394 protein-coding genes, 9 tRNA genes, 1 other RNA gene, 1 pseudogene and 1 riboswitch are annotated in these 461,373 nt (G+C 37.2%); of the genes and pseudogenes, 217 read left to right on the top strand and 188 right to left on the bottom strand.

Features of this window, described 5'->3' with window-relative positions:
• The first annotated feature begins 101 nt into the window (after positions 1-101).
• Entirely contained in the window at positions 102-1,490 is a 1,389-nt protein-coding gene (locus CA834_RS07830; RefSeq protein WP_165764770.1) for a M28 family peptidase, read from the top strand.
• A 1-nt stretch (position 1,491) separates the two neighbouring features.
• Here the strand turns inward: CA834_RS07830 and CA834_RS07825 are convergent, their stop codons facing one another.
• Complete coding sequence (locus tag CA834_RS07825; RefSeq protein WP_094968125.1) at positions 1,492-2,880, bottom strand: dipeptidase; 1,389 nt, start codon at positions 2,878-2,880, stop codon at positions 1,492-1,494.
• Between the two features lie 107 nt (positions 2,881-2,987).
• On the opposite strand from CA834_RS07825, the gene CA834_RS07820 reads away from it, so the two are divergent.
• Positions 2,988-3,072 (top strand) — tRNA-Leu (locus CA834_RS07820).
• Between the two features lie 155 nt (positions 3,073-3,227).
• Here CA834_RS07820 and CA834_RS07815 read toward each other — a convergent pair.
• Complete coding sequence (locus tag CA834_RS07815; protein ID WP_206186859.1) at positions 3,228-4,382, bottom strand: glycoside hydrolase family 53 protein; 1,155 nt, start codon at positions 4,380-4,382, stop codon at positions 3,228-3,230.
• Between the two features lie 383 nt (positions 4,383-4,765).
• Between CA834_RS07815 and CA834_RS07810 the strand changes: the two genes are divergently transcribed.
• Positions 4,766-6,346: a solute:sodium symporter family transporter gene (locus CA834_RS07810; protein WP_094968124.1), complete on the top strand. Its 1,581-nt coding sequence runs from the start codon at positions 4,766-4,768 to the stop codon at positions 6,344-6,346.
• Between the two features lie 75 nt (positions 6,347-6,421).
• On the opposite strand, the gene CA834_RS07805 is transcribed toward CA834_RS07810, so the two are convergent.
• The 4 genes from CA834_RS07805 to CA834_RS07790 all read right to left on the bottom strand — a co-directional run bounded on the left by CA834_RS07805 (position 6,422) and on the right by CA834_RS07790 (position 15,140).
• Positions 6,422-9,289: an alpha-amylase family glycosyl hydrolase gene (locus CA834_RS07805; RefSeq protein ID WP_094968123.1), complete on the bottom strand. Its 2,868-nt coding sequence runs from the start codon at positions 9,287-9,289 to the stop codon at positions 6,422-6,424.
• A gap of 85 nt (positions 9,290-9,374) precedes the next feature.
• Positions 9,375-10,562, bottom strand: a complete 1,188-nt coding sequence (locus CA834_RS07800; protein WP_094968122.1) for a SusE domain-containing protein — start codon at positions 10,560-10,562, stop codon at positions 9,375-9,377.
• Between the two features lie 26 nt (positions 10,563-10,588).
• Positions 10,589-12,187, bottom strand: a complete 1,599-nt coding sequence (locus CA834_RS07795) for a RagB/SusD family nutrient uptake outer membrane protein (RefSeq protein ID WP_165764775.1) — start codon at positions 12,185-12,187, stop codon at positions 10,589-10,591.
• 37 nt (positions 12,188-12,224) lie between these two features.
• Positions 12,225-15,140, bottom strand: a complete 2,916-nt coding sequence (locus CA834_RS07790) for a SusC/RagA family TonB-linked outer membrane protein (RefSeq protein ID WP_094968121.1) — start codon at positions 15,138-15,140, stop codon at positions 12,225-12,227.
• Positions 15,141-15,415: 275 nt separating this feature from the next.
• Here CA834_RS07790 and CA834_RS07785 point away from each other — a divergent pair, with 275 nt between their 5' ends.
• From CA834_RS07785 to CA834_RS07735, 11 genes are all read left to right on the top strand, one after another.
• A complete protein-coding gene (locus tag CA834_RS07785; RefSeq protein WP_094968120.1) occupies positions 15,416-16,462 on the top strand; it encodes a LacI family DNA-binding transcriptional regulator in 1,047 nt (348 codons plus the stop codon).
• A 130-nt stretch (positions 16,463-16,592) separates the two neighbouring features.
• A complete protein-coding gene (locus CA834_RS07780) occupies positions 16,593-17,951 on the top strand; it encodes an MFS transporter (protein ID WP_094968119.1) in 1,359 nt (452 codons plus the stop codon).
• Positions 17,944-18,606 (top strand): beta-phosphoglucomutase, encoded by a 663-nt coding sequence (gene pgmB, locus CA834_RS07775; RefSeq protein ID WP_094968170.1) that lies wholly within the window; start codon positions 17,944-17,946, stop codon positions 18,604-18,606. The genes CA834_RS07780 and pgmB overlap by 8 nt, the downstream gene beginning before the upstream one ends.
• Before the next feature lie 35 nt (positions 18,607-18,641).
• On the top strand, positions 18,642-20,948 hold the full coding sequence (locus CA834_RS07770; RefSeq protein WP_094968118.1) for a glycoside hydrolase family 65 protein: 2,307 nt from the start codon (positions 18,642-18,644) through the stop codon (positions 20,946-20,948).
• Positions 20,949-20,980: 32 nt separating this feature from the next.
• Positions 20,981-22,930, top strand: coding sequence for a glycoside hydrolase family 13 protein (locus CA834_RS07765; RefSeq protein WP_094968117.1), 1,950 nt, complete (start codon positions 20,981-20,983; stop codon positions 22,928-22,930).
• A gap of 81 nt (positions 22,931-23,011) precedes the next feature.
• On the top strand, positions 23,012-23,989 hold the full coding sequence (locus tag CA834_RS07760; protein ID WP_094968116.1) for an alpha/beta hydrolase: 978 nt from the start codon (positions 23,012-23,014) through the stop codon (positions 23,987-23,989).
• Positions 23,990-24,040: 51 nt separating this feature from the next.
• A complete protein-coding gene (locus CA834_RS07755) occupies positions 24,041-26,473 on the top strand; it encodes a TIM-barrel domain-containing protein (protein ID WP_094968115.1) in 2,433 nt (810 codons plus the stop codon).
• 57 nt (positions 26,474-26,530) lie between these two features.
• Complete coding sequence (locus CA834_RS07750) at positions 26,531-28,411, top strand: alpha-amylase family glycosyl hydrolase (protein ID WP_094968114.1); 1,881 nt, start codon at positions 26,531-26,533, stop codon at positions 28,409-28,411.
• The gene (locus CA834_RS07745; RefSeq protein WP_094968113.1) at positions 28,412-29,821 is read left to right on the top strand and encodes an alpha-amylase family glycosyl hydrolase; all 1,410 of its coding nucleotides are present in this window, start codon (positions 28,412-28,414) and stop codon (positions 29,819-29,821) included.
• Between the two features lie 19 nt (positions 29,822-29,840).
• Positions 29,841-31,517 carry an alpha-amylase family glycosyl hydrolase gene (locus CA834_RS07740; protein WP_094968112.1) on the top strand — a complete coding sequence of 559 codons (1,677 nt, stop codon included), beginning with the start codon at positions 29,841-29,843 and terminating at the stop codon, positions 31,515-31,517.
• 1 nt (position 31,518) lies between these two features.
• Positions 31,519-33,642, top strand: a complete 2,124-nt coding sequence (locus CA834_RS07735; RefSeq protein WP_094968111.1) for a glycoside hydrolase family 97 protein — start codon at positions 31,519-31,521, stop codon at positions 33,640-33,642.
• Positions 33,643-33,651: 9 nt separating this feature from the next.
• Here CA834_RS07735 and CA834_RS07730 read toward each other — a convergent pair whose 3' ends face one another.
• Positions 33,652-34,263, bottom strand: coding sequence for an HD domain-containing protein (locus CA834_RS07730; protein WP_094968110.1), 612 nt, complete (start codon positions 34,261-34,263; stop codon positions 33,652-33,654).
• 126 nt (positions 34,264-34,389) lie between these two features.
• Here CA834_RS07730 and CA834_RS07725 point away from each other — a divergent pair, with 126 nt between their 5' ends.
• The 4 genes from CA834_RS07725 (at position 34,390) to CA834_RS07710 (ending at position 39,401) form a co-directional block, all read left to right on the top strand.
• Positions 34,390-35,949: a protein adenylyltransferase SelO gene (locus tag CA834_RS07725; protein WP_094968109.1), complete on the top strand. Its 1,560-nt coding sequence runs from the start codon at positions 34,390-34,392 to the stop codon at positions 35,947-35,949.
• 117 nt (positions 35,950-36,066) lie between these two features.
• On the top strand, positions 36,067-37,290 hold the full coding sequence (locus CA834_RS07720; RefSeq protein ID WP_094968108.1) for a bifunctional alpha/beta hydrolase/OsmC family protein: 1,224 nt from the start codon (positions 36,067-36,069) through the stop codon (positions 37,288-37,290).
• A 14-nt stretch (positions 37,291-37,304) separates the two neighbouring features.
• Positions 37,305-38,459 (top strand): ergothioneine biosynthesis protein EgtB, encoded by a 1,155-nt coding sequence (gene egtB, locus CA834_RS07715; protein ID WP_094968169.1) that lies wholly within the window; start codon positions 37,305-37,307, stop codon positions 38,457-38,459.
• Complete coding sequence (locus CA834_RS07710; RefSeq protein WP_094968107.1) at positions 38,460-39,401, top strand: L-histidine N(alpha)-methyltransferase; 942 nt, start codon at positions 38,460-38,462, stop codon at positions 39,399-39,401.
• A 216-nt stretch (positions 39,402-39,617) separates the two neighbouring features.
• Here CA834_RS07710 and CA834_RS14805 read toward each other — a convergent pair whose 3' ends face one another.
• The gene (locus CA834_RS14805) at positions 39,618-47,510 is read right to left on the bottom strand and encodes a Kelch repeat-containing protein (protein WP_094968106.1); all 7,893 of its coding nucleotides are present in this window, start codon (positions 47,508-47,510) and stop codon (positions 39,618-39,620) included.
• Between the two features lie 587 nt (positions 47,511-48,097).
• Here CA834_RS14805 and CA834_RS07700 point away from each other — a divergent pair.
• The 13 genes from CA834_RS07700 (at position 48,098) to CA834_RS07640 (ending at position 60,888) form a co-directional block, all read left to right on the top strand.
• Positions 48,098-49,318 (top strand): BaiN/RdsA family NAD(P)/FAD-dependent oxidoreductase, encoded by a 1,221-nt coding sequence (locus tag CA834_RS07700; RefSeq protein ID WP_094968105.1) that lies wholly within the window; start codon positions 48,098-48,100, stop codon positions 49,316-49,318.
• Positions 49,315-49,722: a DUF4174 domain-containing protein gene (locus CA834_RS07695; protein WP_094968104.1), complete on the top strand. Its 408-nt coding sequence runs from the start codon at positions 49,315-49,317 to the stop codon at positions 49,720-49,722. The genes CA834_RS07700 and CA834_RS07695 overlap by 4 nt, the downstream gene beginning before the upstream one ends.
• A 60-nt stretch (positions 49,723-49,782) precedes the next feature.
• The gene (locus CA834_RS07690) at positions 49,783-50,862 is read left to right on the top strand and encodes a diphosphomevalonate/mevalonate 3,5-bisphosphate decarboxylase family protein (RefSeq protein ID WP_094968103.1); all 1,080 of its coding nucleotides are present in this window, start codon (positions 49,783-49,785) and stop codon (positions 50,860-50,862) included.
• Positions 50,863-50,887: 25 nt separating this feature from the next.
• Positions 50,888-51,817: a mevalonate kinase family protein gene (locus CA834_RS07685; RefSeq protein WP_094968102.1), complete on the top strand. Its 930-nt coding sequence runs from the start codon at positions 50,888-50,890 to the stop codon at positions 51,815-51,817.
• Between the two features lie 66 nt (positions 51,818-51,883).
• Complete coding sequence (locus tag CA834_RS07680; RefSeq protein ID WP_094968101.1) at positions 51,884-52,786, top strand: geranylgeranylglycerol-phosphate geranylgeranyltransferase; 903 nt, start codon at positions 51,884-51,886, stop codon at positions 52,784-52,786.
• Entirely contained in the window at positions 52,786-53,730 is a 945-nt protein-coding gene (locus tag CA834_RS07675) for a carbon-nitrogen hydrolase family protein (RefSeq protein WP_094968100.1), read from the top strand. The genes CA834_RS07680 and CA834_RS07675 overlap by 1 nt, the downstream gene beginning before the upstream one ends.
• Before the next feature lie 46 nt (positions 53,731-53,776).
• Positions 53,777-54,583 carry a pseudouridine synthase gene (locus tag CA834_RS07670; protein ID WP_094968099.1) on the top strand — a complete coding sequence of 269 codons (807 nt, stop codon included), beginning with the start codon at positions 53,777-53,779 and terminating at the stop codon, positions 54,581-54,583.
• Between the two features lie 550 nt (positions 54,584-55,133).
• Positions 55,134-56,603: a type III PLP-dependent enzyme domain-containing protein gene (locus CA834_RS07665; RefSeq protein ID WP_094968098.1), complete on the top strand. Its 1,470-nt coding sequence runs from the start codon at positions 55,134-55,136 to the stop codon at positions 56,601-56,603.
• A gap of 6 nt (positions 56,604-56,609) precedes the next feature.
• Positions 56,610-57,551 carry an agmatinase gene (gene speB, locus CA834_RS07660; RefSeq protein WP_094968097.1) on the top strand — a complete coding sequence of 314 codons (942 nt, stop codon included), beginning with the start codon at positions 56,610-56,612 and terminating at the stop codon, positions 57,549-57,551.
• Positions 57,541-58,518 carry a deoxyhypusine synthase family protein gene (locus tag CA834_RS07655; protein WP_094968096.1) on the top strand — a complete coding sequence of 326 codons (978 nt, stop codon included), beginning with the start codon at positions 57,541-57,543 and terminating at the stop codon, positions 58,516-58,518. Before speB ends, CA834_RS07655 begins: the two co-directional genes overlap by 11 nt.
• Positions 58,519-58,520: 2 nt before the next feature.
• Positions 58,521-60,053, top strand: a complete 1,533-nt coding sequence (locus CA834_RS07650) for a carbon-nitrogen hydrolase family protein (RefSeq protein ID WP_094968095.1) — start codon at positions 58,521-58,523, stop codon at positions 60,051-60,053.
• Between the two features lie 43 nt (positions 60,054-60,096).
• Complete coding sequence (locus tag CA834_RS07645; protein ID WP_094968094.1) at positions 60,097-60,426, top strand: hypothetical protein; 330 nt, start codon at positions 60,097-60,099, stop codon at positions 60,424-60,426.
• A gap of 48 nt (positions 60,427-60,474) precedes the next feature.
• Complete coding sequence (locus CA834_RS07640) at positions 60,475-60,888, top strand: VOC family protein (RefSeq protein WP_094968093.1); 414 nt, start codon at positions 60,475-60,477, stop codon at positions 60,886-60,888.
• 18 nt (positions 60,889-60,906) lie between these two features.
• On the opposite strand, the gene CA834_RS07635 is transcribed toward CA834_RS07640, so the two are convergent.
• Genes CA834_RS07635 through CA834_RS07615 form a run of 5 tightly spaced genes read right to left on the bottom strand, consistent with a single transcriptional unit; the run spans position 60,907 to position 67,441 of the window.
• Complete coding sequence (locus tag CA834_RS07635; RefSeq protein ID WP_094968092.1) at positions 60,907-62,295, bottom strand: mannosyltransferase; 1,389 nt, start codon at positions 62,293-62,295, stop codon at positions 60,907-60,909.
• A gap of 34 nt (positions 62,296-62,329) precedes the next feature.
• Positions 62,330-63,823 carry a cellulose synthase family protein gene (locus CA834_RS07630; RefSeq protein ID WP_094968091.1) on the bottom strand — a complete coding sequence of 498 codons (1,494 nt, stop codon included), beginning with the start codon at positions 63,821-63,823 and terminating at the stop codon, positions 62,330-62,332.
• Positions 63,823-64,512, bottom strand: a complete 690-nt coding sequence (locus tag CA834_RS07625) for a glycosyltransferase family 2 protein (protein WP_094968090.1) — start codon at positions 64,510-64,512, stop codon at positions 63,823-63,825. The genes CA834_RS07630 and CA834_RS07625 overlap by 1 nt, the downstream gene beginning before the upstream one ends.
• Positions 64,513-64,545: 33 nt before the next feature.
• Positions 64,546-66,135, bottom strand: a complete 1,590-nt coding sequence (locus CA834_RS07620) for a 4Fe-4S binding protein (protein WP_094968089.1) — start codon at positions 66,133-66,135, stop codon at positions 64,546-64,548.
• Between the two features lies 1 nt (position 66,136).
• Positions 66,137-67,441 (bottom strand): NAD(P)/FAD-dependent oxidoreductase, encoded by a 1,305-nt coding sequence (locus CA834_RS07615; RefSeq protein ID WP_094968088.1) that lies wholly within the window; start codon positions 67,439-67,441, stop codon positions 66,137-66,139.
• A gap of 99 nt (positions 67,442-67,540) precedes the next feature.
• Here CA834_RS07615 and CA834_RS07610 point away from each other — a divergent pair, with 99 nt between their 5' ends.
• The 3 genes from CA834_RS07610 to CA834_RS07600 all read left to right on the top strand — a co-directional run bounded on the left by CA834_RS07610 (position 67,541) and on the right by CA834_RS07600 (position 70,762).
• Positions 67,541-68,554: a glycoside hydrolase family 113 gene (locus CA834_RS07610; RefSeq protein ID WP_094968087.1), complete on the top strand. Its 1,014-nt coding sequence runs from the start codon at positions 67,541-67,543 to the stop codon at positions 68,552-68,554.
• 138 nt (positions 68,555-68,692) lie between these two features.
• Positions 68,693-69,970 (top strand): POTRA domain-containing protein, encoded by a 1,278-nt coding sequence (locus CA834_RS07605; RefSeq protein WP_094968086.1) that lies wholly within the window; start codon positions 68,693-68,695, stop codon positions 69,968-69,970.
• A gap of 63 nt (positions 69,971-70,033) precedes the next feature.
• On the top strand, positions 70,034-70,762 hold the full coding sequence (locus tag CA834_RS07600) for a metallophosphoesterase family protein (protein WP_094968085.1): 729 nt from the start codon (positions 70,034-70,036) through the stop codon (positions 70,760-70,762).
• A gap of 8 nt (positions 70,763-70,770) precedes the next feature.
• Here CA834_RS07600 and CA834_RS07595 read toward each other — a convergent pair whose 3' ends face one another.
• From CA834_RS07595 to CA834_RS07515, 17 genes are all read right to left on the bottom strand, one after another.
• Positions 70,771-72,306, bottom strand: coding sequence for a carboxypeptidase-like regulatory domain-containing protein (locus CA834_RS07595; protein WP_094968084.1), 1,536 nt, complete (start codon positions 72,304-72,306; stop codon positions 70,771-70,773).
• 132 nt (positions 72,307-72,438) lie between these two features.
• On the bottom strand, positions 72,439-72,999 hold the full coding sequence (locus CA834_RS07590) for a YceI family protein (protein ID WP_094968083.1): 561 nt from the start codon (positions 72,997-72,999) through the stop codon (positions 72,439-72,441).
• A 5-nt stretch (positions 73,000-73,004) separates the two neighbouring features.
• Entirely contained in the window at positions 73,005-73,493 is a 489-nt protein-coding gene (locus CA834_RS07585; protein WP_094968082.1) for a hypothetical protein, read from the bottom strand.
• Positions 73,494-73,615: 122 nt separating this feature from the next.
• Positions 73,616-74,725: an AraC family transcriptional regulator gene (locus tag CA834_RS07580; RefSeq protein ID WP_094968081.1), complete on the bottom strand. Its 1,110-nt coding sequence runs from the start codon at positions 74,723-74,725 to the stop codon at positions 73,616-73,618.
• 24 nt (positions 74,726-74,749) lie between these two features.
• Positions 74,750-75,445 carry a TIGR04283 family arsenosugar biosynthesis glycosyltransferase gene (locus CA834_RS07575; protein ID WP_094968080.1) on the bottom strand — a complete coding sequence of 232 codons (696 nt, stop codon included), beginning with the start codon at positions 75,443-75,445 and terminating at the stop codon, positions 74,750-74,752.
• Positions 75,438-76,133 carry a DUF547 domain-containing protein gene (locus tag CA834_RS07570; protein WP_094968079.1) on the bottom strand — a complete coding sequence of 232 codons (696 nt, stop codon included), beginning with the start codon at positions 76,131-76,133 and terminating at the stop codon, positions 75,438-75,440. Before CA834_RS07570 ends, CA834_RS07575 begins: the two co-directional genes overlap by 8 nt.
• Before the next feature lie 94 nt (positions 76,134-76,227).
• Positions 76,228-77,196 (bottom strand): arsenosugar biosynthesis arsenite methyltransferase ArsM, encoded by a 969-nt coding sequence (arsM, locus tag CA834_RS07565; RefSeq protein WP_094968078.1) that lies wholly within the window; start codon positions 77,194-77,196, stop codon positions 76,228-76,230.
• 1 nt (position 77,197) lies between these two features.
• The gene (locus CA834_RS07560; protein WP_094968077.1) at positions 77,198-78,010 is read right to left on the bottom strand and encodes a purine-nucleoside phosphorylase; all 813 of its coding nucleotides are present in this window, start codon (positions 78,008-78,010) and stop codon (positions 77,198-77,200) included.
• Positions 78,003-78,632, bottom strand: coding sequence for a TIGR04282 family arsenosugar biosynthesis glycosyltransferase (locus tag CA834_RS07555; RefSeq protein ID WP_094968076.1), 630 nt, complete (start codon positions 78,630-78,632; stop codon positions 78,003-78,005). Before CA834_RS07555 ends, CA834_RS07560 begins: the two co-directional genes overlap by 8 nt.
• On the bottom strand, positions 78,625-79,167 hold the full coding sequence (locus tag CA834_RS07550) for a rhodanese-like domain-containing protein (RefSeq protein ID WP_240507506.1): 543 nt from the start codon (positions 79,165-79,167) through the stop codon (positions 78,625-78,627). Before CA834_RS07550 ends, CA834_RS07555 begins: the two co-directional genes overlap by 8 nt.
• 16 nt (positions 79,168-79,183) lie before the next feature.
• Positions 79,184-80,239: an arsenosugar biosynthesis radical SAM (seleno)protein ArsS gene (arsS, locus tag CA834_RS07545; RefSeq protein WP_094968074.1), complete on the bottom strand. Its 1,056-nt coding sequence runs from the start codon at positions 80,237-80,239 to the stop codon at positions 79,184-79,186.
• Positions 80,240-80,293: 54 nt separating this feature from the next.
• Entirely contained in the window at positions 80,294-80,629 is a 336-nt protein-coding gene (locus CA834_RS07540; RefSeq protein WP_094968073.1) for an arsenosugar biosynthesis-associated peroxidase-like protein, read from the bottom strand.
• A 136-nt stretch (positions 80,630-80,765) separates the two neighbouring features.
• Positions 80,766-81,245, bottom strand: coding sequence for a nucleoside deaminase (locus CA834_RS07535; protein WP_094968072.1), 480 nt, complete (start codon positions 81,243-81,245; stop codon positions 80,766-80,768).
• Between the two features lie 68 nt (positions 81,246-81,313).
• On the bottom strand, positions 81,314-82,561 hold the full coding sequence (locus CA834_RS07530) for an NAD(P)/FAD-dependent oxidoreductase (RefSeq protein ID WP_094968071.1): 1,248 nt from the start codon (positions 82,559-82,561) through the stop codon (positions 81,314-81,316).
• Positions 82,562-82,645: 84 nt separating this feature from the next.
• Positions 82,646-83,521: a helix-turn-helix transcriptional regulator gene (locus tag CA834_RS07525; RefSeq protein ID WP_094968070.1), complete on the bottom strand. Its 876-nt coding sequence runs from the start codon at positions 83,519-83,521 to the stop codon at positions 82,646-82,648.
• Between the two features lie 350 nt (positions 83,522-83,871).
• Positions 83,872-84,885, bottom strand: a complete 1,014-nt coding sequence (locus CA834_RS07520; protein WP_094968069.1) for an alpha/beta fold hydrolase — start codon at positions 84,883-84,885, stop codon at positions 83,872-83,874.
• Positions 84,886-84,964: 79 nt separating this feature from the next.
• Positions 84,965-86,263 (bottom strand): O-acetylhomoserine aminocarboxypropyltransferase/cysteine synthase family protein, encoded by a 1,299-nt coding sequence (locus tag CA834_RS07515; RefSeq protein ID WP_094968068.1) that lies wholly within the window; start codon positions 86,261-86,263, stop codon positions 84,965-84,967.
• Between the two features lie 120 nt (positions 86,264-86,383).
• A riboswitch (SAM riboswitch) is annotated at positions 86,384-86,505 on the bottom strand.
• Positions 86,506-86,662: 157 nt separating this feature from the next.
• Here CA834_RS07515 and CA834_RS07510 point away from each other — a divergent pair.
• Complete coding sequence (locus CA834_RS07510; RefSeq protein ID WP_094968067.1) at positions 86,663-89,242, top strand: phosphoenolpyruvate carboxylase; 2,580 nt, start codon at positions 86,663-86,665, stop codon at positions 89,240-89,242.
• 74 nt (positions 89,243-89,316) lie between these two features.
• Here CA834_RS07510 and CA834_RS07505 read toward each other — a convergent pair whose 3' ends face one another.
• The 3 genes from CA834_RS07505 to CA834_RS07495 all read right to left on the bottom strand — a co-directional run bounded on the left by CA834_RS07505 (position 89,317) and on the right by CA834_RS07495 (position 91,281).
• Complete coding sequence (locus tag CA834_RS07505) at positions 89,317-90,612, bottom strand: ammonium transporter (protein WP_094968066.1); 1,296 nt, start codon at positions 90,610-90,612, stop codon at positions 89,317-89,319.
• A gap of 5 nt (positions 90,613-90,617) precedes the next feature.
• Positions 90,618-90,956, bottom strand: coding sequence for a P-II family nitrogen regulator (locus tag CA834_RS07500; RefSeq protein WP_094968065.1), 339 nt, complete (start codon positions 90,954-90,956; stop codon positions 90,618-90,620).
• 249 nt (positions 90,957-91,205) lie between these two features.
• Positions 91,206-91,281, bottom strand: a tRNA-Phe gene (locus CA834_RS07495).
• 102 nt (positions 91,282-91,383) lie between these two features.
• Here CA834_RS07495 and CA834_RS07490 point away from each other — a divergent pair.
• The 7 genes from CA834_RS07490 to CA834_RS07460 all read left to right on the top strand — a co-directional run bounded on the left by CA834_RS07490 (position 91,384) and on the right by CA834_RS07460 (position 99,139).
• On the top strand, positions 91,384-92,109 hold the full coding sequence (locus CA834_RS07490) for a type III pantothenate kinase (protein WP_094968064.1): 726 nt from the start codon (positions 91,384-91,386) through the stop codon (positions 92,107-92,109).
• Positions 92,110-92,111: 2 nt separating this feature from the next.
• Positions 92,112-93,431 (top strand): hypothetical protein, encoded by a 1,320-nt coding sequence (locus CA834_RS07485; protein ID WP_094968063.1) that lies wholly within the window; start codon positions 92,112-92,114, stop codon positions 93,429-93,431.
• 16 nt (positions 93,432-93,447) lie between these two features.
• Entirely contained in the window at positions 93,448-94,809 is a 1,362-nt protein-coding gene (locus CA834_RS07480) for a hypothetical protein (RefSeq protein WP_094968062.1), read from the top strand.
• Complete coding sequence (gene lptC / locus CA834_RS07475; RefSeq protein WP_094968061.1) at positions 94,809-95,378, top strand: LPS export ABC transporter periplasmic protein LptC; 570 nt, start codon at positions 94,809-94,811, stop codon at positions 95,376-95,378. Before CA834_RS07480 ends, lptC begins: the two co-directional genes overlap by 1 nt.
• A gap of 30 nt (positions 95,379-95,408) precedes the next feature.
• Positions 95,409-95,600: a hypothetical protein gene (locus CA834_RS07470; RefSeq protein ID WP_094968060.1), complete on the top strand. Its 192-nt coding sequence runs from the start codon at positions 95,409-95,411 to the stop codon at positions 95,598-95,600.
• Between the two features lie 3 nt (positions 95,601-95,603).
• Positions 95,604-96,893, top strand: coding sequence for a hemolysin family protein (locus CA834_RS07465; RefSeq protein ID WP_094968059.1), 1,290 nt, complete (start codon positions 95,604-95,606; stop codon positions 96,891-96,893).
• Between the two features lie 95 nt (positions 96,894-96,988).
• Positions 96,989-99,139 (top strand): SurA N-terminal domain-containing protein, encoded by a 2,151-nt coding sequence (locus CA834_RS07460; RefSeq protein WP_094968058.1) that lies wholly within the window; start codon positions 96,989-96,991, stop codon positions 99,137-99,139.
• Positions 99,140-99,205: 66 nt separating this feature from the next.
• Here the strand turns inward: CA834_RS07460 and CA834_RS07455 are convergent, their stop codons facing one another.
• Together CA834_RS07455 and CA834_RS07450 are read right to left on the bottom strand one after the other, a co-directional pair.
• Positions 99,206-100,126 (bottom strand): GYDIA family GHMP kinase, encoded by a 921-nt coding sequence (locus tag CA834_RS07455; RefSeq protein WP_094968057.1) that lies wholly within the window; start codon positions 100,124-100,126, stop codon positions 99,206-99,208.
• A 2-nt stretch (positions 100,127-100,128) separates the two neighbouring features.
• Positions 100,129-101,454, bottom strand: a pseudogene (locus tag CA834_RS07450) (hydroxymethylglutaryl-CoA reductase, degradative); the annotation flags it as partial.
• Between the two features lie 139 nt (positions 101,455-101,593).
• Between CA834_RS07450 and CA834_RS07445 the strand changes: the two are divergent.
• From CA834_RS07445 to CA834_RS07430, 4 genes are all read left to right on the top strand, one after another.
• Complete coding sequence (locus CA834_RS07445; RefSeq protein WP_094968055.1) at positions 101,594-103,789, top strand: S9 family peptidase; 2,196 nt, start codon at positions 101,594-101,596, stop codon at positions 103,787-103,789.
• A gap of 73 nt (positions 103,790-103,862) precedes the next feature.
• Entirely contained in the window at positions 103,863-105,278 is a 1,416-nt protein-coding gene (locus tag CA834_RS07440) for a peptide MFS transporter (protein WP_094968054.1), read from the top strand.
• Between the two features lie 76 nt (positions 105,279-105,354).
• Positions 105,355-107,112 (top strand): peptide MFS transporter, encoded by a 1,758-nt coding sequence (locus CA834_RS07435; protein ID WP_094968053.1) that lies wholly within the window; start codon positions 105,355-105,357, stop codon positions 107,110-107,112.
• Between the two features lie 85 nt (positions 107,113-107,197).
• Positions 107,198-107,749 (top strand): thioredoxin family protein, encoded by a 552-nt coding sequence (locus CA834_RS07430; protein ID WP_094968052.1) that lies wholly within the window; start codon positions 107,198-107,200, stop codon positions 107,747-107,749.
• An 8-nt stretch (positions 107,750-107,757) separates the two neighbouring features.
• On the opposite strand, the gene CA834_RS07425 is transcribed toward CA834_RS07430, so the two are convergent.
• The 5 genes from CA834_RS07425 to surE are packed head-to-tail and all read right to left on the bottom strand — an operon-like array spanning position 107,758 to position 112,493.
• Positions 107,758-109,788: a ComEC/Rec2 family competence protein gene (locus CA834_RS07425; RefSeq protein ID WP_094968051.1), complete on the bottom strand. Its 2,031-nt coding sequence runs from the start codon at positions 109,786-109,788 to the stop codon at positions 107,758-107,760.
• 29 nt (positions 109,789-109,817) lie between these two features.
• Entirely contained in the window at positions 109,818-110,327 is a 510-nt protein-coding gene (locus CA834_RS07420; RefSeq protein WP_094968050.1) for a C40 family peptidase, read from the bottom strand.
• Positions 110,320-111,438 (bottom strand): lipid-A-disaccharide synthase, encoded by a 1,119-nt coding sequence (gene lpxB, locus CA834_RS07415; protein ID WP_094968049.1) that lies wholly within the window; start codon positions 111,436-111,438, stop codon positions 110,320-110,322. Before lpxB ends, CA834_RS07420 begins: the two co-directional genes overlap by 8 nt.
• Position 111,439: 1 nt before the next feature.
• On the bottom strand, positions 111,440-111,727 hold the full coding sequence (locus CA834_RS07410) for a hypothetical protein (protein WP_094968048.1): 288 nt from the start codon (positions 111,725-111,727) through the stop codon (positions 111,440-111,442).
• The gene (surE, locus tag CA834_RS07405) at positions 111,720-112,493 is read right to left on the bottom strand and encodes a 5'/3'-nucleotidase SurE (RefSeq protein WP_094968047.1); all 774 of its coding nucleotides are present in this window, start codon (positions 112,491-112,493) and stop codon (positions 111,720-111,722) included. Before surE ends, CA834_RS07410 begins: the two co-directional genes overlap by 8 nt.
• Positions 112,494-112,738: 245 nt before the next feature.
• Between surE and CA834_RS07400 the strand changes: the two genes are divergently transcribed.
• Entirely contained in the window at positions 112,739-114,949 is a 2,211-nt protein-coding gene (locus CA834_RS07400) for a carboxy terminal-processing peptidase (protein WP_094968046.1), read from the top strand.
• A gap of 80 nt (positions 114,950-115,029) precedes the next feature.
• Entirely contained in the window at positions 115,030-116,124 is a 1,095-nt protein-coding gene (locus CA834_RS07395; protein ID WP_094968045.1) for an ABC transporter permease, read from the top strand.
• 2 nt (positions 116,125-116,126) lie between these two features.
• Here the strand turns inward: CA834_RS07395 and CA834_RS07390 are convergent, their stop codons facing one another.
• From CA834_RS07390 to CA834_RS07380, 3 genes are all read right to left on the bottom strand, one after another.
• Positions 116,127-116,687 (bottom strand): hypothetical protein, encoded by a 561-nt coding sequence (locus CA834_RS07390; protein ID WP_133085471.1) that lies wholly within the window; start codon positions 116,685-116,687, stop codon positions 116,127-116,129.
• Between the two features lie 135 nt (positions 116,688-116,822).
• Positions 116,823-117,440 (bottom strand): ribosome biogenesis GTP-binding protein YihA/YsxC, encoded by a 618-nt coding sequence (gene yihA / locus CA834_RS07385; protein ID WP_094968043.1) that lies wholly within the window; start codon positions 117,438-117,440, stop codon positions 116,823-116,825.
• Between the two features lie 87 nt (positions 117,441-117,527).
• Entirely contained in the window at positions 117,528-118,292 is a 765-nt protein-coding gene (locus tag CA834_RS07380) for an alpha/beta fold hydrolase (protein ID WP_094968042.1), read from the bottom strand.
• A gap of 287 nt (positions 118,293-118,579) precedes the next feature.
• Between CA834_RS07380 and mraZ the strand changes: the two genes are divergently transcribed.
• The 15 genes from mraZ (at position 118,580) to CA834_RS07305 (ending at position 135,079) form a co-directional block, all read left to right on the top strand.
• Positions 118,580-119,050 (top strand): division/cell wall cluster transcriptional repressor MraZ, encoded by a 471-nt coding sequence (gene mraZ / locus CA834_RS07375; RefSeq protein WP_094968041.1) that lies wholly within the window; start codon positions 118,580-118,582, stop codon positions 119,048-119,050.
• Positions 119,037-119,933, top strand: coding sequence for a 16S rRNA (cytosine(1402)-N(4))-methyltransferase RsmH (gene rsmH / locus CA834_RS07370; RefSeq protein ID WP_094968168.1), 897 nt, complete (start codon positions 119,037-119,039; stop codon positions 119,931-119,933). The genes mraZ and rsmH overlap by 14 nt, the downstream gene beginning before the upstream one ends.
• On the top strand, positions 119,930-120,250 hold the full coding sequence (locus CA834_RS07365; protein ID WP_094968040.1) for an FtsL-like putative cell division protein: 321 nt from the start codon (positions 119,930-119,932) through the stop codon (positions 120,248-120,250). Before rsmH ends, CA834_RS07365 begins: the two co-directional genes overlap by 4 nt.
• A 57-nt stretch (positions 120,251-120,307) precedes the next feature.
• On the top strand, positions 120,308-122,269 hold the full coding sequence (locus CA834_RS07360) for a penicillin-binding protein (RefSeq protein WP_094968039.1): 1,962 nt from the start codon (positions 120,308-120,310) through the stop codon (positions 122,267-122,269).
• Positions 122,266-123,729 carry a UDP-N-acetylmuramoyl-L-alanyl-D-glutamate--2,6-diaminopimelate ligase gene (locus CA834_RS07355; RefSeq protein ID WP_094968038.1) on the top strand — a complete coding sequence of 488 codons (1,464 nt, stop codon included), beginning with the start codon at positions 122,266-122,268 and terminating at the stop codon, positions 123,727-123,729. The genes CA834_RS07360 and CA834_RS07355 overlap by 4 nt, the downstream gene beginning before the upstream one ends.
• 59 nt (positions 123,730-123,788) lie before the next feature.
• Positions 123,789-125,030: a phospho-N-acetylmuramoyl-pentapeptide-transferase gene (gene mraY, locus CA834_RS07350; RefSeq protein ID WP_094968037.1), complete on the top strand. Its 1,242-nt coding sequence runs from the start codon at positions 123,789-123,791 to the stop codon at positions 125,028-125,030.
• Positions 125,031-125,101: 71 nt separating this feature from the next.
• Positions 125,102-126,469 (top strand): UDP-N-acetylmuramoyl-L-alanine--D-glutamate ligase, encoded by a 1,368-nt coding sequence (gene murD, locus CA834_RS07345; RefSeq protein ID WP_240507516.1) that lies wholly within the window; start codon positions 125,102-125,104, stop codon positions 126,467-126,469.
• 45 nt (positions 126,470-126,514) lie between these two features.
• Positions 126,515-127,720 (top strand): FtsW/RodA/SpoVE family cell cycle protein, encoded by a 1,206-nt coding sequence (locus tag CA834_RS07340; RefSeq protein ID WP_094968036.1) that lies wholly within the window; start codon positions 126,515-126,517, stop codon positions 127,718-127,720.
• Positions 127,720-128,880, top strand: coding sequence for an undecaprenyldiphospho-muramoylpentapeptide beta-N-acetylglucosaminyltransferase (murG, locus tag CA834_RS07335; RefSeq protein WP_094968035.1), 1,161 nt, complete (start codon positions 127,720-127,722; stop codon positions 128,878-128,880). The genes CA834_RS07340 and murG overlap by 1 nt, the downstream gene beginning before the upstream one ends.
• On the top strand, positions 128,877-130,286 hold the full coding sequence (gene murC / locus CA834_RS07330) for a UDP-N-acetylmuramate--L-alanine ligase (RefSeq protein ID WP_094968034.1): 1,410 nt from the start codon (positions 128,877-128,879) through the stop codon (positions 130,284-130,286). The genes murG and murC overlap by 4 nt, the downstream gene beginning before the upstream one ends.
• Positions 130,287-130,371: 85 nt before the next feature.
• The gene (locus tag CA834_RS07325; protein WP_240507504.1) at positions 130,372-130,995 is read left to right on the top strand and encodes a cell division protein FtsQ/DivIB; all 624 of its coding nucleotides are present in this window, start codon (positions 130,372-130,374) and stop codon (positions 130,993-130,995) included.
• Positions 130,996-130,998: 3 nt separating this feature from the next.
• The gene (gene ftsA, locus CA834_RS07320; RefSeq protein WP_094968032.1) at positions 130,999-132,327 is read left to right on the top strand and encodes a cell division protein FtsA; all 1,329 of its coding nucleotides are present in this window, start codon (positions 130,999-131,001) and stop codon (positions 132,325-132,327) included.
• Positions 132,328-132,446: 119 nt separating this feature from the next.
• Entirely contained in the window at positions 132,447-134,369 is a 1,923-nt protein-coding gene (ftsZ, locus tag CA834_RS07315; RefSeq protein ID WP_094968031.1) for a cell division protein FtsZ, read from the top strand.
• Between the two features lie 151 nt (positions 134,370-134,520).
• Positions 134,521-134,973: a GatB/YqeY domain-containing protein gene (locus CA834_RS07310; RefSeq protein WP_094968030.1), complete on the top strand. Its 453-nt coding sequence runs from the start codon at positions 134,521-134,523 to the stop codon at positions 134,971-134,973.
• A 32-nt stretch (positions 134,974-135,005) separates the two neighbouring features.
• A tRNA-Arg gene (locus CA834_RS07305) sits at positions 135,006-135,079 on the top strand.
• 674 nt (positions 135,080-135,753) lie between these two features.
• Here CA834_RS07305 and CA834_RS07295 read toward each other — a convergent pair.
• The 6 genes from CA834_RS07295 to CA834_RS07275 all read right to left on the bottom strand — a co-directional run bounded on the left by CA834_RS07295 (position 135,754) and on the right by CA834_RS07275 (position 145,997).
• Positions 135,754-136,356 carry a hypothetical protein gene (locus tag CA834_RS07295; protein ID WP_094968028.1) on the bottom strand — a complete coding sequence of 201 codons (603 nt, stop codon included), beginning with the start codon at positions 136,354-136,356 and terminating at the stop codon, positions 135,754-135,756.
• Positions 136,357-136,423: 67 nt separating this feature from the next.
• On the bottom strand, positions 136,424-137,461 hold the full coding sequence (locus CA834_RS07290) for a nucleotidyltransferase family protein (RefSeq protein WP_165764769.1): 1,038 nt from the start codon (positions 137,459-137,461) through the stop codon (positions 136,424-136,426).
• 33 nt (positions 137,462-137,494) lie between these two features.
• The gene (locus tag CA834_RS07285; RefSeq protein ID WP_133085470.1) at positions 137,495-138,631 is read right to left on the bottom strand and encodes a hypothetical protein; all 1,137 of its coding nucleotides are present in this window, start codon (positions 138,629-138,631) and stop codon (positions 137,495-137,497) included.
• A gap of 19 nt (positions 138,632-138,650) precedes the next feature.
• Entirely contained in the window at positions 138,651-138,812 is a 162-nt protein-coding gene (locus CA834_RS14645) for a hypothetical protein (protein ID WP_165764768.1), read from the bottom strand.
• Between the two features lie 195 nt (positions 138,813-139,007).
• A complete protein-coding gene (locus tag CA834_RS07280; protein ID WP_094968025.1) occupies positions 139,008-141,947 on the bottom strand; it encodes a GEVED domain-containing protein in 2,940 nt (979 codons plus the stop codon).
• Positions 141,948-142,412: 465 nt separating this feature from the next.
• Complete coding sequence (locus tag CA834_RS07275) at positions 142,413-145,997, bottom strand: T9SS type A sorting domain-containing protein (RefSeq protein WP_094968024.1); 3,585 nt, start codon at positions 145,995-145,997, stop codon at positions 142,413-142,415.
• 251 nt (positions 145,998-146,248) lie between these two features.
• Here CA834_RS07275 and gmd point away from each other — a divergent pair, with 251 nt between their 5' ends.
• The 22 genes from gmd to CA834_RS07165 all read left to right on the top strand — a co-directional run bounded on the left by gmd (position 146,249) and on the right by CA834_RS07165 (position 169,063).
• Positions 146,249-147,364, top strand: a complete 1,116-nt coding sequence (gmd, locus tag CA834_RS07270; RefSeq protein WP_094968023.1) for a GDP-mannose 4,6-dehydratase — start codon at positions 146,249-146,251, stop codon at positions 147,362-147,364.
• Between the two features lie 97 nt (positions 147,365-147,461).
• The gene (locus CA834_RS07265) at positions 147,462-147,815 is read left to right on the top strand and encodes a four helix bundle protein (RefSeq protein WP_094968022.1); all 354 of its coding nucleotides are present in this window, start codon (positions 147,462-147,464) and stop codon (positions 147,813-147,815) included.
• Between the two features lie 4 nt (positions 147,816-147,819).
• Positions 147,820-148,812 carry a GDP-L-fucose synthase family protein gene (locus CA834_RS07260; protein ID WP_240507503.1) on the top strand — a complete coding sequence of 331 codons (993 nt, stop codon included), beginning with the start codon at positions 147,820-147,822 and terminating at the stop codon, positions 148,810-148,812.
• 43 nt (positions 148,813-148,855) lie between these two features.
• Positions 148,856-149,290 carry a DUF2061 domain-containing protein gene (locus CA834_RS07255; protein ID WP_094968020.1) on the top strand — a complete coding sequence of 145 codons (435 nt, stop codon included), beginning with the start codon at positions 148,856-148,858 and terminating at the stop codon, positions 149,288-149,290.
• An 838-nt stretch (positions 149,291-150,128) separates the two neighbouring features.
• Positions 150,129-151,181, top strand: coding sequence for an NAD-dependent epimerase/dehydratase family protein (locus tag CA834_RS07250; RefSeq protein WP_094968019.1), 1,053 nt, complete (start codon positions 150,129-150,131; stop codon positions 151,179-151,181).
• 17 nt (positions 151,182-151,198) lie between these two features.
• On the top strand, positions 151,199-152,269 hold the full coding sequence (locus tag CA834_RS07245; RefSeq protein ID WP_094968018.1) for an NAD-dependent epimerase/dehydratase family protein: 1,071 nt from the start codon (positions 151,199-151,201) through the stop codon (positions 152,267-152,269).
• Positions 152,270-154,057: an ABC transporter ATP-binding protein gene (locus CA834_RS07240; RefSeq protein WP_094968017.1), complete on the top strand. Its 1,788-nt coding sequence runs from the start codon at positions 152,270-152,272 to the stop codon at positions 154,055-154,057.
• Positions 154,058-154,062: 5 nt separating this feature from the next.
• A complete protein-coding gene (locus tag CA834_RS07235; protein ID WP_094968016.1) occupies positions 154,063-154,932 on the top strand; it encodes a sulfotransferase family protein in 870 nt (289 codons plus the stop codon).
• Position 154,933: 1 nt separating this feature from the next.
• Positions 154,934-155,782: a sulfotransferase domain-containing protein gene (locus tag CA834_RS07230; RefSeq protein ID WP_094968015.1), complete on the top strand. Its 849-nt coding sequence runs from the start codon at positions 154,934-154,936 to the stop codon at positions 155,780-155,782.
• Positions 155,783-156,940: a glycosyltransferase family protein gene (locus CA834_RS07225; RefSeq protein WP_094968014.1), complete on the top strand. Its 1,158-nt coding sequence runs from the start codon at positions 155,783-155,785 to the stop codon at positions 156,938-156,940.
• A gap of 4 nt (positions 156,941-156,944) precedes the next feature.
• Positions 156,945-157,838 (top strand): glycosyltransferase family 2 protein, encoded by an 894-nt coding sequence (locus tag CA834_RS07220; RefSeq protein ID WP_094968013.1) that lies wholly within the window; start codon positions 156,945-156,947, stop codon positions 157,836-157,838.
• Between the two features lie 14 nt (positions 157,839-157,852).
• Positions 157,853-158,839: a glycosyltransferase family 2 protein gene (locus CA834_RS07215; protein ID WP_094968012.1), complete on the top strand. Its 987-nt coding sequence runs from the start codon at positions 157,853-157,855 to the stop codon at positions 158,837-158,839.
• Complete coding sequence (locus tag CA834_RS07210) at positions 158,836-160,032, top strand: glycosyltransferase (protein ID WP_094968011.1); 1,197 nt, start codon at positions 158,836-158,838, stop codon at positions 160,030-160,032. Before CA834_RS07215 ends, CA834_RS07210 begins: the two co-directional genes overlap by 4 nt.
• A gap of 121 nt (positions 160,033-160,153) precedes the next feature.
• Positions 160,154-161,281, top strand: a complete 1,128-nt coding sequence (locus CA834_RS07205; RefSeq protein ID WP_133085469.1) for a glycosyltransferase family protein — start codon at positions 160,154-160,156, stop codon at positions 161,279-161,281.
• The gene (locus tag CA834_RS07200) at positions 161,278-161,811 is read left to right on the top strand and encodes an acyltransferase (protein WP_094968009.1); all 534 of its coding nucleotides are present in this window, start codon (positions 161,278-161,280) and stop codon (positions 161,809-161,811) included. The genes CA834_RS07205 and CA834_RS07200 overlap by 4 nt, the downstream gene beginning before the upstream one ends.
• A complete protein-coding gene (locus CA834_RS07195) occupies positions 161,808-162,467 on the top strand; it encodes an SGNH/GDSL hydrolase family protein (protein ID WP_165764767.1) in 660 nt (219 codons plus the stop codon). Before CA834_RS07200 ends, CA834_RS07195 begins: the two co-directional genes overlap by 4 nt.
• Positions 162,468-162,474: 7 nt before the next feature.
• Positions 162,475-163,743, top strand: a complete 1,269-nt coding sequence (locus CA834_RS07190) for a glycosyltransferase family 4 protein (protein ID WP_094968007.1) — start codon at positions 162,475-162,477, stop codon at positions 163,741-163,743.
• Positions 163,740-165,020 (top strand): hypothetical protein, encoded by a 1,281-nt coding sequence (locus CA834_RS07185; RefSeq protein WP_133085468.1) that lies wholly within the window; start codon positions 163,740-163,742, stop codon positions 165,018-165,020. Before CA834_RS07190 ends, CA834_RS07185 begins: the two co-directional genes overlap by 4 nt.
• Entirely contained in the window at positions 165,007-165,822 is an 816-nt protein-coding gene (locus CA834_RS07180; RefSeq protein ID WP_094968005.1) for a sulfotransferase domain-containing protein, read from the top strand. The genes CA834_RS07185 and CA834_RS07180 overlap by 14 nt, the downstream gene beginning before the upstream one ends.
• A 24-nt stretch (positions 165,823-165,846) precedes the next feature.
• Positions 165,847-166,920, top strand: coding sequence for a glycosyltransferase family 4 protein (locus CA834_RS07175; RefSeq protein WP_133085467.1), 1,074 nt, complete (start codon positions 165,847-165,849; stop codon positions 166,918-166,920).
• A complete protein-coding gene (locus CA834_RS07170; RefSeq protein ID WP_094968003.1) occupies positions 166,920-167,996 on the top strand; it encodes a glycosyltransferase in 1,077 nt (358 codons plus the stop codon). The genes CA834_RS07175 and CA834_RS07170 overlap by 1 nt, the downstream gene beginning before the upstream one ends.
• 110 nt (positions 167,997-168,106) lie before the next feature.
• Positions 168,107-169,063 carry a UDP-glucuronic acid decarboxylase family protein gene (locus CA834_RS07165; RefSeq protein WP_094968166.1) on the top strand — a complete coding sequence of 319 codons (957 nt, stop codon included), beginning with the start codon at positions 168,107-168,109 and terminating at the stop codon, positions 169,061-169,063.
• A gap of 840 nt (positions 169,064-169,903) precedes the next feature.
• On the opposite strand, the gene CA834_RS07160 is transcribed toward CA834_RS07165, so the two are convergent.
• Entirely contained in the window at positions 169,904-170,197 is a 294-nt protein-coding gene (locus CA834_RS07160; protein WP_094968002.1) for a GIY-YIG nuclease family protein, read from the bottom strand.
• Between the two features lie 1,281 nt (positions 170,198-171,478).
• On the opposite strand from CA834_RS07160, the gene CA834_RS07155 reads away from it, so the two are divergent.
• From CA834_RS07155 to CA834_RS07130, 6 genes are all read left to right on the top strand, one after another.
• Positions 171,479-172,024 (top strand): WcaF family extracellular polysaccharide biosynthesis acetyltransferase, encoded by a 546-nt coding sequence (locus tag CA834_RS07155; RefSeq protein ID WP_094968001.1) that lies wholly within the window; start codon positions 171,479-171,481, stop codon positions 172,022-172,024.
• Positions 172,025-172,035: 11 nt separating this feature from the next.
• Complete coding sequence (locus tag CA834_RS07150) at positions 172,036-172,809, top strand: glycosyltransferase family 2 protein (protein ID WP_094968000.1); 774 nt, start codon at positions 172,036-172,038, stop codon at positions 172,807-172,809.
• A gap of 68 nt (positions 172,810-172,877) precedes the next feature.
• Complete coding sequence (locus tag CA834_RS07145) at positions 172,878-173,972, top strand: MraY family glycosyltransferase (protein WP_094967999.1); 1,095 nt, start codon at positions 172,878-172,880, stop codon at positions 173,970-173,972.
• A gap of 95 nt (positions 173,973-174,067) precedes the next feature.
• Positions 174,068-174,829: a polysaccharide biosynthesis/export family protein gene (locus tag CA834_RS07140; RefSeq protein WP_094968165.1), complete on the top strand. Its 762-nt coding sequence runs from the start codon at positions 174,068-174,070 to the stop codon at positions 174,827-174,829.
• Positions 174,830-174,834: 5 nt separating this feature from the next.
• Complete coding sequence (locus CA834_RS07135; RefSeq protein WP_094967998.1) at positions 174,835-177,165, top strand: GumC family protein; 2,331 nt, start codon at positions 174,835-174,837, stop codon at positions 177,163-177,165.
• Positions 177,166-177,267: 102 nt separating this feature from the next.
• Positions 177,268-177,687 carry a CBS domain-containing protein gene (locus CA834_RS07130; RefSeq protein WP_094967997.1) on the top strand — a complete coding sequence of 140 codons (420 nt, stop codon included), beginning with the start codon at positions 177,268-177,270 and terminating at the stop codon, positions 177,685-177,687.
• Between the two features lie 917 nt (positions 177,688-178,604).
• On the opposite strand, the gene rpe is transcribed toward CA834_RS07130, so the two are convergent.
• The 9 genes from rpe to rpsO all read right to left on the bottom strand — a co-directional run bounded on the left by rpe (position 178,605) and on the right by rpsO (position 188,610).
• Positions 178,605-179,270, bottom strand: coding sequence for a ribulose-phosphate 3-epimerase (gene rpe / locus CA834_RS07125; RefSeq protein ID WP_094967996.1), 666 nt, complete (start codon positions 179,268-179,270; stop codon positions 178,605-178,607).
• Between the two features lie 324 nt (positions 179,271-179,594).
• A complete protein-coding gene (locus tag CA834_RS07120; RefSeq protein WP_094967995.1) occupies positions 179,595-180,458 on the bottom strand; it encodes a sigma-70 family RNA polymerase sigma factor in 864 nt (287 codons plus the stop codon).
• A 94-nt stretch (positions 180,459-180,552) separates the two neighbouring features.
• Entirely contained in the window at positions 180,553-180,927 is a 375-nt protein-coding gene (locus CA834_RS07115) for a hypothetical protein (RefSeq protein WP_094967994.1), read from the bottom strand.
• A 68-nt stretch (positions 180,928-180,995) separates the two neighbouring features.
• Complete coding sequence (locus tag CA834_RS07110) at positions 180,996-182,198, bottom strand: glutamate-5-semialdehyde dehydrogenase (protein ID WP_094967993.1); 1,203 nt, start codon at positions 182,196-182,198, stop codon at positions 180,996-180,998.
• Positions 182,199-182,222: 24 nt separating this feature from the next.
• Positions 182,223-183,002, bottom strand: coding sequence for a glutamate 5-kinase (gene proB, locus CA834_RS07105; protein ID WP_094967992.1), 780 nt, complete (start codon positions 183,000-183,002; stop codon positions 182,223-182,225).
• A 3-nt stretch (positions 183,003-183,005) separates the two neighbouring features.
• Entirely contained in the window at positions 183,006-183,812 is an 807-nt protein-coding gene (proC, locus tag CA834_RS07100; RefSeq protein ID WP_094967991.1) for a pyrroline-5-carboxylate reductase, read from the bottom strand.
• Between the two features lie 435 nt (positions 183,813-184,247).
• The gene (locus CA834_RS07095; protein ID WP_094968164.1) at positions 184,248-185,684 is read right to left on the bottom strand and encodes a glycosyltransferase; all 1,437 of its coding nucleotides are present in this window, start codon (positions 185,682-185,684) and stop codon (positions 184,248-184,250) included.
• Positions 185,685-185,853: 169 nt separating this feature from the next.
• Positions 185,854-188,118, bottom strand: coding sequence for a polyribonucleotide nucleotidyltransferase (locus CA834_RS07090; RefSeq protein ID WP_094967990.1), 2,265 nt, complete (start codon positions 188,116-188,118; stop codon positions 185,854-185,856).
• A gap of 222 nt (positions 188,119-188,340) precedes the next feature.
• Entirely contained in the window at positions 188,341-188,610 is a 270-nt protein-coding gene (rpsO, locus tag CA834_RS07085; protein ID WP_094967989.1) for a 30S ribosomal protein S15, read from the bottom strand.
• Between the two features lie 178 nt (positions 188,611-188,788).
• Between rpsO and CA834_RS07080 the strand changes: the two genes are divergently transcribed.
• Entirely contained in the window at positions 188,789-189,634 is an 846-nt protein-coding gene (locus CA834_RS07080; protein WP_094967988.1) for a hypothetical protein, read from the top strand.
• Positions 189,635-189,704: 70 nt separating this feature from the next.
• Here CA834_RS07080 and CA834_RS07075 read toward each other — a convergent pair whose 3' ends face one another.
• From CA834_RS07075 to tamL, 4 genes are all read right to left on the bottom strand, one after another.
• On the bottom strand, positions 189,705-190,241 hold the full coding sequence (locus CA834_RS07075; protein WP_094967987.1) for a hypothetical protein: 537 nt from the start codon (positions 190,239-190,241) through the stop codon (positions 189,705-189,707).
• 133 nt (positions 190,242-190,374) lie between these two features.
• Positions 190,375-191,232 (bottom strand): acetyl-CoA carboxylase, carboxyltransferase subunit beta, encoded by an 858-nt coding sequence (accD, locus tag CA834_RS07070; protein WP_094967986.1) that lies wholly within the window; start codon positions 191,230-191,232, stop codon positions 190,375-190,377.
• Between the two features lie 238 nt (positions 191,233-191,470).
• Positions 191,471-192,538, bottom strand: a complete 1,068-nt coding sequence (fbaA, locus tag CA834_RS07065) for a class II fructose-bisphosphate aldolase (protein ID WP_094967985.1) — start codon at positions 192,536-192,538, stop codon at positions 191,471-191,473.
• A gap of 170 nt (positions 192,539-192,708) precedes the next feature.
• On the bottom strand, positions 192,709-195,270 hold the full coding sequence (gene tamL / locus CA834_RS07060) for a translocation and assembly module lipoprotein TamL (protein ID WP_165764766.1): 2,562 nt from the start codon (positions 195,268-195,270) through the stop codon (positions 192,709-192,711).
• A 114-nt stretch (positions 195,271-195,384) separates the two neighbouring features.
• Between tamL and CA834_RS07055 the strand changes: the two genes are divergently transcribed.
• On the top strand, positions 195,385-196,119 hold the full coding sequence (locus tag CA834_RS07055; protein ID WP_094967983.1) for a TrmH family RNA methyltransferase: 735 nt from the start codon (positions 195,385-195,387) through the stop codon (positions 196,117-196,119).
• On the opposite strand, the gene porT is transcribed toward CA834_RS07055, so the two are convergent.
• Together porT and ubiE are read right to left on the bottom strand one after the other, a co-directional pair.
• Positions 196,106-196,822: a type IX secretion/gliding motility protein PorT/SprT gene (gene porT, locus CA834_RS07050; protein WP_094967982.1), complete on the bottom strand. Its 717-nt coding sequence runs from the start codon at positions 196,820-196,822 to the stop codon at positions 196,106-196,108. The two genes, CA834_RS07055 and porT, sit on opposite strands and share 14 nt — an antisense overlap.
• Position 196,823: 1 nt before the next feature.
• Positions 196,824-197,555: a bifunctional demethylmenaquinone methyltransferase/2-methoxy-6-polyprenyl-1,4-benzoquinol methylase UbiE gene (ubiE, locus tag CA834_RS07045; protein WP_094967981.1), complete on the bottom strand. Its 732-nt coding sequence runs from the start codon at positions 197,553-197,555 to the stop codon at positions 196,824-196,826.
• Positions 197,556-197,684: 129 nt separating this feature from the next.
• Here ubiE and trkA point away from each other — a divergent pair, with 129 nt between their 5' ends.
• The 3 genes from trkA (at position 197,685) to CA834_RS07030 (ending at position 200,974) form a co-directional block, all read left to right on the top strand.
• Entirely contained in the window at positions 197,685-199,034 is a 1,350-nt protein-coding gene (gene trkA / locus CA834_RS07040; RefSeq protein ID WP_094967980.1) for a Trk system potassium transporter TrkA, read from the top strand.
• 3 nt (positions 199,035-199,037) lie between these two features.
• Positions 199,038-200,540, top strand: a complete 1,503-nt coding sequence (locus tag CA834_RS07035; RefSeq protein ID WP_094967979.1) for a TrkH family potassium uptake protein — start codon at positions 199,038-199,040, stop codon at positions 200,538-200,540.
• A gap of 185 nt (positions 200,541-200,725) precedes the next feature.
• Positions 200,726-200,974, top strand: a complete 249-nt coding sequence (locus CA834_RS07030; protein ID WP_094967978.1) for a hypothetical protein — start codon at positions 200,726-200,728, stop codon at positions 200,972-200,974.
• Positions 200,975-201,031: 57 nt separating this feature from the next.
• On the opposite strand, the gene CA834_RS07025 is transcribed toward CA834_RS07030, so the two are convergent.
• Positions 201,032-202,216 (bottom strand): pyridoxal phosphate-dependent aminotransferase, encoded by a 1,185-nt coding sequence (locus tag CA834_RS07025; protein ID WP_094967977.1) that lies wholly within the window; start codon positions 202,214-202,216, stop codon positions 201,032-201,034.
• Positions 202,217-202,234: 18 nt separating this feature from the next.
• Positions 202,235-203,338, bottom strand: coding sequence for a fatty acid desaturase family protein (locus tag CA834_RS07020; protein ID WP_094967976.1), 1,104 nt, complete (start codon positions 203,336-203,338; stop codon positions 202,235-202,237).
• A 139-nt stretch (positions 203,339-203,477) separates the two neighbouring features.
• Here CA834_RS07020 and rsmG point away from each other — a divergent pair, with 139 nt between their 5' ends.
• Positions 203,478-204,104, top strand: coding sequence for a 16S rRNA (guanine(527)-N(7))-methyltransferase RsmG (gene rsmG, locus CA834_RS07015; protein ID WP_094967975.1), 627 nt, complete (start codon positions 203,478-203,480; stop codon positions 204,102-204,104).
• A gap of 47 nt (positions 204,105-204,151) precedes the next feature.
• Here the strand turns inward: rsmG and CA834_RS07010 are convergent, their stop codons facing one another.
• The 4 genes from CA834_RS07010 to CA834_RS06995 form a co-directional block, all read right to left on the bottom strand.
• Complete coding sequence (locus tag CA834_RS07010; protein ID WP_133085466.1) at positions 204,152-205,867, bottom strand: T9SS type A sorting domain-containing protein; 1,716 nt, start codon at positions 205,865-205,867, stop codon at positions 204,152-204,154.
• 144 nt (positions 205,868-206,011) lie between these two features.
• Complete coding sequence (gene pruA, locus CA834_RS07005; RefSeq protein WP_094967973.1) at positions 206,012-207,637, bottom strand: L-glutamate gamma-semialdehyde dehydrogenase; 1,626 nt, start codon at positions 207,635-207,637, stop codon at positions 206,012-206,014.
• A 385-nt stretch (positions 207,638-208,022) separates the two neighbouring features.
• The gene (apaG, locus tag CA834_RS07000; protein ID WP_094967972.1) at positions 208,023-208,409 is read right to left on the bottom strand and encodes a Co2+/Mg2+ efflux protein ApaG; all 387 of its coding nucleotides are present in this window, start codon (positions 208,407-208,409) and stop codon (positions 208,023-208,025) included.
• 186 nt (positions 208,410-208,595) lie between these two features.
• On the bottom strand, positions 208,596-209,846 hold the full coding sequence (locus CA834_RS06995) for a type IX secretion system plug protein (protein ID WP_094967971.1): 1,251 nt from the start codon (positions 209,844-209,846) through the stop codon (positions 208,596-208,598).
• 164 nt (positions 209,847-210,010) lie between these two features.
• Between CA834_RS06995 and CA834_RS06990 the strand changes: the two genes are divergently transcribed.
• Genes CA834_RS06990 through nqrF form a run of 6 tightly spaced genes read left to right on the top strand, consistent with a single transcriptional unit; the run spans position 210,011 to position 216,143 of the window.
• Positions 210,011-211,363 (top strand): Na(+)-translocating NADH-quinone reductase subunit A, encoded by a 1,353-nt coding sequence (locus tag CA834_RS06990; RefSeq protein ID WP_094967970.1) that lies wholly within the window; start codon positions 210,011-210,013, stop codon positions 211,361-211,363.
• 59 nt (positions 211,364-211,422) lie between these two features.
• Positions 211,423-212,631 carry an NADH:ubiquinone reductase (Na(+)-transporting) subunit B gene (locus CA834_RS06985; protein ID WP_094967969.1) on the top strand — a complete coding sequence of 403 codons (1,209 nt, stop codon included), beginning with the start codon at positions 211,423-211,425 and terminating at the stop codon, positions 212,629-212,631.
• Between the two features lie 2 nt (positions 212,632-212,633).
• Positions 212,634-213,380, top strand: a complete 747-nt coding sequence (locus CA834_RS06980; RefSeq protein ID WP_094967968.1) for a Na(+)-translocating NADH-quinone reductase subunit C — start codon at positions 212,634-212,636, stop codon at positions 213,378-213,380.
• A 12-nt stretch (positions 213,381-213,392) separates the two neighbouring features.
• Positions 213,393-214,037 (top strand): NADH:ubiquinone reductase (Na(+)-transporting) subunit D, encoded by a 645-nt coding sequence (locus CA834_RS06975; protein WP_094967967.1) that lies wholly within the window; start codon positions 213,393-213,395, stop codon positions 214,035-214,037.
• 50 nt (positions 214,038-214,087) lie between these two features.
• A complete protein-coding gene (gene nqrE / locus CA834_RS06970) occupies positions 214,088-214,825 on the top strand; it encodes an NADH:ubiquinone reductase (Na(+)-transporting) subunit E (protein WP_094967966.1) in 738 nt (245 codons plus the stop codon).
• A 7-nt stretch (positions 214,826-214,832) separates the two neighbouring features.
• Positions 214,833-216,143 carry an NADH:ubiquinone reductase (Na(+)-transporting) subunit F gene (gene nqrF, locus CA834_RS06965; protein ID WP_094968163.1) on the top strand — a complete coding sequence of 437 codons (1,311 nt, stop codon included), beginning with the start codon at positions 214,833-214,835 and terminating at the stop codon, positions 216,141-216,143.
• A gap of 56 nt (positions 216,144-216,199) precedes the next feature.
• On the opposite strand, the gene CA834_RS06960 is transcribed toward nqrF, so the two are convergent.
• Positions 216,200-216,649: a Na(+)-translocating NADH-quinone reductase subunit F gene (locus CA834_RS06960; protein ID WP_094967965.1), complete on the bottom strand. Its 450-nt coding sequence runs from the start codon at positions 216,647-216,649 to the stop codon at positions 216,200-216,202.
• Between the two features lie 60 nt (positions 216,650-216,709).
• Positions 216,710-217,090: a cupin domain-containing protein gene (locus tag CA834_RS06955; protein WP_094967964.1), complete on the bottom strand. Its 381-nt coding sequence runs from the start codon at positions 217,088-217,090 to the stop codon at positions 216,710-216,712.
• 84 nt (positions 217,091-217,174) lie between these two features.
• On the opposite strand from CA834_RS06955, the gene CA834_RS06950 reads away from it, so the two are divergent.
• Both CA834_RS06950 and CA834_RS06945 read left to right on the top strand, forming a co-directional pair.
• On the top strand, positions 217,175-217,552 hold the full coding sequence (locus CA834_RS06950; protein WP_094967963.1) for a Na(+)-translocating NADH-quinone reductase subunit F: 378 nt from the start codon (positions 217,175-217,177) through the stop codon (positions 217,550-217,552).
• 88 nt (positions 217,553-217,640) lie between these two features.
• The gene (locus tag CA834_RS06945) at positions 217,641-218,624 is read left to right on the top strand and encodes an FAD:protein FMN transferase (RefSeq protein WP_094967962.1); all 984 of its coding nucleotides are present in this window, start codon (positions 217,641-217,643) and stop codon (positions 218,622-218,624) included.
• A 91-nt stretch (positions 218,625-218,715) separates the two neighbouring features.
• On the opposite strand, the gene CA834_RS06940 is transcribed toward CA834_RS06945, so the two are convergent.
• Genes CA834_RS06940 through map form a run of 3 tightly spaced genes read right to left on the bottom strand, consistent with a single transcriptional unit; the run spans position 218,716 to position 220,624 of the window.
• On the bottom strand, positions 218,716-219,480 hold the full coding sequence (locus CA834_RS06940; protein ID WP_094967961.1) for a class I SAM-dependent methyltransferase: 765 nt from the start codon (positions 219,478-219,480) through the stop codon (positions 218,716-218,718).
• A complete protein-coding gene (locus CA834_RS06935; protein WP_094967960.1) occupies positions 219,477-219,809 on the bottom strand; it encodes a cupin domain-containing protein in 333 nt (110 codons plus the stop codon). The genes CA834_RS06940 and CA834_RS06935 overlap by 4 nt, the downstream gene beginning before the upstream one ends.
• Entirely contained in the window at positions 219,806-220,624 is an 819-nt protein-coding gene (map, locus tag CA834_RS06930) for a type I methionyl aminopeptidase (protein ID WP_094967959.1), read from the bottom strand. The genes CA834_RS06935 and map overlap by 4 nt, the downstream gene beginning before the upstream one ends.
• Before the next feature lie 123 nt (positions 220,625-220,747).
• Here map and CA834_RS06925 point away from each other — a divergent pair, with 123 nt between their 5' ends.
• Entirely contained in the window at positions 220,748-222,013 is a 1,266-nt protein-coding gene (locus CA834_RS06925) for an acetyl-CoA hydrolase/transferase family protein (RefSeq protein WP_094967958.1), read from the top strand.
• A 1-nt stretch (position 222,014) separates the two neighbouring features.
• On the opposite strand, the gene CA834_RS06920 is transcribed toward CA834_RS06925, so the two are convergent.
• Together CA834_RS06920 and gpmI are read right to left on the bottom strand one after the other, a co-directional pair.
• Complete coding sequence (locus CA834_RS06920) at positions 222,015-222,425, bottom strand: BT0820 family HAD-type phosphatase (RefSeq protein WP_094967957.1); 411 nt, start codon at positions 222,423-222,425, stop codon at positions 222,015-222,017.
• A 45-nt stretch (positions 222,426-222,470) separates the two neighbouring features.
• On the bottom strand, positions 222,471-223,988 hold the full coding sequence (gene gpmI / locus CA834_RS06915; protein WP_094967956.1) for a 2,3-bisphosphoglycerate-independent phosphoglycerate mutase: 1,518 nt from the start codon (positions 223,986-223,988) through the stop codon (positions 222,471-222,473).
• Between the two features lie 264 nt (positions 223,989-224,252).
• On the opposite strand from gpmI, the gene CA834_RS06910 reads away from it, so the two are divergent.
• A complete protein-coding gene (locus tag CA834_RS06910; RefSeq protein WP_094967955.1) occupies positions 224,253-224,639 on the top strand; it encodes an ankyrin repeat domain-containing protein in 387 nt (128 codons plus the stop codon).
• Between the two features lie 56 nt (positions 224,640-224,695).
• Here CA834_RS06910 and CA834_RS06905 read toward each other — a convergent pair whose 3' ends face one another.
• Positions 224,696-225,463 carry a M48 family metalloprotease gene (locus tag CA834_RS06905; RefSeq protein WP_094967954.1) on the bottom strand — a complete coding sequence of 256 codons (768 nt, stop codon included), beginning with the start codon at positions 225,461-225,463 and terminating at the stop codon, positions 224,696-224,698.
• Between the two features lie 88 nt (positions 225,464-225,551).
• On the bottom strand, positions 225,552-226,259 hold the full coding sequence (gene pepE / locus CA834_RS06900; RefSeq protein WP_094967953.1) for a dipeptidase PepE: 708 nt from the start codon (positions 226,257-226,259) through the stop codon (positions 225,552-225,554).
• A gap of 140 nt (positions 226,260-226,399) precedes the next feature.
• On the opposite strand from pepE, the gene CA834_RS06895 reads away from it, so the two are divergent.
• The 5 genes from CA834_RS06895 to CA834_RS06875 all read left to right on the top strand — a co-directional run bounded on the left by CA834_RS06895 (position 226,400) and on the right by CA834_RS06875 (position 231,300).
• On the top strand, positions 226,400-227,218 hold the full coding sequence (locus CA834_RS06895; protein WP_094967952.1) for a carboxypeptidase-like regulatory domain-containing protein: 819 nt from the start codon (positions 226,400-226,402) through the stop codon (positions 227,216-227,218).
• The gene (locus CA834_RS06890) at positions 227,205-228,014 is read left to right on the top strand and encodes a hypothetical protein (protein WP_133085465.1); all 810 of its coding nucleotides are present in this window, start codon (positions 227,205-227,207) and stop codon (positions 228,012-228,014) included. The genes CA834_RS06895 and CA834_RS06890 overlap by 14 nt, the downstream gene beginning before the upstream one ends.
• A 42-nt stretch (positions 228,015-228,056) precedes the next feature.
• On the top strand, positions 228,057-228,563 hold the full coding sequence (locus CA834_RS06885) for a DUF6702 family protein (RefSeq protein ID WP_094967950.1): 507 nt from the start codon (positions 228,057-228,059) through the stop codon (positions 228,561-228,563).
• Between the two features lie 63 nt (positions 228,564-228,626).
• Positions 228,627-230,933 carry a M1 family metallopeptidase gene (locus tag CA834_RS06880; protein WP_094967949.1) on the top strand — a complete coding sequence of 769 codons (2,307 nt, stop codon included), beginning with the start codon at positions 228,627-228,629 and terminating at the stop codon, positions 230,931-230,933.
• 76 nt (positions 230,934-231,009) lie between these two features.
• Positions 231,010-231,300: a Sec-independent protein translocase subunit TatA/TatB gene (locus CA834_RS06875; protein ID WP_094967948.1), complete on the top strand. Its 291-nt coding sequence runs from the start codon at positions 231,010-231,012 to the stop codon at positions 231,298-231,300.
• Here CA834_RS06875 and CA834_RS06870 read toward each other — a convergent pair.
• The 8 genes from CA834_RS06870 to kynU all read right to left on the bottom strand — a co-directional run bounded on the left by CA834_RS06870 (position 231,295) and on the right by kynU (position 239,036).
• Entirely contained in the window at positions 231,295-231,942 is a 648-nt protein-coding gene (locus CA834_RS06870) for an O-methyltransferase (RefSeq protein ID WP_094967947.1), read from the bottom strand. The two genes, CA834_RS06875 and CA834_RS06870, sit on opposite strands and share 6 nt — an antisense overlap.
• Positions 231,942-233,027: an amidohydrolase family protein gene (locus CA834_RS06865; RefSeq protein ID WP_094967946.1), complete on the bottom strand. Its 1,086-nt coding sequence runs from the start codon at positions 233,025-233,027 to the stop codon at positions 231,942-231,944. The genes CA834_RS06870 and CA834_RS06865 overlap by 1 nt, the downstream gene beginning before the upstream one ends.
• Before the next feature lie 37 nt (positions 233,028-233,064).
• Positions 233,065-233,598, bottom strand: coding sequence for a 3-hydroxyanthranilate 3,4-dioxygenase (locus CA834_RS06860; RefSeq protein ID WP_094967945.1), 534 nt, complete (start codon positions 233,596-233,598; stop codon positions 233,065-233,067).
• 35 nt (positions 233,599-233,633) lie between these two features.
• On the bottom strand, positions 233,634-234,404 hold the full coding sequence (locus CA834_RS06855; RefSeq protein ID WP_094967944.1) for an SDR family oxidoreductase: 771 nt from the start codon (positions 234,402-234,404) through the stop codon (positions 233,634-233,636).
• 116 nt (positions 234,405-234,520) lie between these two features.
• Positions 234,521-235,960, bottom strand: coding sequence for an aldehyde dehydrogenase (locus tag CA834_RS06850; RefSeq protein ID WP_094968162.1), 1,440 nt, complete (start codon positions 235,958-235,960; stop codon positions 234,521-234,523).
• A gap of 1 nt (position 235,961) precedes the next feature.
• Entirely contained in the window at positions 235,962-236,366 is a 405-nt protein-coding gene (locus CA834_RS06845) for a RidA family protein (protein WP_094967943.1), read from the bottom strand.
• A 5-nt stretch (positions 236,367-236,371) separates the two neighbouring features.
• The gene (locus tag CA834_RS06840; protein WP_094967942.1) at positions 236,372-237,772 is read right to left on the bottom strand and encodes an FAD-dependent oxidoreductase; all 1,401 of its coding nucleotides are present in this window, start codon (positions 237,770-237,772) and stop codon (positions 236,372-236,374) included.
• The gene (gene kynU / locus CA834_RS06835; protein ID WP_094968161.1) at positions 237,762-239,036 is read right to left on the bottom strand and encodes a kynureninase; all 1,275 of its coding nucleotides are present in this window, start codon (positions 239,034-239,036) and stop codon (positions 237,762-237,764) included. The genes CA834_RS06840 and kynU overlap by 11 nt, the downstream gene beginning before the upstream one ends.
• A 118-nt stretch (positions 239,037-239,154) precedes the next feature.
• Between kynU and CA834_RS06830 the strand changes: the two genes are divergently transcribed.
• Positions 239,155-239,574 (top strand): (4Fe-4S)-binding protein, encoded by a 420-nt coding sequence (locus CA834_RS06830; protein ID WP_094967941.1) that lies wholly within the window; start codon positions 239,155-239,157, stop codon positions 239,572-239,574.
• Between the two features lie 70 nt (positions 239,575-239,644).
• On the opposite strand, the gene CA834_RS06825 is transcribed toward CA834_RS06830, so the two are convergent.
• Entirely contained in the window at positions 239,645-240,328 is a 684-nt protein-coding gene (locus CA834_RS06825; protein ID WP_094968160.1) for a hypothetical protein, read from the bottom strand.
• A 38-nt stretch (positions 240,329-240,366) separates the two neighbouring features.
• Between CA834_RS06825 and CA834_RS06820 the strand changes: the two genes are divergently transcribed.
• The gene (locus tag CA834_RS06820) at positions 240,367-241,170 is read left to right on the top strand and encodes a class I SAM-dependent methyltransferase (RefSeq protein ID WP_094967940.1); all 804 of its coding nucleotides are present in this window, start codon (positions 240,367-240,369) and stop codon (positions 241,168-241,170) included.
• 28 nt (positions 241,171-241,198) lie between these two features.
• Here the strand turns inward: CA834_RS06820 and msrA (CA834_RS06815) are convergent, their stop codons facing one another.
• The 3 genes from msrA (CA834_RS06815) to CA834_RS06805 form a co-directional block, all read right to left on the bottom strand.
• Complete coding sequence (gene msrA, locus CA834_RS06815; RefSeq protein WP_094967939.1) at positions 241,199-241,861, bottom strand: peptide-methionine (S)-S-oxide reductase MsrA; 663 nt, start codon at positions 241,859-241,861, stop codon at positions 241,199-241,201.
• Between the two features lie 117 nt (positions 241,862-241,978).
• Positions 241,979-242,764 (bottom strand): zinc ribbon domain-containing protein, encoded by a 786-nt coding sequence (locus tag CA834_RS06810; RefSeq protein WP_094967938.1) that lies wholly within the window; start codon positions 242,762-242,764, stop codon positions 241,979-241,981.
• Between the two features lie 2 nt (positions 242,765-242,766).
• Entirely contained in the window at positions 242,767-243,861 is a 1,095-nt protein-coding gene (locus tag CA834_RS06805) for a Nif3-like dinuclear metal center hexameric protein (RefSeq protein WP_094967937.1), read from the bottom strand.
• 40 nt (positions 243,862-243,901) lie between these two features.
• On the opposite strand from CA834_RS06805, the gene lpxK reads away from it, so the two are divergent.
• Positions 243,902-244,900 (top strand): tetraacyldisaccharide 4'-kinase, encoded by a 999-nt coding sequence (gene lpxK, locus CA834_RS06800; protein ID WP_094967936.1) that lies wholly within the window; start codon positions 243,902-243,904, stop codon positions 244,898-244,900.
• On the opposite strand, the gene CA834_RS06795 is transcribed toward lpxK, so the two are convergent.
• The 7 genes from CA834_RS06795 to CA834_RS06765 are packed head-to-tail and all read right to left on the bottom strand — an operon-like array spanning position 244,893 to position 252,207.
• A complete protein-coding gene (locus CA834_RS06795) occupies positions 244,893-247,133 on the bottom strand; it encodes an ATP-binding protein (RefSeq protein WP_240507501.1) in 2,241 nt (746 codons plus the stop codon). The two genes, lpxK and CA834_RS06795, sit on opposite strands and share 8 nt — an antisense overlap.
• Positions 247,134-247,163: 30 nt before the next feature.
• The gene (gap, locus tag CA834_RS06790; RefSeq protein WP_094967934.1) at positions 247,164-248,180 is read right to left on the bottom strand and encodes a type I glyceraldehyde-3-phosphate dehydrogenase; all 1,017 of its coding nucleotides are present in this window, start codon (positions 248,178-248,180) and stop codon (positions 247,164-247,166) included.
• Positions 248,180-249,052, bottom strand: coding sequence for a lipoyl synthase (gene lipA, locus CA834_RS06785; RefSeq protein ID WP_094967933.1), 873 nt, complete (start codon positions 249,050-249,052; stop codon positions 248,180-248,182). Before lipA ends, gap begins: the two co-directional genes overlap by 1 nt.
• Before the next feature lie 52 nt (positions 249,053-249,104).
• On the bottom strand, positions 249,105-250,349 hold the full coding sequence (locus CA834_RS06780; protein WP_206186857.1) for an Nramp family divalent metal transporter: 1,245 nt from the start codon (positions 250,347-250,349) through the stop codon (positions 249,105-249,107).
• Positions 250,349-250,894, bottom strand: coding sequence for an RNA polymerase sigma factor (locus tag CA834_RS06775; protein ID WP_094967931.1), 546 nt, complete (start codon positions 250,892-250,894; stop codon positions 250,349-250,351). The genes CA834_RS06780 and CA834_RS06775 overlap by 1 nt, the downstream gene beginning before the upstream one ends.
• Positions 250,885-251,997, bottom strand: a complete 1,113-nt coding sequence (locus CA834_RS06770) for a glycosyltransferase (RefSeq protein ID WP_094967930.1) — start codon at positions 251,995-251,997, stop codon at positions 250,885-250,887. The genes CA834_RS06775 and CA834_RS06770 overlap by 10 nt, the downstream gene beginning before the upstream one ends.
• A 6-nt stretch (positions 251,998-252,003) precedes the next feature.
• Complete coding sequence (locus CA834_RS06765; protein ID WP_094967929.1) at positions 252,004-252,207, bottom strand: membrane or secreted protein; 204 nt, start codon at positions 252,205-252,207, stop codon at positions 252,004-252,006.
• Positions 252,208-252,340: 133 nt separating this feature from the next.
• Between CA834_RS06765 and aqpZ the strand changes: the two genes are divergently transcribed.
• Complete coding sequence (gene aqpZ, locus CA834_RS06760; protein ID WP_094967928.1) at positions 252,341-253,027, top strand: aquaporin Z; 687 nt, start codon at positions 252,341-252,343, stop codon at positions 253,025-253,027.
• A 54-nt stretch (positions 253,028-253,081) separates the two neighbouring features.
• Here aqpZ and CA834_RS06755 read toward each other — a convergent pair whose 3' ends face one another.
• The 4 genes from CA834_RS06755 to CA834_RS06740 form a co-directional block, all read right to left on the bottom strand.
• Complete coding sequence (locus CA834_RS06755) at positions 253,082-253,879, bottom strand: RNA polymerase subunit sigma-70 (RefSeq protein WP_094967927.1); 798 nt, start codon at positions 253,877-253,879, stop codon at positions 253,082-253,084.
• 11 nt (positions 253,880-253,890) lie between these two features.
• The gene (locus CA834_RS06750) at positions 253,891-254,424 is read right to left on the bottom strand and encodes an RNA polymerase sigma factor (RefSeq protein ID WP_094967926.1); all 534 of its coding nucleotides are present in this window, start codon (positions 254,422-254,424) and stop codon (positions 253,891-253,893) included.
• Between the two features lie 189 nt (positions 254,425-254,613).
• Positions 254,614-255,627: a UDP-N-acetylmuramate dehydrogenase gene (murB, locus tag CA834_RS06745; RefSeq protein WP_094967925.1), complete on the bottom strand. Its 1,014-nt coding sequence runs from the start codon at positions 255,625-255,627 to the stop codon at positions 254,614-254,616.
• Entirely contained in the window at positions 255,627-256,817 is a 1,191-nt protein-coding gene (locus tag CA834_RS06740; RefSeq protein ID WP_094967924.1) for a pyridoxal phosphate-dependent aminotransferase, read from the bottom strand. The genes murB and CA834_RS06740 overlap by 1 nt, the downstream gene beginning before the upstream one ends.
• 169 nt (positions 256,818-256,986) lie before the next feature.
• Between CA834_RS06740 and CA834_RS06735 the strand changes: the two genes are divergently transcribed.
• A complete protein-coding gene (locus CA834_RS06735) occupies positions 256,987-258,279 on the top strand; it encodes an aspartyl protease family protein (protein ID WP_094967923.1) in 1,293 nt (430 codons plus the stop codon).
• Between the two features lie 30 nt (positions 258,280-258,309).
• Here the strand turns inward: CA834_RS06735 and CA834_RS06730 are convergent, their stop codons facing one another.
• Positions 258,310-258,735, bottom strand: coding sequence for a DUF1573 domain-containing protein (locus CA834_RS06730; protein ID WP_094967922.1), 426 nt, complete (start codon positions 258,733-258,735; stop codon positions 258,310-258,312).
• A 186-nt stretch (positions 258,736-258,921) separates the two neighbouring features.
• On the opposite strand from CA834_RS06730, the gene CA834_RS06725 reads away from it, so the two are divergent.
• Both CA834_RS06725 and CA834_RS06720 read left to right on the top strand, forming a co-directional pair.
• Positions 258,922-261,558 (top strand): valine--tRNA ligase, encoded by a 2,637-nt coding sequence (locus CA834_RS06725; protein WP_094968159.1) that lies wholly within the window; start codon positions 258,922-258,924, stop codon positions 261,556-261,558.
• 136 nt (positions 261,559-261,694) lie between these two features.
• The gene (locus CA834_RS06720) at positions 261,695-263,131 is read left to right on the top strand and encodes an NADP-dependent isocitrate dehydrogenase (protein WP_094967921.1); all 1,437 of its coding nucleotides are present in this window, start codon (positions 261,695-261,697) and stop codon (positions 263,129-263,131) included.
• A gap of 205 nt (positions 263,132-263,336) precedes the next feature.
• Here the strand turns inward: CA834_RS06720 and rodA are convergent, their stop codons facing one another.
• From rodA to purH, 5 genes are all read right to left on the bottom strand, one after another.
• Positions 263,337-264,617, bottom strand: a complete 1,281-nt coding sequence (gene rodA, locus CA834_RS06715; RefSeq protein ID WP_094967920.1) for a rod shape-determining protein RodA — start codon at positions 264,615-264,617, stop codon at positions 263,337-263,339.
• A 3-nt stretch (positions 264,618-264,620) separates the two neighbouring features.
• Positions 264,621-266,561 (bottom strand): penicillin-binding protein 2, encoded by a 1,941-nt coding sequence (mrdA, locus tag CA834_RS06710; protein WP_094967919.1) that lies wholly within the window; start codon positions 266,559-266,561, stop codon positions 264,621-264,623.
• 495 nt (positions 266,562-267,056) lie between these two features.
• Positions 267,057-267,878, bottom strand: coding sequence for a rod shape-determining protein MreC (mreC, locus tag CA834_RS06700; protein WP_094967917.1), 822 nt, complete (start codon positions 267,876-267,878; stop codon positions 267,057-267,059).
• A 10-nt stretch (positions 267,879-267,888) separates the two neighbouring features.
• Entirely contained in the window at positions 267,889-268,917 is a 1,029-nt protein-coding gene (locus tag CA834_RS06695; protein WP_094967916.1) for a rod shape-determining protein, read from the bottom strand.
• A 164-nt stretch (positions 268,918-269,081) separates the two neighbouring features.
• Positions 269,082-270,611 carry a bifunctional phosphoribosylaminoimidazolecarboxamide formyltransferase/IMP cyclohydrolase gene (purH, locus tag CA834_RS06690; protein ID WP_206186856.1) on the bottom strand — a complete coding sequence of 510 codons (1,530 nt, stop codon included), beginning with the start codon at positions 270,609-270,611 and terminating at the stop codon, positions 269,082-269,084.
• 143 nt (positions 270,612-270,754) lie between these two features.
• Between purH and CA834_RS06685 the strand changes: the two genes are divergently transcribed.
• Entirely contained in the window at positions 270,755-272,005 is a 1,251-nt protein-coding gene (locus CA834_RS06685; RefSeq protein ID WP_094967914.1) for an ABC transporter permease, read from the top strand.
• Between the two features lie 78 nt (positions 272,006-272,083).
• Positions 272,084-273,337: an ABC transporter permease gene (locus CA834_RS06680; protein ID WP_094967913.1), complete on the top strand. Its 1,254-nt coding sequence runs from the start codon at positions 272,084-272,086 to the stop codon at positions 273,335-273,337.
• Here CA834_RS06680 and CA834_RS06675 read toward each other — a convergent pair.
• A complete protein-coding gene (locus CA834_RS06675; protein ID WP_094967912.1) occupies positions 273,334-273,816 on the bottom strand; it encodes a GAF domain-containing protein in 483 nt (160 codons plus the stop codon). The two genes, CA834_RS06680 and CA834_RS06675, sit on opposite strands and share 4 nt — an antisense overlap.
• A 92-nt stretch (positions 273,817-273,908) precedes the next feature.
• Here CA834_RS06675 and xrtF point away from each other — a divergent pair, with 92 nt between their 5' ends.
• The 7 genes from xrtF (at position 273,909) to CA834_RS06640 (ending at position 279,966) form a co-directional block, all read left to right on the top strand.
• Positions 273,909-274,457 carry an exosortase family protein XrtF gene (xrtF, locus tag CA834_RS06670; RefSeq protein ID WP_094967911.1) on the top strand — a complete coding sequence of 183 codons (549 nt, stop codon included), beginning with the start codon at positions 273,909-273,911 and terminating at the stop codon, positions 274,455-274,457.
• Entirely contained in the window at positions 274,450-274,878 is a 429-nt protein-coding gene (locus tag CA834_RS06665) for an exosortase F system-associated membrane protein (RefSeq protein WP_094967910.1), read from the top strand. The genes xrtF and CA834_RS06665 overlap by 8 nt, the downstream gene beginning before the upstream one ends.
• 83 nt (positions 274,879-274,961) lie before the next feature.
• Entirely contained in the window at positions 274,962-275,336 is a 375-nt protein-coding gene (locus CA834_RS06660; protein WP_240507500.1) for an HYC_CC_PP family protein, read from the top strand.
• A 70-nt stretch (positions 275,337-275,406) separates the two neighbouring features.
• Positions 275,407-276,144: a heavy metal translocating P-type ATPase gene (locus CA834_RS06655; RefSeq protein WP_094967908.1), complete on the top strand. Its 738-nt coding sequence runs from the start codon at positions 275,407-275,409 to the stop codon at positions 276,142-276,144.
• Complete coding sequence (locus CA834_RS06650) at positions 276,141-278,375, top strand: TonB-dependent receptor (RefSeq protein WP_094967907.1); 2,235 nt, start codon at positions 276,141-276,143, stop codon at positions 278,373-278,375. Before CA834_RS06655 ends, CA834_RS06650 begins: the two co-directional genes overlap by 4 nt.
• Positions 278,376-278,406: 31 nt before the next feature.
• A complete protein-coding gene (locus tag CA834_RS06645; RefSeq protein WP_094967906.1) occupies positions 278,407-278,775 on the top strand; it encodes a heavy-metal-associated domain-containing protein in 369 nt (122 codons plus the stop codon).
• Between the two features lie 90 nt (positions 278,776-278,865).
• The gene (locus CA834_RS06640) at positions 278,866-279,966 is read left to right on the top strand and encodes a TlpA disulfide reductase family protein (RefSeq protein ID WP_094967905.1); all 1,101 of its coding nucleotides are present in this window, start codon (positions 278,866-278,868) and stop codon (positions 279,964-279,966) included.
• A 79-nt stretch (positions 279,967-280,045) separates the two neighbouring features.
• Here the strand turns inward: CA834_RS06640 and groL are convergent, their stop codons facing one another.
• The 7 genes from groL to miaB all read right to left on the bottom strand — a co-directional run bounded on the left by groL (position 280,046) and on the right by miaB (position 286,864).
• Positions 280,046-281,677 (bottom strand): chaperonin GroEL, encoded by a 1,632-nt coding sequence (groL, locus tag CA834_RS06635; protein ID WP_094967904.1) that lies wholly within the window; start codon positions 281,675-281,677, stop codon positions 280,046-280,048.
• 119 nt (positions 281,678-281,796) lie between these two features.
• Entirely contained in the window at positions 281,797-282,072 is a 276-nt protein-coding gene (locus tag CA834_RS06630) for a co-chaperone GroES (protein WP_094967903.1), read from the bottom strand.
• 144 nt (positions 282,073-282,216) lie between these two features.
• Entirely contained in the window at positions 282,217-282,564 is a 348-nt protein-coding gene (secG, locus tag CA834_RS06625; protein ID WP_094967902.1) for a preprotein translocase subunit SecG, read from the bottom strand.
• Position 282,565: 1 nt separating this feature from the next.
• Positions 282,566-283,504, bottom strand: coding sequence for a hypothetical protein (locus CA834_RS06620; RefSeq protein ID WP_094967901.1), 939 nt, complete (start codon positions 283,502-283,504; stop codon positions 282,566-282,568).
• A 3-nt stretch (positions 283,505-283,507) separates the two neighbouring features.
• Positions 283,508-284,011, bottom strand: a complete 504-nt coding sequence (locus CA834_RS06615; protein WP_094967900.1) for an LptE family protein — start codon at positions 284,009-284,011, stop codon at positions 283,508-283,510.
• Between the two features lie 57 nt (positions 284,012-284,068).
• Positions 284,069-285,337 carry a sigma-54 interaction domain-containing protein gene (locus tag CA834_RS06610; protein ID WP_094967899.1) on the bottom strand — a complete coding sequence of 423 codons (1,269 nt, stop codon included), beginning with the start codon at positions 285,335-285,337 and terminating at the stop codon, positions 284,069-284,071.
• 78 nt (positions 285,338-285,415) lie between these two features.
• Positions 285,416-286,864, bottom strand: coding sequence for a tRNA (N6-isopentenyl adenosine(37)-C2)-methylthiotransferase MiaB (gene miaB, locus CA834_RS06605; protein ID WP_094967898.1), 1,449 nt, complete (start codon positions 286,862-286,864; stop codon positions 285,416-285,418).
• 143 nt (positions 286,865-287,007) lie between these two features.
• On the opposite strand from miaB, the gene CA834_RS06600 reads away from it, so the two are divergent.
• From CA834_RS06600 to CA834_RS06565, 8 genes are all read left to right on the top strand, one after another.
• Entirely contained in the window at positions 287,008-287,808 is an 801-nt protein-coding gene (locus tag CA834_RS06600; protein WP_094967897.1) for a hypothetical protein, read from the top strand.
• A gap of 169 nt (positions 287,809-287,977) precedes the next feature.
• A complete protein-coding gene (gene topA, locus CA834_RS06595) occupies positions 287,978-290,473 on the top strand; it encodes a type I DNA topoisomerase (protein WP_094967896.1) in 2,496 nt (831 codons plus the stop codon).
• Positions 290,474-290,479: 6 nt separating this feature from the next.
• Positions 290,480-291,646, top strand: a complete 1,167-nt coding sequence (locus CA834_RS06590) for a formimidoylglutamase (RefSeq protein WP_094967895.1) — start codon at positions 290,480-290,482, stop codon at positions 291,644-291,646.
• Positions 291,647-291,811: 165 nt separating this feature from the next.
• Positions 291,812-293,158 (top strand): type IX secretion system lipoprotein PorK/GldK, encoded by a 1,347-nt coding sequence (porK, locus tag CA834_RS06585; RefSeq protein WP_449441472.1) that lies wholly within the window; start codon positions 291,812-291,814, stop codon positions 293,156-293,158.
• An 82-nt stretch (positions 293,159-293,240) separates the two neighbouring features.
• Complete coding sequence (porL, locus tag CA834_RS06580; protein WP_094967893.1) at positions 293,241-293,873, top strand: type IX secretion system motor protein PorL/GldL; 633 nt, start codon at positions 293,241-293,243, stop codon at positions 293,871-293,873.
• Positions 293,874-293,920: 47 nt separating this feature from the next.
• Positions 293,921-295,492 (top strand): type IX secretion system motor protein PorM/GldM, encoded by a 1,572-nt coding sequence (gene porM / locus CA834_RS06575; RefSeq protein WP_094967892.1) that lies wholly within the window; start codon positions 293,921-293,923, stop codon positions 295,490-295,492.
• Positions 295,493-295,555: 63 nt separating this feature from the next.
• Positions 295,556-296,464, top strand: coding sequence for a type IX secretion system ring subunit PorN/GldN (gene porN / locus CA834_RS06570; protein ID WP_094967891.1), 909 nt, complete (start codon positions 295,556-295,558; stop codon positions 296,462-296,464).
• A 103-nt stretch (positions 296,465-296,567) separates the two neighbouring features.
• Positions 296,568-297,611, top strand: coding sequence for an NAD(P)/FAD-dependent oxidoreductase (locus tag CA834_RS06565; protein WP_094967890.1), 1,044 nt, complete (start codon positions 296,568-296,570; stop codon positions 297,609-297,611).
• A 2-nt stretch (positions 297,612-297,613) separates the two neighbouring features.
• On the opposite strand, the gene CA834_RS06560 is transcribed toward CA834_RS06565, so the two are convergent.
• Positions 297,614-297,997: a DUF983 domain-containing protein gene (locus CA834_RS06560; RefSeq protein ID WP_094967889.1), complete on the bottom strand. Its 384-nt coding sequence runs from the start codon at positions 297,995-297,997 to the stop codon at positions 297,614-297,616.
• 85 nt (positions 297,998-298,082) lie between these two features.
• Here CA834_RS06560 and CA834_RS06555 point away from each other — a divergent pair, with 85 nt between their 5' ends.
• The 7 genes from CA834_RS06555 (at position 298,083) to CA834_RS06525 (ending at position 307,034) form a co-directional block, all read left to right on the top strand.
• Complete coding sequence (locus CA834_RS06555) at positions 298,083-299,993, top strand: ABC-F family ATP-binding cassette domain-containing protein (RefSeq protein WP_094967888.1); 1,911 nt, start codon at positions 298,083-298,085, stop codon at positions 299,991-299,993.
• A gap of 63 nt (positions 299,994-300,056) precedes the next feature.
• Positions 300,057-301,181 carry an efflux RND transporter periplasmic adaptor subunit gene (locus CA834_RS06550; RefSeq protein ID WP_094967887.1) on the top strand — a complete coding sequence of 375 codons (1,125 nt, stop codon included), beginning with the start codon at positions 300,057-300,059 and terminating at the stop codon, positions 301,179-301,181.
• Between the two features lie 4 nt (positions 301,182-301,185).
• Positions 301,186-304,383, top strand: a complete 3,198-nt coding sequence (locus CA834_RS06545; RefSeq protein WP_094967886.1) for an efflux RND transporter permease subunit — start codon at positions 301,186-301,188, stop codon at positions 304,381-304,383.
• Positions 304,364-305,689, top strand: coding sequence for a TolC family protein (locus tag CA834_RS06540; RefSeq protein WP_094967885.1), 1,326 nt, complete (start codon positions 304,364-304,366; stop codon positions 305,687-305,689). Before CA834_RS06545 ends, CA834_RS06540 begins: the two co-directional genes overlap by 20 nt.
• Before the next feature lie 14 nt (positions 305,690-305,703).
• Positions 305,704-305,886, top strand: coding sequence for a CPXCG motif-containing cysteine-rich protein (locus CA834_RS06535; RefSeq protein WP_094967884.1), 183 nt, complete (start codon positions 305,704-305,706; stop codon positions 305,884-305,886).
• Positions 305,887-306,014: 128 nt separating this feature from the next.
• Positions 306,015-306,854 carry a leucine-rich repeat domain-containing protein gene (locus CA834_RS06530; RefSeq protein WP_240507499.1) on the top strand — a complete coding sequence of 280 codons (840 nt, stop codon included), beginning with the start codon at positions 306,015-306,017 and terminating at the stop codon, positions 306,852-306,854.
• Positions 306,855-306,961: 107 nt separating this feature from the next.
• Positions 306,962-307,034: transfer RNA gene (locus tag CA834_RS06525), tRNA-Met, on the top strand.
• Positions 307,035-307,417: 383 nt separating this feature from the next.
• On the opposite strand, the gene CA834_RS06520 is transcribed toward CA834_RS06525, so the two are convergent.
• Positions 307,418-308,182 carry a hypothetical protein gene (locus CA834_RS06520; protein ID WP_094967883.1) on the bottom strand — a complete coding sequence of 255 codons (765 nt, stop codon included), beginning with the start codon at positions 308,180-308,182 and terminating at the stop codon, positions 307,418-307,420.
• 577 nt (positions 308,183-308,759) lie between these two features.
• Complete coding sequence (locus CA834_RS06515; protein WP_094967882.1) at positions 308,760-309,464, bottom strand: hypothetical protein; 705 nt, start codon at positions 309,462-309,464, stop codon at positions 308,760-308,762.
• A gap of 297 nt (positions 309,465-309,761) precedes the next feature.
• Here CA834_RS06515 and epsC point away from each other — a divergent pair, with 297 nt between their 5' ends.
• The 4 genes from epsC (at position 309,762) to CA834_RS06495 (ending at position 315,015) form a co-directional block, all read left to right on the top strand.
• The gene (epsC, locus tag CA834_RS06510; protein ID WP_317042073.1) at positions 309,762-310,577 is read left to right on the top strand and encodes a serine O-acetyltransferase EpsC; all 816 of its coding nucleotides are present in this window, start codon (positions 309,762-309,764) and stop codon (positions 310,575-310,577) included.
• Positions 310,570-311,448, top strand: coding sequence for a cysteine synthase CysM (gene cysM / locus CA834_RS06505; protein WP_094967880.1), 879 nt, complete (start codon positions 310,570-310,572; stop codon positions 311,446-311,448). Before epsC ends, cysM begins: the two co-directional genes overlap by 8 nt.
• Before the next feature lie 188 nt (positions 311,449-311,636).
• The gene (locus CA834_RS06500) at positions 311,637-313,154 is read left to right on the top strand and encodes a sugar porter family MFS transporter (RefSeq protein WP_094967879.1); all 1,518 of its coding nucleotides are present in this window, start codon (positions 311,637-311,639) and stop codon (positions 313,152-313,154) included.
• Positions 313,155-313,191: 37 nt separating this feature from the next.
• Positions 313,192-315,015 carry a glycoside hydrolase family 3 protein gene (locus CA834_RS06495; RefSeq protein WP_094967878.1) on the top strand — a complete coding sequence of 608 codons (1,824 nt, stop codon included), beginning with the start codon at positions 313,192-313,194 and terminating at the stop codon, positions 315,013-315,015.
• A gap of 179 nt (positions 315,016-315,194) precedes the next feature.
• On the opposite strand, the gene CA834_RS06490 is transcribed toward CA834_RS06495, so the two are convergent.
• Positions 315,195-316,028 (bottom strand): universal stress protein, encoded by an 834-nt coding sequence (locus CA834_RS06490; RefSeq protein WP_094967877.1) that lies wholly within the window; start codon positions 316,026-316,028, stop codon positions 315,195-315,197.
• 92 nt (positions 316,029-316,120) lie between these two features.
• Positions 316,121-317,005, bottom strand: a complete 885-nt coding sequence (locus CA834_RS06485) for a hypothetical protein (protein WP_094967876.1) — start codon at positions 317,003-317,005, stop codon at positions 316,121-316,123.
• A gap of 393 nt (positions 317,006-317,398) precedes the next feature.
• Here CA834_RS06485 and CA834_RS06480 point away from each other — a divergent pair, with 393 nt between their 5' ends.
• The 4 genes from CA834_RS06480 to CA834_RS06465 all read left to right on the top strand — a co-directional run bounded on the left by CA834_RS06480 (position 317,399) and on the right by CA834_RS06465 (position 322,179).
• The gene (locus CA834_RS06480) at positions 317,399-318,448 is read left to right on the top strand and encodes a GNAT family N-acetyltransferase (protein ID WP_094967875.1); all 1,050 of its coding nucleotides are present in this window, start codon (positions 317,399-317,401) and stop codon (positions 318,446-318,448) included.
• A gap of 11 nt (positions 318,449-318,459) precedes the next feature.
• Positions 318,460-319,707 (top strand): GNAT family N-acetyltransferase, encoded by a 1,248-nt coding sequence (locus tag CA834_RS06475; RefSeq protein ID WP_165764765.1) that lies wholly within the window; start codon positions 318,460-318,462, stop codon positions 319,705-319,707.
• A gap of 130 nt (positions 319,708-319,837) precedes the next feature.
• A complete protein-coding gene (locus CA834_RS06470; RefSeq protein ID WP_317042072.1) occupies positions 319,838-321,193 on the top strand; it encodes an MBOAT family O-acyltransferase in 1,356 nt (451 codons plus the stop codon).
• A 5-nt stretch (positions 321,194-321,198) separates the two neighbouring features.
• Entirely contained in the window at positions 321,199-322,179 is a 981-nt protein-coding gene (locus tag CA834_RS06465; RefSeq protein WP_133085463.1) for an SGNH/GDSL hydrolase family protein, read from the top strand.
• A 167-nt stretch (positions 322,180-322,346) separates the two neighbouring features.
• Here CA834_RS06465 and CA834_RS06460 read toward each other — a convergent pair whose 3' ends face one another.
• Together CA834_RS06460 and CA834_RS06455 are read right to left on the bottom strand one after the other, a co-directional pair.
• Complete coding sequence (locus tag CA834_RS06460; protein WP_206186855.1) at positions 322,347-324,014, bottom strand: formate--tetrahydrofolate ligase; 1,668 nt, start codon at positions 324,012-324,014, stop codon at positions 322,347-322,349.
• 165 nt (positions 324,015-324,179) lie between these two features.
• Positions 324,180-327,425, bottom strand: a complete 3,246-nt coding sequence (locus CA834_RS06455) for a S41 family peptidase (RefSeq protein WP_094967871.1) — start codon at positions 327,423-327,425, stop codon at positions 324,180-324,182.
• Positions 327,426-327,546: 121 nt separating this feature from the next.
• On the opposite strand from CA834_RS06455, the gene era reads away from it, so the two are divergent.
• Positions 327,547-328,428, top strand: coding sequence for a GTPase Era (era, locus tag CA834_RS06450; protein WP_094967870.1), 882 nt, complete (start codon positions 327,547-327,549; stop codon positions 328,426-328,428).
• Between the two features lie 6 nt (positions 328,429-328,434).
• Here era and CA834_RS06445 read toward each other — a convergent pair whose 3' ends face one another.
• Positions 328,435-329,166 carry an SIMPL domain-containing protein gene (locus CA834_RS06445; protein WP_094967869.1) on the bottom strand — a complete coding sequence of 244 codons (732 nt, stop codon included), beginning with the start codon at positions 329,164-329,166 and terminating at the stop codon, positions 328,435-328,437.
• Positions 329,167-329,194: 28 nt separating this feature from the next.
• Positions 329,195-329,692 carry a GTP-binding protein gene (locus CA834_RS06440; RefSeq protein WP_094967868.1) on the bottom strand — a complete coding sequence of 166 codons (498 nt, stop codon included), beginning with the start codon at positions 329,690-329,692 and terminating at the stop codon, positions 329,195-329,197.
• 84 nt (positions 329,693-329,776) lie between these two features.
• On the opposite strand from CA834_RS06440, the gene der reads away from it, so the two are divergent.
• Positions 329,777-331,081 (top strand): ribosome biogenesis GTPase Der, encoded by a 1,305-nt coding sequence (der, locus tag CA834_RS06435; protein WP_094967867.1) that lies wholly within the window; start codon positions 329,777-329,779, stop codon positions 331,079-331,081.
• Between the two features lie 62 nt (positions 331,082-331,143).
• Here the strand turns inward: der and CA834_RS06430 are convergent, their stop codons facing one another.
• The 5 genes from CA834_RS06430 to CA834_RS06410 are packed head-to-tail and all read right to left on the bottom strand — an operon-like array spanning position 331,144 to position 334,327.
• Positions 331,144-331,917, bottom strand: coding sequence for a TPM domain-containing protein (locus CA834_RS06430; RefSeq protein ID WP_133085472.1), 774 nt, complete (start codon positions 331,915-331,917; stop codon positions 331,144-331,146).
• Between the two features lie 50 nt (positions 331,918-331,967).
• Complete coding sequence (locus CA834_RS06425; protein ID WP_094967865.1) at positions 331,968-332,405, bottom strand: TPM domain-containing protein; 438 nt, start codon at positions 332,403-332,405, stop codon at positions 331,968-331,970.
• A gap of 8 nt (positions 332,406-332,413) precedes the next feature.
• Positions 332,414-333,013, bottom strand: coding sequence for a LemA family protein (locus CA834_RS06420; RefSeq protein WP_094967864.1), 600 nt, complete (start codon positions 333,011-333,013; stop codon positions 332,414-332,416).
• Positions 333,014-333,024: 11 nt separating this feature from the next.
• Complete coding sequence (locus CA834_RS06415; RefSeq protein ID WP_094967863.1) at positions 333,025-333,354, bottom strand: MerR family transcriptional regulator; 330 nt, start codon at positions 333,352-333,354, stop codon at positions 333,025-333,027.
• 1 nt (position 333,355) lies between these two features.
• Positions 333,356-334,327 carry a M23 family metallopeptidase gene (locus CA834_RS06410; protein WP_094967862.1) on the bottom strand — a complete coding sequence of 324 codons (972 nt, stop codon included), beginning with the start codon at positions 334,325-334,327 and terminating at the stop codon, positions 333,356-333,358.
• A 169-nt stretch (positions 334,328-334,496) separates the two neighbouring features.
• On the opposite strand from CA834_RS06410, the gene alaS reads away from it, so the two are divergent.
• Both alaS and CA834_RS06400 read left to right on the top strand, forming a co-directional pair.
• The gene (alaS, locus tag CA834_RS06405) at positions 334,497-337,112 is read left to right on the top strand and encodes an alanine--tRNA ligase (protein WP_094967861.1); all 2,616 of its coding nucleotides are present in this window, start codon (positions 334,497-334,499) and stop codon (positions 337,110-337,112) included.
• Between the two features lie 22 nt (positions 337,113-337,134).
• Complete coding sequence (locus CA834_RS06400) at positions 337,135-338,109, top strand: GSCFA domain-containing protein (protein WP_094967860.1); 975 nt, start codon at positions 337,135-337,137, stop codon at positions 338,107-338,109.
• A 62-nt stretch (positions 338,110-338,171) separates the two neighbouring features.
• On the opposite strand, the gene coaD is transcribed toward CA834_RS06400, so the two are convergent.
• Positions 338,172-338,630 (bottom strand): pantetheine-phosphate adenylyltransferase, encoded by a 459-nt coding sequence (gene coaD / locus CA834_RS06395; protein WP_094967859.1) that lies wholly within the window; start codon positions 338,628-338,630, stop codon positions 338,172-338,174.
• A 61-nt stretch (positions 338,631-338,691) separates the two neighbouring features.
• Complete coding sequence (locus tag CA834_RS06390; RefSeq protein WP_094967858.1) at positions 338,692-339,669, bottom strand: D-alanine--D-alanine ligase; 978 nt, start codon at positions 339,667-339,669, stop codon at positions 338,692-338,694.
• A 125-nt stretch (positions 339,670-339,794) separates the two neighbouring features.
• Here CA834_RS06390 and CA834_RS06385 point away from each other — a divergent pair, with 125 nt between their 5' ends.
• From CA834_RS06385 to CA834_RS06370, 4 genes are all read left to right on the top strand, one after another.
• Entirely contained in the window at positions 339,795-340,343 is a 549-nt protein-coding gene (locus CA834_RS06385; protein WP_094967857.1) for a PASTA domain-containing protein, read from the top strand.
• A 17-nt stretch (positions 340,344-340,360) separates the two neighbouring features.
• Entirely contained in the window at positions 340,361-341,389 is a 1,029-nt protein-coding gene (locus tag CA834_RS06380) for an RluA family pseudouridine synthase (protein WP_094967856.1), read from the top strand.
• An 81-nt stretch (positions 341,390-341,470) separates the two neighbouring features.
• Positions 341,471-342,229 carry a peroxide stress protein YaaA gene (gene yaaA / locus CA834_RS06375; protein ID WP_094967855.1) on the top strand — a complete coding sequence of 253 codons (759 nt, stop codon included), beginning with the start codon at positions 341,471-341,473 and terminating at the stop codon, positions 342,227-342,229.
• Between the two features lie 396 nt (positions 342,230-342,625).
• Positions 342,626-343,027: a hypothetical protein gene (locus CA834_RS06370; protein ID WP_094967854.1), complete on the top strand. Its 402-nt coding sequence runs from the start codon at positions 342,626-342,628 to the stop codon at positions 343,025-343,027.
• 146 nt (positions 343,028-343,173) lie between these two features.
• Here CA834_RS06370 and CA834_RS06365 read toward each other — a convergent pair whose 3' ends face one another.
• Complete coding sequence (locus tag CA834_RS06365; protein WP_094967853.1) at positions 343,174-343,974, bottom strand: hypothetical protein; 801 nt, start codon at positions 343,972-343,974, stop codon at positions 343,174-343,176.
• A 49-nt stretch (positions 343,975-344,023) separates the two neighbouring features.
• Between CA834_RS06365 and CA834_RS06360 the strand changes: the two genes are divergently transcribed.
• The 3 genes from CA834_RS06360 to CA834_RS06350 all read left to right on the top strand — a co-directional run bounded on the left by CA834_RS06360 (position 344,024) and on the right by CA834_RS06350 (position 346,441).
• Positions 344,024-344,824: a hypothetical protein gene (locus tag CA834_RS06360; RefSeq protein ID WP_094967852.1), complete on the top strand. Its 801-nt coding sequence runs from the start codon at positions 344,024-344,026 to the stop codon at positions 344,822-344,824.
• Between the two features lie 109 nt (positions 344,825-344,933).
• Positions 344,934-346,217, top strand: coding sequence for a DEAD/DEAH box helicase (locus tag CA834_RS06355; RefSeq protein ID WP_094967851.1), 1,284 nt, complete (start codon positions 344,934-344,936; stop codon positions 346,215-346,217).
• The gene (locus CA834_RS06350; RefSeq protein ID WP_094967850.1) at positions 346,217-346,441 is read left to right on the top strand and encodes a VF530 family protein; all 225 of its coding nucleotides are present in this window, start codon (positions 346,217-346,219) and stop codon (positions 346,439-346,441) included. The genes CA834_RS06355 and CA834_RS06350 overlap by 1 nt, the downstream gene beginning before the upstream one ends.
• Here the strand turns inward: CA834_RS06350 and CA834_RS06345 are convergent.
• The 14 genes from CA834_RS06345 to CA834_RS06285 all read right to left on the bottom strand — a co-directional run bounded on the left by CA834_RS06345 (position 346,438) and on the right by CA834_RS06285 (position 357,133).
• A complete protein-coding gene (locus tag CA834_RS06345) occupies positions 346,438-347,331 on the bottom strand; it encodes a YitT family protein (protein WP_094967849.1) in 894 nt (297 codons plus the stop codon). The genes CA834_RS06350 and CA834_RS06345 overlap by 4 nt on opposite strands.
• A 14-nt stretch (positions 347,332-347,345) precedes the next feature.
• A complete protein-coding gene (locus CA834_RS06340; protein WP_133085462.1) occupies positions 347,346-348,224 on the bottom strand; it encodes an alpha/beta hydrolase in 879 nt (292 codons plus the stop codon).
• A 126-nt stretch (positions 348,225-348,350) separates the two neighbouring features.
• Positions 348,351-348,674, bottom strand: a complete 324-nt coding sequence (locus CA834_RS06335) for an EF-hand domain-containing protein (protein WP_094967847.1) — start codon at positions 348,672-348,674, stop codon at positions 348,351-348,353.
• Positions 348,675-348,728: 54 nt separating this feature from the next.
• Complete coding sequence (locus tag CA834_RS06330) at positions 348,729-348,968, bottom strand: hypothetical protein (protein ID WP_094967846.1); 240 nt, start codon at positions 348,966-348,968, stop codon at positions 348,729-348,731.
• A 59-nt stretch (positions 348,969-349,027) separates the two neighbouring features.
• Positions 349,028-349,174: a hypothetical protein gene (locus CA834_RS14640; protein ID WP_165764764.1), complete on the bottom strand. Its 147-nt coding sequence runs from the start codon at positions 349,172-349,174 to the stop codon at positions 349,028-349,030.
• A 96-nt stretch (positions 349,175-349,270) separates the two neighbouring features.
• Positions 349,271-350,041: a tryptophan synthase subunit alpha gene (trpA, locus tag CA834_RS06325; protein ID WP_094968156.1), complete on the bottom strand. Its 771-nt coding sequence runs from the start codon at positions 350,039-350,041 to the stop codon at positions 349,271-349,273.
• Positions 350,042-350,124: 83 nt separating this feature from the next.
• Complete coding sequence (gene trpB, locus CA834_RS06320; RefSeq protein WP_094967845.1) at positions 350,125-351,306, bottom strand: tryptophan synthase subunit beta; 1,182 nt, start codon at positions 351,304-351,306, stop codon at positions 350,125-350,127.
• Complete coding sequence (locus tag CA834_RS06315; protein ID WP_094967844.1) at positions 351,290-351,979, bottom strand: phosphoribosylanthranilate isomerase; 690 nt, start codon at positions 351,977-351,979, stop codon at positions 351,290-351,292. The genes trpB and CA834_RS06315 overlap by 17 nt, the downstream gene beginning before the upstream one ends.
• On the bottom strand, positions 351,976-352,761 hold the full coding sequence (gene trpC / locus CA834_RS06310) for an indole-3-glycerol phosphate synthase TrpC (RefSeq protein ID WP_094967843.1): 786 nt from the start codon (positions 352,759-352,761) through the stop codon (positions 351,976-351,978). Before trpC ends, CA834_RS06315 begins: the two co-directional genes overlap by 4 nt.
• On the bottom strand, positions 352,758-353,750 hold the full coding sequence (gene trpD / locus CA834_RS06305; RefSeq protein ID WP_094967842.1) for an anthranilate phosphoribosyltransferase: 993 nt from the start codon (positions 353,748-353,750) through the stop codon (positions 352,758-352,760). The genes trpC and trpD overlap by 4 nt, the downstream gene beginning before the upstream one ends.
• Positions 353,751-353,752: 2 nt before the next feature.
• Positions 353,753-354,319, bottom strand: coding sequence for an anthranilate synthase component II (locus CA834_RS06300; RefSeq protein WP_094967841.1), 567 nt, complete (start codon positions 354,317-354,319; stop codon positions 353,753-353,755).
• A gap of 139 nt (positions 354,320-354,458) precedes the next feature.
• Positions 354,459-355,859 (bottom strand): anthranilate synthase component I family protein, encoded by a 1,401-nt coding sequence (locus CA834_RS06295; RefSeq protein WP_094967840.1) that lies wholly within the window; start codon positions 355,857-355,859, stop codon positions 354,459-354,461.
• 245 nt (positions 355,860-356,104) lie between these two features.
• Positions 356,105-356,674 (bottom strand): YceI family protein, encoded by a 570-nt coding sequence (locus CA834_RS06290; RefSeq protein ID WP_094967839.1) that lies wholly within the window; start codon positions 356,672-356,674, stop codon positions 356,105-356,107.
• 3 nt (positions 356,675-356,677) lie between these two features.
• The gene (locus CA834_RS06285; protein ID WP_094967838.1) at positions 356,678-357,133 is read right to left on the bottom strand and encodes a MarR family winged helix-turn-helix transcriptional regulator; all 456 of its coding nucleotides are present in this window, start codon (positions 357,131-357,133) and stop codon (positions 356,678-356,680) included.
• Between the two features lie 102 nt (positions 357,134-357,235).
• Here CA834_RS06285 and CA834_RS06280 point away from each other — a divergent pair, with 102 nt between their 5' ends.
• The 6 genes from CA834_RS06280 (at position 357,236) to CA834_RS06255 (ending at position 362,479) form a co-directional block, all read left to right on the top strand.
• A complete protein-coding gene (locus CA834_RS06280) occupies positions 357,236-357,757 on the top strand; it encodes a TlpA family protein disulfide reductase (protein WP_094967837.1) in 522 nt (173 codons plus the stop codon).
• 6 nt (positions 357,758-357,763) lie between these two features.
• Positions 357,764-358,381 carry a thioredoxin family protein gene (locus tag CA834_RS06275; RefSeq protein ID WP_094967836.1) on the top strand — a complete coding sequence of 206 codons (618 nt, stop codon included), beginning with the start codon at positions 357,764-357,766 and terminating at the stop codon, positions 358,379-358,381.
• A gap of 132 nt (positions 358,382-358,513) precedes the next feature.
• Complete coding sequence (locus CA834_RS06270) at positions 358,514-358,828, top strand: rhodanese-like domain-containing protein (protein ID WP_094967835.1); 315 nt, start codon at positions 358,514-358,516, stop codon at positions 358,826-358,828.
• Positions 358,829-358,881: 53 nt separating this feature from the next.
• Positions 358,882-359,256 carry a rhodanese-like domain-containing protein gene (locus CA834_RS06265; RefSeq protein ID WP_240507497.1) on the top strand — a complete coding sequence of 125 codons (375 nt, stop codon included), beginning with the start codon at positions 358,882-358,884 and terminating at the stop codon, positions 359,254-359,256.
• 138 nt (positions 359,257-359,394) lie between these two features.
• Positions 359,395-361,365, top strand: a complete 1,971-nt coding sequence (locus CA834_RS06260; RefSeq protein WP_094967834.1) for a protein-disulfide reductase DsbD family protein — start codon at positions 359,395-359,397, stop codon at positions 361,363-361,365.
• A 346-nt stretch (positions 361,366-361,711) separates the two neighbouring features.
• Positions 361,712-362,479 carry a hypothetical protein gene (locus CA834_RS06255; RefSeq protein WP_133085461.1) on the top strand — a complete coding sequence of 256 codons (768 nt, stop codon included), beginning with the start codon at positions 361,712-361,714 and terminating at the stop codon, positions 362,477-362,479.
• 104 nt (positions 362,480-362,583) lie between these two features.
• Here CA834_RS06255 and CA834_RS06250 read toward each other — a convergent pair whose 3' ends face one another.
• Positions 362,584-363,312 carry a nitroreductase family protein gene (locus CA834_RS06250; RefSeq protein WP_094968154.1) on the bottom strand — a complete coding sequence of 243 codons (729 nt, stop codon included), beginning with the start codon at positions 363,310-363,312 and terminating at the stop codon, positions 362,584-362,586.
• A gap of 109 nt (positions 363,313-363,421) precedes the next feature.
• On the opposite strand from CA834_RS06250, the gene CA834_RS06245 reads away from it, so the two are divergent.
• A complete protein-coding gene (locus tag CA834_RS06245; RefSeq protein ID WP_094967832.1) occupies positions 363,422-364,783 on the top strand; it encodes an NAD-dependent succinate-semialdehyde dehydrogenase in 1,362 nt (453 codons plus the stop codon).
• On the opposite strand, the gene CA834_RS06240 is transcribed toward CA834_RS06245, so the two are convergent.
• The 7 genes from CA834_RS06240 to CA834_RS06210 all read right to left on the bottom strand — a co-directional run bounded on the left by CA834_RS06240 (position 364,770) and on the right by CA834_RS06210 (position 369,931).
• On the bottom strand, positions 364,770-365,012 hold the full coding sequence (locus CA834_RS06240) for a DUF7672 family protein (RefSeq protein ID WP_094967831.1): 243 nt from the start codon (positions 365,010-365,012) through the stop codon (positions 364,770-364,772). The genes CA834_RS06245 and CA834_RS06240 overlap by 14 nt on opposite strands.
• Before the next feature lie 105 nt (positions 365,013-365,117).
• Positions 365,118-365,666 (bottom strand): peptide-methionine (S)-S-oxide reductase MsrA, encoded by a 549-nt coding sequence (gene msrA / locus CA834_RS06235; RefSeq protein WP_094967830.1) that lies wholly within the window; start codon positions 365,664-365,666, stop codon positions 365,118-365,120.
• The gene (gene msrB / locus CA834_RS06230) at positions 365,656-366,117 is read right to left on the bottom strand and encodes a peptide-methionine (R)-S-oxide reductase MsrB (RefSeq protein WP_094967829.1); all 462 of its coding nucleotides are present in this window, start codon (positions 366,115-366,117) and stop codon (positions 365,656-365,658) included. The genes msrA (CA834_RS06235) and msrB overlap by 11 nt, the downstream gene beginning before the upstream one ends.
• Positions 366,118-366,862: 745 nt before the next feature.
• Positions 366,863-367,852, bottom strand: a complete 990-nt coding sequence (locus CA834_RS06225; RefSeq protein WP_094967828.1) for an MlaD family protein — start codon at positions 367,850-367,852, stop codon at positions 366,863-366,865.
• 11 nt (positions 367,853-367,863) lie between these two features.
• The gene (locus CA834_RS06220) at positions 367,864-368,646 is read right to left on the bottom strand and encodes an ABC transporter ATP-binding protein (protein ID WP_094967827.1); all 783 of its coding nucleotides are present in this window, start codon (positions 368,644-368,646) and stop codon (positions 367,864-367,866) included.
• 3 nt (positions 368,647-368,649) lie between these two features.
• Positions 368,650-369,420, bottom strand: a complete 771-nt coding sequence (locus CA834_RS06215; RefSeq protein WP_094967826.1) for an MlaE family ABC transporter permease — start codon at positions 369,418-369,420, stop codon at positions 368,650-368,652.
• A gap of 103 nt (positions 369,421-369,523) precedes the next feature.
• Positions 369,524-369,931 carry a CBS domain-containing protein gene (locus CA834_RS06210; RefSeq protein ID WP_094967825.1) on the bottom strand — a complete coding sequence of 136 codons (408 nt, stop codon included), beginning with the start codon at positions 369,929-369,931 and terminating at the stop codon, positions 369,524-369,526.
• Between the two features lie 121 nt (positions 369,932-370,052).
• Here CA834_RS06210 and CA834_RS06205 point away from each other — a divergent pair, with 121 nt between their 5' ends.
• The gene (locus CA834_RS06205; RefSeq protein WP_094967824.1) at positions 370,053-370,424 is read left to right on the top strand and encodes a hypothetical protein; all 372 of its coding nucleotides are present in this window, start codon (positions 370,053-370,055) and stop codon (positions 370,422-370,424) included.
• Between the two features lies 1 nt (position 370,425).
• A complete protein-coding gene (locus CA834_RS06200; protein ID WP_094967823.1) occupies positions 370,426-372,132 on the top strand; it encodes an ABC1 kinase family protein in 1,707 nt (568 codons plus the stop codon).
• A gap of 81 nt (positions 372,133-372,213) precedes the next feature.
• Here CA834_RS06200 and CA834_RS06195 read toward each other — a convergent pair whose 3' ends face one another.
• The 3 genes from CA834_RS06195 to ssrA all read right to left on the bottom strand — a co-directional run bounded on the left by CA834_RS06195 (position 372,214) and on the right by ssrA (position 374,236).
• Positions 372,214-372,816 (bottom strand): hypothetical protein, encoded by a 603-nt coding sequence (locus CA834_RS06195; RefSeq protein ID WP_094967822.1) that lies wholly within the window; start codon positions 372,814-372,816, stop codon positions 372,214-372,216.
• A gap of 161 nt (positions 372,817-372,977) precedes the next feature.
• The gene (locus CA834_RS06190; protein ID WP_094967821.1) at positions 372,978-373,766 is read right to left on the bottom strand and encodes a PhzF family phenazine biosynthesis protein; all 789 of its coding nucleotides are present in this window, start codon (positions 373,764-373,766) and stop codon (positions 372,978-372,980) included.
• 76 nt (positions 373,767-373,842) lie between these two features.
• Positions 373,843-374,236, bottom strand: a transfer-messenger RNA (tmRNA) gene (gene ssrA / locus CA834_RS06185).
• 140 nt (positions 374,237-374,376) lie between these two features.
• Between ssrA and CA834_RS06180 the strand changes: the two genes are divergently transcribed.
• The gene (locus tag CA834_RS06180; RefSeq protein ID WP_094967820.1) at positions 374,377-375,579 is read left to right on the top strand and encodes an NAD(P)-dependent oxidoreductase; all 1,203 of its coding nucleotides are present in this window, start codon (positions 374,377-374,379) and stop codon (positions 375,577-375,579) included.
• Between the two features lie 54 nt (positions 375,580-375,633).
• Here the strand turns inward: CA834_RS06180 and CA834_RS06175 are convergent, their stop codons facing one another.
• The gene (locus CA834_RS06175; RefSeq protein WP_094967819.1) at positions 375,634-376,104 is read right to left on the bottom strand and encodes a hypothetical protein; all 471 of its coding nucleotides are present in this window, start codon (positions 376,102-376,104) and stop codon (positions 375,634-375,636) included.
• A gap of 159 nt (positions 376,105-376,263) precedes the next feature.
• On the opposite strand from CA834_RS06175, the gene CA834_RS06170 reads away from it, so the two are divergent.
• Positions 376,264-376,998, top strand: coding sequence for a slipin family protein (locus CA834_RS06170; protein WP_094967818.1), 735 nt, complete (start codon positions 376,264-376,266; stop codon positions 376,996-376,998).
• 79 nt (positions 376,999-377,077) lie between these two features.
• On the opposite strand, the gene CA834_RS06165 is transcribed toward CA834_RS06170, so the two are convergent.
• The 16 genes from CA834_RS06165 to CA834_RS06090 form a co-directional block, all read right to left on the bottom strand.
• Positions 377,078-377,353, bottom strand: coding sequence for a TlpA family protein disulfide reductase (locus CA834_RS06165; protein ID WP_133085460.1), 276 nt, complete (start codon positions 377,351-377,353; stop codon positions 377,078-377,080).
• A 21-nt stretch (positions 377,354-377,374) separates the two neighbouring features.
• Entirely contained in the window at positions 377,375-379,714 is a 2,340-nt protein-coding gene (locus CA834_RS06160) for a T9SS type B sorting domain-containing protein (protein ID WP_094967816.1), read from the bottom strand.
• A 466-nt stretch (positions 379,715-380,180) separates the two neighbouring features.
• A complete protein-coding gene (locus CA834_RS06155; protein WP_094967815.1) occupies positions 380,181-382,064 on the bottom strand; it encodes a TlpA family protein disulfide reductase in 1,884 nt (627 codons plus the stop codon).
• A 174-nt stretch (positions 382,065-382,238) separates the two neighbouring features.
• Positions 382,239-382,808, bottom strand: a complete 570-nt coding sequence (locus CA834_RS06150; RefSeq protein WP_094967814.1) for a Pycsar system effector family protein — start codon at positions 382,806-382,808, stop codon at positions 382,239-382,241.
• 15 nt (positions 382,809-382,823) lie between these two features.
• Positions 382,824-383,864 carry a response regulator gene (locus CA834_RS06145; protein ID WP_206186854.1) on the bottom strand — a complete coding sequence of 347 codons (1,041 nt, stop codon included), beginning with the start codon at positions 383,862-383,864 and terminating at the stop codon, positions 382,824-382,826.
• Entirely contained in the window at positions 383,864-384,238 is a 375-nt protein-coding gene (locus tag CA834_RS06140) for a response regulator (RefSeq protein WP_094967812.1), read from the bottom strand. Before CA834_RS06140 ends, CA834_RS06145 begins: the two co-directional genes overlap by 1 nt.
• A complete protein-coding gene (locus CA834_RS06135) occupies positions 384,235-386,415 on the bottom strand; it encodes a tetratricopeptide repeat-containing sensor histidine kinase (protein WP_094967811.1) in 2,181 nt (726 codons plus the stop codon). The genes CA834_RS06140 and CA834_RS06135 overlap by 4 nt, the downstream gene beginning before the upstream one ends.
• Before the next feature lie 4 nt (positions 386,416-386,419).
• Positions 386,420-387,721, bottom strand: a complete 1,302-nt coding sequence (locus CA834_RS06130; RefSeq protein WP_094967810.1) for an ATP-binding protein — start codon at positions 387,719-387,721, stop codon at positions 386,420-386,422.
• An 8-nt stretch (positions 387,722-387,729) separates the two neighbouring features.
• Positions 387,730-392,493 carry an ATP-binding protein gene (locus tag CA834_RS06125; protein WP_094967809.1) on the bottom strand — a complete coding sequence of 1,588 codons (4,764 nt, stop codon included), beginning with the start codon at positions 392,491-392,493 and terminating at the stop codon, positions 387,730-387,732.
• A 3-nt stretch (positions 392,494-392,496) separates the two neighbouring features.
• Positions 392,497-398,358: an ATP-binding protein gene (locus CA834_RS06120; RefSeq protein ID WP_094967808.1), complete on the bottom strand. Its 5,862-nt coding sequence runs from the start codon at positions 398,356-398,358 to the stop codon at positions 392,497-392,499.
• Positions 398,355-399,413: a sensor histidine kinase gene (locus tag CA834_RS06115; protein ID WP_094967807.1), complete on the bottom strand. Its 1,059-nt coding sequence runs from the start codon at positions 399,411-399,413 to the stop codon at positions 398,355-398,357. Before CA834_RS06115 ends, CA834_RS06120 begins: the two co-directional genes overlap by 4 nt.
• Positions 399,410-400,570, bottom strand: coding sequence for an FIST signal transduction protein (locus CA834_RS06110; protein WP_094967806.1), 1,161 nt, complete (start codon positions 400,568-400,570; stop codon positions 399,410-399,412). Before CA834_RS06110 ends, CA834_RS06115 begins: the two co-directional genes overlap by 4 nt.
• 8 nt (positions 400,571-400,578) lie before the next feature.
• Positions 400,579-401,718, bottom strand: coding sequence for an FIST signal transduction protein (locus CA834_RS06105; RefSeq protein WP_094967805.1), 1,140 nt, complete (start codon positions 401,716-401,718; stop codon positions 400,579-400,581).
• Positions 401,718-402,884, bottom strand: coding sequence for an FIST signal transduction protein (locus CA834_RS06100; RefSeq protein ID WP_094967804.1), 1,167 nt, complete (start codon positions 402,882-402,884; stop codon positions 401,718-401,720). The genes CA834_RS06105 and CA834_RS06100 overlap by 1 nt, the downstream gene beginning before the upstream one ends.
• Before the next feature lie 10 nt (positions 402,885-402,894).
• Complete coding sequence (locus tag CA834_RS06095) at positions 402,895-403,203, bottom strand: EthD family reductase (protein WP_094967803.1); 309 nt, start codon at positions 403,201-403,203, stop codon at positions 402,895-402,897.
• 20 nt (positions 403,204-403,223) lie between these two features.
• A complete protein-coding gene (locus CA834_RS06090; RefSeq protein WP_094967802.1) occupies positions 403,224-404,363 on the bottom strand; it encodes an FIST signal transduction protein in 1,140 nt (379 codons plus the stop codon).
• Between the two features lie 130 nt (positions 404,364-404,493).
• Between CA834_RS06090 and CA834_RS06085 the strand changes: the two genes are divergently transcribed.
• Positions 404,494-404,865 (top strand): DUF1801 domain-containing protein, encoded by a 372-nt coding sequence (locus tag CA834_RS06085; RefSeq protein WP_094967801.1) that lies wholly within the window; start codon positions 404,494-404,496, stop codon positions 404,863-404,865.
• Here CA834_RS06085 and kdsA read toward each other — a convergent pair.
• Together kdsA and CA834_RS06075 are read right to left on the bottom strand one after the other, a co-directional pair.
• Positions 404,852-405,661 (bottom strand): 3-deoxy-8-phosphooctulonate synthase, encoded by an 810-nt coding sequence (gene kdsA / locus CA834_RS06080; protein ID WP_094967800.1) that lies wholly within the window; start codon positions 405,659-405,661, stop codon positions 404,852-404,854. The genes CA834_RS06085 and kdsA overlap by 14 nt on opposite strands.
• A gap of 36 nt (positions 405,662-405,697) precedes the next feature.
• A complete protein-coding gene (locus CA834_RS06075; RefSeq protein WP_094967799.1) occupies positions 405,698-406,057 on the bottom strand; it encodes a hypothetical protein in 360 nt (119 codons plus the stop codon).
• A 190-nt stretch (positions 406,058-406,247) separates the two neighbouring features.
• On the opposite strand from CA834_RS06075, the gene typA reads away from it, so the two are divergent.
• From typA to CA834_RS06035, 8 genes are all read left to right on the top strand, one after another.
• Entirely contained in the window at positions 406,248-408,047 is a 1,800-nt protein-coding gene (gene typA, locus CA834_RS06070) for a translational GTPase TypA (protein ID WP_094967798.1), read from the top strand.
• Positions 408,048-408,142: 95 nt separating this feature from the next.
• Positions 408,143-408,337, top strand: coding sequence for a hypothetical protein (locus CA834_RS06065; RefSeq protein WP_094967797.1), 195 nt, complete (start codon positions 408,143-408,145; stop codon positions 408,335-408,337).
• A gap of 5 nt (positions 408,338-408,342) precedes the next feature.
• Complete coding sequence (locus tag CA834_RS06060; RefSeq protein WP_094967796.1) at positions 408,343-409,725, top strand: nodulation protein NoeA; 1,383 nt, start codon at positions 408,343-408,345, stop codon at positions 409,723-409,725.
• A gap of 388 nt (positions 409,726-410,113) precedes the next feature.
• Entirely contained in the window at positions 410,114-411,217 is a 1,104-nt protein-coding gene (locus CA834_RS06055) for an alkaline phosphatase family protein (RefSeq protein WP_133085459.1), read from the top strand.
• A 176-nt stretch (positions 411,218-411,393) separates the two neighbouring features.
• A complete protein-coding gene (locus tag CA834_RS06050) occupies positions 411,394-412,347 on the top strand; it encodes a FemAB family protein (protein ID WP_094967794.1) in 954 nt (317 codons plus the stop codon).
• Positions 412,344-413,441, top strand: coding sequence for a DegT/DnrJ/EryC1/StrS family aminotransferase (locus CA834_RS06045; protein ID WP_094967793.1), 1,098 nt, complete (start codon positions 412,344-412,346; stop codon positions 413,439-413,441). Before CA834_RS06050 ends, CA834_RS06045 begins: the two co-directional genes overlap by 4 nt.
• Positions 413,442-414,752 carry an O-antigen translocase gene (locus tag CA834_RS06040; RefSeq protein WP_094967792.1) on the top strand — a complete coding sequence of 437 codons (1,311 nt, stop codon included), beginning with the start codon at positions 413,442-413,444 and terminating at the stop codon, positions 414,750-414,752.
• 10 nt (positions 414,753-414,762) lie between these two features.
• Positions 414,763-416,049, top strand: coding sequence for an O-antigen translocase (locus CA834_RS06035; protein WP_094967791.1), 1,287 nt, complete (start codon positions 414,763-414,765; stop codon positions 416,047-416,049).
• On the opposite strand, the gene CA834_RS06030 is transcribed toward CA834_RS06035, so the two are convergent.
• A complete protein-coding gene (locus tag CA834_RS06030; protein ID WP_094967790.1) occupies positions 416,046-417,197 on the bottom strand; it encodes a glycosyltransferase in 1,152 nt (383 codons plus the stop codon). The genes CA834_RS06035 and CA834_RS06030 overlap by 4 nt on opposite strands.
• Before the next feature lie 36 nt (positions 417,198-417,233).
• Between CA834_RS06030 and CA834_RS06025 the strand changes: the two genes are divergently transcribed.
• Together CA834_RS06025 and CA834_RS06020 are read left to right on the top strand one after the other, a co-directional pair.
• Positions 417,234-418,325, top strand: coding sequence for a glycosyltransferase (locus tag CA834_RS06025; RefSeq protein ID WP_094967789.1), 1,092 nt, complete (start codon positions 417,234-417,236; stop codon positions 418,323-418,325).
• Positions 418,304-418,744 (top strand): sugar 3,4-ketoisomerase, encoded by a 441-nt coding sequence (locus CA834_RS06020; protein WP_094967788.1) that lies wholly within the window; start codon positions 418,304-418,306, stop codon positions 418,742-418,744. The genes CA834_RS06025 and CA834_RS06020 overlap by 22 nt, the downstream gene beginning before the upstream one ends.
• Here CA834_RS06020 and CA834_RS06015 read toward each other — a convergent pair.
• The 3 genes from CA834_RS06015 to CA834_RS06005 are packed head-to-tail and all read right to left on the bottom strand — an operon-like array spanning position 418,729 to position 421,269.
• Positions 418,729-419,649, bottom strand: a complete 921-nt coding sequence (locus tag CA834_RS06015; RefSeq protein WP_094967787.1) for a glycosyltransferase family 2 protein — start codon at positions 419,647-419,649, stop codon at positions 418,729-418,731. The genes CA834_RS06020 and CA834_RS06015 overlap by 16 nt on opposite strands.
• Entirely contained in the window at positions 419,649-420,539 is an 891-nt protein-coding gene (locus tag CA834_RS06010) for a glycosyltransferase family 2 protein (RefSeq protein ID WP_094967786.1), read from the bottom strand. Before CA834_RS06010 ends, CA834_RS06015 begins: the two co-directional genes overlap by 1 nt.
• Before the next feature lie 46 nt (positions 420,540-420,585).
• On the bottom strand, positions 420,586-421,269 hold the full coding sequence (locus CA834_RS06005; protein WP_094967785.1) for a cell division ATP-binding protein FtsE: 684 nt from the start codon (positions 421,267-421,269) through the stop codon (positions 420,586-420,588).
• A gap of 370 nt (positions 421,270-421,639) precedes the next feature.
• On the opposite strand from CA834_RS06005, the gene CA834_RS06000 reads away from it, so the two are divergent.
• Both CA834_RS06000 and CA834_RS05995 read left to right on the top strand, forming a co-directional pair.
• Positions 421,640-424,663 (top strand): tetratricopeptide repeat protein, encoded by a 3,024-nt coding sequence (locus CA834_RS06000; protein WP_094967784.1) that lies wholly within the window; start codon positions 421,640-421,642, stop codon positions 424,661-424,663.
• A gap of 44 nt (positions 424,664-424,707) precedes the next feature.
• Positions 424,708-426,435, top strand: a complete 1,728-nt coding sequence (locus CA834_RS05995; RefSeq protein ID WP_094967783.1) for a TonB-dependent receptor — start codon at positions 424,708-424,710, stop codon at positions 426,433-426,435.
• Between the two features lie 50 nt (positions 426,436-426,485).
• Here the strand turns inward: CA834_RS05995 and CA834_RS05990 are convergent, their stop codons facing one another.
• Positions 426,486-427,184 carry a class I SAM-dependent methyltransferase gene (locus tag CA834_RS05990; protein WP_094967782.1) on the bottom strand — a complete coding sequence of 233 codons (699 nt, stop codon included), beginning with the start codon at positions 427,182-427,184 and terminating at the stop codon, positions 426,486-426,488.
• Positions 427,185-427,265: 81 nt separating this feature from the next.
• Here CA834_RS05990 and CA834_RS05985 point away from each other — a divergent pair, with 81 nt between their 5' ends.
• The 5 genes from CA834_RS05985 (at position 427,266) to CA834_RS05965 (ending at position 431,005) form a co-directional block, all read left to right on the top strand.
• Positions 427,266-427,760, top strand: a complete 495-nt coding sequence (locus CA834_RS05985) for a YkgJ family cysteine cluster protein (protein WP_094967781.1) — start codon at positions 427,266-427,268, stop codon at positions 427,758-427,760.
• 47 nt (positions 427,761-427,807) lie between these two features.
• The gene (locus CA834_RS05980) at positions 427,808-428,707 is read left to right on the top strand and encodes a hypothetical protein (protein WP_094967780.1); all 900 of its coding nucleotides are present in this window, start codon (positions 427,808-427,810) and stop codon (positions 428,705-428,707) included.
• A 9-nt stretch (positions 428,708-428,716) separates the two neighbouring features.
• A complete protein-coding gene (locus CA834_RS05975; protein ID WP_094967779.1) occupies positions 428,717-429,559 on the top strand; it encodes a sterol desaturase family protein in 843 nt (280 codons plus the stop codon).
• Positions 429,560-429,587: 28 nt separating this feature from the next.
• Complete coding sequence (locus tag CA834_RS05970; RefSeq protein WP_094967778.1) at positions 429,588-430,421, top strand: glycerophosphodiester phosphodiesterase family protein; 834 nt, start codon at positions 429,588-429,590, stop codon at positions 430,419-430,421.
• Between the two features lie 146 nt (positions 430,422-430,567).
• A complete protein-coding gene (locus CA834_RS05965) occupies positions 430,568-431,005 on the top strand; it encodes a hypothetical protein (RefSeq protein ID WP_094967777.1) in 438 nt (145 codons plus the stop codon).
• On the opposite strand, the gene CA834_RS05960 is transcribed toward CA834_RS05965, so the two are convergent.
• The gene (locus CA834_RS05960; protein ID WP_094967776.1) at positions 431,002-432,285 is read right to left on the bottom strand and encodes an exo-beta-N-acetylmuramidase NamZ family protein; all 1,284 of its coding nucleotides are present in this window, start codon (positions 432,283-432,285) and stop codon (positions 431,002-431,004) included. The genes CA834_RS05965 and CA834_RS05960 overlap by 4 nt on opposite strands.
• Before the next feature lie 9 nt (positions 432,286-432,294).
• Between CA834_RS05960 and CA834_RS05955 the strand changes: the two genes are divergently transcribed.
• From CA834_RS05955 to CA834_RS05830, 26 genes are all read left to right on the top strand, one after another.
• A complete protein-coding gene (locus CA834_RS05955; protein ID WP_094967775.1) occupies positions 432,295-433,527 on the top strand; it encodes an ABC transporter permease in 1,233 nt (410 codons plus the stop codon).
• An 83-nt stretch (positions 433,528-433,610) separates the two neighbouring features.
• Positions 433,611-434,591: a PLP-dependent cysteine synthase family protein gene (locus CA834_RS05950; protein WP_094967774.1), complete on the top strand. Its 981-nt coding sequence runs from the start codon at positions 433,611-433,613 to the stop codon at positions 434,589-434,591.
• A gap of 72 nt (positions 434,592-434,663) precedes the next feature.
• Positions 434,664-435,935 (top strand): DUF2851 family protein, encoded by a 1,272-nt coding sequence (locus CA834_RS05945; RefSeq protein WP_094967773.1) that lies wholly within the window; start codon positions 434,664-434,666, stop codon positions 435,933-435,935.
• 12 nt (positions 435,936-435,947) lie between these two features.
• Positions 435,948-436,175: a PspC domain-containing protein gene (locus CA834_RS05940; protein ID WP_094967772.1), complete on the top strand. Its 228-nt coding sequence runs from the start codon at positions 435,948-435,950 to the stop codon at positions 436,173-436,175.
• Positions 436,176-436,178: 3 nt separating this feature from the next.
• Positions 436,179-437,201, top strand: a complete 1,023-nt coding sequence (locus tag CA834_RS05935) for a potassium channel family protein (RefSeq protein ID WP_094967771.1) — start codon at positions 436,179-436,181, stop codon at positions 437,199-437,201.
• A gap of 98 nt (positions 437,202-437,299) precedes the next feature.
• Positions 437,300-438,922: an alanine/glycine:cation symporter family protein gene (locus CA834_RS05930; RefSeq protein ID WP_094967770.1), complete on the top strand. Its 1,623-nt coding sequence runs from the start codon at positions 437,300-437,302 to the stop codon at positions 438,920-438,922.
• 15 nt (positions 438,923-438,937) lie between these two features.
• Positions 438,938-439,813 carry a ComEA family DNA-binding protein gene (locus tag CA834_RS05925; RefSeq protein WP_094967769.1) on the top strand — a complete coding sequence of 292 codons (876 nt, stop codon included), beginning with the start codon at positions 438,938-438,940 and terminating at the stop codon, positions 439,811-439,813.
• Between the two features lie 16 nt (positions 439,814-439,829).
• Complete coding sequence (locus tag CA834_RS05920) at positions 439,830-440,996, top strand: acyl-CoA dehydrogenase family protein (RefSeq protein WP_094967768.1); 1,167 nt, start codon at positions 439,830-439,832, stop codon at positions 440,994-440,996.
• Positions 440,997-441,159: 163 nt separating this feature from the next.
• Entirely contained in the window at positions 441,160-441,354 is a 195-nt protein-coding gene (gene rpsU / locus CA834_RS05915) for a 30S ribosomal protein S21 (protein WP_094967767.1), read from the top strand.
• A 104-nt stretch (positions 441,355-441,458) separates the two neighbouring features.
• Entirely contained in the window at positions 441,459-442,343 is an 885-nt protein-coding gene (locus tag CA834_RS05910; protein ID WP_094967766.1) for a tyrosine-type recombinase/integrase, read from the top strand.
• 75 nt (positions 442,344-442,418) lie between these two features.
• Positions 442,419-442,721 (top strand): HPF/RaiA family ribosome-associated protein, encoded by a 303-nt coding sequence (locus CA834_RS05905; RefSeq protein ID WP_094967765.1) that lies wholly within the window; start codon positions 442,419-442,421, stop codon positions 442,719-442,721.
• A 112-nt stretch (positions 442,722-442,833) separates the two neighbouring features.
• Positions 442,834-442,907: transfer RNA gene (locus CA834_RS05900), tRNA-Thr, on the top strand.
• 53 nt (positions 442,908-442,960) lie between these two features.
• Positions 442,961-443,043: transfer RNA gene (locus tag CA834_RS05895), tRNA-Tyr, on the top strand.
• Between the two features lie 171 nt (positions 443,044-443,214).
• Positions 443,215-443,287, top strand: a tRNA-Gly gene (locus CA834_RS05890).
• Positions 443,288-443,424: 137 nt separating this feature from the next.
• Positions 443,425-443,496, top strand: a tRNA-Thr gene (locus CA834_RS05885).
• A gap of 70 nt (positions 443,497-443,566) precedes the next feature.
• Positions 443,567-444,754, top strand: a complete 1,188-nt coding sequence (gene tuf / locus CA834_RS05880) for an elongation factor Tu (RefSeq protein WP_094967764.1) — start codon at positions 443,567-443,569, stop codon at positions 444,752-444,754.
• Between the two features lie 60 nt (positions 444,755-444,814).
• Positions 444,815-444,887: transfer RNA gene (locus tag CA834_RS05875), tRNA-Trp, on the top strand.
• Positions 444,888-444,930: 43 nt separating this feature from the next.
• A complete protein-coding gene (gene secE / locus CA834_RS05870; RefSeq protein WP_094967763.1) occupies positions 444,931-445,125 on the top strand; it encodes a preprotein translocase subunit SecE in 195 nt (64 codons plus the stop codon).
• A 23-nt stretch (positions 445,126-445,148) separates the two neighbouring features.
• Positions 445,149-445,694, top strand: coding sequence for a transcription termination/antitermination protein NusG (gene nusG / locus CA834_RS05865; protein ID WP_094967762.1), 546 nt, complete (start codon positions 445,149-445,151; stop codon positions 445,692-445,694).
• Positions 445,695-445,763: 69 nt separating this feature from the next.
• Positions 445,764-446,204 (top strand): 50S ribosomal protein L11, encoded by a 441-nt coding sequence (gene rplK / locus CA834_RS05860; RefSeq protein ID WP_094967761.1) that lies wholly within the window; start codon positions 445,764-445,766, stop codon positions 446,202-446,204.
• 10 nt (positions 446,205-446,214) lie between these two features.
• The gene (rplA, locus tag CA834_RS05855) at positions 446,215-446,904 is read left to right on the top strand and encodes a 50S ribosomal protein L1 (protein WP_094967760.1); all 690 of its coding nucleotides are present in this window, start codon (positions 446,215-446,217) and stop codon (positions 446,902-446,904) included.
• 19 nt (positions 446,905-446,923) lie between these two features.
• A complete protein-coding gene (gene rplJ, locus CA834_RS05850; RefSeq protein WP_094967759.1) occupies positions 446,924-447,445 on the top strand; it encodes a 50S ribosomal protein L10 in 522 nt (173 codons plus the stop codon).
• A 58-nt stretch (positions 447,446-447,503) separates the two neighbouring features.
• On the top strand, positions 447,504-447,884 hold the full coding sequence (gene rplL, locus CA834_RS05845) for a 50S ribosomal protein L7/L12 (protein WP_094967758.1): 381 nt from the start codon (positions 447,504-447,506) through the stop codon (positions 447,882-447,884).
• Between the two features lie 131 nt (positions 447,885-448,015).
• On the top strand, positions 448,016-451,828 hold the full coding sequence (gene rpoB, locus CA834_RS05840) for a DNA-directed RNA polymerase subunit beta (RefSeq protein WP_094967757.1): 3,813 nt from the start codon (positions 448,016-448,018) through the stop codon (positions 451,826-451,828).
• 70 nt (positions 451,829-451,898) lie between these two features.
• Positions 451,899-456,200, top strand: coding sequence for a DNA-directed RNA polymerase subunit beta' (rpoC, locus tag CA834_RS05835; RefSeq protein WP_094967756.1), 4,302 nt, complete (start codon positions 451,899-451,901; stop codon positions 456,198-456,200).
• A 202-nt stretch (positions 456,201-456,402) separates the two neighbouring features.
• Entirely contained in the window at positions 456,403-456,720 is a 318-nt protein-coding gene (locus CA834_RS05830; RefSeq protein ID WP_094967755.1) for a DUF3467 domain-containing protein, read from the top strand.
• 124 nt (positions 456,721-456,844) lie between these two features.
• Here the strand turns inward: CA834_RS05830 and CA834_RS05825 are convergent, their stop codons facing one another.
• From CA834_RS05825 to CA834_RS05810, 4 genes are all read right to left on the bottom strand, one after another.
• The gene (locus CA834_RS05825) at positions 456,845-457,165 is read right to left on the bottom strand and encodes a (4Fe-4S)-binding protein (protein WP_240507494.1); all 321 of its coding nucleotides are present in this window, start codon (positions 457,163-457,165) and stop codon (positions 456,845-456,847) included.
• Between the two features lie 144 nt (positions 457,166-457,309).
• A complete protein-coding gene (locus CA834_RS05820; RefSeq protein ID WP_094967754.1) occupies positions 457,310-459,187 on the bottom strand; it encodes an OmpA family protein in 1,878 nt (625 codons plus the stop codon).
• Complete coding sequence (locus CA834_RS05815; protein ID WP_094967753.1) at positions 459,188-460,126, bottom strand: PorP/SprF family type IX secretion system membrane protein; 939 nt, start codon at positions 460,124-460,126, stop codon at positions 459,188-459,190.
• A partial coding sequence (locus CA834_RS05810; protein WP_133085458.1) for a gliding motility-associated C-terminal domain-containing protein occupies positions 460,126-461,373 on the bottom strand: 1,248 nt, incomplete at its 5' end. The genes CA834_RS05810 and CA834_RS05815, both read right to left, overlap by 1 nt.

Genomic DNA, 461,373 nt, shown 5'->3' with positions numbered 1-461,373 from the left:
CTCTACAAATGTAGAATTAAAAATTGAATTTTCAAAATGCCCCATCATTTCGTGTCGTAAATCCATATCTTTGCTAGGGTTAAAAAAGTAAAATGTCATTCATGAAAAAGATTATCCTCTGTATGCTTTTTGTTTCTGCTACGCTGCAGTTTACTTTTGCGCAAAGTGTTCAAGACCTTATAGATCAAGTGGATATATCCAATCTTCAATTAACAGTGGCTCAGCTTTCAGGAGAAGCGGAAGCAGTCATTAACGGAACCTCTCAAACCATAACAAGTCGTGTGCAAAGCAACAATGATTTGGCGGCAGATTATATTGAAGAACGCCTTTCGGCTAATCCAAATCTCACGGTAGAGGTGCAAGAATTTAATACGGTCGGAAAAAATATTATAGCTACGCAATTGGGTCAAACTAATCCTGATGATATTTATCTCGTTTGCGCACATTATGATTCCGTAACTACCTTTTGTGCCGATGATAATGCCACAGGGGTAGCGGCGGTACTGGAAATTGCACGCATACTCAGTACTCAGTGCATTGACAATACCATTGTTTATGCCCTATGGGATGAAGAGGAAATAGGACTGCGAGGCGCTAATTATTATGCCCAGCTAGCAGCAGATTCGAGTAATGGAAATACAAGGGATAATATAATTGCCGTATTGAATATGGATATGATTGGCTATGATGGTGATGCGCCAGGCACACCTGGCGATAACGATTTTGATATTGATGTCCGTGATATCGCTAACTCCATAAGCATTAAAGATGACTTATTAAACCTGTTGAACACCTATACGTTTGATTTGAATCCCATTGTTGTCAACCCTGGGACTGCAGCAAGCGATCATTCTCGCTTTTGGGCACAGAATTATTCGGCTGTCCTGGTAGGCGAATCTTGGGAAACCAATGACCAAACACCAGATTATCATACGTCTAACGACCGTGTTGATGATATTGATTTTCAATATATGACGGAGCTCACCAAGTTTGTAGCAGCGTATATGACCACCAAAGCCGGTTTAATTTCTGTAGATAACACCATCACCCAAACCGCAACGGAATTAATTGCGAATGATGTCTCAGCGTCTTACCAATGGTATGATTGTGATACGGGTGCGCCAATCGCAGGCGAAACCAATCGCACGTTTACACCAAATTCTAGTGGGAATTATGCTGTTGAGGTGAGTAATGGTAACTGTACGGAATTAAGTTCATGTGTTTCGTTTTCGTTACTTTCAACGGAAGGGTTCGACGCTAATGAAATAAGATTATTCCCCAATCCGGTAACGTCTATTTTAAACATCGAAAATGCTACTCAAGATGAACTTGTATTTACCTTGATGGATATTACAGGAAAAATCATTCATATCCTAAAATCGCAAAACGTATCTGTTTCGCTAAACCTTGGTGATTGGTCTGCTGGAATTTATTTTGTAAAAATAGCTTCAAAGACAAAATCTTCAACATATAAAGTGGTTAAAGCGTAGCCTAAGCGTTCATTTCCGTAAAATATTTATAAAACCACGGAATAGTTTCAATGCCTTTTAAATAATTCCAAATGCCGAAATGCTCATTTGGGGAGTGAATAGCATCGCTATCCAATCCAAAGCCCATTAAAATTGTTTTGCTGTTTAGTTCTTGTTCAAAAAGTGATACAATAGGAATACTACCGCCACTACGTTGAGGAATAGGGACCTTGCCAAAGGTTTGTTCATAAGCTTTTGACGCAGCTTTATAACCCACATGATTTATGGGCGTCACATAACCTTGACCACCATGATGGGGTGTTACTTTAACTTTTACACCAGCGGGTGCAATATTCTCAAAATGTGATTTAAATAAGGCCGTAATCTCATGCCAATCTTGGTGGGGTACCAAACGCATCGATATTTTAGCATAGGCCTTACTCGCAATAACGGTTTTAGCACCCTCACCGGTATAGCCTCCCCAAATGCCATTCACGTCTAGGGTAGGGCGTATACTATTTCTTTCATTGGTGCTATAGCCTTTTTCACCATACACGGCGTCAATATCCAAAGCTTTTTTATAATCTTCAAGTGAGAATGGCGCTTTCGCCATTTCAGCACGTTCTTCGGCAGAAAGTTCTTCTACCTTATCGTAAAACCCAGGAATAGTGATATGGTTATTGTCATCGTGTAATGAGGCAATCATTTTCGCCAAGACATTGATAGGATTGGCAACGGCACCGCCATAGAGACCTGAGTGCAAATCGCGATTTGGACCTGTGACTTCCACTTCAACATAACTCAAACCGCGTAAGCCGGTGGTTATAGAGGGTACATCTTTGGCAATCATCCCTGTATCTGAAATTAAAATAACGTCATTCGCTAGCTTCTCGCGATTGGCTTTTACAAATTTTGAAAGGTTAACACTACCCACTTCCTCTTCGCCTTCAATCATAAATTTTACATTACACGGCAGTTCATTTTGAGAAGTCATATATTCCAAAGCCTTAACATGCATATACATTTGGCCTTTATCATCGCATGCGCCTCGAGCAAAAATGGCACCTTCTGGATGTAAGTCCGTGTTTTGGATTACGGGTTCAAAAGGAGGTGAATTCCATAAATTTAAAGGGTCTGGTGGTTGCACGTCATAGTGGCCGTACACTAATACGGTTGGTAAATTCTTGTCTATCATTTTTTCACCATATACAATAGGATAGCCCTCTGTTTCGCATATTTCAACGTGGTCACAACCGGCCTTCTCAAGGCTTGTTTTTATCATGTCGGCCGTTGTTAATACATCGGTCTTGTAGGCCGAATCTGCGCTAATTGAAGGAATTTTTAAGAGCTCTATGAGTTCGGTTATGAAACGATTTTTATTATCGTTTATGTAGGGTTTTACGGATTGCATAATAGAATTGTGTTTCCAACAAAAATAAGAAAAACTGAAGGGATTATTTTCTTAATTGATTGCTATTTGAATATTGAAACTATTGTTTATATTTGCAATCCTTATTTGCGGGCGTGGTGGAATTGGTAGACACGCTAGACTTAGGATCTAGTGCCGCGAGGTGTGGGAGTTCGAGTCTCCCCGCCCGCACCAAATAAGATTAAAGCTTCTTGGAAACAAGAGGCTTTTTTGTTTTGAGTGATTAATTAGAGTAAAGGAGACAAACATGCTATCCACTTATCATTGTACACTTCATAGTGAGATACAGAAATAGTATAGTTTATTTTTTGACAGGTATCTTAAATACATTACTCGTTAAAGGCCCTGTTATAATAAGTAATGCCTAATGTGGCTTTACCGTCATTGTCAAATAAGGTAGCATTATCCCAATGAGACCCTTGGGCCCAAAGCGTTGAACAAGAGGTTGAAATCCAAGCGGGCTCCCAATAGATTAGACCCTCGCCTCCAGCATTTTTTATAATGGTATGGAGTTGATTCAAATAATCTAACTGTCCTTGCTGAGTCGCTGGAATATTATTAGTTAATGCGGTTGGTCCCATGATATTGTTGGCCGTATCAGCATTTGTGAACGTAAATGGATAGGCGGTTTCAACAATCATAAGCCTTTTGTTATAGGTGTTGATTAATGTTGCCAAAGGGGTCTGAACTTCGCTTAGGTCATAATCGGACCAGGTCGGATAATACGAAAGTCCAATCCAGTCAAAATCAGTAATGCCATTGTCGGTAGCCTGTTCAAACCACCAAAGGCCATTCTCGGGCTGGGCAATATGTAGCATAACGTCAATGGGTTTATTCTTATCTTCCGAAATTGCCCTAACAGCTTCGATACCTTTGTTTAACAAATAAGAATTTCTTTCCCAGTCTATAGGCCAAACCAATTCGCCTTGTTGCAGAATCATACCATTTATTTCATTTCCAACTTGTACGATTTCTGGTAATAGATTAGCATTAGACAGATTGTTTAGGGTTTCGTAGGTGTAGTTATATAAGAGGTTGCCTAGGGCTTCTGTATTGTTGATTTCATTTGCCCAAGCGGCAGGAATCTCTTGCTTGTCAGGGTCGGCCCACGTGTCACTATAATGAAAATCCAAAAGGACTTTCATACCTTGAGCTTTGGCACGGCTAATAGTCTGCGCGACATCATCATAATTTGAATAATTGGTCCAAGTAGGATTATGCCAAAGTCGTACACGTACTAAATTTGCACCTTCCTCTTTAAATAGTTTATAGACATCTTCAACAGTACCCATTGTGTTTTTATAGATAGCTCCACAATCCTCCATTTCATTAACATAAGATAAATCTGCACCGAAATAGAAGCTAATCGGATTTTCCGTTCCATTAGCTGTGCTAGAATTTGCGTTAGTATCTGAGTTGCATGATGCTGTAAGCACTAAAAGCATTGTAATTTGAAGCTTACGTAGCATTCTATTTATAATCATATACAATAAGTTTTAAAACTTCAAAGTGTTCTAGGTTTTGCTAATGTATAAAAAAGATAAGCATACTAGTACCTACCAGTTTATTTATATATTTGGTTCATAATGAATGTGATCTTAATATTGATTGAAAGACCTTGAATATAAGAACATAATAGTAGTCATAGAAACAAGCAATAATGAAGGTCTTGTAGAAAAGATGAAAAGTTGCCCTATGTAAGCTTTATATGGTGCCCGTTTCCCGTATCGAGGGTTGCTTTATTTATGTCTTTTTGGGTAATAAAACTGTTTTGTTGAGACTTTAACCAATTAGAAATTTGAAACAGTTAAGCCTGTTGATGTTAGGAATATGTCATAAACAATAATCAATCAAAAATCCAAATGTAATGCAGTTTCTAACATTTATCGGCTTCACTTTATTTGTGGCTATAATATCCTATCTGAAGACAAGATCTACCAAGGAGTCAACTGAAGAAGGTTATTTTTTAGGCGGCCGCAGTTTAACCGCTGGTGTTATTGCAGGCTCTCTTTTATTGACCAATCTTTCAACAGAACAAATTGTTGGGTTAAATGGCTCTTCCTATCAAAGTGGATTATCTGTCATGGTATGGGAAACCTTAGCAGCCATAGCCATGGTGTTAACGGCCGTCTTTTTATTGCCGCGATACTTAAAGGGGGGTCTAACAACTGTTCCTGGTTTTTTGGCGAAACGTTTTGATGTCACAACCAAAACATTGACCTCAGTTTTGTTTCTTTCGGGTTATGTCGTGGTTTTGCTACCTGTAATTTTATATTCAGGGTCTATAGCGATTAGCGGTATGTTCAATGTTCCGGAATTGTTTGGGGTAACTTACACGCAATCGATTTGGATTTGTGTTTGGGGAATTGGTATTATTGGTTCCATATATGCCGTTTTCGGTGGACTAAAAGCTGTTGCCATTTCAGACTCAATAAATGCTATCGGATTATTGCTCGGTGGCATTTTAATTCCAATTTTTGGTCTAATCATGATTGGTGATGGCAATATTTTAGAAGGACTATCTACCTTAACAGCTGAAAACCCCGAAAAATTTAAATCCATGGGTGGTCCAACTGATCCTGTGCCATTCTATACCATTTTTACAGGTATGATGCTCGTGCAATTGTTCTATTGGGGGACCAACCAACAAATTATTCAGCGTGCACTCGGTGCTAAAGACTTAAAGGAAGGCCAGAAGGGGCTATTGTTAGCGTCATTTATAAAAATTTTAGGACCAATTATTGTCGTACTACCTGGTATAATTGCTTATCACATCTTTCAAGGAAATTTAGAGAGTGGCGATAATGCCTATCCTATGTTAGTTAAAAAAGTCCTTCCAACAGCTTGGGTAGGCTTTTTTGCAGCAGTATTGTTTGGCGCCATTTTAAGTTCTTTTAATAGTGTCTTAAATAGTTCCGTGACGTTATTCGGAATCGATATTTACAAACAGCATATCAATAAAGAGGCTGATGAGAAAACGGTTGTGAAATACGGAAAACTATTTGGTATTATTTTGGCTATTGCAGCCATGTTTATAGCACCACTGTTATTAGGTCAGGATAGTTTATTTGACTATCTACAAAAGGTAAACGGTATTTATAGTATTCCAATACTAACTATTATTGTAGTTGGATATTTAACAAAATATGTCCCTGCAATCGCAGCAAAAATTGGACTTATCTCTGGAGTTATATTATATATAAGTTACATCCTAATTGAAGCGTTGTATCCTAAAGTTTTTGAAGGACTGCACTTTCTAGACATCATGGCTATTTTGTTTTTGCTCAATGTCGCTATTATGCTTGTAATAGGTAAACTCAAACCACGCGAAGAAGTCTTTGTGCAAGAGTATACGAAACAAGTGGATATTGCACCTTGGAAATATGTAAAGCAAGCAGGCTTGGGAATCTGTATTTTAGTTGTGTTTGTATATGCCTACTTTGCTTAGGTTATGAGTTCTTTGACTTAATAAAAAAAGAGCCTCCCATCGGGAAGCTCTTTTTGCTCAATTAACACTTAATAATTAGAGCTTGACTAACTTGGTTGTCATGGTTTGATTATTATCATTTTTTACTTTCACAATATACATGCCTGTATTGAGGGATGAAATATTAAAAGTATCGGTTCTGGAAAATGTGCCATGGAATGACTTCACTTGTTTTCCTGTTAAATCATAAATTTCAACATGGCTTACATTGGTGTTAATGCTGAATTCCGTCTGTGTTGGGTTAGGATAAACACTGAAATTGTAAATATCATTTTCATCGACACTTAAAACATTGGAAGGACGATTTCCTAAAATTCTAAACTGTCCAGGAGCAATAGAAATACTAGCGGTGGAGTTACTTACTGTTGTATTTCCAGTAGCGTCCATTAAGTCATACCAGGTAGAGGTGAGCCCACCAGGAAAATTGGTATTAATATTCTGTGTGGTAACGTCAAAATTTGCTAAAACAATGACATGACGCAACTCAGTTGTTGGAATGCCAGTATCAAAAACTTCTATGCGTGGCGTATAGTTTGACGAACTGGAAGTGATGGTATAATCACCTTCAAAAACAGGTTCTTCAATTTTTAATTTGTGCAGTTTAGACCAGTCATCATAAATTTGTCTGCGAAGCGCATCTCCTAGCCAATTTTCTACCCATTGCGGTTGTGGCTTGGTGTCGAGTTTACAGCCATCATTGCCAATGTCGACAGATCCATCGCTACATGTCCAAATCGAATTATCCATCCCTAAGTCGCCAAAGTGCCAGAGCATTTTAGGACCTGGAACCATAACAGATACTGCTCCCAATGCGGACATACGAGATAATGCTATATTTAAATCCGTAACATCATGTGCAGGATTTGAAGCATTGCCAAAGGCGATATTCTTATACATTAAACGCTCTTCATCATGACTTTCTGGGTAACCAACCACTCTTGGGCCGTTAAATCCTGTATGAGCATTATGACCTATTCTAGTAATATCTTTGTTACCATTTTGTCCCATGGTGAGTTCGTTATAGGGATCAGTCATTTTTCCCCACATCATAATGCCTTTGCCTTCATCTAGGCGATAATTAGCCCACTCCTTTTCTTCGTTGTCAGTGCCTAAATGTTCAAAAATGACATAGTGTGTATCATCTAGTAACCAAGAATAGTCGGCATATTCCTTAAGTATGTCTATACGGTCTTGTTGATAGTTATTAGTGCACGTCTCATTACTCGCTGTACAATTTTGGGTAAACCCTTTAGTGAGATCCCAACGAAAACCATCAATTTTATATTCTTCAATCCATTGTTTAATAACTCGCCGAACATATTCTTGAGTTAAGTCCAGTTGGTGATTATAATCATAAAAAACACTATAAGAATGTTGAGCGTCTTCATTAAAATAAGGGCTATTGGAAGTTGGCTTACCCGTAGTATTATCAAACCACATGGCTACCTGCGCGCTTGGAAAGTCTGCATGGTTCAGGGCAATGTCCAATATGACAGCTATACCGTTCTGATGAAAGACATCAACCAGTTCTTTGAACTTTTCAGGAGATCCATAGGTCTTATCTAAGGCCATATGAAATGAGGTATTGTAACCCCACGATAAATTCCCATTAAATTCCATAACTGGCATCAGTTGAATCGCATTGATATTTAAATTTTTAAAATAATCTATACGATCAATAAGATCTTGGTAATTGCGGTCAGCATCAAAATCCCGAACAAGAAGTTCATAAATAATAAGGTCTTCTTTTTTGGGTTTCACAAAATTAGGAACCTGCCAATTGTAAGGCGCTTGGCCTGTTTTTAAAACGGTCATAAAGCCTTCCTGTCCAGCAGGGTATGTAGGTAAATTGGGAAAAGTCGATGCCGGAATAAATTGATCATTAAAGGGATCTAATATTAAGGTAGAAAAGGGATCTGCAACAACCACAAATGGATTTGCTCCGGCGGTCTCGTCCGTATCAAATACCCAATACTGGTAGATTTCATCTTGCCCAGGGGTTAAGCCAGTAATTTCTAACCAATATTTCCCTGTATTTGGATCGCGCTTCATGATATCCGCATTTGTAGGGTTGTAGTTGTTCCAACTGGCTGCAACAGCAATAAACTCTTTATCTGGTGCAGTAAGAACTAAAGTTGCCCTTGTATTATCTGAACTGTAATTAATACCGTCTACTAAATTTACGGGTAAATTTTCCTCAATTACTGTAGGCACTACTATTACTTCTAGAAATGCTTCGGCGGACTCAGTGTCATTAGGAGCAGGTGGTGTACCTACGACTCTTATTGTACCATTTTCAGTGATATTGGAAACCTCACCGTTACAATTAGGAAAACTGCAATTACCAGAATCTACAAGTACATCATTAAAGTATATTTCAAAGGCTCCTTGTACGGTGGTTGAGCCTTGGAAATTAATTATAGATGTTACGGTTAAATTATCCCCTGAATTAACAAATGCAAAGTCAGTATTTGGACTAATAATTTCAACAACGACGCGTCCTACATCTTTAAAATTATCACCAGTTTGATTAGATCCATCCTGAGATTTGATAAGATACCCAATACTTGAAATCCCTGTATTGTCAAAAAAATCTTGAGGGAGACCAAAATCAAAGGTATAGGTGCCGTCTCCATTATTTGTAAATTTCGCTGTTTCTGGAGAGTTTCCAAAATCAAATCCTATAGCATCTGGATTGTTGATTTGATTGCCAGAAGAATCAAAATGCCAGGCCCATAAATAGATATCTGATACACCCCATTCGGCTACAGGGTCAAAATTAGACACGGTTAAGGTGACGTTTTCATCTTCGTTAAAAAATTCTGGATTCCAAGTGAAGGTTTGAGCATCAACAAATGAGAAAAAGAGCAATCCAGTAAAAAGTAAGAACGTATTTTTATTCATAGCGTTTATAGGTTAAAAAAAAGGCCATGTTTGCATAAACACAGCCTTTAATTAATCATTCATTAAATCAATTACAATGGTTAGACTACTCTAAAGTTATGGTTAGGTTCATAGTGTCAATCGTAGTATAATATTGACCTGATGTTCCTACGAATTTAAAATTTAAGTCGCCGTCTTCCGCATTTTCCAACTTGGGGTCTATGGTATAGCCTGCATCAGCAAAGAACGGATAGTTTTGACCTGACCCCCAGTCTGTAGCTGTGGTAAAGAATCTAAAGTTAGCATCGCCATCAGAAGTGTAATTTACCCAACCTGCATAGACACCATTATCTTCACACATTAATTGAACTGGAGTTCCCCAATCCCAACCTGCGTCCGGTAAACCTGCACCTACGGCCCACATTTGGTCTAAATCACAGGTACCTAGTGGTGCTGGATCTGATAAGGTAATTGTCTTATTAACAGCGTCAAGTGTTAGTAAGTACTTACCACTATCTCCAGTAAACAAGAAATTATTATCTCCATCCATAGCGTCTTCAAACCTATCATCAATAGTATAACCAGCATCAATAAATCCAGGGTAGTTAATACCTGATCCCCAATCAGTCTCAGTAGTGAAGAATCTGAAATTACCATCCCCGTCCACATTATTGATTAGGTCAACGTTGACGGTATACACATTAGTTCCTGAACAAGTTACCTCTTGAGGTGTTGCCCAGTCCCAACCTGTAAATTTAATACCTGCTCCAACCAAGAAATATTGGTCAAAATCGCAAACAGGAACAGGATTACCAGTACTTTCTTCAGGTAAGAATAAGGTTAGCGCCTGAGCTGGACCAATATTTTCTAAACCTCCATCTCCAAGAAATGAGCGCAGCCTAAAATAGACATCACCTGTGTCTGGGTTTTCTGTTAATGGATCATTGTCTAAACCAGCTTGAGCAGCATATGACAGCATATCGCCAATAGTTACGGCGATTTCGTTACCCGTTGTGGCTCCTACGGTTTCAGAATCACTAAAGTCGCCAGTTATGGATTTTTGTAATTCGTAGGTTACATTTGTCGGCACATTTAGTGCGGCACTGCTCCAAGTGAAACGTTCCCCTAAATTTCCTGACGTTTGTGGCGTCAAAATATATTGAGATGAAAACGTATTGGTGAAACTCAATTCGCCATTATTATCTGTTGTGAAAACGACGTCATCTTCTGTTTCACAACTGTTAAAACTTATTAAGGCAAAGATGAAAAGGCCTAAGATTGATATTTTTTTCATTTTTATGATAATATTTAATGTATTAGTTAGTAACCAGGGTTTTGTTCTAAGTTTGTATTCAGACTTAAATCGGTTTCAGGAATAGGCATTAAGTCTCTGAAAGCTTCAGTAGTGACCCCTTGCTGAACACCACCTTTCCATTGCCAAACACCTTGATCCGAGAACTGACCAAATCGTACTAAATCGGTACGTCTGTGACATTCCCAATATAATTCTCTGGAACGCTCATCTATAATAAAGTCTAATGTTAAATCGCCTTGTGTAATGTTTCCACTTGTATCACCATAGGCTCTTTGACGAAGTTCATTTATGTAAGAGACTGCTGTAGAAGCTGATCCGCCACCTCCTCTTAAAACTGCTTCTGCATACATCAAGTATACATCTGCTAATCTAAACATAGGAAAATCAATATCCGTGTGATCGCCGGATGCATCCGAACCAGGAACACCATTAACGTCTACATTTCTATACTTGGCAACCGCATAACCTTGATTGAATGGCCCTACTTCTTCAATATCTTTATTTTGACCATCGGTATATAACAATGCTCTACCATCAGCAGAATTTTCCTCATTAGGGAACTGTTCCACGAAAGTTGGGGTAGTCCTGATACCAAACCAACCGCCGTTAATGCCGAATTCAGCAGGATTCATAGATCCGCCTACAGGCGCATGTGTTAAAAAAGTCATGCCTCCAAAGGCTTGTGTCCTTAAGCCATCGAAAGGAATGGTGAAGATGACCTCTTCTTGCGCTCCGTTAGAATCATTATCTGCCAAGAATAAATGGAAATAAGGAATTTGCGGAATGGTATAGCCTGCATTAATGATATTTTCGGTGTATGTTATGACATCGTTGTATCTGGGTGTATTTGTATAGACCTCTGCATTTAGATACAGTTTGCCCAATAACATCCATGCTGCTGCACGATCCGCACGTCCATATTCGTTTTGGCGCGGCGCCGCCATTTCATCTACAATGTCAAGCAATTCAGACTCGATATAATTGAACAAATCAGCTCTTTGAATTTGTTGTGGTAAAAATGCCCCAACTGCATCATTTTCTGTTACGAATGGAGGGTTAGCAAACAAATCCATTAGATGCCAATAGGAAAGTGCTCTCATAAATCGGGTCTCGGCTCTGAATACCTGAATTTCAGCTCTTAAGTCGGCATCTACACCGCGACTGCTTAACTTGTCATCTGTAGTTTGGCGCAGAAATTCATTCGTTAAAGATACCTGATACATCAAACGAGTGTACATCGTTCTAATAAATTCATTTCCTGCTGTCCATACCTGTCCGTGTAAGTCCTGAATGGTACCGTCATTCCAACCGATTATCGCTTCATCAGTGGTCAGTTGTTGCATTTTCCAGTAAAGTCTCAAATAATTTGAGAAACCTTCATCTAGACCTGCCAAGTCTGGTGAACCTGCGGGGCCTTGTTGCCCACTTAAGGAAATCCCGGCATATATTTTTGCCAAGAACTCTTTATAAGCTTCAGGGTCCTCAAAGGCTTGGTCAGCTGTAATTCGCTCGTCCTCTGGCAGTAGATCTAGCCGGTCTTCACAAGACTGGGTAAAACACACTAGCAACAAGACGGCGAAAACCGTTTTAAATGTTCTTTTCATCATAGCTTTGTTGTTTATATTAATTATTCTCATTTTTTTAAAATGTAAAGTTAAGACCTAATACAACATCACGTGTTCTTGGGTAAAAGTTGTTTTGAATTCCATTGCCAATCTCAGGGTCTAAGCCACTATACTCTGTAATAACAAATAGGTTAGTTGCTGTTAGAGACGTTCTGAGTGTCATTTTTTCGAAAGGAATGGTATACCCTAAGGATATATTGTCCAATCTTACGAAATCTGCACGTTCTATATATAAATCAGAAAATAAATTTTGGTTTGTAAATCCTGTATCCAATACGCTGGCGTGTCCATTAGCGAGATAACCAGGCTGATTGGTTATAGCATTAAGGTTACCTGTATCGGAGGCGTTGTTGTTATAGACGTAGTTGCCAAAACTTCCTCTAAACGTAAAGTTAAGGTCAAAATTCTTATAACGAAGATTATTGGTCCATCCAATAAATGCATCTGGTGTTGCTTTTTTGTACGGTTGTCTGTCCGCTTCTGTTATCTGGTTGTCACCATTAACGTCTACATAAGAACCTTCAATTGGGTTCCCTTCATTATCATATACCTGTCTGAAAACAAAGAAGGTCGTAGGATCGAACCCTGGCCTAAGGATTTGTATGTTATTACCTACACCACCAGAAATACCTCCTACGAGGAAAAAGGCATTAGGGTCATTATTTAGACTAAGTCGGGTGACTTCTTGTTCCTGAAAGGTGACGTTAAAATTCGTATCCCATCCAAAATTTTCTTTTTGGAAAATTACACCATTAACCGTAAGCTCCAAACCTCGACTGGTTATTTCCCCAACATTAGTCGTAATTAAATCTCTTAAGTTAGATCCAGAGGGTACAGGGACTGTAGCCAATAGATCTTCAGTTTCTCTGTAATAGAAATCAATGGTACCCGATAAGCGATTGTTAAAGAATCCATAATCTAATGCGACGTTGTATTGTGTGGTCTCCTCCCATTTGATGTTTTCATCAAATCCTTCAGGTCTAAGTGTGCGAATAAAGATAGGTTCGCCATTGATGGTGGTGCCGAATTGAATATTAGCCTGATCGTTTCGTGATGGTGTATATATCCCCTGGAAGCCGTAATTCTGTCCAATTTCCTGCTGACCGGTTACCCCCCAACCTGCTCTCAACTTAAGGTTAGAGAAGAAGGAGTCTTGCATCCATGATTCATTCATAAGCTTCCAGCCAACGGATACTCCCGGGAAATTACCAAAGCGATTGTCTTCACTAAATCTAGATGAGCCGTCACGTCTAAAACTAGCTGAAATTAAATACCTATCGGCTATATCAAAACTAGCTCTGGCAAAATAGGACAATAGAGCATTTCTATTTATATCAGTATCGATGGTGGTATTTGGTCCAGAAACCTCATCAATATCAGTTCTTATGTAAAATTCTTGGAAGGCATGACCCGCAGTAATATCAATGTTGGTATTGATAGACTCGACAAAGGTTTTATAATTTAACAAGAAATCTAATGACGTATTTCGGTTTAATCCCTGTGATTGACCATTAAAATTAAAGGCTCCAGCGTTGTTAGGGTTTGCCGGAGCAAATCTAAAACCACTGTTTTCTGCGTAATCAATACCTCCATTTACACTAAGTTTTAAATCTCGTAAAAACCAAAAATTGTAATCTATATTAAAGTTACCTATAAATCGCTGAATGGTCTGTCTATCCTCTGTTTCAGCTAGGGTGAACAATGGATTGGCTGGCGCCAAGTTGGCGGTTGTACCGTACTGGTAAAAACTGCCGTCTGGATTCCTAATTGGTTGTGTGGGATCAAATCTTACAGCAGCTCCAATAGCTCCATCTTCGGCATATTGGTACTCATCTTGGATACCACGAGCGATAGCTGTTATTTTTAAATCATTATCTAAAAAACGATGAACAAAGGAAGTATTAAAGCCATTACGCTCGTATAAATCACCTAAGAGCGGTCCTTCCTGAGAAACGTGGTTATAATTTACCCTAAAGCTAAAGTTTTCGTAACCTTTAGAGGCCGTAATATTATGAATCGCACCTATTCCGGTGGTATAAATTTCATCTTGCCAGTTTGTATTGGCATTGCCAAATTCAGAGGGGTCAACACCATCGGCTTCAGCCACTTGTCTGTACTGCGCAGCACTTAAATTATCTACTGTATTGGTTATGCGTCTCGTAGAGGCTTGTATACCGTATTCTAATTTCAGAGGTTGGTTTGCACTACCTTTTTTTGTGGTTATTAAAATAACACCGTTTGAGGCACGCGAACCATAAATAGCCGTGGCAGAGGCGTCCTTAAGGACCACAAAATCCTCAATATCCGCTGGGTTAATGGCATTTAAAGCATTTCTAGACCCTTGAGCACCACCGCGTTGGTCAATTGGTAATCCGTCAATTACTATCAAAGGATCATTAGTAGCGCCGAATTCAGTACCTATAGATGCACCACCCCTAATTCTAATTTCACCGCCTTCACCAGCTGCACCACCGCCTGTAGTTACGCGAACACCAGCTGCTTTACCAGCAATAAGCTGTTGTGGTGCCACAATAGCACCACGGTTAAAGTCTTCGTCACCGACCTTTTCAACGGCACCCGTAGCATCTTGCTTGGTGGTTGCACCATAACCGATAAGAACCACTTCGTCTAATTGAGCGGCGTCCTCGACCAAAGCTACATCGATAGTGGCCTGTCCACTGAATAGTATTTCTTGTGGGGTGTAACCTAAATAAGATATGACAAGGGTTTCTCCTTGACTTACTTCTAATGAGAAATTTCCGTCGAAATCAGTGGATGTTCCTCTAGAAGTACCCTTTATAATGACGTTAACGCCAGGTAAAGGCATTGCGTTTGCTTTATCTGTTACGGTACCTGTGACGGTTGTTTGAGCCATCAGCGTTGCTGGTACCATAATTAAAATTACGAGTAAAGCATTTAAGAATGTTTTCATACAAAGTTTTTAAATTAATTGCTTAGTTAATTGATTATATTTTCACTTCTTTGGGTTAAAAATATGTAAATTTACCATGTCCGCAGTGTTAAAAAAACTGACATATGTCACGAAAACGTTTTCGTGTTAAAAACTTTTTAACAAAAATTAACATTAGGAGAAATTTATAGAAAAATTAAGAATTTCACAATATATGAAAGTTAAAATTATTCATACCGTAATATGATATCTTATATTTAGCCTGAAATTTTTAGATTTTTTGAGTATAAGATGCCATGAAAAGAAAAATTACTTTAAAACAGATTGCTAGAGAATTAGACGTTTCTATATCTACCGTTTCGAAGGCGCTACGGAATAGTCCGGAAATTAGTGAAGACACAAAGCAAAAAGTTCAAGCTTTTGCCAAGCTATACAATTATAAGCCCAATAACATTGCTTTAAGCCTTAAGAACAGAAAAACCAATACTATAGGTATTATCATACCAGAGATAGTACACCACTTCTTTTCAAAAGTCATCAGAGGTGTTGAGTTGGTCGCCAATAAAAGAGGTTATAATGTTATTGTTGGCTTGTCTAACGAGTCCTTTTCTAAAGAAGTGATAAATATGGAAATGTTAGCAAATGGCAGTATAGATGGCTTTATTTTATCCATTTCAAAAGAGACATTGCAATTGCAGGATTACCATCACTTTAATGAAACCATGGACCAAGGTATGCCAGTGGTTATGTTTGATCGTGTGGTTTCAGACATTAAATGTGATAAGGTTATTGTGAACGATTTTGGCGGTGCAAAACGGGCCGTGGAAAAGTTGATCTCTAACAACTGCAAACAAATTGCATTAATTACTACCAAGGATTACGTAAGTGTAGGTAAGTTGCGGACACAAGGGTATATGGAGGCTTTAAAGGAAAGTGGTTTTGAATTGAAATCGAGCTTAATATTAAAACTTGATGACCGTTTGGATTACGAAGTTCATTTAGAGGCTCTTGAAAAGGAAATAGAACAGTTGTTTAAATCCAATACAGCCATAGACGGTGTATTTGCGGTCAATGAATTGTATGCGCTTTCCGCCATGAAGGTGGCACGCAAATTAGGGTTAGAGATACCTAGGGATGTGCAGGTGATCGGTTTTACGGATGGGGTGTTGTCCAAACATTCTACGCCTAGTCTAAGCACTGTAAGTCAACATGCACAAATCATGGGAGAAAGAGCTGCGGATCTTTTAATCAATAAATTGGAAACGGTTAGTACAGAAGCTGAAGAAGAATATCAAACTATTGTTATTGAGACGGATTTAATTGAAAGGGAATCTACCAAATAGAATTTTAACATTGCCAATTTAAAATCATTACCTATATTTACCCACAAATCAAAACTTATATTTTCACTTCTTTCATAAGTTTTGATAAGCTTTGCTTGTCAGAATAGTATTAATCAATAATATACTATTTATGCAAAAGCGTAGGTTAAGCTTTTGGGAAATCTGGAATTTAAGCTTCGGGTTCCTAGGGGTGCAAATGGGTTTTGCCCTTCAAAATGCCAATGCAAGTCGAATTCTTCAAATTTTTGGTGCGGATGTACATGAATTATCTTGGTTTTGGATAGTTGCGCCTCTGACGGGTTTGATAGTGCAACCAATCATTGGCCATTACAGTGATAGAACTTGGACCAAGCTTGGACGACGTCGGCCTTATTTTTTAATAGGTGCTCTATTGGCCTCATTGGGTCTAATATTGATGCCTAATTCAGATATGTTCACCGCATACATGCCAGCCCTTTGGGTAGGAGCAGGAATGTTGATGATTATGGATGCCTCCTTTAATGTGGCCATGGAACCGTTTCGGGCGTTGGTCGCAGATGTTTTGCCGTCGGATCAAAGAACTCTTGGATTTAGTGTGCAGACCATTTTAATTGGTATAGGCGCGGTCATAGGTTCTTGGCTTCCTTATGTACTAGCCAACTGGTTTGGTATTACCAATGAGGCAGCTTCAGGTGAAGTGCCCCTAAATTTATTGTTATCTTTTTTTATTGGTGCAGCCGTTTTAATAGGCAGTATTTTGGTTACGGTATTTACAACCAAGGAGTATTCGCCCGAAGAGATGGAACTCATCCATACCGCCGCTGGTGAACAGCTCATGGAAGAAGAATCATCAAGTCTTTTAAACATCTTTTCAGATTTTGCCAAGATGCCAGAGACTATGAAGCAACTGGCATGGGTGCAATTTTTTTCGTGGTTTGGTCTTTTTGGAATGTGGGTTTTTGCCACGCCAGCCATAGCTTCACATATTTATGGTTTGGATATTTCAGACACCCATAGCAAGGGCTTTCAAGATGCCGGCGATTGGGTGGGTATCTTATTTGGGGTTTATAATTTGGTTTCTGCGATTTACGCTTTTTTCCTTCCAGCTATTGCCAAGAAAATAGGGCGAAAAAAGACACATTCCTATTCTTTGATTATTGGTGCTTTAGGCTTACTGTCACTATATGTATTACCAGATAAAAATTGGTTAATCTTATCTATGGTAGGTGTGGGTATTGCATGGGCAAGTATTTTGGCAATGCCATATGCCATTTTAGCTGGGTCTATTCCGGTTCGAAAAATGGGAGTCTATATGGGTATATTCAATTTCTTTATTGTACTACCCCAAATTTTGAATGCCTTAATAGGAGGTCCAATGGTTAAATACCTTTATAATGACAAACCAATTTTTGCCCTTGTCCTTAGTGGATTTTCTTTCATTATTGCAGCTTTACTGGTAACAAGGGTTAAGGATGTAGATGATTATGTAATTTTAAATGAAAATGAGTAAGAAAAGGAAAGGATTTATATTTGATCTTGATGGTGTTATCGTAGATACGGCTAAGTATCACTTTTTAGCATGGAAACGACTTGCTAACGGACTTGGTATTGATTTTTCGGAAAAGGAAAATGAACAGCTCAAAGGAGTAAGTCGGGTGCGCTCATTAGAAAAGATTCTATCTTGGGGAAATAAGACATTGTCTGAAGCGGAGTTTGAGAAATTAATGGCACTTAAAAATGAGGACTATTTATCTTATATTAATAAGATGGATGAAAATGAATTACTACCAAATGTAAAAAAGACACTGCTGTATTTAAAAGATAAACACCAAGCTATTGCCTTAGGGTCTGCAAGTAAAAATGCAAGATTTATAATCGAGAAAGTCAATGTAGGCCAATTATTTGATACCATAGTAGACGGCACGGACGTCAGTAAGGCAAAACCTGACCCAGAGGTATTTCTGATAGCGGCAAAATCTTTAAAAATATCCCCGGAGAACTGTATTGTTTTTGAAGATTCTGTAGCCGGCATCGATGCAGCAAACGCCGCAAACATGATTTCCATTGGCATAGGCGAACCAGATGTTTTAGGTCGTGCCCATTATATATTTAAAGACTTTACCCAGATTTCGGAGGAGTTTTTAAATGAACTTATTAACGCATAAAAATCAAGGTGTCTAACGATACCTAATAAAATATTATGAATCTAGATTATATAATTCCAAATAATTGGTCAATCATAGAGGAAGAATTCAATCCAGACCAAGTTAAAGCTTCAGAGAGCCTATTCAGTATTGGTAATGGTGCTATGGGCCAGCGGGCTAATTTTGAAGAACGCTATTCAGGACCAACCTTTCAGGGAAGTTATATTGCTGGAGTGTATTATCCAGACAAGACAAGAGTTGGTTGGTGGAAAAATGGCTATCCAGAATATTTTGCTAAAGTACTCAATGCCCCTAGTTGGATTGGAATTGACGTATTTATAAATGAGGAAGCCCTAGACCTATTTAAGTGCAAGAAAGTAGAGAATTTCAAGAGAGAGCTTAACATGAAAGAAGGTTGGCTCCTAAGAAGTTTTAATGCAACGCTGCAAAATAATTTGGAAGTAGAGGTGGTTGTAAAGCGTTTTCTGAGCTTAGATATGGATGAATTAGGCGTTATTTCTTATTCGGTTAAGCCACTCAACGCTTCGGCCAACATTACGTATCAACCATATATCGATAGTGGTATTACCAATGAAGATAGCAATTGGGATGATAAATTCTGGGATACGCTTAGTGTATCACAAAAGGATACAAGTGCGTTTATACAGGCTAAAACCATGAAGACCGAATTCTATACCTGTACCTTTATGGAATCGGAATTGTTTTATAATGATAAAAAGTTAAATATTACACCAGATGTAGATAAGGCCTCTACACACATAGCATTTGCCTACAGCACAAAAGTTAACCAGGGCGATGTACTTTCCATCCACAAATTTGGTGGTTATACCGTAGATAGAAATCATGATAAATATGAGTTGGTTACCGCGGCCAAAGCCGTATTGGATAAAGCTAAACATTTAGGGTTTTCGGCCTTATTAGAGAACCAAAAACAGGCTTGGGCTAGAATATGGGACATGGCTGATATTACCATAGAAGGTGATGTTAAGGCCCAACAAGGGATTCGATTTAATATTTTTCATTTGAATCAGACCTATTTGGGAACCGATGCACGTTTAAATATAGGACCGAAAGGATTTACTGGCGAGAAATACGGCGGCAGTACATACTGGGATACTGAGGCCTACTGTATTCCGTTTTACATGGCCACTAAAGATCAGAGTGTTGCGCGCAATCTTCTTGAATACCGGTATAACCATCTTCAAAAAGCAATAGAAAACGCTGAGAAGCTTGGTTTCTCAAATGGCGCAGCCTTGTACCCCATGGTTACTATGAATGGCGAAGAATGTCATAATGAGTGGGAAATCACCTTTGAGGAAATCCATAGAAACGGGGCTATCGCATTTGCTATTTACAACTATCACCGCTATACGGGAGACTATAGTTATATTCCAGAAAAGGGATTGGAAGTTTTGATAGCTATAGCTCGTTTCTGGCACCAGCGCGCCACATTCTCCACAGATAAAAACAAATATGTCATTCTTGGAGTAACCGGACCTAACGAATATGAGAATAATGTGAATAATAATTGGTACACCAATTATATAGCCAAGTGGTGTATAAAATATACCGTAGAGAATATTGAAAGGATAGAATCTGAGTTCGGTATAGACTATACGCGGATTATGAACAAGGCGAAATTATCCAAATCTGAAATTAAGGATTGGATGGAAGTAGCTGAGGGAATTTATTTTCCATACTCGGAAAAGCACGAGGTTTTTTTACAGCAAGATGGGTTTTTAGATAAGGAATTGATTACAGTCTCCGAACTAGATCAGTCGCAACGGCCAATTAACCAAAAGTGGTCCTGGGATCGCATACTGCGTTCACCTTATATAAAGCAGGCCGATACATTACAAGGGTTTTATTTCTTTGAAGACCATTTTTCTACTCACGAATTGGAGCAGCATTTTGACTTTTACGAACCATTTACCGTTCATGAAAGTTCATTGTCCCCGTGCGTACACAGTATTCAGGCGGCAAAGTTAGGGCGTATGAACCAGGCCTATACGTTTTATTTAAGAACATCACGCTTAGATTTGGATGACTATAATCACGAAGTACATGAAGGCCTACACATTACCTCAATGGCAGGAACTTGGATGAGTATTGTTGAAGGATTTGGAGGTATGCGTGTTAAGAATGACAAGCTTACGTTTGAGCCTAAAATCCCTGAACAATGGGACGCCTATTCCTTTAAAGTCAATTTTAGGCATCAAATTATTAAGGTAAACGTCTGTAAAGGTCACACACATTTTGAGTTGGAAGGTAAGCACGATTTGGAAATTATAGTAAATGGTAAAACGATACTAATTTCTCCAAATAATTTGGTGACCGTGTAAAACGATTCAAAAGATATTTTAAAACTACAATTATGAAACATATTCAATTTAAGCTTTCAATTTGTATCATGATTTTAATGTTGTCGTGTAAGGATAATGTTAAATCTGAAATGGATACCTCCCAAAGCGAGAGCACAATTGAGATTTCAAATGATATATATAAAATTGAACCACCACATTGGTGGACGGGTTTTAAGAATCGGCAATTACAATTACTGGTAAAGCACGACAATATAGGAAACTACACCGCACAAATTTCACATCAAGGTATTGCTTTAAAACAGGTGCATAAAGCAGATAGTCCAAATTATCTCTTTCTTGATTTGGAGATAGCAGAGACAGCTACCCCTGGAAAATTTAATATTGTTTTTAGAATAAACAATAAACCAGAATTGGTTCAGACCTACGAATTAAAAAAGCGTCAAATTCCTTCAGAGGAGTATGTGGGCTTTAACAGTTCCGATGCCATATATCTTATTACACCAGACCGTTTTGCCAATGCTAATCCAGAAAACGATTCCTTTGAGTTCTTAAACGAACAAGGTACTGACCGAACTGATGGTTATGCAAGACATGGTGGAGATATCCAAGGCATTACGGAAAATTTAGATTACATAAAAAACCTGGGCTTTACCGCTATTTGGCCAACGCCATTGTTAATCAATGACATGCCAAAAGGCTCCTATCATGGATATGCAATGACAGATTATTACAAAGTTGATCCTCGCTTTGGTACTTTAGATGACTATAAGACCCTTGCTGATGAATTACGTCAGCGTAATATGAAGCTTGTGATGGACCAAGTCGCTAATCACTGTGGTTTAGAACATTGGTGGATGAAGGATTTACCTTTTAAGGATTGGGCTAATTATCAAGACCATTATCTCGAGAATATCGATAGATGGGACTCGCAGGTGACTATTCATTCTAACCATAGGCGCACCACTAATCAAGATCTTTATGCATCCGAAAAAGATTATCAAGGTATGTCAGATGGTTGGTTTGTGAAAGATATGCCCGATTTAAACCAGCGTAATCCTTTTATGGCCAATTATATTATTCAAAATAGTATATGGTGGATTGAAACTCTTGGTCTGGGTGGTATACGTCAAGATACTTATCCATATCCCGATAAGGAGTTTATGAGCAATTGGGCTGGAGCCATTATGACTGAATACCCTAACTTCAATATAGTTGGTGAAGAATGGTCTAGCAATCCATTACTTATAGCCTATTGGCAAGATGGTCATGAAAATTCAGATGGATACGACTCTAATCTGCGTTCAACCATGGATTTTGCCATGCAAGAAAAAGTAGTCGCTGGGCTTAAAAACGAAGAAACTTGGGGTACGGGACTTAAAGAAATTTATGTGGCTTTAGCCAATGATTTTAATTATACCCGACCTGAGGATATTATGGCGTTCCCGGATAACCATGACATGAGCAGAATATTCACCCAATTAGATGGTGATATTACAAACACTAAAATGGCATTGAGCTATTTGGCAGTATTGCCGCGTGTTTTTCAAATGTACTACGGTACCGAAATATTGATGGACGATTTTGCAAAACCTGGCGACCACGGTTTAATACGCACCGATTTTCCGGGAGGTTGGGCTAACGATTCAACAAACGCATTTACAGGTGAAAATCTAGCTGAGTCCAAAAAAGACATGCAGGCTTTTGTATCTAAGCTTCTTAATTACAGAAAGTCTAGTGAGGCTATTCATACGGGCAAAACCATGCATTTTGCACCAGAGGACAATACTTATGTTCTAGCACGCTACAATAAGGAAGAAACTGTGTTTCATATAATGAATAAGAATGAGGAGCCTTATGTGTTGAAGTTAGACCGATTTGAAGAATTAGCCCTCAATGGAAAAACGCTTAAAAACCTGATGACAGGCGAAACCGTAGTATGGTCAGATACATTAGACCTAAAAAATAAAGGAAGTTACCTGTTTACGACAAAGTTGGATTAAAAATAGTAATCTTCTATTATCTACTTCGGGAGCCTTTAGAAATGTTTAATTTTTAAAGCCTGTGAAGTCGTTTAGAATAACATGAAAAAATTATTAAAAATAGGAATCCTGTGTTTACTCATCCTTTCATGCAAAAACGAAAAGCAAGATAGTACTGGGTCACAAAGCGATACAAGCATTCCAAAAATTAAATTTGAAAAGCTTCATTCTACCGTACTTGCTTCAGGACGATTATTTAGGGCAGATAGTTTTCCATCTCAATATATAACACCAAGACCAGTTGACGTTTGGCTACCCGAAAACTATTCTGAAGAAAGGAAGTATGCCGTGTTGTATATGCACGACGGACAAATGCTTTTTGATAGCACTACATCATGGAATAAACAAGAATGGAAAGTCGATGAATGGGCGAGTCAATTAATGTATGATGAAAAAATAAATGACTTCATTGTTATCGCCATTCATAATATACCACAAATCCGTTGGCAAGATTTATATCCAGAAAAATCCTATGGTTTCATGCCAGATTCCCTTAAAGTGTACATAGAGAAAAACGCAAAAGGGAATAATTTCAGCTTAGATTTTAAAGGTGATGACTATTTGAAGTTTTTAGTAAAGGAATTAAAACCCGTTATAGATATGCAATATGCCGTGCATACAGACTCAAATAACACCTTTGTTATGGGTTCAAGTATGGGAGGCTTAATGTCGATGTATGCGATTTCTGAATATCCAAATGTTTTTGGCGGCGCAGCTTGTCTATCAACCCATTGGCCAGGTGCTATGCCGCAAGATAATAATCCATTTCCTGAAGCTATTTTTAGTTATATGGATGCGAATTTTCCTGTGGCTGGAAATCACAAGGTCTATTTCGATTATGGGGATAGAACCTTAGATAAATATTATCCGCAATATGCACCAAGAGTTGATGCTGTTTTAAAAGCAAAAGGATTTGATGAAGAAGATTACAGAAACTTATTTTTTGAAGGCACAGACCATTCGGAGAATTCTTGGAATCAACGTTTGGATAAGCCATTGTTGTTTTTATTAGGAAAATAAACTAAAAATCTAATTTGTTATGCTGAACTCGTTTCAGCATCTCAACGTTTTATGAAAAATTCAATACACATAGTTTTAGCACTGTTGCTGTTTCATTTCAGTTATACCCAAAATCCCAATCGGATTTATAAATCGCATAATGAAGAAGACAATATATTTTCCGTCATCACAAGCGATGGAAAATATAGCTTTACATTTTATTCTGAGGATATTCTGGAAACTACATTTATACCACATGGCGAAGCACAGAATACGACTTCCCATGCTGTAGTAATGTCTTCCAAGAAACCGGTGCCATTTAGTTACGGGTATTTTGGAAAGGACATTAGTATCGGCACTAAGGGTATATCCGTAACCATCACGACAGACCCCTTTAAAATTGCCTACATGTATAACGGAGAACCCATTATTTCTGAAAAACGTGGTTATTTCAAAAGCCAGCATGAGACGATGGAAATGGTAAAAGGTAATATCATTGCTGATTCAACTGAAAAAATAGAATTCAATCTTACTAAAGACGAAGTCTTATATGGTGGAGGTGCAAGAGCCTTAGGTATGAACCGACGAGGCAACCGCTTACCGTTATTTAATAGGGCACATTACGGATACGAAACCGAATCTAAGTTAATGAACTACACCATGCCTATTGTACTATCATCAAAACAATACATGATTCATTTTGATAATGCACCAATTGGTTATTTGGATTTGGACAGTAAAAAGGACAATACCCTTACTTATGAAACTATTTCTGGTCGTAAAACCTACCAGGTTATTACAGGTGAGTCGTGGTACGATATTTTAGATAATTATACCGATTTAACGGGAAAACAACCCATGCTGCCGCGTTGGGCTTTGGGTAATTTCTCCAGTCGATTTGGATACCACACACAAAAAGAAACAATTGAAACCATTACTAAATTTAAAGAAGAGGAGATTCCAGTTGATGCCATTATTTTAGATTTGTATTGGTTTGGTAAGGACATTAAAGGCACTATGGGAAATTTAGAATTTGATAAAGATTCGTTTCCCAACCCAAATCAAATGATTAAAGATTTAAGGTCTAATGGTGTGGAAACCATCCTGATTACCGAACCGTTTATACTAACAACTTCGAAGCGTTGGGACGAGGCTGTTAAAGAAGATATTCTGGCTAAAGACTCACTTGGTAATCCTGGCACCTACGATTTCTATTTTGGAAATACTGGTATTGTTGATGTCTACAGTGATAATGGAAATGCTTGGTTTAAAACTATTTATAAAGATTTGTCAAATAAAGGTGTCACAGGATTTTGGGGCGATTTAGGGGAGCCTGAAGTTCACCCAAGTTGGATACAACATGCTAGCGGAACGGCAGATGAGGTGCACAATATCTACGGCCATGATTGGGCTAAATTGGTATATGAGGCCAGTTTGGAAGCTAATCCAGAGTTAAGACCATTTATATTGATGCGTGCTGGATATTCAGGCTCGCAACGGTATGGCATGGTGCCTTGGTCTGGAGATGTTAATAGAACATGGGGCGGGCTGCAATCACAGCCAGAAATCGCATTGCAAATGGGAATGCAAGGTTTGGCTTATATGCACAGTGATTTAGGTGGGTTTGCTGGCGCTAATCTTGATGACGAACTCTATGTACGATGGTTACAATACGGTGTTTTTCAGCCTATTTACAGACCGCATGCGCAGGAAGATGTGCCAAGTGAACCTATTTTTAGGAGCGAAAAGGCGAAAAATCTAGCAAAAGAAGCCATCCAAATGCGTTATAGAATGTTACCGTACAATTACAATTTGATGTATGATAATAGCCAACACGGCAAACCCTTAATGCGGCCTCTGTTTTTTGAAGAGCCATATAATGAAGAATTATATAGTTATTCCTCAACCTATTTGTGGGGACAAGATATTTTGGTATCTCCTATTTTAGAGCCTGGAAAGAAGCTTCAAGAAGTATATTTTCCAAAAGGCTCAGACTGGTTTGATATTGAAAATGATGAATTAATAGAAGGAGGTCAGACCCAAACCGTTGCGCTAAATGAAGCCATTATACCTACATACATAAGAGCAGGTGCTTTTATTCCTTTGGCAAAACCTATGCAAACTACTAAAGACTATGATTCTAGTTTTATTCAATTGCAATACTATCATCATGACGCTATTGAAGAATCAGAACGTACGTTTTATTTTGATGATGGTAAAACAGTTGAGGCTTTTGAAAAAGGAAAATTTCAAATCTTAGAATTTGAAGCAGAGATCGAAGGTCGCTGGCTAGAAATCGACTTTGAAGCAGAAACAGGCACAAATTATAAGGCAGAAAATAAAACCATAGAGTTGGTTATTCATAATATAAAGGATATGCCAAAGCGTATTAAAATTAACAATGATAAGGTCAATGGCACGTACAATAAAAAATATAAAACCTTGACCTTAAATATTATTTGGGATACCAACGAGGAAAAAGAGATTAGAATTAAATTGAAATAATAAAATTGAATGACTAGGTCAGGCTGAGCGCAGTCGAAGCCTAAAGGAAATAAAAACATGGAAAAACAATACATACTCATCGTTGCAGTGGCACTATTCACAATAATAGCCTGCAAAAACGAAACTAAAACAGCGCCTCAACCACAAGAAATAAAATCAGAAATGAAGAAAAAAGAAGTCGTCTATCAAGTTTTTACGAGATTATTCGGAAACACAAATACCACTAATAAACCTTGGGGAACACTTGAGGAAAATGGTGTAGGGAAGTTCAATGATTTCACGGATAAGGCACTTTCAGAAATTAAAGATTTAGGAGTCACACACATTTGGTACACAGGCGTGCCACATCACGATGTTATTACCGATTACACCAAATATGACATTTCCAACGATGATCCAGATATCGTTAAAGGACGTGCTGGTTCGCCATATGCGGTTAAGGATTATTATAATGTGAATCCAGATTTAGCTGTAAATGTTGAAAACAGATTACAAGAATTTGAAGCCTTAATTAAGCGTTCGCATAAGGCAGGTTTAAAAGTCATAATAGATATTGTTCCAAATCATGTGGCACGTAATTACCAAAGTTTAACCAACCCTGATGGGACTACTGATTTTGGTGCGGAAGACGATACATCTGTGACTTATGACGTCAATAATAATTTCTACTACAATCCGGGAGAGGTCTTTGAGGTGCCTGAATGGAAAAACGGCTACCAGCCGTTAGGAGGTGAAAATCATCCAATGGCAGATGGTAAGTTTGAAGAAATTCCAGCAAAATGGACAGGCAATGGTTCACGCGCGTCACGTCCAGATATGAACGATTGGTATGAAACGGTAAAAGTCAATTATGGTGTGAGTCCCGATGGCAGAAAAGAATTCGACGATTTACCAGAAGGTTTTGATAATGAAGATTATACAAAACACTATGCTTTTTGGAAAGACAAATCCGTACCAAGTTCCTGGAAAAAATTCAAGGATATTGCCTTGTATTGGACGGGCAAAGGGGTTGATGGATTCCGTTACGATATGGCAGAAATGGTGCCTGTTGAGTTTTGGAGTTATATGAACGCGCACATTAAAATGGAAAATCCCAAGGCCTTTTTAATGGCTGAGGTTTATAATCCAAGTTTGTATAGAGATTATATCAGAAAAGGGAAAATGGATTATTTATACGACAAAGTTCAACTATACGACACCTTAAAACACGTAATGCAAGGGTACGGCAGTACGAATAATATTCCACCGATTTTTGATAATCTGTCAGATATAGAACACCATATGCTTCACTTTTTAGAAAATCACGACGAGCAGCGTATTGCCAGTCCAGATTTTGCTGGTGATGCCCTAAAGGGAAAACCAGCGATGGTGGTGTCTGCCACATCAACAACAGCACCAACCATGATATATTTCGGACAGGAATTCGGTGAGCCAGGTGCAGAAGACTTAGGCTTTGGTGACCCTACCCGAACATCGATTTTCGACTATGGGTCTGTGCCAAGTATGGTGCGTTGGGTAAACGATAAAAAGTTTGACGGCGGACAATCGACTGAAGAAGAACTAGAACTTCGTGATTTTTATAAACGCTTGTTGAATTTCACCATTAATAGTTCAGCCTTGATGGGCGGCTATGAGGATATTCAATTATATAACCATCAAAATACGGAATGGTATAATGATAAAGTCTTGTCCTTTGTGCGTTGGAGCGATGACGAAAAATTGATTATTATTTCAAACTTTAATACAGAGAACACCTATGGTTTTGAGTTACAATTGCCAGAAGACCTCGTTCAAAAATGGAATTTAGACGATGGCGACTATAAAGTTGAAGACCAATTGTATAATGCATATAGCTCAACTTTAAAAGTTGAAAACGGAAAGGCAAAGGTTCGTGTTGATATCAATCCCTTGGAATCTTTCATTCTAAAAATTAAGTAAATGATTAAAAAATTAACCCTTCTCATACTTATAATCTCATGTTTTTGGTCTTGTTCAAATGAGGACAAGACTGCACAAAACGAGACTAAAACTATAAATGACGATATGTTAAGTCAATATCAGCCACAAGATTATGTAAAACTAACACATCCTGAATGGAGTAAAAACGCCGCAATTTATCAATTAAACACGAGGCAGTTTTCTGAAAAAGGCACATTTAAAGCAGCGCAAACACAGTTACCACGCCTTAAAGATTTAGGCATAGATATAATTTGGCTCATGCCGATTCACGCTATTGGAGAAAAGAACAGAAAAGGAACCTTAGGAAGCCCCTATTCTGTTAAAGATTATTACAGTGTGAATCCCGAATTTGGAACGCTTCAAGATTTAAAAGATTTCGTGAATGAAGCGCACAACCATGGCATGTATGTCATTTTAGATTGGGTAGCGAATCATACGGCTTGGGATAATGTGTTGGTTGACAAAAATCCAGATTGGTACGATAGGGATTATAAGGGTGATTTTCGTCCTACACCATGGTGGGATTGGTCAGATATTATAGACCTGGATTACAATAAGCCTGAAGTGAGAAAATACATGACCGAAGCTTTAACGTATTGGGTTAAGGAAGTCGATATCGATGGGTATCGTTGTGATGTGGCAGGTTTTGTGCCAGTCGAATTCTGGAACAATGTCAGAAAAAAACTAGATGCTGTAAAACCTGTGTTTATGCTCGCTGAATGGGAATCAAGAGATTTGCATGCCAAAGCTTTTGACTTGACTTATGCGTGGAGTTGGAATGAAACGATGCACAAAATATGTATGGGTCAGAAGGATGTCAATGGATTATATGTGTACTACTCCTGGAATGAAAGTGCATTTCCTAAAAACAGCATGCAGATGACTTTTGTGAGTAACCACGATATGAATTCTTGGGAAGGTACTATGTACGAGCAGTTTGGTGAGGGCCTTGAAGCCGCAATAGTGTTGTCTGTAGTTGGTGAAGGTATGCCTTTAATATATAATGGTCAGGAAGCCGGAAACGCAAAGCGACTTGAGTTTTTCGAGAAAGATGCTATTCAATGGAAACAAGACCCTATTGGAGACCTCTACAAAAATCTCATTACTTTAATGAAAAAGAATACAGCTTTATGGCATGCAAAATGGGGCGCAACGATGGTTAAGGTCCCAAATAATTTTGAAAGTGAAGTTCTGAGTTTTGTGCGCAAGAATGAAAAGGATAAAGTATTTGCCGTATTTAATTTTTCAGATGGGTCTAAATCTATTGAGTTTAAAGAAAGATTACATCACGGTGACTATAAAGATTTCACAACAGAAACACAGATGTCTTTTGATGATACTTCAACTTTAGAGTTAGCACCTTGGAGCTATAAAGTGTTTATCCAATAAAAAACGAATCAGATTGAAGATGAAAAAATTAGTCCTATTAATAGCTTTAAGTTTTATGATTTTGAATTGTAAAAATCAATCCAATACAGACGTTAAAAATCCTGAAATACCAAAAGAAGTCAACACCCACTTTCTATGGGAAGCTGCGAATATTTATTTTTTATTGACCGACAGGTTTAATAATGGCGATTCCTCAAATGATGTCAATTTTGGGAGGGATAAGAAAGCAGGGAAACTCCGCGGTTTTGAAGGTGGTGACATAAAAGGTGTCACCAAAAAAGTGAAGGAAGGTTACTTTACCGATTTAGGTATTAATGCTATTTGGATGACGCCAATCGTTGAACAAATTCACGGTGCAACAGATGAGGGAACGGGATTAACCTATGGGTATCATGGGTATTGGGCCAAAGACTGGACACGAATAGATCCAAATTATGGCACCAAAGAAGACTTACATGAGTTGGTAAAAGAAGCACATGCAAGAGGTATCAGAATTATTTTGGACGCAGTTATTAACCATACAGGCCCAGTAACTGAAAAAGACCCGGTTTGGCCGGAGAGCTGGGTACGCACAGATAAGCAATGCAGTTATGATAATTATGAAAATACGGTAAGTTGTACATTGGTGGCGAATCTCCCAGATATTAGGACAGAAAGTAACGAAAACGTAAATCTACCACCTCAACTAGTTGAAAAATGGAAAGCCGAAGGACGTTATGAGCAAGAAGTAAAAGAGCTTGATGATTTTTTTAAACGTACTGGCCATCCCAGAGCACCACGTTTTTATATTATGAAGTGGTTAACGGATTATATTACAGAATTTGGTGTTGATGGTTACCGATGCGATACAGTCAAACATACTGAGCCCTATGTCTGGGAAGAGTTTAAAACAGAATGTGATTATGCCTTTACAGAATATAAGAAAACCAATCCTGAGAAAGTCCTAGATAATAATGATTTTTATTTGGTAGGTGAAGTTTACAATTACGGTGTGAGTGGCGGAAAATATTTTGATTTTGGCGATAAAAAAGTGAACTATTATGATAATATGTTTAGTAGTCAAATCAACTTTGAATTTAAATGGAACTCTAAGGAGTTTGGCTACGAAGACCTTTTCAAAAGATATATTGATATTTTACATGGCGATTTAAAAGCGTTTGGGGTATTGAATTATTTGAGTTCTCATGATGACGGAAGTCCTTTTGATACCCAACGAAAAAAACCATTTGAAGCTGCTAATAAGCTACTTCTGTCCCCAGGAACATCCCAAATTTATTATGGGGATGAGTCTTCAAGGTCATTATCGGTACCTGCAACAAATGGTGATGCTGCCTTAAGATCGTTTATGAATTGGGATTCCATTGCCAAGCGGTCTAGGACAAAAGAAGTACTTTCCCATTGGCAAAAATTAGGACGGTTTAGAGCTGAGCATCCAGCCATTGGTGCAGGTATACATCAAATGATAACGGCACAACCCTATTATTTTTATAGAAGTTATCAAAAAGGGGATTATAAAGACTTGGTGCTTGTCGGTTTAGATGTTCATAAGGGTGGAAAATCAATTGACGTATCCAAGCTTTTTAAGGAAGGTGATACGCTACACGATGCGTACTCGGGAAAGACATCTCAGGTAAAAAATGGTCGTGTAATCATTGATTCAGAATTTGACATAGTACTTCTAGAAAAAAAAGAGTGATATGAGAAAAAGTCTAATCATAATTAGTTTTTTGGGTTTACTTGCATGCACCCAAGAAAAAAGTCAGGTGACAGAGACTTCATCTCCTAACTCAAATATTAGTGTAAAATTCGATGTTACCTCAAACGGGAAGCCATTTTATTACACTCAGTTCAATAACAAAGCCATTATTGACACCTCTTATTTGGGATTTGAGTTTATTAATTCAGGGAAGTTTCTAGAAAATTTCAAAATTGTAAATTCCACAACGAAAACAGTTAACGAAATTTGGCAAATGCCCTGGGGAGAGCAATTGGATGTCGTCAACCATTACAACGAATTAAAAATTGAACTACAAGAAACCACAAGCTTAAAACGAAAGCTCAATATCGTGTTTAAGCTCTATGATGATGGTATGGGGTTTCGCTACGAAATACCAGAACAAGAAGGATGGAATGAAGTTTTAATCAAGGATGAGCATACGGAATTCAATCTTACCGAAGATTATAAAACCTTTTGGATTCCTGGTGATTGGGATATTTATGAACATTTATATAGCACCACAAAACTCTCAGAAATCAACGCTAAATCTTATATACCCAAAACCAATTTAGCTCAGAGTTATATTCCAGAAAATGCAGTTAATACACCAGTGACCATGGTAAGTGAAGATGGTGTTCATTTAAGTTTTCATGAAGCGGCCTTAGTAGACTATTCGGGAATGACATTAAAAGTAGATACCGAAAATTTAATTCTTAAAAGCAATTTGGTTGGTTCCGATAACACCGACTACAAAGTGAAACGCAGCTTACCTTTCCATACCCCTTGGCGAACCATTCAGATTACAGATAACGCGCCAGACTTAATTGAATCTAATCTTATAGTTAACTTGAACGAACCAAATCAACTCGGCGATGTTCCTTGGTTTACACCGATGAAATATACAGGAGTTTGGTGGGAGATGCATCTCGGGAAATCGTCATGGGATTACGGTATGGAATTGGTTGATGGTGCATGGAAAGATACAGGGAAAGCCCATGGTAAGCATGGAGCCACAACAGAGAATGTAAAACAGTTTATTGATTTTTCAGCTATAAATAATATTGGTGGTGTTTTGGTAGAAGGTTGGAATACAGGATGGGAACGTTGGATAGGTTTTGAAGATCGTGAAGGGGTTTTTGATTTTGTAACCCCTTATCCCGATTATGATTTAGATGAGGTGACGCGTTATGCCGAGGAAAAAGGGGTGCAAATTATTATGCATCATGAGACTTCAGCTGCCACTAAGACTTACGAAAAACAGCAAGATACAGCCTATGCCCTAATGCAGCACTATGGTATGCATGCTGTAAAATCAGGTTATGTAGGCAAGATATTACCAAAAGGGGAGTACCATCACGGGCAATACATGGTGAATCAATACAATAATGCCGCGATTAAAGCCGCCAAATATAAAGTTGCGGTAAATGCACATGAGCCTATTAAAGCCACAGGTCTAAGACGAACCTATCCCAATATTATTTCTCGAGAAGGTCTGCGAGGACAAGAGTTTAATGCTTGGGCAGAGGATGGAGGAAACCCACCAGAGCATTTGCCTATTGTAGCCTTTACACGAATGTTAGCTGGGCCTATTGATTTTACGCCTGGGATTTTTAATATCAAGTTTGATGAGTACAAGCCAAATAATCAGGTTAATACCACTATAGCACAGCAATTAGCGCTCTATGTGGTTATTTACAGTCCCATACAAATGACAGCCGATTTGGTGGAGCATTATGAGGCCAATCCAGAACCGCTTCAATTTATAAAGGATGTTGGGGTAGATTGGGAAGAAACTAAAGTCTTGAACGGTGAAATCGGCGATTATGTAACCATTGCAAGAAAGGAACGCGATAGTGGCAATTGGTTTATTGGAGGTATCACAGACGAGAATTCTAGGAATTTGGATTTGGTCTTTGATTTTTTGGAGGTAGATGAGTTGTATCAAGGTACGATTTACAGAGATGGAGAAAATGCCCATTGGGACAATAATCCACTGGATTTAACGATTGAAAACATAGAATTGACTAATAATTCAAAATTTTCAGTGAAGCTTGCCGAGGGTGGTGGATTTGCCATGAGTATTAAAAAGAAAACAAAATTCTAACTGAGTACCCTACTCTTTGTGTTTTTCCTGGATTTTTTCCAGGCTTTTCAGAAGTTTAGCTAAATTTTCATCCTTTTGCCTTTGCCATTTTTTGATAGCTAGTTCTGACATATACGAATGATGGTTTAAAAAATCGATATTTTCTTTTAACCAATCCTCTTCAGACATTTTCATTCCTGCAGTTAACTCCCATTCTTTTCTCAACAATGAAGTGTAATAATCATAATTCTTGCTTGAAAGATGGGCTGAATCGGCATCTCTTATATAACCTTCAACCTTAGTCTTTGGTTCATAGTCTATTTTTGTAGCTAAAATCATCTTGGAAATGGCCTGTATGTCCTTCTCAGCGATTTGCTTTTCTTTTAAAAATGACGTGGCAATCCTTGCACTTTCCGCTTCGTGACCGTCAATAGTTTTTCCAAAGCCAGTATCATGAAACCATGCAGCCATTAAAAGTTGTTCCTTTTCTTTTTTACTGAGATCAGTTTCCTCAATAATTTCCTTTAGGTTACTAACCACACGTTGTGTATGGGCTAAATTGTGATAAACAAAGGACGGATTGAGATGGTTGTTTAAATAGGAAGTTACAAATGCTTCTGCGTCTTCAATAAGGTGTTCCATAGAATTACTCAAAGTGCTAAATTAATAATAATTTGTCATCTGTCTCAAAGGCTATTTGTAACTTCGTAATGATTGGTTTTTGTATTTTACAAGCAAGGCCAATATGTTCTTGAACAAAACAATTAGATGATTTTAAGTATTTCCGATACCTTCAACAAAGAGCTTCCATCAGATTCGCATACTGAAAACACGAGAAGACAAGTGTTTGAGGCAGCCTTTTCTTATGTAATGCCAAAGGTTCCTTCAAGTCCAAAGCTAATTCACGCCTCCAAGGACATGGCTTTGAACCTAGGTTTATTACAAGAGGATATAAGCTCTGATACCTTCCTCAAGGTCTTTTCAGGAGCAACAATTTATCCTAAAACCAAACCTTATGCCATGGCTTATGCCGGACATCAATTCGGTAATTGGGCCGGTCAGTTAGGAGATGGTCGAGCCATAAACTTATTTGAAGTTAAACACAAAAATGAACGTTGGGCGCTTCAACTTAAAGGTGCGGGAGAAACACCTTATTCTAGGCAAGGTGATGGCTTGGCGGTTTTAAGGTCATCAATTAGAGAGTATCTGTGCAGTGAAGCTATGTTTCATTTAGGTATTCCAACCACAAGGGCATTGAGTTTAATCTTAACCGGGGATGAGGTGTTAAGGGATATGCTTTATGATGGCAATGCTGACTACGAGAAGGGGGCTATTGTATGCAGGGTCGCACCTACGTTTATTCGATTTGGTAATTTTGAGTTATTTGCGGCAAGACAGGATAATAAGAATCTCAAAACCTTGGTAGATTATACTCTAAAATATGTCTTTCCTGAATTAGGCAAGCCTTCAAAAGATGCTTATATAAGGTTTTTTAAAGAAGTCACTAACCGAACATTGGATATGATTGTCCATTGGCAACGTGTTGGTTTTGTCCATGGGGTAATGAATACAGATAACATGTCTATACTTGGGTTAACGATTGATTACGGCCCCTATGGCTGGTTAGAAGGGTTTGATTTTGGCTGGACCCCGAACACCACAGACAGACAACATAAAAGGTATCGCTTTGGTAACCAACCTAATATAGCATTATGGAACCTGCTTCAGTTGGCAAATGCCTTATATCCGTTAGTAGGGGAAGCCCAGCCCTTTGAAGATATTCTTCATCAATACCAAGTAGATTTTACCCAGAAATCCCTGAATATGATGCGCTCCAAGTTAGGGCTTCAATTGCAGCTAGAGGGTGATGAGAAGTTAATTAAGAATCTAGAGGATTGTCTTTTGTTATCTGAAACGGATATGACTATATTTTTTCGATTACTGGGGGCATATAGGAAAGACAATGATAATTCGATTGCCGTTGTTGAAAATGCCTTTTATAAGCCTAAAGACATTCAAGGAGCATTTTTAGACCAATGGAAAGGATGGTTTAAAGCTTACGACCAAAGACTACAAAAAGAACATCTTACGGACCTAGAACGACAATTGAACATGAACCTGGTCAATCCAAAATATGTTCTGAGAAATTATATGGCCCAATTAGCTATTGATAAAGCTGATAAAGAGGATTACAGTTTAATAACAGAACTATATGATATCTTGAAAAAACCCTACAGCGAGCAACCGAAACATGAAAAATGGTTCGCGAAAAGACCAGAGTGGGCAAGACATAAAGTTGGTTGTTCCATGCTGTCTTGTAGCTCATAACTATGAAAGCTGTTAAGAATATTAAAATTAAATGATGAACATAAGGTCTTCAATCGAAGTAGGTTAAGGCCTAAGAGAAAGGCTAGCTAGGTAGAAAAATGCAAAAATTGAGAACTAATGAAAAGGACAAAACTGAAAATTACTAATCGTAAAGGCATAGAACTTAATGCCCAACTGGAACTTCCAGCCAATCAAAAACCTAATGAATATGCCATCTTTGCGCATTGCTTCACATGTAGTAGCAGCTTAAATGCCGTACGTTATATCAGTAGAGCACTAACTCAAGATGGTTTTGCAGTGGTTAGATTTGATTTTACAGGTCTTGGCAAGAGCGAAGGAGATTTTGCCGACAGTCATTTTTCTGCAAATGTTGAAGATTTAATTGATGTGCACGAGTATATGACCCAAAACTTTAAGGCACCTGCCTTATTGGTAGGCCATTCACTTGGTGGAGCCGCAGTTTTGGTTGCTGCCTCAAAATTAGAAGCTATTAAAGCTGTGGCAACCGTTGGCGCTCCCTCTAAAGTGTCTCATGTAAAACACCTCTTTTCGCACCAAATAGAAGATATTCCACAAAAAGGGGAGGTTGAGGTAAATATTGGAGGTCGGCCTTTTGTCATTAACCAAGATTTTATTTCAGAATTTAATAAGACCAATTTACCAGAAATTGTCAAAGGATTGCGTACACCCTTACTTATAATGCATTCGCCATTAGACCAAATAGTAGACATTGAAAATGCCAAAGAACTGTACCTCAATGCCAATCATCCTAAAAGTTTTATTTCTTTGGATAATGCAGACCATTTATTGGTTCAAGAAAAAGACAGTCATTATGTAGGGGATGTTATTGGGACATGGGCCAAACGTTATTTCCCTATTTCGGAAAATGAAATGCTGACGACCGAAGGAGAGCAATTAGTCGGACATTTAAATGTAATTGAAGATAATTTTACAACTACGATTCAAACGCGACATCACAGTTTTATGGCAGACGAGCCTGCCTCTAGCGGAGGTGATAATTTTGGACCATCTCCTTATGAATATCTCAATGCTGCCCTTGCAGCTTGTACGGCAATGACCTTGAAAATGTATGCTGAGCGTAAGCAATGGGATTTAAAGGAAGTATTTGTATACGTGTCGCACTCAAGAAAGCATAGTGAAGACCTGAAACTGGATGTTGATAAACCCAAATATTTAGATCATATCAATAAAAAAATAAAATTTCTTGGTAACTTAGATGGTCAGCAAAAAGAAAAATTAAGAGATATTGCCTCGCGCTGTCCGGTACAAAAAACCATAGCTAACGAGGTCATTTTTGAAACAGAATTATTAGAGAATTAGGCGTGCAAATTCAATTGAGCAAATTCACAACTAAAGAACGATTTTTAGAGGTTAGATACCGAACAGAAACTATTTGTAAGTCCCTTGAACCTGAAGATGTTTCTGCCCAACCTGTTGTGTTTGTATCGCCGCCTAAGTGGCATTTAGCGCACACAACATGGTTTTTTGAGCAGTTTGTACTTTCAGTTTTCAATAAAGGCTACCAGGTTTACCATCCAGATTATGCATATTACTTTAATAGCTATTACAACAATATAGGAACACGGGTTGTGCGGGCTGATCGTGGTTTAATGACTAGGCCAACGCTTCAGGAGGTTCTTAGCTACAGGAGTTATGTCAACAAACACATGGCTGAATTTTTGAAGAAAGAACAACCTAAAAAGATTGCTGATATTATTGAAATTGGCCTGCAGCACGAGCAACAGCATCAAGAACTATTGATTTACGACATTAAATATATTTTTGGCACCCAACCTTCATTTCCTGAACTGGATTTCCAAATTGGATTAATTTCTGAATATGCAGCACAGACCTTTATTACGATTCCTGAGGGTATTTATCAAATTGGTTATGAAGGAGAGGGCTTTTGTTGGGATAACGAATTAGGACAACACAAAGTGTACCTTAACGAATTTCAAATCTCAAATAGACTGGTCACAAATTCAGAATATATAGAGTTTATGGAATCTGGCGGTTATAAGGATTTTAACCTATGGCATGCTGACGGTTGGGATTTTATTCAGAAAAATAATATTGAAGCACCTTTATATTGGTTTAAGATTGATGGTGAATGGTTGCATTATACTTTAAACGGCCTAAAGAAAATTGAAAAAGCCTTACCTGTATCCCATATTAGTTTTTACGAGGCCTTTGCCTTCTCACAATGGAAGGGCATGCGATTACCTACTGAGTTTGAATGGGAGGTGAGTTCTAGGAAGTTTAAACACGGACAATTGTGGGAATGGACCAATAGTGCATATTTACCTTACCCTAACTTTAAAACAACAGACGGTGCCCTTGGAGAGTACAATGGAAAATTCATGGTAAACCAAATGGTACTTAGAGGAGGCTCAATTGCCTCGCCACCAAACCATCTTAGACCAACTTATAGAAACTTTTTTCAACCTGAATTACGCTGGCTTTTTTCAGGAATTAGACTTGTAAAATAAATGATGAATTCTTTTGCAGAAGACGTTCACGCTGGATTGTCTTCCGATAATAAATATCTACCCTCTAAGTATCTTTACGATGCCAATGGAAGTCGCATTTTTCAGGAAATAATGAATATGCCTGAATATTATCTAACTGACGCCGAGTTTGAGATTCTGTCCATGCAAACAAAACAAATTCATAATTCGCTTCATTTTTCTGAGCCATTCAATATTATTGAATTAGGCGCTGGTGATGGCTTTAAGACATTCAAGCTTCTCGAGTATTTGGTCCATAATAAGGTTGATTTTAATTATGTGCCTATCGATATCTCAAAAGGAGCTATGGACTTACTGAGTAAAACTCTAAAAAAGAGATTGCCAGGTTTAAAAATAAAACCAAAGGTTGGCGATTATTTTGAGATATTGAAAGTTAATAAGGAAAGTCAATATCCGAGCTTGTTATTGTTTCTTGGCTCTAATATTGGTAACTATTCAAAAGAAAAAGCCATATCACTTTTGGAATTATTTCATCGTAATATGAAATCTGGCGATAAACTATTAATTGGTTTCGATTTAAAGAAAAATCCTATTACTATTCATAAGGCCTATTTCGATTCTTACGGTATAACAAAACGTTTTAATCTTAACCTTCTCATTAGAATTAATAGGGAATTAGAAGCAGATTTTAAAATAGATGATTATGATTTCTACTGCCATTATAATCCAATCACGGGCCAATTAAAAAGCTACATTGTTAGCTTAAGAGCGCAAACTGTTAATATTAAGGCATTAAATAGCGCCTTTCATTTTGGATATAACGAACTCATATGGACAGAGCTGTCAAAAAAATATGATCTATACGAAATAGATCAATTAGCTAAAGAGACGGGTTTCGAATTAAACACCAACTTATTGGATTGCAAACATCTTTTTAGTGATAGTTTGTGGGAAAAGAAATGAGAGTGAGATAGAAAAAATCATAACGTTTTTTTAGGCTTATTATTTTTCATTTTTAAACTTTGGTAAGGGGTAAACCGCTACTATAGTGATCTTTAATTCATCTATACTTGACATGTATCCTGATAATTTTGCTTAGAGCTTAGATTTTGGATAATGTCCAATCAAATTAAAAAATCAAGTACAAAATAATCAGCATTATTGGCCGGTACTAAAATCTTATTTTATAATTAGTTTCTTGGTCATTTTTTCAGAGCCGTTCTCGATATTGATGATATAGACGCCCTTGTCCAGTTCGTGGGTTGCAATATTGTGCAGTGCCTTATTTAAGCTCAAAGTGGTTGATATGACCAATCGCCCTTGTACGTCATAAAGTTTTGCCGTAGTGGGCTCCGTGATCAATCCAGAAATAACTATAGACTGGTTTTGGGTATCACTGAACACCTTTAGCCTTTCAAGAACCGTGGTGCCGGATGAGAGGGCACTGTCCTCGAACGATAAGAAGTAACGCCCTGGGACGTTAACTGCGGTACTGGGCGTTAAAACATAATCACTGTCGTTTAATAATACCGTAGTTTGCATTACATGGTCTTCCAAATACACCTCAACGGTGCTAGGCAAGGTGTTTTCAGCAATGCTTATGCTTAACTGTTCGCCCACATTGGCATTGACCCCTAGAGGAATCTGGATATCTGAATAGTCCGTTTCACCAACGGATTGAATGGCCATAGGTAAACCCGTATCCTCTTCCACCAAATAAGAGAACAAACCAAAACTAGGTGCGTTCCCGCCCCAAACCTGGGCGTCATAACCTTTGTCCAATCCCAGGCTGGCATTAGGATTGAAATAGAAATCAGTATGATATGATTTATCGTTCTGGTTCAGGTCAAGCTTGAGGTAACTCGAGGAAGCAGAAGAATTTCTATTTGCAATAAAATCGTCCGATGCTCCCTTAACGCGCATAGAGGGTTCAAAATTAACGTTACCTCCCAAGTCCGTTGCCACAAAGAAGCCCTGACCAGGGGCAATCAATGCGCCTGAATTTGTTGGGTCTTGGGCATATGCTAGGTTCCAAACCACCCAGCCATCACTGGCATCACCGTCATAGCCATAGACGCCAGCGCTATTTTCCGCAAATACAGCGTTATTGGCAGTTAAAAAATCCAGTAGGTTTATATAGGACGGATACGGATTACCGATCAAGTTCCAGACCTGAAAGGCTGGACCGGAATTGGTTATGGGTACTGCGACTGAGCCCGTGTTTACCGTCCCTGAAAACGTAAAGGTGCCTCCATCAATTGAGGCTGCTCTATATCCTGTACCGGCATCCAAAGTGGCTGTCTCTGTACTAGTATAGATATCATAGCTACCATCGGTTTTGTTGAAAGGTCCGAAAAGATACAGTGTATTACTGTTATTGCTGACAATATTTGTATTGTTCGATAGAAACTCGTTAAAAGGCTGTCCAGATAGCGGAGCTGCAATCAAGTCGTTGGAGCCAGATTCTCCTTGTGCGGCCGTACTGTTGACATGTCTTTTGTAAATGACGTCACCGTTTACGGCGCTGTTGGCAATGAGACTTGCATAAGAAGAGGACGTAGATTGTAGTTCTAAGGTTCCGGTAGCATCGATGTCACCATTGGTTGTAATAGCTTTCCCGGCTTCTACGATAACTGAAGTACCGGGCCTTATGTTTAAATTGTTTACTTCAATATCTGAGTTTACAGTGTAATTACCGCTGAGTATAAGTGCATTTTCCGATATGGTGGTTTCATCTGGGGCATGTGGGGTCCATATGGAATTATCATATATTAAATCAATCCTGGGGACTACAAGATTAACTACAAGAGTGTTAGTATTATTGTAAGTCACCGTGAGAGTCGCATTTTTATTATAATCCGAGCCAGTATATGAAACAACAATATCATGTGTATCATTGGCATTGATAAGCTTGTTTGGTACATTTCCTGATTCAATTGTAAAATCTCCTGCATCTGCACCAGATATAGATATCTCTTTAAGTATTGTTCCAATATTACCATCAGAGTTATTCATTGTTATTGATTTAGTATCACCTACAAAAAAGTTTACCTCAGTTACTGCAGACAAGGTACTAGATTCACTAACAGAACCCGCAGGATTATCTTGGCCATAAAATTCCATATTTTTTTGATTTCCAGCACCTCTAACTTGTGAACCACCAACAATATATAGACCTTCACCAGAGACAATTCCTTGTGTTCCATTTCTTCTGTAATTTAGAGGAGCACCAGTAGACCAGGATTGGGAAAGCGGGTCATAAATTTCAGTAATATCAAAGGCGTTTGTGCTTTGTAGTGATTCTCCACCGGCAACAATTAATTTATTTTCAAAATTAGCCACAACTGCACCGGCTCTTGGTGTTGGGATATTTTGAGCAGGTAATAATGTGCTCCAAGTTCCAGAAGTAAAATCATACACATCAACTTCAGAGATTACTGGTGCAAAAAGACCACCGGTTCCTCCCGAGAGTCGACCCGAAGCAGCATATAATTTATCCTCAATAACTACTGCTTGAAAATGATCACGAGACCTTGGAGCGTCTTCAAGTACATTCCAAGTTGCAGTACTAGGATCATAGACATCAAACCAATTAACATACCCACCATCATGTCCATTAGTGTTCCCTGCAAGAATGTAGAATTTATCATTATATACAACTAACCCCGTGGACCCTCTTTTTCTTGCTTGTGGTATTTCTGGACCTTGAATCCATTCTTGAGTCGCAGGATTAAAAGCCCAAATGTAATCTGCTGGCGTTTCAGTAGGAAAACTATTGGTTTTAAATGCCCCTATTACCCAGATTAAACCTTGATATTCTACACCTTGGAAATGATTAAATTCAAATGGAGCTGAATTGTTAAGAGAAATCCAAGAGTCGGTTGCATAGTCATATACATCCATGGTCTGTGCGTTTTCTCTACCCCCCATTAAATAAAATTTATTTCCAGCTTGAACAAATGAGCATTCATGACGAGCGGTGTAGGTTTCGTCTTCATCTTTGTCAAACCAAAGATTAGAAAAGCTAGTTGTAATTGTCCAAATGAACTGTTGCGTTACCGCATCGGATCCTGGTTTTGATGCTGTGATTGTAACTTCGTGGATACCGTCATTATTTGGTCCACCATTTATTGCTGATGGATTTATGGTCCCTATAATCTGGCCATTGGTTGGCTCAACATCCAACCCCGCAGGTTGGTTACTGATAGAATAGGTTATATTTTCATTGGGGTCACCTCCACTAGCAGCTAATACAAGTGCGCTAGACTCCCAAACTTCATTGCTCTGGTCGAGCACCGTTTCGAAGGTTAGTGGGGGTAGGTCAGGCTCAATAGAAATCCATCTTGTTGCATTTGAGGGGTTATCAATACCATCTATGCCACCGTTGGTTACTATCAATCGGTCTCCAAAGACTTTCGCAGCTGGCGCCAATAAATTCTCAGGTAGGTTGCAAAGTTCTGACCACGTATCGGTTGCAGGATTATATTCTGTGACATTATCAAAGAAAATATCACCTTGTCTTCCTCCAACTATGATTATCTTATTATTGTGAACTATGGTTCCTGGTTCAAAATGAGACCGTTCAAAAGGAAGATCTGCTAGTCTCGTCCATTGATCGGCGACGGGGTCATACACATCGAGAAACTTTTGGTCTGCGACACTTATATCATGACCATATTGTCCACCAATTGCATATACTAGGCCGTTAACACTAGCGGCGCTCAAATGATTCCTAGGATCAGGAAGTGAGGCAGCTGAAACCCAACCAGCACCTTGATTGTTTATGTCTAAAACATAATGATTGCCAACGTCTGTTTGCCTATCGGGCAGTAAACCACCAAAATAGTGAATCTTTCCATTATTGAAAGTCGCGGCTCCAGAAGCTACTGGCTGTGGCATATTTGGACCATTGCTCCAGCTATTTGTAACCGTATCATAAATTAGAACCTCGTCTGTTGCCACACCAGGATGGTCCCCAACAAAGCCTCCTATAATCCAAATATCCGTTCCAACAACGGCTATACCCATATGTGTTACAGCGGCTATACCTAAATGCATTGGTTGTGTTTCTGCGTATTCAGGCATGGGGGCACCAACACTCCAGGTATCTGTTGTGCTGTTATAAATCTCTGTAGCATCACTAACCTTTAAATTGGCCTCAAATCCCGCAAATACATATAACTTGTCTCCTACCTTAGCACTTTGAGCTTCTAATCTTTCCAAACTTGAGTTTGCCAAATCATTCCATGAACAAGAATTTGGTTCTACCACGTTTATATTAATCGTGTCAACGTTTGTTAAACCATCATCATCTGTAACCGTTAATGTTACTTCGTAATTGCCCGATAGATTGAAAGTATAGCTTGGGTTAGTTTCTGATGATGTATCACCATTACCAAAGTCCCAAAAATAACTAACGATACTATTGTCGTCAGTAGATTGATTACCAGTAAAATTAACATCAAGGGGAGCCTCACCTATCAAAGGTGTCGCAGAAGCGATGGCGTTAGGAGGTTGGTTACCAAAAAGTGAATTCTGAATAACTTCAATAGCATTTAACAATGGGTTTTCTGTGACATGGCCGAATGATATATTCAGTTCTCCGTCACTTACAGTCACGGGATAGGATAGCATTCCGGCTACTTGGTGCCCGAAAGTTGTAATTAAATCAAGATTATCCTGAACCACCGTTCCTTCGATTAGAATGTCAAATATCCTCTCGCCGGGTTGACTTGTTCCAGAAAAGCTATTTCCAAGAAAAAGATTTACTGTATAGTCACCATTTGCTAAAGGAATTGTAAATTCCATCTCTGGTCCTGAAGGAGGATCCCAACGCTCACTGCCAAATAAACCATCAAACGTTTGTTCATCAATATAATCAGGTATGGAATTGTCCCTATTCGAATATAAAAAAGTACTTGCGAATAAATTACCCGTATTTACGGAATAAGAAGTGCCGCTGTAGGCACCTTGATTCGGGTTTGATTCCCAGTCTGGACCCTCGTCCGTACTAGTAATTGTTACAATGCTACCTGCGCTTATGCGAACTACAGGAATCGAATCTAACAACTCAGCAGTTAAGGGTACGATTAAAGGACTATTAGTTCCATTGTGTGCAATTTCCAGTGAAGCAGATTTAGTGCCGGTAATTGCGTTAGGGGAGAAGATAACAGGGATTAAGATATCTGATTGGGGACCTACTAATATGGGTAATGCTAGGTTGGTACCAAATAAATTGGCATCAGGTCCCGTAATATTTATTTGAGTAATCTCAATTGGCCCATCAGAAGGAGATCCAAGGTTTTTAATTTCTAGAGTTAACTCATTGGGACTGCTATTAATGGATGACTGACCAAAATCAACTGGACTTAAATTAGGGGCTAGTGAACTTGTTTGATTTTCTGAAACAGTTATAAAATCCCAGGTGGCAATATAAGTAGACCCAGAATTACCAGAAGTGCCTATCAACCCAACGGCCAATCCTTTATTGTCATTAGGATCGAGAAAATTAGAGGGTAAACTATACGGATTGTTTCCTAATGTGTTTATAGATATTCCACTGTCGAATGAATAAAATACTTCAGCGGTGTTAGCAACTGGATTTACCGAAATGTATAAATCAACGGCTGAAGCCTCCAGCAGACCGGGAGCATCAAAAGTTGAGATTGTGCTAATTCCACTGTTTTCTAAAACGACTTCAAATCCATATAAATTATCACCACTTGTAATCCCTTCCATTAGAGCGACTTTAAGGTAATTATCTTGGTCTCCGTTACCTATAAAAACCCCGTAGGATTGACCGGGTTGAGGAGCTGTGCCATTGAAGGGGGTTTCAATTTTGGTGTAGACCGTAAAAGGATTTGAATTAGAGTCAACGTTAATGCCAAATTGAAAAGCATTCTCTTGAGAATTCTGAGCATTTGATGCACTACCTGAAGAAACTTCATCTACAGTGGCTTTTCCACCAGCCCCTCCGAAGGACAGTTTATCAGGGTCAAATTGCATTAAATAATTAGTGTTGCCTGATGGGTCGAGTTGTAAGCCTGTAAATCCTAGCCCAAAAAAACCTGTTCCCGGGTCGTTGTTCCAAAAAGGATAATTAATGGGTAGGTTTGTTGTTAAACCATTCTCTGCATCAATAGCAAAAACGTCTTGGTTATCAGGAATACCGTCATTGTCATCATCAGGGTCATTCAAATCAGAAATTAAATCGCTATCATTATCATTAGGTTTACTACCAGCAGAACAATGATTTGTTCCATTTTCTATTTCATCTTGATTAGTATATCCATCATTGTCATAGTCTGCTTGTGCATCATATTCTGGTTCTCCAGGTTGAAAACAATTTCCAAAATCTCCTGGCTCAAAAACCGTTATATCGTCTGCACCATAGGTGGCAACCCAAATGGTGCCTGGAAAAGGACTACTATCGCCTAAGGCTATTAAATCTAAAGGAATGCTACCAAAACCGTTTAGAAAGCCATTATCCTTGGACTCAAGCGTAGTACCTCCTGCAGCTAACGTATAGCGATTGATATTGCCATTAAATGAAGCAGTAAGAATATCACCTTGCATTGCGCCGTTAAAATTAGTAGCTGTATATTCACATATTCCGTTTGTTGAAGATCCCACAATGTCTAATATATTTACTTCAGTATTCGCAGTAGCATCTGCGAGATAGGCACCCTGACGAGAATCACTAGGGAAATCTGTCATGCTAAAACTAGAGTTGAAATATCCACTTACACCATTAATCAGTGAAGACCATGTGTAAGAACCATTTTCTACCCAGTCATTACCATTGTACTCAAATTTGTATACACCTGCCTTATCTGGAAAGGCTCTTATAGGTGCAGGGTGTCCAGCATAATAGGTGTTATTGGCGTCATTTATGGTTCCGATGTAATGCAAGGCGTCGCCATGGCTTATCCCATTTTCAATATTAAACTCATTCGTAATATAGTCTCCTGCAGCAGGATTATAGGTAGATGTATTGTGAGTGCCTTTGAGTTGGTCGTTACTATCGTAAATTAACGGCGTACCACCCCATCCTCCATTAGGTCCATTGTCACTTGTAAATATTGAACCACTTTCCGTAATAACAACATCATAGGCATTTCTATAACCAGAAGAGAATATTTGGACAGGACCGCCATCTTCTGGAAATGTCTGATTTAAACCATTATTTCCACCAAAAGGATCACCGATATCAATAGTTGCATTGTAAAGGGGGTGTGTTGAGGAGTACGGGAAACTAGGGTGTGTATTGTCTATATCTTGCCGATCGGGATCATTCACAGAAGGTAGGTCATAAATGAATGGTGTATTGCCTATTCTAGGATCGAAATAAGGTCCACCATTGTCAGTCTCCATTTGCTCTAATTGTGAAATATTTACAATTAATAACGCACCACTTAAATAATATTCAGAAGATCCAGCGAAATTATTACTTGGTGCTCCTTGATTGGTATTGCCTCCTTGTTGAATAAGTAGATAAGTCGTACCTCCACGTGTAAAAAGATCTAATCCATTAGTGGAATGATTTTCCTCACAGCGGGGAAGTCCTCGCACTAAATCTACCTTTTCCCAAGTTGAACCGTTCCAACTGAGGCGTGATAATATTCCAGAATTTGTATCGAGGTTAACATCATTCCCTAAACCACCTCCACCACCAATGCGCGAATCAGAAGACGTTACGTACAAAATAGGATTTGTAGGCGTTCCTGTGACTAAAATTCCAGTGATTTGTCGAGCTTGAGTGGAGTTAAAAGTTCCATCATCATTATGATTGGGAGTGTTGTTTTTAATGAGATTGATTTGATTGCTGCTTAATATAGTGTAGGTTCCACTCCCAGGCACGGCATCATCCCTGCCAACTTCATACTCCCAAATTACACCATCCTGCTGAGCTACATACAATTTATTGTTAGGTCCGAAATCAAGGGAGGTAGGATTATTTATATCCGCACCGACCAAACCTGAGGAACCGAAATTAATAGATTGAGATTGTAGTAACGAGTGGCTAACAATTAGAAGTAAGCCAATAATTGCGGTTTTATTGCTAAATGACATAACTTAATAAATTCGGGTATTGTTGATTATTTCAGAAGTAATGAAGATTAAAAAAACTAAATGACACGTGGTTAATTAATAAATAATTAAAAAACCAGGATGATTCAATTTAGTCCCAATTCTCACTCACTTTTAAATTCCAATTAAATGTATTGATTACGTTATAAACTTGATGATTATATATTCAACTATTCGTTTAAATGGATAAATTACCCGTTCAAATAAATATCTAACCAATTCACTATGAAATAAGTATAGTTTTGAAAACTACACAAATTTAGTTGACGTAATTTGTAAGGCCAGATGTTTTTTCATTGAGTGACTTTACCTCTAGGGGCTTGTTTTCTATATTGAGACAACTTTTCTATTTTAGAATCGATTTAACAACCCAGAACTTCTTTCAGGCATTTTGTTGGATCTGATTAAATTACTAGTAGTACCTAAACTGGCATTATAAACATAGATAGCTATGAGGTAATAAATGGTCTGTTCTGATAATTCATTATATTTTAAAAGCTTTAAATTAGATGTAAGATGAATTCTTTGAGAACCGAAAGAAAATTTTTAATCTCAGTTAATATATTTTATTGAGCACACATAAAGATATTATAATAATTGGTGGTGGAGCTGCAGGATTCTTTGCGGCTATTAATATTGCCGAAAAACATCCAGAATTAACGGTTGCTATCCTAGAACGAGGTAAAGAAGGTTTACAAAAAGTGAAAATATCTGGCGGTGGACGCTGTAATGTCACGCATGCAGAATTTATTCCATCAGAGTTAGTCTTGAATTATCCAAGAGGTGAGAAAGAACTACTAGGACCCTTCCACACCTTTATGACAGGAGATACCATGGCGTGGTTTGAGGAACGCGGTGTGGAATTAAAAATTGAAGAGGATGGCAGAATGTTTCCGGTTTCCAATTCATCACAAACTATTATTGACTGTTTTTTAAATGAAGCTCAAAAATTCAAGGTTGAGATTCTGTACAACCATTCTGTAAAATCGATTATTGCTGAGGAGAATGGGTTTTCAATAGCAACATCTCAAGGTACTTTAGAGTGTTGTAAAGTTGTTGTTGCGACAGGAAGTAATCCGAAAATCTGGAAATTACTGGAAGAATTAGGACATTCAATTGTACAACCAGTCCCATCATTATTTACGTTTGATATTAAAGATAAACGCATAGAAGATATTCCTGGTGTTGTCGCTAATAATGTTGAGGTTAAAGTTTTAGGAACAGATTTAGTTTCAGAAGGTCCTTTGCTGATTACGCATGTTGGTGTGAGCGCACCGGCCATTTTAAAACTCTCTGCTTTTGGTGCAGTAGAATTGGCAAAACTGAACTATAATTTTAAGATTGAGATAAATTTTGTTCGGTTAGATTTTATTACCTGCGTACAGCAACTGAAAGGTTTTAAACAAGTTTTTGCAAAAAAAAGTGTCTTGAATTCAGCGCAATTCGATGTGCCAAAACGACTTTGGCGACAATTAGTTTTAGCTTCAAATATTGCGGAGACTGAACGTTGGGCCGATATCACTAAACAACAGCTTGAAGATTTAACAGCACAATTAACGGCAGCTGTATTTCATGTTACTGGAAAAAGTACATTTAAAGAAGAATTTGTGACTGCAGGTGGCGTGGACTTAAAGGAAATTAATTTTAAAACATTTGAGAGTAAACGCATTCCAAATTTATTTTTCGCTGGTGAAGTGATTAATATCGATGCCGTAACGGGCGGTTTCAATTTTCAAAATGCGTGGACTAGTGCATATATTGTAGCGCAGTCTATTAATGATTATCTATGAAATGGTTTTTACTCCTTACAGTATTTCTTTCTAATATGGGTTTTGCACAAAATATTAAAAAACATCAGTGGAAAAATCGTGTTTTGGTCATTTCTGCTAGTGCAAAAGACACTTTCAAAGTAGAACGACAGATGACGTATTTTGAGAGTGTGTCAAAACAGCTTTTAGAACGCAAATTAGTACTCTATGAGTGTGTTGAAAATACCTGCACATTTTACAATTATAAAGAGGCACCTCAAACAATTTCCGCTAAAAACAACCCTGCAACTTTCAGTATAGTCTTATTTGGTTTAGATGGCGGTAAAAAGTTTGAATCTGATGTTGTTGTGACACCAGATGTTCTTTTTAGTTTAATTGATAGGATGCCCATTCGACGCCAAGAAATTAGGGAGAAGGATAATTGATTTTAGTCTATAAATAGTGCCTCATAATTTCCTTATTTTTGCAACTTCAATTTAAAAGCAATGAAAGCATACGATTTTATTTTAAAATCTTACGATAACACTATTGAAGGTGGCTCAGTAACTTGGGAATCGCCAAGTAATATTGCTCTAGTTAAGTACTGGGGAAAACGGAAAAATCAAATTCCTGAAAACCCCTCTATCAGTTTTACCTTAACGGAATGTAAAACAATTACTGAAGTAACATTCACAAAAAAACAAAGCGACGATTTTAGTTTTGAGGTATACTTTGAAAATCAGCTTGAGGATGCCTTTAAACCAAAAATTAAAACTTTTTTTGAGCGTATTGACCTCTATGTGCCTTTTTTGAAGGACTTTCATTTTAAAATAACGACTTCGAATACCTTTCCACACAGTTCAGGAATTGCGTCTTCAGCGTCTGGTATGAGCGCTATAGCTTTGTGTTTAATGGATATGGAACGGTTGTTTTCTCAAAATGAAATCAGCGAAGACTATTTTAAAAGAAAAGCCTCTTTTTTAGCACGATTAGGTTCCGGAAGCGCATGTAGAAGTATTGAGGGAGAACTTGTGGTTTGGGGAAAAAACAAGAGTTTTAAAGACAGTTCAGATTTATACGGTGTCAAGTTTAACCAGCCGCTTCATGATAACTTTAAAAACTATCAGGATGCCATTTTATTGGTTGATAAAGGGGAAAAACAAGTGAGTAGTACAGTGGGCCATAATTTAATGTTAGGCCATCCTTTTGCTCAAAAACGATTCGAACAGGCTCACGAGAACATTGAATATTTAAAAAATTGTCTCATTTCAGGGGATGTAAAGTCTTTTGTCAAAATTGTTGAAAGTGAGGCTTTAACGCTGCATGCCATGATGATGACCAGTAATCCTTACTTTATATTAATGAAGCCTAATACCCTTGAAATCATCAATAAAATATGGGCTTTTAGAGCTGAGACGAATTCTGGTTTGTGCTTTACGTTAGATGCCGGAGCAAATGTACATTTACTATTCCCAAAGGCTGAGGAATCTAAAGTTTATGAATTCATTAATAGTCAGTTAGTTGCATATTGCGAAAACGGTCACTATATTTGTGATAGTATTGGTTTAGGAGCGGCTAAAATTTAGGTGCTGTAAAACCCCAAGAAAAATTATGAAAGGACCCCTATTTTATTCGAAGATTCTGTTATTTGGAGAATACGGAATCATCAAGGACTCAAAAGGTTTATCTATTCCCTATAATTTTTATAATGGTGCGCTGAAGGTTAGTGAAAACCCGTCAGTTGAAGCTATGAAGTCTAATAAAAGTTTAAAGGAGTTTGTTGATTATTTACGCAATATCGACAAGGCTTTAGTTGCTTTTGATTTTGAAAACTTACAACAGGATGTAAATGGTGGAATGTATTTTGATTCGTCCATACCACAAGGCTATGGTGTAGGTAGTAGTGGCGCTCTAGTGGCTGCTATTTATGATAAATATGCAAAGGACAAGATTACAGTTCTCGAAAACCTTACCCGAGAAAAGCTTTTAAGGCTTAAGACTATTTTCTCTGAAATGGAATCTTTTTTCCATGGCAAGTCCTCTGGATTAGATCCCTTAAACAGTTATTTGAGCCTTCCTATTCTAATCAAATCCAAAGATAATATAGAGGCAACTGGTATTCCATCCCAAAAAACAAATGGTAAAGGAGCCGTATTTTTATTAGATAGTGGGATTGTTGGTGAAACTGCTCCTATGGTAAGCATTTTCATGGAAAATATGAAGAATGAAGGATTCCGAAGCATGCTAAAAGACCAATTTATAAAACATACGGATGCTTGTGTAGATGATTTTCTTAAAGGAGATATAAAATCCTTATTTAAAAATACCAAGCAACTATCTAAAGTGGTGTTGAATAATTTTAAACCAATGATTCCTGCACAGTTTCACGAGCTTTGGAAGAAAGGTATTGAGACCAATGACTACTATTTAAAGCTTTGTGGCTCGGGTGGTGGAGGCTATATCCTTGGTTTTACCGAAAACATAGATAGAGCTAAGGAAGCCTTAAAAGGCCAAAAACTAGAAGTAGTGTATAATTTTTAAGCTTACAATAAAAAAAATATGGGCCCCACAAGTATTCAACCTTGTGGGGTCTTTTAATTTAGTGCCATGTTATCGAGACAACAGAAACTAATATTACTTAAGTTCTTCAGTATGTTTTCTGTTGTGCGCGGATATAATATACTCGTGGTGGTGCTTGCCCAGTATTTGGCATCAGTTTATATTTTCGCGCCAGACAAAACTATAAAATCTGTTATCCTAGATGTCAATTTATTAATGCTAGTGCTTGCCTCCTCGGCAGTAATAGCTGCTGGATATATCATTAATAATTTTTACGATTCTGAAAAAGACTTGATCAATAGGCCTCAAAAAACCATGCTAGACCGTTTGATAAGCCAGAATACCAAATTATCATTTTATTTTGTGCTCAATTTCTTGGCACTTGTTTTTGCGAGTTATGTCTCATTTAGAGCAGTAATTTTCTTTGCCTTGTACACCTTTGCTATTTGGTTATATTCACATCGCTTAAAAAAGCAACCCATGGTGGGTAACATCGTTTCCGCTATTCTTACCGTCACACCGTTTTTTGCCATTTTTATATACTATCAAAATTTTCAACCTGTAGTTTTTGCACATGCCATTTTTCTATTTTTACTCGTATCCATGCGCGAATTGACTAAAGATTTAGAAAATATTAAAGGTGATTTAGCCCTAGATTACCGAACAGTGCCAGTTTTGTATGGTGAAAAAGTATCAAAACTAATGCTCACGGCCGTGGCCTCCCTTACCATTTTATGTGCTATTGCTTTGATTGTTTATTTTGATATTGGGTATATGTATTATTTCTTTTATCTAAGTGTATTTCTATTAGTGGTTTTTCTGCTCGTCTTGTGGCGTTCAAATAGAAAAACCCATTATCTTATGTTGCATAATATTCTCAAATTTATAATAGTAGCAGGTATATTTTCTATTTTATTAATTGATGTATCTGTTGTTTTAAACCGTATTTAATGGATACCTTAAAAATTGCAATGGCCCAAATGGCGCCTGTTTGGTTGAACAAACAAGCTACTTTGGATAAAGTAACAAATGCTCTGGAAGAAGCGGCTTCTAAGGAATGTGAATTGGTTGTTTTTGGTGAGGCCTTATTGCCGGGCTATCCCTTTTGGCTTGCGCTTACTGGTGGTGCCGAATGGAATACCGATTTGAATAAATCCTTACATGCCCATTATGTAAGAAACTCAATTTGTATTGAGAAAGGCGATTTAGATGCTATATGTCAATTGGCAAAAATAAATCATATGGCTATTTATTTAGGAATCATTGAGCGTCCCTTGAACCGTGGAGGACATAGTATTTATGCCTCTTTGGTGTATATTAATGAATTGGGCCAAATACAATCAGTGCACAGAAAGCTTCAGCCCACTTACGATGAAAGACTAACATGGGCTCCCGGAGATGGTCATGGGCTAAAGGTCCATGACCTCAAAGCCTTTTCGCTTGGAGGTTTAAATTGTTGGGAGAATTGGATGCCCTTGCCACGGGCGGCCTTATATGGACAAGGTGAAAATCTTCACATTGCCGTTTGGCCAGGAAGTGAGCACAACACGAAGGATATTACACGGTTTATTGCGAGGGAGTCGCGCTCTTTTGTGGTTTCTGTGTCGGCATTGATGAGAAGGTCAGACTTCCCTGAAGACACACCGTATTTGAGTGAGATTCTTAAATCGGCTCCAGAATGTTTGGCGAATGGTGGAAGTTGCATTGCAGGGCCAGATGGTGAGTGGATTGTTGAGCCGGTGATTGATAAAGAGGGACTTATTATACAATCCATAGATGTTAATAGGGTTATTGAGGAACGACAAAATTTTGATCCGGTTGGGCATTATTCAAGACCAGATGTTACCAAACTTGTTGTAAACACAGAAAGGCAAAGTACTGTTGAATTTAAATAAATCTTGTAAAGTATTGTCATACCTTTGCACATAATTAAGTTGTAAAATGAGTAAACCTAATCAAGATAGAGCCAATAAAAACCATCCCCGGAGAGAGAGCAATGCACGGTTCAAAAAGAAGCAACCTAAAAAAACATCTACACCCTCTGATGATATTCGGTTAAATAAATACATTGCTAATTCTGGTATATGTTCAAGACGAGAGGCCGATGAGAATATTGCGATTGGATTAGTGACCGTTAACGGCAAAGTGGTTACTGAAATGGGCTTTAAAGTTAAAAGAACAGATGATGTGCGCTTTGATGGAAGGCGTATAACACCAGAACCAATGGTGTATGTTCTTTTGAATAAACCAAAAGGATTTGCCACAACAACAGCCGAAGGTAAGGGCAGAACGGTTATGGATTTGGTAGCGAATGCGACCAATGCTAAAATCAAACCGATAGGACGTTTAGGTAGAAACTCTACAGGCTTACTCTTGTTTACCAATGATGACAAGGTTATGCAAAAATTTACAAATTCTAAAAATGGTGTGGTTAGGCTATTTCAGGTAGATTTAGACAAAAACCTAAAGTTTGAAGATTTAAAGAGTGTTCAAGAAGGTCTTAAAGTAGATGGCAAGCTGATTGAAGTTGAGGAAATAAGTTACATTACAGGGGAATCCAAAAACAAGGTCGGAATAAAAATTAAAAATACGGGAAACTCTATACTTCGCACCATCTTCGAAAATTTAAAATATGATATCATTAAAATTGACTGTGTGGGTATTGGTCACCTCACCAAGAAAGATCTTCCCCGTGGCCACTGGAAGCATTTAACTAAACAAGAGGTGAATACACTTAAAATGCTATAGCCAAAACATGCACTGCTTTGGATAAATGGACCGTTTTAACTATAATGACATTTGTAGGGTTGCTTCCAATGATATAAGCTAGAGTCAAAAACTAGAATTACAATTAAAGGATTGAAATGAAATTGAACTAGAAATCGATGTTAGCAGCAGGATAGTAATTTTAGAAGGCTATAAACAATTGATTACTATGAGGTATAGTTAAGTTTCCATTAGAATAAATGAAAAAAATGATTTTAAAAAAAATTATAAAAACGTTTGGCAAATAGAAAAATACTCTACTTTTGTTATGCTTTTTAGCTGAACAAATTGAAACATGTTTTTACGTTCGGGTTTTTGAAAATTAGGGAGTCAAAATCAAAAACAGCTCATAAGATGAGTAGCCGAAATTTAAAGCTACCTTCCGATTCTACAATAGTTGCTAGCCAACATATATATGGTTTTGTTCCAACGACACAAAATCAGTTCCAAATTTGATAAAGTCCAATATTTTAAATACTTTCAGAAGATTTAAAACATTTCTTTATCACTAAATTTTACACTTTAATTTAAAATGAACACAAAATACATTGATCTAATCGATCAATCATTTCACTTTCCTCAAGAAGAATTCACCTTAGAGGACAAAAACTTATTTTTTCATGGCGTAGATCTAATGCAAGTGGTCGCCGAATATGGCGCACCTTTGAAATTTACCTACCTGCCAAAAATTTCGGATAATATTTTACGAGCTAAAGATTGGTTTGCAAATGCCTTTAAAAAGCACAATTACAAGGGAAAATACAATTACTGCTATTGTACTAAAAGTTCGCATTTTAAGCACGTACTGGACGAAGCGCTAAAAAACGATATACATATTGAGACCTCTTCGGCCTTTGATATTGACATTGTGCAAAACTTAAAGAAAGAAGGTAAAATAACAAATGATACCTATGTGTTGAGTAATGGCTTTAAGCGAGATAAGTACATTGGTAATATTGCAAATCTTATAAATAGTGGTCATCACAATTGTATTCCCATTATAGATAATTATGAAGAAATAGACCTGCTCTCGCAGAATATTGACGGGAAATTTAAGGTAGGCATCAGGATTGCGTCAGAGGAAGAACCAAAATTTGAATTTTATACGTCGCGATTAGGTATTGGTTATAAGAATATTGTACCTTTTTATAAAAACCAGATTCAAAATAATGAGAAAGTTGAACTGAAAATGCTTCACTTTTTCATTAATACTGGAATTCGTGACAATGCTTATTATTGGAATGAATTGACCAAATGCCTTAAAGTGTATACGGCATTAAAAAAGATATGTCCAACATTAGACAGTCTTAATATTGGCGGAGGTTTTCCTATAAAAAACTCACTAGCTTTTGATTTTGATTATGCCTATATGGTTGAGGAAATCGTTAACCAGATTAAAACGGTGTGTGATGAGGAAGAGGTCAAAGTACCAAATATTTTTACTGAATTTGGGAGTTTCACCGTTGGTGAGAGTGGTGGCGCCATTTATCAAGTGCTCTATCAAAAACAGCAAAACGATAGAGAAAAATGGAATATGATCAACTCCTCCTTTATAACCACATTGCCTGATACATGGGCTATTAATAAACGTTTTATTATGCTTCCTGTAAATCGTTGGTATGATAATTATGAGCGGGTATTATTAGGAGGTTTAACCTGTGATAGCGATGACTATTATAATAGCGAACAACATGTCAATGCTATTTACCTTCCTAAATTTAATAAGGAAAAACCATTATATATAGGTTTTTTTAATACAGGAGCCTATCAAGAGACCATCGGGGGGTTTGGTGGTTTGCAACACTGTTTAATACCTGCGCCGAAACATATATTGATCCAACGTGATGATAATGGAAATTTAAGAACTGAAATTTTTGCAGAACAACAAAAAAGTGAAGATTTACTTCATATTTTAGGATATACCAATTTAAGGCAAGATATAAATACAACAAACCAAAAACAGGGAATTGAAGAAACCCTGCCTATTAATTCACAACAATAACTAAAAATGAAAACAAAAACTTATGCTGGTATACCAGCAGAATATGCAAGCCTAGATACGTCTAAAATAGTACTAATACCAGTGCCTTATGATGGAACTAGCACATGGCAAAAGGGAGCTGATAAAGGTCCTGAGGCGTTTTTGGAAGCTTCTGAGAACATGGAGCTTTATGATATTGAAACCGATTCTGAAGTCTACCAACAAGGGGTGTTTTTAGCAGATGCCGTAACAGAAAACAGCTCACCTGAAACTATGGTAGCAGCAGTGCACCAAGCAACTAAAAAGTATATTAAGAAAAACAAGTTTGTGACCATATTTGGTGGTGAGCATTCTATTTCTATTGGGACCATAAGAGCTTTTAATGAAATGTTTGAAGATTTAACTGTGCTGCACATTGATGCGCATGCCGATTTACGATCAAGTTATGAGGGCTCAAAATGTAACCACGCTTGTGCTGTGTATGAGGCCAGCCAAAATACCAATCTCATTCAGGTAGGTATACGCTCTATGGATGCTATTGAAAAAACAGTAATGGATGAGGAGAAAACCTATTTTGCGCACGAAATGGCAGATGATGATAGTTGGATGGATTCTGCCATCGACCTAATGACAGAAAATGTGTTCATTACTTTTGATTTAGATGCGCTAGACCCTTCAATTATGCCGAGTACGGGGACTCCAGAACCAGGCGGTTTACTCTGGTACGAGACTTTAGAATTCTTAAAACAGGTCTTTGAAGAAAAGAATGTGGTTGGTTTCGACATTGTAGAATTATGTCCAAATAAAGACAACAAAGCGTCTGATTTTTTAGCGGCAAAATTGTATTATAAAATGTTGAGCTATAAATTCCAGGATGAAGCCGTAGACCAAGAGTTTGAAAGTAATTTCAATGACGCCTCTAAGGGAATGAATAAACTTTCTAAATTTAAACTAGAAGATGACTACTAATAAAGGCCACATATCTCAATTTATAGAAAAATACTATTTGCATTTCAATGCTGCCGCATTAGTCGATGCAGCCAAAGGGTACGAAGATCAGCTTAACAATGGTGCTAAAATGTTAGTGTCTTTGGCAGGTGCAATGAGTACCGCAGAATTGGGTAAAATATTTGCCGAAATGATTCGAAAGGATAAAGTGCAAATTGTATCCTGTACAGGAGCTAATCTGGAGGAAGACATCATGAATTTAGTGGCACATTCGCATTATAAGCGCGTACCTCATTACCGTGACTTAACCCCTCAAGACGAATGGGATTTATTAGAAAAAGGCTTAAACAGGGTAACGGATACCTGTATTCCTGAAGAAGAAGCATTTCGACGTATACAAGAGCATATCGTAAAAATATGGAAAGATGCTGAAGCTAAAGGCGAACGCTATTTACCACATGAGTATATGTATAAATTACTTTTATCTGGTGTTTTAGAAGAACATTATGAGATAGATTTAAAAGATTCGTGGATGTATGCCGCAGCGGAAAAGAACTTACCTATTGTTTGTCCTGGATGGGAAGATAGCACCATGGGTAATATTTTTGCGAGCTATGTCCTAAAAGGAGAGTTGAAGGCAAGCACCATGAAATCGGGTATAGAATACATGACTTTCTTGGCCGATTGGTATACTGATAATTCCGAAAGTGGTATCGGATTTTTTCAGATTGGAGGTGGCATAGCAGGTGATTTTCCTATTTGTGTAGTACCCATGTTATATCAAGATATGGAACGCACCGATACACCGTTTTGGAGCTATTTCTGCCAAATTAGTGATAGTACAACCAGTTACGGATCCTATTCAGGCGCAGTACCAAACGAAAAGATTACCTGGGGTAAATTAGATATCAACACACCAAAATTTATTATTGAAAGTGATGCGACCATAGTAGCACCACTTATCTTTGCTTATCTTTTAGATATGTAACTATGGAGGATCAAAAGATCGAAAATATTGAACTCAAATATCTCACAGTAGACGACTTTTGGGAGCTTAAGCAAGCAACCCTTGAGGTTTATGGCGGTATGCAAGATTCAGTTTGGAAAAAGAGTGAAATCAAGAGGCTAACGACCATTTTCCCAAAGGGTCAGGTAGTTATTAAGATTGATGGTGTTCTTGCTGGGTGTGCCTTATCGCTTATTGTAGATTATGATAAAATTGAAGATAATCATACCTATAACGATATTGTTGAGGGGGAAAAATTTAAAAATCATAATCCAGAAGGTGATGTGCTTTATGGGATTGATGTCTTTATAAAACCAGAATTTAGAGGTCTTAGGTTGGGTCGTCGTTTATACGATTATAGAAAAGAGATTTGTGAAGAACTGAATTTAAAGGGAATTGTTTTTGGAGGTAGAATGCCTGGTTATCATAACTATCGGAAGCAGCTTACACCAAAGCAATATATTGAGAAGGTCAAACGGAAGGAAATAAATGACCCCGTTCTTAATTTTCAGATTTCTAACGATTTTCATCCATTACGAATCATAAAAGGTTATCTCGAGGGTGATACGGAATCAAATGAATATGCTGTTTTAATGGAATGGGATAATATTTATTATACTAAACCCACCAAAAAGGCCAGTACAGTTAAAACAGTAGTACGCTTGGGGCTGATACAATGGCAAATGCGTCCGTATCCAAGTTTGGATGATATGATGCAACAAGTGGAATATTTTATAGATAGTGTTGCTGCTTACAGATGTGATTTTGCTGTATTACCAGAATTTTTCAATGCTCCGTTAATGGCTGAATTCAATCACATGCACGAGCCGGACGCTATAAGAGAATTAGCCAAATTTACTGCTGTGATTGTAGAACGCATGCAACAGTTGTCTATTTCCTACAATATCAATATCATTACTGGTAGCATGCCAGAAGTGGTCAAGGATAAACTGTTTAATGTTGGTTATTTATGCAGACGAGATGGAAGCCTTGAGCGCTATGAAAAAATCCATGTCACACCAGACGAGGAAAAGGTTTGGGGTATGCAACAAGGTCACGAACTAAAAACCTATGAAACAGACGCTGGTAGAATAGGGGTTTTGATATGTTATGATTCTGAATTTCCAGAACTATCACGCTTATTAGCAGATGAAGGTATGGATATATTATTTATTCCATTTTTAACCGATACCCAAAATGGCTATTCACGAGTAAGACTTTGTGCCCAAGCGCGCGCCATAGAAAATGAATGTTATGTGGCTATAGCAGGTAGCGTCGGAAACCTGCCAAATGTAAATAATATGGATATTCAATATGCGCAATCTGCTGTATTTACGCCTTGCGATTTTTCATTTCCAAGCAATGGCATAAAAGCAGAGGCTACCACTAATACGGAAATGATATTAGTTGCCGATGTTGATATAAGTTTATTAAGGGAATTACACGCATTCGGTGCCGTAAAAAACTTAAAAGATAGAAGAAAAGATTTTTACGATGTTGTTCGTGTAAAAGAATAAATAGTATATTTAAAAAAAATAGCTCCAAAAAGTTAAGAATATAATGAAACAAAAAGACGCACATTTAAAGCGAGTCATAGTTGATTTTAAAAAACTAACACCAGAAATTTTAGCCATGTTGGTCGATAAGTATCCTGATGGTTATGATGATGATAATATTATAACCTTTAAGAATGCCAAAAATGAATTGGTTGAAGCTGTTGAGGTGACTACAGAGGATACGAAGTATTTGGTTAAGGTAAGTACGAAATTGTCTGTAACAATGGAGAATTATGATGAAGATGATTACGAAGATTATGATAATGACGATCCCGAAGCAATACAAGACCCGGATTTAGAACCAGGTGAAGAGGATGATGAAGATTTAGACTAATCTTATACAGTTATTAACGGAGTGTAATACATACTAAATGGTTGAATTATGGAAGCATCATTTCATATATCATTGCCTTGCCTCAGTGTAAAAGAGACTAAAAATTTTTATACTACCCATATTGGGGCTTCTATTGGACGAATTTCACAAAGCTGGGTGGATATCAATTTATATGGTCATCAACTCACCTTTATCAAAGTGGGAAAATTCAATTTCAATACACCCAATTATGTCTTCGAGGGGAGTATTTTGCCATCATTTCATTTTGGGGTTATCTTAGACCAAAAAACTTGGAATACCGTTTATGACAAATTGAAAACGACTGGTCTAGAAGTCGTAAATAAGACTACTTTTCTGCAAGACAAAGTAGGGGAGCACACCTCCTTTTTCATCAAAGATCCTAATGATTATATGCTAGAGTTTAAAAATTTCAAAAACACAAAGGACACCTTCACGGCATGATTTCAAAACCTTGTATTTTTAGGTGTTGTTAAAAGTCTGAGCTTTGAGATGAGACGGTCTTTTGAATAAAATTTCCCAAAGTAAAACGGTAAATACAACTCCATACTCTAGGCCTATAATCCACATATTTTCTGCATTATCAGGCTTGCTGTAAGCAAAATAGCTCAGTACGATGACCATAGACCACACCAAGGGAAATTTATAATCTGTAAATATGCAAAGGATAACTAATGTGGCAATATACCAAGGGTGAACAGTAGTGCTTAAAAACAAATAACAGGTCAAGACTAATAGCATAGAACTGACCAATTCAGGAAGTGCAGTGTTGGTTTTAATTAGTGAAAATCCTAAAATTACCAGTATAGAAATAATAGGCAGTATTATAGTGATTATTGCAATTTCATTGTACCCAGTTGTGGCGAATCCAATTGCCCTTGCGAGGTAATAAATACTGGCATTAAATTCAAAAGTCCCAAACCATAAACCAACAGATTTAGAATAATTGGTGATAAATTCCATCGACAAAAACGGTACCAAAAGAACAAGGGTTGCTGTACCAATAATCAGGTAAAATACAATAAGCTTTTTAATACCCTTAAAAGGGTTCTGTTTTTTTACAAACCATCGAAAAAATAGGGGAAGAAGTATTAATGGAATTAGCTTTACGGAAATGGAGCAGGCTAAACCAACCGCAGCCCATTTCCACTTAGCCAAGTGTAATAGGTACAGACTCCAAACCAAGAAAAAAATCATTACCCCTTCAAAGTGCAGGTTACCGGTTAATTCAATAATAATAAAGGGGTTTAAAATATACCAGAAGATGCGACTGGACGGCAATTTTAAGCGTTCTAATAGCTTTTTGCCAAAATACAGGGTGCCAATATCAGCAGCAATAATAATAAAGCGCATACCTATTACAGAGCTAAGAATACTTTGTCCAGGAAATAGATTTCCAAGAACAAAAATCAACTGCTTTAACGGTGGATAATTTGTATAGTGGGAAGCACTTAACGCACCCATACCTTCATACAATGCAACCTGATTGGGAAAATTTGAAAGCACCCCTAAACCCATTTGATAGTCCGGAGTGGTAAGATAAGGATTAAGACCAGCTAAAATCATTTGACCATCCCATACAAAACGATAAAAATCTTGCGATAAATTCGGAATGGCAAAGAGAAATAACACTCTAAAAGCTAGGGACGCCATAACTAATAGCCTAAAGTTGTAGCCAGCGGTTTTCAGTAATTGATAGGCAAATACAAATAGGGCAAAGTATAATAATACAAGTTTCGTTATGTCCGTCCGCACCAAATCATAACCAAATGACAGATACAGAAAACTACTCAATAGCATGAAGAGTAAAGATACTTTGTGATACTTGAATAGATTTTCTAGCCTAGCCATTAATCAAAGATAGAAATTGAAATGTACTTTGTATTTAATGTGCCTTTGAGCTCAAGGACTTAAAAAACACATAGCCAAAGCCTATAAAAAGCATTAAATGAAATGGAAAAAGTCCAAAATCCCCACCTTGGTCTCCAACCACAAAAGCGCTATACATGCCAAAACCGAAATAAAGCATTAGAATGCCTTCAATGACAACATGTGGTGAAAGATTCCCTTTTAGATATTTATTTCCTTTCCAAGAATCCCTAATGGTACTGATGTTAAACTTAGGTGTTCTAACAAATTCGCTTCGTTTACCTATGTGCCCCTCAATAACGGCTATGGAATTGTGAAGTGAAAATCCCATGGCAATAGAGAAAAACGTAAAGAACATTCCTATATAACCAAAAAATCGCTTAAAGCCGCTACCGTAAATATTTCTATACATAAACCAATAGCACACAAAAAAAATGATGGTACTGATTACAAAGAAACTCATCACATAAAAATAGTTTCTAAGGTGAGCGTATTCATTTTTAATATAAAGCATTGGAATACTCAATACAGCTACAATAAAAATATTTAAAAACATTGTGCTATTCAACAAATGTAACAGACCATGAATTTTTGTTTTGGCAGAAATATTATCTGATTTAATAACACGCCAAAGCATTTTTCTAAAGTTTTCTGCACCACCTTTATTCCATCTAAACTGTTGAGATCGAGCTGCACTGATAACCACGGGTAATTCCGCAGGAGTCTCAACATCTTCAAGGTACTTAAATTCCCAATTCTTTAACTGGGCTCTGTAGCTTAAATCTAAATCTTCAGTCAATGTATCACCTTCCCAATTGCCAGCATCTATAATACAAGCTTTTCGCCATATGCCAGCAGTACCATTAAAGTTTATAAAGTGTCCTTTGCTATTTCTTCCTACTTGTTCTAAGGTGAAATGGGCATCTAAGGCAAAGGCTTGTATTCTTGTTAAAAGAGAATAATCTCTGTTGATATGGCCCCAACGCGTCTGAACGACGCCAACCTTGTCGTTTTTAAAATATGGTATTGTCCGTTTTAACCAATTAGGGCGAGGAAGAAAATCGGCATCAAAAATGGCTATGAATTCACCCTTTGCCGTTTTAAGACCTTCTTTTAATGCGCCTGCCTTGTAGCCTGTTCTATTTGTCCTCGTAATGTGTTTTATGTTGAGCCCGGTGTCTGCCAATTGTTCAACATGTGCCTTGGTTGATACCAGCGATTCATCTGTAGAATCGTCTAACACTTGAATCTCAAGTTTATCTTTAGGATATTCTATTAAGGCAATATTATCCAATAGGCGTTCCATAACATAAAGCTCGTTGAATACGGGTAATTGAATAGTAACAAAAGGGACCTCTTTAGGATTGTTTAAGTCAAACTTCTCACAGTCTTCTCTATGCTTTTTCGAGGACAAGTAATTAATCAATAAATTCATCTGTGCCAATGCATACAAGAAAATGAGCACAATGGCAATCGTATAGATAACTATAATGATTGATTCTATAAGCATTACTTAAGACTGTATTTAAAAATCCAATATAGGATTTTAACGCCAGCAAATATAGCACCTTTTACCGTACCTGAAACTTTTGAGACGCCTATTCTGTTTCTGTACCTAACGGGAATTTCAGTATAAGATAACTTCTGTTTGATAACCTTTAGCTGCATTTCAACCGTCCATCCATAGGTTTTGTCTTCCATATTAAGGCCCAGAAGTTTGTTGTATTTTATAGCCCTAAATGGTCCAAGGTCAGTAAAACGGGAACCAAAAAAAATACGCATTAAGTTGGTAGCTAACCAATTGCCGAAAATTTGCGGAAATGTCATAGAACCGTTTTCCCTGAGTTCTTTAACACGTGACCCTAAAACAAAGTCGAGACTATCTTCAGTTATGGGTTGCACTAGTTTTGTCAGTTCTTCAGGATAATCGCTATAATCACCATCCAAAAAAACTATGATATCGGGTTTTTCCTTTGATTTGGAAATATAATCCATGCCTTTTAGACAAGCATAACCGTAACCTTTTTGGGATTCTACTAAAACTGTTGCCCCTGCTTTTTTAGCTTCAATTTCAGTGCTATCGGTAGAATTATTGCTTACAACGATGACTTCATCAACCATATCAGGAATGTCATTTATGACATGGGCAATGGAGCGTTCCTCATTATAAGCAGGGATAATGACTTTTATTAGTGGCATTAAAACAAATTAAGGCTGCAAAAATACAACTTCTTAATCCTTATTGACCAATTTCATCAAATCAACATCATTGCCCAATAATATCTCCTTAGAATTAATACGACCTTTCATACTGTCATTTTCCAATTTTAGAACACCTCTCGGACAAACAGCGGCACAAATGCCACAACCCACGCAACTAGAGCGCACAATATTTTCGCCGCTCTGCGCATAAGCGCGAACATCGATACCCATTTCACAATAGGTTGAGCAGTTACCGCAAGAAATACATTGTCCGCCATTGGTGGTAATTCTAAATTTTGAAAATAAACGCTGCTGAAAACCTAAAATGGCAGCCATGGGACATCCAAAGCGACACCAGACCCTATTCCCAAAAATGGGGTAAAACCCTGTACCTATAACACCAGAGAAAATAGACCCAATATAAATGCCATAGGCAGAGCGTAAGGCGCTTGGTTTAATGTAGAATAATTTCTCCGTAGAACCCGTAAAATGTAAAATGATTAAAAGTGCTATAACTATAAAGAATCCAATGGCACCGTAAGTTGCGTCTTTGGCGAGCTCATGTCGTTTAAATAGCATGACACCCAAAAATACAAGTATCAAGAACCCAATGACAAGGGAAATGAATACACCCCGTGTTAACCAAAATTCATTGCTGTTATACCCCAAATAGGAATAAACCACAGCGGTTGTCATGACCACCGAAAACACTAATACAAAATGAATCAACCAGCGCTCTATCCGCCAGGCATATAGTTTTTTTGATGACAAATGCCTAAAAGCGTCTCCGGCAGTTTCAGCAAGGCCACCACAACCGCACACCCAAGAGCAGTACCAGCGTTTACCGTATTTGTACGTAAGAATAGGTGTTATTATAAAAATTGAAAGTATGCCAAATAATAACAGCGCAAGACCAATATTACCAGTGGATAAAAAGGCTTTCACAGACCATTCATCAAAGAGATAATAGTTTAGTGGCCAGATACTTTTTAAATCATAATAAGGCAGGTCATTGTTCATCACGTACATAAATTCTGGAATCAAAAAAGCAAAGCCCAATTGAAAGAGCATTACAGAAGCGGTACGCCATTGTTGATATCGATTATGCCTGTATTTGAGTAAGAATTTAAGACCAAAAGCGAGAATGGCTAAAGTATATAGGGTGCCATAAACAAACCATTGGCTAGCATTTCGGCCACTGAGCAATTGGCTCAAAGGGTCGAATAAACTAATTAAACCTGTATTTGCTCCACCGTTAAGGCCTAGGCCTAAATATTTAGGATAAAAATAGAGAACAATATAAAATCCAGTAAGTACTAAGCCAAGAACCCAACCCCAAAGACCTCGTGACGAAATAGACTTAAACCAAGTACCGTCATTTTTAATGCCTTCAGGCTTATTGAGATATGCTTCCCTTGAAAATATAGCTGTCCCAAGAACGATTAAGGCCAGAGAGAGCAAAAGAAAGAAGGCTTCATTCGGAAAATTAACATTGAACAAAGCTAAGACAAGAATAAAAAGTCCGGCAACACCTATAATTATGGCCAGCTTTTGCTTATTATTTATATCTAAAGCATCTGGCTTTGCAAGAGACATACTTTGATTTAGTTTATTGCTCATGTTATGCGATTTGTAATGTTTTGTTATAAGCCGCTACGATTTCCTTTTCATATTTTGAATAAAACTCGGGGTCAAAATTTGCGGTAGCCAAATGCTGCATCACATAATCAACATCACGACCTTCTGTAAGCCATTGGTCAAAGGTTTCATGGCGCATCCGGATTCCAAAGGTATTGATACCTAAAAATAGATTATTGTCCTTGTGATAAGCAACAGTAATGCACTTAGTATCGTCTTCATGTTTCCAATGAAAATGTCTTTCATACCTTGGTTTACCTTTAGTGCTGTGTACCCAACCATATGTTTGATATTCTATGTCAAAGAATTTTGCAGAGTTGAACCAATGACCTGGATTATATTGTCTTCGATTTCCACAAAGCGTTTGTGCCAAAGTTTCTCCCATCATGCGTCCTGTATACCAAACAGCTTCAATGGGTCTTCTGTTACCGATAGGTTCACGCTGCTCAGCACAATCTCCAATAGCATACACGTCTTTTATATTTGTTTCTAGATAACGGTTAACTTTAACGCCTTTGCCTGAGTCAATCCCCGAATCTTTCAAAAAATCGATATTCGGAGACACACCAGCGGTTAGACCAACAATATGACAAGGAATTTCCTCCTCTGTTTCCTCTATAATGATAGACTTTACCTTTCCATTTCCATCGGATTTTATTTCTTTAAGGTTGGTGGATAATCTCAAATCAATATGATGATTTTGTATATGTCTATTTATCATTTCACTTTCGCCTTCTGGTAAAACGCCATTCCAAAAACTAGATTCCCTGACTAGAAATGTGACGGGAATACTTCTAGAACTTAACATTTCTGCTAACTCTATACCAATTAATCCACCACCCACAATAACAGCACGTTTACATACGGTGTTATTTGGTGCATGTTTTTCTAGGTTTTCTAGATCTTGTTTGTGATACATACCCATTACACCAGCCAAATCTTGGCCTGGCCAAGCAAATTTATTCGGTTTGCTTCCAGTGGCGATTACCAATTTATCGTAAGAAAATGAGTCGCCATTTTCAAATTGCAAGGATTTAGTATTGGTATCCACTTGTTTAACATACCCTTTTTTGAGGTCTATTCTGTTTTTGCGCCAGAACCAATTTTCATAAGGTTGGGTATGTTCAAATTTCATATGTCCCATGTACACATACATTAACGCCGTACGAGAAAAGAAATAATCTGTTTCCGCTGAAATTAGAGTAATCTTTTTGTCTGACAGTTTTCTAAGGTGCCGTGCAAGTGTAACTCCAGAGATGCCGTTACCGATAATAACGATGTGTTCCATGTTGATTTCGATTGATAGTCTAAAGCATAGGTCGAAGGTTATGTTAAAACCTTAAGGCAGTAGTCTGAATTTCTTTAAATTTAAGAATTATTTCTAGGTATGCGGTATATAATCTATAGTCTTTTAACCTTGCTATTTATAAGTTGTGCTGCTGCGTCTTATAAACCTGAAAAGATAAATGGAGTTAGTTTTGTAGCGTCAAGGAGCCCCATTGATAGTACACATGTAATCCCTGTTACGCAGGTGAATAGTAACTTTGCGGCAATAATGCCATTTGGGTTTATTAGGCGTTTGGACAATCCGGAAATCCTTCATAATACCGATAGACAATGGTTTGGGGAAACACGACTAGGAGCCAAGCAGTATGCCCTAGAACTGAGAAAAGCCCATATCAAGATTATGCTTAAACCTCAGATTTGGGTTTGGCGCGGGGAATTTACTGGGGAGATAATGATGGCCAGTGAAGCCGATTGGAAGAAACTGGAAGCGTCGTACTCCGATTTTATTTTAGAATATGCAGATTTAGCCGAAGAAATTGACGCGGATATCTTCTGTATCGGTACAGAGTTGGAATTGTTCGTAAAATATAGGCCGGCTTACTGGACTGGACTAATTAAAAAAATAAGAACAATTTACAATGGCAAATTAACTTATGCCGCCAATTGGAATGAATATCAACGTACACCTTTTTGGGATCAACTAGATTTTATAGGGATTGATGCTTACTTTCCTATAAGTGAAGCAAAGACGCCCTCCTATGAGATGTGCATGAAAGGTTGGAAAAATTATAAACCAACTATTAAGCGTATTTCTAAAGATAACGACAGGCCTATTCTTTTTACGGAGTACGGCTACAGAAGCGTGGATCATTCAGCTAGACAACCTTGGGTCTTTGACCGCAATATGACAAGCGTTAATCTCGAAGCTCAAAACAATGCCTTAAAGGCTATTCATGATACTTTTTGGGATGAAGACTGGTTTGCAGGTGGCTTTGTATGGAAGTGGTTTCACAAACACGACGAAGTCGGTGGTGAGGATAATTTTATGTTTACACCGCAGAACAAACCTGCTGAGGATATTCTCAGGACCCATTATAGTAAATACTCCCCTTAAACTATATAAATTTCGACGATTCAGTAATTATTCCTTAAGTAGTGTAATGCTTCATTCATTGGTGCGTCTAATGTTGAAGGAAGAAAAATCGATAATCATAGCCTGAAATCGCAATGATGAAGGTTTAGGGAATTTAATATGAATAACAAGTTAGCACTTTTCGCTCTAGTGCTTGTCTTAGGCTGTTTTGGTTTTGCACAACATCCAATTATCTCACAAATTGAGATTGAAGGTAACAAACGTACAAGAACTAGCTTTTTAAAGCGTTTGGCATTTGTGAAGGAAGGCAGTGCATTAGATTCGGTGCGCTTGGATTCTGATGTAAGGCGATTTCGCTTGTTACCTTCAGTAGCAAGTGCTTCCTTTAAGCTAAAACCGATAGATGACGAGCACTATAAACTCATCTATACAGTAGTGGAGAATTTTGCCATAATCCCTGGATTAAACGTGTCTCAGGATGTAAATGACAATATTGCCTATCGAACCTCACTATTTGATTTTAACTTATTGGGACAAAATCAGATTATAGGTGGCTTTTATAGTAGAAATGTATTTGATTCGTATGGGTTTTTCTGGGAAGCTCCAAATCTCATTACTCGTAAATGGGGAATTGGGGTAAATTATCAAAATAATGTTCTTCAAGAGCCTATTTTTTTTGAAGATGGGCGAGATGTTAATTACAAATTTGATAGTAAGGCCTTTGAGTTTCGTGTTTTTTATGAACTCAATTTTCATAATCGTTTCCAACTTGGATTAAACCTTGCTAACGAAGATTACAGTTTTCTAAATGGGGAATTACCCCAAGAAATTCCTGAAAATTTAGGTGTTGAGCGCATCTCCGTAGTAGGTGAATATGAATATAATAATATCACCAACGAGTATCAATACGTCGATGGATTAAGAAGTGTATTTAGCTACGGTTTCACAATTAACTCCAAAGGGGACAATGATTTATTGCGGAATTTTTTTATTGGTAGAAATGATTTTGAATACTTTAAACGGATTGGAAGTAGAGGTAACTGGGCCAATAGGCTACGTTTAGGTTATGCCACTAATGACATCACTCCTTTTGCGCCTTTTGCTTTAGATAATCAGTTGAATATAAGAGGTGTTGGTAATGTGGTAGATAGAGGTACCGCCTCTGTTGTCTTAAATACAGAGTATCGCTATACACTCTATGAAAAGGGTTGGTTTGCCTTTCAAGGTAATGCTTTTATAGATGCTGGTACTTGGCAAGACCCTGGAGGTGTATTTGGGGATTTATTTACTGGAGAAAATGCAGCGTTGTTTTCAGGATTAGGTGTTCGTTTTATCCATAAGCGTATTTTTAATGCGGTCTTTCGCATAGATTACGGTTTTAGTTTTGGAAAAAAAGCAAATAACGGCATTGTTTTTGGTATAGGTCAATATTTCTAAGGGTATAGCTTTAATTTAAGTAATCAATTCAGAATCTTTATCTTTGATTTAAATCGAAATTTAATGCGAACCCTTGTTATTGGTGATATACATGGAGGTTTAAGAGCCCTTGAGCAACTTCTTGAAACGGTGAGGCTATCTGAAGATGATATGCTTATTTTTTTAGGAGATTATGTAGATGGTTGGAGTGAATCGGCTCAGGTTATTTCGCGCTTAATTGAATTATCTAAAACAAATGACTGCGTTTTTATAAAGGGCAATCATGATGTTTGGTGTGAGGATTGGTTAAATGATGGTACCGCTAATCCTATCTGGTTAAAACATGGTGGTGAAGAGACCATAGAGAGTTATACGGGTTTTACGGATTTTGAAAAAAATCGACACCTCGAGTTTTTTGAGGCTATGCCCTTATACCATATAGATGATGATAAACGTCTCTTTTTACATGCTGGGTTTACCTCCATGCATGGCGTGGAACACGAGATTCATAAAGAAACCTTGTATTATGATAGAACATTATGGGAAATGGCCTTGACCATGGATAGGCGCATTCAACCAAGTTCAGATCTATATCCCAAACGCTTAATCCACTACACAGAAATTTATATTGGACATACCCCAACACTTTACTATCAAGAAGATACACCCATGAAGGCTGCTAATGTTTATAATTTGGATACGGGTGCCGCTTTTACTGGTAAATTATCTGCCATGGATATAATATCCAAAAAGGTGTTTCAAAGTGATACGGTGATGCATCTTTACCCTCACGAAATGGGGAGAAATAAATAACACAAGATTTAATCTATTTCCAAAGCCTTAAATTCCTTAATAGCCTGGTTGGGTTCTATAATGTTATAGCCTTTCCAAAATTCTGGGTCGTATTGCTTAAGGTATTCCGGCAATACATTGGGCTTTTCTTTAAAATCATTGAAATCAACTTCGGTTAAGGCCTTGGTTTCAAAGACAATAAGTTCTGTCTTTTCAATAGTACTAACAATAAAGTCAATATCGCCTTTTACCATATTTTGTTGGCGTCTTCCTCTAACATTTTTATTTTTTTCAATTACTTTGATAGGTCGTTTGATACCGACCCGTTGGCCAAATCTTTCATCCATATATTTTATCGAGTATCTATCATTCCCATTTTTATGAAAAATAATAGTCCCTTGTTTTAAGTATTGTTGCATTGAGATCCCTAGTAACCTGAAATTTCGCAAAGGATTGACATTTTCATAATCAACCCTTACGATGGCAAAATCTTCCGCATTGACGTACATAGTACCTTTAAAATCTTCACTTCGTTTGGGTTCAAAGGTGATAACATAGACAAACATATCATCCATAAAGGCATAATCCTTAATTTCAAAATCGTAACGCTTAGACTTGTGAATAAAGTTGAGCTCGTCTTCTTCACTAACAAAATGGTCATTTTCTAGCCTATGAATCATTTGCTTTCTATAATTTAAGAAGCCTGCTTTTCTAAGCGAATCCTTTTTTCTTTTTTCTGCCATGAGCTCTTCGGTCATTTCCTGCTCCTTTTTGTTTGGTTGCTCGTCACCATACAGACTGGAGTCTATTTCCTCTTTTGTGCTAAACCAACCTGACTTTATCTTAAAATAGGAATCGCGTTTTACGTATTTCTTAAAAATGTCATTGAAGCGCTTTTCGTAATTCTCTAAATTAACCTCACTAGCTTCATCTTGCAATTGACATGCTTTGAGGATATTCATTTTCTGTTGGCTTTGTGGTGCAAATTTGCCGTAGAGTTCTCCTAGTAGTTCAGTGTGGTTGCCATTGTTTTTAGGAACATCATTCAATAGGCTATCAATCAACCCTTGATTAATTTCTGGTATGGTAGATTTATTTATAATTACCTCTGATTTGTCAATTGTGCTGTAATTGGACTCTCTAAAGAACAATTTGCGTTTGGCATAATCTTCGTCATAGTTGGTTTCAAATCCAACTTTAATTTTCTCTAAAATTTCCTCAATACTGTAGTTTTTGTTTGTTAACAGGACTTCATCTAAATCCACGACTTGTGGTTTTAGATAGGTAATTTCGTTAGTAAAATTTAAAAGGGGAAGGCTGGTTTTTTCATAACCCAAACAGCTTATAACTAAAGAATCTGATGATGTGATTGACCTGGTAATAGTGATGCTGTATTCTCCGTTATCATTGGAAATTACACCAGTGTTTGAGTTAAATTGAATGTTGGCATAAGGAATGGGTTGGTTAGTTTTAGCATCTAAGACTTTTGATGAAAATGTAGTTTGACTATTTACAGTAAAAATAGTCAGACAAAATAAGAATAAGGTTATAAGGTTTGTTCGCATACTGATTGATTTTAATACCAAAGTATAATTTTGTTTCTATCCAATACTTTATTTTAAAATTTTATTAAGTAAGATTTATCTTAAGTTTAACATGTAGATAAGAGTTTGGATTTCAAAAATATAAACGAAGAATTAATGAAATTCAATACTCCCAGCTAGATTAAATATATCTGCAATAGCATCCTCTTTTAGTTTTTCATAGAAACTGGGCGAGTTAAAGGTAACAACATATTCAGTGCGATCTATTCCTATGTTAAATGATAGGATGGAATAGTCATTATTTAGGGCGACACTAAACTTTTTTAGTTTTGTAATGTCCTTTATCGTTAAATAACCAACCACCTCAAACGGCCCATTTCCGATTTTTGAGGATTGTGACAGTTTGAAAGTTGCAGTTCTATAGGTTTTAACTTCAAAAAAATCTTCACTTCTAAGATGAGACTTTAGGGTTTTGTTCTCATGCTCAAGGCTGGTCATGTCTACTGAAATTACTAAATCAATAATTGAATCGTTTTTAATGGTTACCTCACCATGTTTAAAGGCCAGATTACCTGTAAGGGCGTAAGTAGAAAAAGCAGCTTTGCCAGTCCATTTTAAATCACTGTTATCTAAGCTAATTGATTTGGTTTGAGAAAATATCTGTGTTGAAAAACACAGTAAAAGCAGTATAGCATATAAATGAATAGTTTTCATTGGTTTTAATTTAATAGGTTAGAGGTAGTGTTAATTGAAGCGTAACCGCATACGGTATTGCCATTTGGTGTACGGCCAATGAAATACCACATTGCCCATCCTCCAAAGAGTTGTTTTTCAACACGCCAATTATCGGCCCAAACATATGGTTGGCCTTGTTGCATAACTTGTTTTTTGGTTCCAAAATTTTTGTCAAGATCTTTGAGACCATACGTTTTTCTTAAGTTCCATTTGTCGTTGAAAAACAAATAAGCACCAAATTCAGTAATAGTAATTTCATTGCTTTTACATAATATTGCAGTGGCATGTTTCCAATAATAGGAGTCTCCTATTTTTATTGGGTCGTTCTCTTTCGGAAAATGCATCACCTCTATTGCAACAGTCAAATCCTTTAATTTTTCCGGTAGACTATTCTGTGGCGGAATTCCATAATTTGCTTGACCGTTTAACTGATATAGTACAAGGACAAGAATAAAAGTTACGTGCTGTTTCATCTGTCATTTTAATTAGTCACAGCAAATATGAATAACTATAGGTTACAAATCGTCTCAATTTGATGATTGAGACCTATTTAATTGCACTAATAGTATCAATTAAAAAATTGAACCTTCGAAGATTAAGGTTTTAAGTGGCTAGGGGATTTTCCGGTTAGTTTTTTTACCGCTCTATTAAAAGAGGCCTTTGAATTGAAACCGGCTTCAAAAGCTAGGCTTAGAAGAGTGTAGTTGCTGTTTTCGGGAGCGTTAAGCAATAATTTAAGTTCATTGATTCTATATGTATTTACAAAGTCGTTGAACTTCTGTTTAAATATTAAATTCAGGCATTTTGTCACAAGATAGGATTTTTCATCAATGCTTTCGGACAATGTCTTTAGCGTTAATTCCTGATTTTTGAAAGTCTTATCTTCCACCATCGCCCTTCTCAATTTTTTGGCAATGGACTGTAATTGTATTCTGTCTTTATCGTCTAGTATGGTCTTGTATTCGATAATAATATCTTGTTTTTTATTAAATCCTTCAAGGCCCAACCAGTAGGTGATTAAGGCCATTCCAATAAGAATTGGATAGTGATAAGACCTGTTGAATGCATAATCAAAAAACAAATAATCAATCAGAACAACGGCTAAAATGATAAAGGCATACCATTTCAAAATGCTTAGGATCCGGCTGATCCATTTTGTTTTATGTTCAATAATTTCATAAGTCTCAAAATCTTTGGTCCTAATAATTTGTTCAGATTTTCTTATATAAATAATAACCAAGGCTGCAGTGATGACATATTGGGTAGGGTATTGCATCCAAACCACATAGCCCCAATAGCCTAGCCACGACAGGCTCTCTCTGGTTCCATCCCAATAAAAATTTTGTGTTTTAATAAAATTGCTCCATAAGAATTCAGCGCAAACTGGTAGAAAATGAATCCAATCTCTATTTATTCTCAACTTGAATTGTGGGCTTGTATAAGCTTTAACAAAAAAATAGATTAAGGCACCGTAAATCCAATTAAACTCTAAGAAAATATGATAAAATACATCATAATAACCTAATCCAAAAAGTTTAAGGATTTCAACAACTAATCTATAAGAAAAAAAGAAAAGAATGGCAGCTAGAAATTGGTTTGCTGTTTTATTTGGATTTTTATTAAACCATAAAATGATACCATAAATTAAACCTTGGATGGCTCCAATAGACAAAAAAATAATAAAGGCTAATTCTAAGGGTTTCATTTCCCTAAAGATAAACAACATGTTTTATGATGCAATATGCTTTCTATAATAGGCTAGGAGCTCCTCTGCAGTAGCACCAAACCAGCGTTTGAGGTAAATAGCCCAAAAGTGATATTGCAGTCTCCAAATACCCACCTTTTTGTACAGTCGTGCTGAGGTTTTTATCTTTTGATTAATAACCACAAATTGTTGTCGCTTGTACAATTCGTTTATAAGGATATTGTCTTCGTAGATGATGTAGTCTTCGTCATATCCGCCGATGTCTTCAAATAAGTTTTTTGTAATAAATTGACTTTGATCACCTCCTCGGCAAGGTCTCCAGTTAAATTGCGTAAGCCAACTGGCCAAGCGTAACCACCAATGCTCGCTGTCAAACTCCATTCTAAAGCAACCTGCCTTATGACCTTTTTCAACCTTATCTATTATGAGTTTGTCAAAGTCCATTGGAGGAAAGGCATCAGCATGCAAAAAATATAGAATGCTTCCACTGGCGTGTTTCGCTCCGAGATTCATCTGTTTCGCTCTCCCTTTACCTGAATGAATTAAAGTAACCTTTTCAAAGGTTTCAACAATATTTTGAGAGCCATCAGTACTACCACCATCTACAACGATGATATCGGCTATATTTTGTTTTGAACTATTTTTAATAAGGTGGCTAAGGAGTTGCCCTATAAAATCTTCTTCATTGAGTATGGGAATAATAATAGAAATATTATTCATTTAAATCCCAATTATAATCCAAATATGAGATTTTGGCATCTTTAAGAATGCTAACGTCAGTATATCGATTTATAAAATCAATTAGACTGTCTTCGGTCCTAAAATCTTTGGCAAACCATCTAAAAATTTTCGATAATTCTAAACGATCTTTTGAAATTTTGTTTTTTGAAGAATCTGCTAAAAATGCTTTTGTTGCATTGGTCAATTGTGCTTCAAGCTTATCAGCAACGAACGCCGTGTTTTGGAGTTTTGGACAGGAAACAGAAGCACAGACAATGGCAAAATGAATACGTGGCTCATTTAAATTGCGTAAGATTTTGTGCTCAATATCATTAAGACTATACCAAGTGTCTCCAAATTGCCACAAGCTTTGGTCCCAGGGTTTTTTAATATCTTTAATACTGTTTATGGGGTAATACCTTAATATCAAATCAATGGTTAAAGCATTATAGGCATTTATCCAATAGGCTAGTTTTTCTTGTTTAGACCAATTTTCTGTAGGCGCATTCTCTAGAAGTGTTGAAATGTAAGTTTCTAACCCTGTCGAACTATTTTGAATGCTATTGTAGTCTACATTGCCATTCGGAGACACATGTGTTTTAAGGAAATTATTCCAAAGACTATGGTCCGGTTGAGCATAAACACTTACACTGTAAAGGGCTATAAATAGAGTTAAAAAGAATTTCATTTTTCTTTAAAGGCTAATTGTAATTACCTCAACTTAGTCCTGAATTAGTAATACAACTTACGCAGCTGGCAATTTTGTTAAAGTTGAATACAATTTAACAACAGCCACCACCATCGTAATGGTAAGTGGATTCCGAAATGAAAATATCATCTCTATTTAAATTTGCCAACGCCTTTGCTGTTTTATCGCAAATGGCCAAAGGTTGATTTTTCAGTAAAATATGTCCGGCCTTATCGTCAAAATAGTCCTCTTTACCATAATAAATAGCCGCCTTACCTGTAAAAATACACGGCCCATCGCTTGGTTTTGGGTCTTTTATGGCAGCAACTTCAATAGATTCAATATAAATCAATTCTTCAGTAGGATAGTGTTTTGGGTCTAAAATCCTGTAGGGTTTACGTGCTCTTATTTCTATTGTTCCAAATCCAGCGTCAGTTAAGACTTTTACATAGGCTGCAATAGGTAAACTACCACTGAGACATAAGGCTCGTAATCTTTCGTCATTCCTAAGGGTGTCATTTATGGGTTGCTCACAGGTTGGATCGCTCATTACCAAACGTCCATGAGGTTTTAAAACCCTATACATTTCAGCAATGGCTTGTTTCAAGTCATCTTCCTTAAAAATATTGAATAAGCAATTTTGTGCGGCTACATCCACGCTGTTATCGGCAACAGGCAAGCGCATAGCATCACCTTTTTTAAGATCTACAAAATCTGATTTAAACCAATGATTTAAGGCCTCAGCTTCTTTGAAATTTTTCCTAGACGCTTCAAGCATTTCTTCAACAACATCCACGCCAATAACTCCGCTTTTTTGTCGGCTGAAATATGCAAACTGTAATAGCTCCATGCCACCCCCTACACCAACATATAATATTTTAGGACTATTGGTTAAATCACGCGCATGAACTGTGGACCCACATCCGTAATTCATCTCTTGCATAATTTTTGGAATCTTCAAGCCAGGTAGTTCCCATATAGGATTTGTGGTACAGCACAAGCCAACATCTGGTTTTAAGGCTGCTTCTTTGTAGACATTGTGCGTCGTGTCTAAATAGCTCATGTTATAAGGTCTTTATAAGTTCTTTGAAAAGGGTAATCATATGGGGTTCGGCCTTTGCTGCCATGGTAATAATGTCATCAATATTTACGGGCTTTAAGTTGTCTGGGTCGCACTCATCAGTTAAAACGGATACTGCCGCTGCTTTTAGTCCCAAATGATTAGCAACAATGATTTCTGGAACGGTACTCATACCAACCGCATCAGCACCTATGGTTCTCAGCATACGGTATTCCGCTCGTGTTTCTAATTGTGGCCCAACAACACTGGCGTAAACACCTTTATGGAGTTTAATGTTATTGGCTTTGGCAATAGCTACAAATTTAGCATTGATTTCTGCGTTGTAAGGTGCGCTCATATCCGTAAAGCGGGTTCCCAACTCTGCAACACCCTTAAAGGCAAGGGGAGAGCTGCCTTGTAAATTAATATGGTCGTCAATAAGCATCAATTCACCTTTTTTAAAATTTAAATTGATAGCTCCCGCAGCGTTGGATACCAGTAAGGTTGTAATTCCTAATTTCTCCATTATCCGAACTGGAAAAGTAACATCTTGTAACGAGTAGCCCTCATAAACGTGAAATCGACCTTGCATCACCACAACTTTTTTTCCTTTCAAAGTGCCATATATCAGTTTTCCTTTGTGAAACTCTACCGTTGCGGTGGGAAAGTTTGGTATGTGGTTGTAACTTGCCTTAACCTGAATATCAATAGCATCGATAAGCTGACCAAGTCCTGTGCCTAAAATAATACCTATCTCAGGCTTGTCAAAGCCTTTTTCTTTAAGATATTCTGTGCTTTCTGTAATATTTTTAATCATTCAGTTGTTGTATCTTTTGTTGTAGTTTGCTATTGGATTTGTAAAATTCCGAAGCGACTAAGTCCTCATAGGTGTCAATATCATTTAATGGCTCTAACATAGCCGTAGTATAGCCAAGTTCGTCTAATTCCTGTAAGGTCTCATTTAATAATTGCGATTGACTCCATGGTTTATCGTTAAAAATTTGGGGAATTATTTTGTTAAGACCAATTAAATAATAACCACCATCTACGGCAGGACCAAAAACAACGTCCTTATGTGATAAGGCTTCAATGCTTTTCAAAATATGACTTGTTTTTAAATCGGGTAAATCAGAACCTATTAAAACAACGCGGTCATAGCCGGAGTGAAAAGCATCTTTAAAAGCGTTTTGCATGCGTTCACCTAAATCCTTGCCTCTTTGAATGGTCTTAAGTTCTTTAGGCCAATAGTTGTCTTCAATAGTTTTGGAAAAATAAATATGCTTATCAATGTCAAGTTGAGTTGTAATATTTTCCGTTAGCCCTACCAATTGTGAATACACTTCAAAGGCACCATAATCTCCTATAGTTTTTGCCAGTCTTGTCTTAACTTCACCTAACTCAATATTTTTTACAAATACAATAATTAATGCTTTACTCATATACCTTAGTGCCTTTCAGTAACCATTTGCCCCATTTTTTTGAATATGCATGAACTCTATCCGTTTCATAGTTCTTCGAATTGTAAACCGGTAATCCATTGTTTTTCCATTCAAAAATACCGCCATATAAATTGTAAACGTTGTTGAATCCAGCATTTTTGAGCTTTTCAGCAATATCTTCAGAACGGACGCCTACAGAGCAGTAAACTACTATTTGCGAAGTCTTCTTAGCCAATTGAGCAGTTGTTTTATCCAAATTAAAGTCATCATAACCTACATGTATTGCATTTTTAAGATGGCTTACATTGAATTCCTTAAACTCCCTTGCATCGAGAAGAATAACTTCGGAATCTAATTTTGATAATTCTTCAGTCGAAATATAAGGAACACTTTGATCATTATATTGTTTAAGTATTTCAGAAATTGTTTCTTGACCATAAACGTTTACATTAAGGAACAGTAATAGCATCGCTAATAAATTCCTAAAGGGAATCTGAAGTTCTAATGGCGTTACGGTATATGTTAATCGAATCATCAAAGACTATAATTTTTTAAGCCACTGAGCCTTGGCAACTACTACCTGCCCCAGCGGTGCAACCATAACAGTGTTGGGAAATAACAATCTCACGACCTTCCAGTAATTCTTCATTATAATCTGAAATATGCTTAACCTTGCTATTGACGGGTAGTTCTAGCATTTGATTAAAATCACAGTCGTACAAATAACCATCCCAACTAACAGATAGGGTATTGGTGCACATCACATTTGCAACTGCTACCGGATTGTAGGCTTCAACCAAAGCATACATGTAATCTTCATAATTTTCCGAGGCAATCAAATAATCCAAAAATCTACTTATGGGAAGATTAGTTATGGCAAAAAGATTGTGAAAATGTATACCGAAATCGTCCAAAAGGGCTTTTTTGAAATCCTTTTCCAAAGCGACTTGATCGCCTGGTAAAAATGCACCTGAAGGATTATAAACCAAATCTAGTCTAAGGTTACTATCTGGTATGCCATACCCAATAGCATTAAGGTCTTTGAGGGCCTGAATGGATTTGTCAAACACACCATCGCCTCGTTGCTTGTCTGTTTTGCCACGAGTCCAATGTGGCATCGAGCTGACCACATGCACATTGTGTTTTTTAAAAAATTCGGGTAAATCGTGAAATTTCTTGTTGGCTCGAATAATCGTCAGATTTGAACGTACAATAAAATCTTTGATACCAGCTTTTGACGCTTCTTCAACAAACCATCTAAAGTCGGGATTCATCTCTGGTGCGCCACCAGTTAAATCTAAAGTATGTGCTCCTGTGTTTTTGATTACTTCCAAACACTGCATCATGGTTTTGCGCGTCATAATTTCCTTTCGGTCTGGACCTGCATCTACATGACAATGTTCACAGACTTGGTTACACATGTAGCCAACATTAATCTGTAATATTTCAAGTTTTCTTGCTTTTAACGGAAATTGATTAGTCTCTGAAATTTTATCTTTAAACTTAGGCAGTTCACCACTCTGGAAAATACCGTTGGATAAAATTTCGAGCTGTCGATTTTTGTTTGCTAGTTCACTTTCGCGTTTTAAAAGGGACTTTGTTGCCATTAAATAATTGTCTTTTTCATAGAATCTTTAAGAACCGGAAATCCAATTCTTAATTTACATTTCAAGCTTATTAACTTTATTCATCATTTGCACACCATGCACTAGAGATGCACCTCCTCTAATGGCTCCAGCTACGTGTAGGGCCTCCATCATTTCCTCCTTGGTTATACCTCGTTGTAAGCCATCACCTGTATAGGCATCAATACAATATGGGCATTGGATAGTATGTGCTACGGCAAGCGCAATTAAGGATTTTTCTCTTGCGGTTAAATGACCTTCTTCGAACACCTTACCATAATAATCGAAAAATTTGGCACCCAGTTCTTCATTCCATTCTGAGATTTTACCAAATTTTTTCAGGTCTGATGGATCGTAATAGGTTTTAGTCATGATAAAATAGTTTATGGATTGTACGAATTTTCAATATACTATATTTTGTCGAAGACAATTCTTAAAGATTACAGAAAATTATCATAAATCTGAAAACAATTAAGAGTTAAGGATAAAATGTCGAATGAACACTAATTCAATATTCTATTTTATCTTCTTTGATATCCCATTCCTCAAAGGTTTTTATGGCGATATTCCGTCCAACTTGAATAAAAGGAATAGTGCGAGAATCACCCGGAAGCGCTATTTCTTTGTAAATAAAAGCATCGTCAAACCCAATTTTAGCGGCATCACTTTGGTTGCTACCGTAATAAACTTTTTCTGGCCTAGCCCAATATATAGCGCCTAGACACATGGGGCATGGTTCACAACTCGTGTAAATTTCGCAACCTTCCAATTGAAAGGATTTAAGATGTGTACAGGCTGCTCTAATGGCAATGATTTCGGCATGTGCCGTTGGATCGTTGGATGAAGTGACCTTATTATTTCCTTTGCCGATAATTTTTCCATCCTTTACTACAACGCAACCAAAGGGACCACCTTCATTATTGCGCATACCCTCTAAAGCAGCTTCTACGGCAGCTGTCATGAATTTCTCATTTTGCTTGTTTTGCATCTGTTATAAGATTATAGCTTTTTTAAGACGTTAAAGATAATAGATGCTGATTTATTCAAAGCACATCGTTAAAAGCGTCTATCTGGATGAAATTGATTTAATTCTAAAGAGGGTCTTTTATCTGAAATAATCTCAGAGACCAATAGACCTGTCGCTGTTCCCATGCTCCAACCCATCATGGCATGACCTGCAGCGATGGTGAGATTTTTACATTTATTGGACTTGCCGATGTAGGGTAGTCCATCAGGAGAAAGAGGACGCAAGCCGCAAGCAGCGTTTCCTTTTTCTTCGTGAGAAAGATTGATGTTAGGATAATACCGGTTAGCGGCACTTGCAATAGCCTCAACACGCGCCCTATTAATGTTATGATTTATGCCTGCAATCTCCATGGTACCAGCAAATCGGGTAAATCCGTTCATTGGAGTTACAGCTGCCTTGGCTTCGGCCAAAATCGCTGGGATACTGATTTGGGTTTCTATTTCCGTGTCAATGCGGTAACCTTTTCCTGCTTGTAATAATAGATCAAGACCTATCTTTTTAGTTAGAATGGAACTCCACGAACCCGCTGCTAGAACAATTTCATCAGCTTGAAATAGCTGACTGTTTGTTTGTATAGTTCTTATTGCACCATTCTGAATTTCCATGTCTACTACTTTTTCATTTCCATGAAGTGTAACTCCCGCATTTTTAAGATAAACTTTCATATCGCTCATAAACTCCTGTGGCGTTGAATGATGGTCGCATTTGTAATAGATACCGCCAATAGCATTTATTGCAACACCAGGTTCAATCTCTTTGATGCCTTCTAAGCAAACTTCTTTTGCTTCTAAACCGAGTTCAACTGCAAGCTCGGCCATATTTAATTCGTTTTCTAAGGTTTTTGGGGTTTGACAAAGCATAAGAAGCCCTTTCTTTTCATAATGTGCAGAGAATTTTTCTGTTGAAATGATATCTTCGAATAACCTTTGACTTAAGCCTGTGATATCTCGGATAAGCGGGGCCGATTTCTTTACATGTTCAACAGTACAAGACTTATTAAAAGCCCAGGCCCATTTTATAAAATCAAGATCAAATCGTGGTTTAACATACAAAGGACTCGTTGGGCTAAACATCCATTGCAGTCCTTTTTTCATAACGCCTGGCGCTGAAAGGGGAATGATATGACTTGGAGATAAATAGCCTGCATTAACATAGGATGCTCCACTATTGAGATTCGATTGGTCAATGACCTTCACCGAATGACCTTCTTTAGAAAGATAATACGCTGCACACAATCCTATGATACCACCACCAATAATAATGACACGTTTCTGCATAATAGACGTTTAAATGTTTTAATATTCAAATCTTAACGGTGTATTAAAAGGGCCATCTTTTCAATATAAAATTCGAAATTATTGCTATCCTGAAGCTAAAAAAGAATTAAATGTCCCTTCCACTAGTCGAGGTGCATCTCTCAAATTGTAAGTTTCCTTTATATCATAATCTTCCCACACGGTTTTTACGCCAAGCTGTTCGCTCATATTATGCGAGTCATGTCTTGAAGTGAGTAGGGCATATAAATAATCTCCTAAGGAACTGTCCCTAAAAAACTTTAAGACTGTACCGATGATATAAAAGAAATTCTCGTTGCAGTCGGCAGTGATGCTATGACAGTAAAAAATAGGATAATCTTGAGTTTTAAAATTCACTAGATCATTGGGTGTTAATTCATTCTCCTCGCAATCCCTGTTTCGTATTTTATGGTATGTTCTTTCGCTTAAACTAAAGTATATACAGTGGCCAGAGTAATATCCTGATTGGTCAAACATGATGAGATTTAACTCGGGTAGGTGTTTAGTAGCTTCCCAAAGTAATTCTATATCTGTTGTTTTAAGTGGGTTATTTTGTAACTCGGTATGTCTTAAAATAGGAATAAGATCTTCTTTTGTCTTTATAGGTCTTACCCTATCGGTGCTAATGTCTATTTTTGATTTTATCCAGTCAGCGTCTGGAAGCTCGTTTGATACAGAGGACAGAGAATACTTCCGCAGTCCAAAATCATAGAATGTGGGGATTTGATTTGTGGAATTCAAATTCCTGATAACTTGATATGGGATAAAGGTCTCTTTTGCAAGCATCCCTTCCTTTTCCATGTTTAAAAGGGTTTCGTTCTTTTCCCAACGCATCACCGAGCGGGCATCAACGTCTAAGTTTGAGGCTAAATCAGATTGAGAAATATTATGATATAAGCGATAAGACTTAATGAGCTCGCCAAGAGTTTGAAACTTTTTCACCTAAATAAATTTATTAAAAATAAGAGTTTTAGAGGAATTTATTAAGAAATCCATCACTGTAAAATAGATGATAAAAAAAGAGCGTCAAAAGACGCTCTTTTCTTAATTTAGGGTTAAAGGAGAGAAGGTTGTCGCTATTAACCAATCTTAATCTTAATCACTATCTTATCAGGATACTAAAAAAATACTTCTCTCCTCTGAGCAAATTAATAAGCAGTTAGGGGATGCTTACTATTTACGCGGCAAAAGTAAGGAGTTACCAATGACAAGGACATGACATACCATGTCAGAAATGAAAAACTGTATGTAGATATAAAAAATCCCGAACGGAAGTTCGGGATTTTGATGTATTACGCACATTTATGAATTAGCGGAATATCCGCTTTAACAGATTTCGAGGGCGAAAATATGGGACGTAAAAAACGTTGAAGTTGATCAAATTCTATGAGAAAGGCGTCATGGCCATGAATGGACTTTAATTCGTGAATCCAAACATTTTCTTTTACGCTTTTCAGTTCCACATAGGATGACCAATTCTCCTCCGGTTTAAAGAATAAGTCAGAATTTATAGCAATAATATGAATATTGGACTTTATCTGAGAGGCTACATCAATAAAATTACCTCTGTCCTTAGTAATATCAATAGTCATTAAAATCTGATTCATAATTTTATAGGCAGATAGTTGAAATCGCTCTTGGAGCTTTAGGCCGTGATGGTTTAGCCAGGAGGCGGCATTAAAAATGCCAGTATCGTTGCGACTTCTCTTAAATTTATGAGAAAATGACTCAGGAGTTCGGTATAAGGTCATAGCATGCATACGGGCATCGGCTAATGGGTTCCTAGAATGCAACAAAATGGCCTCTTGAATGTGGCAATTGGCAATAAGCCAATCTGTAGCTTTCCAATCTGAAGCAATCGGTATTAAATGTTCAATGAGCTTAGGGTAAAGTGCGGCTAGCTCCCAAGCTATTCCACCTCCTACAGAACCACCAATAACAGCAAATAGGCAATCAATCTTAAGTTTCTCTAACCCAATACCAAAAATATGGGCAATATCTCTGGCTGACATGATTTTGTGGTTTTTGATTTGATTGTCATTGGTTGGGGCATAACCATTTCCAGGAACATTAAAAGCCAATACAGTATAGATATTGGTGTCTATACACTTATCTGGCCCTATTAGGTTTTGCCACCAGCCATGTTTCCCACAGACCTGGGAATTTCCCGTTAATGCATGATTGACCAGAATGACTGGAGCATCATTTAGGGGCTGTCCAAAAATTTGATAGCTTAAATCGATATCTAAAGTATCACCTGATTGGAATTTAAAATTTTCTATTTTAATGTTATGTAACTTTTCCATACAAACCAATTTTTAAAAAGTAATTAATCAGATGCCTCCCAAATTGAAGGCATCTGATACTAACTAACAACACTAAAGATTAATTATGGAGCAGATAACTCTGCTTAACGATGGAAAACGCATTTTTTAAATCGGATTTTAGGTCTTCAATATTTTCTAAGCCGACAGATAATCGAATTAAGTCCTTGGTTACGCCTGTTGCTTCCTGGGCCTCGTCACTTAACTGTTGGTGTGTGGTACTGGCGGGGTGAATAATAAGTGATTTTGTATCGCCAATATTGGCCAATAGCGAAAACAATTCTGTTTTATCGGCTATAATTTTCGCAGCATCAAAACCTCCCTTAGCACCAAAGGTGACAATACCGCTTTGACCGTTTGGCAAATAGTGTTCCGCTAGGGATTTATATGGACTGGTGTCTAGACCTGGGTAATTTACCCAAGTAACTTCATCTTGTTCCTGTAGCCACTTGGCAAGAGCCAAGGCATTTTCGCTATGTTTTTTTATGCGAATCTCTAAAGTTTCAAGACCTTGGATAATTTGAAAGGCATTGAACGGGCTCAGTGCACCACCATAATCCCGAAGGCCTTCAATTCTTACTTTAGCGATGAATGCTGCCGCATCTAGAGCTTCACTGTAAACTAAACCATGATAACCGGGTGAAGGTTCAGTAAATTCGGGAAACTTTCCGTTGGTCCAGTCAAAGGTACCAGCATCAATGATGATGCCTCCAAGGGTAGTGCCATTACCATTAATATATTTGGTTAGGGAATGAATAACAATATTAGCACCATATGAAATAGGGTTAAGTAAGTAAGGTGTAGCCACCGTATTATCTACAATTAAAGGCACTTTATAAGCTTTGGCTTGGGTGGAAATAGCAGCAATATCAAGGACGTCTAACTTGGGGTTGCCTAAAGATTCAATAAAAAAAGCACGAGTGTTTTCTTGAGCGGCATTTTCAAAACTATTTGGTTCTGAAGGGTCAACAAAGGTTGTTGTAACGCCATGTCTCGGTAAGGTTACACTGAGCAGATTATAGGTGCCTCCATATAAACTGTTCGAAGCTACGATATGATCGCCAGCCTTTAGTAATGTAAGTAAGGTCGTAGCAATGGCCGAGGTACCCGATGCAGTGGCTACTGCTGCAATGCCACCTTCAAGCGCTGCTAAGCGTTGTTCTAAAATGTCATTAGTAGGATTGTTAATTCTGCTGTAGATGTTTCCAGGTTCCGCCAGCGAAAATAGATTAGCCGCATGGTCGGAATCATTGAAAACATAAGCCGTAGATTGGTAAATAGGAACAGCTCTTGTTCCACCATTCTTTGTGACATCATGTCCTGCGTGCAACGCTTTGGTTGCGAAATTTTGTGTACTCATTTTTCTAAGTTTTTGAGTTAATAAAAAATTAAACCAAAAGCCAAATAAGCCTCTTTAGAAGCGTACTTAATAGAAAAATGTTATAAAGAAATTTGCCAAATGCAGATGAGCACTTGGTTTGGGTTATCTATCCAATTTCTTAATTAATGAATTAAAAAATATAGTAGAATTTAGCACCTTCTTAATAATAAGGGTTGCTAAGGCTTCAGCGGGTCTATTCCCTCCACCTTTCTTGATAACATTTCAGTAAGTCTTTGAACTTTGTGAATACAAATATTGCATAACAAAAATTTAATATCCAAATTTTTTCATTCTTTTTAAGAATCATTTTAAATATGGTATCTTTAGATTTCCTGAGAAACTCGGGCTAAAATCAAGTAAATACGATCAATTATTTCTATGCATACTGAACCTAAATTAACACGATTTAACCAAAACGTATTATCAAAATACCAAATATACAATAGCATCTTTATGACGCTACCTTTTGATACCATTTCAAAAACTGTCGTGCTCTTACCATTGTTCCACGAGACTTGTAAATTGGGGTTTGAGAATAATGACGACCCCACGACTATAGTTGATACGTTTTTTCGAAAATACCAAGCGAGACGTTCTGAAAAGAGTCAGATTAATTTGTTGTTTCGATTTATTCAATATATAGAACGCCAAGTGGTGCTGTTTGATGCTGTTGAGGATGCAGCCTTTCCTATTGTTAATAACATGGAAGGGGTAGGGACCTTGCGAAGTTTAAAAGAAAATGCAGCTGCTGATAACAAGACACAATTATTGCAAGATTATTTGGAATCATTCAATGTGCGCATTGTATTGACGGCCCATCCAACACAGTTCTATCCTGGTACCGTGCTAGGTATTATTACCGATTTAGCCGAGGCCATTAAGCAAGATGATTTACCAGAGATTGAAACTCTGTTGGGGCAATTGGGCAAAACACCATTTTTTAAGGACAAAAAGCCCACACCCTATGATGAGGCCGTTAATTTAATATGGTATCTAAAAAATGTATTTTACCATTCCTTTGGGAGTATTTATGATTATGTACAACAAAATATTTTTGAATATCGAGAAATCAATAATTCTATTATAAATATTGGGTTTTGGCCTGGAGGAGACAGGGACGGAAATCCTTTTGTAACGCCACAAATTACACTCAATGTAGCTAAAAAGCTCAAAGAATCCATAATTAAGAATTACATAAAGGATGTAAAATATTTGAGAAGGCGATTAACCTTTAAAGGTATTAGGGAACGCGTGATAACCTTAAATCATCGTTTGCACAATACCTTATTGTATAAGGATGACCAAATTGCACTGGACGAATTTAGAAAGGAGTTGTTTGAAATTAGAGACATACTAGAGGCAGAGCATCAATCCTTATTCGTTGATAAAGTAACCTCACTAATCAACAAGACCACTTTATTTGGGTATCATTTTGCAAGCTTGGATATAAGACAGGATAGCCGAGTACATGATAGTATGTTTAGGACGTTGGTTTCCGAACTTATTGAAAGTGGAAGTGACCTGTTTCCTAAGGATTTCTTCAATCTGTCCCTTCAAAAACAGAAGGATCATCTGGCTGGGATTAAAGGTTCTATCGGTACTATGGTTTTCAAAAATGAACAGGCTGTAAATATTACGGAAACGATAAAGGCTATGAAATCTATTCAGGAGACTAACGGTGAAATAGCCTGTAGCCGATATATTATTAGTAACAACCAGACTACCCTCAATGTATTACAATTATTTGCTATGCTCAAGATTGTAGCGTTCCATGATGAGTTAACTGCGGATGTGGTTCCTTTGTTTGAAACAGTTACAGACTTAGAGGCAGCACCTGGAGTAATGGAGGAGTTATATACTAATTCGCATTACAGAAAACATTTAGAGAATCGGGGAAATAGGCAAACCATAATGTTAGGTTTTAGTGATGGCACGAAAGACGGTGGTTACCTCATGGCCAATTGGGGAATTTTTAGGGCCAAGGAAGCCTTAACGGCACTTTCTAGGAAATATCAGATTGATGTCATATTTTTTGATGGTAGAGGTGGTCCACCAGCACGTGGCGGTGGAAAAACCCATCAGTTTTACGCATCCTTAGGTCCTACTATTGAAGATAAGGAAATTCAACTCACCATTCAGGGACAGACCATAAGTTCTAATTTTGGTACCCTAGACTCTTCTCAATATAATATGGAACAACTTATAAGTTCGGGTATTATGAACCGCCTAAATGATAAGAATCTTGAAATGGAACCGAATGATAGAACGGTAATGGATAATTTGGCAAAATTAAGTTATCAGACCTATGTCGATTTTAAAAATCATCCAAAGTTTATGCCATATCTAGAACATATGAGCACCCTAAAATATTATGCAAAAACAAATATAGGAAGTCGTCCATCTAAGCGGGGTAAGTCAGAGGGATTAAACTTTAAGGATTTAAGGGCTATTCCTTTTGTGGGATCATGGAGTCAGTTAAAACAAAATGTACCGGGCTTTTATGGTGTTGGTACTGCTTTAAAGCATTACGAGGATAATGGTGAATTTGAAAAGGTACAGCACTTGTTCCAGAACTCAAGGTTTTTTCGAACCTTGATTGCCAATAGCATGATGTCCTTATCAAAATCTTTTTTCAGCTTAACGAGATATATGGCAGATGACCCAGAGTTTGGAGACTTTTGGAAATTGATTTATGAAGAGTACCAAACCACAAAACGTCTGATACTGAAACTGACCGGATTTAAGGAATTAATGGAAGATGAACCGGTAGCCAAGGCTTCAATTGCCGTGCGGGAATCTATTGTTTTGCCCTTACTTACCATTCAGCAATATGCTTTAAAGAAAATGCAAGAGCTAGAAGGAGCAGAGGTAAAAGACCAAGAAAAGATTACTGTTTTTGAAAAGATGGTTACAAGATCTTTATTCGGAAATATTAATGCAAGTCGTAATTCTGCATAACCTTATTTTGATATAAGAATAAAAATCCCTCAACGCAGAGCAATGAGGGTTTTTTATTTATAGATTTAGTTTTGTTAATGTTCATTGAGACGAAAGTCTGGATAGGCATCCATACCGTGTTCATGGGCATCAAGGCCTTCGAGTTCCTCACGTTCTGATACACGTATTCCAACCGTCTTTTTTAATGTAAAAATAATCAGGAATGAAGACGCTATACAAAATCCGGCATAGGCCAGCACACCGTATAGTTGAGGTAAGAAAGAAAGGTCGTTGGCAGCCTCCGCTAATGTACTAACCACTTGACCATTTTCATTTAAGAATTCACCGGCATCATTAGTAACGGCTTTAAAACCTAAAATCCCAACAGCTAAAGTTCCCCAAATACCACATACTAAATGAACAGCAATGGCACCTACTGGGTCATCTAAGCGTAATTTATCGATTAAGCTAACAGCAAATACAATAAGGGTTCCTGAGACTATGCCTATTATGATGGCATCCGTTGGTGACATGACATCTGCTCCTGCGGTAATGCCTACCAAACCACCTAAAATACCATTGAGAAACATGGTCAAATCTAAATTCTTGTATATAAATGCTGATACCATAGCGGAAGATACACCACCAGCAGCTGCAGCTAAACAGGTTGTAACTAAGGTTAGTGATGTTGCTGCAGGGTCGGCAGATAAGACCGATCCACCATTAAAACCAAACCAACCTAACCACAAAATTAATACACCAGCTGTAGCCATTGGGATGTTATGTCCTGGGATAGCTTTGGACACCCCACCTTTAAATTTACCTATACGTGAACCGAGAAGGAATACAGCGACTAAGGCTGCCCATCCACCCACGGAATGTACTAAGGTAGAACCCGCAAAATCATAAAATCCTAATGCATCTAAAAAGCCACCGCCCCATTTCCAAGATCCCGCTATCGGATATACAAGTCCCACATAAAGTACGGTAAACATCATGAATGGTCCTATTTTTATACGCTCGGCAACTGCTCCCGAGACAATTGTTGCAGCTGTTGCAGCGAACATGCCTTGAAAAAGAAAGTCGGTCCAGTAGGTATACCCCGTATTGTAATCTAAGTCTAAACTGCCGTTACCGGTAAGAGGTGAATCTAAGCCAAATCCTGAGAAGCCAATTATACCATTGAAATCTCCAGGATACATCAGGTTGAAGCCTACAAGCGCATATAATAACAGTCCAACAGTGATAATAAACATGTTTTTGAATAAAATATTCAAGGTATTTTTTTGTCGCGTTAAACCTATTTCCAATAACCCAAAACCTAAGTGCATAAAAAACACTAAGGCGGTACAAATCATCATCCAAACATTATTTGTAGTAAGAACTTCCATAAAATCTAGTTAAGTGTTTCACCTCCTTTTTCACCTGTTCTAATGCGGTAACATTCATTAATATCCGAAACGAAAATTTTTCCATCACCAACATCACCGGTTGCTGCAGATTCTAATATGGCCTTAACGGTTACCTCCTCAAAATCGTCATTAACCACAATAGAGAGATAGCGCCGTTGAATATCGCTAGTACTGTAGGTAACACCGCGATAGACGTGACCTTCTTTTTCATTACCTAAACCTGTGACGTCCCAATAAGAGAAAAAGTTGACGCCTACATTGTGTAGCGCCTCCTTAACATCAGAAAACTTTGACTTTCTGATAATAGCTTCAACCTTTTTCATTCTATTTGTATTTTAATAATGTAAAATAATAATAAGCGCCAAAAATATATTTTTTAAGGGGTATAAAATAAAAAAATAGATAAAAGTTGCATTTATACCCTTAAAAATTAGGGGTATAATTTCTAAAAAGAGTATTATAAAGGATTTTACCCCAAAAATATTTATATTAGTGAAAGTCTTAATTTTATTTCTGCCTTTATCTTGAGTTATTAAACCAAAAAACCCGATTCATCTGAATCGGGTTTTAGATGGTGGTGCCTCCAGGAATCGAACCAGGGACACAAGGATTTTCAGTCCTTTGCTCTACCAACTGAGCTAAGGCACCAGTCGCGTTAATTGCGGATGCAAATATATGTGCATTTTTTATTATTCACAAAAAGAAAAATGTAAAAATTGATTTTATAAATTTGCCATTCACGCTTTGGTTATGAATCTTATTCTAGATATCGGTAATACCCTTGTTAAACTCGCAGTTTTTAAGAAAAAGCGATTGCTATATAAAACCAGTTTCCCTCTGGGTGAATTGATGGAGGTATACAGGAATGCAAAGAAATCCTATCCAGAACTCAGCGCGGTTATCATTTCTTCTGTCGGGCGAATGCCAAAATCAAATATTGCTGTCATAAAAGAGGATTTAAGGGTTTTAGAGCTAAATCATTTAACAAAAGTACCGTTCAATAATCTTTATGCGTCGCCAAAAACATTAGGTGTGGACCGTATAGCACTGGTAAGTGCTTCGGTTAATCAATTTCCCAATAAGAATGTCTTAATCATTGATGCCGGTACATGTGTAACGTATGATTTTATTAACCAGAATAATGACTATCTGGGTGGTGCTATTTCCCCTGGCTTGAGGCTGCGCTATAAGTCCTTGAATACTTTAACCGCAAATTTGCCGTTATTGGAAACACAGCGGCCTTTGAACATCATAGGTGATAGTACGGCATCCTCTATACACTCAGGAGTTGTTTATGGTCTGGTAAAGGAGATAGATGGAGTTATAGACCATTATAAGTCTCAATATCAAGATTTAACAGTTATTTTAACAGGTGGTGATGCCGAATTTTTGTCAAACCAATTAAAAAATAGCATATTTGCGAGTTCAAATTTTCTACTGGAGGGTTTGAATTTTATTCTTGATTTTAATTCGTGATAATGATAAAACAGCTCATTGTAGTTTGTATATTTTTAATAAGTTATAGTGCTATCGCCCAAAGGGGTACGGCTTCGCCATATTCCTTTTACGGCTTAGGAAGCTTAAAATTCAAAGGAACGGTTGAAAACCGTAGTATGGGAGGTATGAGCGTTTATCTTGACAGTATTCACATCAATCTCAAAAATCCGGCTGCTTATGTCGGTAAAAATATTGAGGACTATCCGTTTGACAATGAAAGTAGACCTGTAAAGTTTGCTGTTGCTGGTACATTTTCTGAAACTAACCTAAAGAGTAATTCGGGAGAAGCTGAAACAGGAACCGCCATATTTGATTATTTAGCAGTATCTATACCTGTTGGTAAATTTGGTTTTGGTTTCGGGTTATTGCCGTATACTTCTGTAGGGTATAAACTAGATGATATCAATAATGATGGTGATTTAATTAATAGATTTAGAGGAGAAGGTGGGTTAAATAGGGTTTTCGCGGGTTTTGGTTACCAAATATCTAAAAAGTTAAGTCTAGGCGTTGATTTTAACTATAATTTTGGTAATATAGAAAATTATACAATCGCAGTCGCCTACACACCAGATGGTCAGGTTGTTCAATACCAAACTAGAGAGGAAAACAAATCGAATTTAAGTGGGGCTACCTTTAACTTTGGTATGGCTTATCGCACAGCATTAAGCGATAAATTAGAGTTAATGACTACTGCAACGTTTTCTCCGCAGAGTAATCTGTCATCTGAAAATGCGCGTGCGTTTTCGACAATTGCCATTAATTTAATTACAAATGCAGAGATTGAGATTACTAGGCTAGAGGCTGATCTGGAGGCTCAGGGTCTTGAGAATACAGATTTAACTTTACCTTATAGACTTTCATTTGGAGCAGGGATTGGTGAATCTAAAAAGTGGTTTGTAGGTGCAGAATATACCTTACAAAACACAAGTGAGTTTTCAAACCCTCTATATTCTAACGAGATTACCAATTACGAAAATGCTTCAGAATTGTCCATTGGAGGTTTTTTTATTCCTCGATATAATGCCTTCTCAGGTTATTTTAAAAGGGTAGTTTATAGGGCAGGATTTAATTATGCAAATACAGGATTAGTGATAAAAGGTGAGTCCATAAATGAGTTTGGCATATCTTTTGGTCTAGGTTTACCAATTGGTAATCGTAACTTATTTTCAAATGCTAACTTGGGCTTTGAAATTGGACAGCGAGGAACCACAAATCAAAATTTAATACAAGAGAATTTTATAAACTTCAATCTAAGTTTATCTTTGAACTCTAGATGGTTTAGACAAAAAAAGTATAACTAACAATAATAATAACAAAATGAAGACGAGATTTACGATAATGCTGGCTGCCCTTTTGGTGAGTTTCAATTTTGGTTTTGCACAACAAGACGAAGAGTGCATGAACAACTTGTCTATTTTTAACAGTTATGTTAAAAGTAAAAAGTACGATGATGCTTATGGACCTTGGATGCTTGTTAGAAAGAAATGTCCCAATTTTAATAGGGCGATTTATGCATATGGAGATAATATTTTAGAGTATAAAATCGACAATTCTACAGGGGCCGATAAAGTGGCTTTCATAAAAGACCTTATGTTGCTTTACGATCAGTCAAGAGAGCACTTCCCTTCTAAATATCCGCTTGGGCAAATCTTGAACGAAAAAGCAGAATTAGCCTATGAGTTTAGGAAAGAGCTGAATATGTCCAACGAGCAGCTGTATAAAATGTTTGATGATGCCTACACTAAGGATAAGGCTAATTTTGATAGTGCTAAAGGACTCTACACATATTTTTCACTTGTTGTGAATTTATATGATGACGGTAAAAAAACGGCTCAGGAGATGTTTGATAAGTACGATGATGTTATGGAAGTCATAGAAGGTGTTGAAAAGGGTTATATAGAAAAATTAAATAAATTAGTCGAAAAAGAGGAGTCTGGTCAAGAGTTAAGTAAGAAAGAACAAAGATACAAGGACAATTATGAGGCTAATCTCGAGGCTTTCGAAAAAGTGTCCTCAAGTATGGATTCAACCTTAGGCCAACGTGCTAACTGCGAAGTACTTATTCCGTTGTATGAAAAAGATTTTGAACAAAACAAAAACAATGGCTTATGGTTACAACGTGCTATGAATAGAATGTACGCTAAAGGTTGTAAAGAGGAGCCCTTATTTCTTAAACTTGTTGAACAAAAAAATAGCATAGAACCAAGTTCGGATACGGCTTACTACCTGTACCTTTTAACCGATCAGCAAAAATATTTTGATCAAACTATTCAGTTAGAAACAGACCCGATAAAAAAGGCGAAGTTGTATAAAAAACTTGCGGACGACTTTAGGAAAAAGGGAAGCTATGGAAAGGCCAGACAATATTATACGGAAACGCTAAAACTCAATCCATCTGACGGAACCCCTTACCTTAGTATAGCTTCGATGTATGCCAAGAGTGCCAATAACTGTGGCGATTCTAATTTTAACAAAAGAGCGGTATTTTGGTTAGCTGCAGAAACTGCTGAAAAAGCGGGAAGAGTAGATGGACGCCTTAAAAAGACAGCTGCTCAAAATGCGGCCAGCTACAATGCTAGCGCGCCACAAAGAGCTGATATCTTTACAGAAGGTAATCAAGGACAAAAAATTAATATCGGTTGTTGGATTCAAAGAACTATAACCGTACCTAATCTTTAATGATTAATAAAAATTATTCATACAAGTTAAAAAGCATAGTCACAGCGTTAGTTGTGACTTTGTTTTTTTCGTGCAAGAATGATTTTGAAAAGGTTCAACAGGTTGGGATACTGCAAAACCAGCCTATAGGCGAAGCGGAGAATATAGATTTGAAATATACAGAATTGGAAAAAGATACAGTTAAATTATTAGCTAATCTTTTGAGTCCCAAAATGTTTGATTATTCAAATCGCAGTTTTAGGTTTTCTGAATTTCCAGATGGGATTATATTGAAAATATATGATGAGCAGAATAATAAAACCACTATTACATCAAATTATGCTATCTACTATTCAGATACGGATATCATAGATCTTCGTGGCAATGTAGTTATAGCTACCCATCAGCGTGATACGCTATTTACAGAACAATTATACTACAATGAAAAGTTAGAATGGGTATTTACCAATGAACCCTTCTACTATAAACAAACCACTGGTTTTACAAGAGGCAATGGCTTTGACGCAGATAAGGACTTTAAAAACTTTCAGATGTTGGAAATGGATGCTGATTTTGAAATTGAGAATTAATTATCTTTACTTATCTAACATATCAATAATATGAAACTACTAAGAATTTTTCAGTACGCTTACATCATATTTGCTATTTTGTTTTTATACGATGCCATCTCTAATTGGTCTGTTGATAGAAATAGAGCCTACATGTCGTTATTTTTTGCAGCCTTGGGTGTGTTCATGTTTTTCTTTAGAAGGCGCTTTGCAAAAAAGTTTCAAGACAGAAACAACGATTAATTGATGTCTACAGACATAGTCATTATTATAACAACACTTGTGCTTTCAGCCTTTTTTTCAGGGATGGAAATTGCCTATATATCATCCAATAAGATTCATATTGAGTTAGAGAAAAAGCAAAATGATTTTTTAGGTAATATTTTAGCCAAACTGACCGCAAGGCCTTCTAAGTATATTGCAACAATGCTTATTGGGAATAATATTGCGCTTGTTATTTATGGATTTAAGATGGGGGACTTACTGGTAAGATGGTTTCAGTCCTTATTACCAACACAGAGCAATTGGCTCAACTATGCCCTAACAGACTTACAATTACTATCTCAAACCATAATATCAACATTAGTTATTTTAATTACGGCAGAATTTTTACCTAAGGTATTTTTTCAAATTTATGCTAATACTTTACTTAAAATACTAGCAGTTCCTACCTACGTCTTTTATGTCATGTTTTCCTTGGTTTCAGAATTTGTTATATGGATTTCAGATGTGATTTTGCACTATGTTTTTAGGGCAAAAGGAAAAGATGCGGTACTCGCTTTGACTAAAGTAGAGCTGGGGAATTACATTAGTGAACAGATGGAGTCTTTTGAAGACCACGAAGATGTTGACAGTGAAATTCAAATATTTCAAAATGCTTTGGAATTTTCTGAAGTAAAGGCTCGAGAAGTTATGGTGCCGAGAACTGAAATCACGGCTGTGGATATATCTGATTCCATAGAAAATTTGAGGCAATTATTTATTGACACAGGGCACACCAAAATAATTGTATACAAAGATACTATTGATGATATCTTGGGTTATGTGCACGCTTTTGAATTATTTAAAAAACCAAAAACCATAAAATCCATCATAATTCCCGTTGGCTTTGTACCTGAAACAATTTTAATAAAAGACGTACTTAACATTTTAATGAAAAAGAGACGAAGCATGGCTGTTGTAATTGACGAGTACGGCGGGACCTCAGGCATAATGACGGTTGAGGATATTATAGAAGAGTTATTTGGCGAAATTGAAGATGAGCATGATATCGTAGAACAAATTGAGGAGCAACTCAATGAAAATACCTTTAGGTTTTCAGCAAGACTTGAGGTTGACTATATCAACGAGACCTATAAAATAACTTTACCAGAAAGTGAAAATTATGAGACTTTAGGCGGTTTAATAGTGAATACCACACAAGAAATTCCGCAAGAGAACGAAGACGTACAGATAGAAAATTTTCAATTTACGATAGAAGAGGTGTCCTCTACAAAAATTGATGTAGTACAGCTAAAAATACTAGAGCAGGATTAATCTTTTCCGTACTTATAAAATCTATACAACTCCTTTTATTATTTAGTAGAAAATACTATTTTCGCAGACTTATTTATACGTAACAAAACAAGACTATGGCAGTTTTAAATAAAATTAGACAACGCTCATTAATTTTAATTTTAGTAATAGCATTGGCGCTATTTTCATTCGTAATAGGTGATTTGTTTAAAAATTCAGATGCCTTCACCGGTGCGCCCCAAGATGTTGTAGCCACAATAAACGGGAAGGATATCAACAGAGCTGAATTTCAGCAAAAGGTAAAGAATTATCAAGATAGAACCGGTGGGAGACAAACTGCAACACAAGCTATGAATGCCATATATAATCAAGAGCTTCGTAGGATAGTACTGGAGTCTGAATATGAGGAATTAGGCTTGTCGGTGGAAAAGGATGAAATGAGAGACTTGTTAAAAAACAGCTTCTCCTCTTACCCGGAATTTCAAGATGAGAATGGTGAATTCGATGTCAATCGTCTAAATGCCTTTATCGCTAATTTAAAAGACTTGAATGGAGAAACGGCGCCACTGGGCAATTTCCTTGTGAATTACCAAAGTTGGACTAATAACGAACAGACCATCGCTACCAATGCCATACAACAATCGTATTATAACTTAATAAAAGCTGGAGTGGGTGCCACCATAACCGAAGCTGAGGATGAGTATCTAGGTGACGCTAAAACAGTGGATATTCGGTATGCACAGATTCTCTATACCTCGATTCCAGATAGTTTAGTTACGGTGACCAATTCTGATATAAAGGACTATATAAAAGGTCACGAAGAGAAGTATAAGGTGGATGCTACACGGGAAGTGGTTTATGTGGAGTTCAGGGAAGAGGCCTCACAAACAGATAAAGATAATATAAAAGCAGGTCTTCTAGCTCTTAAAAGCGATAGGACAGAATACAACGAGAGCAGCAAAAACACCGATACTATTCCAGGCTTTGATTCTGCTGCAGATATCGAAGACTTTATTAATTACAATTCAGACTTAAAGTACAATGATAGTTTCTTAAGAGCGTCTCAACTGCCAGCCGTTGCAAAAGACACCTTGCTTAAGTTAGAAGTTGGTGACTATTACGGCCCGTATGAAGATGCGGGTTATTTCAAGTTGTCTAAAGTGATTGCTACAGAGCAGCTGCCAGACTCTGTAAAGGTGCGTCATATTTTGATACCATTTGCTGGTGCGACCAGAGCGGATGCAACAATTACCAAAACACCTGAAGAAGCGGAAAAGACAGCAGATAGTATTTTAAATGAAATTAAAAGCGGTCGAGCTAAGTTTTTGGATTTACTGGATTTATCATCTGATAAAGTGAGTAATGAGAAAGATGGCGAGCTTGAATTTGCTTATAATGCAGGTATGGCACCTGAGTTTAAAGATTTTTCATTTGAAAGCAACGAAGGTGATATTGATGTTGTGGGAACGTCTTTTGGCTACCATGTTATTGAGGTATTGGAGCAAAAGAGTTTTAATAAGACTATTAAATTAGCGACCCTTGCAGATAAAATAGAACCATCAGAACAGACTTTACAAGACGTGTTCAATAAAATGTCGAAGTTTGAAATAGCTGCAAAAGACGGTGACTTTAATGAGTTAGCTAAGGAGAAAGATCTATTAGTTAAGCCTTTTACATTTAAGGAATTGGACGAAAATATTCCTGGTCTCGGAAGTCAAAGACAAGTAGTACGCTGGGCGTTTGATGAAGATACTGACGTTGGTGAATTTAGAAATTTTCCCATTTCAAATTTTGGATTTATCGTAGTAAAACTTGTTGAAAAGAATGAGGAAGGCCTTATGAATATTGAAGATGCTTCTATTACAGCACTTCCTGCGGTTAGAAAGCAAAAAAAGGCTCAAATGATTCGTGAGAAAATTACAGCAACTACGGTCAATGATATTGCTAAAAACCAAGGTGTAAGTCCGCGAACTGCGGCTGCGTTAACTATTAAAAATACAACCCTCTCAGGGGCTGGTGTGGAGCCAAAGGTTGTTGGTGCAGCCTTTGGGTTATCCGAAGGAGAAACATCAAAACCGATAGATGGTGAAAAGGGTGTTTATGTTATAGAGGTTACTAAAATAAATGACGCGACTGCACTCGATAATTATACTGCTATAATGAACCGATTGAATTCAGAACGAAGGAATTTGGTTCAATCCAATGTTTATCAAGCTTTGGAAGCAGCTGCAGACATTGAAGACAATAGAGCAAAAACGGTTTATTAAACTGTAACAAATTTAAAAGTAAAGGCTTTGTGATTCACAAAGCCTTTTTTGTTTTCACTATTTCGGTTATTTAAATAAAGCCATTTCTTGGTATGGGATTATTGTGTTATAACCTTTGGATTTAAAATAGGCTGTAGGATCAGATACTGAGCTGGCAAGGACAAAATCACCTCCCCAGGCACCAAGACTCTTTACTTCACCATCAAAATCCTTAAATAGTTGTTCTTTTATAGGAACCTCACCAATAAGTTTTGCTATTATGGATTCGTGTTCTTTGATAAGAATATTAAAATCGGTCAAGGATTGACATGCTATAATAGTTTTGGTAATGTTACTTATAGCTTCAATATTAACTGGATTTATGGAACCTTGTTTTTTGTATTTGGAAATGCCATCTCTACTATCTTGCTTTTGGTTGAGGTAAACGAAATAGAGATTTGATCTGAAGACAGGATTAAAATCCACGGGTTTAACGCCAGGAACGTTTTGGGATGTCAATTGATATAAAAGCGGTGAATTATGCTGCGCGCAGGCGATGTCGTATCCACTTCCTCCAAATGTCTTTTCTAATAATTGGTAGGCGTTAATCTGTGCCCAACTAGCTATATTATTTATTAATGTAGAAGACGATCCCAATCCCCAATGTCTATTAAAGTCGAGGTAGGTATCAACCTTAAGACCATTAGTCTTACTTAAAAATTCCAGGTTTAAAATCCTGGCGGAGCGTAAAATCTCCAAAATACGATTAGCAGTAGGATTGTGAAGGTCTACTGCGCTATTGGATACAATGGAATCAATCGGGAACTCATGTTCAAACCAAATTTCACCAGCCTCGTCGTAGCTTTTCCATAAAATTGATGCTGAACTACTGTTTTCAACGTTTAGCGTCTGTCCATATACAGTTGGGATGGCCAAGGCTACGGCACCATCTAACACTGCATATTCCGCAGTTAAAAGTAATTTACCATTGCTCCTATAAGTCTTCAAACTTAATTTCTTAGTTGATTGATGGCGTCTGCAACAGCGCCATGTGTTACAACGTTAGTCTTAAAGTATTCTATGAGTTTTGCTTTCTCATGCGCTGTGGCTTCAAATTGGTTCAAGATATTCATAAGGTGCATTTTCATATGGCCTTGTTGAATCCCCGTTGTCGTTAAGGATTTTATAGCGGCAAAGTTCTGGGCCAATCCTGCAACGGCAACAATTTGCATCAGTTCTTTGGCTGAAGGCTTTTCCAATAGGTCTAAGGCAAATTTCACAAGGGGATGAAGACTGGTTAAGCCACCAACCGTGCCCAGTGCCAAGGGAATTTCAATCCAAAACTTAAAGACCCCATCATCAATACTGCAATGTGTAAGGCTGGAGTAACTCCCATTTCTAGAGGCATAGGCGTGCACACCAGCTTCAACTGCTCTAAAGTCATTACCTGTGGCAAGTATAACAGCATCAATACCATTCATTATGCCCTTATTATGCGTAACTGCCCTATATGGCTCAACTTCAGCTATGGTTATAGCCTGTTTGAACTTTTCGGCAAACCATTGTGGGTCCAAAATGTCCTTACTCTTAAGGTCATTTATTGGACATGAAACTTCTGCCCTCACTAAACAGTTGGGGACATAATTAGAAAGTATGCTCATAACAATAGCTATGTTCCTTTCATCTGCATTGAAATCAGTATAGTTAAGCGCTTCTTCCTTTAAAGTCGAAGCAAATTGCTCCAAACAAGAATTAATAAAATTGGCACCCATAGCATCCAAGGTTTCAAAAGTGGCATGGAGTTGAAAGTAGTTGGGTATATCCCTTGACTTGTTTTTTAGTTCTATGTCAAGTATACCCCCACCCCTTTTTTCCATATTCTTGGTAATATGGGACGCATCAGTAAATAATTTGGATTTGACAGTATTGAAAAAGGTCTCAAGTTTTGTGGAATCACCTTTGAAAATAAAATGAACTTGACCTATTTTTTCCGTAGAAATAACCTTTGTTTTAAAGCCACCACGATCATACCAAAACTTAGCAGACTTGCTGGCTGCCGCTACAACAGAGCTTTCTTCTATAGCCATTGGTACAGTATACAATTTATCATTAATCAAAAAATTAGGCGATACACCAAAAGGAAGATAAAAATTGGTGATGGTGTTTTCAATAAATTCATCATGCAGTTTCTGCAGTACCTCATCGGAGTTCCAATATCGTGTGACCAGCAAACGAGCTTCTTCTTTATTTGAGAAATAATTGTTTAGTAACCAATCAATCTTTTCGGATTTAGAAAGTTTAGAAAAGCCGGAAATAGCGTTAGACATAGTCGTGCATAGTTTTGAGTTGCAAAGATACTAGGATTACCAGAAAATATATTGTTCTTGTTTAGAATTGCCGATTTACTGTTAATAATACCTGATTTTTGCATATTTTTTAGTAAACTTGGCACTGCGATAGTGAAAATTGAAATACATGAAATTGAGACCTCTAGTAGCCATCGTCGGCTTTTTATCAACTTCTTTAATTTTTTGTCAAAATAAACAGATTTCCCTTGATGAAATTTGGAATGGCAGCTTCAGAACGGAACGGATGCAAGCTCTACATTCCTTAAACAATGGCAAACAATATTCCGTATTAAATTTTAATAGGCAAGATGGTTCATCCTCTATAGATATTTATGATTATCAAACTTTAAAAAAAGTGGAAACTTTGGTATCCTCTGATGACATTAAGGCTATTAAGGGCTTTTTTGATTATAGTTTTAGTGCCGATGAATCTAAGGTCGTGCTTACCACAAACGAAGTCCCCGTCTTCAGGCGTTCTAGACTCGGTGAATATTATGTCTATACCATAGAAACAAAGGATTTAGTAAAGGTGTCGGATAATTTGGTTCAAGAACCTAATCTTTCACCCGATGGTACTAAAATAGCCTATGGCTATGAAAATAATCTCTATGTTAAGGATTTAGTCTCAGGTCAGGTAGAGCAGATAACAACTGACGGCAAAAAAAACGAAATAATCAATGGTATAACGGATTGGGTTTATGAAGAGGAGTTTAGTTTTGTAAGAGCTTTTGACTGGAATGCCGATAGCAATAAAATAGCTTTCATTCGATTTGATGAGACCGAGGTCCCACAGTTTTCAATGGATGTTTATGGGTCGGACTTGTATCCAGAGCAGCAAGTATTTAAATATCCCAAGGCAGGAGAGGAAAACTCAAAGGTTTCGCTACACCTTTTCGATTTGGAAACTAAGATATTGACAGAATTAGAGGTTAACAAGTCATATAAAGACTTTTATATCCCGAGATTAAAATGGACTAACGATCCTAACGTTTTAAGTGTTCAATTTATGAATAGGCACCAAAATGAACTCGACTTGTGGATGATTAATACCGCTAAGGAATCATCAAAATTGGTCTTATCGGAAAAAGACAAGGCTTATGTAGATGTTACCTTCAACCTTACTTTTTTAAAGGATAACAGTTTTATATGGACAAGTGAGAAGGACGGTTACAATCATATTTATCACTATTCAAAGAATGGTGACTTAATTAATCAAATTACTAAGGGCGACTGGGAGGTAACGGATTATTATGGATTTAATGAGAAGAAAAATACCATTTATTATCAATCTACAGAGAATGGTTCCATTAATAGGGTTGTGTATTCCATTAATATTAAGGCTAAGGATAAAAAGCCTTTGACCAAAACAGAAGGTACTAACAGTGCCGATTTCAGTGCGGACTATACCTATTTCATAAACACCTATTCCAGCGCAACTACACCTCCTAAATATACACTGCATAATACGAAGACCGGAGAAGTAATTAAACCTATTAAAGACAACGATAATCTTACTGAGAAACTCAGTAATTATGTAATGTCTAGAAAAGAATTCAGTACAATTAATGTGAATGGGAATGACTTAAATATGTGGATGATAAAGCCTGCTGATTTTGATGCCAGCAAAAGCTACCCTATGTTTATGTTCCAGTACTCAGGACCAGGTTCACAGTCCGCTGCGAATCGCTGGAATAGTGCAAATGATTATTGGTACCAAATGCTAGCACAACAAGGTATTATTGTGGTTTGTGTAGATGGACGAGGTACAGGTTTTAAGGGAGCTGAATTTAAAAAAGTGACCCAAAACGAATTGGGTAAATACGAAGTTGAAGACCAAATACAAGCTGCAAAACAACTGGGTAACTTAGACTATATAGATGAGAACAGAATAGGTATTTGGGGCTGGAGTTATGGCGGCTTTATGAGTAGTAATGCCTTGTTTAAAGGGAATGACGTTTTTAAAATGGCCATTGCTGTGGCACCCGTAACAAGTTGGAGGTTTTACGATACTATTTACACTGAGCGGTATATGACAACGCCTCAAGAAAATCCAAGTGGTTATGACGAGAACTCTCCTATTAATCATGTTGATAAGCTTAAGGGGGATTTCTTGCTTATTCATGGTACAGGTGATGATAATGTCCATGTGCAAAATACCATGCGTATGGTAGAGGCACTAATCCAAGCAGATAAGCAGTTTGAATGGATGATTTATCCAGACAAGAATCACGGTATCTATGGTGGTAATACGCGGCTTCATTTGTATAAGAAAATGACCGACTTTATTAAAAAGACCTTAGGAACGGAACCAAAAGGGATATGAATGAAAAAGAAGCAACCCTCCCTGTTCAAATAAAAGGATAATCTCAAACAGAAACTAACTAACAACTAATCATATGTCAACACTTATCAAACAACCACATCAGAAAGAACTCTTTGGGCACCCAGTAGGATTGTACGTATTATTCTTTACAGAAATGTGGGAGCGTTTTTCGTATTATGGGATGCGTGCCATACTTGTATTATATCTTGTGGCGCAGGCAACAGGAGATAATCCTGGCTTAGGATGGACAAATGGAGAAGCACTAGCCTTGTACGGTTGGTATACCATGTTGGTCTATGTGGCTTCCATACCTGGTGGTTGGATTGCCGATAAGTTTCTAGGACAAAAACAGTCCGTTTTATATGGTGGTATTTTACTTGTAGCTGGTCATAGTATTCTGGCTGTTGAACAACTGTGGGCATTCTATACAGGTTTAGGTCTTATTATTGCTGGTGTAGGTATGTTAAAGCCAAATATTTCAACTATGGTTGGTGGCTTGTATAAGCAAGGCGATATAAGACGCGATAAGGGATTTACAATTTTTTATATAGGTATTAATGTAGGTGCCTTCTTGTCTAGTTTAATTGTTGGCTTTGTTGGGGAAGTCTACGGCTGGCATTATGGTTTTGGTCTTGCTGGTATTGGTATGGCAGCTGGGCTTATTCAATATTTGGCTGGCTTGAAATATTTAAAACAAGTGGGGAATTTCTTGGGGAGTTCTGAAAATAAAATTGAGAAGGAAGCGATGAAGAGACCACTAACAGCTATTGAAAAAGATAGGGTAATTGTACTTTTCATTTCTTTTTTATTGGTCATTGTATTTTGGGGTGCATTTGAGCAGGCCGGCGGATTAATGAATATTTATGCTTCGGAAAAAACAAATAGAATATTGTCCTTTAGTTTGCCATTTATTGGTAATGAAGTACCGGCCTCTTGGTTTCAATCCTTAAATGCCATGTTTATTATATTTTTAGGGACATCTGTAGCAGGCTACTGGGCTAAGCGCAAGCTGAAAGGTAAATTATCTACTGGTCTATTTAAAATGATAGTCGGACTTATTATAATGGGTACTGGGTTTTTCTTTATGACTGCGGCCTCTATGGAATTTGAAAGTGAAGGTGCGTCAGCAATGTACTGGCTAGTGTTGGCTTATTTGTTTCATACCGTAGGAGAATTGTGTATTTCTCCGGTTGCACTGTCCTATATTACAAAACTTGCTCCTATAAAATATGCATCATTGATGATGGGGGTGTATTTCGCAATGACAGGATTTGGGAATAAATTGGCAGGTTTGTTGGGAGAAGCTTCCGAAAAACTGGGAGAGCTTACAATTTTTACAGGTATTGCCGTATTCTGTGTAGGCTTTGGACTGCTCGTAATGCTGTTTAGAACTAAACTTGAAAAATTAACTCATGGCGCAGAGGATGACGAACATGAAATGTTAGAAGCCGAGAAATACGAGCTCGCTGATCCAGATATCAATAATTAAAATATTTAAATCATAACCCTTGTAACTGTAATATACCATACAAGGGTTTTTCTATACTAACTAAATTCTAAAAATCATGTCAAAAACAACGGAGAATTTTTTCCAGACAAAGGTGATGGGACATCCCGCTGGGTTGTTCGTTCTTTTCTTTACGGAGATGTGGGAACGTTTTTCATATTACGGAATGCGTGCCATATTAGTTATTTTTCTTACGGGTGCCATTTTAGGGGATAATCCGGGTTGGGGATGGGAAACCCCTGCAGCCTTGTCCTTGCTGGGAACCTATGCGCTTTTTGTTTACCTCACACCACTTCTTGGTGGTTGGCTGGCTGATAATAAAATTGGTTATCGTATGGCCGTGGTCATCGGTGCTCTTCTGATGACCTTAGGTCACGCTTCTATGGCCGTTGAAACGCCCACATTTTTATATATAGGTATCGCGTTATTAATTCTAGGAAACGGCTTTTTTAAACCCAATATGACGTCTATCATTTCGAAAATGTATGAAGGTCACGATGAAAAAAAGGACGGTGCCTATAATATTTTTTATATGGGTGTTAATGCCGGGGCATTCTTAGGTATAATGTTGTGTGGCTGGGTAGGTGAGAAAGTTGGTTGGAGTTATGGATTTGGATTAGCGGGTATCTTTATGTTCCTTGGGATGTTGCAATTTTATTTCGCCCAATCATTATTTGGGGATATTGGAAATAAGCCTGTGGCTCTCACTGTGGAAGAAAAGGAAGCAGAGGCTAAAGCACATCCTGATGAGAAGCGAAACCCATTTTTAAGTATAGATTATATTTTAGTTGGCGTTTTTGTTATTTCAGCCTTAATTTTCATAATTAATGATCCCTTAAGTAAAATAGGCGATATTCAAACCTTGAATTTTACAATTGCAGGCATGGGTAATTCCTTGTTCTTCGCATTGCTTGCCGCAATTACTTTTATTGTTTTGTTAGTGGTTCGAATTCCGAGGTATGCTAAAGTAGAGCGAGATCGTATGATTGCCTTCGCCATTTTTTGTTTGTTTACGGTGTTTTTCTGGGCGGCCTTTGAACAGGCTGCGGGCTCTCTTCCCCTTTATACCAGGGATTTTACCAACCGTATTCTGGCCGGTAATTCCGCGACACTTTTTAAAATTGTAGATTTAGTGGTAACGGTGGTACCGTTAGCAATTATAACCTACGTATTATACAGTCTTTTTAGAAAAACATACAAGCGCATTGGTATTTCCAATATTATCCTAGGGTCCAGTTTTATTATTGTTTGGGCTATTGTTGGCTATAAGCTTTATATTGAATATCAAGCGACAGAAACAGAGGTACCAGTAACATGGTTTGCCATATTGAATTCCTTATTTATAATAATATTTGCGCCGCTTTTTACAAAATGGTGGGATAGTCGTTACAATCCACCGGCTTCAGTAAAGTATTTTTTAGGTCTTTTTCTATTAGGTCTAGGGTTTGCTTTCTTAGCATTTGGCGCGCGTAATGTCCCTTCTGGAGCAGACAGCGCTAGTTTAAGTATGGCTTGGTTGGTATTTGCCTATCTGTTTCACACCTTGGGTGAGCTTTGCTTGTCGCCAATGGGCTTATCCTATCTCAGTAAACTTATACCTGCAAGAATGATAGCCTTCATGTTTGGGGTATACTATTTGGCCATTGCCATAGGTAATAAATTGGCACACTACGTCGGTGGTGATATTGAGCAAATTACCAAGGATTATAGTCTATCTACCTTCTTTTTGATATTCACGCTAATTCCTATTGGTCTAGGCTTTGTGTCGTTGCTCTTACATCCGGTTTTAAAACGATTAATGCATGGCGTACGCTAGGTAAAAACCGTTAAAATAACTTAAAGTGCTCCCTCAAAAGGAGCATTTTTTGTAAGTTCGGTATAAATTTTGCAACAAATCGATTATGATAAATAAATTAACTTTTGCTATATTCTTTTTGGTGGCCTTTTCTCTAAAAGGTACAGCCCAAGAGATTAAATGGGTTAGTATGGAGGAGGCTATAGCACTGCAGGAAAAAGAGCCCAAAAAAATCATTATGGATGTTTATACCGTATGGTGTGGGCCATGTAAAATGTTAGATAAGAATACTTTTGGTAATGCTGATGTTATAGATTACATCAATACCAATTACTATGCCGTTAAGTTTAACGGTGAAGGAAATGCTACGGTTAATTATAAGGACAAGACCTTTGGCAATCCAAACTACGACCCAGCTAAAGCCAATAGGCGCAATAGCGCACATGAATTCGCAAGATTTTTAAGGATTAATGCATATCCTACAATGGTATTCTTTGACGAACAGGCCAATTATATTACGCCTGTGACGGGTTACTTAAAGCCACAGCAGTTAGAATTATACCTGAAGCTGTTTAAAAATGATAAGCACAAGGATATGAAGACACAAGAACAATTTAACGATTATTACAAGGCATTTAAGCCGAGCTTTAAGGAGTAATGCATATTTCATTCCAATATAAAAGCACCCTTTTCATTGGTTGGATGGAAAGGGATGTTTTTTTCTGAACAAGTTTGTTTCCAGCGGCGAACATAAGATTTATAATTACTGCCATCAGCAATAATGGTTTGTGGCCTTAAGCTGTCTAAAAGTCGATTTAAGTTTATCTTGGGGGAGTTCCGTAAAAGTACAAATTCCGGTTCAAACGATAAGCCTTTGTAAATGCCGAGACTATCAATAACTAACAACGTATGTTCTTTATATTGATAAACCATTTCGAGGGAGTCTTTGGAAACCGTTTTAATGCCTTCTCCTAGTTTGTAATTCTGAATTACCCTATCGTTTTTAAGGCGAAGAGAATCGAGATTATGGTCAACTTTTAAATAATTGCCAGAACGTTGGCCAATCAAGGTATAACGACTTTTATTGAAAATAATAAACCCCTCTTTTTTATTTTCGAATTTTTGGATAAGGCCTAGACTTTGAAAACAAATAATACCAACTAAGCCAAAAGCTAGCCATCTAAAATTTTTAAATCTATAGGTCTGTACCAAAGCTATAATGATAAGGTAGCTCAATAGCACTTGGAGCAGTGAAAATGGAATATCACGAAGCAGAAAATTCTCAAATTGTGCAACCCAAGAAATAAAGGTGTTGAGCCCTTCAATGATGCCACTATAGGCGGTGACTAAAACACGGGGTAAGGCGTTGGAAAGAGCCAGGCCAATAACTAATAAACCAAAACCCAGTATAAGTCCCAAAAATGGAATAACCACAAGATTGGATATAAAGAACAGACCTGGAAACTGATGAAAGTAATACAAGCCAATCGGCGCAACACCAAATTGTGCAGCAATGGTTACTGTAAAAATCTGCCATAGCTTATCCGATATCCAATAATTGAAAACGAGACCTTTATATAGTATGGGCTGAATACTAACAATGCCAAGTACGGCTAAATAACTCATTTGGAATCCCACCTCAAATAAAAATGTAGGTTTAAACAATAGTATCACAAATGCCGAAATCACTAGGGTATTGTAAATGTTTGTTGGTCTTTTCAGGTGCATCGCTATACTAATGATGCTAAACATAGTAACAGCACGGGTTACTGAGGGTGACAGACCGGCAACAATAGCAAATGCCCATAACATGGTCACTATAATTAGAGGTCGAATAATATGGCCGTAGTTAATGTAAAGAACAGGTTTAAGTAAAACGTTGAGAATTAAAAGAATTATACCCACATGGAGCCCTGAAACCGCTAAAATATGAATGGTGCCCGAGTTGACGTAATTATTGTAAGTATCCTTATCTATGTCTTGTCGTTGGCCCAGTAACAAGGCATTGATAATGTTTAGGGTATTTGGCTCAAAACCCGCTGATTTTAAGTTAGTATTGATCATTGTCCTTAGCCTATCGGCATAACCATATATGGTGATTGAAGGTTCGTTTAAAAGGTTTAAGGATTGTTGTTCTAAATAGAGCTGATGATAGACTTGTTTTAGTTCCAGGTATTTGCTGTAATCAAATTGATGTGGATTTAAGGGTTTACGGATTTCCTCTAATGGTGCTAGGGTATAAAATGTGTCATCTACATTAAAACCATGAAATAGACTGTCCTTTCTAATATTTATTAGTAATCGGCCTTCGGCTTTTTGATTGTTGAACGTGAGAACATCTACAATATATTTATAGTTATAATTATCTGGTTTTAGCCGTTCGTTGATTTGTAAGACAAATTCTTGAGCCCTATCATTAGGCTTGAGGTTGGTATAGTGGTTAGGTCTTTTTTTATCGTTATGAACAGCATAGCCCGAAATGCCCAAACTGTACATACAGACATAAATCAATAGCCCAAAATAAGGTGCTTTAACTATCTTGTTGTGAAGTGTAAACCAGTAAATTCCCGTAGCGATGACTAGTACAACCGAAGTATAAATTACCAAATTAGTATCTAGCCGTAGCCAATGGCCTGATATAATGCCTAAAGCCAAGCATACAAATAATTTGATGATATTAAAATTTAGTAACCTCATGATTATGAGTTACTAATATAAAAAAGTTGTTATAAAATACGACGTGCCTGTACGAAGGCAAAGTACCAATAACGTTCGGCGAGGGAAGAAATGATAACACCCTGGCTGGTAGAGGCATGGATAAATTCTACATGTCCAGGCCTAACATCCGTCACGATACCGACATGATTTACTTTTCTACTATTTTTTTTTGTAGCGAAAAAGACCAAATCTCCTATGGTCACCTCCTTTAGGTCTACCCAGTCACCAGTGCTAGATAAATCTCTTGTGGTTCTTGGTAAGCTAATGTCATGTGCCTTGAAACTTGTATAAATGAGTCCAGAGCAGTCCATACCACGCTTTGTAGTACCGCCGTATTTATAGCGTGTACCATCAAAGGTTTTTGCGTAGTCAACAATTGCCATAGCTTCCTCTCCCGGCTTAGAATCAGCCGTTACATTTAGGCTCCGTTTTGGCTGTGTTTTAGAGCTGTAGTTCTTTTTAGATTTACAACTACTTAGTATCATAAGAAGCAAAAGAAGCGGTAATAGTCTATTCATTAGAGGTAATGGAATTGTAAATTAATTTTGCAGCTTTGTCACTTGCCCCTTTCCCACCAAGTTTTTGTTCCAATTCGTAATAATCCAAAAATAATTGCTCGCGTCTATCGGCGCTTAAGATTGCAGAAAGCTCTTGTTTTAAACGCTTTTTGTTTAGGTTACCTTGAATTAACTCCGTAACCACTTCGCGATCCATAATCAAGTTGACCAATGATATAAACTTTAGGGTAATAATCTGCTTGGCGATGTAGTAGGAAATTGCATTGGCTTTGTAGCAAACCACCTGAGGAACCTTAAATAAGGCCGTTTCTAATGTTGCTGTACCTGAGGTGACCAATGCAGCGAAGGACATACTCAATAGATCATAGGTTTTATTCGATATAAATGACACATTACCCTCTTTTATAAAGTTTTGGTAAAAACTGTAATCCTGACTTGGTGCACCGGCAATGACAAATTGAAAATCCTCGAAATCCTTTACCAAGCTTAGCATTACGCCAAGCATTTTAGTGATTTCTTGCTTTCTACTGCCAGGTAATAAGGCGATTATAGGCCTATTGTCTAGCTTATGTGTCTTTCTAAAGGTCTGTTCATCAACCAAAGGACGATTGGCTATGGCGTCAATTAGCGGATGACCAACAAAGTGTACATCGACGTTATGGGATTTATAAAAGGCCTTTTCAAAAGGGAGAATGACATACATTTCGTCAATGTCACGTTTTATTTTCTCTACGCGACCAGCTCTAGAGGCCCATACCTGAGGGGATATATAGTAATGGGTTTTAAAATGTCGGGCCTTGGCCCATTTCGCGATTCTAAGATTAAATCCAGAATTGTCTATGAAGATAATAACATCTGGCCTAAAGGATTCAATGTCGTCTTTACAGAACTTTATAAGTCCTAAAATTTTACGCAGGTTCAATAGAACTTCGGCAAAACCCATAAACGAGCGCTCTTTGTAGTGCATAACTAATTGCCCTCCAACTGCCGCCATCAAATCACCACCCCAAAACCTAAAGTCTGCAGTAGAATCTTGCCTCAACAAAGCCTTCATGAGATTTGACCCATGCAAATCACCAGAAGCTTCACCAGCAATGATGTAATACTTCATCTTAACTTGAGAATTTTATGACCATGGTTACTACAAAGACGAAAAGGGTTGCTATAAGAACACCTTTAGCTCTATTGTCTTGCTTCTTCTTTAAAAATACAAAAAAGGCACCAAGGTTTAAAAGAGCACCTATGCTCATCAATTTAGTTAGAAAGCCTTCCGAAATAGCACGTTCAATGACAAGGCCCCAATTATCAGAATCTCCAAAAATTTGAACGGCAAAAACCAAACCAAAAATAGTAGCAATAATACCGACGCCAAATCCTATTATAATATCTTTTTTAGTCATTTAATTTCCAAGTATTTATGCTTCTGATAGTATGGTGGGCCGTTAAATCAAACTGCACGGGAACTACTGATACATAGCCATTGGCAAGTGCCCACTCATCTGTATCTTCACCATTATCCATATTTACGAATTTACCTGTAAGCCAATAATATTCCCGGCCCATAGGGTTGGTGCGTTTGTCAAATTCTTCCTTCCAATTCGCTCTAGCTTGCCTACACACCTTAACTCCTTTAATCGCTTTTTTTTCGAGATTCGGAATATTGACATTTAATACGACCCCATCCGCCAAACCATGGGAAAGAACTTCGCGTGTTATAATTTCCACAAAGGATTTACAATGCTCAAAATTAGCATTCCAATTGTAATCTAATAAAGAAAAACCAATAGCTGGTATACCTTCTATGCCAGCTTCCAATGCAGCACTCATGGTGCCAGAATAAATCACGTTTATTGAGGAATTTGAGCCATGATTGATGCCAGAAACGCAAATATCTGGCCTCCTGTCCAAAATTTCATTGACGGCCAATTTTACACAATCTGCTGGGGTGCCTGAGCAGCTGTATTCAGGCTGTTTGCCATCAATCGTAACTTTTTCCAAATGCAGTGTTGAGTTTATGGTAATAGCATGACCCATGGCACTTTGTGGACTATCTGGTGCCACAACAACCACATCGCCCAATTTGTGCATGACACTTATCAAGGTGCGCAGTCCGGGTGCGGTAATGCCGTCATCATTGGTTACAAGAATTAAAGGACGTTTGGCCATAGTTGAAATACATATTTATGCGGTAAAAATACTAAAAAGCATCAGAACAGATTTAAAACTGCTGTTTAACAAAAAATTAGTGCCTCGTTTTTTTATGGCACGGTTTTTTCTTCTATTTTAGTGAAAATTTGATAACCTACTTAAAGTGTCTAAAGCACAACTAACAAGCACTTAATGAATTGTATAGTAAAATGGATTTTATTAAGTGGTGTATTTTGCTTTAACATTAATTAAAATTGGAAAACATGAAAGGGAATTATAAGTTTTTGTTGCTAGCTCTCCTGATTGCATTTGCATCATGCAGTTTTACAAATAAAACATTCGATAATCCAGATAAGGATAAATTATTAATTCAGTTAATTACCTACGTTCTTGAGCAAGGCCATTTTGACCCAAGGGATATCAATGATGAATTTTCGGAGAATGTCTTTGACGATTATTTGGTACAATTAGACCCTTTTAAACGTTATTTTTATGCCTCTGATATAAAAGAATTTGAAGCTTACAAAAATGAGATTGATGATCAGATTAAGGCTTACGATTTAACGTTTTTCAATCTTACCCATCAGCGTCTCTTAGAACGGATAGCCGAATCAAAGAAAATTTATACCGAAATTTTAGATAAACCATTTGATTTTTCAATAGAGGAGGAGTACTCGACGAATTATGACGAATTAGAATATGCCAATAATAAGCGTGAAATGAAAGAGCGTTGGAGGCAACAACTAAAATTCTCAACTATAGCTAATTATGATGAAGCGCTAGCCCAGAGAGATTCAAATATAGATGGCATTGAACTAAGTGATGGTACATGGACTTCTGAAGAACCCAAAGATGTTTCTGAGAAAGAGCTGTCATCAAAAAAGAAGAAGGCCGCTGCTAAGGCCACCCTTAAAGAGATAGAAGAAGAAGCACGCAACGATACGCGACAGTCTTTGGATGAGCTCTACGATTTCATCGACGAGAGACAACGTAAAGATTGGTTTGCAGTTTATATCAATGCTATTGTTGAGGAATTTGACCCACATACCTTTTACTTTGCTCCCGAGGATAAAGACCGTTTTGATGTCGCTATGTCAGGAAATTTTGAAGGTATAGGGGCGCGGCTACAGAAAAAAAGAGATGCTGTTATTGTTAATGAGATTATCAGTGGAGGTCCGGCATGGCGCGCCAATCAGCTTGAGGTAGGTGACCAAATTTTAAAGGTTAGACAGCAAGACGAAATTGAAGCCGTTAATATCGTGGGTATGCGATTAGACGATGCTATAAAATTAATTAAGGGCCCAAAAGGAACCGTAGTTACGCTTACCCTAAAACGTGTGGATGGCACTATTGTAGATATTAAAATAACACGTGATATTGTTGAGCTGGAAGAAACGTACGCAAAATCCTCCATTGTAGAGAAGGATGGTAAAACCTTTGGGGTCATTAATTTGCCAAAGTTCTATATAAATTTTGAAGACTATAACAAGCGCAACGCGGCTTCGGATATAAAGCAAGAGATTATTAGACTTAAACAACAAGGAATGGAAGGCCTGGTTCTTGATTTAAGGAATAATGGTGGCGGTTCTTTGCAGACAGTTGTGGATATTGTGGGGTTATTTATAGAAGATGGTCCAGTAGTTCAGGTAAAGACAACAACTGAGCCTAAGGAAGTTTTAGAGGATCGTGATAAAAGTATTATATGGGACGGTCCATTGGTGGTGCTTGTCAATGAATTGTCAGCATCAGCATCTGAAATTTTAGCTGCAGCCATGCAAGATTATAAGCGTGCCATAGTTATTGGTAGTAAACAAACTTATGGAAAAGGGACTGTTCAAAATGTGTTGGATTTAAATCGTATGGTGAGAAATAATTCCAACGGTGATATGGGTGCCCTGAAATTTACGACCCAGAAGTTTTATCGTATTAATGGTGGTTCAACCCAATTAGAAGGCGTTAAGAGTGATGTCGTGGTACCAGATCGCTATAGTTATATTAACATTGGAGAAAAAGACCAAGAAAACCCTTTGCCTTGGGATAAGATAGATGCCGTTGATTATGAATTATGGAGTAATTATTTTGACTATGACACTACTATAAGTAAAAGTAAAGAACGTATGGCGGCAAATGAACAACTGAAGCTAATTGATGCCAATGCTAAATGGGTGAAGAAAATACAAGATCGCGAATCGTATTCGCTTAATTACGATAAATATCGTAACGATATGGACCTTAATGAAGAAGAAGCAAAGCGTTTTGAAAAGCTTTCAGAATACCAGACAGATTTAACCTTTTCCTCCTTGCCTTATGAAATGAAATTGATGGAAAAAGATACGATACTTAAGGAGAAGCGTAGAAGATGGCACGAAGGTTTAGCAAAAGATGTTTACATTGAAGAGGCCTTGAACGTGCTCAATGATTTAAAAATGACCTATTCCATAAAGAATAAGGTTGCCACGTCCGTAAAAAACTAAATTAATATAGAATCATCTATTGGTTGAGGTACTGAATGTACTAGTCCAAATGCTTTATGCATTAATATATAACGACATAAATGTCTAACCAAAGTAACTCTTTAACAAGCTTTGCGCTCCAAAAATTCAAACGAAATTTTTGGGGCGTTTTTAGTTTAAGCATCATTTGTTGTATTGGTTTAATTTCTGTGTTTGCTTATGTACTGGCACCAGATACCTCCAAAAATGCCAATCAAATGCATTTGTCCATTCACTCCAAGCCGCCAGGTTTTCGAGTACAAATGCTTACCATTCCGTCTGGTGTTTCAACGAAACAGCCTTTTTGGTCTTCGCTGTTTTTCGGTAAGGAAAATACAGATACCGAAATTCCCATTCAATCTTATGAAATAACGGATAATACGCTTCATTATAGTGAGTACGCTAGCGATGGTGTACAAGGACTGAAAAAAGAAATAGCCTTAAGTCAATTTCCAAATGGTAAATTCAGGAAATTCATAGAGACAAGGACCTTTATTTTTGGCACGGACAAATATGGAAGGGATTATCTTAGTCGGATATTAATTGGGTCGAGGATTTCCTTCTTTATAGGATTTGTTGCCGTTTTCATCTCTCTTATTATAGGCCTTATTATGGGAAGCCTAGCAGGGTATTATGGTGGACGACTAGATGCACTTATTATGTGGATTATCAACGTGACCTGGTCTATACCAACCTTGCTTTTGGTTATTGCCATTACTTTAGCTTTGGGCAAGGGGTTTTGGCAAGTGTTTATTGCCGTTGGTTTAACCATGTGGGTTGAGGTGGCTAGGGTAGTAAGAGGACAGATCATCAGTGCTAAAGAGTTGCAATATGTAACGGCCGCTAGGGCTTTGGGCTATAAGGATTACAGAATTATAACCAAACACATTCTTCCCAATATTTTAGGACCATTAATTGTCATTTCTGCCGCTAATTTTGCGGCGGCTATTCTTATTGAAAGTGGTTTGAGTTTCCTAGGTATTGGCGCCCAACCTCCCATGGCTAGTTGGGGAGCTATGATTAAGGATCACTACAACTATATTATTTTAGGCAAACCTTATTTAGCTTTAATACCAGGATTTTGCATTATGCTTTTGGTTATGGCCTTTATGTTGGTTGGCAATGCGCTAAGAGATGCTATGGATGTTAAGTCATAGTTTTACTCTTTGGTGGCAGAAGAGAAAAATAGAGACCAATTCTCTTTACTGAGATTCTCAGCAAAATAATCTGCCCGGTTTTCACCATTTTGCACTAAAGTTTGATTGTTGGTCTTAATGGCCGCGTGTGAACCACAGGTTGTAGGACTTTTGAACAGATTCTCTTTGAAAAAATTATTCTCGTCTACAAAGAAATATTCATTTTTACTTGTCGGTCTGTTTCTTAGCTTTATACCTTTTTCAAATAAAGAAATAAAAAATATACCTCTGTTTCTTAAGTCTTTTTTAATTGGATTAAGAAATGATTTTCGTTCACTTATTTCAGATGAAGTCCACTTGTTATCTTTATGCGGATCTGAGCACAAATCATCCTTAAAATAGTATTCAATAATAATTGTGCTGCTATCCGTGACTGTGTAAGGTATTATTTTTTCTAGTTCAGTTTTAATTAAATTATAATCAAAATAACCCTTGTAGTATCTTCCTTTTTCTAGCTTGTGAAAGTATTTTCCCTTTTCATCAACCCACGACCAATGTCTTAAGTTAAGGTCTCTATTTCTCATTTTTGAGCGGTAGGAACCCTTGCTTATGGTATCTCCATTTACGTCTATGAAGACATGAGTTTGACACTGTACAAAGTAAAACAGGAAACCAAATATTGCTACGAAAAAATAATGTTTCAATGGAATGACTAATTATTACAACTGATTTCTTAATCGATATATTTCCTCATTAGTGGTCGCGATAAAATCCAACACCTCATCTTGTCCTATCTTTTTACTAGAAGATGTCACAAAATATGGCGGTAAGGCTTCCCAAGTCTTTAGAAGTTCTAAGCTATAGTCATCTACGTGCCGTTCAATAGCCTTAGGCTTAAGCTTATCTGCCTTGGTAAAGATAATACCAAAGGGAATACCACTTTCACCCAAGTATTCCATAAATTCCAAATCAATAGGTTGAGGTTTATGCCTTATATCTACCAAAACAAAAGCCATAACCAGCTGTTGTCGCTGTTCAAAATAATTGGTAATAAACTTCTGAAATTTCTTTTTGGAGGATTTAGAAACCTTGGCATAACCATAACCTGGTAAATCTACCAAATACCAATTGTTGTTAATGATAAAGTGATTAATGAGTTGGGTTTTTCCGGGACGACCAGAGGTTTTGGCTAAACTTTTTCGGTCAGTCAACATATTGATCAACGACGATTTACCAACGTTACTTCGGCCAATAAAGGCATATTCCGGAATAGGGTTCTGAGGGCATTTGGCCACTTCAGAATTACTCACCACAAATTCAGCTGATTTTATTTTCATCTCTAGTTCCCCTGCAAGTGGGAATCACATTAAATTAATCAAATTATTGATACCAACTCTAGGGTTATGGCTACGTTGCAATTTAGTTTAAAACCCACGCTTCTGAAGCCAAGCATTCAATATGGTATTGAACTCGTCAGGATGTTCCATCATGGCGGCGTGTCCACATTTATCTATCCAGAACAGATCAGAATCTGGTAATAGATCATGGAATTCTATAGCGACTTCTGGTGGTGTAACCGTATCGTTTTTCCCCCATATAATGCATGTTGGGGTTTGCATCTTGGGAAGATCCTTAGCCATATTGTGTCTTATGGCACTTTTAGCGATAGCTAAGGTCTTGATTAGTTTATTTCGGTCATTTACCGTCTCATAAACTTCATCTACTATAGCTTTAGTGGCTACCTTAGGGTCGTAAAACACATCTTGGGCCTTCTTTTTAATGACTTCGTAATCACTGCGCTTGGTATAGCCACTACCCATAGCACTTTCATAAAGTCCTGAGCTACCAGTAATAACAAGGCCCTTGACTTTTTCTGGATACATTTTAGTATGGTAAAGACCAACGTGGCCACCCAAGGAATTCCCTAATAAAATGACTTCATTTAACCCCTTGAACTCTATAAAGCCCTTGAGGTAATTTGCAAAACTTTTTACGTTTGTTTTTATCAGGGACATGGTGTAAATGGGCAATTCGGGAATAATAACTTTATAGCCATTTTTGCCAAAGTAATCCGTTACGGAATCAAAATTACTCAAACCTCCCATTAACCCATGCAGCACAATGATTGGTGTGCCTTCTCCTACTTCAATATATCTATAATCCTTTTCTTTCTTTAAAAGGTGTGCCATCGACAATAATTAGTGCTTTAGTGTTCAAAACAAATATAACTAAAACCTTTTTAATTCCGATAAAACAACTAGTCTTCTCTCGTTATTTTCAACCCAAATGAATAATTAAATAGGTTGATTATGGGCTCTCGATTACATCCGCTTCAAAGTAACGAAGAGTGCCAATTCAAAGCCTATTGCTAAAATCAGGAACAAAACTTATCAACAAAAGTGGTAAAAAGTGGTAAAATGTGGTATATTTTTCAATATATTTGAATCTTAATCGTTAAAGTGGAAAATAGGACATCTTGAATTCTTTCATTGGAACATATGAGTGTAAAGCCGATACCAAAGGTAGACTAATGATACCTTCTGCATTAAAAAAGCAGATGTCTTCTAGTCTTAACGATGGCTTTGTCCTAAAGCGTGCTGTTTTTCAAAAGTGTTTGGAACTATACCCTATGGCCGAATGGAACAATCTTATGGCTAAAGTGAATAAGCTAAATAGGTTCAAGAAGAAAAACAATGATTTCATTAGGCGATTTACCGCAGGAGTTAAGATAGTTGAGGTTGACGGTACAGGCAGATTATTAATACCTAAAGATCTGCTGGGATTTTCTGGAATATCTAAACAGGTGGTTTTAGCATCAGCAGTTAATATTCTCGAAATATGGGATAAGGATAATTATGAACAGGCTATTGATGATGCGGCTTCCGATTTTGCAGATTTAGCTGAAGAAGTAATGGGACAAGATGATGATGACAATGGTATATCATAATGCAGTTTTACTCAAAGAGGCGGTCGATGGCTTAGATATAAAACCTGACGGTGTATACGTAGATGTCACATTTGGTGGCGGAGGCCATAGCAGAGAAATCCTATCCCGGCTTGGTCCAAAGGGAAAACTGTTTGCTTTTGATCAAGATAAGGATGCCTTAGTTAACACTATTGACGATGATAGGTTTGTGCTTATCCATGAGAATTTCAGATTTATAAAACGGTTCTTGAGATTTTATGGGTACAAACAAGTGGATGGCATTTTAGCTGATTTTGGTGTGTCATCACACCAATTTGATGTGGCAGAGCGCGGTTTCTCTACACGATTCAATTCAGATTTAGACATGCGTATGAATCAGGATAGTAAGCTCTCGGCATTTGAGGTTATCAATACTTACGAGGAAGAACGGCTGAGGTCTGTATTATTTGAGTACGGCGAGTTAAGACAAGCTCCAGCTATGGCACGAGCGATTGTGTCGTCGCGTAAGAATGCCGAAATAAAAACCAGCGAGCAATTGCGAAATGTTTTAAAACCCTTTTTAAACCATAAACGCGAGAATAAAGTATTGGCACAGATTTATCAAGCCATTAGAATAGAGGTCAATCAAGAAATTGAGGCCTTAAAGGAATTACTGCTTCAAACTCCTGAAATGTTGAAAGAAGGCGGACGCTTGAGTTTTATTTCATACCACTCCCTTGAGGATAGGTTGGTAAAGCGATTTATAAGAAGTGGTCTTTTTGAAGGTGAACCAGAGCGAGATGTCTATGGAAATTTTGAGGTACCTCTAAAAAAAGTGGGCAGATTAATTGTTCCGACAGAAGCAGAAATAGCAGACAATAATAGAGCCAGAAGTGCAAAACTTAGAATAGCTGAAAAAATATGAAGAAAAGCATTTACAGCGTCTTACGAGGTAAATTTCTAATCAGTGATGATTCGTTCAAAAATTGGCGCATCATCATTTTTATTTCAGTCTTGGCTATCATAATGATTGCTAGTTCCCACAGTGCGGATAAAAAGGTACACGATATCGCAAGATTAACAAATGAGGTCAAGGAGCTCCGCTCGTCCTTTGTGGATGGACGTTCCAAGCTGATGCGATTAAAAATGGAATCGACCATAAGCAAAAAAGTGGCAGACAAGGATATTCGAGTATCTGAAATTCCACCGACAAAAATTAAAGTAAAATCCCAACAACAATAAAACTTGGCAACAACAGAAACCAACATATTAAACAGATTGTATTTCGTGGCAGGCTGCATGTTCGTCTTTGTTATAGCCGTTGTTTTTAAGCTGTGTACCATTCAATTTGTTCAAGGTGAAGCCTATAGAGAACTTGCAGAGCGACGAACTGTAAAGGATTTTGAAATCGAACCTAATCGCGGTAATGTGTATTCATCCGACGGCAGTCTATTGGCTACCTCCATACCTAAATATGATATCAGGATTGATGCCATTCAGGCCAAAAGTGCTGTTTTTGAAAAGTACATTAAGGGTTTAGCAGATTCACTTTCAGCATATAAGGGTAAAACATCGTCTTACTACCAAAATAGTATTCGGAAAGCGCGTAAAAATAAAAATAGATATTTCCTGTTGGCGAAAAATATCAGTTATTCTGATTATGTCAGGGTCCGAAACTTTCCATTATTAAATCTTGGAGCTATTAAGGGTGGGCTTATTGTGGAGCAAACAACTAGGCGAGAGCATCCTATGGGCGGTATTGCCTCGCGTACTATTGGCTATGAGCGTTTTGATGAGAATAGTCATGTAAGCAGAGCTGGGATAGATGGTGCATTTGGTGAGGCCTATTTGAGAGGAAAAAAAGGAAAGCGATTAAAACAGAAAATTGGCAATGGCCAGTGGAAACCTATCGCAGATTTTGATCAGGTCGAACCCAAGGACGGTTTTGACGTGTACACCACAATAGATGTGAATATACAGGATATAGCGCATCACTCCTTGCTAGGTCAACTAGAAACATATGAAGCAGAACACGGATGTGTCGTGGTCATGGATGTCAAAACAGGAGAAGTCAAGGCTATTTCAAATCTCGCCAAAACCGAAAAAGGAACCTATTACGAAAAACGAAATTTTGCCGTATGGGAATCTCATGAGCCTGGCTCCACCTTTAAGGTTATGGCCATGATGGCAGCATTGGAGGATAAGGTTATTGATACTTCGACTATTATTGATACTCAAAAAGGCATTAAGTATTTCTATGGTAGAACTATAAGTGATTCCGAACGTGGGGGCTATGGCAAAATTTCCGCGGCGAGAGCTTTAGAGGTGTCCTCAAATATAGGGCTAGCCACCATTATTGATGACCATTATGCAGACCAGCCTGAAAAATTTCTTAATAGACTAAAGCAATGGAGACTGGACCAACCACTAGGCGTCTCTATTCAAGGTGAGGGAATCCCTGATATTCCTGGGCCCGGCGCAGCTAATTGGAGTAAAAATGCGCTACCCTCTATGGCCTATGGCTATAATCTAACAATGACACCCTTGCAGACCTTGGCCTTTTATAATGCCATTGCCAATAATGGCGAATTGATTAAGCCACGATTTATAAAAGCCGTTAGATCCTTTGACAAGGATATTGAGGTGTTTAATAAAGAGGTGTTGGTAGATAAGCTATGCTCTGACGAGACCTTGTTAAAGATAAGGGCCATTTTAGAGAATATCGTGCTTCGTGGAACCGGACAACGGATGTATTCCGAAACCTTTTCCATGGCGGGAAAAACAGGAACAGCTCGAACAGACTACGCCAATTTTGAGGAATGGAAAAAAGACAAAAAGTATATATCCTCATTTGCTGGTTATTTTCCAGCCGATAACCCAAAATATTCCTGTATTGTGGTCATTCACAAGCCAAGTACAAAAGTTGGTTATTATGGCGCCGACGTGTCAGGACCTGTTTTTAAACGCATTGCCCAAAAAATATATACCGATACACCAATAATTGACTCAGTTGAGAGCATCAACTTTAAAAATACAGTGGTTGACAATGACTTTGAAAGCTACTACGAGCAGGCGCGCAAGTATAAGGAATTAATGCCGAGTGTTGTTGGTATGCCAGCTATGGACGCTTTAGCACTTCTAGAGAATTTACAGGTAGATGTAAAGGTGAAACTAAAGGGCAGTGGCATCGTCAAAGTACAGTCCGTTGAAAAGCATCAAAAATTGAAACCCAACCAAACCATTGTTTTAGAAGCCTCGTGAAAGTTTTAAAGGACATATTGTACAAGGTTAATATCAATGCAGTTGTTGGCAGCACCAATAGCGTAGTCAATAAAATTGAGTTTGATTCGCGCAAGATTGGCGATAATGATGTCTTTGTGGCTATTTCCGGTACTGTCACCGATGGGCATAAGTACATAGAAAAAGCCATTTCAGACGGGGCTATTGCGGTTATTTGTGAGGTACTGCCTGATGTGCTTGAGGATGGTGTTACCTATATAGAGGTTACAAACTCTAATAGTGCGTTAGCATATATGGCTGCCAATTATTACGAACAGCCTTCACAAAATCTAAAGTTGGTGGGTGTTACTGGGACCAACGGTAAAACCACGGTGACAAGTTTATTATATCAGCTTTTTAAAAAAGCCGGTTATAAGGTAGGCTTATTGTCAACAGTTAAGATAATGGTTGATGACACAACCTATAAGACTTCACATACCACACCAGATTCACTGACCATAAACAAATATCTAAAACTCATGAACGAGGCTGGCGTGGAATTTTGTTTTATGGAAGCCAGTTCCCATGGCATACACCAAAATCGAACAGAAGGTCTCTATTTTACGGGCGGGATATTTACGAATTTATCTCATGATCACCTCGATTATCATCATTCCTTTGCCGAATATCGGGACGTTAAAAAGTCATTTTTTGACCACCTACCAAAAGAGGCTTTTGCCCTGTCTAATATAGACGATAAAAATGGTCTTATAATGTTGCAGAATACCGAGGCCAAGAAATACACCTATGCCTTAAAAAATTATGCGGATTACAGAGCCCAAATTTTAGAAAATGATTTTGGGGGTCTCTTATTAAAATTAAATGAAACCGAACTCTGGACCAAGCTCATCGGCAACTTCAATGCCTATAATATATTGGCCATTTATGGTGCTGCTGACATTCTAGGGTTGGAAAAAGAAGAAATACTTCGTTTAATCAGCGAATTGGACAATGTCAGTGGTCGGTTTCAGTACTTCATATCAGACGATAGAATTACCGCTATTGTAGATTATGCACATACGCCAGATGCACTTAAGAATGTTTTGGATACCATAAATACCATTCGGTCCAAAAACGAGGAACTCATTACCGTTGTCGGTTGTGGTGGCGATAGGGATAAGACCAAGCGTCCAAAAATGGCGCATATTGCTTCAGCCTTAAGTACCAAAGTCATCTTTACAAGCGATAATCCGAGAAGTGAGGAACCGCAAGCCATAATTGCGGATATGGAGAAAGGTGTTGAGCCTCAATATTTCAAGAAAACACTAGCCATTACAGATAGAAAACAAGCCATTAAAACAGCCTGTCAAATGGCGCAACCCAAGGATATCATACTAATTGCAGGGAAAGGACATGAAAGCTATCAAGAGATCAATGGTCAACGTTTTGATTTTGATGACTATAAAATAGTTCAGGAATTTTTAAAACAATTACAGAAATAAAATATAAACCGAACCCGGAGGACAATCGAAGGGTCTTAGTGAACCAATAAAGAATAAGAATGCTGTATTACTTATTTGAATATTTAGAACAACAATTCCAGTTTCCAGGGGCTTCCCTTTTTGGGTTCATAACCTTTAGGGCAGCTATGGCCATTATATTGTCCCTACTCATTTCAACCATATTCGGTAAGCGTATTATAAGATTCCTTCAAAAACAACAAGTTGGGGAAACAATTAGAGACCTAGGTCTTGAAGGACAAGTTGAAAAAGCAGGAACCCCAACCATGGGAGGGATTATTATCATTTTAGCAACTCTTATTCCGGTCCTCCTACTGGCGAAATTAGAAAATATCTACATTATTCTATTGTTGGTAACCACCGTTTGGATGGGAACCATCGGATTTATTGACGATTACATTAAAAAATTCAAAAATGACAAGGATGGTCTAAAAGGAAAATTTAAGGTTTTAGGTCAAGTGGGCCTTGGGGTCATCGTCGGTGTAACGCTCTATTTTAGCGATGGTGTAACTATTAAGGAAAAGCTTCCAATAGAAGAACAGAAAGTCTTGTTGGCTGAAAATCCTGACCTCCCTGCAGCTAAGTTATTTGATAAGGAGGAGAAGTCTACAAAGACCACAATCCCTTTTGTAAAGGGCAATGAATTTGATTATGCGGTACTGGTGACATGGATAAGCCCTAAGTTAGAAAAATACGCGTGGATTATTTTCGTGCTGGTCAGTATTTTTATTATCACTGCCGTTTCCAATGGCGCTAATTTAACGGATGGTATTGATGGCCTTGCGGCAGGGTCCTCGGCCATTATCGTATTAACGCTAGGGATTTTTGCATGGGTTTCCGGTAATATCATTTTTTCTGAATATTTAGATATTATGTATATCCCGCGAGTGGAGGAGATTACTATTTATATAGCTGCCTTTGTCGGCGCTCTCATAGGATTTTTATGGTACAACGCTTATCCCGCTCAGGTTTTTATGGGTGATACGGGAAGCTTAACCATAGGTGGTGTAATCGCGGTTATTGCTATTGCGGTGCGTAAGGAATGGCTTATTCCTGTTATGTGCGGCATCTTTTTAGCAGAAAACCTCTCCGTGGTTTTACAGGTGAGCTACTTTAAATATACTAGGAAAAAATACGGCGAGGGAAGACGAATTTTTAAAATGTCCCCCTTGCATCACCATTATCAGAAATCAGGATATCACGAAAGTAAAATAGTCACACGGTTTTGGATTATAGGAATTTTATTGGCTATCATTTCCATAGTGACGTTGAAAATACGATAGCACATGTCACTCGGAGCGATATAGAAATGTTTGATAATGGTATGAAAGAAGATAAAAACAAGCTACAGAGTATGGCGTTCGTCCCTTCGGATGAGGAGTACAGAAAAGGGCTTCGTTTGGTGATTTTAGGAGGAGGAGAAAGTGGCGTGGGTACCGCGCTATTGGGAAAAGCAAAAGGATTTGAGCTCTTTGTCTCAGACAAGGGCGAGATAAAAAAAAAGTATAAGGACGTTCTTTTAAATAATGAGATTGAATTTGAAGAGAAGCAGCATACGGAATCGAAAATTCTAAATGCCGATATCGTAATGAAAAGCCCTGGGATTCCAGACACAGTGCCTATAGTTAAGCAAATTAGGCAGGCTGGTATTAAAGTGATGTCTGAAATAGAATTTGCTTCGGGTTTTACTGAGGCCACCTTGGTCGCCATAACAGGAAGTAATGGTAAAACAACAACGGCGATGCTGACACATCACTTGTTGAAGAAGGACCTTAACGTAGGTTTGGCAGGGAACATTGGCGATAGTTTTGCAAAACAGGTGCTCGTGGAAAATCATGACTACTATGTATTGGAGGTCAGTAGTTTTCAACTGGATGATATTGATAGGTTTAAACCCTCTATTGCTGTTTTAACCAATATCACACCAGACCATCTAGAGCGCTATAATTACAAGTTTGAAAATTATATCGCTTCCAAATTTAGAATAGTGGAGAACCAAACAGCAGAAGACGTTTTTATTTACGATGCTGATGATGCCGTTATTTCTAACTGGCTGCAAAACCATTCAATTCAGTCCAAACCATTACCATTTTCATTGACCAAAGTCATTGAGGAAGGTGCGTATTTAAGTAATGATAAGATTATAATAACAATAGATAACAACCAAATAATTATGCCTACAGAAAATCTAGCATTAGAAGGGAAACACAACATTAAAAATGCCATGGCTGCTTCAACTGTGGCACACTTATTAAGAATTAGAAAACAGACCATACGGGAGAGCCTTGAGAATTTTCAAGGTGTGGAACATCGATTGGAGCATGTGCTGAAAATTAATAAAGTACACTACATCAATGACTCCAAAGCTACCAATGTCAACGCGACCTATTTTGCGCTTGAGAGTATGGATGCACCCACGGTATGGATTGTTGGTGGCGTGGATAAGGGCAATGACTACAAGGAATTATTTCCATTCGTCAATGAAAAAGTAAAGGCTATTATCTGTCTTGGTGTTGACAATTCAAAATTATTTGAAGCCTTCGGAAATATGGTAGATGTTATTATAGAGACGCAGTATATGAGTGAGGCTGTAAAGATAGCCTATAAGGTCGCTGAAGCGGGAGACAATGTATTGCTATCGCCAGCATGTGCAAGCTTTGACTTGTTCGAGAACTATGAAGACAGGGGTCGCCAATTTAAAAACGCCGTACGAAATTTATAAAAATAAAATAAAGATGAATTAAGGACTCATCTGTAAAGGTTAAGCATGCAGAACGTATTCCATCAGATAAAAGGAGACAAGGCCATTTGGGCTATAGCCGCCCTTTTGGCTATATTTTCATTTTTGCCTGTCTATAGTGCTGCAAGTAACCTGGCCAATATAGGTGGCTCTGGCAATACCTTCACGTTTTTTGTAAAGCATTTTATGCATTTGGTTTTGGGTTTTGCTATTATGTATGGCGTGCATAAAATACCGTATAAATATTTTAGAGGCCTTTCCATGATAATGATACCTATTATACTGGTATTATTGGTTGTAACCCTACTTCAAGGAACCACTATAGAAGGGGCAAACGCAAGCCGATGGATTCAAATCCCTATCGTAAACATGTCCTTTCAAACCTCTACACTTGCTGCCGTGGTGTTGTTGGTCTATGTAGCACGGTATTTATCGAAAATAAAGGATAGGTCGGTAAGCTTTTCAGAAACTATTCTGCCATTATGGGCACCAGTATTTTTTATTTTAATGCTTATCCTGCCGGCAAACTTTTCTACGACGGCCATCATATTTACCATGGTTATGATGTTATCTTTTATTGGTGGTTATCCCGTACGGTATTTATTGATAATTATTGGTTCGGGAGTTGCAGGTCTGGCGTTGTTTATTCTTGTCGCCAAGGCCTTTCCAGATACAATGCCAAATCGTATTGATACGTGGATGAACAGGATTGAGAATTTTGCCAACGCCGAGGATACGGAAGCCGATTATCAAATTGAAAAAGCTAAAATAGCTATTGCTTCTGGCGGTATACAAGGAGTTGGGCCAGGTAAGAGTGTTCAAAAGAATTTTTTACCACAGTCCTCTTCAGACTTCATCTTTGCTATAATTATTGAGGAATATGGCCTAATAGGCGGCCTGTTTCTTCTAGTGCTCTACTCCTGGCTGTTATTTAGGATTGTAATTGTTTCCCAAAAAGCAGACACCATTTTTGGTAAGTTGTTAGTTCTGGGTGTAGGGTTACCTATTGTTTTTCAGGCGCTTATTAACATGGCAGTAGCTGTAGAGCTTTTTCCTGTAACAGGACAAACACTACCCCTAATCAGTAGCGGTGGTACATCTATTTGGATGACCTGTCTTGCTATAGGAATAATTTTAAGTGTGAGCGCAAAACGACAAGAACTGAAGGATTTGGAGAACAGAACGAATGCAGATGACGATAATCCATTACAAATATTAAGTGAGACGATTTAATGGCTAACTATAGATTCATATTATCAGGAGGCGGCACAGGCGGACATATTTATCCGGCAATTGCTATAGCTGATGAATTAAAATCGCGCTACCCCGATTCCCAATTTTTATTTGTAGGAGCTTCAGATCGTATGGAGATGGAAAAGGTACCGCAAGCGGGCTATGCTATTGAAGGCCTATGGATTTCTGGTATTCAACGTAAACTGACACTCCGAAATTTGGCCTTTCCTTTTAAGCTCATGTCGAGTTTATTGCGTTCTAGGAAAATCCTTAAAACATTTAAGCCCCATGTCGTCATTGGTACAGGAGGCTTTGCAAGTGGTCCGTTGTTGCAGGTGGCTTCCTCCAACAATATACCCTGTTTAATACAGGAACAGAACTCTTATCCTGGAATCACTAACAGACTATTGGGCAAAAAAGTAGATGTCATTTGCGTAGCCTACGAGGGACTTGAAACCTACTTTCCGAAAAGTAAAATTAAAATAACCGGAAATCCTGTTCGCAAGGATTTACTCAGTGTAGAGGATAAACATATTAAAGCCAAAGATGCCTTTAGCTTAATTCACAGTAAATATACCCTTTTGGTGTTGGGAGGCAGTCTTGGTGCAAGACGGATAAATGAACTTATAGAACAGCATTTAGAATTATTTGAATTCTTGAATGTCCAAGTCATTTGGCAGTGCGGTAAATTGTATTATGACCAGTACAAACATCACAACACACTAAAGCATGTGCAGGTCAACGCGTTTATAAACAACATGGATATGGTCTATGCCGCTGCTGATATTATCATTTCCCGAGCAGGCGCCATTTCGGTTTCGGAATTATGCATTGTAGGTAAACCGGTAGTATTTATTCCATCACCAAACGTTGCCGAAGACCATCAAACCAAAAACGCTCAGGCGATTTCCAGTAAAAATGCGGCCCTTTTAATATCTGAAAAAGATTTAGATGACCATTTTGAGCACGAGTTTTCGGAGTTGGTTACTAATGAAGAAAAGCAAAAAACACTTAGTGCGAATATTAAGGCCCTGGCCCTTGTAAATGCGACAAAAGATATTGTGGATGAAGTAGAAAAACTACTGGCAAGGTCATCATCCCATCAAGAGAGTGCCGCAGTTTCAGAAACTAAGCAAACCACCATGTCAAAGAACCCATGAGTAAAGGCGATAACACACATATAGACCACAGTGCTAAGGCTCCTCTTAATGGCAAGGGATTGGATTGGGCGACTAAAGTCTATTTTATCGGTATTGGGGGTATCGGCATGAGTGCCTTAGCGCGTTATTTTCTGAACAATGGCAAGTCAGTCGCTGGCTACGATAAAACACCATCTCCAATAACCAAAGATCTTTTGGAATTGGGCATCGCTGTACATTTTATTGATGATGTTGTGCTTGTGGAAGAACCGTTTTTAAACCCGCAGAATACCCTAATTGTATACACGCCTGCAATTCCAAATAACCATAAGCAACTAAACTATTTTAGGGAACATGACTTCCACGTGGTAAAACGCTCAACAGTTTTAGGCTTAATTACCGAACAAACAACATGTCTAGCAGTAGCTGGTACCCATGGTAAAACAACCACAACGAGTATTTTGGGTCATTTGTTGTATCAATGCAATGAGCCGGTTACCGCTTTCTTGGGTGGAATCAGTGAAAACTATAATTCAAACCTCATTGTTAATGGTACTGAGGTAACTGTAGTGGAAGCAGATGAATTTGATCGTTCCTTCTTAACCTTACACCCAGATATAGCATGTATAACCTCAATGGATGCCGACCATTTGGATATTTATGGTGATTCAGAAGCGGTTGTAAACACCTTTGTAGAATTTGCCCAAGGCATAAAACCAGAGGGTAAATTGTTGGTGAGAAATGGTTTGCCACTTAGTGGTATAACCTATGGTATTGAAGATGATGCTGATTACAGGGCAGAGGATGTTAAGATAGTCAATGGAAGTTATGTGTTCAATTTTAGGACACCAAACAATCTATATAAGAATTTTGAATTTAACCTACCTGGCAGACACAATTTGTCGAATGCAATAATAGCCTTGGCGATGGCTGTAGAATATGGTTGCCCTCACAAGCAGCTCGCCAAGGGATTAGCATCCTACAAAGGGGTAAAACGACGCTTTACCTATCAGGTAAAGACGGCGGATTTTGTTTATATAGATGACTATGCGCATCACCCTGAAGAAATTGCAGCCGTACATGGAGCTGTGCGTGAAATGTATCCTAAGAAAAAAATTCTTGCCATTTTTCAACCGCATTTGTACAGTAGAACTCGTGATTTCGCTGAGGAATTTGCTCAGAGCCTATCAAAATTTGATGAGATTATCCTATTGGACATCTACCCAGCAAGGGAGTTACCTATACCTGGGATTGATGCACAATGGTTGTTGAATAAAATCGCTAACCCCAATAAACGATTAGTACAAAAATCAGACTTGATAAAAGCCATAAAGGCAACTGATGCTCAGGTCGTATTAACCTTAGGGGCTGGTGACATAGGAGAGGAAGTTAAACGTATTAAAGACGCTTTTACCATTGCGAATTAATTATAGTTACATAAAGATAATAGGGTTGCTGCTTTTGATAGGGTTTTTATTTGCCTTTTCAAATAAGCGTAACACCAGTCGCAAATTGACACAAAGCGAAATTAAATTTCTAGGTGATAACAAGCTCTTTATTACCGAGGCTACTGTTAGTAAATTGTTAATACAAAATCAACGGCCTGTTACAGAACAACCTAAAGAAATTATAGATTTGAACGAATTGGAAACGGCCCTAAATTCTAATCCTATTATTAAGAAAGCAGAAGTTTATATGTCCGTAAATGGTAAGCTTTCAGTAGAGATTGAACAAAAACGGCCTATTGCAAGAGTAAGTACAAATGCATCCTATTATGTAGATGACCAAGGATCCTATATGCCTCTGTCATCAAATTATGCAGCACGTGTACCACTAATTACAGGGAATGTCAATAAAAAAAACTTGGAGACTGTTTTTCAATTTGCTAAAAGGGTTGACAAGGACGAATTTTTAAAAAAACACGTCATTGAGATTAAACAGAATGACGATGAGAGTATTGATTTTAAGATTCGAAAATATGATTTCACAGTGCACTTAGGTTCTGTGAAAATGCTAGATAAAAAAATAAACAATTTTAAGGTGTTTTATCAAAAAGCCTTAAAAGATAAAATTTTGGATAACTATAAAGTAGTAAACCTAAAATTTGATAAACAAGTTATATGCACCAAAACGTAAACTATGGAAAAGCATAAGATCGCGGTAGGACTAGATATAGGTACCACAAAGATTGTGGCCATGATTGGTCGTAAAAATGATTACGGTAAACTTGAAATTCTAGGTGTGGGTAAATCCAAGAGTATGGGGGTACACCGCGGTGTGGTTAACAACATTACGCAGACGATACAGTCGATACAGCAAGCGGTACAAGAGGCGGAGGCCGCTGCTTCCGAAAAGATAAATGAAGTCACCGTAGGTATTGCGGGCCAGCATATACGCAGTTTACAACACAGCGATTACATTACAAGGGCCAATTCTGAATTGGTTATAGATGAAACGGATATTGACCGATTAATTAACCAAGTCCATAAACTGGTTATGTTACCCGGAGAGGAAATTATTCATGTTTTACCTCAAGAGTTTAAGGTTGACGGCCAAGCGGAGATTAAAGAACCTATTGGAATGTACGGTGGACGTTTGGAAGCGAATTTCCACGTCGTTGTCGGCCAAGTATCGTCCATAAGAAACATTGGGCGTTGTGTAAAAAGTTCTGGGTTGCAGTTAGAAGGGATTACGCTAGAGCCCTTAGCTTCAGCAAATGCCGTTTTGAGCCAAGAGGAAAAGGAAGCAGGTGTGGCTCTTATTGATATTGGAGGTGGAACCACGGATTTGGCAGTATTTAAGGACGGTATCATAAGACATACAGCGGTTATTCCTTTTGGAGGTAATGTGATAACCGAAGATATTAAGGAGGGCTGTTCCATTATTGAAAAGCAGGCCGAGCTTTTAAAAATGAAATTTGGTTCTGCATGGCCTGGAGAAAATAAGGATAATGAAATTGTATCCATACCAGGGTTAAGAGGTCGTGAACCTAAGGAAATAACCTTAAAGAACTTATCTAAGATCATTCATGCTAGGGTTGTGGAAATTATCGAACAGGTATATGTTGAGATAAAAAATTACGGGCATGAGGAACAGAAGAAAAAATTAATTGCAGGTATTGTATTAACAGGTGGAGGCAGTCAATTAAAGCATCTTAAGCAATTGGTTGAGTATATCACTGGAATGGATACACGTATAGGTTATCCTAATGAGCATTTAGCGGGTGATAGTGATGAGGAAATTACCAGTCCACTCTATGCTACGGCGGTTGGACTTGTTATGGACGGCCTTAAACGCCACGAGCGAAAAAAAGCTGAAATGATTGAGGAGGAGTTAATGGCAGAGCAAGCCGCAACTTCTTCAGAACATGAAATCAATGAGCGTCTAGAAGTACAAAAAAAGGAAAGACGGTCTTTTTTAGACAAGCTCACGGAGCGCGTTAAGGAGTTTTTGGACAATGCGGAATAGCGAAGAGACGGAAACTAGTTATAAAACATGTTTAAGGAAATTAAGCGAGTTATAGTTAAAACCAATAAAGACATTAATTAATTAATCAAGAGAATTAAAATCCCATAATCACAATTAGTATGAGTAATAGCAACGAATTTGGAAATATCTCATTTGACATGCCAAAGAACCAATCCAATGTCATTAAGGTTATTGGTGTTGGTGGTGGAGGTAGCAATGCCATCAACCACATGTTTCAGCAAGGTATTAAGGGTGTAGATTTTGTAATTTGCAATACTGATGCCCAGGCACTTCAGAGTAGCGGAATTCCAAACAAAATTCAACTAGGAGTCAACTTAACCGAAGGCTTAGGGGCGGGTGCCAACCCAGATGTGGGTGAGCAAGCTGCCGTAGAAAGCCTAGAGGACATACGCCGTATGTTAGATACCAACACCAAAATGGTTTTTATCACCGCTGGTATGGGTGGAGGCACAGGTACCGGTGCTGCACCTATAATTGCCAAGATGGCTAAGGAAATGGATATTCTTACAGTAGGTATTGTGACCATTCCTTTCCAATTTGAAGGTAAAATGCGTAATGAGCAGGCCCAACGCGGTATTGAAAAATTGCGTCAGCACGTAGATTCCTTAATCGTAATCAACAACAATAAATTGCGCGAGGTCTATGGAAATCTTGGATTTAAAGCAGGGTTTTCCAAAGCAGATGAGGTCTTAGCCACAGCATCGAGGGGTATTGCCGAAGTAATTACACATCACTACACACAGAATATTGACCTCAGGGATGCCAAAACCGTACTTAGTAATAGTGGCACTGCTATTATGGGCTCAGCGACGTCCTCTGGACAAACTAGAGCGCAGGAGGCCATTATGAAGGCCTTGGATTCACCATTATTAAATGATAATAAAATCACCGGAGCCAAAAACGTGTTGTTGCTTATCGTTTCAGGTTCACAGGAGATTACTATTGATGAAATCGGTGAAATCAATGACCATATTCAAGACGAAGCTGGCTATGGTGCTAATATCATTATGGGTGTTGGTGAGGATGAGTCGTTACAGGAATCCATTGCCGTAACTATCATCGCGACAGGTTTTAATATCGATCAGCAAAATGAAATTACCAATACAGAGACAAAAAAGGTGATTCACGCCTTGGAAGAAACTCCGGAAGAAGATCTGAGCACCAAGGAGCGTGAGCCCGCTATTATTACACCAGATATTGTATTGGAGCAAGAAAAGAAAGAGGACATAGTCCGTCACACGCTTACAGACGAAAATGAGGAAGGCCAAAATGCTAAAACGGATACTAATATGGGGATGGACTTAATTGTCACCTCAGACGTTATTAGAAATATTAAGGTAGTTTATGATGAGGTTTTGGATGTTAAGCCCCAACATGAAACGGAGCCTGAAGAGTTTATCATTACCCCTATTGAAAATAAGGCTGAAAACCTCGAAATCGAGCAAGAGGAAGAACAAATTACCCTAACCTTTGATTTGCCCATTTCAAAAAATGAGCCCGAATCCCAAGAAGAGAATATGTTCTTTAGTCTTGATGAGGACGTGAAGGACATGGATGTGCAGGAGCCGGTGGAGATTATTTCCGTAACGGAAGTAAACGAATCAGGTGAAAAACGCTACGCCTTGGATGATTTTGAAACCTATGAATCCTCAATGAATACTAATAGTGGGGAGACAGAGGTAAAGGAAGAAATTGTTTTTGAAAAGAAAATCCTTCCGGTAGAGAAAAGCCAAGGGGATGAAGACGGGGAGATAGACCCTATGAACAGCCCAATTTCTGAATTGATAAAAGCGCGTGCTAATGAGCGCAGAAAACATATGAAAGATTTCAACTATAAGTTCAATACGGCTAAAATTGATGAAATCGAAAAGGAACCTGCTTACAAAAGACAAGGTGTTAATTTGGAAGATGCGCAGCATTCTTCGGAAACCAATGCTTCCCGTTTATCGGTCGGTACTGATGATAACGACGATATTCAATTGAGAAGCAACAATTCATTTTTACACGATAACGTAGATTAATAGCAAATTAAGTTTAAGTGTTATCAACACCAAGTCAAGCCCAAAACGTCTCTCCAGCGTTTTGGGCTTTTTGTGTTATAATTTTTAAAAGTCGTATTAAGTACTGCCTAAGATTTTTGTATCTTCGCCATCCAATTAAACACAGATTACCATGAGTTTGCAAACGGATATTATGGGTGCCATGAAGACTGCAATGAAGAGCAAGGACCAAGTGGCTTTAGAGGCGCTAAGGGCGGTTAAATCAGCCATTTTGTTGGCACAAACAGCATCTGGCGGTAAGGCGGAATTATCAGAAGAGGAGGAGCTTAAAATCCTTCAGAAATTGGTAAAACAGCGCAAGGATAGTGCTGCTATTTACTTAGAGCAAGACCGCAAGGATTTAGCTGAGCCTGAGTTGGCGCAAGCTGAAGTGATCAGTCAATTTTTGCCAGAGGCGTTAACGGAAGAGGAAATTGAGAAGGTAGTCGTTATGACCATAGATGATATAGGTGCAGAAGGCATGAAGGATATGGGCAAGGTTATGGGCATTGTGAATAAGGAATTGGCGGGTCGTGCAGATGGTAAGACCATCTCTACGATTGTAAAGCAACAATTAAGTCAATAAATAAAATAATATATCCATATGCTGGGTATTATGGCTGCGTAGTTCAACTGGATAGAATATCAGATTTCGGCTCTGAGGGTTGGGGGTTCGAATCCCTCCGCGGTCACGAATAAATAGTCAAAAAGAAAAAACGCCAAGCTCGCTTGAGCGTTTTTTCTTTTTGACTATTTTCAAAGCGGAACGCTTTGGGATATCTAATCCCTTTAATATGTAAACGCTTAATTCTGCAATAGTTTTGGCTTGAGCGTTTTTTTGTTTGGGCTATTTTCAAAGCGGAACGCTTTGGGATATGCAATCCCTTCTGCATTTAAACGCTTAATTCTGCAATAGTTTTGGCTTGAGCGTTTTTTTGTTTGGGCTATTTTCAAAGCGGAACGCTTTGGGATATGTAATCCCTTTAATATGTAAATGCTTAATTGTGCAATAGTTTTGTTTAAAGTATTTTTAAGCGCTGTTTTCAGGGTATCAAGTTAAGAAACAACTACGGATTTGTGTGTTGAATCGGTTTCAATTATAGAAAGTCTATTCACTCCAAAATCTAGTATATTGATTTTTGTTGATTACTAAAGATTTTATGCTGAAAATTATAAGATGTAAAAAAGATTATCCATTAATTGAATGGCCGAATCATTATAATCTTGATGTAACTAAAAATAAACACCAGAGTAAATAATAAGATGGCTCATAAACCAGGATGGTATAACAAACATCTCTTAAATTCTCTTTGTCTGACGAATTATAGCTTTTTTAATTTCTAAAAGGGAATGAGATTCTTTTATGTTATTTAGAGAATCTGATAATGAATTGTAAACTGTATTGAAAGTGATTATTTGCATAATCACTACCACTATTACTGTGGTTTAAAGCAAATTTACCTACGCCTTGTGCTTTTAATCCATAAGATTTACTTCTTCCAAACCAGAACACTACCCCACCACCTGCATTAAGGGAAATATTTGTGTTATCCAGAATAAAGAGCCCTGGTCCAGCGGCTGCATAGAAATCAATCCACTCAGCTTTAGGAAGAATATATTCCCCAAAGTAGTATTTTAATGCCACGTCCACAGCAAAATAGGTAAGATCTCTTTCTGGTGGCCCACTAGTATCCAATCGCTGACCTTCATTAAATCCATTTAAACTAAGGCCTACATCAATAGCCAAAAGATTAGTCCATCTAGATTCTATATTTAAGGCTAGAGGGTATTTGTAGCCCCAATCTCCTAGTCCTTCAAAAGGATTTTTAGTTCCCAAGGAATTAATACTATTAACGCCAAGAGAGAACAACCATTCATTTCTATCGACTGACCTATCTAGTGTTGAAAACTGAGCAAAACAGCCAGTTGATATTACGACTGCAAGTATGACTAAAAATAATCTTTTCATATGTTAGAAGTATATGTTTGATCTTTACAATAATAAATCAAAAATACATTTTTCTTCATAAAATCACCTATTTATCAAATATAAATATCTTGTTTATGATATATTTTCGATATGACATGTTGGTTAATAACAGCTCTAGACGCGAAAATATGTAAAACGATAGGTATTTTAGCCCACGGATAAGAGATCGTAGAATTGGGAATTTATTTTCAAGTTTGTATAGAAATAGCTTCCTTGTTCCAGTTTTTATTAATTCTTTAGATCTGAAGTCTTTAAAATGGAACTGTAGGATACTCAGAAAGGCCATGCCATACTTGGTCTGCACTAAATCTTGATTCAACTCCTCTTGTTGATTCATTGTTGAGAGCACAAGAGTGTCATAGGCTATCTTAAAATTGAAGCTATTATAGAAGTAGCTGTAGTCATTAACCTGTGACGCTAGGATGATGTGCTCGTAAAGCTGTTTTGGCTTAGGCATACTGAGACTATTGATGGTCATTTTTGAATTTAACATCTCACTTCCACGCATTAAATAGGTATACCTTTGATTAAATAGTTCTTCGTGTAGTTCAACCGCAGCAAGGGCATTTGGATTTATTAAGCTATCAAGATGTCTAAAACCATTAGTTTGGTAATTAAAACTTCTCGTTTGGCTATAACCGTTTTGACGCAATACATGAAAGGCTTTCTGAATTTGTTGCTTTTCTATCAAAATATCAATATCGCCCACCATACGTTCAGCAAGATCCTCATATACATTAAGTGCTAAAAGGGCTGAACCTTTTAAAAATACATGAGGGATATGATGTTTCTGAAGTAGGTCAGAAATGGAATTGACTTGTTTTAGTATAGCCGTATTTCGGTTTCGGTTTATAGCAGTCAGTTCTTCGAGGTAGGACTTAAGGTCCACAGGCAAACAATGCAAAAGGTTTTTGGCCTTCAGTCGGCAGTAAATAGCCGGAAGTACCAAATGCTTACTACCTTCAACCACAATGGCATCCCAATCAAAATTATCTTGATTTAGAGTGCCTTCCAATGTGTCAGTGGGTACCTCAAAACTGAGAATATCGGCGATACGCTGGTATGTAGTGCTTAAATGTCCCAAAGGGATTAATTTTCGGGATAAATATACATAGACTTAGTGTCTTTCCGCGCTTTCGAATACATTTGATAGGGTCTTTATAGCAGACGTGGTGTCACTATAAGTCAATTGATAGAACTGTTGCTGGCTTAACCACTCCAAAAACTGCTTAGCATGCTTAGGATCTGGGGATAGCCAGGAATCGGGTATAAAGGTTTCTAAAATGGTCTTAACTGAGATTTCTTCCAAGAGGGTGCTTGACTTGCTTTGGTAATTGACTTTTACAATGGCCCTACAGGGGTAATGGGATTTATGTGGTGCTTTGCCTGGTAAATACTTCAGGCGACCTTTCTGCCTGTTGAAAAGAATCTCAGGTAAATCCTTAAAATCGTCAAATTCAGCTTCGAGAAGCCCAAAGGCGCCTTCTTTTAGGGAAACCGCTAGTGGATTGCGGTACAACTCGTTATCAGCAGCTAACAATGGTGTTACATCATCGGCTAAGAGTTCATAGCCATAGGCCATAAGCAAGGTACATAAAGTACTTTTCCCACTACCTGAGTTACCCACAAATAGAATGGCCGATTTGCTATCGGAAATGGCAGAGCCATGAAAGGTGCCAATCCAATGGTCTTCGGTTTTGTCATGAAGCTGACATATCAGTTCCATAACAAACTTCCCTTGTATGAGATGATACTTTCGTTTCGCAACACGTTTTATTAGCCGTCTGTTTTTAAATAAATGAAGTTGGTCATTATGAAGGTAGAGGTCAAAAACCATTGCAAGGTCTAACTGGTCTTTGGTTTCTAGGTGTGCCATTGCTGGATGGATTGTCTTTAAAACCAATTCAGAGTCATAATAAATACGGAAGTGTTTATTGCCTAGGGCGTAGGTTTTAAGAATATGACGTTTAGATACATCTATAGCTACATCAGATGACACCCCGTGGGTCTCTTCAGGCGTATTACAGGTGGTGAGGTAAGCTTCAAGCTGTTGCTGTATGACCTCAGGGTCATCACTCAGCTTCTGAGTAAGGAGGCTAGACTTAAACTGTTCGGTTGAATAACTGCTTAGATAGGTGTCCAAAAGCGTCTTCAGGGAGGCTTCCACAACACTGTATCGATTGGAGCTCGAAAACCAAAATACCCAAAAATCACCAAACATATACTGATATGTCGGCGCGAGCTGCGTATTCAAACTAAAAAAAAGGGATTAATTAATCGAAAGGATTTCCTCCTGGATCTGGTGGTGACTGTGCTTGCGACTTCTGTGGATTCAAAATCACAAATGTACCAATAGCAGTTAGGGCTGCATATTTCCCCATTTTCTTAAGGGCGTCCTTACGTGTGATTTTATCAGTATTGTTCTTTTTGTTCATGGCTATTGCCCTAAATTTGGTTCAAAAATAATAAAATAATTTATTTAAAAAAGGAAAATATAAAAAGGTTTACATTAAAACAAATTAAAGAACTTGAAATAAATTTGGATATCGCAAGTAATAGGGTCGTAATATGAGCTTGGGTAAAGGCCTATCTTCCAAATCAGGCCTTAAATAAACGGTCAAGACAAAATCTTATTTTAAATTGATCTTTTGTGTTCTACTACCATTTTGGCTTTGCAATTCCACAACATAAACCCCAGTACTCAAATGACCTACGGCAATGCTGTGGGTTGTGTCGTTAGTATTTAAGGGATTTTGGAGCGTTAGACGGCCTTGTAGGTCGTAAAGTGAGATAGTAGTTATAGTCTCCAATTGGCCTGTAATCACTAAGGTTCTGGTATTATCATCCGTAAAGATATTAATGACGTCCAACGGATTATTTGCGGTACCTAGTGCACTGTCTGTAAAGCGCAAGAAGAACCGTCCGGTTCCGGACAGGTTATTGTTTGGCGTGAATACGTAATCACTAGTATTTAACAAGGTCGCTGTATTGGCAATTTGATCCTCCAAATAGACTTGAATGGCACTTGGCAAGGTGGTTTCGCCAATACTAAACCGCAGTTGGGTGCCTTGATTGACATTAACGCCCAATGGAATAGAGATGTCATTAAAATCGGTTTCGCCCAAGGATTGCATGGCCATGGCTCGTCCTGTATTATCCTGCACCAAATGGGAATAAATGGGCGTCGCACCAGCATTTTCGCCAAAGGCTGCAGCATCATAACCCGGGTCTAGGCCACGGGTAGAATTTGCATTAAAGTAAAAACTAGTATTATAGGTCTGTTCTGCCGTTAATTCCAAGATGAACATATGATTTGGCGAAGCCGAACGGCCTTCAATAAAATCATCACCTCCTGTATTGCGACGCATGGCTGGTGTAAAACTCACACTATTAGTGCCTTCTGCTGCGATCATAAATCCTTGTCCAGGAGCTAAATTGTCAGTTGTATTCATGGTATTAAAATTAAGGATTGTCCAACCATTCTGGGCTGTTCCATCATAACCATAAATTCCGACGGCATCAGCATCCAATACCGATGCATTGGCTGATAAGAAATCGCCACTGTTGATGTAAGACGGATAAGGATTTCCAATTAAATTCCACTGACTTCCAGAACCTATACTAATAGGAATGGAAACAATATCATTGCGTATTTCACCAGTAAATGTTAAAGGCGACCCTCCGGAAACTGTCGAGGCTGTGCGATATCCTATACCTGCCAATAAAATATCATTATCATTACTGGCGTTGTAATTGATGTAAGTATTGGTATCTCTGTTAAATGGACCAAACAAAAATGACGGAACACCACCTATTGTTCCTGATGGAATCACGGAATTTCCGGGTAAGTTTCTAAAGGTATTAAATGTTAATGCTATATTGGTTAAAGGTGGGGCAACCAAATCATTACTTCCTGTAGTAGAACCTGGTGTAGTATTGAATTCATTGACATGCCGCTTGTAATTCAAAGACCCTAAAATGATGCCATCGCTTATAAGACTCGAGAAAGCATTAGATACAGACTCTAATGTCATTTGGTCAGAAATATCAATTACAACATTGGGGTCAACACGCATGGCACCGGTAGGATTAATAGTTATACTATTGGCCTTAGTATTATCAGTAAAGAGAGCCTCTCCATTAATAATAGAGATAGTATCCACAGATGTTGCTACACCGTTTGGATTTGCGGGTTGCCAGCCTAAGTCGTAGATGTAGGGAACACTACCCGTTAAATTTATACTATAATCTTCCACCTCACCATAAAAAAATGAGGTTTCACAAGGTGTTGATGGGGTATCAAACTTCATTGAAACACGCATTCGAGTTGTTCCTACAGAACTTGTTATTGGAACCGTAAATGTACCATTCACTTCTGTGGTGATTGCGGTTTGTTGAAAAACTAATTCCCCCGTGTCATTAAAATCCCCATTAGCGTTGTAGTCTATCCAAACGGAGAATACTAAAGGATCATTAATAAGTGACTTAAAAGCAGTAATAGTTATGGTATAGTCATTTCCTTTCGTTAAATCTGTTGATAATGTTGTAAAATCGCTGTAAAAGGTCGCTCCATTGTCTCCTGGGTCATTATCAATTGTATTAAGACGCACACGGGTGATATGCTCAAACTCTACACTTGAGCTGTTGGAATCACAATACGTAATTTCAGGAACCACACTAACCGTTACTCCTGAACTCCAATCTAAACCTAAGCGTGTATAAACAGTAAAAAAATAGGTATTCCCGTTTGTGAGATTGGTAACTATCGTTGTATCCCCTGTATCGTTATAAACAACAAATTCATCGTTAGCTATTTCTAATCCAGCTCCAAAGTAACTATTGGATAAATAATTAGAGCCATCCCCATTAGGTTGAGCAATAGGGGAACTTCCATTCTTTCCAATAATGAGCACCTCATCAAAACAAGCACTATTTGTCCAAGCCAGAATTGCAGAGGTATTAGCCCCAGTGCCTGTAAGGTTGCTAATGTCCTCGGCTTCTGAACAGGGTGCTGTACCTGTGACCAAGATATTATCAATTCTATGACGTTCATTATTGGCATTGTTTACCATTCTGACCCGTATTTCTAGCGTAGATCCGCTAAGTCCAGTTTGACTTATGATTACCGAACCATAATCGTTTTGTAAGAATCCATTGGTGTCGGCCGTAAGCCAATTTCCGCCATCTAAGCGGTATTGCGTGGTCATACTATCGGAATTGTCGAGAGTATTATTTCCTTGAGAGGCGTCAATGCTAAAAGATATATTTGAAAAGTTACTGATAGGAATAGCTGGTGATAACCAAGTTGAATTGCCCACGTTACGCCCTTCAAATAAGGGGTTGCCCCCTATATCACGTACTCTAAACCTATAGGCGTTGCTTAAATCAGCATCGCTAAAGTCAATCGTCCATGTTACATCAGATAAGTCCACAGTTGGGGTAGCTCCCGTGGCGCCTTTACCAGTTTGATTAGTAAATGATTCGTTATAGAGAATATCTTGGCTGTTTGCTATAAAGCTATAACAAAACAAGCCAATAAACAGACATACGTGTCTATAAACTATTTTCATTAGTCTTAGGGGGTTATTTGGTTGAAAATAATTTTTTAAAAGCCTCAAAAGGAGTGCATGATTTCTAGATATACGATAGACTTATTTTTAGTCATACAAAAATACTTAAATTAATAATATAGAAATGAGTTGTTTATAAATTTCGGTTTGCATTAGAATATATCCTTATTGAATCTGGAATTTTTTAAGTAAGGTATCTCGATTTTATTGTTTTGTGGTCCCTGAATAAAAACGTTTTATATAGCTTAAAAAAGGTCATTAGCCGTAGACAAATGACAAGAGAGTAAGGTGTAAAGAGTAAGGGAATTACGAATAAAAAATTTAGATAGTGTACCAATCTTAAGTTAGTAACAAACCCTTGGTCTGATTCCAAGGTCCTTTTCAGTAAGGGCCTATGAGTTCTTATTACGTCAAAAAAAAGGCACCTCCATGGAGGTGCCTTTTTTTAAACTATAATATGATAGTTTATCTAATAATCACTTTTTGTGAATGCTCTGCACCTTCACTCTGAAGATTTACAATATAGATACCACCAGTTAAGTTGGACGCATCTATGGTATGTAATGTCGTATCAGTGCTCAACTGCTGTTGTAGCATCAATCGTCCTTGGATGTCATAAACCTCAGCTTTAGTCTCCGTATTTAGGGTTCCGCTTATGGTAATGGTCTTTGGGTTGGATTGCGCAGTTACCCGAACATTGGATAAGCCTGTTTCACCTACACCCAGTTGATTACTAGAAAAAGTCAAGTAATAACGCCCTGTGCCACTTAATGCTGCATTTGGCGTTAGACTAAAAATAGCGCCATCACTGAGCAAGGTAAAGGTATTATTCAAACGATCTTCTAAATAGACCTCCGTATCCGCAGATAAGGTACTTTCATTAATACTTATACTAAGTTCTTGACCAGGTTCAGCATGCAATCCTAAAGGAATGCTCACATTCGTTGTGGCATTAAAATCAACGGATTGTACTCCTAAACGCTCCCCACTATGACCTTCCACTAAACTAGAATACAGAGCCACTTGTGGTAGCTCCCCAAATAAAGCAGAGTCATAACCGCTATCCATGCCTAATGAGGCATTGTCCGTAAAATACACATCAGTGAAATAAATATTTTCATCCTGCTCTAACTTTAACTTAAGGTGCTTTATATATGTCTCAGGGTCTGCCATTCGCCCAGGTATAAAGTCATCTGCTGTACCTGAAGTCCTAATTGATGCCGGGAAACTAATAGTGCCACCCCCAACTTTAGAGGACACGAAAAACCCTTGACCAGGAGCGATTTTCGCGTTTGGATTGGCATCTGAGTGTGCCTGATTCCATATCACAAATCCATCTGTAGCATCGCCATCGTAGCCGTATACTCCAGATGTTAAGGGGTCGAATTCGCTGTTATTGGCTGCTAAAAAGCCTGATAAGCTGATATAAGACGGGTATGGGTTACCAATAAGATTGAATGCAGTGCTGGTGCCACGAGTTATGGTCACCGGACTCGCATTAGTCTCCACATCTCCTGTAAAGGTAAAGGTCGACCCACCGATTTGTGTTGATGCAGTGCGGTAACCAATACCGGCTTCAAGAGGGTCTAAATCATTACTAGCCGTATAATTGACATAAGTATTACTCGTATTATCGAATGGACCGAATAAAAAGGATGGCACCCCGCCTATGGTTCCTGATGGCAAGTCAGGATTAGCATTTCTAAAGGCTAAGAAATCTTGACTTACGCTGGTTACAGGTGGCGCAATAAGATCGTTTTGCCCCGTTACCGCTCCAGTATCCGCAATTTGATTTACATGCCTAAAGTAAGTAACCTCACCCGTAGAGGTACCGTTTACTATTAAACTGGAATAGGTGTCAGAAACTGAATTGAGTTCTAAGACCCCTAGTGTTGTAAGATTGCCATTAACGGTTAAAGATGTGGCTACCGGAATTGAGGTTGCAGCATCCGCTAATATGGTAAAGTCATTAATCTGCACATTACCGGATACGTTATATGTACCATCTATCACCAAGGCATCTAAGGCTCCTGTCGTAGCGTCAGGGGAAATATTGTTTCTCCAACCGCCGGCATCGGTGTAAATAAGACCATTAAAGGCACTGGCAAGTCTAAAATTATCAAGACCAGCATAGCCCATAGTAAGATTGTTACGCAGGCGCACCAATAAGCCTACTGAAGTACTACCATCTGGAATATCAATCCGCACCCGCCCCTGACCGTCATTTGGATTATTAATATTTCCATCAAAAACAAATACCCACGGACCACTGACGGCTCCATCTATGACAAGTCTATACTGCAAATCATTAGAATTGATTTGATAACCACTAACCTGCCAATCAAAAAAGATAATAACGTCATTGGAATCACTAACATCTATATTACTAAATGTTAAGGTTCTAAATGAGTTTGGGGTATTATTCACATTGTTTTCCCCAAAAATTTCAGTGTCGAATAATTGAAAATCTAAGGGTGCTGAATCAGCAAGGGCAATTTCATTAAAATGTCCGGTATTGTTGGCCCACGATGTGGCATCACCAAATAAGGCAAGGCTAGAGGTGTAGGTCCATCCGGTTTCCGTATCAAAATTCTGCTGGGCAATATTGATTAATGGTCCCCCGATATTGAAAGGAGCGCTCACCCCAGATAAAACACCGGAATTGGCCGAAAGCGTCACTCCCGTCTCACTACTAGTAAATACCACATTATCTAATATAGCCAAGCCGTTAGTCATATCGTAAGTTTCCGGAACCACACTGCCACCTATAACTGTAATGCCTGTTAGGTTTTGGTCAAGGTCCTGGTTCCCATTGGCATCCACTGCCAATACCGTTGGGAACGGTGTAATCAGTTCCAATTCGTTGCCGTCTGTAGGCTGCTGTCCAAAATCAAAACGGTTGGCATTAACTTCAATACGATTATCATCTCCTGCAATTGAAGTTGCAGTACCACCAGCATCTGATGCTTCAAATAAGGAACTACCGGATGCAGGAGAAGTTACATTATTTACTGTTAGTTGAACTTGTTCATTGTCAGTAACAGTAGATTTGAAGGTAGCTGCAACAAAAAAGATTTTAGAGTTATCATCTGGAGCAGTTAGACTTAATCCATTAAAACTCGTTAATGGGGTAACGGTCGTCACTTCTGCAACGTTTGTAAACCCGTCAAAAATAGCTAGTGCAGCTATATTTTCACTATTTAACACCTCAAATTGTATGGAGGATAAGGTGGTGCCATCGGTATCACTGTCAGTTAAATCACTACCACCATCTCTAATGGTAAATTCTCCAATAACTGCTGCGTTCGCGGCAATTATGGAAAGTCCTGAGGTTGCTGAAAAGGCTGTATAAGGTATATTTTGTAAAGGTGCCAAAATAGTTGAGGACGAAATAATATCAGAATCAGCGCTATTGCTAGATGCTGTCGCAGTACTACCAATTAATCGAATCCCTGGTTCAGGAACGGCCGGTGAGATTGACCATGCATTTTGTTTTACTACATTTAGTCTGCCATTGTTAGCAATGGCACCCCAGGCATACAATCTAAAGGTTATAGTCCCCGACGCACCAGAGGTAATACCTAAGTTGCCGCCGTTAATGCTGGCTAGATTAAAAATAGTGGTATTCGCTCCTAAGGTTTGTGGTGCCGCAATAGGATTACCAGCCGTAGCAAAACCGTCCGTACTCCAAAAAATCTGCCAATTGTTTGGGCCATTTAAATTACGGTTTAGTTTAATGTCAATGTCGTCTACTGTAACTTCGAAAGCCGTATTTGCTGTTACGGACCACTCTAGGTAGTCATCATTAGCCTGAGCCGTAGCCAAATCTGCATTATTGGTGAAGTTATTTGATATAAAAGCTGGCGAGCCATCTAATCCAGATTGATTTAGACCAGCACCCCGCGTTAATCCAATAGAGGATACGGAAGCCACATTATCAGTGGCCGTTGGCCCGGGGCCATTTAAACGATCAATTGTAGTAATTGGTGCTTGTGCGAAACCAAATGTTATACTAATTAAGCAAACCAGAATAAAGTAAGTATGTTTCATAAATTATATGCTTTATATATAAAGTACTCAGGCTCTGTCAGTTTAACTCCTAAACCTTAAGATTTGAGTATAAGGCAAACATATAAAAAAATCTTTTAAATAACATGGTTTTCAGCTAAAAAGAGAGAACCAAAAAGACAGACCTTACAATTGAGAGGGTATTAGAATAATTTTTAAATAGCCCGCAATAATCTGCGAAATCTTTTAGTTTTGTATCCTAACCTTAATTATCCAACACAAAGGCAATTAATATGGCTAAAGTCGCATTTATAACAGGGGTCACAGGTCAGGATGGCGCTTATCTCAGTGAATTTTTATTGAAAAAAGGCTATCTAGTACACGGCCTCAAACGACGTTCGTCACTTTTTAATACGGACCGTATCGATCATTTGTATCAAGATCCCCACGTAGACCATCAAAATTTCTATCTGCATTATGGCGATATGACGGATAGTACCAATCTCATACGCTTGATTAAGGAAATCCAACCGGATGAGATCTATAATTTGGCGGCTATGAGCCATGTGCAGGTGTCTTTTGAAATACCCGAATATACGGGTAATGCCGATGGCCTGGGGACTTTACGTATTTTAGACGCCGTACGCTTGTTAGGTTTAGAGAAAAAGACCCGTATCTACCAAGCCTCAACCTCAGAACTTTATGGGAAGGTACAGGAGGTTCCGCAATCGGAAACCACACCCTTTTATCCGCGTTCACCCTATGCGGTGGCTAAAATGTACGCCTATTGGATTACGGTTAACTATCGTGAAGCCTATGCTATGTATGCCTGCAACGGTATTTTGTTCAATCATGAATCCCCCATACGCGGGGAAACCTTTGTGACCCGAAAGATTACGAGAGCCGTATCGCGAATCGCCTTAGGATTACAAGACAAGTTCTATTTAGGAAATCTTGACGCCCAGCGCGATTGGGGCCATGCCAAGGACTATGTCCGTATGATGTGGATGATTCTTCAAGCCGAGGAAGCAGAGGATTGGGTTATCGCTACAGGTAAGACCACACCCGTGCGCGACTTCGTAAAGATGGCTTTTGCCGAAGTGGGTATAGAACTAGAGTTTAAGGGTACAGGCGAAGATGAAAAAGGGTATGTTGCCAAATGTAGCAACCCTGCCTACCAATTAGAGATTGGTAAAGAGATCCTCGCCGTCGATCCGAGGTATTTTAGACCTACCGAAGTGGACTTGTTAATCGGGGACGCGACCAAAGCCAAGGAAAAATTGGGCTGGGAATGCCAGTACGACCTTCAGGATTTAGTAAAGGACATGATGAAAGGGGATTTGAAGCTCATGCAAGAACAGCAGTACCTTAAGGATGGAGGTTATACCACGATGAATTATTATGAATAATGGTGATGCGGTAATGCGGTGATGCGGTGATGCGGTGATGCGGTGATGTGGTGATTCGGTGATGCGGTGATATGCGGAGGAAATAGGGATTTGAAAAATGACACACAAGGATTTAGAAGTATATACACGAAGTTTAGATTTGGTCGAAGATCTGTACAAGCTAACTGAGCGATTTCCTTCTTCGGAAGATTTTGGATTGACATCTCAATTAAGACGAGCGGCAATTTCAATACCATCAAATATTGCTGAAGGGGCAAGTAGAGGGTCAACAAAAGATTTTATTCGATTTTTGAATATAGCTTCTGGGTCATTGTCGGAAATTGAAACACAATTGATTATTGCAGAACGAATAGGTTATTTGGTTGTGTCTGACGCCTTGCAAGGTAAAATTCAGACAATCAGAAAAATGCTATACCGTTTAAAGCAATCGTTAAATAAAAACTTAAACTAATACCATGAGTCAAAGTATGACCGTCTCACTATCTCACCATCTCACCGATAAAATCTACATCGCCGGCCACCGTGGCATGGTAGGCTCTGCCGTTTGGCGAGCCCTAGAAGGAAAAGGCTATACCAACCTAATAGGTAGAACGAGTAAGGAGCTGGATTTGCGCAATCAACAGGCCGTTACCGATTTTATCAACACTGAAAAACCTGATATTGTCATTGATGCCGCAGCTCGCGTAGGAGGTATTTTAGCCAATAATGAGCATCCGTATCCCTTTTTAATGGAGAATTTGCAGATTCAAAATAATTTGATCGATGCGTCGCACAAAGCCGAGGTACAGAAATTTATCTTTTTAGGAAGTTCCTGTATCTATCCCAAGTTTGCACCACAGCCTTTAAAAGAAGACTATCTGCTCACAGATAGCTTAGAACCTACCAACCAATGGTATGCCATTGCAAAGATTGCTGGGGTTAAGGTTTGTGAGGCCATCCGGAAGCAATACGGCAAGGATTTTGTGAGCCTTATGCCGACGAATTTGTATGGCCCAAACGATAATTTCGATTTAAAAAGTTCCCATGTCTTACCGGCTATGATTCGCAAGTTTCATGAAGCCAAATTGGCAACAGACAACGGTCAACAGTCAACGGTCACCTTATGGGGTAGCGGTACACCGATGCGTGAGTTTTTACATGTGGATGATTTGGCCCAAGCGGTGATGTTTGCCGTAGAGCATGTCTTGCCCGAGTATTTGTATAATGTGGGCACTGGCACTGATGTGACCATCAAAACATTAGCGGAAACCATACAGAACATTGTTGGGCATAAAGGAGCTATAGCATGGGACAGCTCCAAACCCGATGGCACGCCACGAAAGTTGATGGACAGTTCTAAGCTCCGAAGTTTGGGCTGGGAACCGAACTTCGACTTGGAAATGGGGATAAAGGACACCTACAATTGGTTTTTAGCCCATCAAGACGATTATAAAACTGTAAAATTTTAATGAGTTACAGTTTAAAACAATGCTTAAGGGTTAAAGGATACGAATGAAACTAAGTAAACGTCATTTAGCTAAAACCGTCACTTGGCGTATAATAGGAACTCTAGATACAGTGCTATTGGCTTGGTTAATATCTAATGATGTCACTGTTGGTTTACAAATAGGCTTTTTTGAATTAGCAACCAAAATGCTTCTCTTTTATGGTCACGAAAGGTTATGGTTTAGGTCCACAATACAATCTTCCAACAAACGCCATGTTTTAAAAACCTTCTCATGGCGAGCTGTTGGAACATTAGATACCATTGTGTTAAGTTGGATTATTACAGGTAACCCTTTGACCGGTCTTCAGATTGGGGGTGCTGAAGTCATTACCAAAATGGTATTATATTTCTTACACGAAAAAACATGGTACCACATTAACTATGGTTTGTACCAACGGATACGCAAAAAACGTTTAAAGGAATTAAAGCAACCCAGATAATGATAATTTGGACTATGGTCTGGTGCTATTTCAAAAACGAGGGAAGCTATTGAAGTAATAAAAGTCATCATGCCCTATCGACCTATCGAAAACAGGCTTTTATCAATGCAGGATAAATTGTTTCAACGTTTTCTCCTCCCAGTTGCCAGACCGAGTCAAATGGTTTTGAGCCATTTTGTATCGACAACCAAAAAAAATAATAACGACCAAGAAGACAGTACTCACTAGTGCAAATTCTACATATCAACAAATCTTAATACACTTGCGCATTCCTCGCAAGCAATCGATGTGACAAATCTGAGTTTTGCTTTCAGTTAGAGTGAAATGGCTTTGAGCTATTTTGTATCGAGAACCCTCTATTACTCAAAACGTAAATCGCAGCTACCTAACTAAAAATTAGCTTCATCATCCTCTGATTGACTATTACCATTACAATCACCCAACACGCATTACTTATAACTTATCTCTATAGCTAAGCGCGAACTGTCAATGACTTACAAGAAACTTATATTTGACTATACCCTTATACTTCAAAACTTTTCGTGAGCTAATACGATAGTTTCAATCAAAAGGGTACCATAACTTATGGCCTTTTGTTTTGTGAATTAAAGATTTAAGTCGCATTTTTGTCCACTGAATCGCAGTATCATAATAAAAACGCTATTATTCTTTATGGGTCAAGCGGACTTGTCACGTTTTACTTTAGCTTTTGACTCCATATTGCTCTTGACAACAGCCAATGTTAAAAAGGGTTTGTCTTTAAAGCACAACATGGGACCGCTTTTCTCTAAATGTGTCTTAAGCTTCCTCAAAACGTTTAATTACAATAATATATAACATGAAAAAACTATTAGTAACGGGTTCATCCGGTTTGGTCGGCTCAGAAGTATGTAAACACTTTCACAATCTAGGCTGGGAAATTTACGGTGTAGATAATAACCAACGTGCTGTATTCTTTGGCGAGAAAGGTGATACACGTTGGAATCAAAAACGACTAGAAGAAGACCTAACCAATTATAATCACGTAGAACTCGATATCAGAGATCGTGAGGGCGTGCTTAAGATGGTAAAAGATATTGCGCCAGACGCCATTGTGCATACAGCTGCGCAGCCAAGTCACGATAGAGCAGCGGATATCCCTTTTGAGGATTTTGATACCAATGCGGTTGGGACCTTTAACTTGCTAGAAGCCACACGGCAATTCTCTACGGATGTCCCTTTTGTGCACATGTCGACCAACAAGGTTTATGGTGATGCGCCAAATCTAATTCCCATGGTAGAGCTCGAGACCCGTTGGGATTATGCCGATGAAACCTATCATACGGGTATTCCTGAAAATTTCACTATTGACCAGAGTAAGCATTCCTTATTTGGGGCCTCAAAAGTAGCGGCGGATGTGTGTGTGCAAGAATATGGTCGCTATTTTAATATGCCAACTTGTGTACTACGTGGTGGCTGTTTAACTGGACCGAACCACTCGGGTGTAGAATTGCATGGCTTTTTAAGTTATCTCGTAAAATGTAATTTAGATGGCACGCAGTACACCGTATTTGGTTACAAAGGAAAGCAAGTTCGAGATAATATCCACTCATATGACATCTCAAAATTCATAGAAGCGTTTATTGATAAACCTAGAATTGCAGAGGTGTATAATTTAGGTGGTGGTAAAGACAATACTTGTTCTATCCTTGAAGCTTTTAAAATTGCTGAGAAATATTCTGGAAAAGCCATGAATTACCAATACTCCGATAAAAACAGAGAGGGTGATCATATTTGTTATTACAGTGATCTACGTAAAATGAAATCGCATTACCCAGATTGGGATATCACCATTTCATTAGATGAAACTATTAGACAGATTGTGGAGTCTTGGAAAGAACGGTTGAGCTAATTTAGACCTTATAAAAAATGAAAATATTTATCACAGGGATTTGCGGCTTTGTAGGATCTAGGATAGCAAAGCATCTCAAGGGAGAGAATCCAGATTTTGAGATTTTCGGCCTTGATAACTGCAGTCGAGCAGGCAGTTGGACTAACTTAGAGCCATTGAAAGACTTAGGGATTACCGTTTATCGCGGCGATATTCGCGTGGCGAGTGACTTAGAGACCATTCCTAAAGCTGATGTGTTAATTGATGCTGCAGCAAATCCATCGGTTTTGGCTGGGGTCGATGGTAAAACCAGTAGCCGTCAATTGATTGAACATAATTTGCAAGGGACAATCAATTTATTAGAATACTGTAAACAACACCAAGCCGCCTTTGTGTTGTTGTCTACTAGTCGTGTGTATTCTATTCCTGATTTGGCAAATTTAGATATGGTGGAATCTAACAAAGCTTTTTCGCCATCAACAAAACAAGATTTTCCTGTAGGTATTTCAACTAAAGGTGTCAATGAAAGCTATTCTACGCTCCCACCAGTATCACTGTATGGAAGTACCAAAGTGGCCTCAGAGCATTTAGCCTTAGAATATGGAGAAACCTTTGGGTTCCCAGTTTGGATAAATCGTTGTGGGGTCCTAGCAGGTGCTGGGCAATTTGGGCATCCAGCACAAGGGATTTTTTCCTTTTGGATTCACAGTTTCCAAGAACACAGGCCTTTAAAGTACATTGGTTTTGGTGGCTCGGGTTATCAGGTAAGAGATTGCTTGCACCCTAACGATTTAGCCGATTTAATTTTGTTACAATTACAAGAACCAAAAGACAGTAAAAAACCAAGAATTATTAATTTGAGTGGCGGGGTGGAGAACGCTATGTCATTAGCGCAGCTAACCGAATGGTGTAGAAAACATGTAGGAGATAACACGGTAGAACAGACTAAAACCGAGCGTCCTTTTGATATTCCATGGATGGTATTGGATGCCTCTAAAGCCAAAGCTACCTGGGGCTGGTCTCCAAAGATCAAGATAGATGATATTTTAAACGAAATAGCAAGTTTTGCCAAAACACAAAAGAATTGGTGTGAGTTGAGTGCTTTATAAATGAAAAACAGTCATTATCTAAAAAAAATTCTTAACCTCATTTTACCTTTTGGTAGAAAGCGATTCATTTGGGTTGTTTTTCTCTCCATAAGCCAGGGTATTTTGCAGGCCCTCAGTATATTTTCAATTTTGCCATTTTTGTCCTTCGTAACTAATCCAGATATGATTGCACAATCTGGTTTGTACTTAAAATTTGAGTACCTGCTGCCACCCGCTATAAAAGATAATTTGGTGCTTACTTCGGGCTGCATTGCTATTACACTGATTTTGCTATCTAGTCTCACTAATGTATTTGCCGATTATTATCGCTCAAAATACGCGAATGATACAGGGATGTTAATCGGTTCAAAATTATTAGCTATATACGCTTATCAACCCTATATTTTTCATGTGCAAAATAACAGCGGTGAATTGGTGAAACGAATCCAAGGTGATGTCAATTCTTTTATGGCTGGTGCCATAACGCCTTTAATAGAAATTATATCCAAGTTCATCAATATTATCATAATCTTTATTCTGCTATTATTTATTAATTGGCAGGTGATTTTGGTTGCTGTTGTGTTTTTTTCAGCCATATTGTTCATATCAAACTTATTTTTTAGGAAAAGAATTATTTTGGGTAATTTAGACCGAAAGGATATGGTCAGTGCAAGATACCAATCGGCTTTCCAATTACTCACAGGCATAAAGTCTGCCATCATACACAATTCACAGGAGTATTTTTTGAAACGATTTAAAAAACAATGGCAAATCATCGCAAACCACGATTCATTTTTAACACTGGCTTCTAATGGTCCAAGATATGCTATTGAGGGGATTGTTTTTTCCGGTATTATAATTCTCGTATTGTTTATGTTTTCAAAAGGGAATTCCCTTGAAAATATTTTGCCAATCTTTGTGCTGTTTGTTATGGCAGCCTATCGTATTTTGCCTGGACTTCAGATAATAAGTGCCTCATTAAATAGAATGAAAAGTCATCAATATGCGGTTGATATTTTAACTGAAGACTTTAAAGACAAGATTATTACAGAAGAAAATCAAAATACAACCTTAGAAAAAAGACCAATTGTTTTTTCTGAGAAAATTCTACTAAAAGATTTGTGTTTTAGATACCCCAATGTGTCTGAAGATACCTTAAGGTCTATAAACTTAACGATTAAAAAGGGACAACGCGTTGGTATTATTGGAAGTTCTGGAGCCGGAAAATCTACTTTAGTCGATGCTGTTTTGGGTTTGCTTAAACCTTCACGAGGCGGGATCATCATAGACCACAAACCTCTTAATGAGACAAACATTGCCAGTTGGCGAAAAAAAATAGGCTATGTGCCTCAAGACATCTTTTTAATCGATGATACGGTAATTAATAACATTGCCTTTGGTGTGCCAGAAAAGGATATCGATTTAGAAAAAGTAAAAGCTGCGGCTAAATTGGCTCAAATTCATGATTTTATATCCGAAACCATGTCTGAAGGCTACAAGACTATTTGTGGCGATAGAGGTATAAAGCTGAGTGGTGGGCAAAGGCAGCGAATTGTTTTGGCCAGAGCCCTTTATGGGGAGCCCGAAATACTTATTTTTGATGAAGCGACCAGTGCTTTAGACAACGAAACTGAAAAACGCTTAATAGCCTCTATTGATGCACTACCCAAAAATTTAACGATTATCCAAATAGCCCACCGTCTGGAAACCTTAAAAAATACCGACGTGATATTTGTATTTAAAAAAGGTAAACTAAAATCACAAGGCATTTATAGTGATTTGATTTTAGAAATAAATAATATTACATAAACCGTATGGAGCCTAAAAAGCCTAATGTCCTAATTATCGGATCTGCCAAATGTGGCACAACAACATTGGCTCAAGTTTTAGATGAGCATCCAGATTGTTGTTTAAGCAAGCCCAAGGAAGTTCGTTTTTTTGACTTAGATAAGAATTATCAGAAAGGGGAACTCTGGTATAGCCAACATTTTGCCCACCACACTAATGAAAAGGTTATAATCGATGCCACTCCAAATTACGCAGCGATGCCAAATAATAGGTCTGCAGAGCGCATTTATAACTTTAATCCAGAAATGAAATTAGTCTATATTGTAAGAAACCCTATAGCACGCCTGGTCTCTAGCTGGAAGATGCATTTACATCATAGAAATCACTTTTTGCACAAACCAGCGAAAAAAGGTTTCGAAAGTTATGTGAGTTATCTAAAAAGTCATACAACACACTGGTGTCATTATAAATATGGTTATCAACTGAACCATTATAAAAAGTTTTTTCCAACTGAAAATATCCACGTGATGTTTTTAGAAGATTTAATCAATAATGAGGATTTGGAATTTAATAAACTATATGCTTTTTTAGGTATTGCGAAACCGGAGCAAATAGAAGTAAAGGCATCAAATACTGCAGAAGATAAAAGGACCTTAACGCCTTTTTTTCGCTTTGTTTATGATAATAAATTGGATGGTGTCATTAAAAAAATTGTACCGGAAGCAACACGTAACAGGCTAAAAAAGAATATAAAAATACACGAGAAGATGACATATCCGGAGCCTCTTATTTCAGAGAATTTACAGATTGAATTTATCAATTATGTAAATAAAGATATAACCTTATTTCTTAATGAATACGGAAAAACTGAAGATTTCTGGCAATTAAAATTTTAATATGTTAAGATTTTTTAAAAAATATAAAAATGCAGAAGCTAAAAACCTATTAGTTATTGGTGCGCCAAAATCAGGTACAACGGCATTGTTGTATAAACTGAAAAATGCATTAGGGGGTAATGACGTGGCTGAATATTTCGAGCCCTCACATCTAGAAACCATCAACAAGGCCATAACAAAAAACAAAAAGTCAATAACTAAAGTTGTTGCTATAAAACAAATAGATATGCAGGCCATATCTAATTTTTCGAAAATAATTTTGATACCACGAGATCCAAGAGATCAATTTATTAGTGCTATGCTTTATGAAGCGGGTTATCATTCCCTCTGGGACAAGGACGAAGAACTGATTTTAGAGTTTTATAGTGCCCTTTGTCAAAAATCCAAACAACCAGATTCCATAAATTGTATTGATATGTGGGTGAAGTATGTAGGCCATTCGCTACCGTTAAATGAGTTCGTTCAGAGAAATGAATATCTCAGAAGCTTTTATAAGGAGTCTAATGCCTTTGTCTTAAAGTATGAAGACTTTATAAAGCAAGATTTCGAAAAAACAGAAAAATATTTGGATTTAAGTTTAAATTCAGGTGAAATCGCAGTCGTTCCAACGAGATTCAATAGAGTGGTTCGCACAAAAGGCACAGGGAGTTGGAAAGATTGGTTGACAGCTGCGGATTTAGAATTTTTTAAAGATAAATTCTCAAATTATTATCGAGACTTTGGGTATACTCATCTAGATTGGGAATTAGATCATAATAAAATCGATAAAGAGTTTTCTTCGAATTATTTTCTTAAAACGGTTAATGAGAAAAGAAAGCAAGAAGGCCTTTGTGAGATAATACCTTTATAGATGCATAAAAAAGGAATATATATATCATCAATTATACCAGACACCTCATGTGGCGCTCATATAGCTATACATCGTCATTTTGTACAAAGAAATGACTTTGACATAGCTGTTGTAAGCTATCAAGCTAATACTTCTGAGACTAGTGTAAAGTTTGTGATACCAATGTCAAAAATTCGTAAAAAGGCACAGAACTCCAGATTTTCAAAACTTATTTGGAATTTTCATTATTTATGGAGTTGGTTTTATTTGCCAAAGTCGGTTTTGGAGTATGCAAAAAAATTTGAACCCGATTTTGTGTTTACGGTACCAGATAATATTCACTCTGGATTTGCTCTGCAATTATCAAAACAACTGAATATTCCCCTTGTAGTAGATTTTCAAGATTTATTTCCCTACTCACAGTTTATAAAACCATATATGGAGCCTTATGGTTGGGTACGAGAATTTTTGATGAAAAAGTTTAGACTATTAAATCATACCGCTGACCTCGCCTTTTATACCAGCGAAGGCATGCAAAACTTTTTTGGGGGTCATAAAAACGGACATGTGTTATATCCCATAGGTGATGCCAATATATCTAATATTACCAGTGAGATTGTAAATAATCGATTTACTATTGCCTATGCAGGTAATTGCTACGGAGCCTATGGCAGAATGTTACTTCAATTTGCCAAATTAATTAAAAATCATGATGAATTACACTTAAAAATTTTCCCAGTGGGTAAGGGTTGGAGTGATGAAGACATACAGGAAATGAAGGAAGCAGGTATTTATCAGAGCTTTATGCCATTTGAAGCACTTAAAAAGGAACTTGCGGCTGCAGATGCGTTTTTGACAGTCATGAGTTTTGAGGAATTAGAAAAGCCTTTTGTTTCAACAAGTTTTACAACGAAATGGCTAGACTATGCACCTTATGGAAAACCTATTTTTGTGTGGGGGCCTAACTATTCAAGTGCTTATATCTTTGCCAAAAAGTATCATTGTGGCATTACAATAAGTACTGACTCTGCCAAGGATTTGTTAGATGTATGCCAAAAGACGGCAAGGGACCCTGATACGTCAAAAGTATTTTCTGAAAACGCTTACAAAGTTTCTCAATCCGTTTTGTTTGCCAATAATATCCACGAGGTATTAAAGAGTAATATAAACAGCTTGTAATTAAATGGATGTCTCAATAATCATAGTTAATTATAATACCTTTGAGGTTACTTGTAATTGTTTAGCTTCGGTTTTTGAGAACACAAGTGGTGTTAGCTTTGAGGTTATAGTTGTAGATAACGCATCATCTGAGATAAATCCAGAGAAGTTTATCAGTCGCTTTCCGCTTATAAGGTTAATTAAATCTAAAGAGAATTTAGGCTTTTCAGGCGGTAATAATTTGGGCATAAAGCACTCTAGAGGTAGTGTTTTGTTATTGCTGAATAGTGATACTATTTTAATTAATAATGCTGTGAAATTGGCCTTTGAGCAATTAAACAGTGATAAAAAAATAGGTTGTCTTACCTGTTCCGTACTAAATTTGGATAAAACCCCTCAGGGAGTTTTGGGACGCTTTCCTTCAATTAGGCAAAATCTCATTTCCATTTGTAGAATTGAAAAGTTTGTTAAGAGATATCACCAAGATACTTATAAACTCGGTGACAAATTTGACTATAAAACACCACAGGAGGGGGATTGGATTTGGGGGACTTTCTTTATGTTTTCTAGAGCTGTACTAAATCAGTTTCCTAACAAAAAACTGCACGATGATTTTTTTATGTATGGAGAAGATCTCCAATGGTGTATGTATATTAAACAAAACTTAGGTTTAAAAGTAGTGTTCACCCCAGAGCCAAAAATCTTTCATTTACATGGTGCATCTGACACAAGAAAGTATATAGAGAAATATAAGCAATGGGCCTTCCCTAACTTTGTTAAAACACTTAGGGTTTTAAAAAGCGATACCTACGCCTTCTTTTATGTTTTAACATTTGTGCTTCAACGCTTATTGGTCAGAGGGAATTCAGAAGTTGAGCTATCGTATTATACCCAACAATTGAGATATTTTTTCAAATAGATTATAAGTTATAAATGCATAAAGTATCTGTCATCATACCCAATTATAACCGATCAAAAGTCATAAAGCGTACCTTGGATGCCGTACTGAACCAGACCTTGAAACCGTTTGAAGTCATTGTAGTCGATGACGGCTCAACCGATAATTCATTAGAGGTGTTACAACAATATGGCTCTAGAATTACGGTGATAACACAAGAGAACCTGGGTCCAGCAGCTGCTAGAAACAACGGGTTTTTAAATTCATCGGGTGATTTTATTAGCTTTATGGACAGCGATGATATTCCATCATTGAACAAACTGGAAGTACAAGTCAATAATTTAATTAATCAAAATGCTGATCTGGTCATAGGGCCATGGGTGAGAGGTTGGTTTAATGACACTAAATTTAAGGCAGAAAACGTAGTGCTACAGATGCAAGGCGTGCCATCTTCAAAATCACTGTTGTATTGGTTTCTTACAGAATGGTCTATGGTGTTTCAGCAAACCTTGATTCGCAAAGGATCACTCTTACAAGTAGGGCTGTATGACGAACAGATGAAAGTCATGGAAGATGGAGATTTGTTTGTTCGCTTTTTACTTGCAAATGCCAAAGTGGTTTTTGAACAAGAATCATTGCTATTATACCGCTTAGGTAATGAAGATAAACTAACCCATGCTGGCGCTTCTGATGTAAGGAAACTTAAAGACCGTCTTTATTTTTATAAGAAATTATTTGGCTATTCAAAAGCGCTAGATATTTATAATGAGGCAAGTTTTCAATTGCAACTATTTGTTTTAAGTGAGGCATTGAAAAAAATTGGGATTGAGGATGAGGTATTAAATGGTTATATTAAGAAGTCTAAATTTTATTTTAGGATGTTGTCACTTAAAAAACGATTAACCCTAGGATTTCAACAACGCATACAGGGCCATCGTTGGTCAAGAGCCTATTGCACTAAAGAACTGGTAGTAGAGCAAAAGCAGTTAATTAATCAATTAGGCTATACATTGATGCCATGAGTAAAAAATTATTAATTGTAGAAGAATCACTAAGGGATCTCAAAGCACATTGGTTTGAGTACATTAAGCATATCGCAAAGGAAGCTGATAACCTAGGTTGGAGCACTCAAGTTGCCTGTCATAAAGCTGTTGACCAAGAAATCAAAAAAGAGTTAAAGTGCTTACCAGTGTTTAAGCATGCCCGCTATTTAGATTCGGGAAAGAAAAAGTTACCTGGTGAGCATTATTATGGGTTTGTATTGCATAGTATCCGCGCTTTCCGAGCCATCACAAAAACCATAAAGCACACTGCGTTCGATTTTGTCTTTTGCCCTACCGTAACGGTGCATCACCTATTAGCCTGGTATGTTCTTTTAAAGATTTATCCGCAACAGATTAAAAAACTGTGTTTGTTTTTTGTCACAAATCCTGGAATGTACAATTCAGACACACAAAAAATCAGCTATCCTAAATCCAGCAAAATTTTAGGGTATCTCCTAGCTAAATTTAAGCCTTATGTGCATTCTGGCCAAGTGGTAATGGGTGTTGAGACCAAAGCTGCAAAAACGGAGTTTGAACACATCTCAGGGGTGAAATTTCAATTGTTCCCGCATCCCGTCCCCTTTAATCTAGAGCAAGAACAAGTATTAAATGACCAGTTGCATTTGGCCTGTTATGGTTTTGCGCGCTATGAAAAAGGCTCAGATCTATTACAAGAGGCCATACTAGAAGTTTTAAGTATGCAAGAGGTTCCTAAAGCTCATTTTAGTATACAATGGACCGATGATTTTGTTTTGCCTAATGGAGAGTTGTGTCCCATTAATGAGGCACTAAAAACTTCCAATCAAGTTAGTATTATTGATAAACCATTAAATTCGTCAGAATACCAGTCACTTCTCAAGCGAACTGATATTATGCTCTTGCCCTATAGAAATGCCTCCTATTATGCACGTGTATCTCGCGTGGCTATTGAGGCCACTAATATGGGGATACCTTGTGTCTTTACCAAGGGTGGCTGGTTGCAAGAGACTATTAGTACCTATGGAGCAGGGATTGGCATCAGGGATGAGTCTGTGGATGATTTGGTTATGGCTATTAAAGAAATGATTAGTAATTTTAATGCCTATAAGAAACAGGCAACTGAAAAAAAGGCAATATCTATAGCCTATTTTGAACCCATCAATTTTTGTGAGCAACTCTTAAATGGTGAATGATCTATGCCAGTCGATTTAACGTAATAAGGTAACATCCGCTTAGATTATTTAGTGCACTTAATTTAATGATTAACAAGGCCTCAGCATAAAGAAACAAATTAAAATGCATTAGATTAAGAATTTGAAAGTCATCATTTACAATCCCAACTCCTTCGGCGGTAATTACAACTATGCGCATTGTATTCTAAAGGAATACCAAAGGCGTAATATCCCTTGTAGTCTTGTTTTGCCCTCTAATGCCCTTGCGAGTACTAATGTAAATAGGCAACTACTATTATTGCCCGATGTGCCAAAGACAAAAAATAGGCTTCTAAAAAAAATATATTTTGGATGGCGATCGTTCATAAATCCATTTTTGTTTTTTAAGCATTTACTATTTAAAAAATCCTCTATTGTTGTATTTAACGATTTTGATCAATTGACGGCCTTTATTTGGGTGCCTTTGTTTTATCTATTGCGCCTAAAACACCGCTTTGCCGTTATTTTGCACGATCCAGACCGCGACGCCTATTTTTCCTTTAAAGGGTTGTCGGGCTTAACGATGCGCTGCATTATGAGTTTAATGGATTGGGGTATGTACCACGAGGTGTTGCCTAATAAATGGTATTACAATAATAATGTGCGGTATTTTTCAATACCACATGGCCTATATGAGACGTCAAAAACAGAAAACAAGGTCCTTTCAGCGGAGCTAAAAACACTGCAATCCAAATCAACAGTTTGCACTATTTTGGGTAATATTAGACGAGAAAAAAATTATGAAATGGCCATCCTTGCATTGCAAAAGTGTAATAATTTGCATTTGCTTATTGCTGGTCAAAACGCCAGTTCTGCCTATTCCATAGAGCATCTTAAGACCTTGGCCAAGGTGCATAACGTGGCACATCAAATCACTTGGGTGAACAAATATTTAACAGATGCAGAAATGAATAGTGTTTTAAAGCATACCGATGTTTTACTTTTAAATTATGCCCGTAGCTTTACCTCTCAAAGTGGTATATTAAATATGGCAGCGCCATTTGCACCGCATCTGCTGGTCTCCAAAACAGAGAGTGCCTTGTACCAGATCTGTCAACAATTTCGTTTAGCGGATTTTATTCCTGCTGATGATCCTAAAGCCTTGGAAGAAAAGTTTTTAGAATGGGATAAAAATCAAGTACCTTTAGCGGCCAATTGGGAAGCTTATAGCGCTTATGCGTCTTGGGCACATAATATTGAGATTACACTAAAACATTTTAATCAGCGATGAAGCGATACGGCGGGGCGATTTTAAATTTTTTGTTCAATGAGGTTATTACGCATATCCCTATACATGGTCTAAGAAGAGGGTTTTTACGCTTATTCAATAAAAATATTTCTGGCTCTGCCGTGATTTTAATGCACACCAAAATTCCTTGTTTTTGGAATATTGCAATAGGAGATCATAGCATCATTAATCAGTATTGCTATTTGGATGGTCGCAGATATAAAGTAATTATTCATAATAATGTGGATATTGGACCGTATACAAAAGTGTGGACCCTAGGTCATAATCCACACGATCAGACTCATGCCTTGTATGGCGGGGATGTGGTTATAGAGGACCATGTCTGGATTGCCTCTGGGGCAACAATTCTGCCCAACGTTTGTCTTAAAACAGGAGCCGTGGTTGCTGCTGCTGCTGTTGTGCATAAATCTGTGGAGTCCAAACATATAGTTGCGGGTAATCCTGCGGAATTTTTAAAAATGAGAACAAATAATTTAAGTTACACCATTAATTATAAGCCATTTTTAGAGTGAAAAAAATATTTAGATATCTTTTGGTAATATATTTCATTATTAGTTTACCTATTACGGTGGTTTTTATAAAAAATGAATATATAAGATTCATCTTTCATGAAGTTCTTGTCGAGTGGTACTCAAAAATAAATAATATTGATATCGTTTTTATTGGTGATTCAAACGTAGCAGCAGGAAGATCATTTTCGTCTTACATTGATGTTGGTTTCTTTTCAACAAAAAATTTAGGTCAAAATGGTAATACCTTGGTTCAGGTTAAAGCGACATTAAACAAGGCGCTTTCATATAACCCTCAATTTGTCATAGTTCTTGCTGGAACCAATGATATTTTTTTAAGTGAAAATGGATATAATAATAAGGATTTATTTAAAGATGAATATTCAAAACTTATAGTTGAAATTTTAAAAGGTAATTCGCAACCACTGATTACCCTTATCCCGTACACATCTAATCTGCAGATAAACAAACATATAGATATTTTTAATAGTCAAATTTTAAATCTTGTAAGTGAAAATGATATTGCCTACATCGACTTAAATAAGTTTATTTCTTCAGATGGTGTTTTGTTGAAAAAATATACTACTGATGGGGTTCATTTGAACAATAAAGGTCTAGAATTATGGGGGCAGGAAATTCAAAAGGCATTAAAAGAATAAATTAAGATTGAAAATAGTTTTATCGCATTCCGGCAAACAACACAGCTATCAGGTCGCTAAGGCAATGGACCAATTAGGAGTACTCGACACATTTTATACCAGTGCCTACGTGCGGTATAAAGGTCTACAAAGGTTTTTTTTAAGAACCAAGAACAACTATTTTACAAGACGCTTTGTAACGGGTTTAAGCGGTGATCAAATTAATGCGAACTGGCGTTTTGAGTTGAAGGAGATTCTATTTCGTAAGCTATACGGAAAATCTATAAAAACACAAAATGCCGTATACAACAGGGATGTGAAGTTTGACGCCTATGTCGCTCAGCAAATTGAAAAACGCGCAAAACGAGAAGACCTTAAGGATAAGTTATTTTGGGGTTTTCAAGGCTCTTGTTACAAGTCTTTAAAAGCCGCCAGAAAGGCAGGGATGATTACCGTCATTGAATTAGCCACAGCTCATGTGGTGGCGGCGAAACGAATTTTAGGAGAGGAGCAAAAGTTACAGCCCGAGTGGGCCGATTCCATAGATAATCTTCGCTTTCCAAAAGCCTATGAAGACCGCCTGATCGAAGAACCGCATTTAGCGGATTATGTGGTTGCCGCCTCAGAATTTACCAAAGCAACCTTACTTGAGGTAGGCGTACCAGAACCAAAAATCTTATACTTGCCACTTGGGGTTGAAGTGGCTGAGGTGGCTTCAAAGCGAGAGGCAAAGTATAAAAAACCTATAAAACTGCTCTATGCAGGTACCGTAACCCAACGAAAAGGCATAAAGTATTTACTCGAGGCGATTAAATCCTATGATTCTTCTGAAATAGAATTACATATTTACGGTCATGTTCAGGGTAGTGGCGAAGCATTTAAGGCTTATGAAGCTGATGTGTGTTATCATGGTCCCGTAAGCCAGACTGAGCTCTTTACCCTGTACAAAAATTTTGACTTTTTGGTCTTACCTTCTATTTTTGAGGGCTTTGGTTTAGTCATTATAGAGGCCATGGCTGCAGGTCTCCCTGTGGTGACTACAAAGCACACCTATGGTGCAGAGTTGATTAGCCATGAAGAGAATGGATTTTTAGTGGATATTAGGTCAATATCAGGGTTACGTCAAGTTTTTGACAACATCTTGAAATTAAAGGAGGAGCAATATCTAACCCTATCCTCTAAAGCCAAAGACGCCATACAATCCTTAACCTGGCAGCATTATAAGGCTAGGCTTAAAGATCAATTAGAACAGCTTATGGTTTTAAGGTCGAATGATACCGTTAAACCCCAATTATGATGTTTAGCTTTCAGGTATTACAGATTTGTTCGGCCCTCTTTATAGGGATAGGGGTGTGGTATTATTTGCGTAAAAATGATGAAATCCCTTTAATTCTCGCATTGTTCTATTACACGGTTGCCATTTTAAGGTTTAGCCTTATACAGGAAGGGGTTTTAGATTATGTTGTGGTAAATTATACGTTTGATATTTTTAATCTCAACGATGAATCGGCTAATGTAGCTATGAACTACATGTTTTTGGGTACAGCGGTGTTGACTTTCTTTTACATGAGATTTGCGTCGCGCTATCAAAGGAAAGAAAAAGACCCCGTTGACAATGACCAAAACCTATCAGAGTTTATCACCAAAAAAATGCCGTACATAACGGCAGGTTTTTTTGTGTTTTTAGTGGTGAACGCTGCGCTCGCTGGTAGTGGCTCTGGAGCCTTAGGACAAGGCTATTTAAACTTGCTTAAATTCGGATTGGGAGGGTTTAATTTATTAATGGCTTTAATTCTGATTTCAGCTCGGTTAAAAAGCAATCAAAGACTTCCAGTTATTATTTTTTTAATTATCGGTATACTTTCATCCTATGCCCCATCATCGCGGTTTGTGTTTTTGTCTTGGGCGATAGGTATTAGTTTTTTGGTGTTTAAGGATATGCGTCCATTGCGCAAGTTACGCTATATTTTGCCTGGAGCTCTTGGCATTGTGCTTTTTTTTTCTTTATTAGGGGTGGCCAGGGAGACCAACCTGTCGGCAATTTCCTGGGAAGAGAAACTAGCCCTAGCCACAGAACGCGCATTGATTACAGAAGACCAAAATATGCTCGATGGGTTTATGATGGTGTTAGATGTGTATCCGCAGTTTTTAGATTTTTCATGGGGTACAGAGCATGTGGAAATATTATTACGGCCCATCCCTAGAGCCTGGTGGCCAGAAAAGCCCCTTGGGGGCTATGCCAATAAATTAGGTTTAAATGATGCGGAGGAGGAGACCGTAGGCATTTCACAAAGTATCTATGGGTCCTTTTATGGTGAAGGCGGTGTGACTGGTATTATACTATTTTCTATAGTCTATGCCAAGTTACTCGCTTGGTTGTTGTATTTGGCCAAATCCTATCGGTCTAATTTAAGGTTTTTAATCAAAGGGGTCATTGTGGCCTCACTCATCCCCTTGTTAAGAGGTGGCGATTTACCGGGGATTTACGCCTTTATTGGGATGTCGTTTTGGCCGGTATTTTTATTTATTTACAGTTACCATAAGCACTTAAAAAGAAGTTATGTCATTGCCTAAGTTTCCTAAAAACACGAGTCCTTTGGTGGTTAATAGTCACCCTAGGTCGGGTACACATTTATTAATAGATTTATTGAGGAGACAATATAAGGAGTGTGCAATTAAAAAGACATGGGACAGAGGTTTAGATGATTTGTATTTTTCAATAGAGGGCTTATTGGATGCTAAAGCTGATATTGATAAAATTGAAAAGAAAGGCTTGCGAGTTTTAGCGTCTTGTGAAGCACCACTGGTAAAATACCACTGCTACTCCGAGGGACTGCTCAAAATCAAGTTTCCAGATTGGATGCATTATTTATCGAAATGTAAATCAATTTACATATACAGAAACTTATATGATGTATTGTGCTCTACTTATATCTATATGCAATCCTTCGAAAATGCGGGCAAAGGTGTGTCCTTAAGTGCATTTATCAGACAACCTTTTGCCAATTCACCCAACCGTGTACATTTTTGGCTCAATGAAGTGCAGCATCAACGTTCTAGAACGAGTAATTTGATGTTGTCCTATGAAGATATAATTGATAACACTGAATCTGTTTTAGATCAATTAGATGTTTTTCTTAGCCTAAAATCTATTAGATATGTGCCATTACTACCACCAAAGACCTATAACAAATGGAAAATTAGGTGGCAGCGTTTATTTTCAAGTTATCCTAATAATACTGCTATTTTAGCCTCACATAATGGTATAACGAAATTAAATTCAGATACTGCTTTTTCCAAACAGGATTTAAACTTTATAAATGATATGGCTGGTTCAACATTAACAGATTTGGGTTACCCAATAAAAAATAAATAACCTTAACTATAAAACACCTAAAAATTGAAAATTTTAATTGTTTGGGACAGAATGGGGGATTATCATCGCAGTCGTGTCGAGGCCTACAGGGCAATGAATCTCGAAGATAGCCTATATACGGCAGATTTAGGCTCAGGGGATAAGCTTTATAAATGGCAGAACACGGCCCATAACAGTCATTTTGTTTTATCGGATAAGGCAGCGGACCAATGGGATATATGGCGACGATTTCAAAGATTCAAGCAAATTGTTGCAGCCAATGAGATTGATAAAGTGGTCTTGTCGGGATATGGGAAACCTGTGTATTTGTGGTTTACCCTTTGGTTAAAATTAAAAGGGATAAGGACCTATATGTTTGCAGAGTCCTGGTATCCAAGTAATGCCTTAGTTGACGCCATAAAAGGGTGGTTTTTAAGACATTTTGTTAAAGGTATCTTTGTCTCTGGCCAGCGCGCAGAGCATCATTTTGTAAGGCGTCTAGGATTTCCAAAAGATCAAGTAACTACCGGATACAGTGTAGTGGATAATGCCCATTTTCAATTTGAGCGTAGTTTGGAGGATATAACCAAGGCCATGGCCAATACACCGTTATTATTATGTGTGGCACGTTATGCTGAAGAAAAAAACCTAGCCCTTCTTATTGAAGCGTTTGAAGCGTCTGAATTAGCCTCTAAATGGCACTTACAAATCGTCGGTGGTGGTCCTCTGAAAGAGACCTTAAAAGATAAAATCACAAATCCAGATAAGGTTCAGTTATTGAACTGGCAAGCTTATAATGATTTACCCCTATTATATCAAAACGCGACTTGCTTTATTTTGCCGAGTCGCTTTGAACCTTGGGGCCTGGTTGTGAATGAGGCTATGGCCGCAGCATTACCCGTGATACTGTCGGATGCTTGTGGTTGCTTACCTGATTTGCTTTATGATAATGGGTATAGTTTTAAGGCTGAAAGTAAAAAAGAGTTGATAGGTGTTTTAAATCAATTACAGTCGTGTAATACAGCTGAATTATATAAAATGGGTTTAAGCTCAGCAAAACGAATTTCAAAATTTACACCACAACATTGGGCTATATCCTTAAATAAACTTCTCTGCTAATGCACAACTATATCCTTCATTTAATAGATAATGTCAGTCAAGTTAATTATGGTATTTGGAATGCGGCTTTGTGCAATTCCAGTAAACTTAATGAAAAGGGTGTTAGAATTTACGCGGCATTTCCAGAGCAAGATGGGTTCAGTTATCCTGGGGTAACACCTATACCCATTAAAAAAACAAATGAAATCTTTGCATGGCTTGAGCGCAATAAAATTAATCAAACAAATACGCTAATTGTTTCACACGGCTGTTGGCGGTGGCCCACAAAAATAGGCCATGCTTTAAATAAAATAGGCTACAGATGGATGGCCGTACCACATGGCATGCTAGAACCCTGGTCTATGGCCCAAAAAAAACTAAAAAAAAATATTTACTTCCATACTATTGAGAAACCCTTATTAAAAAAGGCAGATATAATTAGAGCGGTAAGCAAACCAGAGCGCATGCACTTAATGAAGGTATTTGACAGTAAAGTTCTGCATATACCTAACGGTATTAACCCAACATCGGATAGCATGAGTAAGCCGACTGAATTCCCATTACGATTACTTTTTATGGCACGATTACATCACAAGAAGGGTATTGTGCCGTTATTGGAGGGTTGGCTTCAGAGTCCTTTAGCAAATAACGCCGACTATATGTTGCAAATCGCTGGACCAGACGATGGCGAGTTAATTAAAATGGAACCGTTAATAGCACAATGTTCGAATGTTGAATACTTAGGTGCAGTTTACAATGCGCAAAAGGATAATTTACTGAGTCAAAGCCATGTTTATGTGCTGCCGTCTTATAGCGAAGGGTTTCCGTCTAGTGTTTTAGAGGCTATGGATTATGGCTTGCTACCTTTAATTTCTGAGGGATGCAATTTTCCAGAAGCTTTTGAAAATAATTGCGTTGTTGAGGTTAAACCTAATGCGGCACTTATAGCTGAGACCTTAATTGAGATTTCTAAATGGCCCATAAAGACTGTAATTGAAAAAGGTAGGGTTTCTAAAGACTTTGTGGCAAAAAATTACACCAATGACATCGTTACTAACCAATTATATGAGGCCTTAGGTCGGTTGCTTAAAAGATGATTGTTTTGTGACGTACCCCTTTTAAAGGATTAGCTTTGAAAAAAAATATCGTGCAGGAGTTCAAAAGTCTTAAAATGCCTATTTTAGCCACTCCAAACAATACTCGAAATATGAAACGCATTTTAGTGACTGGCGGCGCTGGTTTTGTAGGCTCACATCTTTGTGAGCGCTTATTAAAGGAAGGCAACGAAGTTATCTGTTTAGACAATTACTTTACAGGCTCCAAACGCAATATAGAACATTTGATGGATCACCATTACTTTGAGTTGGTCCGCCACGATATCATTAACCCCTATATGATTGAAGTAGACGAGATTTATAATCTCGCTTGCCCAGCCTCACCAGTACATTACCAGTTTAATCCCATAAAAACCGTAAAGACCTCAGTTATGGGTGCAATTAATATGTTAGGCCTGGCCAAACGCATTGGTGCTAAAATATTACAAGCCTCAACAAGTGAGGTCTATGGTGACCCAAGTGTTCACCCGCAACCCGAGTCCTATTGGGGTAATGTAAACCCTATTGGTCTTCGCTCGTGCTATGATGAAGGTAAACGTTGTGCAGAAACCTTGTTTATGGATTACCACCATCAAAATAAGGTGAATATAAAAATCATTCGTATTTTCAATACCTACGGCCCACATATGCATCCGCATGATGGACGTGTCGTATCTAATTTTATCGTTCAGGCCCTCAAGGGTGAGGATATCACCATCTTTGGCGATGGCACTCAAACCCGTAGTTTCCAGTATGTGGACGATTTGGTGGAAGGTACCTATAGAATGATGAACAGCAGGGATGGTTTTACCGGTCCCGTGAATATTGGAAATCCCGTAGAGTTTACCATGTTGGAGTTGGCTAAAGAAGTATTGACACTTACGGGGTCTAAGTCAAAGTTGACCTTTTTACCCTTACCACAAGATGATCCTATGCAACGTCAACCGGATATCAGCTTAGCAAAAAAAGAACTCAACGGTTGGGAACCAAAGGTTCATTTAAAGGAAGGCTTAACCCATACCATTGCGTATTTTGATACTTTATTGAAGAAAGATCCTAGCTTGGTTTAGGGAGAGATGAGATGGTTGTTTCTGTCAATTGACGATTGCTATTCCTTTTTAACTGACAGAGGCACTTCATTTTATCACATCGAGTGATTGCGAAGTATGAGCAAGTGTATCGAGATGTATTAAGATGTATTAATTTGTTGCTTGTGATTTTTTATTCGGTGATTCAGTGAAGTGGTGAAGTGGCGATGCGGTGAGACGGTGATGCAGTGATGCGATGAAGTGGTGACGCGTTCTCGATACAATTTTTCAAAGCTATGTTTTAAAAAACCACTCCAACTGACATCCTTATTCTTTGTTACAATCCTCACCTCCTATGACATGCTTTACGTCTTGTCACATCGAGTGATTTTTGGCAGCGTGAGCGAACAAAAATAGTATCGAGATGTCATACGAGGTGATTTATAATAAGCAGTTCTCGATACAAAATGGCCTGCGCCATTCCACTCGAACTGACAGCAGTACTTCATTTTGTCACATCGAGTGATTTTGCGAGTATGCGAGCAACATTGTATCGAGATGCGTTTAAAGCCATTCGCTATCATAAGTTCTCGATACAAAATGGCTTGCGCCATTCCACTCGAACTGACATCAATACTTTATTTTGTCACAACTCGTGTTCTCTTTCACATGATTTACGTTTTGTCACATCGAGTGATTTTGCGAGTATGCGAGCAACATTGTATCGAGATGCGTTTAAAGCCATTCGCTATCATAAGTTCTCGATACAAAATGGCTTGCGCCATTCCACTCGAACTGACAATGACCCATTGTTTTGCCACATCGAGTGCGTGTATCGAGATGAAGTCATAAGCTTTATCAATAGGCTTAAAACCAACTTATTTAGTTATTAAACTTCTTTTTAGCCAAATTCGGAAGCTTATCAATTTCATTATTAATGAGCGCAATCTTTTTCGTCCTGGACCAACGTTTAATTTGTTTTTCGGAACTAATGGCCATATTTACATCTGTAAACTCTGCATGAAAAACAAGTTTGACAGGTCTTCTTGAATAGGTATAACACGAGTTATCCTGACCTTTTTGGTGTTCCAAAAGTCTTCTGTCAAGGTTATTTGTTATTCCCGTGTAAAGCGATTTATCGCCGCATTCCAGTATGTAGACATAATATAGTTTCATTGGTGCTTAAAAGGTAGCTAAAAATTTGAACTGTAACGCTGTAAAGGTTCTCGATACAATTCCGATGTTTATCAGAATCACTCAAACTGACATCAATACTTCATTTTGTCACATCGAGTGATTTTGCGAGTAGGCGAGCAAAATTGTATCGAGATGCATTTAAAGCTATACGCTATCATAAGTTCTCGATACAAAATGGTTTAGGCCATTCTACTCGAACTGACAGCGGTACTTCATTTTGTCACACCGAGTGATTTTGCAAGTAGGCGAGCAAAATTGTATCGAGATGCATCTAAACCTATACGCTATCAAAAGTTCTCGATACAATTTTTCAAAGCTGTGCTTTAAAAAACCACTCGAACAGACATCAATACTTCATTTTGTCACAACTCGTTTTCTCTTTTACATGCTTTACGTTTTGTCACATCGAGTGATTTTGCGAGTTTGCGAGCAAAATTGTATCGAGATGCGTTTAAAGCTATACGCTATCAAAAGTTCTCGATACAAAATGGCTTGCGCCATTCCACTCGAACTGACATTGATCTTCTTTGTTACAAGTCACGTTCTCTTTTACATGCTTTACGTTTTGTCACATCGAGTGATTTTGCGAGTATGCGAGCAAAATTGTATCGAGATGCATTTAAAGCTATACGCTATCATAAGTTCTCGATACAAAATGGCTTAGGCCATTCCACTCGAACTGACATCAATCTTCTTTTTTACAGTTCAATCAATTTATTACATGATTTATGTTTTGTCACATCGAGTGATTTTGCGAGTATGCGAGCAAAATTGTATCGAGATGCATCTAAAGCTATACGCTATCAAAAGTTCTCGATATAATTTTTCAAAGCTGTGCTTTAAAAAACCACTCGAACAGACATCAATACTTCATTTTGTCACATCGAGTGCTCATGAAGTATCAGCAACTATATTGAGATGTAATACAAGGAGATTTTTCAGAAGGAGTTTTCGCTACAATTTTTCAAAGCTGTGCTTTAAAAAACCACTCGAACTGACATCAATACTTCATTTTGTCACATCGAGTGCTTGCGAAATATGAGCAAGTATATTGATATGTCTTCTGCATTGTTTCCGATTCTCTTTTCTCGTCTCTCTTTTTTTTCACTACTCATTACTCACTACTCACTACTCACTACTCACTACTCATCTTTTTCCGTCTCACGCTTCCAAGCTCGCACCTAAAATTCAAAAGTACATTTTGATATACCCATCATTTAAAAATAAAATGCGATATTCGTTTTTTGAAAGGCGAAGACTTTGAAAACAGACCTGTCTACATACAATAACAGCTGGTACCAACCAGGCCCAAAATTGAAACGCCTCTTGTGGTATATTGTGAGTAGCCTTTGCTTTCAGTCCTCTTGGAATGTCTCGTCAAGTTTAAAAGTGGCCTTGCTCAAGGGCTTCGGTGCTAACGTCGGGAAAGAGGTAGTCATAAAACCTAAAGTAACCATAAAATACCCGTGGAAACTGAGTATTGGGCATCACTGTTGGATAGGCGAAGGGGTATGGATTGATAATCTCGATCAGGTCACCTTGGAATCTAACGTCTGTATCTCCCAAGGTGCCTTACTATTGTGTGGAAACCACAATTATAAGTCCATAAGTTTTGATTTAATGACAGCACCCATTTATTTGGAGGAGGGCAGTTGGGTTGGGGCCATGGCTAAGGTAGCCCCGGGCGTGCGCTTTGGTAGCCATGCCATCTTGACCATGGGGTCGGTAGCGACGTCGAATCTAGAGGCCTATGGCATTTATGCGGGCAATCCAGCCCTCAAGAAAAAAACGCGACATATAGCATAACCGATTAGCACATGAAGGTCTCTATCATTACAGCCACCTATAACTCTGCGGATACTGTAGGTAAATGCATAAGCTCGGTCCTTAAGCAATCCTATCCCGATATAGAATACCTTATTATTGACGGAAACTCAAAAGATAATACCATAGCTAAGGTGAGGGCGCTAACGGATGGTTATGACCACATTAGATTGATTTCCGAACGGGATAAGGGTATTTACGATGCCCTAAATAAGGGGATTTCCAAAGCCTCAGGTACCATTATAGGTTTTGTGCATTCGGACGATTTTTTAGCCTCAGAGGATATCATAAGTCAGATTGTAAAAATCTTTAAAGACCAAAACGTAGATGGGGTCTATGGCAATCTGCACTATGTGGCCGCTGACAATACCGATAAAGTGATTAGAAATTGGATAAGTCAAGCCTTTAGGCCAAGCCTCTTAAAACAAGGTTGGATGCCAGCACACCCTACTTTATACCTAAAGTCGACGGTGTATCAAACCTATGGGGCTTTTAATTTGGATTATAGAATTGCCGCCGACTATGAGTTTGTTTTGCGCATTTTTAAGCAGCCTGAGTTACGATTTTCGTACTTACCAGACACCATTGTAAAGATGCGTGTGGGTGGTGCCAGTAATAGGAGTCTTAGGAATATCATTCAAAAAAGTAAGGAAGACTATCGTGCTATTAGGCAACATCAATTGGGAACGTGGTGGACCATTGTTCAGAAAAACGGATCTAAAATAAAGCAGTTTTTTCCTAATTTTAAGATGACATTAAGAAAATGAGCTTCTGCTGTGTTTTACGAATTAATTTAAAGATATTTGTATCCCCTAAGGACAAAAGGACTTGAATTATGGTAAAAGAATTATTAGAGAATTTTGTTCCGGAACAACATGTCTTTGCTTTGATGGCCTTTGCCGCATTCGTCGCAATTGTGGTTTCTATTGCCAGTTACCCCGCCATCATCAATGTGGCCAAGGCAAAGCATTTAATGGACGTGTCTGATGATCGCAGTAGCCACTCGGGGACGGTTCCCAATTTGGGTGGTATAGGGATGTTTATGAGCATCGTAGTGGCTATCACTATAATCGGTGCCGTTTTGGATACCAAAAGTTTACTGTTGATTTTAGGTGGTATTACCATTTTGTTTTTCCTAGGCTTAAAGGATGACATTCTTATTCTTTCCCCACGAAAAAAATTTACAGGCCAATTATTGGCAGGACTCTTACTCATTGTGTTTACGGATACACGTATTGTCGGTTTGTCCGGGTTATTTGGCGTCAGTATTATGCCCTACTGGGTCTCGGTTATCTTTACCCTTTTTGTTTATATACTTATTATCAATGCCTTTAACCTCATTGATGGTGTCGATGGACTTGCAGGGACCCTGGCCCTTATGGCCTGTGCGGCATTTGCCTATGTCTTTTATCAGTACAAGGATATAAGTATGGTGGTCTTGGCAGCAGCGGCGGTCGGCGCTATTTTACCGTTTTTGTTTCTGAATTTTTCAAGGCGGCATAAAATGTTTATGGGAGATACGGGCTCTATGATACTGGGCTTTATCATAGCCGTATTTGCGGTACGCTTTATTAATAGCTCCGAATTAATAGAAACGAGACCATATTACGATGCGTCTCCAGTTTTAGTACTTTCGTTTCTGTTCTTCCCTCTGCTAGATACCCTGCGTATTTTTTTTATCCGCTTGGTGGTTCACAAAAAAAGTCCCTTTGCAGCCGACAAGAATCATTTACACCATCGCTTTTTAGATAAGGGCTTTAGTCATGTACAAACCACCCTTATTATAGTACTCATTAATATAATCTTGATTTTTTGCGCCTTTACCTTAAGTAATTTAGATATACATTGGCAATTAGCGGTACTATTGTGTTTAGGTACCCTATTGTATTCACTATATTTTTTGTACGATTGGGTTCGCAGTTGGGGATAACAGCCCTAGAATACGAAACAAATGTCAGACCCGCTATTTTATTCTTTGTCTATCTTAGATTTGCGTTTATATTTGTGTCAAGTTTAAAAAAATTTATGTTACAACGACTGGGAATTGTTTTCATGCTAGTGCTTTTTTGTGCCTGTGCCACAAAAAAGGAAATACTTTATCTTCAGGATATCGATACGCAAAAGGAAGCGGCTATTAGTTATAGCAATCCTACTCTACAACCAAACGACGTGTTGCGCATTGATGTGGGAGCCTTAAATCCAGAGTCGGCAATACCTTATAATTTACCTACTAATAATAACCAAGGTGGTGGCAATGTCCAATTTTTGCAGTTGCAGGGCTATTTGGTGTCGCCAGATTATACCATTAATTTTCCCGTATTGGGTGAAATTTCCGTAGCACAATTGACTACACCAGAGTTGGAGCGTCATTTAAAGCAACGTTTGGAAGACGAAAATCATCTCATAGCACCTTCGGTTAATGTGCGCTTACTTAATGCAAAGGTGACCGTTTTGGGTGAGGTGAATGCCCCAGGGACCTATAGTTTTACGGAGCAAAATATTACCTTATTACAGGCCTTGGGCTATGCGGGAGATTTAACCATCAATGGTGTTCGCGAAGATGTCGTGGTGATGCGTGATGAAAAGGGTGTAAAACAGATTACACATATAGATCTAACCACCTCTGACTGGATGAACGGCCCTTATTATTTTGTAAGACCTAATGACGTTATTGTGGTGAATCAAAATAATCCCAAGGTAAAAACAGCCGGATATATTGGGAATATTGGAACTTTATTGTCCGTAGTGACCATAACGCTAACTTTAACCTTGTTATTAACCAGATAAGAGTTATGGCCATAGATAGGTACCACAAACGAAGAGACCAGGGGGAGTTGATTAAGCATGAAGTACAGAAGTATTTAAGGTACTGGTATTGGTTTGTTTTGGGACTTGTCTTGGCACTTATGGCAGCCGTATTATACTTAAGATACACCCCTAAGGTTTACAGTTCTGTCGCAAAGATAAAAATCCTTAACAAGAACAAAGGTCTCGAGCTTCCCTCTTCAGCCTTTGTTTTCAATCGCTCCAATATCAATCTGGAAAACGAAATAGAGATTCTTAAGTCTTACCCTATTATTGAGCAGGTGGTAAGGAAGCAGAATTTAACCATGCGAATTTATGAAGAAGGTAATGTCCTGACTACAGAGATAGACCGCCTTCCATTTACCCTTGTAAAGATTATTCCTAACGATAGTATTATTGGTAGTATGGGATACCGCATTGAAGTAACAACAGACGGTTTTGAAATTAACAAAATTGGACAGGAACGAGTCTTGGAATTTCCCAACTATACGACTCTAGGGGTTGTGCACGCCCTGCCTTTTGAATTGAACCCCAGCGGTAAAAATAATTTTAATGCTCTGATAGGTAAGGTCTACTTGATTAAGTTTGCCCCTGTTTCGGCAGTGACTAGAGGTCTAAAAGGTGCCGTGAACATTAAGATGCTAGGTAAAAGTAGCGATTTATTACAGCTGAGCTTTCAAAGTCAAAGTAGGACTAGAAATGAGCGTGTTTTAAATGAACTTATATATGTATTTGATGAAGATGGTAAAGCTGATCGTAGGGATGTCTCCTTTCGCACCATGGAATTTATTAAAGACCGCTTTATAATATTAGAGGACGAATTGGACTCTATAGAAACTAGCATTAAAGACTATAAGCAACAGAATAATTTGGTTACTATAGAAACTGATGCAGCACTTGGGCTAAGCCAACGTACAGAAGCCGAAGCGGGCTTGTTCGAAGTGGAGAACCAATTGTTGTTATCCGAGCTTTTGGAAGAGGGGCTAAAAGATTCTAGTGCCACAACAGATCTGTTACCGGCCAATATTGGACTTAACAGTGGTGCTGTTAATGGACTAGTTAGTGATTACAATACCTTGGTTTTAGCGCGCGATAAGTATGGTAGTAGTGCCGGTGTAAATAATCCACAAGTCAAGGTCCTAAATGCGCAATTGGCCGATTTAAAATCCAATATTTTCACTTCTATAGCCACCTACAGACAACAATTGGAAGCAACGAAGGCGCAGTTGGAACAAAAAAACAAGACCTATGCGGCTAAGGTGTATAGTATACCTGCAAAGGAAAAAGTCCTTTTAGATATTAAGCGTCAACAGGAAATAAAACAAACCCTATATATCTTCTTATTACAAAAAAGGGAGGAAGCTGCTATTAATTACGCCATAACCGAACCTACCATCAAGGTGGTAGAAGATGCTTTGTCGTCAGGGATTCCCGTATCCCCTAATACTCGTTCGGTGTATGTATTAGCGATAGCAGGGGGCTTAGGTCTGCCTTTTGCACTTATCTATTTGGTTTTTCTTTTAGATACGAAGCTCAAAAGTCGCAGGGATATAGAGGAGTATACCAGTAATATTCCTGTTGTAGGAGAGTTACCAAAGATGAAAAAGGAGGACAAATTACTTTTTACCAACCCCAATGATACTTCTATTCAAGCAGAAGCCTTTAGAATATTGAGCTCAAATGTGGATTATATATTGCCGGTTACACCACATAAGGAAGGTAAGGTAATTTATTGTACGTCCACTATTAAGGGGGAGGGTAAGACCTATGTAAGTTTAAACCTGTCATTGGCATTGTCCAGTTTAAATAAAAAGGTGCTCTTAATTGGGGCGGATTTAAGAAACCCCCAAATACACAGCTATATCAATAAGGATAAGCATCATGAGGGGCTCTCCAACTATCTACATGATTTTGATTTCGATTGGCGATCCGCTTTAATACAAGGCTTTGGTTCCCATCCACAGCATGATATACTTCTATCCGGAAGTATGCCACCTAATCCGGCCCACTTATTGACCAATGGCCGTTTTAAGGCTCTTATAGAGTCTGCGAAGACGGACTATGATTATATTATTGTAGATACAGCACCAACTATTTTAGTAACGGATACTATGCTAATATCGTCACTCGCTGATGCGACGCTTTATATCACACGTGCAAACTACACAGAAAAGAAACTATTGGAGTTTTCTAAGGGGTTATCTGATGCCGGAAAACTTAAGAATATGGTCTATCTTATTAATGGTGTGGATGCTAGCAAATCATACGGCTATGGCTATAACTATGGCTATAACTATGGTTATGGTAGTAAAAGCTAATTTACTTTAAAGCGCCACTTCGAAACTACAATATGATATTTATCATAATTACTCTGGAGGATATCGACTACTTTTAGTAGTGAAATCTAAAATCCAGAAATCATGAGAACCATAGAACCCGTTTCAAGTATAATGTCTAAGGATATCATTGCCCTGCACAGAGATGATGACCTAGAGACTGCCGAGTTATTATTTAAGCGCCATAAGATACGGCATATTCCTGTTGTGGATAAGGATGTGATCATTGGTATGTTGAGCTATACCGACTTACTGCGTATTAGTTTTGCTGATGCTGTGGATTCCTACGAAACTGATGTGGATACCTTAGTGTACAATATGTTCACGATTGAGCAGGTTATGGCTAAGAATATAGTGTCCGTGCCGTCAAATACTTCCATAAAGAAAGTGGCGGAATTATTGGCCAAACGTGAATTCCATGCCCTACCTGTGGTAGATAAAGGTATTTTGGTGGGTATTGTAACTACTACGGATTTAATCAATTATTTGCTGAAGCAATTGTAAGTCGGTGATTTATGGCTGTTGATATTCCGATTGTACTGACGACAGTACTTGATTTTGTCACATCGAGTGATTTTGCGAGTAGGCGAGCAAAATTGTATCGAGATGTAATACGAGTAGGTTTATCCTAAGCAGTCCTCGATACAAAATGGCTTTCGCCATTCCACTCGAACTGACAGCGGTACTTCATTTTGTCACATCGAGTGCTTGCGAAGCATGAGCAAGTGTATCGAGATGTATTGAATGGTTGCTAGATGTTCTCTTTTCTCATTTCTCTTTTCTTTTTATTCGGTGAAATGGGTATTAATAACAATTGACACTTGGTTTGAAAATTTTGATTAATCTTTATGAGTTCTAGATACAATTCCGATAGGTATGGGAATCACTCGAACTGACATCAATCTTCTTTTTTACAGTTCAATCAATTTAGTACATGATTTACGTTTTGTCACATCGGCTAATTTTGCGAGTAGACGAGCAAAATTGTATCGAGATGTAATACGAGTAGGTTTGTCCTAAGCAGTTCTCGATACAAAATGGCTTGCGCCATTCCACTCGAACTGACAGCAATCTTCTTTTTTGGAACTCGTGCCCACTATTACATGCTTTGAGTTTTGTCACATCGAGTGATTTTTGTACGGCGCGAGCGAACAAAACTAGTATTGAGTTGTAATACGAGTAGGTTTATCCTAAGCAGTTCTCGATACAAAATGGCTTGCGCCATTCCATTCGAACTGACAGCAGTACTTCATTTTGTCACATCGAGTGCTTGCGAAGCATGAGCAAGTGTATCGAGATGTATTGAATGGTTGCTGATGGTTCTCTTTTCTCTTCTCTAGTCTCTCTATTCTCAATGACTAGATAACATAACAACACTATCAACAAGCTACAATAACATTAAGAAACTTAAAAATCAATCCTTAATTACTATTTGCTAAGTTCTTGAGCTGTTGAATAGTGGCTGTTGGATCATTGCTCTTAAAGACATGGCTGCCCGCTACAAAGGTATCTGCTCCAGCAGCGACAAGTTGTGCAATGTTTTTATCAGTAACACCGCCATCAATCTCAATGCGTGTATCAAGCTGCTGTGCATCTATCATTTTGCGCAACTTCTTTATGCGTCGATAGGTGACGTTCTCGAATTGTTGGCCTCCAAATCCTGGATTAATAGACATCAACAACACCATGTAACATTCTGGTAGTATATCCTCGAGGACACAAACGGGGGTGGTAATATTTAGGACAACCCCAGCCTCACAACCCGCATCTTTTATCTGCCGAAGGGTACGGTGCAGATGAACCGTAGACTCGTAATGAACGGTAATAATATCAGCGCCTACTTTAGCGAATTCCTCAATGTAGCGCTCTGGCTTTTCTATCATTAAATGCACATCCAAAGGCTTCGTTGCATATTGTTTTATGGCTTTAATAACAGGCATCCCATAAGAGATATTCGGCACAAAATGACCGTCCATAACATCAATATGAAACCAGTCTGCCGCACTGTTATTTACCATTTCCGTATCGCGTTGAAGGTTGCCAAAATCGGCTGCTAGCATTGAAGGGGCAATTAATTTTGTAGCCATGGTGTACTGAGGTGTTTTTATTTGGTGCAAAGGTAATTAAAATTAAAGATTAGACCGCTAGGAAGGACTTCTCCTTTTGGGAAGGGATATAGATATAGTATAACGTGTCACCTGATGCGCGATAAGTTTAAATACGATTAAAAAAAGCCTTATTAAAAAGTGAAACCACGGTAATCAGCCGTGGTTTCTTTCATCAATCAAAAAACGAACAGTTATGTGTTGTAACTGTTGTTACCTTTATTAGGTTGGTCGTTAAAGATACAAAATCCTAACCTAATTTTAATATGTTTTATTGCTCCAAGTCGTCGCAAGAGCTTGTATGCACTATCCTAAATAGGTTTTTAAGATTTTACTACGTGAGGTATGTTTTAACCTTCGAATAGCCTTTTCCTTAATTTGTCTTACGCGTTCACGGGTTAAATCAAAGGTCTCACCAATTTCTTCTAAAGTCATGGGATGTTGGTTCCCCAATCCAAAATACAGTCGAATGACATCGGCTTCACGCGGTGTTAGGGTCTCCAAGGCGCGTTCAATCTCCGTACGTAAAGACTCATGTAATAAATCTTTATCAGGATTAGGCGATTCACCACTTCTCAAGACATCATACAAGTTTGAATCTTCACCTTCAACAAGTGGCGCATCCATACTGACGTGACGTCCCGAATTCTTCATGGACTCCTTAACGTCATTAATAGTCATATCCAATTCCTTAGCGATTTCTTCCGCAGATGGTGGACGCTCATGACTTTGCTCTAAGAAAGCAAAGGTCTTATTGATTTTGTTAATGGAACCAATCTTATTAAGCGGTAAGCGCACAATACGCGACTGCTCCGCCAAAGCCTGCAGGATGGATTGTCTAATCCACCAAACCGCGTAGGAAATAAATTTAAATCCACGTGTTTCGTCAAAACGTTGTGCTGCTTTAATTAAACCTAGGTTGCCTTCGTTAATCAAGTCAGGTAAGGTTAAACCTTGATTTTGGTATTGCTTCGCCACAGAAACCACAAAACGTAAATTCGCTTTTGTCAATTTTTCCAAAGCAATTTGATCACCGGCCTTGATGCGTTGTGCTAATTCCACTTCCTCATCAGCAGTAATTAAATCTACCTTGCCAATTTCCTGTAGGTACTTGTCTAACGATGCGGTCTCCCTATTGGTGACCTGCTTGGTAATTTTGAGCTGTCTCATCTAAAAAATTTGGATTTGTGCAATTTTTTTAACTTAGGTTGCTGTTATTATACGTTAGACTCTAAGGAAATGTTACACAATAGATCAAAAACTTTTAAAGTTTCAAAAGTTTGATGGTATTTAAATTGATATCCTGAATGGTTTCATTCGTAAATTTATAATGACCACGTTTGGTTATTAATTTAAACCTATAGGATTTTAATTGACTTAAGGTATTTAAGAACAACCACTTAGACTTCAATAATTGTGGCTTCTCCGATTTTAGACTTAAGTCAAAAATGTGCTTCCACCCCTCTTTTTCAGCAACGATATCCGGAATAACTTCTATATCGCTATCCCTTTTTAAGTAAGACTTTGGAGTTTCAAACCCCTCAAGGTCTGCTTTAATGTTAGCGTATCCCAAATTTTCGAGATAGGAAATGGACTGTTGTAATTCTTCTGCGTATTTGTCTTTATCTTGTTGTATCATAACCTACATTATACGAAAAAAAATGCTAAAAATCAAATATTAACCGAGGTTAGAACCTACGGAGGCCACTACGACACTCTAACTTGACCACTGCCATAGACATAATACTTATTGGTGACCAACTGATTAAGGCCTAAAGGACCACGATGATGTAGTTTATCCGTACTGATTGCCAGTTCTGCACCGACACCCATTTGACCACCGTCGGTAAATCGTGTGGAAGCATTGTGATACACGGCTGCACAGTCCACATTTTGCATAAATGACTGGGCTTCTTCACTATCTTCGGTAATAATGGCAGCGGAGTGTTTCCCTGAAAATTCATTGATGAGCTCAATAGCTTCATCTAAGCCGTTGACCTCCCCAATAAGGAGTTTTAAAGCTAAGAATTCTTCGTACCAAATAGCATCATCAGCAATAGTTTGCTCCTGTGATAATATTTTAGAAACCTTTTCATCCACTAATAACTCTACCTCATACTGCTCTAGTTTTTGCTTGAGCATGTTGAGTTTGGTGTCATATTCTGGAATGTTCCTATTAATTAAGACTTTGTCTAAGGCATTACAGCCGGAAATCTTATCTGTTTTAGCGTTGATAATAACATTGACGGCCTTACTCCAATCAGCATGTTCTGAAACATATAAGAAATTATTGCCTCTCCCACTGACCAAAACGGCACAGTTGGCATGGGTTTTTACAAAATTGATTAAGCGTTCACCACCGCGCGGAACGATAAGGTCCAAGGGTTCTGAGGGCGATTTTAAAAATGCCTGCGTCTCTGTCCGGTTGAGATGCATCAGTCTAATCCAATCCTTAGATAGGCCGTTCATTTCTAGAGCTTGGTGCCAACAACGTTCTAAGGCTTTATTGCTATGTATAGCCTCTTTACCACCTTTTAAAAGGATTTTGTTATTGGCCTTAAAGGCTAGAACAGCCGCTTCAATGGTTACATCTGGTCTGGATTCATAGATGATTAGGATGGTGCCAAAAGGCGCAGTGGTATTCACAACATTTAAATCGTTCTTAAGCGTTCGATTGGAAATTTCCCTACCTACGGGATCGTCCTGATGCATTACGGATGTGACCGCTTCAATCATATCATCTATTTTTTTATCATTGACGATTAAACGATCATAAAGAGCTTGGTCCTCACCTTTAAACGCTTCTAAATCTTTTTTATTCGCTTTGAGGATATCGGCTCGGTTTTGCTCTAAAATCTGGGTCATGGATTTTAAAACGCTATTTTTTAAATCTGTATGTAATAATTTCATGTCTTTCTTGTTTTAATGGTTTGTTTAGGCATTAATAAACTTGGTGCCTACTTTTTTGTCATTTATTATATCTACGATGACATTTCTTCGTTTTCCATTGGCTATATAGGTCGGTATATCCTTATTTGCTGTGCCTTTGGCAATTTTTAATTTGGACGCCATACCACCGCGACCTTCACCTTCTTTTTTGTTGGAGGCCCTGACGTACTTTTCAACATTTTGGTCTATGCTCACTACGTTCAACATTCTAGAATCCTCGTCATCAGGGTGACCTGTAAATAATCCGTCGGTATCTGATAAAATAATCAGCCGGTCCGCATCCAATAATTCCGCGACTAAGCTCGCTAGTTCATCATTATCGGAAAACATGGACATGGTCAGTGAGACGGCATCGTCCTCATTGGCAATTGGAATAACGCCTTCAGAAAGTAAGCCTTCGTAGCAATTAATCATATTTTGTCGGTGTTTTCCTGGATCAAAATCTCGTTTGGTTGCCAATATTTGCGCACATCGCATACCGTAATCGTGGAAAATACTGTAATAATGGCGCATCATTCTGGGCTGACCTACTGAAGAATACACTTGGCGTCGTATGGACTTGTCGGTTATTTTGGTTTTTCCAAGGATTTCCATACCGGCTATGGCTGAACCTGAAGAGACCAAAATAACCATGATACCCTCTTCATATAGTACGGCAATTTGTCGTACCAGTTCACGTAAAACAGGTCCAACGATTCTATTATCCTTATTGACGAGTACATTGGTTCCTACTTTTACAACAATGCGTTTAATGTCCTTATCCATAATTTATTTGTCTTTACCTAATTCTACAGCTCTGTCAAAAGCAGCGTATGCGGCCTCCTGAATGAGCTCCTTAATATTATTGTCTTCCATGGAATCAATGGCAGCCTGCGTGGTGCCGCCTTTGGAGGCTACCTTATTAATCCAGCGCTCCGGGGATATATTGGATTGATTGAAGAGTTCTATAGCACCTTCAAAGGTGTTGCTTACCAAGACCTTTGAGTCGTAGTCTGAGAACCCCATTTTTAGGGCGGCTTCTAACATGGACTGCATAAAGTAGAACACGTAGGCAGGACCGCTACCTGAAATTCCGGTTGAGGCATCAATAAAAGTCTCTGTATCCACATGAATGGAAGTCCCTGTGGTATCCAATAGATTTCGCACGAGGATGAGCTCTACCTTAGAAACGTCTTCAGATTCGGTATAGGAGGTGACACCTTTGCCAACCTGGGCTGGTAAATTAGGCATGGTCCTAATCACCTTTTTTGCATTTAATTTTTGCTGAATGGTGTCAATGGTGACTCCAGCCATTAAGGAAACAATAACCTGCTCTTTATTGAGCATAGGTTTCATTTGCTCAAACAAAGCTTCGCTGTGATATGGTTTAACGGCCACAAAGACAACATCTGATTTAGGTAGGCAATCTTCAAGATTGTGATACACCTCAAATCTATCGTCTTGACTTAAGGTTTCAATTTTCTTGGGATCTGTGTCATATATCCTGAGTTTGTGTTTACTCAATAAAGGACAACTTGCCATTCCTTCTGCATAAGTGAACCCCATATTACCGGCACCAATTACTAATACTTTCATGGTTTTCTGTTTAATCTTTTATAAAATGATTAGTGGTTTTATCCACTTAAATACATCAAGGACCGTACGACAGTGCCAAAAAGAACTATTGATTTTGAGAATTTTGATTTTGTGAAGGTTTTGTCATAATTATTAGGGTATTGTAACAATTTCACCCTTAGAGTTGCTGAAATGAAAATTCATCATTTTGAAATTAGGACACTTTGCGACAATATGTCGGTGACAAATTGTAAGTTTATTCCAAAAATTCCGTACATGTAGACTTCATGGGACTCATAGATGAGCTTTTCGTGACGGTTTAATAGGTGTATAGGATTAAAAGTTCATGTAATCCATAAAAAAAACCCATCTGTTGTGATGGGCTTTATTATTATATGGAAATGATGCACTAATTTTCTGTCGAAAGGTCTCAAGACTATTGTCCCGTCTAATTCCTTAAGACAGACCTCGTGTCACCCAACCTCTACGACTTGCCGTAGCTATGGCATATGGTGTTATCCAAAACAACCCAAAAGTGTACAGTAAACTATAGGTATAGGCCCAAATACCTTCGGACACCTTATAGCGATGGGCGTAAAATAGAACGGAAAAGCTTGAGATCACTAAAATGCTAAGTAAAGAACCGCTCAAGAAAAGTAAGGGATGTGTCAAAACAAAAAACAGCATTAAAATAACCAAAGGATAACTAAATACCATGTGAAGGAGCTGACTCAGTAAGAGCAGACGTGGACCTGTTTTACCATGGGGTCTAAAGTCTGAAAAGACATATTTCGCCATTTCCAAATTCTCCCTAACATTACTGCGGCCCCAACGAATAAACATTTTATAAAGCCCTTGATAGGTTTCGGGAACATTGGTATAGGCCACCGCATTTTTCTGAAATAGAACATGCTGACCTTGCTTTAATATCATATTGGTAAGTGCTCTATCTTCACCTATGTCTGAAGGTTCTCCCATAAAGGTCTGATGCATCCAGTCTTCAAGACAGGCATATACAGATATGCTTTTATAGGCGGCAAGTGCGCCAGGTGTACACATGACGGACTTTAAATGACTTTCTGCCGAACGCGCAAACTCAAAACTCAACACAAAACTTACATCGAGCATTTTTGGTAAAACCCCCTTTTTTGTATTTAAAACTTTAATATTACCTGCCACTGCCCCACAATTAGGGTCATGGGCAAACGGACTCACTAAATTTCGAAGGGTATCTTCTTCAATTATCGAATCACTGTCAATTGTTACAAAAACGTCGCCACTTCCATTTTTAAATCCGTGATATAGGCCGTGGCGTTTCCCCATATTTTTAACTTGCTGATGAATAGAGATAGCAAGACCTAAATCTTCTTGAGCACGTTTTATCCATTGCCATGTGTCATCTGTACTGCCGTCATCTATGCTTATGATTTCTATTTTGTTCTTGGGATAATTGCTATTTACTATACTAACCAATGTATCATACACTTGTTTGCCTTCGTTATACGCTGGAACAATGACGGTACATTTTGGCAATTGCTGGTCTTCAACCGAGGCTATTGATTTATAATTCAAGAAATTATAACCCATGTATAGAAAATACAAGAGCTTAACGGATAATAAACTTACTCCAAATATGGAAATAATAGTTAACCATCCGGAATTTAAATAATGTTTTTGGTAAAAACTGTAATCTGTCGAGAATACAGAAAAAATATATATCCCGAATGCCAGAATGGTGAACGTCGCCACAAGGGTTGCAAAATCCTTATGTCGCATAAGTGCCCTCAGCCTGTGCATATGCGATAAGATGTATCTAATGCCTTTATTGGAATGCTGCTCCTTTGAGCTGTTCAATGGTTTTGTTGATATTGTTGTTTTACTGTTTAATCTCATAATGGCGCCAATCTGGTTTAAGCTTAAAATGGAGATACGCATTGCAATGACAAACAGATGTTTTTTAATGAAACTTTATGTTTTTATTGTGATGATCACTTAAAATGAAGCACAAAAAAAACCTGAGGTTGTATTGCCTCAGGTTCTATAAATAAGCTTAAAAAAAGAACTAATCTTCCTTCTTGTCGTCTCTAGGTTTACGATCATCGCGTCTGCTGTCGCGTCCCCGATTATCACGTCCTCTATTGTTATCACGTCCCCTGTTATTACCGCCACGATTATTATCTCTTGGTGGTCTAGGTTGCCATCCTTCAGGCTTTGGTAGAATAGCTTTACGCGATACTTTTTCTTTGCGTGTCTTTGGATCAAAACCAAAATACTTCACGTCAAATACATCACCCATATTCACCACATCGGTAACGTTCTCCGTACGTTCCCAGGCAAGCTCGCTTACATGAAGCAATATTTCATTTCCAGGAGCCTCTGTATATTCAACAACAGCACCGAAGTCAAGAAGCTTAATGACTTTTACCTCATAGACACTGCCTACTTCAGGTTTAAACATTAAAGCTTCTATCTTAGCGATTACAGCGTCAATACCTGCTTGGTCTGTACCTAATATTTCAACGATACCTTCCTCAGTGACTGGGTCTTCATTGATAACAATGGTTGTATTGGTTTCTTTTTGTAACTCTTGAATTACTTTTCCACCAGAACCAATAACAGCACCTATGAATTCTCCAGGTATAACCTTGGTCACCATTTTTGGTGCATGTGGTTTAACATCGGCATTTGGTGTTGCAATGGTTTCCGTCAGTTTATCCAAGATATGCAAACGACCTTCACGAGCTTGCTTTAAGGCTTTTACCAATACTTCATAAGACAGCCCTTTTATTTTGATATCCATTTGGCAAGCGGTAATACCATCGGCAGTACCCGTCACTTTAAAATCCATATCACCTAAGTGATCTTCATCACCTAAAATGTCTGATAACACGGCGTATTTTCCAGAATTAGCATCGGAAATTAATCCCATAGCAATTCCCGAAACAGGTTTCTTTAATTGTACACCGGCATCCATTAAAGCCATAGTACCAGAACAAACGGTTGCCATAGAAGACGATCCGTTAGACTCCAATACTTCAGAAACGACCCTTACGGTATAGGGACAATCTTCTGGAATCATACCTTTTAAGGCACGTTGTGCCAGGTTACCATGACCGACTTCTCTACGAGATGTGCCACGAATTGGCCTGGCTTCTCCAGTTGAAAACGGTGGAAAGTTATAGTGTAAGTAGAAACGCTCTTCACCTTCGTGAGATGGCATATCTATTTGGTTGGCATCTCTAGATGTCCCTAAAGTCACTGTAGCTAATGCCTGTGTCTCACCACGTGTAAATATGGCCGAGCCATGTGTGGATGGTAAATAATCAATTTCACACCAAATTGGTCTGATTTCATCAGTTTTACGCCCATCTAATCGTAAGCCTTCATCCAAGGTTAGATTTCTAATGGCTTCTTTCTGAGCCTTGGCAACATATTTATGAATCAATTTTCCTAAATCTTCGTGTTCTTCCTCAGGAAAGGCTTCAAAAACCTCAGCTTTAATATCACTTAAGGCTTGACTACGTTCGTGCTTTGCAGAACCTGCTTTTGCAATGGCGTAGGTTTTATCGTAAACCATATCGTGAATTTTCTTCTCTAAGTCTTCGTCTTCACGTTCTGGGTCATACTCACGGGTTTCTTTTCTACCAACAGCTTCGGCTAATTTTACTTGGGCAGCACACTGTACTTTAATCGCTTCGTGTGCAAATTTAATGGCTTCAGCCATTTCTTCTTCGGAAATCTCATCCATTTCACCTTCTACCATCATAACCGAATCCGCTGAGGCACCAATCATCATATCAATATCAGACTCTAATAACTGAGCTCTTGTAGGATTGATTACAAATTCACCATTTACCCGACCAACTCTCGCTTCAGAGATTGGGCATTCAAATGGAAAATCCGATAATTGAATCGCTGCAGAAGCTGCTAAACCGGCCATAGCATCTGGCATAACATCATCATCATGAGACATTAACTGAATCATAACCTGAGTTTCTGCGTGGTAATCTTTCGGGAATAACGGGCGCAATACGCGATCTACTAAACGCATGGTCAAGACCTCACCATCACTGGGTCGAGCTTCTCTTTTGAAGAATCCACCTGGATAACGACCTGCTGCAGCAAATTTTTCCCTGTAATCTACGGTTAATGGTAAAAAGTCTACATCTGCAGCATGATAGTTAGATACCACGGTACATAATAACATACAGTTACCTGATTGCACCACAACGCTACCATGAGCTTGCTTCGCTAATTTTCCGGTTTCGATAGAAATTTCCCTACCGTCACCAAGGTCAATGACCTCTCTAAATGTTTTTGGAATCATAAATTTTTAGTTCTAGTTCAAGCGAAATATTTCCATACTTGAACCCTGTTAAACAATGGTCGTTGTGTTGTTGTAGTTGTTGTGAGACCTAAAGTCTTGACCAATGAAAAACTTTTAGTCCCGAAATTGATTCGGGATGGAGCTTCTTATTTTTCGACAGTTATACTCGGTCGTAGGAGTTATATCTAAAACAAAAAAGAGGCCGTAAAAGCCTCTTTGATATTATTTTCTTAAACCTAATTCCTTAACAATGGCACGATATCTTAAAATATCTTTCTTTGTTAAGTAATCTAAAAGCGCACGACGCTTTCCTACCAATTTCACCAATGAACGCTCAGTATTGAAATCTTTACGATTGTTTTTTAAGTGTCCAGTTAAATGGTTGATTCTGTGCGTGAATAACGCAATCTGTGCCTCAGCAGAACCGGTATCTTTTTTTCCTTTACCGTATTTTGCGAACAGGTCTTCTTTCTTTTCTTTTGATAAATACATGCTAATATTGTTGTAAATGATTGTTATGTATTTGAAAGACGTTCTTTCAAGCGGCAAATATACTAAATTAAAGGAATATACAACAGCATTGGACAAAATTAGATTTTTTTGGTTGCAGATTAAACCTTTCTGAAATTAAACGGTCTTAACAGTATATTAACAATAAAAAAAAGTGATTATGAGACAATTTAAAGTTTTGACCAAGGGAATGTTAGGTTTGGTCTTTTTCGGGAGCATTGCACTATCCTGTAGTGATACCGATGAACCTCTAACCATTCAAAATCAAACCGATGATGTTATAGAGGTGCAGCTTTCAGCTGAAATAGATCAAATGGATAATGTTTTAGGCGATTTGGTCATCGATGGTTTTAACCAACAGGAAAATTTAGAATTAGGACGATCTATGTACGTGAGTGCCATTCCAGAATGTGTTACCATAACGGTGGTGGCGCAACAAAACTACAGACAGGTTACCCTAGATTTTGGTAATGAAGGCTGTTTGGTGCATGGCCATGTCTTGAGAGGTCAAATAATTTTTGACTACACAAGAGATCCCGAAGCACAGGAAATAGCGATAAACTACAACCTTGTTGATTTTTTCTTTGACGCTAAAAGTGTACTGGGTAACCGTTCAATCTTAAGGCAATTATCTAATGAAAATGGAAATCCGCAGTTTACGCACAGTTTGGATGTCACGGTAATATGGCCAAACGGTTTGCAAGCTTCTCGTGAAGGTACGCGAGTACGCGAGTGGGTTGAAGGATTTGGAAGCGGTATTTTTAGTGATAATGTTTTTGAAATAACCGGAAATTGGACCGCAAATTTCGTGAATGGCAATACCCATAGTTATGAGGTCATAACCCCGCTACGTAGGGAGGTTATTTGTACCTATGTGGTCAGTGGTTCCTTTGATGTGGAACGCACTAATTTTGGTGGTGTTTTTGATTTCGGTGCTGGCGATTGTGATAACCAAGCAACGTTCACCTTTAACAACGGTACTCAGGTCGACGTTATATTGAATTAACCGATACAAGATCCATTAATAAAAAAAGCGAGCTTTCTGAGCTCGCTTTTTTTAGTAGACTATGTAATATTTATATGAGATCGATGGTTACGGTGACATCTAAATTGACAATGATGTCAAAAGTTACTGGTGTGGCGCTCACCATACCCGTAACAGTACCTGTGATTTCATTATTATTTTCCAATGCGTTTGCAATGGCGTTTAATTGTTCCGAATTACTTATAGTGTAAACCGTGTTAGTATCGTCTGAGGCCTGTAGATGAATATCAGCTATAGCAATAGTAATATCTGCAAAACTTAAGGATGCTTCTGAAACTACGGCACTTTCAACTCCCGAAAATTCTGAAATTTCATAGGTAAGTGAATTGAGGGTTACATCTTGAATTACATCGAGATTATCCTGAATTTGCTGATTGGAAGCGATATTGATGGTCTCTACTTGTGTGAAACTTTGCGGCATTCCATTTGAATCTTCCGGTAGGTTGATGGTGTAGGTTGTATTGAAGTCTTCCGTAATATCAAACTCAGATAACTCGTCGATGTCTTCACATGCCCATAGAGAGACGATGATGAACACTAAAACACCAAGCTTTGAACTAATTTTCACAGTATTAGATTTTAAATAGGATATGAAGTTAACTATAACTCTTGAGTTTAGTGCCTATTCAGGTTACAATTAATAAGGAATTTATTTTCCCAGGAGAGGGTATATAGTTTTTAGGCGTAATACCTGATATAAATTAAACTCTCAAGGGTTGATTTTTAATTAAATCGATATAGAGATTGACCTTATTTTTCAAGTCTTTCCGGTGTGTGATGAAATCCAGGAAACCGTGTTCCAACAAAAACTCAGCCGTTTGAAATCCTTCAGGTAATTCCTTACCTGTAGTATCTCGTACCACTCTTGGGCCAGCAAAGCCAATTAGGGCTCCTGGCTCAGCAATATTAATATCACCTAGCATAGCGAAGGAAGCCGTTGTACCACCTGTTGTGGGGTCTGTACATAAGGAGATATAAGGAATTTTAGCCTCCGCTAGTTGTGCGAGTTTGGCCGAGGTTTTTGCCAATTGCATTAAGGATAATGCAGCCTCCATCATACGGGCTCCCCCAGATTTGCTAATTATCATAAAGGGGAGTTTCTTTTTGAGGGCATAATCTGCCGCACGGGCGATTTTTTCACCGACAACACTACCCATTGAGCCACCTATAAAGGTAAAATCCATACAGGCAACCACTAAGTCTTGGCCTTTAGATTTACCAACAGCTGTGCGAACCGCATCCTTTAGGTTCGTCTTGGCTTGCGCTGCTTTTAAGCGATCGGGATATTTTTTGGTGTCGACAAATTTAAGTGGGTCTTTAGATGCTAGGTCAGGGTCTAACTCTTTAAATTTATTGTCGTCAAAAAGGATTTCAAAGTATTCCTTGCTTCCAATTCTTACGTGATAACCGTCCTCTGGACTTACATAATAATTTTGCTCTAATTCTTTGGTATCTATAATTTTACCAGTAGGCGACTTGTACCAAAGGCCTTTAGGGGTGTCTTTCTTTTCCTCTGTTGAGGTTTGAATACCTTTATCTTTTCTTTTAAACCATGCCATGACAATCTGCGCTTTTAATCCTTTGGTGTTTCTAAGGACGACTTAATGATTTCGGATCTATTACAATCATTAATCGCGTGAAATTAGTCTTATTTTTCGAACTCAATACGCTAGTACAATATTACTACAATATTAATTAATGTCAAAAATTCATCTCGCATTACATCCAATAGAAATAAAAAACCCATTAATACTATGGATTCAAGTATTAATGGGCTATACGTTTACAATATTGCTGTTATAGGGTATCCACATTATTTAAATCCTCGAACGCTTTTTTAAGTCGTGCGACGAAAGCTTCTTCCCCTTTTCGTAACCATACCCTAGGGTCATAGTATTTCTTATTAGGGACGTCATCGCCATCTGGGTTGCCAATCTGGGACTGTAAATAGTCTTTTTTGTCTTGAATATAGTCCCTAACGCCACTTAAAAAGGCGTATTGCATATCTGTATCAATATTCATTTTTACAACACCATAGCTTATTCCTTCCCTAATCTCTTCTAATGTAGAGCCAGACCCACCATGGAAAACAAAGTCAATATGGTTGTGGCCAACATCATATTTTTTTGAGATATAATCTTGTGAATTCTTTAATATTTTTGGCGTTAGTTTTACGTTTCCTGGCTTGTAAACGCCGTGCACGTTACCGAAGGCAGCAGCAATTGTAAACTGGTCGCTTACCTTGCTCAATTCTTCGTAGGCATAAGCCACTTCTTCTGGTTGTGTATACAATTTAGAGTCGTCAACGTCTGTATTATCGACTCCATCTTCCTCACCACCGGTAATACCTAGCTCAATTTCCAGAGTCATGCCCATTTTACTCATCCGTGATAAGTACTGCTTACAGATTTCGATATTTTCTTCAATGGGTTCTTCAGACAAATCAATCATATGAGAACTGTAAAGCGGCTTACCCGTTTCTTTAAAAAACTGTTCGCTGGCGTCTAACAAACCATCGATCCAAGGTAAAAGTTTTTTGGCACAGTGGTCTGTATGCAATATCACAGGCACGCCATAAGCCTCTGCCATATGGTGTACATGTCTGGCACCAGCAATTGAACCAGCTATAGCTGCTTTTTGATTTTCGTTGCTTAGACCTTTTCCAGCGTTAAATTGTGCCCCGCCATTTGAAAATTGAATAATTACAGGGGCATTCAATGCTTTGGCTGTTTCTAAAACACCATTTATGGTATTGGAACCAATAACATTTACGGCTGGTAAGGCAAACCCTTTCTCTTTGGCCAATTTAAAAATATTTTGAACTTCTCTTCCTGTTGCAACGCCAGGCTTGATATTGTGACTCATAATTTATGATTGAAAAATTAGAACTCAAAAGTACATAATTTTAGTCAAAAAGGCTACTGATTTTTCCGATTCATGGGCACAAACCCTCCTGAAACGATATAGATTATCGAAGGTATTGCACAAATAAAATAGCCTTCAAAAAAAATTAGAACGACCTCAATATATTATTACTAGAATGGATAGTTAATACCAATGTTATAGACCGCGTTTGTAAAGTTGTAATTTCTAAACCAGCGGTTGTTTATGTCTTGAGAGGGATCGTAGGTTTTGAACCCAACATCAAAACGCAATACAAAGAAATCAAAATCATAACGCAATCCAAATCCTGAACCTACGGCAATGTCCCTTAAGGAATCGAACCCTGAAAATACTGCGGCATCATCCTCTACGTTGTCAAATACGTTCCAAATATTACCTACATCAACAAATAGAGCCCCTCGTAAACTTCCAAATAAGTTAAAGCGCTGTTCTGCACTGAAATGAAGCTTAAAATTGGCTTCATTAAATTCTTCATTGCTATCTGTACTACCAGGACCCAAGTCATAAGGCGTCCATGCTCTATTGTCGTTAGGTCCCCCACCAAAAAAACTTTCCACAAACGGAATACTGTTAGAGTTGCCAAAAGGAATGGCAATACCGGCATAACCTCTAAAGGCAAAAATATTCCTCCGCCCTAAATCAAAGTATTTTACGTAGTCTATTTCAGTTTTTATGTATTGGGAAAAGGTTACCCCTAAGGTTTCATAATTACCGCTACTGTTTTTAGGCGCCCCAGTTAAACTATATAAACTCGACAAGATGTTGCCGGCTGTTTCTATCCGCCATTTGAAAATGGAAAAGTCATTATCGAATAAATCCTTACGCGTATTCTTGCGGTAAGAAAAGGTACTGGAGACAATAAGGTTGTTTTCGGTTAATCGCTCTTTGCGTTCGTCTATATTATTAACAGTAATAAAGTCGTCGTCTTCAGGGGTAAGCGCTGTGTTTTCACCTAAGACATCCTCTATAAACTGGTCGGCTTCATCAGGAATTCCTAAATTCTCTGTTGGATCAATATACCCTATGTTTTGGGCAATGGAATTCAATCGATCATAAGAGGTCGAATACACACCAAAGTAGTTATCTGTATTAAGGTTTTTAACAAACAGGACATCAAAAAGCCCCAATTCATTGGTCACGGTTTCGCTGGGCCTCCAGTTAAATGCAAATATACTTGCTAAGGTTTGTTTATCGAGTCCAATATTGGTTTGACTCGAGGCTGAGAGGTTAAGGCTTGTGCTGGGCGACATGTATTTAGGGATGATTTTGTCTGTATTAAACGGGCTCCAAATCCTGGGAAAGGTCAATCTAATATTGGCGCCGAGCTCATTGATATCAAAAAATGAATCACTGGGATTTGCACGGTCTTTTGAGGCACCGATAGATGTTAATCCACTAATATCAAGGGTTTCTGCACCGCTAAAAATATTTCTGATTTTTAATCCTGCACCAAAGGAGAACCCTACAGTTTGGATGTTGCTTTGACTCACATCAAAATCGAAATTAAGGCTATATTTATCTCTTGGTTGCAATAAGATATTTGCCGTAAGTGTGGTATCTGCTTCATTTTCGACAAAGCTGATATTTGGATATCTAAACATTTGTAAATCATTGAGGTATCTAGACGTACGGCTTCTAGCTAAATCCGTATAAATTTCACCTTCATTGATAAATATGGCATCCGTAAGTGCTTTGGGTTTAAACCTTAAACCATCTTTACTGAATAGGTTGTAGCCCTTGTAAACGGTAGTGTCCGAGACGGCTTTGAACCGATTGTCATAGGTGTTGTCAGTGTAAACATTGACACCTTTTATTCTATAGATTTTAAATGGCCTTACCGTAGTTGAATCATCACCTCGTATAGTGCGATTGGAAATAATAATCTCACTATTGACCTTATGGTCCGTGCCAATAGTGTCCAATACAAACCGTACATAATCTTGACCAAAATAATAGAAGCCGGAGTTCCTTAAAAACGTGCTGATACGGGTCCGTTCTTTTTCAAACTTCTCTTCGTCGTACTGGTCTCCTTTTTTTAGCAAGGAGTTTTTACTCATAGCCTCATAAAGCGAATCGATGGCAGCTGTACTGATAATAGGCGTTATGGAATCTAGTAAGTATGGTGTTTTTTTGGTGACCTTGTAAATGACTTTGGCGCGCTTATTACTGTCTTTTTCGATTTCATATTCAACTGAATTATCCAACCAGCCCTTAGAATAATAGTATTTTCTTAGGTTATTTGCTGTTTTTTCTGATTTGTCTTCATTAAGGATTACTGGAGCTTCACCTTTGCGCTTTAGCCAGGCGTTAAAACCTTTTTTTGATCCAATCCATCTGTCGAATTGTTTTTTTGATAGCAAGGCCGTTTTGCGTTTTACTTTTAAGGAGTCACTTAAAATATTTGCATCTATGATAGAATCAATATTTGGTCTTGCTAGGTTATAGACATGTAACTTTAAAGGTAATCTTACCCCTAAAAGTCCATTCATACCAGAATTTACTTTTTGTGCAATGATGTTATTAACGCGTTCCTGCTTGTTTTTTTGCCCATCGACAAGGATGATATTTTCCGTAATAAGACTTTCTCCTGGGTTTACCCGTTTAACCACATTGCATGAGCTAACTGATGCCAAAACAACTATAAACAGGCTTACTTGCCATGCACCCTTAAGCTGTTGTTTAAATAATGACAAACGAATTGGCCGACTCAAGTGAAATGTGATTTTTTGATAAGTTATCTTCTGAACAAAAATTAGTCCAAAAAAGATTTACTTTGTACTTCGTCTAACAAATGTAAATACATTTTAATGTTATCAAAGCATCGAATTAAGTTAATTAGAGGATTAAGTCAAAAAAAATACAGACAGGAATTTGGACTTTTTACCGTTGAAGGTATTAAAAGTATCAATGAATTTTTGACCTCTCAATTTAATCTTGATTCTTTGTATAGTACGGCTCCAGTTTTTGATATTGTAGGCGAGCAATATCATCAAATAACAGCTTTGGAATTAAAAAAGATATCGTCACTTAAGAATCCTAATACAGCCCTAGCTCTATTTAAAATACCTGAAGTGCGAACGCCGAAATCAAACGGTTTGATCTTGGCCTTAGACGATGTTAGAGATCCTGGAAATTTGGGAACTATCATACGCCTATGCGATTGGTTTGGTATTGAAGACTTGGTTTGCAGTTTAAATACCGTAGATTGCTTTAATTCTAAAGTAGTACAGGCCAGTATGGGCTCATTAACACGGGTCAACGTATCCTATCTAGAACTAGATAGTTTCATAAAATCCCAATCAATGCCAGTTTTTGGGACCTTTATGGAAGGTGAATCTATTTACAAGACCACCTTGCCTAACGCGGGAATTATTATTCTGGGAAATGAGGCCAATGGTATTTCAGACAACATAAAAAATCTTGTGGAAAAAGCGATTACTATTCCACAATTCGGCGAAAAACAAGATACGGAAAGCTTAAATGTTGCCAATGCAACAGCAATAATTCTCAGTGAATTTAAGCGACGTACTATTGAAAGGTAAAGTTGATAAAAACTCCTCTAGTTTGCATTTTTGCAATATTTCCTGTCCATGGACTATTGGGGTCAGCGTCGCGAACGACTTCATCATTTATGGCGAATACACCTCGAATAGACGGGGTAAATTTAAAGTAGAGTAGATAAAAGTCAATACCAAACCCTATCTCGTAAAAATAGGTGTTTTTTTGCATTCTAAACTGACCAGCGCTATTGTCATCTGGATTGTCTTGATTGCTGGATAGATTTAAGGCAGCGGACATACCGCCTACAATAAAGGGTTTGAAATTGTTAATACGTTTCGTGGATACTTTTAAGAGCAGGGGAATGTGTACATAGGTCGATTTTACCTCGCGCAGTAAATCAGAGTCGTTAAATTCCATGCCATTGAAGTAGCTTTCGTCATAACGCAGATTTCTAGTGGTAAAAAATACGCCGGGTTCAAGCCTGAGATTCATATAGTCATTAATACGCAAATCGCCAACAAGTCCCAAGTGGAAGCCAAATGAATTATCCACCAAAATATCCTCTAAGTCCTCATTGTAGTTAAATTTAAAATCATAACTATTAAAGCCAAGAAAATAGCCCCACGTTAACAGCTTTTGGTCTATATTATCTACGCTGTTAGCTACTTTTTCTTTGGAAAACAGTTGTGCACAGACACTCTGTGTGGTAATGAAAATGGCTGCTAGAATTACTAATTTCTTCATACTACGATTTAGATGCTGTGTAAATTGTGGCGACACCCATGGTTTGTGGTTTATCCTCGACATTAATAAACCCAATTTTTCTCAAAATATTGTTTAAAGTCTCTCCATATGGAAAAACGTAAGCGGATTCGCTCAGATAGGTATACGCAACCCTATCTTTTGAAAAGAGTTTGCCAATGACCGGCAAGATATATTTTGAGTATGCGGTGTACCCGAATTTATAGAACGGATTCGTAGGCACTGAGGTTTCAAGAATAACAAATATACCATTGGGTTTTAAGACTCTTAAAATTTCTGTGAGGCCCTTTTCCAGATTTTCAAAATTTCTAATACCAAAGGCGACGGTTATGGCGTCAAAGGAATTAGTTTCAAAGGGTAAATCTTCAGAATCTCCTATGACCATTGAGATAGTGCTATTTAGATTTTTGGCTTTTATCTTTTTTCGACCAACTTCAAGCATACCGTCACTGATATCTAAACCAATGATTTTTTCGGCATTGGTAGCGGTAAGGCTTATGGCTAAATCACCCGTACCTGTAGCGATATCTAAAATTTCTTGAGGTTGTTGTTCTGCCACAAGCTTAACAACCTTATTTCGCCATTTTACGTCAATACCGAATGAAATAACTCTATTGAGACTATCGTACTCATTGGAAATAGTGTCAAACATTTGGGTTACCTGTGCTTTTTTAGTAGCCTCGCTGTCTTTATATGGTTTTACTTTTTGAGCCATAAAAATTTTTGGCAAATATACGTCATTATGGGAGTTTTCTATGATTGAGCTGTACAATTATATCATATTGAAAAAGGACTCTAGCTGTAAAATATATGTATATTTGTATACTTATTTCAACTAGAATCCATGAAAATAATTATCGCCGGTGCTGGAGAGGTAGGATTTCATTTAGCAAAATTATTGTCATACGAATCGCAAGAGATAACTCTTATTGATACCAAAAAAGAGAGCTTGGCTTATGCGGGTGAACATCTAGATATCAAAACCATTAAGGGAGACGCTACATCAATTGCTATTTTAAAAGAGGCAAGAGTAGAATTAGCATCCTTATTTATTGCAGTTACATCATCTGAAACGACCAATATTACTGGAAGTGTGTTGGCCAAACAACTAGGCGCTCAACGCACTATTGCCAGGATTTCAAATACAGAGTTTATTGACCATAAGGAAATGGTAGATTTCTCAAAATTTGGAATTGATGAATTGATATCACCTGAATCATTGGCAGCAGCAGAAATCGAGTTGCTCTTAAACCAATATGGCTTTAACGACACCTATGAGTTTGAAGAGGGAGCCCTGACCATGTTGAGTTTGCGTCTTTCACGTACGGCTGCTTTTGTAGGGAAAACCGTTCGCGAAGCAGGTGAGTTTTATTCCGATTTACACTTTATTCCCATTGCCATACAACGATATGGTACCCAATATACCATTATTCCAAGAGGAGATACACAATTTAAGGAAGGCGATAATGTGGTGTTTATGACCTCCAAAGGTGGTGATGATGAATTGTTCCAACTCTCTGGAAAGGTTAAGGTAGGTATCAAAAATGTTATGATTCTAGGAGGTAGTAAAATAGGATTTAAAACTGCCAAGGATTTATGCGCCAGTAAGTTTAATGTGAAGCTGGTGGAAAGTAGAAAATCAATTGCAGAGGATTTAGCCGATCGTTTGCCAAATGCTTTGGTTATTTGTGGCGACGGTAGAAATGTGGAGATATTAGATGAAGAAAATATCTCTGATATGGATGCTTTTATTTCAGTAACAGGAAATTCAGAAACCAATATTATGTCCTGCTTGTTGGCGAAATCCAAGGGCGTTAGAAAAACCATAGCACTGGTAGAGAATATGGATTATTATCAATTATCGCAATCTATCGGTATTGATACCTTGATTAATAAAAAACTCCTTGCCGCTAACAATATATTTAGGTTTATTCGAAAAGGAGAGGTCGTTGCGATGACCAAGTTAAACAATATGAATGCTGAGTTACTGGAGTTTGTAGTAAAGCCTAATTCTAAAATCACTAATCACTATATCAGGGATTTAAACTTTCCGAAATCGGCTATATTTGGTGGTGTCATTCGTAATGGAGAAGGGCTTATTCCTTTAGGTAGTTTTAAGGTTGAGGCTGGAGACCGAGTAGTAGTTTGTTGTTTGCCGCGTTCTATTTCCGAAGTAGAAACATTTTTCTCCTAGCCTATGTCTAGATTACATTTAAATTATAAAATCATATTTCACTTTTTAGGCTTATTGCTATTGTTTAATGGTGGTTTTATGATGATTGCGACGCTTATTAGCCTTATTTATAAGGATGGTGTTACCTTAGATTTGCTTCTTGCCGGTTCGGTAACCCTACTCATAGGCACATTTGTAATGATAGCTACCAGGAACCACCAAAAGGAGATGAATAAACGTGAAGGTTACATTGTGGTAGCTTTTGGTTGGATCGTGATGTCGCTTACGGGAACCCTTCCCTATCTCGTGACAGAAGCCATACCTACCTTTACCGAAGCCTTTTTTGAAACTATGTCTGGTTACACAACCACCGGAGCAAGCATTCTCAATGATATTGAAGTTTTACCTGAGGGTGTGCTCTTTTGGAGAAGTACAACCCACTGGATTGGTGGTATGGGAATAATTGTATTGGCCATAGCAATCCTACCATTACTGGGTGTAGGGGGTATGCAATTGTTTGCAGCAGAAGCACCCGGACCAGGCGGGGATAAATTACACCCTCGAATTACGGATACAGCCAAACGTCTATGGTTGATTTATTTTGGCTATACGGCGGCTGAAACTATTTTGCTACAAATTGCGGGGATGTCGTTTTTTGATGCCATTAACCATGCCTTAAGTACCCTCTCCACAGGAGGATTCTCAACAAAAAATGCAAGTATAGCCCACTGGAATGACAACCCGGTTATTCAGTATATTATTATTGTCTTCATGTTCTTGGCAGGCACTAATTTTGTTTTAAGCTACTTCCTATTTAAAGGTAAGGTCTCCAAAATCATTGAGGACGATGAGTTTAAATTATATTTTAGATTTATTGTTGTTTTTACAATAATAGCAGCAGCGGTCATCTATTTTAGAGCTGATGTGTCTAAATCCTCCGTGGCCCACCCTATGGTTTTGGGGGAGTGGGAGAGTTCCCTGCGACATGGATTATTTCAGGTCCTAGCTATTATAACGACAACAGGCTTTGTTTCGGCCGACTATACCATGTGGACCCCATTTTTAACCGTTTTCTTTTTTGGTTTAATGTTTCTTGGTGGATCTGCGGGAAGCACAGCAGGTGGCATTAAGGTAGTACGTCATTTAATTTTAATAAAAAATGGCTTTTTAGAGTTTAAAAGAGCCCTTCATCCCAATGCCATTCTACCGGTTCGTTATAATAAAAAATCAATTTCAGGAGATATTGTATTCAATGTCCTGGGCTTTTTTATTTTATATATGCTTTCTTTTATCATCGGAAGTCTGGGATTCTCTATGTTTCAATTGGATTTTGAGTCATCTATTGGGCTTTCAGCTTCTAGTTTGGGCAACGTCGGTCCAGCCTTAGGCGATTTTGGTCCGGTAAACAATTACGCAGCATTACCACCTTTAGGTAAATGGTGGGCTTCCTTTTTAATGTTGCTCGGTCGTTTAGAATTATTCACTGTACTTATTTTACTGACCCCTTTCTTCTGGAGAAATCGTTAATTAGCTTAATTTTTTTAAAAATTTATAAAAATTAGCTAGCCTATATTTTTACTGGTATTTTATGAATTTTGGCAACCCCATTTAAAGGCTCATCCTAATGGGTAGTGTAACATTTTGAGTTTTAGTCCGTCGTATGTGTATAACCAACAATTTCTGAATTAGTTTCAGAATTAAAAATCATTATCATGGACTTATTAGTAAATCAAGAATTAGAAACTGTACCCGAACCCATAGCGGTATCTTTTAACACTACAGAGGGCTTATTATGTTCTCATTTCAAGTCAGTTGTAAATACCAATTTTAAAACGACAACTTCAACTTCTTTATTTGGTAAAAGACAAGGTTTGAAGGCCTTTCAGTTTAATACAGTGAATCACACCGCTGTGATCTTAAGATTAACAGTGTTTGCAATCGCCTTAATAGCCTTATTCTAGGAGTTCCCTCTAAACTTGACCTTCGAATACGCGATTATCTACTATAGTATTGTAAACTTAGGAAAGTGCCGTTTTGATGCGCCTCACGGCTTCTATAATGTCTTTTTGGGAGGCAGCATAGGAGATTCTAATGCAATCCGGATTGCCAAAGGCTTCCCCTGTTACGGTGGCGACAAGAGCTTCTTCTAATAAGAAAATAGCCATGTCACTGGCATTGTTTATAGTTTTCCCATTTATAGTTCTTCCAAAATAAGCTGAAATATTAGGGAACACATAGAATGCACCCTCAGGCTCATTGGTTTTAAACCCATCAATATCGTTCAACAAGTTTAAAATAAGTTTTCTACGTTCCTTAAATTCATCGACCATGTATTGAACTCGCGATGGATCGGACTCTAAAGCAGTAATAACCGCACGTTGTGCAATACAATTGGCACCACTTGTAACCTGACCTTGGATTTTGTTGCATGCACGGGCTATAACACTGGGAGCGCCAATGTAGCCAATTCTCCAACCGGTCATGGCAAATGCTTTTGATACGCCATTAACGGTTATAGTACGGTCGTACATGTCCTCAAATTGTGCCATGCTATAATGACCGCCAACAAAATTTATATGTTCATAAATTTCATCTGACACCACATAAATATTGGGGTGTTTTTGAAGTACATCTGCTAATGCCCTTAACTCTTCCTTACTGTAAACCGAGCCGCTAGGATTGCATGGCGAACTATACCATATCATCTTTGTTTTCGGTGTAATGGCGGCCTCTAATTGCTCAGCAGTCATTTTGAAGTCATTGTCAATGGAGGTTTTTACCTCGACAGGAACACCTTCATTCAATTTAACAATATCGCTGTAGCTTACCCAGTATGGACATGGTAAGATAACCTCATCCCCTTTGTTCAATAAAACTGAAGCTATATTAAATAGGGCTTGTTTGGCTCCTGTAGAGACCACAACTTGTGGAAGCGTATAATCGAGGTTGTTATCTCTTTTAAATTTTTTTATTATCGCATTTTTCAACTCGACATAACCATCAACGGGGGTATAACTATTATAGTCCTGTTCAATGGCCAAAATAGCGGCGTCCTTAATGAAATCTGGCGTATTAAAGTCGGGTTCTCCCAAACTTAAACCAATGATATCTTTGCCCTCTGCTTTTAACTCTCTGGCTTTTGCTGCCATTGCAAGGGTTGCTGAAGTAGATAGATTAGTAACTCTATCAGAAAGTTGAATCATATTGTAAGTTGAATAAAATTAGGCTTGCAATACAGCTGGAGGTGTCCCCATGTCTTTTAAGAACTTAAAATGCGCTGCAATTGCTTTTCTAGTAGTTTCGTATTCTTTATAAGGTAAATTAAACTCCTTAGCCGTATCCTTAACTATTTTAGCAATCTTACCATAGTGAATATGGCTGATATGTGGAAATATATGATGTTCAACCTGATGGTTTAATCCCCCAGTATACCAATTGATAAGCCAGTTTTTACGTCCGAAGTTTACCGTGGTTTTCAATTGATGTATTGCCCACGTGTTTTTCATCGTACCATCTTTTTCTGGCATTGGCATTTCCGCTTCGTCCATTACGTGTGCTAGTTGAAAAACTACACTTAGTATTAATCCAGCTACATAATGCATTAGGAAAAATCCAATTAATATTTTGTACCAGGCAATATCAGTTAACAATAATGGTAAAACAATCCACATGGCGACATATATGAGTTTGGAAATTACCAACTTACTCCAATTTACTACAGGGTTAGGTAATTTTCCATAGGATAACTTGCGTTTCATATAGCGTCGCATCTGCTGAAAATCTGTCGTAATGGCCCAATTAATGGTCAATAATCCATATAATAGGATGGAGTAATAATGTTGAAACCTATGATGCTTTCGCCATTCGGTATGCTTGGAAAAACGTAAAATTCTACCAGCCTCGAGATCTTCGTCGTGACCGTGAATATTGGTATAAGTGTGGTGTAACACGTTATGCTGCACCTGCCAGTTATAAACGTTACCTGCTAAAATATAAATACTACTTCCCATAATTCTATTGACCCATTCCTTATTGGAAAAGGACCCATGGTTACCATCGTGCATCACATTCATGCCGACACCGGCCATACCAACTCCCATAACAACAGTGAGTAAGATTTGTGCCCAGGTGGGCATATCTAAGGTTAGTAACAGGAAGTAAGGTGTTAAAAACAATGCAAACATTACAATGGTTTTAACCCAGAGCTGCCAATTGCCAGTCCGTTTAATGTTATTTTCTTTAAAGTAATTATTTACGCGTTTATTGAGTGTTCTAAAAAACTTTGCTGAATCTGTTCTCGAGAAGGATAGGGTTTGTTGTGCCATGTAATCAAATCATTTATAATATAAGTATGCAATATCCATACCGTAATGCGCCAAAGATAACTAATTATTAAATTTAAGTCATTATGCCTTGTTAATTTAACAAATTGAAAATAGTGTATTTTTGCGAAAAACAAAATTCATGGAGCTAATTCTGAAGTATTTCCCCAATCTAACAGATACACAAATCGCCCAATTCAGTGCTTTAGAGGAGCTTTATAAGGATTGGAATACCAAAATAAATGTAATATCCAGAAAGGATATAGATGAGCTTTATTTAAAACACGTTTTGCATTCTCTAGGTATAGCAAAAATTATTGAGTTCTCAAATGGGACGTCAATTTTGGATGTTGGTACAGGAGGTGGTTTTCCTGGTGTACCACTTGCCATTTTATTCCCCAACTGCCAATTTCATTTGGTCGACAGCGTGATGAAAAAATTAAAAGTTGTCAATGCCGTTTGTGAAGACATAGGCCTTACCAATGTCACCACAACCCATACGAGAGTAGAGGCTATAGATAAAACTTATGATTTCATTGTCAGCAGGGCAGTCACCGCTATGCCAGAATTTACTACATGGGTAAAAGGAAAGGTGTCTAAAAAGCAAAATAATGCATTGAAAAACGGTATACTTTATCTAAAAGGGGGTGATTTAACCGATGAATTAAAAGTATACACCACGGTAAAGGCCTTCCTACTTTCAGATATCTTTGAAGAGCCTTTTTTTCAAACAAAAAAAGTTATTCATCTACCCTTGAAATACAAATAGGAAAGCCACCTTTAAGAGGCCTTCCTGCTGAGTATAGGTCTAATTCTTTATTGCACGATAAACTTAGATACAAAAACTTGATTATTTCCAGTTGTAAGATTCAACAAATAAAACCCTGATGTCAAATTAAGTGGAATAGCAGTTCTATCTGTAAGATTCACACCAGTATTGAAAAGAGTTTTACCTGCTAAGTCCGTAATCCATACCTTAGCTTCGGTGGTGGTATTAGAGAGTATAACTAAATCATGAGCAATTGGATTCTGTTCTATCTTAAATGATATAATTGAGTTTTCAGGTAAACTTAACGGCGGGTTCAAAATTTCAGACAAAGCAAATGCAACATTGGCTTCCGTCAATTGAACATGTGGTTCATTGTCATCTGGTAAAAAGGTGTTGTCAAAAGGCGTCGTATTGGTAGTGGCTCTTCCTGCTAAATTTATATTGTGAAACCAATTGATATCGTCACCAGATGCCTCTTCCGTTATTTCTAACGCGAGTGCACTAACAGTAGGGATAAAATTGAATTTATCAATTTCTAAACCTGCTAGGACTTCAGCACCTGGACCAGTATTAGGAAATGCACCTGTTAAATCTGAAAGATCAAATAATCCGCCTGGTGCGGCATCTACACCATCAAAGTTAATGGTTTCTGAGTTGGCTGAAGATGATATCGAACCGACAGGGGTTGAAGCCACAAAGCTGCTTACCTGAGCCTCAGGTCCTGCTGCAGGCGTAAAATTTACGTCAATGGTGACTGGTACATCAATGGTAGGGGACCCAAACGGTAAAGGATTAGGTACTGTGATGTCAAAACTACTCGTTATAATAGGATAGCCATTGTCCACCAGAGGACCAGAACTGCCAATGGCAAAATAAGAACTGCCGATACCACTGCCATTTACAATAGATACGTTGCGAGTATTTTCTGGAAATCCATCCGTTGTAAACGATGTGATTCTATTTTGAAACTCGAGTCTATAAGGATGTGGTTCTGGTAAAGTTTTGGTAGGATCGAACTCTACGAGGCTACCTGCCTCCAAATGTGCGCCATAATGGTCCAATAGGAGCTGTCTAGCTGCTGGGGAATTCAACAAGTCATTAATCAAAGGTTGAACTTCAGCTACTGGATTTAAATCATTAAATGCCAGATAATTAAGTTGATGTTGAAGTCCAATGGGTATATTGGCACCTAAATGCGGTGAATCAAACGATATATACAATCGTGTATCTGAGTCTAAACCGTTGGCCTCCATATAATTTAGTGCATAACGTGAAATAATACCTCCCATGCTCGGACCGATTACCACATTTTGTTCTGGATTATTTGGTGCCTTATTAGCATTAATGAGGTTTATTAGTTCTACCAAGACCATAGCGTTCCGCTCCATGAAATCTGCACCACCATCAATAGTGGCGCCATCACCGTTTGTATACGTTGGAAAATTTAAGATAACCACGTCAAAACCTTGGTCACGTAGCAAATCTGCTAAGTTTTGAGCGCCCGAAGTGCCGCTAAAATTCAAAGAAGCATATATGGTGGCAATGTCCCTTGAGTCTCCTGGGTCAAATCCATCTACCGCGATGATAGGTTTGTCAAGAATATTGTCGTCACTGAGAAAAACCTCATACTCCCCTTGACCTGCCGTACTTGCAGTACCGTCATAAACAGATAGATCTACGGGTTCCGTTGCTGTAATTGAATTGACTTGGCTTATGACGTAAAGTGGACAAAAAAGCAAAAATAGAAGGTAATTTATTTTCATAAGCTGATCGTTTGGTGTAAAGTTGATGAAAATATACAAAGTTTCTTGATGCCATACCACTCTTTCGACCTCAATTCTACCAAGTGCAAAAAAAATCCTTAAAAACAGCTGTCTTTAAGGATTTGTTAATCAGTTAATTAATTTTTAATCAAGAAATGGGTACCTGTAATCCGTTGGAGTCACAAAGGTTTCCTTGATGAGTCGAGGTGACACCCAGCGCATAAGGTTTTGAGCACTCCCGGCCTTGTCATTTGTACCGGATGCTCTCGCACCTCCAAAAGGTTGTTGACCAACAACTGCACCAGTTGGCTTGTCATTAATATAGAAGTTACCTGCTGAGTTTTCTAGTACTTTGGTCGCTTCGTCAATTGCATGTCTATCAGTGGCTAAAATAGCACCGGTTAGGGCATATTCACTGGTTTCATCAACTAATTTTAAGGTTTCACTAAAGGATTCGTCCTCATAAACATATATCGTTATTACTGGCCCGAACAATTCCGTACACATCGTTGTATACTTAGGATTTGTAGTTAATATTACCGTCGGTTCAATAAAATAACCTTTAGATTTGTCATAACCGCCACCAGCGATTATCTCAGTATCACTGTCTTCTTTGGCTTGGTCTATGTATTTCGCCAATTTATCAAAAGAGCCCTCGTGTATCACAGCAGTTATGAAATTACCCATATCTTCAGGAGATCCCATTTTAAAGGAGTTTATATCCTCTATTAGATGGGTTCTAACTTCATTCCAAATGCCTTTTGGTATGTATGCTCTAGATGCAGCACTACACTTCTGACCTTGAAACTCAAAAGCACCTCGGGAAATCGCAGTTGCTACTTGTTTTGGGTTAGCCGTTTTGTGTGCAATGATAAAATCCTTACCACCGGTTTCGCCAACAATTCGTGGGTAGGTTTTATAATGGTGTATATTTTCTCCAATATGTTTCCAAAGCTCTTTGAATACAAAGGTGGAACCCGTAAAATGAAGACCTGAAAAATCAGGACTGGATAATACCGTATTGGTAATCATTACTGGATCGCCAAAGACAACATTTATGACACCATCAGGGACACCTGCTTCTTTAAACACATCCATGATTACCTTAGCGGAATAAATTTGGCTGTCACTAGGTTTCCATACCACTACATTGCCCATTAAGGCCATGCACGCCGGCAAATTTCCCGCAATTGCCGTAAAGTTGAAAGGGGTGACGGCATAGGTAAAACCTTCTAATGGACGGTACTCCACTCGGTTCCATGCATCGCTCGTACTTTCAGGTTGCTCCATATAGATGTCCGTCATAAACTGAACATTAAATCGTAAAAAATCGATGAGCTCACAAGCAGCATCGATTTCCGCTTGATGAATGGTTTTTGACTGGGCAATCATTGTTGCAGCATTAATTTTAGCTCTGTAAGGTCCTGCAATTAATTCTGCGGCCTTAAGAAAGATGCCGGCGCGTTGTTCCCAAGTTAATTGGGACCATGTTTTTCTAGCTTCTAGCGCTGTTGAAATAGCCAATTCTACATGTTTTTTTTCCGCAAGATGATATTGGCCCACAATATGTTTGTGATCGTGTGGAGGAGATAAGGGTCGTGTATTTCCTGTTGAAATGTCCTTTCCGTTAATATATAAAGGCACATCTACTTTACTCTTATACATTGCGTTGTATGCGTCCAAAACCTCATCTCTTTCTGGAGTGCCAGGTGCATACGATTTTACAGGTTCATTAACTGCAATTGGTACATTAAAGAATCCTTTTCCCATGATATTATTTTAATTTTAATTCTAATTTTTCAAAGTGCAAAGGTACGATAATTAATGCAGAATTGTAAGGCTAAAGACAGTGGAAAAAAAGAAGTGTTCTATATGGGTAGGTAGTGTAAACCAATTAGAAATCTAAGCAAAAACCAATGAAACAACGCAATGCAATTATTTTCAACATATCTTAAGAGCTAAGAGCAATTCTTGAGAAACCGCTTTATAAGCTTATGCCATTTCCTGTAGGTAGATATGTCACAAATTACCGAAGGCTTAACTAAAAACTAATTGGTTGGTTTAAAATGTTTGTTGCAGCTTACGAAATTAGACTGAGTAGTACCCAAAACGGAAGTAGGCTGACATAGCAAGCCCGACAAAGAGATTACACGTTCTAGTTTAGTGCAAAAGGAGCACTTAATTTAAAGGAAGGAATATAAACCTTAAAATGGCTTGCTTTTGTAAAGTTGACCATATTGTAATGACCTTTCATAGCGCCGAATGGTGATGTTAAGAGACAGCCAGAATTGTAGGTGTGTTTTTCACCTGGTTTTAAAACCGGTTTTTTCCCAATTACGCCCTCACCTTCAATCACCTCTTCTTTATTTAAGGCGTCAAGAATACGCCAGTGTCTTGAATTAAGTTGTACAGAATCCTTGCTCTGATTTTCTATAGTTACCTTATAACCAAAAGCGAAGTGCACTTTATAATTTTTATAAAATGTGCCTTCAAAATTGGTTTCAACAGAAATTTTTATTCCGCTCGTAACTTGTTGTACCATTGCATTTTCTGATTCTTACGCTAAAATAGCATAATTTTTCGTTCTTCGCGCTAAATTTCGATAATGTACACTATTATTTTAACATAGGTTTATAAAATCGCGACTAAACCATCAAAATCAAGGGTGCATCGATACCACCTAGTTCAGAAGGGCGCACGATTGAATAGGTTAAAAAAGAGATATGGTTTAATTGGAGATGTCTATTGAAGTAGCTTCGCCATATCCAATAATTCTATCATATCTAAATCCTAAATCCCTGTAATACACTAATACCTTATAGTTATTTTCCGTTTCCCAAAAGTTGCCGCTTACAGCCCCTTCATCCAATACTCCAGTCGTTTGGTCTACAGTTACATATTTGTAGTTGTAAAATCCTTGTTTTAGTCGCATGATGCATTCATAGATGCCTTTTTCAGAATTATAACGCATTTGTGTCAAAGGTTCAATGGCAAAAGCGTTGAAGTTACCATAGACATGAACATCTTTTCCTTCAATTTTGGGAAGCAATAAAGAGAAATGTACCATGGTGTAGTCAGCTTCTATGTCAAGATCCGTGCGGTCTATTGCTGTTATTTGGAAATTACCATTGATGTCGGGATTATATGTATATGGGTTGTTTTTTCGCGATTGGTTGGTGAATAGATAACTGTGATAAATATCCTGAAGGTCTATAAACTGTACGCCAACATTGGCGGCCCTGACATCTTTGGTTTCGAAGAACAGGTATTCATTTCCACCCCAAAAGGCGGTTTCGGTATCATACCTGTAAATCAATTGATTTCCAAGAGTGTACTGTGGGCTTAAACCCGAGATAGCGGTGTTGAGGTTATTGTTTTGAATAATAACCGTCTTCACCGTTTGAAGTGGGTTGTTAAAGTTAATTTGGCTTGTGGAAATAACCATGTCAACCGACTGCTTTTCTGCGATAACCCTAACATCTCTAGACCGTTTAACTTGTACACCAACATTTACCAAATCTTCATAAATCATAAACTTCCGGCTAAACATGAGCTCGCCGTAATCATCATATATGGAAATCATATAGTTTCCTGTTTTTAGAAGAGCGCGCGTCTGCAAGTTGGGTATTTGCAACTTATAATGGGAATAGATTTGATAGGTATTGAACGAATTAAAATACGTCAAAATTCTTTGGTTGTCCAGTCCTTTTAGATATTCAGCCTTGGCTAAAACCGACGGGGTCCAATCATAATCGAAGTGTTCAATAACATAGTAGAAGTCTTCTTCGTTGGCATTTAGTGCGTCAAATTCCAATTCTAAAGGTTCCCCCAACCGCAGTATGGGAAGCTGACCTTGAGTTGTGTTAGCTTTAAATTGTATGGTTTTTATAAAATCAGGAGGGCTCACTTCAATGGCTTGGGTCCAGCCCAAAGATGCTATTAAAAGAAAAAACAATAGGTTTATAAATCGTTTAGTCATGTTGAAAATATATAGAGCACATAAATATAATCAAATTCCATTCCCTTGGCATATTTATATTATTTATAATGATTATAAATAAAAAAGATGTTTTAGAATGAATTTTTTTTGAGCATTAATTCGTAAATTTGCACGGATTTTTAGATAACTAATCTTTACGTTATATGTCAAAAGACATCAGAATTAAGAAAGGTTTAGATATAAAGCTTGTTGGTGAAGCCCAGAAAGTTACTGAAAATGCTATAGTCAGCAATTTCTATTCTATTAGACCTGAAGATTTCCATAGTATCACTCCAAAACTTGTTGCAAAAGAAGGCACCCACGTAAAAGCTGGTGAGCCCTTGTTTTACAACAAAGACAACGAATCAATGAAATTTGTTTCACCAGTTTCGGGAGAGGTTACTGAGATTGAACGAGGGCCAAGACGCCGCATTGATGCCATAAAAATTACCGCAGACAAAGAGCAAAAATATCATGATTACGGTGCGTTCAATTTAAATGCTGATTCAGATGAGCTCAAGGCACATCTTTTAAAAACAGGATGTTGGGCTTTTATTAAACAACGTCCTTACGATGTCATTGCAAAGCCAGATGTCCAACCGAAAGGGATCTTTATCTCAGGCTATGCAAGTGCGCCTTTGGCGGCAGATTTAGATTACACCCTATCTGGAAAGGAAGCGGAACTTCAGGCAGCTGTCACTGCACTATCAAAACTTACCTCGGGTAATGTGCATATTTCCGTAGGAAAAAATTCTCAATCACCTTTGGCTAATTTAGAAAATGTAGTTATCCATAGAGTTTCAGGACCACATCCATCTGGAAATGTTGGAACCTTGATAAATAAGGTTGACCCCATTAATAAAGGTGAGGTTGTTTGGACCGTAAATGCCCAAGATTTGGTAATCATTGGAGAACTTCTTCTAACGGGAAAATTTAATGCTGAGCGCATAGTTGCTTTGGCAGGATCTTCTGTAAAGAAACCAAGATATTTTAGAACTAAAATTGGTTCTGAAATCGCTACAATGGTCTATGATAACGGTGTTGAGAAAGATGGAAACGACCGCATAATTTCTGGAAATGTTTTAACCGGAAAGCAAGTAGCTCCCGATGGATTTTTAGACTATTACAGTAATCTCATTACAGTGATTCCTGAAGGTGACGACTATGAATTCTTTGGTTGGACAAAACCAGTTTTTGATAAGGTTTCACCGTCCAGGGCTTTGACATTTTCGTGGTTAATGCCGAATAAAAAATACGATTTAGATACAAATACCAATGGCGAGCATCGTGCTTTCGTTATTACCGGAAGCTATGAAAGTGTTTTTCCTCTAGATATTTATCCATTACAGATTTTAAAGGCTTGCATGTACAAGGACTTGGATGAGATGGAAGCCTTAGGTATGTATGAGGTGGCACCAGAGGATTTTGCCCTAACAGAATTTATTTGTGTGTCTAAGCAGCCACACCAAAAAATAATAAGAGAAGGATTAGACTTAATGTTAAAAGAAATTGGTTAATGATTCTGGCGGTTTCAAACGAAATTGACTAGATAAGCTATGAAAAAAAGATTTTAAAAATGGGTTTAAAACAAAGTTTACACAATTTTAAAGTAAAACATCAGGACAAAAAATGGCTTCCGGCCTTTAGTGCGCTTTTTACTTTTTTATATACGCCAAATGAAACGACGCATGGTGGTACACACATTAAAGCGGCAGACGATTTAAAGCGTACTATGAATACCGTAATTATTGCCTTAGTGCCCTGTTTGATATTTGGTATTTTTAATGCGGGTTATCAACATTATCTTGCCCTTGGGGAAATTGAAGCTTCGAACGGATTTTTGGGTTCTACATTCTGGACCTTAGATAATTTCTGGCTCGGGGCATTAACCGTACTACCATTGGTCGTTGTATCCTATGGCGTAGGGTTAGCTGTTGAGTTTGTTTTCGCGATAATTAAAGGACACGAAGTGGAGGAGGGTTACTTGGTAACAGGAATGCTGGTTCCGCTTATTGTGCCTGTAGATATTCCGCTTTGGATGTTGGCAGTAGCCGTAATATTTGGTGTTGTCATAGGGAAAGAGGTATTTGGAGGTACTGGAATGAATATTCTTAATCCAGCTTTAACCATTCGGGCTTTCCTATTTTTTGCATATCCAACATGGATGTCTGGTGATAAAGTCTGGGTACATGGTGCGGTTGAGCGCGCGGGAACGCCCGATGCAATTTCCGGTGAAACCTTATTAGGTGCCTACGCACAAAATAGTACATTAGCTGGTATAGACTATTGGGATATGTTCTGGGGATTAATTCCTGGTTCTGTTGGTGAAACCTCAAAGTTCCTTATTGTAATAGGTGCCTTATTTTTAATCTTTTCCAAGATAGGCAGCTGGAGAATAATATTAAGTACTATAATAGGTGCCTTAGTCATGGGCTTAATATTCAACGGTGTTGTAGATGCCGGTTGGATTTCCAATACGAGTAAATTTTATGGATTAATGAGTGTTCCTTTCTGGCAACATTTAATAATAGGAAGTATTTTGTTTGGTGCTGTCTATATGGCTACAGATCCTGTAACAGCGTCCCAAACCAATAAAGGAAAATGGATATATGGGTTCTTGATCGGATTTATTTCTATAATGATTAGGGTCTTCAATCCGGCTTATCCTGAAGGGGTATTCCTTGCAATTCTATTAATGAATGTATTTGCACCAACCATAGACCATTATGTGGTACAGGGTAATGTGAAACGAAGACTTAAACGTTTAAAAGTTAAAACAGCTTAATTATGGCAATTGATACTGAAAAGAATAGTTACACCGTCATTTTTGCGGTTGTCATGGTAATAATAGTTGGGGCAATTCTCGCGGGGTTAGCATCTGGTTTAAAGCCATTGGTAAAGGCCAACGAGCGTTATGAAAAACAACAGAATATTCTGTATGCCATGGGCATAAACAATAACGAAGGTGCTAATGATGTTGAATTCATTCCAACTGAAGTGGTTGAAGACGAATTCAAAAAATACATCAAAAAGCAATACGTTATTCAAGGTGGAGAGGTAAAGGAAGACAACGATGCCTATCTTATAGACATAAAGAAAGAAGAAAATAAGGCCAAGTCCGGTAATTACCAACGTAAATTGCCGCTGTTTGTTGGTGAAAAAGAAGGTAAAAGCATTTATATAGTTCCTGTTAGAGGGAAAGGTCTTTGGGATGCTATTTGGGGTTATGTTGCCCTGGATAAGGATATGGTTGTCCAAGGTGTTTATTTTGATCACAAAGGAGAAACTCCGGGCTTAGGAGCTGAAATAAAGCAGCGGTATTTCATGGATGATTTCACTGGCGAAAAATTTCTTGATGGAGATGTTTTTAAAGGGATTAAAGTAGCCAAAGGAAACAACGACCCGAGAAATGATATTAAAAATGACCATGAAGTTGATGCATTGGCTGGTGCTACAATAACAGGAGATGGTGTATCGGCCATGTTGCAGAAGGATGTTAGAATGTACAAGTCATATTTTGAGACTTTAAATTAATAAGAAAGGTATATGGGACTTTTATCAAAGAAAGACAGTAAATTAATAGTAGATCCATTAACGGATAACAATCCTATTACTATTCAGGTTTTAGGAATTTGTTCTGCCTTAGCCATTACAGCACAATTGAAGCCGTCTATTGTTATGGCCGTATCTGTACTATTTGTAATGGGTGTTGGTAACGTGGTTATTTCATTAATGCGAAATATTATACCGTCAAAGATTAGAATTATCGTTCAGCTAATCGTAGTAGCGACGTTAGTAATTATAGTTGATCAAGTACTAAAAGCCTATTCTTATGCCTTGAGCAAAGAGCTGTCGGTATTTATCGGTCTTATTATAACTAACTGTATCATTATGGGACGATTTGAGGCATTTGCTTTGGGCAATGGCCCATGGCGCTCATTTTTGGATGGTATTGGAAATGCTTTGGGTTACGGTGTTATTTTAATAATCGTTGGCTTTTTCAGGGAACTCCTTGGGTCAGGAACTTTATTTGGATTTAAGGTTTTAGGCGACCCTGTGGAGAAAACAGGACTTTATGCCATGGGTTACGAAAACAATGGGTTTATGGTCCTGCCTCCAATGGCACTTATAGTTGTAGGCCTCATTATTTGGGTACAGCGTTCAAGAAACAAAGCTTTAATTGAAGATTAATCAAAAAATTTTGGTCTTGAAATCATTTCGAGATATCAAATAAAAGATATATGGAACACATAGAATTATTTTTTAAATCGATTTTTGTAGATAACATGGTCTTTGCATATTTCTTAGGAATGTGTTCTTACCTGGCTGTATCTAAAAAAGTATCAACAGCAGTGGGTTTAGGGGCAGCAGTAATATTTGTCCTGTCCATAACAGTTCCACTTAACTGGCTGCTAGATCAATACTTATTACAAGAAGGTGCTCTGGCCTGGTTAGGCGAGGAATACGCTTCTTACGATTTGAGCTTTTTATCTTTCATTATGTTTATAGCTACTATCGCTACAATGGTGCAACTGGTAGAGATTGTCGTTGAGAAGTTTTCACCATCCTTATATAATTCATTAGGTATATTTTTACCTTTAATTGCTGTGAACTGTGCTATCCTTGGTGGATCATTGTTTATGCAGTCAAGAGAGATAGAGACTTTAGGTCTGGCACTTAATTACGGTGTTTCTTCTGGTATTGGCTGGTTCTTAGCCATTTTAGCTATAGCGGCAATCCGTGAAAAAATTAGATATTCAGCTGTTCCTCCTGCTTTGAGAGGATTGGGTATTACCTTTATTATTACTGGGCTAATGGCTATTGGCTTCATGAGTTTTGGTGGGATGTTAACAGGAGGTGATGAACCTGTAAAGAATGAAGAAAAAACTGCAATAATTGAAAAGGAAATAGAAAAAGAACAAGTTGATACTGAAACTGAGGTCAGTTTGGTGGATAACTTAACAAAAGAAAAAGAATAGACTTATGATAATATTAGCCGCAAGTACCATTGGAACCGTTATAGCTACAGTAGTTGCCTTTTTATTTGTGACTTTACTTTTAGTGGCCTTATTGTTGACCGTAAAACAGAAGTTATCACCGTCGGGCCCAGTAAAAATTACTATTAATGGTGAGCGTGAAATAGAAGTAGCTTCGGGAAGCACCCTATTGAATACACTTGGAAGTAACAAAGTCTTTTTGCCATCGGCCTGTGGGGGCGGTGGTACCTGTATTCAGTGTGAATGCCATGTTCTTTCGGGAGGTGGAGAAGCTTTGCCAACTGAAACGCCACATTTTTCAAGGAAAGAACTAAAAGAAGGAGCGCGTTTAGCATGTCAGGTAAAGGTTAAACAGGATATGGAAATTACCATTCCTGAAGAAGTATTCGGTATTAAAAAATGGGAGGCTACTGTGGTTAGAAATTACAACGTAGCATCTTTCATAAAAGAATTTGTTGTAGAGATTCCTGAGGATATGAATTACAAAGCTGGTGGTTATATTCAAATTGAGATACCACCTTGTGAAATAAAATATTCAGATATCGATATTACGGCGCACCCAGAAGAGCACGACAAGCCTGATAAATTTCAAGACGAGTGGGATAAATTTGGGCTATGGCCATTGGTGATGAAGAATGATGAAACGGTAGAACGGGCCTATTCTATGGCGTCTTATCCTGCTGAAGGCCGTGAGATTATGTTAAATGTTCGTATTGCAACACCACCATGGGACAGATCTAAAAATCAATGGATGGATGTTAATCCAGGTATAGCATCATCATATATTTTTGCTCAAAAGCCTGGTGACAAAGTGATTATATCCGGGCCTTACGGCGAGTTCTTTATCAATGAATCCGATAGTGAGATGTTATATGTTGGTGGAGGGGCTGGTATGGCACCAATGCGCTCGCACTTATACCATTTATTCAGAACTGTGAAAACAGGGCGTACCGTAACCTATTGGTATGGCGGACGGTCCAAGCGTGAATTGTTCTATATTGAGCATTTTAGAAAGCTGGAAAAGGACTTTCCTAATTTTAAATTTTATATGGCTTTATCAGAACCTTTAGAAGAGGATAACTGGAAAGTTAAAAAAGATATCAACGATGAGGCAGGTGATGGCTTTGTTGGATTTATCCATCAAGTTGTGATTGACAATTATTTAAATCATCATGAAGCTCCGGAGGATATTGAATTGTATTTCTGTGGTCCACCGTTAATGAACCAAGCTGTTCAGAAAATGGGTGAGGATTTCGGAATCCCCGACGAGCACATCAGATTTGATGATTTCGGAGGATAATAAAATAAAAAAACCAACTCAATGGAGTTGGTTTTTTTATTTGTGTGTAAGGCTAATTAATTTTGAGGTTGCAATGACACCTTTTTTTCAAAGTCGAAAAGTTTATCACAGTTCATAATGTTGGCGGTACCGTCTAATTGACATAAGGTCTCAACAACTTCACATAAGCCGTTAAAAAGTACATCCTTATCCTTGGTGTTTTCTGGTCTTATAAGACGTCCGTAACTGAGACCTTTATAACCGCAACCGCTTAAAAAGGAAGATTCAATCCGCAGTAGTTCTAAAGGTGTATAACCTTTGAATCGTCGGCCAAGATTTTGATGCACAAGACCAACGTAATTCAGTTTTAAAGAACCGTGCTTATCCGTTAGGTGTTGCCAGCTATCCGTATTGTCTAATAGGTTACCCACGGCGCACTGCTTAAAATCATCGGGATTTAATGTGTTATTATGAAAAGCTTCGTAGAGCTTGGTAATGGCGTGATTAAAACGATTTGAAGATATCATAGCTTAATTTTCTTAAAAATATACAAAGAATCAAGTTAACATTCAAATAGAAGTCCTTGGTTATTTATATTCCACAATCAAAAATTCTGCAGTTGTAGAGCCCAAATTAAGGACTTCATGTAAGGAAATACCGTCATTACTAAAACTATAGCCTGTTGGGACATCTATTTCTCTAATACCAGTTGTATCTATTATTCTAAATGTTCCGCCACTTAGGGTGTAACCAAAGTGAGGCTTATGGTAGTGCTTTTCGTGCCCAATATTTGGCGGAAAGGTGCATTTCAAAACACGTATATTGGAATTGTCTTCCAATACCTCGCAGACGGGTTGACCTTCCCAACCTGCATTAAGTGGATCTGGTAATTGTGGAGCTTGTTCACAGCTCAGAACAAGCAGAAATGCCAAAAGGTGTAATTTCAAAGTGAAGTTATTAATTTTCATATCATAGTTTTGTTGAACTAAATATAAGGACTTCTATAGAATGGTACCCATTAGTTTTGTCTGGTAAGTTTGTATCTTTGTAATATGAGAAAAGCACTCACAAAACAAGAAATTCATAACCTTGCTATGAATCATGTTGGCAAGGATTTAGAAAAAAGGGGATTTGAGTTTATTGCAGTTAACAGTAAGTTGAAAAAGCATCCGCAGTTTGTGTGTATCGATAAGAACAGTCAATATTTTTTTGTAATCGTTAGAGCTGTGATACTTCCTGAGAATCCAAATAACTATGATGTGGTTTGGATGGAAACCTTTAAAAAGCATGCCTATGACAAAGACGCCAAAGTTCTTTATGCGGGGGTTGGTTTAGGGAACCCTAATGGTGAAGATCTTCCTATTTATCTCAATGAGGAATATCTCATAGAATATAATGGTATTCAAGTAATTGAAATGAACCTTAATTAAAGCTTTCCTACAAGCACAAATAAAGTTGTTTGTTGACAGTTAAGACCATAGTGTAAGGCTTGTATCTAAAACGAAAATTAAATAATGTATGAATAAGCTATTGCTATTACTATTTATTCTCCTTGGTTGTTTCTCTTGTACTGAAAAAGTATCAGAAAACATTAAACTCAAAGGGCCAATTTTCGGTACGGCTTTTAACATTCAATATTATTCTGAAGATCAAATCAATTATATGGAACCTATAGATAGTTTGTTTCATGTCATTAATTGGTCTTTATCGACTTATATTAAGGAGTCAGATATATCTAAATTAAACCGTAACGAAATTAATGAGGTGGATAGGCATTTTAAACGGGTCTTTGATGCCTCAAAGGTAATTTATGAAGCAACTGATGGGGTTTTTGACCCTACGGTAGGCAATGTTGTTAATGCTTGGAATTTCGGTGCAGAAAAGAACAAATTTGTTTCGGACAGTATAACTATTGATAGTCTTGTGCAGTTTGTGGGATTTGATAAAGTAAGTATGGACCAATTTAAGCTTACAAAACCGGCAGAGACATACTTAGAATTTAACGCCATTGCCAAAGGTTATGGAATTGATGCGGTATGTGAGTTTTTAGAGTCTAAGGATATTGATAACTATTTGGTAGACATTGGTGGTGATATAAGGGTTTCAGGACTCAATGTGGAAAGAGGAAAGGCATGGAGTGTTGGTATTGATGACCCTAATTTTGACGGGACCCAATCCTATTCAAAGGTAATTACTTTAAAAAATGAGGCCATGGCAACGTCAGGAACCTATAGAAAGTTTCAAATTGATGACGATGGTAACCGATACGCTCACATCATAGACACCAAAACGGGTTATCCAAGTAAAACAAATATTTTAAGTGTATCGGTGATTGCACCAGATTGTATGACTGCCGATGGTTATGCCACTGCATTTCAGGCTATGGGTATCGAAAAGGTAGAGACATTTTTAAAATCCCATCCAGAATTAAAGGTATATGTCATATTTGAAAATGAAGAACTGCAATTAGAGACTCTAGGTTTAAACAACTTCCCTGAATAGTATATTATTAAAGTGGCTTTTTATAAATGTGCTGTATGAATAGCGCAATTGTCTTTTTTTTAAATGTTGTTGTTCAGCAGGTATTTTTTTATTATTTGTAGACTACTGGTATAATCTCGCCTTTAGCTAATCTATAGCGATTGACATCCTCAGGTTCTAATTTTGATGTGTAGTCTACTTCCTCAACCTTAAAACCAACAGCACGCAGTTTGTCAAAATAGTCAAGACCATAAATGCGAACATGGTCATATTGTCCAAATATTTTAGCACGTTCTTGTCGATCTGTAATGCTGTTATCCTCAAAGGTTTTTTCTCGGTTTAAATCTTGTGGAATTTGAAAAATACCAAAACCTCCGGGTTTCATTACACGGTATAATTCCTTCATGGCTTTTGTGTCGTCTGGGATATGCTCAAGAACGTGATTACAAAGAATGATATCATAGCTATCATTTTCAAAGGGCAAATCGCAGATATCTGCTTTTATATCAGCAATTGGAGAATTTAAGTCAGTAGTTGTGTAATTTAAGTTGTCAAGTTTTCTAAATCGCTTCAAGAAACATTGCTCTGGGGCAAAGTGAAGCACTTTGCTCTTTGTCTTAAAAAAAGTGGTTTCGTTCTTAAGGTAAAGCCAAAGGAGTCTATGTCGCTCAAGGGATAGTGTTGAAGGTGATAGCACATTATTACGCTGGTCACCATAACCATAAGGCAAGAAGCTTTTAAAACCTTTTCCATCTATGGGGTCTATATACGTACTTCCCTTGAGAGAAACTTCCAATAGGGGTCTGATGATGTAGCTTAACCTAATGAGTAGAGGCCGTGGCACTGAATTTAGGACAAACTTAAAGACTGATTTCAAAGCAAGGATTTATAATCTTCCCTTACAGGACTAAATATATCAAGAATTTTACACGCTGTAATGGATTTTCCCGAATGCTCAACATTGGAAGGAATTACAAGTATGGAACCGGGCTTATGAATCTTTGTCTTGCCATCAATCGTCATCTCAAATTCCCCTTCTAATATTTGTGAAACTTGTTCGTGAAAATGACTGTGCATTGGGAGTTCCGAGTTGGCTTCAACTTCCCAAAACGTAATGGTCATCGTCTCGGTATGTACAAATCGCGCTTTGTAACCTTTGACTATCTCAATAGGTTCTATAGCCATAATACGCTTATCCACAATCATAGAACTAAGGTTTTTTGACGGAACTCATCTTCTTCATTTGAGACTATTCCTAGGGCTTCATGGACATAACCAAAGGTTGATAAGATTTCGGGCTTACCATCAATTAGGGCAATATCATGCTCAAAGTGCACACTTGGTTTGCCATCTTGCGTCACAATAGTCCAACCATCCTTCAACTGTTTTACCTTATGAGTACCCATATTAATCATTGGCTCTATGGCAACTACCATGCCCTCAATGAATTTTTTGCCTCGCCCACGCCGACCATAATTTGGCATTTCTGGATCTTCATGCATTTTTCTGCCTATGCCGTGGCCAACCAACTCTCTTACAACACCAAAACCATTAGATTCGCAGTATTGTTGTATAGCATAACCAACGTCACCAACCCTGTTGCCAATTTTAAATTGACTAATCCCAACGTAAAGTGATTCTTTAGTGACTTTTATAAGATGTTTTGTAGCATCATCAACTTCGCCAATTTCAAAGGTATAGGCGTGATCCCCATAGAAACCATTCATTAGGGCACCACAATCTACCGAGACTATATCACCGCTTTTTAAAGGCGTGTCTGTAGGTAAACCATGAACTACAGCTTCATTGACACTACATAATAATGTAGAAGGACAATCGTATAGGCCCTTAAAACCTGGTAGCGCACCGTGGTCTCTTATAAATTCCTCAGCAAGCTCATCTAAATGATTCGTTGTTACCCCTTCCTTTATTTCCTTTGCCAACATGCCTAAAGTTTTAGAAACCACTAATGCACTTTGGCGCATTAATTCAATTTCCTCTTTGGTTTTTGCGATAATCATAAAGCCTAATTTAAGTTGCAAAGATAGCTAATTAAACCAATTTCAAAATTTAACAAAAACATGATAAAAGACAGTTTTTTTATATCTTTTGTACCCTAAGTTTGTATCCTTAAATAAAATTAGATGTACAAATCAGTTAGTGCCGAAGAGGCCTTAAAAATCGTAAAATCAAACGATAAAATCTATATACAGGCTGCAGCAGCCGTACCTTCAGTTTTAATTCAAGCACTCACCAATCGCCATGAGGAATTGCGCAATGTTGAAATCTGTCAGTTACATACCGAAGGTGATGCCCCATATGCTAATCCTGACTATGCTGAAAGCTTCCATGTAAATTCCTTTTTTATAGGGCGAAATGTTAGACATACGCTAAAGGCAGGAAATGGCTCATACACCCCTGTTTTTTTAAGTGAAGTACCCTTATTGTTTAAGCGAAATATAGTTGACGTAAAGGTAGCTTTGATACATGTTTCAGTACCGGATGTGCATGGATATTGCTCTTTAGGCGTGTCTGTTGAGGCGACCCTAGCCGCTATTGATAATGCGGACCATGTCATAGCTCAGGTCAATAAGCAAATGCCTAGAACATTTGGTGATGGTATAATTCATATCTCGGAAATAGATGCTTTTGTTGAGGTCGATGAGCCCCTACCTGCATTCTCCATTTCTGAACCAACTTCAATTGAGACAAAAATTGGAGACTATGTCGCAGAATTAATTGAGGATAGGAGTACCCTACAAATGGGAATTGGTAATATTCCTAATGCTGTATTGTCCAGACTTCATAATCATAAGGATTTAGGCTTGCATACTGAAATGTTTTCAGATGGTGTCATAGACTTAATCTTAAAAGATGTTATCAATGGTAACTACAAGGGTATAAATCCAGGTAGAGCTTTGGCAACCTTTTTAATGGGGTCTCAACGTTTATACGATTATGTCGATGACAATCCTTTTGTAGAAATGCGCACATCGGATTATGTTAACGACGTCTCCATTATTAAACAAAATCCAAAAATGGTGGCTATTAACTCTGCCATTGAAGTTGATGTTACAGGGCAGGTATGTGCGGATTCCATTGGATCAAAAATGTACTCAGGAGTTGGTGGACAAATGGATTTTATAAGAGGAGCATCTTTAAGTGAAGGTGGTAAGGCCATTATCGCATTACCATCTGCAACTAAGCACGGTCTGAGTAGAATTGTACCAGCCCTCAAGCCTGGTGCAGGTGTGGTTACAACGAGAGCGCATATTCACTATGTTGTCACCGAATATGGCGTTGCCAATTTATATGGAAAAACCATTAAGCAACGTGTTAAGGCATTGGTCGAAATCGCTCATCCCGACCATCGGGAAAGTATTGATAAGTCCTATTTTGGAATGATGTAAATTACTTAAACCAACTAAATAAGCCACCCTTGCGTTTGGCGCTTTTCATATCTGGTATTTCATTGGTAATCATTTGGTAGATCTCCCCCCATCCGAGGGCTCCCCCAATATTACGATCATCTATAAAGAGATCAGCGTGTATTTTACGACTTCTGCTGTGATCGAATTTTTCTTCTGGAAAGCTCGCGTTTACAGCATAAAACTCAATACCGTTTTCTTTACAAAAGTCAACGGCTTCTTGAAGTTTTGTACCATTTCTATAGGTCCATAGAATAAGTCTGTGACCGTCTTGTTGAAGACGTTTCAAAGTTTCAAATGCGAAAATCCGTGTTTTACCTATTTTGGGGTAAGCATCTTCTACAACAGTGCCATCAAAGTCTACGGCTATAGTCAGTCTATCATGAAAATTCATGTTGCTTAATCAATTAAGGGGCAAAGTTACAACAAATAAAGAGGTTTATAAAAGACTTTTTTGGGTCATTACTTTGGGTTGAGGTATTCCCATGAGATCGAGAATTGTGGGTGCAACATCTCCTAAAATACCATCCTTAATGTGTTTCAATTCTTTATCGATTAAAATAATTGGAACCGGATTGGTAGTATGAGCAGTATTTGGAGTTCCATCGGGATTTATCATGGTTTCACAATTGCCGTGGTCTGCTATTAATATGGTCGTATAGTCATTTTCCAAAGCTGAGTTGACCACATCTTTTACACACTCATCAACTGCTTCGCAAGCTTTAATTGCAGCCTTCATATCGCCAGTGTGTCCCACCATATCGCCGTTTGCAAAATTTAAACAAACAAAATCAACCTCTCCTTTTTCAAGTTCAGGTATTAAGGCATCACGTATTTCATATGCGCTCATTTCTGGTTTTAAGTCATAGGTTGCTACCTTTGGAGAGTTTTTTAAAATTCGTTTTTCACCCTCAAACGTTGCTTCGCGACCTCCTGAAAAGAAAAAGGTAACATGTGGATATTTTTCAGTCTCTGCGATTCGAATTTGTTTCTTGTGATGTTTTTCTAGAATTTCTCCTAGAGTTTCATTAAGGTTTTCCTTGTTAAAGATGACGTCAATACCTTTGAAGTTGTCGTCGTAATTTGTCATGGTAACATAATACAAGTTCAATTTATGCATATTATATTCATGGAAATCTTCTTGTGAAAGTGCTTGTGTAAGCTGACGGCCTCTATCGGTTCTAAAATTGAAGAAAAGGACCACATCACCATCTTCGATTTTAGCTACCGGATTATTTTTATCATCTACGACTACCAACGGTTTAATAAACTCATCGGTAACATTATTGTCATAACTGTCTTGTATGGATTTCAAAATATTTGAAGTCTTTTGGCCTTCACCATAAACAAGGGCATCGTAAGCTAATTTTACACGTTCCCAACGCTTATCCCTATCCATTGCATAATAGCGCCCAATGACTGTAGCAAGTTTTCCTGTAGTTTTATTAAGATGCTCTTGTAACTCTGAGATAAAGCCATAACCAGACTTGGGGTCTACATCCCTACCGTCTGTAAAAGCGTGAACAAATACATCTTTTAGACCAAAAGATTGAGCAGCATCTAGTAAGCCAAATAAATGTTTGATATGGGAGTGCACACCACCATCACTAACCAGTCCAAGTAGGTGAACCTTTTTATTATTGGTTTTGGCATAATTAAAAGCCTTTTTTAAAACAGGTTCGTTAGCAAGGGATTTATCCTTAACAGCCAAGTTTATTTTTACTAAATCTTGATATACAATTCTACCAGCTCCCAAGTTCATATGACCGACCTCACTGTTTCCCATCTGTCCTTCGGGCAGTCCCACGTTAAGTCCGTCCGTTCTTAAACTTGCATTTGGGTATTTAAGATATAATGAATCTATAAATGGTGTATTTGCATTATCTATGGCCGAGACTTTGGGATCTGGAGATTTACCCCAACCATCCAAAATCATTAATATTACCTTCTTGTTCATTGTATTTCTTTATTCTACTCAAAGATAAGATTTCATGATCTATATCAAGTTTGTTAATGGAAAAAACTTGGAGAATTACATTTCTCTTATGAATGAGTAATGGTTAGGTTAAGAGAGAAGTTCCTTTTCGGTAAGCCTTAACATATTTGTTTTCAAATCGTTAATATTATGTTATTTAATTTTTTTGGATGTAACAAATAGAAATTAATAGCGTCTCTTTAGTGTAATCAAAAAACAAAATAAATTAAATTAAAATCTTTCATCATGAAAAAAACAGCAGTAATTTTAGCCTTAGCATTGGGCTTTTCAATCGGTAATTTAAATGCTACAAATCATAATTTTAATCTGTCAAAGGATGCGATAATGGTTGCGCCAGTTGAGGTTTCTCCAATCTGTAAAGCTGCGGCTACTGGAGACCTTGATGAAGTAAAGCGTTTAATAAATAATGGTGTGGATGTCAATAAAAAATCAAACGGAATGATGCCAATCCACTACGCCGCTAAATTCAATAGGGTAGAAATAATCAAGGTGTTGATAACTGCAGGTTCTGATATACATAAGCCGAGTGATAATGGTTATTCGGCCTTAACATATGCCGAACGTTTCAACGCTAAGGATGCGGCACAATTTTTGAAGCGTTTTAAACAGTAGTTTGTCTAGTTAAGGACAATTATTTGAGTTAGTTAGTTGGAAAATGCGTTCTAGTTTTAGGACGCATTTTTGTATTTGTTTATGGCCTCTTTTATTTTTTCTATGCGATTTTCTGGGTCTGGATGAGTACTCTGGAATTCAGGAATTTGATTAGGACCTGCTGCAGCCTTTAAAATCTTCATAACACCAATTAATTCGTGGGGGTTGTAACCAGCATTAATCATAAAAAGTACGCCAAGTTCATCACTTTCCAATTCATCACCTCGTCCATTTTGGAGCAGTTGGCCTTGGCCTATTTGCTGGGCAACATCTCCCATATCAATGGCAGAGCTTCCCATAGCTATAACTTTCCAAAAATTGGCATCTGTAATTCTCTCATTAGAATGTTTGCCTAGTACATGGCCAATTTCATGGCCAAGTACCCCTGCCAATTGATCTTCATTCTCTAACTTTGAGAATAGAGCATAGGTTATAAAAATTTGACCGCCAGGCAATGCAAAGGCATTAATGGTGCGTTCATCTGCCAACAAATGGAATTCATATTTGTAAGGTGTTTCTTTTGCTATGCTATTATTTACGAGTTTTTGACCAACATTATCCACTAAGGCTTGGTAACGGTTGTCAGGATGCAAGCCTCCATGTTGTTGTGCCATTCCTGGGGCACTTTGCAAACCAATTGCAATTTCCTGTTCTGGGGATAAGGATATGGCTTGCGTTTTTCCCGTGTAAGGATTGACTTCCTCTTGACTGCACTTTCTTAAATACGCAAAAGCGACCACCGCAATAAAGATGAAAATCCTGAATTTAAAGCCTCGTCTTCTCATTTGGATTGAATTTTAAATTTACTTTACAAAAGTTTGACATACATAATTAGAATTGGTCATTTGCTATGTTGATTTTCTTAAACTTTTATTACTTCAAAAAACTTAAATCTGCGTTATCATCAAGTTCATAGGGTGCTTTTTCGAATTCAAAAATACGCGCTTTTAGACCTCCCTCAAGCCTTATGCTGTTGCCCTTCACCTTTATCCAGCTGCCTTCTCTAAGTCCAATGACAGGCTGTGTGTTATAAGTGAGAAATTCTTTAATTCTCGTTTCCCTTGTTTCGCCCATATGTGTATTACCCGGAATTGGATCTAGGTAATGTGGATTAATATTAAAGGGTACTACGCCTAAGGTTTTAAAACTAGGGGGGTATATTATAGGCATATCGTTAGTAGTATTCATGGTAAGCCCACAGATATTGCTACCGGCACTTGTGCCGAGATAGGGTATCCCACTATTAATAGCTTCCTTTAATGGGGTCAAAACCTTTGATTTATACAACTGATTGACGAGTACAAACGTATTGCCGCCACCTACAAAAATACCTGTAGATTTTTTAATGGCTTCAATAGGGTTCTTAAATTGGTGAATGCCTTTAACAGATTTATGTATTTGACTAAAGGCTTTTTCAACATTGCTCGTATAATCATCATAAGATATTCCACCCGGCCTAGCATAGGGCACAAATAAAATATCATTTGTATTGCTGAAATGCAGTTTTAATTCTTCGAAGAGATATTCCAATGGTTTTTCGCCATGAACTGTTGATGTGCTTGCAATGATTAGAGATTTCAATAATTTGGTATTTAGGTTGGACTTAATTCAAGATAATCCGTGTTTTAGAACTACAATTTAGTATTTAACAAAGATTTACCAGCGGATTTTTATGAGATTTAAAGAATAAGTGCGAAATTTAGTAATCTTAAATAAGTTTAATGAAACCATTTTTAACTCTATTACTTGTATTTTCTACTTTTTATGGCATCGCACAAGATGTAGATAGAATAACCATTAACGGAAAGATTATTGTATCAACAGAAGACAAAGAAGGCGTAGCGGTCTATAATTCGTCGTCCAACAAAGGAACCATAACTGATGAGGCTGGTTATTTTACCATTAACGTTGCACTAAATGATGTTATAGAGTTTAGTGCATTGCAGTTCAAAGATTTTAGTGTTAAAATAAATGAGGAGGTTCTTAAATCAAAACGGCTTACGGTTATTCTCGTAGAGGAAATCAATAAACTTGATGAGGTGGTTTTATTACCTTTTGATTTAACGGGTAATTTAAATTCCGACCTAGACAACGTGAGAACCTATAATGTAAGTTTAGATTATGTTTATTTTGGGTTAGATCATATCACTGATTTTGAGTTTTCTGCAGATTATAAAACCAAAGTAGATAATGTGGCTTTCGATGAATATAACCCAAGAGTCGAGAATATGCTTAACTTGGTTAATCTAACAGGCTTTTTATTGAAACAAGTTGCCGATATTGATATAAATACCAGAAAAGATAAATTGGATAAAAGCTTAAAAAAGTCTCCATTCAGAAGCACCCTCGAAAAGTATAGCTATAACTACATTCATGCTAATTTTAACATTCCTCTTGATGAGGTAGAGGCTTTTATTGATTTTATGGAAGAAGAAGGAATTGACAGCTCGTTATTAGAGAAAGATAAGGAATTGCAGCTTTTAGAACGAATATCTGAATTGAGCACCACCTTTCTAAATAGGACCAGTGGTAACGACTAAACATTGTACTTTCTTGTTTTTTATATGGCTTACCATAATTGGGTTTGCACAACGCAAAGATTTAAAAGGTCAACTTTTGGCTAATGATGATATAGAAGGTATTCACATTTTAAATAAAACGGCTTCAAAGTACACTATTTCAGAGGAGGATGGCAGCTTTATTATTTCAGCACAACCACGAGATACCTTATTCATTTCAGGTCTTAAGTATGAGGTTGTAGATGTAGTTATTACTGAGGAAATGATGCTAAAGGGAACACTTTCAGTGCAATTGACAGAAAAAATAAATCAACTTGATCAAGTAATCATAGGTAAATTATTAACAGGTAGTTTAGAGTCAGATCTTCAAAATTCAGACAACAAAACCGACATCAATTTTTACGACCTCGGAATTCCAGGAAGTACAAAGCTCCCTATGACTCAGAACGAGCGGAAATTACACGATGCAGATGCAGGTCCAGTTGCGGCAATTATGGGTGGGCCATTTGGCGGCGGAGTTGGATTGAATTTCCATAAAATTCTCAATTCCATTAGTGGCCGAACTAAAAAGTTAAAAACCATTGTAGAACTTGATACTAAGGATAAGTGCATTAATAGACTTCGACGCGAGTACGAAGGTATTATTTTCGAAAATAATACCTTAACCCATAATCTTAGAAATGAATACTTTTTGTTTGCCCAAGAGGATCAGGATTTCCTAGCCATATGCAGCAGAAAGAATGACATCGAGGCCATTGATTTTTTAAAAAGCAAGCTCAAGGATTATTATACCATTAAAGCGTCTACAAAAGAGTAAATAGAAGTAATATTTTAAAGAGTAGCCATCAAAAATTTTAAGATGAAAGCAATACAAATAGCCCTAATAACCCTAATAGTTCCATTAATAACCGCTACAAATGACTTACATGAATATTATGTCAGTGTCACAACTATTGAATATGTAGAGGATGAACAGTCGGTTCAAATTATAAGCCAGATTTTTATAGATGATTTTGAAAAAGTACTCCAACAGCGTTACGATGACGGTATAATTTTAACTACTAAGGACGAACCCGAAATTGTGGAAACTTATATGAATCGTTATTTGTCTGAAAAACTTATTTTCAACATTAATGGTAATGATGTCAAGTTCAATTTTTTGGGTAGATCGTATAAGGATGATATTGTTTACTGTTACCTTGAAATTGAAAACGTATCTAAATTAAAATTTATCACCGTCACCAATAGAATCCTCTTCGATGTTTTTGATAGTCAGCAAAATATATTGAGAGTCAAAGCCTACGGCAAGAACAAGAGTTTTCTTCTTGTACCAGACAATGATAAATGCATGTTAAACTTTGATTAAAATACGAGAGAGGCTCCTATTATTCTCTTATTTTAGGCATCATTTTTTAATAAAAATTTATACATGAAAACTTTACAATATCTTTTGTACAGCCTGCTTTTTGTTTCCATTAGTGCTTATGCCCAGAATGAAATTAAGCCAGAGCGCAAACCAGGCCACACAAATCAAAACAAATTCAAACAATTGTACGATGAGTTTGCCACTCCTAATATGTTTAGAACAGGTTCTGGAGCACCTGGTCCAGGCTATTATCAACAACAGGCAGACTATAAAATGGATATTGAAATTGATGACGAAAATGCCAGATTGTATGGTGATGAAACCATAACATATACCAATAACTCGCCAGATGTCTTAACCTATCTTTGGGTGCAGTTAGACCAGAATATGCGTGCTAGAGACAGTAAAACACCTTTAATTAATAGCACTGATATCGGTCCAGCTACTTCTGCCTCAAGAGCTGTAGGGTCTTATCTCAAAGAACGTTTCGATGGCGGTTTTAATATTGAATATGTAAAGGATGTGAATAATCAGGATTTACCATTTATCATTAACCGCACTATGATGCGTGTTGAATTACCAAAGCCACTAAAAACAGGAGATAAATTTTCTTTCAAAATAAAGTGGTGGTACAATATCAACGATCACGTGCGGGATGGCGGACGTTCTGGATATGAATATTTTGAGGAAAATGACAACAGGATTTACGTTATGGCTCAATTTTATCCGAGAATGGCGGTCTATAATGATGTAGAAGGTTGGCAAAACTCCCAATTTTGGGGCCGTGATGAGTTCGCCCTTCCGTTTGGTAACTTTGATGTCAATATAACTGTTCCAGCAGACCATATATTAGACGGTACAGGATATTTAACCAATAGGGAAGAGGTTTTCACCAAAGAAATGATGAAACGTTACAATAAGGCTAAAAAATCTTATGATAAACCTGTGATGATTATAACAGAGGAAGAGGCTAGAAAAACTGAAAAAACAAAGAGTAAGGATAAGAAAACATGGAAATTATCAGCACAAATGGTGCGTGATTTTGGCTTTGCTACCTCGCGTAAGTTTTTATGGGATATGATGGCTGTAAAACTGGATTCAAAAGAAGTAATGGCCGTGTCATTATATTCAAAAGAAGGAAATCCGTTATGGGAACAATGGTCAACACGAGTAGTGGCAAGTACTTTAAAATCGTACTCGCGTATGACATTTGACTACCCATACCACAAAGCTATTTCTGTACACGCTCCAATGGGTATGGAATACCCTATGATATGCTATAACTTTGGTCGTCCCAATCCTGATGGTACATATTCGGACAGAACAAAATTTGGTATGATGGGTGTTATCATCCATGAAGTGGGACATAATTGGTTTCCAATGATAATTAATAGTGATGAGCGCCAGTGGACATGGATGGACGAAGGATTAAATACCTTCGTGCAATATGTTGCCGAGCAAGATTTTGGAGAGTGGAATCCAAGCGCACTATCCGAAGGACAAACAAAATATCCTTCACGACGAGGGCCAGCGAAAAATATTGTTAGGTATATGGGCGGTGATCAAGATTTTATTGCACCAATCATGACCAAAGGATTAAATACATATCAATTTGGTAGTAATGCCTACTCAAAACCTGCAACTGGCCTCAATATTCTTAGAGAAACCATAATGGGTCGTGAATTATTTGACTATGCCTTTAAGGAATATGCTAATCGTTGGAAATTCAAGCACCCAACTCCTGAAGACTTTTTTAGAACTATGGAGGATGCTTCGGCCGTTGATTTAGATTGGTTCTGGAGAGGCTGGTTCTACACTACGGATTACACGGATATTGGAGTGAAGGAAGTAAAGAAGTATGTTGTAACTAGTAAACCAAATGAAAACGGTAAACGCTTGGCAGAACGTTACAAGCGTTTTGGTATAGACCCAAATAGTATGGTCTATTTTGTGGCAGAAGGCGAAGAAGGTTATGAGGACGCCATTAAACAACCTGAAAACCTTGAAGACTTGCCTTCGGTGAAGGAGTATATTATGGATAATTTTTCTCCAGAACAACAAAAGGATTTTAAGAAGACACCAAAGTATTTTTATCAAGTGACTTTCGATAAGCCAGGAGGCCTCGTGATGCCCCTGATTGTAGAGTATGCATATGCAGATGGAACTAGAGAAAAGATTACCTATCCTGCTCAGATTTGGCGCTTAAATGACAAAGAAGTTAGTAGAGCGATAGCTAGTGATAAGGAAATAGTTGGAATTACCGTAGACCCGGATTTAGAAACTGCAGATGTAGATACCTCTAATAATTCCTGGCCTAGAGAAGTGCAAGAAAGTGAGTTTGACAAATTCAAAAATAGTATGAAAAATTAGACGAGTAGACTATAAAATTTAGCCGACTTTTTGAAGTCGGCTTTTTTTATCAACCAAGTCGCTCTATATTTGTAACGTGATACAGCTAGTAACAATATTATTTATAGGAGGTACCGAAGTACTGTTTGTGCTATTTATTGTGGTACTGGTTTTTGGTGCAGATAAAATTCCAGACATAGCAAGAGGTCTTGGCAAAGGTATGCGCGTATTAAGGGATGCCACCAACGATATAAAACATGAAGTTACCAAAAGCGCTCATGAAAATAATATTGATTCTGACGAGGTGACTAAAGAAATACAAGATGAAATAAATAAGGTCAAAGACGACCTTGAAGACTTCACGGGTTCCTTAAAACGTAAACTATAATTCTTTTTTTCTGCTTAGCGTAAGACCATCGCGAATAGGGAGCATAACCGTTTCCAGACGCTTGTCCGTGCTTAGTAGTGTGTTGAAATCCAATAAAGCCTTTGTTGAAAGGTCTTTTTCTTCAAGGGGCTCAATTACTTTTCCATGCCAAAGAACATTATCACTTAAAAGAACGCCACCTTGTTTTAATTTATCTATAACTAGATGAAAGTAATGGCAATAATTAGGTTTGTCGGCGTCAATAAAAATAAGGTCGAAGCCCTTATTCAAAGTGGGTATAATATCAATGGCATTACCGACGTGTTGGGTGATTTTAGAGCCATAACCCGACAGGTTAAAGTACTTGCGCTGAAAATCCACTAACTCTTCATTTATGTCTACGGTATCGATTGTACCGTCCTTCTGAAGCCCTTCTGCCAAACATAGTGTGGAATAACCAGTAAATGTACCGAGCTCTAGAATAGTTTTTGGCCTTACTATTTTAGAAATCATACTCAAAACCCGACCTTGATAGGGTCCGCTGAGCATAATAGGTTGTAAAACCTTTTGATAAGTCTCTCTGGTTAATTGTTGAAGTAGTTTAGGCTCTGCTTCAGAATGTGAAACAATGTAATTATCAAGTTGCTCTGGCAAGAAGTGCATTAGCTGAGTATTCTTTTCACAAGTTTGGACTTGGCATCTTCATCATCCCCACAAAGCCACTGAAGAATATTATCTTCCCAAATGGCATCTTTTTCAGCCTCGGTGATAATATCCCGTTCAACGGCTAGATCTAAAATCTTTCCAGGATAGGACGATTGCACCGCACTTTCCATTTCTCCTAAAGGGTAAGGGTCATCTAGGCCCATTATGACCTGAGATGAGGTCTGATTTTTTATGAGCAGTTCCAAGGAGCCGGTATCGTGCACTAAGGTGTCAAAAAATATGTTTTTATGACCCACAGCCTTTCGTGGATGTTTCATGCCTTCAAATAAATCGGGCCTCCCATCAAATCCTTGGATGCGTCGACCTAGATTGATTTGTGCTAATTGACCGCCATGCGCAAAACAAACACGCATATTGGGGTATTTTTCATAATAACCAAGAAGTGTAAGAAAATGATATGCATCGGCACATTGCGCTAGCATCCATATCAAATGAAATCGCCAGGATGTATTTTGTAGTTTTATAAATTTTTCGCCGTCATAGGGATGAATCTCCACAGCTAAATTATATTTATTAGCCAGTTCAAAAATCGGCTCATTTTCTTCATCAAAAATACATCTCCAAGTACCTATGGTGTCCATATAGTGGGTGGGTAGGCACAACAAGCGCATACCTAGTTCTTCAACACATCGTTCAATTTCCCAACAGGCTCCTCTAACAAAGCCAGGATGCACAACAAATCCACAGGTAAACTTACTTGGATTTTCGCGTTGAATTTTGGCATTAAAATCATTTTGAAATCGTAAGGCCTGCTTCATTTCTTCGAGTCGGAGTCCATTGCCGTAGAGTTGTGATAAATTAAGGACTACGGCATGGTCAATCTTAAAATGAGCCATCCATTCTAACTTTTCTTCAAGAAAAAAACTAGAATCTGTAATGGGTCTATTCCAGTCTTTTTGAAGCATAAATTTTCTGTCCTTATCCACCCAAAATATGCCCTTTTCAACCATAAATTGAGGGATGTCCTCAGGATAAGGAAGGAGGTGGGAGTGACCATTAATTCTAAGTTTACGTTTGCCCATTGTCATCATCCTGAAATAGTTTCAGGCTCTTTTTAAATTAGTCTGCTTTCACTTTTTGAGGTGGTTGCATTACTTCACCACAATTTGGACACCTGCGTTTACTTTTGTCACCATAATATTTATCAAAAATAGCTGGCATATCCGTTTCTATATTCTCTAAAGTAAAGTCCTCTTCATATAATTTGGTGGTACAATTTTCGCAAAACCAAAGTAGTGCATCCTTAACTCCTTTTTCTCTAGGATATTCTATAACTAATCCTACAGTATTAGCTCCGCGCTGTGGGGAATGAGGAACTTTTGGAGGCAATAGAAAAATGTCACCTTCTTTAATATGAATGTCCTTAGGTTCACCATTTTCTATGACTTTTAAAACAATATCACCTTCTATCTGGTAAAAAAATTCTGGTGTTTCATTATAGTGGTAATCTTTACGGCTATTTGGTCCGCCAACAACCATGACTATAAAATCGCCGTCCTTCCAAACCACTTTATTCCCCACAGGCGGTTTTAATAAGTGACGATTTTCTTCAATCCAAGCTTTAAAGTTTATTGGAGGATGTAATTTAGGCATAACACTGATTTTTAGTATTGATCATTACTATAAAGTTACAAAGATTTTGTTCGTCCACCATCAACAGGTAAATTAATTCCATTTATATAGCTGGCTTTTGCACTTGCCAAAAATGTTATAGCGTCTGCTAATTCTTGGGCCTTCCCAAAACGTTTAGCGGGCACATAACCTTTCATAATCTCAGCCATTTCTGCCTGAGTTGTACCCTCGCGCTCAGCTTTAATTTTTATGATTTGATCTAACCTAGCAGTATCAGTGAATCCAGGCAGCACATTGTTCACGGTAATTCCAAAAGACGCTAATTCGCCAGCCAGGGTCTTGGCCCAATTAGCCACAGCATTTCTTATGGTATTACTTACCCCGAGGCCAGGAATAGGTTCCTTAACTGAAGTAGAAATGATATTGATAATACGACCAAAACCCTCAGATTTCATGTAATCCAATGAATGTTGTACCAGTATTTGATTGCAAATTACATGCATGTTAAACGCATTTCTGAATTCCTCAGGTGCAGCGGATTGAATCAATCCACTTTTTGGCCCACCCGTGTTATTAACAAGGATGTGAAAATTGCCCTTATGACCGAGCTGTTTTTTAAGATTATCCGGGTTGCTAAAGTCAGCTACTATATAACCGTGTTTCCTATCTTTGGGCAGTTCAGTTAAAACCTCTTTTAATTTATCTTCATTGCGAGCAATTAGCGTTATGTTCACACCTTCTTTTGCCAAAGCAAAAGCTGTGGCTTTCCCAATGCCCTGAGTGCTTCCGCCTACCAAGGCATTTTTATTATTGAGTTCTAAGTCCATAATATGTACTGCTTAACAGATATCTGTTTTATATCATTCTTAATCTCATTTAGAATGACGTTAATTAATATTCTGATGTTATAGATGCTGAAACAAGTTCAGTATAATCCATTACTTTAATATTTAATACACACGTTTTTAGCTTCCGTAAAAAAACGTAAAGCTTCAAAACCGCCTTCTCGACCAACACCAGAATCTTTTACACCTCCAAAAGGGGTTCTTAAATCGCGTAGCATCCAAGTGTTCACCCAAACAATTCCGGCCTGTAATTTATTGCTCATATGCATGGTGCGTTTTAAATCGTTTGTCCAAAGCGTCGCTGAGAGGCCGTATTTAACTTTGTTTGCCATTTGTAATACATCATTCTCAGTATTAAAGGGCATGACGGTGACCACAGGACCAAAAATTTCTTCTTGGTTTACGCGACAGTCATCAGTTGGAACTTCAAGAACTGTAGGTTCTAAGTAATAGCCATGCTCAAAACCTTTTACAATTACTTCATTTCCACCGCATAACACAGTTGCGTTTTCATCTTTGGCAATTTGTATATAGTCTTTGACTTTGTTAAGATGCTGTTGCGATACTAAAGCACCAATATTGGTGTCTGTATCAGAGGGATGTCCAACTTTAAGGCCTTTTACCTTGGCTACAAAATCGGTTTTGAATTTGTCGTATATAGAAGCTTCTACAAAAATTCGACTTCCGCACAGGCAAATCTGCCCTTGATTTGCAAAAGACGAGCGAACCGTAGTTTGGAGCATATCTTCATAATCACAATCTGCGAAAATGATATTGGGGTTTTTACCCCCTAGTTCTAAGGATAGTTTTTTAAACATAGGAGCGGCAACTTTTGCAATATGTGCTCCTGTTGCCGTGCCCCCTGTAAAACTAATGGCTTTGATGTCTGGATGCTCGATAATGGCTTGACCTGTTGTGGAGCCCAGGCCATGAACAATATTTAAGACCCCTTTTGGTAGGCCAGCTTCATTACAAATTTCTCCTAATAAATATGCTGTCATTGGTGTGACTTCACTGGGTTTTGCTACTACACAATTCCCCGCTGCAATGGCTGGTGCTATTTTCCATGTAAATAGGTAGAGTGGAAGGTTCCAAGGAGAAATACAGCCCACAACACCAATAGGTTGCCTCAAAGTGTAGTTAATAGCATCTTGTCCAACAGATTCATGACTCTCACTTGTAAATTGTGTTATGGCATTGCCGAAAAACCGAAAATTACTAGCTGCTCTTGGAATGTCAACAGATTTAGCTAAAGAAACCGGTTTACCGTTGTCTTTACTTTCTGCTTCGGCAAAACGCTCTAGATTGGCCTCTAGTAGCTCAGAGATTTTTATTAGAATTCTGCTACGTTCCTCAAAGGTAGTTTGAGACCAACTTGGAAATGTTGATTTTGCAGCGATATAGGCGTTTTCAACATCTTCCTTTGATGAATTGGGTATTTGTCCATAAACTGTACCATCGGATGGATTGTAGTTGTCTATCCAATTATCTTCAATTGGATTGTGGAAATTACCGTTTATGTAGTTTGTAATTTTCAAATTAGGATTTTTTATACGCCATAACCTTAATTTCAATTACTAAATCTGGATGTGGTAATTGGTGAACAGCAACCGTTGTGCGTGTTGGTCCCGTTTCTTTGTCGAAGAACTCTGCATAGGCTTTATTGTAATCCGCAAAGTCATTCATGTTGACTAAAAATGAGGTGACATCAACGACATCTTTGAGTGTTGCACCAAGTTTTGATAAGTTTTTCTCTATGTTTTTTAAGACTTCTTTGGTTTGGGTATATGCATTGAGTTTTTTTGTACCCATGTTATCTATAATATCAACCCCTGCAATGCTATTATCTGGTCTTCGTGAGCTAGTGCCTGAGACAAAAATGAAATCACCTACTTGTTTAACATGTGGATAAGCTCCTCTTGGTGTAACTATTTTATCATTCATATGAGTTAGTGTAATCCTGCAATTTTATCGTCTTCTAAAATTGCTTTGGTTTCGGTTTTTACTTTGACTAAAATATCCTTAATGTTATCATCTGCAGAAATAACTCCATCCGATAGCATATTCAATATGGCTTTATCTTGTGCTCGTCCTCTTAGCATGGCTTCGCGATAACCAATATGCTCATTGAAGGTGACTAAACTATATTTTGAGGCATAGTCTTCTGGAAATTCTTTCTCAAGAGCCATTTCAATTTTTCGTTTTTCTTGAAAAATAGCCTGACCTACATGGTCTTTCATTTCATGGAAATTATCTATGGCAAGGTCAGCGATGGCATCTGTATCTTTTTTACGACGCTTTTCGTATTCAGTAAAAATAGTTTCCCAATCACCTTCATGTGTATCTAAAACGGCATCAAATTCTACGACATCTTCAAAAGAGGCATTCATGCCTTGACCATAAAAAGGTACAATAGCGTGTGCCGAATCCCCCATTAACAAGGTATTACCTTTATAATGCCAGGGTGAACATTTTACGGTACCTAGGGGTGCTGTGGGGTTTTCGAAGAAATCCTCTACCAAATTTGGCATTAGTTCCAGAGCATCAGGAAATTCTTTCTGAAAGAATTCGATGACGATTTCAGGTGTCGTCAGATTATTAAAATTGTATTCGCCCTCATCATAACTTAAAAACAAGGTTACGGTAAAACTACCATCTAAATTTGGTAGGGCTATGACCATGAAGTCACCTCGTGGCCAAATGTGAAGTGCATTTTTATAAGTCTTATAACCACCGTTTTTTTCTGGTAATATAGATAACTCCTTGTAGCCGTGGGTAAGCCACTCTTGAGAAAAACTAAACAGAAACTTACGTTCCAGAAAATAGCTTTGTCGTAAGGCAGATCCTGCGCCATCAGTGGCTATAATGCAATCGGCATCCTCAATAAATTCAGTACTGTCTAAAGTGTCTATAAAATAGGCTGTTGTCTTTTCAAAATTAACGGACTTACATTTTTTATTGAAATGAATGGTGACATTGTTGTGTTTCTCTGCTTCGTCCAAGAGTAAGGCATTAAGTCCTCCTCTAGAAATGGAATTGATATATTCGTGCGCCCGACCACTGTAATTGGATAAAACCGTTTTACCATCTCTGTCGTGAAGCATTCTACCGTTCATAGGTATACACAGCGGCCTTACTTTATCTTCTAGACCCACGAGTTTTATACCTTTATTGCCACGGTCAGAGAAAGCTAGATTAATAGAGCGACCAGCAGAAATATCAGTCTTTCTTAAATCGGGCCGCATTTCATAGACAGTTACATTGTAGCCGCGCTGGGCCAATCGCAGAGCTAAAAGGCTGCCACATAATCCTGCACCTATGATAAGTATATTTTGTTGTTTATTGAGCATTTAGAATAATTTTTAACCGTTCTACCATAGTATAAACATCTTTAAAGGAATTGTACAGAGGTACAGGAGCACATCTAATGACGTCTGGTTCGCGCCAATCACTTATTATTCCAGCTTCTGTAAGTTTTTGATGCAGATTTTTATTAGCATTTTTAACCTGTATGGATAATTGACAACCACGTTCACCTGGTTGGGAAGGTGTAATGATTTTTATATTGTCGTTTTTGAGTTCGTTCAGAAGAAATTCAAAGTAACCCGTTAATTTTCGAGATTTAGTAATGAGATTATCCATCCCAGCCTCACCAAACATATCTAAGGAGGCTTTTATGGCAGCCATGGAAAGAATCGGAGGATTGCTCAATTGCCAACCTTCGGCACCGGGTAGTAAATCAAAATCATCTCGCATCTTAAAACGGGTTTCTTTATTATGGCTCCACCAACCCGTAAAGCGATTCAGTTTGTTGTCATACGCATGGCGTTCATGAACAAAAACACCACTTAGACTTCCAGGCCCGGAATTAAGGTATTTGTAGGTACACCAAATAGCAAAATCAGCACCGGATTGATGTAAATTAAGCTTAACATTTCCCGCACCATGTGCACAATCAAAACCAACGATACAGCCATGGTCATGGCCTAATGTTGTTATGCGGTTAAGGTCAAAAAACTGACCTGTATAGTAGTTAACACCACCTATCATTACCAAAGCTATTTCATGCCCATGGTTTTTTATGATGTTTTCTAAATCCTCATAGCGCGCTAATTCTTCACCAACCCTAGAATGCCATAATAAAAGACCTTCCTTATCATCATATCCATGATGTCTCAACTGGGATTCCACCGCATATTTATCAGAGGGAAAAGCATCTGCTTCAATCAGAATCTTATAACGGGTTTTGGTCGGTTTATAAAATGACACCATCATAAGGTGTAAATTAGTGGTTAAGGTATTCATCACCACCACTTCAATAGGTTTTGCTCCAACAATCTGGGCCATATTATCTGTAAGCAGCTCATGGTAGGATAACCAAGGGTTTGTACCGTGCACGTGTCCTTCAACCCCGAGTTCAGCCCAGTCCTTTAGTTCTTGGTCTATATAAGATTGGGTTGATTTTGGTTGTAGACCTAAAGAATTTCCACAGAAATAAATGGTGTCTGTTCCGTCGCTGTGCTTTGGTATATGAAATTTTGACCTGTAATGCGATAAGGGGTCTTCTCGATCTTGTAGCACAGCAAAATCTAAACCTGTTTTGTAAGTAATCAATTCCAATCGATTTATAAGATGTGAAACAAAAATAACGATTTAAAATGAGGGTTTAAAGGCTTTGTTTTGACAAAAAAGTCCACTATAAATTCGTATATTTAAGAAAAAAGAATCAATAATGGGAAAACAAAAAGAGTATTCCAATGGTGAGGCTACCATTACTTGGGAGCCGGAAAAGTGTATACATTCCGCTATTTGTGTCAATGGTTTACCGGAGGTTTTTCAACCTAAGGAAAAACCTTGGATTAAGATTGACGCAGCGTCTACCAGCGCCTTGGTAAAACAAGTTAAACAATGTCCAAGTGGCGCATTGGGCTATTATATGAATAACGAAAAAGATAAAACTGCTGAGTCTATGGAAACAAAAGTTGAGGTTTTGGAGAATGGACCTTTATTAGTGTATGGCACTTTAAAAGTAACCCACCGAGACGGAACGGAAGAAACTAAGAGTAAAACCACGGCTTTTTGCCGTTGTGGTGCCTCGCACAACAAACCTTATTGTGACGGTGCTCACGTTAAGGAAGCTTTTAAAGGATAAGGATGTTCAGTGTTTAGTACTTTTATTTGGACTATGGATAACAATTTGTAGGAAATCATCATCAGATACTCTAGTCCACAGTGACATTCACATTACTGAAATTTAAATTCCAGCTGCTGTTGGGCCGTTTATGGTCAATCGCTATCTTAATACCATTGAAATCCTTATAGTTTTCAAACGTTGTGGATAAGGTTGGCGTATCGGAATTACCTTTTCTGTAGGTCCACTCTTTTATTATATAGTCCTGATTAAAATAAATATCATAGGCATCTCCTGGTGTATACCCACCACCGTTAGTTGGATAGCTAATGGTTATTTTGTTCATTTTCATTTTACTGATTGGAGCTTCTGATTCTAAAGGGTTATTGATTGTTGCGGAACTATCCCAAACCAATTGAAATGGAACCAACAACCAGAACTTGTCGTTTATGAATGCTCTGTCCGCAGCAATATGTGTACTGTCCATTTGGCTCCTTATATAGTCAAAAGACTGAGTTTCTGTAGTCAACGTAACCCTATCTTCCTTAGGATTCCATGTCCATGACCTGCCTTTACCTTTTACCGAATCTCGATCGACTTTAAAAGTAAAGCTAATCTTTGTAACGTTTTTCCAATTATCATAACCATGCGCATTGGCAATTTTTTCGGCAATTGTCAATTCTTTGGTATCAACACTGTTTGTTGATTCTGTTTTATCCGATTTACAAGATGTAATTAACAGTAGCCCAATAAGAAATGTATAAATAGTTTTCATTTTAGGATTTTTCATATTTTGAGCAAAATTACGGAACGATGCCATACAAGACTAATTATTTTAAGGTTAATAAAGAAACATGGAATAAGAAGGTTCCTTTACATGCGCAAAGCGAAATGTATGCACTCGAAGCTTTCATGTCAGGAAAATCGTCCTTAATGCCATACGAGTTAAAGGCTATCGGACCGGTAAATGGAATGTCTTTATTGCATTTGCAGTGTCATTTTGGTCAGGATACCTTGAGTTGGAGTAGGATGGGGGCCAAAGCTGTGGGTATTGATTTCAGCGAAGAAGGCATAAAGCTTGCAAAACAACTCAATAACACCTTAGGTCTAGATGCTCAATTTGTATGTTGTAACGTTTTGGATGTATCAAAACACATAGAACAAAGCTTTGATATTGTTTTTACAAGTTACGGTGTTATAGGTTGGATACCTGATTTAAAACCTTGGGCGAAGATGATTGCGGAACGACTTCATCCTGGTGGCTTTTTCTACATGGTGGAATTCCATCCTATTCTTTGGATGTTTGATTACGATAGCGGAAGGCCAGAAATGAAATACCATTATAGTCAAGAAGAGGTCATCTATTCTGAGTATCAGGGTACGTATGCGAATAAAACTTCAAAAATGAAAAGCAAAGAATACGGCTGGAATCATGGGTTAAGTGAGGTTGTAAATGCACTGATAGAGGCTGGCTTGAAGATAAATTATTTAAATGAATACGATGAAAGTCCTTATGATGTATTCCCAGGATTAGAGAAAACCAAATCTGGAATGTACAAAATGAAGGAACAGCTTTTTCCTATGTTGTTTGAAATTAAAGCAACTAAAATATCATAAAAAAGCCTGAAATCCGCAAGTGGTTTATTTAGTGCTTTTGATCATCCTTCAAGAGTTCTGGAAACTTTGCTTTAAATCTGTTTAAACGAGGAATCGATACGTTTCTTATGTAGCCCTGGTTTGGATGCAATCGTTCGTAATTTTGATGGTAATCTTCAGCTTTCCAAAATTTTTGAAAAGGATAAACTTCAGCAGCAATCTTTGCATCTAACTTTTTAGCAAGAGCTTCTTTTTTAGCTTGTATTATTCTCTTTTGCTCATCGTTTTGGTAAAATATAATGGAGCGATACTGCGACCCTCGATCAGGTCCTTGACCATTCACTTGGGTCGGGTCTTGGGAGCCAAAATAAACATCCACTAAAGTGGAGAAGCTTACTTCATTGGGGTTATATATAACTTCCACTGCCTCCGCGTGGCCGGTTTTGCCAGTATTGCTAGCCTCATAGGTTGGGTTTTCTGTAAAGCCTCCAGAGTAACCGCTGATGACCTCCTCAACACCTTTTACACTTTCATAAATAGCTTCGACACACCAAAAACAGCCACTGGCAAAATAGGCTCGGGCTTTTCCGTCTTCCATTGGAACAACAACAGGTTCGGCATTTATTACAGCTTGTTGCTTTGGGTTTATTTGTGCTTGGTTATGGCAACTAAAACAAAGCGTTATTATAAGAATGGATAGTATATTTTTCATAGTACATTTTTATTAAAGGAGATAAAATTACAAATCCTTAAGCCTAATAGTTTTAAAATTATATTAAATAAAAAAGCCTCAGCATTTGCTGAGGCCTTAATGTATTTTCTAGATGGATTATTTACTCAATTTAGCGAATAACTTATCCATTTTTTCCTTTTCTTCTTCTGCTAAAGCAGCATCCACCAAGATACGTCCACTATGCTCATCGGTAATCACCTTTTTTCTTGATGCGATTTCTACTTGAACTTGCGGTGGGATGGTAAAAAATGAACCTCCCGAAGCGCCGCGCTCAATTGGTACAACTGCCAAACCGTTTTTCACATTGTTTCTAATTCTATTATAGGCATTTACTAGACGCTCTTCGATTTTCTTTTGAAACTCTTCCGACTTATTCAATAAGGCTTCCTCTTCCTTCTCAGTTTCCTTAAGAATTTCATTGAGCTCACCTTTTTTATGCTTAAGATGTGATGTGCGCTCTTTCAACCTATCTTTAGTTTCAGCGATAACCTCTTTCTTTTGCTCTATTTGTACCTTAAATTCCTTGATATGCTTTTCAGCCAATTGAATTTCGAGTTCCTGAAATTCAACTTCCTTGGTTAAGGAATTATACTCTCTGTTATTTCTAACATTCTTTTGTTGCTCGCTATATTTTTTAATTAAAGTCTTTGCTTCTTCAATTAAGTTCTTCTTTCCCTTAATCTCGTCATCAATGATAGCGAGGCTATCATTTAGCTTTTCTATCCGTTTGGTCAGGCCTTCAACCTCGTCTTCTAAATCTCTTACTTCTAAAGGAAGCTCACCTCTGATATTTCTTATTTCGTCTACTCTAGAGTCAATTAGTTGTAAATCATAAAGTGCTCTCAATCGTTCTTCGACAGAAACTTCAGCTTTTTTTGCCATAATTATAAATACTTTATCGGATTTGTATTTGTCTTTGATAAAATGATTGCAAAATTAGTAATTTTTTTCGAGAGATAATCTACTAAAAAGGTTTTTGTGAACTGCTCACTTTCGTAATGGCCTATATCAGCTAAAATTATATCATGTTCTGCTGAGAAAAAGTCGTGATATTTAAGATCTGCAGTAACGAAAAGCTCTGCACCTGCTGCCTTAGCCGCACTTATTGCAAAGCTACCCGAGCCACCAAGAACGGCAATGCGTTTAATAGGTTTTTTCAATACCTTGGAGTGCCTTATACATTCGGTGTTCATTTTTGCTTTTATGTAATCTAGACAAACCAAAGGGTCTAAAGGAGAGTTAAGTTCACCAATCATACCCATACCAATGTGTTGGTTAGTGTTATCAAGGGTGCTTATTTCATAAGCGACTTCTTCATATGGATGGGTTTCAAATAAGGCGTTTAGGACTTTTGACTCAATATGCTTTTTAAAGGTTACGGATATGGCGGTTTCTTGTTCTGTATGCAGTTGTCCCTTGTTTCCAAATGCAGGGTTAGAGTCTTGATTACCCTTGAATGTTCCCTTGCCTTCAACATTAAAACTACAAGATTCATAGTTTCCAATATTACCCGCTCCTGCATTAAAAAGGGCTTCTCGCAATTCTTGGGAATGGGCTTTAGGAACATAGGTTTGTAATTTCTTAATGGTGTTGGTTTGTGGAATTAATATGCGCTTATTTTTAAGTTCTAGTCGGTCGCAAATAATCGAGTTAACACCTTGATAAGCATTGTCTAATGCGGTATGGATAGCGAAAATGGCAATTTTGTTTTCAATAGCTTTTAAGACAACCCGTTCTACGTAGGTTTTGCCTGTAAGTTTTTTAAGGCCGCTAAAAATTATGGGATGAAAGCTTACAATAAGGTTGCACTTAGACTCAATAGCCTCGTCTATGACATCTTCAAGCGTATCTAAGGTCACCAAAATACCACTTACATCCTGATTTTTATTTCCAACCAACAAGCCTACGTTATCAAAATCTTCAGCATAGGCCAGAGGCGCTAAATCGTGCAAGTGATTAATTACGTCTTGTACAATCATAAGTATTAATTTGTATCAAAAATAGTATATTTTAGTGGCAATGAAATTCATTAGAATCATATTGTTTCCTTTGGTTCCTGTTTACTATCTGGTGACTTGGTTAAGAAATTATTTTTATGATCTAGGCGTGTTGAGGTCAGAATCCTTTGAATTACGCATAATCTGCGTAGGAAATTTAAGCACTGGAGGTACTGGAAAAACACCCATGATTGAGTTTTTAGTCCGTTTACTTATGGATAAAAAGAGGGTCGCTACACTCAGTAGGGGTTACAAACGAAAAACAGAGGGATTTGTGTTAGCGGATGCTAGTGCATCGGCTAACTCGATAGGAGATGAACCCTATCAATTCCATAACAAATTTGAAAATCTCATAGTCGCTGTTGACGCAGATCGGAAAAATGGTATTAAGAAGTTGCAAGAGCTAAAACATGTTCCAGAAGTGATATTGTTGGATGACGCCTATCAGCATAGACGTGTAAAGGCGGGATTAACCCTATTACTTACGTCATATGATAAGCCATATTTTAAGGATATAGTGTTGCCGACAGGAAATTTAAGAGAACCAAGGTCAGGCTCTAAAAGGGCTGATATTATTGTTGTTACTAAATGTCCTAGGCATTTGGCAGATGAGAAAAAGAATGAGATTACTAGTAAATTATGTGTAAAGTCTCACCAATCCGTATTTTTTAGTCACATTCATTATGACGATACGGTGTATTCGAAAAAGAATAAATTGAAAGTCGCATCCTTACCCTCATTTACATTGGTCACTGGAATTGCAAACGCAAAGCCGTTGGTGGCTTATTTAAGTGAAATAGGCCTCTCATTTGACCATATTGAATATCCCGACCATTACAATTTTAAGCCTACGGATATAAAGATGTTATCTGAAAAAGAACTTGTTATTACTACAGAGAAAGACTTTGTGAGGTTGTCTGAAGCGAAACCCTTAAAGGAGAAACTTTTTTATCTTCCTATTCGATTGGAGCTCGATAGGGGTGACGATTTTGAAAAATTGATACTATCTTATGTTAACTAAAGAAACTCGAAATTATTTTTTCTCCTGTTAAGGCGGCATAAAGTTTCTTTTCAAAATCTTCTTGCTTGAATGGCTTGGAAATAATATCGTTAAACCCGGCTTCGCCGAATTCATGCATTTTATCCTCTAAGGTAACTGCGGTTAGTGCAAAAATTGTCAATTCCTTATCAAAGGTTCTTATGATTTTGGTTGCTTCTAGGCCACTAATTCCAGGCATGTGGATATCCATGAGCACAACATTGTAGTCTTCATTTTTAACTTGTTCAACAGCTTCTTCGCCATTGTCAACAACATCACAAAAAAGTCCCATTTTGTTCAAGATTTTCTTAGTAATCATTTGGTTGATTTTGTTGTCTTCAACAATAAGAATTTTGATGTCACTTAAATCCAAATCTTCCATTTTATTAGTGTGTTTAGGTTCTGCTTTTTTAGGTTCTTCAACATCCTCGGTATATTCTAAAGGAATTTCAAAGAAAAACGTCGTGCCTTTGCCAAGTTCACTTTTCAAGTAAACTTTTCCTTTAAGGATTTGAACAAGTCCTTTTACAATGGACAAGCCTAGACCTGTACCGCCATATCTTCTGTTGATTTGCACGGAGCCTTGAGAGAAACTCTCAAACATAGAATCTTGCTTTTCTTTTGTTATTCCAATGCCATTGTCCTCAATTTCAAATCGTAAATTATACAAATTGTCTTTTTGTTCAATTTTGTAAGTTTTTATCCAGATGTCTCCATCTTTAGTGAATTTAATGGCATTGCCGAGAAGGTTTATTAAGATTTGGGATATTTTGAGTTGATCGCCAACAAACGTTTCTGGAAGGCTTTCTTCATAGTCAAAATGTAATGTTGTGCCATTATCCTTAGCGGAGTTACTCAAGGCCGAAATTACATTTTGAATTTTTTCTTTAAGGTTAAATTTTTCGGGATCTAGTTCAACTTTGTTTGCTTCAATTTTATTGATTTGAAGTATATCATTAATAAAGGTCAAAAGATAATCTCCAGAAAATTTCAAGGATTTTAGATGAGGTATTTGACTCTTTTTGGGGTCTTCATCCAATAGCATATTTGTCAGACCTGTAACTGCATATAACGGTGTACGCAATTCATGGGTCACCGTAGAAAGGAAATTAGCCTTCGTCTTAGAGGCCAACTCTGCCTTCTCCTTGGCAACAATAAGCTCATCATTCTTTTTATGAAGCATATTGTTGGTTTTCAACCTAATGTTATTGTTCTTGTAAAGCGATAAAGTCAACAGGGATAAAATAGTAATTAGGGCTATACTAAGAATGGTAGTGATTCTTGTAAAATTACTTTCTGCACTTACTTCATCAATTTGAGCCTTTAGCTGGGCGTTTTGGGCGTCTTTATACTCATTAATATATTTACCTGTAATACCTTGTGCTAAATTTTCTCTTTCAATATTTAATAATGAATCTGAAAGATGAATATGCTTTTTTATATACCTATATGAACTTTGATATTCACCCCTTTGCTCATGAATTTCGCTTAAGACCAAATAGGCTTCATTGATAATTTCCGGTAAGTTGTATGTTTGTGCCAATGATAAGCCCTCATTAGCTTGTGCCAATGCCGTGTCATAATTATTCAAGGCGCTAGACACCTTTCCAGCTGCGATAAGAGCACTGCTCAGTCTGCGCCTTTGGTCGTACTTTTTCGCTAAAATTATAGTTTTTTCGAGCTGGGATTTGGCTTCCTCATATTGATTGCAGGCTATGTAAGCCTTTGCTTCGTTTAAGGTGACTTCGGAGATATACTCTTCTAAATTTTCCTGTTCAAATAAGGTTTTAGCAGAGTTAAAGTAATCTAGAGCGTCCTTATATTCCTTGTTTGTGCTTAGTATTACCCCTTGGATATTGTATGTTATGGCAAGATTGGCATAATCGCTATTGGCACGCTGAAGGAGCATGGCATTTTTTAAAGAGATGTTGGCATTATCTTGCTCTCCCAGCAGAAACTGTAGCTTAGCTATTTTAGTGTAAATGATACCAATACTCTCATTATCCTCTATTTCTTTCGCTATCTCTAAGGCCTTGTTCAGGTTGTCCTTTGCATTGTAATAATCACCACGATCACTTTCCAATTTAGCTTGTTCGATGTTGTTTTTAAGACGCATTGACAATAAGTCAACATCCTCAGTACCATTAATTTGAGCCATGGAAATACTGAAAACACATGCTAAAAAGACAAATATGGAATATTTGATTTGGGACATTTCAGCTCACTGTTAGTAAAACAAATATAATTATTTATTCGACAAAAGTGATGTTTTCTCCGATAAATTGCAAATTAAATCTAAAATTCTTGAACTATAACCCGTTTCATTGTCGTACCAACCAACAATTTTCAACATATTTCCAATAACAGAGGTCATTTGGGCGTCAAAAATACAAGAGTGTGGATTACCAACAATATCTATGGAAACAATGGGGTCTTCTGTGTATTCTAGTATTCCCAATAGCCTAGTTTGAGCCTCTTTCTTGAAAAGTGCATTTACAGCGTCGATGGTTGTTTCTTCCTTAAGGTTTATGGTAATATCGGTTAAGGAACCGTTAGGTATAGGTACACGAATACCACAGCCCCCAATAACTTCAGATAAGTCAGGGAAGATTTTGGTGAGTGCTTTTGCCGCACCCGTTGTAGTGGGCACAATGGATTGTCCAGCAGCACGAGCACGGCGTAAATCCTTATGCGGCTGATCATGAAGGCTTTGGTCTGTTGTATAAGAATGTATTGTTGTAATATAGGCTTGCTTGATGCCAAAATTGCGATTGATGATATCAATCATTGGTGCCGCATTATTAGTAGTACATGATGCATTAGACAGTATCGGTTCCGTACCCTCCAAATCCGCATCATTTACGCCAAGTACGACTAGTTTAATATCGTCATTAGTTGGTGGGACAGATAAAATAACTTGTTTAGCACCGTTTTGTATATGGTAATCTAAATCCTTTTTAGATTTAAATTTTCCTGAAGATTCTACAACAAAGTCGGGTGTTGTAACCGACCAATCTATGGTTTTTGGATGTGAATGGTTAGATAAAGGAAATTTGTCATCGTCAACGATGATATGCTCATCGTCATGGCTAACCTTGTTGTCGAGTACACCATGAATGCTATCGTACTTAAGTAAGTGAGATAAGGTTTTTGTGTCTGCTAAATCGTTAATGGCGACAACTTGAATATTTGGGTGCTGTAGTGCAAGTCTAAATAAACGCCTGCCAATTCTACCAAATCCATTGATGGCAATGGTTATCATCAGTTAATGTGCTTTTGGGCTTTGTAAGACGACCTTACAAGGGCGCTGCTTTCAACATGCCTAAAGCCTAAGTCTAAACCTATTTCCTTATATTCTTCAAATTCATCTGGATTTATAAATCGTTTAACTGGTAGATGTTTTTTTGTAGGTTGCAGGTATTGCCCAATAGTAACCACATCCACTTCATTTTCGCGGAGATCATGTAGCGTTTCAATAACCTCTTCTCTCGCTTCGCCTAAGCCTAGCATGATTCCAGATTTAGTTCTCCGCTGACCTTGTTGTTTGAGGTATTTAAGCACACCCATACTTCGGTCATATTTTGCTTGTATCCTCACTTCTCTCGTTAAGCGACGTACCGTTTCTATATTATGTGAGACAACTTCTGGTGCAACTTCTACAATCCTATCAATATGTCTTTCAATTCCTTGAAAATCTGGGATAAGTGTCTCGAGTGTTATTTCGGGATTCATGCGTCTTACTGCTTTTACTGTTTCAGCCCACATAATACTGCCCATGTCTTTAAGGTCATCCCTGTCAACACTTGTGAGAACGGCGTGCTTTATTTGCATGATTTTTATTGAACGCGCAACTTTTTCAGGTTCATCCCAATCTACAGTTTCAGGCCGACCGGTCTTTACACCACAAAATCCACAAGACCGCGTACAAACATTACCTAATATCATAAACGTAGCTGTACCCTCCCCCCAGCATTCTCCCATATTTGGACAGCTTCCTGAGGTACAAATGGTATTTAGTTTGTATTTATCAACAAGACTTCTGAGTTCTGTGTATTTTTTTCCTGTAGGTAATTTTACCCTGAGCCATTTAGGCTTGCGTTCTGGTAAAATGTTAGACGTAACCGTTGTTTCCATGTAATTTTCCCTTTCAGTTAACAAAGATACAAACTAATTTAGGAAAACCTGTTTAAAGAATACTTAGGTACCAAAAACTAAAACCAAGTAAAAACGCTATACCTAACCAGGACAACAAGCGCAAAATCAAATTAGGTCTCCACGCTTTGGGTGTGTGTTTACTGGTGATGAGCTTAAAGTTAATTATGGCATAAAACGGTGCCGTTATAAACGATAGTACTGTCGCAATTTGAATAAGTATTCCCATTTCAGAAGCGAAAGCGAGGAAAATTACTATGGTTCCAATGGCTAAAATTAAAATCCATATAACATACCCCTGTGAAATAGCTTTATTTGTTAACAATTCAAGACTTTTGGTCATAGCCCTTGGAGAAGCGTCCAAGGTTGTGATGGTAGTACTAAACATGGCTGTAAACGCTGCAATTCCTATTATGGCGTAGGACCAGTTTCCTAAACTATTGGTGTAAATATTAATAAGTTGATTTGAAAAGACGCCTGCTTGATTGCTGAAGGTTTCACCAGAGTTAAACATTACAAAATAGCCAAGGCACAAAAAAGCTATGCCAAGTATGATGGCACCGGCAAAGCCAAAATTAAAATCAAACAGAGCTGTTTTAGGATTAAATTCTTTTTCGCTTTTCCTTTTTTCGATGGCCCAAATAGAGTGCCATACTGAAATGTCTAAGGGTGCAGGCATCCATCCCATAAAGGCTATGAGGAATGCCAATTCAGTACCATTTTCCGGTAGCACTTGTTTTAATGCAATAGGTGAATTAAATGCCTTGTAGGCAAAAATTACCGCGAATAATGTACTTAGAGATAGGATGAGTATAATGATTTTTATGAGTTTATCTAAGGCTTTGTAGCGGCCGAAAAACAAAATAAGTAGGCAAACAACTAATAAAATTATAGTCCAAAGTTCCACGCTAGATAGGTTGCTAAAGCCAAAATTTAAAAAGCTAATATCCCCAAAGAGAGAATTGGCTAGACCTGCAGTAACAATTGTAACGGCTGCTTGAATGGTGAAAATAGTTGCTAAATTCAAGATAAAAAAGGTGATAAGAACTCCTTTACCTAATCTATTATAGCCTTCTAGAAGGGTTTCGCCTGTGGCTGCAGCGTAGCGTGGGCCAAACTGAAAAAAAGGATACTTGAATAGATTTACCAGCAGTAAAGCCCATAATAAACCCAAACCAAAATCTGCACCTGCTCGTGTAGATTGTACCAGATGCGATACCCCAATTGCGGCTCCGGCAAATAATAGACCAGGTCCTAGCTGTTTGATTTTAGCTAGCATTATTTTTCGGTAATGATTTCAGCGAGTAACTTTTTGGCTCTCAATAATTTTATCTTCACATTATTCATGGGCTCCTTAAGTTCTTCTGATATTTCACGATAACTTAATTCTTGGAAATACCTCAGGTTGATGACTTCTTGGTAGTGTGGTTTTAGTTTTTTTATGTCGCGAAGCAATTTTGCCAAATTTTGTTCGGTAATGATTTTGTCTTCGGGGGAGGGAGAATCATCAACAATCTCTAAGAAATTTTTATCGTTGTCCTTAGAGGTGTTTCTGATTGTTTTTTTTTGTTTTCTTATTAGGTCAATGTGGATATTTTTTGAAATGGTGATAAGCCAGGTTTTGAATTTATAGGTCTCATCATACGTATCTATTTTGTCAAAGGCTTTAGAAAATGTTTGAATGGTAATGTCTTCTGCATCATTTTCATTTTGTGTACGTTTAAGTTGAAATGCATAAACGTCGTTCCAGAAGGTGTCTAATAAGAAATTGAATGCAATTTGGTCATTTGCTTTGGCTCTTATAATGGCATCTTCTACTTCCAATGTTTAGGTTTAGATATTAGGTTAACTATAAATATACTCAATTGCGTACTAATTAAAAATAATTCTAATAGTGGCGATAGAAAAACCAAATTCATTTCCCCTAATTTTTTAGACGCCAAGGCGAAGGAGGTTAATTGAATTGCAAACCTAAGTATAACTGTAACTAGAATCCATGGCCAATATGGTGAAAAAAGCAAGGCGAGCGGCGCTAAGACCCAAAATAGCAACTGAGAAAAGAAGAAAAGACCCAAGAGCAGCTTGTGCTTGAGTTTGTAATGTTTTGAAGTACTTATATGTCTTCTTTTTTGCAGAATCCAATCACTAAACTTGGTTTTGGGCTCTGAGATGGTGAAACTGGGAGTAGTAAAGCAAATTGCGGTATTTGATTTGTGGGCAACTTCGTTAATGAATAAGTCATCATCACCCGAACGCAGATTGATGTGAGTAGAGTACCCGTTATTGTTGAAAAAAAGGTCTTTTCTGTAAGCCATATTTCGTCCAACTCCCATGTAAGGCAGGCCTACATTAGCGTAAGAAAAGTATTGCAACGCCGTCATTACAGTTTCATATCTAATAAGTTTATTTAGAAATGAAAGGTGTTTTTTAGCATAGGCGCCGTAACCTAAAACTATGGATTTTTCATTAGAAAAATGACTACTGATATGTTTGAGCCATTGGTTGGAGTTAGGTTGGCAATCGGCATCGGTAAAGATTAAATAATCATTTTTTGAGGCTTTAATAGCCAAGGTCAAGGCATACTTTTTATTTCCCCAAAAGGTCTCATTAGACTTTACATCCACAAGTTTTATCTTTTTGTGCGATTTGTCGAATGCTTCCATTACTTCCAACGTTTCATCTGAGGAGCTGTCATTTACCAAAACCACTTCAAAATTTGGATATTCTTGGTTAAGGATTAAGGGGAGATTGACTCTCAGATTTTCCGCTTCATTTTTTGCACAAATAATTACGGATAACGGCGGGCTCTCATGAGATGGCGTATTAGGTTTTTTTAAACCAAAATTGAGTAAGAAAGCGAAATAGTAAAAAATTTGAATACTCACAATTGCTATAAAGGCAATGAGTAGTATTGAGGGAAAGCTCATTAAGATTTAAGAATGTTGAGTTTCTTTACAATCTTTAAACTGATCAGGAGACTTACCACAAAAGCCACATGCCTCACCATCTTGGTTTAACATTGGATTTTGGCTGGCACAGGTTCCTGCAAATTCACCGTCTTTTTTGGCCCAAATTTTAATTGTAATTCCAGCAACTGCTAAGGCTAACAATCCTAAAGTTAGTAGTATTAGTTTCATTTTAAATCCCTAATTTAGTGCAAAGATAAGGTTTTTACTTTATTTTCTAGCTCCATTTTCTGCCAGGCTTCAACGCATCATGTTGTGTACTATCCAAAAATTTATTTTTTACTAACTAATTAATTTGTCGATTATGAAAAAATTATTTGCTGAATTTTTTGGGACCTTCTGGCTCGTATTTGGAGGTTGTGGTAGCGCTATTTTTGCTGCTGGTATTCCTGAACTTGGAATTGGCTTTATGGGCGTAGCACTAGCTTTTGGTCTTACGGTTCTTACAATGGCTTACGCGGTGGGCCATATTTCTGGCGGACATTTTAACCCGGCAGTGTCTTTAGGTCTCTGGGCTGGGGGAAAATTTGAGTCTAAGGATATCTTTGGCTATATTGTAGCTCAGGTTATTGGGGCTATTGCTGCAGCCGGTGTTTTGTATTTAATCGTTTCCGGAAAGTCTGGATTCGAATCAGTTGGTGGTTTTGCGGCTAATGGTTATGGAGATTTATCACCAGACGGTTACAGCATGCTATCCGCTATCGTGGCCGAAGTTGTCTTAACGGCTTTTTTTTTATTGGTGATTTTAGGAAGTACCAATGTTAGAGCCCCTAAAGGCTTCGGGCCACTTGCCATTGGTTTAGCACTGACTTTAATTCACTTAATTAGTATACCTATAACGAATACGTCGGTTAATCCAGCGCGTTCATTAAGTCAAGCACTATTTGCTGATGGTGCCTACTTATCCCAGGTTTGGTTGTTTTGGGTAGCACCTATTGCTGGAGCTGTCCTTGGAGGAATTATACACAAGGCGCTTTTTGAAAAGGACTAAAAACAAAAAAGAGGCATTGATTTCAATGCCTCTTTTTTTAATGCTTACTCATTTCTATTTCTCTTTCTCTTTCAAGGAAATCTCTGCCACCTCTGCATCATTTTCATTTGTTGTATCTCCTTTTTTACCAATTTTGATACTTAATGCAAGGGCATCCTCGATATATGGTATTTGTTTCAACTTACGGTCCGACTCATCCAAAATACCTAGATTAATCATTCTATCTTGTAGTTCTGCCCATATCTGGTAATGTTGTTCTTCTGGTAATTGTGGTAAAGTAATCACATCAATCATTGATGTCTTTTCAACTGGATTAATGTATGCAACAGTCTTTAAATTTTTTGCACGATCATTACCTTCAAAAACATATTTTTGAGCATCAGGGTTGTTTAATTTCATCAGCTGATCAGATAATTCCGATAATTTAGAGTTGTTCTTTTCTATATCGCTTCTCAAATCAAAAATCTCATCAATAACCACGTTGTTTTCGTCATTAAGTTGAAGATTCTTCTCATATAACATAAAGGTTGACGTGGCAAATAGAATTGCAGCCGCTGATGCAGCAATACTGAACCAGGAAATTCTTCTTTTTTGCACCAACTGAATGACCTTAGTATCGTTAGACTCATCTAAAGACTCTAAAATAGTAGATAAAACGCCACTTGGCACGTCTACGGCACCAACTTTAGCTATTATTTCTAAATTAGTCTGAAGTTTTTCGTAGGCTTCTGCAGCTTCAGGATAATTGGAAATAAAATGCTCTACCTCTTTAGCTTCTTCTCTTGTAGTCTCACCTACCAGATATTTACTGAGTAGATCAGAGCTTAAAAAGCTATGTAATTTTGTTTCCATTTTATTTAACTTTATGGATCGTAAACTTTTTTAAGTTCCCGTAATCCTATTTTTAATCTAGATTTTATTGTACCTAAAGGAATATCTAATTCCTCACTTGCTTCTTGTTGCGTCATTCCTTGAAAAAAAAGAGCATCTAAAACAATTTGATATTTTTCATCTAGTCTCCCAACATGCTCTCTAATATCCAAGACATCTTGGTTTAATTTGCCTGTTGGTAATATATATACGTTTGAATTGTCAATTTGGATTTCTTTTTGATATCTATTGTTGAAACTCCTGAGCTTGTCTATTGCCGTATTACGTGCTATCCGGAACAGCCAAGTAAATAATTTTGCTTTGTCAGGATCGTATTTTGAGGCATTTTTCCAAACTTTTATAAACGTTTCCTGAAGCGCGTCTTGGGCTATTTCCTCATTGACCGTAATCTTTAATATAACACCGTACAAACTATTTGAATAATGTTCATAGAGGAGGTCTAACGCCCGTTTATCACCTTTTTCCAGGTAATCTATGATCTTTTGTTCTGTAGGAGTAACGCCCAATATGTTAAAGTTTATTTTTTTTTAATCTGTGAAATCCAAAACCGGATTTGATACGTAAATATAATTAATTACCTCTAAGAGAGGTTCAAAATCCAGATTAGAATAATTATCTTCATATAGAATTGATTAATAGCATTTTCAAAAAAAGATTATTCTAATATAAAAGTCGCAATATTAATTGCGACTTTTTTATATAATATTGACTTCAATTTCAAGGGTGATGTTAAACAAGCGATTTACCGTATGCTGGATTAGTTTTGCGAGGTTATAGATGTCTTCCCCTGCGGCATTGCCATAATTTACTAAAACCAATGCTTGTTTGTCATGCACCCCGTAATTATTGAACCGTTTACCTTTGAAGCCTGACTTTTCAATTAGCCACCCTGCAGGCACTTTTATTTGGGTTTCTGAAACCTTGTAGGAAGGAATAGCGGGAAAGTTTTCTTTAAGACAATCAAAGTGAGTGGAAGAAATAATCGGATTTTTAAAAAAGCTCCCACTGTTGCCAATGTACTTTGGGTCTGGTAATTTACTCTGTCTTATACTAATAACAGCATTTGACACATCACTAATTGTTGGATGCGTAATATTGTTTTGGGCCAACTGCTGTTTAATGGCGCCATAACCTAAATTGAGTTGATGATTGGTTTTGCTTAATTTGAATTGGACACTAGTGATTATGTACTTTCCTCTAAGTGACTTTTTAAAGACAGATTCTCTATAATCAAATTCACATTCGTCCTTATTGAAAACACGAATGCTTTGGTCCTCAATACAAACCGCTTCACAGCTTATAAAAACATCCTTTAGCTCTGCACCATAGGCACCAATATTTTGAATTGGTGCTGAACCAACATTTCCAGGAATCAAAGATAAATTTTCAATACCTCCATAATTGTGCTTGATACACCAAAGAACTAATTTGTGCCAGTTTTCCCCAGCCATGGCCTTCACCACAACATAGTCATCAGTTTCTTCTGTAACCTTAATGCCTTTAATATTAATATGCACAACCAAAGCTTCAATGTTTTTGGTTAAAAGCATATTGCTTCCACCTCCTAATACGAAAATGGGCTTGTTATGATTCTCTGATAATAGGTTTTGTAGTGACTTAACTGAGGTTATGTTGCAGAAAGACTTTGCTTTAGCATTAATGCCAAAGGTATTATAGGATTGTAATGAAACATCGTGCTGCACAGTCATTAGTCCTTGTAGATCTTTAATGCTTCAGCAATGGTTTTAACGGCAATTCTCAAGCTATCCTCATTTAGAACATAGGCAATCCTAATTTGATTAAGACCAACACCTGGAGTGGAGTAAAAACCAGCAGCTGGTGCTACCATCACAGTATTGTTTTCATAATTAAAAGACTCTAAAAGCCACCTCGCAAAATCATCTGTGTTTTTTACAGGTAACTCAGCGATACAATAGAAAGCCCCTTTGGGTTTCCCAACTTTAACACCTGGTATTTTTTCCAATTCTTCAATAAGTAAATCGCGGCGCTTTACATATTCTTCCCTAACCTCATCAAAATAACCTTGAGGTGTTTCCAGTGCCGCTTCACTTGCTATTTGTGCTAGGGTTGGTGGGCTCAGTCGTGCCTGTGCAAACTTTAATGCTGTTCTCATAAACTCCTTATTCTTTGAAACGAGATAGCCAATTCGGGCACCGCACATACTATAACGTTTGGATACGGAATCAATAACAATAGCGTGCTGCTCAAGACCCGACTCTTGCAATATGGAATAGTGTGAAATGCCGTCATACACAAATTCTCTGTAAACCTCATCAGCGATAAGGAATAAATCATATTTCTTTACGATAGAAGCTAACTTTTTTATCTCCTCTTTTGAATAAAGATAACCTGTGGGATTCCCAGGGTTGCATATTAAAATGGCTTTGGTTTTAGACGTAATGTGCTTTTCAAATTCTTCAATGGGAGGCAGGGCAAAATTATCCTCTATTTTTGAAATTACTGGAACTACATTTACACCGGAAGCCACAGAAAAACCATTATAATTTGCATAGAAAGGCTCAGGTATGATAATTTCATCGTCATGATCCATAATACTACCAAAGGCAAATAGTAAAGCTTCACTACCACCTGTAGTCACGATAATATTATCACTTGTGACCTCAATATCATTTTTCTTGTAATAGTTCGCAATTTTTTTGCGGTAGTCTTCAGATCCTTCCGACCGTGAATAGGCCAAAATATCGAGTGAATGAATTTTTACAGCATCTAACGCAATACTTGGTGTTTTTATATCGGGTTGACCAATATTTAAGTAATATACGGTCTTTCCTTCTTTATGTGCTTTTTCTGCATAAGGCACCAATTTTCTAATCGGTGATTCGGGCATATGTAGCCCTTTTTTTGATATAGATGGCATTATGTATTGAATTAAGGTGCTAAGGTCTGAAAAATCTTAAAGTTTATTTAAAAAATCTAGAATAAAATATAAACTGCTCTAAACATTTGTAACTTATTTCGAAAAATCCAAATACTTGACATTTTATTTTAAGAAGTTACTTTATTTTATTTGCCTGTTGTGCAGTTTAATGATTCATGCGCAAGGCACGTCTGCTTTAAAAGGGGATACCAGTGAAAAAATAAGATTTGAATTAATTGGTAATTTAATCGTTATACCAATTGAGGTTAATAATGTCTTACTGTCGTTCATTTTAGATACTGGAGTTAGTAAACCAATATTGTTTAATATATCAGAAATTGATGCGGTCGGCCTAAATAATAGGGAAGTATTCTTTTTGTATGGTTTGGGAGGTGACGGCAAATTAAAGGCCATTAAGTCCTCGAGTAATGCGATGAAAATAGGGGATGTACGTTTGTTCAATAAAGATTTATATATCGTGTACGATAAATCAATAAATTTCACTCCACGACTTGGGGTTTTAATCCATGGAATTATTGGTTACGATCTCTTTAAGGATTTTATAGTTGAGATAAATTATTCCTCTAGATTTATAAGGTTGCACAAACCAGAAACCTTTAAGCCAAAGTCCCCGAGAAAATGGAAACGGTTGCCTTTAGATGTAAATAATAAAAAGCCCTATATCGAAGCCAATGTATCCATTTCTGATCGACCTATTGAAGTAAAGTTACTACTGGACACAGGCAGTAGTGATGCTATATGGCTCTTTAAAGACAAGACTGAAGGCTTAGTACCAAAAAAAAACATGATGTTTCGGGATTTTTTAGGGAAGGGGCTCAGCGGCTCTGTATATGGTCAACGATCTAAAGTCAACCGAATCAATATAGGTGGTTTTAGTTTTAAACAGGCAAACGTTGCCTATCCAGACTCAGCTTCTATTGATAAGGATAAAATATATAAAGAGCGAAATGGTTCCCTAGGAGGGAATATTCTAAAACGATTTAATCATTTCATTGATTACAATGGCAACCAAATTTTTCTAAGAAAGAATAGAAATTTTAAAGCACCATTTACTTATAACAATAGTGGCATTGTTGTGGAATATCACGGATTAATGTTCGTGAAGGAAGAAATCAAGATTATACGTCATGTGGGAAGAAATGACAACAACGCCTTACAGATAAATCCAAGAGTTAATTATATGACATCCATAAAGCCTATCTATAAAATTGTTGAAATAAGGGAATCTTCCAATGCATTTAAAGTAGGTTTACGAACAGGTGATGTCTTATTGGCAGTGAATAATAAGAAAGCCTATGAATATGAATTATCAGAGATTAATGAGATTTTTCACGATAAGCTTGGAAAGATTGTCCGACTACGAATTGAACGCAATGGCGTTGAAATGTACTTTAAGTTTGAGCTAGATGATGTGTTTAAACAAATTGAGCCCTCAAATTGAGGGCTCAATATTCTAGTTTATGACAGAGCATTACTGCTCAATCATGCTTTTAGTTTTCTTTTCTAGGACACTCGTTTTATTTGAGTCTACCACTAATCCTTTAATTTTTAAGGCAACGGTAGGTGTTTCAGCGTTAGAGAATACCGTTATGGTCTTACGAATAGGGTTCACCCTATTGGTATCATACTTAACCTGTATTTCACCAGTCTCTCCCGGCATTATAGGTCCTTCGGGTTTTTTTGGTACCGTACAGCCACAAGTAGACTTGACATTTGAAATAATTAAGGGTGCATTTCCGGTATTGGTAAATTCGAATACTCTTACACCATTAGAACCTTTTTCAATGGTTCCATAGTCAATAACATCGGTTTTGAATTCAATCTTGGCTACCTTTTCTTGCGCAAAAGACGCGAATCCTAATAGGCCAATAAATAAAACTGCTATTAAATTTTTCATCATATTTAATTTAAATTGATAGGTTAAAACTACTTACTTTTTTTATGTGAACAAAATTAATTAGACGTAATGCATTGCATTTAACAGAAATCCACCATTATTCCAAATATTAGCAATCCAATTAATTTTTCAAAAAAAGAAATATAAGTACTTTTGTCAGCTAGTATGCAAAAACAATACCAAAATATGGAGATTCCATCAAAATATAACGCCCTGGCAGTAGAGCAAAAGTGGTATGACTATTGGCTAAAACATGATTTTTTTCACTCAGTTCCAGATAAAAGGGAGCCCTATACCATTGTTATACCTCCACCTAATGTTACTGGCGTTTTGCATATGGGTCACATGCTCAACAATACTATTCAAGATGTACTTATTAGAAGAGCACGGTTATTAGGTAAAAATGCCTGTTGGGTGCCTGGAACAGACCATGCCTCAATTGCAACTGAGGCTAAGGTGGTGGCTAAATTGAAAAGTCAAGGTATAGACAAGAATGATTTGTCTAGAGAAGAGTTTTTAGAACATGCATGGGAGTGGAAAGAACAATATGGTGGTGTTATACTTGAGCAACTTAAGAAATTGGGTTGTTCATGTGATTGGCACAGAACTAAGTTTACCTTAGACGAAGATATGTCAGAGGCCGTTATAAAGGTATTCGTTAATTTATTTAATAAGGGTCTCATCTACAGAGGATATCGTATGGTAAATTGGGACCCAGAGGCTAAGACCACGTTGTCGGATGAAGAGGTAGAATACATAGAAAAGCAGGGAAAACTATATTATATTAATTACAAAATTGAGGAAAGTCTAGATATGCTTACCATAGCCACTACTAGACCGGAAACCTTGCTAGGTGATACCGCCATCTGTATTAACCCCAATGATGAACGTTATACGCAAATAAAGGGCAAACGGGCCATTGTTCCCATATGTAATAGGGTTGTACCCATAATTGAGGATGACTATGTAGATTTAGAATTTGGGACAGGTTGTTTGAAGGTAACTCCAGCACATGATGAAAATGACAAGGTTTTAGGAGAAAAACATAACTTGGAGGTTATCGATATTTTTAATGATGATGCTACTTTAAATAGTAATGGTCTGCATTATGAAGGGAAAGATCGTTTTGAGGTCAGAAAACAAATAGTTAAAGAACTTGAAGCTGTCGGAGCATTGGTAAAAGTTGAGGATTACACTAACCGCGTAGGCATTTCAGAACGTACTAAGGCGATTATTGAGCCTAGACTCAGTGATCAGTGGTTTTTAAAGATGGACAATCTGGCAAAACCTGCCATAGATGCAGTGTTAAAGACAGGTGATGTTAAGCTTTTCCCAAAGAAATTCGAAAATACCTATCGGCACTGGATGGAGAATGTCCGCGACTGGAACATTTCGAGACAGCTAATATGGGGGCAACAAATACCTGCTTATTATTTCGGAGATGGTGAAAATGACTTTGTGGTTGCTGAAACGGCAGAGGAAGCCCTAACCGAAGCAAGAAAAAAATCTTCTAATCCAGATCTTAAAATAACGGATTTAAAACAAGATTCTGATGTCTTAGACACTTGGTTTTCGTCTTGGTTGTGGCCCATTAGCGTATTTGATGGTATTAGAAATCCGGAGAATGATGAAATTAATTACTATTACCCTACCAATGATCTGGTCACAGGTCCAGATATCTTGTTCTTTTGGGTAGCACGTATGATTGTAGCTGGCTACGAATTTAGAGGTGAAAAACCGTTCGAAAATGTTTATTTAACAGGTCTTGTTAGGGATAAGCAAAGACGAAAAATGTCTAAATCTCTTGGTAATTCACCAGATGCTCTTAAGTTAATTGAAGCTTATGGCGCAGACGGCGTAAGGGTTGGCTTATTATTGAGTTCGGCAGCAGGTAATGATTTATTATTTGATGAGACCCTCTGTCAACAGGGCAAACAATTTGCCAATAAGATTTGGAATGCGTTTAGGTTGATTAAAGGTTGGGAAATAGATGAGTCGATAGAGCAGCCTGAATCAAGTAAGGTGGCCATACTTTGGTTTGAATCTAAATTTCAGAAAACAATCTTAGAAATAGAAGAGCATTACAGCAAATATAGGTTAAGCGATGCCTTAATGGCCACGTATAAACTTATATGGGATGATTTTGCCTCGTGGCTGCTAGAAATCATTAAACCAGCATACCAACATCCCATAGATGTCCATACCTTGGGCTCGGCCATTAAAATTCTAGAAGATTTACTAAAAATACTTCATCCTTTTATGCCGTTTTTAACCGAAGAGATATGGCATTACTTAAAAGATCGTAAACCAGAGCATGCCTTAATTGTATCTAAATGGCCAATATTTGAGTCTATTGATGAAAAGGCAATTTTTGAGTTTGATTTTGCCAAAGATGTAGTTTCGGGTGTTAGAACCATAAGAAAGGAAAAGAATATTTCCTTTAAGGAGCCAATTGCATTGCATGTAATCAACAATGAAAAAATATCAACAACGTATGATGAAGTCATCAAAAAACTTGGAAATATCAATGATTTAGAATATACTATGCAGCCAATAGATAGTGCTATGACATTTCGTGTAAAATCAAATGAATATTTTATACCGATGAATGAAAGTGTTGATATTGAGTCTGAACTTAAAAAGCTGCAAGAGGAGCTTGATTATACCCAAGGTTTTTTAAAAGCTGTACAAAAAAAGTTATCTAATCAACGTTTCGTTGATAATGCTCCTGAGAAAGTTGTTGAGATAGAGCGCCAGAAGGAAGCAGATGCCTTGGCGAAAATTGAAACACTTATGAGCAGTTTGAAAAGTTTAACAAGCTAATATTTAGATTAGTTCAACTATAAATAAAAGAAGAGTAATTAAATAAATTTTTAACTATAATTTTCATTTATACATATCATATTTAAGGACAAATGAAAAATGATATGCATCTTTGCAATTATAAAACAACAACCCTATGACAAAAATCACAGTAGCTAAAGGCGATGGTATCGGCCCAGAAATAATGGATGCCACATTACGTATTTTAAAAGCAGCTGGAGCGCAACTAGACATTGATGAAATTGATGTAGGTGAAAAGGTCTATTTAGCTGGTAACACCGCAGGAATTTCTAAAGAAGCATGGGAAACCATTAGACGAAACAAGATTTTCCTTAAAGCACCCATAACAACTCCTCAAGGTGGTGGTTATAAAAGTTTGAATGTAACAACACGTAAAACACTAGGTCTTTTTGCTAATGTTAGACCGTGTAAGAGTCTTTACCCTTATATTTCTACGAAACACCCTGAGATGGATGTAGTTATTGTAAGAGAGAATGAAGAAGATTTATATGCTGGTATCGAGCATCAACAAACGGATGAGGTGGTGCAATGTTTAAAATTAATTAGCCGCCCAGGGTGTGAAAAAATTATAACCTATGCTTTTGAGTACGCCAAAAAGTTTGGTAGAAAAAAAGTAACCTGTTTTACAAAAGATAATATTATGAAACAAACCGATGGTTTGTTCCATAAGGTCTTTGATGAAATAGCAGCAAAATATCCAGAAATTGAGAACGAACACTGGATTGTTGACATTGGTGCAGCAAAATTAGCTGATACGCCTGAGGTATTTGACGTTATTGTTATGCCTAATTTATATGGTGATATCTTGTCTGATGTTGCTGCCCAGATTACAGGTTCTGTAGGATTAGCAGGTTCTTCAAATATTGGTCACGATCATGCTATGTTTGAAGCTATTCATGGTTCGGCACCTAGAAGGGCAGGTCAGAATATGGCAAACCCATCAGGTTTGTTACAAGGAGCTATTTTAATGTTACAACACATTGGGCAATCTGATATTGCAGCGAAAGTTCAAAATGCTTGGTTGAAAACCATGGAAGATGGTATTCATACCTACGATGTCTATGACGAAAAGGTAAGCACCAAGAAAGTAGGAACCAAAGAATTTGCCGATGCTGTTATTGCAAACCTAGGACAGGTGCCTCAACACCTTAAAAAAGTAGAATACAAAAATGCGGGAGCAATAGAAATCCCTAAGCATAAACGTAGGCCAAGAGCTGAAAAAGTGCTAGTAGGTGTTGACGTTTTCGTAGATTGGGAAGGAACAGATCCCGATATTATTGGAGCGAAATTGCAAGAAATGAATACTGACGTGCTTAACTTGACAATGATAACCAATAGAGGTGTAAAAGTTTGGCCGAATGGTTTTGACGAAACCTTTTGCACAGATCACTGGAGATGTCGCTTTAGTGCAGTTGATGGTAAGAAAGCATCGAAAGAGGATATTATTGAGGTATTGACCAAAGGTGTTGAAAATGGTATTGATACCATTAAGACGGAGAACCTTTATACTTTTGACGGTGTAAGAGGATATTCCTTAGGCCAAGGTCAGTAATTAAAGCGTTATGAATATTAATTTATATCCCAAGGCTTCGCGTAAGCCTTGGGATATAATGTTTTAAATATAGATTTTGGCAATTTCATAATAGTTTTGAATGAGATTAGGTACGAGTTAGATATCTATTATGTGAATATCGATAGGATACCTTACTAAACGGTTTAAAAAAAAGGATAGTTTTACCAATACTATCCTTTTTTCTTTACCACTCATTTATCTTATTACTGTCTAATTTAATGAAGATAAATAACAAAATGGTAAAGCCCCATAGGCCAGAACCTCCATAGCTAAAAAAGGGTAAAGGGATGCCTACGGTAGGTATAAGTCCCATAACCATGCCCACGTTTATGGTAAAGTGAACAAAAAAGATAGAAGCTACGCCGTAGCCATATACACGACTAAATTGAGATTTTTGAGATTCGGCTAAGAACAATATCCTAATAATTAAAGCCACAAATAAAATAACGACAAAACTACTTCCCAAAAATCCCCACTCTTCTCCAACAGTACTAAAAATATAATCGGTTTCCTGTTCTGGCACAAATTTTCCTGTGGTTCTTGTGCCTTGAAGAAACCCTTTGCCGGTCCAACCTCCAGACCCAATGGCTTGTTCTGATTGAATGAGATTATAAGCCTCTGCCTTTTTCATTTTTTCGAGTTTATCAGGATCTTTTTCAAGACGTAACCACAGACTAATCCTATTTTGTTGATGAGGTTTTAAGCCGTGTTCATAAAAAGAATTTACCCCATAAGAAAATAGGACTGAGGCGGCTAGAACGGCAATATATTGAATGATAGAAGCACGTTTCTTTCTCCGGAGGAAATATCTTGCTAATAAGACTATTGCAGTTACGATGCCAGTAATAGCTATACCATATTTTAAGGCTAATACAGCTAGAATAATTAGTGAGAATGCCATAATCAAATAAACCTGCTGTAAGCCTTCTCTGTAAAATACAAAAAAGAACGCTGAGTAAACTATGGTACTTCCTGCGTCGTTTTGAAGTAGAATCAGAGCTGCTGGCACAAAAATAATAGCTGCAACCCGCAACTGATCTTTTATGGTTTTCATATTGGTTTGCAAATCACTAATGTATTTAGCAACGGCTAGGGCAGTAGCAAACTTTGCAAACTCACTTGGCTGAATCGTCATGCTACCAATGGCGTACCAAGACCTTGCGCCATTGATTTCCTTTCCAAAAATAAACAAGCCCAAAAGGGAAAGTATGGAGACGAGATATATAACACTGCCAAACCGCTCGTAAAATTTGGCCTCCAGGGACAGAATTAGGATAATTAAAATAAATGAAAGCCCTACGAAAACAAGTTGTTTGCCATAGAGTTGAGAGGTGTCGAAGTAGCTCTGAATTTCGCCTTCATGAGAAGCTGACAATATATTAAGGTAACCAAAAGTAACTAAGAGTAAAAATAGAATGATAGTGAGCCAATCAAATTTAAATCGTCTTTGGTTTTCTCTAAGCATAGATTAAGACTTTGAAATATTGGCCTTTATATTCTGAATTGTACGATATTCTTCTTCAGAAACCGTTTCTAGAGTGGTTTGCCTGTTTATGCCAAAGGGCTCGTTAGAGTAAGGTTTTTCATATTCATGTTCCAAGGTGTGTTTTAATACAAAATCTTCAAAATCCGTTCGAGTAATCTTGCCTTTTATATAACGTTCTATCATTAAACTAGCCATTCTACCTGCAAACCGACTTCCGTAATACCCGTTTTCAACGAATACAGCAAGGGCTATGGTTGGGTTATCTTTTGGCGCAAAGGCTACAAAAATGGAGTGATCGGTTAATTGAGTTTTAACACTATCAATGATGGCGTAGTTTTCGGCCGTTCCTGTTTTACCACAGATTTCAATACCTGGCACCTGAAGGTACTTCGCTGTACCCTTATTGTAAACATCAAACATACCCTGTACCACGGGTTCAAAGTGTTGTTTGTCTATAGTAGTGTATTTTGGTGTGGTAAATTTTAAGGGGATGGTATCGCCCTCAATCTTTTTTATAATATGTGGTGTGTAATAATAGCCTCGATTTCCAATAGCCGCAGCCATATTAGCTAATTGAATTGGCGTTGCCAATACCTCACCTTGTCCTATAGCATTAGAAATGGTAAAAGTGGTATACCACCTATTTTTACCATATGCCATATCATAGGTCTTTGCGGTAGGTATTTTTCCAGGCTGACCTACGGACAAATCATTATTTAAATAGTCACCTAAGCCAAAACTTTGTACATGATTACTCCATTTGTCCATACCTTCTGCTGGCGTATCATATTTATCTATAATTCTTCTGTAGGTATTTGCAAAATAGGCGTTGCAGGATTCGTAAATACCAATGTTCATATTTACTGGACTTCTATGGGCATGACAGCCCATTCTTCTATTCCCATAGCGATACCCCATAGAACAGCTAAAGCGTTCTTCTGTGGTAATTACACCTTCTTGCAGAGCTATTAAGGCATTTAAAGTTTTAAAAGGTGAACCAGGTGGATACATGGCTTGCAGGCCTCGATCAAAAAGAGGCTTGGCAATGCTGTCGTTGTATAATTTTGAAAAATTTTTAGAACGGTCTCTTCCTACTAGTAGATTAGGATTATATGAAGGTCCTGAGACCATAGCCAAAATTTCCCCGGAACTCGGTTCAATGGCTATAATTCCGCCACGTTTATTTCTCATCAATAATTCACCATAGGCTTGTAATTGAGAGTCTATAGTGATGGAAATATCTCTTCCGGGTCTAGGAAGGGTGTCAAATCTACCCTCCTTATAAGGACCTATATCTTTATTGAAACGGTCTTTTTGAATAAACTTAACACCTTTTATACCTCTTAATGTATTTTCGTAGGTTTTCTCTACCCCTTGTTTGCCAATCAGGTCACCTAATTTGTAGTAAGGTTGCCGGGCAATAATCTGTCTATTTACCTCACCGATATCACCAAGAACATTAGCCCCAATTGTGGTTTGATAAGATCTAAGGGATCTTTTTTGAATGTAAAAACCTTCATATTTCCACATTTTTTCCTGTAGTACGGCATAATCTTTTTTTGAAAGTTGCGGTACAAAAGGCGAGGGTAGTCTAGGCGAATAATTTCGTGCTCTTTCAAGTTTTTGTCTATACTCTTCCTCAGTAATTTTTAACAACCCGCAAAACTCCTGAAGGTCTGAACTGTCTAAAGGTTCTACGTCTCTGGGTATAACCATAACATCGTAGGAAGGCTGATTGGCGACAAGGAGCTTGCCATTTCTGTCATAGACATAACCGCGTTTAGGATAATTGTACACCTTTCTAATTGCGGTATCATCAAGAATACTGTAAGCATCACTACTGTATACTTGGAGATAAAACAAACGGGCCATGAAAACGAGACCAACAAAAATGACAGATATAAAAAGAAGTAATTTTCTCATTTTCGATTTCGACTAAAGAGAATAATTATTAAAATGCTCACAATAATAGTGAAGGTACTTGAGAATAACGTCTTTTTAAGAATTAACAGTATACTAGATATGTTAAAAATCTCTAGAGAAAATAATGTCAAGTGATGTATTAGTGTGCCAAAGGTTATATAGGTAAAAAGACTGCCTATATCGGTGGTAGTAAATTTTACACTTTGATGTTCGTACAACATACCAAACGATGTTTTAAGCAGAACGGGCCTGGCATAGGCTAAGACAACTGACGCCGCTGCATGAACGCCTCCTGAATCAGAAAACATATCAATAAAGAGACCCAATAAAAAACTTAACAAGAGCAGCGTTAATCTATTATCTCGTATAGGAAATAAGAAAATAAATATAATGTAGATATAGGGGTTGATATAGCCCAAAAAGTTTATATTATTACAGATAACTACCTGAACTAGCAATAAAACGATAAATCTAATTGTGTGTATGCCTACAGTGCTAGTCATCTGTCATCATTTCTAAGGATTTTATCTCTTCCTTGTCTAAATTTTCGATAATGTAAACGGCCCCGATATTGGTCATGTCATTGAACAACTTTACTTGAATAATGTAAGTGTCCCCTCCTATATCCGTCTTAAAGTCATCAATAACACCTATATTGATGCCTTTAGGGAAAATAGCAGATTGCCCCCCAGTAACAATTGTATCTCCAACTTTAATTGGGGCAAAATTAGAGACGTCTATGAGTTGAGTAAATTGGGAAGATTTTCCGTCCCAAGTTAAGGAACCGATATGATTTGTATTTTTTAGCTTGGCATTTATCCTACTTTTTTTATTGAGAATAGAGAGTACCCTCGAATAGTTATTTGATGTATTGTCTATAATACCAACAATTCCATTTGAAGTAATAACGCCAAAATCTTGTTTTATACTATCGTTCTTTCCTTTATTAAGGGTTAGGTAGTTGTTCATTCGAGAATAACTATTCTTATATACTTCAGCTGAGGTAATCCTATAAGGAACTTTAGAATAAGATGTGTCTATATAAGACGAGTCTGATGCACTAGGAATATTCAAGAGTTGCCTTCTTAATCGCCGGTTTTCTTCTAATAAGAGCTCGTTTTGGTCCTTTAATCCAAAGTATTCATCAATTGAATTTACGGTACCATATACGCCACCTGTTAGGGCATTAGCTGAATTAATAAATGTACTTTTATGGTAGGAGTGCGATTGAATGGTAAAGCCTAGCGAGATACAAAAAAGTAATAAAAACAACAGAAAAGTTTTGTTTCTTATAACAAAATTGAATATTTGTTGCATTATTTACTTCTTATTTAATCAATACGCTTTTGTATTTAGCTAAATTTTTAAGCACTATTCCCGTACCTCTTACAACTGCCCTTAGCGGGTCTTCAGCAATATAAACAGGTAGGTCTGTTTTTTGTGAGAGACGCTTGTCTAAGCCTCTCAGCATTGAGCCTCCACCTGCCAAATAAATACCGGTATTGTAGATATCAGCAGCTAATTCTGGAGGTGTTTGTGACAAGGTTTCCATTACGGAGTCCTCAATTCTTAAAATAGATTTATCCAGAGCTTTAGCTATTTCACGATAAGAAATCTGAACCTGCTTTGGTTTTCCCGTTAACAGATCGCGTCCTTGAACACTCATATCCTCAGGAGGTAACTCTAAATCTTCTGTGGCGGCACCAATCTGAATTTTTATCTTCTCAGCAGTTCGATCGCCAACATACAGATTATGTTGGGTACGCATGTAATAAATAATATCATTAGTAAATACGTCACCCGCTACTTTTACCGATTTGTCGCAAACAATACCACCAAGGGCGATGACGGCAATTTCTGTTGTACCACCACCTATATCGACAATCATATTACCTTTGGGCTGCATAATATCTACGCCAATACCAATAGCTGCAGCCATCGGTTCATGTATAAGGTAAACTTCTTTTCCATTAACACGCTCACAAGATTCCTTAACAGCACGCATTTCAACTTCCGTAATTCCTGAAGGAATACATACGACCATTCTTAAGGCAGGATTGAAAAACTTCTTTTTAAGTGCTGGAATATTTTTGATGAATAAGCTAATCATTTGCTCAGACGCATCAAAATCTGCAATTACCCCATCTTTCAAAGGACGGATGGTTTTTATATTTTCATGGGTTTTTCCCTGCATCATGTTGGCCTCTTTACCGACAGCAATTATTTTTCCACTGATGCGGTCTCTAGCAACAATTGAAGGGTTATCAACTACTACTTTGTCGTTATGGATTATAAGGGTATTTGCCGTTCCTAGGTCTATGGCTATTTCTTCAGTTAAGAAATCAAAAAATCCCATGGGCTACTTTTAATTATTTGGGTTATTTCAGTCCGTCATTAGCGACGTGTCGTAAATGTAATCAATTATACGATAATTCTCTTACTATGGATGTGTATTGCCTATTTTTTTTCTATAAATATATGCTTAGGAAATAAATCTATCCGCTTGTAAGAGCATTAGCATTAATGTTTAAAATGTCTTGTTCCGGTAAATACCATGGCCAGGTTGTTTGCGTTGCAATAATCAATGCTCAATTCGTCTTTAATTGAGCCTCCTGGTTGAATAATAGCTGTTATGCCAGCTTTATCAGCAATCTCAACACAATCTGGAAATGGAAAAAAAGCATCACTTGCCATTACAGCACCATTAAGGTCAAAACCAAAGGATTTAGCCTTATGTATAGCCTGATTAAGTGCATCAACACGACTGGTTTGTCCGGTACCACTAGCGCAAAGCTGTTTGTTTTTAGCTAATACTATAGTATTGGATTTGGTGTGTTTACAAATTTTGGATGCAAATATTAAATCCTCCAATTCTGTATTTGTAGCTGCTTTATTTGTTACTGTTTTTAAATCCTCTAGCGCGTCTGTTTTATTATCTCTCTCTTGAACAAGTATGCCATTTAAGCAGGTTCTTACTGTAGTTTTTGGCAATTCAACATCATTAAGAACCAATAAGATTCTGTTCTTTTTGCCCTTCAAAATTTCTAAGGCATCCGGAGTGAAAGATGGTGAAATAACCACTTCGCAGAACAGCTTGTGTATTTCTTCTGCTGTTGATTTGTCAATCTGCGTGTTCGATATTAAAATACCGCCAAAAGCGGATACCGGGTCTCCTGCAAGTGCATCAATATAAGCTTGTTGAACTGTCTTGCGTTGTGCAAACCCACAAGCATTGTTATGCTTTAATACGGCAAAAGTTGGGTCTTCGTTTTTAAATTCTGAAATAAGGTTAACAGCGGCGTCAACATCCAAAAGGTTATTGTAGCTCAACTCCTTTCCGTAAAGCTTGGTGAACATTGCCTCAAAATCGCCGTAGAAAAAGCCTTTTTGATGTGGGTTTTCGCCATAGCGCAAAACCTTGCCATTAGTTTCGCTTACTTTTAAAGCGGCTATCTTGTGGTCATTGTTAAAATAATTGAATATGGCCGTGTCATAATGCGAGGAAACGTTGAACGCTTTAGCGGCAAACAGCTTACGGTCCTCACTCGAGGTGACGCCATGTTTTTCTTCAAGTAATTCCAATAATTCAGAATACTCCTCAACCGAAGAGACGCAAAGTACATCGGCATAATTTTTAGCGGCTGCCCTAATCAAGGAAATACCTCCTATATCAATTTTCTCGATAATATCTTGGTCACTTGCACCAGAAGCTACTGTTTTTTCAAACGGATATAAATCCACTATAACCAAATCAATTTGTGGAATTTCAAATTCTGCCAATTCGGCAATATCACCCGAATGGTCTTGTCTGTTTAAAATACCACCAAACACCTTTGGGTGTAAGGTCTTAACCCTACCGCCAAGTATAGATGGATACGAAGTTACGTCTTCTACGGGTACAACATCGATGCCCAAATCCCTGATGAATTTTTCAGTTCCCCCAGTAGAATAAATGGTCACATTTAAGTCATTCAATTTCTTAACAATTGGGGCGAGTCCATCTTTGCTAAATACAGAAATAAGTGCAGATGAAATGGTCTTTTCAGTCATGATATGGTCTTGTGAAATTTATGCGGCAAAAATACGTATAATCAAAAACAAATTATCGCTCATTTAGGCAGTTTGTTCAAGTTTTTTGTAACAATGAATTGTTGACAACGTCTAATTCTTTAATCGCGATTAAATATTATGACATGTTGGTTTATCTTAGGTTAATAAAAGAAAGTTTTTCTTTTGCCTTAACCGCTCTCAACAATAATAGGCTCAGGACATTTCTTTCTCTTTTGGGAGTGACGGTAGGTATATTTTCCATAATTGCGGTTTTGGCAGCGGTAGATTCGTTAGATAGAAGTATTCGTGAAAATCTAGATGGTATTGATACCAATACGATGTATTTAATGACAATTTCATTTGGTCCAACCGATGTTCCCAAATGGAAACGCGATAACTTTGAGCCAATTTCATATGACGATTATAAGTTTATAAGAAAAAATATTTCCGACGTTGAAGAAACGGCTTATAGCATTTTTGGTATTAGAGAGACCGTTCGTTACCAAGCGGAAACAATAAGTGGGGTAAATATAGGTGCAGTAACCCACGGGATTTATGCTATAGAACGTTTAAAATTGGATAAGGGTCGTTTTTACACAGAACTAGAATCGGAAACGGGTGCTCCAGTGGTTGTTATAGGTTATAGATTGGCTGAGAACCTTTTCGGTCAAGAAGAACCTATAGGAAAGCAAATCCGTATTTTTGGACGTAAATTAAGAGTTATAGGCGTTTTGCAGAAATTTGGTGATGCTATAGGTGATTCGCCTGATGACACTGCTTACATGCCAGTAAACTTTGTCCGCGGTATAATAAACACTGGCAAAACAGGTTATCCAACAGCTATTGTGATTAAGCCTACGGCGAATGTAGATATTGATGCCTTTGAGCAGGTACTAGAACAAAAATTTAGGGTACACAGAGGTGTAAAAGCAGGCGATATTAGTGACTTCTTTCTATCAAGGCTGTCTGGTTTTGTTAATATCATTGATAGTATCATTGCTAGTTTGAATGTTATAGGTTGGATGCTCAGCGGTTTTTCACTTTTGGTAGGAGGCTTTGGTATTGCCAATATTATGTTTGTCAGCGTAAAGGAGCGAACCAATATTATAGGAATACAAAAGGCGCTTGGGGCTAAAAATAAATTTATTTTGTTTCAATTCTTATTTGAAGCCATTATCCTTGCGCTTCTTGGTGGCTTAGTTGGATTGATTTTGGTTTGGTTGATTACGATAATATCCACCTTAGCTCTAGATGATTTTAAGTTTGTCCTTTCTTTCACAAATATTTGTATTGGTTTAGGAATTTCAACGTTTATCGGCTTGGTTTCTGGAGTTATTCCAGCCTTGACCGCATCGCGATTAGATCCTGTAGAAGCTATACGATCAGGAATATAAGTCAATTTTTATTTTTAGCTTTTCTGTAACATATTACGTTAATAAAGCCATTATCTTTATTATTGTAAAAAATGCGATATGCTAGTTTACCTAAGACTTTTTAAGGAAAGTTTTTCTTTTGCGTTAAATGCACTTGCAAACAATAGGTTGCGAACCTTCTTGACGCTACTAGGTGTTACTATTGGTATTTTTTCAATAATAGCAGTACTCGCGGCAGTGGACTCCTTGGACAGAAACATTAAATCTAAATTAAATGCTTTGGAGAGTAATACCATGTACTTATCACATTTCACCTTCAGCCCAACTGATGTTCCCAAATGGAAGCGTGAGCAATTTAAACAAATATCATATTCAGAGTACCGCTATTTAAAATCAGCTTTGGCCGATGTTGAGCATATGGCCTTCCAGTTATTTGTTCAGCGTGAACGTATCCGATATGAGTCTGAATTAGTGGATAACGTCAATACTGTGGCTGTATCTTATGAGTTTGAAGATATTCAACGCCTAGAATTTGAGAGTGGCCGTTTTTTCAATGAAGTTGAGTCTAATTCGGGTAGGTCTGTTGTTGTTATTGGGTCTGAGATTGCAAATTCACTCTTTGGTGAGGTTAATCCTCTAGGCAAAAAGATACGGCTTTATGGCCAACGATTTACTGTAATAGGGGTAGTCAAAAAGGAAGGCTCGGCTCTTTTTGGTGACAGTAATGATATCTCTGTTTTTATTCCAGTGAATTTTGTAAGAAATCAATTTGGCGAGAATAAACGTTCTATTATTCCCTTTGTGATCATAAAACCCCAAGACGGTGTAAATCCGGATATCTTAAAAGCTGAAATAACGCAATTGCTCAGAAATAAAAGAGGTATAAAGCCAGATGAAATTTCGCCGTTCTTTATAAGTGCGGTTGAAGGGCTCCAATCCTTAGTTGACGGTATTATTAGTAGCTTGAATGTTATTGGTTGGGTGATCAGTGGATTTTCCCTATTGGTGGGAGGCTTTGGTATCGCTAATATAATGTTTGTGAGTGTGAAGGAGCGCACTAATATCATTGGAATTCAAAAGTCATTAGGTGCTAAAAATAAATTTATTTTATTTCAATTTCTATTTGAAGCTGTGATTTTGGCGGTTTTAGGAGGGCTTGTTGGTTTGATTATGGTTGGATTAGCAACTATGGTTGCCTCTTCATTGGCCGATGAGTTTGAATTTGTATTGTCATTTAAAAATATGCTAATTGGACTCTCAATATCTTCCTTTATAGGACTATTAGCTGGTGTAGTGCCCGCAATTTCAGCTTCACGATTGGATCCCGTTGAGGCTATTAGAACAGGTTTCTAAAAGGTCAGCATATAGTTTTCCTCATCTATTAGCTTAGCCACTTGCTTACAGACATACTCTAAAAAACGCTCATCATCTTCCGTAAAAGGGTCTGGTGTGTTTGAATCAATATCAATTTGACCAATATTGTCTCCGTTTATAAAGATAGGAACTACAATTTCTGCCTTAACTGATATGCTACAGGCAATATAATTATCTTGAGCCGATACATCTGGTACTACAAAGTTTTTGTTGCTAACCGCAACTTGACCGCAAATGCCTTTGCCGAAAGGGATTATGGTATGGTCGGTGGGTGCGCCCACATAAGGTCCTAATTTAAGTTCATCCTTGTCTCCATTTTTAAAATAAAAACCAACCCAATTGTAATAGGCTACATTTGCCTCAAGAAGCTCGCATATACTTAAAAGACGCTCGTCTACTGTTTTCTTTTTAAGTGCAATAATTGACTTTATCCTAGGTTTTAGTTCTTGCAGGGTCATGAATAAATTTTTTTGGTAAAAGTATCTAAATACAGCTGTTTTGAAATGTCGTTTTCATAAATTTAACATCAAACTAACATTGTTCTGATTTTTTGAAATCATTATTCGTTAAATACAAGCTGGTATTCCGTTTTATAATCACATTTATAGCGGTGTATACGAGTCTTACCTTGGCCTACGGATGGTACTTATCTTTATCAGATGGCTCTATGTATTATCCTGACTTCATGACAAATTTAGTGGCGCGCCAAACGGAATCCCTATTGAATGGCATAGGTTATAACACAAAAATTGCGGCTCACGCAAATGAACCCTCGATGAAGATTATTATTAATGGCAAATATGTAGCTAGGGTCGTTGAGGGTTGCAATGCCTTAAGCATTATAATTTTATTTGTATCCTTTATTGTTGCCTTTGCTGGTAAATTAAAAGCCACACTGCTATACTGTTTTGCTGGTAGTATACTTATTTATGCTTTTAATCTCCTCAGAATTGCCATTCTTTCGGTTGGCCTTTACCATTATCCTTGGCGACGCGAAATTCTACATACGGTCATATTTCCATTGCTTATTTACGGTACTGTGTTCTTGTTATGGATGGTTTGGGTAAACCGTTTTACCAAACTTAAAGCCAATGTCTAAGATCCTCAGATATAGTATCATTAGTATTCTTTTGCTTTTCTTGGTTTTAATAAGGGCGTTTGAAGACCAACTCTTTTACGACCCCTATTTAACCTTTTTTGAAAACGATTATCTGTATGTAGACAGCCCAAGACGAGAAGTGGCCAAATTAGTATTTTTTACAAGTCTCAGGTTTTTAATGAACACTATTTGTTCCTTAGGAATTATTTTTATGGTCTTTAAGGATAAGAACATCCTTAGGTTTTCTTCATTAATTTATGCCGTAGCTTATGTTCTTATGTTGATTCCTTTCCTTTATTTTGTCATTAATCCTAAACAAGAGGATTACTATTTGTTTTTTAATATTAGGCGATTTTTAATTCAGCCTATATTGCTCATTCTTCTTTTGCCAGCCTTTTACTATTACAGACTAAATCGTTAAGGCTTTGGTAAACTCTTAGTACCTAAACATTTATTTTGTAATTTTGCTTTGTGAATAAGTTACTTCTATATAAAACAATTTCATTGGCACTATCCGTATTGGTGCTGTTTTCAACAATGTCTTTCACTATTGAAAAGCACTACTGTGGAAATAATTTAGTAGATAAAGCTATATTCTCAAAAGTACAGAAATGTAGCGGAATGAATAATGAAAAAGATGACCTTGTTAAGAAACCTTGTTGTGAGGACGTTGTTGATGTGGTAGAAGGTCAAGACAAATTAAACACTTCTGAATTTCAAAAGTTAGATTTAGATTTACAGCCTGTTCTAGCCATCTTCCTTTACACTTATTCCCTTACTATAAATAGTCTACCTAAAGAAACCATTCCACATAGGTATTATTCTCCCCCCAACCTCATAAAGGACATACAGCTTTTAGATGAGGTTTATCTAATTTGATTTTTTGAAATGTCTGTATTTTAAAAGCGTCACTCTATGGCGTAAATACTAATATTTCAAAAACAATAAAATGATACATACATATAATATTTCTGGTATGACCTGCAGTGGTTGTAAAGCTGCAGTTGAATCATCCCTTTCCTCCTTAGAAGCCATAAAAACTGCTTCTGCAAACCTCGAAGATCATGAGGTCACTTTAGAAATGACAAAGCATTTGGATATAGAAACCCTTCAAAATGCATTATCAGAAAAATACAAAATTTCAGAACAAACAAAAACCAATGTCTTTGGCAGTAGTTCGCAAAATCAAAGTAAATCAGAAAAGAGTGAGCTGAAGCAATTGTTTCCGCTATTTCTAATTTTTGGATACATTTTAATAACTTCTGTTTTGTTGAATTTAGATTTTTGGAATATCAGCGCATTTATGCTGGATTTCATGGGTTTGTTTTATATTATTTTTAGCTTTTTTAAATTTTTAGACATCAGTGGATTTGCCCAAAGTTTCAGGATGTACGATCCTCTAGCAAAAAAGGTTTTGGTCTACGGAACGGTATATCCCTTTATAGAACTAGGACTGGGCCTATTGTTCTTAATGCGCTATAAAGTGGAAATCGCTTTAGTCTTAACGCTGATTGTTTTGGGAATCACGACATATGGTGTTACTAAAACGCTATTAGATAAAAAATCTATTCAATGTGCATGTTTGGGGTCCGTATTAGACTTACCCATGACAAAAGCCACGTTTATAGAGAATAGTATAATGATAGCAATGGCAATATTAATGCTGATAAAAACCTATGCCTTATGAGAAAACTCTTATTTATTTTCATATGGGCTCCAATGGTTCTGTCCTCACAAGATCTATTAGAAGGTATTGTTTTAGAAAGCAGTAGTTCAAAAGAAATGCCGCTCCCAGGGGCTAATGTATATTGGTTAGGGTCCACAGTGGGTACTGTGACTAACGACGAAGGAACGTTTGCTTTGCCGTATAAATTCTCCTATAATAAATTGGTTATAAGTTATGTCGGGTTTAAAACAGATACGCTCACAGTGACCTCTAACACATATATCAGGCATATACTACAGGCCTCTGATGAGTTAGATGCGGTGAATATCATCTCACGAAATCAGGCTACAACCAAATCCTATTTAAAGGCCACAAATACTTTTACGGTAAGTAGCGATGAGCTTCTTAAGGCGGCCTGTTGCAACCTATCTGAGAGTTTTGAGACCAACCCTTCTATTGATGTGAATTTTGCAGATGCGGTTTCAGGAACACGCCAAATAAAAATGCTAGGCCTAACTTCACCATATATTTTGATAACCACAGAGAATGTGCCAGCTATACGAGGCGCCTCTCAAGCTTATGGATTAAGTTTTATTCCAGGGACCTGGGTAGAGAGTATTCAAATAACCAAAGGCTCGGGAAGTGTGGTTAATGGTTTTGAGAGTATTGCCGGTCAAATCAATACGGAATTAGTGAAGCCCTTGACAGACGACAGGCTTTTTGTAAATGCCTATGCCGGTATTAACGGTAGATTTGAGTTAAACACACATCTTAACCATAAAGTTTCGGATAAGTGGAGTACAGGATTGTATGTGCATGGTAATCTCAGGGACCAGAAGTTTGACAGGAACGATGATTCCTTTTTAGATGTTCCTTTAAAGAAACAAATAAATGTTATGAACCGTTGGCAATACACTAATGGAGAAAAAGGATTAGTCAGTTTCATTAATTTTAGATATTTAAACGACCAGACACAAGCCGGTCAATTAGATTTTATACCTGAACGCGATCGAGGTACCACAAATTTTTGGGGAAGTGAAATTAATACCGAACGCTTTGAGGTGACCACCAAATTAGGTTATGTTAATCCCGAAGTGCCCTATCAAAGCTTGGGCTTTCAAACCGCGTATAGCTATCACAAACAAGATTCTTATTTTGGATTGAACCTTTATGATATTACACATAATAGTTTCTACTCAAACATAATCTACAACAGTATTATTTCAGATTCTCGACATAAGATAAAAACGGGACTAAGTTTTACATATGATAATTATGATGAGGTGGTTAACTCGAGCCCTTACGAGCGTACAGAGAACTCTGTAGGAGGCTTTTTTGAGTATGCTTATGACAATTTAGATAATTTCACCCTCACGGCAGGGTTGCGTTTCGATCAACATAATAGGTTGGGCTTTTTCGCAACACCGCGTTTGCACTTGAGATATACGCCTTGGGAGAAATCCGCATTTCGGGCCTCTATCGGCAGAGGGAAACGGAGTGCCAATATATTTGCAGAGAACCAAAATCTATTTTCGAGTTCTAGACAAATCAACATCTTAAATTCTGGAGGAAAAATTTATGGCTTGGATCCGGAAATAGCATGGAATTACGGTGTAAGTTACCTTCAAGGATTTAATCTCTTTGAAAGAAAGGCTGATATTACTTTGGATTTCTATAGAACTGATTTTCAAAACCAAGTCGTTGTGGATTGGGAAAATCCATTCGAGATTAATTTTTATAATCTTGAAGGTGATAGTTTTGCCAATAGTTTTCAGTTTGAATTCAATTATAACGCTTTTGAGGGTTTTGATTTGAGAACGGCCTATAAGTATTATGACGTGCAAACTGATTATAATTCTGGGCGCCTTGATAAACCCCTTACCCCACAACATCGAATATTTGCCAACTTATCTTATGAAACGCCTGAAAAGGAAAATGGATCACAGTGGAAATTTGATACTACATACAATTGGCTGGGACAACAGCGCTTTCCGAGTACGGATTTAAGTCCTGAACAATATCAATTACCCGATAATTCTCCAACGGTTGCAACCTTGAATTTGCAAGTGACCAAGGTGTTTTCATCGAATTTTGAAGTATATTTAGGAGGTGAAAATGTAACCAACGTAAGGCAACCGAATCCAATAATTAGTCCTGAGGATCCATTTGGTTCAAATTTTGATAGTAACTTTGTGTACGGGCCTATTTTTGGAAGTATGTACTATGCCGGTTTGCGATATAAATTAAAATAATAAAGTAAGAATTACAAAATAGATAAATAGTATGAGACAAATCATTTTAATAGTTACGTTATTAATATCAACAGTAACAGTTGCACAAAACAAAAATGCCAAAGCAAGTATGGAAGTGGATGGTGTTTGCGGTATGTGTAAGGAGCGTATAGAAAAGGCTGCAATACGCACCAAAGGTGTAAAATCAGCAGTTTGGAGTATAGACACTCACGAGTTGCAGCTTATTTATGATGAGAACAAAACTAATTTAAAAACTATAGCCCAGAAATTGGCTGATGTCGGCCACGACACTAAAGAAATTAAGGCTACTGAGGAAGCTTATAATTCCGTGCACCCATGCTGCAGATATAGGGATAAGGACGTGGTGAGAGATCATGAGGGAGAAATGAAAAAGAACTAAATAAAAAAAGCCTGAAAACAATTTTCAGGCTTTTTTTATGTTTGTTTTTTTGTAAGTGTTTAGCGATATTTCATAAAATTAAATAGAAACATGAAAAAAATTGCTTTTGTAATTGCGCTGACGCTTTCTATGTTAGCCTGTAAAAATGAATCTAAGGATGTTGTGGACAATTCTAAGAACAAAACCTACACGCTTTTAGGTACTGTGAAAGGTATGCCAGATAGTTCCATGGTTATTATATCTGAAGCCAATAAAACTATAGATTCTGCAATTGTTAAGGACGAGCGTTTTACCATATCAGGGTCTCTAGAAGAACCAATTAGTGTTTATTTAAGTATTAAGGGTACACGCGACTACACTACACTTTGGTTAGAGCCAGGCAGGCTAACATTTAGTGCCGAAAAAGGAAAATTTAAACAGGCTGAGATTACAGGGTCAGGCCTTCAGAAAGAGGATAATCGGTTGAATGCTCAAATAGTAGCTCTAAGATTTCAACAAGACAGTATAGAGAATCTCATAAGGCCAGATATGACGAAGTTGGAAAAGCAAGTGTTATTAGGTGCCTATTTTGATTTGGAAAGAGAAGAAGACAGTATATACAAGTCATTTATAGCGGAAAATAATCACTCCTTAGTCAGTGCTCACATTTTAAATATTTACAAGACTACCTGGGGTAAAGCGACTACACAATCCTTGTATGATAAGTTCACAAAGGAAGTTAAGAGCTCAAATTATGGAAAAGGTATTAAAGAGTATTTAACACTTAATAAAGAACCTGCCATTGGAGATCCATACGTTGATTTTGCGATGTTGGATGTTAATGGCGATTCGAAAAAGCTTTCAGATGAAAAAGGTAGAGTCACATTGCTTGAATTCTGGGCCTCTTGGTGTGGTCCGTGCCGTGCAGAGAACCCAAATTTGGTAAAAACTTATGAGATGTTCCATCCAAAAGGCTTTGATATTTTTGCTGTTTCTTTGGATACGGATAAAGACCGTTGGATGGAGGCCATTGCTAAAGATGGATTAGAATGGACACATGTAAGTGATTTGAGTGAAGAAAATAAGGCCGGTTTGATTTATGGTGTAAATGGTATTCCCGATAACTTTCTCATTGATGCCAGCGGAAATGTTGTTGGCCGCAATCTGCGAGGAGAGGAACTTAATACGAAATTAGCCGAACTATTACCTTAGAACTAGTCTTACATCAAAAAAAACCCTATGCACAAGTCATAGGGTTTTTTGATACTAGTTCTTATTTAAATAGATGTTTTTACATCATGCCGGGCATACCACCGCCGCCCATTGGAGGCATTGCAGGAGCATCTTCCTTAATGTCTACTAAAGCACACTCTGTGGTTAAAATCATACCAGCTACGGAGGCAGCATTCTCCAAGGCAATACGTGTTACTTTTTTAGGGTCAATAATACCAACCTTAAGCATGTCTACATATTTCTCAGATTTAGCATCGTAGCCAAAGTCTTTCTTACCTTCTAATACTTTGTTTATAACTACAGAACCTTCACCGCCAGCATTTTCTACTATGGTGCGTAAAGGTGCCTCAATAGCCTTATTCACAATTTGAACACCTGTGGTTTCATCTAAATTATCCGTTGTGATTTTTTCTAAGGTTTTTTTAGCTCTCACCAAAGCAACCCCACCACCAGCAACGATACCTTCTTCTACAGCCGCTCTTGTGGCATGTAAGGCATCATCAACACGATCTTTCTTCTCTTTCATTTCGACTTCAGAGGCAGCACCAACATACAATACAGCAACACCACCAGCCAATTTAGCTAAACGCTCTTGCAGTTTCTCTTTATCATAATCAGAAGTTGTGGTTTCGATTTGTGCTTTAATTTGGTTCACTCGTGCTTTTATGTCAGCAGCTTTACCGTTACCATTTACAATAGTTGTGTTGTCTTTGTCAATTGTTACTGTTTCAGCAGTACCTAACATAGTTAAATCTGCGTTCTCAAGAGAGAAACCTCTTTCTTCAGAAATCACAACACCACCAGTAAGGATAGCAATGTCTTCTAACATTGCTTTACGTCTATCGCCAAAACCAGGTGCTTTAACAGCAGCGATTTTAAGTCCACCACGTAATTTATTCACCACCAATGTTGCTAAAGCTTGTCCTTCAACATCTTCTGCGATGATTAATAATGGGCGACCAGACTGTGCAACAGGTTCTAATATGGGAAGAATTTCTTGTAAGTTAGAAATCTTCTTGTCGAACAATAAAATGTATGGATTCTCTAAATCAGCAATCATTTTATCCGCATCTGTAACGAAATAAGGGGATAAATACCCTCTGTCAAATTGCATACCTTCAACAACGTCGACATAGGTTTCCATACCTTTTGCCTCTTCAACTGTGATTACACCTTCTTTACCAACTTTCTCAAAAGCAGTTGCAATTAAGTCACCGATGGTATCGTCGTTATTAGCAGAAATTGCGGCTACTTGCTTTATCTTTTCAGAAGAGTTTCCTACTTTTTGAGACTGCTTATCCAAATCTTTTACAATAGATTCTACCGCCTTATCAATACCGCGTTTTAAATCCATTGGATTTGCACCAGCAGCCACATTTTTAAGACCTTCTTTAACGATAGCTTGAGCTAACACTGTTGCCGTTGTGGTACCATCACCAGCCAAATCATTAGTTTTGGACGCTACCTCCTTAACCATTTGTGCGCCCATGTTTTCAAGCTCATCTTCTAGCTCGATTTCTTTGGCAACCGTAACACCATCTTTGGTTACTTGAGGTGCTCCAAACGATTTATCAATAATTACGTTTCTGCCCTTAGGTCCTAAGGTTACTTTAACTGCATTTGCCAATGCATCAACACCGCGCTTTAATCCGTCGCGTGCTTCAATATCAAATTTTATATCTTTTGCCATAGTTAAAATGTTGTTTAAAATTTTTAAATCTCAAAGTTCAAAGACTACATTCCAATGAGGAACTTTCGAATTATCATTTGAGCGTTTAGAATTTAGTTTTTGTTTATTGTTGTTTACAATTAAATAATTGCCAGAATATCACTTTCGCGCATCATCAAATAGTCCTTACCTTCAAGCTTAAGTTCGGTCCCACCGTATTTTCCATAAAGTACAGTGTCACCAACTTTAACTGTTAAAGGTTCGTCTTTTTTACCGTTGCCAATGGCAACTACAGTGCCCTTTTGCGGTTTTTCCTTTGCGTTATCTGGAATTATAATACCAGATGCGGTCTTAGTTTCAGCTTCCATAGGTTCTACAAGAACTCTGTCTGCTAATGGTTTAATGTTTAAGCTCATTCTGTTTAATATTTTAGTTAATTAATTATTATTTGAATACGTTGCTGATGTTCGAAAATTGTGCCAATTGAAGAGGACTGACAAAGTTTCAGTAATAAAAAAGCCAGCTGTTTAAGCTGGCTTTAATGATATTATGTTTGTGTATTATTCGTCTGTCGTGTCACCGGTTGCTGGAGTTTCGTCAGCGCTTGGTGCTGGCAGTACAGGCATCTCTGTTGTTTCTTCAACATCTAAGGCCTTTGACTCTGCACTAATTCCTGAATCTATAGTAAGATTAGAGGCTAATATCAAAATAATTAATGCCGTTGCTAAAAACCATGTGCTCTTATCTAAAAAGTCACCTGTCTTTTTTACACCACCTAATTGTTGAGTGCCTCCACCTCCGAATGAAGAGGACAACCCTCCACCTTTTGGATTTTGCACCATAATCACTACAACCAATAGGAAGGCAACTATAACTATTAATGTTAGAAAAATTGTAAATGCACTCATTTTAAGTCTTATTATTTTCTTTTAATTCTTGTACTGCTTTAATTTGGTGTGCAAAGAAACTACTTTTTTCTGGATATTTCAAACTTAAAATCCTATAAGATTGAATGGCCTTATCGTAGTTTTTTTGCTCTAAATAGATACGTGCCAAGGTCTCTGTCATTAAATGGTCTAATTGCTCATCGTCGTTGTTGACAAGTTTTGGTTTAGACTGGCCATCCGTAATAGGTTTTATCTTTGGGTTATCTGCAATAAATCTATCGATAAGCTCAATTTTATTGTTTAGAGGAGCACTATCCGCCGGTTTTTCGTCAGTTTCTTGTTCTTGTTCTTCTTTTCTATCAATAGGCTTAAAATTGGTAATCTTTAACCATTCCGTAAAAGAGTGACTTTCATTTTTATCGAATTCCAAAGGCTTACCGATGCCCAGTGTTTTTTCGGGTGAAATGTTAGCCACATCCACAGAAATAATCGTATCCGTTAATTTTGGGTCTTGGGTTGTTGTACCCTCATTAGCTTTTTTGGTTTCGGGCTTCTCCTTGAATAAGCCAGGGTCTAGAACACCTTCTGTGGCGCGGATATGCTGCTTTAAGGCCTCATCAATAGTAACGCTTTTATTTACCGAAATATCTTCTGCAGAATTCACTTTGATGGCCTTTAAGTGTTCAGCATTGTGTTTAATTTGCTCCGATATTTCATTTTGATTAAAGACCTCTGAAGTTATATAGTCGAACAAAACGCTGCGGTCTGTGGTATGTGCCGCAGTCATTTTTAGGGCATTGTTGTACTTATAACTTTCCTTTTGCTTTAATCCTTTAAGATAAACGGCTCTAATAGCTTGAAAGTAGGGGTATTCTTTAATAGTTTTAGATAAACTGTCCGTCTGGGAAGCCATGACGTTTTCCGGATGTTGTAGAAGGTATGTTAGGTCCTGCCGCTGCATAAACTACCAGTTAGCCAGTGAGGTGTTAAAAATATCTTGGGTAATTCGCTCAAAAATCTCTGCGAATGCAGCTTCTTTTGTACTGCCAGTAAGTTGGTCATTGGCGGGATAATCATAGAAAAAGGAAAAACGTTGCTCAAAGTCCTTTTCTTCATCTAAAGTATTAAAATACCTAACATTTACACCAATAGTCAATCGGTTTTGAGCGGCTCTGCTGTCTGCCGTCGCCGTCATTGGTGCTATTCTGTATTCTACAATTTCCCCTTCAAAAACTAAATCACCTCCCGAGGTAACCAAGTCTAAATTGGTTTGATTAACTATCAGGTCTTGTAGGGCATTGGTAAAGTCTATATCGAGTTGCGGTTCTATCAACGGTGCATTATTCTGAAAAAAATTGACTTGAAAACTCTTGGCATTTCCTGTGTCCGCACCTGTAAATGAATAAATACCACAACTAAAAACAAGAAGTGAAAGTGAATAAAGTAATATGTATTTTATGCTCCTCATTGTCTTGTCAAAAATCGGAATAAGTTATTAATATTTAGACGAATGTCCTAAACTTTTTTAAAGGTCGTACTGCTTGATTTTTCTATATAATGTTCTTTCGCTTATCCCAAGCTCTGCTGCGGCTAATTTACGCTTTCCTTTATGACGCTCTAAGGATTTTTTGATTAACTCCAATTCCTTGTCTTGTAAGGAAAGTGTTTCTTCTTCCTCAATCTCTTCAGCAAAATGATATTTGTCATCTGCTTCATTTGAAGGTTTTTCAATAACCTCTGAATGTTCGGGGATAGATAAGACCTCTAGGTTATTTTCTTCTGAATTTTCAAAGGAGTCTTCGTCATCCTCGCCGTAAATTTTCTGTATAAGGCGCTCGTTATCTTTTTGTACATCAGAAGCGTTACCAGATTTCATAAGCTCCATGGTCAGCTTTTTTAAATCATTGAGATCGCTCTTCATGTCGAATAACACTTTGTATAAAATCTCTCGCTCACTACTGAAATCACTTTCTGACTTCGAAGGGTTGATTACGGCAGGTAGATTGTTACCGGTGCTTGGTAAATACTTTTGAAGTGTCGTAGCGCTTATAGTTCTGTTTTGCTCTAAAATAGAAATCTGTTCAGCAACATTTCGTAATTGGCGAATATTTCCATTCCATCTATATTTTATTAATAAATTGACGGCATCATCAGTAAGTTTTACGGTCGGCATTTTATACTTAATAGCAAAGTCACTCGCAAACTTTCTGAACAATAAATGAATATCGTCCTTGCGCTCACGAAGAGCTGGTAAATGAATGTCAACGGTACTTAAACGGTAATATAAATCTTCTCTGAACTTTTCTTTCTTAATCGCCTCAAACATATCGACATTGGTTGCAGCGACAATCCTCACATTGGTTTTTTGAACTTTGCTGGAACCAACTTTTATAAACTCCCCGTTTTCCAAAACCCGAAGTAAGCGCACCTGTGTAGTTAAAGGTAGTTCTCCAACTTCATCTAAAAATATAGTGCCTCCATCTGCTACCTCGAAATAGCCTGAACGTGTTTGGGTAGCGCCCGTAAAAGCCCCTTTTTCATGGCCAAACAATTCACTGTCTATAGTTCCTTCAGGTATTGCACCACAGTTAACAGCTATGTACTTACCGTGTTTGCGATGAGATAATTGATGGATGATTTTAGGAATACTTTCTTTACCAACACCACTTTCACCAGTGACAAGCACAGAAATATCAGTAGGGGCAACCTGAATAGCTTTTTCAAGAGCACGATTGAGTTTAGGGTCGTTGCCTATGATTCCAAATCGTTGTTTTATAGCTTGAATAGATTCCATTTTAGCTGTTGTGATTTATCGTTAATGTACTTGGCAGTCCAATAATTTCCTTTACTAAAGTTAGGTTAACAATACGGATTAATTATTAATGGAATAGCCAACCGCCTCACCTAAAAGCGTCGCACTGGTGCAATCCAGTATCTTAACGTTTACAAATTCTCCTACTTTATAGTGTTCTTTAGGAAATACCACTACGGTGTTCTGACTGTTACGTCCTGACCAATGGGCATCTGAACGCTTAGAGGCCTTTTCAATCAAAACTTCCTCAACCTTGCCAAGGTGCTGTTGTGTTCTATATAGGCTATGTTTTTGTTGTAACTCAATAATTTCAGTTAAACGTCTTTTCTTAACAGCCTCTGGGATATCATCTTCCATTTTTCGTTCTGCCAAAGTTCCTGGTCGTTCGGAATAAGCAAACATAAATCCAAAATCGTATTTAACATATTCCATCAAACTTAAGGTGTCTTGATGGTCTTCTTCTGTTTCCGTAGGGAAACCCGCAATCATATCTTGTGAAATGCCACAATCCGGTATCAGGCGTTTAATATTGTCAATTAACTCGAAATATTCCTCGCGAGTGTGCAAACGGTTCATGGCTTTTAAAATACGGTTGCTTCCGCTTTGAACAGGCAGGTGGATATAATTGCAAATATTTCTGTGCTTCGCCATGGTCTCAATCACGTCCAAGGTAAAATCTTGGGGGTTTGATGTGGAGAATCTAAAACGCATTTTAGGTTGTGCCTTGGCACAAAGGTCTAAAAGACCGGCAAAATTTACAGCAGTTGCTTTTTGTAATTCCGAAGCTTTGGTGAAGTCTTTTTTAAGACCTCCGCCGTACCACAAATAACTATCTACGTTTTGTCCCAACAAGGTAACCTCTCTATAGCCTTTAGACCACAAATCATTTACTTCTTCAATAATACTTTGAGGGTCTCGACTACGTTCTCTTCCTCGTGTAAAAGGAACGACACAGAAGGTACACATATTGTCGCAACCTCTAGTTATTGACACGAATGCGGTGACACCATTACTATTTAATCTTACGGGAGCTATATCGCCGTAAGTTTCTTCTTTAGATAATATAACGTTTATGGCCTCTCGGCCCTCATCTACTTCGGCAAGCAGGTTGGGTAAATCTTTATATGCATCGGGGCCAACCACCAAATCAACAATTTTCTCCTCCTCGAGGAATTTGGTTTTAAGACGTTCGGCCATACAGCCTAAAACACCTACTTTCATTGCTGGATTTACTTCTTGTTTTACGGCATTGTATTTTTTTAGACGTTTCCTAACGGTTTGTTCTGCCTTGTCTCTAATAGAACAGGTGTTTACCAAAACAAGATCGGCCTCCTCCATATTTTGGGTGGTATTAAACCCCTGTTTAGCTAAAATAGATGCGACTATTTCACTATCACTAAAGTTCATTTGGCAGCCATAACTTTCAATAAACAACTTTTTGTTATTGCCTCGTGTCTGCTCTAATACCAGGGCTTTCCCTTGTTTGTTTTCGTCTATGATTTTTTCCATTTCAATTCTTATTTGCTCAAAGGACAATAAGCATGCAAAGATACGATTAATTTAGAGATTATGACAAAGTGGCAGATATAATATTTATTTGAATTTCTGATAAAAATAACCTTCTTTTGATATATCAACCAATATCAATCATTATGAAATTACAAGTAATTCAAGAGCGCATACAAAATGCGAAAGACTTAGATTTTGGCACTTTATTCAATCAATCCATAGAACTTTTCAAAAAGGTATGGGTACAAGGTTTAATCACAATATTGTTAAATATGGTTCTAGCCATACCTGTGGCGATGATTGTTTATATACCCCTTATTTTTATGGGTGTCCTAGATACTGTAGCTGCAGCATCTTATGATGAATACGGATACAGCTCTTATGGTGAACCAGATATCAGCCCTATGGTATTCGTGGTCATGGGAGTCCTTTATGTATTTGCTATTTTGGTTTTGAGTATCATTGGTGTTGCTCTAAAGGCTGCTTTTTATAGGATATGTAAACTTAAGGACTTTGAAGAAATGGGGAAGGAAGATTATTTCTATTTTTTCAAAAAACCTTACCTATCAAAGACCATAACATTGGGAGTAGCGTACATTGGCATATCACTTCTTGCTGCACTCTTATGCGTTATTCCTTTAATTTATGCTCTGGTACCGCTAAGTTACGTCTTTGTGGTTTATGCCTTTAACCCAGAAAAATCTGTATCAGAAATCATTAATCTGAGTTTTAAATTAGGAAACCGAAAATGGCTCATCACCTTTGGTCTTTTGATCGTTTGTGGATTGTTAGCAGGTATTGTTGGCATGTTACTTTGTTTTGTGGGTATTTATGTAACACAATCCTTCGGGTATTTACCACCATACTTAATTTATAAAGATGTGATTGGATTTGATCAGGAAGATTCAGCAAATCAGATTATAGAACACACCGTTTCCGAATAATTATTTTTTTAATTATCCTTTATAAAGTATAATAAAAGCCTTGTGTAACACAAGGCTTTTATCGTTGGAGCAATCCTTAAATACCCACTAAAAATCCTAGCACTTTTTCGGTAAATTAGGATTGTATCTTTATTTTCATATACATTTGTAACCTCAAAAAAAATTTAGCATGCCAAAGAATTTAGTCATTGTTGAGTCTCCTGCAAAGGCCAAAACCATAGAGAAATTTTTAGGAAAGGACTACAGGGTCGAGTCCAGTTTTGGTCATATTGCGGATCTTCCTTCAAAGGAGTTGGGAGTTGATGTTGATGGCGATTTCGAACCAAAATATCAGGTATCAAAGGATAAGAAAGATGTTGTTAAGAAACTTAAGGAACTAGCTAAAAAAGCTGAGATAGTCTGGTTGGCTAGTGATGAAGACCGTGAAGGGGAGGCTATTGCATGGCATTTAGCGGAAACACTAGCTCTAGATAAATCTAAAACCAAGCGTATAGTTTTTCACGAAATTACTAAGAGCGCTATTACCAAGGCTATTGAAAACCCTAGAAGTATAGATTATCATTTAGTAGATGCGCAACAGGCAAGGCGCGTGCTGGATCGCATAGTAGGCTACGAACTATCACCCGTTTTATGGCGTAAGGTTAAAGGAGGCTTATCGGCTGGTCGCGTACAATCGGTTTCTGTAAGGTTGATTGTAGAGCGCGAAAGGGAAATAAATTCATTCAACGCCCAGGCATCTTTTAGAGTTGATGCTGAGTTTAAAACAGATGACGGTGCATCTTTTAAAGCGAAACTTCCAAGTAATTTTAATTCAAAAAAAGAGGCAGAAGCCTTTTTGGAAAAGAATATTAATGCCACTTATGAGGTTTCTGAATTAGAAAAAAAGCCTGTAAAGAAATCACCTGCACCTCCCTTTACAACATCAACGTTGCAACAGGAAGCTTCCCGCAAATTGGGATTTTCGGTGAGTAGAACCATGAGTAATGCACAGCGCTTATATGAAGCAGGACTTATTACCTATATGAGAACTGATAGCGTTAATTTGTCAAATGAGGCCAAGAAAGGTGCTGAAAATGCTATTGTATCCTCCTATGGCGCTTCTTACAGTAAACCGAGAAACTATAAAGGTAAATCTAAAGGTGCCCAAGAAGCACATGAGGCTATAAGGCCTACCGACTTCGGAAACCAAACCGTAAATGCTGAAAGGGACCAGGCACGACTTTATGATTTAATCTGGAAACGCGCTATCGCCTCACAAATGAGTGAAGCCAAATTAGAGCGCACCAATGTTAGGATAAAAGTAAATTCCAATCAAAAGGTTCAGGAGCAATTCTCGGCCAATGGAGAAATCATTACGTTTGAAGGTTTTCTCAAGGTTTATCTTGAAGGAACGGATGACGAAGAAACAGAACAGTCCGGTCTTTTACCAGACTTAAAAGTTAAACAAGCATTAACGAAGAATTATATAACCGCTACGGAAAGGTTTACGAGACCTCCTGCCAGATATACGGAAGCCTCATTGGTTAAAAAGTTAGAAGAATTAGGGATTGGTAGACCGTCTACGTACGCGCCAACCATTTCAACGATTCAAAATAGGAATTATGTAGAAAAGGGAACAGTAGATGGTAATGAGCGTAATTATATTCAGCTTACTCTTAAGGCCAATCAAATAAAAGAGAAACAACTAACTGAGCGTGTGGGTTCAGACAAAGGAAAACTTGTTCCTACAGACATAGGAATGATTGTTACGGATTTTTTAGTCAATCATTTTGAAAGTATTTTAGACTATAATTTTACGGCCAAGGTAGAAGAAAGTTTCGATGATATTGCCGAAGGTAAGGAGGACTGGCGTGAAATGATGAAGGATTTTTATAAAGGGTTTCATCCTCAGGTTGAAGATGTGCAAGAAAATGCCGACCGTGAATCTGGAGAACGTATTCTGGGAACAGACCCAAAGACTGGAAGACAAGTAAGTGTGAGGCTCGGTAAGTTTGGACCTATGGTTCAGATTGGTACAGCTGAGGAGGAAGAGAAACCAAAATTCGCGAGCTTATCACCAGACCAGCAATTGAACTCGATTACATTTGAGGAAGCAATGGATCTGTTTAAGTTACCGAAGTCTTTAGGCCATTACAATGAGGATGAAGTTGAGGTTAATATTGGGCGCTTTGGACCTTATGTGCGATACGGTAAAAAATTTGTATCCCTACCCAAAGGGGTTGACCCTTTATCGGTTGAGCTTGATGAGGCGATAGTATATATTAAGGAGAAGGAAAAAGCAGATGCTCCAATATATACGTACAAGGGTTCGGACGTGACTAAGGGAAAAGGTCGATTTGGTCCATTCATTAAATGGAACAATATGTTCATAAATGTGAATAAAAAATATGACTGGGATAATTTATCTGAAGAAGACATCGTAACTTTGATTGATGACAAAATCCAAAAAGAAAAGGATAAACTGATTCACGTTTGGGAAGAAGAAGGAATAAGAGTGGAGAAAGCCAGATGGGGAAGGCATAACGTTATAAAAGGAAAACAAAAAGTTGAGCTCGCCAAGACCGTTGATGTAAGCAAAATGACCCTTGATGAGGCGAAAGTGTTGTTAGAGAAAAATGCGCCGAAAAAGAAAACAAGAAAAAAAGCAACCACTAAAAAGAAATAAAAACATATGAATTTTAACTTTTTAACGCCTGTTTCCGATGCAGTTCTAGCCCACAACGAGCTCATTGCCCAACAAGCCTTAGGAAAAAAAATTAAAGTTCATTCCCTACAAAACGGTATCCCCGACCTAGACGACGTTCGGATTGCCATTATTGGAGTAAAGGAAAATCGAAACGATGTTAATTACATTGGTGAGGAACTCAGTTTTGATACCATAAGAAAAACACTCTACACATTATTTCCTGGTAATTGGAATACTTTAATTGCTGATTTGGGTGATATTAATTCCGGTGAGACTGTTGAGGATTCTTATTTTGCTGTAAGGACGGCTATAAGCGTTTTGGTCGAAAAACAAATTATACCTATTATTTTAGGAGGAAGTCAAGATATTACCTATTCCAATTACAGAGCGTATGATAATTTGTTGCCTATGGTCAATATGGTAAGTGTTGATACTAATTTTGATCTTGGTGATGCAAACCTCCCTATGAAAAACAACAGCTATGTTGGCAAAGTTATAGTTGAGGAGCCTTACAACCTATTTAATTATACTACTATTGGTTACCAGACTTATTTTAATTCTCAGGAAGAAATAGACTTAATCGATAAATTATATTTTGAAGCCTATCGTTTAGGAGCCATTTCTGAGCAAATTAATATGGTAGAACCTTTAATGCGAGATGCACACATTGTCTCGATAGATTTAAAATCTATTCGTGCGTCTGAAGTAAGCGATAATCAAAAGTATTCGCCAAACGGATTTTCCGGTAAGGAGATATGTGCCATTTGTAGATATGCAGGTATAAGCAATAAGGTTTCATCTTTTGGTATATATGAATATCACAATTCCAAAAACGATAGTGCTACGTCCATGCTTATAGCCCAAATGCTTTGGTATTTTATTGAAGGTATAAATTGCAGGGTTAATGATGACGATTTTACCAATGAAAATCTGTATCAAAAATATAATGTTCTAGTTGACGATAACGAACTTGTGTTTTACAAAAGCCTGAGAACAGGTCGTTGGTGGATTGAAATTCCCTTTTTACCCGACGTTAATAATAAATTAAAGAAGCACACGTTATTACCTTGCATGCATTCCGATTATCTGCTTGCTTCTCAGGGTGAAATACCTGAAAGGTGGTATAAAGCCTACAGGAAGAACAGCTTCTAAAAGCTACATTTAATCGATAATTAACAATTTTTTAATCGATGAAATGCACTTTTTAAGGGTGAAATGCAAAAAAAATCGGAAAAAAGTTGTTTTTCCCAAAATATATAAATATGTTTACCACCTCAAAATTAACAAGGACTAATTTAACCTCGAGTTACTATGAATATTAAGAAGCTTATTTTATTAACCACTGTCTTGGTTTTGGTTGCCAGTTGTAACTCTGGAGACCGAGGACAGTTAGTAGGTGCTAACGGTAAAAAATGGCACCCCGAAAAGCCTTATGGTATGACACTTGTACCAGGTGGTGCTTTTATCATGGGAAAATCTGACGATGATATTGCAGGTGTGAATGATGCGCCTACAAAAACAGCAACGGTGCGTGCATTCTATATGGACGAAACTGAAATCACAAATAGCGAGTATCGTCAATTTGTAGAATGGGTAAGAGATTCCATTCTAAGATTAAAGTTAGCAGAAATGGCTGATTTGGAGGGCAAAACACCAGGGAATGGTGATATTGGAGAGTTTGCGTATGTTGACTCAGACCCCAATAATCTAAATGCCTATGAGAGCTACATGCTCAACACCTATGGTAATGAGCAAAGACAGATTAATAGAGATATTGATTTGATTTTTGAAACAGATGAATATCCAGATGAATTATATGCTGAAGTTATGGACGGTATGTACTTACCACTTGAGGAATCCTATAACGGTCAAAGAACTTGGGATGTAAAACAATTTAAGTTTCAGTATAGCTACATGGACATAGCAAAAGCAGCCAAAAGTAGAAGCCTTAAGCGCTCTGATGTGATAATTAAGGAAGAGGTTGAGGTATATCCTGACACTACGGCTTGGATTAGAGACTTTGCTTACTCTTATAATGAACCAATGCACAATGATTATTTTTGGCATGACGCCTACAGTGATTATCCTGTTGTTGGTGTCTCATGGAAACAAGCCCAAGCATTTTGTCAATGGAGAACCCTATATCACAACTCACATCAAAAAAGTAGAGGAAGACAACCTGTAAATTCATACAGATTACCTTCGGAAGCTGAATGGGAGTACGCTGCTCGAGGAGGATTACAGGGTGCTACCTATCCATGGGGTGGACCATACACTAAAAATGATAGAGGATGCTTTATGGCTAACTTTAAGCCATTAAGAGGAGACTATGCGGCAGACCAAGCCTTATACACGGTAGAAGCAGATGCATACGACCCTAATGATTTTAACCTATACAATATGGCAGGTAATGTTTCTGAGTGGGTAAATGGTTCATACGACCCAGCGTCTTACGAGTATGCATCAACCATAAACCCTAACGTAAACGATACTGAAAATTCTCGCAAGGTAGTTAGAGGTGGATCATGGAAGGACGTCGCGTATTTCCTTCAAGTAAGTTCTAGAGATTATGAATATGCAGATTCTGCCAGAAGTTACATTGGTTTTAGAACCGTGCAAGATTATATGGGAACTGAAGTAACTAAAAATCAGGCAACAAATTAAAATTGAATTTAAACAATAACCCAAATTATATTAACCTACTTAAGTTAAAACCAATTAACTTAAACTTAAACTAAACAAAATTATGGCACAGAAAGGTAAAATTACAGTCACTAACATGATCTACGGATTAGGAGCAGCAATCGTAATTGTTGGAGCATTATTTAAAATTCAGCATTGGCCTTACGGTTCTGAAATCTTAACCATAGGAATGATTGTAGAAGCACTCGTATTTACATATTCAGCATTTGAAAAGCAACAATCAGATTTAGATTGGTCTTTAGTATATCCTGAACTTGCAGGTGGTGCAACATCAAACAAAAAGAAAAAAGAAGAACCAAAGGATGCTGAAGGTTTATTATCGAAAAAACTGGATAATTTATTGAAGGAAGCTAAAATCGATGGTGAGTTGATGGCTAGTCTTGGTAGCAGTATTAAGAATTTTGAAGGTGCTGCAAAAAACATGTCACCAACATTAGACTCCATGTCAGCACAAAAGAAGTACAGTGAAGAATTATCATTGGCTGCTGCTCAAATGGAATCTTTAAACAGTCTTTATAAAGTGCAGATGGAGAGTGCAAACCGTCAAGCTGCAGTTAATGAAGAAGCTGTAGAGAATGCAACTAAGTTAAAAGAACAAATGGCTTCACTAGCTTCTAATCTGTCATCCTTAAATGGTGTGTACGGTGGAATGTTATCTGCTATGAACAAAAACTAATTAGTTTTTTTAGAAACGAATTAATTAATAATTAAAAACTAATTACAATGGCAGGAGGAAAATTATCTGCAAGGCAGAAAATGATTAACTTAATGTACCTGGTCTTTATCGCCATGATGGCAATGAACATGTCCAAGGAGGTACTATCCGCATTCGGATTGATGGAAGCAAAATTCGATGCTTCGAATACGGTAGCAGACGAGAAAAACGAAGCTTTATTAGCAGATTTATCTGTTAAGGCTGAAGAAAAACCAGAAGATTTTGCTGTACCAGCAAATAAGGCCGCTTTAGTTAGCGCTGCTTCTGATGAATTTTACAAATACATAGAATCGCTTAAGCAAGACTTGTTGCGTGAGGGAAAATACAAACCAGGTGAGGATGGAAAGTTGCCTTTTGAGGCAATGGATAAAACCGACATTCTTGACGAAGCGTGGTTTACCGGTGATCGCTATACTAAAAAAGGACAAGAAGTTGTTGCTAGGATAGAGTCTTACAAGAATGAAATTAAATCTATTCTTGGCTCTGACGTTAAGTACAAAAAGGCGATTGAACGTTTTGAGAACCGATTTAGTTTAGAAAAGGTTGAGAACAAGGACGGTAAAAAAATAGATTGGTTAAATTACCATTTCCAAGGTTTTCCAGCTATAGCATCATATACTAAGTTAACTGCGATGCAGAACGATGTTATGGTTACAGAAACAAATCTTTTTAATTTGTTCCTAGGTAATACGCTTGATGAGGCAGTTTCCCTAAAAAAATACCAAGCTATTGTATTGGCAGATAAGTCTGCGTTCTTTGCTGGTGAAAAATTTCAGGGTAAAGTAGTCTTAGGAAAGTATGCTAATGTTACACCGACCAAACTTACCGTTCAAGGAAAGGAAATAGATATTTCTGAGGCTGTAGATTCTACTGGTGCTGCTAAATTAGACTTTAACGTTGGTAATGTTGGCGAGCAGAAAATCAATGGAACATTCACCTTCTTAGAAGATGGAAAACCTTTAGAAATTCCTATAGTTGGTAATTACGTTGTAGTACCAAGACCAAATTCTGCAACTATTTCAGCAGATAAAATGAATGTGGTATATCGCGGTGTTGAGAACCCAATGACCATTTCTTTCGCTGGTGTACCAGATAATAAAGTAAGTGCTTCTGGTTCTGGTCTTTCTAAAGGCTCAGGGCAAGGTAAGTATGTTATGAATCCTGGTGCTGGTAAGGAAGTAACAATTAATGTTACCGCCACTCTAGACGACGGAAAGAAAGTATCTGACCAACAAACCTTTAGAATAAAAGATATTCCTGCACCTACAGGTGTAATATCTGGTCAAACAGGTGTGGTTAAATTGCCTAAGCGTAATGCTGAAATTGGTACTGTAAGTGCAAAATTAGATGATTTTGTGTTCGATTTACCAATAGAAGTAACATCCTTTAAGATAAAAGTGCCTGGTCAACCCACGGTTAATGTGGCTGGAACTAAAATGAATAGCCAAGCCAAGGCCTCAATTAATAGAGCGCGAAGTGGTGACAACATTACGATTTTTGATATAAAGGCAAAAATTAAAGGAAATGCGTCATATAAATTAAAGAATGTGTCTCCAGTTATTATTGAAGTTACTAATTAATAATAAACAGCTAAGAGCACACGTTTTTAAAGAAGAATAAAACCCAAATTTAAAGAGGAGAAAATGAAAATAACAAGCTTTATTTATACAGGAATAGCCATTTTATCAGCAAATCTTATGTTTGCCCAGGCTAATATCCTTAATGCAAAGATACCAGAAGAGATTGGTATGAAAACCGAAGCCCAGCTCGCTCTTGACAATGATAAGCCGTTAGAGTACGGTTATGTTGGAGATAGGGATATTTTATACTCAAAAATGGTTTGGGAGAAAGTAGTTCTAGACGAGCGTGTCAATTTCCCATTATATTTTCCAGTTGAGGAAAATCTAGGGGAAAATAGAAAGTCACTGTACCAAGTGTTAATGGAAAACATGAAAAGCGGAATGATTCCTAAAGTTTATGCGGACTCTTATTTTACAGAGGAGCGTACCTTAAAGGATTTAGAAGCATCATTGTCCATGACTAAAATTACTAATGCCGGTATTGATTACATGAATGAAAACGCTGTTGGGGAAGACGAAATTCCTGAGGAGTTCATCATTCGTAGAGAAATCGGTCCTGCCGATATCAATTCTTATTTAGTTAAAGGTCTTTGGTATTTTGACAAGCGACAAGGTGAGTTGAGGTACCGTATCTTAGCTTTGGCGCCAGCCGCTCCAGATGTTAACTTTATTGATGATGATAATGAAGCTAACAGTGAACCAATTGCTATGTTTTGGGTATTTGTGCCTGAGATAAGGGATATTCTCCATGAGGCTAAAGCCTTTAACAATAACAATAGTGCTGTTCCAATATCATTTGATCATCTTTTAAACAGCCGTAGATTTAACGGAATAATTTATAAAGAAGAGAATGTATATGGAGACAGGGAAGTTAAGGAGTATGTGGCCGAAAATGCCTTGATGCAATTGTTAGAGTCAGAGCGAATTAAAGATAAGATTCGTGATTTTGAACAAGATATGTGGAGCTACTAAGTTACTCAGCATAAGAAGATATGGAAACGCTCACTATTAAGTGGGCGTTTTTTAGTTGGGAATACCTATTCAATACCACTTTCTTTTTTCATAATTTCGCTTAATGATTAATACGGATTATATCATAATAGGTTGTGGTTTAGCTGGTATTGCCTTATGCGAAAAACTGCGCGGAGAGGGTAAATCCTTTATAGTATATGATAATAACTCACAACAATCTTCAATAGTTGCCGCAGGGTTGTACAATCCTGTCATTTTAAAGCGGTTTTCACAGGTATGGAAGGCTGAGGAACAACTGCGTCTAGCCTTACCAATGTATTCTAAAATAGAAAAGGACTTAGGCATAAAAATAGATTATCCATTGCGGATTTTAAGACGCTTCACCTCAATTGAAGAACAGAATTTGTGGTTCAGTGCTTCAGATAAACCCAAACTTCAGGATTTTTTATCCACAAGACTTATAAAAAATAACCATAACCTCATTGATGCTCCATTTGGTTTTGGAGAGGTGCTACAGGCTGGTCGATTGGATACGTCCTACTTAATTTCAAAGTATAAGGCATTCCTTAAAGAGCAAACACGGCTTATCGAGGAGAAATTTCAGTATGACAAGATTACTTTTGATGCAGAAGCCCTTCGCTATGGTAATATTAAGGCTAAGTATATCGTATTTTCTGAAGGATTTGGCGTAAAACATAATCCATATTTTTATCATTTACCCTTAAACGGCACAAAAGGTGAAGTTTTAACCCTTAGAATACCAGATTTGAAAATTGATTACGCTATAAAATCTTCGGTATTTGTCATACCTATTGGGACTGATTTGTATAAGGTTGGTTCAACCTATAGTCATAATGATAAAACCAACCAACCAACTAAGGAGGGTAGAAGTGAATTACTGACAAAATTAAATAGGTTTTTAAAAACCAATTATGAAATTGTGGAGCACCTTGCCGGTGTTAGACCTACTGTAAAAGATAGACGTCCTTTGGTGGGGAGACATCCCGAGCAATCTAATTTATTTGTTTTGAACGGACTGGGATCACGAGGAGTTATGGTAGCTCCTTATGTGACGGAGAACCTCTTCAATCATATAGCATATGGACAGGAATTGGATCCAGAGATTGATATTAAACGCTTTACCTGAAATTACTTCTTTGCTAAATTTTTATCGTAAGACATAAAAAGATTAATCCAGATATTTCGTGAAAGTCTCATGATTATTGGCATAAAAGCAATTAAAGTTAGAATAATGCTTATAAAAGCAGTGACTAGAGACGTTTCTATAATAACGTAACTAACCACAAAAGCTGCTACAGCAAAAGCAATACCGACCCCATAACTCACGTACATGGAACCATAGAAAAATGAAGGTTCCATTCTATATCGTGTACCACAGTGCGAACATTTCTCATTTATTTTTAAGGTGTCTGCCAAAACATATGGGTTTTTTGTGATGTACATAGATTCTTGGTGGCATTTTGGGCATGCACCGAAAAGAATACTATACAATTTCATTCCTTTTCTAATCATAGATATTCACTTACTTTTGCGTTGCTGAAATTAATATGCAAAGATACGTATTTGTCATTTTTGCACCGTAACAATTATCACAATTATGCTCAATATTCACAATCTATCTATCTCTTTTCAAGGTGAGTACCTTTTTAAGGATATTACGTTCAAATTAGGAAATGGTGATAGAATTGGTCTTATAGGAAAAAATGGAGCAGGAAAGTCTACGATGCTGCGCATATTATCTAATGAGCAAGCCTCAGATTCTGGTCAAATAGCAATGGATAAAGATTTGAAAATTGGCTTCCTAAAACAAGATATAGATTTTGAATTCGGGCGAACCGTCTTAGAAGAATCTTACCAAGCGTTTACTGAAATTAAGGAATGTGAAAGTAAGCTGGCTAAAATTAATGAACAATTGGTTAAGCGTACGGATTATGAAAGTGATACGTATCACCAATTAATGGTAGATTTAAATGATATTCAGCATAAATATGAAATACTCGGAGGTTATAATTATCAAGGAGAAACTGAAAAAATCTTACAAGGTCTAGGTTTCAAGCGAGAAGATTTTGATAAACTTACAGATACCTTCTCTGGTGGTTGGAGAATGCGAATTGAATTAGCCAAGCTTTTGCTTCAAAACAACGACTTACTGCTTTTAGATGAGCCTACCAACCATCTCGATATAGAATCCATAATTTGGCTTGAGGGTTTTTTAACTAATTATGCGGGTGCCGTGGTTATAGTTTCACACGACAAGATGTTTTTGGATAATGTGACCAATCGTACAATTGAAATAACCTTAGGTCGAATTTATGATTACAACAAACCCTATACGAAATTTATCGAGCTCAGAAAGGAAATGAAAATGCAGCAGCTCGCTGCTCAGAAGAATCAAGAAAAGCAAATTCAGCAGACTGAAAAACTTATAGAAAAATTCAGGGCTAAGGCCTCCAAGGCCACTATGGCACAATCCTTAATAAAGAAGTTAGACCGCATGGATAAAATAGAGGTAGATGAAGAGGACAGTAGCGTTATGACCTTGAATTTCCCTGTTTCTATAACACCAGGAAAGGTGGTTGTGGAGTTGGAAGATGTGTCGAAGAACTATGGCGAGTTAAATGTATTGCGTGACGTGAATCTTACGATAGCAAGAGATACCAAAACTGCATTTGTAGGGCAAAATGGGCAGGGTAAATCAACTTTAGCCAAAATTATAGTTGGCGAGTTGGAACACAACGGACAGTTAAACTTGGGACACAATGTGCAAATAGGTTATTTTGCTCAAAACCAGGCAGAATATCTTGACGGGAATAAAACCGTTCTAGATACTATGATAGATGCGGCTAACGAATCAAACCGCAGTAAGGTCCGGGATATTCTGGGAGCCTTTTTGTTTAGGGGTGATGAGGTAGAAAAATATGTTAAGGTGTTGTCAGGTGGTGAACGGAATAGATTGGCCTTGGCGAAATTATTACTTCAACCGTTTAACGTTCTTATCATGGATGAGCCCACTAATCACCTCGATATGCAATCAAAAAATGTATTAAAAAAGGCTCTTAAGCTATTTGAGGGTACCTTGGTTCTTGTTTCTCACGACAGGGATTTTCTTCAAGGATTAACAGATGTGGTTTATGAATTTAAGGACCATCACATTAAAGAATATTTAGGAGACATAGATTTTTATCTAGAGCAGCGTAATCTTGAAAATCTTCGCGAGGCAGAGAAACGTACCGTTGTGGCAACCCAACCGAAGGCCAACAATAAAGAGACTTATGAGAATCAGAAGAAGATAAAATCTCTAAAGAATAAAATCAGTAATATTGAAGCTAAGATTAGTAAGCTAGAAAATACGATAAAGGCTGCTGATATTAAATTAGAAACGGATTACGACCGTACTGCTTCTAATCCTGAGTTTTTTGATAATTACCAAGCTAAGAAAACCGAACTAGAGCAGCTCATGGTAGATTGGGAGCGCGTTCAAGAACAGTTAGACCATATTAACAATTAAGATTATTTTAACTGCATAGCTTTTTGATATAGGTAACTTTGCTGTCTCATTGACCATGCAAGTATGTTACGTAAAATTATTCTGTCCATTTTAGGCTTTGTTCTTATTGTTGCAGCCATATTATTTTCAAAAAACCTTATAGCCAACAAGAACAAACAAAAGTCTGTACCTTCAAAAGTTGTAAAATTAGTATTTGTAGATACAGTTAAAAATTCAACCATACCTATTGTTATTTCCGCCAGTGGAAATACAGTAGCTAAAAGACGTGTTGAGCTATTCTCAGAGGTCCAAGGCGTTTTTAAAGCCTCCAATAAACTGTTTAAACCCGGACAAACCTATAGAAAAGGTGAGCCGTTGATAAGAATAGACGCCTCGGAGTTCTATGCTTCTGTGCAATCAGCTAAAAGTAATTTGTACAATGATATTGCGGCTATAATGCCAGATTTACGCTTGGATTTCCCTGATATTTATCCAAAGTGGGAAAAGTACTTAGTAAGTTTTGATTTGGAAAAATCAACACCGAAGTTACCTAAAATGACTTCTGAAAAGGAAAATTATTTTATAACTGGCCGTGGTATAGTATCTAGTTATTACAATGTGAAAAATTTAGAGCAAAGACTCACTAAATACTACATTAATGCTCCTTTTAATGGCATACTCACAGAAGCTTTGGTAACTGAAGGTAGCCTTGTCCGTAATGGCCAGAAATTAGGAGAATTTATTGATACCTCAGAATATGAAATGGAAGTAGCTATTTCTAAAACCTATGCGCCATTTTTAAAGGTTGGGGAAAAGGTCGCATTAAAATCATTGAATGGTTCCGATTCTTATGAGGGTGAAGTTTCAAGAGTTAACGGTAGTGTAGATTTAACAACCCAAACGATTACTGCGTTTATTACAGTGCGTCATCCCGACCTTAAAGAGGGTATGTATCTAACGGCCGAGTTAGATGCACGAGATGAGGATAATGCCATTGAAATAGATAGGAATTTATTGTCAGACCGAAATACGATTTTTATTATTAGGGACAGCCTGTTGGATGCTATTCCAGTAAGTCCGGTTTATTTTTCAGATGAAAAGGTTGTACTGAAAGGTGTTAAGGATGGTACAGTTATTTTGAAGAAACCAGTTCCAGGAGCATACTCAGGAATGGTGGTAAAACCTTATAAAAACACTAAAGCCGAGTAATGCTATGAGAAAAATTATCTCATTTTTTATCCGTTACCACGTTGCTGTCAATATAGTTATTGGTGCATTTTTTGTTTTTGGGCTATTAGGTTTTAACGCCTTAAGATCTAGTTTTTTCCCGTTAGTTGAATCAAAAATTATAACTATAAATATTACATACCCTGGTGCTTCACCACAAGAGATTGAAGAGGGTATTGTATTACAAATAGAGGATAACCTGAAAGGACTACGTGGCGTAGATAGGGTTACTTCGGTTTCGCAAGAAAATAGTGGGTCAATAACTGTTGAAATTGAAAAAGGAGAAAATATTGACTTCATGCTACTTGAAGTGAAGAATGCTGTTGATCGGGTTCCAAGTTATCCAACAGGTATGGAGCCTTTGGTTGTTTCAAAACGGGAAGAAGTAAGACAAACCATAAGTTTTGCGGTGAGCGGTAAGGATATTCCCTTAGCGACCCTCAAACAAATAGGTCGACAAGTAGAGAATGACTTGCGCGCCATTGATGGTATTTCTCAAGTTGAGGTTTCTGGATTTCCTCTTGAGGAAATTGAAATTGCCGTGAATGAAAGCAGCTTGTTGGCCTACAATACTTCCTTTGCTGATGTGGCATTAGCTGTTGGGCAATCTAATATCCTAGTAACGGGGGGTAATATAAAAACAGAAGCTGAGGAATATTTAATCAGGGCAAATAATCGCTCATATTATGGAGATGAGCTCTCTAATGTTATTGTAAAGGCTACATCAGACGGTAAGATTGTGAGGCTAAAGGATGTGGCCATTATTAGAGACCGCTTTTCAGAAACACCAAATGCTACCTATTTCAATAGAGAACTATCGGTAGATATTACCGTTACAAGTACAAATAATGAGGATTTGGTAAGTTCAGCCCAAAAAGTAAAGAATTATATAGAAGACTATAACCAGAAACACAATAATGTTCGTTTAGATGTTGTTAGGGACTTATCCATAACCTTAGAGCAACGAACCCAATTATTGTTTGAAAATGCTATTGCAGGAATTATATTGGTTCTATTGTTCCTATCCTTATTTCTCAATACACGATTGGCATTCTGGGTAGCTTTTGGATTACCCATTTCCTTTTTGGGGATGTTTATTTTTGCTGGGCAATTTGATGTGACTATAAACGTTTTGTCCCTGTTTGGAATGATTATAGTCATTGGGATTCTGGTTGATGACGGTATTGTTATAGCGGAAAACATATATCAGCATTATGAACGTGGTAAAAAACCAGTTGAAGCAGCCATAGACGGTGTAATGGAAGTAATTCCTCCAGTCGTATCTGCAATTATAACGACACTTTTGGCATTTTCAACATTCTTATTCCTAGACAGTCGTATTGGTGAGTTTTTTGGAGAAGTCTCCGTAATAGTTATTCTCACCCTAACCGTATCGTTAATTGAGGCGCTTATTATCTTACCTGCTCACTTAGCACATTCTAAAGCACTCCGCACCAGAGATGGCGATAAGGACAGCAATGGTATTAACAGCTTGTTCTCAAAATTACGCGATATCAATACATATGGAGATAGTTTTATGAGCTATCTCAGGGATAAAATTTATGCCCCAACATTAAGGTTTGTACTTCAATATAAACTGCTGGCAGTGGGCATATTTATTTCGCTCCTCATTTTTACATTTGGTGCTATTGGAGGTGGCATTATCAGTGTTACCTTATTCCCAAGAATAGCAAGTGATCAGGTTGCCGTAACCTTAGATATGCCCAACGGTACTAACGAGAAAATTACAGACTCTATTATATCGATGATAGAGGACAAGGCAGAAATTGTCAATAAAGAATTTACAGAGCAATATTTGCAAGGCACAGATAAAGAACTCGTTGAGAATACCATTAGGGTCATAAACAGTTCTTCGAGTGCGTCCTTACGAATAAACATGCTACCTGGTGAAGAACGTCCAGACGAAATCACGTCACTAGCTGTTGCCAATAGGTTGAGAGATTTAGTCGGACCTGTAGTTGGTGTAGAGCGTTTAACATTTGGTTCGGGCAGTAACTTTGGTGGTAGCCCAATTTCCGTCTCTTTATTAAGCAATAATATTGAAGAACTAAAAGCAGCCAAAACTGACTTAAAGGAAATAATGAATTCCAATCCTGTTTTAAAGGACGTAGAGGATAACGATCCTGCAGGTATAAAGGAAATTCGACTTCAACTTAAACAGAGTGCTTATTTATTAGGCTTGGATTTGAGAACGGTTATGAATCAAGTAAGGGCAGGATTTTTTGGAGTACAGGCCCAGCGTTTTCAAAGAGGCCAAGATGAAATACGCGTATGGGTTCGCTATGATAGGAGCAATAGGGGCTCTATTAATGATTTGGATGAAATGCGTATCATAACACCAAATGGCGAAAGAGTAAATCTTAGGGATATTGCAGAGTACAGCATTGCTCGCGGAGACGTTTTAATTAATCATTTGGAAGGTCAGCGCGAAATACAGATTTCTGCCGATATGAAAGACCCAAATGCGAGCAATACAGATGTTATGGCCGATTTACGTGTGAATGTGATTCCTGAGCTTCAATCAAAATATCCCACAATAACAGCGTCATTTGAAGGACAGAACAGGGAAAAGGAGAAGCTTAGCAAATCTCTTGGTTCTGCTGGATTGGTTATCATAATTTTAATTTACGCTACGATTGCATTTACCTTTAGAAGTTATAGTCAGCCATTGCTATTAATTTTGCTGATACCTTTTAGTTTAACAGCCGTTGCTTGGGGCCATCTACTTTTAGGGTTTCCATTAAATATCCTATCCTTGTTAGGAATTATTGCCTTAATAGGAATCATGGTTAATGATGGTTTGGTTCTTATTGGAAAGTTTAATTCAAATTTAAAAGCAGGCCTTAATTTTAACGATGCCTTAGCTGAAGCTGGAAAATCTAGATTTAGGGCAATTTTTTTAACATCGCTGACCACCATAGCAGGTTTAGCACCACTGCTTCTGGAAAAAAGCCGACAAGCACAATTTTTAAAGCCTATGGCCATTTCTATTACGTTTGGTATAGCTTATGCCACCATTCTTACGTTATTAGCCTTGCCATTGCTATTATCAATAAGCAATAATATTAAGGTAGGTTTAAAGTGGTTGGCCACAGGTAAATCAATAACCAAAGAAGAAGTTGAACGCGCAATAAAGGAACAACATGAAGAAGCCGAGTATTAAACAGTTACTTACGGGAATTTGCTTGGGTCTAGGTCTCTTTTCTTCAGCACAGAAGGTAGTTGAAACTTCAGAGGCTATAGCCCTTGCACTAGAAAACAATTTCGGCGTTCGTATAGCCACCAATACCGTTGAGGTCGCTGAAAATAACAAAAGTGTACTCAATTCAAGATACTTACCTACCTTAACAGGTAGTGCCGGGGCTACCTTTAATAGGGACAACATTACAGCGGAGTTCAGCAATGGGGACAATGCCACACTAAATGGTGCTGAGAGCTCAAGGTATAATGCAGGTCTAAATCTAAATTATACGCTGTTTGACGGTTTAGGCCGTTATTATGATTACAAGCGCTTAAAAGAGGAATTTAATCTTACCGAGTTACAGGCCAGGGAAACCATAGAGAACACCATTACACAACTCTTAAGTATTTATTACGATATCGCTAGACGATCTGAAAACCTTAAATCCTTAAAGGAAACAATAGGTATCTCAAAGAATAGACTAACGCGCGCTGAATATCAATTTGAATATGGAAGAAACACCAAGCTAGATGTTTTAAATGCCGAGGTAGATATCAACAATGATAGTATCAGTATTATCAACGCAGAACAAAACTTAATCAATGCTAAGCGGGACCTTAATTTCGTAACAGGTAATGCTATCTCCAATGCCTTTGAGGTAGATACAACGGTTACCTTTTTAATGAATTTAAATAAGGCAGAACTTTTAACTCGTCTTTATGAGAATAATGTAACGTTATTACAAAATGAAAAGAATATTGCCATTAACGAGTTCACCTTAAAAGCAAATAAGTCAGGGTATCTGCCAGCATTGGGCTTAGTGGGAAGTTATGGGTGGAATGAAAACAATAATAATGCGGCAGCGTTCGTAGCTGTGTCGACAAATGTAGGTTTGTCTGGTGGCATAAATCTTACGTGGAATTTATTTGATGGGGGAAGTACCATAACAAGAGTTAAGAATGCGCGAATTGACCTTGAAAACCAAAAACTTCAAAAGGAGGAATTAAAACTGGATATTGAGCGCAATTTCAACAACGCTTGGGATGATTACCAGAATAAATTAAAGATTTTTGAAGTACAGGAAGAAAACATCAAAACAGCCAAGAATAATTTTTTCAGAACCGAAGAGAAATTCAAATTGGGTCAAGTAACGTCTATTGAGTTTAGACAGGCCCAACTCAACTTGCTGTCAGCAGAATTAGTAAGAAATCAGGCAAAATACGACGCCAAATTGGCAGAGGTTATAGTACTGCAAATCAGTGGTGAGTTATTAAATGTTCAATTGTAAGGTCTTAAGTAGGTATGGAAGAATATTTTTTTCAATGTCCTTATTGTTGGGAGCAGATATCAATGCTTGTTGATATGTCCCAACCTTCCCAAAACTATATTGAAGACTGCGAGATTTGCTGTAACCCAATTCAGGTCTCAGTCGTTGTTAATCAATCGGAAATTATTGATTTTCAAGCACAAAGTATTGAACAGTAGTGGGATATAACTTTTTGAATGAGTCGAGTATAAATTTGGCTGTATTGCGGTTCGTCGAAAAAAGTTGCAGCTAAAACAATCAGTATCTATATTGCTGCAATAGTGCCCCTCCACGACAATCTACTCATATGAAAAATTCAAAATTAACGCTTCTCTGTGTTTTGGTTTGTTCATTCGCCTTTGCCGACGTATCTCAAAGCGAAAAAGATGCCCTAGTCGCACTCTACAATTCAACCAACGGACCCGCTTGGCACAACACCTGGGATATGGAACAACCTGTATCAAGATGGTATGGCGTAACCGTAGAGCATAATAAGGTTGTAGCTCTTAATCTTATGTTTAATGGCTTGGAGGGCTATTTACCTGAGGACCTATCTGGTTTAAGCTCATTAAGAATATTAAACCTTGGTTTTAATCAAATAGAAGGTAAGTTACCTAATGCTCTTTATAGAATGATAAATCTTGAAGTATTGAAACTCTTTTCAAATCAAATTAAAGATTCCATTACTCAGGACATAGGCAACCTCGTCAACTTAAAATACTTAGAATTATACAATAATAACCTATTTGGTGAAATACCTCAATCCATAGGTAATTTGGTGCATCTTGAAAGTTTAAACCTAAGCAGTAATAAACTCGAGGGTAAGTTGCCTCAAAATATCTCACACCTAAAGTCGTTAAGGGTCTTAAGCGTTTTTGATAATCAACTAATTGGCGGTATACCCGCATCACTTTGCAATCTTGTCGAACTAGAAGAACTCGTGTTGGCTAACAATGCATTTTACGGTCAATTACCCAATGAATTAATTCAACTGACTAATTTAAAGACCCTATTATTGAGTAACAATGATTTTAAGGGCGATTATAGGTTTTTAAAGGAGAAGCTTCCAAATATTATTAATTTCGATTTAGATGTAGCGGATACAAAAAGTAGGCTTGTAACGCTGGATGAGGAAGAGGATAATTAGGTTTAATTTTAATCTTACTACAAATAACGTTTAAATAGTTTTAGACGTTATTTTTTGGTTATTATCCTTGTAGAAATTAAAAAGCATTGTATATTTGCAGTCCACATCGCGGGATAGAGCAGTAGGTAGCTCGTCGGGCTCATAACCCGAAGGTCACTGGTTCGAGTCCAGTTCCCGCTACTAAAAACCAGATACACTGTATCTGGTTTTTTTGTGAGCGAGATTCAAAAACTTGTTTTATGAATTAAAGCGAGCAAAATAAAGATCTGTTTTTCAAATCTGGTTTGTTGTACAAGCTCCCATTTGTGGTCCAACGAGCACAGCGAGTTAATCCAGTTCCCGCTACTAAGTAGGACGCATCACTAGAAATAGTAGATGCGTTTTTGTTTTTAAGTTCTTTTCTAAAATTACGCTATCAGAAAAACCAAATTTTCCTTGAAATTTAAAAGGATCTTAAATATTCCATTTTATGGTACAATGATTCTATTCTAGTTATTTCATTTTATGCAAAAAAAAAAGCCTCTTAAACATTTAAGAGACTTTTGAAATTTTATTTTTTTATTTTAATCCATCATTCCAGTAGAGAGAGAAGGCACTAACTCCATTGTTTCTGTCCTTTCTCCCCAATCTTCAATTGAATCCCGAAAATTTTGCCAGTCCTCATCCCAGCTTCCCCATCCATACTCGTTGTTATAGTCTTCTTCCCATCGGTTTTCAGAATTGGTACCACGATAATCATCACCATACTTATTCCATCCCCGTACTACAACAAACATATTTTCACTTCCACCACTAATACATTTAAACATTAATTGGGTGTCCTTATTGCCTCTTTCCGTACTGATTTTAGTAACCCGATCCATAAATCGTCTGAAATGCATCACTTTAGAGGGTTTAACGTCGTACGTAGTTCTTTCTAAATACTTTGAAGGAGGGCCAGGGTTCTCAGCATCCCAATTCCTCGTAGCGTTGTTCATTCTATCCCATCGCATTTGTCCACTAGAGCTTTCTACATATTCAGAGACATTCTTATCCCAATAGGCACCCTCCGCAGAGCGATCGATATCGTAGTCCTTAGGGTATTTCATTGATTCTACACGCTCATAAGTTCCGGCATTTCTGCCTGTAACAATTTTATAGGTTATAATTCCGGTCTCTGGGGAGGTATTGAACTTTTTCATTTTTTTTGCTACTGCAGCTTCAAATTCTGATACCATCCCTTTTTTTGGGGTATATCGCCATGAATTCCAGTAATCGTTTTCGGGGTTGCGTTGTGAAAAGAGGCTAATACTGAACACTAGTACTAAACCGAATAATAAATTTTTCATATGTGTAATTAGTTAAATTAGTTTACAGTAAGGTAAGCTATTTATTATCAATGAATTAAATATCAGTTTATATGACAGTAATGGGAGTTGAACTACTCTCATAAGTGTATTTACCTACAAAAATACCCCTTAGGTATACCAAAAAATTGCCGATTGAACTTATAGCTACTGTCAAACTCTATCAAACCGCCTATTTGATGTGGTGATAATTCCTTCTGCCAACAATTCAATCCACTTAAAGTGTATTAAACTATTCTGACCATGTAAAGGTATTGGCTAAAACATTAAATAAATTTTAAATTCTAATACTGTAAGGAACTCTATTCACATAGATTCATGGGTTGTTCAAAATCTTATGTTCTAGGAATCAAAGACCTACGATATTTTATAATTGATAATAGTTACAGCCTTAGATCTGAGATTGAGACTCTTTTGTCAAAAAGGATTCTACGATGCATCACACTTAAATCATTAGGACTCAAAACATGTAAAATAAACAGCCCCTATAATATTTGAATATTATAAGGGCTGTTGTCTAATAACTTTGAATATTAATTCTATCAGGAATATAATCTCACTACCACGACATTAAAAGAATACGAAGTCCTGAACGCACTAAAGATACGTCCCCGTCATTTTCCCTGCGTTCCTTCCATGCTTTACTGTCAGCTTCTCTCTCAGCTTCAGTTCTTAGCATGTAAGCACCGCCCAGTGCACTTTTAAAATCCTTAAAGCTAGCTATGACCCATCTATTTCCGCCATCCGGACCTTGACCCAAGGTAATATTACCCATGGACATAGTCATCCCTTTTGGGACATTCTTCTCAGCATAAGCGTTATGGGCACTAGTAAACTTAGCACCGTCTTCAACATCTAAAACGTAATACCTTTGAAAGCGTAAATCTCCACTGGTATCGCCATGAATAGAAATTTGTCTCCCGGTAAAGGAGTTAAAACCTTCTTTCATATGTTGATTAATTCTTGTCCTAAATAAGTCCCAGGTGTCACTAGTTTCACCTGAGTACATACCACCTAAGGCATCTAAAGTTCCTGCAAAAACCACTGAGTGGGAAAAATTGTTACCACTGTCGTTAAAGTGGTTTTCATAAAGAGAAACCGTAACTCCATCTGGTTTGTTTGCTGAAAAGTAATCGTTGAATAAGGTTGCCACGGTAGATACGTTTTGAGGCTCTACGGTGAAATTGTAAATGGTAAAATAAGTGTCCTGTGCGCTACAAATTAGCCCAAAGAAAAGGGAACAGATTAAAATTAATTTTTTCATGATTAATAGTTGATTTTGTTAAATGTTAATAATTGTTAAAAGGTACGTAAATAATTTTAATGTAATCATATAAATTTCAGTGCTAAATCTTTTTTTGTTTAAACAAACTCAATTATATCTCAAAGATTTTTAACAAGTGCCAATATGTTTGGTTTTAGTACATTCAAAAAAGTCTTCGATAAGGCATGAGTTACTAAAATTGAAGATTTACTCTTGACTATTAAGTTAGGTTTTAAACCTTATGAAACTATTTTTTAACGACATTTTAATGGTGTTTTATCTTTAAATGTTGTCTCTTTGGAAAAAGATGTTATGAATCATTCTACATTAATTGACGCCATAAGCAAACAGAAGCAAGACATAAAGGTTTCCATTGCGCTAAAGGAGGAATCTCAACGATTTACTCAATTACTTTTTAATGCTCTATTTGATCAGGCCACCGATGCGGAAAAAGCATTGGTTGAACTCGAGGTATTATTTCTTAAAATAAGAGATTTGGCTTGTCCTCAAATTAAAGGTAAACCATGTAAGACTTGGGAAGATTTCACACAGCACATTCCGGAATTATTTTGCAGTTTAAAAAAAGATGCAATGGCCATTTATACTAATGATCCCGCGGCGCAATCCATTGAAGAGGTCTATTTAGCCTATCCCGGGTTTTTTGCTATTGCTGTTTATAGAATGGCACGCGAGTTTCTTCAATTGAGATTACCGCTTATACCAAGGCTAATGACAGAATATGCTCACCAGCTCACGGGTATTGATATTCATCCAGGTGCCCAAATAGGAAACTCGTTTTTTATTGATCATGGCACAGGTATTGTCATCGGGGAAACGGCCGAAATACATGATAATGTGAAAATGTACCAAGGGGTTACCCTAGGGGCTTTAAAAGTGGAAAAACAACTCAAGGATATTAAGCGACACCCAACCATTAAAAAGAATGTTGTTATTTATGCCAATGCTTCAATTTTAGGTGGTGAAACCGTCATTGGAGAGAACTGTATTATAGGAGGTAACACTTGGTTAACCGAATCTGTATCAAAAAACTCTATCGTAATTAATACTTCAGAAGTTCAAGTCATATCAAAATTAGACCACGAGGATGAATAAAACGATAATTGATCGAATAGGAAACACCCCTTTGGTAAAATCTATGGTACTAAATACTAATCCTAATGTGAGTCTGTATTTTAAACTTGAAGGTAATAATCCCGGAGGCAGTGTTAAAGATAGGGCGGCATACAGTATGATTAAGAACGCACTGCATAGAAAAGAAATAAACCGTACGTCAAAGCTCATAGAAGCCACTAGCGGGAATACGGGTATTGCTCTTGCCATGATTGCTGCAATATTTAAGCTCGATATAGAATTGGTTATGCCAGAGACGGCGACTAAAGAGCGTGTTGCCACCATGAAAGCTTATGGCGCTAAGGTGACGTTGCATCCAGATGGTATTGAAGGAGCTCGGGATTATGCCAACGCAAAGGTCGAAAATGAGAATTACTACAGTTTTAATCAATTTGCGAATGATGACAATTGGAAGGCACACTATAAAACGACTGGTCCCGAGATATGGAAAGATACCAGTGGTGCCGTGACACATTTTGTGTCCTCTATGGGAACGACAGGCACTATTATGGGAACCTCAAGCTTTCTCAAAGAACAAAACCAAAACATTCAGATTGTGGGCGTTCAGCCTACTGATGGTTCCAGTATACCAGGTATCCGAAAATGGCCAAAGGCGTATTTGCCTAAAATATTTAATGCGAAAAAAGTAGACCGTACTATTGAAGTGAGCCGTGATGAGTCGATTGCAATGGCCAGAAGATTGGCTAGGGAAGAAGGTATATTTGCAGGTATGAGCAGTGGCGGAGCAACTACAGCCGCTTTACAACTTGCAAATGAATTAAAAAGCGGTGTAATAGTCAGTATCATATGTGACCGTGGCGACAGGTATCTATCATCAGATCTTTTTGAATAAATCAAAAAAGATATTCCAGAAGATTTTTTGTAGTTTCGGCTAGTATTTATCTCTTTTACTTAATATCATAGGAAGAATTGGAACGCTCCAAGGGAAGGTGAAGAAAGAGTTTTAAAAGGGGTTTGGGTAAAACATGAATTTCGAAACTAATCAGAAAAGCAATTTTAAACGTGTAAACCAGTTGATCCATGAATAATAAATCTTATACTATATTTATCAGCTTTGTAGTGGCTCTAGGAGGATTCCTTTTGGGGTTTGACAGTGCTGTTATTTCTGGTGCAGTAGGCGGCATTAGCGAATATTTTAGTATGACAGACTGGGAACTTGGCTTTTCTGTTGGTTGTGTGATATTTGGAGCTATGGCTGGAAATATTTCTGCAGGACCCTTAAGTGATAGATTTGGTAGAAAGAAAATACTAATTGTTACAGCAATACTCTTTACGGTTTCTGCACTTTGGTCGGCTTTGGCTACAGGGTATACTGAATTTATTATTGCGAGGATTATTGGAGGTATCGGTATTGGCGGTGCTATTTTAATTGCACCTATTTATATAGCTGAGGTAGCACCTCCAAAGTTAAGAGGAGGCTTAGTATCCTTAAATCAATTAAATATTGTTTTAGGTATTTCTGTAGCTTATTTTTCTAACTATTTTTTAAAAGATGTAGAAGGCGAAAGTTGGCGGTGGATGCTGGGAGTTGAGGCTATACCTGCGTTTATCTACTTTTTAGCATTATTTTCTATTCCAAGAAGTCCAAGATGGCTAATACAACAACTAAATCTCGTTGAGATCGCCGAAAGGATTTTAATCAAAATAGGTGGTAAAGATTACGCCTTAACTACCATAGAAGAAATTCAACGAGGCATTGCAAAAAAGGAAAAGAAAGGAACAATTGCTGAATTGTTTAGTAGCCGCATGCACACCATTGTTATTATCGCATTTGGGATTGCTTTTTTTCAACAAATAACAGGAATTAATGCTATTTTTTATTACGCCCCGACCATTTTCGAACAAGCTGGAGGTAGTACGGATTCGTCCTTTTTACAAGCCATAGTTGTGGGCTTAACAAATTTAGTATTTACTCTTGTTGCTATTCGACTTATCGATAGACTGGGACGAAAGCCGCTTTTAATAATTGGTACGGCAACTATGGCGATTGCATTGTCCATGGCGACCTTAGCCTTTAACAATGCTACCTATGATTTAAATACGAATAACATTCAGAAGATTGAAAATACTGAAGTTAGAAGCAATATAGAGCGCCTTGATGGGATGTCCTTTAAGTCGCAAACAGAGTTATTCAACAAGCTATCACCGCTCTTAAGCGAGCTCCAATTAAATGATTTTAAACGTAATGAGGTAAAAAAGTTCATAAATATTAACGCGACCTTAGTACTTATTGCTATCCTTTTATATGTTGCAGCCTTCGCTATATCTCTTGGTCCTGTAATGTGGACCTTATTATCTGAAATTTTTCCTGGAAGCATTAAGGGTATCGCAATTTCTGCTGTTGGTTTTTTTAATTCGCTAGTGAGTTATACCGTTACCCAATTTTTTCCATGGGAACTGACAAATTTGGGACCAACATTAACCTTCGCTATTTATGCAGGTATGGCTATTTTGTCCTTGTTATTCGTTATGAAGTTCGTCATCGAGACTAAGGGTAAGACTCTAGAGGAAGTTGAAGAGTTGCTAATCAGGGGTTAGCTAATCATGATTCCGTTTAAGATTATTTCAAATCAATATGATTAAGACCTGCAGTCATACCTTATATAGAATAATAGTAATTGCGTTTTGTTTTTATTCCCTTAGCTCATGTAAAAACGTTCCAACAATTCCAAAGAGTCCGGATGCTACAATAGAACAAAAGGTAGATTCCTTGTTAGCTTTAATGACCTTAGAGGAAAAAATTGGCCAAATGTCTCAGGTAAGACATTTTGATGATATTACAGATGAGGATGTAAGCACCAAATTCATTGGCTCCGTCATACATACCCAAGGCCCAACTCCAGGAGAAGATGCCTTTGGGTGGCAAGCAAGATTTATAACCTTACAGAAAAGAGCTTTATCCACACGGCTTGGTATTCCTTTGTTATTTGCGGTAGACGCCGTTCACGGTCAAAACACATACGATGGCGCCACCATATTCCCGCATAATATAGGTCTAGGTGCTACTGGAAATTCAAAATTAGTTGAAGAGGTGGCAGTAATTACAGCTATAGAAACCCAAGCCACAGGATTTAATTGGACTTTCTCTCCTTGTATTGCAATTCCTTATAACGAAAAATGGGGACGAGTTTATGAGGCTTTTTCAGAAAGTACAGCGTTGACTAGTAAACTAGCAAAAGCATCTGTTAGAGGCCATCAAGGGCGTTTATCAGACAACCAAACAGTAATGGCCACAGCCAAGCATTATGTTGGAGACGGTTCAACAGATTTTGGAACGGAAGGGGGAAATACGTCTTTAACAATGGAGGAAGTAAGCAAATATCTGCTACCACCATATCGCGAGGCTGTTGCAGCAGGAGTAGGTGCTGTTATGGTTTCGTTTAATTCTATATTGGATGTGTCCATGCATGCTCATAAAGAATTAATTACTGATACGCTTAAAATTGGGATGGGATTTGATGGAATGGTTGTTTCGGATTGGAAGGGTTACTCAAGATTTGGTGCAAATGCTATTATAAATGCCGGAGTAGATATGGTAATGGCTGTTGATGGAGATTTGGATGTTTTTCAAGAGGGATTAAAAACAGGAATTGAAAAAGGAGACGTCCCTCTTAATCGAATTGACGACGCTGTTAAAAGGATTTTGAGACAAAAATTCCGATTAGGCTTATTTGAAAATCCATTCCCAGACCCTGGTTTGATTGACAAAATAGGATGTCAGAATTATAGAGACAAGGCCCGGCAAGCAGTTAGAGAATCTTTGGTTTTGATAAAAAATGAAAATAGTGTTTTGCCTATAGATAAGAACACAAAAAAAATTGTTGTTGTCGGCGAGCATGCCAATAGCTCAGGACTACAATCTGGAGGCTGGACCATAAGGTGGCAAGGCACCCACGAAAACTATAGGGGTGCAACAACAATATTAGACGGACTTCAAAGTAAATCGGAACGATTAGTTGTATATGACCAGACTGCGACAGAAAAGCATTCCGATGCGGATGTTGCCATTGTAGTAGTCGGCGAAACACCTTATGCAGAAATGCTCGGAGATATTGGAGATGGTAATGGAGCACATAAGTTAACCCTAAGTGACGCGCATCAAAATTACATACAGACTTATACTGAAATGGGAGTTAAAACAGTTGTTGTTTTGGTTTCTGGACGTCCATTGGTAGTAACAGATGAAATAGACAAATCTGATGCTTTTGTTGCTGCTTGGTTGCCAGGTTCTGAAGGCGGTGGGATTGCCGAAGTATTATTTGGTGACTATGACTTTAAAGGAAAGCTTCCGCACTCATGGCCTAGGTCTGTAGAGGATTTTAAAGGAAAGTATGGGCCGAATTTTTGGGATCCATCAATTTCGCCTTTATTTAAGTTAGGATATGGCTTAAATTATTGATTTATCAAATATTTTACAGTGTAAGTTAATATGATACAGCGTTTTTGTTTCTTTTTAAACTTGAGTCATTGCAGTTCTATCCCTTTGAGTCATCAATTGACCCATAATATTTGACAAGTTGGATCTATGAATTGATGATTACATATTATTTTAATATTTAGTCCTTTAAATTAAAGTACTCAATAATGGTAGACCAATAAGGGAATTTCTAATTGCTTGGTTAAACGAATGGTATTCGACCCAAAGAATATGCGTTCAAACAAAGTGCGATTTTGAACCATTAATACCATTAAGTCAATATGATGGGTTTGTATATAGTTTCTTGCAGAGAAATGTAACGGTACATTCTCAATATAATGATATTTAAAGTCATTTTCAGTAATGATATCATTGAACCGCTCTTCTTCGGAAGCACCTGAATCTTCAATGATTTCAGAATTTGTGATTCGAAGAATATGCAAGGTACTGTTATAGGGTTTTGAGAAAGTTAAGAATTCCCTAAATGCTTTATTATCAGAAGGGTCGTAAGTATCTAGCGGTAAAAGAATGTCATTCAAGGCTCTATATTTAAAGCCCTTCGGAATGACCAATGTTGGCAGATTGATATTTCTAATAACCTTTAAGGTATTACTTCCAAAAATAGATTCTTCCGCATTAGAAGCGCCATTGCTACCCATAACCAATAGATCTATAGTATTGACTTCAATCGTTTGCTTTATCGCATCAATAAAGGAATCAACGTCAACCTGTACCTTAAATTTATGAAGACTATTTCTATACCTAGCTTTTAACGCCTTGGCTAATGCCTTTAGTTTTGATTTCTCATCTTTAACAAGTGCGCCATAAATACTTTTAGAGCCACTACTCATTAGATCATCTGAAATGTAATTCTTAGCTTTTTTAATATGGCATAGATAGAACGCACACGCTTGCTTTTCAAAAAGTTGCAAAGCATAATCTATAGCGTTTTGCGCATTGGGAGAATAGTCTGTTAATAAAAGAATGTGTTTCATGCCCTAAACTGAAATAGATATAAAAATAAACATATGCGCCTTATAAATTTATGATATCTATCAGTGAAAGACAAGGAGTCTTGTTGCGACCATCATTCTGTTTTTTCAGTAGTTAAATTTCTTTCGTATTTATTGTGTATTATAATTATAGTTAAGCCAAACAAAACAGCCACAACGATTAATGCGGTGTTGATTAAGCCAACCACTCCAAACGAGATTCTTATTAAAATGGTTGAAATAATAAAACCTGAATTTCTTATAATTTTATGGAATTGATCGGTATAAAAAAATGAAAGTAGAAGTAATACCACGTCTACTAGAATCAGCACTGTAAAAAATTGATCGAAAAAGAGATTATTTATACTGGTGAAGGATGGTAATTCTGATGAGGTATAGGAAATTTGCAATAACCAGTCTACAAGTGTGTATACCGCCATTGCAAAAAATAATGGCACTAAAATTACCGCTATGATTTTCTTTTGCTCAATAAAGCGTTTTACTACTGGGTTTATCATGGTTTTCTGAAGCATTTTTCGCTTGCCTTGTCGCTGAAATTCAAAAATTAAGTAAAACAAAAGAAGAGATGCCAGCAAATCATAGGTAAATAATAAATCACCTTTAATATCAAACCAGTTTGATGTTAGTTCTAAGGAAGAAAGATCTTTAAATAACCTACGGATAATAATTAGGGTAATGATTTCGTATTGCTTGGTAATATAAGTCGTAAAGGACTTGGGTAAATAGTAAATAAGTAGGTATACCTCATAAATAAGAATAAATGAAAACGGTGTGTAAATAGCTGATATAGGATTTGTAAGAAATTCAGAGCCAGCTAAAAAATCAATGACATTAAACTTTATCAAATAAATGAGGCCTAAATGAATGAGAAAGCTAAATAGGGCAATTAAAAGAATAGCTTTTTCAATTTTTTTTCGACTCTTTTCTGAAAGAAGGAAATTATAGAGTGTTTGGGTCACGTTGAAGTTAAGTTAAGTTCTGATTTACATTTTTCGATTTAACATTGTTGTTTTCAGTACTACATTTATTCGCAGAATATTGAAAACAATCCAAATTATCTGTTTAACAAGATAACAAAAGGAATTGACATCTCTAAAAATCCCCTGTAATTAACTAAAGCGAGGAGATAGGGACTCTTTTTATCTCATGCCTTTTTCCTGGGCTAATAGCCTTTCTGGTTATTTTGTTTTTTCGGCTAATTGTGGAATGAGATTATTTTAATATCTAATTCTAACGGTAAAATGATATTTGTCATGATTACTCTGTAAGATATCGACTAATTTTGGTGTTGAAATCTAAAATCCACACTTTAGTTAAAAGAATTTTGTTTCTTATATCAAATCAAGTCCCAAATGATTGAAATTATAAAAGAAGAGAACGAATGGAACGCACTTATACTTCAAGCTGAACATTACGATTTTTATCATACATACTCCTATCATCACATATCTCGACAAGAAGACGAACTGCCCATTCTTTTAAAATTTACACATATAGATACCTGTATTATATTGCCTTTATTAATCAGGCATATTGCAAATTCTACATACTGGGACGCTACCTCTGTTTATGGGTATGCCGGTATTTTAATATTGACACAAGGAAAGGACTTTGATAAAACTATATTTCATAAGGAATTAAAGGCGTTTTTCACAGAACATAAAATCGTTACTGTATTTTCAAGGTTACATCCCTTCATCGATAATCAAGATTCGCTTTTAAACGGCATGGGACGTATGGAAAGTCCTGGAAATGTTGTCTATATAGATTTAAAAAGCTCTGAAAAAGAACAACTCCAGAGATACAGTAGGCGATTAAGGACTTACATAAATAAGTCTAGAAAGCTTTGTACTGTTGTACAAGGGAAAACGGCTGCGGATATTCAATTATTCATGACGCTATATCATAACAACATGAGACGTGTTGACGCTGATCCAGAATATTTTTTTAGCGATGACTACTTTAAAGGTCTTATGAGCAGTAATGAATTTAAAACAGATTTACTATTATGCCTTCATAATGAAACCAAAACAGTAATTGGAGGTGCTATTTTTATAAAGTCAAATAATATTGTTCAATATCATTTATCTGGATTAGATGAGGATTATTACGATTTAAACCCTATAAAGTTGCTCATTGATGAGATGCGCATAAAAGCCACTTCTGAAGGATACACCTATTTTAATTTGGGCGGAGGCAGAAAAGGTAAGGAAGATTCCTTGTTTGATTTTAAGTGTACTTTTTCCAAAAATCTTAAACCATTTAAAATTTGGAAATATGTAGCCGATGAGGAAGCTTATGAAGTATTAGTAGAAAAACATGAGCATCAATTAGAAACTGACATAAGACATCGGAATGTACAATATTTTCCGGCATACCGTTCCAATTTAGAATCCCTTTGATAAACCGTATTTTGCTAAAGTTTAATCCTTTTTTGTCCATTACATATAAAGAGGTTTGGTCAAAGCATTTTGACAAATCGGACTCTGCAAAGCCCTTTCAATTTATGTCCGGTTTAGAGTTTTTGCCACATACGTTTTTGCCATTATATGTTAGTATTGGAAAGACATTTACCAAAGGAATGGCCTATGCTCTTTATGAAAATGCGCTTGACTTTAGAAAAAAAACATTTCTTATCTACGATGTTCCAACATATTTTGAAATCCACGACAGGCCAATGCAGGCATCCCTAGGTGTATATAAGTCAAAACAATATCCAGGGTTTTTAATTGAAGTTTCAGAGTTTAAGAATATAGATGCCTACTTACTATCAACCTTTAGTAAAAGTAGTAGAAACAAACTCAGAAAATATAATAGACGCCTTGAAGCTGCTTTTAAAATAGAGTATAAAATGGTTATTGGCGATATATCAAGAGCAGAGTATGACTTTATTTTTGAAAAGTTTAAGCATTTATTAGAAAAACGATTTCAGGAAAAACAAATTACCAATAATAATCTTAATGAAAGGGAATGGAACTTTTATTATGATGTGAGCTATGAAATGATTTTGGAACGTAAGGCTTCCTTATTTGTTATTTACGATGATAAAAGACCGATAGGTGTAACCTTGTGCTATTTATCCAATGACACCTTATTTGACGCCATAACTGTTTTTGACATTGATTATTCCAAGTTCCATTTAGGTTCGGTTACAATTCTAAAATTAATAGAATGGTGTATGGAGGAAAAAATGAAGATATTGGACTTTTCCAAGGGCTACTTCGATTATAAAACACATTGGTGTACCAAATCTTATGATTTTGAGTACCATATTTATTTCGATAGGTCTTCCTTGAGGTCTAGGGTTATAGCTTATGCATTGAAATTATTTTTTGATATAAAGCAAGTTTTGAGAGAAATGAATATAAATGAGAAGTTTCATAAACTTACATTTAAATTGAGGTCTAATGAAAAAAATAAGAAAAGTAAACCCAAATTTCATTTCATTCCTTTAAGTGAGAATGTGAATCATAGTGACAATGATAATTGTATAGATTTCTCATTGGCTGCCAATGAGAATATCAAGCTTATGGTGTTTGATTATGTTTATTTAAATGAAGAACGGTTAGAAAATATCAAAGTTTTCCCTAAGGATGCAACATCTGGAGAATACTTGATTTTATCTTCTAATGGCGGTGCAGAAGCCCATATGACCTTTTAATAAAGACAGAATTAAAAATATAAATTAATAGAAATTGTTATTTAACTCGCTTCAATATTTAATATTTCTTCCAACAGTATTTATATTGTATTGGTTTGTTTTTAGAAAAAATCTAAAACTTCAAAACCTTTTGATTATAACGGCCAGCTATGTTTTTTATGGATGGTGGGATTGGCGTTTTTTATTTCTTATACTGTTTAGCACACTTTTAGATTTTTTTGTTGGCCAACAGATTTTTAAGAATTTAGAAACTAAGAAAGCCAGATATTGGTTGTGGTTAAGTGTTATTTGTAATGTAGGGTTATTGGGGTTTTTTAAATACTTCAATTTTTTTATTGACTCATTCATTGAGATGTTTAGCCTATTTGGCTATGAAATTAAGAGTACTTGGACGTTGCGAATCATTTTACCAGTTGGAATATCCTTTTACACATTCCAAACAATGTCTTATTCTTTTGACATTTATTATAAAAAATTAAAACCAACTAATAACTTTATTTCCTTTGCGGCGTTTGTAGCATTTTTCCCCCAATTGGTAGCAGGGCCCATTGAGCGTGCTTCAAATCTTTTAAGACAAATAAATTCTAACAGAACATTTAATTACAACCAAGCTTCAGGAGGATTAAAACTAATTCTTTGGGGGTTCTTCAAAAAACTGGTTATTGCAGATTCTCTTGCTCCAATTGTTGATGATATTTTCGCTAACTATGCATCCTATCCAGCCTCAACACTTATATTAGGTGTGTGCTTATTCAGTTTTCAGGTTTATGGCGATTTTAGTGGTTACACAGATATCGCTATAGGTACGGCTAAATTATTTGGAATTGAGTTGATGTCTAATTTTAAGTTCCCTAACTTTTCTAGAAATATAGCAGAGTATTGGCAAAGATGGCATATTTCATTATCGACATGGTTTAGACATTATTTGTATATCCCAATGGGAGGGTCGCGAGTCAGTAAATTAAAATCAGTTCGTAATATCATTGTTATATTTTTGGTTAGTGGTCTATGGCACGGAGCTAATTGGACCTTTGTGTTTTGGGGAGCAATACACGCAACACTTTATATACCTGTTTTCTTAATGGGCAGAAATAGGATTTATGCACACAATGTCATTGCAGAAAATTCTTGGCTTCCATCAGTAAAAGAAATTCTTCAAGTTACATTGACCTTTGTATTGGTAACATTTTCAAGGATTTTTTTTAGATCGCCATCTATCACAGATGCTTTCGCCTACATTAAACAAATCAGCGCAGATTTTAATTATGAGTCCTACGTTCACCCCATGGGATATAGAATGTTGGATTTTTATGTATTGATTGGCATATTTGTTTGCTATGAATATATAATTCGCAAAGACGAGCGTAATCCCTTTAATTCTAAATATCTTTTTGTAAGACTACTTATATATGCTTTGGTTATTCTAAGTATCTTATTATTTTACGATGATGGCGTCAATAGGTCGTTTATCTATTTTCAATTTTGATGGCTATGCGAAAATTCATTCTAAAGACGGTTTTATATATAGTCCTAATACTTCTTATTGTGGAAGTGATCGTTAGGGCACTTCATTTGTATACTGAGGATCCGCCAAGATTTATAGATGAATACGGTGTTGAGAAGAGAGTACCAAATAATAAGGGCTATGCCGTAACAGGAAATAGAAATCAGAACTATTCAAAATTTAGTATCAATGACGCGGGATTTAACTCTCATCGTCAGTTTACACCGACGGCTGGCAAGTTCGAAATCGCTATTGTTGGTGATTCTTTTATTGAAGGCTTCCACCAAGATTATTACAACTCAATAGGTAAAAAAATAGAGGATAAACTTAAAAATGTCGAAGTCTATGAATACGGTTATGCAGGTTATGATTTGGCAAATCAAATGCATCTGGTTAGTGCTTACAAAGAGGATTTTGATAAAATAGATGAGATTATTTTATACCTAAATTATGAAAGTGATTTAGAGCGTGGGGATTATGAACCGAACTACGATAGAATTAAAATGTTGAAGTCTACCCCTTTTAAAATTAGGGATAATATAAAAATATTGGCTTATGGCTCTAAAATCGGTGTTCTAGAACCTTTAAAGCGATTGGTAACAGGGAAATCGTTCGAAGAGCCAAATAAAGGCTACAAGACCAATGAAGTAGAGGGCATAAGCACCGAAGAACAAAAAGTTATAGATTTACAGCGAATCCAAAATTTTAAAAGCCTTATTAATTTATATGGTTTCGATAAAACCAAAACGTCCCTTTTATTAGATTCTAGAAAGACAAGTCAAGCATTCTTAGAGTTTTGCAAAAATAATGATATTCATTACATTGATTTTGCCCAAGAATTCAAAAATTCAAAGAGGTCCACCATTTTGATATATGACTGGCATTGGAATAATCATGGTAGAGAATTGATAGCCAAAGTTATTGCCAGTTATATCCAAGCTAAAAGAAAGGATAGTAGTCTGGATTAGAATTATGTTCTTAGAAACACGTTCCAAATATTACAGAGTTAGTCTTTCTTCAATTAGGTTAAAATTAACGGTCTATAATCTAGGTCACATAATTAAGGATGGGTTCATCACACATCTCATGATGAACTAATGACCCAAGATATTCCGAAAAATTAAAATTCGAATGTTTAAAATAAACCTGAAATTTCACCACTATCACTAATGTCAATACCTTCAGAAGCTGGATGCGCAGGGAGGCCTGGCATACGCATTATTTCACCTGTAATGGGTATGAGAAATCCTGCTCCCGAGGCAATTTCTATTTCCCTAACTGTAATGATAAAGTCCTTTGGCCGTCCAAGTAGCTTCGGATTATCAGAAAGGGATTTTTGAGTTTTTGCCACACAAATAGGCAAATTTTCCAAACCTAATTCCTTTACCTGCCTAAGTTGTCGTTTGGCGTTGGAGTTATAATCCACATGTTCGGCACCATAAATTTTTTGGGCTATGGTCTCAATTTTATCTTCAATAGCCATATCCCATTGATATAAGGGCGTAAATTTAGTATCACAGTTCTCTGCAACCTCAATGACGTGCTTTGCTAAATTCAATGCACCTTTACCACCTTTGGCCCACACGTTAGCAATGGCAACCCTGACATTTTTAATCTTCGCAAAGTCCTTAATTAATTGTATTTCTTCTTTAGTATCAGATTTAAATTTGTTGATGGCAATAATTGGAGTGACCCTAAATAGTTTAATGTTTTCTAAGTGTTTTTCGAGATTGGGTAAGCCTTTGCGCAAAGCATCAACGTCAGGGCGGTCTAATGTTTTTAAGTCAGCACCGCCGTGATATTTGAGGGCGCGAATGGTTGTAGTCAACACTACTGCTTTTGGCGAAATATTGGCGCTTTGACATTTTATGTCAAAGAATTTTTCCGCACCTAAATCAAAACCAAATCCAGCTTCGGTAACCGTGTAATCTGAATACGACATTCCCATTAATGTGCCAATAACCGAATTGGTACCTTGGGCGATATTGGCAAAAGGTCCACCATGTATAATAGCAGGATTTCCTTCAATGGTTTGAACAAGGTTAGGCTTAATGGCATTGCGCAATAAAGTGGCCATAGCACCGGCAACTTTCAAGTCTTTAGCATAGATGGGTTTTTTAGAAAAGGTATAGCCGATAAATATATTACCCAATCTTCGTTTTAGATCCCCTAAGTCCTTGGCAATACAAAGAATAGCCATTATCTCTGAAGCTGCTGTAATATCAAAACCAGTTTCCCTTGGGATTCCTGAGGTGGTGCCTCCAAGGCCAACAATAATGCGTCTTAAAGCGCGGTCATTCATATCAATAACGCGTTTCCAAGTAATAGTTCTAGGGTCTAACCCTAAGGAATTGGTTTTACTTTGAATATTGTTATCAATAATTGCAGCTAATAAATTATGTGCCTTTTCAATTGCAGAAAAGTCTCCTGTAAAATGCAGGTTAATGTCTTCTAAGGGTAAGACCTGTGAATAACCACCCCCAGTCGCACCACCTTTAATCCCAAATACTGGACCTAAAGAGGGTTCCCTAAGCACCACGGTTGTTTTTTTGTTAAGTTGGTTTAAGGCTTCAGATAGACCAATTGAAATCGTGGTTTTACCTTCGCCGGCAGGAGTGGGGGATATGGCTGAGACCAATATCAAATTGCTTTTTTGAACTTTGTTTTTATTAATGCAAGACAACGGAATTTTGGCTTTGAATTTACCGTACATTTCAATGTCATCTGGATTAATACCAAATTTTTTTGCAATCTCAATTATAGGTCTGAGTTTAACCTTTTTTGCAATCTGGAGGTCTGTCATAATTAAAAGAAAAAAGTTATGCCTCAAAAATAGAGTTTAGAATTGGTTAAAATTGTGATTTTTGTCATGTACCAAAACGCCTTATGCTTTTCATTACTATCAAGTCTAAACAAAAAAAAGAGCCACTTTGAATGGCTCTTTCATAATATTTAAACCTAATGGTTGCTAATTTCTGTTTTCATAAGCAGGCCGCTGTGGTGCTTTAAAATTGGTTTTCATTTGATTTAGTATTTCCTTAATACCGGCTTCTAATTGTGCATCCTTACCATTTGCTAAACTCTCAAAATCTTCAACCACTTTAATATCTGGATCAACACCATGACCTTCTTTGAACCATTCTCCCGTAGGGTCATACATTCTAAATGTAGGAACTGTTACTGAGCCATTATCGATAAGTTCAGGTGCACCAGAAATACCAATAAGACCGCCCCAAGTACGTGTTCCGATTAACGGACCTAAACCACGTTTTCTAAAGTAATCAGGAAATGCATCTCCTCCGGAGCCACTAAAGCCATTAATTAGCATCACTTTGGCCCCAAAGTTGCCAGCGGGTGGCCAGGCCCAATCATTGCCGTCTCTTACGGCCCAAAATGCCAACGGTTTTCGATCTAAAAGTTCAATAAATCGGTCTGGGATTTGTCCCCCGGAATTAAAGCGCTCATCTATAATCATTCCTTCCTTATCCATTTGGGCATAGAATTGTCGTACCAATTCATTTTGACCATCAACACCCGTGCTTCGAACATAGATGTAACCTACTTTGCCATCTGTTGCCGCATCGACACGTTTTCTGTTGGCTTCAACCCAGTTGAGGTGCCTTAATCGAGTTTCAGAACTAAGAGTCTTAACAATAATATGCTTTGCATCCTTCATGTTTGGCGTGCTACTTACCGACAATTGAACAGCTGTATCGGCTAAGCCTTGTAACGCTGCCGAGATTGGTTTTTGGATATCTAATGGTGTGCCATTGATGGCTAAAATATAATCACCTTCTTTAATATCTATACCGGGTTTGGTTAAAGGGGAACGCACTTCAGCATCCCATTCTGCGCCAGAAACAATCTCAGTAATTTGATACGCACCGTTATTTACTTTAAAATCGGCACCTAAATATCCTACGTTGATAAGCTCAGAACGCTCAATATCGCCACCGCCATTATAGGTGTGCGAAGCATCCAATTCAGCAATTAAATCACCTATAATAATATTGACATCATTTCTGGAATTGGCCTGTTTAACTAAGGTCCCATAACGTTTTCTCATTAATTCCCAATTAACACCGTGCATGTTTGGATCGTAGAAAAAGTCGCGCTCAAAACGCCATACATCATTGAAGATTTGTTGCCATTCGTCTTCTGGAACAACCGTCATGGTCATACCTTCTACAGGAACCGTTTTGTCTATTTTTTGTTTTTCACCAATAGTTACAACAGCGAGTTTTGTCCCCTGCATAAGTAAAACCTTTTCACCCTTGGATGCCACCATATAATTATAGACATTTTCCATCACCATTTTTACTTCGTTAGTTTTAAAATCGTAATAGTGTAGTGCTGGTGAATTAGCTGGTTCTGATCCTGAATTAGGTAATTTTATAAACAACAATTTCCCTTTAACGGCAGATAAATTAGTATAATTTCCAGCGGGCACCTTCAACATCTCAATACGGTTTTCAAAACCATCATAGTCTATGGTTGTTTTGCTTATTTCTTTTTTATCATCGGCTTTTTTGTCCTTGTCCTTATCATCCGCTTTATCGTCTTCTGATTTAATTTCAACGCTGTCGTTTTTTACGGGCATTAAGGATGCTGTTGACTTTGCTAATGTAGCCACCGCAAGATTTGAAGAATTGGGATAGATAAAGGTATTATCCATATCTGAATATACAGGTTGAAACGTACGACTGGTTATAAAAAACAGGTATTTCCCATCTTCACTAAATGCGGGAAAATTATCAGAATAATAACCAGAAGTTAACTGGGTTTTTAAGCCCTTATCTATGTTATATACAAAAATGGCACTTCTAACTCTATTATTCACACCCCTTGAATAGGCGAAAAAATTGCTATCAGGGGACCAAGACACAGAAAAATTTGATAAATCTCCATGAAACATATATTTACCTTTGTCTACTATAACTTCCTTACCGCTCTCAACATTTAAAAACGTTATGTTCATGGCCTGGTCTACATATGCAATTTTTTTACTGTCTGGTGACCAATGAATTGTATAGAAGAATCCGTTTTTATGCTTGGTTATTTTTTTTGGTTTTTCATTTCCAGACATATCGTATAATAGTAATTGGTATTCTCCGTCAACATCGCTCCAACAGGCTACATATTTACCATCGGGAGACCAAGCTGGACTACGCTCTGCAACGCCAGAAGTGTTAGTTAAATTTGAAAAAAAACCTTCTGTTGCGGGCAGATTAAACAACTCACCTCTGGCCTGAACAACCACTCTGTTGCCATCCGGACTGACAGTGGCGTTTTGCATAAAGTCTGACACTTTTTTTAACTCAGGAATACGCTGTTTTTGATCGGAAATAATTTTGATATTTATTTTATCAGTAGTCTTATTGGCGATATTGTACAGATATATGTCACCCCCAGCTTCAAAAACTATTTCAGTATTACTACTTGCTGGGTAGGTAATATCAAAGTCTTTGAATTGTGTTAGTTGGCTATTTTCCTTAGTGTTCATATCATATTTCCACAAATTATTTCTTTTGTTTGAACCAACATCAGACATGTAGTAAATGGATTCCCCTACCCACATGGGCAGTTCATCATTAGCTGTATTGTTGGTTATGTTTTCTGTTTTATAGGTTTTTAGGTCGAAAATCAAGATATCTGGCGCCGTACCACCACGATAACGTTTCCAATTTCTTGCAACTCTTGAGCGGTCTGTATAGGCTAGTTTACTCCCATCATTTGAAAATGAAGCGTACTCCCCATATGGTACTTTTAGTTTTTCAGGAGCACCACCTTTTACAGGAACTGTAAAGAATTGGCTAAAGCGCTGCCGTCCACTTTCTCTGGAAGAGGCAAAGAGAACTGCTTGTCCGTCTGGCGTCCAACCCAAAACGCGATCATTCATTCCATGATAGGTGAGGCGTTTAGGGATACCACCATTAACATTAATGACATAGACATCATTATTGCCATTGTAATTTGCTGTATATGCTATCATTTCGCCAGTTGGTGAAAACCGAGGAAAGCCTTCTGAACCTTCCGGCGAGCTTAGCCTATTGGCGATACCACCAGATTTAGGGACTATCCATATATCATCACCATATGAAAAGGTAATGTGGGTACTCGAAACGTCTGGATGTTGCATGAGTTTCCCGCTGATTTGAGCCGATAGTGAACCTAAATAAATGAAGGTAATAAGAAAAGCGACTGATTTCTTCATGATAACTTTTTGATTTTGAATTAAAGTCTTGTAAGTTATAAAAAGTCTTTGAGCTTAGTTTGATTATTTTCGCAATACTTGGCATTATTATTAGTCTTAACTTTGTAAAAAATCAAATGACATGCACAAAGCGGGTTTTGTAAATATTATTGGAAATCCTAATGTTGGAAAATCTACATTAATGAATGCCTTTATTGGTGAAAAGTTATCCATAATAACTTCCAAGGCCCAAACAACGCGGCATCGTATTTTAGGTATTGTTAATGGCGAAAATTTTCAAGCTATACTAAGTGATACACCTGGAATTATAAAACCGGCATATGAACTTCAAGAATCTATGATGGATTTTGTGAAATCAGCTTTTGAAGATGCTGATGTGTTGGTTTACATGGTAGAGATTGGAGAGAAGGAACTAAAGGATGAAGCATTCTTTAAAAAAATAACCAGTTCCAAAATTCCAGTATTGTTACTTCTGAATAAAATTGATACTTCAAATCAAGAGCTTTTGGAAGAGCAGGCCGTTTTATGGCAACAAAAAGTGCCAAATGCTGAATTCTACCCAATTTCTGCCCTGAAGGGATTTAATATTCAAAATGTTTTTAATCGAATAGTCGAATTGTTACCTGAATCCCCACCATTTTACCCTAAGGATCAACTCACGGACAAACCAGAACGGTTTTTTGTAAATGAGGCTATTAGGGAAAAAATTCTATTGCATTACAAGAAGGAAATTCCTTATGCTGTTGAGGTTGACACTGAGGAGTTTTTTGAAGAGGAAAAGATTATTAGAATGCGCAGCGTCATCATGGTTGAACGCGAGACCCAAAAAGGTATCATAATTGGGCATAAAGGTGCGGCCCTAAAAAGAGTTGGTGTTGAAGCTAGAAAGGATTTGGAAAAATTCTTTGGAAAACAGGTTCATCTAGAATTGTATGTAAAAGTTAACAAGAATTGGCGCAGTAATCAGCGTCAGCTTAAGCGGTTTGGGTATAATAAAAATTAGATGTTCTCAATCAATCTTATAAATGAGTTTCATAGTGATATTTGCAGTTTTCTTTTTTGAAGAGGTATTGAATGTCCCTCCCCAAGAATAGTCTTCACTTGAATTTTGACCCGTAATTTGAAATATGCCCATTTTTGCGGTTTTCAAATCCCCAAGCTTAGAGCCTGAGTTTTCGGCGATTTTTTCGGCCCTAGCGTAAGCATCGGCTGTAGCTTTAGAAATCATTTCTATTTTTAGATCCGCTAATTTCGTGTAATAATAGCGGGGAGGTCTTGAATAAAAATTAATTCCCTTGTTCAGAAGCTCGGTAATTTCTCTTGATATTCTCTCGATGTCCTCAACATTCTTGGATTCTATTTTTAGGGTCTGCGTTAAGGTATAGCCCAGGAATTCATCGCCGACATATTTTCCATCGCTTGTATATTTACTTCTTTGATTTTTCTGACTGGTAACGGCATTAAATACAAGCTCCTCATTTGCCACACCCTTGGTCTCTAAATAGTCTGCAATAACGTCTTTAGAAGATTTTAAATTGTCGTAAGCTTTTTTCAAGTCGTAAGCTTCGGTAGTGAAAAACCCTTCCCAAACGATTAAATCTGAAGTAAAATCTGTGGTGCCTAATCCTGTAACTGAAATCACTCCTTCAGGATTATTTCTATTAATAACGGCGTTACCAAGAATATAAGCCGCGGTAACTATGGCTAGACTAAATAAAATGGCATTGAGATTATTTTTCATAAGCAATGTATTTATTAAATATATACGTCTATTCAGACAAAATAGTTTTTCGCATAAATTTAAATAAGGCCTCCATTTCTGGTTTTCCCTTGGCGCGCCCTAAGCGACCTGCAAAATACAGCACAAACCAGAATGCAACCATCATAAGCGTCATTCCAAGTTGTAGTGCGTATGAATTTCCCAATGTAGCATTAGTATAAGCCCAAATACCAAAAGCTATAAATAATCCTGCCACTACGAAGTGTAAAAACATAAACATAGTCCAAACGGTAGGATTAGGGCCAAAAAGACCATAAACTATAGATTTGTTTTTATCGCTTTCGTTTATTTCAAGATGTAATTGTGGTGACCAAAAGTGTTGGCTATGCTTAGGGAATTTAATAAAAACATGGTCGTCCACACGGGAAATGATAAATTCACTTTGCGATTTCTTTTTTGATTCAAATAGGTCCAATAAATTCTCATGGGATATATCCATATCAAATTTAAATCTAGGTCGCAAAACGATTTCATTGGGTAATGCCATTAGGACTTAAGTATACTCTAATTTACATATTTTCTTTTAAATATATTCTAAGATTATATACTACCTTTGCGGCAATAATGTATTATGGGAAATATTGTTGCTATTGTTGGAAGACCAAATGTCGGTAAGTCTACATTTTTTAATCGCTTGATTAAAAGACGAGAGGCTATTGTCGATGCTGTAAGTGGCGTAACCAGAGACAGGCATTATGGGAAAACCGATTGGAACGGGAGAGAATTTTCCTTAATTGACACTGGTGGTTATGTGGTTGGGAGCGATGATGTTTTTGAAGCTGAAATTGATAAACAAGTAGAATTGGCTATAGACGAAGCGGATGCCATAATTTTTATGGTAGATGTGGAGTCAGGCGTAACAGGAATGGATGAAGATGTTGCCAAACTACTGCGCAGAGTGGAAAAACCAGTTTTTCTCGTTGTCAATAAGGTAGATAATAATGCTCGCGCGCAAGATGCTGTGGAATTTTATGCGTTGGGCTTGGGCGACTATTATACCGTAGCTAGTATCAGCGGAAGTGGAACGGGAGATTTATTGGACGCCATAGTGGAAGCTTTGCCGCAAAAAGAAGAGGTTGAAGAAGAAGAGCTACCTCGTTTTGCAGTTGTAGGACGTCCTAATGCGGGTAAATCATCTTTTATAAACGCTCTAATTGGAGAGGACCGTTATATTGTGACTGATATAGCAGGTACGACTAGGGATTCCATAGATACGAAGTATAATAGGTTTGGCTTTGAGTTTAACCTTGTAGATACAGCAGGTATAAGACGCAAATCTAAGGTAAAGGAAGATTTAGAGTTCTATTCTGTTATGCGAAGTGTGAGAGCCATAGAACATTGTGATGTATGTTTGCTCGTGATGGATGCCACTAGGGGGTTTGATGGCCAGGTACAGAATATATTTTGGCTTGCGGAGCGGAACAGGAAAGGGATTGTAATTTTAGTGAATAAATGGGATCTTGTTGAAAAGGACAATAAAACAGCCAAAGACTATGAAAAACAAATCCGCAAAGAAATTGCACCATTTACGGATGTGCCCATTATTTTTATTTCTGTATTAAATAAACAACGGATTTTTAAAGCTATTGAAACAGCGGTTGAGGTATATAAAAATAGGACTAAACGTATTAAGACGAGTGTCTTAAACGAGATTCTACTTCCAGTAATTGAACACAACCCACCACCGGCCTATAAGGGGAAATATGTAAAAATTAAATACATTATGCAGTTGCCAACACCGCAACCCCAGTTTGCCTTTTTCTGCAATTTACCACAATACGTCAAAGAACCTTACAAACGCTTTTTAGAGAATCAACTCAGGGATCGATTTGATTTTAAGGGCGTACCCGTTAGTGTTTACATGCGGAAGAAATAATTTGATTAAATAGTTCTGAGGTATGAACACAATATTTAAACTTATAAATAAGTAGTCTAGAACTACCAGCCGCCAGATGCGCCACCACCCCCAAAGCTACCGCCGCCAAATCCTCCGCCAAAGCCACCACCACCGAAGCCTCCTCCAGAGCTTCCTCCGAAACCTCCGAATCCACCAGATGAGCGACGTGAATAGCTGCCTCGCCCCATATTGCTTAAGATAATAGCCTCTAAAAGACTTCTGCTATCTGAGCGATTACCGCCATTTCTGCCGCCACCACCGCGACTTTTTGAAATGGCAATAATTAGAATTATGAAAATGATGAAAAGAAAAAATAACACCTCAAGCGGGAAACCTTGAGAGCTGGTTTTTCTTGTCCCTTGGTATTCGCCATTGAGGACTTCAAATATAGCATCAACGCCTCTATTTAGTCCACCAGCATAATCCCCCTGCTTAAAGTAGGGGATAATATCTCTTGTAATGATACGCTTACTCAAGGCGTCTGTTAGAAGATACTCAATACCCTTACCGGTACTAATTCCAATTTTTCGGTCGTCCTTGGCTAAAAGAATAAAAATACCGTTGTCCTCCTTGGCTTGACCGATTCCCCATGATTCAGCCCATTGAGCGCCTAAATAATTTATATATTCACCTTTGGTAGAACTTATAACTGCGACAACTATTTGTGTTGAGGTGGTATCTGAATAGCGAATGAGTTTTTCTTCTAACTGTTTTTTTTCTCCAGGCGAGAAAAGGTTTATATAGTCATAAACACTGGTTTGAAATTCTGGTTTTTTTGGGATGTCAAATTGTGCTAGAACCCTTTGGCTGCTCATAAAAAAAAGCGCACATAAGAAGATCAGTGTTGTACTATTTAACGTTTTGTTCATCCTTTTGAAATGGTATTGTCCAATTCATCGCTGTCACCGTGGATCCATGGAAAGTGCGCCGAGAGTACCCTACCCGCTTCTCCAATACCATCAATTAAACCTTGTTTAAAGTGACCTTTTTTAAATTGAAATTGGATTTTATCTCTCGTGGAATCCCAAAAGTCCGGAGCAACAACCTCATTAATACCTTTATCGCCATAGATCACAAATTCCTTATTATCCACAGCTACGTAAATCAGCACACCGTTTTGTTCCTTAGTATTATCCATTTTTAAAAAATGGAATATCTCTAAGGCATGCTCATAAACATCCATATCACATTTTTTTTCAATATGAACACGAATTTCACCTGAGGTTTTAAGTTCGGCTACCCTTATGGCATCAATGATTTCCTCTTCTTCTTGTTCAGTAAGGAAATCTTCAATATTTGACATGGTGAGGTTTAGTTAAATTCAAAGTTAACATCAGGTGCATTTTCGCTTCCAGGATCGGCTTTGTATCTTGGCATTTCATCGAAACCAAACCAACCGGCAAGTATGGTTCCGGGGAATTTGCTGATATGCTTATCATAGATGTTGACGTTCTCATTGTAGCGGTCCCTAGCAACATTAATGCGGTTTTCAGTGCCTTCTAATTGACTTTGTAATTCTAGAAAATTTTGGTTGGCTCTTAATTCTGGGTAACGTTCAACAGAGACCAATAATTTAGAAAGGGCACCGCTCAAGCCCGTTTGTGCCTGTTGGAACTGCGCAATATTGTCAGCCGTTAAATTACCAGCATCTATTGTCGTTGATGTTGCCTTTGCTCTTGCTTCAATAACCTCTCTAAGGGTAGTGCGTTCAAAATCAGCAGCGCCTTGGACGGTTTTAATTAAATTTCCAATAAGGTCATTTCTTCGCTGATACGAGCTCTCAACATTGGACCATGCGGTTTTAGCGTCTGCTTGATATTCAACTGCTGTATTGTTAAAACCAACGGCCCACTGGTATAGGCCAAAGCCAATGACAACAACTACAATTAACGGAATTAGCCATTTTTTCATATTGATAAGATTTAAAGTTGTGATTTAATTTTAATAAGTTGAGCTTTTATGCCTTCTAGTTTTTCAATAATCTCAAATTTATCGAGGGCTTGTTTCTTCTCTTCCTTCAAATGGATTTTTGCACCTTCTAAAGTAAAGCCACGTTCTTTTACGAGATGGTATATAAATTTAAGGTTTTTAATATCCTCTGGCGTAAACTTTCGGTTTCCCTTTGCATTTTTCTTTGGCTTGATAATATCAAACTCCTTTTCCCAAAAACGAATCAATGAGGCATTTACCTTAAATGCTTTGGCAACTTCTCCAATGCCATAATATCGTTTTTCAGGTAATTCTATGTGCATGCTAATCTAATGATTGGTTTTCTAATGATGCTTTTCTTAAAAGTACATCAAATTCTTCTGCCGATAAGTTACCATAGTAGAAATTTATTGGGTTGATGCGTTCGTCGTCCTTAAATATCTCATAATGTAAATGGGGTGCCTCAGAGCGCCCGGTGCTTCCCACAAAGCCAATTAAATCGCCACGTTTAACGCGTTGATTTACTTTTACATTGTATTTGTATAAATGCGCATAAAGTGAAACATAACCATACCCATGGTCTATTCTTATATGCTTCCCGTAGCCTGTGGACCTGCTATCCGCACGTTTTACAACACCATTGCCCGTTGCGTAAATAGGTGTACCTCTCGGTGCCGTGAAATCCATACCAAAATGGAATTTCCGTACTTTGGTAAAAGGATCTGTTCTGTATCCATAACCTGAAGCCATACGTGTGAGGTCCATGTTGCTAACAGGTTGGATAGCTGGTATGGATTCTAAAAACTTTTCTTTATCCTCTGCCAGTTTAGCGATTTCATCTAAGGATTTGGATTGAATGACAATGGCTTTTTCCAAAACATCAAGACGCTTATTGGTTTCGGCAATGAGCTGAGAGTTGTCATAACCTTCAAATTTTTTATAACGGTTAATACCACCGAAGCCAGCTCGGCGTTGTTCTTCGGGAATAGGATTAGCCTCAAAATACAATCGGTATATGGCATTGTCGCGTTCTTCAACATTCTCAAGGGCAGCAATAGCGTCATCCATGCGTTTGTTTAATAATTTATATTGCAGCTCCATATTTTGCAGTTCTCTTGCTAATTCTCGTTCCTTGGGAGACTCAATATATTGGCTTGAAATAAATACAAACAAAAAACCGAACAAGGCAGAGCCCAAAATAAACATGGCGGCATATTTAAATGTTGTTCTTTTCTTGCGTTGTATCTTGCGGTAAGACAACGTTTCGGGATCGTAATAATATTTTACCTTACCCATGTTTTAATTTATACTATTTTTGCTGCAAATAAGCGAAATATTTGACGTTAAGTTATGGCCTAACGACCAAACGTACAAAATTATTTTTAATACAAATTTAAAAAACAAATTAGAAATTGATATTCACGTCATTTTTCGCCATGTAGAATGAAAATAAGTTAGTTGTTATATGAAGTCTCAAGAGGTTCGTCGCAAATTTTTAAATTTCTTTAAGGAAAGGGAACATCTCATCGTACCTTCTGCTCCTATGGTTGTAAAGAACGATCCCACCCTTATGTTTGTGAATTCTGGGATGGCGCCGTTTAAGGAATATTTTTTAGGAAATGCAGAACCAAAGCGCAATAGGATAGCCGATTCTCAAAAGTGTTTAAGGGTTTCTGGAAAACACAACGATTTAGAGGAGGTTGGATATGATACATACCACCATACGTTATTCGAGATGCTCGGTAACTGGAGTTTTGGTGATTATTTCAAAAAAGAAGCCATTGCCTGGGCATGGGAATTACTAACTGAAGTTTATGGAATAGATAAAGATATATTGTACGTCACGGTTTTTGAAGGAAGTAAGGATGAAGACGGTTTGGACATGGATAAGGAAGCCTATGATATCTGGAAAGGATATATCAATGAAGACCGGATTCTAAAAGGAAACAAAAAAGATAATTTTTGGGAAATGGGTGATCAAGGACCTTGTGGTCCATGTAGTGAAATTCATGTAGATTTAAGGTCTGAAGCTGACAAATTGAAGGTTGATGGTAAATCACTCGTGAATAAAGACCATCCGCAAGTGGTTGAAATATGGAATTTAGTCTTTATGCAATATAATCGTAAGGCTAACGGTTCTCTAGAAATTTTGCCAAATAAGCATATCGATACTGGGATGGGATTTGAGCGGCTTTGCATGGTTTTACAGGGTGTCCAATCTAATTATGATACGGATGTTTTTACTCCAGTTATTCGCGAAATAGAGACTGTAACAAACACATCTTATGGCGATAAAAAGGAGATTGATATTGCCATACGTGTTATAGCTGACCATTTAAGAGCTGTAGCTTTTTCTATTGCAGATGGTCAGTTACCCAGCAATACAGGTGCAGGATATGTGATAAGGCGAATTTTAAGACGTGCCATTCGTTATGGATTTACATTTTTGAATCAAAAGCAAGCCTTTATTTACAAACTTGTGGCAACCTTAAGCAGGCAAATGGGTGAGGCATTCCCTGAGCTTAGGGCCCAAGAGCGTCTCATTGAGAACGTCATAAAAGAAGAAGAGCAGTCTTTTTTGAGAACCTTAGACCAAGGATTACTTCTTTTAGATAAGGTTATTGAAAATACCAAGACCAGAACAATAGAAGGTAACAAGGTATTTGAGCTTTATGACACTTACGGTTTTCCGCTGGACTTAACCCAGTTAATAGCCAGAGAAAGAGGATATACCGTAGATGAAGAGGGCTTCTCAAAAGAAATGCAAAAACAAAAGGAGCGTTCTCGTTCTGCTTCAGCATCTGAAACATCTGACTGGGTAATTATCAAGGATGATGATCATGAAGAGTTTGTTGGTTATGACGTTCTATCTGCAGATGTTAAAATAACACGCTACCGCAAGGTGGTGACTAAAAAGGAGGGTGACCAATATCAACTTGTGTTCAATTTAACCCCCTTTTATCCGGAAGGAGGAGGACAAATAGGGGACAAAGGCTATATAGAAGCACCTAATGGTGACGTGGTTTATATAACTGACACAAAAAAGGAGAATAATGTTATAATACATTTTACTAAGCATTTGCCAAATCATATTGAAGATTCCTTTAAAGCTGTTGTGAATAGGGAACACAGGCGTCTGTCCGCAAGTAATCACACGGCTACCCATCTCTTGCATCAAGCTTTGCGAACCATTTTGGGTCCTCATGTAGAGCAAAAGGGATCTTTGGTTAAGCCAAAATATTTACGCTTTGATTTTTCACATTTTTCAAAGGTAAATGCTGATCAGTTACAGGAAATAGAAGATTTTGTCAACTCAAGAATTAGGGAGAATCTACCCTTAGAGGAACAGCGCAATATTCCTATGCAAAAAGCTTTGGATGAAGGCGCTATTGCTTTGTTTGGAGAAAAATATGGCGATAGTGTTAGGGCCATACGGTTCGGTCAGTCTATAGAGTTATGTGGTGGTACGCATGTGAAGAATACCGGAGATATATGGTATTTTAAAATTAAATCAGAGAGCGCTATTGCAGCTGGAATAAGGCGAATTGAAGCGATTACCAATATGGCGGTTGGTAATTATTTTGAGCGTATTGATAAAGAATTTGAAGCAGTTAAGAATTCCCTTAAAAATCCTGTAGAACCCGTTAAAGCAATAATGAATCTGCAAGATGAAAATACGAGTTTAAAAAAGCAGGTAGAAGCTTTGCTAAAGGATAAGGCCAAGAATTTAAAATCAGAATTGAAAACAGAGTTAACGGAGGTGAATGGTATTCAATTCTTAGCTAAAAAAATCGATTTGGATCCTACAGGAATTAAGGATTTGTGTTTTGAACTTGGAAGTCAGTACAATAATTTATTTCTATTGTTTGGAACTAATAATGGAGGTAAGGCCATACTGACCTGCTATATTTCAAAGGAGTTGGTCAACGAAAGAGACTTAAATGCTGGTACAATTGTTAGAGAGCTTGGAAAATATATTGAAGGAGGAGGTGGAGGTCAGCCTTTCTTTGCTACTGCAGGTGGAAAAAATAGCGATGGTATTGCTAAGGCATTGAACGCAGTGAAAGACTATTTATCATAAGTTCATTATTTTGCCATTAGAAATGAAGCTTCAAACCAAGATATCCATAAAAAGGCAACCACATCATCTTATAGACTATGAGTCTAAATTGCTCCTTTTAGGATCTTGTTTTTCCGATAATATTGGTCATAAGTTTGATTATTTTAAATTCAACACCCTGATCAATCCTTTCGGGATTCTCTTCCACCCCTTGGCTATTGAGAACCTTATTACCAGGGCTATAAATAAGGAATATTACACTGAAAAGGAGTTACGTCAAAAAGATGGTATATGGTATTGTTTTGAAGTACACTCAAAATTAAGGGATCAAAGTGAAGGTAAGTTAGTCAGTCGACTTAACCTTCAGCTCAAAACGACCGAAAAGTACTTAAAGTCTTGTTCTCATGTTGTGCTGACATTAGGCACTGCCTGGGTTTATAGGCATATCGCGACTGATACGATTGTTGCAAATTGCCATAAATTTTCTCAAAAAGAATTTATAAAGGAATTACTTTCTTTAGAACAAATAGAGGAGTCTTTGGAAGCTATAATAAGCCTCATTAGAGATGTTAACCCTAAAGCGACATTTATTTTAACAGTCTCCCCAGTGAGACATTTGAAAGACGGTTTTGTTGAGAATAATCGCAGTAAGGCCCATTTAATTTCTGCTGTGCATAATGTTATTTCGCCCAGAAAGGGACTGTTTTATTTTCCATCTTATGAGCTCATGATGGATGAGTTACGTGATTATCGATTCTATGAAGCGGATATGATACACCCCAATCCCCTTGCTGTTCAAATAATTTGGGAACGTTTTAGAGACTTATGGATTGTTGAAAAAACCATGGATGACATGGAAACCGTCGACTCTATCCAAAAAAGGTTGAGTCACATCCCTTTTAATCCAAACTCACACTCGTATAAAACTTTTCTGAGTAAGCTAAATGCTGATATTGAGCAGTTCCGGGATGTATTGCCATCTGTTGAATTTGAAAGGGCTAAAGACCCACAAATTTAAATAGTCAAAATTTAGGTATTGCAAAATTAAGGGAATCAACAGCAGGGTTGAGGTTAAGTATATTAGAAATTAGCAACGACACTTTTGGGTACCAAAACCGTATAGTCGCCGTTATTTCTAATGACATCTCGCACAATGGATGAAGAGATATAAGAGGTTCTGGCAGCAGTTAAAAGAAAAACAGTTTCGATTTTTGATAATTTCCTGTTCGTATGGGCAATGGCTTTTTCAAATTCAAAATCAGCAGGATTTCGCAACCCTCTTAAAATAAATTCTGCATTAATTTCTTCGCAATAATCAACAGTTAGTCCTTCATAAGTTGTTACCTTAACTTTAGGCTCATTTTTAAAGGCCTCTTCAATAAAATGCATACGTTTCTCTAAGGAGAACATATAGTTTTTGTCTGCATTGATGCCGACAGCGACTACCACTTCATCAAATAATTTTATACCGCGTTTAATGATATCGTAATGGCCAAGCGTTATTGGATCAAAAGACCCCGGAAATAGTGCGCGTTTCATTTAAAATAAGCTTTGATGTAATCTCAGTTGTAGAATATGTTTTGATTATCAAAGATAACTATTAATTTTTCATAGCTTCCTCGATGGCGTTATCAAATAATTCCTCTAAGGAAATACCAGCTTTAGCCGCCTGTTGGGGCAAAATACTTTCTGTGGTAAGTCCTGGTACGGTATTTAGTTCTAAAAGATATGGTTCATCATTTTTAAATATAAATTCACTTCTACTAAATCCTGTCATTTGAAGTGCATCGTAAATTTTTGCGGCTTCGTGTCTCACTTTGTCTTCATAGTCTTTGGGAATTCGGGCCGGAGTAATTTCTTGGGATTGACCATTGTATTTCGCTTCGTAATCAAAAAAATCATTTTCAGAAACGATTTCAGTAATTGGAAGAACGGTAGTTTTACCTTTATAGCTAATAACTCCGACAGAAACTTCCACACCATCAAGGAATTCCTCTATAATAATTTGGTCATCTTCCTTAAAGGACTTTTCAATTGCCGTCTTTAGATCTTCTTTTTTATATACTTTGGAAATTCCAAAACTACTGCCGGCCTTATTGGCTTTGACGAAACAAGGTAGACCTACTTTTCCAATAATTGCATCTTCGTCAATAGTATCGTTTAGGTTAAGGTAAAAGCTCTCTGCTGATTTGATGCCAAAGGGTTTTAAGGTAGCAAGTAAGTCGCGCTTATTAAAAGTTAAGGCAGCTTGATACATTGCGCAACTCGTTTGAGGCAGTCCAATTAATTCAAAATAGCCCTGCATAAAACCATCTTCTCCCGGCGATCCATGAATAGCGTTAAAAACGCAGTCAAAATGAATCCTCTGGTCATTTACAAGAGCAGAAAAATCATTTTTGTCAATAGGAAATTCTTCTTCCATTTCATTTACATAAGTCCATTTGTCCTTAAAAATAAGGATACGATAGGCATTGTACTTTTTCTTATCTAAAGACTCATAGACCACATTGCCGCTCTTGAGGGAAATTTTATATTCACTTGAATATCCACCCATTATAATGGCTATATTTTTTTTCATTCTAATAGTTAAATAGCTGTAATGTAAAAGTATCATTTATTTTCATAAACTAAATCGTGTAGCCATACGTATATAAATTTTATTGCGTTATATATTTTATTAGTTTTGTCTGTGATTTTAGCTATATGAGTCTAATTAAGTTTCTCACCAGTAAAGTTTTTTTTAAACATCTCGGAATAGCCCTTGTTGCTCTTGGGGTATTGTGCTTTTTTATTTTAAAATGGTTAGATTCCACAACAAACCACAATGAGTTTGTTATTGTGCCAGATTTAAAAGGTAAGTCTATAGAAACGGTTGAAATTGAGTTAAATGACCATGATTTAACGATGCAGATTCAAGATTCTGCTAATTACAATCCTAATTATCCAAAATATAGTGTGATAGAGCAAACGCCACGAGCGGGTTCTAAAGTAAAGGAGGATAGGAAAATATATCTTATTCTAAACCCGTCTGGCTATCGCAAAGTAGCCGTCCCTGATGTGTTAAAACGCACGTTTAGACAAGCAAAGCCTCAATTGGAGGCGCTGGAGTTTAAAATAGGTACTATAAGCTACAGAGACGCCATAGGTGAAGGTGTGATATCAATGTCATACAAAGGAAAACCTCTAGAGCCCGGGACCCTATTGCCTTTGACGTCAAAAATTGATTTGGTCATCGGTAATGGCAAATTATAAAAAGTGCGTTACGCTATATGGCCATAATTTCTGAAGATAATGATGATCGTTATGAACATTTTTCCTTTAAAGTAGATAAAGGACAAAAGCCCTTGCGCATTGATAAATACCTTCTTAATCACATTGAGAATATAACACGAAGTAAGCTGCAAACAGCTGCAAAGGACAATGGTGTTTTAGTTAATGGCGAGGCGGTTAAAGCCAATTATAAGGTAAAGCCGAATGATGTTATTTCGGTAACTTTTGAGCATCCGTCGTATCAGCAATTGTTGGTTGCTGAAGACATACCATTAGCTATTGTCTATGAGGATGATGATTTAGTGGTGGTGAACAAACCTGCCGGGATGGTTGTACATCCGGGACACGGCAACTATTCTGGTACGCTTATCAACGCCTTAATTTATCATTTTGAGAATCTGCCTAACAATTCTAGCAATAGACCTGGCTTGGTACATCGCATAGATAAGGATACTTCCGGATTATTAGTTGTTGCAAAGACAGAACACGCCATGAACTACCTTTCCAATCAATTTGCTGAAAAAACATCCGAGCGGGAATATGTGGCACTGGTGTGGGGCAATGTGGAAGAGGATGAAGGTGTGATTGAAGGCCATATTGGTAGACATCCCAAAAATAGACTGCAGAATACCGTTTTTGAAGAAGAGGAGATTTTTAAAGGCAAACCAGCAGTAACCCATTACAAGGTGCTTGAACGATTTGGTTATGTCACCCTAGTAAGCTGTAAACTCGAGACTGGCCGAACACATCAAATAAGAGTACACATGAAGCATATTGGCCACACCTTATTTAATGATGAGCGTTATGGTGGCGATGCCATTCTTAAGGGAACCACCTTTACAAAATATAAACAGTTTGTAGACAATTGCTTTAAAGTATTGCCTCGACAAGCCTTACACGCCAAAACTTTAGGGTTTGAACACCCAACATCTAAAGAATTTCTAAGGTTTGAGGTTGAAGTGCCAAAAGATATGACTCAATGTATTGAAAAATGGCGGAATTATGCTAAGCATCAAGATAATGAATAGTACTATTGTTATAATTTCTTTAAAGTGATTTCAGTATTATGAGCAGCTTTGTACCTTTGGCATAAACGTAAAAGTAAAGCTATGAAACTTGTATTATCACCAGCAAAATCTCTCGATTTTGAAAGTAACATACCAACTACTAAATCCACTGAAAGCTGTTTTTTAGCTGAAGCAGAACGTTTGAACAAGCTTTTGAAAAAAAAATCAGCTAAAAAATTATCTGAGTTAATGCATATTTCAGATAGTTTAGGTCAATTGAACTACGAGAGAAACCAAGAGTGGAGTTTACCATTTACGCAAGACAACGCAAGACAGGCCTTATATGCTTTTAATGGTGATGTATATCGTGGCCTCGATGCCTATACCATAGATACCAAAAAGCTCAATAAAGTACAAGATACCGTTAGAATTATTTCTGGTTTATACGGCATTTTAAAACCATTGGATTTAATGCAACCCTATCGTTTGGAAATGGGAACTAAGATGCCTGTTGGAAAAAACAAAAACCTTTACGAATTCTGGAAGACAAAAGTAACACAGTCGCTAAATGAAGAATTAGAGGATGATGAGTTGTTCCTAAATTTAGCAAGTAATGAATATTTTAAGGCCATTGATAAGAGGGCTTTAAAAGTTCCTGTGATTGATGTTGATTTTAAGGAATTAAAAGACGGCAAATACAAAACTATTGGTTTCTATGCCAAATACGCTCGTGGCCTCATGGTTAGATATATTATTGATAATGACATCAATACCATTGATGAACTCAAAGAATTTAATTTAGAAAACTATAGATTTACTGAAGCCTTATCTGATAATAAAAAGCTAGTGTTTACGCGGTAATTAGAGTCTATCGATACCAGATTCTTTCAATTTTTTCCATTTGAATAAGCTAAAGTATGCCTTTAATTATGGCTGAAAACCTCCTCCCTCCATCACAATAATAAAACATCGAATTTATTTAATTATTTTTGGTTGAAGTACTGTTGTACGGTTTCAAGAATTATATTTGCTCGTACTAATTAACTGAATGTGATGGGATTTAAGTGGTATTTTCCAATATTAATTATTTATAGTATTGTTATCATATCTCTAGAATATAGCTTTGGAGCAGATTATATCAGATATTATTTAACAGATATTAAGGGGCCAGTATTCTTTTATGGTATCCAAACAACCGTGACAACGGTACTGTTGTCTATAACGAGCTATAATTTTATCTTATCCTAACAGATAACAATGGAATCCGATAGGAGTTTACGCTTCTTCTTTTGGTCTCAAGCAATAGTTTTCTTTTATTTAGCTATTGATGAACGCTTTATGCTGCATGAGAGCATTGGTGGCTTCATCGGTTTTAATGATGCCCTTATTTTGTTATTGATAGCCTTTGTTCAGTTAGTAGTTTTTATGTATTATAAAGATTTTATCAAAACATTAATTTATTGGAATTCTCCACTGGTTTTAGGGTCCATATGTTTTGTGATTATGATAATTATTGATGGATTTGCACCTCGTGATGCCAATTTGCGTTTGTCTTTTGAGGATTTGTTTAAACTTTGGGGGATTTTCTTTTTTTTCCGTTATTCCTATAATGTTTATGACCGTTTAGTAAAACCAGTGACGACTAAACTTGCATCATAGAATAGAACTACAGCAGGATTTAACCGTGTTGATGAGATTTATTTCGAATCTGAACATATGAACGAAACAAACTAGCGACACTATGGAGCAACAAATACTGAGTTGTTGTGCTTGCTCGGGTCCTTCTAAATATTCAAGACAGGTTTTTATTTTGTGGGGAAGAGAAGTGTTATGCCACCTCGGATTCCCCATTCAGCAGTATTCCCATTACCATAGGGTACCCTAGGGCCTATAAAAATTTGACTCATCTGCTTACCTACTGTCACAACTTTGGATCCTATAAGGTGTAAAAAGCCTGATGACGTATCAAAGTCCCAATTCTGAGTAAATTCTGTATTTAAGGTTAAGGCATAACCTCCAGTAAAATTCTTAGCAATAAAAGGTTGAATGAAAGTAAGGCTCAAATCGTTTCGCTCGCTGTTTCCTGCTACAGACCAAATATGATTGGCTAATGCACCATAGGTGAATGAACCAGCTTGTTTTAAAACTACTGCAGTAGGCCCCAGCCCTAATTTACCTGTGCCTAAAAAATCGTCTGTTGCAGTTGGTGCCAGAATTGCAGGGCCAGCTCCCCAGATAAAACCTCCAGCTGTTGGGGTTTTTGGTGAAAAGAATCCGCTGAGAACAATATCGCCTAAGCCAGTTTGAGCACCACTAAAACCAAAAACATCATTCTGGGAGATAACAGGAATAATAGCACGACCAATGAGGTTCCACTTTTCACTGATACTTATGGGTACTACAGGTTGGATATTGAGCGTATATCTATCACCATTAGCTTCTCCTATTCTAAAATCAAAATTATTCTGAAGAGGAACACTGATTAAATTGGCCACTGGATTTTGCAGTTTTTTGGCCAAGGCATCTGCTGTTGCCGCCGCATCGTTATCTTGTGAGAAACTTATTGATGAAAATAAAAGGACTAAAGCTATAGTAAGATTCTTCATAAAACTTGTAAATTACAATTAAATCTAACAAAAATTAGATTAAAAAGGTATGAAAAAAGTACTGCAAATTGGAAATGGAATTGCCTTTATTTCAACAATTTTTATCAATTATTTATCCAATACAGGAATTCTTAATAATACGACGATTGGTGAAGTATCTGATTCTTACAAATCGCTTTTTACCCCTGCTGGTTATACCTTCGCCATTTGGGGACTAATTTATTTGTTGTTATTTGGTTTCGCCATCTACCAAGGTAGAAGTCTTTTTGTAAGAGTTAAAGACGATGATTTTGGGCTCAAAATTGGTTGGTGGTTTATACTGTCTTGTTTATTTAACTCCCTTTGGGTTTTTGCATGGATTTATGAATATACGGGTCTTTCGTGTGTGCTTATCTTTTTGCTGCTTATCTCATTGTTTAAGATTGTCTTGAATAATCGTATGGAATTAGAAGATGAACGTTTTTCCATAATTGCTTTTGTTTGGTGGCCTTTTGCGGTGTATAGTGGCTGGGTAACCGTAGCCAGTATCGCCAATGTTTCAACCTATTTAACGAAGATAGAATGGAATGGTTTTGGACTTGCAGATACCACATGGGCCGTTATTCTTATTGCTGTAGCCATAAGACTTAACCAATATATGATATGGAAACGCAATATGCGTGAGTTTGGTTTGGTCGGTGCTTGGGCTTTGATTGGAATAGCCAATGCAAATAAAACAATAGATAACGTAGTTGTATTTATAGCTTATGCGGGCGCGGTTGTCTTATTAATTAGTTGTATAGTGCACGGTTATAAAAACAAAGCAACCAATCCTTTAGTAAAAAAGTATAAACAATGGAAAAAGGGTTAGGGTAGATAATAACCACTCATTAGCTTTATCATCGAAAAAATAGCTGTAACTTCGCGTTAAAATAAAGGGAGTGACTAAATACTATGAGTTTGCTTCGTAAACACTATGTATGTCATTTAAATCATTAGGCTTATCTGAGCCTTTACTCAAGGCTATTGCCAAAAAAGGCTATGAAACGCCATCACCAATACAAACCAAAGCTATTCCGCCAATATTAGAAGGTAAGGATGTATTGGCATCGGCACAAACTGGTACCGGAAAAACTGCTGGTTTTACTTTACCGCTATTATATTTACTTTCCGAACATCCAAAGGAAAAATACCGACCAATTAGAGCATTAATACTCACACCGACAAGAGAGTTAGCCGCTCAGGTTTATGCCAACGTTAAAGAGTACGGAGAATTTTTAAATTTACGCAGCGCTGTAATATTTGGTGGTGTAAATCAAAATCCCCAAGTAGCAGCGATACGTCAAGGCATTGATATCTTGGTCGCAACACCGGGAAGACTGCTTGATTTGGAAAATCAAGGCGCTCTATCACTTAAGCGTGTTGAGATATTTGTCCTCGATGAAGCAGACCGGATGTTAGATATGGGGTTTTTACGGGATATTGAGCGTGTTATGAATCTGATGCCAAGCAAGCGTCAAAATCTAATGTTTTCAGCAACATTTTCTAAAGACATAAAAAAGCTCGCCTACTCTATATTGAAAAATCCGGTGCAAGTGGACGCCACCCCTGAAAACACGGCAGTTGAAATAATAGAACAGCGCGTTTATAGGGTTGCTAAAAATAAAAAGACAGAATTAATCATTAAATTAATTTCTGAAGGGAATTGGAAACAAGTACTTGTCTTTACCAGAACAAAGCACGGCGCTAACAAGCTCTGTAAAAAGATGGTCAATGCGGGAATTACGGCATCAGCTATACATGGAAATAAAAGCCAAGGTGCCCGTACAAAAGCTTTGGCTGATTTTAAAAGAGGTACAACCCGTGTTTTGGTGGCTACGGATATAGCGGCACGAGGTTTAGATATACCGCTCTTGCCACATGTTATTAATTTTGAATTACCGAATATTTCTGAAGATTACGTTCATAGAATCGGTAGAACAGGTAGGGCTGGAGCTAGTGGTGAGGCCATATCCCTAGTTAGTGCTGATGAGACTACGTACCTTCAAAGCATTGAAAAGCTCACAGGCCTGCAGATTCCTGTTGAAATTGTTGAAGGTTTTGAACCTGACCCAAATGCGTCTACAGAGCCAATAAAACAAGGTCAAAATAGAAGTAAAAGGCAGCCAAGAAATTCTAATTCTAGTTCCAGAAAAAGTAATTCAGGTAGCCATAGAAATGATAATCGAAATCGTAATCGAAGACGAAACACTAATAGAAGATAATGCCATCACAGCTCAATAATCCGCTTCATGGAATTACCTTAGAACAGATTGTTACTGAGCTACAAGCCCATTATGGCTGGGAATATATGGGCTATGAAATTAATATTCGTTGTTTTACCCATGACCCTTCCATAAAATCTAGTTTAAAATTTTTAAGACGGACACCTTGGGCACGTTCTAAAGTGGAAGCCCTGTATTTAAGCATGCTTGAAAAAAGACACTAAGGTTTGGTCGGAAGTACCTTGCTTTTCTTCTTATCTAGGTAGTGGCGCAACACACCTCCTTTTACATTGTTAACATCAAATTCAATGATGAAGGCACGGTCATCAATGTCTTCAATCAGTCGGTGCATTTTTTTTAAGTCTATTCGGTTGATGATGGTATGGATAATATCAAAATCTTCCTGTTGCCCTGTGCTTCCGTAACCTTTTGAACCTTTATACGTGGTGAGTCCTGCACCTAATTCTTCCATTATGGCCTTTTTGATTGCCAGATATTCCTTGGACACAATGGTAACGCCTATAAAATCCTCGAAGCCTTCAATAGTTAAATCAGTTACCTTGGCAGTGACAATATATGTTAAAATGGAATAGAGAGCAACCTCAGTAGAAATGACCCAAGCCGTTATGCTAAATAAGATAACGTTGAATAGAAGTATCACCTTGCCTATGCTAATTCCAAATCTATCGTTAAGGTAGACACCCAAAATTTCGGAACCGTCTAAAACTGAACCATTACGAATAGCTATACCTATGCCGGAGCCCACAAATAAGCCACCAAAAATCGATATCAATAGCTTATCATCTGTAATAGTGTCAAAGTTTTCAAAATGGATAAATAATCCAAGTGCCAGGATACTTATTATAGATTTGATGACAATACGTTTGGAAACCGTATAATAGCCAAGAATAAGAAAGGGAATGCTCAATATAACCAATGAATAGGAAACCTTAATATTAAATTGTGTTTTAATGAGAATCGCAATACCTGTAACGCCACCATCTAAAAAACCATTGGGCAATAAGAAGGCTTTTAGGCCAATACTCGCGAGTAATACACCAAGGGCAATCTGCCCGTATTCGGAAAAGAAATTATATGTTTTGGAATGTCTCACGGATTGGTGCTTCTTCAGTTTCTAAAGGTATCACTTATAAACTCAAGTCCAACCGGCAAGGAGTCTATCCAAAAATTCCAAGTATGGCCGCCATTTCTTACTCTATATTCATGAGGAATACGTTTTTTAAGTAACTCAATATGTAACATAGAATTTCCTACAGCCAAAAAATCATCATCACCACAATCAAAATAAATAGCGACAGTTTTCAGCTGCTCTACATCTTTACTTGCTATCAGCTCAAAAACATTGTATTCGTTTATAATATCAGTAAGTCGTGCTTCACCTTTGGCTCCTATCGCGGAAGGTGAAATCCGTCCAAAATAATCATTAAAACTTCTATCTCCCTCATTAATAATCTCTTCTTTGGTGGATATACCAGCACTAAAAGCGGCACAAGCACCAAAAAGATTGTGATATTTTAAAGCAAGTCTTAAGCTCCCAGCACCTCCCATGGATAATCCGCTAATGCCTCTAAATTTTTTTTCTGATTTAATATTGTATTTGCGCTCCACATAAGGCATTAACTCTTTAATGAACATATCTTCATAAGGGTAAGTGCCATCTTCTTTATTCATGTACAAACGGTCATCACCATCTGGCATTATAATAACCAAAGGTTCAATGTCATTGCCTTTTATGAGTTCATCCGCAATGTTTTTAACTAGGCCTATTCTTACCCAATCGGTTTCGTTACCGGTGTAACCATTAAGTAAATAAACCACGGGATATTTCGTTTTTGATTCGTCAAAACCTTCTGGTAAATACACAGAATACCGAACTTTGGTATTTAGGAGTTGGCTGTCCATTTCAAGGCTTTCAATGACTTTGCTTTGTGAAAGGCAAATAGACATTAGAAGTATTGAACTGAGAAGAGCTAGTGTGTATTTCAAAATATTTGGATTAATTATTGGCACTTTAATCTGCAATGCAGATTATCAAATATATCGAATTAATTAAGGAAATTTAGAACGATTTATAAATAAAAAATCCCTCAGATTTACTGAAGGATTTTAAGATTAATGGGCTCTAGAGTTGGAATGTGGTCCTCTATGACGTTTCATGTGTTTCATTGCTTTTTTAAGCTCGTCCAAGTCCACCTCACCGCTTGCGTCTTCATCCATTAGTTTAAATCGTTTTTCAACAACCTCGACCTTCAAATTTTTATTCCTGCGTGTAGCTTTAAATTCGTCTAGCGAAACTGTACCGTTTTCATCAGTATCCATTTTAGACAAAATGGTTTCTGGATGTAATTCTCTCTTTCGTTCTTGTTGAGCCTGTGACGTAAAATATCCAAACATTACAACAATGATAAAACTAACTCTTACTGTTTTTGAAATCATAATTCTGTTTTTTAATTAATGAACAACAGTAGGACTCAAAAATGAATAATGGGTTTAACCAGTATGTGGAGGTTTTGGTTTTTTTAATAAAGATTTAACCAATAAGCGCAGTAAAAGTATAAAGGGAAACCCATGAAGAACCAAATCAAAATAATCCATAAGTCCCATGCCACTTCCACCGCCTCCTATCCATCTTAGCTTACCAACAATATGTGGCTCAGGCAAAAAAGGTGCTAGCCCCAGAGTTAAGCACAGTAGAATAACCAATCGCCAATCATTTATAAATTTCTGCATAAAAAAATAGTCTATCCAAATTTATGAATAGACTATCATTTAATATTAATTTCTAGCTATTATTTTTTGTTCTGCTGGTCCTTTATGGTATCGTCGTCAATATCAAAGTCATTGATGTTTGTCTTTTTTGCAATACCTTCAGGACGCGTTGGATCTGTTTGCTCAGACTTTCTTTTAAACTTTCTTTTATCTTTAATAATTCCCATATTTTTTTATTTTTTGTTCAAATTTAATATAAGGATTTACTTGATTTTTTTGTCACAAAGGCTTATTAAAACCTTGGAATACTGTGTTAAATAGTATTAATTTTCAGCCAGTATTGGGGCTATAAACCTTTCAAGATTATCGACTCCCTTATGGGTAAGGTATTTAATAAATGCAGATCCTATAATGGCACCTTTTGCATATTGAGTTGCTTGTTTAAAGGTGTCGTGATTTGAAATCCCAAAGCCTACAATTTGAGGATTCTTTAGATGCATGTCTTCAATACGTTTAAAATAGTTGGTCTGTACATCTCCAAAGCCAGATGTAGCGCCTGTGGTACTTGCAGAACTCACCATGTAAATGAATCCATTAGAAACAGAATCAATGTATCGTATGCGTTCCTCTGAGGTCTGTGGAGTTATTAAAAATACATTAATTAGTCCATAAGAGTCAAATATGCTCTTGTATTTTAAATGGTATACATCTACGGGCAAATCTGGAATGATTAAACCATCAATTCCAACGTCCTGGCATTTTTTACAAAATGCTTCAACTCCATATTGAAGAATAGGGTTAAAGTAGCCCATGATGATAAGTGGTATTGAAACGGAAGATCGGATATCCTTTAGTTGCTGAAAAAGTACTTCGCTGGTCATTCCATTGCGCAAGGCTTTTGTTGAGCTGTCTTGTATGGTTGGGCCATCGGCTAAAGGGTCACTAAATGGCAACCCAATCTCTATCATATCTACACCACTGTTTTCTAGGTTATGAATAATTGAAACAGTATCATCAATATTGGGATAGCCTGCAGTAAAATATATGGATAGAAGTTTTTTGTCTTCCTCTAGTTTTTGGTTTATTCGGTTCATGTTCACTGCCCACAAGGGTGGGAATCTTTTTAATTCAACTTCCTTTTTAATTATGATATACTGAAACGAGTTCAGCATTCGGTCTAAAGACCGAAATAATCAATATAGTTCTGTAAATCTTTATCCCCGCGTCCAGACAGGTTCACTACAATGATATCGTTTGGTTTAAACGTTTTATACTCAAAAACCGCAAGGGCGTGAGAGGTTTCTATGGCTGGAATAATACCTTCAAGCTGTGATAATTCTAATCCGGCCGTCATAGCTTCATCATCGGTTATGGCAATAAATTCTGCTCTTCCTGTCCTGTATAAATTAGCGTGCATAGGCCCCACACCTGGGTAATCAAGTCCGGCCGAAATGGAATAGGGTTCCGTAATTTGACCATCATTAGTTTGCATTAGCAAGGTTTTACTTCCGTGAATGATACCCTCTTTTCCTAACACTGAAGTTGCTGCACTTTCACCAGAATCTATGCCTTTTCCAGCTGCTTCAACAGCAATAATCTTAACAGCTTCATTGTCTAGATAATGGTAATAGGTTCCGGCAGCATTGCTTCCTCCGCCAACACAGGCAATTAAATAATCAGGATTTTCAGTGCCTTCTTTTTCCAATAATTGGGTTTTGATTTCTTCAGAAACCACCGCTTGAAAACGTGCCACCATGTCTGGAAATGGATGTGGTCCAACTACACTACCAACGATGTAATGCGTATCTACAGGATTGTTAATCCAATCGCGCATGGCTTCATTAGTGGCATCTTTTAGGGTACGACTACCAGATAATGCAGGAACAACCTTAGCACCCAGCATTTTCATACGGGCTACATTGGGTGCCTGTCTGGCAATGTCTATTTCCCCCATATAGACTACACACTCGATGCCCATTAAGGCGCAGACTGTGGCCGTTGCAACACCATGCTGTCCTGCACCGGTTTCAGCTATTATACGTGTTTTACCCAATCGTTTGGCTAATAAAATTTGTCCTATGGTGTTATTGATCTTATGCGCTCCTGTATGGTTAAGGTCCTCGCGTTTGAGATAAATTTTAGTGTTGTATTTTTCGGAAAGCCGTTTCGCTAAATACAGTGGTGAAGGTCTCCCAACATAGTCCCTTAATAACTGATGAAATTCTTCTTTAAAATCAGATTCTGCTGTTATTTTTAAATAATTTTGGCGTAACTCCTCAATATTAGGATAAAGCATCTCCGGAATGTAGGCTCCGCCAAATTCTCCATAATAACCGTTGTCATTAATGTTGTAACTCATCTTTAAATTTTTCTAATGCATTAATATCTTTTAATCCAGGCTTGATTTCGAATTTACTATTTACGTCAATGGCATAACAGTGTTTTGAAGCAGGATTGTTTTTAAATTCCTTGATTTTGTCCAATTCGCTAAGACCAATGCCACCACTTAAAAAATAGGGTTTAGTGGAGGGGTATTGATTTAAAACGCCCCAATTAAATGTATAGCCATTACCACCTGGAAGTTTTCCTTTTGTGTCAAATAAAAAATAATCCACAAGGGCTTCATAAGGTTGTAGTACCGAGAAATCAAAACGATCCTTAATACTAAAGGCCTTTATTACTTCCCAATTTGGAGCTTCCCATTCACCTTTACGCCACTGATCGGATTGCCAGCGGTCTTGCTCATCCTTTAAATGTAGCTCGAATCTCAACTCAGCACAGTAGTTGGCCGATTCACTACCATGCAACTGTATCGTTTTGAAATTGTGTTGTTTTACCTTATTTAAGATATATGATATGTCGGCATCTACAAAAACACCTACTTTGTTGTAAAAAAGGATTTCTTTTGGCATTTCCCCAACGAAGTATCGCGATGATTTCTCATAAAATATAAAGCCCATATAATCTGGTTGCAGTTTGGCAACAGCTTCTATGTTATTATTATATTTTAGACCGCACACCTTTAGTTTCATTCTTTTAATTCTTTTATAAATGTTGTGGCCGCCTTTCCGGGATTATCCGTCTTCATAAAGTTCTCACCTATAAGAAAACCTTTATAGCCATAGGGTTGCAACGATTTAATGGCGTCGATAGAACTAATCCCACTTTCTGAAATTTTTACAAAGTCGTCAGGAATTAATTGACTTAGAGTTTTAGAGGTTTCTAAACTCACGTCAAAGGTTTTAAGATCCCTATTGTTAACTCCGAGCATATCTAATGATGGCATTATGGATTTGTGTAATTCTTCCGCGTTGTGAACTTCCAAGAGGACATCCAGATTTAAACTTTTCGCCAATTCAGAAAATTGCTTAATCTGAGTTTTGGTTAAAATTGCTGCGATAAGCAGGATTGCATCTGCACCAATGGCTTTTGCTTCTATGATTTGATATTCATCGATAATAAATTCTTTACGCAATAATGGTAAACGGCAATGTTCTTTGGCGGTAATTAAATCGTCCATACTGCCGCCGAAATAAACTTCGTCCGTTAAGATAGACATACCACAAACCCCAGCCTTTTCATAACCAATGGCCACGTCTTCTACTAAGGCCTTATCATTTATAATTGATTTTGAAGGCGACTTTCGTTTAAACTCTGCTATAATTCCGGTTGTGCTGGCTTGTAGGCGTTTTGATAATGAGGTTGTGCTTGCTTCAAAATAGGGTAATTGCTCATAGGTTTCAATAGGAATTAATTCTTTTTTTAGATTCACTTCCTTACGTTTGTCAATTACTATTTTATCTAGGATATTCATCTACTTAATTCAATTAGTTTATCTAAACTCTTTTTTGCGTTTCCGCTCAAGAGAGACGCTTTGGCCATTTCAAATCCATCCTTATGAGCTATTTGTTTTGTGGTAGAAATGGCTAATCCGGCATTGGCACATACTACATTGTTTTGTGCTTCTGTACCCTTACCATTTATAATTTCCATAAATAAATCGGCAGCTTGTTTTACTGTATGCCCTCCGAAGATGGCTGATTGTTCTATTTGTGGTACCCCTAAATCGCTAGGGTCAATTAAAGTTTCGGCATTATTGGAGATAACTTTTGTTTTTCCTGTTAAAGAAATTTCATCGTAGCCATCTAAAGCATGAACTACGGCATAGTTTTTATCTGTTTCTTGATATAAATAACCATAAAGCCTTAGCAACTCTAAGTTAAACACGCCCACCATCTGATTTTTGGGAAATGCGGGATTTACCATGGGTCCTAACATATTAAAAAAGGTCTTAACACCAAGTGCTCTTCTGATAGGGGCTACATTCTTCATAGCGGGATGAAATAATGGCGCATGAAGTACACAAATTCCCGTTTCATCCAAACTGCGTTTTAAGAATTCAATATTGTTAGTGAATTTTATACCGAGGTATTCCATAACATTTGAAGACCCACATGCTGAGGAAACCCCATAATTACCATGTTTGGTCACTTGGATGCCTGCACCGGCAGCAACAAAAGCAGAAAGGGTCGAAATATTGAACGTATCTTTTCCATCACCACCTGTTCCACATAAATCTATAGTATTATACCCGTCTAGTTCAACTGGGATACATAATTCCAATAAGGCATCCCTAAACCCACGAAGTTCTTCTATGGTTATGCTTCGCATCATATAAACTGTTAGGAACGATGCAATCTGACTTTCGTTGTATTCGCCCTTTGAGATATTGACCAAAACATTTTTAGCTTCTTCACTAGAAATACTTTCCTGATTGATGAGTCTATTGAGAATCTCCTTCATGCTTAATATTTAATCCAATTTGCTAAAATTTGTTTTCCATTTGGCGTTAAGACCGACTCGGGATGATATTGTACGCCTTTAACATCATATGTTTTATGCCTCAAGGACATAATTTGTCCGTTAGAGTCAAAAGAGGTTGCTTCCAGACAATGGGGTAAATTGGTGTTTACTACCCAGGAGTGGTAACGCCCTACTTCAAAAGTTTTATTCAATCCATTGAACAAGGTCTCATCCTCTGCAGTGACAGTTATTTCTGTTGAAACGCCATGGTATACAGTTTCAAGATTTTCTAAAGTCCCGCCAAAAACCTCACCAATGGCTTGTTGTCCTAAACAAACACCGAGGATGCTTTTTGTGGGGGCGTATTTTGAAATGATTGACTTTAACAGACCCGCTTCGTCTGGTATACCAGGACCTGGAGACAAAACAATCTTCTCAAAGGCTTCAACCTCGTCAAGTGTAAGTTTGTCATTGCGCTTAACGGTAACCTCACAATTTAAATCTTCTAAATAGTGCACCAGATTATAGGTGAAGCTATCATAATTATCTATAACTAATACTTTTTTCATAATAACTTCCCACGTAAGTGGGAATCTTTTTTAATTAAACTTTTTTAACACCCCTAAAGTCCCCTCAAGGGGACAATTCCAAAGTTTTAAATTTTGCACCTACATTTCATCTTAATCTACGATTTCAACTTCAATTTCATCAAATATCTTTTGCTTGTTCAATAGCCTTGGTTAATGCCCCTAGTTTATTATAGACTTCTTGGAGCTCGTCTTCTGGATTTGATTTTGCAACCAAGCCCGCACCAGCTTGCCAAAATAATTTATGGTTCTTACTTAAAAACGTACGGATCATTATAGCATGGTTAAAGTTACCATCGAAGTCCATGAATCCAATAGCACCGCCATAATAGCCACGGCTTGTTTTTTCATATTGTTCTATCAATTGCATAGCCCTATGTTTTGGAGCGCCACTTAAAGTTCCAGCGGGAAAGGTATCTGCCACAACCTGCATGGTTTCGGTACTTGGATGAATTTCCCCCGTGACTTTACTTACCAAGTGAATGACATGGGAAAAAAATTGGACTTCACGATAATTTTCAACGGTAACTTTGCTACCATGTCGGCTTAAATCGTTTCTGGCGAGATCGACCAACATGACATGTTCGCTATTTTCCTTATCATCCTTAATTAAGGCTTCTGCTAATTGTGCATCTTTTAAATCGTTCCCTGTGCGTTTAAATGTGCCTGCAATGGGATGAATTTCAGCTTTTCCTTCCGTGACAACCAATTGTGCTTCTGGCGAACTTCCAAATATCTTAAAATTTCCGTAATCAAAGTAGAAGAGGTATGGCGACGGATTTATACTTCTGAGCGCTCTATATACATTGAATTCGTCACCACTGAAACCTTGTGAGAATCGTTTTGAAAGAACCAATTGGAACACATCACCGCGACCACAATGTTTTTTAGCTAACTCCACATGTTCCTTGTAGGCCTTATCGCTTAAGTTGGACGAAATTTCTGTTGAGGTATCAAAATTATACGTCGCATATTGCTTGGTTTGTATAAGCTGTAGAATACTATCAATATTATTTTCAGTATCGTAGCAATGCGCAAAAATGTAGGCTTCGTTTTTAAAATGATTAATTGCAATAATATTTTGGTATACAGCATAATAAATATCTGGAATTTCAACAGAATCTTCCTTTTTAGAAATAGAAATGTCTTCAAAATACTTTACAGCATCATAAGCGGTATAACCAAATATCCCATTGTGAATAAATTTAAAATCAGTATTTGTATTAACCTTAAAGCGCTTGCTAAACTTGTGAATTTCCTCTGTAACATTGATATTTTTGGTGTGACTTATATCAAAGCTCCCGTCTGGATAGCTTTGGTAAATGGAATCATTTTCTACTTTAATCGACGCAATAGCATTGCAACAGATGTATGAAAAACTGTTATCATTAGCGTGATAATCGCTACTCTCTAGCAATATACTATTTGGATATTTATCCCTAATCTTTAAATAGATGCTTACAGGAGTAATGGTATCTGCCAGGATTTTTTTATAATGTGTCTGAAGGCTAAATATGTTCATTTATCATCAATTAAAAAAGGCTTGTCGTGAATGACAAGCCTAATTTTATTTTAGTATACTTAGGGTTACTTCACGAGAATTGTTCTGTAAAGTTCCACCACCAAGTATGATTTAATTTTGTTTTCATTGAGCTTCAAAGATAGAAAGCAAAATAGTTATTTCAAACTATTTTAAGAAAAAGATTCCTGCTTTAAAAAAAGCAGGAACCTAAATCTAAATGTTGCTATTAATCTATTCTTTGGGCATTAAAACTTGAGATTTACATTTAGATCAAATTCGTCATAGATAGCCTTGTCCTTTAAATCATCAAAGAAGCTTGAAGAGCCATATTTAATATCAAATTTTGTACGATCTATTTTCACAAAGGCTGAAGCAGAGTTTTCCTTGGTGTACATGGTAAATTCTACAGGCTGTGTGATGTTTTTAATGGTTAAATCTGCTTTCACGTTATATTTTCCATTGTTACCTTCAACATTTGTTATTTTTAAATTTGCTGTTGGGTGCTTCTCTACACCAAAAAAGTCAGCTGATTTTAAATGGCCGTCAAGTTTACCTTTGTATTCTCCCTCTAAGTCAGTGGTATTAATAGAAGTCATATCCATTACAAAGTTTCCTCCAACTAGTGATTCGCCATCAAACATTAATGTACCTTCTTTTAGCTTTATAGTCCCTTCGTGCTCTCCAGTGACTTTATAGCCCTTCCAATTCACCGTGCTCTCGGTGACATCAACATTCTTTTCAATCAATGCTGTAAACGACATGAAGGTTACAGCCATTACTAATACTGCAGCAATTTTTAAATTTTTAGTTTTCATAATTCAATTTCTAAGTTTTATTAAAAGTTTATTTAATTGTTCCAAGTCTTGTTTAGATAAATTTTTGGTCACTTTAGCTTCAGACGCATCCATTATAGGATCAATTTTTTTAAGGACGTCCAAACCATTTTTTGTTATACTAATTTCAACCTTTCTTCTGTTAGCCTTACAAATGACTCGATTGACATAACCCTTTTTAATAAGTTTATCAACTAGGCGGGTGGTATTACTCATTTTAGTCACCATACGCTCTTGGATGTCTTGAAGGTTAATCGCTTTATTGTTTTGCCCTCGTAATATTCGTAGGACGTTAAACTGCTCTAATGATAATTCAAATGGTTTAAGGTTTTCCAATAGCTCATCCTTTATCCAATTATTGGTGTAAAACACGTTAATTACCGCTGCTCTAGACAAAGGTAATTTGGATGAGGTTTTTAAAAGCTGCTCTAACTCTTTCATATACAATAATTGTATATACAAATGTAAATTGAATATTTAATTAATTAATTAATATTTTGTTAAATTTAAAATGGGAGAATATACGATTGATAACTTTAGGAAATGAAAAGGATTTTAGTCGTACTCTTATTGGTTTGTGTGTCGTGTAAGGATACGTCAGGCAGTAAGAATACAGAAGCTCAAGAGATGCAAGTCCCAGAACTGCATCTACAGGAATTGCAGGTTGTGGATTACGATGGTTTGGAGCCCTATCTTAACCAAGACGACAATACCTTGCACGTGGTTAATTTTTGGGCTACATGGTGCGCACCTTGTGTTAAGGAACTTCCGTACTTTGAGGCTTTGGCAAGTTCTTATGATAATATTGAGGTACTCTTGGTGAGCCTTGATTTTCCTAATAAATATGAGACCAAATTAATACCCTTTATTGAAAAGTATGAATTAAAATCAAAGGTTATTGCTTTAGATGATACTGATCAGAACAGGTGGATTCCAGCAATAAATGAAAGTTGGTCGGGAGCTATACCAGCCACCTTAATATATAAAGGCCAAAAACGAAAATTTTATGAGCGGTCTTTCACCCAAAACGAATTAAAAACCGAAATAGAACAATTTTTAAATTAAAACATTATGAAAACAATAAAGTTACTTTCAGCATTAGGACTCATGCTTATTTTTATGGCATTTTCCTCTCAGCCTGCTAACAACGGTTACAAGGTTGGTGATATTGCAACAGATTTTAGCCTAGAGAATATTGACGGTAAAATGGTATCATTATCAGATTACAAAGATGCCAAGGGCTTTATTGTGATTTTTACCTGTAATACATGTCCATACGCTGTGGCATATGAGGATAGAATTGTGGAACTAGATAAAAAATATGCTGAGAAGGGCTATCCGGTAATCGCCATTATGCCAAATGATACCGATGTTCAACCTGGCGATAGTTTGGAGGCTATGAGAGCAAGGGCTAAGGCCAAAGGCTTTACATTTCCATATGTAATCGATAAGGGCCAAAAAATATACCCACAATACGGTGCTACTAAGACGCCACACGTTTATTTGCTCCAGAAGACTACAAAGGGCAATGAAGTAAAATACATTGGTGCTATTGACAATAATTACAAGGATGCCAAAGCAGTTACTGAACGATATGTGGAGAATGCCGTAGACGCCTTATTGAATAATGAATCCATAAAGGTGACTGAAACTCGCGCTATAGGGTGCACCATAAAAGTAAAAAGCTAAACCCTAAGGACAAATTTAGGTTTTCAATTTTTTGAGCGCATTTTAAAATTATCTATCCGCAGTATTTCACTTCGGATTTTTTTCGTCTATATGCCAAAGAAATCTTAATTTTGTTCAATTAAAACGTGCTCAATGGCTGATTTATCACAAAATGATTGGACAAAACAACTCGAGGAAGACAATAATTCGGTCATTTTAGATGTTAGAACACAACAAGAAGTAGAATTTGGTATTATTCCCAATGCCGTGCATATGGATATATACCAAGGCCAAGGATTTCTTGATGAAATAAAGAAACTTGATAAATCTAAAAGCTACTATGTGTACTGTAGATCAGGAGGAAGAAGTGCACAAGCGTGCGCTATAATGAACCAATTGGGTTTTGAACGAACGTATAATCTCGTGGGCGGCTTCACTAAATGGCAAGGCGATGTTGTCTACTCATAATAACTATTTCAATGATTAAAAGAATTTCACTTATAAGCGCTCTGTTTGTTACATTGAGCTTAATAACAAACTGCAAGAACAATCAGGCAGAAACCACTTCTGAAATAAAATTAGTTACGGCGGAAGAAATGCAGACTATATTAGATGTAGAGGATGCACAGTTAATTGATGTACGCACTCCAGAAGAATTCGAGGAAGGACATATCTTAAATGCTCAGAACATTGATTTTTCATCACCGACATTCGATGAGGAAGTTAATAAATTAGATAAGTCAAGACCAGTTATATTGTATTGTAGATCAGGTGGACGAAGTGCAAAGTGTGCTGAAAAAATGAAAGAAGCAGGCTTCAAAAAGATTTATGATCTTGAAGGTGGTATTTCAAAATGGCAGCACTCTGATAAAATTAGGATAGAGGCCAAGTCCTAGGATTAAGACCGAGTGATTACTCGGTTTTTTTTATACTCAGAATACCCTAATTGAATGTCTTAAGCTTTTTATAAATTAGGGCCATGTAAGTTAAAAGTTTATCTACATCAATTACATTTGTGTTATTACGTTAAGGATATGACGAACAGAATAAAACTTCTTTTTAGTTTTTTGGCCATCGGTATTTCACTTTGTACTTTTGGACAGATTTTACAACCCGTTGAGTGGGATTCTAAAATCGAAAAAGTTTCTGAAACTGAGTACGATGTAATATTGAAAGCCTCAATTGATAAGGGTTGGTACATCTATTCACAGAAATCTTCGGGCGGATTCGCGCCAACTACCATATTTGAATTTAAGAACAAAGAAGGAAATTACGAAACTGTTGGTGAAACAATAGAACCTATTGTGCCACCAAAATATGATAAGATTTTTGAAGAAGATGTTATCAAATTCGATGTTTTAGTTGAATTTAAACAGCGGGTTAAACTATTAAATCCCGATTTAAATCTCATCGAGGTATACGTAGAGTATCAAACTTGCAACGATGAAAAATGTATTCCGGGAGACTATACGTTCAACGTTACCCTAGATGGTTCTGAAATTCAAATAGAAGAGGCTACCGTAGACCAACGCAGTCAGCAACTTTCAGCAGAATTAGACCTCAATATTAAGGGATGGGATAAATACAAAGCACAAACTGTAGAAGAACAAAGTGATTTTTCGATTTTTATTTTAGGGTTTTTAGGAGGCCTTATAGCACTGTTAACCCCATGTGTCTTTCCTATGATTCCCCTAACGGTTTCATTTTTTACCAAAAGCTCTGGAGATTCAAAAAAGGGGATGTTTAATTCCATCCTATATGGCGTTTTTATTTTCTTGATTTATGCTTTATTAAGTATTCCATTTCATCTCTTAGATTCTCTTGACCCTGGTATATTGAATAATATTTCCACAAATGTGACCTTGAATATTATTTTCTTTATCATTTTTATTGGTTTTGCCTTTTCATTTTTCGGGTATTATGAATTGACCTTACCTCAATCTTGGAGTGCGGCAATGGACAGTAAAGCCAATAGAATAGGTGGTTTTATAGGCATATTTTTTATGGCCTTAACTTTGGCAATAGTTTCCTTCTCATGTACAGGTCCCATCCTTGGTACATTATTGGGAAGTTCCTTAACTGCAGATGGTGGCGCAAGGCAATTAACCATGGGAATGAGTGGATTTGGTTTGGCTTTGGCTCTGCCTTTTACATTGTTTGCTATGTTTCCAAAGTGGCTTAATTCACTGCCTAAGTCTGGTGGGTGGCTTAATACGGTGAAAGTAGTTTTAGGCTTTATTGAATTAGGACTTGCCCTAAAATTTTTATCGAACGCAGACCTAGTAGAACATTGGGGCTTATTGAAACGTGAGGTCTTTATAGGGCTATGGATACTTATTGCCTTAGGCTTAGTACTTTATTTATTCGGAAAAATTAAATTTCCACATGATGGGCCAATTGCAAAATTGAGTAAAATAAGGATTACAACGGCTATTTTATGTTTGGCTTTTGCCATATATCTTATACCGGGTTTAACCAATACAAAATATGCTAATTTAAAATTGTTGAGTGGATTTCCACCACCACTATTTTATAGTTTGTACGATAAGACCTCAGAATGTCCTTTGGACTTAAATTGCTATAAAGATTTGGAAGTCGGTTTGGCCCAGGCTAAGCAACAAGACAAACCTATTCTTTTAGATTTTACGGGTTGGGCCTGTGTCAATTGTAGAAAGATGGAAGAACAGGTATGGAGTACCTCTGATGTCTATGAGATTTTAAGTGAAGACTATGTGATTATCTCACTTTATGTTGACGATAAAAAGAAGCTTCCAAAAGATAAACAATTTCAGTATCTACGACAAAATGGTACAGTCAAGGCTATTGAAACTGTAGGTGATAAATGGGCTACCCTTCAAACCATTAATTTCCAGAACAATTCGCAACCTTATTACGTACTTCTTAACCACGATTTGGAATTACTCAATACCACTAACGCTTATGAGCCAGATGCCGATGCCTTTTATGATTGGTTGAAAATAGGGCTTGATAATTTTAATGAATAGGGCCATATCGGTTTGTTGATTTCATCTTATAACCCATAAAGGGGTTCAATAGATTCTACTTTAAAGAGTAAATATAGGGGGCTGTGTTTATATATGTTGTCCATTTATGGATTAAAGCTCTAAGTCTGGATATGCATAAACCTATCTTCGGAAAGTAAATGACCCTATTCGTCCTAGTTCTAAAATTACAGGATATTAAGTTCGTACCTTCAATAAGACGGCAAAGCTAATTCTTGATGTTGAAGGTCTAATTTATCCACTTATGGACTAAGTTATTTTTAACCCTTGAACATTTGGGAATACTTGCACGGTAATAACATATACTAACAATTAAAACCAACTTATCATGTTTAAAAAATCAATTTTACTTATTTCAATGGTTGCCATAGTCTTTGGATCTATGTTTACTATGACAGCGCAAAACGACGAGTCCTACGAAATGTGGGAAGATATTATGATTACACCTGATAACACTAAGCTAAAAATTTTAGGAGAAAACATTAGAAAACACAATCAAAAGTACCATAAAGAGGGACCTTATAAAGCGACCGTTTATAATATTACAACTGGACCAAATGCAGGTAAGATTATTTGGGAAATGGGAAAATTAACCTATGCGGACTTAGATAAGAGGCCAGCTGTCGGAGGTCATGATGAGGATTGGAGAGACAATATTGACCCTTACATTAAAAAAACTAACACAGTAGAGTATTGGAAATCGAACAAAGCGTTAAACAACACCGATATGTTGGATGGTGATAACTCAAAATACCCCATCTTGTTTATAAGATATTTTGAGGTAGTTGATGGTCCGTCACCGGGCGTAGAGATGTTTTTTGAAAGAGTTAGTAAAACCATTAAAGCTCTAGATGGTATTAATCCTTGGGGAGTCTATTACAATGAGTTTAGACAAGGCAATTTAGGACGTCATATTGCTACATTTAGTTTTAGTCCTAATTGGTCTGATTTTGATAGAGATGTCAACTGGGTTGAAACCTTTGAAAAGGTAAATGGAGAAGGTTCGTTTCAAAATCAACAACAGTTGTATCAGGCAAATTTTAAGAACTCGTGGGATGAAATATGGGTCTACAACAAGAATATGAGTGGAGACTAAATTCTGCCGTATAGCTATTAAATACGAAAAACCTTATCCAGTATTTTAAAAATACCTCTCATCCAAGATTACTATGGAGGGAGGTTTTTTTACTTTTTATCACCTTAAATGTTGTGGTAAACATCTTTAAAAGGTACTCTAAATCTCGGTCCATAAATACCAGACTCGTCTCGTATTCCACACCCAATAACCATATTGATTTCGGCACCTCTAGGTAGATTTAGTATTTTTTTGACGCGCAGGGTATCACTGCCTTCCATAGGACAGGTATCATAACCAATAGCGGCCATGGAAATCATAAAGTTTTGGGCAGCTAAGCCGGCACTTTTATGGGCTACGATACGCATATCGCTTAATCTTGTTTGTCTATATATAGGTCGAAACAGCCCAACTATTTGAAATATCCAATATTTTATGAATCCCAATATGCCAAAAAAGTCTGAATAGATAGTGGGGATTAACTTTTGATAGTAGTCCGTCGCTTGCTTTTTCCGTTTTAAAAGACGGGGCTCTAAATCTGGTTTATCAAAAGCTTTGTTCAAAAAGTCAATATTGGCTTTAGCACGTTTACGCCATAAATCTTTTCTAGCTACAACAACAACGAGCTGCTGTGCTGTTTTCGCCGCGTTTTGATTAAAACAAGCTTCGGCCATTTTTAAAAGTTTGTCCTTGGATGTAATGTGGTAAAACTCCCAAAGTTGGAGGTTGCTACTCGTTGGCGCCAACGAGGCATTGACCAAGCACTGTTTTACTTTTTCAGAATCAATAGGTTCGCTCTTATATACACGTGTGGAGCGTCTATACGCTATAGCTTCCGATACTGTTTTTTCCATGTCCTTCATATAAATTATTTGAACCTTAAAATTATACTAAAACCTTAAAACTCTTCTTTTAAAACTATTAAATCTCTTATCTTATAAAGACACAAAAAAAATAAGCACTATGCAAACTATAAAAACGATTAATCCATATACGCAAGAACCACTTAAGACTTATGATGTTTTATCAGATAACGAGTTAATAGAAAAAATAGAGAAGGCTGATGTTGGCTTTCAAAATTGGAGGCAAACCTCTTTGGAAAGTCGTACTGAGCACCTTAGACAACTTGCGGAATTACTCCTAGATCGAAAAAAGGAATATGCTAAACTTATGGCAGAAGAAATGGGTAAACCCATAGCACAGGGTATTGCGGAGATTGAAAAATGTGCATGGGTCTGTGATTTTTATGCAAAAAACGCTTCAGATTTTTTAGCCGATCAATTAATAGAAACTGACGCCAACGAAAGTTTTATTAGTTACGACCCCTTAGGTGTGATACTCGCCATAATGCCTTGGAATTATCCGTTTTGGCAAGTTCTGCGCTTTGCTGCCCCAACACTTATGGCGGGTAATACTGTGCTCTTAAAACACGCTGCAAATACAACACAGTGCGGATTGGAGATAGAAAAATTATTAAATGATGCTGGGTTTCCCGAAGGCTGTTTTCAAACTCTTTTAGTATCACATGAGCAAATTGAACAGGTAATTGCCAACGATGCTATTAAGGCTGTGAGTTTAACTGGTAGCGAAAAAGCTGGGAAAACAATCGCGCAATTGGCAGGAAAGTACCTTAAAAAGTCTGTTTTAGAACTTGGAGGTAACAATGCTTGTATTATTCTTAAAGATGCCAATCTAGACCGCTTTATAGAGACTATGGCTTGGGCTCGAATGCAAAATGCAGGTCAAAGTTGTATTGCAGCAAAACGCTTTATTGTTGAAGAATCCATTCATGATGAATTTGTAAAGCGCTTTATGAGTATTTTAAAGGACTATCCGTCAGGTAATCCTCTAAATGAGTCAACCAAAATAGGTCCAATGGCAAGAATAGACTTAGCAGATCAGGTTGAAAATCAAGTATTATCGTCTTTAAAGGGTGGTGCCGAAATTCTTCTTGGTAATAAAAGAGACAAAGCATATTATGAACCTACATTGGTGGGAGGTGTTGCACCGGGTATGCCACTTTTTGATCAAGAAGTATTTGGTCCAGTGGCAGCAGTAATAAAAGCTAAAAATAAACAAAAAGCTTATAGCTTAGCACAAATGTCAAAATTCGGTTTGGGTTGTATGGTCTTCACAGAGGATATTAAAGAGGCAAGACATAGAATCGGTAGTGTCCCGGATGGTGCTTTTTTTGTAAATGAGATGGTGAAATCTGACCCGCGATTACCGTTTGGAGGTACCAAATCATCTGGATACGGCAGAGAACTATCTAAAGAAGGTATTATGGAATTTGTCAACAAGAAGACCGTCTTTATAAGAACATAACATTATGTATTTTGTCTCCTAACCAATAGCCAAAACCTAGTACCATTGGATATCCTATAAAAAGCCATATATAATCAATAATTGAAAGATTTTTAAAGGCAGTCATGCCTTGCTGGGTAAGCATTTCTATAAAATCATACCAAGATTTGATGCCTAATTTAATCACCATGGCGTTTGCAACAATCGCGATGATTAAAATGGCCAAGCCAATAAGGTAAAGTCTAATCATACAATAGTTATCGTAGAGCTAATTTACTTCTTTCCAGCTAATAACTCTATTAATTCAAATATTCCTTTAATGCTGGATTCATGTCGGCCACAATTCAATCAATATTTAAACCACCGTTTTAAGCTTATCGGCATGCAGTTTTCGCAGCTTCATCAGTTTTGGAATAATTACATAATTACAATAACCTTGGTTGGGATTGCTTCTATAAAAATCTTGGTGTTCCTTCTCAGCCTCAAAAAATGTGTCTAGTGCCGAAATTTCAGTGACAATAGGATTCTCAAAGTAAGGTGCTAATTCTTTACAGACCATTTCAGCTATTTCTTTTTGCCTTTCATTATGATAAAAAATCACAGATCGATATTGTGTGCCACGATCAGCACCTTGTCTGTTTAATGTTGTTGGGTCGTGGGTTGTCATAAAAATAATTAGAATATCCTTATAACTTATAATATCTGCATCAAACGTTATTTGAATAACTTCCGCATGGCCGGTCAAACCGGAACAAATTTCCCTGTAGGTAGGGCGTCCAGGTACGGTGCCTCCAGAATATCCAGAAACCACCTGCTCCACACCTTTAACCTCTTGAAAAACAGCTTCCGTACACCAAAAACAGCCACCACCAAGGGTTGCTACTTCTAAATTCTTAGTTGTCATTTGTGGCTTCTTTGTCTAGGGTCATGGATTCAGAATTAATACAATATCTCAACCCACTAGGTTCTGGACCGTCCGGGAAAACATGTCCCAAGTGAGCATCACAGGTATTACACATTACTTCAACTCTTACCATACCATGGGAGTCGTCTCGTTCGTATTTTATGGCATTTGGTTTAATGGGTTGGGTAAAACTGGGCCAACCTGTTCCCGAACTAAATTTAATTCTAGAATCGAATAAGGGTGTACCACAGCAAATACAATTATATTTGCCTTCATCATAAACACTACATAAGGCTCCGGAGTGCGGGCGTTCGGTTCCTTTTTGTCTGGTTATTCTGTATTGTTCGGGCGTAAGTTGCGATTTCCAATCAGCTTCTGTTTTTTCAACGCGCTTGTCTGGTTCGGGGTTTCCATTTACTGAAAAACTAATAATATCTTTCCAATTAAGCATAATCTCTTTTTCTTTCTTTTTTATGTAAAAATAGTCGAATTGTCAGCTATATCCTTACTAAGGAAATCATAAATTAAATATTGGGGTAAAGGTAAAGGGTGTAAAATTTATAGGAGCTTTTTTCTTCTTCATTTTTTTTATGTGTGACTTTTAGAAAGAGCAACCATAAGAGGAATTAAAATGCCATACTCTATTAAGAGAAATCAGACTAAAATCTATAATCTTATCTTTTACCTACTAATCATCTCATAAACTTTTTACATGATGCTTGGCTATCTAATAATACTGGTATAGATAAAAGCCAGCGAGTGCTGGCTTTATGTGTTTTTTGGCTGAATTGCTATTAATGTTTTTAATTATAGGGTAAAGTAAGTTACGGTTACAGCCGCGATTAATATTATCAGTACGCCTGATACAAATCGGGCCCCAAAGATTGTTTTTTTATCTTTTTGAAATATATAATCGCGTCTTTTTTCAGTTTTCTCTTTTATTAATTTCATATCTATAAAATTTCTATTCTACTCTTATATTTTTAATATACTGAAATAAAACGTTTTAGAAAGTCTAGGATTGGGTTTAACAAAAGAATAGCAGAAGTTATTAATGGATGTTAAATGCTGTCATTTGTTCTAAGGATTATAGCAATAATCCATATTCTTTGCAGTAATTCAGTTTTTATTGGAAAATAAAAATATGTGACTGGGTTGAGATGGTATCTCTAGTGCAGTGTAGTGGGCCTAAACTTTTATTGATTACTTTTCTTTTCTGCCTTTCTCTGTTCACGTTCTAGTTTTCTAAAATACCCTCGGGTTAAGAAATTATGTTTCAAGGCTTCCATATTTTCGTTGAATTTGCTAGTGCCTTCGTTTATATTGGTCATTATGTCTTGTAGTTGGTTCACTAATTCTTCGTCAGTAGATAAATAATTAAAGGCACCATTACCATCTTTGAGTTGATTGAGCGTGGCGTTTAAATTATCTAGAACAATTTTGATGTCTTGACTTGATCGATCGAGGTTAGATATGATATGTTTAACCTTTTTACCTTCAATGCTGTCATTTAAAAGTACACCGGCGACACTTTCGTTAACGTCTATGGACTTTATTATGCTATTTAACTCCGTTATGGAACGATTAGCTGCTATACTGGTTAGCCTAAGGTAATTAACCGTTTCTTTTAGGTTATGGGACATTAGGGTATCTGTGATAAGCATACCCAAGGTACCTTTACCATCTGTTATTTCGTTAGCGATATCTAATAACTTTGAAGTGAGTAGTGCTGCATTTTCATTGGTGGTGTTTAATGTATTCAGCATTTCGTTGGTGCCTATTTTAGTGTACGAATTAATGACATCACCCTGCTTAATTTGTCCAGCACCCCTTTCGCCCGGAATAATATTAACTATCATATTGCCCACCAAACCATCCGTACCTATAGTAGCAATTGCATCTTTCTTAATGTGATTTAGCATGTTTTCTTCTATGACCATTTCAACATTTATGACAGAGTCGTTTATCATGTCAATACGCTTTACGGTACCTACATTGATACCTGAATAACGCACATTATTACCAGGAATTAAACCATTAACGTTGTTGAAATTAGAACTGATGGTAAACGTTTTAGCAAATAGGTTTTGGCGTTGACCAATAAAATAGATAGCAACTACAAAGATGAGTAATCCAATGGTTACAAAGGCTCCTAATTTTAGTTTTTCACTGGTTGTTTTTTTCATGATACAAAGTGTTATTGCTTAAAGAAGGCTTTTATTTTTTCATCCTCTGATGAAGCTAATTCATTATAGGTACCCTCGGCGTAATTAATACCATCTACTAATAAAATCATGCGCTCGGCAACAACACGAGCACAATCTACATCATGGGTTATAATGAGAGATGATGTTCTATATTCTCTTTGAATATTTCGCATCAATTCTATAATTTCCTTAGAAGTAATTGGATCCAATCCACTCGTAGGTTCATCATATAGAATAATCTTTGGTTTTAGAATTAATGTTCTGGCTAAGGCTATTCTACGTTTCATACCTCCAGAAAGTTCCGCTGGCATTAAATCAATGGCATCTAACAATCCAACATTTTTTAGAGCTTCTTCAACCAAAGGTGTTGTATCTTCTATAGGTCCAAATTTGTGCTTATGCCGGCGCAATGGAAACTCTAAGTTTTCCCTTACGGTCATTGAGTCATACAAGGCGCTTCCTTGGAAAAGAAAACCAATTTCAGTTCTTAATTTATCTAATTCTACTTGGTTTAAGGATAACAAATCCTTTCCCATAATTTCAATATAACCAGAATCTGCTTGCATAAGTCCGATTAAACATTTAATCATAACCGACTTGCCGCTACCCGATTTGCCCATAATAACTAAATTTTCACCTTCATAAAGCTCTAAATTGAAGCCATTTAAAACCACATTATCACCAAAAGCCTTTCTTAAATTTCTTATTTTTATGATAGGTTGGTTGTTGCTTTTAGCATCTTGTTTTACATCGATGTGTGCTTTTGTTATCATGATTTAAATTTCAAAAAATATATCAGTAATAAATACGGCGATAAAATCCAGAATGAATAATAGCATGGAAGCAAATACCACCGCTGAGTTTGCGGCTAATCCTACACCAACTGTTCCCTTTTTACAATTGAATCCTTTGTAGCATCCTACAAGACCTATCGCGAAACCAAAGAAAAACGTCTTAATGGTTGCTGGGACTATATCACCAAAAGCGAGTGCATTTAAGGCTTTATTAAAATACAATCTAAAGGATACATCGCCTTTTATGTTCTCTATAATATACGAACCATATAGGGCAATGGCATCACCCAAAATCACTAGTATGGGCAACATCAATGTAGCGGCCAATATCCGGGTAATTACCAAGTATTTAAAAGGATTGGTCCCAGATACTTCCATGGCATCTATCTGTTCTGTTACGCGCATAGATCCTAGCTCAGCTCCAATACCTGAGGCGATACGTCCGGCAAATGTTAATGCAATAATTACAGGTCCTATTTCCCTGACGATTGAAATGCTCACCATTGAGGGCATCCAGGATACAGCACCAAATTCCTGTAATGTGGGTCTTGTTTGTAGTGTGATGACCAATCCAATAATAAAGGCTGTAATACCCACAAGAAACAAAGAACGGTTACCAATATTATAGCATTGCCTTAAAAACTCCTTAAATTCAAATGGTTTTGTGAATACCTCTTTAAAAAAGCGTTTTGCAAAATAGGTAATATCACCTATTTCTATTAAGAGTCGCTCAATACTACTAGAACCAAACATAGATTTCAATATTTAGTTATATTAAATATAGTTCGGTTAAGTCGATCTTAAAATGATATTAGTCAGGTAGAATAGTGTGCTAGACTACGGTAGCTATGATTGTCTATTTGTGTTTGTTGAGGTAGTATCTAATGACATCTGCAGTCGTTACTATACCAATCATTTTGTTGTCTTCTACAACAGGTAAAGCCCTATATCTGCCTTTGGTGAGTTTCTCGGCTATATCGTCAATGGTCTCATTAGGACCTACATATTTTGGATGTGGCATCATAATATCCTCAACAGCTTTTTTAGTATAAATTTCGTTGTCGTCGGCAGGGCCAGCTCCATTAACTCCATACATAAAGTCCGCTAGGCTGATCATGCCAACCAATTTGTCGTTTTCAGTAACAGGGATGTGATGATGGAAATTCTTTTTTTCATAAATATGCTTTACGTCCAATAACTTTTGTTTTGGAGACACGCAAATGACATTTTTTGTCATAATACTGGCGATTACATCTGTTTTCATCTCTCTGATTTTATAGTCTAAATTTAGTTGAGAGAGCCCAATTAATAAATGACCTTAGTCATATTTATTCTCTTTAATATATAATACATTTAACTAAATATTGCGCTAATCATTTAACGTCATGAAAACAAAAACAATTATTGAATTATTGACTTTATCATCTAGTCTATACGTCTTAGCCAAGGAGCACAATTTGTTTGAAAGGATTAATGAAATGTCCGAAAAGAGCAAGGAACATTTTAATCATCTTGCTGATGAGGATTTGTTAGACGAAAATGGGAATGAAATTGAATTTGTAGACAAACTCATACTTAAAGTAAACCAAGCTAGGCAAGAACTGGAAGAAAAAATAGAAGAGCTAATCGCAAAATTTTATAAAAAGATAAATGTAGCGCACTTAGATGAAATAAAGGCATTGCATTTGAAACTTGAAAAATCTGAAGACAAAATTGCGTTATTGGAGGCGCGATTAAATCATTTAGAAGCAAAATAAGATGGGCTTGGTCAAAAGCATAAAACGCAAGTATAAATCTGTTTCCAGATATAATGAAATATTGAAGGTTCTGGTAAAATACGGATTTGACGACTTGGTACAGCATCTTGAGGAAAAAAAGAAGTACGATTTTCTTAGAAGGTTCATTCCACGAAGTTCCATAGTTGAAGCCTTAAAATTTACAAAATGGGAAAAAATGAGGTTGGTTTGTGAAGAACTTGGACCAACGTTTATCAAATTTGGTCAGATTTTGAGTAATAGGCCAGATTTAATTCCATTTGAACTTGTTTTGGAATTCGAGAAACTACAGGATAATGTACCCCCAATATCGGAAGAGCAAGTTAAAGAGGTGGTCGTTTCTGAACTTAAAAGGGACATTGACGATTTGTTTGCTTGGTTCGACCCCCAGCCATTCGCTTCGGCATCAATGGCACAGGTGCATAAAGTCATTTTACATTCGGGAAAAAGAGTAGCCTTAAAAGTTCAAAGACCAGGAATAAAAGATAAAATATTAGAGGACATAAAAGTTATGTATACCATTGCCGAAATCCTCGAAAACCGCATTCCGTCCTTAAAGAGTTTTGATCCAGTCGGTCTTGTTGAGAATTTTGAAACTTCAATTTTAAAGGAGTTGGATTTCATCAATGAATCTATAAATATCCAGCGTTTTTATAACAACCTTGTTAGCGATACCGGCACAGACCAATACGCTCAATCTCCAAAGGTATATCAAGATTATACTACGGAAAAAGTACTGGCTATGGAGTTTATTTCTGGTATTAAGATAGATCGTTTGCAACAACTTGCAGAAAAGGATATCGATACCAAAATTATCGCAAGACGCTTAAGTATTAGTTTTTTTAAACAAATATTTGAATATGGCTTTTTCCATGCCGATCCTCACCCCGGCAACTTATTAGTTCTTCCTAATAGGCATATATGTTATTTAGACTTTGGTATGATGGGAACCATCTTACCGCGGGATATTAAAATATTTGGTAAACTTTTTTCATCCCTTACCAATAGGGATGTAAAACATATTATCCAGGCCATTCAGCAATTATCGGATGTTACAATCATAAAAGACATGAGATCTTTAGAGTTTGACGTCAATGAATTTGTTGAGAAATATTATGTCAGGGATGTTCACGATAGTGAAATGAGTAAAGTCTTGCTTGACTTGAAGGATATTATAGTGGCTCATGGTTTAAAAGTTCCAACCTATTTTTATCTCTTTGCTAGGGCTTTAGTGACATTGGAGGGAGTTCTTGAAAAACTAGATCCAGAATTTGATCAATTTGAAATGGTTACACCTTTCCTTTCAAAAAGTATCACTAAAAACTATAGTCCAGTTGTAATGGGTAAAAAAGTCTTTAACTCTGTTTATGAGCTTGTTGATTACATGGAAGATTTCCCTAGAGACCTTAAAAATGCCATTAGAAAAATCAATAGAGGAAAAGTAGAGGTAGACCTTACCCATAGGGGTATAGACCCAATCATTCACACCTTTAAGCGACTCACAACCCAGCTCGTCTCAGCTTTTATTATGGTGGCATTAATCATTGGGTCATCTTTATTCGTAATTTCTAATGTACCTCCGCTATGGAACGAAATTTCAATTGTTGGTATCGTTGGTATTTTTTTAGCAGTAATCGTTGGGCTCGGTATGCTAAGGGATATAAGGAAAAAAGATTATTACAAGTGGTAGTTATAAAAAACATGGTCTGTAAAATAGTTTAGTTATGCTAGATTGTTTTACAGACCATAATTAAAATTGCCCACAACAGTCTTACGACTTGGTAAAGGCTTGTTTAAAATGGCGTAGTGCCTCAGTCATCTCCCCTTGGAAATTTTCCCAGGGAGTTTCCTCTTTTTTCTTCTCATATTTATTTTTAAATTTTTCAACGAATTCTAAAAACTCCTGTTTTCCTTTATCGTAGTTGGCTTTGAAATTGTCTTTGCCTTTTTCAAGGTTGCTCTCTAGAATTTCTAATTTTACTTTGAACATTTCAATATCTAAAAGCAATTGCTTGTAAAAATTATTTAAGGTTTCATTCGTCTTTACCTTTACTTCAATATCATGAAGCTTTGCAAGTATTTTGCGCTTTTGTTCCTTAAAGGCATCAACAGTTTCAGCTTTTCCAAGATTAAGTTGTACTATGAGCTCATCAAATAATGTCCTCATATCGTCATACTTATCTTTGCCTTGTTTCATTTTGAATTTAGAATCGTGAATGAATTGGTTGAATTTCTTCTTTGTATCCTCATACGTATCCTCTAATTCTGCTTTTCCTAAAGATGCTTGTACTTGGAACTCTTCTAATTCAACGGCTGCCTTTCTTAGAAAGTCAACAGCCTTGTCAATAATTTTGGTGTTTTCTGCCGTTTTCATCTGTTTGGTATTTAAGTTATTCCTAAAAATACAATACAGAGTTTAGGTTTAAAATGATATTGATCATTCCTGGATTAAGAACAATAGAATATCAAGATTAATATTTTGGATGAATCTTTTTATAACCAAATACAATATTCTGAAAGTGATACAACCCTAGATTAGCTTAAGGTAATTTTGCCAACCATGTAGAGTCTAGCGTGTCCGCTAATTTCAACACGAGTATTAACGAGTTTACATTTTAAATAGCCTTCACGTGCGGAAATTTGTTTCGCAGTTAATTCTAGTTTGTTAAGTTCCTTAGCCCAATAGGGTGTTAGTGTAGTGTGTGCTGACCCTGTAACCGGGTCTTCATTTATGCCACATTGAGGAGTAAAGAAACGAGAAACAAAATCGACTTCACTTCCCTTGGCTGTTACTATGATACCTCTGCAATCTAATTTTCCAATTTCAATAAAGTCTGGGTTAAGATTTTTTATCTCATTTTCATCTTCAAATACAAATAGATAATCCGTCTTTCCTTTTAATACAGCCTTAGGTCTAATATTAAATCCACTCCATAAAGCATCAGTTAGTACAATTTCCTTTAATTGGTCTGTGGGAAAATTTAAAGTCAACCAATCACCATGTTTTGTAACGGTTAACTCACCACTTCTTTTGGAATATAATTGAATGGTGTCTCCAATATGGTCCTCTTCATTAAAAAGCACGTACGCTGTTGCTAGTGTTGCATGACCACATAGATCTACTTCAACCTCAGGTGTAAACCACCTAATGTGGTATTTAGCTCCATCCTTAACATAAAAGGCTGTTTCAGAAAGGTTATTCTCCAGAGCTATGTTTTGTAATAAATCATCACTAAGCCATTTGTCTAAAGGGCAAACCGCAGCAGGATTTCCACCAAAAAGACTTTTGGTAAAAGCGTCGACTTGATAAATTTTGTTGGTCATAAAAGTGTTGAATAAGTCCCCTAAAAAATAAAAAGCCCTACCTCGCTTTTAATTATCTTAAAGCTTTGTAGGGCGTTGGTGGAGTCGGAGGGATTCGAACCCTCGTCCAAACAAGTAACCAAAGAGCTTTCTACACGTTTAGTTTTTTCTTGGTTTTAGACTGTAAGCTGACAAAAAACAGCCTACTTACAGCTTAGCTTCTAAATCTCGAAAGGACATCGAAGCACTGTCCAATCTTGGTTAATTTTTACGATGCCTCAAAATAGAACGCCACCAACCAAGGCTTTCTGGAGACATTTAGCCTTCCTACCTAGTAGGAACTAGCACAATCTTACTATAATTCAGATTACGCAGCTAAAGCGTAGTTATTCTCGCCGTTTAAAGTTTGGTCTAGCCTTTTACGTGTCTCAATACCATTACACGACGTGCTTACCATTTAATTAATCTCGCTGTCAAAACCAGTCGACCCCATAAATGATAAATTCCTTTTATTTAAAAGGATTGCGAAGTTACGAAAAAAGTTGTGCAACCTCATAAATCCTATTATTTTCGTGCAAAAATTGTTCCATTATACAAATTGGCAGTTATGTCAGTACTTAGATAAAGCCCTATGAAGTTTGCAATAATTAAAGAACGCAAGAACCCACCCGATAGACGTGTCGTGTTTTCACCAAAAACCTTAGCTGAAGTTAGAACCAGATTTCCCCAGGCAGAGTTTGTCGTTGAGTCATCTGATATTCGAATTTTTCCAGATGAGGCCTACGAAAAATATGGATTCGCGGTGTCAGATGATGTGTCAGGTGCTGACGTTATGATTGGTGTAAAAGAGGTTCCGATTGAAGCCCTAGTGCCAAATAAAACATATTTTTTCTTTTCCCATACTATAAAAAAGCAGCCTTACAATAGGAATTTATTAAAAGCTATACTAGACAAAAACATTGACCTCTATGACCACGAGACTATTGTCGACGTTAACGGTTATAGACTAATTGGTTTTGGCCGTTATGCCGGATTGGTTGGAGCTTATAATGGGTTTAGGGCCTTAGGACTGCGTGATGGCTTATTTAAATTACCAAAAGTGGAAGCTTTGGCAGATTTATATGCGGTAAAGACAGAACTTGATAAAATCACCCTTCCTAACATAAAAATATTACTTTCAGGAACAGGGAAGGTGGCCAATGGTGCGGCTGAGATTTTAGACCACCTCGGAGTTAAGGAAGTGAGTGATGCACTTTATTTAACGTCTCAATTTACAGAGCCCGTATATTGTAGGGTAGATGTCATGGAATATGCCAAGCGTAAAGATGGTAAAGTCGGGGACCGTTTAGAGTTTTACAAGGATCCAACTGATTATGAGAGTAATTTCATGCCTTATGCAAAAGTTACCGACATGTTTATTGCCGGACATTTCTACGGAAATAAGGCACCCTATCTGTTTACCAGAGAAGATGCAAGGCATCCCGATTTCAATATTAATTTAGTCGCTGATATTTCTTGTGATATCGATGGACCTGTTGCCAGTACTATTAGGCCCTCAACTATTGAGCAACCATTTTATGGATATGACCCACAAACAGAATCAGAAGTGGCTTTTGATGAGGAGGGAGCCATAACGGTGATGGCCGTAGATAATTTACCGTGTGAATTGCCAAAAGATGCTAGTGAAGGCTTTGGCGAAACGTTTTTGACCCAGGTTATCCCTGCCTTTTTTAATGGTGATGCCAATGGTATTTTGCAGCGTTCTAAAATCACGGAAAACGGCAAGCTTACAGACCGTTTTAAATATCTGCAGGATTATGTTGAAGTTAAATAAGGAATTATGACGTTTATTACTTAAGCCAATCTCAGTATTTAAAACGTCATGTCTTTATTGTAGGGTGCCATTCCATTGCCCTCTAATGGCCGTTCCATCTTGTGCCGTTAGATTAAATGTAACCGTAGTAGTGTCGCCATTAACACTAACTACAACCGTTCCCAGTTGCGGACTATAAAATATATCAGAATTATTATCGATTTCTACGCTGAAAAATGTTACGGCTTCCCTTGTTGCTGAAAAGGTATACGTACCTTCAGACACACCTGTTACAGAAGGCGTGTTTAAGTCAAATTCCACAAATAAATCCTCAGCAAAAATTTCAATATCTCTATCAAAGCTTCCGTCCGAATTTTCTCCGTATGACTGCAAAATTCCAGGCCCAGCTATAGAATAAATTGTTCCGTCTATGGAAATTTCATTATTTAAATCTGGTAAGGATACCGTATCATCATCATTATTACATGATTGGAGTAAAACTACCATTATGGTGCTAATAAGGACGGTGTAAATACGTTTTTTCATTCGATTTTATTTGGATTTAATGACGTAATAAACATAAAGATAAAGAGTGTCTTATTCAAAAGAAGACTTAACTAATACTTAGACCTATGATGAAAGTCATTTTTTAAATGCCGTTTTAGTGCCATCTTGTAAGACTATAATTTACAAATCCATAGTCTTATGAGCACCTTATATTTTATTTCGATACTTGTCATCCTATTTCTATTAGCTGGAATACGCATTATTTTTGAGTACAAACGCGCCTTAAAATTTAGATTTGGTAAGTATGTAGGAACACTTAAACCTGGTTTTAGATGGATTATACCGCTTGTAGAAACCATTCAAATTGTAGATGTGAGGGTGATTACCATAAATATTGTGTCTCAAGAGGTCATGACCGAGGATAACGTGCCATGTAGCATTGACGGTGTAGTCTTTTTTAAGGTTGTGGATCCTGAGATGGCGGTATTGGAAGTTGAGGAATTTCAATTTGCCATCTCACAATTATCCCAGGCAGCACTGCGTGATGTGTGTGGTAAGGTAGAATTAGACACTATTTTATCCAAGCGCGAAGAAATGGGTAAAAACATAAAATCTATTGTCGAAATCGAAACAAAAGAATGGGGTATAGACATTATTGATGTTAAGATTAAGGATATTCAGCTTCCTGAAAACATGAAGCGTATGATGGCCAATCAGGCCGAGGCAGAACGTTCACGAAGAGCACGTATTATTTTAGCCCAGGCGGAAGAACAGGCAGCTGATGCCTTGTTACAAGCAGGTAAAAAGATAGACCAGTCGCCATCTGCAATAAAATTGCGCTTGTATCAAACGTTATCTAATATCGCTGCAGAGAAAAATTCTACAATCTTGTTCCCATTTCCTGAAGAGGTGTTGCCTAGAAATAAAAATTAAATTGAGTAATCTCACAGATATAATAACAAAAAAGGAAAGCAAATTTGCTTTCCTTTTTTGTTATTATTAATGGTAACTATTATGGCGCTGATTTCAACATTTGAATCATCCCATCAATTTTGTTTAAAAGCTTATCATTAGAGCCGCTGTAACCAACATCTTTAAATTTTATGCGGCCACTCGGCCCAATAATTACTTTAGTAGGGATACCTGAGATATTATATTTCTTGGCAATTTCGTGACTACTGCCATTTTCTTCCTTTGGATCAATGAGAACTTCAAAATCGTACTTGTTTTCATTAATAAAATCTTGAACTGAAGAAATACGATTTTTGTAATGCGTAATACTCTGCAACAAAATGGTTGCTCCAGTGTATTATCTCTTTAAAGTAAAATTGCCGGAGTGAACTTTTCCGTTAGAACGTACAACCTTAAACCAGTAATCTGATGATGGCAGTGGAGCTCCGTTAAATGTACCGTCCCATCCAATATCGTAATGGTTGAGTTTGGCTATTAACTTACCATATCGGTTGTAAATACTAATTTCTATATTTTCTTCTCGTTTAGAATTGATAACTTGCCAATAATCGTTATTTCCATCCCCGTTAGGGGTGAAGAACTTGTTATAATAGAGTAGATAAAGGGTATCACTTGTAACTTCCCTTAAACAATTGGCATCTCTTACGTATACTGTATAATCTTGTAGTGGTAAGTTCAGAAACACAGGAGAACTTTGATAATTAGTTCCGTCAATGGAGTATTCATAATTACCCGGCTCGCTTAAAATTATTTCTATGGAATTATGTTCCAAGCTCCAATCTAATACATTAATATCTTCAATAATAGGTTCAGCATCACCTAAATTTACATAAACTGTAGTTTGGGCTTCACAGGTAAATTCTCCAAAATCTTTTACAACCGTCAACGTATAAAAGCCTATTGAAGTTACCGTAATACTTTGGGTATTTTCTCCTGTTGACCACTCATAACTAATAAAACCATCTGGTGCCTCTAGGGTAAGTCCTGAACGTTCATCACAAATAAATTGCTCGGTGGGAATATCAATTGTAATATATTCAGGCGTAATTATATCAAAATTAGAAATATCGAAGCAAGATGGACTGAGCGCATTTTCTACTCGTACCCAAATAGTTTGTGTTCCAATTTCTGGAATATATTCCAAAACGTTATTGTTTTGTAATAAGGCATCTAACTCCGACAAATAATAGGAAACTCTAAAAATTTGAGAATCTAAACCACTCAAGATTTCGGAGTTGTAATCAACAAGGAAAATATTGGTATCCTCTGAGCAAAGGTATATATTGTCTAAATTGGGAATAGTCGGAGTTGCATATATTGTAATGTCTTTAGTGTCTGTATATATCAATGTATTTGAAATGTCATAGACTTCTACAGAAGTCGTGTATGTACCTGGCGAGGCATATGTATGGCTTATATTTTCCCCATTTGCAGTATTTCCATCACCTAAATCCCATAGATATGTGGCATCTCTAAGTGACGTGCTATAATTCAATTCTGTCGTCTCGCCCTCACAAATATTAATATAGGAAATGCCTTCTGGAAATTTAGGTAGTAAAAAGGTTGGTAAATCAAGTAAATTGGTACCTCCAACACTTAATACATTATTATTATAATCGCATCCAAGTCCTATGACATCTGGATTTTGAATGGCACCAATATAAGACGTCCAACTTTCAATACTGAAAATTTGTCCATCTGGCCCACGCTTAAGATAAGGATAGATTGAACTTGTTGTTGTAATATCAATACGAGGAGGTATATTATCTAAATCCGATATATCATATTGTTGTATGCCAGAGTTTAAATAAGTGGTATATAAAACCTTGCTATTTGGCGAGAACTCTACCGCAACAAATGGTTCAGTGGCTTCTGTTTCATCCTCTTCTTCGTATGCTAATTTTAGTTTTCCAGTTAAATCATCAAACTCCAGTATGAATAATTTTCTAAGTACTGGAAATCCTGCTGCCACTAAGTTATTATCTGGCGATATTTCCATAACTCCAAAATTTGCAAGATTACCATCGAAAAAACTTACACCTTCATTTGAAGTTACAGGTGTACTGGAGATACCGTTTTCAGTTATTAAATAAGACACATAAGTTCCTCTACGTATGGAAATTAACCAAATGTCTTTTCCATTTGCATGTCTAGCAGTTACCATATGCTGACCTACATGAGAAGTCATTACCACATGGGTGTTGTTTGGATCTAATCCGCCTAAACCATTATCTAGTGTCATGTCAACGATAGTATAAGTCAGCTTACTTGATAACCCATCTTGGATATTTACGAAAACATAAAATCGGTTAGAATTTCCAGGATCTCTCGCTACAGCCGCTTGAGATTCCCACACAGCGTATTCATTTGTTGGAGAGTTGACCATATTTTCGTGCTGTGAATTTTTAAAAATCCTTCCATCGGAATAAAACAAAAGTTCACCTTCCTCATCACTAACACAGATAATATTGTCAGGTCCTTCAATTTGACCTAGCACTATTTGTCTTTCTATACTATTGTTGGTCAAGCTATTGTAGCTGTTGGTATTTTCATTGTATCTCATACCTGCCAACATACCAAAATACCACTGATTTCTTTCCCTTTGAGCATTTATTAACTGCAAGGGAATCATAATAAAAATCAAAAAAACAAAACTAGGTATTGATTTTATTTTCATTTTACTTTCTTTTCATAGCTTAAAAAGACAGACTTAATAATTTTTTTAATTGGGTATAAGGTTTTATTCTAAACCTTTTAGCTTGCGTTAGCAAAAATTAATTTTTTTATCCCTCTTTTCGAAGTTATTTTACTCCACACCAATTTTAAAATGGTATTTGATTGTATTAGACTTCCTGGCTTTTGTGCAAGTCTGTGTGTTATACCTTACCGTTAAATGGAACTAGAAATATTTTAATTCATAGTCCAGTACTTAGGTTTAATTTCTCTGGCTGACCATCATATCTATAGCTTCAAAGGTTAAGAATTCAGCAAGACAATTTAATCCTACTTATAAAAACAAACTTTTACGGTATTTTATTATAGTGAGGTTCCGAGACTCTTAAAATACTAAAATAATCCAAAATGCTAAATTAGCTTAATGATTTCGTTATCTGAAGGATTATGTCGATGTTATGTCGTGAATATTAAAAGTTCAGTAATGATATCATCCCATCAATTTTGTTTAAAAGCTTATCATTAGAGCCGCTGTAACCAACATCTTTAAATTTTATGCGGCCATTTGGTCCAATTATGACTTTAGTAGGGATACCTGAGATATTATATTTCTTGGCAATATCGTGACTACTGCCATTTTCTTCCTTTGGATCAATGAGAACTTCAAAATCGTACTTATTTTCATTTATAAAATCTTGAACTTCAGTAATGCGGTTTTCACCACTTTCAAAGGTGTCAACAAATAAAAATACTACGTTCTCGTCATTTTTATATTTGGTAACAGCCTTTTGCATACCTGGGAAAGACGAAATACAAGGGCCACACCAAGTTGCCCAAAAATCTAGAATAACCGTTTTACCTTTTAATGCGGATAGTTTAACCTCCTCGTTGTTAAGGTTTTTTGCTACGAAATCTGGCGCTTTCTCATCTAGCATCGTTTTTTCAAGCTTTTCGAGTTGTTTAATTTTGGCGCTCTCTTTTAATTCAGACAAGACCGTATTAGCATCACCTTTTTTATTAGCCTGTGTAAAAGCATCTTTAAAATAGTCATTTAGCGTTGGTGTGGCATACCCTTCACTTATAAAGGTTTTAGCTTTGTCTACTGCTTTGTCGTACTGACCGTCCGCTATGAGATATTCTATATAACGCTCATTGTTGTCAGGTGACATTCCTTTACCAATAGCCTTAGCCTGATAGGTTATAGCCTCTTCTGTCTTACCAAGTTTAAAAAGTAAAAGGGCGTATGTGTCTGCATACATGTTATAGTTGAAATCAAGGTTTCGCTTATATTGATTTGGACTGTAATACTGAGGTTGCTCATTGAGTTCACCTTGTTCTTTTTCTATGAGGTCTAGTGATAATTTGGACATCTCTGCCGCCTTCTCCAAGTCCTTGCCTTTTTCTGCTCGTGCCCATGCAATAGAATTTAATAAAGAGGCTTTTGAGGTCGCGCTTTTTATCATTTCAAAATAACCCTTAAAAGCTGAATCATTTTTGATATTAAAATTTCCTACGGCTAAATTCTGTAAAATATAATCTGCATTTGGAGATTGCATGATGGCATTATTATTATCCACAAAAAATTGTTCCTTTGCTTCAAGAGATTCCAGGTTAAAAAAAGGCGAAACCTTATGCTGTTGTGCCATTTTACTCTCGGGAAACTTTTCGCTTATTATTGCTTTTATGCTGTCGTAGCGTCTGGTGTCTTGAGTTCTTCCATACACGGTAGATAATTGCTTGTAATCCTCTAAATCTAATTCAGATTTTGAAGTCACCTCAGTAATATATTTTTCTGCTACTGCCTTGGCCTTATCACCATCTGCTTGCTGCGCAACATAAATGTGGGAAGGCATCCATTGGTCTTCAAGTTGTGGATTCTTAGCGAGTGCTGTTTCAATGGCGTTAAGCGTCAAAGTAGCATCTCCTGTAGTTAAATCGTAGAAAGCACCGTCATTTATTAAATAGAACTGATATGCTGCTTCAGCATCCACGGCCGACTTACCATCTTCATTAACTACTTTAAATACGTAGCCTTTTCCTTTGTTGTTTTCTGGTTGTTGGTTTTCGTAAAAGTGAAAGGCTACAACAGAAATACTATCTGGTATGGTAACAACAGCTTCGTTATTAGTAAATTCTACATCATAAGGGTATGCCTTGGTATGTTTCACTTGATGAAAAAAACTATTACTCAAGTCGCTTGTACCGTTGTATGTGATAGTAAAAGGCGAATTAGCCACAATATCTCCAGATGAGAAGGTGAAATCCCCGATGGTTTCGGGTTGTATTTTCTTTTCTTCTGATTGGCAATTGGAAAGTGTCATGGCTATTAAGACAAGGGCTATAAATTTTCTCATGATTATGTTAGTTTAACTATTCCTAAAAATAAGCATTCTAAGGCGTCTTTGAAAACAAGTTTTGGCGATTCTTTTTTCATTATAGAACAGCCGTAAATCTAGTACCATTTCCGTAATTTTCGGAGAGGATACTAACGAGACTATAATTTTGAGATTTTAAGAAGCTATATTAAGTTAAAAAAAAGCCATAAAAACCTGATAAATTCCAATTAGGAATAAAACACCTAAACCTGCTGCCAAAAGGCTTATAGCACGTTTTACATTTTTAAATTTCCAATCGGCTATTTTGGAAATTATGAAAATCTGTTCACCTAGTTGTTTGAACAATTGATTTTCATCTGTACTCATCTCAAAGAAGGACTTGGTAAATTCATTTACCGTTCCAAATTTTGAAATGATATCCTTGAAAAAGAACATATTCTTCTCATAATTACCCTCGATTTTCGGGATAAAACACCTAACACAAAAAAATATAGATGTTGAAGTGAGAATGACCCATAATGCGATTAATACATACAAGGTGTAATCACTCTCTAATGATTGTGAAATTTCACTTGAGCTTTGATAGATAAAATTTAAAAGTATACCATAAAATGATAGGATGAGACCCGCCTTTAATTCTGAGGCTTTTATAAGACCTGTCAAGTAACTAATACTCCCCCAGTAGTGATCTACAAGATCATCCGTATGTTTATTTTTAAATCTCGCTGGGCTGCTTTTATATTTTGATTTTGGATGTTCCATTCAATTAAGTTTTTACTATTCTACCACCTCAAATATAGTAATTGAGTGAGATTTATTTTTTAGCGCGATACTACCAACTTTATTACATTTAAAAGATTCCTTAACCTTGTTGTAGCATTCTTCACAGATGATAATTTGATTTTCTTTTGCGGCATCCTGTAACCTTGCCGCTGTATTTACAGTATCTCCAATAACGGTGTAGTCTAAGCGTTTTAAACTTGAGGAACCAATATTACCAGATATCATTTCGCCACTTTTGATACCAATGGATACTTTAGGGGTATAACTTAAATCCTCACCGATATCGGTTAAGGTATTGATTTTCTCGCATACAGCTAAAGCAGCATCAATAGCACGGTCGAGGTGAAATTCGCCCCGGAAAACGGCCATAATAGCATCCCCGATAAATTTATCTATATAGCCTTTATGCTCAATGATTTCTTTTACCATTTCATCAAAATAGGTATTGATCATTTTTACGACTGTATCGGCTTTTTCAGTTTCGCTAATAGCTGTGAAACCACATATATCGATAAACATAACGGTACCCTCAATAGTCTCGTTAGCCATAATTGTAGACTCATACTCCCTATTGCCCATAAAGTTCAAAACGTTTTCATCAACATACATTTTTAAGATATTGTTTTCCTTGATGGCTTGGAGTGTTTCTTTTAAATGTCTAGCGTGCTCTAGGGTTTTTTCCATGGTAATGGTTAAATCCTCAAAGTTGATGGGCTTAGTAATGAAATCAAATGCACCGCGATTCATGGCTGTTCTAATATTATCCATATCACCGTAGGCCGAGACGATTACCGACTTAATAAGAGGGCTCAATTCATGCAGTTCGGAAAGTAGGGTAAGACCATCCATTTCCGGCATATTAATATCACTTAATACAATATCAACTTCTGGATGTTCTTGAATACGCTCTAAAGCTATTTTACCGTTTTCAGCAAATAGAAATTCGTATTCTTTCTGTCGAATTTTTTTTCTGAATTTTTGTTTGATAAGTGCCTCTAAATCGGCTTCGTCATCAACGACTAGTATCTTTGCCATTATAATTTTTGGATTAATTTTTCTTTTAATACTTTAAAGTCAACAGGTTTTGTTAAAAAATCATCTGCCCCTAAATTTTTTGCCGTATTGTAATTGTCTTCATCACCGTAAGCGGTAACCATCATAACCACTGGAGGTGGTTTTAAAAAGTCTTTCTTTATGGTTTCTAAGAGCTGTAGCCCACTCATGCCAGGCATGTTGATGTCTGAGAGTATTAAAACAGCCTCTTGCTCCATTTTACGCAGGGTATCTAGAGCTTCCTCTCCTGAAAAAGCAAACATAAAATGGAGTTCGCCTTTGCGTATTTCTTTCCTGAAACGCTGTAGAAAAAGTGTTTTTACATCTTGTTCGTCGTCTACTACTAATATTTTCATGCTCTTTTAGTTTTGATTGGTATTGTTATGATAAATTCTGTATAATTTTGGTTTTTGCTCTTAACCTCTAGGGTGCCGCCATGCGCTTTAACAATATCGTAGCTCATGGATAATCCTAGACCTGTACCTTTACCTGTAGGTTTTGTGGTAAAAAAGGGCTGAAAAATTTTATTGAGTACTTCTTTTGGAATACCATCTCCATTGTCCCAAACTGAAATATGAATGTATTGTTCAACTTTTTTGGTAGTCACTGATACTGTAGGTGTATATGATCTGGCTTCTTTTTCTGTTAAACGCGCTTGTTTTTCGCTGACGGCATAAAAAGCATTGGTAAATAAATTAAGAATGACTCTACCGATATCTTGGGGAATGACATTTACGGTTTTTATAGTGTCATCAAAATGAGTTTCTAAATGTGCGTTAAAGGATTTATCCTTTGCTCTTAATCCATGATAGGCGAGACGCATGTATTCTTCAGCCAACGCATTAATATCTGTTGGTTCTTTGGTGTTGCCCGTATTACGACTATGTTGCAACATCCCTTTTACGATTGAATCTGCGCGTTTACCGTGATGGTTAATTTTTTCCGAGTTCTCACTCAAGTCCTTTAAAATAGCCTTGGTCTCCTTAATATCCCCCTTGTCCAACTCTTCATTGGCTTCCTCTATAAGTTCTTTATTTAATTCGGAAAAATTATTTACGAAGTTTAACGGGTTTTGAATCTCATGAGCAATACCGGCTGTAAGTTCACCTAATGAAGCCATTTTTTCGGACTGAATGAGTTGAGCTTGGGTCGATTTGAGTTCAGAAAGGGAACTTTTTAGTTTTAGGTTGGCATCTTTTAGGGCCTTTTGGTTGTCTCGAAGTTTGTCATTTAACAGCTCAAGGGCCTTTCTTTTTCTTTTATTGTTTTTAATTGTAAAGAACATACCAAAGAGAATAACTCCCAATAACAAGGCAATGCCTATATATAAAAACTGGATACGACGTTGACGATTTATCGTGGCATCCTGTACTTCTATAGTTTCATCTTTTTTGGCCGTCTCATATTTTATCTGAAGCTCGGTTTCGAGCTGTTCAATAATTTCTTCAAGATTATTAAAGCGTTCCTTTGAAAATAACTTTTCATATTCCAATGCTTTTTTGTAGTCTCCTAGAGCGGTATAGCTCTCCGAAGCATGCATGTAATTTTCAAAGAGATTTTGCGTATTGCCACTTTTTTTCATGAGTGCAATAGCCTCTAAGGTATAGGGTAGGGCTTCCTCATAGTTTTCCTGCAGGCGATAAACATGACCTATGTTAGCTAGAGCCGGAATTAATCCTCTTTCTTGATTATATGCTTTTGCCAAATTGTAGCATGTTTTATATTCAGCAATAGCCTCGTCATAACGCTCTAAATACTTATAAATGTTTCCTCGCGTGTTGTAGTTTGGAGCAATATTGATTTCCTTGCTACCGACATCCTTTAAAACGGTTATTGCGCTGTTTATGGCGGATAGTGCTTCGTCATAGCGCTCTAATATTAAAAGATTATCAGCCTTATACCTAAAGCTAATGGCTAGTTCTTCCGGTACATCCAGTTGTTTTTGTATGTCAATTGCTTTTTGGCAATAGTCTGCGCCTTCAGAATAGTTTTCTTGATAATATAATAAGTCACAGATGCGTGTATAGCTCTTTGCTATACCACTTAAATCTTGCTGTTGCTCGTAAAGTTCAAGGGCCTTAAAGTCTTGTGTCATGGCATTAACATAGTCACCTCTTTGTTTGTAAATATCTTCCAATAGAAGATGGTTTTCTGCCTGAAGAAGAAAGGATTTGGTAGCTTTATAAATGTTTGCTGCTTGAGTATAGTAAAATACGGACGAATCTAAGGAGACGTTGCCATTGTGCCATTGTGCTAAATTGCGATACGCTTGTGCTAATTGCATTTTGAAATTTCCACGTATAGCAAGTTTTACAGCCCTTTGTAAATCTGAATATAACTTTGTGGAATCTACTACTGGCCGTGTGAGTTGCTCTGAATGCTCAGACATCATTTGGTTTAAAAGCTCTTCCTTTTCATCTGACACCTCTTGAGAAAGCACCCCAGAAATAATAAAACATGCAAACAGCAGACTAAGACTTTTTTTAAGTTTAGTTTTATATGAATGAATAAAATATTGTGCTGGCTGCGTCATAGCACTACTTCCTATTTAATGGTATTTTAATTATGAATTCGGTTCCTTCTCCTTCTTTGGTTTTAACCTTTAATTCCCCTTGGTGTGCTTTAATGATATCATAACTCATAGATAAACCTAAACCGGTACCTTTTCCTGTAGATTTAGTCGTGAAAAATGGTTCGAAAATTTTGTTGATATTGGTTTCGGGAATACCGTTTCCATTGTCGCTAACCTTAATTTCAATACAATCTTTCAATCTCTCTGTTTTCAAAGATACGGTTGGTTTGTATGCTTTATGCAGGGTAGTTGATTTCTTTTCATCAACCGCATAAAAGGCGTTGGTCAATAAATTTAAAACAACCCGTCCAACATCTTGAGGTATAATATTTACTTTACCTATGCTTTTATCAAAATAAGTGACCAATTGTGCATTAAAGTTTTTATCCTTAGCACGCATCCCGTGATAAGCCAATCTCAAATATTCATCGGCTAGCACATTTAGGTCAACAGCTTCTTTTTTGCCACTGCTGGCTCTACTATGTTGCAACATCCCTTTAACAATACTATCTGCGCGTTTACCGTGATGATTTATTTTTGACAAATTCTGCTTTATATCACTAGCTATAGCTTTGGCCTCTTCATATTCTTTATGGTCCAATTCCTCGATCATTTCATCTAATAATTCGCTACTCACCTCAGAAAAATTATTTACGAAGTTTAATGGGTTTTGTATTTCATGAGCGATACCAGCGGTAAGCTCACCCAAACTTGCCATTTTCTCAGCGTGAATCAACTGACTTTGGGTGGCTTTTAGTTCTTCAAATGACTTTTTTAATTCTTTGGTTTGTTCGTTAACTTGCTGTTGTAGTTTTTCATTTTCACGTTTCCATTCCTCTTGGTGCCATGTGCCATCTTCTTCGTCCATCCCTAATGATCCATGCCAGTGTAACACTTTCCATTTAGCTTCTTTAAAAACATAGATAGTAGAGAGTCTCAGGCCTAAGACCTTTTTGTTACCATCTAGGGTGTAGGTAAGTGTAATTTCATTTACTGTAAGAATCGTATTCCCATCACCAAGGGATTTTTTAAAAATAGGGGTAATAGTATAACTAAAATCTTTTAGAGCCTCTCGCGAGTCAATTCCTGTTTGTAGAAGTTGTTTGAACTCTTTAAGATTAGTGATGTATTCATTAATGGTAGTCCCATACCCCATTACATCCGGAAGGACAAAGTCTTTTGATGCACTAAGCGGTAAATCGCCTAAGCATAATGACACCCATTTGGCATCTACAGTTTCTAATTCTTTTATTTTATCGTACTCCATAAACGTTATTATACTTCTGGCAATTGAATTGTAAATATTGTCCCTACATTTTCTTTGGTCTCCACTTTTAAATCACCCCCATGGCCCTTAGTGATTATATCATAGCTTAAAGATAGTCCTAATCCTGTACCTTCACCTGTAGGTTTGGTAGTGAAAAAGGGTTGAAATATTTTTTCTTTTACAGACTCAGGCATACCGTTACCGTTATCTGTAACTATAATTTGTATGCCTTTAGATTTCTTTTTTGTGCTAATTGATACAGAAGGTTTATAATCTTCAATACCAGTTTTCTTTTTCTCATTAACCACATAAAAGGCATTGGTTAAAAGATTAAGGATAACACGCCCAACATCCTGAGGGACGACCTTAACAGTTTCAATGTTATCATCAAAATCTGTCACCAATTCAGCATTAAAGGACTGGTCTTTTGCTCTTAGACCATGATAGGCCAATCTCAAATACTCGTCGGCTAAAGCATTAATATCTGTTGGTTCTTTTTTATCGCCACTTGCGCGGCTGTGTTGCAACATGCCCTTTACAATACCATCGGCACGTTTGCCGTGGTGGTTAATTTTTTCAAGATTTTGGATGATGTCTTGCATAATTTCTTTGGCCTCCTCTAAATCACCATTCTCAATTTCTTCCTTCATTTCCTCTAAGAGTTCCTTACTGACTTCAGAAAAATTATTTACAAAGTTTAAAGGATTCTGAATCTCATGCGCAATACCGGCAGTTAGCTCACCTAAAGAAGCCATTTTTTCTGACTGTATCAGTTGCTTTTGTGTGGTCTGTAGTTCTGACAAAGCATCCTCCGCCCGCTTTTTTTCGGTTTTTAATCGCTTTAAATCAATCTTGGCCTGGGTTAAATCTTTAAATCGGGAATAGGCCAATGAAAAAACCGAAGCACAACGTTTTAACAATACCCAACTCTCCTCGGAAATGTCACCAGCTGAGGCAGCGCCAATAGCACCATTAGAAAATTTATGAAGATGATAGGTTCGCTCTGGTATATCTTCTCCATAGTACGATTGTAATACTTCTGACTGTTCTGCGCAGTAGCGTATCCATTCTATACGCTCCTTACCCTTCATTACAATAGATGTTGTCTGTTTCTTGGAGTCATGAAATTTTAACATTTGCTGGCCAACCCAAGTTGCTGTAAAGTCCATTGAAATGTGGTCACTAATGAGCTTTTTCTTTTTTGAACGCGCATCCTTAAGAGCATACCAACATTCTGCATTACTAACCTCATCATCTAAAATATAAATGCTGGAGGTCTCTAATTCTTCAATCCCTAAAAGTCCCATTTCCGTTCTTAAAACACTGGCAACTTCCTTTAATTCCTCGGGTTCTTGCATAGCTAAGGCACGTGCCCTTACACGTTCTAAAGCTGTTTCAACTTTACTCTTATACGCATTTTTCTCTGCAGTTTGTAAATCTAAAAATCGTGTATAGGCTTGCTCGAACACCTTGGCAAAACGTGGTAGAATATCGGTATTCTCAAGGTGCTTGAGTGAGGAAATTAGGATATAACCGTTCTTAAATGACGCACCATAATCTATTTCCCATGGCGGGGGTGCTGGCATAGGTGCATTTCGAGCTTCTAAATCCTTTAATGCAATTTGCGCAGATGGTAATTTAAAAATGTCTTCAAAATGCTGTTCTATAAAGTCGCTAGGTATTTCAATAGAAAATAGGTCTTTACCAGCTTTCCACTGGTCATAACGGTATTGATGAATATAATCTAAGTCAATAGGAACAATCATTGGGCTTAACATACCACCTCCTGGAATACTGTGCCATTGTTCCACATGGGCTTCATGTTTATCGCAAAAGACAATACCTGTGGCAAATAAATCTTCACCAAAACTTCTCAGTTGATTAAACATTTCAGTGGTGACCTCGGCAAAATCATTGGTGCTCTGCATACCCATGGATTGTGAGCGTACACGTTCCAACGAAGCTTCAATCTTGGATTCCCGTGCTTGTTCTTCAGCCCTTTTAAGGTCTAAAAAACGTGTGTAGGTTTGTTCAAAGACCTTACCAAACCGTTGAAAAATAGAATGCGCTTCTTGCACCTGTTCATAGGTAATGAACATCACGTAGCCAAACTTAAAATAACAGATATGAAATATCTGGAAAGTAGGAAGTTCTAATCCGGCATCAGTAAGCTCTTTTAAAATCTCCCCTACATTGGGAAGTTCTTTCATAAAGTCATAATGCTTCACTAAAGCCTCACCACCCAATTCTTTTACATAAAAACTTTCACCTTTTTCTTGTGGGGTATAAAAATCATAGCCTTCACCAATACTTGGCAGAACAAAGCCTTTTTGTATTTCGCCTTCTGAACTCATGTTGCAACTAGCGCTAGTTTTGCTGTCATCTTCCCAAATACAATAGCCTGCGCTCCATGCGGGAATTCCTAATTCTTGCACCTGAAGGAATAAATTGTTGGCAGCAAGGGGTAATTCCTCACTTTTTTGCATGGCCATGGTGCGCGACCTTACCTTTTCTAAAGCCGCTTCAATCTGGGCTTCTCTCGTTTGCGCTTCTGCTTTCTTCAAATCGAGAAAGCGCGTATAGGCCTGCTGAAATTCCTCACCAAATCGGAGGAGTATCTTTTGATCTTCCTCACCATATTGTACCCCTGAAAAGTTTTCAATATAAAGACCAATAGTGTCAATAAGAGATGTTGCTATAGTTAGGCTGGGGATTTTAAGATAAAAGCTCCGCGCATCTTCAGAAAGCTCGGGAACATACTTGAAAATCTGTTTGTAGAACTTATTTTTTGTTTTAAAATCAAGGTGGTTTACAAACAGCTTATGTCCTTTTTCTTTTGCAGTAATAAAGCTATTCCAGTGTGGTGAATCAAAGTAGGAGAGGCGTATTTGCGGTGTAACTTTATGTTCATCTGCCAGCCAGATAATCATATCATCATTCGTTTTATAGTCAATGATAAATCCAGCATGATCTAGGGTAATGCCTAAGTGGACAAATTGATCATGCACCACTTGGATAATAGTCTCAAGTTCATTACTAGATTGCATAGCCATAGACTTAGCACGCACGCGTTCTAAACACAATTGAATCTGTGCTTCTCTAGCTTGTGCTTCTGCCATTTGAAGATCGAGGAAGCGGACATGGGCTTGCTCAAATACATTGGCTGAGCGACGAAGTAAATTTCTTGACACCTCATCTGGTTCACCATAGGTTACCATCACTAGTGATCCTCCAGAAAAATCAGCAACTGCCCAGTTGGCTTTTAGTTGTTTTACAGGCACTTTACCAATAGAATCCAAGATGGATGAGTGTAATTCTGGTGCATGTTTTTTCAACACCTTAAACCATTCCGCAATTTTTTCTCCTTCATTTACCAGGATATAGTCTTTGGTTCCGATGGTATAATGGTGCACCATTTCATCTACGATGCGAATTCCCCTTTTTGGAAAGTGTGCCTGCGTCTGAACTATTTCATTTTCAGAACCCATGGCCTTCATAGCGCTCCAAGATTCAAAGGAATCTTCATCATTTCCATACAAATGGATGGCACAAACTTCTAAGTCTTTTTGACCGAGTAATCCCATTTGTTTTCTCAACTCCAAAGCCACTTCTTTTAACTCTTGAGAGTTGTGCATAGCCATGCTTCTACTCCGTACTTTTTCTAAAGCGGCTTCAATCTGTGCTTCTCTAGCTTGTGCTTCTGCCTTTTGAAGGTCACGGAAACGTATATAGGCTTGTTCAAATACTTTAGCAAAGCGCTTAATAATTACAGAATGATTTTCTGATAACTCATTCCCTTTAAAATCATTAATGGCAATCAATGAATTGGATACCGGCGCCATTGAAATGGTATATGCCGGACTATCAAATATCATCTGTTTTATGTCCTCAGGAACATCTTTAATGTCAGTGTTTTCAAATAAATAGGTATAAAATGAATCTTTGATTTTCTTAGAATAGTTGCCGACAAAAAATCCGTCTTTCTTATCTCGGGCATCTTTAAAATCATTTATGATGGCATTATCGAAATATGGCATACGATAATGACTTATTACTAAACCTTCAGAATTTTCACCACAAACATAATTAAGCATGTCTTCTGAATCTTCTAAATAGACCTGGATGCCTGCGGCAGTAACGGGAATTTGCAATTCTTTTAAATTTTCAAAAAGAACAGCTACAACTTGGTTGAGTTCATCTGAGGAATGCATAGCCATAGATTGGGCTCTAACCCGTTCCAGAGCTGCTTCTATTTCTAAATCTCGATTTTTTAAAACTAAATCTGCGGTTCTCTCTGCGACTTCCTTTTCTAATGCCTCTGCCTTTTCCTTCCAGTTTTCTATACCCCAGGTGTCTTTTTCACTTTCTACCTCTTCTGGCTTTGAAGAGTGGAAGTGAACCATCAACCATTTATCTTCAATATGTTCTAAAACCAAGGAAAGGCGAAGTATCATTTCTATGGGTTCTTCACCCGTTGTAATGGATAAAACACCCTCGTCTATATATACCGCAGTATTTTCATTTTCAGAAAGATGCATATGTAGCGTACTTAGCGCAACGTTCATATCGAATCCTTTACTTTGCTCTTTTTGTCGCTTTAGTAGCGCTTTTAAATCTTTTATCCCAAAAACCTTTTCATCTAAAGCAGTTCCAAATCCAACAAAACTAGGTGAGCATAAATCAGCTACAAGCTCATAATCATTATCCTCAAACCCTACTTTCAAGATGGTTTGGTGCGTCTTTTCTAAAAGTTTTCGTTTTGCTGCTTCCATTGGTTATTGAATGGGTATTTGTATGCTAAATAGAGTTCCGTCTCCCTCACTCGACTCCAGCGTTAATTTGCCTCCGTGTGCTTTTATAATATCGTAACTAAGGCTTAAGCCTAATCCAGTTCCTTTTCCAGTAGGCTTTGTCGTAAAGAAAGGCTGGAAGATCTTATCCTTAACCTTGTCTGGGATACCTCCACCATTATCTTTTACCGAGAGCTCTATGCCTTGCTCTGTTTGTTTACTGCATACGATAACTTCTGGATTGTAGGTCTTAATTCCTCTATCTAAAGTAATTCGACCGCGCTCAGCACAGGCGTAAAAGGCATTATTGACTAAATTAAGAATTACGCGCCCAATATCGGAAGACACAACATTTACCTTTGGAACATTAGGGTCGAGCTTCAATTTAAAATCGGCATTAAACGACTTATCCTTGGCACGCAGTCCGTGGTAAGACAGTCTTACAAATTCATCCAATAAGGCATTGATATCCGTTGGTTTTTTCTCTCCTTTATTGATTCTGCTATGCTCAAGCATCCCTTTAACAATGGCATCTGCGCGTTTGCCGTGATGATTAATTTTGCTTAGGTTGTCCTTGAGATCTTTACTAATGGCTTTGGCTTCCTCAAAATCTCCATTATCTAATTCCTCGTTCATTTCATCAACGAGTTCCTCACTGACTTCAGAGAAGTTATTTACAAAATTCAATGGGTTCTGAATCTCATGGGCAATACCAGCCGTAAGTTCACCAAGCGAAGCCATTTTCTCTGCTTGAATAAGTTGCGCTTGTGCAGATTTTAAATCGTTAATAGTAAGCTCCAAACTGTTCTTGGCAGTTTCAAGCGCCTTAAAATCCTCATACCTTGAATAGGCCACAGAAAATGCTGATGACAAACTTTCTACAAGGCTTATTTCATCTTCTGTTAAATTTTCACGGTTACCCACATAGACCATGCCTTGCTTGAATGGAATTAAATGTAAGACTAATTGCTCTGGTGGTGTTTCTGAAACGTCATAAGCCTCAGGATTCTCAATCTGTCCTTTTTTCAAAAACATATGGGTTTGTTGTACAAATTGATCCTGACTCCAGGTCTCTTTATATACCTGCTGTACTCTCCAATTTTCAATTGTAGGTTTAATCAGTTTGTTATCCCCATCACTAAAAGGAATGTGAAGTGCTGCAATCGAAGTGCCATCAGGTTTAGAAAGGTAAGCATGAACCATTTCCTCATCTTCACTGATGATAAAGACTCCGCATCTAAAAAAGGGAACACCCAGGGTAGTTAATTCTTTCCAAATCAATGGAGTAATGCGCTCCAAATCTTTGGTTGTGCGCATGGATGCTATTTCACCTCGTACACGGTCTAGTGCAGCTTGTTTAATGGCTTCTTTTTCGCGGGCCTCTGCATTTTGTAAATCTAAAAAGCGGGTATAGGTTTGCTCGAAGACCTTTCCAAAACGTTTAAAAATGGCATGGGACTCGGGAACTTCCTCATAGGTGATAAAGAGTAGGAAGCCTTTAGAAAACCTGACCAAGTGATTATACTGTTGCTTAGGTAATTCTATACCGGCGTCCTCGAATTGTTTTATAAGACCTTGTAATTCAGGCAATGATGTCATATAATTATAATGTTCTATCAGGTCTTGTCCTTTCTGACCATGCACAAAAAAATCTTCTTCGTTTACCAGGGCCTCATACCAGGGCTTTAAGCTGCTGTGCTCTGTAAGCGGTAGTGTAAATGGAGATTGTATTTCGCCTTGACTACTCATGATGCAATTCGAGTGCGTTTTATCTTCTGATAGAATGTTGTAGCCTGCACTCCAGGCCGGAATCCCTAAGGCTTGAACTTCAAGAAATAATGTATTGGCGGCTTCTGGTAATTCCTCACTTTTTTGCATGGCCATTGTACGGCTTCTCACTTTTTCCAAAGCCGTTTCAATCTGGGCTTCTCTTGTTTGTGCTTCTGCTTTTTGAAGGTCTAAGAAACGCTGATAAGCTCTTCCGAATTCACTGGCAAATTTGATAACAATTTCTTCTTCTTCCCGGGTTGCCGGTCGTATTTGATTCATGCCTATATACCCAAACGGGTGTTTCCCGGCTGTATGATAAATACCGTCCGGATAATCTTCAGGTGTAATCCGCGAACCTTCAGGCATAGATGCAAAAGATTCATGAAACACTTGCCAGACTTCAGGCAATTGCTCTTTTGGGTAATGTAGTTTATTGATGGCCGTGGCTTTATCTGCTTTCCATTTTTCAACAGTTTCTTTCCAGTTATCCATAGCATCCAGTTCAACTGTCTGTTCTCCAAAACTCCTATTTCCAAATTTTCCGGTTTCTCGGAAGGTAAAGCTATTATTTTCAAAATCAAAAACAGTCAAATTAGTAGACATAGGAAGAATTCCCAAAATATCAAACTGTTGACATAACACGGAAAGCATTTCATTGAGCTCATCAGAACTTTGCATAGACATGGCTTTGGCCCGAACACGTTCAAGCGCAGCTTCAATCTGAGCCTCTCGTGTTTGCCGTTCTGCCTTTTGTAAGTCTTCAAATCGTTTATAAGCCAGATCGAAAGCAGCCCCCACTTTATTGAGTATGCCTTCCATCTCTCCAGGTGGCGGCTCGAGTAAATCAATACAAAGTTTACCATTATTGAGGCATTTTGAAGCATGATAGAGTTCCTTCAGATTTGTCGTGCGGGTGTAATCTTCCACTTCCCTGGCAATTTCCTCCTGGTTATTTTCATACATGAATTCTATGATGCGATCCAAATCTTTTTCATCTTGTACCTCGACAAAATAGTCTTCTGGATTTTCCCAAACCCGTTTTATGTAGAGGTGAGGATCTTCCTTTTTGAGCTGAAACGTGATATCCGAAATCGCCTGGTAATCTTTATGAGACTGTTCCAGTGAACTGAGGTCCCACATTCTGATGTGGCCGTTACCTGCTTCGAGAAAAATGGTTGATGCCACCACACCCGGGATATCTAATCCCATGACTTCTTCTTTGAGTTTAGCCACAACCCCCATTATTTCCTCTGATTTGTGCATCGCCAGTGCTTTTGCCCTTACACGTTCTACCGCTAGATTAATCTGCGCATCGCGGGCTTGTTGTTCTGCTTTTTCCAAATCCAGAAATCGGGTATAGGCCTGTTCAAAGACTCTTCCAAAACGTTCCAGAATGGCTAAATCCTCATCATTTATATCATTTTCGCTTACCGTTTGTAAACCACTATGTTTGAAAAAAGTGAACCCGGTCACATACCTTTCCAGGTCTGTATTGGCTTTTTGAATGTGTTCAGGAAAACGACTAAATTCTGTTTTCGTGTATAAATACTTATCATAGATTTTTTTCTCTTCTCCTTCTATGACATAGACAAAGCGTTTTTTTTGCGCTTTCCAGGCGTCCCACATGGCCTGATGAAACGGATAGTCTTCAAACTTCATGTAATAGGATTCCGGCTTTTTGCCGGTTTCCGGATTGGCTGCCCACACCGTATTGCTTTTATCTTCCTCATCAATTAAGTTAATAATACAGAACGTCAGGTTAAAATCTAAATTTGCGAATTCGTTTTGCAGCGTATCTACTACCTCTGAAAGTTCAGACGAATTATGCATCGCCATAGAGCGACTTCGAACACGTTCCAATGCAGCCTCAATTTTAGCCTCCCTGGCCTGAGCTTCCGCTTTTTGAATGTCTAAAAAACGCGTGTAAGCCTGATTAAACACATCGAGCAATCTGACTATAATATTGCCGACTTCTTTAGAATAGAATATGTCTCGATAGTTATGAATCGATATTCCCACCTTATCAATTGCCACAAAAGCACGATTCATTCCTGCGGCATCAAATACCATCTTTTTTCGTTCCTCTGACATATGGCGAAGCTGTTCGCTCATAAATACATTTTGGAAAAACTCATCCTTTTGCACCTTAGTATAATTCATGGAAGATGGTCCACGATTTAAATTATTCCAATAATCGTCGAATACTGGATTCTTTCGGTAAGGGATATTAATCAGTTCTGAAAAATCCTCACCTGGAGAATAAGCCCACAAATTAAGGTCTTTACTATCTTCTTCATGAATAATAATCTGTGCAGAATCAGTTGAAATTTCTAGAATTTCCATTTGCCCAAAAACGGCAGTTATTACATTTTTTAGATCGGAACTTTTATGCATTGCCATGGAAGTTGAACGCACACGTTCTAAAGCGGCCTCAATCTGAGCCTCCCGTGCTTGTTCTTCTACTTTTTGAAGATCGAGGAATCGCGTGTATGTTTGCTCAAATACATGCGCAAAACGTTTAAAAATGTCATAGGCTTCAGGAACGGCTTCTCGAGTTATAAACAGAAGGTAACCGTATTTAAAGTATACCACATGATCAATTTGGAAGGTAGGAAACCCCTTGTTGGTTTTCTTAAGTTGTTTTAAAACATCTCCAATTCCTGGCAGGGTACTCATAAACTCATAGTGCGCCACGCACTCCTCACCTTCAAATTTTCGAATGAATAGGGTTTCTCCATTCTGACCTTTGTCATAATAGTCTTTGAAAACACCAATTCGCGGCACAGTGTAAGTGTTTAACTCACCTTTCTCATTACCAAACCATTCTGTAGATTCTTTTTCTCCATAAATATGAAATGCACAGCCCCAAGTTTTAATGCCTAACCCTCTCACTTGTTCATCTAATAAAAATGAGGCTTCTTGCAATTCGTCACTATGTTGCATAGCCATGGTACGCGATCGTACGCGTTCTAAAGCGAGTTCTATTTCAACTTCTCGTGCTTGTTCTTCTGCTTTCTGCAAGTCTAAAAAACGCCTGTGCGCTAGATCGAAAGCGCCTGCAAATTGCACTAAAATCGCCAAATCTTCCTGTGGGGGATTCCCAACGACTCCAGGCAAACTGTAACCAATTTCCCCGTGTGACGTGCGCGCCATGATAAAGGTTAAGCCGCCAATGGCTCGAATGTCATCATGACTTGGGGCCTGAGGATCGATGTTTTGGAAGTTTCCTAAGTCTATCATCTTGTCCACATAAGCAATGGCTTCTTCAATGTTCATGGTATAAACGACTGTAGGCTTCTGACTTTTTTCCCATTTTGCCAGCTTAGGAATATCGCCATGTATATGTCTGGGGAGTTCCATTACAAAACCAATACGGGAACCATCACCGGATGTCATCGCTTTTTCATAGGTGTTTTGCAACCACATCATATGCCAGAAATAGTGTGCTTCGTGACCAAGTTTAATGAATTCATTGCGCATGGTAACCACAATATCTAAAAGGTCTGATGAGACCGTCATTGCTGTTGCCTGTGCTCGAATACGTTCTAAAGCACCTTCAATTTCCAGCTCTCTATTTTTTGCTTCCAGTTCAAAGGTTCGACGCGTAATCGCTTCACGTAGTTGCTGATTTTCATCATTTATCTTATCATAACCGATAGTTTCCCCTTCTTCGGTTTTTGGATCTGGAATGGAAAAATGCTGATAGATAAAACGCCAGCCGGTTTTTGTGTTTTTTAGAACACTCGTAAATCTAAATCTTGCATAATAATTCCAATCATTTTCATTTAGAAACCAACCATCTAAAAGATGTGTAATAAAAATAAGTTCACCAAATTGCTCTATGGACATGGTTTCGTTTCTTATTTCAGTTTTTCCCGCAAATTGGTCGCCAGTATCTGCGAAGAACTTTGTGGTGTCCTTTCGGTTTAAAAATTCTTCATTTTTGGCAGAGCCAATGAAATGGTAATCATCATCCAAAAAAGAATCATAAACTTTAACATCACCATGGAGATAACTATGCAACCAAGTATCATAGATTTTAAGTACTTCTTTCTCTATTTTTTCGTTCGGTTTCATGCCTTGGATTTTACTGGAATAGAGATAATAAATGTAGTTCCTTGTTTATCTTTAGTGTTTACTTTTATTACACCGCCATGAGATTTTATAATGTCATAGCTTAAGCTCAGTCCCAAGCCAGTGCCTTCACCTGTTGGTTTTGTAGTGAAAAAGGGTTGAAATATTTTGTCTACAATCTTATCTGGGATACCATTACCATTATCCGCAACACTGATCTCTATATGTTGCTTTATTTTTTTTGTGGTGACGCTAACTGTCGGTTGAAAATCTGAATTTCCCTTATCTGAAAGTAATTTTTTCTTATCATCACATGCATGAAAAGCATTGGTGATTAGGTTGAGAACAACGCGTCCAATGTCTTGAGGAATTATATTGAGTTTACCAATAGACGTATCAAAATGTGTTTCCAAAGCCGCATTGAAAGATTTATCTTTTGCCCTTAAACCATGATAGGCCAAACGTAAATATTCATCTACCAATTGATTTAAATCGGTGAACTCCTTTTCTCCAGAATTGGTCCGACTATGTTGTAGCATACCCTTAACAATCCCATCGGCACGCTTACCGTGATGCAATATTTTTTCTAGATTGGCAATCACATCTGAGGCAATGGCATTTACTTCTTCCATGTCCCCATTCTTGAGTTCTTCAAGCATTTCTTCCAGAAGTTCTTTGCTCACCTCACTAAAATTGTTGACGAAATTTAGTGGGTTTTGTATTTCATGTGCAATACCTGCGGTAAGCTCACCCAAACTCGCCATTTTCTCAGATTGAACTAATTGTGCCTGCGCCATTTTTAAGTCTTTTAATGATTTGTTTAGGGCCTCATTAGTTTTTTCAATGGCAGCTCGCTTTTGTTCCAACTCTTCAATTGTTTCTTCCAAAAGAATGGCCGTGGTGCGCTTTACCTTGTTGGTCCGTTCTAACTTAAATTCTGAAATCTCGAGCGTTGTGTTTGCCTTTTTTAAAGCTTTAAGAAGGATATCCTTGTCCTCTTTTGAAATCTGTTCAGAGGTTTCTATGATGTCTTTAATGATTTGAAGATCTTTGTTCATTCTATTTCTTTAAGTGTTACCCAACAACATGCTCCTGAATGAAAATTTTGTTTGCCATTTAAAACCCGTCCAAATTCCCCATAAGTGAAAAATCCAGCCATCGGCGCTTGCCATACTTCGGCAAGGCCATTGTTTTCGTCTGTGACCATGGGACCAAGAATGGGATGCCTACCAGCACAAGAAAAAATTAACATGGCATCTGCACTGTGGTTTGTTCTTTCTTTTAATTGGGTGGCTTTTTCAATTACCTCTTCAACGATATCGAACTCAGGGGGGCTTGTAAACCAGAATTTCGAACCTTCTGGCATAGGTATGTCTATCACGAGTGCATTTTCAGCACTGTCAATTTTCATTGGTGTTTTCAATACAGTTTCGTTATTGTCGCGTTCCACAATAAATGGATATTCCATCGATAACTCTTCAAAAACCTTAAAATCTTTTTCGGTTATTTTATCTTCCTTGCCGAGATATCTTAAATACAATTCAACCGCTGATTTTCCATCAATTTCATAAAGTAATTGACCTTTGCTTTTGGTTACCGTTCTTGTAATACCCAAAGGTTTCCAACCTGTAACTGCCATACCGTTTAATGCGATTGTATCTCCGTTTAGCACTAAGGCCACTATGCCATATTTAGCTTCCTTTTTATTGGTAAAAACAAAAGTTTCTTTAAGCTCCCAGTCATCTCCTGCCTTACCCCCAAAGTATATTTTATCTGGTCCTAGGCTTTTTTCTAAGGACTCTACGAGTTTTTCTCCTTCAAAATGATCTCCTTTTTGGTTAATTCCTGGACTGCATACAATGAGCGATGGGTTATTAAATCGTTTGAGTGCATTATTTGCCAAATTTGAAACAGCCTCATCCAAGTTTCCATCTTCGAAATCTTCAATTAAAATCGAGTAATGCGCTTTTGATAGTTCTAACAGCAGTATCGCCATTTCACCCTCTGACTGATGATTATTAATGAATTCTCCGCAAGAGGTTGCGCCAAAGACATCTATGTTTTTAGAGACTAACAATTCACAAATAGCCCTTCTGTCTTGTTTTACAGAAATAAATACTATGGCAACTGTAGGTGAGAAGCCATCTAACATGCTGTTCTCGATGGCCGTTTTTATAGCTTCTATTGATTTGCCTTGTATGGATTTCGCTTTCATAACTAATCTTATTTTTCTTTTAAGGTCACAATACAGCAGGTATTGTTATGAAATTCATGCTTCCCTGTCTTAGATTTTCCATATTCGCCATAACTGAAAAAACCAACCATAGGAACATTCCAAACCTGTTGAACCTGTTCTAGTTCTTCAGGCATCATTACCCCAAAAGATAAGCGTCTGCTGATACAAGAAAACATAATGATAGCGTCTGCATCTATTTTCTCAGAGGTTTTGAGCTGCTCGCATTCCTCAACAACGGCTTCAATAGCATCAAAATCTGGTGGCAAAGAGAACCTTACTTTTGAACCTTGGGTAACGTTACCTGCGCAAATGAGAGACCTATCTTCTTTATTGGCAAACATCGCTGTCCGCATTACCGGAGAAACGCCCGGTCGTTCCATTTGTAAGGGGTAGTAGGAGGATAATTGGGTTACAATCTCTTTACCGCTCTCCACATCCATTTCAATACCCAGATATTTCATGATCATATCTAAGGCAGGTTTGTCATCTATGGTGTACACAATATTACCCTCGCTTTTAGTGATGGTCTTTGTGGTGCCAATGGGTTTCCACCCACATGTGGCTATACCATTAACTTCAATTTTAGACTCATCAATGATAAGTGCTACAATACCTTTTTCACTATTTTTATTAAAGGAAAATACCTTGGGTCCTTTTAATATGAGATCATCACCAGCCATACCTCCAAAAATGGTCACCTCTTCGCCATATCCTTCGGTAATGCCTTCTACTATGGCTTCTCCATCTTGAGAGAGCCAGCCTGAGGCGATAATAAAGGCCGCATCTGAAAAGGTTGCTTTCCCTAGTTCCCCTAATTTTTTAGAATTATCAAAACTACTTTGAGTACCAGTTTCCAAAAAGACCAGTTTAAAATGCTCTGGATTTATGTCGAGTAGCATAAGAACAATGCTATGCTCTTCAATTTCACCATCAATAAATTCCCCAGATGTTGTAGAACCAAAAACCTGAATGCCCTTTGAATTTAGATAGACAGCTAGTTCTTGGTCGTTATGTTTTATAGATAAAAATACGATGGCTAAACTTGGAGCATAGCCATCCTTTAGTACTTCCTCAATTTTTTTAACAATAATTTTATAATCTGGACCCTTTATGGAAATTGCTTTCATTACTGTTTTTCTTTTAAGGCTACAATACAACAGGCATTGTTATGAAATTCATGTTTGCCAATTTTGGATTTTCCATATTCTCCGTAGGTAAAAAAACCAGCCATTGGAGCGTTCCAAAGGTCTTGAACTTGTTCAATCTCCTCTTTAATTAAGGCGCCAAAACTTAAATGTCTACTTACGCAAGAAAACATAAGTAATGCATCAGCTTCTTGTTCGGGATTGTCCTTAATACTTTCACATTCCAAAACCACTGTTTCAATGGCTTCGAATTCTGGTGGTAAGGAAAACTTGACTTTCGCACCCTGGGGAACGCTTCCAGTACAAATTAGAGAGCGGTTTTTACGATTGGCAAATCTGGTAGCTCGTATTACGGAATCGCCATTGTCACGTTCCACTTGTAAGGGATAATACCACGAGTTTAGAAAGGCCACAATATCTTCGCCATCATCTTCAACGACGTCAACACCTAAGAACTTCGTCAACATGTCCAATGCTGGCTTGTCGTCTATGGTGTACACAATATTACCCTCGCTTTTGGTTACCGTCTTTTCTGTACCAACAGCTTTCCAGCCGCATGAGGCAATACCTCTAACATCTATTTTATCCTCATTGAGAATAAGTGCTAAAAGGGCGTTGTCCTTACTTTTTTCGTTTGTAAAAACCAATGGGTTTTGGGCTAATAAATCATCACCTGCCATACCTCCAAAAACGCTAATCTCTCTTTTGAATGCTTCATTCGGATTTCCAAGTCCTTCCATAAGGCCTTCTATGACTTGATCTCCATCTATGAAAATACCTCCTGAGGCAATTATTAACGAAGGGTTTGTAAAAGCATCCTTTCCGATTACACCCAGTTGTTTTGCATCTTCGGCGGTTGTCTTTTGAGTGGTTTCAATGAATTCTATCTTAAAATATGTTGGATTCATATCTAGCAGCATTAGTACAATACTCTTCGATTCAATGTCTCCATCAATAAACTCGCCTGCCGTAGTTGCACCAAATACCTGAATATTCCAAGTATTTAATAGATGAGTAACAGCCTCAACATCTTGCTCTACAGACAAAAAAACAAATGCTAAAGTTGGTCTGTAATTGTCTGAAATTATCTCATTTAATTGACTGGATATGTCTTGGGTTGATTTGCCTTTTATAGTAACTGCCTTCATTTGGTTTTGTTTACCATTCTACAGTTTTTCCTACCATAATTTGAACGCCAGCAGAGGCGAAGTTTGCTAAATCATCTACTGTAGCTTGGCCTTCAGGAGAGCCCATGGATTCGTGCATCTGCTCCTCATCCCTAAAATAAAGCTCTGCTAAAAGATAATAATCTGTTGGGCTTCCACCAGGCCCACTTGAAATGCGGGTTAATTCAAAATTTAACAGGCCTTCAATTTGATTGACTAAGGGCATGTGTTTTTCTTTGTAATAGGCATCAAATGCACTTGGATTCTCTGGATTGTTGTAGAGTACTGAAATTTTAAACATAGTTTTATTATAATTAATTTTTATTTTTCTCTTAGAGCAACCGCACAGGCAGTAAGATTGTGCATTTCTAGATTGCCGCCTGTGGCTCTTCCTAATTCGGCATTACTAAACATACCGACCATTGGGACATTCCATACGTTATGGATTCCTTCTAATTCCTCAGTCATTAAAGGCCCTAATGTCAAGAGACGACCAGCACAGCTGAATACAACGACGGCATCCGCTTCGGGCATTTTTTTGGCCTTTAATTCTTTAACACTTAAAACTACTTTTTCCATAACATCCCAGTCTGGTGGGAGCGAAAAGCGAACTTTTGAGCCTTCGGGTAATGTCCCACTAGTAAAGAAGGAGCGATCCGTCCAATCCACAACCAAGGGCGGACGCATCACCGGATCTCCCTTTTCGCGTTGTAATTGCAAGGGAAAGTTAGCAGCGAGCTCCATCAGGAGGTCCTTGCTTTCGGGAGTAATGTTTTCTAAGCCACCATATTTGGTGATGATATCTACAGCCGGTTCGTTGTCGATAGTATAAACGTGATTTCCTTCACTTCGCGTAATTGTTTTTTCCGTGCCCACAGCCTTCCAGCCACAGGTGGCAATACCTTCTACCTGAATTTTATCTGCGTCAATAATTAAACAGATTAGGGCTTCGTTATGCTCTATTCCATTAGTAAAAACATAGGTATCCGTAAACGAAAAATCATCTCCTGCAGCACTTCCAAAAGCTTTTACATCTTCGCCTATGATGGATTCAAGCCCCCTAAGAATTTCTTCTCCGTCTGAACTTGGATGACTTGTACTTAGCAAAAAGGCGGGGTTTTTAAATTGAGACTTTCCCTTATTGGCTATCAAACCAGCAACCTCTCTATAATTTTTAGCGACAAAAGGTTGAAAATGAATCTTAAAATATTCAGGGTTCATATCTAAAAGTAAAATACTGGCGGAGCCTTTCTCCACGTTTTCATCTATGAATTCTCCATTGGTGGTTACCCCAAAAATCTGAATCTCGTGTTCAGAAAAAAGCTCTCTTATTGCTACCCGATCCTGTGAAACGGAAAGAAATACGAAGGCCATTGTTGGCTTAAATCCATCTGTCAAGCAATCGCTCAATTTATTACTTATCTCATTAATGGTGAAGCCGTTAAAAGACTTGGCATTCATAGTATTTTTATCTACTTTTAAATGATTAATTATTTTTATTGTGAAGTAGTTAAAAATAATGAAAATTCTCTTGTGTATTCCTAAAAAATAGCAGAATTATTTATTGCGCTTAAATTAGGCAGTGTAAAATATGAATCCAGCAGAAGATTACATATTAAATCAAAACGAACCTTTTAGGTCTATTCTTTTGCAACTTCAAACGATTATTGAGGCTATTGCACCCAATACCGAGTTGTTATTTAAATGGCGGTTACCATTCTATTATGCCAACGGGATACCACTTTGCTATTTAAATCAAACTAAAGACTATGTAGATTTGGCGTTTTGGCATGGAGAACGTTTTGAAAAGTATAAAAGCTATTTTGTTAGCACCAATCGTAAAACGGTAATGTCACTGCGCTATAAATCTGTTGATGACATCAACGACCAAGTTGTTGCATATGTTATTCAAAAACAACTAGAAATAAATATCAATCCCTTTAAATTGATTAGAAAGAGGTGACCAATTGCCTTATGGCCACTAAGTTTTTTAGCAGCCCTTCCAAATTATCTAAATGCAACATATTGGCACCATCACTTTTGGCATTGGCTGGGTCAAAATGCGTTTCTATAAATAAACCGTCCACATTATTTACTACGCCAGCGCGCGCAATGGTTTCTATCATTTCTGGTCGCCCACCGGTGACACCGGCCGATTGGTTGGGTTGCTGAAGCGAATGGGTAACATCCAAAACTGTGGGGGCGTATTGTCTCATAGTTGGAATACCTCTAAAATCTACAATCATATCTTGATAGCCAAACATAGTACCTCTATCTGTAATCCAAGCCTTTTCGTTGCCTGAATCCTTTACTTTTTGTACGGCGTGTTTCATAGATTCAGGACTCATAAACTGCCCCTTTTTTAAGTTGACGACTTTACCGGTTTTAGCCGCAGCCACAACTAAATCTGTTTGCCTAACTAAAAACGCAGGAATCTGCAATACATCTACATATTCTGCAGCCATAGCTGCATCTGAGACTTCATGAATATCGGTAACGGTGGGGATATCAAACGTTTCTGAAACCTTTCGCAGTATTTTTAAGGCCTTTTCATCACCAATACCCGTAAAACTATCAATTCTACTTCGGTTGGCTTTTTTAAAACTTCCTTTAAAGACATAAGGAATTTCAAGTTTATCTGTAATACGTACAACTTTTTCAGCAATTTGAAGTGCCATATCTTCACCTTCTATGGCACAAGGGCCACAGAGCAAAAAGAAATTATTGGAATTGCTGTGCTTTAACTTAGGAACTAACATTAAATAAGGCTTATATTAAGTGGCAAAGATAACATTTTAAAACACCTTTTTTATACTATTCCGTATTATCCAAAGTGACATTATAAAATTACCAACAACAAGTAAACCTCCTAAGAAAAGAAATTTTTTGGTGGAATCCTTCCATTGAACAATGTTCAATAAATCCGATAAATAGGCCAATATTAAGTAGGAGGAAAGACAGACAAATACAATACCCAATGAAAAATTTAGCTTTCGATTAGGTTTAACCAACTGCCATAAAAATGGCAGGCCTAATAATAAAATAATGTAAGCGGAACTGCCCTGATTTCTATTTACGGCAGTAAACCAATAAATAATGACAGAAATAAAATAGAGATAAGGTATAAACTTGGTGTATTTACTAATTGTATTCATCTGTTTAAAACTTTAGATTTCAGATGTAATAGCCCAAATAGCAGTTGATGGAATTCGATCGCATCAGGCTTATACTTGAAATCATTGAGTAAGTTATTAACTCTAATCATATGGTGCTTAAAATATAACATATAATTAACGATATGAGGATTATAAGAGTTACCTTTGCGCGCTTAAAATAAATTGGTATATGACTAATATTAAAAATATCGCAATAATTGCCCACGTTGACCATGGTAAAACTACATTGGTAGATAAAATCATGCACTATTGTCAACTGTTCCGTGAGAATGAGAATACAGGCGATTTAATTCTAGATAATAATGATTTAGAACGCGAACGTGGAATTACAATTACATCTAAGAATGTTTCTGTAGTTTACAAGGATACCAAAATAAATATTATTGACACTCCTGGTCACGCCGATTTTGGTGGTGAAGTGGAACGTGTATTGAATATGGCTGATGGTGTCTTATTGTTAGTAGACGCGTTTGAAGGGCCTATGCCACAGACTCGTTTTGTATTGCAGAAGGCTATTGATTTAGGTTTAAAACCTTGTGTGGTTATCAATAAAGTTGATAAGGAAAACTGCACTCCAGAAGAAGTTCACGAAAAGGTTTTTGATCTCATGTTTGAATTAGGTGCAGAAGAATGGCAATTAGATTTCCCGACGGTATACGGGTCTGCTAAACAAAATTGGATGAGTGAGGATTGGCAACATCCCACGGATAATATAGAGCCTTTGTTGGATATGGTTATAGAACACATACCTGAACCAAAGATTCAAGAAGGAACAACCCAAATGTTAATTACATCACTTGATTTTTCCTCCTTTACGGGACGAATTGCAATTGGCCGCTTAACACGTGGCACCTTAAAGGCTGGTCAACCCATTTCTTTGGTCAAGCGAAATGGTGATATTAAAAAATCCAAAATAAAGGAACTACATACCTTTGAAGGTTTGGGAAGAAGAAAGATTGAACAAGTTGAAGCAGGTGATATCTGTGCTATTGTTGGTTTAGAAGGCTTTGAAATTGGTGATACTGTAGCCGACTTTGAGCAACCAGAAGGATTAGCTACAATTGCTATCGATGAACCTACTATGAGCATGTTATTTACTATCAATGATTCACCTTTCTTTGGAAAGGATGGAAAGTACGTTACATCACGTCACATTAAGGAACGTCTTACAAAAGAGCTAGAAAAAAATCTCGCTCTTAGGGTTGAGGATACTGACAGTGCAGACAAGTTTATGGTCTTTGGTCGAGGTGTATTACACCTTTCGGTTCTTATTGAGACCATGAGACGTGAAGGTTATGAGCTTCAAATCGGTCAGCCACAGGTTATCATTAAGGAGATTGATGGTGTTAAATGCGAGCCGTTTGAGGAAATGACTATAGATTTACCTGAAGAAGTCTCTGGTAAAGCCATTGAAATGGTTACTATGAGAAAGGGTGAAATGATAAGTATGGAAGCCAAAGGCGACCGTATGGTATGCCAATTTATTGTACCGTCTCGTGGTATTATTGGTTTGCGTAATCAGTTACTCACAGCTACGGCTGGTGAAGCTATTATGGCTCATAGATTCAAAGAATACCAACCATTGAAAGGTGGTATTCCCGAGCGTCAAAACGGATCTTTAGTGTCTATGGAAAACGGTCAGGCCATTCCGTATTCCATTGATAAACTTCAGGATCGCGGTAAGTTCTTCGTGGATCCTGGTGAGGATATTTATGAAGGCCAAGTTATTGGTGAAAATTCACGAGGGGATGACATGGTTGTTAATGTTACCAAAACTAAGAAGTTGAGTAACGTACGCTCGTCTGGTGCAGATGACAAGGCCAGAATAGTGCCTGCAATTAAGTTTTCTTTGGAGGAAGCTTTGGAATATATCCAAAAAGATGAATATGTTGAGGTAACACCAAATCACCTAAGACTTCGAAAGGTATTGCTAAAAGAGGTTGATAGAAAACGGAGTAAGAGTTTATAGACAAAAAAAAGGGAAAGAGAAATACTAAAAAGTGTTTCTCTTTTTTTTGAACAGTAATAAATTTTAGAACCGTTATATTTGTAAAAACAAGAGCTATGTACTTTTTATATTTTGATCCAGGCTTGGGTGCTATGATTATTCAAACTATTATAGCGGCAGTGGCAGGTGTAGTTCTTTTTTCTAAAAATCTTATGCATAAAATAAAGGTTTTTTTAGGGATAGCCAAAGCTCATAAGGATGATGTCTTTGACGATATTGATGTCAAGGATTCAGACTCAGAAAACAAATAGTTCTAGTGAATGCTAAAAATCCTCATTCTTCTTCATTTAGAGATCCTTCGGGTTATGTTTTTATAGAGGGAGGAGACATAAAAAGAGCTATAAACCCCATTTATTTTAAACAATACAAGGCACTTACCCAAAGTGGTTTTTACCAGGGCTTAATCAAAAATGGCCTGCTCATTTCCCATAAAGAAGTTTCAAATTCAGATGAAACCATTGTCCTTCAAGCAGATAAAATTCCCTTTATAACGTATCCTTACGAGTGGAGTTTTAATATGTACAAAGAGGCTGCTTTACTAACCTTAAAAATTCAAAAGTACAGTTTAGAGCATGACTTTACACTAAAAGATGCTACGGCATTCAATATTACGTTTCATAAAGGTAAAGCTGTATTTATAGACACCTTATCGTTTGATTTTTACATTGAGAATTCGCCATGGCGTGCTTACAAGCAGTTTATTACCCATTTTTTTGGGCCATTGGTTCTGGCACACTATCATGGCGCACAGCAGTTAAAGATGCTTAGTAATTTTATTGACGGTATTCCTGTAAAGATGATAAGCTCTATGTTGCCCTTAAAGACCAAATTGAGTCCCCTATTATATTCCAACATCCATTTGTTGGCCAAGTTAGAAGACAAGCATAATGAAGATTATAAAGATGAGGCAAAAGCAGCGAAACTGTCAAAAAAGGGACAGTTTAATATTATTGAGAGTCTTTACAATTACATTAAGAAACTAGAACTTAAGGAAACTTCGGAATGGGGTAATTATTACGATAAAATCAATTATTCGGACGAGGCATTCATTGAAAAATCTAGGATTATTAATGATTGGGTCAACGCTATACAACCAAAAACCTTGGTTGACATTGGAGGAAATGATGGTACGTTTGTAAGGAAATTGGAACACTATGTTGAAACCGCATTGGTCTGCGACATTGACAATAATTCCGTGGACCTTAACCATAAAACGATGAAAATGAACAAGGAAGAATTTATGCTTCCTTTTGTCCTAGATATATTAAATCCATCACCAGCTATTGGATTCAATAATACAGAGCGCTTTTCATTTTTAGAAAGAGTCAAAGTATTTTCGCCAGAGATTACCTTGGCTTTAGCCGTGATACACCACATTTCATTATCTGGTAATGTGCCTTTTCATAATTCTGCTCTATTTTTTAGTAGCTTTTCCAAGTATGTAATTATTGAATTTCCGAAACGTGAGGATTCGTGGGTGCAACGTCTTTTAAAATCTAAGCGAGAATTTGAAAATCATTTCGATTATTATTCAATAGAAAGCTTTGAGAGTGCTTACGGTGCTTTTTTCAATATTAAACAAAAAGAAACTATTTTAGATTCAGAGCGCGTGTTGTATTTATTAGAAACCAAAAGTTAAAAAACTGAATAATAAAAACAGACCATATCTAAATAGTCAATATTTTTTAGGGACTATGGCAGGTTTATCAGCTGGTTTATATCCGTTGATTTATTTGTACACATCTAACCACACATTGATTACGTCCTGGTATCAATTTCTTTTTTTGATTTTGGGCTTTATAGGCTTGCCCATTATGTCTTTTTTAGGTTTATGTTTTGTTTCCAAACAGATAGGGATTATTAGGAAATATCACCTACAGATTTTTTCGTTTTTAAACGTCTCCGTATTTGCAGGCTTACTAGTTTACAGTACTTATGGTTTTAAAAAGAAAATACTTCTAGTAGTTTGTTTAATTGCATTTGCTTTAACGTTTGTGTTATTTAAGTATATCAAAAGAGTAATCCAGTTGCAGTTTATATTAGCTTTAGTTGGACTCATTTTCCTTGTACCAACTCTTTACAGATATTTTAGTTATGATGATAAATGGTTAAGTCAACCAGATAAAATCGAAGCTGTTAAATTCAAAAAAAAACCAAATATCTATCTCATTCAGCCAGATGGTTATGTTGGTTTGTCTGAATTGCCTCGGGGCAATTATTCCCAAGACAATAGTGATTTTAGTAAATTCCTATCAGAAAATAATTTTAAAGTATATCCTAATTTCAGAAGTAATTATTTCTCTACATTAAGTTCTAACAGTTCTATGTTCGCTATGAAACATCATTATTATAATGGCACTGCAAACATTAATAAGGAACTCTTATATGCAAGGGATGTTATTGTTTCTGAAAATCCAGTACTGTCAATTTTTAAAACTAACGGTTATGCGACGTCATTGATTTTAGAAAAACCGTATTTGCTCGCAAATAGACCTAAATTAGGTTATGACTATTGCAATATATCTTATGATGACTTGCCAATTATAATTAAGGACGTTGGATTTAAAAGAGATGTAAATTCAGCTTTGGAAACTGCCATAAAATCCAATAGAAAAGAAAATAACTTTTACTTTGTTGAACGGATTATCCCCGGCCATATATCAACATGGAAATCTTCATCCGAGGGAAAAGATTTAGAACGTGAAAAATATTTGAATCGCTTAAAAGAGGCAAATTTGTGGTTAAAAGGGACAATCAGTTTAATCAATAAGTACGATTCAGACGCTTTAATCATTATTGCAGCAGATCACGGTGGCTTTGTAGGTTATGACTATTCAACACAATCGAGCGAAAAGCCCAAAAACAGGGATAATACATTTTCAATGTTTTCATCACTTTTGGCAATTAAATGGCCTGAAAACCCAAATCAATATGACAAAGATTTAAAAACATCCGTTAATTTATTTAGAACCTTATTTACTTATCTCAGTGAGGACAAATCATTATTAAGAAACTTACAAGACGATAGGAGTTATTTAGCCGTTGATAAGAATGCACCATTGGGAATTTATGTTGTGATTGATGAAAATGACAATGCGGTTTTTAAGACCCTAGAATCAAGTGAGAAATAGGTGCGTTGCAAAACAAACGTAAGCTTTTTAAAAATATCATCTTAACCTCCTATCTTTCAGATATTACATTTATGAATATGAATTTTTTAATCTAGACCGTTTAAATTACTCTAGGCGTTTGGAAATTTTATGAGATGGTTGTTAGCTTAATTATTAATTAAGATTATTTTTGATTGATGGCGAAATATCACGTTTCCATATACACCAAGGAAAGAAAGACGCAGTGGGATACCCTTGTTAAAGCATCACCAGAGGCTACATTTTTGTTTCGTCGTGATTTTATGGAATACCACCAACATCAATTCTTGGACTATTCAATAATGGTTTTTGACAATGAGGTGTTGCTTGCCGTTTTACCGGCGAATAGAGTAGGCGAAACAGTATTTTCACATCAAGGTTTAACCTATGGTGGTTTTGTTTTTAAGCCCGATTTAAGTTTTATTGAAATAGATGATATCTTAAGTTCTGTCTTAGAGTTTTTAGCTAGACACGGCATAAAATCTTTGGATATTAAAATCACACCAGAATTTTATCAAACCGAAAACACAAGACATATCATTAGATGCCTAAAAAATTTGAATGTTGAACGGTATAGGAAGGATAGGATATTTGCTGTTAACTACGCTAAACCCTTTACTATTCACAAAACAAAGATGAAGCACTTCAACAAAAACCAGGACAAAGGATTTTTAATTGAGGAAGTGAATGACTTTGGCTTATTTTGGACCGAGGTCTTGATACCACGATTGGCAGAGAAACACAATACGACTCCAGTGCATACCTTATCTGAAATAGAACTTTTAAAGGCGAGGTTCAAAAATGAAGTGAAGCAATTTAATATTTATCTCAAGGATGAGTTACTGGCAGGGATTACTATTTTCGATAAAGGTCGTATCGTAAAATCACAATATGGCGCTACAACAAAATTAGGAGAAAAGGAGCGGGCCTTGGAGTATCTTTTTTTAAGCCTTATTTTTAAGTTTCAAACCGAGGGAAAGCACTTTTTTTCTATGGGCACAGTAAGAGACACCGCAAAGCCTTTGGGCTATAATAAAGGCTTGCTAAGACAAAAAAAAGAACTTGGTTGCCTCGAATACAACCAGGATTTCTATAAAATCACATTGGCATGATTAAATTTCTTGACTTAAATAAAATCAATCAAAGGCATCAAAAGGAGTTTCAAGAGATACTGAGCCAATCTTTAAGTCAAGGCACGTATATTTTAGGAGAGAATGTTTCGGCCTTTGAGGAAGAATTCGCTGCATATTGTGGTACTAAATATTGCATTGGAACAGCAAATGGCTTAGATGCCCTTACCCTTATCTTAAAAAGTTATATCCATTTGGGAAAACTTAAAGAAGGTGAAAAAGTTCTGGTACCGGCCAATACGTTTATCGCAACTGTACTGTCCGTTTTGCATGCTGGTTTGGAGCCTGTTTTGGTAGAGCCTAACCCAGCGACCTATAATTTGGATGCTATTTCGATTAAATCCAAACTATCCGATGAAATAAAGGCAATAATAATGGTACACCTATATGGCCAACTCGCCGATGTGGATGGCTTAAGGACCTTGACAACAGAGCGAAACATATTGCTCATTGCCGATGCCGCCCAGGCCCATGGTGCTAGCTGTAACCATGGAAAGGCTGGGGGTTTATCTGATGCATCAGCTTTCAGTTTCTATCCTAGTAAAAATCTAGGGGCATTAGGTGATGGAGGGGCGATAACTACAAATGATGTGCAACTTTATGAAACGCTAAGGTTATTCCGAAATTATGGAAGTAGGGAAAAGTATAAAAACCTAGTTGTTGGTTATAATAGTCGGTTAGATGATTTGCAAGCTGCATTTTTAAGGGTGAAGTTAAAGCAATTGGATAGCGATAATGGTCAAAGACAAGACATGGCAAAATACTATTTAGAACAGATAAGAAATCCCAAGATTAGTTTACCGTATTATAATGGTTCTAAAAACCACGTATTTTATGCCTTTGTTGTTGAGGTGGAAAATAGGGCAGCTTTTATTGAATATCTCGATAAGAATGAAATAGGGTGGTTAATTCACTATCCAATTCCGCCTCATAAGCAAACGGCATTGCAGCAATTTTCTAAATTAAATCTGCCCACAACAGAGCAAATTCACAAAAGAATTATAAGTTTGCCCATAAGCCCTGTAATGTCTTACAGAAATGTTGAAACTGTAATAGAAGTCCTAAATTCCTACTAATTGAAGAAATTTTTTCAGTATATCAATAATGAGGTGTTGATTAAGGCCGCAAATCTCAATACGGCCAACCTTAGCGTTAAGTTAATTACAGGAATTGTAATATCTAAATGCATAGCCGTATTTATTGGTCCGGAAGGAATGGCTTTAATCGGTAACCTAAGAAATTTTTTAAGTGCAGTCCAATCCCTAGCCATAGCAGGGTTGTACAATGGTTTAGTAAAATTTATAGGAAAGTATAAAAATGATTCTCAGGCCTTAATAAATACACTTTCAACAAGTTTTTATTTTGGATTTTTTACCTCCTTACTGCTAGCATTTTTATGTTATTACAACGCGGAACTGATTAACAATCTCATTTTTGCTGATAATTACAAATACACCTACGTAATAGAAACCCTTGCTATTGTCTTGCCATTCTATGCACTGAACATGTTTGCATTTTCAATAATGAATGGTTTTTCAAAGTATAAGATTCTCCTAATAATAAATATCATTGGGCAGACTCTAGGGCTTTTAGTCACGGTCTTACTTATATGGCAGGAAAATATTGATGGTGCATTGGTAGCTATAGTAATAACTCCAGCACTAAACCTACTGATTACTATAGTTGGTATACTTTATAGGAAGAACTTAATGTCATCCATTAGAATAACTAATATCAACTTTTCAGTATTACAAAATCTAAGTTCTTATATGGTTACGGCCCTAGTGTCAACTATTGCTATTCCCATTGTTTTAATCATAATTAGGAATTATATAATTTCAGAAATAGGTATAAAGGAGGCAGGGTATTGGGAGGCTATTAACCGTGTTTCAGACTATTATCTCATGTTTATTAATAGCCTTATATCCCTATATATTTTGCCAAGGTTTTCTGAAATAAATACAAAACGGGAATTTAGGAAGGAGGTTTTCAGCTTCTACAAAACCATAATGCCCATTTTTGCAGTTTTATTGCTTATCATATATCTGAGTCGTTCAGTATTGGTTAATCTTTTATTTACTGAGGAGTTTAGACCTGTTGAAAATCTTTTTGGCTATCAAATATTAGGGGATTTTATGCGTGTACTTTCCATGGTTATTGCCTATCAGTTCTTAGCAAAGAAAATGTTTGCACATTTTATAATCATTGAAGTCTTCCTATTCGTCATTATCTATGTATCTAGTATTTACTTTATTGATATGTTTGGATTGATAGGTGCTGTTATGGGGCACTGCCTCAGTTATTCTATGCACTTTGCGATAATATTGCTAATATTTGGTAGTTCTTTATTTGGTGTTATCTCAGATGAGGATATTGATGACTATTAAACCTTAAAATGTGAAACTACCGAAATTTTTGCAAGGTAACCTAGTTCTTAAAATTACGTCACTCAATGCTGTAGTAATTACAATAAGACTTGTGGTATCTGTATTTATCCAGCGTTTATTGGCACTTACAGTAGGTGAGGCAGGTATTGCTAATATTGGCCAGGTGAGAAATCTTCTTGGAATGGTTACCAGCACCTCAACTTTGGGTACATTCAGTGGTATTGTAAAATATGTAGCAGAATATAGAAATAACCTTAAGGAACTCTCAAAGCTATTTTCTACGGCATTGGTCTTTCTCGTATTCGGCTCACTGGTTTCGTCCTTAGTACTATATTTTGGGTCTAACTATTTTTCTGATTATTTCTTTGGTTCGATTAATTATAAGTATGTCTTTAAGTTATTAGCTATTATCGTACCCTTCATAGCTCTAAATAGGGCAATTAATGCTGTGGTTAACGGTTTGTCTGAATATAGAAAGTATGCCATCATTGAGTTAATAGGCTACTTATTGGCTGCGGTAGCTCTTATTATAGGATTGTATACTGCAGATTTAAAAGGTGTTTTAATAGCTATTAGTATTGCACCCATTATTCAATTGATTGTTTTGCTCGTTGTTTTTGGAAAGCGTTTGTCTGAATTCGTTAAACTAAAGAATTTAGGATTTGGGTTGCTTTATAAAAACAAATTATTGGCATTTACACTTATGTCTTTCGTTTCTACATTTTTGCTCAATTATATTGAATTGGATATAAGAACACTGGTAACCGATAAACTAAATATTAATGAGGCCGGGTACTGGACTGCTATTAATTTTATTTCAAAAAACTATATGGTATTTGCATCGGGACTATTTACGTTGTATGTCTTACCAAAATTTGCCAAGATTGATAATGGTAAAGACTTCAAAAATGAAGTTTTTCATATCTATAAAACCATACTTCCAATTTTTGGTGTTGGCATGTTATTGGTTTTTGGTTTAAGAAATTATATAATCCAATTTGTTTATCCTGAATTTTTAGGCATGGAACCACTTTTTAAGTGGCAGCTTTTGGGTGATTTTGTTAGGTTGTGTTCTTTGGTGCTTACCCACCAATTTTTGGCAAAACGACTTGTAAAAAGCTTCATTTTCACCGAAATAATATCATTGGTTCTTTTCTTTTTACTTACGAACCTCTTTATTCAATATTATGGAACCGAAGGTGTAGTGATAGCCCATTTTGTGCGGTATGTGATTTACCTATTGATTGTATTCTTTGTAGTACGTTATTACTTTAGTTCACAAGCCAAACGTAGCTAGTCCTTCCTGCTGTTATTTTGCCATAGGTCAACATACTGTTTTGCGCTGTCGATATAATTATGATGGGATTCTATGAACTTTCGGGCGTTATTTGATATTTCTTTTAATTTTTGTGGATTTTCGATAAGCCATTCCAATTTTTGGATGATATCATCAACATCGGGCAAGGCGTTAATTGCAATGGTGTTTTCTTCAATACCGTAAAAAGATCGCCATTCCTTCTCCGCACCGGTAAATACCACTTTACCTTTAGACATAGCCTCTAGCGCATTATAGCCTTGGTCGTAGGCATATACCATATCTAAAACAATGTGTGCTTTGTCATAAGCTTTAATATAAATGTTGTAGGGAATACTCCTGGTCGTAATAATCTCAACGTTATCACTAAATTTTTTTTGAATTGCTATTAGTGCCCTTTCAAAAATATCATTTCCCTTTTTATAATAGTTGGTTTCGTTTATGCCATGAAATATTATAATTTTTTCATTTGTCTCAAGGGGTTGATGAATTAGTTGGTCTGTATTAATTGGATTGGGCACAAGTCCTAAATATTTAGGGTGACCTTTCAGTGGTATATGATAATCCATATCAGAGGCAATAACGCCATTTATTTTACTAAAAATAAATTCGTGTAAAGACTTAAATTCTGGTTTTAAAAATTTTAAGCCATAACTACTTTCTAATTGCGTTTTGTGTCCCTTGAAATATGGGGTTAGTATGGAGTACCTAAATTTTTTTTGATATGCATAATTTATGCTGATATAATCTGAACCACAGGACAATAAATATGTGTTATTATTCCATGAACTGATGCAATCAAAAATCTCTTTTTCAATTTTCGCTGTGCAACCAAAGGATGCTTCATTGATGAACTGGACAATATCATAATTACTGATCTTTGGTTTAAGGCCTAGAATCTGCCGTTTTATTTGTTGTGACTCCAGATCAAACTTAAACAAGAGGTATAACAAATTCTTGAATTTTTTTAAAAAGCCTTTATCATATTTTTTTTTAATACTAAGGTCAACTGGGTAGTCTTTAAATCCATCATTAGCGCCAAGTAATATCACCTCGTGACCTAGCTTAAGGAGTCCTTCTTTTAAGGAATTATGAAGCCTGCTGTATTCGCCAACCAATAAAATTTTCATTTATATCGTTACATTTGCCCTCAAAGATACTTGTTAATGACGAAAACGGGCACCAAAAAAATATGTATCGTAGTTATGTCGCTAGGTGGAGGAGGTGCAGAAAGAGCTTCAGGGTTGTTGTCAGAAGTATTGGATGATTTTGGGTTTGAGGTTCACGTTGTCTCCGTTTTAGATGAGATTGAGTTCCCGTATAAAGGGAAATTGTTCAATCTTGGCAAAATGAAGGCTATGGATGATTCAGTTTTTGGTCGCCTAAAACGGTTGAATGCTTTTAGGAAGTATTTGAAATCGCATGATTTTGATTATGTCATTGACACTAGAACTAGAATAGGACTCCTAAAAGAGTTTATTCTTTCAAGACTTGTATATAATTCCCATAAAACCATCTATATGGTTCATAGTTATAATACTAATAAGTATATAACTTCAAGCAGGGTCTTAAATAAAATCATGTATGGAAATGCACATAAAATAGTGGCCGTCTCGGAAGCTATTGCTAAAAAGCTGCAACGCAGCTATGGATTTAATAATCTAATGACCATATATAATCCAATCGCCTTACATGAGTCCTCTCAGTCAAATGACTTTAACCTAAATGACAATGATTATGTACTTTTTTATGGTCGTTTAAATGATGAGATAAAAAATATAACACTCTTAATTGAGGCCTATGCCAAATCTATTTTACCAAAATTAGATATTAAACTAAAAATTTTAGGAGAAGGCAAGGATGAAGGTAAACTTAAAACGATGGTGCAGAAGATGTCATTAACTTCAGAAATTGAATTTTTACCCTACATGTCATCGCCTTATCAAATTGTTAAGAAGGCAAAGTTTTCAATTTTAACAAGTAGATATGAAGGTTTTCCAATGGTCCTGACCGAATCCTTACATTTAGGAACTCCTGTAATTTCTGTAGATTGTGAGTCTGGGCCAAAAGAAATAATTAAAAATGAACATAACGGACTTTTAGTAGAGAATTACAATGAAAAGGCCTTGACCGAAGCGATGAATAGAATGGTTAAAGATGAAGAATTATACTTAAATTGCAAGGCCAATGCAACTGCTAGTGTTGCACATTTATCAAAAAAACAAATCGGTCTGCAATGGCAGTCAATTCTAAAATAAACAGAAATTACGTGGCGAGTATTCAGGATGTAAAACTTATAGATATACCAAAGGTACATGACGATAGAGGGAGTTTAGCCGTTATTGAAAAAGCGATTATTCCTTTTGATATAAAACGGGTATATTATTTATACGACGTACCTAGTGATAGTTATAGAGGTGGCCATGCCCATAAGGAACAAGAATCTATAATCATTGCGTTGAGCGGAAGTTTTGAGGCCGTTGTAAGTGATGGTAAATCCCAAAAGCGCTTTATGCTGAACAAGCCAAATCAAGGACTGTACATACCGACATATATTTGGAGGGAAATAGATAATTTTTCTTCAGGTGCGGTTTGCTTGGTTTTGGCATCTACAGAATTTGAAGAAGCTGAGTATATTCGTAATTTTATAGAATTTAAAGATTACAAAGGTCTGTAGTACAAACGTTCTTTTTTAAGCGATTTAATTTTTAAAAGACCTTTTAAAACCCACTTTGGAGATAATAGCAGGACTTTTTTAGTTAGTGGTAAATTAGCCATGTCTAGATTAGACTTAAAATAAACATAGGCTTCCTTTTGGTTGTTGATTTTACTCATCAATGCAAGTGAATATCTGTTAATGTCAAGAAATCGTTTCAACGGTCCGTTATCGGCTTCAAAAGTTTTGTAGGCTTCGAAGTTTGGCTTTTTTTGAAGATCAAAGGTGGTGTTAGATAGGCTATTGGGTACATATCTATAATAAGCTAGTATCTTGTTTATAAAGACGATGTCATAGTGAATGCCTATCCGTATCCACATATCTGTATCTTGCCCTGAGATAATGGACGTATTGAAATATCCGGTCGTTTTTAAGATACCTTTATCAAAGACTAAACTGGAGCTACTCAAAATACTTTGGCCTAGACTGGATTTGAAATAATTATGTATTTGGCAGGTTGTTTTCTGTTCAAAATTATAACGAGAGGGAACAATTTTGTTCTCATACTTCTGGGCTAAGGCAGTGGAAAAAACAGCTTGTTCAGGGTACTTTTGTATACAGTGATGAATTTCTTTAAGAAAATCTTTATCCCAAAGATCATCACCATCTAAGAGGGCGATATACTGATTTTGTGCTGCTTTTATGCCCGTATTTCTGCTTGATGAGGCACCTAGATTTGTAGTAGTTATGATGTGTAACCTGTTATCATCAAAGGACTCTATGATTTCTAAGCTACTATCTGTTGAACCATCATTAACAACAATAAGTTCAAATTTGTCAAATGACTGGTTTAAAACACTCTCAATGGTGTCTTGTATATAGGGTTCTTTATTAAAAACCGATATAATTACAGAGAAAACAGCCATTAATTCTTTTTGTTAATATAGCAATAATAACTAAGGCGATAGAGATCAAAAATAAAAAGTGAGGGACGTTTTCCTAACAAATGGCGTTCAAATAATAATTTAAATTTGAGGTATATGAAGGCACAAAGTGAATTGAGTCCCCAAGTTGTAATATTTTGATAGACTTTTGAAATGCGTGTGTATTGGTAAGGTAATAACTTTTTCGAAACCAATAAGGAGAGCGCTTCTACAGATTTAAGGGATTTATCCAGAAAGGTTTTGCTGTCTTCTAAACCCATATGATATACTGGGTTAGTGATGTGCTCAACCTTTATGCCTTGTTCTTTAAGATTGAATGAAAAAAGAGTATCCTCATGGCGCAGATTTGGGATATCCTCGTTAAAGCAGATACGTTCAAATAATGATTTACGTATCATAAAATTGAGAGTAAGGAAGCTTAAGTATACATTTTTATTGCGCTGTTCACAACTTAATGCTTCTCTCTTACGTCCGTAAACCCAGCGCAGATTCTCAATATTATCCGGATTGTTATCCTGATATAAAATACCACCATTGATGACTTCGGAATCTTTGGATATTGCCTTCAAATAGGAGTCAATAAAATTTGTGTTTACCGGTAAAACATCTGCATCTAGAAACAAACACCATTCGTATTTAGCTGTTTTTGCTAAGCGATTTCTAATAGAACTTCTACCGATATTCTGAGGCAATTCAATAAACCTAAGATTTGAAAATCTGTTTAATTCATTTTTGTCAAATCCTAGAACAGGTGATGCATCATCCATGATGATAATTTCAAAATCAGATTTTAGATTTGAAGCCTGCTTGTGCACTTCCCTTGCCAATGGTAAGATATCGTAATTATATGTGGGTATAAGTATGGAGAGCATAGTTCTCTATCTCTGAAGCGCTACATTTATAGAATTTTGACAACTACTAGTTCTTTCTCTGCACAACCTCGTACACCTTGTTTTCATCACATTTCAAGGTTTTACTTGGGTATTTAAGAAGTAAGGCATAATCATGTGTAGCCATTAGAATGGTATTGCCATTTTTGTTAATGTCTTGCAGTACTTCCATTACTTCAATACTCGTTTGTGGATCAAGGTTACCTGTGGGCTCATCAGCTAGGATTATTTCGGGATTGTTTAATAATGCCCGAGCTATCGCAATACGCTGTTGTTCACCACCAGATAGTTCATGAGGAAATTTGAAGCCTTTGGTTTTCATTCCAACCTTATCCAAAACAGATTCTATGCGGTCTTTAATTTTATCTTTATCCTTCCAGCCAGTGGCTTTAAGGACAAATTCTAAGTTGCCATTCACCGTTCGGTCTGGTAATAATTTGAAATCCTGAAAAACAACGCCCAGTTTTCTGCGTAGAAAAGGAATGTCTTTTTCTTTCATGGTTTTGAGGTTATAATCAACAACGGTACCTTCACCTTCCGTCAGCTCCAAGTCGCCGTACAAAGTTTTCATAAAGCTACTTTTGCCACTTCCGGTTTTTCCAATCAGATAAACGAAATCACCTTTCTGCATTTCAAAGTTTACTTTAGACAATACAACACTTCCACCTTGATAAATAGTTGCATTTTTAAGTTGTAAGACGGTTTCAGACATATTAATAACCCATAAATTTAGTGCTGTAAAAGTATTGTTTAAATCATCAATTCACAAATGAGTTCTGTGGCGTTTATTAGTATCTATTTTTTGCAGGGTTTTGTTTTTTTGATTAGTGTATGACCATAACAAAATGGTTCAATAGAAATTAAAACGAACCAACCTCGCGGATTATTTTCAGCAAATCTTCGATAATAGCGATTAGGGTGATTTTTTTCTAAAAAGATTAATTTAATTAAGATAGAGTGAAATCAGTTCACCTGCAACATTTAATAACTTGGTTTATAATTATAGGCAATTTCTAGCGTTATAAATTAGGTATTAAATTAAATTTGGTCCTTCAATTAATAACAATCAAAAAACGACACTAATGCTATTTACACAAAAACAATTCCTTCTCGTTTTTATTATTGTTTCATTTTTAGGTTCAGCGCAGAAATCTGAAATCTATACAAGTGATTTAAAAGATTTTCAGAAGGCCCTAACGCTTTATAATAATAAGCAATATAATGCCGCTCAATCTCTTTTTGAGGATGTTAAAAATAGCGCTAACGACGAGGTGTTAAAATCTGATTGTTCTTATTATATAGCCAATTGTGCAGTGCGTTTAAACCAACACAATGCAGATGATTTAATCCTTGAGTTTGTTGAAGAATATCCAACTAGTCCGAAAAGAAACACAGCATTTTTGGATGTAGCTGATTACTATTTTGAAAACTCAAAATATGCCTATGCCCGCAAGTGGTACGATAAAGTAGATGAACTAAGTATTGCTTGGGCTGAGCGTGAACGCTTCTATTTCAACTATGGGTATAGCTTGTATGCTACTGATAGCGCAACACAAGCAACAAGATACCTCAATAGGGTTGTAAATTCTAAGGAATATGGATCACAAGCCAAGTATTACATTGGTTATATGGCTTATGAAGGCGATGATTATGATAAGGCCAACTCCTATTTTGATCAAGTTAGTGATAATGAAAAATACAAGGAGAAGCTATCGTACTATCAAGCGGACTTGAATTTTAAATTAGGAAAATTTGAAAAGGCAATTGAGCTAGCATTAGGACAACTTGAGAAAAGTAACAAGGATGAAAAATCCGAACTATCAAAGATTATAGGTGAAAGCTATTTCAACTTAGAACAATATGCAGAGGCCATACCTTATTTAAAGGACTACAAGGGAAAACGAGGCAAGTGGAGCAATACGGATTATTACCAACTGGGTTATGCATATTACAAACAAAATGATTTTGAAAGTGCTGTTTCTGAGTTCAATAAAATAATTGATGGTGCTAATGGGGTAGCACAAAATGCTTATTATCATTTGGGTGAAAGCTATATAAACCTGGATAAAAAACAAGAAGCGCTTAACGCTTTTAGAAATGCATCTCAAATGGATTATGATTTAAAAATCAAGGAAGATGCATGGCTCAATTATGCGAAGATCAGTTATGAAATCGGTAATCCTTATCAATCTGTGCCACAAGTTTTGTCGGGTTTTCTAGATGAGTATCCTAAAACAAATTACAGGGAAGACATTGAAAACTTATTGATTGATTCTTATATCACCTCTAAAAATTATAAGGAGGCCTTAGAATTATTGAAGGGTAAGAACAGTTTTGAAAATAAAGTGGCTTATCAAAAAGTGGCTTATTTGAGGGGGATTGAGCTTTACAATGAATCGAAATATAGTGAAGCATTAGACTTATTTACAAGCTCATTAAAAGAACCAAGAGATTCAAAATTTGTAGCCAAGGCAACCTTCTGGCGAGCTGAGACGGCTTATAATCTCACCAATTACAATGATGCGCTAATCGGATTCAAACAATTTTATGGGATGGATGAAGCTTCAAGCTTGCCTGAAAACCAAAACTTAAATTACAATTTAGCTTACACTTATTTTAAATTAAAGGATTACAATAAAGCTTCTGATTATTTTCAGAGATTCCTAAATAATAACAATACGGATAGGCTTCGCAGAAATGATGCTTTTTTGCGATTAGGTGATTCTCATTTTGTGTCAAGTGAGTATCAAAGTGCCATAAATGCCTACGATAAGGCTATTCAAATAAATGAAATTGAGACCGATTACGCCGCTTTTCAAAAAGCAATGAGCTATGGGTATTTAGGAAATAGTAATACTAAAAACAAAGAACTCAGGTCTTTTATAGAAGGCTACCCAAAGTCGGCATTACGTGATGACGCTATGTACGAGTTGGCCAATTCCTACATTAAATCCAATGAGACAGATAGGGCTATGCAAATGTATGACAGACTTAATTCAGAATACAAGCAAGGTGCTTTTACGTCTAAAGCCCTATTGAGGCAAGGTTTGGTCTATTACAACGCCAATAATAATGAAAGTGCCCTGAAGAAATTCAAAGAAGTTGCCAAGGATTTTCCTGGTTCAGGAGAGGCCGTTCAAGCAGTTGCCACAGCACGATTAATTTACATTGATTTGGGTCGGGTTGATGATTACGCTAACTGGGTACGTGGATTGGGTTATGTTGAGGTTACTGATGTTGAGTTGGATAATACCATGTATTCTGCGGCCGAAAAACCGTATTTAGATGGTGATACGGATAAAGCAATTCAGCAATTCAATAAATATATTAATCAATTCCCCAATGGTATACATGCCTTGACGTCTCATTTTTATTTAGCCCAATTGTACTTTAAAAAGGATTTATATGAAAATGCACGGCCTCATTACGAATATGTTGTAGGGACGTCAAAAAGTGAGTTTTCTGAGCAGGCATTAGTACGACTCTGTGAAATTTACCTAACTAACTCCAATTGGTCAGAGGCTATCCCCATTTTAAAACGTTTAGAACAGGAGGCGGATTACCCTCAAAATGTCATTTATGCGGCATCTAATTTGATGAACGCCTATTATCAAACCGAGGATTATAACGCTGCAGAGCGCTATGCGGAGAAGGTTCTGGATAATTCTAAGCTAGATAACAAGGTAAAAAGCGATGCCAAAATTATTATAGCAAGGTCAGCAATTAAAACTGGGAATGAAGATAAAGCAAAATTAGCCTACGCTGATGTAGAAAAAATTGCAACTGGCGAGGTTGCAGCGGAAGCGCTTTACTTCAATGCTTTTTTTAAGAATAAGGAAGGAAAATATAAGGCCTCTAATACAATTATACAACAGCTGGCCAAGAACTACAGCAGTTACAAATATTATAGTGCTAAAGGACTGGTAGTAATGGCAAAAAACTTTTATGCTTTGGGTGATGCATTTCAAGCCACCTATATTTTAGAGAGTGTGATTTCAAACTTTCCTGAATTTAATGACGTTGTTGAAGATGCAACCAATAATTTAAATAAAATTAAAGCGGAAGAGGCTAAAACAAATTCATCAATCGAATCCGATGGCAACTAAAACAATCTTTTTTAGACCATCAATCAGTAATCAAAATCCTTAAAATGAAAATCAAATTTTTATTTTTCATCCTTATTTTATCAGGAAGCTGGTCTTTTCTAACTTCCCAGGAACGAACTAAAGATACTATAGGTGACCAAGTCGTCAATGTGGTAAAGCCATATAAACCTACAATTTCTGATGCCTTTAAGATTAAGGATAATCCGCGCTCCAATGATACAGGGACGGTAAAAAAGAAAACGGTTAAGTATAACATTCTATCCATTCCTGTTGCTTCTACGTTTACACCGGCAAAGGGTAAGGCAGCTAATGTTGAAAGGGCGAAATCTGTTAAACTTTATGATAATTATGCCTCCTTGGGAGTTGGTTCTTACACTACAATTTTAGGAGAGGTCTTTTTAAATCATGAATTGAGTAATGATGAAATCGTTGGAGGATATTTTAGCCACCATTCATCCCAAGGTGGTATAGACGGGCTTTTGTTAGATGACGATTTTACCAAAACAAGTCTTAAGGCACACTATACACAGAAGCTTAGGGATTTTTCATGGAAAGTAGATACAGGTTTTGACCTTCAAACCTATAATTGGTATGGGCTGCCACAAAATTTCTTTGGACAGGCAGAAGCTAGTTTAATTGATCCAGGGCACAGCTTCACCAGTTTTAATATTGGTGGAACCATAAGATTTGATGATACCTTTATCGATGACGGTAGTGTGAGATTTATTCGCTTTGCGGATAACCAAGATTCTGGCGAGAATAGATTCGTGGCCAAAGCAGCTTTCGAGGTTCCAATCGATGCTGAAATTATTGCTACTGAATTTTACATTGATTACATAGGTGGAAAGTTTGATAATACTTATACAAGTGACGACGAAATTAATTATGGGAATGTTACTTTTGGACTAGCGCCATCTTATCAGCTAAAGCAAGACGACCTAACCATAGATTTGGGTATTCAATTAGTCTATCTCAACGATACTGAGTTCGATGATAACAAGTTCTTCTTGTATCCCAATATAGAAGCGTCTTATCGTTTGGTTGATGAAATTTTAATTGCTTATGGAGGTATAAAAGGTGGACTCATCCAAAATTCATATCACGATTTTGCCAATGAAAACCCATTTGTGTCTCCTACGCTCTTGATAACTCCAACGAATCAGCAGTACAATGGATTTGTGGGCCTAAAGGGTAAACTGTCCAATAACGTTAGCTATAATATTAAAGGAAATTATTTTGCCGAAGAGAATAAGGCTTTATTTAAAGCTAATGATGCCCAGACATTTGCCACTAGAGATTATCAATATGGTAATTCATTTGGCCTAGTGTATGATGACATTACTACCTTTTCTCTAGAAGGTGAATTAAATATTGATGTCAACAGAAACTTTATTTTAGGTATAAAGGGTGCTTATTTTAATTATAGTACCGATAACGAGGCTGAAGCCTGGAACTTGCCAGATGTAACGGGGTCTATTTTTGCAGACTTTCAAATATCGGAGCAGTGGTTTGCTGGGGCAAGTGCATTTTTCGTTGGTGAACGTAAAGATGCCCAGTCTTTGGTTGGTACCTTTTTACCAACACCTACAAATACAATTACACTAGATAGTTATTTTGACGCGAATGTGCATGTGGGTTATAAGATAAATGATCAATTTACGGTCTTTGCTAAGGGTAATAATTTATTCAACCAAGATTATCAGCGCTATTTGAATTTTCCAGTACAAGGCATTCAGGTGTTAGCTGGTGCAACGTATCAATTTGATTTTTAATTCTTAGGTGTTAATTTCAAATGGTGTCGCTGTCTATATTTTAGCTTTATTTAAGTGGTAATTTTCGCTAAATAATCGAAATGGTTACCATCCATAACCTTTTCGCACTGCAAACCTGTCGCTAGGCAGGCTCTTTTTAAAGTTTGGAAATCGAGATAAAGCCATTTCATGGGTATTTCTGTTTCTCCTTTGTAGCTTATGAAATAATCTAATTCTCCATAATAGTTTTGATTTAGGTCTAACCAAGTTCCACCGTCCTCATCTTCGTACATGTATTTTATATCCGAAGAATCAATTAGGATTTGGCCTTTTGGGAGTAATAGCGATTTTAAATGATGAAGATAGGTCGTAACCTGAGACAATTCTTGGAAGATACCTGTACCGTTCATTAATAATAAAATGGTATCAAACTGTTCTGTTTCTTCCAAAAGCGGCTTCAAACTGATATTTTTAATTCCACGTTTTTTAGAAACCTCAACTGCACCTTTAGAGGTGTCAATGCCTTTGACATAGAGCCCCTTATCTTGAAGCCATAGCGAATGACTTCCAGCACCACAGCCCACGTCTAATGTGCGTCCTTTGGCCATTTTAAGAGCTTTTTGTTCTATTTTGGGCATATCTTCGAACCCTCTAAAAAGATATTCCAGGGGTAAGGTGTCTTCATTAGATATGTGGGTCCATGTAACGATATCTTCTTTGCAGGTATCGTTGTGATAGTCCAGTAACGCTTTGCCAAAAATGTCTTTCATGGTTATTTCTTGTGAAAGTAGAACTCTTTTTCTGAGGGTTGAATTGTTTCAACATCTCATCAAAATCGTTATTTTTACATTATGCAAGACAAAATCAATAATCTTCCTAAGTTGGCTAAAGATAAGCATAAGGAAAACAAAACCTTTTTTGCTAAATTAAAAAAGAAGCCACCCAAACAATTAGATTATCTGATGCAAGAATTGCATCAAAAGGAATTTGAACGTACGGACTGTCTAAAATGTGCCAATTGCTGCAAAACTACAGGTCCTTTGTTTACGGATAAGGATATCAGACGTATTTCTAAATATTTAAGGATGAAAGAGCAGGAATTTATCGATCAATACCTAAGAATTGATGAAGAAAAGGACTATGTGTTGCAATCTGTACCCTGCGCGTTTTTAGATGCTGATAATTACTGTTCTATTTATGAGTTTAGACCAAAGGCCTGCCAAGAATTTCCTCACACAGACAGGAAAAAGTTTCAACAAATTTCAAACCTAACCTTGAAAAACGTCGCTATTTGCCCTGCTGCATTTAATATTGTTGAGGCTATGAAAAAACGAATTGATTTATGATATACATGTTCGGAATAATTTTTGAGGAAAGGAATTAAACCTATTTTATGAAGACAAAATTTATCGCATCACTCGTAGCAGTATTTTCTTTTTATTTATCGCATAGCCAAGAATGGATGCGTTCATTACCTATAGCCCAGGATTTGGCGATGGCGCAGAATAAAATGGTTTTGATGGTCTGGGAAGATATGACCAAATATAGGTACCCTGTTTTAATAAAAGATAAATATGGACGGAACAGACTTGTTCCTAATTTATTTACCAATGAGCGTTTGAGTCCGATCATTTGGGAAAATTTTGTCCCTGTAATCGTTAATGAAAATATGTATGAAAGTTTATTTCTTAAAATTAAAAATAAAAGAAAGCAAAGCTACATTGATAAATTTAATGACAACTCTATTAAAATAATGGATATAAACGGGAATATTTTAAATACAAACCCAAACACCGGAGATTATGAAAATATAAGCGTTCTTTTAAATAAATATGCCCTCAACACAACATATTTGGCGTCAGAATTAAAAAATTACCATGAGCAGAAGAACTTTTATTCAGCTTATTTTTTAGCGGCGAAGTATATGGATTTTTCATTGTATTTTGGTGATGATGTTCGTGCTGAAATTTTAAGACTATCAGAAATATATTCTGATGAGGCCAGTTCTTTTTTAATAGCCGAGCCTTTAGAGGATAGGCTAGTACTTGAACAAAGGTTGGCTTTATTAGAATCTAAAAATGATGTGATTGCCGGGAAACCTCAAAGGGCATATCGAAAACTAAAACGCATTAAGAAAGACGGTGTTTTGGAAGCAAATCAACCTATGTTTGTGTTTTTAAGTTTTACAACCCACATGATCACAAAGCGGTATGATAAAGCACGAGCGTTGAAATCTAGTCTTTCTTCTGTAAATTTGAAAAAGGCCCAGAAGATTATTAACATCAATAAATAACTAAGAGATTTGGAAACAATAATTCAATATTTTGAAACTATTCCCTCCTCTCATAGGAGTTTAATTCTAGTTGGGGGACTTACAGTATTTTGGTTGATAGAAAGTGGGATACCATTATTTAAGTTCAAATACAAAAAATGGAAACATGCCATCCCAAATCTGTTTTTTACTCTCACAACCGTAGTCATTAATTTTGGATTGGCTTGGTTGTTGTTGGGTACGGCAGATTGGGTGAAAGTTAACGATTTTGGTATAATCAATTGGTTGCCTGAAATGCCGCTATGGCTATATGCTCTGATAGGAGTGTTATTATTGGACTTTTTTGGGGCGTATTTGCCACATTATGTTGAGCATAAGGTTAAGCCCCTTTGGATGGTACACCTTGTGCATCACACCGATCACAATGTAGATACTACTACAGCTAATAGGCATCATCCTATTGAGAGCCTTATAAGGTTTGCCTTTACCTTGTTTGGTGTATTTATAGTCGGTACACCAATAGCTTTGGTGTTCTTATACCAATCCTTATCCCTAGTGTTTTCACAATTTACTCATGCCAATTTAAGGATGTCTAAAGGACTGGACAAAGCCCTGAGCTACGTAATCGTTTCTCCAGATATGCACAAAACTCACCATCATTATAGATTGCCGTATACAGATTCCAATTATGGAAATATCTTTAGTATTTGGGACCGTATCTTTGGCACATATATGTATTTAGACCGTGAAAAATTGGTTTATGGTGTTGATGTTTTTCCAGATGAAAGCAAAAATAGTCATGTAGGCGAATTGTTAAAACAGCCCTTTCAGAAATATGAAAAACCAACACTTTCTTCGGAGTCTGAAATCTAAAGGGCTAATTGTTTTGTTCTTGGTTTTTATGAACTGTATTTCCAATACCACATTAGATATCCAAGGGCACAGAGGATGTCGAGGCTTATTGCCTGAGAATTCACTTCCTGCATTTGAAACGGCTATTGATTTAGGCGTTAATACCTTGGAATTAGATATTGCCATAACAAAAGACAAGAAAGTTGTTGTCTCTCATGAACCCTTTATGAGTAGAACTATTTGTTACGATCCTAGTGGAGAGGAAATTCCGGAGGAAATGGATATGGCCTATAACCTATTTGAAATGACGTACAATGACATCAAAGCTTTTGATTGTGGCACTAAATTTCATCCAGATTACCCCAACCAAAAAAAGAGTTCAGTTTATAAACCCTTATTATCAGAGGTTTTTGAACTGGTTAAATCCAAAAATGCTAAGGTTAATTTTAACATTGAAATAAAATCAAAGCCATCTTACTATGGTATTTATACGCCTTATCCAGAAGAGTACGTAGAGATAGTACTTGAAGAAATAAGGCAAAATGATATGTTTAACGCTGTCAATCTGCAATCTTTTGATTTAAACGTTCTTGAAGAAATAAAAAAGCAATCACCCGAAATGAAAGTCGCATTGTTGGTTGATGAAGGTGAAGACATTAATGAAAAATTGAACAAACTATCATATAAGCCTGAGATTATAAGTCCTTTTTTTAAACTTTTAACTTCTAAAATAGTGAAGAATTACCACGCTGAAGGATACACAATAATTCCATGGACTGTAAATGACGTGGAGGATATGGAACAGGTGATTTCTTTTAAAGTTGACGGTATCATTACAGACTATCCCAACAAGCTTTTAAAGCTTACTGCAAAAAGCTATTAACAATAGTGTTGAAATAATAACCTTTCTTCTGGTTTTTTGAACACTTTGTAGGATTTTTTAGATAAAAGGTTTAAAATCTATTATGTTTAAATAGGATTAATTAATTACTGTTGAGTAAACCGAAAAGTTTAACTTAATAGTATACCTTGAAAAATTTAATTCGTATCTGTCTTGTAGTAATACTTTTACTACTCTTAAGTATTTCACTTCAGGCGCAAACCCATTTTGCTAAGCTAGAGAAGAACAGGAATATCCAAGCCAAGGATTTGGTGCATCAATTAAATGATACTAGAGATACCCTTATTCTTAAAAGCACAAGAAAAATAAATTACCTGTATACCATAAATAAATCTTATGGCAGGGAATACGATTTATACATCAATTCAAACTCTTATAAATTACCCTTGAATAAGCTCTCTAAAGGAAAGCATGTGATGGTTGCCGTGCAATCGCCAAAACGTATTGTGTTTGTTGTACATGTATACGGCGAGGACCAACAAACCGCTCAGGGCCTTGGTTTATCTGAAAAATCTGATATAACAAAGCCAGTTGCATTAGCTAACGTAGAGGATGATAATCACTAATCAATGTAAATAGTGTATTTGGCACGCATAAGGCGATATGAATTTAAGCCCTCCTCCCAACTTTTTTTTATGTCTTCCTCTGACCAGCCATTTTCAATCTGTTGTTGTAAGCTTTCGTTACCGGCTAGGTTTGTAAAAAAACTATTGAAAAAGCCTTCTTCAGATGCATTGACTTTATTTGCATTATAAAATGAAAGAAGCCAGCCAAGGTTTAAGTTATTCAATTTTTTGTGGTTGGTTAAATCATATCCATAACAAGGCTTGCCTTTGTGTTTTGGGTATTTAGCACCTTCATTTGGTTGTGGTGTAAACTCATAGTCATGTCCCTCTATTTTGAAATTGGGTGAGCCAATAATTTGAAATTGATTTTCAGTACCTCTTCCAACACTGATATTGGTGCCTTCAAAAAAACAGAGACTTGGATATAAGTTTATGGCCGTGTCATTCGGAAGATTTGGTGATGGTTTTATAGGTAAACTATAGGGTGTTGTATGACTGTAATTCTTAACGCTTATCACTCTGACCTCGTCGCACTTAATATTATTTTTCAGCCAACCTTCGCCATTAATCATCTTGGCGTATTCGCCAATCGTCATTCCATGTACAACAGGCACAGGATGGATACCAACAAAACTTTGGTGTTCTATTTCAAGTACTGGACCATCAATATAATGTCCATTAGGGTTAGGCCTGTCTAAAATTAAAATAGGGATGTTCTTTTCAGCACAGGCTTCCATGACATAGTGCAATGTAGATATGTAGGTGTAAAATCGGGCGCCTACATCTTGAATATCAAAAACCAAGATATCTAAATCGTTTAAGTGTTCTTCACTTGGTTTTTTGTTTTCACCGTAAAGAGAAATAATAGGAAGGCCAGTCTTTGTGTCTATACCATCTCTGACAATTTCTCCTGCATCTGAGGTACCTCTAAAACCATGTTCAGGAGCAAATACTTTCTTTATAACTATATTTAGACTGAGCAGCGAGTCAACCAAATGCGTATATTCTTTAATTTTAGTAGCGGAATTGTTGTCATTTTTAAATATAACAGACGTCTGGTTTGCTACAAGACCAATGTGTTTACCCTTTAAAATAGGAAGGTAAGCTTCGGTCTGGTTAGCCCCAACAATAATGGAACTATCATTTTTAACTGTTGTTTGGCTTAATCCTGAACCCTCTTTATTACCTGATAGACCAATATCAGATTTTACCTGATTAGCACAAGAAATAGCTAAGGAGACAAATAATAAAACTGTATTTTTGAAAACCTTTAAACGCATTTTTCAGGTTTGAATTTAGAGTTGTTTATAGCTAAACGCATTATTAGTAGTAAAGCGTATAAAAGTAGTGTATCAGCACCAATAATTAAAATTGGTATTGCTGCTATTGCTATAGGGGTAATCGTTATGCTCATTGCCATAGCAACAGGGTTGGGCTTGCAACAAAAAATAAGAGATAAGGTAGTAGCGTTCAATGGCCATATTGAAATCACAAATTATGATACCAATGAGTCAGATGAGTCTCAGGTACCAATCTCTTTAAATCAAGATTTTTATCCAGAATTTAAAACGGTAGAGGGTGTGAATCATGTTCAGGCTGTGGCTACAAAATTTGCAGTAATCCGCACCGAGTCTGATTTTGAAGGGGTGGTCGTTAAAGGTGTGGGCGCCGATTTTAATTGGCGTTATTTCGAAGAATTCCTAGTCGACGGACGCTTACCAGATTATTCCGGTAATCGCAATGAGGAAGTCTTAATTTCAAAGTATCTCGCCAAAAGACTAAATTTTAAAGTTGGGGATAGGTTTCAGACCCTATTTGGCGAGAACTTAAATAAATTACCTAGAATCATAAATTTTGAAATAGTTGGTATTTACAATTCAGGTTTTCAAGAACTGGATGAAAAGTTCTGCTTTGCTGACTTAAGGCATATTCAACGTTTAAACAAATGGGAAGCTGACCAAGTAGGAAGTTTTGAGGTTTTTATTGAAGATTTTGATGATATCGAGGCTAAATCTAGACAAATTTATCGCGAAATCCCATCTTTGCTCAATGCTACACCTATCACACAAAAGTATTATACGGTGTTCGAGTGGATAAAGATTTTCGATAATAATACTTATGGTATTATAATCATTATGATTGTTGTGGCGGGCATAAATATGATTACAGCTTTACTTGTATTAATATTGGAACGTACGTCTATGATAGGAATATTAAAAGCTTTAGGAAGCACAAATTGGTCTATTAGAAAGGTGTTTTTATATAATGCGTCCTATTTAATAGGTTTGGGCTTATTCTGGGGAAACTTAATTGGCCTGTCCTTACTTTTTATTCAAAAATACTTCAAGCTATTTCCGCTTAATCCTGATACGTATTACGTGAGCGAGGCTCCTGTATATGTAAGTTTAGATTATATTGTTCTATTGAATATCGGAACCTTTTTAGCGTGCTTATTTATGCTTTTGATTCCATCAGTCATAATTTCGAGGATTTCACCCGTTAAGGCTATTCGATTTGACTGACAGATATTACCGTCTAAAACATAACTAATAATTAACGGATAAGTCCTTACAAATCTTTTAAATTTGCAGACTTTTAAGTTACTATGGATTACGCAGAAAATATTCTTGGCACCATTGGGAATACACCATTGGTTAAAATGAACAAGCTAACGGCGGATTTACCATGTTTGGTGCTTGCTAAATATGAAACCTTTAACCCCGGGAATTCGGTAAAGGATCGTATGGCATTGCAGATGATAGAAGATGCTGAAGCTGATGGTCGCCTAAAACCAGGAGGTACTATCATTGAAGGAACTTCAGGTAATACAGGGATGGGATTAGCCTTAGCTGCAATTGTGAAGGGTTACAAGTGTATTTTTGTAATAAGCGATAAACAATCTAAAGAAAAGATGGATATTCTTAGGGCTGTTGGAGCGGAAGTTGTTGTATGTCCAACAGAAGTAGAGCCTGATGACCCAAGAAGCTATTATTCCGTTTCTAAACGATTGGCCGAAGAAACACCAAATGCTTGGTATGTCAATCAATATGATAACCCAAGTAATTGTAAGGCACATTTTAAGACTACAGGTCCGGAAATATGGAGTCAAACAGATGGTAAGGTTACCCACTTTGTAGTTGGTGTAGGAACTGGTGGTACCATCTCAGGGGTTGGTAGTTATTTAAAAATGAAAAACCCTAAAATTAAAGTCTGGGGTATAGATACTTACGGCTCTGTGTTTAAAAAATATCACGAGACAGGTATTTTTGATGAAAATGAAATTTATCCTTATGTTACAGAAGGTATTGGTGAAGATATCTTGCCGGCAAATGTAAATTTTGGTGTTATTGATGGTTTTACAAAAGTTACCGACAAAGACGCTGCAGTTTACACACAACGTTTAGCCAAGGAAGAAGGTATGTTTTTAGGAAATTCCGCTGGTGCGGCTATTAAAGGGGTCTTACAATTAAAGGAACATTTTAAGCCAGAGGACGTTGTAGTGGTTTTATTTCACGACCATGGAAGTCGCTATGTTGGAAAAATGTTCAATGATGAATGGATGCGCAAAATGGGCTACATTGATTAATTTGCAATAAAGTCATCGACTTTTGCAGCGAAGTGCTTGTATTGTTTAGGTTGAGTTTTATAATTTAGGCTTATGCAAGAAGAGTTCTTACATTATGTATGGAAATACGGTACATTTAATACCCTAAAACTTAAAACTACACTTGGGGAAGATGTTACAATAAGAAATCTTGGCCAACACAATCTTAATTCTGGCCCCGATTTTTTTAATGCTCAATTAATTATTGGTGAACAACTTTGGGCTGGAAATCTTGAGATTCACGTTAAATCATCCGATTGGTACCTGCATAATCACCAACAAGATAAGACCTATGACAACGTTATTCTTCATGTCGTTTGGGAGCACGATTCGGATGTTTTTAGAAACGATAATACTATAATCCCAACTTTGGAACTTAAGCGATATGTTGATAAGGGACTTCAACATAAGTATCGTGAATTAATGTTGTCAAAATCATGGATCAATTGTGAAGCCCAATTCCCTGAGGTTGACGACTTCTTGATCTCTAACTGGTTAGAGCGACTTTATATCGAGCGTTTAGAGCAAAAATCAATAACCATTGAAGGCTTTTTGGAAAAATCCAATAACAATTGGGAAGCTGTTCTGTTTAAAATGCTTCTTAAAAACTTTGGTCTTAAAATCAACGGTGAGGCTTTTTTAAGTATTGCCAACTCTGTGGATTATAGCGTTATTAGAAAATTAAGGCATAATGACCTAGAAATAGAAGCCTTGCTTTTTGGACAAGCCGGATTATTACAGGACACTATTGAGGACTCTCACTTTCAATTATTAAAAACGAAGTATGAATTCCTTAAGGGTAAATATAAATTAGACAGGTCGGGGATGATTCCTGTGAAGTTCTTTAGACTTAGACCACAAAATTTCCCCACCATTAGATTATCACAATTTGCGAGTTTGTACCAATCCCGTGAAAATCTATTTTCAAAAATCGTGGATGTTAATTCGCTTGACGACTTTTATAAGATATTGACTGTAGGAGTTTCTGAATTCTGGAAGTCACATTATACCTTTTTAAAGAATTCAAAAACATCAAGAAAACAGCTCACCAAGTCATTCATTGACTTATTGGTTATAAATACCATTATTCCAATTAAATTCAGTTATGCTAAATCTCAAGGAAAATCAATAGATAAAGAGATTTTTAAGTTAATCCAAGAATTGAACATTGAAAACAACACCATCGTATCAAAATTTTTAGATTACAAACCCTTTAAAAAAAATGCCTTAACCTCTCAAGCACTTCTACAAATGAAGAATGCCTACTGCGATAAAAACAAGTGTTTAAACTGCGCAATTGGCAATAGTCTAATCATTAAAAATTAATTACATTGCAATATGAAATTGTTCTATGAACTTTTACTGTATTTCCAGAAACGAGGATACTATGTTTGCCAGCGTATAGCAGATCGTTTGGGCATTAGAGCTAAAATTGTGAGGACCTCATTTATGTATCTCACTTTCGTAACTTTAGGCTTTGGGTTTGCGCTGTATTTATTCCTAGCCTTCTGGATACGAATTAAAGATATCATTTACACTAAGCGCTCTTCGGTATTCGATTTATAAATTATGAGCAATCCCTTAATACGACTATTTCGTTCTAAGATTTACACAGCACTGATAATGCTGCTCTTCCTTATGTGTGTAGGGGTTTTAGGCTATAAACTAATATCGGGTTACGATTGGGTTGATGCTATTTATATGACGGTCATTACCATTACCACAGTTGGTTTTGCCGAAGTCAATCCGCTTGATACTGCATCAAAAATATTTACGATATTTTTAATTTTAGCAAGTGTTGTCATAGTGGGTTATGCCATATCAATCATTACCGAATATATTTTAAGTCGAAATAATTTTGAAGATATAAAACAACGAAAGATGCAGAAGAGAATTAACTCCATGTCAAACCATATTATCATATGTGGTTTTGGTCGCAACGGGAAGCAGGCAGCAAGGAAATTACTGGCTTACAAGAAACCCTTTGTTATTATAGAGCGTGATAGGGAAATTATTGAAAGGTTTCAAGAAGATGATATTGCTTTTGTGCAAGGTAATGCTAATGATGACGATACATTGAAAGAAGCCGGTATTGAAAGAGCGAGCACCTTAATAAGTGCCTTACCAAATGATGCCGATAATTTATTTGTTGTACTGTCCGCACGCCAAATAAATAATAAAATGGCTATTATAAGCAGAGCTTCAGAAGAAACCTCATACAATAAACTCAAATTAGCAGGGGCCAACAATGTAATTTTGCCAGATAAAATAGGCGGTGATCATATGGCATCTTTGGTAGTCATTCCAGATTTGATTGAATTTATTGACAACCTCGGTATTGTAGGTGAAAGAAATATCAACGTAGAAGAAGTTAAGGCTGAACAGCTTTATGATACACGCAAGATTAAGACTATAAGAGAGCTCGACCTAAGAAAAAAAACTGGGTGTACAGTCATTGGATTCAAAGATGAACATGGGGATTATATTGTTAATCCAGAGGCAGATACTAAACTTGTGCCTGGTTCTAAAATTATTGTATTAGGAAGGCCAGAACAGATTGAAACCCTTAATTCCGAATATGATCTTGCCTAGATTTTAAATCCATTTTAACGTATTAGTCTTTAAAAACTCGTTTTTTTTTAGCATCTTGGCGGCTTATTAAAAACAAAAACTAACTAACAGATAACCCCATGAAGAAATATCTTCTATCTATTTTTGCACTAATATTACCGCTTCTTAATTATGCCCAAGAAACCGTCTCTGAGAAAATAGATGCTATCTTTAAGGACTACACAGGTTGGTTCGTAGATGCCATCTTCTATGAAATACCATTTTCAGAACAATACAAGATTCCTTGGGTACTTATAGTATTAGTTGGAGGGGCCTTATTTTTCACAATTTATTTTAAGTTTATCAATATCACTGGCTTCAGAACGGCTATCAAGGTAGTGAGTGGGAAATATGAAGATATTGAAAAACATGGTGCAGATACTTTGTATGGTGACAGTACACCAAATGAGGGAGAAGACATTATAGAAACTATAAGGGATGAAAGTGCTGACGGTGAGGTGTCTCATTTTCAGGCTTTAACGGCAGCATTGTCTGCTACTGTAGGTTTAGGAAATATTGCCGGTGTTGCAGTGGCCCTGTCCATAGGGGGTCCTGGGGCAACGTTTTGGATGATATTAGCTGGTTTATTAGGTATGGCATCCAAGTTTGCTGAATGTACGCTTGGTGTTAAATACCGTGACGTAGGGGAGGATGGTACTGTTTATGGTGGACCTATGTATTACCTCACCAAAGGTTTAAGAGCTAAAGGTATGGGTGGTCTAGGTAGGGTACTTGCTGTGTTGTTTTCAATTTTTGTAATAGGAGGTTCTTTCGGGGGTGGAAACATGTTTCAGGCAAATCAGGCTGCAGCTCAATTTGTCAAGCTTTTTGATTTAGAAGGCTCAAATGCTGGTCTGTATTTTGGACTGGTGATGGCTGTTTTGGTAGCAATTGTTATTATTGGAGGTATAAAACGAATAGCTAAGGTTACTGAAAAAATTGTTCCGTTTATGGCGGGCATTTATGTATTAGCGGCATTAATTATTCTGGGTGCTAATTTCACATTAATAGATGATGCATTTGCATTGATATACAAAGGGGCATTTTCTGGACTTGGAATTGCTGGTGGACTGGTTGGCGTTATGATTCAAGGAATTCGAAGAGGTGCTTTCTCAAATGAAGCTGGTGTTGGTTCAGCAGCAATTGCCCATTCAGCGGTGAGAACAAAGTATCCAGCTTCAGAGGGCATAGTGGCACTCCTAGAACCATTTGTTGATACGGTGGTCATTTGTACCATGACAGCTTTGGTTATTGTAATAACAAATTTTGATGGTTCTTTTATGGAATACGGTGTGGAAATTAAGGAAGGTGTTGAAATTACCGCAACAGCTTTTGATACTGTAATTCCTCACTTTTCTGTTATATTGACCGTAGCAGTAATTTTATTTGCCTTTTCTACTATGATTTCTTGGTCCTATTACGGTATGCAAGGTTGGGTGTTTTTATTTGGAAAAGGTAAAGTATCCGATTTAGCCTATAAGATTTTATTCTTGATTTTTGTCGTAATTGGTGCTTCGATAAGTTTAGGTGCTGTAATCGACTTCTCAGATGCAATGATATTCGCAATGGTAGTACCTAATATTATAGGTGTAATTATGTTGTCGCCTATTATAAAAAAGGAACTTAACAAGTATTACAAGGCTATAAATGTTAAGGAAGAAGCTATAGAGGAAGGTGCAGATGATTTAAACGATGTTTTATAATTAGAAAACCAAACTATGAAATCCCATTTCCAATTCTCTAACCAAGAACGAAATGGGATTTTTTTATTGCTTGCTGTCATTGTTAGCGCACAATGCTTTTATTGGTTCTCAGACGATGCAGACCCTCCTTTAATAGAAGACCTAGAGGAAATACATAGCTTCAGAAAAGAGTTAGATTCCTTAAGGATAGTTGAAATCGAAAAGGGACAACCACAAATTTATCCCTTTAACCCTAATTTCATTACAGATTACAAGGGCTATACACTGGGAATGTCTAATGAGGAAATTGACAGGTTGCATAACTATAGGGAAAGAGATCAATGGATAAATTCAAAAGAACAGTTTAAGACAGTTACTGGTATTTCAGACTCTTTATTAGACAAAATATCACCTTATTTCAAATTTCCTAGCTGGGTAAATAAGCCCAGACAAAAAAATCAATCTGCGCCCAATTCCTATACTTCATTTGATAAACCAAAAACCTTTGACCAAAAAATAGATCTCAATAAAGCAACGGCTTTACAATTGCAAAAGGTATATGGGGTGGGTGAAAAACTTTCTCAAAGGATCATGAATTACAGGGATAAGTTTGCGGACGGATTTCATGACGATATTGAACTGACCGAAGTTTATGGCTTAACCACAGAGGTTATTGAACGTATTAAGCAAGAGTTTACAGTAAAAACCCCAAGGCCAATAAAAAAGCTAAACCTGAATACGGCAACGCGAGATGAATTGGTAACCATTAAGTACATTGATTATGAAATAGCCAACAGTATTATTGAGGAAAGGACCTTACGAGAAGGCTTTAAATCTTTTGAGGAATTAACAAAAGTTGAACAATTTCCAGTAAAAAAATTAGAGATTATTAAGTTATATTTGCATTTGTAAATAAAATCATTAAAAAATGCCGAATCTATACTTTACCGAAGAGCACGAAATGTTTAGAGAAAGTCTACGTGAATTTCTACAAAAAGAGGTAGTCCCTTATATAGAAAAATGGGAAAAGACAGGTCAGATAGAACGCTTCATTTGGAAAAAATTTGGCGATATGGGCTATTTTGGTTTAGCTTATCCTGAGAAGTACGGTGGTCTGGATTTGGATTTATTTTATACGGTTATTTTGCTAGAGGAATTACAACGAATAAATTCAGGTGGTTTCGCAGCAGCTATTTGGGCACATGTTTATTTAGCAATGACTCATATCAATAAAGAAGGTGATGAGGCAATTAAGGAAAAATACCTCACGGCAAGCATTAGTGGCGATATGGTGGGGTGCCTTTGTATTACTGAACCCTTTGGAGGAAGTGACGTTGCAGGTATGAGAACAACAGCAGTTAAAAAAGGAGACACCTATGTTATAAATGGTTCAAAAACATTTATTACAAATGGCGTATACAGTGACTACCTGGTTGTTGCAGCTAAAACAAAGCCAGAACTAGGTAATAAGGGTATTAGCATATTTGTAATTGATCGTGATACACCTGGTATTTCTGCCACCAAATTAGATAAATTGGGTTGGCGCGCTTCTGATACTGGAGAAATTGCGTTTGATAATGTTGAAATCCCAGTATCACATTTAATGGGGGAGGAAAATCAAGGCTTTCCATATATAATGCAGCATTTTGCTTTAGAACGCTTAATTATGGGAATCAATGCCCACGCAAGAGCTGAATTTGCTTTGGAATATGCGAAGCAGTACATGAGCGAAAGAACTGCATTTGGTAAAACAATCGATAAGTTTCAAGCCTTAAGGCATACTTATGCCGACTGTGAGACACAAATGGAGATTTGCAAACAGTTTAATTACTATGTGGCCAAGCGATTGGATATGGGGCATTACGTTGTTAAAGAAGCTACAATGTCTAAATTACAATCCACAAAAATGGCAGATGATGTTATTTATCAATGTCTTCAATTTTTAGGAGGTTATGGGTATATGGAAGAGTATCCTCTCGCTCGTATGTCTAGAGATAGCCGTTTAGGGCCTATCGGTGGCGGCACTTCTGAAATTTTAAGGGAAATTATCGCCAAGATGGTGATTGACGAGAAAGATTATAAGCCAGTGACATAAGTTGTTACGCAGATTGGCGAAAGTTGTCTCAGATTATTGCCAACATGGTAAGAGACGACAAAGACTACAAACATCAACTTAAATTTTCAATTTCGATTGTAATTATTTTACAAACATCATATATTTGCGCCGCAATTTTTAAAAGAGAGGAGGTTAAGATACCATGTTAATAGTCCAGTTAAACGAAGGGGAAAATATTGAGAGAGCTTTAAAGCGCTATAAAAGAAAGTTTGACAAAACAGGTGCTAGGCGCCAACTACAAATGCGAAAGGAATTTACCAAACCTTCTGTAGAAAAAAGAAGACAACTTCAAAAAGCAGAATACATTCAGGCCCTAAGAGATAAAGAATTATCTTAACGGTAGAATTGAATGGCTTAAATCCTGTTATTATAACAGGATTTTTTTGTTTTATATCATAAGAAAGCAATCAAATAGTTATATTTAAGAAAATTCATGTAAGGTTGAGTATAACAGCATTTTCCGATTATCTATTGTTAGAAAAGAAATATTCAGAGCATACCGCTAAGGCTTATTTGAGGGATATTGAGCTATTTCAGGAATTTTTGAATGACCAGCATGATTCCATCGATGTGGTTAATGTAGATTATCCTGAAATTAGACAGTGGATTGTAACAATGGTTGAATCTGGAATTAAAAATAGATCTATTAACAGGAAAATTTCATCGCTAAATGCATATTATAAATTTTTACAGAAAGCCCAACAAATAAAAATCAATCCATTAAAACAGCACAGGGCACTTAAAGCTGCAAGGAAAATAGAATTACCATTTTCTGAGGCCGAATTGAAAAGCGTACTCGAAAACTATATTGAGATTACTGACTTTGAATCTTCAAGGGACCATCTGATAATTGATTTGTTTTATGCAACGGGCATAAGGCGTATTGAGCTGGTTAATCTTAAACTATCAGATATAGATTTTCAACGCAGACAGCTCAAGGTTCTTGGAAAGCGAAATAAAGAAAGATATATACCACTTATAGATTCGACATTACACTCCTTAAAAGTATATTTAGACTATAGGTCTAAGCTAGCTTCTATAAATGATAAGGAGTTCTTGCTCTTAACAAAGAAAGGTCTTAAAATTTATGAAACACTTGTTTACAGAATAATAAATAAGTACCTTAGTCAGGTATCTTCTAAAGCGAAATGTAGTCCTCATGTATTGAGGCACTCATTTGCGACACACTTATTAAACGGAGGTGCAGACTTAAATGCAGTAAAAGAACTTCTTGGACATACCAGTTTAGCAGCGACACAAGTTTACACCCATAGTAGTATAGCGGAATTAAAAAAAGTTTATGCTAAATCGCATCCAAGAAACTAAAGTAAGTTACTAGTCTCAACACAGTGAATTGTAACTAGTGTATTGAATTTTGATGTTTAACTTAAAAATTAAGGTATGAAAGTAAACACCCAATCTGTAAATTTCACAGCAGATAGAAAACTAATTGATTTCATTCAGAAGCGTATGGATAAATTAGATTTATTTTACGATAAAATAATCCAATCTGATGTTTATTTGAAAGTATTAAATACGAGTGACAAAGAAAACAAGATTTTTGAAGCTAAGGTGAGTGTTCCAGGTGATAGTTTTATTGTAAAAAAACAATGTAAAACATTTGAAGAAGGAGCAGATATAGCCATTGCTTCATTAGAAAGACAAATTAAAAAGCGTAAGCAAAAATTAAGGGCTAGAGCCTAGTCAAAAAAAATTCAAAAATGTTTTGAATAAAAAAATAAAACACTACATTTGCAGTCCGTTAGAAATAGCGGACTTTTTTATGGTCATTTTTTAGTGTAAAAAAGCTTTAAAAGCCGATATAGCTCAGCTGGCTAGAGCAGCTGATTTGTAATCAGCAGGTCGTGGGTTCGAGTCCCTCTATCGGCTCTTTTAAAAGTCCATTTTAGTCCGCTTTTGGATTTTTAAATTAGGACAAAATTGGGGAGATACTCAAGCGGCCAACGAGGACAGACTGTAAATCTGTTGGTTTTCACCTTCGCAGGTTCGAATCCTGCTCTCCCCACAAGCAGTTTTTAGGTAAAGATTGCCCAACATAGCTTTTAAAGAGAGGTAGAAAATTATTTGGAACTAGATTACTGTTCCTTTTGATTTGAGTCCAAACTGAAAAAAAAGCTAGTAGTATAAGTTGATTTGAAATATTGATACCATAAGAATTGAGGAAACTTAATATTATGCGGGAGTAGCTCAGTTGGTAGAGCGTCAGCCTTCCAAGCTGAATGTCGCCGGTTCGAACCCGGTCTCCCGCTCTAAAAATAAACAGTAAACTGTAAAAGTTTGTGTTTAAATAGAGCGTACAGAATAGAGGCTAGTTAGTTCTCTAGCTCTAAAATTCCTGCGAAGGCAGGAATCTCATTTAGATTAAATGAGGAAGTAAACACTTTACGCCGGTGTAGCTCAGGGGTAGAGCGTTTCCTTGGTAAGGAAGAGGTCACGAGTTCAAATCTCGTCATTGGCTCTTTTTTCTAAAAGTAGAATTAGAATTAACAATTGAACACTAATATTAAATAAGATAAATAAATTAAAACATGGCAAAGGCAACTTTCGATCGTTCAAAACCACACTTAAACATAGGTACTATTGGACACGTAGATCACGGTAAAACAACTTTAACTGCTGCTATTACTAAAGTATTAGCTGATGCAGGTTTTTCAGAAGCAAAATCATTTGATCAAATTGATAATGCACCAGAAGAGAAGGAAAGAGGTATTACAATTAATACATCTCACGTAGAATATCAAACAGCTAACCGTCACTATGCTCACGTTGACTGTCCAGGTCACGCGGATTACGTAAAGAACATGGTAACAGGTGCTGCTCAGATGGATGGTGCTATATTAGTTGTTGCTGCAACGGATGGTCCTATGCCACAAACACGTGAGCACATCTTATTAGGTCGTCAGGTAGGTATTCCTCGTATCGTTGTTTTCTTAAACAAAGTTGATATGGTTGACGATGAGGAGCTTTTAGAATTAGTAGATATGGAAGTTAGAGATTTATTAAATTTCTACGAGTATGACGGTGACAATGGTCCTGTGGTTTCAGGTTCTGCTTTAGGAGCTTTAAATGGTGAGCAAAAGTGGGTAGATACCGTATTGGAATTAATGGAAGCTGTTGATAGCTGGATTGAGGAGCCTGTTCGTGATATGGATAAGCCTTTCCTAATGCCAATTGAAGACGTATTCTCTATTACTGGTCGTGGTACTGTTGCTACTGGTCGTATAGAGACTGGTGTAGCTAAAACAGGAGATCCGGTAGAAATTATTGGTATGGGTGCTGAGAAATTAACCTCGACTATTACTGGTATCGAAATGTTCCGTCAAATATTAGATAGAGGTGAAGCTGGTGATAATGCTGGTATCTTATTAAGAGGTATTGAGAAAACTCAAATCTCAAGAGGTATGGTTATTACTAAGCCTGGTTCAGTAACACCACATGCGAAATTTAAAGCTGAGGTGTATATCTTGAAAAAAGAAGAAGGTGGACGTCACACGCCATTCCACAATAACTACCGTCCTCAGTTCTATGTTCGTACAACTGATGTAACAGGAAACATTATCCTTCCTGATGGAGTAGAAATGGTTATGCCTGGTGATAACTTAACTATTACTGTTGAGTTAATACAACCAATTGCAATGAACGTAGGTTTACGTTTCGCTATCCGTGAGGGTGGACGTACAGTTGGTGCTGGTCAGGTTACTGAAATACTGGACTAAACTATTAATTAAATCCATAATTAAGGTATCCCGAAATTCGGGATGCCTTGATTATTATTTACGGGTTTAGCTCAGTTGGTAGAGCACTGGTCTCCAAAACCAGGTGTCGTGAGTTCGAGTCTCGCAACCCGTGCAAGTAAAAAGTGGGTTATGAGTAAACCCAAAACATATATCAAATGGCAGGATTAATAACATATATAAAGGAATCATTCGAAGAGTTGAAAAACAATGTGTCATGGACACCTTGGCCAGAAGCTCAACGATTAACAGTTATTGTTGCGGTATTTTCAATTATTTTTTCTTTAGCTATTTGGGGAGTGGATACAGTTTTTAGCCGTGCGGTAAAGGCTTATTTTGAATTCATAAACTAACAACTAAACAAAAGGAAAAGAAGATGTCAGAAAAAAAATGGTATGTTGTTAGAGCCGTAAGTGGTCAAGAAAATAAAATTAAGACCTATATAGAGAATGAAATATCCAGATTAGGTTTAAAAGATTATGTAGACCAAGTCTTGGTGCCCACTGAAAAGGTAATTCAAATCCGTAATGGAAAGAAAATAAACAAAGAGAAGGTTTACTTTCCAGGATATATCATGATTCAGGCTAATTTAAGTGGGGAAATTCCTCATATCATTAAATCCATCACCAACGTTATTGGGTTTTTAGGTGAGACAAAGGGAGGGGATCCCGTACCATTAAGACAATCTGAAGTCAATAGAATGTTAGGTAAGGTTGACGAATTAGCCATTGAAGCAGATTCTAATATACCAATACCTTTTACTAAAGGAGAGACAGTTAAGGTTATTGATGGACCATTCAATGGTTTTGACGGTACCATAGAAAAGATAAATGAAGAAAAGCGCAAGCTCGAGGTAATGGTAAAGATTTTCGGAAGAAAAACACCATTAGAATTGAGTTATATGCAAGTAGAGAAATTATAATAATTGTTACAATAAAGATAGCGTACAATCTAGCTTCCAATTAGAGACATACGCACTAAACATTTAAAAATGGCAAAAGAACTAGATAAAGTAGTTAAATTACAAGTTCGGGGAGGTGCTGCGAATCCATCGCCACCGGTAGGACCCGCTTTAGGTGCCGCTGGAGTTAATATCATGGAGTTCTGTAAGCAGTTTAATGCTAGAACCCAAGATAAGCCAGGTAAAGTATTACCTGTGGTAATTTCTGTTTTCAAGGACAAATCATTTGACTTTGTAATCAAGACACCACCAGCAGCAGTGCAATTATTAGAAGCGGCCAAAGTAAAGAAAGGATCAGGAGAACCTAACCGACGAAAAATAGCTAAAGTGACTTGGGATCAAGTAAAGGCTATTGCAGAAGACAAAATGCAGGATTTAAATGCATTTACGATTGAATCAGCTATGAAAATGGTAGCTGGTACTGCAAGATCGATGGGTATCACTGTTAAAGGAGGTGAAGCTCCAAACTAAATTTTTTGAAATGGCAAGATTAACAAAAAAACAAAAAGAAGCTAGGGCTAAAGTAGATAGAAACAAAGTTTACTCTATTGAAGAAGCTTCTGCTTTACTAAAAGAAATCACATACACCAAGTTTGATGCTTCAGTAGATTTAGCAGTAAGATTAGGCGTAGATCCGCGTAAAGCCAATCAAATGGTGCGTGGTGTTGTTTCGTTACCGCATGGTACGGGTAAAGACATGAAGGTTTTAGCATTAGTGACTCCAGATAAGGAAGCCGAGGCCAAGGAAGCTGGCGCTGATTATGTTGGATTAGATGAATACTTACAAAAAATAAAAGATGGTTGGACAGATGTAGATGTTATTGTCACTATGCCAAGCATCATGGGTAAGTTGGGACCATTAGGTAGAGTACTAGGGCCAAGAGGTCTTATGCCAAACCCAAAAACTGGAACAGTTACAATGGATGTAGCAAAAGCAGTTAGTGAAGTAAAAGCAGGTAAAATTGACTTTAAGGTTGATAAAACGGGCATCGTGCACGCACCAATAGGAAAAGCATCTTTTAGTGCTGATAAATTGGTTGGAAACGCAAATGAATTGTTGACTACCTTAATGAAATTAAAACCAACAGCTGCAAAAGGGACCTATGTAAAAAGTATTTACATGTCAAGTACAATGAGCCCAAGTATTCCAATTGATACAAAAATAGGATAGTAGTTAAACTTAGATTATTATGACAAGAGAAGAAAAATCCCAAGTAATTGAAGAGTTAACTGCTCAATTAGCTGATAACGCAAATATCTATTTAACAGATATTTCTGGATTGGATGCAGCAGCTACTTCAAGACTGAGAAGGGCGTGTTTCAAATCTAATATAAAGCTATCAGTGGTTAAGAATACATTGCTTGAAAAGGCAATGGATGCTTCTGATAGAGATTTTGGCGAGTTGCCAACAACTTTAAAAGGAAACACCTCTGTAATGTACTCGGAAACAGGTAACGCCCCTGCAAAGGTTATTAAGGAGTTTCGTAAGAAATCAGAAAAACCGTTGTTGAAAGGCGCCTTTATTGAAGAGGCAGTATACATTGGCGATGATTTATTAGACACCTTAGTTGATATTAAGTCCAGAGAAGAACTTCTTGGAGAGATTGTATCATTACTTCAATCTCCTGCTAAGAATGTTATCTCAGCGCTTAAATCTGGTGGAGGAACATTAGCCGGAATTGTTAAGACATTATCTGAAAAAGAAGGGTAATTAAAATTAAAACACACTTAAAATTAAATAACACACACACATTAAAACAATAGAAAAAATGGCAGATTTAAAAGATTTCGCAGAACAATTAGTTAATTTAACTGTAAAAGAAGTTAATGAATTAGCTACTATATTAAAAGATGAGTATGGTATCGAGCCAGCCGCTGCTGCTGTTGCAGTTGCTGCAGGTGGAGGTGCTGCAGGCGGTGGAGAAGCTGCTGAAGAACAATCAGAATTTGATGTAGTATTGAAAGCTGCTGGTGGCTCTAAATTAGCAGTTGTAAAACTAGTTAAGGAATTAACTGGCTTAGGTTTAAAAGATGCTAAAGGTTTAGTTGACGAAGCACCAAGTACAATTAAAGAAGGTGTTTCTAAAGATGAGGCTGAAGCCTTAAAAACTTCTTTAGAAGAAGCTGGAGCTGAGGTTGAGCTTAAGTAAGCTAACCTTAACCTACAATATATGGTTTAGGTCTATTCCGCAATTTTTTGCGGGATAAGACTTAAACCCTTTTGTGTATATAAACGTTATATACATATTTTAGTTTTTATTTATTAAAATCTCGTTCATCAATGTTAGCAAAAAAGGCTGAAAGAATTAATTTCTCTTCTATTGTAAATAGAACAGATTACCCAGACTTTTTGGATATCCAAATTAAATCCTTCCAGGATTTTTTCCAATTAGAAACAAAGTCAGAAGAAAGAGGAAATGAAGGTCTCTATAACACCTTTATGGAGAATTTTCCAATCACGGATACTCGTAATCAATTTGTATTAGAATTTCTTGATTACTTCATTGATCCTCCAAGATATACTATTGAAGAATGTATAGAGAGAGGATTAACCTATAGTGTGCCATTAAAAGCAAGATTGAAGCTATATTGTACAGATCCTGAACATGAGGATTTTGAGACCATAGTGCAAGATGTTTATTTGGGAACTATTCCATATATGACACCTAGCGGAACCTTTGTTATCAATGGTGCTGAGCGCGTTGTTGTTTCTCAATTACATAGATCCCCTGGCGTTTTCTTTAGTCAGTCATTTCATGCCAACGGAACAAAGCTATATTCTGCAAGGGTAATTCCATTTAAGGGGTCTTGGATAGAGTTTGCTACAGATATCAATAGCGTCATGTATGCTTATATTGATAGGAAGAAAAAGTTACCGGTAACAACCTTGTTCAGGGCTATCGGTTTTGAACGTGATAAGGATATATTAGAAATTTTTGATCTTGCAGAAGAAGTTAAAGTTTCTAAAACCGGATTGAAAAAAGTAATAGGTCGTAAACTAGCGGCGCGTGTGTTGAATACATGGCACGAAGATTTTGTTGATGAGGATACGGGAGAGGTAGTATCGATTGAAAGAAACGAAATCGTTCTTGATCGCGATACAGTAATAGATAAAGATAATATTGAAGAAATCCTTGAAGCTGATGTAAAAACTATTCTATTGCATAAGGAAAGTGCACAGCAAGGGGACTATGCAATCATTCATAACACATTACAAAAAGACCCAACAAACTCTGAAAAAGAGGCTGTTGAACATATTTACCGTCAATTACGTAATGCTGAGCCGCCAGATGAGGAAACAGCTCGTGGCATAATTGACAAATTATTCTTTTCTGATCAACGCTATTCTTTAGGAGAAGTAGGTCGTTATAGAATGAACAAAAAATTAGGTCTTGATATCGGAATGGACAAGCAAGTATTGACCAAGGAAGATATTATTACCATTATAAAATATTTAATCGAGCTAATCAATTCTAAGGCTGAGATTGATGATATCGATCACTTATCCAATCGTCGTGTACGTACGGTAGGTGAGCAGTTGTCATCACAGTTTGGTGTAGGTTTAGCACGTATGGCAAGAACCATTCGTGAGCGTATGAACGTTCGTGATAACGAGGTATTTACCCCAATTGATTTAATTAACGCTAAGACCTTGTCTTCAGTAATTAATTCTTTCTTCGGTACAAACCAATTGTCTCAGTTTATGGATCAAACTAATCCATTAGCAGAGATTACGCATAAGCGTCGTTTATCGGCCCTTGGACCAGGTGGTCTGTCTAGAGAAAGAGCGGGCTTCGAGGTTAGAGACGTTCATTATACGCATTATGGGCGTTTATGTCCTATTGAAACACCAGAAGGACCAAATATTGGATTAATCTCTTCACTTTCTGTTTATGCAAAAGTAAACGCAATGGGGTTCATAGAAACACCATATCGCAAGGTTGAAGCAGGTGTTGTTGATATTAAAAATGCACCGACATATTTAAGTGCAGAGGAAGAAGAAGACATGTTAATTGCTCAAGCAACTGTTGAAGTTGATGGCAAAGGAAAGATTCAGCATGATAAGGTCATTGCTCGTCAGGAAGGTGATTTCCCAGTTATTGATCCAACTAATGTTAACTATACAGATGTTGCGCCAAATCAAATTGCATCCATTTCGGCATCTCTTATACCGTTCTTGGAGCATGATGACGCCAACCGTGCCCTTATGGGATCTAACATGATGCGTCAAGCAGTTCCTTTGTTACGTCCAGAAGCACCAATCGTTGGTACTGGGTTAGAAAGACAAGTGGCTTCAGATTCTAGAGTATTGATAAATGCAGAAGGTAATGGTGTGGTTGAATACGTTGATGCTGATAAAATAGTTATCAAATACGAACGTACGGATGAAGAAGCTATGGTAAGCTTTGATAGTGATACCAAAGAGTACCAATTAGTGAAATTCAGAAAAACTAACCAAGGAACATCTATTAACTTAAAACCTATCGTGGAGAAAGGTGATAAAGTTTCTAAAGGTCAGGTTCTTTGCGAAGGTTATGCCACTCAAAATGGAGAACTAGCTCTTGGTAGAAATATGAAAGTAGCCTTTATGCCTTGGAAAGGATATAACTTTGAGGATGCCATAGTTATTTCTGAAAAAGTGGTTCGCGACGACATATTTACATCGATTCATATAGATGAATACTCCTTAGAAGTAAGGGATACCAAATTAGGTAATGAAGAGTTAACTAATGATATTCCAAATGTTTCTGAGGAAGCTACCAAAGACTTGGATGAAAATGGTATGATTCGTATCGGTGCTGAAATTAGACCAGGAGATATCTTAATAGGTAAGATTACACCAAAAGGTGAGTCAGATCCAACACCAGAAGAGAAACTTCTTAGAGCTATATTTGGTGATAAAGCTGGGGATGTAAAAGATGCATCGTTGAAAGCATCGCCATCATTGAATGGTGTTGTAATCGATAAGAAACTTTTTGCGCGTGCTGTAAAAGATAAGCGAAAGAGAGCTCAAGATAAGGAAGACATTGAGGCATTAGAAAATGCTTATGATAAGCGTTTCGATGACTTAAAGAATATCTTAGTTGAAAAGCTTTTCGCGATAGTTAATGGTAAAACGGCACAAGGTATTTATAACGACTTAGGTGAGGAAATCATTCCAAAAGGGAAGAAGTATACCTTAAAGATGTTAAATGCTGTTTACGACTATACACATTTGACCTCTGGTAAATGGACAACAGATGACCACACTAACGAATTGGTTGCTGATTTAATCCACAACTACAAGATAAAAGAGAATGATTTGCAAGGGTCTTTAAGACGTGAAAAATTCACAATTTCTGTGGGTGATGAGTTACCAGCTGGTATAATTAAGCTTGCTAAAGTTTACATCGCTAAAAAGCGTAAACTGAAAGTAGGTGATAAGATGGCAGGTCGTCACGGTAACAAAGGTATTGTTGCTCGTATTGTAAGACAGGAAGATATGCCATTCCTTGAAGATGGAACACCAGTTGACATCGTGTTAAACCCATTAGGTGTACCATCTCGTATGAATATCGGTCAGATATATGAAACCGTATTGGGATGGGCAGGTCAGAATTTAGGAAGAACATTTGCTACACCTATTTTTGACGGAGCTTCCTTAGATCAAATTAATGAGTTAACTGATGAAGCAGGAGTTCCTAGATTTGGTCATACCTATCTTTACGATGGTGGAACAGGTCAAAGATTTGACCAAGCGGCAACTGTTGGTGTTATTTATATGATTAAGCTAGGTCATATGATTGACGATAAGATGCACGCACGTTCAATTGGTCCATATTCATTAATTACGCAACAACCTTTAGGTGGTAAAGCACAGTTTGGTGGTCAGCGTTTTGGTGAGATGGAGGTTTGGGCACTTGAGGCTTATGGAGCATCTAGTACCTTACGTGAGATCTTAACTGTAAAATCAGATGATGTTATTGGTAGAGCTAAAACTTACGAAGCTATCGTTAAGGGTGAGCCAATGCCAGAACCAGGACTTCCAGAATCCTTCAACGTACTTATGCACGAATTGAAAGGTTTAGGATTAGATATTAGATTAGAAGAATAAAAGTAGTTCGAGGTTTCAGTAAACCGTTAAACGGTTTGCTGAGTACCGAGAATCAAGACTATAACAAATTATGGCTAGAAGACAAGATAAGAATACAGTAGTGAAATTTAATAAAATTTCTATCGGTTTGGCATCACCTGAGTCCGTTTTAGCGGCGTCACGTGGTGAGGTACTAAAACCCGAAACTATTAATTATCGAACACACAAACCAGAACGTGATGGTTTGTTCTGTGAGCGAATTTTTGGTCCTGTGAAGGATTATGAGTGTGCTTGTGGTAAATATAAAAGAATACGCTACAAAGGTATTGTTTGTGACCGCTGTGGTGTTGAAGTTACAGAGAAAAAGGTACGTCGGGACCGTGTAGGGCACATTAATCTTGTGGTTCCCGTGGCACATATTTGGTACTTTAGATCGTTACCCAATAAAATTGGTTATTTGCTCGGATTACCATCTAAGAAATTAGATATGATAATCTACTACGAGCGTTATGTGGTTATTCAACCAGGTAATGCAGTAAATGCCGAAGGTGAGCCCGTTCAAAAAATGGATTTCCTTACAGAAGAAGAGTATTTAAATATTTTGGAATCTCTTCCTCAGGAAAACCAATACTTGGAAGACTCGGACCCTAACAAATTCATTGCTAAAATGGGTGCAGAGTGTCTGATTGAATTGTTATCACGAATTGATTTAGATCAATTATCTTATGATTTAAGACACAAGGCTAATAATGAAACCTCTAAGCAACGTAAAACAGAAGCGCTTAAGCGTCTTCAGGTTGTAGAAGCGTTTAGAGAGTCTAATATGAATAGGGAGAATAAGCCGGAATGGATGATTATGAAGGCCGTTCCTGTTATTCCACCAGAATTAAGACCTCTAGTTCCGCTAGATGGTGGCCGTTTTGCTACCTCTGATTTAAATGATCTTTACCGTCGTGTAATTATACGTAATAACCGTCTTAAAAGATTAGTTGAGATAAAAGCTCCAGAAGTAATTTTGCGTAATGAAAAACGTATGTTGCAAGAATCTGTAGACTCTTTATTTGACAACACACGTAAATCTTCAGCGGTTAAAACAGACTCCAACAGACCATTAAAGTCACTATCAGATTCACTTAAAGGTAAGCAGGGACGTTTCCGTCAAAACTTATTGGGTAAGCGTGTTGACTATTCTGCACGTTCTGTAATTGTCGTTGGACCAGAATTAAAATTATTTGAATGTGGATTGCCTAAAAATATGGCAGCTGAGTTATACAAACCTTTTATCATTAGAAAACTTATTGAAAGAGGTATTGTAAAGACAGTAAAGTCTGCAAAGAAAATTATAGATAGAAAAGAGCCTGTAGTTTGGGATATCTTAGAGAATGTCCTTAAAGGACACCCAGTATTACTAAACCGTGCTCCTACACTTCACCGTCTTGGAATCCAGGCTTTCCAGCCAAAGCTGATTGAAGGTAAGGCCATTCAATTACATCCATTAGTGTGTACGGCCTTTAATGCCGATTTCGATGGTGACCAAATGGCAGTACATTTACCGTTAGGTCCGGAGGCTATTCTAGAAGCTCAACTTTTAATGTTGGCATCACATAATATACTTAACCCGGCTAACGGATCACCCGTTACAGTACCTTCACAGGATATGGTTCTTGGTTTATATTACATGACTAAGTTGCGTAAAAGTGATAAGGATTATACTGTAAAAGGTGAAGGTTTAACATTCTATTCTCCTGAAGAGGTCACTATTGCTTATAATGAGAAAAAGGTTGATCTCAATGCAGGAATAAAGGTTAGAACTAAAGATTTTAATGAGGCAGGTGAATTAACTACCCAAATTATTGAAACTACAGTAGGAAGAGTACTTTTTAATGAAAAAGTGCCAGAAGCTGCGGGTTATGTTAATGAGGTGTTGACCAAGAAATCGTTAAGAGATATTATTGGGAAAATCCTTAAAGTAACTAGTGTTCCTGAAACCGCTGATTTCCTGGACGAAATAAAAACTTTAGGGTACAAATTTGCTTTTCAAGGAGGTTTGTCCTTTAGTTTAGGTGATATTATTATTCCTCAGGAAAAACAAGGAATGATCGATGCTGCCAATAAGCAAGTTGATGGTATCATGGCCAATTATAATATGGGTCTTATTACCAACAATGAGCGTTATAATCAGGTTATTGATATTTGGACTTCAACGAATGCTGAGTTAACGGAATTATCAATGAAGCGAATTAGAGAGGACCAACAAGGGTTTAACTCTGTATATATGATGCTTGATTCTGGAGCTCGTGGATCTAAAGAGCAGATTCGTCAGTTAACAGGTATGCGTGGTCTTATGGCCAAGCCAAAGAAATCTAATGCTGGTGGTGGTGAGATTATTGAAAATCCAATTCTCTCAAACTTTAAGGAAGGTTTATCTATTTTAGAATACTTTATTTCTACACACGGTGCACGGAAAGGTCTCGCAGATACAGCACTTAAAACTGCAGATGCTGGATACCTTACACGTCGTTTAGTAGATGTGTCACAAGACGTTATTGTATATGAAGAAGATTGTGGTACACTGAGAGGAATTGAAGTTTCTGCATTAAAGAAGAATGAAGAAATAGTTGAAAAACTAGAAGATAGAATCGTGGGTAGAACCTCATTAAATGATGTTTACGATCCATTAACAGAAGAATTATTAGTTCAGGCTGGTGATCATATTGATGATGTTATAGCTAAAAGAATAGGTGATTCCCCTTTGGAATCCATTGAAGTTCGCTCGCCATTGACTTGTGAGGCTAAGAAAGGGATATGTGTAAGTTGTTACGGTAGAAATCTTGCTACAGGTAAAATGGTTCAACGAGGAGAAGCTGTTGGTGTTGTAGCTGCGCAATCTATTGGAGAGCCAGGTACACAATTAACGCTTCGTACGTTCCACGTAGGTGGTATTGCAGGTAATATTTCTGAAGAGAGTAAACTTACAGTCAAGTTTGATGGAATTGCGGAAATCGAAGATTTAAAAACAGTCAAATCTAAAGATAATCAAGGAAATGACGTTGACGTAGTAATTTCAAGAACTTCTGAATTAAAGTTAGTTGATGCCAAAACTGGAATTATTCTAAGTACAAATAATATACCTTATGGGTCTCACATTTTCGTGAAGCCTGGTGCTAAAGTGAAAAAGGGTGATTTAATTTGTCAATGGGATCCATATAATGGTGTGATTATTTCTGAATTCGCTGGTAAGGTGAAATATGAGAATATTGAGCAAGGAATTACATATCAAGTTGAGATTGATGAGCAAACTGGGTTCCAGGAAAAAGTAATTTCAGAGTCTAGAAATAAGAAGTTGATTCCAACATTACTTATTGAAGATAAGAAAGGTGAAACCATTCGTTCATATAACCTTCCAGTGGGAGCTCATATTATGATTGACGACGGAGATAAAATTGATATTGGTAAAATCTTAGTTAAGATACCTCGTAAATCTGCTAAAGCCGGTGATATTACAGGTGGTCTACCGCGTGTAACAGAGTTGTTTGAAGCGCGTAACCCGTCTAATCCAGCTGTTGTAAGCGAGATTGATGGCGTCGTATCATTTGGTAAAATTAAACGTGGTAACCGTGAGATTATTATTGAGTCCAAATTAGGAGAGATTAAAAAATACCTTGTAAAATTATCTAACCAAATTCTTGTTCAAGAAAATGATTATGTAAAAGCAGGTATGCCTCTATCAGATGGCTCAATTACACCAAATGACATCTTGAATATTAAAGGGCCTTCAGCTGTTCAGCAGTATTTGGTAAATGAAGTTCAGGAAGTATATCGATTACAAGGTGTTAAAATCAATGATAAACACTTTGAGGTTGTCGTGAGACAAATGATGCGAAAAGTGAGGATTATAGATTCAGGAGATACAATTTTCTTAGAGAATCAGTTAGTCCATAAGTCTGATTTCATTGAAGAAAATGATAAGATTTTTGGAATGAAGGTCGTAGAGGACCCAGGAGAATCTGAGAACTTAAAATCAGGACAAATCATCAACCTTCGTCAGTTAAGAGATGAAAACTCTATCTTAAGAAGAGAGGATAAAAATCTCGTAACAGCGAGAGATGCACAGCCTGCAACAGCTACACCTATATTACAGGGTATTACGCGAGCTTCGCTGCAAACAAAATCCTTTATATCAGCGGCTTCATTCCAAGAAACCACGAAAGTTCTTAACGAAGCTGCCGTAAATGGTAAGATAGATACTCTTGAAGGACTTAAGGAGAACGTTATTGTTGGTCATAGAATACCTGCTGGTACAGGTGTTAGGGACTACGAGAACATTATAGTAGGTTCTAAAGAGGAGTTTGATGAAATGATGAAGGCTAAGGAAGAAATGAACTTTAATTAAATAAGACTCAGGTATAACTTGCTTTTTACGAGTTAACATAATCTGAGTTAAAATTTATCCTGAGTTAATTTCAGGGTCTCATTGGTTTGAGAATTAGTAAATTTGAAAAAGCCTTTATACAAAGTGATGTATAAAGGCTTTTTATTTTAGTAGACATAATTAATGAACTATCCATTTTCATGGAAGCTTAAACACATTTAGAATGGCAGATGAAAAAAAGAGCCCGAAAAAGGGTCAAATAAATATTGAATTAGACGAAAAAATAGCTGAAGGGATTTATTCCAACTTAGCAATTATAAACCATTCGGTTTCAGAGTTTGTAGTAGACTTTGTTAGTGTTATGCCAGGTACTCCAAAAAGTAAGGTTAAGTCTCGTATTATATTAACTCCACAACACGCCAAACGATTGTTAAAGGCACTGGGAGATAATGTAGCACGATTTGAAAAAGCGCATGGCGAAATCAAGGATTACGAACAACCTCCAATTCCATTGAATTTTGGGCCAACCGGACAAGCATAATCATGTGTTAAATCATATTCTAATTCAGTTTGAGTTGAATTATACATAGATTAACTCAAAAGAAAACCCTTTAGACTAATACCTAAAGGGTTTTCTTTTCAATTAATAACTTAAAGGATGTTTATCAAGCGACTTCCTTTTTGTGAATAAAAAACTTAAGGGCGCCAGATGGGCATTTTTGAACTTGTTTTACAATCTCTTGGGTCTCAGCTCCTTCTAGATTTATCCAAGGAATAACAGAGTGTCTGAAAACATTTGATAGTTGCTTTGCACACAAACCAGCGTTTGCACAGCATTTTGGCTCGTAGGTAACAGTAAGGGCTCCGTTACTGAAAACGTTAGCATTTTGGTCCATAATAAGTAATAGATTTGGGGTTAAATCTGTGTTTAAGGTATATTTTAAGTAGATATCTTTTTTATAAAATCGATAAAAAGCAAAAAACATCGATAAAAAGCATATTTACTAAAGGTGTATCGACGAAATACATTTGTATACTATTATGATTTATCACAATTTTAAGGATGAGTAGCTCTAAAAAGCTTTAATCTAATGCTTATCAGGGATAATCGGTGTGGACTGTTGAAGGGATTACTTAACGATTACAAATTCACACCTTCTGTTTATGGCATGCTCGTTCTCGGTGCAGTTATCGCCGCAATCTATTAGTAAACGACTTTTGCCATAACCAATAGCGGTCAACCTCGACTTCTCTATGCCGTTTGATATAATGTATTCTAAGGCAGATTGAGCTCTATTTTTAGATAATTCTAAGTTGTATTCAAAAGAACTTCTGCTATCGGTATGGGCACCTAATTGTACTTCCATCCTAGGATATTTTTTCATCAAATCTACTAGGATGTTCAAAGTATTTGCAGCCTGAGGTTTTATGTCCCATTTATCTAAGTCAAAATAAATGTTCTCTAATTCAATGTAAACATAACCGTCTTCCTTTTCCACAATTATTTCTTCAGCATCATCGTAAGATTCTAGTATTAGTTCAATGTTCAACTCAATTCGTCCAGAATCATCAGTAGAAAATTCAACCGTAGAAGGTATATAAAGTGGTCGAAAGCCTTCTATCAAATATTTGGTGTTTGGTTTTGTTCGGAATAAGTAGCGACCATCATCTCCCACTGTGACAGAATCAACGACTTTATTGTTGGCATCAAATAACCTAACAAGCGTATTCGGCAAAAGTTCTTTAGAATTTTTATCCATTACGCTTCCTTCAACAATATATGTCCTCAAATTATCCTCCCTCGTGAAAATATACATATTGTCGGTACCATCCCTGTTAGACGATATAAATCCTTTGTCAGTATTCGAATCGACTGCAAATGAAAAGTCATCAGCGTTGGTATTCAAGGTGGCTCCTAAATTCAATGGTGTATCCCAACCTACAGAATTCTTTTCAGCCATAAAAATATCTAAGCCCCCTAACCCCTGATGACCATTAGAAGCAAAATATAGAACATCATCATTGCTGTAAAATGGGAACTGCTCTCTGTATTTGGTATTTATTTTTCCACCTAAATTTATGGGGTCTCCAAATCCATCCTCTTTTAAGGTTACATAATAGATGTCAAAAGAGCCAAATCCTCCGGGCATGTCACTCGAGAAGTATAAACGATTATTATCTTCATCTAGTGATGGATGTTGTACCGAATAAAGATTACTGCAAAAAGGAAGTTCCTCTGCGGTTGACCATCCATCTTCACCTAATACACTTTTGAACAATTTTACGGTAGCAATTTTTTCTTCGTTAATTTCATAACGCTTATCATTTGTTCTAGAAAAGTACATTGTTTTTCCGTCCTTACTAATAATGGCATTACTTTCATGGGTTCTGGAATTTATAGTCTTACCAAAAGGTTCGACATTTATCAGTGTGTTGTCATCCGTTAATTCAGCTTGAAAAAGATCTAAGTAAGGCTTACCGTTCCATTTATATAGCTTTCCTTTTGCATCTCTAGTGGAAGAAAAAACGACATTTTTCCCGAAAAAGTTCATACCAAAATCACCAGGTAATCCTCCAGACTTTAATTTAGCGACCTTATAGTTATAAGGAACACCGTTCTTTAGACGGTTGACAAAATTCTTTGTATTTATTGGTTTGTCATTTAAAATACCCATTATAGAATCAGCTCTTCCAATTTGATTCATTCCATAGAGGGCATGAGCATATCTAAAATTTACGTCATCAGAGAACCCTAAAGTATCTTTACCTAAAGCTTTGTAATACGTATTTGAAGCTTTAACCATTAATCCATTATAATAATAGCAATCTCCCAATTTTACCAAGGACTCTTTAGTGTCCGCTACGTCCTCATAAATAGTTGCCGCTTCAAAATATGCACGATTTAGAAAAAGTTTGTTGGCTTTCTTTAATTTAGAACTTTGCGCCATACATAATTGACCAAGAATTAAAACCAATAAAATAATATGTCTGTGATAAGGTGCTTTCATTTAAAAGAATCTTGGTGATTTATCGTATCCTCTACCTGATTTTGATAGATCAAACAATAGCATAACTTCGTGTGTACCTGAATTAAAGCGTCCTAAATTAGATACAGTGTAATCATAAGCGTACCCTACACGTAAAGACTGAGAAATACGCAAATTAAAGAGACCACTTACTGCATCATTTACTCTATACGCCACACCTAACTCAATTTTGTCATTGAATAGGACGTTAGTGGTTAAGTCTAGTGTTAGCGGCGCGCCAGTTACTGCCTTGGCCATAAATGCCGGTTTAAGTTTCGTGTTTTCATTTAAATTGAAAACATAACCACTAGTTATGAAATAATGAATAGCTTCAGACCCTTGAGTGACAATACCGCTGTCGTCATTCAAATGTTTTGACTGCAATAGATTTGGCGCTGAAAAACCAAAATAAAATTTATCAGTAAAGTAGAAGGCACCTGTGCCTATGTTAGGAAAAACCCGACTTAAATTTTCAGCAAAAGCAGGATCAGGTAAAGGATCTGAATATACAAAGCCATTGAAATCTGTAGAAAAAAATGAAAGTCCAGCTTTAACTCCAAGAGATAATTTTGAGTTAGAGCTTATAGGAAAGACGTAGGTTAAATCAAAAAACATATTCGTGTCTTTAACAACATCACCAATTTGATCATGAACTATTGATAAGCCACCTTCTAATTTTTCGGCAATTTTTGAATGCGCAAAAAACGAACCCGTACTTGGAGCACCCACGGCTCCAACCCACTGAGCCCTATATAACAACCCAAAGTTTATAATATCTGAGTCATCTGTTGCATAAGCCGGATTTATAACACTCATATTATACATGTACTGAGTATATTGAGCATCTTGTTGTGCCATGCCTTTAAATACAACTAAAAAAAGCAGTATTATAAAAATTAGTATGTTTTTGATTTCCCCCATTACCTGCTTAAATAAACTCTACCTTGTTTTGCATCCTTTATACCATCATTAAAATCTAAAATATAAAAATAAACACCTACCGGTAAAATACCTCCACCTAAGCGATTGGTTGTTGTTGTACCATCCCAAAGAGGCGAATTAATATCACCTTCATATATTTTAATCCCATTTCTATTATAAATGCTTAGTTTAAAATTAGGATACAACTCGGCTAAATTTGTAATTAAAAATGTATCATTTATTGAATCTCCATTCGGGGAGAAACCATCGGGAATTAATAAATCTTCTTCACAAGCTCTAATAGTTACGGACACCTCTAGTCGTATAAAGCTGGAACAAGCGTTATCAGTTGTTGTAGAAGCGTAATAAGTATTACCATCTTGCAGTAACTCATCGGTGTTAAGTGGGTTCCCTCCGTCTGGTGTGGAATACCATTCAATTAAACCCGTCGTAATGATATTATTGGATAAATCTTCAATTGTGGGTTCTTCGCCAAGGCAAAAGACGTTTCCATCTGTTATAAGCTCTGGAGTTATAGTCTCAAAGATTTCAAAATTTACAGCTTGAAGTGAACTTATATCAGCACTGCAGCTAGTATTTGCATTCGCAAAATCAGTGACTATAAATTGATAAGTGCCATTTAAATTAAGAATACTCGAAGGAATTGTTAATGTTGTTTGTCCATTTATAATGGATATGATTGCCGACTCATTAACAGTGCTTGGTCCTGTGACTTCATAAGTAATCGAATAGTTACCATCAACAATAAAAGTCATATTTGATAGTAAAATATCTAAGTCTTCGCCAGAACAAATATTAGGAATACTTATTAGTAGACCATTGATATCTGGGTTTTCTACAAAACTAACATTAACTTCAGATGTGTCAGTGAGATTACAAGCTCCTTGTTCGACAGTATAGGTATAGGTTCCCGGTGGGTCTACGGCCGGGTCGAACAGTCCCGAACCGCTGGCAAGGGCAGGCGACCAAGTCCCTCCGGTCTCGGGCGAGCCGCCGAGGCTGTTGAACAGGTCGAATGTGGTCGTATCGCCCTGGCATATCTCCAACGTACCGTCGGTACCTGCGGATGGCGGCGCCAATATGTCAACGGTGACCGATGCCGAGGCGTCTGGGCACACGGTGTTTGCGGAAGGTACGGTATAGGTATAGGTTCCCGGTGGGTCGACGGACGGGTCGAACAGTCCCGAACCGCTGGCAAGGGCCGGCGACCAAGTCCCTCCGGTCTC

It is taken from the genome of Winogradskyella aurantia (genome assembly GCF_002266855.1).
In the GTDB taxonomy this organism is placed as follows: domain Bacteria; phylum Bacteroidota; class Bacteroidia; order Flavobacteriales; family Flavobacteriaceae; genus Winogradskyella; species Winogradskyella aurantia.
The sequence above is the reverse complement of the archived record's forward strand: the minus strand, read 5'-3'. Positions and strand labels throughout refer to the sequence as shown.

Coding starts and splice junctions, on each gene's coding strand:
- CA834_RS07830 (WP_165764770.1), top strand. CDS start 102: ATGAAAAAGATTATCCTCTGTATGCTTTTTGTTTCTGCTACGCTGCAG.
- CA834_RS07825 (WP_094968125.1), bottom strand. CDS start 2,880: ATGCAATCCGTAAAACCCTACATAAACGATAATAAAAATCGTTTCATA.
- CA834_RS07815 (WP_206186859.1), bottom strand. CDS start 4,382: ATGATTATAAATAGAATGCTACGTAAGCTTCAAATTACAATGCTTTTA.
- CA834_RS07810 (WP_094968124.1), top strand. CDS start 4,766: ATGCAGTTTCTAACATTTATCGGCTTCACTTTATTTGTGGCTATAATA.
- CA834_RS07805 (WP_094968123.1), bottom strand. CDS start 9,289: ATGAATAAAAATACGTTCTTACTTTTTACTGGATTGCTCTTTTTCTCA.
- CA834_RS07800 (WP_094968122.1), bottom strand. CDS start 10,562: ATGAAAAAAATATCAATCTTAGGCCTTTTCATCTTTGCCTTAATAAGT.
- CA834_RS07795 (WP_165764775.1), bottom strand. CDS start 12,187: ATGAAAAGAACATTTAAAACGGTTTTCGCCGTCTTGTTGCTAGTGTGT.
- CA834_RS07790 (WP_094968121.1), bottom strand. CDS start 15,140: ATGAAAACATTCTTAAATGCTTTACTCGTAATTTTAATTATGGTACCA.
- CA834_RS07785 (WP_094968120.1), top strand. CDS start 15,416: ATGAAAAGAAAAATTACTTTAAAACAGATTGCTAGAGAATTAGACGTT.
- CA834_RS07780 (WP_094968119.1), top strand. CDS start 16,593: ATGCAAAAGCGTAGGTTAAGCTTTTGGGAAATCTGGAATTTAAGCTTC.
- pgmB (WP_094968170.1), top strand. CDS start 17,944: ATGAGTAAGAAAAGGAAAGGATTTATATTTGATCTTGATGGTGTTATC.
- CA834_RS07770 (WP_094968118.1), top strand. CDS start 18,642: ATGAATCTAGATTATATAATTCCAAATAATTGGTCAATCATAGAGGAA.
- CA834_RS07765 (WP_094968117.1), top strand. CDS start 20,981: ATGAAACATATTCAATTTAAGCTTTCAATTTGTATCATGATTTTAATG.
- CA834_RS07760 (WP_094968116.1), top strand. CDS start 23,012: ATGAAAAAATTATTAAAAATAGGAATCCTGTGTTTACTCATCCTTTCA.
- CA834_RS07755 (WP_094968115.1), top strand. CDS start 24,041: ATGAAAAATTCAATACACATAGTTTTAGCACTGTTGCTGTTTCATTTC.
- CA834_RS07750 (WP_094968114.1), top strand. CDS start 26,531: ATGGAAAAACAATACATACTCATCGTTGCAGTGGCACTATTCACAATA.
- CA834_RS07745 (WP_094968113.1), top strand. CDS start 28,412: ATGATTAAAAAATTAACCCTTCTCATACTTATAATCTCATGTTTTTGG.
- CA834_RS07740 (WP_094968112.1), top strand. CDS start 29,841: ATGAAAAAATTAGTCCTATTAATAGCTTTAAGTTTTATGATTTTGAAT.
- CA834_RS07735 (WP_094968111.1), top strand. CDS start 31,519: ATGAGAAAAAGTCTAATCATAATTAGTTTTTTGGGTTTACTTGCATGC.
- CA834_RS07730 (WP_094968110.1), bottom strand. CDS start 34,263: ATGGAACACCTTATTGAAGACGCAGAAGCATTTGTAACTTCCTATTTA.
- CA834_RS07725 (WP_094968109.1), top strand. CDS start 34,390: ATGATTTTAAGTATTTCCGATACCTTCAACAAAGAGCTTCCATCAGAT.
- CA834_RS07720 (WP_094968108.1), top strand. CDS start 36,067: ATGAAAAGGACAAAACTGAAAATTACTAATCGTAAAGGCATAGAACTT.
- CA834_RS07710 (WP_094968107.1), top strand. CDS start 38,460: ATGATGAATTCTTTTGCAGAAGACGTTCACGCTGGATTGTCTTCCGAT.
- CA834_RS14805 (WP_094968106.1), bottom strand. CDS start 47,510: ATGTCATTTAGCAATAAAACCGCAATTATTGGCTTACTTCTAATTGTT.
- CA834_RS07695 (WP_094968104.1), top strand. CDS start 49,315: ATGAAATGGTTTTTACTCCTTACAGTATTTCTTTCTAATATGGGTTTT.
- CA834_RS07690 (WP_094968103.1), top strand. CDS start 49,783: ATGAAAGCATACGATTTTATTTTAAAATCTTACGATAACACTATTGAA.
- CA834_RS07685 (WP_094968102.1), top strand. CDS start 50,888: ATGAAAGGACCCCTATTTTATTCGAAGATTCTGTTATTTGGAGAATAC.
- CA834_RS07680 (WP_094968101.1), top strand. CDS start 51,884: ATGTTATCGAGACAACAGAAACTAATATTACTTAAGTTCTTCAGTATG.
- CA834_RS07675 (WP_094968100.1), top strand. CDS start 52,786: ATGGATACCTTAAAAATTGCAATGGCCCAAATGGCGCCTGTTTGGTTG.
- CA834_RS07670 (WP_094968099.1), top strand. CDS start 53,777: ATGAGTAAACCTAATCAAGATAGAGCCAATAAAAACCATCCCCGGAGA.
- CA834_RS07665 (WP_094968098.1), top strand. CDS start 55,134: ATGAACACAAAATACATTGATCTAATCGATCAATCATTTCACTTTCCT.
- speB (WP_094968097.1), top strand. CDS start 56,610: ATGAAAACAAAAACTTATGCTGGTATACCAGCAGAATATGCAAGCCTA.
- CA834_RS07655 (WP_094968096.1), top strand. CDS start 57,541: ATGACTACTAATAAAGGCCACATATCTCAATTTATAGAAAAATACTAT.
- CA834_RS07650 (WP_094968095.1), top strand. CDS start 58,521: ATGGAGGATCAAAAGATCGAAAATATTGAACTCAAATATCTCACAGTA.
- CA834_RS07645 (WP_094968094.1), top strand. CDS start 60,097: ATGAAACAAAAAGACGCACATTTAAAGCGAGTCATAGTTGATTTTAAA.
- CA834_RS07640 (WP_094968093.1), top strand. CDS start 60,475: ATGGAAGCATCATTTCATATATCATTGCCTTGCCTCAGTGTAAAAGAG.
- CA834_RS07635 (WP_094968092.1), bottom strand. CDS start 62,295: ATGGCTAGGCTAGAAAATCTATTCAAGTATCACAAAGTATCTTTACTC.
- CA834_RS07630 (WP_094968091.1), bottom strand. CDS start 63,823: ATGCTTATAGAATCAATCATTATAGTTATCTATACGATTGCCATTGTG.
- CA834_RS07625 (WP_094968090.1), bottom strand. CDS start 64,512: ATGCCACTAATAAAAGTCATTATCCCTGCTTATAATGAGGAACGCTCC.
- CA834_RS07620 (WP_094968089.1), bottom strand. CDS start 66,135: ATGAGCAATAAACTAAATCAAAGTATGTCTCTTGCAAAGCCAGATGCT.
- CA834_RS07615 (WP_094968088.1), bottom strand. CDS start 67,441: ATGGAACACATCGTTATTATCGGTAACGGCATCTCTGGAGTTACACTT.
- CA834_RS07610 (WP_094968087.1), top strand. CDS start 67,541: ATGCGGTATATAATCTATAGTCTTTTAACCTTGCTATTTATAAGTTGT.
- CA834_RS07605 (WP_094968086.1), top strand. CDS start 68,693: ATGAATAACAAGTTAGCACTTTTCGCTCTAGTGCTTGTCTTAGGCTGT.
- CA834_RS07600 (WP_094968085.1), top strand. CDS start 70,034: ATGCGAACCCTTGTTATTGGTGATATACATGGAGGTTTAAGAGCCCTT.
- CA834_RS07595 (WP_094968084.1), bottom strand. CDS start 72,306: ATGCGAACAAACCTTATAACCTTATTCTTATTTTGTCTGACTATTTTT.
- CA834_RS07590 (WP_094968083.1), bottom strand. CDS start 72,999: ATGAAAACTATTCATTTATATGCTATACTGCTTTTACTGTGTTTTTCA.
- CA834_RS07585 (WP_094968082.1), bottom strand. CDS start 73,493: ATGAAACAGCACGTAACTTTTATTCTTGTCCTTGTACTATATCAGTTA.
- CA834_RS07580 (WP_094968081.1), bottom strand. CDS start 74,725: ATGAAACCCTTAGAATTAGCCTTTATTATTTTTTTGTCTATTGGAGCC.
- CA834_RS07575 (WP_094968080.1), bottom strand. CDS start 75,445: ATGAATAATATTTCTATTATTATTCCCATACTCAATGAAGAAGATTTT.
- CA834_RS07570 (WP_094968079.1), bottom strand. CDS start 76,133: ATGAAATTCTTTTTAACTCTATTTATAGCCCTTTACAGTGTAAGTGTT.
- arsM (WP_094968078.1), bottom strand. CDS start 77,196: ATGAGCTATTTAGACACGACGCACAATGTCTACAAAGAAGCAGCCTTA.
- CA834_RS07560 (WP_094968077.1), bottom strand. CDS start 78,010: ATGATTAAAAATATTACAGAAAGCACAGAATATCTTAAAGAAAAAGGC.
- CA834_RS07555 (WP_094968076.1), bottom strand. CDS start 78,632: ATGAGTAAAGCATTAATTATTGTATTTGTAAAAAATATTGAGTTAGGT.
- CA834_RS07550 (WP_240507506.1), bottom strand. CDS start 79,167: ATGATTCGATTAACATATACCGTAACGCCATTAGAACTTCAGATTCCC.
- arsS (WP_094968074.1), bottom strand. CDS start 80,239: ATGGCAACAAAGTCCCTTTTAAAACGCGAAAGTGAACTAGCAAACAAA.
- CA834_RS07540 (WP_094968073.1), bottom strand. CDS start 80,629: ATGACTAAAACCTATTACGATCCATCAGACCTGAAAAAATTTGGTAAA.
- CA834_RS07535 (WP_094968072.1), bottom strand. CDS start 81,245: ATGCAAAACAAGCAAAATGAGAAATTCATGACAGCTGCCGTAGAAGCT.
- CA834_RS07530 (WP_094968071.1), bottom strand. CDS start 82,561: ATGCAGAAACGTGTCATTATTATTGGTGGTGGTATCATAGGATTGTGT.
- CA834_RS07520 (WP_094968069.1), bottom strand. CDS start 84,885: ATGGAAAAGTTACATAACATTAAAATAGAAAATTTTAAATTCCAATCA.
- CA834_RS07515 (WP_094968068.1), bottom strand. CDS start 86,263: ATGAGTACACAAAATTTCGCAACCAAAGCGTTGCACGCAGGACATGAT.
- CA834_RS07510 (WP_094968067.1), top strand. CDS start 86,663: ATGCATACTGAACCTAAATTAACACGATTTAACCAAAACGTATTATCA.
- CA834_RS07505 (WP_094968066.1), bottom strand. CDS start 90,612: ATGGAAGTTCTTACTACAAATAATGTTTGGATGATGATTTGTACCGCC.
- CA834_RS07500 (WP_094968065.1), bottom strand. CDS start 90,956: ATGAAAAAGGTTGAAGCTATTATCAGAAAGTCAAAGTTTTCTGATGTT.
- CA834_RS07490 (WP_094968064.1), top strand. CDS start 91,384: ATGAATCTTATTCTAGATATCGGTAATACCCTTGTTAAACTCGCAGTT.
- CA834_RS07485 (WP_094968063.1), top strand. CDS start 92,112: ATGATAAAACAGCTCATTGTAGTTTGTATATTTTTAATAAGTTATAGT.
- CA834_RS07480 (WP_094968062.1), top strand. CDS start 93,448: ATGAAGACGAGATTTACGATAATGCTGGCTGCCCTTTTGGTGAGTTTC.
- lptC (WP_094968061.1), top strand. CDS start 94,809: ATGATTAATAAAAATTATTCATACAAGTTAAAAAGCATAGTCACAGCG.
- CA834_RS07470 (WP_094968060.1), top strand. CDS start 95,409: ATGAAACTACTAAGAATTTTTCAGTACGCTTACATCATATTTGCTATT.
- CA834_RS07465 (WP_094968059.1), top strand. CDS start 95,604: ATGTCTACAGACATAGTCATTATTATAACAACACTTGTGCTTTCAGCC.
- CA834_RS07460 (WP_094968058.1), top strand. CDS start 96,989: ATGGCAGTTTTAAATAAAATTAGACAACGCTCATTAATTTTAATTTTA.
- CA834_RS07445 (WP_094968055.1), top strand. CDS start 101,594: ATGAAATTGAGACCTCTAGTAGCCATCGTCGGCTTTTTATCAACTTCT.
- CA834_RS07440 (WP_094968054.1), top strand. CDS start 103,863: ATGTCAACACTTATCAAACAACCACATCAGAAAGAACTCTTTGGGCAC.
- CA834_RS07435 (WP_094968053.1), top strand. CDS start 105,355: ATGTCAAAAACAACGGAGAATTTTTTCCAGACAAAGGTGATGGGACAT.
- CA834_RS07430 (WP_094968052.1), top strand. CDS start 107,198: ATGATAAATAAATTAACTTTTGCTATATTCTTTTTGGTGGCCTTTTCT.
- CA834_RS07425 (WP_094968051.1), bottom strand. CDS start 109,788: ATGAGGTTACTAAATTTTAATATCATCAAATTATTTGTATGCTTGGCT.
- CA834_RS07420 (WP_094968050.1), bottom strand. CDS start 110,327: ATGAATAGACTATTACCGCTTCTTTTGCTTCTTATGATACTAAGTAGT.
- lpxB (WP_094968049.1), bottom strand. CDS start 111,438: ATGAAGTATTACATCATTGCTGGTGAAGCTTCTGGTGATTTGCATGGG.
- CA834_RS07410 (WP_094968048.1), bottom strand. CDS start 111,727: ATGACTAAAAAAGATATTATAATAGGATTTGGCGTCGGTATTATTGCT.
- surE (WP_094968047.1), bottom strand. CDS start 112,493: ATGGCCAAACGTCCTTTAATTCTTGTAACCAATGATGACGGCATTACC.
- CA834_RS07400 (WP_094968046.1), top strand. CDS start 112,739: ATGAAAGGGAATTATAAGTTTTTGTTGCTAGCTCTCCTGATTGCATTT.
- CA834_RS07395 (WP_094968045.1), top strand. CDS start 115,030: ATGTCTAACCAAAGTAACTCTTTAACAAGCTTTGCGCTCCAAAAATTC.
- CA834_RS07390 (WP_133085471.1), bottom strand. CDS start 116,687: ATGAGAAATAGAGACCTTAACTTAAGACATTGGTCGTGGGTTGATGAA.
- yihA (WP_094968043.1), bottom strand. CDS start 117,440: ATGAAAATAAAATCAGCTGAATTTGTGGTGAGTAATTCTGAAGTGGCC.
- CA834_RS07380 (WP_094968042.1), bottom strand. CDS start 118,292: ATGGCACACCTTTTAAAGAAAGAAAAGGATTATAGATATATTGAAGTA.
- rsmH (WP_094968168.1), top strand. CDS start 119,037: ATGGTATATCATAATGCAGTTTTACTCAAAGAGGCGGTCGATGGCTTA.
- CA834_RS07365 (WP_094968040.1), top strand. CDS start 119,930: ATGAAGAAAAGCATTTACAGCGTCTTACGAGGTAAATTTCTAATCAGT.
- CA834_RS07360 (WP_094968039.1), top strand. CDS start 120,308: ATGTTCGTCTTTGTTATAGCCGTTGTTTTTAAGCTGTGTACCATTCAA.
- mraY (WP_094968037.1), top strand. CDS start 123,789: ATGCTGTATTACTTATTTGAATATTTAGAACAACAATTCCAGTTTCCA.
- murD (WP_240507516.1), top strand. CDS start 125,102: ATGGCGTTCGTCCCTTCGGATGAGGAGTACAGAAAAGGGCTTCGTTTG.
- CA834_RS07340 (WP_094968036.1), top strand. CDS start 126,515: ATGCAGAACGTATTCCATCAGATAAAAGGAGACAAGGCCATTTGGGCT.
- murG (WP_094968035.1), top strand. CDS start 127,720: ATGGCTAACTATAGATTCATATTATCAGGAGGCGGCACAGGCGGACAT.
- murC (WP_094968034.1), top strand. CDS start 128,877: ATGAGTAAAGGCGATAACACACATATAGACCACAGTGCTAAGGCTCCT.
- ftsA (WP_094968032.1), top strand. CDS start 130,999: ATGGAAAAGCATAAGATCGCGGTAGGACTAGATATAGGTACCACAAAG.
- ftsZ (WP_094968031.1), top strand. CDS start 132,447: ATGAGTAATAGCAACGAATTTGGAAATATCTCATTTGACATGCCAAAG.
- CA834_RS07310 (WP_094968030.1), top strand. CDS start 134,521: ATGAGTTTGCAAACGGATATTATGGGTGCCATGAAGACTGCAATGAAG.
- CA834_RS07295 (WP_094968028.1), bottom strand. CDS start 136,356: ATGAAAAGATTATTTTTAGTCATACTTGCAGTCGTAATATCAACTGGC.
- CA834_RS14645 (WP_165764768.1), bottom strand. CDS start 138,812: ATGAACAAAAAGAACAATACTGATAAAATCACACGTAAGGACGCCCTT.
- CA834_RS07280 (WP_094968025.1), bottom strand. CDS start 141,947: ATGAAAATAGTTTATAGACACGTATGTCTGTTTATTGGCTTGTTTTGT.
- CA834_RS07275 (WP_094968024.1), bottom strand. CDS start 145,997: ATGAAACATACTTACTTTATTCTGGTTTGCTTAATTAGTATAACATTT.
- gmd (WP_094968023.1), top strand. CDS start 146,249: ATGGCTAAAGTCGCATTTATAACAGGGGTCACAGGTCAGGATGGCGCT.
- CA834_RS07265 (WP_094968022.1), top strand. CDS start 147,462: ATGACACACAAGGATTTAGAAGTATATACACGAAGTTTAGATTTGGTC.
- CA834_RS07260 (WP_240507503.1), top strand. CDS start 147,820: ATGAGTCAAAGTATGACCGTCTCACTATCTCACCATCTCACCGATAAA.
- CA834_RS07255 (WP_094968020.1), top strand. CDS start 148,856: ATGAAACTAAGTAAACGTCATTTAGCTAAAACCGTCACTTGGCGTATA.
- CA834_RS07250 (WP_094968019.1), top strand. CDS start 150,129: ATGAAAAAACTATTAGTAACGGGTTCATCCGGTTTGGTCGGCTCAGAA.
- CA834_RS07245 (WP_094968018.1), top strand. CDS start 151,199: ATGAAAATATTTATCACAGGGATTTGCGGCTTTGTAGGATCTAGGATA.
- CA834_RS07240 (WP_094968017.1), top strand. CDS start 152,270: ATGAAAAACAGTCATTATCTAAAAAAAATTCTTAACCTCATTTTACCT.
- CA834_RS07235 (WP_094968016.1), top strand. CDS start 154,063: ATGGAGCCTAAAAAGCCTAATGTCCTAATTATCGGATCTGCCAAATGT.
- CA834_RS07230 (WP_094968015.1), top strand. CDS start 154,934: ATGTTAAGATTTTTTAAAAAATATAAAAATGCAGAAGCTAAAAACCTA.
- CA834_RS07225 (WP_094968014.1), top strand. CDS start 155,783: ATGCATAAAAAAGGAATATATATATCATCAATTATACCAGACACCTCA.
- CA834_RS07220 (WP_094968013.1), top strand. CDS start 156,945: ATGGATGTCTCAATAATCATAGTTAATTATAATACCTTTGAGGTTACT.
- CA834_RS07215 (WP_094968012.1), top strand. CDS start 157,853: ATGCATAAAGTATCTGTCATCATACCCAATTATAACCGATCAAAAGTC.
- CA834_RS07210 (WP_094968011.1), top strand. CDS start 158,836: ATGAGTAAAAAATTATTAATTGTAGAAGAATCACTAAGGGATCTCAAA.
- CA834_RS07200 (WP_094968009.1), top strand. CDS start 161,278: ATGAAGCGATACGGCGGGGCGATTTTAAATTTTTTGTTCAATGAGGTT.
- CA834_RS07185 (WP_133085468.1), top strand. CDS start 163,740: ATGATGTTTAGCTTTCAGGTATTACAGATTTGTTCGGCCCTCTTTATA.
- CA834_RS07180 (WP_094968005.1), top strand. CDS start 165,007: ATGTCATTGCCTAAGTTTCCTAAAAACACGAGTCCTTTGGTGGTTAAT.
- CA834_RS07170 (WP_094968003.1), top strand. CDS start 166,920: ATGCACAACTATATCCTTCATTTAATAGATAATGTCAGTCAAGTTAAT.
- CA834_RS07165 (WP_094968166.1), top strand. CDS start 168,107: ATGAAACGCATTTTAGTGACTGGCGGCGCTGGTTTTGTAGGCTCACAT.
- CA834_RS07160 (WP_094968002.1), bottom strand. CDS start 170,197: ATGAAACTATATTATGTCTACATACTGGAATGCGGCGATAAATCGCTT.
- CA834_RS07150 (WP_094968000.1), top strand. CDS start 172,036: ATGAAGGTCTCTATCATTACAGCCACCTATAACTCTGCGGATACTGTA.
- CA834_RS07145 (WP_094967999.1), top strand. CDS start 172,878: ATGGTAAAAGAATTATTAGAGAATTTTGTTCCGGAACAACATGTCTTT.
- CA834_RS07140 (WP_094968165.1), top strand. CDS start 174,068: ATGTTACAACGACTGGGAATTGTTTTCATGCTAGTGCTTTTTTGTGCC.
- CA834_RS07135 (WP_094967998.1), top strand. CDS start 174,835: ATGGCCATAGATAGGTACCACAAACGAAGAGACCAGGGGGAGTTGATT.
- CA834_RS07130 (WP_094967997.1), top strand. CDS start 177,268: ATGAGAACCATAGAACCCGTTTCAAGTATAATGTCTAAGGATATCATT.
- rpe (WP_094967996.1), bottom strand. CDS start 179,270: ATGGCTACAAAATTAATTGCCCCTTCAATGCTAGCAGCCGATTTTGGC.
- CA834_RS07120 (WP_094967995.1), bottom strand. CDS start 180,458: ATGAGACAGCTCAAAATTACCAAGCAGGTCACCAATAGGGAGACCGCA.
- CA834_RS07115 (WP_094967994.1), bottom strand. CDS start 180,927: ATGATACAACAAGATAAAGACAAATACGCAGAAGAATTACAACAGTCC.
- CA834_RS07110 (WP_094967993.1), bottom strand. CDS start 182,198: ATGAAATTATTACATACAGATTTAAAAAATAGCGTTTTAAAATCCATG.
- proB (WP_094967992.1), bottom strand. CDS start 183,002: ATGGATAAGGACATTAAACGCATTGTTGTAAAAGTAGGAACCAATGTA.
- proC (WP_094967991.1), bottom strand. CDS start 183,812: ATGAAAGTATTAGTAATTGGTGCCGGTAATATGGGGTTCACTTATGCA.
- CA834_RS07095 (WP_094968164.1), bottom strand. CDS start 185,684: ATGAGATTAAACAGTAAAACAACAATATCAACAAAACCATTGAACAGC.
- CA834_RS07090 (WP_094967990.1), bottom strand. CDS start 188,118: ATGATTCCAAAAACATTTAGAGAGGTCATTGACCTTGGTGACGGTAGG.
- rpsO (WP_094967989.1), bottom strand. CDS start 188,610: ATGTATTTATCAAAAGAAAAGAAAGAAGACCTGTTCGCAAAATACGGT.
- CA834_RS07080 (WP_094967988.1), top strand. CDS start 188,789: ATGAGACAATTTAAAGTTTTGACCAAGGGAATGTTAGGTTTGGTCTTT.
- accD (WP_094967986.1), bottom strand. CDS start 191,232: ATGGCATGGTTTAAAAGAAAAGATAAAGGTATTCAAACCTCAACAGAG.
- fbaA (WP_094967985.1), bottom strand. CDS start 192,538: ATGAGTCACAATATCAAGCCTGGCGTTGCAACAGGAAGAGAAGTTCAA.
- CA834_RS07055 (WP_094967983.1), top strand. CDS start 195,385: ATGTTATCAAAGCATCGAATTAAGTTAATTAGAGGATTAAGTCAAAAA.
- porT (WP_094967982.1), bottom strand. CDS start 196,822: ATGAAGAAATTAGTAATTCTAGCAGCCATTTTCATTACCACACAGAGT.
- ubiE (WP_094967981.1), bottom strand. CDS start 197,555: ATGGCTCAAAAAGTAAAACCATATAAAGACAGCGAGGCTACTAAAAAA.
- trkA (WP_094967980.1), top strand. CDS start 197,685: ATGAAAATAATTATCGCCGGTGCTGGAGAGGTAGGATTTCATTTAGCA.
- CA834_RS07035 (WP_094967979.1), top strand. CDS start 199,038: ATGTCTAGATTACATTTAAATTATAAAATCATATTTCACTTTTTAGGC.
- CA834_RS07030 (WP_094967978.1), top strand. CDS start 200,726: ATGGACTTATTAGTAAATCAAGAATTAGAAACTGTACCCGAACCCATA.
- CA834_RS07025 (WP_094967977.1), bottom strand. CDS start 202,216: ATGATTCAACTTTCTGATAGAGTTACTAATCTATCTACTTCAGCAACC.
- CA834_RS07020 (WP_094967976.1), bottom strand. CDS start 203,338: ATGGCACAACAAACCCTATCCTTCTCGAGAACAGATTCAGCAAAGTTT.
- rsmG (WP_094967975.1), top strand. CDS start 203,478: ATGGAGCTAATTCTGAAGTATTTCCCCAATCTAACAGATACACAAATC.
- CA834_RS07010 (WP_133085466.1), bottom strand. CDS start 205,867: ATGAAAATAAATTACCTTCTATTTTTGCTTTTTTGTCCACTTTACGTC.
- pruA (WP_094967973.1), bottom strand. CDS start 207,637: ATGGGAAAAGGATTCTTTAATGTACCAATTGCAGTTAATGAACCTGTA.
- apaG (WP_094967972.1), bottom strand. CDS start 208,409: ATGGTACAACAAGTTACGAGCGGAATAAAAATTTCTGTTGAAACCAAT.
- CA834_RS06995 (WP_094967971.1), bottom strand. CDS start 209,846: ATGACTAAACGATTTATAAACCTATTGTTTTTTCTTTTAATAGCATCT.
- CA834_RS06990 (WP_094967970.1), top strand. CDS start 210,011: ATGTCAAAAGACATCAGAATTAAGAAAGGTTTAGATATAAAGCTTGTT.
- CA834_RS06985 (WP_094967969.1), top strand. CDS start 211,423: ATGGGTTTAAAACAAAGTTTACACAATTTTAAAGTAAAACATCAGGAC.
- CA834_RS06980 (WP_094967968.1), top strand. CDS start 212,634: ATGGCAATTGATACTGAAAAGAATAGTTACACCGTCATTTTTGCGGTT.
- CA834_RS06975 (WP_094967967.1), top strand. CDS start 213,393: ATGGGACTTTTATCAAAGAAAGACAGTAAATTAATAGTAGATCCATTA.
- nqrE (WP_094967966.1), top strand. CDS start 214,088: ATGGAACACATAGAATTATTTTTTAAATCGATTTTTGTAGATAACATG.
- CA834_RS06960 (WP_094967965.1), bottom strand. CDS start 216,649: ATGATATCTTCAAATCGTTTTAATCACGCCATTACCAAGCTCTACGAA.
- CA834_RS06955 (WP_094967964.1), bottom strand. CDS start 217,090: ATGAAAATTAATAACTTCACTTTGAAATTACACCTTTTGGCATTTCTG.
- CA834_RS06950 (WP_094967963.1), top strand. CDS start 217,175: ATGAGAAAAGCACTCACAAAACAAGAAATTCATAACCTTGCTATGAAT.
- CA834_RS06945 (WP_094967962.1), top strand. CDS start 217,641: ATGAATAAGCTATTGCTATTACTATTTATTCTCCTTGGTTGTTTCTCT.
- CA834_RS06935 (WP_094967960.1), bottom strand. CDS start 219,809: ATGATTGTGGATAAGCGTATTATGGCTATAGAACCTATTGAGATAGTC.
- map (WP_094967959.1), bottom strand. CDS start 220,624: ATGATTATCGCAAAAACCAAAGAGGAAATTGAATTAATGCGCCAAAGT.
- CA834_RS06925 (WP_094967958.1), top strand. CDS start 220,748: ATGTACAAATCAGTTAGTGCCGAAGAGGCCTTAAAAATCGTAAAATCA.
- CA834_RS06920 (WP_094967957.1), bottom strand. CDS start 222,425: ATGAATTTTCATGATAGACTGACTATAGCCGTAGACTTTGATGGCACT.
- gpmI (WP_094967956.1), bottom strand. CDS start 223,988: ATGAACAAGAAGGTAATATTAATGATTTTGGATGGTTGGGGTAAATCT.
- CA834_RS06910 (WP_094967955.1), top strand. CDS start 224,253: ATGAAAAAAACAGCAGTAATTTTAGCCTTAGCATTGGGCTTTTCAATC.
- CA834_RS06905 (WP_094967954.1), bottom strand. CDS start 225,463: ATGAGAAGACGAGGCTTTAAATTCAGGATTTTCATCTTTATTGCGGTG.
- CA834_RS06895 (WP_094967952.1), top strand. CDS start 226,400: ATGAAACCATTTTTAACTCTATTACTTGTATTTTCTACTTTTTATGGC.
- CA834_RS06885 (WP_094967950.1), top strand. CDS start 228,057: ATGAAAGCAATACAAATAGCCCTAATAACCCTAATAGTTCCATTAATA.
- CA834_RS06880 (WP_094967949.1), top strand. CDS start 228,627: ATGAAAACTTTACAATATCTTTTGTACAGCCTGCTTTTTGTTTCCATT.
- CA834_RS06870 (WP_094967947.1), bottom strand. CDS start 231,942: ATGCACTTCTTGCCAGAGCAACTTGATAATTACATTGTTTCACATTCT.
- CA834_RS06865 (WP_094967946.1), bottom strand. CDS start 233,027: ATGGGCAAACGTAAACTTAGAATTAATGGTCACTCCCACCTCCTTCCT.
- CA834_RS06860 (WP_094967945.1), bottom strand. CDS start 233,598: ATGCCTAAATTACATCCTCCAATAAACTTTAAAGCTTGGATTGAAGAA.
- CA834_RS06855 (WP_094967944.1), bottom strand. CDS start 234,404: ATGGACTTAGAACTCAATAATAAAAATGCCTTGGTAGGCGGAAGCACT.
- CA834_RS06845 (WP_094967943.1), bottom strand. CDS start 236,366: ATGAATGATAAAATAGTTACACCAAGAGGAGCTTATCCACATGTTAAA.
- CA834_RS06840 (WP_094967942.1), bottom strand. CDS start 237,772: ATGCTCAATAAACAACAAAATATACTTATCATAGGTGCAGGATTATGT.
- CA834_RS06830 (WP_094967941.1), top strand. CDS start 239,155: ATGGGAAAACAAAAAGAGTATTCCAATGGTGAGGCTACCATTACTTGG.
- CA834_RS06825 (WP_094968160.1), bottom strand. CDS start 240,328: ATGAAAACTATTTATACATTTCTTATTGGGCTACTGTTAATTACATCT.
- CA834_RS06820 (WP_094967940.1), top strand. CDS start 240,367: ATGCCATACAAGACTAATTATTTTAAGGTTAATAAAGAAACATGGAAT.
- msrA (WP_094967939.1), bottom strand. CDS start 241,861: ATGAAAAATATACTATCCATTCTTATAATAACGCTTTGTTTTAGTTGC.
- CA834_RS06810 (WP_094967938.1), bottom strand. CDS start 242,764: ATGGCAAAAAAAGCTGAAGTTTCTGTCGAAGAACGATTGAGAGCACTT.
- CA834_RS06805 (WP_094967937.1), bottom strand. CDS start 243,861: ATGATTGTACAAGACGTAATTAATCACTTGCACGATTTAGCGCCTCTG.
- lpxK (WP_094967936.1), top strand. CDS start 243,902: ATGAAATTCATTAGAATCATATTGTTTCCTTTGGTTCCTGTTTACTAT.
- CA834_RS06795 (WP_240507501.1), bottom strand. CDS start 247,133: ATGTCCCAAATCAAATATTCCATATTTGTCTTTTTAGCATGTGTTTTC.
- gap (WP_094967934.1), bottom strand. CDS start 248,180: ATGATAACCATTGCCATCAATGGATTTGGTAGAATTGGCAGGCGTTTA.
- lipA (WP_094967933.1), bottom strand. CDS start 249,052: ATGGAAACAACGGTTACGTCTAACATTTTACCAGAACGCAAGCCTAAA.
- CA834_RS06780 (WP_206186857.1), bottom strand. CDS start 250,349: ATGCTAGCTAAAATCAAACAGCTAGGACCTGGTCTATTATTTGCCGGA.
- CA834_RS06770 (WP_094967930.1), bottom strand. CDS start 251,997: ATGAGCTTTCCCTCAATACTACTCATTGCCTTTATAGCAATTGTGAGT.
- CA834_RS06765 (WP_094967929.1), bottom strand. CDS start 252,207: ATGAAACTAATACTACTAACTTTAGGATTGTTAGCCTTAGCAGTTGCT.
- aqpZ (WP_094967928.1), top strand. CDS start 252,341: ATGAAAAAATTATTTGCTGAATTTTTTGGGACCTTCTGGCTCGTATTT.
- CA834_RS06755 (WP_094967927.1), bottom strand. CDS start 253,879: ATGGAAACAAAATTACATAGCTTTTTAAGCTCTGATCTACTCAGTAAA.
- murB (WP_094967925.1), bottom strand. CDS start 255,627: ATGACTGTGCAGCACGATGTTTCATTACAATCCTATAATACCTTTGGC.
- CA834_RS06740 (WP_094967924.1), bottom strand. CDS start 256,817: ATGCCATCTATATCAAAAAAAGGGCTACATATGCCCGAATCACCGATT.
- CA834_RS06735 (WP_094967923.1), top strand. CDS start 256,987: ATGATTCATGCGCAAGGCACGTCTGCTTTAAAAGGGGATACCAGTGAA.
- CA834_RS06730 (WP_094967922.1), bottom strand. CDS start 258,735: ATGAAAAATTTAATAGCAGTTTTATTTATTGGCCTATTAGGATTCGCG.
- CA834_RS06725 (WP_094968159.1), top strand. CDS start 258,922: ATGGAGATTCCATCAAAATATAACGCCCTGGCAGTAGAGCAAAAGTGG.
- CA834_RS06720 (WP_094967921.1), top strand. CDS start 261,695: ATGACAAAAATCACAGTAGCTAAAGGCGATGGTATCGGCCCAGAAATA.
- rodA (WP_094967920.1), bottom strand. CDS start 264,617: ATGCTTAGAGAAAACCAAAGACGATTTAAATTTGATTGGCTCACTATC.
- mrdA (WP_094967919.1), bottom strand. CDS start 266,561: ATGAGAAAATTACTTCTTTTTATATCTGTCATTTTTGTTGGTCTCGTT.
- mreC (WP_094967917.1), bottom strand. CDS start 267,878: ATGCAACAAATATTCAATTTTGTTATAAGAAACAAAACTTTTCTGTTG.
- CA834_RS06695 (WP_094967916.1), bottom strand. CDS start 268,917: ATGGGATTTTTTGATTTCTTAACTGAAGAAATAGCCATAGACCTAGGA.
- purH (WP_206186856.1), bottom strand. CDS start 270,611: ATGACTGAAAAGACCATTTCATCTGCACTTATTTCTGTATTTAGCAAA.
- CA834_RS06685 (WP_094967914.1), top strand. CDS start 270,755: ATGTTGGTTTATCTTAGGTTAATAAAAGAAAGTTTTTCTTTTGCCTTA.
- CA834_RS06680 (WP_094967913.1), top strand. CDS start 272,084: ATGCTAGTTTACCTAAGACTTTTTAAGGAAAGTTTTTCTTTTGCGTTA.
- CA834_RS06675 (WP_094967912.1), bottom strand. CDS start 273,816: ATGACCCTGCAAGAACTAAAACCTAGGATAAAGTCAATTATTGCACTT.
- CA834_RS06665 (WP_094967910.1), top strand. CDS start 274,450: ATGTCTAAGATCCTCAGATATAGTATCATTAGTATTCTTTTGCTTTTC.
- CA834_RS06655 (WP_094967908.1), top strand. CDS start 275,407: ATGATACATACATATAATATTTCTGGTATGACCTGCAGTGGTTGTAAA.
- CA834_RS06650 (WP_094967907.1), top strand. CDS start 276,141: ATGAGAAAACTCTTATTTATTTTCATATGGGCTCCAATGGTTCTGTCC.
- CA834_RS06645 (WP_094967906.1), top strand. CDS start 278,407: ATGAGACAAATCATTTTAATAGTTACGTTATTAATATCAACAGTAACA.
- CA834_RS06640 (WP_094967905.1), top strand. CDS start 278,866: ATGAAAAAAATTGCTTTTGTAATTGCGCTGACGCTTTCTATGTTAGCC.
- groL (WP_094967904.1), bottom strand. CDS start 281,677: ATGGCAAAAGATATAAAATTTGATATTGAAGCACGCGACGGATTAAAG.
- CA834_RS06630 (WP_094967903.1), bottom strand. CDS start 282,072: ATGAGCTTAAACATTAAACCATTAGCAGACAGAGTTCTTGTAGAACCT.
- secG (WP_094967902.1), bottom strand. CDS start 282,564: ATGAGTGCATTTACAATTTTTCTAACATTAATAGTTATAGTTGCCTTC.
- CA834_RS06620 (WP_094967901.1), bottom strand. CDS start 283,504: ATGCAGCGGCAGGACCTAACATACCTTCTACAACATCCGGAAAACGTC.
- CA834_RS06615 (WP_094967900.1), bottom strand. CDS start 284,011: ATGAGGAGCATAAAATACATATTACTTTATTCACTTTCACTTCTTGTT.
- CA834_RS06610 (WP_094967899.1), bottom strand. CDS start 285,337: ATGGAATCTATTCAAGCTATAAAACAACGATTTGGAATCATAGGCAAC.
- miaB (WP_094967898.1), bottom strand. CDS start 286,864: ATGGAAAAAATCATAGACGAAAACAAACAAGGGAAAGCCCTGGTATTA.
- CA834_RS06600 (WP_094967897.1), top strand. CDS start 287,008: ATGAAATTACAAGTAATTCAAGAGCGCATACAAAATGCGAAAGACTTA.
- topA (WP_094967896.1), top strand. CDS start 287,978: ATGCCAAAGAATTTAGTCATTGTTGAGTCTCCTGCAAAGGCCAAAACC.
- CA834_RS06590 (WP_094967895.1), top strand. CDS start 290,480: ATGAATTTTAACTTTTTAACGCCTGTTTCCGATGCAGTTCTAGCCCAC.
- porL (WP_094967893.1), top strand. CDS start 293,241: ATGGCACAGAAAGGTAAAATTACAGTCACTAACATGATCTACGGATTA.
- porM (WP_094967892.1), top strand. CDS start 293,921: ATGGCAGGAGGAAAATTATCTGCAAGGCAGAAAATGATTAACTTAATG.
- porN (WP_094967891.1), top strand. CDS start 295,556: ATGAAAATAACAAGCTTTATTTATACAGGAATAGCCATTTTATCAGCA.
- CA834_RS06565 (WP_094967890.1), top strand. CDS start 296,568: ATGATTAATACGGATTATATCATAATAGGTTGTGGTTTAGCTGGTATT.
- CA834_RS06560 (WP_094967889.1), bottom strand. CDS start 297,997: ATGATTAGAAAAGGAATGAAATTGTATAGTATTCTTTTCGGTGCATGC.
- CA834_RS06555 (WP_094967888.1), top strand. CDS start 298,083: ATGCTCAATATTCACAATCTATCTATCTCTTTTCAAGGTGAGTACCTT.
- CA834_RS06550 (WP_094967887.1), top strand. CDS start 300,057: ATGTTACGTAAAATTATTCTGTCCATTTTAGGCTTTGTTCTTATTGTT.
- CA834_RS06545 (WP_094967886.1), top strand. CDS start 301,186: ATGAGAAAAATTATCTCATTTTTTATCCGTTACCACGTTGCTGTCAAT.
- CA834_RS06540 (WP_094967885.1), top strand. CDS start 304,364: ATGAAGAAGCCGAGTATTAAACAGTTACTTACGGGAATTTGCTTGGGT.
- CA834_RS06535 (WP_094967884.1), top strand. CDS start 305,704: ATGGAAGAATATTTTTTTCAATGTCCTTATTGTTGGGAGCAGATATCA.
- CA834_RS06530 (WP_240507499.1), top strand. CDS start 306,015: ATGAAAAATTCAAAATTAACGCTTCTCTGTGTTTTGGTTTGTTCATTC.
- CA834_RS06520 (WP_094967883.1), bottom strand. CDS start 308,182: ATGAAAAATTTATTATTCGGTTTAGTACTAGTGTTCAGTATTAGCCTC.
- CA834_RS06515 (WP_094967882.1), bottom strand. CDS start 309,464: ATGAAAAAATTAATTTTAATCTGTTCCCTTTTCTTTGGGCTAATTTGT.
- cysM (WP_094967880.1), top strand. CDS start 310,570: ATGAATAAAACGATAATTGATCGAATAGGAAACACCCCTTTGGTAAAA.
- CA834_RS06500 (WP_094967879.1), top strand. CDS start 311,637: ATGAATAATAAATCTTATACTATATTTATCAGCTTTGTAGTGGCTCTA.
- CA834_RS06495 (WP_094967878.1), top strand. CDS start 313,192: ATGATTAAGACCTGCAGTCATACCTTATATAGAATAATAGTAATTGCG.
- CA834_RS06490 (WP_094967877.1), bottom strand. CDS start 316,028: ATGAAACACATTCTTTTATTAACAGACTATTCTCCCAATGCGCAAAAC.
- CA834_RS06480 (WP_094967875.1), top strand. CDS start 317,399: ATGATTGAAATTATAAAAGAAGAGAACGAATGGAACGCACTTATACTT.
- CA834_RS06465 (WP_133085463.1), top strand. CDS start 321,199: ATGCGAAAATTCATTCTAAAGACGGTTTTATATATAGTCCTAATACTT.
- CA834_RS06460 (WP_206186855.1), bottom strand. CDS start 324,014: ATGACAGACCTCCAGATTGCAAAAAAGGTTAAACTCAGACCTATAATT.
- CA834_RS06455 (WP_094967871.1), bottom strand. CDS start 327,425: ATGAAGAAATCAGTCGCTTTTCTTATTACCTTCATTTATTTAGGTTCA.
- era (WP_094967870.1), top strand. CDS start 327,547: ATGCACAAAGCGGGTTTTGTAAATATTATTGGAAATCCTAATGTTGGA.
- CA834_RS06445 (WP_094967869.1), bottom strand. CDS start 329,166: ATGAAAAATAATCTCAATGCCATTTTATTTAGTCTAGCCATAGTTACC.
- CA834_RS06440 (WP_094967868.1), bottom strand. CDS start 329,692: ATGGCATTACCCAATGAAATCGTTTTGCGACCTAGATTTAAATTTGAT.
- der (WP_094967867.1), top strand. CDS start 329,777: ATGGGAAATATTGTTGCTATTGTTGGAAGACCAAATGTCGGTAAGTCT.
- CA834_RS06430 (WP_133085472.1), bottom strand. CDS start 331,917: ATGAGCAGCCAAAGGGTTCTAGCACAATTTGACATCCCAAAAAAACCA.
- CA834_RS06425 (WP_094967865.1), bottom strand. CDS start 332,405: ATGTCAAATATTGAAGATTTCCTTACTGAACAAGAAGAAGAGGAAATC.
- CA834_RS06420 (WP_094967864.1), bottom strand. CDS start 333,013: ATGAAAAAATGGCTAATTCCGTTAATTGTAGTTGTTGTCATTGGCTTT.
- CA834_RS06415 (WP_094967863.1), bottom strand. CDS start 333,354: ATGCACATAGAATTACCTGAAAAACGATATTATGGCATTGGAGAAGTT.
- CA834_RS06410 (WP_094967862.1), bottom strand. CDS start 334,327: ATGGGTAAGGTAAAATATTATTACGATCCCGAAACGTTGTCTTACCGC.
- alaS (WP_094967861.1), top strand. CDS start 334,497: ATGAAGTCTCAAGAGGTTCGTCGCAAATTTTTAAATTTCTTTAAGGAA.
- CA834_RS06400 (WP_094967860.1), top strand. CDS start 337,135: ATGAAGCTTCAAACCAAGATATCCATAAAAAGGCAACCACATCATCTT.
- coaD (WP_094967859.1), bottom strand. CDS start 338,630: ATGAAACGCGCACTATTTCCGGGGTCTTTTGATCCAATAACGCTTGGC.
- CA834_RS06390 (WP_094967858.1), bottom strand. CDS start 339,669: ATGAAAAAAAATATAGCCATTATAATGGGTGGATATTCAAGTGAATAT.
- CA834_RS06385 (WP_094967857.1), top strand. CDS start 339,795: ATGAGTCTAATTAAGTTTCTCACCAGTAAAGTTTTTTTTAAACATCTC.
- CA834_RS06380 (WP_094967856.1), top strand. CDS start 340,361: ATGGCCATAATTTCTGAAGATAATGATGATCGTTATGAACATTTTTCC.
- yaaA (WP_094967855.1), top strand. CDS start 341,471: ATGAAACTTGTATTATCACCAGCAAAATCTCTCGATTTTGAAAGTAAC.
- CA834_RS06370 (WP_094967854.1), top strand. CDS start 342,626: ATGGAATCCGATAGGAGTTTACGCTTCTTCTTTTGGTCTCAAGCAATA.
- CA834_RS06365 (WP_094967853.1), bottom strand. CDS start 343,974: ATGAAGAATCTTACTATAGCTTTAGTCCTTTTATTTTCATCAATAAGT.
- CA834_RS06360 (WP_094967852.1), top strand. CDS start 344,024: ATGAAAAAAGTACTGCAAATTGGAAATGGAATTGCCTTTATTTCAACA.
- CA834_RS06355 (WP_094967851.1), top strand. CDS start 344,934: ATGTCATTTAAATCATTAGGCTTATCTGAGCCTTTACTCAAGGCTATT.
- CA834_RS06350 (WP_094967850.1), top strand. CDS start 346,217: ATGCCATCACAGCTCAATAATCCGCTTCATGGAATTACCTTAGAACAG.
- CA834_RS06335 (WP_094967847.1), bottom strand. CDS start 348,674: ATGATTTCAAAAACAGTAAGAGTTAGTTTTATCATTGTTGTAATGTTT.
- CA834_RS06330 (WP_094967846.1), bottom strand. CDS start 348,968: ATGCAGAAATTTATAAATGATTGGCGATTGGTTATTCTACTGTGCTTA.
- CA834_RS14640 (WP_165764764.1), bottom strand. CDS start 349,174: ATGGGAATTATTAAAGATAAAAGAAAGTTTAAAAGAAAGTCTGAGCAA.
- trpA (WP_094968156.1), bottom strand. CDS start 350,041: ATGAACCGAATAAACCAAAAACTAGAGGAAGACAAAAAACTTCTATCC.
- trpB (WP_094967845.1), bottom strand. CDS start 351,306: ATGAGTTACAACATTAATGACAACGGTTATTATGGAGAATTTGGCGGA.
- CA834_RS06315 (WP_094967844.1), bottom strand. CDS start 351,979: ATGAAACTAAAGGTGTGCGGTCTAAAATATAATAATAACATAGAAGCT.
- trpC (WP_094967843.1), bottom strand. CDS start 352,761: ATGAATATCCTAGATAAAATAGTAATTGACAAACGTAAGGAAGTGAAT.
- trpD (WP_094967842.1), bottom strand. CDS start 353,750: ATGAAGGAGATTCTCAATAGACTCATCAATCAGGAAAGTATTTCTAGT.
- CA834_RS06300 (WP_094967841.1), bottom strand. CDS start 354,319: ATGAAAAAAGTATTAGTTATAGATAATTATGATAGCTTCACCTATAAT.
- CA834_RS06295 (WP_094967840.1), bottom strand. CDS start 355,859: ATGAACATATTTAGCCTTCAGACACATTATAAAAAAATCCTGGCAGAT.
- CA834_RS06290 (WP_094967839.1), bottom strand. CDS start 356,674: ATGAAAACTAAAAATTTAAAAATTGCTGCAGTATTAGTAATGGCTGTA.
- CA834_RS06285 (WP_094967838.1), bottom strand. CDS start 357,133: ATGAAAGAGTTAGAGCAGCTTTTAAAAACCTCATCCAAATTACCTTTG.
- CA834_RS06280 (WP_094967837.1), top strand. CDS start 357,236: ATGAAAAGGATTTTAGTCGTACTCTTATTGGTTTGTGTGTCGTGTAAG.
- CA834_RS06275 (WP_094967836.1), top strand. CDS start 357,764: ATGAAAACAATAAAGTTACTTTCAGCATTAGGACTCATGCTTATTTTT.
- CA834_RS06270 (WP_094967835.1), top strand. CDS start 358,514: ATGGCTGATTTATCACAAAATGATTGGACAAAACAACTCGAGGAAGAC.
- CA834_RS06260 (WP_094967834.1), top strand. CDS start 359,395: ATGACGAACAGAATAAAACTTCTTTTTAGTTTTTTGGCCATCGGTATT.
- CA834_RS06255 (WP_133085461.1), top strand. CDS start 361,712: ATGTTTAAAAAATCAATTTTACTTATTTCAATGGTTGCCATAGTCTTT.
- CA834_RS06250 (WP_094968154.1), bottom strand. CDS start 363,312: ATGGAAAAAACAGTATCGGAAGCTATAGCGTATAGACGCTCCACACGT.
- CA834_RS06245 (WP_094967832.1), top strand. CDS start 363,422: ATGCAAACTATAAAAACGATTAATCCATATACGCAAGAACCACTTAAG.
- CA834_RS06240 (WP_094967831.1), bottom strand. CDS start 365,012: ATGATTAGACTTTACCTTATTGGCTTGGCCATTTTAATCATCGCGATT.
- msrA (WP_094967830.1), bottom strand. CDS start 365,666: ATGACAACTAAGAATTTAGAAGTAGCAACCCTTGGTGGTGGCTGTTTT.
- msrB (WP_094967829.1), bottom strand. CDS start 366,117: ATGCTTAATTGGAAAGATATTATTAGTTTTTCAGTAAATGGAAACCCC.
- CA834_RS06225 (WP_094967828.1), bottom strand. CDS start 367,852: ATGAAAAAAACAACCAGTGAAAAACTAAAATTAGGAGCCTTTGTAACC.
- CA834_RS06220 (WP_094967827.1), bottom strand. CDS start 368,646: ATGATAACAAAAGCACACATCGATGTAAAACAAGATGCTAAAAGCAAC.
- CA834_RS06215 (WP_094967826.1), bottom strand. CDS start 369,420: ATGTTTGGTTCTAGTAGTATTGAGCGACTCTTAATAGAAATAGGTGAT.
- CA834_RS06210 (WP_094967825.1), bottom strand. CDS start 369,931: ATGAAAACAGATGTAATCGCCAGTATTATGACAAAAAATGTCATTTGC.
- CA834_RS06205 (WP_094967824.1), top strand. CDS start 370,053: ATGAAAACAAAAACAATTATTGAATTATTGACTTTATCATCTAGTCTA.
- CA834_RS06200 (WP_094967823.1), top strand. CDS start 370,426: ATGGGCTTGGTCAAAAGCATAAAACGCAAGTATAAATCTGTTTCCAGA.
- CA834_RS06195 (WP_094967822.1), bottom strand. CDS start 372,816: ATGAAAACGGCAGAAAACACCAAAATTATTGACAAGGCTGTTGACTTT.
- CA834_RS06190 (WP_094967821.1), bottom strand. CDS start 373,766: ATGACCAACAAAATTTATCAAGTCGACGCTTTTACCAAAAGTCTTTTT.
- CA834_RS06180 (WP_094967820.1), top strand. CDS start 374,377: ATGAAGTTTGCAATAATTAAAGAACGCAAGAACCCACCCGATAGACGT.
- CA834_RS06175 (WP_094967819.1), bottom strand. CDS start 376,104: ATGAAAAAACGTATTTACACCGTCCTTATTAGCACCATAATGGTAGTT.
- CA834_RS06170 (WP_094967818.1), top strand. CDS start 376,264: ATGAGCACCTTATATTTTATTTCGATACTTGTCATCCTATTTCTATTA.
- CA834_RS06160 (WP_094967816.1), bottom strand. CDS start 379,714: ATGAAAATAAAATCAATACCTAGTTTTGTTTTTTTGATTTTTATTATG.
- CA834_RS06155 (WP_094967815.1), bottom strand. CDS start 382,064: ATGAGAAAATTTATAGCCCTTGTCTTAATAGCCATGACACTTTCCAAT.
- CA834_RS06150 (WP_094967814.1), bottom strand. CDS start 382,808: ATGGAACATCCAAAATCAAAATATAAAAGCAGCCCAGCGAGATTTAAA.
- CA834_RS06145 (WP_206186854.1), bottom strand. CDS start 383,864: ATGGCAAAGATACTAGTCGTTGATGACGAAGCCGATTTAGAGGCACTT.
- CA834_RS06140 (WP_094967812.1), bottom strand. CDS start 384,238: ATGAAAATATTAGTAGTAGACGACGAACAAGATGTAAAAACACTTTTT.
- CA834_RS06135 (WP_094967811.1), bottom strand. CDS start 386,415: ATGACGCAGCCAGCACAATATTTTATTCATTCATATAAAACTAAACTT.
- CA834_RS06130 (WP_094967810.1), bottom strand. CDS start 387,721: ATGGAGTACGATAAAATAAAAGAATTAGAAACTGTAGATGCCAAATGG.
- CA834_RS06125 (WP_094967809.1), bottom strand. CDS start 392,493: ATGGAAGCAGCAAAACGAAAACTTTTAGAAAAGACGCACCAAACCATC.
- CA834_RS06120 (WP_094967808.1), bottom strand. CDS start 398,358: ATGAAACCGAACGAAAAAATAGAGAAAGAAGTACTTAAAATCTATGAT.
- CA834_RS06115 (WP_094967807.1), bottom strand. CDS start 399,413: ATGAACAAAGATCTTCAAATCATTAAAGACATCATAGAAACCTCTGAA.
- CA834_RS06110 (WP_094967806.1), bottom strand. CDS start 400,570: ATGAAAGCGAAATCCATACAAGGCAAATCAATAGAAGCTATAAAAACG.
- CA834_RS06105 (WP_094967805.1), bottom strand. CDS start 401,718: ATGAAAGCAATTTCCATAAAGGGTCCAGATTATAAAATTATTGTTAAA.
- CA834_RS06100 (WP_094967804.1), bottom strand. CDS start 402,884: ATGAAGGCAGTTACTATAAAAGGCAAATCAACCCAAGACATATCCAGT.
- CA834_RS06095 (WP_094967803.1), bottom strand. CDS start 403,203: ATGTTTAAAATTTCAGTACTCTACAACAATCCAGAGAATCCAAGTGCA.
- CA834_RS06090 (WP_094967802.1), bottom strand. CDS start 404,363: ATGAATGCCAAGTCTTTTAACGGCTTCACCATTAATGAGATAAGTAAT.
- CA834_RS06085 (WP_094967801.1), top strand. CDS start 404,494: ATGAATCCAGCAGAAGATTACATATTAAATCAAAACGAACCTTTTAGG.
- kdsA (WP_094967800.1), bottom strand. CDS start 405,661: ATGTTAGTTCCTAAGTTAAAGCACAGCAATTCCAATAATTTCTTTTTG.
- CA834_RS06075 (WP_094967799.1), bottom strand. CDS start 406,057: ATGAATACAATTAGTAAATACACCAAGTTTATACCTTATCTCTATTTT.
- typA (WP_094967798.1), top strand. CDS start 406,248: ATGACTAATATTAAAAATATCGCAATAATTGCCCACGTTGACCATGGT.
- CA834_RS06065 (WP_094967797.1), top strand. CDS start 408,143: ATGTACTTTTTATATTTTGATCCAGGCTTGGGTGCTATGATTATTCAA.
- CA834_RS06050 (WP_094967794.1), top strand. CDS start 411,394: ATGGCGAAATATCACGTTTCCATATACACCAAGGAAAGAAAGACGCAG.
- CA834_RS06045 (WP_094967793.1), top strand. CDS start 412,344: ATGATTAAATTTCTTGACTTAAATAAAATCAATCAAAGGCATCAAAAG.
- CA834_RS06030 (WP_094967790.1), bottom strand. CDS start 417,197: ATGAAAATTTTATTGGTTGGCGAATACAGCAGGCTTCATAATTCCTTA.
- CA834_RS06025 (WP_094967789.1), top strand. CDS start 417,234: ATGACGAAAACGGGCACCAAAAAAATATGTATCGTAGTTATGTCGCTA.
- CA834_RS06020 (WP_094967788.1), top strand. CDS start 418,304: ATGGCAGTCAATTCTAAAATAAACAGAAATTACGTGGCGAGTATTCAG.
- CA834_RS06015 (WP_094967787.1), bottom strand. CDS start 419,649: ATGGCTGTTTTCTCTGTAATTATATCGGTTTTTAATAAAGAACCCTAT.
- CA834_RS06010 (WP_094967786.1), bottom strand. CDS start 420,539: ATGCTCTCCATACTTATACCCACATATAATTACGATATCTTACCATTG.
- CA834_RS06005 (WP_094967785.1), bottom strand. CDS start 421,269: ATGTCTGAAACCGTCTTACAACTTAAAAATGCAACTATTTATCAAGGT.
- CA834_RS06000 (WP_094967784.1), top strand. CDS start 421,640: ATGCTATTTACACAAAAACAATTCCTTCTCGTTTTTATTATTGTTTCA.
- CA834_RS05995 (WP_094967783.1), top strand. CDS start 424,708: ATGAAAATCAAATTTTTATTTTTCATCCTTATTTTATCAGGAAGCTGG.
- CA834_RS05990 (WP_094967782.1), bottom strand. CDS start 427,184: ATGAAAGACATTTTTGGCAAAGCGTTACTGGACTATCACAACGATACC.
- CA834_RS05985 (WP_094967781.1), top strand. CDS start 427,266: ATGCAAGACAAAATCAATAATCTTCCTAAGTTGGCTAAAGATAAGCAT.
- CA834_RS05980 (WP_094967780.1), top strand. CDS start 427,808: ATGAAGACAAAATTTATCGCATCACTCGTAGCAGTATTTTCTTTTTAT.
- CA834_RS05970 (WP_094967778.1), top strand. CDS start 429,588: ATGAACTGTATTTCCAATACCACATTAGATATCCAAGGGCACAGAGGA.
- CA834_RS05960 (WP_094967776.1), bottom strand. CDS start 432,285: ATGCGTTTAAAGGTTTTCAAAAATACAGTTTTATTATTTGTCTCCTTA.
- CA834_RS05950 (WP_094967774.1), top strand. CDS start 433,611: ATGGATTACGCAGAAAATATTCTTGGCACCATTGGGAATACACCATTG.
- CA834_RS05945 (WP_094967773.1), top strand. CDS start 434,664: ATGCAAGAAGAGTTCTTACATTATGTATGGAAATACGGTACATTTAAT.
- CA834_RS05940 (WP_094967772.1), top strand. CDS start 435,948: ATGAAATTGTTCTATGAACTTTTACTGTATTTCCAGAAACGAGGATAC.
- CA834_RS05935 (WP_094967771.1), top strand. CDS start 436,179: ATGAGCAATCCCTTAATACGACTATTTCGTTCTAAGATTTACACAGCA.
- CA834_RS05930 (WP_094967770.1), top strand. CDS start 437,300: ATGAAGAAATATCTTCTATCTATTTTTGCACTAATATTACCGCTTCTT.
- CA834_RS05925 (WP_094967769.1), top strand. CDS start 438,938: ATGAAATCCCATTTCCAATTCTCTAACCAAGAACGAAATGGGATTTTT.
- CA834_RS05920 (WP_094967768.1), top strand. CDS start 439,830: ATGCCGAATCTATACTTTACCGAAGAGCACGAAATGTTTAGAGAAAGT.
- rpsU (WP_094967767.1), top strand. CDS start 441,160: ATGTTAATAGTCCAGTTAAACGAAGGGGAAAATATTGAGAGAGCTTTA.
- CA834_RS05905 (WP_094967765.1), top strand. CDS start 442,419: ATGAAAGTAAACACCCAATCTGTAAATTTCACAGCAGATAGAAAACTA.
- tuf (WP_094967764.1), top strand. CDS start 443,567: ATGGCAAAGGCAACTTTCGATCGTTCAAAACCACACTTAAACATAGGT.
- secE (WP_094967763.1), top strand. CDS start 444,931: ATGGCAGGATTAATAACATATATAAAGGAATCATTCGAAGAGTTGAAA.
- nusG (WP_094967762.1), top strand. CDS start 445,149: ATGTCAGAAAAAAAATGGTATGTTGTTAGAGCCGTAAGTGGTCAAGAA.
- rplK (WP_094967761.1), top strand. CDS start 445,764: ATGGCAAAAGAACTAGATAAAGTAGTTAAATTACAAGTTCGGGGAGGT.
- rplA (WP_094967760.1), top strand. CDS start 446,215: ATGGCAAGATTAACAAAAAAACAAAAAGAAGCTAGGGCTAAAGTAGAT.
- rplJ (WP_094967759.1), top strand. CDS start 446,924: ATGACAAGAGAAGAAAAATCCCAAGTAATTGAAGAGTTAACTGCTCAA.
- rplL (WP_094967758.1), top strand. CDS start 447,504: ATGGCAGATTTAAAAGATTTCGCAGAACAATTAGTTAATTTAACTGTA.
- rpoB (WP_094967757.1), top strand. CDS start 448,016: ATGTTAGCAAAAAAGGCTGAAAGAATTAATTTCTCTTCTATTGTAAAT.
- rpoC (WP_094967756.1), top strand. CDS start 451,899: ATGGCTAGAAGACAAGATAAGAATACAGTAGTGAAATTTAATAAAATT.
- CA834_RS05830 (WP_094967755.1), top strand. CDS start 456,403: ATGGCAGATGAAAAAAAGAGCCCGAAAAAGGGTCAAATAAATATTGAA.
- CA834_RS05825 (WP_240507494.1), bottom strand. CDS start 457,165: ATGTTTTTTGCTTTTTATCGATTTTATAAAAAAGATATCTACTTAAAA.
- CA834_RS05820 (WP_094967754.1), bottom strand. CDS start 459,187: ATGAAAGCACCTTATCACAGACATATTATTTTATTGGTTTTAATTCTT.
- CA834_RS05815 (WP_094967753.1), bottom strand. CDS start 460,126: ATGGGGGAAATCAAAAACATACTAATTTTTATAATACTGCTTTTTTTA.